Genomic DNA, 377,139 nt, shown 5'->3' on the forward strand with positions numbered 1-377,139 from the left:
CACCGCGCTTCGTCGCGCTGGCGGCCAGCCACGCGGCGACCGACGGCAGCGCCCTCGCCGTTCTGCGCGAGGAGTGGCTGGCGCTGCTGGCCGGCGAATCCCTGCCTCCCGTCACCGCGTTCACCCCACTGGACCTCGCGGCCGAGGAGGCCGCACCGGCCGGGAGACGGAAGTCCGCGGCGTCCCTGCGGTACTGGGAGCGGGTCCTGCGCACCGGACCCCAGGCGATGTTCGCCGAACCGCGCGCGACGGGCTCCGAAAGTGCGCAGCGCCGGCTGACGCTCCGTTCGCTGAGGGGCGGTCGGGCGCTGGCCCGGACCGCGGAGCGGACCGGCGCACTGCCGTCCACCGTGCTGCTGTCGGCGTGGTGCGTGCTCGTCGCCCACCGGGCGGGCCAGAGCTCGTGCGTGGCCGCCGTGCCGACGTCGAACCGGTTCACCACCCGTCTCGCCCGGTCGGTCGCCCCCGTCTCCCAGGACGCCCTGCTCTTCCTCGACGTCCAGGTGCCTTCGTTCGACGCGCTGCTCCGCAAGGCGTGGGGCGCGGGCCTGAACGCCTACCGGCACAGCCAGTTCGATGCCGTGGCCCTGTGGGAGATGATCGGGTCCGTCGCGTCCGAGCGCGGCAGCCACTTCGCACGCGATGTCGTGTTCAACGACATCAGCTCTCTGCCCACGACGTTCGCGCCCGTCGTGGCACGGGAGACCGAGGCTCCGGACCTGGAACTGGACCGGGGCCCGGAGCAGGTACTGCCGACCCGCCTCCTCAGCTTCGTCCACACCACCGCGCCCCTGCTCCACCTCAGTCTGTGGACGGACGCGCAGCTCTTCCCCGGCGCGGCGGCCGAGGGGTTCCTGACCGGTCTCGTCAGGCTCCTGGAGGCGTCCGCCGAAGCGGACGTACCGATTGACGCCCTCACCGAGGTGACGGGCGTGCGGCCTCCCGCCCGTACCGCCGACTGGCAGCAGGTGGACGGCTGCTGGGTCTCACCGGCGGATGTGGCGAACGGCCTGGCGGCGGCGCTGGGCGGCCTGCCTGTGCACGTGACCACGGGGTCCGTGGCCGGCCAGGACCCGGACTCCCGGACCCTCACCGCGTTCATCGCGTCCGGCGACGTCTCGCTGACACCCGGCCGGGCCCACAAGGCGCTGATGGAGACCCTCTCCGGCAACCCCGGGCGGCTGGCCCCGCACCGGTACGTGATCGTCCAGGACCCGCCGGCCCGGACCGACCTCACCTCGGCGTGGCTCAGCCGGAACATTCTCATGGAAGGGACCGGCCGCGACCGGACGATGTGACATGACCAGAGACGACTCCACCGAACAGCCACGATCCGACGTCCTCCCCAGCCCGTGGAGCTCCCACCGCTTCCGGCTGTTCTTCACCGCCCGCAGCACCTCGCTGCTGGCCGACGGCATGCTGATGGTCTCCCTCACCACCGCCGTGCTCGGAGCGGGTTACGGCGCCGGCGGCGTGGGCTACGCGCTCGCCGCGTGGATGACACCGATCGCCCTGCTGGTCCTGTTCGGCGGCGTGCTCGCCGACAGGTTCACCCCGCAGGTGATGATGGTCGGCGCCGACGCCGTACGCATGGTGGCCATGCTCGCCCTGGCCGCGCTGCTGGTCACCACCGACATACGGCTCTGGCAGATCATGGCGCTGATGGCCCTGAGCGGCGCGGCGACCGCCATGTTCCAGCCGGGGCTGGCGAGCATGATCCCTCAGGTCGCCGAGGACATCCAGCGCGCCAACGCGCTGCTGCGGATCTCGGAGGCGATCAGCACACTGATCGGCCCCGGTCTCGCCGGACTGCTCGTCGCCTACTGGGACGTGGCGGGCTCCTACCTCGCCATCGCGGCCGCGTACGCCCTCAGCGCGCTGGGCCTCATCCCCCTGCGCAAGCTCAGCACGGTCCGGGACGAGGGGAACGATCCGATCTGGCAGCGCCTGGCCACCGGATGGCAGGAGTTCCGTTCCCGTTCCTGGCTGTGGGGGGTCATCGCCGTGTGGGCGGTCTACGGCCTGTTCGTCTTCGGCCCGTCCCTGCCCCTGGGCGCTGCGCTGCTGACCGAGCAGCACGGAGCAGGCGGCTTCGGCTGGATCGCGTCCGCCGACGGCGCCGGCACCATCGTCGGCGGTCTGCTCGGCATGCGGGTCCGGCCGCGGCGGCCGTTGGTCGCGGGGGCCTGCGCGATGTTCTTCTTCTCGCTCAACCCGCTGGCTCCCGCGCTGGGCTGGTCCTTCCCGGTAGCGGCGGTCACCGGGATGATCGCGGGCTGCGGTTTCGCCTTCTGGGGGGTGATGTGGGCGACCAGTGTGCAGTCCCACATCCCGCTGGCCGTCCTCAGCCGGGTGTCCGCGTACGACGTCGCCGGATCGATCATGGTCATTCCGCTGGGCCGGGCCCTGTCCGGCCCGGCGGCGGAGCTGGCCGGCGCCGACCACGTCCTGCTCTTCTCGTCGGGCATGGGCCTCGTCTGCATCGCCGTGATGCTCTCCATCCCGGCGATACGGGGCCTGGGCCGCGCGCCGGTGGCCCCGGCCGAATCCCCCGTGCCCGACCTGCGGACCGTGGAAGCGCTCACCGCACCCGCGCCGGTGGCGCCCGGCACGGACGCCGCTCCCTCCGCGCAGGGCGACGGCGCGACGCCGTCCGCGCCGGGCCGGGACGGGGTGCCGGTCTCCTGAGGACGCCGTGATGGCCCGCCGTTCGTCCGCGGGTCCCCGCGCCCGACGCCGGCGAGTTGCGTCCCTCACGCGTGCGGGTCATCATCGACGCCGGCACCGGGCTCGGCACTCCCGCAGGGGCTTGACCTCCGCTCCCTGCGGGTCCGCACCCTCGGGCAGCAGTTCAGTCACCGATCGGCCGAACGGAATGGGCAGCATGAGCTCTCAGGGCGACGGGCACGACGCGCGACTCGCGGCGCCCGAGGTCAGCGTCGAGGCCGACGGGCGGCTGACGGTGCCCGCCGATCACGTCACCGCGCTCCTGCGGTCCATCGCCCGCACCTGGCAGGCGAGCACCGGCGACGGCACCCCCGTACTGGTCATGGAGGAGGACGCGGACATCCGCCTCGAACCCGTCACCGTCCGCGCTCTCGCCCATGCCCTGGACAACATCGCGAACCAGCTCGACGTCCAGTACATCCACATCGCCACCCGCACGTCACACACCGAATGAGAGAAGCCGCCGGGGCCGGTCGGGCAGCCGCGGGCTGACCCCGGCCGTGCCGTCCCGGGGTCTGCTCCACCGGGCGTCATCAGCCGTTCGGACCCGCCCCGGCTGCGCGGCGATCGGCTTGCGTCGAGGTTGGGCGTATGGCGGCGCAGCGAGCGGACGGTGGTCTCGGCAGTCGTTCGCCGGCCGGCTTCCGCGGCATCAGGGACACGGTGAGCGGGCGCTCGGCGCTCCTGGTCATCGGGGTGCTGGTGTTGCAGACCGCCTTTGTCCTGTCGTGCGTCGGCGCCTTCCGCGATCCCACCGCGCACCGCGTTCCACTGGCTGTCACGGCCCCCACGACGGAGAGCGCCGACAACGCGTTCTACCGGCTCGCACTGCTCCACGGTGAGCCGGTGGATCCGCGCCGGGTGGCCGACGAGGCCGCCGCCCGGAGACAGATCCGGGACCGTGAGGTGGACGGCGCTCTCCTTCTTTCCCCACGCGGCGGCGACGCCGATCTGCTGCTGGTCGCCGGTGGGGCGGGTCCGTCGCTCGCCGAGGAACTGGCCGGGCGTGTCGCCACTGCCGAGGAGCGCTACGGGCGCACGGTGCGTGTCCAGGACGTGGTTCCGTTCGCACCGGGCGACGCACGCTCCGTCTCCTCCTTCTCGCTCGTCGTGGGCTGGTGCGGGGGAGGCATGCTGTGCGCGTGGGCCCTGGCGTTCGGAGGCGGTGGCCGTCAGGGCGGAGCACGCCGCACGCCCGTCGCGATGGGCGTGCTGGTGCTGTACTCGGTCGTTGCGGGACTGCTCGGCGCGCTGGTCGCCGGGCCTCTTCTGCACGCGGTGCCGGGACGTTTCTGGGCGCTGTGGGGGATCGGGGCCTTGCTGGTTCTGGCGGTCGGAGCGCTCACCTTCGCTCTGCACGAGCTGATCGGAGTTCCGGCTGTCGCTGCCGCGCTGGCTCTCCTGGTCGTGGTCGTCCTCGGCGTGCCGAGCGCGGGCGGGGTGTACGCCACCGAGCTGCTGCCCGCGTTCTGGCGCACGATCGGCCCGGCGCTGCCGCCGGGTGCGGGCCTGGACGCCGCACGCTCGGTCGCCTACTTCGGTGGCAACGGCGCCGCCGGAGCGCTGTGGACGCTGGCCGCCTGGGCTGCCGGTGGCGTGGCCGCGGCACTGCTGTGCCGCATTCCGGCGCTGAGGGCCGGCGCTCCGTCAGGGCGGGTCCGCCGCACTCCCTGACGTCGGATCACCGGCACGGTGCCAAGCGTGAGTGAGCGCTCACCCGTGCTTGCGCTCCCGGCGCAAACATGAGTGAGCGTTCACCCACACTTGCGCTCCCGGTGAGTAAGCGCTCACCATGCTTCGTCCGTCCACTGGTCGAGGAGCGCTTCGCCGTCGAGGCTGCCTGCGGGTGACCTGGTACCGAGGGACTGCTCGACCCAGATGACCTTGCCACGTGCCGTGTAGCGGGTGCCCCAGCGGTGTGCGAGCCGGGCGATGATGAACAGGCCGCGCCCGCCCTCGTCGGTGGCGGCGGCCCGGCGTACGTGCGGGGCGGTGCTGCCGGCGTCGGCGACTTCGCAGATGAGGGTGTCGTCGTCGTACAGCAGACGGAGCCGGATCGGCGGCGATCCGTAGCGGATCGCGTTGGTGACCAGTTCGCTGACGATGAGTTCCGCCGAGTACGCGGCGTCCTGCAGGCCCCACTCGTTCACCACACGCGCGGCCTGCGCGCGGATCCCGGAGACAGCGGTCGGGTCGTCGGGCACGTCCCAGTCGGCGACGCGGCCGGGGTCCAGGAGGTGGGTGCGGGCGATGAGCAGGGCCACGTCGTCGGTGGGCCGGTCGGGCAGCAGCGCGTCGAGAACGGATTGGCAGGTGGCCTCCGGGGCGAGGCCGCCCGTGCGCTCCAGCGTGGTGCGCAGGAGCTCCATTCCGGCGTCGATGTCGCGGTCGCGCCGCTCGACCAGTCCATCGGTGAACAGGACCAGCGTGCTCCCTTCGGGCAGTACGAGCTCGGCGGTCTCCACCGGCAGCCCTTCGTTGACTCCGAGCGGCGGGGACCCGGGGATCTCCGGATAGGTGACGGTGCCGTCGGGGAGCACCAGGGCCGGGCCCGGGTGGCCGGCCCTGGCCACGGTGCAGTGCCCGGTGACCGGGTCGTAGGTGGCGTAGAGGCAGGTGGCTCCGGAGACCTCGACGTCGCGGTCCCCTTCCGTGTCGAGGCGGCCGACGAGATCGTCGAGGTGGGCGAGGAGTTCGTCGGGTGAGAGGTCGAGGGCGGAGAAGTTGTGCACAGCGGTGCGCAACCGGCCCATGGTGGCCGCGGCGTGCAGGCCGTGGCCGACGACATCGCCGACCACCAGGGCGACCCTGGCTCCGGAGAGCGGGATCACGTCGTACCAGTCGCCGCCCACGCCCGGCTGGGCCGGGAGGTAGCGATGGGCCACCTCCAGGGCGGAGTGCGTGGGCAGGACGCGAGGCAGCAGACTGCGCTGAAGGGTGACCGCCATGGCGTGCTCGCGGGTGAAACGGCGCGCGTTGTCGATGGCCACGCCCGCTCGGGCCGCGAGCTCCTCTGCGACGGACAGGTCCCCGGGCTCGAAGGGGCTCTTGTCCTTGCGCCAGAAGTTGACGCATCCCAGCACCGCACCGCGTGCCTGGAGGGGTGCGGAGACCAGGGAGTGAATGCCGTGGTCCAGGACCTCTCGGGCCCGTGGCGGGTCGTGGGCCAGCCATCCCTCGGAGGCCGAGAGGTCGGCCGCGAGAACGGCCCGGCCGCCGGTCGCAGCGAGCGCCGCGGGACTGCCGGGAGGGAAGTGCAGCGTCTCCCCCACCGGGCAGAGAGGGTGATCGCTGTGGATACCGGCCATCGCTGTGCGGCGCATACCCGCGGCGGATGCTCCGGGCTCCTCACCGTGCAGTACGGGGTCCAGCAGTTCCACGGTGGCGAAGTCCGCGAACCGGGGCACCACCACGGCCGCCAGCTCCTCGGCCGTGCGCACCACGTCGAGCGTCGTGCCGATCTGCGTCCCGGCGTCGAAGAGCAGTTGCAGCCGTGACCTGGCCACTTCGGCCCGGCCCGCCAGCTCACGCAGCTCGGTGGTGTCGCGCAGGGTGACCACGCTGCCCCGCGGGACTCCTCCGCCCTCGACGGTACGGAGGTTGACGGCGAGCAGCCGGTCTCCCGCGGAGTGGACCTCGTCGCTGGCCGGTCTGCCCGAGGCCAGCAGTTCGGTGGTGTCCGGGGTCAGTCCGAGGCCGGTCACCTCACGCTGCTCGGCGTCGCGCGGCAGGTCGAGCAGGCGTCTCGCCTCGTCGTTGGCCAGTGTGAGCACGCCTCGGTCGTCGATGATGAGCACACCTTCCCGTACCGAGTGCAGGACCGCGTCGTGGTGCTCGTACATGCGCGTCATCTCGGCGGGCCCCAGTCCACGGGTCTGGCGGCGCAGCCGCTTGCTCACGAACGCGGACCCGGCCGCGGCCAGCAGGAGTACCGCACCCGCGACGCCGAGAAGGGCCGGCATCTGGTGGGAGACCATCTCGTTCACGCTCGTGACGTAGATCCCCACCGAGATCAGTCCGACGACCCGGCCCTTGTCGTCGAAGACGGCGACCGTGGTGTCGACGGCTCGCCCCAGGGCGCTGTCGAACGTCTCCTGGAAGGGCTTGCCCGTGAGCGCGGGGCCGAAGTTTCCGGTGACATGGCCGCCGATACGGCTCGGGTCGGGGTGGGACCAGCGGATGCCGTTCGGGGCGAACGCGACGACGTAGCCGACGCCGGCGTTCTTGCGCATCTTCTCCGAACTGGGCTGCAGCACCCGGGTGGGGTTGGCCGACCGCATCGCAGCGGCGGTGCCGGGTGCGTCCCGGAAGGCCACTGCCACGGCCAGCGACTTGTCCCGCGCCTCGCTCGTGGCGCGGTGCTGCGCCTGGAGCACGAGCACCAGCAAAGTGGCGGCGACGAGCACGAACGCGACCACCAGCTGCAGCAGGAACACCTGTCCCGCGACAGTCCGCGGAACCAGGCCGGGGAACCGGCGGGGAGGCCGGACTCGCGATCGCTGCGGGGACTCGTGCTCGTCGGCCATCCGCCCAGCATCACCGAGAACGCGCCCACGGAGCGGCTGACCGCGCCGGTGCGTGGCCTCCGCCTCACACGACGGAGCCACACAGCACGCGGGCGTGTCCACGACGGGACCGAGGCCGGTCCGGGCGGGAAGCTGAAGGGCGAGCGGGGCGCCGGTGTCCCCGTCAGCCGCCGCCCAGGGCGCAGTGCCCGCCCCCGCCCAACAGCTGCTCCACCTCCAGGTGGGCGGCATCAACGATCACGCGGACGCACTGCGCCGCGGCCTCCGGGCGTCCCTCGGCGACGGCCTCGGCAACCTCCAGGTGGCGCCGTACCGCGTCCGCGTCCACATGGTCGGGCATCAGGGGCAGGTCGCGGCGGGCGACGAGCAACTCCTCCGTGACCTCGGAGAGCTGGGCGAACATACCGTTGCCGGAGGCGTTCAGGAGCGCCCGGTGAAAGGCCAGGTCGGCCGCGATGAAGCCCTGGATGTCGTCCCGCGCGACACCCGCCATCGCCTGGGCGAGCGCGACGAGCGACGTCCGGGCGTCGGCGGAAGCGCCCATCGCGGCGAGTGCCGCGGCGGACGGTTCCACGGCGGCGCGCAGCTCGGCCAGTTCGCGCAGCTGGGCGCTTCGGGAGGGGGAGGCCAGCCGCCAGCGGATGACCTGCGGGTCGTACAGGTTCCACTCGTTCATCGGCCGCACGGTGATTCCCACGCGGGGCCGGCTGGTGACCACCCGCTTCGACTCCAGGACGCGGACCGCCTCACGGGCGACGGTCCGGGAGACCCCGTACCTGTCCTGTACGTCCTCGAGCCGCAGCACCTCACCGGCGCGGATCTCCTCAGCGGCGAGGGACTCCCCGATCCGGCTCAGCACCTGCCCATGCAGTCCGTGTAGTTCCATGCCACTCCTCGTCGCTTCCGCGTAGAGCCGATGACGGTCAATTCTGCCGTCCGGTGAGGTCACCCGGCCCCGGCCAGCCGGCGCAAGAGGGTGCTGACCCGTTCCGCCGCGCTGCGAGCCCCTCCCTCGGACAGGGCCGAGCCCATTCCGCAGGCCACCGCACCCGCCGCTATCCACTCCGGCGCGTTCGCGGTCGTCACGCCCCCGGTGGGCAGCAGCGGCGCCTGGGGAAGCGCGGCGCGTACGTCGCGCAGCCAGGCCGGTGAGAACGCCGAGGCGGGAAACAGCTTCAGCGCGTCGGCGCCCTCCTCCAGGGCCCGCACCATCTCGGTCGGTGTGGCGACGCCGGGAAACACCGGAACCCCGTAGCGGTGGCCCGTGCGGATCACTTCCGGATGAAGGCTCGGCGACACGAGGAAGCGGGCGCCCGCTTCGACGGCCGCCCGTGCCGCCGCGCCGTCGATGACGGTGCCCGCGCCGAGCAGCGCCTCGGGGTGCGTCTCGGTGAGACGGGCCAGAGCGGTGAGGCCACGCGGAGTCGTGAGGGCGATCTCCACCGCGCGCAGGCCTGCCTCCAGCAGGGTCTCCGCCGCCGCGACGGCCTCGTCGGGCCCCGCCGTACGGACGATGCCGAACACCCGCTGCGCGGTGACGGCCTGGACCGTCTCCCATCGGTACATCACTCCTGTACTCCTTCTCATGGTGTGCCGTGCCGGCAGCCGGCGTCAGCGGATGACTGTTTCGGCGCCGGTACCCGTGAAGGCGGCCAGGGCGCGGTCGAGACCGGTCCGGTCGGGCAGTCCGTCCGTATCGGTGGGACATTGCACGACCAGCGCGGCGGCGGCGGCCGCCTGTCGCAGGCACTGAGCGGGGTCGGCGGCGTGCAGCAGGCCGGAGAGGAAGCCCGCGGCGAAGGCGTCCCCGGCGCCCACCGGATCGGCCACCGGCACCGCGAAGGCGGGCTGCCGGCAGCTGCGGGCCCCGCGGGTGAGACAAGTGGCCGACTTGTCACGGTGCTTGACGACGACGGTGCCGGGCCGCCCGTGCTCCAGCAGGGCGGACGGGTTCGTGACGCCGAGCAGTTCCCACTCGTCCTCGCCCGCCAGCACGACGTCCGCCTGAGCCAGCAGGGGCCCGACGACCTCGCGCCAACGGCTCGGTGAGCCGAGTTTGTGGCGGATGTTCGGATCGAACGAGAGCCGTGCCCCGGCGGCTCGCGCCAGTTCGACGAGGCGCAGCGTCGCGCGGTGCGCCGACTCCGACAGCATCGGGGTGATCCCGGTGAGGTGCACGAGCCGCGCGCCTTCGAACTGGCCGGGCACAAGTTCGTGCGGTGACAGCCGGGACGCCGCCGAACCCGTACGCAGGTACTGCACATCGATCGCACGAGCCGGGTGGCTGTCACGTATGAGCACTCCGGTAGGGGCCTGAGGGTCGGTCACCGCGTGCGTGGTATCGATGCCTTGGGCGCGGAGTTGCGCCAGCACGGCGCGTCCCGCCGGATCGTCGCCGACCCGGCCGAGCCAGCGGACGGAGTGTCCCAGCCTTGCGAGGCCGGCCGCCACATTGCTCTCCGCGCCCGCGACGGAGCGCCGGAAGGAGAGCGCGTGTTCGAGGGGCACGCCCGGTTCGGCCAGCACGAGCAGCATCGCCTCGCCGCAGACGACGACCTCGGCGCTCATGGGGCAAGCTCCGGCACCAGCGGGGCGAACTCCGCGCAGAAGCGGTCGATCATCCTCAGCTCCTCTTCGTCCAGCAGGTATCCCGGCGCCCGGCAGTGCGCGGAGGCGAACCAGCCGCGGCGCACGGAGATCTCCTTCTCCGCGGCGATGATCAGCTCCACGCTCTGCATCCAGTACGAGAGGTACGGGAGCATCCGGGTGTGCAGTGCGACGGCCTCCGCCTCGTTCCCGCGTTCCCAGCTGTCCCAGAGCGCGACGTACAGCTCGGTGAAGGAGCAGCCCGGCTGTACGCCCACCGCCCCCCGGCGCAGCGCGTCGGGCAGTTGCAGCCCGGCGTAGCCGACCAGTGAGGGCAGTGGACGGGCGCCGGCGGCCAGGGCCGCGATCAGCCTTCCCGGCGGGGCGGACTCGACCTTGACCCAGCGCAGGTTGGGATGCTCGGACGCGAGGCGGTGCAGTGCGGGTGCGTCCAGTGCCGTCCCGGTCAGTGCCGGGGCGTACTGGACCACGACGGGCAGTGGGTCGACCGCCGTGAGTACCGCGCGGAGATGTGCCGAGACGGCGCCGGCGGACGGTGCGAGAAAGTGCGGGGGAAGCAGGTTAAGGGCGTCGGCGCCGAGTTCGGCGGCCCGGAGTGCCTGGCTGACCGCGGCCCGTGTGGCGTGGTCCGGCACGGAGACGATGGCCGCGATGTCCCTGCGCTGCCGGGTCCGTTCGAGAAGGAGGCGGGTGAGCAGTTCCCGTTCCGCGGGTTCGAGCTTGTGGAACTCACCTGCGAAGCCGGGGAACATCACCGAGCCGACGCCGGTGGCGAGTACCCGGTCGACCACGGTGATGAATCCGTCGGGGTCGAGTGCCCCGTCGCGGTGGAAAGGCACCTCCAGCACGGGAGAGACACCGCGGACGAGCGTGTCGATGTCGGTGTCCCTGTCCATGTGTGCAGCCATGCCGGCTCCTCAGAAGGCCTGTCGGGGCGGGGTCGAGTCGGTCGCGCCGACGAGGAAGTCGAGGTCGGCTCCGGTGTCCGCCTGCGTGACGTGTTCGGTGTAGAGACGGGTCCAGCCGCGGGTGACGGGCGGCTTCTCCGGTTGCCACGCGGCGCGCCGCCGTTCCAGCTCGGCGTCGTCGATCAGTACGTCGAGCCGTCTTCCGGGTACGTCGAGCCTGACGGGGTCGCCGGTGCGGACGAACGCCAGTGGTCCGCCGACCGCGGCCTCGGGTGCCACGTGCAGGACGCAGGTGCCGAAGGCCGTGCCGGACATCCGGGCGTCGGACACGCGCACCATGTCGCGTACCCCCGCGTCGAGGAGCTTCTTCGGCAACGGGAGATTGCCCACCTCCGGCATGCCCGGGTAGCCGCGGGGCCCGGTGTTCCGCACGATGAGCACCGTCTCGGGGGACACGTCGAGGTCGGGTGTCTCGACGACGGCGAGGTAGTCCTCGAGTCTGTCGAAGACGAGTGCGGGGCCCGTGTGGTCGAGCAAATGCGGTGCGGCGGCGGACTGTTTGATGACCGCGCCGTCCGGGGCGAGGTTGCCGTGGACGACGGCCGTTCCCCGCCCGGCCGGCTGCACCGGGTTGCCGAGCGGCCGGATCACCTCGCGGTCGTGGACCTCCGCGCCCAGGCAGTTGTCCACCAGCGAACGGCCGGTGACCGTCATGGTGTCCGCGTGCATGCTGTCGCGCAGGTCGTTGATGAGGGCCGGCAGCCCGCCGGCGTAGGCGAACTCCTCCATGAGGAAGCGTCCCGAGGGCATGAGGTCGATGAGCAGGGGCAGTTCGGCTCCGAGCCGGTCGAAGTCGTCCAGTTCCAGCTGAACGCCCAGCCGGCCGGCGAGGGCGAGCAGGTGGACCACCGCGTTGGTGGATCCCCCGATGGCCGCGTTGACCCGGATCGCGTTCTCGAAGGCGTGCCGCGTCATGATGCGTCGCGGGGTGAGTTCGCTGCCCGCGATCTCCACGGCGCGTGCGCCGGTCTCTTCTGCGAGCGTGCCACGCCGGGCGTCCACGGCCGGCAGCCCGGAGCCGCCCGGCAGCATCATGCCCAGGGCCTCCGTCAGGCAGGCCATGGTGGAGGCCGTGCCCATGGTCATGCAGTGGCCCGCGGAACGGTTCAGTGAGGACTCGAACTCGGTGAACTCCTCCTGCGAGACCGTTCCGGCCCGCAGTTCCTCCGTCATCCGCCAGATGTCGGTTCCCGAGCCCACGTCCCGGCCCCGGAACCGGCCGTTGAGCATCGGTCCGCCGGTGAGGACGACGGCGGGTACGCCCGCGCTGGCGGCGCCCATCAGAGCGGCCGGCGTGGTTTTGTCGCAGCCGGTGAGCAGCACGACGGCATCGATCGGATTGGCCCGTATCTGCTCCTCGATCTCCATGGCCGCGAGGTTGCGGTAGAGCATCGACGTCGGCCGCAGGAACGGTTCGCCGAGTGACATGGCCGGGAACTCCAGTGGGAAGCCGCCCGCTTGCAGCACCCCGCGCTTCACTGCGTCCGCGAGGATCCGCAAATGACCGTTGCACGGAGTCAGTTCGGAGAAGGTGTTGCAGATACCGATGACGGGTCGGCCGTCGAAGTTGTGGCCTCCGCGCCCCATGGCCCGCAGGTGGTGGCGGGCGATGAATCCGTTCTTGCCGCCGTCGCCGAACCACGCGTGGCTGCGCAACGGCCCTCGCGGGGCGGCGGGAACCGCGGGAACCGCGGCGGACGGTGCTTCTGGCTCTGCCATGTATGTCCCTTCGGCGCGCTTCTGCCGCGATGGGCGGGCCGTTCGCGATCGTGCTGTGACCACGCGGGGGCTTGCCTCGACGGCGGATTTAATGATGCTATCAAATGACGAATTTAGGAAGATCGACGAACAGGCCTCCGAGGAGCGGCCGTTGAGCAAGGCGCGGAACGCCGGACAGCGGGGCCGGTGTCCGGCCGGCCGACGTCACCCCCACGCGACGGGAACCCCGCGCGGTCACACGCACGATCCGGCACTGAAACATCACAGGCTCGTCTCGCCCCCGCACGCGGCCTTGACTCAGCCCCGAGACAAGCGTGTTATTCACAGAACACGTTCGACTCTGTTGTTTTGTGGGCCTTTTTGGGGTGCTGTTCCATCGACGGCTCGTCGGCACCTCAGGCGGCCCCCAACGCCACACCGTCACCACACGACCCCTCCAGCGCGATGCGCGGCGGTCGCCTCAGCTCAAAGGAGCGTTCCATGTCCCGTTCATCCCGTCGGCACGTCGCCGTCGCCACCGGCCTGCTGCTCACATTCGCCCTGAGCACCGCGTGTTCATCGGGCAAGGAGGACTCCGGGGAGGACTCCGTCGGCAAGGTCGACGGCAAGATCTCCATCACGTACCTGCAGAAGCAGGGCGACCAGGAGTACTTCGTGGGCGAGGCGGCCGGCGCCAAGGCGAAGGCCAAGGAGCTCGGGATCAGCCTCAAGGTGGTCAACCTGGGCAACGACGCCAACAAGACGGTCAGCGAAGTCCAGTCCGCCGTCGCCCAGAAGGCCAAGGGCGTCATCATCGTCGTCCCGGACCCGGCCGTGGGACCTCAGGTCGCGCAGACCGCGAAGGACGGCAAGGTAGCCCTGCTGACCTCCGACGACCAGATCTGCACCACCGGTCCCGACCCCGCCAAGTGCGGCAAGGACGACCTCGTGTCCCGTATCGGCTTCAGCGGCGCCCAGATGGGCACCGAAGTCGGCAAGCGCGCCGCGGAGGAGTACAAGAAGGCCGGCTGGCAGGCCGCCGACACGCGGGTCGTCTCGGCGTGGAAGCAGGACGTCACCGTCTGCGGCGACCGCGTCAAGGCCGCCAAGAAGGCCTTCGACGCCGCGGTTCCCGGTGTGAAGACCATCAACGTGCCCACCGACAACACGCCGACCGGTGCCCAGGACAAGATCGCCGCGACGATCACCGCGAACTCCAAGGTCAAGAACTGGGTCGTCTGGGGCTGCAACGACGAGAACACCATGGGCGGGGTCACCGCGCTCCAGAACGCCGGGATCGGTCCCGACCACGTCATCGGCGTCGGCCTGGGCGCCTACCTCGCCTGCAAGGAATGGCAGACCGACAAGAAGACCGGCATGAAGGCCGCTCTCTTCATCAACGGCAAGGACGTCGGCGCCCTGGCCGTCCAGACCATGTACGACAAGCTCAAGAACGGCAAGGACTTCCCCAAGGAGGCCTTCGCCCCCACCAAGATGATCGACCACTCCAACTGGAAGTCCTCCGGACTCACCTGCAGCTGACCCGGCCCGCCCCGCTTCGGCCCGTGGCCGCACCAGTGTTCGCCGCCACGGGCCGAAGCGGCTGCGCTCCACGCCGGCCCAGCACCCTGACCACCCTGCGCGCCATGCCTTCGAGGTGAATCGACAGATGACAAGTGCCCCCCACTCGACAGCCGGCCCAGACCCTTCCGACGGACCACCCGACGCCGTACCTCCTTCCGGGTCCATCGGGATAGCGGACGTCACCAAGCGGTTCGGTGCCGTGCAGGCGCTCAGCGGGATCACGCTCGACTTCCCACCGGGTCAGGTCACCGCGCTGATGGGCGAGAACGGTGCGGGCAAGTCGACCCTGCTCAAGATCCTCACCGGGGACCACCAGCCCACCGAGGGCCACGTCGTCGAGGGTGACGAGAGCATCACCCTCGACTCCCCCGCCAGGGCGCGCGCGGCGGGGATCCGGATCATCCCGCAGGAACCGGAGATCATCCCGCACATCTCCGTCGCCGAGAACGTCTACGCGGGCGCGCTGCCCCGCAAGGCAGGCAGGCGGTTCGACCGGGCAGAGCTCCGCCGCCGGATCAACGCCGACCTGGCCCGGCTCGGCTTCGCCGGCGTCCTGGACCCCGATCTCCTCGGCTCACAACTCACCCCGGCACAACGCCAGCTCGTCGAGATCATGCGCGCCCTCACCGGCAGCACGACGGCCCGTCTGATCGCATTCGACGAACCCACCTCCTCCCTGGCCGAGCACGAGGTGGACGCCCTGTTCGCCCTGATCCGGCGGCTGCGGGACCAGGGCATCGCGATCGTCTACGTCTCGCACCGCATGCAGGAGATCTTCCAGCTCGCCGACCGCATCGCCGTACTGCGCGACGGCAGCCTGGTCGGCGTCCAGCCGGCGGACACGACGAACGAAGCGGAGCTGGTCCGCCTCATGGTGGGCCGCGACCTCTCCACCATGTTCGTACGTCAGCGGGTCGCCACCGACCGGCTCGTACTCGACGTCAAGAACCTCACCACCGACGACGTGCACGACATCTCGCTCCAGGTCCACGCCGGTGAGGTCGTCGGACTGGCCGGCCTCATCGGCGCGGGACGCTCCGAACTCGCCCTGGCCCTCGCGGGCGACCAGCCCGTCCACAGCGGCAGCGCCACCCTCGATGGCACCCCCCTGCCGAGCGGCCGGCCCGGCGCGGTGATCCGGGCCGGGCTCGGACTCGCGCCGGAGGAACGCAAGGCGCAGGCCCTCTTCCTGCAGCAGTCCGTCCGGGCCAACATCTCCCTCGTCGTCCTCAACAGGCTGCGACGCTCCCGCTTCGTGCGACGGACCGCCGAGCGGGAACTCGCCCAGCACTACACCGACCGGCTCCGGGTGCGCACACCGTCCATCGACCACGAGGTGCGCAAACTGTCCGGCGGAAACCAGCAGAAGGTCGTGCTGGCCCGGTGGCTGGCCCGCAAGCCGAAGGTCCTGATCCTGGACGAGCCGACACGCGGCATCGATGTCGGCGCGAAGGCCGAGATCTACCAGATCATCGCCGACCTCGCCGCCGAGGGCGTCGCTCTGCTGGTCATCTCCTCCGAACTCACCGAACTCCTCGGTCTCGCGGACCGGGTCGTCGTCATGCAGCAAGGCCGAATCACCGGCGAGCTCAACCACGACGAGGCCACCGAAGAGTCCATCCTCGCCCTCGCGATGGCCGACGACATCATCAGCACCCGCACCCCCGGAGCCACTACATGACCACCACCAGCGCCCCTTCCCCAGCAGTCAAGGAGCCGTCGGAAGGACCGGCCTCCTCCCGGCCGAAGCTGCTCTCCCGCATCAGCGGGCAAAACATCAGCCTCGTCGGCGCGCTGATCCTCGTGCTCGTACTGTTCGGGATCCTCAACGACAACTACCTGAGCCTGTCCAACATGCAGGTCATCGCCGAGGCCGCCACCATCACCGGCCTCCTCGCGATCGTGCAGACCGTCGTGATCATCTGCGGCGGGCTCGACATCTCCGTCGGCTCGCAGACCGGTGTGGCATCCGTCGTCAGTGCCATGGTCTTCACCAGCACCAACACCAACGCCTTCCTCGGCATGGCAGCCGCGATCGGCGTCGGCCTGCTCATCGGCATACTCAACGGCCTGGTCATCGTCTACGGCCGGGTCAACCCCACCATCGCCACCCTGGCGGGTCTCGCCGCCTACAAGGGCCTCGCCCAGCTCCTGTCGGACGGCCGGGCCCAGGGCTATGTCCTCAACAACGACTTCTTCATCTTCCTCGGCCGCGGGAAGATCGCCGGACTGCCCGTCATGGTCTGGATCCTCATCGTCGTCGCCGTGCTCGTCCATCTTCTGCTGCGGTACACCGACATCGGCCGCAACATCTACGCGATCGGCGGCAACGACACCGCCGCCCGGCTGGCCGGCATCAACATCAACAAGTACCTGATCTGCGTCTACGCCCTCATCGGGATCGTCGCCGCCATCGCCGGCATCCTGCTGACCGCCCGCACCGGATCCGGCCAGCCCACCTCCGGCAGTGAGGGCCTCGAACTCAAGGCCATCACCGCCGCCGCACTCGGCGGCGCAGCCCTCAAGGGCGGCAAGGGCGGCATCGGGGGCACTCTGCTCGCCGTCGCCCTTCTGGGAGCCCTTGAGAACGGCCTCACCGTCCAGGGCATCAACTCCTTCTGGCAGAACGTCGCCCAGGGCGCCCTGCTGGTGGTCGCCGTCGTCATCCAGCAGCGCCGCAGCGGCGAGAGGGCCGTCGGGCTACCGCACTGATCCGCCCCCGCGCGGAGAACACTCCCGCGCCGGGGCACGGACGAGGGCGCTGCGACCGTGACGGTCGCAGCGCCCTCGCAGGACTGCGCGAGGAAGCGCGGAGCGGGACTCCGCCGATCACCCAGAAGTAGTCGTCGCCACCGGAACAGGGGTCACTTCCCCCTGGGCGGGGCGGGAGTGCCGTGTCCTCCCGGGAATCCTCGGCGGTGTGCCCCCAGGTATTGCCACCCGCTTCGAACACCCCTATATCTACTTAGCAGCCTAGTTGCCAAGAAGGGTCTGACGTGACGTTCCCTCACCGCCGCAAGCCTTCAGATTCCCCGGACGCCCCCGATCCGACCGGCACGTTCTCCCGTCGCAGCGCGTTGAAGGGCCTGGCAGCAGCCGGAATCCTCGCCGTCGCCGGCGATGTCTTCCTCACCGCACCCGCCAGTGCCGCCGCGGCGCCCCCGGCGATTCCGCCCCTGCCCGAGACGGTGTCCGGAGTACGCAATCCGCTCGTCCCCCTCACCTCCGGCTGGCGCTGGACGTCCAGTCCCCCCGCCTCGTTCTGGACCGCCGGTACCGACACGTCCTCGTGGCACCCCCTCGATGTGCCGGGCGAGCCCGCCCTCCAGAGCGAGACCGTGCCCTCCGGCACCGAATGCGCGTACGCGGTGAGAGTCACCGTCCCCGCGGACTTCGCCGGCAAGCGCGTCCTGCTCCGCTTCGACGGCGTGTACAACTACGCCCGGCTGTGGGTCAACGGCACTGCCGTGCGCACCCACGACGGCGGCTTCACCACGTGGTACGCCGACGTCACCTCGCTGGTCGTCCCCGGCCGCGAGGCTGTCGTCGCGCTCGGCGTGACAGACCGGCCGACGAGCATCGCGGGCCAGTCCGACTACGCCCACCACATCATCGGCGGCATCCTGCGCGAGGTGACGCTCGTGGCGCTGCCCGCCTCGTATCTCACGAGGCTGCACGCCGACACGGCCTTCGACAGTGCCTACAAGGACGCCACGCTCACCGTGACCGCGGCGGCCGCGTTCCGGACCGGCCAGAGCGGAACGGCCGAGCTCACGCTCACCGACCCGAGCGGCCGGCCGGTGGCGATCACGCCGTCGACGATCACCCTGACCGGCACGGATCCACAGCGACAAGCCGTGATCCCGGTCAAGGCGCCACTCAAGTGGGACGCCGAACACCCCAGCCTCTACACCTTGAAGGCGAAGTTCACCGCTGGGGGCGTGTCGCAGACCGTGACGCGGGCCGTCGGCTTCCGCCAGGTCGAGGTCGAGGGCAACCGCCTGGTCGTCAACGGCAAGCCGGTGCACCTGCTGGGGGTCTGCCACCACAGCATCACGGAGGAGCAGGGCCGTTCGACGAACCCGGCCATGGAGGAGCAGGCCGCACGTCTCTACAAGGAGGCGAACTGCAACTTCATCCGGACCTCGCACTATCCCCCGACACCGGCGCTGCTGGACGCGGCCGACCGCCTCGGTCTCTATGTGGAGGTCGAGGCGCCGGTCTGCTTCCAGCAGGCGACCGTCGACGATCCCGCCTACACCGAGCAGTACCTGACGCAGTTCGCCGAGATGATCGAGCGCGACCGCAGCCACGCGTGCGTGATCGAGTGGTCCGTCGGCAACGAGAGCGGAATGGGGCGCAACTTCGCCTCGGAGAACACCTACGCCCACGAGACCGACCCGTCGCGTCCGACGCTCTTCGAGGACATGGGACAGAAGAACGGCGGCGACCAGACCGACATCTACAGCGGCCACTACCCCAGTCTCCAGAACGCCAACGGCAACCCCGGACAGCCCATCCAGTACGGCGAGTTCGCCCATGTGCCGTGCTACAACACGCAGACGCTGAAGACCGACCCGGGAGTACGCGACTTCTGGGGCCACAGCATCGCCAAGCTGGCCGCCAGGTTCCGCGACACGGACGGCGTCGTGGGCGGCGCCATCTGGGCGGCCATCGACGAGGTGTTCCATCTGCCCAACGGGCCAGTCGGGTACGGCGAATGGGGAATCATCGACCTGTGGCGGCGCCGCAAGCCCGAGTTCTGGCTGACCCAGAAGGCCTTCTCCCCCGTGCAGATCGCCGACGGGGTGCTCACCGGCCTGACCGCCGGAAAGGCCATCGCGGTGCCCGTCAAGAACTGGCACGACCACAGCAACCTCGGGGAACTGAACGTCAGCTGGCAGATCGGCAGCAGATCGGGCACCCTCCAGGGCATCGACATCGCTCCCAGGCAGAGCGGCACCCTGACCGTCCCGGCCGGCACCTGGTCACCGGGCGACACGCTCCGGCTCACCTTCCGGCGCGGCACGGCACTCGTGGACGAGTACCGCCTGTGGCTCAACACCCGTACGACGCCGTCCTTCCCGTCGGACAGCGGCGCGGCGCCCACCGTCGCCGAGACCGCGGACGCGATCACGGTCACGGGTGTCGACACACCGTTCACCGTCGTGTTCGACAAGCACACGGCACGTCTCACCGAGGCGTCCGCAGACGGCCACAAGGTCCTCTCCGGCGGCCCCGACCTGGTGGTCTCCCGCTCGGTCCCGGGCCTGTGGAAGGGGACGTCGGCGACCGCGGCCACGTCCGACGGCCAGGCGGTCATCACCCTCAAGGGGCGCTTCGGCACCATCGACACCACCATCAAGGTGTCCGTGAGCCCCCGCGGCCTGCTGACGACGGCCTACACGATCGCCAATCCGCCCTCCGGCCAGGTCAGCGACATCGGCGTCCGGTACGTCCTCGCCGACCGCACGGACACCCTGAGCTGGCAGCGGGACGCCCAGTGGACGGCGTACCCCGACGACCACATCGGACGGGCCTGCGGCACCGCGACCAGGAACCGGGCCTCCGGCACCGACGGATACCGCACGCGGCCCGACTGGACATGGGCGAAGGACACCCGCAGCTACTTCCTGTTCGGCAAGGACGGCGCCGCACACTGGACCAACGACTTCCGCAGCGCCAAGGCCCGGATCAGGGTCGCCAAGGCCACAACGGGCGTGGCAGGGACCGGGGTTCAGGTCGAGTCCGACGGCACCGACTCGGTACGGCTGGCGCCCATGGAGCCGGCCCTGATCGACGACGCGTCCCCGGCGGTCGTCTACACGGGCGCCTGGACCCACGCGGACGCGAGCGCGGACTACACCGCCGGCGATCTGTTCGGCACGGAGTCCTTCACCGAAGCGGCCGGGGCGACGGCGGAGCTGAGGTTCACGGGCACGGGGGTAGGGCTGTACTCCGCGAAGGCGGACAACCTCGGCATCGTGAAGATCTCCGTGGACGGAGAACCCGCGGCGACGGTCGACCTCTACGGACCGGGCAAGACACCGGCCCAACTCGTTTTCCGGAGCGCACAGCTGACGTATGGTCAGCACACGGTCACGGTGGAGTGCACCGGCACCAGGAACGCCTCGTCCAAGGGCGCCCATGCGCTCGTCGACGCCTTCCAGGTGGTGAACGCGGTCATCGACGACGCCTCGGAACAGGTCACCTACAGCGGGTCGTGGACCCATGCGGACGCGTCCGCCTCATGGACGAGCGGTGACCTCGGGCGCACCGAGTCGTTCAGCGACGGTCCGGGTGACAGCGCGACGGCCACGTTCTGGGGTACGGGCATCCGCGTCATCTCCCCGAAGGGCCCCGGTGAGGGCATCGCGGAGGTCTCCGTCGACGGCGGCGCAGCCACCCAGGTGGACCTCTACGCCTCCGGCAAGGAGTTCCAGCAGCGGGTCTTCGAACGCACGGGGCTGGCCGAGGGGGAACACACCGTCACCCTCCGCGTGACGGGCCGCAGGAACACGGCGGCCACCGGGGCCCATGTGGTGCTCGACGCGTTCGAGGCGCTCACGAGCGACGCCTTCCCGAGCCGGGCCCCCGGAGTCGGGCTGATCGTCAGCGCCCGCCTCAACTACCCGGACCTGGCCTGGGGCAACTACGTCGATCCGGCGATCACCCTGCCCGCCGGCTGGAGCGGCACCGCACGGCTCCGGCTGCTGCCCTGACAGCCGTCCGGGCGGCGTCATAGTCCGAGGTCGTGACCGGTCTCCGCGAGGTGGGCGGTCATGGCCTCGGCCGCACGGTCGCCGTCGCCGTCGGCGATGACATCGACGATGCGCTGGTGTGCCTCGATGGTGGATTCGTGCGTGGCGCCGCGGCGCTCCCTCCCCCGGTAGCTCGCGCGCCGGGAATCGAGCAGGATCCCGTTCATCGCCGTGAGGACGAAGGAGAAGAGGCCCGACGCCGCCAGGTCGGCCACGGCCTGGTGGAACGCCAGGTCCCCCGCGATGAACGCCTCCCGGTCACCGGCCGCGTCGCGCATGGCGTCCAGCGCGCGGACCGCCTCCGCCACCGAGTCCTCCCCGGCGCCGACGCGCACCGCGGCCCGCCGCGCCAGCTCGGCCTCGATCACCCGGCGGGTGTCGAGCAGGTCCACCAGGTCCATCGAGTTCTGACTGAGCCGGAAGTCGATGATCTGCTCCAGGACCGCGGGCGTGGGAATCGCGACCCTCGCACGCTTGCCCTGGCTGGACACCAGGACACCTCGGGCGACGAGCGTACGGATCGCCTCGCGCACGGCCAGCCGGTTGACACCGTGCCGCTCGGCGAGTTCGCCCTCGGCGGGGATCTCGTCGCCCGCCCGCAGGCCACGCAACTTGATCTCGCCGATGATCTCCTGCACCACGTGGTGGCTCAGCGTCGGCCGCTCGATCGTCATGCGTTCACTCTCTCACCCGAACGGGGAGCCGGCGCTCGCCTGCTCCGGATGCGGGACCTGCACCTTATACCTAACAGCTTGGCTGCTAGGTTCGGGGCCGTGCCTCGTCCGGGCCGTGATGCCCAACAGGCCTGCCCCGGCGGGAGGATCGTCCCGCCGCACGGAGTTCCGGCCTACTGCTTCGACAACTGTCCGCGCCCGGCGCGGAACGGAGGACCGACATGATTGATCTGACCGACGAGGTAGTACTGGTCACCGGCGCGGCCCGCGGCATCGGCGCAGCCGTCGCAACGGCGGCGGCCGCCGCAGGCGCGCGGGTCGGCCTGCTGGACATCGATGCCGACGGCGTACGGGAGACGGCCGAGCGTATCGGTCCGGCGGCCGGCTGGGCGGAGTGCGACATCACCTGCGAGGACCGGGTCCAGGAGGCCGTGGTGGCCCTGCGGGAGAAGCTGGGCCCCGCGACGGGCCTGGTCAACAACGCCGGACGGAACTCGTACGCCGATGTCGTCTCCATGACCACCCGGCAGTGGGACGAGGTGTTCGGGGTCGACCTCAAGGGAGCCTGGCTCATGGCACGGGCCGTCCTGCCCGGTATGACGGCCCGGGGGCGGGGCGCGATCGTGAACATCGCCTCCATGCACGCCACGATGACCTGCCCGGGGATGTTCCCCTACGCGTCGGCCAAGGCGGGGCTGGTGGGTCTGACGCGGAGCATGGCTCTGGAGGTCGGGCCGCAGGGTGTCCGGGTCAACGCGGTCAGCCCCGGTTACATCGAGACCGACCTGCTGGCCGAGTACTTCGCCCAGGAGCGGCCGGACGTCCGCCGGGAGGCCGTGGCCAAACACATCCTCGGCCGTCTCGGCACCCCCGCACAGGTCGCGTCCGTGGTCACGTTCCTCCTGTCCGACGCCGCGGGCTTCGTCACCGGTGCGGACTGGGCCGTAGACGGAGGCGTGTCGGCCAGGTTCGCCTGACCGACACGCCCGCTCCCTCGTTGGTCAGGGAGTTGCTCGTACAGGGGCGGCGGCCGGTCCCGCGGCTCGGCTGCCGTTTCCGGCGCCGGCGGTGGTCACGGGCGTGCCGCAGTCGTGCTTGCCGACGTCGAGCGTGACCGGTGCGCCCCGGGTGTCGCCGAACCGGCTGCTCGTGACGGGGGTGATGGTGACGGCCCCGGCCGCCCTGGCAGTCACCTTGCCGTTCCGGTCCACGGTGGCGACGTGGCGGTCGCCGCTGACGTAGGTGACCGAGGGCACGAGCGGCAGGATGTGGTCGGTGCCGTCCTTGGTCACCTCGTCGGTGCTGACCTGGGCGGCGTCGGTGGAGCTGAGGTCGGCACGCAGGTTCAGCCCGTTGTCGAAGGAGTTGTCCTCGATCAGGACCCCGGAGGAGCCGCTGTAGGAGAACAGTGGGGTGGAGTAGGGCGCGGCGGACGGGACGGCGCGCACCCGCGTAGTAGTGCCGGGCGCCGGGCAGACGTCGTCGGCGCGGGCGGTGACCGCCGTGTTGCGGTCGAGACGGAGGACGTCATTGCGCTCGAAGGTGATTCCGCCGGTGCTCTTCGCGTCGAGGAGCCGGACGTCGCCCACTCTGAACTCGTTGTCCTCGATCCGGATGTTGCGGTGCACCGGGTTCGCCGCGTCGACGACCTGGTTGGTGGGTTCGACGAATATCACCGGGCTCACGGGCCGCAGGAAGGTGTTGTTCCTGATCAGGACATCGCGGACCGGTCCGGACTCGTACCACTGGTAGGCGTCCGAGGAGATGAAGATGCCGGCCATCTGGGTGCCGTCGAACACGTTGTCCTGGATGACGACGGGTCGCCTGGTGGTGACCAGTACGCCGCGGGTGGGGATGTTGCGGAAGGTGTTGCCGCTGATGTCGACGGTCGGTGTGTACGTGGTGTTCTCCACCACGAAGTCTCCTGCCGTCACCGAGGCCGGTATGGCCTGGTCGAAGGTGACCGTCATAGTGGTCAGGGACGTGCCGTGGTCCTGCCCCGAAGGACCTTCCACAGAGACGGCCCTGGCCTGGACGCCCGGAACGGCCGCCATGGTCCGCTTGTCCACGATCTCGACCTCGTCGCCGGGATGGAACTGCGGGAAGCCGGCGGTCTGGGGATGTTCGTAGGCGAGCGTGAGCGTGTTGGGCGACGGCCGCCCCGTGACCTCGACGTAGGTGCCATGGATGTTGATCGCGTCGTCGTGCGCCCCGTCGAACAGGTTGTCGGTGACTCGCACGGTGCCCTTGACGCCGGACATCTGGACGAAGTCGGCGAAGCCGACCGTGCTGCGTCCGGAGGCGGGGTCGGTGCGGAACTCGTTGCCGTCGACGGTGATGTTCTCGCTCATCTGGCCGAGGAACCCGAACCCGTGCAGGTAGCGGGCCTTCAGGCCCTGGACGGTGATGTCCTTCGACTCCCAGAAGAACGCGGACGCGGTGTCCCGGGTGTCCTCGCGCATCTGGTAGACGAGGCCGCGGTCGGCCGGAGCCGTTCCGTTCGTGTACTCGATGCGGAGCTTGTTGCCGCCCGCGTCCGCCATTGAGGCCACGTCGTCGAACAGCGGATTGGCGCCGCGCCAGGTGCGCTTCGCCGCCGGGTCGTGGACCTGTGTGTAGCCCATGCCGTTGACGCCCGACCAGTACGGCTGACCGGTGGCCGGGCTCTTCTCGCCGAGCCAGGTCACCTGCTTGCCGGCGACCGAGAACGGGTTGCCCGGCGGGATGCTCAGTACCCGGTACCCGTGCCCGTCGGACACCCCGGTCTCGCTGACGGTCGCGTCGACGACCTTGGGGGCGGTGACGTCGAAGCCGAAGTTCCGGACGGCGACGTTCTGCGAGCGGATGGTCGCGAACGCGGTCATCAGCCCGTGGAACTGCAGATGCGAACCGCCGCCGTCGATGGTGACGTCGTGCATGTCCTCGACGAGGATGCCGATCCGCTTGTCCCGGTATCTCTGGTCGGCACCCACGGTGTTGGACAGGTACAGCTCCCGGACCTCCGCCTGTTCGGGGTAGATCTGGTAGGTGCCGTGCGGGAACAGCACCCGCACCGGCCCCTTGACCGTCTTGGCCCGGCGCAGGGCCTCCGCAACGGCCGCGGCGCTGTCCTGCTTGCCCGTCGGGTCGGCGCCGAACGTGGTCACGTCGACCACCGTCTCGGCGGCCGCTGCCGCCGTCGCGGCCGGCACGGGCGCTACGAGCGAGGCGAGCACGGCGCCGACGAGCGACGCCGCCCACAGTCCGACGCGACCGCCCTTCCTGAGCGGGGCCGACCCGATGCCGACCGGTGTCGGCGGACGGTCGGTGTTCCGCCGCGTGCGTGAGGGGTGCACTGGTTCCTCCTGAGGTCCGTCCGCGGCGGTCACCGACCGCCCCTCCTGTGGTTCGCCTACCGCCCTGCGGTGGTTCGGCCACCGCCTCGCCTGTGATTCACCTGCCGACGCGCCGCCACTGCTGGCCCGTGCCGCCGTCGGCCGTCTGCTGCTCGACCGTCGCGCCGTCGGCGGCGGAGCCGCCGGTGACCCCGAGGACCTTGCCGCTGCGGGCACAGGTGAGGGTCACGTAGCCGTCGCCGGCGTCGGCGATCTTCCACTGCTGGCTGGTGCTGTGTTCGGGCGTCCACTGGGTGACCTTGGCGCCGGTGTCCGAGGAGCCGCCCCAGACCGCCCAGACCAAGGGGGTGCTGCCGTGCGTGGTGTAGATCTCGTACCGCCCCTCGCCGACGGGGACGAACCTGAACTGCTGGTTCACGGCCGGGCTCGGGGTGTACTGGATCAGTCCGGTGCCGTTGGCGGTGGAGGCGCCGGGAACGTCGACCGCCTTGCCGGTCTTGCGGTTGACCAGCTGGAAGACAGTGTGCTGAGCGGGCGGGGCGAGCGTCGCGGAGCCGGCGGCGGGGATGGTGACGTGGCTGGTCCAGTCCCCGAAGACGACGTCGGTGGACGCGCCCGCCGCCCCGTGCAGCGTCGCTTCTGTGACCTGTCCGTCCTTCCACCGCAGGTCGAGCGTGAGGCCGCCGCGGACCCCGATCCCGGTGACGGCGCCGGCGGCCGCCCACGCACGCGGCAGCGCCGGCAGCAGCTCCACCTGGCCGGGACGGGACTCCACCAGCATCTGGATCATCGCCGTGGGGGTGCCGTAGTTGGCGTCGATCTGGAAGACGGAGCTGCTGCCGAAGCTGTACATGTCGAACATGTTGATCGCGCTGCCGTTGCTGAAGTTCACCGACGGCCTCATGACGTCCAGGACGAGTTCGTACGCCTTGTCCGCGTGCTTCAGCTTCGCCCAGCAGCTGGCCCGCCAGGCGCTGGCCCAGCCGAAGCTGGCCATGCCTCGTGCCTCCAGCAGCTTGGTGGCGCCCGCGATCAGCTCCGCCGGTGCGTGTTCGAGGTCGATGCGGTCGCCGGGGAAGAGCCCGATGAGCGGGGACAGGTGGCGGTGCGTGGTCTCGCCGAGGTTGTCGTCGCTCATCCACTCCTCCAGCCAGCCGCTGGTGGCGCTGACCTCGGGCAGGTACAGCCGGTCCTGGAGCCCGGAGACGGTCGCGGCGTAGGCGGCGTCCTTCGCCAGTGCCGCCGCGGCGGCCCGGTAGTTCTGGAACAGCTGCCAGACCAGTTCCTGCGCGTAGGTGATGCCGCGTGCGTCCTGCGGCCCGTGCTCCGGTGACCAGTCGTGGTCGTCGACCAGGACCTGCTTCGTTCCACCGGTCGCGGGGTCGGGCACGGTCGTGGTGATCAGCCGTGACTCCCAGAACTCACAGGCGCCCTTGAGCAGGGGGTAGATCTTCGCCAGGTGGGCCGCGTCGCGGGTGTACTCGTAGTGCTCGTACAGGGAGTTGCACATCCAGGCGTTGCCGGCCGGGTGCCACCACCAGCCGTTGCCGCCCCAGATGTTCGTGGATATCGCCAGGGACCAGCCGGCCACCTTGCCGGAGGTGTTGCGGAACCGGTTGCGGGAGTCCTGGAACAGGTCCTTCGTCGTGGCCTGCCAGCCGGGCAGCTGAGCGACGCAGTGGTCGGTGAACGCGTCGAAGCACTCGGACAGGCCCGCGCGGTCGGGCAGCCAGTAGTTCATCTGGACGTTGATGTCGGTGTGGTAGTCGCTCATCCAGGACGGAGCGTTGCTGTCGAGCCACAGCCCCTGGAGGTTGGTGGGAAGGCTGCCGCGCGAGCCGCAGATCGTCAGGTAGCGGCCGTACTGAAGGTATGAGGCCTCCAGTTCCGGGTCGGGTGCGGAACCGGCCGTAGCGCGGGCCGTCAGGCGGGCGGGTGTGTCCATCGCCCGCTGCGCGGCGGACGACGTGCCCACGTTCACCGTCATGCGCTGCTGGAGCCGCTGGAAGTCGGACACGTGCGTGGCCAGCAGTGCCGGTCCGCCGGCCGTCGTCGCCCGCGAGGCCTTGGTACGGGCCACGTCCAGGGGCACGAGGGAGGTGTCCTTGTACGCGACGGACGCGTCCGCCTTGTAGTTGGTGCCGCCGGAGAGGACCAGCAGCACTTCGGTGCAGTTGCTGAACGTCACCTCCGTGCCGGAAGCGGAGACGGTGCCGCCCTTCCCGCTCGCCTTCACCACCGTGGCGTACTTCAGGGCGTTCGGCAGCGCGGCCGAGAACGACGCCTCGGCGGCGCCCGCGTTCACCGACACGGTCTCGCCGCGCGTCCCGGAAAGGGCCAGTGACCCGGTGTAGGTGCCGCCGCCGCTCTGCGACAGCCGCACCACGATCACATCGTCGGGATGGCTGGAGAACACCTCGCGGCGGTAGGTCACACCGCCCGTCCGGTACGAAGCGGTCACCAGGCCGTTGCTCATGTCCAGCGTGCGGCGGTAGCCGCTGACCGCCCCGATGGTGTGGGCCGGGATCTTCAGAACGGTCTTGGCCAGCATCCCGAACGTACCGAAGTCGCCCGCGCCGTAAGGGAACTGTCCGTCCGCCTGGAGCGCCGCGTTGGCGTGGCCCGTCCACAGAGTCGCGTCCGTCAGGATCATCGCGTCGTGGGAGGGATCGCCGGTGACGAGCGCCCCCAGCCGGCCGTTCCCGATCGGCAGTCCTTCCTCGACACTGTGGTCCTCGGCGCCGGGCTTGGTGTACCAGAGGGTCACCGCCTCGCTGTCGGGCACCAGCGAGAGGGCTTGAGGCCGTGTCACCGCGGCGGCGGCCGTGCTGAATTCCGGCAGTGCTGACAGCGCGACGAGCGCCGTCATCGAGGCTGCCGCGCGCAGTACGCCGCGACGCGACATACCGATCTCGTCCTGGGCGGGGGGCTGAGCAGGCGAACGACGGGACATGGACTGCGGCTCCTTCAGGGGCAGCGGTGCTCGAATCGTGGGGGTCCGACGGCCGCGGGGCGGCGCCTGGGCAGAAGTGCAGTGGCTCGGGCACGTCCTGTCAATGATTTCGACAAGCTTTCCTATATGATTTTTACCGATCGGTTCGAGTGGGGCAGTCACCGACCGAACCTCGACAGCGATGCCGGACAGGTGCGTCACGCGATGGCCAAGCATCAGAAAACGCCCTTCACCTGCGGTTTTCCTTGCCAATGGCGCACCATTGGCCCTCAGGACGGCGACGTCACACTCCATCAGGCCGACGAATCGCGTCGCAGACCTTGACGGGGCGCCCCCTCTCATCAACCATCACCACATCAATTTCCTATTTGATTCTTGAGGGGGTGGTGGAGATGCGTATCCCAGCCAGAGGTGTTGTTCCGGGCGTTCTCACCGTCGCGGTTCTCCTGGCTTCCTCCGCGTGCACCGTGCGGACCTCGGGAGAGCCCACGGGCGACCGGACGCAGGCGGCGGGCAAGGCCGGCGGCGGCGCCCGTCTCGCCGACGGGTCCGGCACCAAGGTGGCACTCGTTCCCGGCGGGGCCCACCCGTACTTCCAGCCGTGGAAGAAGGCCGGGGCCGCTGCCGAGAAGGAGTACGGCCTCGGAGACGTGGCGTTCGACGAGACCGCCGAATGGGACCAGCAGAAGCAGAACAACCTGCTGTCCACCCTGGCAGCACGCGGATACAACGCCTTCGGCGTGTTCGGTGTCTCGCCGACCGACATCAACACCACGTTCGCGGACCTGAAGTCGCAGGGGATGGCGGTGGCCTCGCTGGGATCGTGCCCGGCCGGCGGCGCGAACGAGGCCGAGTTCTGTCTGTCGACCGACGTCGAACTCGCCGCGTACAAGGCCGCGCAGGCCGCCATAGCGGCCATGGGCGGGCACGGCACCCTGGTGCATCTCACCGGCAACAACGTGGACGCCAACACACAGCTCCGGATGAAGGGTGTCTCGAAGGCGGTGTCCGAGTCCGGGGGCAAGGTCAAGCTCCTCCAGACCATCACCGACATCGACAAGGACCTCCAGACCGCGCAGAAGGCGGTCTCGGACCTCCTCGCGGCCAAGGGCGGCAGGATCCAGGGCATCGTCGCCACCGCCTACAACCCGGCGGTGGCCGCCGCCGACGCGGTCAGCAGCGCGGGCTCGAAGGCCAAGGTCGTCGCCATCGACGACGACGCCAAGATCCTCGGCTCGATCCGCAAGGGCTCGGTCACCGCCACCGTCGTGCAGAACCCGGTGGCCCAGGCCGACATCGGGGCGTGGGCGCTGGCACTGCTCCAGACCAAGCAGTGCACCGTCCGCAAGCCCGGCCGGATCGTGGACTCCGGCTCCTTCGTCGTCACCGAGTCCAACGTCGACGACTACGACAGCGCCAGGAAGACCAAGACCGAGCAGCTCAAGAAGCAGTTCGCGGACGAAGTCCTCAGCTGCGGCTGACGCCGCCACCGGCACTACAGAAATCGGACGTCGCACGATGAGCATCATCACCACCGCCACGGCACTGCTGGCCGACATCGCCGTGGAGACGGACCGCACCGACGCGGTGCAGGCCTTCGTCAAGCAGGAGACGGTCCTCGTCGAGATCACCTCCGCGGACGGTCTCCAGGCGACCGGCTACGCCTACACGATCGGGACCGGCGGATCCTCCGTCCTGGCCCTGCTCCAGGACCACCTCCTTCCACTGCTCGTCGGGCAGGACGGGCGGAACGTCGAGGGGCTGTGGCAACGGCTGTTCGCCGCGACCCGGTCGACCACCACCGGGGCCATCACCTCCCTGGCACTCGCCGCCGTGGACACCGCTCTGTGGGACCTGCGCTGCAAACGCGCCGGGGAACCCCTGTGGCGGCTCGCCGGCGGTCATCGCCGCGAAGTCCCCGTGTACGACACCGAGGGCGGCTGGCTCCACCTGAGCCCGGACGACCTGGTCAGATCGGCCAAGCAGGCTCAGGAGGCCGGATGGGCGGGCGTCAAGATCAAGGTGGGCAAGCCCCACGCCGCCGAGGACGCCGAGCGGCTGCGCGCCGTACGCGAGTCCGTGGGCCCGTCGTTGCACATCATGACCGACGCCAATCAGTCCCAGACGATCTCCTCCGCTCTCCAGCTGGCATCCGCTCTCGAGCCGTACGCCCCGTACTGGCTGGAGGAGCCCATGCCGGCCGACGACATCAGCGGCCACGCGCAGTTGGCGCGCGCGACCAGGATCCCGATAGCCGTCGGCGAGTCCATGTACTCGGTCACGCAGTTCCGCAACTACCTGGAGACACGCGCGGCCTCCATCGTGCAGGTGGATGCCGCCCGCATCGGCGGCATCACCCCGTGGCTGAAGGTCGCGCACCTGGCGGAGGCCCACAACGTCATGGTCTGTCCGCACTTCCTGATGGAGCTGCACGTCAGTCTGGTCGCGGCCGTGCCCAACGGGAAGTTCGTCGAGTACATCCCGCAGCTGCGTGCCGTGACCCGCACCGAACTGACCGTCCGTGACGGGATGGCCGTGGCCCCGGACGTGCCGGGCATCGGCATCGACTGGGACATGGACGCCATCGACAACCGGAGGGTGTCGTGACACCGCCCGCGGCCCCGTCCGGCCTCGATCCGGGCACCGGGACGACGTCCGCCACCGCCGCGCCCGCACCGCACAAGCTGCCCTTCTGGGTGAACCAACGACTGGGCCTGCTCGTGCTCGTCGTCGCCCTGTGCGCACTGTTCGGAGTGCTGCGCCCCGCCTTCCTCGACGAACGGCTCGTGCTCTTCCCGCTCCTGCGGGACATCGCGACCCTGACCGTGGTGGCGCTGGCGCAGATGGTGGCCCTGTCCGTCGGGCACATGAATCTCGCCGTGGGCCGCATGGCCGCTTTCGGTGCCCTGTTCGCCGGGTTCGGGTACGACCGGCTCGGCCTGCCACTGCCGCTCGGGCTGCTGCTGTGCCTGTTCGCCGGCGCGGCCATCGGCGCACTCACCGGCTGGATCATCGCGCGCACCGGTGTCAGCTCCTTCGTGGTGACGCTGGCCATGGACTTCGCGCTGCTGGGACTGGTCTCGTTGCTGTACTCGGCCCTCACGGAGAACGCGGCGTTCACCACCAGGCCGTCGGGGCTGGCCGAGCTCCGTTCCTACTCGCTCGCCGACATCTGCGCCGGCCCGGTGTGCGGCTCCCCCGCTGTGCCGCAGATGATCCAGTTCACCGTGCTGGCCCTGGCCGGTCTCGGATTCCTCTACGGATGCACCCGCCTGGGCCGGGAGCTGCTGCTCACCGGTGCCAACCCGGCGGCGGCGGAGCTGTCCGGCATTCCGACGGGCCGCCGCATCGTCCTCGCGCACGCGCTGTCGGGGCTGCTGGCCGCGCTCGCCGGGTTCATGGCCGCCGTCGGGACCGGAACCTTCCGGGCGTCCATCGGTGACGACTTCATGCTGCCGTCGTTCCTCGGCGCGGTGCTCGGCGGGACGCTCCTGACCGGGGGCGTCGTGTCGGTGATCGGCGCGCTGCTGGGGACGTCGCTGGTCGGCGTCATCCGCAAGGGCCTCGACCTGCTCGGAGTCGGCCTCGAAAGCCTCAACATCTACCTCGGCTGCGTGCTGCTGCTGGCCCTGTCGGCCGATCGCGTGCGCACCGTCGTGTCCTATCGGAAGGTGGTGCGCTCCACATGATCACGACCGGTGACCGGGGAGCCAGGACCGGCGCGGCCCTGCGACGCTTCTCCCGCTCGACCACGACCACCCTGCTGGGCGTCGCGCTGGCCGGATACGCGGCCCTGGGAGTGGCCTCGTCGGGCTCCTTCTTCGACGGCCCGTCCGTGCGCACGTTCCTCCAGTACCTGGCCACGCCGATCCTCATCGGCCTCGCCCAGATGGTCGCGCTGTCCGTCGGACAGCTCAATCTGGCGGTCGGTGCCCTGGGCGGGTTCAGCGCCTGTCTGACGGGCGTGCTGATGGCCGACAGCGGTGTCCCGATGCCCGTCGCCGTGCTGGCGGGAGTGGTCACGGCCACCGCCGTCGGTCTGCTGACCGGCCTGTTCATCGTGGCGACGCGGATCAACGGCTTCATCGTCACGCTCGGCACGATGACGATCCTGCTGGGGGCGCAGTACCGTCTCGCCGGCACCCGCACCGTCGACGGCTACTCCGAGACGCTCAAGGACCTCGGCAGGGCAGCCCCGTTGAACATTCCGCTGGTCTTCCTCGTCGCGCTCGCCTCTGCCTTCCTGCTCGCGGCCTTCATGTACCGCACCACCGCGGGACGCCGCCTGCTGGCAGCCGGCGGGAACCCGCTCGCGGCCAGGCTGTCGGGCATCTCCACCGACCGGCAGATCGTACTCGCCCACACGGTGTCCGGACTGCTGGTCGGTGTGGCCGCGCTGACCGCCACGGCCTCGCTGCCGGGCGTCAACCGCAGCGTCGGCGGCGACTGGCTGCTGCCGAGCTTCGCCGCACCGATCATCGGCGGTGTCGCGCTCAACGGCGGCACCGTCGCGGTACTCGGAACGGTGCTGGCAGCCTTCGTGATGCGGCTGATCGACGCCGCACGCGCGCAGTTCTCGCTCGACCCGAGCTGGGTGAACTTCCTCATCGGTCTGGTCGTGCTGGGCACGGTGGTCGGTGGGCGCGTCCACCAGAGCCATCTGGAGAAGAAGGGCAGGGCGCAGGGGCGTATCCCACCGGCCCCTGCGGACACCGGGCGCGAGACGGATACCGCCCTGACGAACGCGGGAGGCACGCGATGAACGACGTTCTTCTCGACTGCCAGGACATAGTCAAGGTCTTCCCCGGAGTACGGGCTCTGGACGGGGTCGGGCTTCGTCTGGAGGCGGGCTCCGTGCACGCCCTGCTGGGCGAGAACGGGGCGGGCAAGTCCACCCTGATCAAGGTCCTGACAGGTGTGCACGCCCCCGACGGCGGCCGGCTCAACTGGCGGGGCGAGGAGGTCCAGCTGCGCTCCCCGCTGGAAGCCACGCGCACCGGCATCGGCGTCGTCCACCAGGAGCGCAACCTCATCCCCGGGTTCTCCGTCGCGGAGAACATCACTCTGCAGGCCCCTCCTTCGCGCCGCGGGCTCGTCGACCGTGACGGCATGACAGCGCCCGCGCAGCGGTGTCTGGCGGAGCTGGGCCTGGACATCGATCCACACCGCCCGGTCATCGAACTCTCGGTGGCACAGCAGCAGTTGGTGGAGATCGCGAAGGCGCTCCACACCGAAAGCAAGGTGCTGCTGCTCGACGAGCCGACCGCCTCGCTCTCCCCCCAGGAGGCGGACCGGCTGTTCGAGGTGGTGCGGCGGCTCACCGCCAAGGAGACCTGTGTCGTCTTCGTCAGTCACAAGCTCGAAGAGGTCTTCGCCGTCTGCGACACCGTCACGGTGCTCCGCGACGGCCGGTCCGTGCTGGAGTCCGCACCGCTCGCGGACCACACGCACGACGACGTGGTCAGCCTGATGGTGGGCCGCGCCCACTCGGCCACCGAGATGGAGCCCCGCGCTGTCGACACGTCCGCGCCCCCGGTGCTCTCCCTCGACCGGCTCTCCACCGCGGACGGGCACGAGGACATCTCCCTGGATGTCCGTCCCGGCGAGATCGTCGGTCTGTACGGCCTGGTGGGAGCGGGCCGCAGTGAACTCGTCAAGGCGGTACTGGGTCTGGACCGCTGCACCGGTGGGGAGATCCGGGTGCACGGCGAACCCGTCCGGATCAGCTCGCCCCGGCAGGCACTGCACCGGTTCGGTATCGGGTACCTGACCGAGAACCGGAAGGAGGAGGGTGTCTTCCTCGACCAGCCCATCCATCGGAACATCACGGTGACGGTGTGGCGGAAGCTGGCCGGGGCCCTTGGGTTCGTCTCCGCGCGCGAGGAGCGGGATGTCGCGCAGGATCTCGTCGACCGTCTGGGCATCCGCGTCTCCGGGCTCGGGCAGAACGCCGGCGAGCTCTCCGGAGGCAACCAGCAGAAGGTGAGCCTGGCGAAGTGGCTCGCGGCCGAGACCCGCCTGCTCGTCGTCGACGAACCGACCGTCGGCGTCGATGTCCGCACCAAGCACGCGTTCCACGAACTCCTGTGGGAGCTGGCGCGCGACGGTCTGCCCATCCTGCTGATCAGCAGCGACCTGGCGGAGATGATCACACTGGCGGACCGGGTCGTCGTCATGGCCGATCACCGTGTCCGCGGAGAGGTACTCAACGACCGCGACTACGAGCGCATGAGCGGCCGGATCATCCGTATGATCCACGATCGCGCGGTCTCCGCGGTGGCCGCCGGGGCCGATGCCCGATGAAGCGCGTGGCCCAGGTGATCCGGGTCCGCCCGGAGAAGCTCGACGAGTACCGCGAGCTGCACCGCCAGGTGCCGCAGCCGGTGCTGGACCGGCTGCGTGCCTGTCACATCACGAACTACTCGATCCATCTCCTCGGCGACCGGCTCTTCGGATACTTCGAGTACCACGGCCGCGATCTGGCCGCCGATCTCGCGCTCATGGCCGCGGACGAGTCCACACAGGCGTGGTGGCGGCTCACGGATCCGTGCCAGGAGCCGGTGGCGGAAGCGGCTCCCGGTGAACGGTGGGCGCCGATGGAGCAGGTGTTCCTCATGGAGTGAGCGGTCGGGGTCTGGGTGCCTTCACGACGGGAGTCCCCGGCCCGGCTCGATCGCGTCCGGCAGCCCCCACCTCGGAGTTCGGCCCGGCCCCCGTCGCCGCTTGGCTAAACTGCGTATGTCCCGAAGAGTCCCGAGCAACAGGAGAACGGATGCCACCGCAGGACCGTTCCGCGGGTTCTGGCGGAAAGACGCCGAGCGCTCCGCCCGCCAGGCAGGTGCTCTCCGACAGTGTCTACGAGGACATCAAGGCCATGGTCATGGACCATGAGATCGCGCCGGGCGCCCGCGTCGGGATCGATGCCCTCTCACGGACACTGGGCGTGTCGCCGACACCCGTGCGCGAGGCGCTGGCCCGGCTCGAATCCGACGGCCTGGTGGTGAAGCGGTCGCTCTCGGGGTACCGCGCGACCGAGTTGCTGACGCGGCAGGGGCTGGAGGAACTCTTCGAGATGCGAATGCTGCTGGAGCCCAGGGCGACGGCGCTGGCCGCGGCCAACGCCACTGAGGAGCAGCTCGACGCGATCGAGCGGATCACGGATGAGATGAGGACGCTCCCCGGACCCACGGGCCGGTACGCGGACTACCGCGACTTCGCCGCCCTGGACCAGCGTTTCCACGAGGCGATCGCCGCCGCGTCGCACCGGCCGTTGCTCACCGACGCGGTCGAGAGGCTCCACTCACATCTGCATATCTTCCGGCTCACCAGCGCCGAGGCCGCCGAGGATCCGACGCTGGCCGAACACGATCGTGTCGTGCGCGCGATCCTCCGCAGGAAGGCGGATCGTGCCGCCGAGGCCATGACGGAGCATCTGGCCCTCAGCCTCCGGCGCCAGATGGGCCACGAACGCAAGTCCTGACCTGTGTCTGCGCTGTCTCGCGCCGCGCCGCACGGTGAACCTCTGAACGCGACCGAACGCTGCGGGGCCGGGCAGGAGTTCACTCACCCCGTGACCCGCGCGGCGCTGACGGCCTCGGCCTGAGCGGGTGCGGATGGCGGCCGTGCGACGAGGAGGAGGTCCTCGTACGTGTGATGACGGCGGGTGCTGGTGCGGTGGTGCAGCAACCCGGCCGCGCGAACGTGCTCGCCCGCGTCGACGAGGGCGCGGGCGAGTGTGTCCTGGATGATCTCGCGCTCCACCCGCACACCACCGATCCGTTCGGCGTCGTCGCCCAGCCGGCTGAGCAGGTCCACCGCCGCACGGGGACGGCCCGCGGTGATCTCCGCCAGGGCCAGGGCGACAGGAGCCAGGACATCGCGGTAGTCGGGGCGTTCGTCGGCGGCAGCCCGGCGGGCCAGGATGCGCAGGTCGTCGGTGGCGGCCTCCACTGCCAGCGCCAGGGCGAGGTTGAAGGTGTGGAAGATCTCCGCCATCCCGCCCGGTGCGGCGAGCAGCTCCCGGACGTGGTCCGGATCGCTTCGGTCGGCCGGTGACTGTCCGACCAGAAGCAGGCGCCAGTTCGTCGCGGCCCGCATTCCGACATCCGTACGCGCCAGTGCCGTGTCCGCCCGCCGACGCGCGTCCGGGAAATCTCCGCAGGCGATGGCCTGGAGCGCGGCGTGCCAGTTCAGGTGCCGTGACTGCACCGCTTCGGGATCCGCCCGCAGCCACGCGTCCAGGAACTCCGCGGAGGCGCCGCCGCCACCCCGCTCGTGCTCCGCGTGGGCGAGGGCGTGCGCGGCCACACCCGAGCGGGGATGCAGGACCAGCGCCTGTTCCGCCAGCTCGTGCGCCTCCTTCACCCGGCCCTGCTCCGCCCTGGCCGACGCCAGCCAGCTCAGCCACGGCCAGCTCTCGGGTCCGGCCAGCGCCGCCTGCCGCTCCGTCAGGGCGTCGCCGTGCGCGCGGTGGGCGGCGTCCCCGCAGGACGAGAACGCGCCCAGCATCAGCCCGGCCAGCTCATCGGCCGGCCAGCGGGCGAAGTGCTCCACCAGGTGATCGGCCGTCATGAGGTACTGCCGGTGCGTATGAAGGAACACCCCGTACACCAGGCTCGCCTCCCGCTCACCGGCGGACCGCGCGTCCCGGTGCGCGATCGCCAGCTGCGCCTTCAGCTCGGCATCACTCCAACGGTCGGCGGTCGCCAGCGCGAGAAGCGCCCGCGCCACACCGCAGTCCGGTTCCGAGCCGACCCATTGGCACAGCAGAGGCAGCGCCTGCCCGCTCAAGGAGAGAAGCGCAGCCACCGCCCGCTCCCCCCCACGGGCGCGACCGTTGCCGCCCCGCTCGCCGCCGACCGGCCGCGCACCGGCCCGCTCTCCGGCCCGTTCACACGCTTGACATGAATACCGCGGTGCAGACGATGCCGCTGTTGCCGCAGTGGTTGCGCGGCAGACTCAGCGGCAGACCGGCCTGGTTACCGCTCCCCAGCCCGCTCCCGCTCACCGTGGCTCCCGCAGTGCGCGCACTGCCCTGGCTGACGCAGGTGTTGCCGAACGCCGCGTTCCCGATCCCGATGACGTTCGCGTGAGCGGCACCTGCCGGAAGCAGTGCCACGCCGGCCACCGCGCCCAGCACCGCGGCAGTCCGCGCACCCGTACGCCCGGCGCCGCCGCCCGCGCCCCATGTCTCCACGCCCATCGTGCTCCTCCTTCATCCATCCGGCACCGCGTCCCGGTACCCGTACGAACAGCGCCCGGCCGGACAGAACCGGGTCACAGCTCCACCAACGAGAGAACCCCGCTCACGACACGAAGATCCCCCGCCGGACTCCGCTGCGGCGGGCCGACGGGGGATCTCACGGGAGCCTCTACTGCTGATGGCCGGGGACGGCGGTCGCCGAGGACGTCCCGGTCACGCCTTGCGTGCGACGGCGCACCACATGGGAAGGGTGTCGTCGGGGGCGTCGGACGGGCCCGGACGCCAGCGGGTCAGCGTGACCACTCCCGGTTCCAGGATCTCCAGACCATCGCAGAATCGTTTCACCTCTGCGTGGGTCCGGGGAGTGGCCGAGGCGTGGCTGGCGGCGCGCTCGTTGTAGATCCGCATGGACTCGGCCACCTCGGGAGCCGTGACGTCGGCGGCCGGATGCGACAGCGCAAGGTAGCTGCCCGGCGCGAGGCGGTCCAGCAGCCGGCGGGTGATGTCCCAGGGGTCCTCGGCGTCCTTGATGTACTGGAGGACGGCGATGAGCATGAGGCCGACCGGCCGGCTCAGATCCAGGTTGTGGGAGGCCGCGTCGAGGATCGCGTCCACGTCCCGCACATCGGCCTGCACATAGTCGGTCTGCCCCTCGGGGCCGCTGACCAGGAGCGCCCGCGCGTGGGAGAGCACGATCGGGTCGTTGTCGACGTAGACAACACGTGATTCGGGGGCGGCCTGCTGCGCCACCTCGTGGGTGTTCGCCGCGGCGGGAATCCCCGTACCGATGTCGAGGAACTGACGGACCCCGGCCCCCGCGAGGTGACGTACGGCGCGGCCGAGGAAGGCGCGGTTGGCACGGACCGACGGCACGATCGTCGGGTTGGCCCGAGCGGCGAGCTCCGCCGCCTCCTGATCCACCGGATAGTGGTCCTTCCCGCCCAGCCAGACGTTGTACACGCGGGCTGGATGCGCGTTCGCGGGATGCGGTGCGGACAACGTGTTCTCGTTCATCGTTTTGTCTCCTCGCGCGGCTGCCACAGCCAGCTCGAACTCAAGTCCGGACACGGTACCTCCGTGATCCGCCACCCATCGCCCATCAGCCCATACGGCCTGGCACGCAGCGGGTTTCGCACCGGCGCGGACGGCTGCCCTCCGGCGATCAAGTGCCGTGCCACGGTGCGACGTTGGGCGAGTGGCATGTCGGTCGGGCGCACGGCGAAAGTCAAGTCAACGCGGCGCGTATCCCCGCAGGAAGGCCCGTACGCCCGACTCGACGATCGCGCGTTCCGCCTCCTCCGGGAGCGGCAACGCACCGTCGAAACTCGCCTCGTTGATCTCGCCCACCGTGAGCAGCAGCAAATGGCGGGCCGCCCGCGCCGGATCGTCCGTGGCGAGCAGGCCGTCGGCGGCCAGCTCCGCGAACCGTCCGGCCAGCGCGTCGGACGCCCGTTGCGGCCCGCTCCGCCGCCAGGCCGTGAGGAACTCCCGCGGGACATGGGCACCTTCGGCCCGCAGTTGCCGGATGACCGCGAAGTGGTCGGTGAATCGGCGCGACGCACCGATCCAGGCCTCCATGAACTCGACGAGGTCCTGCTCCAGGCCGGCCGCGGTCACTCTGTGCAACCGCCGGTCGATCGCATCGAGTTGTGCTTCGACGACCGGTTCCGAACCCTCGGCCACCACGGCCCCGAAGAGCTGGACCTTGCCGCCGGGGAAGTGGTTGTAGATGGTGCGGGTGGAGACCACGGCCTGCGCGGCGATCGCGTCGATGCTCGTGCGCGTGTAGCCGTCACGCCCGAAGACCTTGCGCGCGCCCCGCACGATGGCCGACCGTTTCTCCGCCATGCCCTGCCTCATGGGTGGCTTCCCTCTCTGCCGCTGCTGCCCTGGTCAAGGTATGCGCCGAGGATAAAGTACAACGGTCATTGCATTGACTACCATGCTGGTTGTACCGTACTTGCGATCGCGAAGCGCGCGAGCATCGAGGCGAGGGCCCGGCGGACGTCCGTCACCGCTGCGAGCGACCTCGACTCTGTTCTGCAAAGAGGCTGTGCACGCGCATCAGCCCGAGGAAGGAACAACGTGCCCACCAAGACCAAGACGCTGCTGATTCCCACCGCGGACGGCCAGGCCGACGCCTTCGCCGCCTTCCCCGACCGTGACGGGCGGCACCCTGGAGTGCTGCTGTACCCGGACGCCTTCGGCGTACGGCCCGTGGTGGAGGAGATGGCCCGTGAGCTGGCCGGGCACGGGTACTACGTGCTCGTCCCCAACATCTTCTACCGCCACGGCCCGGCACCGGTGATCGAACTCCCCGAGCACATCGGCGCGGAGACCCGGCCCGCGGTCTTCGCCCAGGTGATGCCCATGGTCAAGGCGCACACGAGCGAACGTGCCCTGCTCGACGCCGACGCCTACCTCAGGTTCCTCACCGCCCAGCCCGAGGTCGGCGCCGGACCGGTCGCCGCGGTCGGCTACTGCATGGGCGGCGCTCTGGCGATGCGCACCGCAGCGGCACACCCCGGCCAGGTGGCCGCCGTCGCCGGGTTCCACCCCAGCCCCCTGGTCACCGACGCGCCCGACAGCCCGCACCGCGACTTCCCCGAGGTCACCGCACAGGTGCACCTCGGCCTCGCCGAAGGCGACATGTCCCCCGAGACCCTCAGCGAGCTCAACCAGGCCCTGGACGCCGCAGGTGTCAGCCACACCTGTGAGATCTACCCCGATACCGTCCACGGCTTCACCATGTCCGACACCGCAGCCTTCAACCCCTCCGCACTCCAGCGCCACTGGGAGCGCCTGCTCCCTCTCCTCGACCGCACCCTGACCAACAGCTGAGGCCCCGGGCCCGGAACGCGGCTCCGCAGGCCTGACGAACGCACCCCGCCGACCGCGCAGTCGCCTTCCAGGGCTGGACTACCAGCGGACGGTCCGGCCCTGGTAGTCCAGCCAGGTCGTGCAAGTCGCTCCGCCCGGTTCCCCGCACGGTCGCGGTCACCCGCCAGCCTCGGGCCAGGCGCTTCATCCGCCCCGCATCCGCCGTCAACGGCCCTCAACGAGCTCGGAATCAGGTACTCCGGACATCAGGAGCTCCGTAAGTTCATCGCCGCGCGACCCGCGGCCGGCCATGCGCGGCCGGCCATGCGGTGGCGTCGACCGTCAGGAACTGTTCGCCGGCCACGTTCGCCGGAGTGACCCCGGAGAATGCCATGACCTCACGGTGCAGGTGGGACTGGTCGAAGTAGCCGCCGTCCGCGGCGACTCGGGCCGCGCCTTCACCTGAGACCAGTTGGTGGGCGGCGTGGTCGAAGCGGACCAGGTTCACCGCACGCTTGGGCGGCATGCCGGTCTGCGCGTGGAACCGGGACCACAGGCGCTTGCGGCTCCATCCCAGTTCGGCCGCCAGGTGACCGACCCGGACGCGGCCGCGGCTGAGGGCGATCCGGTTCCAGGCCCAGGCCACCTCCGGATCCACCGGAAACCGCGCGTCACGTCGGCGGGCGAGCAACGCCGCCGTCAGCGCGAAGCGTTCCTCCCAGGAGGAGTTCTCGCTCAGTTGCTCGCGCATCCGTGACGCCTCCCGGCCCCACAGGCCGTCGAGGGCCACCGACGTACTGTCCAGGTCGGCCGGGCAGACGTCCAGAACCGCGCGGGCGATCACCGGGGAGAGGCGTACCTGCACGCACTCGATGTTCTCGCCCCACGCCCGAGCCGCACCCCCGAACCCGAATCCGGGCCCGGCGACAAGGCTTCCTCGATGCCGCCGCCCAGCGCCGTCATCCACGGCGGCCGGGCTCGTACCGAAATCCAGGAGCAGCATCACGGCCGGATGCGGGACCACCCGCAGACCGCCGGCGGGCGCGCGAGGTATCCGGAACCCTGCCATGTCGCCACCTGGCAACCGGCCGGGCCGCTGTTGCTGCCGCGCGACGTCCCACGCGGCGGGATCGCCGTATTCACCCACAGTGGACCGCATCATCAAATGGTACGAGGGCGGGTGGCTTTGTTCACGAGTAGCGGTTCTGGCTCAGCTTCTGAGCTCTGGCTCACTTCGCGTGGTCGCGTACCCAGGATGACTGTCGATCTTCGCCTCATGGTGGTTCTGGCGTTCGCGGGCGGTCAGCGCGCGCATGGCTGGTTGGCCGCGCACGAAGCCGGCTCCCCTCATCAGATTCCTTGAAATCGGTCATCTAGGCTGGCGCGGTGACTGATGAGCAGGAGCGGGTGCAGCCGTCGGGAGTGTGGGCCACTGCGGTGGGGGTGGCCAGGGTGCGGGCGCGGGAGACAGAGCGGGAGAACGCGCTGTTCCGCGACCCACTGGCACAAGCCTTCGCCACCGCCGGCGGCCTGTGGCCCTCCTCGCCGCCGCTGGCCGATGACGAGGCCGCGCGACGACGCCGGCTGGCCGTGTCGTTCTCCATCGTCATCAGGACGAAGTTCCTCGACGACCTGTTGCAACAGGCCTCCGCGTCCGGGGTCCGGCAGGTCGTTCTGCTCGGCGCAGGCATGGACAGCCGGGCCTTCCGGATGGACTGGCCCGAGGGCACCCGGCTGTTCGAGGTCGACACCGTCGCGCCACTGGACTTCAAGGCTTCGGTGCTGCGCCAGGAGCGGGCCGTCGCGCACTGCGAGCGGATCACCGTCGCGGTGGATCTGCGTGAGGACTGGCCGGGCGCGCTGGCTGCCGCAGGACACGACCCGACCGTGCCGACCGCGTGGATCGCCGAAGGACTACTGATCTATCTGCCCGAGGATGCGGTGGAGCTACTGCTGGCCCGGATCAGCGCGCAGTCGGCGGCAGGCAGTCGGATGGGACTGACCTTGGGTTCGCGTGGCGTGATCGACCGCTTCGGCGCGGACGCCGCGCCGGGATCGGCGGCGTCCCTGTGGGTCTCGGAGATGCCCGACGACCCGGTGGGCTGGCTGGCCGGGCACGGCTGGGAGGCCGACAGCCACACCCTGCGTGAACGCGCCGCCGCCTACGGCCGCCCGATCAGCACCCCGCCGCAGCGCGATGAACGGCCCGGCGGACTGATTTCGGCGGTCCGCCGGTAGAGCACCTCCCGGCCTCTGGACGGTCGGTTCCCAGCCGTGTCAGTGCGGCTGCCGCAGCCACGAGTCGAGAGCCACGTAGTCGCTGTCCCTCAGACCATGGCGGGGATCGACACGGTGGAGCAGGGCGTGTCCTTGGTGGTGGGCAGCGACCCATGACCGATCGGTGTCGGTGATCTCGTCGTCGACCCAGGCGAACGGGGGCGACGCAATCGTTCGCGTCAGTCATCCATGTCGTCGCCCAGACCACCTCGCACGGGAGTGCCGCCAGCCGGGGTACGTGCTCGGGATTGATCCTGGCCAGAAGCGGATTCGCGTCGACGCCGAGCGGTGAACAACCACGGTCCCCAAGATCCGCACCTGCTGCTCGTGGCAGCAGACAAACGCTGCTGCCACGGAAGTGCGGCCGGGAACATTTGTCCAAGCCCTCGACGCACACCAACGACGACAGTGGGCCCATGACTCTCCCTGACGGACAACCTGATGTGAACGCCCGGCCCGAGGCCACCGAGGGTCCGATCCTGCCCTTGCCCGGTGGCGACATCCACGTGTGCCAGGACGGCCCTCGCGATGCTCCCGCGCTCCTGCTGATCCACGGTTCCGCCTCCTCGACCCGCTCCTGGGACCAGCTGGTTCCGCTGCTGACCGGGTCACACCGCGTCATCCGGGTTGATCTGCCCGGACACGGCCGCTCGGCCGAACCGTCCGACCGCGGCTACGAGATCCCCGAGCAGGGGCGCACCGTCGGCGCGGCGCTGGACCGGCTCGGCGTCGAGCGCGCCCTCCTCGTCGGCCATTCCAGTGGCGGCTATACCGCCACCGCTCTCATCGAGCAGCGGCCCGACCTGGTGGCCGCCCTTTCGCTCATCAACACGGGCCCCAGTCTCAACGCCTTCATCGCGCCGGAGTCCGCCGCGTTCACACCGGCGCAGTGGCCACCGGCCGACGAGCAGATCCGCCGGTTCGCCGGCACGGCCTTCCACGCCGGCTATCGGATTCCCCAAGAGGTCGTGGACGATCTGCGCGGGATGACCTTCCACGCGGTCGCCGCGTCCATGCAGGCGTCCCGCGCCTATCTGGACGAACAGGCGCTCCCGGACCGGCTGGCGGTCCTCGGCAAACCGCTGCAAGTGATCTTCGGCGACGAGGACCGCAGGTGGCGGCCGTCGTCCGCCGCCGACTACCGGGCCGTTCCGGGCGCGCGAGTCGAGTTGCTGGCCGGTGCCGGCCACACACCGATCATGGAGGACCCGTCGCGCACCGCCGCACTTCTCCTGGCCTTCACCGCGCTCCATGCCGTGCGGGCCGACTGAATCGCAAGGGCCGGATCCTTCGGCCCGCTGATGAGAAATCCCGCCTGCAAGCCGGTCTGAACAGTGAGTTGCGCATTCCAGCCCTGCCCCGGACAGCGGCCCAGCACCTGGAGATCAAGCGCCTACGCACTGAGGCGGCAGCCGACGTCGAGATGATCACCTGACACCCACGACGGCCGGCCCCGGGACGATCGGCGCCTGCCGTTGACCTCCGGCCGGGGGCGTGGCCACGTCGCCGGCCCCGGCCGGTCGAGGTAACGGTCACTCCGCCGATCCGGAGCTTTTGCGCTGGTTGGCATTGAAGCGCGCTTTCTTCTGACGATTTCCACATGTGTTCATGTCGCACCATTTGCGGGTGCGACTCCGACTGGTGTCGAAGAAGGCGGCCCGGCAGGTTGGTGATGCGCACAGGGCCAGTTTTCCGTCCCGTTCACCCGCGATGATGCTGATCGCGTCGGCGGCGATCACACCGAGGGCATCCTCCACGCAGGAATCCGGGCCAAGGAGCCATCGCCGCTTCCCGTCGGGCGTCAGGGTGGCCGCGGCCCGGCCCTGAGCACTGAAGCCATTGATGACGTGAACAGCAGCCACGGGGAGAGCGTCCTGGATCGCGGCCGCTGTCGCGGCCGCGTGAATCGACTCCCTCAGCTCCCGAGCCAGGTCGAGCTGGGCAGCGGTACAGGACTCCACGGCGAGACCGCTCACCGTCAGCCAGTCGACGAGTCGGTGCGGCACGGGAATGCGCTCCACGGGCTCGCCATGACGCTCCGACAGAGTCCCCGTGAAGCTGGTCGCCAGCACGCTGCCGAGGCGGAAATCAGGGAACCCATCACGCATGGAACCACCTTAGCCGGTTGCACGTCGCCAGGAAGGCAGGTAGAACCGTCTTAGCCGGTTCCACGATGGCCAGGAGGTCTCATGCCCCGACCGACCAGCGACGTGCAAGTATTCGAAGCCCACGCAACTGACGCCGACCTCGACGATCTGCGCGCGCGACTGACCGCGGCACGCCTCCCGGAGGCCGAGACGGTCCATCGCGCCGCGCCCGGCCCTCGCCGATGGGAACAGGGTGTTCCTCTCGCCGACCTCGTCGAGGTCGTGAACTACTGGCGCACCGGGTACAACTGGCGGGCGTTCGAAGCGCGCCTCAACCGGATCGGCCAGTTCCGCACGACCATCGATGGTCTGGGAATCCACTTCCTGCACCGCCGGTCCGCGCGCGCGGAGGCCACTCCTCTGATCTTGACGCACGGCTGGCCAGGCAGCATCGCTGAGTTCATCGATGTAGTGGACGAGCTGGCAGATCCGAAAGATGCAGGCGCGCCGGCGTTCCACGTGGTGGCCCCGTCGCTGCCAGGCTTTGGTTACAGCGACAAGCCGGCCGCCACTGGGTGGGGAACCGAAAAGATCGCGGCCGCATGGGTGGAACTGATGGCGCGGCTCGGCTACGACAAGTTCGTGGCCCAGGGCGGCGACTGGGGAGGTGTGATCACCACGGTCCTCGGCGGCAGGTTCCCGGAGCACGTTCTCGGCATCCACACGACGACCGCGCAGTCACCGCCCGGGTTGACGACGGACGGGCTGACGGCAGCCGAGCGCAAATGGACCGAGGAAACCCACGATTTCTGGCGCCACCACGCGGCGTACGCGAAGCAGCAGGCGACCCGACCGCAGACCATCGGGTACTCGCTCGTCGACTCACCGGTTGGGCTTCTCGCCTGGATCCTTGACAAGTTCGCCGAGTGGACAGATACCGAGGACAGCCCGTTCGAGGCGATTTCCATGGACACCGTTCTTGACAACGTCACCCTGTACTGGCTGACCAGAACCGGCGCTTCGGCAGCCCGCATCTACTACGAGAGCCACAACTCGCTCGACCCCGAACTTCGCGTCGACGTCCCGTCAGCAATCAGCACGTATCCCCGCGACATCGAGAAGTGTCCGCGCCCCTGGGCACAGGAGCGGTTCCGGCAGATCGTCCGATGGAGGTCGCCCGAAACCGGCGGACACTTCCCGTCGCTGGAGGTTCCCGAGTACTTCGTCAAGGATGTTCAAGAGGGTCTCGCGGCGGTGCTGGCCGCCCATCGGTGAACGCGGCCGGGTACCGGCACTCGATCACCGCCTGGTCCGGCTCAAGGCGCTGTCCCGCGCCTTGAGCCGGGCCAGGTGCCCGTACAGAGACGTCGCGGTCACTGCGACGAAGAGTGCGAACAGCGTGACCGGCAGCAGCCCGAGGGGGCGGAGCGGGTAGTCCGGGTGCCGCGTGATCTGCGGCCAGTTGACGTAGTAGTTGGCGGCCACGTCCACGGACATGACCGCGACGGCCACCAGCACGCCCGCCGGTCGGAGCCGCGCCAGCAGAACTGCCGCGAGCGGGTCGAGCAGCACCAGAGCGACGAAGTAGACGCGGATGGGCGCCGGGGCGTGGGAGGCGTAGCTGTTGTGGCCGCCGCCCGCCAGGTCCACGAGGTGGATGGCGGTGCCCCAGAGGAAGCAGATGACGTACGCCGTCACGACGAACCGCGTCCCCCGCGACAGGCGACGCGACCGCCGGTCGCCGTCCCGGACCGGTGGATCCGTCGACTTCCTCTGCGCCATGCTGCCCCCGGTTTGACTGGTCGGCACTCCCGCGAGTGGCTCGCCCGGCGGCGGGACCGGCCGGGCGGACGGAGCGAACGTCACGACGACGGCGGACACGGCAGGATCGGGCTCAAGGTGTTCGCAGGCCGTGCCGCCTGTCAGGACCCCTACGTCACCGCACTCTAGGAGACCTCACCCTCATGCTCGACAGAATCGACCTGCTGGTCATCGGCGAATGCGTCGCCGACATCGTCCGGTTGCCGGGGGCGACCGACCAGGTCCACCCAGGAGGCAGCCCGGCCAACGTCGCGTACGGCCTGGCCAGGCTGGGGCACGGCGTGACCCTCCTCACCCAGCTCGGCCCGGACGCCGACGGGCGGCGGATCCGCGGCCATCTGGCGGGTGCCGGGGTCGAGGTGCGCACGGACGGCGCCACGACTCCGACCCCGTCCGCCGCCGTCGCCCTGGACGGCAACGGGCAGGCCGCGTACACCTTCGAGATCGCCTGGACGCTCGGTGCGGTGTCCTTGGAGCAGCCGCCCCGGCACGTCCACACCGGGTCGATCGCCGCCGTGATGGAACCGGGTGCGGCCTCGGTCGTCGCCGCCGTCGACTCGCTGCGGACGGCCGCGACCGTCAGTTACGACCCCAATGTTCGGCCGGAACTGATGGGGGATCACGCGGACGCTGTCCGCAAGGTCGAGCGCTATGTCGCGCTCAGCGATGTCGTCAAGGCCAGTGACGAGGACCTGGAATGGCTCTACCCGGGGCAGGAGCCGGGACGGGTCGCCGAGCGGTGGCTCGCCTCCGGACCGGCCGTCGTCCTGGTGACGCGGGGCGGCGAGGGAGCCCTGGCGGTCCTGCCCGACGGCCGGGTCCCTGTCGCGGCGCCACCCGTCGAGGTCGCTGACACGGTGGGGGCGGGGGACGCCTTCATGTCGGGCACCCTGCACGCGCTCGCCGCGCACGGGCTGCTCGGCGCGGACAGCCGGGAACGCCTCCGCTCGATGGACCGGGCCACCGTCACCGACGTCCTGCGCCACGCGGCGGCCTCGGCGGCCGTGACCGTCGCCAGAGCCGGCGCCAACCCGCCCGACGAGGCGGAGCTCGCAGGGGCGCTCGGCCGGACCGGCGGTTGACACCGGGCCTCGGCACGGTTGAGGGGCGTGTGTGTCCGCCCGTGTGTCGCGCCGGTGCCGCCGCGGGGTCTATCCCCAGCACCCTTTGGGGTCCCGGCGGGCAGCGGCGATGAGCGGCCGGGTGGGTTTGGGGCGGGGCTGGAGGCGGTTGCGTGCGGAAGGCCGTCCGGGGGCGGGCGCGCTGGCTGCGGTGAGGGTACGGATGTGGTCGGTGAAGCCGGGGGCGGGCAGGGGCAGCTCGAAGTCGCCGATGTGGCCGACGGCCGCGGGAACGTAGTCGAGCACGGCACCGACCATGGCGGGCACCGGGGCCGGATCCGTCTTGAGCGCACCGAGAATGCGCAGCGCCGTGGGCAGCAGGCTCGCGTCGGTGGTCGTCACGGCGTTGAGCGCGTCGCTGACTATGCCTGGCACGTCGTCAGCGGTGACGTCGGGTACGGCGTCGGTGAAGTCGTCGGTGGAGGGCGGAGCGCTCTGGATCTGCTCGGTCTGTTCGTACCACCAGCGGGCTTCACCGTGCTCGCCGAGCGCGAGGTGGTGGAGGTAGAGGCAGTAGGAGGCCGCGGGGTCGCCGGCGCCGGCCGCGTACTGCCACCAGAAGCGGGCGTTCTCCTCGGATTCGGCGAGCTGGAGGATGCAGCCGAGGACCCGTGCTCCCGGGGGTTCGGGGAGTTGCGGGGTGAGGAAGGTGTCCAGGGTGCTGAGGGCGGTGTTGCGGGTGACGACGGTTTCGCAGAGGGTCTGCAGGTTCTGGGCCGCTTCGTGCTCCGTCGGTTCCTCCGGAACGGGGGCGGACGGCGGCGGTGGGGCGGAGGACGGGCCGGTGGTGTGGAGCCGGGCGAGGAGGCGGGTCTCGGCGGCGTTGATGTCGTCCTGGGTGTAGGGGGTGGTGACGAGGCGTGCGCGGGAGAGGAACTCCGTGATGTGGCGTGTCATCGCCGTCCTTCCATGGCGCGGTCGGGTCCCAGGATGTCCCGCAGCCGGCGTGTCGCGTGGCGGACCGTGGAGCGGACGGTGGCGCTGGTGATGCCGAGGACGTCGGCGACCGCGGGTGCGTTCAGTCCGTGGAGGTAGGTCATCACCATGACGTCGAGCTGACGTTCGGTGAGCTGACGCATGGCCCTCATGAGGGCGAGGGACTCGGTGATCTGCCCGTACGGGTCCACGGCGTCGCGCAGGGCGAAGGTGTTGAAGGCCTCGTCGTCGAGCAGCGGGGGCCGGCGCCTGCGCGCGCGGCTGTGGTCGTTGACCTTGTTCCGCATGACGGTCCAGGCGTAGCCGGCGGGGTTCTCGACGAGCAGGACTCTGTCCCAGGTCCGCAGCAGCTGCTCGAAGGCGCTGTCGATCGCTTCCTCGGCGTCGTGGCGGTTGTGGAGGAACGTCTCGGCGTAGTGGATGTAGCGCGGGCGGTTCATCTGGTGGAAGGCGGTGAAGGAGAGGTCGGGGAGCTGCTGGGTCATCGGATCGGTGGCCTGACGGGTGCGGCTTCGGTACTCGGTCACCGGCCTTCCTTCCCTTCGTGGGGACGGCGGCTCATCTCGCTCACCCCGGCCCGGACTCCCGCGGCCGCCAGGTGGCGCAGCAGGGTGTGGGCGTCCTTGCCGAAGACGCGGATCGTGACCGCCAGGATCATCAGGTCACCTACGAGGTGGGTCGTCACAGGCGAGAGCCTCTGTTCGTGCGAAGAGCCGGGCGCCTCTTCGAGCCCGGGAAGTGCGCGGGTTGTGCGCCCTTCACTCTCAACAACACCTGGGAACGAACAAGTGTGCAGGGGCAATTCAGGGAAAGTTACGGAGCGGCAGGCCTGGTGACGTACAGATGTTCCCTCCTGCTCATCCCGCACCTTTAGCCACCCCACGCCACGCGCACGCCAGCACCGTCACCAGCGCACACGCTCCACGAGCAGCACTTTGCATAAATTTGCGCGAACCCAGCAAACATTGACGGTGACTCACATCACACCCCCTCGATTGTCCCGTCGCGGCGGAGCTGTACATCGCGGTGTCCACGGCCACAACTCCGGTACGTGAAACGTTGGATGTCCGGTGGGGCACAACCATCTCCGCGGGATCGCCGTCATACGCAATGGATGTGAACAGGCGACCGAAAGAAGATTTCATGCTCTGGATACGACGCCCTGACACCCACAATGCGCGACGGACCGGCAGACGGCACGGCGCCCGTGCGGCAGCGCCGCTGGCCGCAGCACTCCTGGTCTCGGGCGGTCTGACCGTTGTATCGCTCACCCCCGGGGTGGCCCACGCGGCCGGGGGCCGCGCGGCGCCGGCGGACGATTTCAACGGCGACGGCTACGCGGATCTCGTCACGGCAGCCCCTGGCGCGACTGTCTCCGGCAAGGCGCAGGCGGGCTATGTGGCGGTGACGTACGGCTCGGCGAACGGCATTGATCCCGCGCGCAAGACGCTCGTGAACCGCTCGACGAGCGGAGTGCCCGGATCGGCCACCGCGAAGCAGCGGTTCGGGGACACCTTCAGCAAGGGGGACCTCGACGGCGACGGCTACAGCGACCTCGTGATCGGCTCGGCCAAGGGGTCTGCGGGCAGCGTCGTCGTATGGGGTTCCGCCTCGGGACTCACCGGAGGCACCGCCATCGCCGGCTACGGGCTGACCCCGCAGGTGGGCGACTTCAACGGTGACGGAAAGGCCGATCTGGCGCTGTTCGGTGACGCCGAGACCGAAGGCGATGACTCCGTACCTCAGTCGGCGAACCTGTGGAAGGGCCCCGTCTCACGCGCGGGCAAGCCGACCGCCAAGCTCAATTTCCTGGACAAGTCGGAGTGGTGGGGCGACAACGGATCCGGTGCGGGCTGCGCGGCCGACGACTCGTGTGTGAACGGCCCCCACTCGCTCAGCGGGCCCAACACCGCCACGTCGGTCGGTGACGTCAACGGCGACCACCGCGACGACATCGCCATCTGGGCCTACGAGGGCGACGGAGTCTGGGCCACTCACGTCCTGTTCGGCGGCTCCGGCGGATTCACGGAGAGCGGCACGCTCGGGGACATCGGCTCCGAGGGCGACGACAGGGCCACCGACATCGGTGACGTGGACGGCGACGGCTACGGCGACGTGGTGATCGGAAGCGGCGGCGAGACCAGCAAGGTCACCGTCCTGTACGGCTCGGCCTCCGGCCCCTCGTACGACCGGGTGCAGAGGTTCGACCAGTCCCTGCCCGGGTTCTACGGCGCCGAGGAGGAGGGCGACCACGTCGGCTCGTGCGTCTCGGTCGCCGACGTGACCGGGGACGGCCGCGCAGAGATCGCCCTCGGTATCGACGGTGAGGACTTCGGCAGTCTGACCGACGCCGGTTCGTTCGCGCTGCTTCACGGCACCGCTTCCGGTGTCACCGGTGCGGGCAGCCAGGTGATGCACCAGAACACCGAAGGCGTGCCCGGTGTCGCGGAGACGAACGACGAGTTCGGGGCCGCTTGCGCGCTCCTCGACATCAACGGCGACGGCCATCGCGACCTCGCGGTCTCCTCGACTGCGGAGAACGCCTCGGCCGGAGCGGTGTGGACCCTCAACGGCACCACCGACGGCCTGACCACGAAGCTCGCGACGGCCTTCGGTCCGGGCGATGTCGGGGGCCCGGTGACCAAGGCGCTGTTCGGCAGCTTCCTGCGCTGACCGTACCGCGTTTGCTTCCGGCGATCGGCCGGACGGGCCTTACCGCCCGGCCGATCGCCGGAAACCGGAAGCCGGCGGGGCTCCTGGAGCCGGTTACGGGGGAGAACACCCCTGCCGGAGCGGAGCGCCCGCCCGCCGAGTGCTCCGCGGCGCACAGTGGTGCCGGCTGCGGATCGTGGATGATGGACTCGTGCCATGAAGACACTGCCACCCCGCGTCCTCAAGGCGCTGGAAGAATTCCACGCCGCCCGCCCGTGGGACCACAACGCCCATTACCACCGCTGGATCATGCGGCAACTCCCGAGGCGCATCGGCACAGCTCTCGACGTCGGATCGGGCAGCGGGGGCCTGGCCCGGTTGGTAGGTACACGCGCCACATCCGTACAGGGTCTGGACGCCGATCCCACGATCGTCGTCCGGGCACGGGAACTCACGGCGCCGGCCTCGACCGTCACCTTCACCGTCGGAGACGCGCTGACCGGCATACCGCCCGGTTCCTACGACGTGATCACGTGTGTCGCCGCGATCCACCATCTGCCGTTCTCCGAAGCTCTCGCCCTGTTTCGCCGGCACCTGGCACCGGGCGGGACTCTGGTCGTCGTAGGCCTCGCCCGAGCACAGTCACCCGGCGATCGTCTGATCGGCACAGCCGCCGTTCCGCTGAATGTCGTGATGGCCTGGGTCAAGAACCGGGGGCGCAGGGCGGCACGGCCGGAATCGATGACCGCTCCCACGCGACCGGCGACGATGAGCTTCGCCGACATCGTTCGTGATGCCCGGAACGTGCTGCCCGGTGCGCGGCTCCGCCGACGAGTCTTCTGGCGATACACCTTGGTCTGGCACCGGAACTGACGCGTGCCCCGACCGACGCGGGAGCAGAGTGGTGGTCCGCGCTGCGGACCCCATGCACGGGATCGGAAGTGCGCGGGTCACCGGCGGGCGAGCAGGACAGGGTCCGTCATCCGCGGGGCGCGGGCTCCTCGGGGCGCGCGGCGCCGCCGCTGTCCCCCGTCACGCGCGTGCCCGGATGCCACAGCGAGCAGAGGAAGGCCAGTACGAGGGCGCCTGCCATGGAGTAGAAGACCCACTGGTTCGCCTCGGCGAAGTCCATGCGGATCGCCTGCATCGACTCCCGCATGAGCTCGGCGGCCCTGCCGTCGCCCGTGGGCTGCCGCGCGTCCGCGTTCCCGGTGACGGCTTCGGCGATGTGGTGGGCGGTAGCGTGCGCGGGTCCGCGCGGCATGCCCTCCGCCACCAGCGTCTCGCTGACACGGTTCACCGTGACGTGCGTCAGCACCGTGCCGAACACCGCCAGGCCGATGCTGGCGGCGAAGTTGCGGACCGTCTGCGTGATGCCGGTGACCTCGCCGTACGAGGCGCCGATCGACCGGTTGACGGCGTCGGTCGAGGCGGGCGCGAGGAGGAAGCCGATGCCTGCGCCGGCGATCGCCGCGTACGGCCACTGGTCGTGCATCGCGAGCGTCGTCAGCCTGGCGGCCCACAGGGCGAAGCCGACCGCCCCCAGAGCGGCACCGGTCATCAATGCCGGGCGGGCGCCGCGCTTGTCCAGGATGCGGCCACCCCACTGGGAGGCGAGGGCGAACCCCACGAAGAAGTACAGGAGGTAGAGCGCCGCCTGGTTGGGCGAGGCGCTCAGGGAGACCTGGGCGTACACCGAGGCGAAGAAGAGCACGGGCACGAACGCCGTCATGGCGAAGAAGAGCACGAGCATGTCGACGGCGAAGGCCCGGTCCCGGAAGACCTGGAGCTTGACGAGCGGGTGCCGCCGACGCAGTTCGAAGCGGCAGAAGAGGGCCAGGATCGCGAGGCCGACCACGATGCACGCCCATGTCGCCACCGCGTCCCAGCCCCAGGACGCGGACTGCTGGAGTCCCAGTACGGTCAGCCCCATGCCGACCGCCATCAGCACGGTGCCCGGCACGTCCAGCGGTTCCCGGTTCGAGCTCTCGGGGATGCGCGCGAGCAGGGCCAGGACGATCGCGATCACGGCGACGGGGACGTTGATCCAGAAGATGGCACGCCACGTCCATTCGGTGAGCCATCCGCCCAGCAGCGGGCCGATGGCCGTGAGCGCACCCGAGACGCCGAAGAACAGCGCCAGCGCCCGCCCGCGCCGTTCCACCGGGAACACCGAGATGACCACGGCGAGCGCCGCCGGGAACATCAGGGCCGCTCCGAAGCCCTGGATCGCCCGGAAGCCGATCAGCCAGGCCTGGGCGAAGTCACCGGTCGGCACGGCTCCGCAGAGCGCCGACGCGATGACGAAGACGAGGGTGCCGCAGAGCATGACGCGGCGATGGCCGTAGATGTCGGACAGGCGGCCGCCGAGCGCGAAGAAGGCGGCGAGGGTGAGCAGGTAGGAGTTGATGACCCACTGCATCTGCGAGGACGTGAGTCCCAGCTCGCGGATGATGTCCGGTGCGGCGATCGCCACGATGGTCTGGTCGATGAACGTCATCGACACCGCGAACATCATCGCGGCCAGTGCCAGCGTCTGGTTCGGCGGACCGCTCGCCCCGGCCGTCGCGGGCCCGTCCGTTCCGTGTGCCTGCGAAGCCGCGTTGTTCATGGGCCAATGCTCGCCGCCGCCACCCCGCCGCGCACGCCGGGCGGAAGCCGGACCCTTGTCAGTATCCAGAATCCTGGTTACTGTTTGATTCGTGAACGATTTCGACGACCGCTTCCTCACGCGCAACGGCCTCGCCGCGCGGCAGCTCGCCGTCCTGCTCCTGCACCACGAGCCGGACACCCGCCTGCCCCGCGTGCGCGACTTCGCGGAGGAGCTGGGCTGCGGAAACGGTACCGTCCAGGCCGCCCTCCACCTGCTGGAGGAGGCCGGAGCGATCTCCACGACCGCACGCGGCCATCTCGGCACGTTCCTCGTCCACTCGGACCGCACCATCCTGTGGCGGCTGTCCGGACTGGGGACGCTGCTCGCGGCGATGCCGCTCCCCTACTCACGACGGTACGAAGGTCTGGCGACCGGGCTGCGCAGCGCGTTCGAGGAGGCCGGCGCACCGTTCGCGATCACGTTCATGCGAGGCGCCGGAGCCCGGACCGCCGCACTGCTGGAGGGCAAGGTCGACCTGGTCGTCCTGTCGCGGTTCGCCGCCGACCAGCTGATCGCCGAGCACCCGGTGGAGCTGGTGGCCGACCTCGGTCCCGCCACGTACGTCGGCGCCCACGGCATGCTGGTGCGCCACGGCGTCGACCTGGACGCGCCCGGACTGCGGGTGGCGGTCGACCACGCTTCGGAGGATCTGCGGATGCTCGTGGAGCGGGTCTTCGCCGGCCGGGAGGACGTCGAGTGGCGCGAGGCGTCGTACATGCAGTTGAGCGACCTGTTCGCAAGGAACGAGGTGGATGCGACGGTCTGGAACCTTGACGAGGCGCAGGACCGGCTCGGGGTCGGCGTCGACGTGCTTCCGCTCGGGGACGAGGTCAACCGGGAGCTGGCGCTGCGCAACTCGACCGCCGCGGTGATCGGCCGGTCGGACGGGGCCAAGGCGCTCGCCGCGGTCCGCGACTCGCTCGACCTGTCGCTGGTGACCCGGCTGCAGAGCGAGGTGCTGCGCGGTGAGCGCGTCCCCTCGTACTGACCAGCGGGTTCAGTGACCGGGGTCTCATAACTCCGGGGCGTCACTCGCCCTGAAAATACAAAATCCTGGTTACTGTTGATTTTAGGAGGATCAATCATGGACGACCAGCTCGCACTGCGGATCCAGCTCTTTCGCGAAGGCGGCCAGGTCAGGCCCGAGGTGGCCGACTTCGTCACCACCGAGCTGACCTCTCTGGAGGCGGAGGGCCGCACGGTCACCGAAGCGACGGCGGGAATGCTGACCAGCCATCTGATGATGGCGCTCGGCCGGATCCTGGACGGCGAGGCGATCGAGCAGTTCCTCACCGACGACCAGATCGCCGCCGAGCTGGCCGGGCATCCCGACGCGGTGGCCCGTGCCCGTGCCGTATCGGCTCGCGCCGAACGGGAGCTCGGAGCCCCGCTCCCCGAGTCCGAGGTCAACTTCCTCGGCATGCACTTGGCGGTACTGGCCCAGCAGTCCCCCTCCGCGCCCACGTCCTGACCGGTCACGGCAGGCACCCCGGCCCCCTTCGCCCCCGTACCGACGCAGAGAACGCCCCCCGTACCGAGACACAGAGAGAAGTACAGCCATGACGAAGATCCTCACCGGTGGAGTCGGCAAGGTCGAGGTCACCGAGGCCATCGGCAAGCTCGGCATCGACTCGCTCGACGTCGTCGCCTCCAGCGACATGGACGCCGCGATGAAGCTCCGGGTCGGCCAGGCCGACTACTACCTGGGCACCTGTCACACGGGCGCCGGCGCCTCGCTGGGCGTACTCGTCGGCCTCATGGGCAGCGCCGCCTGCCACACCTTCGGTCGGAGTGTTCCGACGGAGGAGAAGGTCGCCGAACTGCTCGCCGACGGCAAGAAGGTCTTCGGCTTCTCGATGGACCAGATCGACGTCATCGCCCCCCTCATGGCGCGCGCCATCGCCGCCCGCGGCTGAACCCAGCCTGTTCTGATCATCCCGGGCACCAAGGAGTGACTCGTGAGCACCACACTCGCCGCCGGCGCCAGCCTCGACTTCACGCTGGCCCAGCAACTGACCGTGATAGCCCTGTGTGCGCTGACCGCCTACATCTCGCACATGGCCCTGGCCGTCTTCAATGACGGGGTACGCCCCTTCATGCTGGACTTCATCCAGGGACGCACCACCCGCAGCGCGACAACGGCTGTCTCGTTCGGTCTCTCCGCCGGATTCATCTTCGGACTCGGTGCGCCGATGGCCCTGTCCACGGGCGTGCTGAACCCGTGGCTGCTCTTCCTGCCCACGGACATCCTCGGGATGCTGGCACCCAGGAGGTGGCTCGCCCCCATCCTCGGCGGTGCCTGGGGCGCGGTCGTCGTGTTCGGTCTGAACGGCGCGAACAACGTCGCGCACGATCTGCCGGTCGACTTCCTGACGGCGATGCAGCAGATGTCGACGCCGATCCTGTTCCTCTTCTCGCTGTTCCCCGTGCTCGCCATCACCAAGCAGTTCGGCCGCAAGTGGGGCGGTGTCGCGGGCGTCCTCGAACTGGCCCTCGTCGTCATGACCATGAAGCTGTGGCCGAACATGTTCGCCGGAGCACTGGCCATGGCCGTCGGTGTGCTGATGCTCATCGGGCTGGCGGTCGCCAAGGACGTCCGGCAGCGCCGGGCCGACCGGGCCGCGGGCGTCGAGGAGGTCGTCCTGGAGGACGACCCGATGGCGTCGCTGTTCAGCGCCAGCGCGGCCCGTCTGCGCAAGTACCTGCCGCTGTTCATGGTGCTCGGGGCCGGGGTCTGTGTGCTCGCCCAGATGCACATATTCGGCGGCGGTGAGGCAACCAGCTTCCTGATCGCGAAGGGGCAGTACTCCGAGGCCGCCCAGGTCGACTTCTACCGGGTGTTCGGCTTCATCCCGCTGATCGCGACGACCGCGCTCGCCTCCGGCGCGTACGGCATCGCCGGTTTCACGCTGGTGTACCCGATCGGCTACCTCATGCCGAACCCGTTCCTGGCGGCTGTCGTCGGTGCGGTCGTGTTCGCCGCCGAGGTGCTGGCCCTCTCCTGGATCGGCAAGGTCCTCGGCAAGCTGCCCAGCGTCCGGGACTCCTCGGAGCACCTGCGCAGCGCCATCGGCGACACCCTCCAGCTGGCGATCCTCTTCGGTTCGCTGATGGCCGCCAACGCCATGGGCGGCGGACTCGGCATCCTCGTCGTCGGCGGGCTCTACCTGCTGAACGAGGCGATGGGCCGGCCCATCGTGAAGATGGCCGCCGCACCCGCGGCCGTGATCGTCGGCGGCATTCTGCTCAACGTCCTGTACTGGCTCGATCTGTTCACCCCGGTCAAGGGCTGACACCCCCGGTCCGGGGACCTGCCCGCCCCGATACCGGGGCCGGCACCGCCCCGGACCGGACGGGCCCGTACGCGAAGAAGGAACCTCCACGATGAACCACCACGAGCCGCACACCCTGCGCACCGTCACCGGCGACGTTCCGGCCTCTTCGGTACGCGGCCCCGCCCTCGCCCACGAGCACCTCGTCCTCGACCTCGACCAACGGGGCGACGGCGCGGCCGTGCTCGACCCGCGACGCCACGCGGCGGCCGTGACCGCCGAGCTGAGCGCGCTGCGGGAGGAGTTCGGGCTCTCCCTCGTCGTCGAGCTGACCTGCCGGGGCATGGGACGCGACGTCCACGCCCTGGCGGCGATCGCCCGGGACGCACAGGTCGCGGTGGTCGCCGCGACCGGCTGGTACTACGAGCCCTTCCACACCCCGGAGATCGACGCCTCCGACGTGGAACAGCTCACCGCGGTCCTTCTCCGCGAGATCGAGGAGGGCATCGGCACGACCGGCATCCGGCCCGGCGTCCTCGGTGAGATCGGCAGCCACGGGGATGTCCCCACGGCTCCCGAGGCCAAGGTGCTGCGGGCCGGTGCGCGGGCCGCGCGGGCCACCGGCCTCTCCCTCGCCACCCACGCGCAACTGGGCCGGGGCGGGCTCGCCCAGCTGGACCTGCTCACCGGTGAGGGACTGCCCGCCCACCGCGTCAGCATCGGCCACCAGGATCTGCTGGACGACCCGGGCGTCCACCGGGAGCTCGCGGCACGCGGGGCCTACGTCGCCTTCGACACCGTGGGCAAGTCGTCCTACCAGAGCGACCGGACCCGGCTGCGGCTGCTGCTCGCCCTGGTGGAGGCCGGGCACGCCGACCGGGCCCTGCTCAGCTGCGACATCTCCCGCCACGGCTACCTGCTGGGCGAAGGCGGCCAGGGCTACGGACACCTGTTCCGGAGCTTCCTTCCCGAGCTCCGGGCGGCGGGCGCCGACGACGACCTGATCGACCTGCTGACCCGCCGCAATCCGCTGCGCTTCCTGACCGGCGCGAGCGTGGAGGAGAACTGACATGAGCCCCGTACTTCCCGCCACGTTCCCGCTGGCGACCGTCGGTCTGGACGAAGCGGTCGCCACGCAGTTCCGGCTGCTGGAGGCCACCGCGGCCCACTTCGAGGGACAACAGCTCTTCTCTTCCGACGCAGGAGTCGTTCCCGGTCTCGGCCGGCCCCGCACCACCGCCCGCGTCGAGGCCGTGCTCGCGGACTTCTTCGGTGCCCAGGACGCCGCCTTCGTCCAGGGCGCGGGCACCGGAGCGATCCGGGCCGCCCTCAACGCCGCTGTCCGGGCGGGCGATCCGCTGCTCATCCACCGGGCCCCGGTCTACCGCACCACGGAGGTCACGCTGCGCGGTATCGGCGTGGAGACGGCCGAGGTCGACTTCAACGACGCCCCGGCTCTCCGCGAGGCCCTGGCGTCCGGGCGGTTCCGGTGGGCCTACATCCAGCACACCCGCCAGCGCCTCGCGGACTCCTACGATCCGGCCGACGTCATCGCCGCCTGCCGGGCTGCCGGGGTCCGCACGATCGTCGACGACAACTACGCCGTGATGCGCACGCCCGCCGCCGGTGTGGAACTGGGGGCCGACGCCTCCTGCTTCTCCCTCTTCAAGCTCCACGGGCCGGAGGGCGTCGGTATCGTCGTCGGCGCCAGCGATCTGGTCGAGCACATCCGCCGCGACAACTACTCCGGCGGCGGTCAGGTCCAGGGCCACCAGGCCCTGGACGCCCTGCGCGCCCTCACCCACGTTCCCGTCATGTGGTCCGTGCAGTCCCGGGTGGGCGCGGAGGTCGCGGAACGGCTCACGGCCGGCGAGGTGGACGGGGTGGCGGAGGTCCGCATCGCCAACGCCCAGGACCGCTGTCTGCTCGTCCGGCTCGACCGGCCCGTCGCCGCGGCGCTGCCCGCCGTCGCCGCCCGCTTCGGAGCCGCCCCCTACCCCGTCGGCTCCAACTCCCGCTACGAGATCGCCCCGCTCTTCTACCGGATGTCCAGCTCCGCGCTGGACGACTCCCCCGAGCTGGCCGACTGGATCGTACGCATCAACCCGATGCGGGCGGGCGCGGATCTCGTCATCGACATCCTGCGCCGCTCGCTCGCCGCCCTGGACGACCCGAAGGACGACTGACCGTGTTTCTCGACACCGTGCTCACCCGCAACCCCGGGCTCGTCGACGCCGCGGCAGCACTGCACCGCAACGGCGAGATCCCGCCCGACACCTATGTCGTGGACCTGGACGCCGTCGAGGCCAATGCCAAGCTGCTGGCGGCCGAGGCCGAACGCCTCGGCCTCAGCCTCTGGTTCGTCGTCAAGCAGCTCGGCCGCAACCCCGAACTGATCAGGGCCATCGCCCGGCACATCCCCCGCTCCGCCGCCATCGACCCGGCGGAGGCCCGCACCCTGCACGCCGCCGGGGCACAGCCCGGAAACCTCGGGCACCTCGTCCAGATTCCCCGGCGCGCGCTGCCGGAGATGCTGGCCTGGCGGCCGGAGACCGTCACGGTCTTCGATCTGGCCAACGCCCGCGCCGTTTCCGACGCGGCGCGCGAACTGGGCTTCGTCCAGGACGTCCTGATCCGGCTCGAAGGCGCCGACGGCGCCGTCTACCCCGGCCAGGAGGGCGGCGTGCCGCTCGGCCGTCTGGACGCCTTCGCCAAGGAGGCCGAAGCGCTGGACGGCATCCGGATCGCGGGCGTCACCGCCTTCCCCTGCGTCCTGTGCGACCCCGGGACGGGCGTACCGGCCGCGACCCCCAACTTCGGCCTGGCGCTCAGGGCCCGCGAACTCCTGGCCGCACGCGGACACCACGACCTCAAGCTCAGTGCGCCGAGCGCCACCTCGATGGCCTCCCTCCCGCTGCTCGCCGAACTGGGAGCCACCCACGGCGAGCCGGGCCACGCCCTCACCGGCACCACCCCCCTGCACGCCCTCGATCCGGCCCAGCCGGAGATGCCCGCGTACGTGTACGTCAGCGAGGTCGCGCACACCCTCGACGACGGCCGCCCGGCGATATTCGGCGGCGGCTTCTACACCCGTTCGCACATCCGCAGCGCCCTCCTGCCGCGCACCGGCACCCGGCTGGGCGTCCAGAAGGCACCCGCCGAGAACATCGACTACTACCGGCTGCTCGACGCCCCCGCCCGCGCGGCGGACGCCCGCATCGGGGACACCGCCCTGCTGGCCTTCCGTACCCAGATCTTCGTCACCCGCTCGACCGTCGCCGTCGTGTCCGGGCTCGCCTCCGGCAACCCCCGGCTGAACGGCCTGTACGACGCCCATGGCCGAGCCCTGTAAGGAGCACCTCATGGCCAAGACCGTCATCGTCGTCATCGACGGATTCGGCGTCGGCGCCATGCCCGACGCGGGCACGCTGCGCCCCGGCGACCTCAGCGCCGACACCTGCGGACACGTACTCGACCACTGCCGCGCCGCGTTCGGCCGCCCGTTGCGCCTGCCGGTGCTGGGTGCGCTGGGGCTCGGGCTGGTCCACCCGCACCCTGACCTGGCGCGGCGCACCCATCTGCCCGTGGCCGCGGGCAGGGCCGCGCTCGGCTATCCGGGCGCGGACACCTTCGCGGGCCACCAGACCATGATGGGCGCCGACTTCAGCCGGGTGACGGTGGCCCGGCTCGCCGACCACCTCGACGAGGTGTCCGGCGCGCTCACGGCGGCCGGTCACCGGGTCGAGCGGCTGGACGGGCAGCCGCTGCTCGTCGTCGACGGAACGGTCCTGGTCCACGACAACCTGGAGGCCGATCCCGGGATCAACTGGAACGCCTCCGGCCGCCTCGACGACCTCCCGTTCGAGGGGCCCGGCGGAATCCTCGCCATCGCCCGTACCGTGCGGGCCGTCGCCCCGGTCGCACGGGTCATCGCGGTCGGCGGCCACGCGGACGGCCCGCTCGGCACCTTCGTCCGCCCCGGCGACGGGGGAACGGTGGGCCTGGACACCCCCGCCACCGGCTTCTACCGCAACGGCGGCCTCCAGGTGCAGCACCTGGGCGCCCCGCTCGACCACACCCGCCAGCTTCCCGAGCTGGCGGCACGGGCCGGGATCCCGGTGGCCCTGGTGGGCAAGGCCGCCGACATCCTGGTGTGCGAGGCGGCGGCACGTCATCCGGCCGTCGCCACCGCCGACGTCCTGTCGCACACGCTGGACGCGGTGCGCGCCGAGGGCGACGCCCTCGTGGTCGCGAACGTCCAGGAGACGGACCTGGCAGGGCACCAGCAGGACACGGAACGGTACGGGCACCTGCTGGAGCAGGTGGATGCCGGGCTTGCCGGACTCGTGGCGCTGCTCGCGGACCCCGGTGACCGGTTGATCGTCACCGGGGACCACGGCAACGACCCGACGATCGGCCACGCGCACCACACCCGCGAGTACGTCCCGGTGCTGATCCACCGGCCCGATGCGGACGGCGTGGAACTCCTCCCGGACGCGCACAGCCTGGCGGACGTCGGCGCGACCGCCGCCCTGTCGCTGGCGCTGGACCCGGAAGGCCTCGCGGGCGGCACCCCGCTCCACACGGGTCGCCGCGCGGCCTGAGCGCGACGCACAGGACAGACGACGTGACGCGGGCCGGAAGGCCCCTGACCGGGCGCGGCGCCGGCAACCGGGCCTCCGGCCTCGCCGCCGGCGCTGCGACAAGCCGGCGTCGCTCGTTCACCGGCTAAACGGCTGTCCACATGGTGACGGACTGCCGCCGGGGCGGCGGTCGCCGGTCAGGGCACCCGCCGCGCGACCGTCGGGCGAGCCCGTGGCCACCTCGATGCCCGCTAATTCCGTTGAGTCCGCACCTGTGATCGTGTTGGCTGGCGGCGCCGAACTGTCGATACCGCCGGTGTCCGCTCGGCTGTGGCAGGGAGTGAGACGTGCAGGACTTCGTCGTCGACCCCGGTGCCCGTAATCGGGCCGCCTGGGACAGGTTTGTCCAGGAGGGCAACGAGTGGACGAGGCCGGTGAGTGCCGAGGATGTCGAGCGCGCCCGCGCGGGCGACTGGTCGATCGTTCTCATCGGGCGTGAGCCGGTCGACCGCTCCTGGCTGCCGGCGGACCTGACCGGCAAGGACGTGTTGTGCCTGGCCTCCGGCGGTGGCCAGCAGGGTCCGATCCTCGCCGCCGCGGGGGCGAGGGTCACCGTGTTCGACAACTCGCCCCGCCAGCTCGGCCAGGACCGGATGGTGGCGGCACGCGACGGACTCGATCTGCGCACCGTCCTGGGCGACATGCGCGACCTCAGCGCCTTCGGCGACACGGCATTCGATGTGGTGTTCCACCCGGTCTCGAACCTGTTCGTACCCGACTTGGCACCGGTGTGGCGTGAGTGCTTCCGCGTCCTGCGACCGGGCGGAACCCTGCTCGCGGGCTGCCTCAACCCTGATGTGTACTTGTTCGACCACGAGGCCCTCGACGAGCGCGGCGAGCTGATCGTCGTGCACAAGCTGCCCTACAGCGATGTCACGCACTATTCCGCCGAGGAACGCGCCACGAAGTTCGGCGCGGATGCCGCTCTTGAATACAGTCACACCCTCACCGACCAGATCGGCGGGCAACTCGCCGCGGGGTTCGTCCTCACCGGCTTCGCGGAAGCACCGGACCGATCCAGCGCATCCGCCCCCTACATGTCGAACTACTTCGCGACGCTGGCGGTCAAGCCGGGCTGACCCCGCCGCGCCCCCGGCCGAGACGGCCGCGTCCCCGGATGACCAAGTGGAGCGCTGCGCCGGCCCGGCCCCACTCACTTCACTGAGCCCGGATCGTCTCGAACTCGTACTTACTACGGTGAATTAATCGGGCCGTACGGGTGACCTGGCCCTCCTGAGCCTTCTCCCGGGCTGAAGAACGGCTATGCCTGTTGCTCGTGATCAAGAACCTGCTGTGCGCCGGGGCGACGGTCGTTCTCGCCGCCCTGCCTCTCACCCCGACCGGCCCCGCCCACGCCCTGGAGGGCCCCGCGGGGCCGCGCCCGAACCCGTGCGCCACCGTCATCGCGCCCCTCGGCTACGCCTGTGTCCCGGCGCCCAAGCAGTGCTTCACGGTGCCGTGTTACCAGTACGACCTCGTGCCGCTCCTGCCCGGCCCCTGGCTCCCGGACCCGTCTGTCAGGCTTCTGCGACGGTGAGTTCGAGAAGCTGCTGTGCGGTGCCGACCGGGTCGACGATCTGGTGCAGGTGCGCTCCGGGCAGGTGCGCGGTCCGCCAGCCGCGTTCACGGGCGTCGGTGGCCACGTCTTCGTACGGGGGGCTGAACAGAAGGTACGCACAGGGGTGGTCGTCCCAGCCGTCGGGGACCGGGATGCGCTGCTCGTAGTAGGCGAGCGGAAGCCTGGGCTGCTCGGCGACGAACTTCCGGCGCATCGCAGGACCGGAGAACATGGGCGCGATGTCGGCCTCGTCCCACCAGTCGGTCCAGCGCGGCAGGGTGCCGTTCACCGCCATCGGGCGGAGGAACTCCAGCAGTTCGGGCGGAGCGACGGGAGTCGGTCCGGTGCGGGCCGGCAGCGCGGCGTCGACGAAGACCGAGCCGGTCACCGGATGGCCGAGCCCGGAGCGGATGGCCGGGAGCAGCAGACCCGCGTTGCTGTGCGCCGCCAGGACGAGGGGGTGGCCCGTCGGGATGTCCCGGAGTTCGGCCCGGACGGCTTCGGCGGCCCGTGGCCAGAACGGTGCTTCACCGGCGCCCACGTGCAGCAGGGACGGTACGCGTACCTGGTACCCCCTGGCGGTCAGGTGTTCGGCGACCGGGTTCCAGGTGGAGGGGCCCACGGACGGACTGTGCACGAGTACGAGGATCGGCTGCATGTGAGCATCCTGGCGCCGCCCCGCCGTCGGCCGCGACCGGCTCGGCCGACGGCGGACAACGGGCGGACCGACTCCGCGCGTACGTACGGGAGTCCCTCAGGCCGCGAGCGGCATCGCGACCGTCACCATGGCGAGCAGCCCGATGTACGCCCAGGCATGGGCACGGTCGGGGATCCGCGGCGGGCGCCTGCGCAGCACCGCGATCACCGGCAGTGCCCCGATCAGCAGGGCCGAGGCGGCGCGGAGGTCGACGAGGCCGACCAGGCGCATGTGCGCGTCCGCGGCGGCGGGGACCGCGGCACCGCACAGGGACACCGCGGTCGCCGGGAGCGCGATGGCGAGGGTGAGGGGGTTGGCCAGGGCGGTCGCCACCCGCATCGGGTGCCCCGCCCGCCGCATCGCGGGGACGGTCATGACGCTGCCTCCGACGCCGAGGAAGGCCGCGACCGCGCCGACCGGCGCGCCGAGGGCGGCGGGCAGCGGACGTGGAGCGTCGGGGGCCGCCTCGTCACGCGGCCCCGGGCGCAGGAATCCGGGGCGCAGGAGCAGGTCGGCGATGGTGAGAGCGACGTACGCGACGAAGGCCCACCGGGCCGGACCGGCCGGGACGAGCCGGGTGGCGGCCGCTCCGGCCGCGGCGCCGGCCGCCAGCAGGAGGAGCAGCGGGCCGCTGCCGCGGAGCGCGAGGAGCACCCGCCGCGGGGTGACGGCTGTCGCGAACCCCGCGTTCACCACCATCACCAGGGCCGAGGTGGCGGTCGCCACCCGCATCGCGTCCGCGCCGAGTGCGGCGTCCGCCCACACCACGACCGGCACGGCGACGAACCCGCCACCGAAGCCGAACAACACCGTCGTCATGCCGGTGAGGATCCCGATCCCTGTCAGTGCCACAACGTCCATGGGTCCCACTCCATCAGCGCGGACGGGGTTCTCGCATGCGATGGTCGGCACCGTTCCTTCGCGTTCCGGCCAGTAGGGTGGGCGGGTGAAGAACGTCCCCCTCGCCGACGTCGACCACGTCGGACGGGCCGTCCTGCCGATCGGCACCGACTACCCGCCCGGCCACGTGCTGGACTGGCACGAACACCGGCGCGCGCAGTTCCTCTACGGCGCCACCGGAGTCATGGTCGTCGACACCGCCGAGGGCACCTGGACCGTCCCGCCCGAACGCGCCGTGCTGATCCCGGCCGCCACCCGGCACCGCGTCCACATGCCGGGAGTGAGCACCGCGAGTCTGTACATCGAGCCGGACGCCGTCCCTTGGTGGCCCGTGACCTGCATGGTCGTGGATGTTTCGCCGTTGCTGCGCGAGCTGCTCCTGGTCGCTGTCGGGTTCGAGGCCGACTACGGCCTGTCCGGGCGGGAGGGGGCCGTCGCCGCGCTCCTCCTGTACGAGATCGCCGAGCGCGCCCCGCTCCCGTTCCACGTCGGGCTTCCCGCCTCCGCCGACCTCGCGAGGCTCTGCCGTGAGTACCTGGCCGCGCCGGACGCCGGTGTCACCAATGCCGCGTGGGCCGCGCGGACGGCCATGAGCGAACGGGCCTTCACCCGTCGCTTCCGCTCCGAGACCGGTGACAGCCCCGCCGTCTGGCGGGCCCGTGCCCGTCTGCTCGCGGCCGTTCCGCTGTTGCGGAACGCATCGGTGAGCGAGGTCGGCGGACGTCTCGGCTACGCCTCCCCCGCCGCGTTCACCGCGGCCTTCACCCGGACCTTCGGCCTGCCCCCGTCCCGTTTCACGGCGGGCCGTCAGGGCGTCGGCCGCAGTCGTGACTCCTGAGCGGTCCGGGGTACTTCAGCGCCCGCGCGCTCCGTCCGCTCGCCACGACGTGTCGGCGCGGTGGGTTCGGGCAGTGTCCGGAACAGCAGCCAGCTCAGAGCGGGCATCAGGATCAGCGGGGTCAGGGCGGTGCGCAGGGACGTCGCGTCGGCGACGCTGCCGATGAGAGGGCCGGCCAGGCCGCCGATGCTGACGGTCAGCCCGAGGGTGATCCCGCTGGCTGTGCCGACGCGGGAGGGCAGGTAGTCCTGGCCCAGTGTGACCTGGAGCGAGAAGGGGACGTACAGGCCGGCGGAGGTCAGCACCACGAACACGTAGACCGCCGGGCCGGGCACGAACACGACCCCCGCCACGGCGGCGACCGAGACGAGGTACGCCCAGCGGGCGACGGCGACCCGGTCCCAGCGGCCGGCCAGGCTGCCGCCCAGTACGGAGCCCACCGCACCGCCGAGATAGAGCACGAACAGCGCCGCGGTGCCGGCCGCCGTACTGCCGCCGAGACGCTGCTTGACGTACAGCGAGATGAACGTGCTCAGACCGATGAACGCGATGGACCGGCAGACCACGGCCAGCGACAGCTTCACGAACGAGAACCTGTCGTCGGCGCCCGCCACGCACGCGCTGCCGGAACCGCCGCGTACCGTCTTCTCCAGTGCACGCAGGACGGGCAGGCACAGCACACTGCCGACGAGGGCCGGCACCACGAACAGCGGCGCCAGCCGCAGACCGCCGGCGGCGACGACCGCGGTGACCATGAGTGGCGCGGCGGCGAATCCGAGGTTTCCGCCGAGGGAGAACCAGCCCATCGCGGTATGGCTGCCCTCGCTGACGAGCCGCGCCACCCGGGCGGACTCGGGGTGGTAGGCGGCGACGCCGACACCGGACACCGCCACGAACGTCAGCGTCAAGGCGTAGGAACCGCTCACGCAGCTCAGGGCGATACCCAGTCCGCCGAGGACCGTGCTCACCGGCAGGAGCCAGGGCATCGCCCAGCGGTCGGTGAGCACGCCGAACACCGGTTGGGCCACCGAGGAGAGCAAGGACGCGGCGAGCACGACACCCGAGACCGCGGCATAGCTGTAGGCGCGCTCGGCGACGAAGAACGGGACGAGCGACGCGACGGCACCTTGGTAGATGTCCACGCAGGCGTGGCCGACCGACAGCATGAGGATGGTCTTGTTCCTTGGCACATCGCCATGTTCATCGCCGAACGGCTTGACGCGCTTCCGATATGCTGCCAATCAATGACGGAAATCCGCCACGAGCCCGTGGCGCCGACCCGCACCCAGTGGCTGGCGCCCGGAGCCGCCATAGACGCCCACCGCCATGACGACCACCAGATCGTCTACGCGGGCCGCGGAGTGCTGGCGGTGACGACCGGCTCGGGCACATGGATCGCTCCGGGCACACGCGCCATCTGGGTACCGGCCGGCACCGTGCACGCCCACCAGGCCCATGGGGAACTCGAACTGCATCTGGTCGGGCTGCCCGCGCGTGACAATCCGCTCGGTCTGGACCAGCCGACCGTGCTGACGGTCGGCCCCCTCCTGCGTGAACTGATCCTCGCCCACACCCGCACCCCGTACGACGACAGCCCCGAACGCGGCAGGCTGCGGGCCGTGCTGCTCGACCAGTTGCGGGCCTCACCGCAGGCGCCGCTGTACCTGCCCACCCCGGCCAACCCCCGGCTGAGGGCGGTGTGCGACATCCTGCGCACGAACCCGGCCGACAACCGCACCCTCGCTGCACTGGGCAGGGAGGTCGGCGCCGGCGACCGCACCCTCTCCCGCCTCTTCAGGGCCGATCTCGGCATGACGTTCCCGCAGTGGCGCACCCAACTGCGCCTGTACCACGCCCTGGTCCTGCTCGCCGAGAACGTCCAGGTGACCGCGGTGGCCCATCAGTGCGGCTGGTCGTCCGCCAGCGCGTTCATCGATGTCTTCCGCCGCTCCTTCGGGCACACTCCGGGAACGCATCAGCCCCGCTGACCGCCGCACCGGTGGATGCGAGTCCGTGCCCGGGGCGCACCGGCGATCGAGGCGTATCCCCTCGACAACGGCGACACCAGGGTCGACCTGACGCCTGGATCCGGAGGAACTTCGAGCGCGCCGGGTTCGCCCACGCCGCCGACACCACCTCGGTGCTCGCCGGCCATCCCCGGATCGTGATGCGGCTCGACCTGCGCTGACACATCAGGGCCGGGCACGGCGCTCCGGCGCCCGACGCGGTCGCCCGCGCCCGGCGGTCCTGGCTCCGCACGGTTCACGGCCGGCCCAGGAAGGGGTAGTCGGTGTATCCCTGCGCCCCGTGCACGTGCATCAGGAACTCCGGGCGGACTTCGTTGAGCGGCGCGCCCGTGCGCAGTCTCTCGACGAGATCGGGGTTGGCGAGGAATCCCCGGCCCAGCGCGATCAGGTCGGCGCCCTCGGCGAGCAGGCGCTCGCCGCGCCGCTTGCCGCCGTCGGCCGCGACCTCCTCGCGGGAGAGCACCGGGTTGGCCACCAGCGTGCCGGGCCAGGCCTTGCGGATCTCCGCGAAGAGCGTGCTGTCCGGGTCGGCGTAGATCAGGTGCAGATAGACCGGGCCGATGCGCGTGAGCGCGGGCAGGAGCGCCCGGTAGATGTCCTCGGTGTCGCCCTCCTCGACGCTGTTGACGCCCAGTCCGGGCGAGATCCGTACGCCGACGCGGTCCGGGCCGATGGCTTCGGCGACGGCCCGGACCACCTCGGTGGTTAACCGGATCCGCCCCTCCACCGGTCCGCCCCACCCGTCGGTCCGGCGGTTGGTGTTCTTCGCCAGGAACTGGTGGAGGAGATGCCCATTGGCGGAATGCACCTCCACACCGGCGAAGCCGGCCCGGACGGCGTTACGGGCGGCGGTGGCGAAGTCGGCGATGGTGGACCTGATGTCCCGGACGGTCATCTCACGGGGCACGACGGCGTTCTGCAGTCCGCTGGGGGTGTGCAGCGCCTCGGGGAACCGTACGGCGGACGGGGCGAGCGGGATATGGCCGCTGGTCTCGGGATGGCCGACCCGGCCGCCGTGCTGCAGCTGGAGGAACATCCGGCCGCCGGAAGCCGAGTGCACCGCCTCGGTGACCCGACGCCAGCCGGAGACCTGCGCGGGGGTGTGGATGCCGGGGATGTGGGGGTAGGTCCGGCCGACGGCGTTGGGCGTCGTGGCCTCGGCGATGATCAGACCGGCCCCGGCGCGCTGCGCGTAGTGGGTTGCCATCAGCTCGCCCGGGACTCCGTCGGCCCCTGCGCGGTTACGGGTGAGCGGCGCCATCACCAGTCGGCTGGACAACTCGAGGGTGCCGAGGCGGGTGGGTTCGAAGAGCCGGGAATCAGCGGGTGCCTGCTGTGTGTTCGTCATGCCGGTAACGTAAAACCTGACATTGATGTGAAGTTCAAGTCGTGGGGTGGGACATGCGCATCGGGGAGCTGGCGTCGCGTACGGGTGTCAGCGAGCGTTCGCTGCGGTACTACGAGGAACAGGGCCTGCTGGCGGCGGATCGGACGCCCGGCGGCCACCGGGATTTTCCCGGCACCGCAGTCGATCGCGTGATCCGCATCCAGGAGCTCTACGCGGCCGGGCTGCACAGCTCGGGCATCGCGCGGATCCTGCCCTGTATGCGGGACGAGGACGGCGGGCCTTCAGCGCGCGCCACCCCGGAGCTGGTCGCCGAACTCACCGCCGAGCGGGACCGGATCGACCGGACCGTCGATGACCTGCTCCGCTCCCGTGAGGTTCTGGAGCAGGTCATCGACACAGCGGCGGGCGGGACCACTCCCGGCCCTCCGGACTGAAGCCGGCCCGGCCCGGCCCACGGCATGTTCGCGCTTCCTCCGCCTGCGCCTTCTCCCTGGACCGCCGTCAGGACGGGCGTTTCGCGGTCCCTGCCGAGCGCGCGCCGGGGGCGGCGCGTCAGACCACGGCGAGCCGGTCCACCAGCATCTCCACTCTCGACTCGGTGTCCTCCGGCGGCAGCCGTCCCGCCCGGGTGAGGGTCGCCAGGCCGTGCAGGGACGCCCAGAACACCTCGGTGAACAGCCCCGGGTGGACACCGTCCCCGGCCACCTCGCCCAGGCTCTCCAGCAGCGCGGCGAAGGCGTCCTTGAGAGGCTCCGGGGTGTCCTCGTCCGCGAACGCCAGGCCGCCGTCCAGCTGGAACATGGCGTCGTAGACCGCCGGGTGGCGTGCGGCGAAGTCGAGGTAGGCGCGGGCGAGGGTGGCGACCCGGGCGCGAGGTCCGTCCGCGACGGAGGTCGCGGCCCGCAGCCCGGCGGCCATCTCGGCAGCGCCTTCGAGGGCGACGGCACCGATGATCTCGCGCTTGCCGCGGAAGTGGCTGTAGAGGACGGGCTGGCTGTATTCGATGCGCTCGGCGAGCCGACGGGTCGTGACCGCGTCCCAGCCCTGCTGCTCGGCGAGTTCGCGGGCTGTCGCCACGATGAGGCGCTCACGCTCCGCCCGTTCGCGCTCCTTGCGTTCCTGTACCGACATGATTCGATCCTAGCACCGCTAGACAATCAAGCGGCAGTAGCGCTAGCGTTGCATCGTCAGCTAGCAACACTAGATATCGAGAGGGTCACCGTGTTCAACGCACTTGAGGTGTTCACCACCGTGGTCGTCGGCGTGATGGTGGGGGTGGAGTTCTCCGTCGCCTTCGTCCTCAACCCGATCTTCAACGCACTCCCCGACGACAGTGACCAACTCGCCCGCGCCCACGGGGGCCGGATGCTCGGCGCCGTGATGCCGGTCTGGTACATCACCTCGCTCGTCCTCGTCGCGGTCTGGGCCGTCGCCGGATGGCACCACCACGGCACCGGCCTCGTCGTCACCGCAGGCGCGCTGCTGCTCCTCAGCGTGATCATGTCGGTCCTGCTGCTCGTCCCGATCAACAACCGGAGCAAGACGTGGACCCCTGACAACCGGCCCGCCGACTGGAAGCAGCAGACGAACCGCTGGGACCGCTTCCACTACGTCCGCGTCGCCGTCATCATCGCCGCCTTCGCCCTGCTGGTCGCCGCCCTCGCCTGAGCCCGCGGGCCCAACGCCCTTACGTCGACGGCGTCTTGTCGAGGCCTACCGGGTGGCGGACCGCAGGAGGCGTCGCCCCCGGGCGTTCGGCAGCCCGGCCAACGGCCGGCACGTGCGGTGGGGCCGGCCATGGGGGGATCAGTTGTCCCTGGATGAGTTGTGCCTTCATCCCCGAGGCCGGCGGACCGATCGTGGGTGGAGGCGGGCTTCCCGTTCGTGTGCACCGCACGACGGCCCTCCGCGCAGCAAGGAGTCCAGGATGAGCCTGAACACGATCGCACTGATCACCGGCGGGAACCGGGGACTGGGCCGGGCCGCCGCAATCGCGCTCGCCGAGGCGGGTACCGATGTCATCGTGACCTACCGGTCGAACAAGGACGAGGCCGCCGCGGTGGTGGACGCGGTCACCGCTCTGGGGCGCAAGGCGGTCGCGCTGGAACTGGACACCACCGCGTTCGACACGTTCCCCGCCTTCGCGGCCGAGGTCCGGGACGCGCTGGGCACCACGTGGGGGCGCGACAACTTCGACTTCCTCGTGAACAACGCCGGCGTGGCCGCGTTCACCCCGCCCGGCCGGACCACCGTCGAGGCATTCGACCTGCTGGTGAACGTGCACTTCAAGGGCGTGCTCTTCCTTACCCAGACGCTGCTGCCGCTGCTGGCCGACGGTGGCCGCATCGTGAACCTGTCCACCGGTCTGACGCGCTTCGCCGGGGAGGGCTGGTCGGTGTACGCGTCGGTCAAGAGCGCGATCGAGACTTGGAGCAAGTACCTGGCCAAGGAACTGGGAGGGCGCGGCATCAGTGTGAACGCCGTGGCCCCCGGTCCGATCGCCACCGACTTCGGCGGTGGCGCGATCCGCGACGACGAGCAGATCCGCGAGCACTTCGCCGGCCAGGCCGCCCTGGGCCGGGTCGGCAATCCCGAGGACATCGGCGCCGTGATCGCCGCGCTCCTGGCCCCGGGCACGGGCTGGATCACCGGCCAGCGCATCGAGGCGTCCGGCGGCCTCCTGCTCTGACGAGGTCCACGAGAACAGAGGTCCACGAGAACACCGGCGGGGAGCGAGGCCGACGCGAAGGGGATCCGGACCCGCCGGAGGGGCTCACCCGGTGTCCGTTTCCCGACCGTCCGGCCCTCACGCGGCGGGAGCGCGGCCTCCCCCACCGGCTCGCCCGGCTCCCGCCACCGCCGTGCCGAGGAGAGAATCAGCATCATGGACCGAACACAGCTGGCCGATTTCCTGCGCACCCGCCGCGAGGCCCTGCAACCCGAGGACGTCGGTCTGCCTCGCGGTCCCCGCCGCCGCACCCGGGGCCTGCGCCGCGAGGAGGTCGCCGCCCTGTGCGGCATGTCCACCGACTACTACGCCCGCGTCGAGCAGCAGCGCGGCCCGATTCCCTCGGAGCCGATGCTCGCCGCCCTCGCACGGGGCCTGCACCTGTCCCTGGACGAACGCGACCACCTGTTCCGCATGGCCGGCCACAACACCCCCGGCCGCCGCCCCGGTACCGACCACGTCTCCCCCGGCATGATGCGCATTCTGGACCGGCTGGCCGACACTCCCGCGCAGGTCATCAGCACCATCGCCGAGACCTTGGTGCAGACCCGCCTCGCCGTGGCCCTTCTCGGGGACGAGACCGTCTACACCGGTCTTGACCGCAGTCTCGTCTACCGCTGGTTCACCCACCCCCATGCCCGCCGGATCTACCCCGAGGCCGACCACCCGGCCCACAGCCGGATCTTCACCTCCGAACTGCGCACCGCCTACTCACGCCACGGCGCCGACTCCCGAGTCGCCGAGGTAGTGGACGCGCTGCGCGAGGAGAGCGAGGAGTTCACCGCCCTGTGGAGCGCCCACGAGATCGGCGTGCGCCGCGAGGGGGACCGCAAACGCATCCAGCACCCCGACCTCGGTGTCCTGGAACTCCAGTGCCAGATCCTCTACGACGCCGACCAGGCACAGGCCCTCCTCGTCTACACCGCCACCCCCGGCAGCGAGAGCCACGACAAGCTCCAGCTCCTCTCCGTCGTCGGAGAGCGGTCGTCCCAGCGGTGACCGGGCAGGGCGGCCGGACGGGAGACGCCGCCCGGCCGGACCGGTGACCGGGCAGAAGAAAGCAGGGCCCGGAACCATATGGTTCCGGGCCCTGCTTCGAAAGTAGCGGGGACAGGATTTGAACCTGCGACCTCTGGGTTATGAGCCCAGCGAGCTACCGAGCTGCTCCACCCCGCGTCGTTGTGATCCCCACGGTACGCCATTTCGGCGGGCTCCCCGACCACCTCCCGCCCGCGCACGCCTCCCTCAGCCCGGGGCCGTCCTGGACACCCGCGATACCGGGCCGGCGGATTTCTCCCTGGCTGCGTACTCGCGCTCCGGGTACTCGTAGCAGTCGGTCACCGTTCGAGATGCAGGTGCGCGGGAGCGCTGATTCGCTGGTGGCGTCGGCTCCCCCCGAGATCCAGGAGTGATCATGAGCGTTGCGGATGAATCCGGAGGCCGCGCCGAGCGTATTCGCGCCAAGGCGCAGGAGATGCAGGAGGCCGCCGAGCGGGCCTCCGATCCACAGGAGCGGGAGCGCCTCAAGGACAAGGCGCGCCGCCTCCAGGAGCGGAGTGATCAGGTGAGCACCAAGGGTGACCGGGGCGTGAACCCCCTCTGAGCGCCCTCGTGAGACCCGGCCGGCGGCCGTGCGAGGAGTGCGGTTGACACGGAGGAGGCAGCCGGCCGGGTCGGCGGCCCGGCCGCCGTGCGACGGCCGGGCCCGAATGCCGCGGGAACCCGGGCCGCGCCGCTACTGCGTGAACCTCGGGAGCCACTTCACCTGGTAGTCGGGGTGCCCCGCGTGCTCCGCGGCCATCTGCCGGACCACGAAGCCCAGCCCGAAGGCACGCCCCGAGGCGAAGTCCCGGTCGGGTCGGTCGGTGTCCAGCTCGGCCACCTCGGCGTACTCGTCCAGGAGGACGCGGCTCGTCTCGATGCGCTGGAGGGTCCGCGCGGGATCCTGCCGGGCGATGTGGTGGTTGTAGCCGTGCGTCCTCAGACTGAACGCGATCGCGCCGGTCCGGTCGTGGATTTCGCCCGGCGCCTCGGCCGGACACCGCCACCCCTCGCCGCCGGCCGCTCGTGCGAGCTCCTCTTCCTCGTCGAGACGCGCCCGGACGAACGCGACCAGGTAGGAATTGTCTGCCATCAGGTTCTGAATCCTTCCCACTCGGCCCCGCACCTCAAGGGGCCGTGGTGGAGAATATCCCGCCGCGCCGTCCACTCCGCAGCAGTTCACCGCCCGCCCGTGTGTCCGCCGTTGCGTGCGGGGCCGCTGGGCCGGTTTTCCCGGCCCTCCCGAGGAAGAGCGCCGGGACGACAGCCGGAGGCCCCACCGGTTTTCGAGGGAACCGGTGGGGCCTCCGGGGCGCGCTCAGCGGTACGCGACGCCCCGGCGCCCGTACCGAGCGGTGCGCTGCCGTTCCGTGCTGATCAGTGGTCGGTCTCCGCCGGTTCCAGGACGAGGACCGGGATCTGCCGGTCGGTCTTCTTCTGGTAGTCGGCGTAGTCGGGAAACGCCTCGACGGCACGCTCCCACCAGAGCGCCTTCTCGTCCCCGGTCACCTCCCGGACCTTCATGTCCTGGCGCACCGGCCCGTCCTGCAGTTCGGCCCGGGGATCGGCCTTCAGGTTGTGGTACCAGACCGGGTGCTTCGGGGCGCCGCCCTGTGAGGCGACCACCGCGTACGCACCGTTGTGCTCGACGCGCATGAGCGGTGTCTTGCGGATCTTTCCGCTCTTGGCTCCACGGGTGGTCAGAATGATGACGGGCATGTCCCGCATCGTCGTCCCTTCCGTACCGCCTGAACTCTCGTACTGCTCGACCTGGTCCCGGACCCACTGGGCGGGGCTCGGCTCGTACTCACCCTGGAGAGGCATGACTTCTGTCCCATCGTCGACGTTCCGGCCGTGACACTTCATCGGCCGCGGTTCCTCATCATGGCTTCAACAACATCGGCCGCCCAGAAATCCCGCAACGGCCGACGTGTCGTGCCGGGCCGGCCGGGGGTCAGCGTCCGAAGCCGTTGCGGCCGCGGGCGGCCGCCGCCAGACCGCCGCCCACGAACACCGCCAGCCCGGCGGCGCTTCCGATCACCGCGAGCACCAGTGTCCTGGTTCGCGTCGGAGCGAGCGCCCTGTGCGAGGAGTTCGCCTCCATGGTCTGCGCATGGGCACGCCCGGCCTCAAAGCCATCCGGAGCGGGGAGTCGGGAGGCTGCGACGACTGCGGCCGAGGCCGTGGGCCGGTCGGAGGAGGCGGCGGCGGCGGCGATGGGGGACGTGCCCTCGGCCGCGGCCGGCACCACTCCCCCGCACACCGCTGCGGTGAGTACGGCCGCGAGGACGTATCCGCGACGCCGACGGCTCGGCGAGCCGTCTCCGACGCCGAGGAGGTTCGATATGAGCATGCTGATCCCGATTCTGCAGACACACTGACGGACTCAGCGTTGCCGTGCCCGGCCGAATCGGCGCGGCCCGGACAGCAGGCGGGTGACGGAGCCGACCATCCGGGTGTCGCTGGGCCGGTGCACCGTATCGGCGCCGCCCGCCCCGCCGCGTCACGCACCAGGGTCCGGCGGGGCCGGATCGCGGTGCCACGGCAGGGACCCCCGCCCGGTGCAGGGCAGGGGTCCCACTCCTACGGGGAAGCGCGTGCGAGGTCAGCTGACGTTGACGTCGATGCACGCGTAGAAGGCGTTGGACGTGTCGGCGATGTTCCAGACCGCGAGGACCTTCTGCTGGCCCTTGAGGTTGCCGAAGTTCACCTGGTGGGTGACGGTCGCACCGGGCTGGGCGCCGTTGTCGTTGAACTCGGCGATCTTCTGACCGCTCGCGAAGTACTGCCAGGTACTGGTGGCGTGACGTGCCGTCAGCACCCACTGGAACGAGGTGCTGGCGCTCACCGGAGTGACCTTCCAGCCCTTGGAGTCGTCGTCGAGCTCGGCGAACCCGCTGTTGCCGCCACTGCAGCTGGTCAGCCCCTTGGGGCCTTCCACGCTCTGGGGCTCGTACGTGATGGAACCGCAGCTGACCGTCCCGGCGGCACACTGCGCCTGCCTGCTCGGGGGTGACGAGATGTAGCCGTGGGCGCTGGCCGAACCTGCCGGAAGGGTCAGAGCGAGTACCGGGGCGAGCACGGCACCGAGGGCCAGGGCGGTCTTCCTTTTCGTGTGCATGCTTCTCCTTCACATGAGGCATCGCTGCACGCGGGCGGACTGTGGGGAGCCCGGTAGCGGCAGTCCAGCCTCTCGAGTGTGGGGCCAAGAGGCGCGAAGGGAACGGCAGGATCCATGACCGGATCCACCCCGGGAATATGGGTGTCCGGCGCCGTCCCTGCACTTGGACTAGACCATACCTACCGAGGCGGAGCCGTCAAGGGTGGCGCGCTGAAAGGAAGTTGGGTAGAGAAGCCGAGGGATGCGAGGAGAGGAGCCCGGGGAAGCGTTGAGCAGGCTCGGCGCCCTTGCCTACCGGCCGGCGTCACCGTAGTGGACCGTGACCTCCTTGAAGCCGAGCGAGCCGAGCAGCCCCTGGAGCATGGCGGTGGTGTTCTTCTCGGCGCGCTGTGTCAGGCCGCTCTCCTTGGCCGCCTCGCCGATGTGCTGTGCCGCGAGCTTGTTCACCGCCTGCTCGCTGCCGGGGTTGTCGGAGAAGAAGTCCCCGATCCGGTCGAGGAGGCCGCGCTGCTTGGACACCGCGTAGGAGCGGTCGGGGTCGAGCGCCGGTTTCCCGAGTACGGCGTGCGGCAGCCGGAGCTCCGCCGTCGTCCGGTCCTCGTTGACCACGACTCCGCTGTCCCCGACCCCGCCCAGGTCGACGGAGGCGCCGACCGTGCCCGCGCCGACGTACAGGGTGCGGGAGCCGCGGATGGCGTCCGGGAGGAATTTCGTGTCCTTCTCCAGATCGACGACGACCTGGAAATTACCCGCCGCCGCCTCGTACCTGCTCATGTCACGGATCGACTTGAGCACGGCGGGACCCGAGCGGTCGTGGGTCTTCTCGCCGAAGAGGTCGCCCAGCCCCGGCAGCAGGCTGAGCCGCGTACCGAGGAGCAGCAGGACGACGGCGGCCGCGCAGATCGCGGCCGCCCTCCCCCAGCGTCGGGTGCGGCGGGGGCGGTTGGGGTGGCCACCGCCCGCCGGTTCGTCGGGCTTGCCCGATGCGTCTGTGGTTAAGTCGGTGGAGGTCATGCTCCCCGTGTGACCCGACCGACCGGATTCACGCCGCCGTCCACCGCGGTTCCGCCCGATTCCGTACGTTGATACAGACGGCCCGACCGCGCCGGGCGGGTTCCGGACCGGCGCTCACGCCCCGGTGACGCCGTCGAGCCGCTCGCGCACCAGATCGGCGTGGCCGATGTGGCGGGCGTATTCGCTGATCATGTGGATGTGCACCATCCGCAGGGAGTAGACCTCGCCGTCATGGGTGAAGGTCTCGTCGAACGAGACACCGGCGACGGTCTCGTCCGCCAGTCGGCACTCCTCCACCAGCCGGGCGTAGTCCTCGGCTGCGCGGGCCGGGTCCAGCACCTCGAAGTCCGCGTCCTTGCCGTTCTTCAGGTCGTACATCGGCTCCATCGTCTGCCCGGCGAAGCGCTGCCTGAACCAGGTGCGTTCGACCTTGGCCATGTGGCGTACGAGTCCCAGGAGCGACAGGTTCGACGGCTCCACGGTCCGCTCGGCGAGCTGCTCGCCGGTCAGACCGGCGCACTTCTGCAGGAGGGTGCCGCGGAACCATGCGAGATATCCGGTGAGCATCTCGCGCTCACCCGCGACGTACGATCCGCCGGTGCGTGTTGCCTCAGGTGCTGTCCATGTCATCGCGCGATCATGCCGGTTGACGGGTGCACCACGCGACCCGTTTGTTGCCGCATCCACATGTCCGAGTCGTCGGACGACGACCTGGTGACGGATGCCGTGAGGGCATTGACGAGCCCGAGGACCAGGAAGAGCACCAGCAGCGCCTTGCCCCCGCTGGTCATGACCAGGGGCCGGGTGGCGGAGCGCCCTTGCCGCTCCGGCACGGAGAGCGCGTCCTCACCGAAGAAACCCTTGGGGTAGGCGGGGCTGAGCATCGATACGTAGGCGGACACCCGCATCTCGTAGCGCAGCGTGGCGGCCGTGGCGTCGAAGAGGGGGCGGGGCATCCGGCCGAGGATCAGCGTGATCAGCCACCACAGGACCGCCAGGACGCACCAGCCGGATACGGCGAGACTCTGCACGACGGCGGCGGGAATCACCAGGACGAGCCGGAAGAACACAGCCAGCCGGTTCAGCCTGGACGGGCGGACGTCGATCTGGAGCGGGTAGTCGGGTGGCGGGTTGAGCGCGAAGGGCGGATAGCGGTCGATGAGCAGCATGCCGCTCGCCGCGACCCTCGTGCGGTAGCCGAGCACTCCGGCGAGGAACCGGAAGACGGGCTCGGGCAGCCGGCCCAGGACGAGGGCGGCGAACCAGCCGAACACGACGGTGAAGAAGGACGCGATCTCCAGGAAGAACAGCACGACGAAATGCGGAATCAGCAGGAGCAGCCGGAAGAAGACGGTGAGCCGGCGCTGCCGTACGGGCTCGACGAGGTCCAGCACGGGCAGGAATTCCTCCGCGTCCCCCGCCCTTCGCCCCGGGCTCCACTGGGCGTCGGCCATGGTGCTCCCCTTCGGCAGGTGAGTCGGTACGCCCTCTGCGCACGAGGCGTCCTCTCACGCTCGGGCCGGGGGAGGCGGCCCGCAAACGGCCGCGGGCCGATCGGGTGCCCGCCGGTCCGGGCCAGGTGGGCTCTCCCCGCAGGGGATGAGCGCACAGCGGTCCGGGAGGTGCCGGCCGAAGCGATGACGCGGCCGGCGCCTCCCTGGAGGGGCGGACCCGGTCAGCGGCTGCGGAACCGGTCCAGCAGCGCACGGCCGGGACCGTTGCGGCTCCCGTCGCCGCGCGGGGTCCCGCCGCTCACGGCCGAGGACTTGGCCTTCGCCGCGGCCTCGGGCTCCGCCGCGGTCCTGGCCTTCGCGCCGGCCTTCGGCTTGGGCTTCTGCTTCGGCTCCGTATCGGCGGTGGCCCTGGACCTCGGCCTGGGCGTCGTAGCGGCCTTGGACTCGGGCTTCGGTGTGGGCGGGGACTTCGCGGCTGCCCCGGCCTTCGTCGCCGGCTTCGTCCGTGCCGTGGCCTTCGCCCATGTTTCCTGCCACGGACGCCGGCGTGACGCCGTGCCGGACGCGGCGGGTTTCGGAGCACGGGTCCGCTCGGGAGCCGGTTCCGGCTCCGCCTCCGTTCCGTCCGCGAGCACGTGGTAGCGGTGGCTCAGCCGACGGCCCAGCACCAGATAGCCGAGGAGCGCACCGGCGGTGTTGAGGATGACGTCATCGACGTCGAAGGCGCGTCCCGCGACGAGCGCTCCCTGCACCAGTTCGACGATCGCGATGACCAGCACGGTCAGCAGGACCATGCGGATCATCCGCAGGCGGCGCGGCACGAGGATGGGCAGGAGTACGCCGAACGGCATCCCCAGCACCAGGTTTCCGCCCGCCTGCTTGCAGGCGGCGAGGAAGGTGTAGTCCTCGGCGTACTGCCGGAGCGAACGGCCGGGCCGCAGGTTCGACTTCACCAGTTCCTCCGAGGCGGGCGACGGTGTGAGCGTCACCTTCGCCAGCACAACCGAGAAACCGACCATGGCCAGGAAGGCCAGCACCAGAAAGGTCACCTGCAGGAGAACGCTTCCCCATGTCCTGCGCCGCGTTTCATTCTGCGTCCCACTCTCAGCCTCTGCTCTCATGGGCGACGGGTTCCCCCGTCCGGTCGGAGCACACCTTCCCGGGGTGCCGGAGCCGAGCACGGGCGTCGGGACAGCCGGCGGGCGCGCCTCTCACCGTTCGCAGAAACCGGTGAGCATCCTGATCGCCTCGCCGAGACCTCGCGGGCGGTGGGTGCCGGGCAGTGGGGCGCCGGCCCAGCCCGGACCGGCGATCAGTACGGCCGGGCCGGTCCGTGCGCCCCGTACTCCCCATTCGGCGGATGCCACGTGGTGCGCCAGCGGGCGCGCCGCCGTGTTCCGCGACTGGGACCACAGCACCACGGCCGACGGGCCGATCCGGCGCACGGCCTCACCCAGTGCCTCGCCGGGCACGGACGCGCCGAACATCCTGACGCCCAGGCCCCGTTCGGCGAGACCCGCGGCGAGCGCCTCCAGGGGGAGCGTGTGCGTCTCGCCCGGTGTGCAGGCCAGCAGCGCGAGCCCGGCGCCGTCGGTGGCGGCAGGCTTTGCCGCCACTCGCCGCAGGGCACTGGAGACATGCCAGGACAGCAGGTGCTCGACCTCGACGTAGCGCTCGCCCGATGTCTGCCACTTGCGTCCGACCGCGTGCAGCGTCGGCATGATCACCTGGTCCCAGGCCGCCAGCAGACCGTACCGGTCGATCGCGGCGGTCAGCCGGTCGTCGATGGTCCACGCGTCCAGCCGGAGTGCCGCGCTCGTCAGTCCTCGGCGTTCCTGGCGTGCGACGTCCGCGGTGAGCCCGTCCGGCTCCGTGCCGGAGCGGGAGGGGAGGACGTGGGGTGCGACAGCCGGGGCCCGAGTTCCGGGAGTCCCGTTCAGTGCCGTGCGGGCGGCCTCCGCCGGGGGCACGCCGGAACTCGTCAGCTCACACATGTGTTCCAGTACGGCAATGTCCTCGGGCGTCCAGCGCCGGTGTCTGCCACCGTGCCTGTGAGCGGGGCCGATGCCGTAGCGGCGGTCCCAGGTCCGGAGTGTCGTCGGCGCGACGCCGAGCTGACGTGCCACTGTGCCGGTGGTCAGGCCGTGGTCGGTGGTGCCCACCCGAGCCCGTTCCGTGGAGGACGGCATGCGCTGATCATACGACGCAGAACCGACGCAGGTTGTCCCGGTGGGCCCCCCGTTGGAACGCTGCCGGTCAGGGGCGTCCGTCGGAGGGGCCCCGGAGAACACACCGGACGACTCCGGCCGGACGCAAGGGGGACGCAGTTCCTGGGCCGGGCCGCCCGGAGGAAGGACAGCCATGACCGCGCTCGCACCGGAGAACACGCTGCCCGGCGGGCCGGACCCGCGACCGTGCGTCGCGCAGGACCTCGCCGACGAGGAGCTGGCCGCCGGTCTGCTGCGCGGCAGCGAGGACTGTTTCGCCGCCGCCTACCGGAGGTGGGGCACGCTCGTGCACTCCCTGGCGGCCCGGTCCCTGGGCGACAGCCGGGAGGCCGAGGACGTCACCCAGCAGGTCTTCATGGCCGCCTGGAACGGCCGGCTCGGCTACCGTCCCGAGCGCGGCCCGCTGCCCGGCTGGCTGGTCGGCATCACCCGGCGCAAGATCGCCGACGCGCTTTCCGCCCGCACCCGCCGCGGCGAACTGGCCGCCGCGACGGCGGCGCGGCTGCAGCTCACCGAGACCGGAACGGCCGGACGTCCGGAGTCGGCGCTGGACCGGGTCCTGGTCGGTACGGAGCTGGGGAAGCTGCCCCAGGTACAGCGCCGCATCCTGCACATGGCCTACTACGACGGTCTCCCCCAGACCCGCATCGCGGAGCTGACGGGGCTCCCGCTCGGCACGGTCAAGAGCCACGTGCGCCGTGCCCTGCACCGGATCCGGCGTTCGATGTCGGGCGGCGACGCGGAACGGTAGCCGAAACGGCGCAGTGCCCCCTCCGCCCGGAGAGCGAGACGCGCGACGGCGAGGCACGGTGAACCGAGCAGTACCCCAGCCGATGCGGAGGTCCCATGAGGAGCAACAGCACGGAGAAGCCCCTGCACTGCCTGGTGACCGGGGCCACCGGATACATCGGGGGCCGGCTGGTGCCGGAACTCCTGGAGGCCGGGCACCGGGTCCGCTGCATGGCGCGTAGCCCGGAGAAACTGCGGGACTACCCGTGGGCCGGGGACGTGGAGGTCGTCCGGGGAGACGTCACCGACGCGGCCTCGGTGGCGTCGGCCATGGCGGACATCGACGTGGCCTACTACCTGGTGCACGCGCTGACGACCGGTGCGGACTTCGAGGACACCGACCGGACGTCGGCCACGGTCTTCGCCGAGTCGGCCCGCGCTCGGGGAATCGGCCGGATCGTCTACCTCGGCGGCCTCACACCACCCGGCGTACCCGAGCGGGAACTCTCGCCGCATCTGCGCTCGCGGGCCGAGGTCGGCAGGATTCTGCTGGATTCCGGGGTCCCGACCACCGCCCTGCGGGCCGCGGTCATCATCGGGTCCGGGTCGGCGTCCTTCGAGATGCTGCGCTATCTCACGGAACGGCTGCCGGTCATGGTGACACCGAGCTGGGTGTCGACCCGGATCCAGCCGATCGCGGTCCGGGACGTGCTGCGCTATCTGGTCGGCAGCGCCGGGATGCCGGGGGAGGTGAGCCGTGCCTTCGACATCGGGGGGCCGGACATCATCACCTACCGCGAGATGATGCAGCGGTACGCGGAGATCGCGGACCTCCCGCACCGGCTGATCGTGCCCGTCCCGATGCTGACACCACGGCTGTCCAGCCACTGGATCGGGCTGGTCACGCCAGTTCCCCGGTCGATCGCACGGCCGCTCGCCGAGTCGCTGCGCTACGAGGTGGTGTGCCAGGAGCACGACATCGCGCGGTACGTGCCCGACGGGCCGGGGCAGCCCTTCACGTTCGAGCGGGCCCTGCGCCTCGCCCTCCAGCGGGTGCGCGAGGCCCGGGTCACCACCCGGTGGTCCTCCGCGTCGGTGCCCGGGGTGCCGAGCGACCCGCTGCCCACCGACCCCGACTGGGCCGGCGGCAGTCTGTACACGGACGTGCGGGAACTCGACGTCGACGCGTCGCCGGAGGCCCTCTGGAAGGTCATCGAGGGGATCGGCGGCGATCACGGCTGGTACTCGTTCCCGCTGGCCTGGGCCGTGCGCGGCTGGCTCGACCGGCTGGTGGGCGGGGTGGGTCTGCGCCGCGGGCGGCGGGACACCGACCGGCTCAGGGTGGGTGACTCCCTGGACTTCTGGCGGGTCGAGGAGATCGAGCCCGGTCGCCTGCTGAGGCTGCGCGCGGAGATGCGGCTGCCCGGTCTGGCGTGGCTGGAGATGTACGCGGAACGGGACGAGCGGGGTGGGGCGCACTACCGGCAGCGGGCCCTGTTCCATCCGCGTGGGCTGCTCGGCCACGCGTACTGGTGGAGCGTGTCGCCGTTCCACGCGATCGTGTTCGGCGGGATGGCCCGCAACATCGCACGGGTTGCGGCGGGGGTGCCGTCCTCGCCCCCGGCGAAGGAACGCGGCGCGCTGTCCCGGTGACCGCTGCATCCGCAAGGAGCCTCCCGACGGAACAGGGGCACGTCCACGCCCCCGACCAGGAGTTGCGCCATGACCGTAGCGGTCGTCCTCTTCACCGCCGATCTCCGTCTGCACGACCATCCGCCGTTGCGGGCCGCGCTCGCGTCCTCGGACGAGATCGTGCCCCTGTTCGTCCGCGACACGGGGATCGAGGCGGCGGGGTTCGGCGCCCCCAACCGCCGCGCCTTCCTCGCCGACTGTCTGCGGGATCTCGACGCGGGGCTGCGTGAGCGGGGCGGCCGGCTGGTGATCCGCTCGGGTGACGTGGTCGCCGAGGTGTGCCGGGTCGTCGCCGAGACCGGTGCGGGCGACGTCCATCTGGCCGCGGGGGTGAGCGCGTACGCCCGCCGCCGCGAGGAGCGGTTGCGCGCGGCGCTGGAGTCCGGCGGGGGACGGCTGCACGTCCACGACGGCGTGGTCACCGCGGTCGCGCCCGGTGCCGTGACCCCCGCCGGCTCGGACCACTTCGCTGTGTTCACCCCGTACTTCAGGCGCTGGTCCGGGGAGCGGGTGCGTGATCCCTTCCGTGCGCCGCGTGCGGTGCGGGTGCCGGACGGTCCGGGATCGGAGGACGTGCCGGTCCGGGCCGCCGTGCGCGACGTCTCCGCGGGGCTCGCCGAGGGCGGTGAGGTGGAGGCCCGCAAGCGGTTCACGGCCTGGCGGCGCCACGGGCTCGCGGCGTACGAGGCCCGCCACGACGACCTGCCGGGAGACGCCACGTCCCGGCTCTCGCCGCATCTGCACTTCGGCACCCTGTCCCCCGTGGAACTGATCCACCGGGCCCGCGCGGCAGGTGGTGACGGCGCCGACGCGTTCGTCCGGCAGCTGTGCTGGCGCGAGTTCCATCACCAGGTCCTCGCGGCCAGGCCCGGGGCGGCCCGGCTGGACTACCGCACCCGGCACGATCACTGGCGGTCCGAGGCCGGGGCCGCCGAGGAGATCGAGGCGTGGCGGCAGGGGCGCACCGGATACCCGGTGGTCGACGCCGCCATGCGCCAGCTGCGCCACGAGGGCTGGATGCACAACCGCGGACGGCTGCTCACGGCGGGCTTCCTCACCAAGACGCTGTACGTGGACTGGCGTGTCGGCGCCCGGCACTTCCTGGATCTGCTGGTGGACGGCGACGTCGCCAACAATCAGCTCAACTGGCAGTGGATGGCCGGGACGGGGACGGACAGCCGCCCCAACCGGGTGCTCAACCCCGTGCGCCAGGCCAAGCGCTACGACCCGGACGGCGACTACGTCCGACGGTGGGTCCCGGAGCTGGCGGCACTGGCCGGGCCCGCCGTGCACGAGCCGTGGAAGCTGCGCGGTGCCGAGCGCGCCCGGTTGGGGTATCCGGCCCCGGTGGTGGAACTGGCCGACGGGCTGGCCCGGTTCAGGCAGGCGCGCGGCCTGGAGTGAGTCCCGCGGACGCGGCAGCCCTTGGCCGTACGGCGGGCGCGGCACGCCGCACCGGGGACAACACACCCCGCCGGGCCGGACGCCAGCGAAGATGCCGCCATGCCGACTTCCACCGCATCCACCGACCCGTCCGGCCGTGACACCGTGGACGAGCCGCGCGGCCATGCGGCCCTGCTGCTCCTGTCGGCGGCGTCCGGGGCGGCGGACGCGTTCGTGTTCATCTGCGTCGGCCAGGTCTTCGCCGGGGTGATGACGGGGAACCTGGTCCTGCTGGGAGCCTCGGCCGCCGGGGCGGGTGAGCAGGGAGTGGCACTGCGCGTGGTCACGGCGCTCGTCTCGTACGGCTTCGGGGTGGCCTGGGGCGCGGTGACGGGCGAGCGGGTCTGGCGGCGGCTGCCGGTCATGCTGGCGGTCGAGGTGCTGCTGCTCGCCGCGGGTGCGGTGCTGTGGGGGCTGGGTCTGATCACGTCGGACGCGGGCCGGCTGGGCCTGCTGGCTCTCATGGGGCTCGCGATGGGAATCCAGGGCCGTATCCGTGCCACGCCGACGAACTACTTCACCGGAACGCTGACCTCACTCGTCGGCCGGCTGGCCGTGGGCTCGTGGCGGCGGGGTGACGGCTGGGTGGTCGGCCGGCTGGCCGCCGTGGTGGCGGGCGCCGCGGTGACCGCGCTGTCCTTGCGGGGCCGGCCCGACACGGGGGCCGTGGCGGCGGCCGTGCTCGCGGCCGCGGCGCTGCTGGTGGAGGTCGTACCACGGCGTCGGTGAGCCTTCGCGCGTGAGCCGGAACGGGCACGCGTCCGGGCAGAAGGAAGCCCCGGCCGGATCGGGGGAATCCAGCCGGGGCGGTTCTTGGTGTGGACGCCGCAGAGGGCGCCATCACATATAGGTGAACGATAAACCATTGCCGCGTGTTCCCCGGAATCCGCGCCCCGGACTGTGATTCAGGGCACGGACGGAGGGCGCCCCTCCTACCGCGAAACCGTGCACCGCGGGACGGGTCAGCGCTCCTCGCGGAAGAGGACGTGCTGCCCGGCAGCGGGGTCGTACTTGCGCAGGACCAGCCGGTCGGGGCTGTTGCGACGGCTCTTGCGCGTCACGTAGCTCTGCCCCGTCCCCGCGGTCGAACGGAGCGTGACGACGGGACGGGCTTCACTTCGGGCCATGGGTACCTCCGCACTCGTGAACCGAACCCGCACCTTGATGGGAACGGGATTCGTTTTCGTTCTGCTCGTGCAACGCCGGCCCGGCCGGCCGCATTCCCGCCAGGTCCGGGCCGGGGCTCCGGAGCGGTCCGGCACTCGTCCGGCACTCTTCGGCCGCGCCGTCACGCGAGGCCGTCACGCTCGTTGACCGCAGTGCCCCGCCCAGCGAACGACCACCCCAGGAACGTGACCCAGCTGAACCCCCGGCCCGCGCCCGCCCCGGCGCGCTCCGTTCACGCCGCGCCGCGCCGGCGCGAGCAGGCACGCCGAAGGCGTCCGCTCGCCGGATCGGCCGCGCCAACACCCGCCAAAAGCAAGGCTGTTCGAAAGAGCGCGGCGACACTCAGCCGCTGGCATATGCCAGGTGCAAGAACGCATCGAGTGTTGCCAAACCGCTTACGGGCCCCAGTCGGCTGTGCAACAGTCGTATTCGGTCCACCCTCAGACCTGGTTGTACCGCGCCTGTATCGGAGTACGTCATGCCGTCCCATCTGTCCGCGGACCGCCCCGCCCCCCAGCCGCCCGAGCGCCATGCGGTCGACGCGTTGATCAACCGGACGCGCCGGCTGCGCGGCGATGTGGACGCGGTGCGGCGCGACTCCGTTCTGGTCGACGAGGACGATCCGCAGATGCGCTGGCAGCGCGCGCTCTGCGATCTGGCGGTCCATCACCTGGACGATCTCGGCTCACATCTGGGACAGCTCAAGGAGGGCCTGCCGCCGGAGGCCGCTGAACAGCTCGCGGCCGAACTGTCGCTGGGAACGGCTCAGGGGACCGTCGGTGAGGAGCGGGCGGAATCACTGGTCGGCCGGGCGGGCAGCGCCGAGTGGAATCTGCTGACGGACGCGGTCAGCTGGTCCGACGAGTTGCTCCAGATCTTCGGCCGGACCGCGGAGGCCGGGCCGCTCTCCCTGGACGACCTCCCTTCCGTGCTGTTCCCCGAGGACCAGCCCGTACTCACCGCTCTGGTGACGGACTGCCTGGTCGACGGAAAGCCGATAGACGGCGAGTTCCGGATCCAGCGCGCCGACGGCGGGACACGGACACTGCACATGACGGGCGAGCCCGTGCTCGACGCGGACGGCTGCACCGCTTCCATGTGGGCGGTCCTGCGCGATATCAGCGAGCTGCGGCGCAACCAGCAGGTGGTGCGCCGCACCCATGACTCACTCCGTCGCCAGCAGCACATCGACCGGACGGAACGCCGCATCGCGGTCGAGCTCCGGGAGGCCGTGCTCCCGCCGTGGCGAGGTTCACTGCGCCTCCCGGACCAGGGGCCCGGAGCGCTGGACATCGCGGCCCACTACCTGCCCTCCGAGTCCAGCGACCTGATCGGCGGCGGCTGGTACGACGCGTTGGAGCTGCCGGACCGCAGGATGCTGCTCACGGTCGGCGATCTGACCGGTCGCGGTATCCAGGCCACCTCGGCCATGGCGATGATCCTCGGTGCGCTGCGCGGCATGGCGGTGGCCGGCATCGACCCGGGGGCCCTGATGGGGCATCTGAACCAGTTGCTGGAGACATCGATCCAGCCCGCCCTGGGCAGCGCGGTCTGCTGCCGGTTCGACCCCGTGACCCGCACCCTGGAATGGGCGCAGGCCGGACACCCCGCTCCGCTGCTCTTCCGCGACGGAACCGGGCGCCCGCTCCCGCAACCCGACGGCGTCCTGCTCGGAGCGGCCTCCGGGGTCGCCTACGAGCAGGACGAGGCGCACCTGCTGCCCGGTGATGTGCTGGTGCTGCACACCGACGGACTGGCCCGGACCAAGGACGGGCCGGGCGGCCTCCGTCCGGGCACCGAGGCACTGCTCGGACTTGCGCCGCGCTTCGCCGAGGCCCGTACGGCGCAGGACTGTGTACGGACCGTCGCCGAGGAGTTCGGCGGCACCCCGCGACTGGACGACGCATGTGTGCTGATCGCCCGCATCGGGGCGTAGGGCACACGGAACGCACCCGGCTGCCCGTGGTGCGGTGTCCGGGAGATGTGAGGAACGGCGCCTCTTCCCTGTGGCGCCCTGGGGTCAGACCTCGGAGCTCCTCGTCCGCTGCTTGATGAGGGAGCTGTGCGGCAGTGAGCGCTCGATTTCCTGGCGCAGGTCCTCGATCTTCGCGTAGCCCGCGAACTGGCCCGTCAGCCGGTACATCTCGCGCAGCCGGTCCCAGGTGCGGTGCGAGGAGGTCTCCCCCATCGTCACCAGGGCGAGCCGCGCGTAGCGGTCGGCCTGCTCGGGGTCGTCGGCGATGAAACACGCCGAGGCGAGCGAGATGTAGTCGAAGATCTTGGACCGCTGGCGTCCGCTGACCCGCAGTTCGAGTGCCCGCTTCGCGTGGCGCTGGGCCATGACGGCCGCCGCGGGTTCGTGCTCGGCCAGGGTACGGAACGCCAGCGCCTGCATCCCGTGCAGATCCGCCTCGTCGAACATCTGCATCCAACTGGGTGGTGAGACATCGCTCTTGTCCGAGATGAACAGTTCCTCTGCCCTGCCCAGGCTGCGCCGCATGGCCTGGCCCTGTCCCATGGAGGCCTGTGCCCAGGCCTCGATGGTGTGCAGCATCGCCTGGGTGCGCGGCAGGACCATGTCGCCCGAGCCGGACTTGGCGAGCTTCATGAGGTCGAGCGCGTCGTCGGGGCGGCCCAGGTGGACCATCTGACGGGCCGCCCTGGACAGGGCCTCCCCCGCGCGCGGCCGGTCGCCGCCCTCGCGGGCCGCGTGCGCCGCGATGACGAAGTACTTCTGGGCCGTCGGTTCGAGGCCGATGTCGTGGGACATCCACCCCGCGAGCACGGCGAGGTTGGCAGCAACGCCCCAGAGGCGGCGCTGCAGATGGTCGGGGTGGCGGTAGGAGAGCATGCCTCCCACCTCGTTGAGCTGGCCCACCACGGCCTTGCGCTGGAGGCCGCCGCCCCGGGAGGCGTCCCAGGCGCGGAACACCTCCACGGACCGCTCCAGCGCCTCGATCTCCTCCGAACCGATGGGCGCGGCCTCGTACCGGTCGAAACCGGCCGGGTCCGCGTGCACGGGGTCGTCGATGCGTGGGGCGTCGGCCGCCAGTACGGGGTCGGTGTGCAGCCAGTCGTGCATGGGGCCGGCGATGGTGGAGCCGGCGGTGAGCGCGGCGCCCGCGCTCACCAAGCCGCGTCGGTTGAGCATGAGGTCCATTCCCGTGAATTCGGTGAGGACCGCTGCCGTCCGCTCGGGCGCCCAGGGGAGTTGGTCGGGATTGTTCTCCGTTCCTGTCTCTCGCCGTTTCCCCACACGCCCGCGTCGGCCGAACCCGAGGTCCTCGATGGTCACGACACGACCGAGCCGCTCGGTGAACAGGGCTGCCAGCACTTCGGGCACGGGATCACGGGGGGACTCCCCCATGTCGATCCAGCGCCTCACCCGCGAGGTGTCGGTGGCGAGTTGGGGGTGGCCCATGGCCGCCGCCTGCCTGTTCACCATTCTCGCGAGTTCGCCCTTGGACCAGCCGGCAAGGCCGAACAGGTCCGACAGACGGGTGTTGGGTTCTCCGGTCACGTCAAGCCCCCAGGTTCTCGGCTGTGTTGACAGTAACCCCCTGTCAGATGCCCTGCGACTATTCGCCAGGGTTCGCCAGGGTCCGCCACATGGTCTGCCACCCGCGATCCGGTGTCAGGTAGGAAAGCGCCACCCCGCCCGGCAGCCCTAGGTACTCCCCAGGGTGCCGAACGGCCGCCGGCCGGGGCGGCGCACGCAACTTGTCGGCGCACGAAGGGATCTGTCTCGCCCATGTACACAGCATCGTCCTCCGTGTCTGCCCCACCCCGGCCGCTCCGTCCCCTCGGGGCGGGCGGCGGGCCGTATCTCGACCCCCGCGCCGCTGGAACCGCGCCCGGCATGGGTCGGGCCCGGCGCATGGCGGGGCCGGGCAGTCAATCGCTCAGCGGGAGACTGGACCTGTCCGGTCCCCAGGGCGCGCAGCTGAGGATGGCCATCGCCTCGGTGCACCGGATCTGTCCGGAGTTCAACCCGGTGCAGGTGCTGCGGCGCAGTGGCCGTTCGGTACTGCTCGTGGGTTCCACCGGACGGACGACCGCGGTCGCCAAGTGCTTACTTGACCACTCACCGGCGTGGTCGGAGCGGTTCCGTCATGAAATAGCGGCATACCGGGCGTTCGTCCGGCACCGCCCGCCGGTGCGGGTCCCCCGGCTCATCGCGGCGGACCCGGAGAACTGCACCCTGGTCATCGAACGGATGCCCGGCCGGGTGGCAGCGCTGACCAGGCATCCGTCGGAGGCGCCGCCACGCGCCGATCTGCGGGCGGTGCTCGGCGCGGTCAGCCGGGTCAACGCCTGGCGGCCGCCGTCCGGTCTCTTCGACGCCCCGCTGGACTACGCGGCGCGCATCTCGCGCTACCACGAGCTGGGACTGTTCACCGACCGCGATCTGGGTGACCTGCAGAAGCTCCTCCACGGCGTGGCCCACGCGGGCGGCCGCCAGGGGGCGGGGCAGTTCTGTCACGGTGACGCGCTGCTCTCCAACATCCTGCTGTCGCCCACCGGTCCGGTGCTGGTCGACTGGGAACATGCCGGCTGGTACCTGCCGGGATACGACCTGGCGACGCTGTGGGCGGTACTGGGTGACGCGCCGGTGGCCCGGCGTCAGATCAGCCAGCTCGCCCAGGTCGCGGGTCCGGCGGCGCGGGACGCGTTCCTGGTCAATCTGATGCTCGTGCTGACCCGGGAGATCCGTACCTACGAGACGGCCGTGCAGCGGGCCATGCGCGACACCTCGGGCCCCAGGGCCGGTCAGGACCGGCCGGGCGCGCTGTCGTCGGGCGAGGAGCAGCGTCTGCTGCTGCGCCGGCTGCACGACGACTGTGCGATGGCCAGGCGGGCCGTACGAGCCGCGGTCGGCACTCGCTGACCTTCCTCCCCAAGGGGATGCGCGCTGCGGGTCCGGTGCCGACACACCGGGCCCGCAGCGCGCTTCGGTGTGCCCGCCGCCGGACGGGCACACCTTCAGTGCGCGCGGACGATGTCCACGTCGGCGGCCTTCACGAAGGCGATGCGGTGGCCGATCTGGACGGTCACGTACTTCTCCTTGCCCGGGAAGAACGAGTGGTCCAGCGGGTACGAGGCATCGATCGTCGGAGCGTAGAAGAAGCCGGTGGGGGCCACACCGCCACCGGGGTAGGACTGCCCCGCCTTGATCGTGTACTGGAGCGGCGTGCCCACGCGCTGGTCCGCGAAGCCGGCGGGGTACTCGGACTTCTCCGGGTACGCCACGCCGTACACCGGCACCTCGGCCCTGCCCGCCTTCGGCTTCACGACGTAGCCCGTGGTGGGGGTGGTGGTGCGGTTGCGGGCCGGGGTCTCGAACCAGGCCTTCTGGCCGGACCACCAGATCGCCGTCCAGCCGGGCGCGTGGCCTGCGACGACGGCCTGCTGGGTGGCGCTGATCTTGCTGCCCCAGTCGGCGGCGCAGTTGGTGCCGGGCGAACCGTCCGGGTGCAGTCCGGGGTCGGAGAAGAGCGGTGCGTCGGCGGACGGCTCCGTGTGGAGCGGGACGGCGCTGGAGCCCTGCACGGGCAGGTCGACGCCCTTCTCGCAGTCGCGGAACGCCTGCTTGTTGTCCTTGAACCTCGGGCTGACGGTGATGAGTTCGCTGTTCTTGCGGGCGGTCGGCACGGTGGGCCTGCCGAGGAGCGCCATGAAGCGGTTCCAGTCCCAGTAGGTGCCCGGGTCCCAGTGCATGCTGGCGGCGCCGGAGGCGCTGGTGGGCGGTACCCCGTCGTGGCCGATGATGTGCTGGCGGTCGAGCGGGATGTCGTACTTCGCGGCGAGGTAGCGCACCAGTGCGGCCGTCGAGCGGTACATCTCGGGGGTGTACCACTTGGCGCCGTCGACGGCGACGCCCTCCTGCTCGATGCCGATGGAGTTGGAGTTGAGGTACCAGTTCCCGGCCTGCCAGGCGACGTCCTTGTTCTTCACCATCTGGGTGACGTGGCCGTCACCGGAGCGCACCACGTAGTGGGCCGAGGTCTGCTTCAACGGGTTCTGGAAGATGTTCAGGGTGGTGGCGTAGTCCTCCTCGGTGTCATGGAGGACGATGAATTTGATCTTGTTGGTGTGCGGGCGGTCCGAAGTGTCGTAGTTGCCGTACGTCGCCTTGTCGGCCGGGTCGCCGGTCTGCTGGTAGGCCGCCGGGACCCAGTCGCACTCCAGGCCGCGCGGACACTCCGGCCGCACCCCGTCCGCACCGGCCTGCGCCGCGGGACTGAGCAGCGCGAGACTCAGCGCGCCGACGGTGGTGAACGCGACCGCGAGTCCGGTCCTCTGCTTGGACGTCATGACAACCCTTCTTGGAGCTGTGCGTTTTCCGAGCTGTTCGTATCGAGAGGTGTTCGTGTTCCGATCTCTCTGTTCCGCTGTGCGCGCACACTCTGTGACCTGAGGCGAGAGCACGTCAAGAGCACGGCGGGGGCCGCGGGTCGAGCCAGTGGACCAGACCAGTGGCAGGGCCGCTGACCTGCGAAGGGCAAATGAGCAACGTCTTTTTGGCAGTGCCGCGTTACCTGAGTTTTACGGAGCGGCCGGCTTGCCGGCGAAAGGCGGATCATCCCTCGAACGAGCGCACTTCTTGTGTGACTAATCGCCGTTGTGTGTGCCCCGAACGGCCGAAGGGTAGTGCTCGCGCGGACACGACCGAACCGCGTGACGCTCACGCGAAGGCTCTCGGAAAGGCCGGACGCACATGGCTCAGCCCTTCACCCTGCCGGACTTCTATGTTCCGTATCCGGCGCGGCTCAATCCTCATGTCGAGGAGGCCCGACAGCACACCAAAGCGTGGGCACGGGCCATAGGGATGCTGGAGGGATCGGGCATCTGGGAGGAGAAGGACCTCGAATCCCACGACTACGCGCTCCTGTGCGCGTACACCCACCCCGACTGCTCGGCCGAGGCGTTGTCGCTGGTGACCGACTGGTACGTCTGGGTCTTCTTCTTCGACGACCACTTCCTGGAGCTGTTCAAGCGCACCCCGGACCGGGAGGGCGGAAAACGGTATCTGGACCGGCTGCCCGCCTTCATGCCGATGGAGCGCGGTACCCCGACGCCCGAGCCGACGAACCCGGTGGAGGCGGGGCTGGCCGACCTGTGGGCGCGGACCGTGCCGGGCATGTCCGACGCCTGGCGGGTGCGGTTCGCCGAGTCGACGAAGAACCTGCTCAACGAATCGCTGTGGGAGCTCTCGAACATCAACGAGGGCCGCATCGCGAACCCCGTCGAATACATCGAGATGCGCCGCAAAGTGGGCGGGGCCCCGTGGTCGGCGGGGCTGGTCGAGTACGCGGCCGGCGCCGAGGTGCCCGACGCGGTGGCCGGCGAACGGGCGCTGCGCGTGCTGCGGGACGCCTTCTCCGACGGTGTCCATCTGCGCAACGACCTCTTCTCGTACCAGCGTGAGGTCGAGGACGAGGGCGAGAACAGCAACGGCGTGCTGGTCCTTGAGCACTTCCTGGGCTGTTCGACGCAGGAGGCCGCCGAGGCGGTGAACGATCTCCTGACGTCGCGGCTTCAGCAGTTCGAGAACACCGCGCTGACCGAACTCGGCCCGCTCTGCGCCGAGAAGGGTCTGGATCCGGCGCAGACCGCGACGGTCCTCGCCTACATCAAGGGCCTTCAGGACTGGCAGTCCGGCGGCCACGAATGGCACATGCGCTCCAGCCGCTACATGAACGGCGGAGGAGCCGGACGGGCCGCACCGGGCTTCGGGATGGCGGCCGCGTCGATCCGGTTCACTCCCCGTTCGGAGTCGGCCAGGCTGCGGAGCCTCACCTATCTGCCCTACCAGCACGTCGGCCCGTCCCTGCTGCCCGACTTCGACCTGCCGTTCGGCACGACGCTCAGTCCGCATCTGGACGGGGCCCGGCTGCGGCTCGTCGACTGGTCGTCCCGCATGGGCATCCTGGAGGCGCAGCCGGGGGTGCCGGGCTCGCACATCTGGGACGAGGCACGGCTGCTGGCGATCGACCTTCCGCTGTGCGCGGCCGGGATCCACCCTGACGCCACCCCGGACGAGCTCGATCTGTCCTCGCAGTGGCTGGCCTGGGGTACCTACGGCGACGACTGGTTCCCGGTGGTGCACGGGCGGGCCCGTGACCTCGCGGGGGCCAAGACGGCCAACGCGCGTCTGTCGCAGTTCATGCCGCTGGACGGCACGGCGGCGCCCGAGCCGGTCAACGCGCTGGAGCGCGGACTGGCCGATCTCTGGGAGCGCACGGCGGCGCCCCTGGACGACAGCGGCCGGCGTGCCTTCCGTACGTGTATCGAGGACATGACGGCGAGCTGGGTGTGGGAGCTGGCGAACCAGGCGCAGAACCGGATCCCCGATCCGGTGGACTACGTCGAGATGCGGCGCATGACCTTCGGTTCGGATCTGACGATGAGCCTGTGCCGGCTCGCGCACGGCAGGAAGGTTCCTGCGGAGATCTACCACAGCGGTCCGCTGCGCTCCCTGGAGAACGCCGCGGCGGACTACGCCGCGCTGCTCAACGACCTGTTCTCGTACCAGAAGGAGATCGAGTACGAGGGTGAGGTGCACAACGGCGTTCTGGTGGTGCAGAACTTCTTCGGGGTCGACTATCCGACCGGGATGCGGCTCGTCCACGACCTGATGAAGTCGCGACTGCGGCAGTTCCTGCATGTCGCCGAGCACGAACTCCCGGTGCTGTACGACGACTTCGACCTGGACGACGAGCAGCGGGAGATCCTCGCCGGCTATGTGCAGGAGCTGAAGCACTGGATCGCGGGCATCCTGATCTGGCACCGGGGCTGCCGGCGCTACCGCGAGGAGGATCTGCGGCAGGGCACGGCGGCCCCGTGGCACCTGAGTGGTCCCACGGGGCCCGGCACCTCCGCGGCTCGGGTGACCTCGCTCTTCGCTCAGCTCTCCGGGGTCAGTGTGTAGCTCTGTCCGGCACTCGCCCTGAAGGTCTTCTCGCCGCTCGTGAACAGGGTGCCTCTGACGGTCACCTCACGGGTGCGGCTCGCCGTGATCACCACACGGCGGGCCGTCCCCGCGGCCCATTCGATGTCGACGGTGAAACCGCCCCGGGCGCGCAGGCCGCGCACCGATCCGTCCGGCCAGCCGGCCGGGAGGGCGGGGAGGATGTCGACGGTGTCGTGCTGGCTCTGCAGCAGCATCTCCGCGACGCCCGATGCGGCACCGAAGTTCCCGTCGATCTGGAACGGCGGGTGGGTGTCCCAGAGGTTGGGCAGGGTGGAGTTCTTGAGCTGCTCGGAGAGCATCTTGTGGGCGTGGTCGCCGTCGCGCAGCCGCGCCCAGAAGTTGATCTTCCAGGCCTTGGACCAGCCGGTTCCGCCGTCGCCGCGGGCGCCGAGGGAGACCTTGGCCGCTTCGGCCCAGCCGCTCCCGGCCTCGATCTGCCGGCCGGGGTGGAGACCGAAGAGGTGGGAGACGTGGCGGTGGTCGTCGGCCGGGTCGTCCCGGTCGGCCTTCCACTCCTGGAGCTGGCCCCAGGAGCCGGTCCGCAGGCCGGGGTCGAGCTGGTCCAGGGCGGTCTCCAGCCTGCCGCGGAAGTCTGCCGCGTCACCGAGGGTACGGGCGGCCTCCAGGGTGCTGGTGAGAAGGTCGTGGACGATCTGCTGGGACATCGCGGCGCCGGCGGTGAAGTCCCCGTGCTCGGGCGAGTAGCTCGGGGTGACGACCAGGAGCCCGTCGCGCGGGTCGGTGCGCAGGTTGGCCAGCCAGAATTCGGCGGCCTCCTTCATCGCCGGGTAGGCGGTGGAGCGCAGGTAGTCGGTGGAGCCGTTGAACCGGTAGTGCTCGTACATCTGCTGGGTGAGCCAGGCTGCGGCCTCGGGGAACCAGAACGCGGTGGAGTAGTCGTGGACACCGGTGAATCCGTACGGGTTGGTCTCGTTGTGCACGACCCAGCCGGCGGTCCCGAACATCTCCTGCGCCGTTCTGCGGCCCGGCTCGCGCATGGCCTCGATGTAACGGTCGTAGGGAGCGGTGGTCTCGGCGAGGTTGGTGACCTCGGCGAGCCAGTAGTTCATCTGGAGGTTGATGTTGCTGTGGTAATCGGCGGACCAGGGCGGGGTGGTGGAGTTGTTCCAGACGCCCTGGAGGTTGGCGGGCAGCGAGCCCTCGCGCGAGGAGGCGATCAGCAGATAGCGCCCGTACTGGAAGAAGAGCGCCTCCAGGGCCCGGTCGGCGGGGCTGTTCCCTCCGGTGTATCCGCTGAGCAGCTGGTCGGTGGGCTGGTCGGGCAGTTGCTGACCGATGTCGAGCGCGACCCGGTCGAAGAGGGTGCGGTGGTCGGTCACATGGGTGTCGCGGACACGTTCGTACGAGGCCGCTGCGGCGGCGTCGACCGTGGCGGTGACCGTGTCGTGCGGATCGTCGCCCCGGTAGCCGGGATAGGTGTCCGCGTAGTCGGTGCCCGCGGCGAGGAAGAACCAGGCGCTGTCGGCGCCGGTGACGGTGAGGCTGCCGTCGGCGCCGGCGGTGACCGTGCCGCCCTCGGCGCGGACCCGGATCTGGGCCTCGAAGCGGAGCCCGTTGTCCTGGAGCGCTCCGCGTACGGTGAGCCGGTCGCCGGTGGCGGAGGCGGTGAAGTCGCTGCGCGGTGACGTGTAGCGCAGGGTGAGGGTCACCTGCCCCGGCCGGTCCGCCGTGAACCGTCCGCCGATGACCCCGCCCGGGTGCGAGACGAAGTACTCCCTGCTGTGGGCGGTCCCTCCCCCGGTGTAGCCGACGGTCGCGAGTGCGGTGCGCAGGTCCAGGGTGCGGCGGTAGGAGGCGTCGGGGGTGGCCGGAGCGCCCGGCACGTCGATCAGCAGGTCCCCGAAGACCTGGTAGGCGCCGTAGCCCCGGCGTCCCTGGCCCAGTTCGGCGGTCACGGTGTCGGGGCCGAGGGCGCCCTCGGTGTCGAGGCGCCGGCGGACGTCGGCGAGAGCGTCGGGCCTGGGGGAGGTCCAGTTCCCGAAGTCGTACCCCTCGGCCGAGCCGGGTCCGCCGGACCACAGGGTTTTCTCGTTGAAGGTGAGACGTTCGGTGGCGAGCGTGCCGTGGACGCTCGCACCGAGCGCCCCGCCCCCGATGGGCAGGGATTCGCTCTCCCAGTCGGCGGCGGGTGCGAGGTAGTGGAGGACCGGGTTCGGTAGCTCCTCCTTGGCTCTCACCTTGGCGGATTCATCGGAGGTGCCGACCGCCGCTGCCGTACCGGCGAGAGCGGGAACTCCGAGTGCCAGAGCCCCTGTTGCGCCGATCACTGTCTTCACTGTGGTGCGTCGCGTCATCCCGGATGTCATGCCCGACGACGCTAGAGGTCCGACGACTGTCAGGACAAGACGCATGACAAAACAGCCTCTTGGACGGAGGCCGTGTGTACCTGGACGGAAGTGCCGTCAAAGGACCGGACGGCGCGGGCCGCGCGACGGGCCCGCGAGTGCGGACTCAGCCCTGCTGGAAGAGTTCCGCGGGCAGCGGCTTCAGGAGGGTGTACAGATCGTCGGTGATCGGGCGGTCCCAGCTGGCGATGGTGACGAGCACGCCGTCGCTGCGGTCGAACTGGACACAGGCGATCCGGCTCTCGGAGAGCTTGACGCGGCGGACGATCAGCAGGTTGTCGCCCTGCATCACGGGCATGTCCTCGGTCCCGGTGACCTCGACCGGCTCGTCGTTCTCCAGCGCGAGCAGCAGCTGGGCCACCTCGAAGGGAACCTGGCCCTCCTCCGTCTCGCGGGCGGGCGAACCCTCCGGGAGGTTGCCGATGATCATCGCGGGGCCGCGGCCGCCGAACAGGTCGTAACGGAGGAAGACGCCCTGACAGCTCCCGTCGGGGGCGGGCAGCAGACCGGCGCCGAGGTTTCCGGGCCAGTCCCCCGGGTCCATGGCCAGGACGTCGAAGTCGGGGCCCGCGGGTGTGGCGGCGCTACGGCGGCGGAGGAAGGACATGCGGACATGTTACGTGGCCGGGCTCACGTCGCGGAGCCGGGCCCGGACGGCACCGGAGGCACACGCCCGCCCGGATGCCCCGCCGCCCCGGGCCGGGTACGCGGATGCTCCCGGGACGCCGGTCCAGTGCGTCCTGTCACCCCGCGTCCGACTCCGAGGCCAGCGCCCCCAGCACGGCGACGGCCTCGGCGGCCCGGCCGTGCGGGACGAAGAGGTGGTCGTGGTGGAATCCGGCCACCACGTTGCAGCTGATCCCCGCGTCGGTGAGGGCGAGGGCCACCGCCGCGGTCAGCCCCACGGCGTCCAGCGAGGAGTGCACACGGAGGGTGATCCACCCCGCCGGATAGGAGTGGTCCAGCCCGGCCGCCACGGCCTGTGCCTCCAGGAGCACCAGCGTGAGCCCCTCGGCCTCACTGACCGTGACTACGGGGGCGACTCCGGCGGGCACCACACCGTCGGTCACGGTCGCGAAGACGTAGCGGCCACGGTGCAGCTCCGGGCGCAGGTCCCTCAGCAGGGTTCGAAGATCACTCTCGACGGTCACACCCACCACGCTACCCATGGCGTGCGGTGTCGCTCGTGATGGCGGGCGACACGGGCGCGGTTGCCGCAGGAGGGCGTGCACCACTCCTGGCGCGGGCGCGGGTGCTCCTTGACGGGGAGTTCCGCTCGCCGGGGCGCCCGGCACGGGCGAAGAGCGCTCGTGCGGCGGAGCGCGGGGACCGTCGGGCGGCGAGGTCCGCGCCGTCGGGCGTCCAGCCGGCGGGGGGCCGGGAGCCGGCCGGGCAGGGCCCGGTCATCGCCGGCGTTCCTTCCCGGACGGGCCGCGGGACGCGGTGGTGCGGTCCGTCCGGGAAGGGGTGCGGTCAGCGTGTGGGCGGTTCGGCCCCGACCAGCCACATCGAGAAGAACTGCGCCCCGCCGCCGTAGGCATGGCCGAGCGCCCGCCGCGCGCCGTCCACCTGGTGCTCCCCCGCCTGTCCCCGCACCTGGAGGGCGGCCTCCGCGAAGCGGATCATTCCGGAGGCGCCGATGGGATTGGTGGAGAGCACCCCGCCCGAGGGGTTCACCGGCAGGTCGCCGTCGAGTTCGGTGGCGCCGGCCTCGGTCAGCTTCCAGCCCTCGCCCTCGTCCGCGAAGCCGAGGTTCTCCAGCCACATCGGCTCGTACCAGGAGAACGGGACGTACATCTCGACCGCGTCGATCTCCCGGCGCGGGTCGCTGATCCCGGCCTGCCGGTAGACGTCGGCCGCGCAGTCCTTGCCGGCCTGCGGCGAGACGAAGTCCTTGCCCGCGAAGAGGGTCGGTTCGCTGCGCATCGCGCCCCCGTGCACCCAGGCGGGCGGGTGCGGTGAACGGTCCGCGCCGGAGCGGTCGGTGAGGATCATCGCGCAGGCCCCGTCGGAGGACGGGCAGGTCTCCGAGTAGCGGATGGGGTCCCAGAGCATCGGTGCGGACTGGACCTTCTCCAGGGTGATGTCCGGGTCGTGGATGTGCGCGTACGGGTTCTTCAGCGCGTTGCGCCGGTCCTTGTAGGCGACGAGGGAGCCGACGGTGTCGGGCGCCCCGGTGCGCCGCATGTAGGCGCGCACGTGCGGGGCGAAGAATCCGCCCGCACCGGCCAGCAGGGGCTGCTGGAACGGGATGGGCAGCGAGAGCCCCCACATCGCGTTGGACTCCGACTGCTTCTCGAAGGCGAGGGTGAGGACGGTGCGGTGCACGCGTGCGGCCACGAGGTTCGCGGCGACGAGTGCCGTCGAGCCGCCGACCGATCCCGCGGTGTGGACCCGCAGCATCGGTTTGCCGACGGCGCCGAGGGCATCGGCGAGGTAGAGCTCCGGCATCATCACGCCCTCGAAGAAGTCGGGGGCCTTTCCGATGACCACGGCGTCGATGTCCGCCCAGGTCAGGCCCGCGTCCCGGAGGGCGGCCACGGCGGCCTCGCGGACGAGTCCGGCGAGCGAGACGTCGTGGCGGGCGGCGACGTGCTTGGTCTGGCCGATGCCGACGACGGCCACGGGCTCCTTAGGCATGGGTGCTCTCCCCTTCGAGGACGGCGACCAGGTTCTGCTGGAGGCAGGGGCCGGACGTGGCGTGGGCGAGCGCCCGGTCGGACTCACCGCGGTGGATGCGGGCGGCGGCCTCGCCGAGGCGGATCAGCCCGGCGGCCATGAGCGGATTCGCGGCGAGCGCGCCGCCGGACGGGTTGACGCTGACCTCGTCGCCGAGGCCGAGCGCCTTGCGCAGCACCACTTCCTGGGAGCTGAACGGGGCGTGCAGCTCCGCGGTGTCGACGGGCCGTTCGAAGACCCCGGCCCGTTCGGCGGCGAGCCGGGTCGACGGTGACTCGGTCAGCTCGCGCACCCCGAGACCGTGGGCCTCGATGCGGTGGTCGATGCCGCGGATCCAGGCGGGCCGCTCGCACAGCGCCCGCGCGGTGTCCCCGGCGGCGAGGATGACGGCGGCGGCGCCGTCTCCGATGGGCGGGCAGTCGCCGGTGCGCAGCGGCTGCACGAGGTAGTCCCCGGCCGGCACGGAACCGCTGAGCTGGGCGTGCGGGTTGTCCGACGCGGCCTCGCGGCTTCGGGTGGCGACGGCCGCGAGCGCGGCCTCGTCGGTGTCGCCCGCGTCGATGAGCGCCTGGGCCTGGAGCGCGGCGAGCGCGACGGAGTCGGGCCACAGCGGGGCGGTGTAGTACGGGTCGAGCTGCCGGGTGAGTACGTCGCGCACCTGGCCGGGCGAGGACTTCCCGTACGCGTAGACGAGTGCGGTGTCGGCCTCGCCGGTCTGGATCTTCACCCAGGCCTCGTACAGGGCCCAGGCCCCGTCCATCTCCACGTGGGACTCGGAGATCGGCGGGTGCGCGCCCACGCCGTCGAGCGCCATCGTGAAGGAGAAGGCGCGGCCCGCGAGGTAGTCGCTGGAGCCCGAGCAGGTGAAGCCGATGTCGCTGGTCCTGAGGCCGGTCGCGTCGAGGACCTGGTGCAGGACGGGCATCAGCATCTCGACTTCGGAGAGTTCGTCGGTGCGCCGCAGGTGGTCGGTCTGGGCGAAGGCGACGATCGCTACGTCCCGCATCTAGACCAGCTCCTTGTACGCGTCGTAGTCGGCGTCCGGTTCGCCGGTCGGCCGGTAGTGGTCGGGATGGCGGCTGCCCTCGGTCCAGACGGGCTCGACACGCAGGCCCATCCGCACCTGGTCGTACGGGATGCCGCCGATCCGTGCGTGCAGGGCGAGGTCGGCGCCGTCCAGGGCGATGTGCGCGTAGACGTAGGGAACCTCGATGTCGAGGTTCTTCGCCTTGATGTTGACGACGCAGTAGGTGGTGACCGTGCCGCGCGGTCCGACCTCGACCCGTTCGTCGGTGGCGACGCCGCAGGTGGGGCAGGCGCCGCGGGGCGGGACGTACACCTTGCGGCAGGAGGGGCAGCGCTCGCCGACGACGCGCCGGCTCTCCAGCGCTTCGAGGTAGGCGCTCTGGGCGCGGCCCGGGGAGTAGGTGTAGTCGAGGCGGGCGGGGGTGACGATGCCGGTGACCGGTTCGGTGAACTCGCCGTCGTGCGGCGCGGGTTCGCCGGGTTCACCGGCTTCGCCCGCGTACGGTTCGAAGCAGGCGATGTCCGTGATGGCGCCGGTGCGGGTCGCGGCCCAGCGGACGCGGACGCGCATTCCGGTGCGGACGGCATCGGGTCCGGGCGCGTCCAGGACGTGCAGGAGGGCGGTGTCGGCTCCGTCGAGCCGTACGAGCACCCAGGCGAAGGGGGTGTCCAGGGGCTGGTCGCGGCGGGGCCGCGGGTTCCAGGCCCAGGTGGTGACCGTGCCGGTGGCGGCGACCTCCACCAGGTCGTGGATCTCCTCCGCGGTGACGGGGTCGTACTCGACGGGCGGGACCAGGACCTTGCCGTCGCCGGTCCGTACGCCGAGCACGGTGCGTTCGCGCAGTCCGGTGAGGAAGGCGCTCTGGACCGGGCCGAGAGAGCGGGTGAAGGGGAATTCGACCACCAGCGGTGCGCTGAGGACTTCGGGCACGGTTGCCTCCTTGATTCAGGCTCGCCGGTAGACGGGCGGGCGCTTCTCGGCGAAGGCGCGGGCGCCCTCCTTGGCGTCGGCGGTGGCGAAGACGGGCCAGCCGCGTTTCAGTTCGGCGGCGAGGCCCTCGGTCTCCGTCATCTCCGCGGTCTCGTACACCGATGCCTTGACCTCTTCGACGGCGAGCGGGCCGCAGGCGTTGATCTGTTCGGCCACGGCGAGGGCCGCTTCCAGTGCGGTGCCGTCGGGGACGACCCGGCCGATCAGTCCGATCCGGGCCGCTTCCGCGGCGTCGTACGGACGGCCGGTGAGGAGCATTTCGAGTGCGTGGGTCCGGGCGATCTGGCGGGGCAGCCGTACGGTCGAGCCGCCGATGGGGAAGAGGCCGCGCCTGACCTCGAAGAGGCCGAAGGTGGCGTTCTCGCCGGCGATGCGGATGTCGGTGCCCTGGAGTATCTCGGTGCCGCCCGCCACGCAGTGCCCCTCGACGGCGGCGATGACCGGTTTGCGGGGGCGGTGGTGGCGCAGCATGGCCTTCCAGTGCAGGTCGGGGTCTGCCGTCATCCGGTCCCGGTACTGCTCGCCGTCCATGCCGTCCCCGGCGAGGGCCTTGAGGTCCATGCCGGCGCAGAAGCAGCCGCCCGCGCCGGTGAGGACGACGGAGCGGATCTCCTCGTCCGCGTCGGCGGCCAGCCAGCCGTCGTACAGGCCGACCAGCATCGGCAGCGAGAGCGCGTTCTTGCTCTCCGGCCTGTTCAAGGTGAGCACCAGTGTGGCGCCTTCGCGCCGCACGGTGAGGTGTTCCGTACCACCCATGGTCCGTCTCCCGTCTCAAGGCTGGGGAGTGTCCGCGAAGCAGCGTCGGCCGCCCGGACAACGCGAGACGGACGGGACTCCTCGAACACGACCTAGAACAGGTTGCAGTAGTTGGGGAGGCAGTTCAATAGTTTTCTGACAGGTAGTCAGTTTTCTTCACGGGCCCCCTTCCCACTTGTGGCGGTCGGCGCTCTAATGACGCCGAGCCACTCAGCAACCGGGGTCAGGAGGAACGGTGGAGTACAACCTTGCCGACCTGTTCGAATCGGTCGTCGACGCTGTCCCGGAACGCGAGGCGCTCGTCTACCTCGATCATCCCGGGACGGGCGCCGAGCGCAGGCTCACCTACGCGGAACTCGACGCCGCCGCGAACCGCGTCGCGCATCACCTGATCGAGGCCGGGATCGGCCCCGGCGAGCACCTGGGACTGCACCTGTACAACGGTGTCGAGTACCTCCAGACGGTCCTGGCCTGCCTGAAGGCGCGCATCGTGCCGGTCAACGTCAACTACCGGTACGTGGAGGAAGAGCTGGTCTACCTCTACCGGGACGCGGACCTGGCGGCGCTCGTCTTCGACGCCGAGTTCGACGAGCGCGTCGCGGCCGCCGCGCCGCAGGCGCCGAAGCTCCGCCATCTCGTCCGGGTGGGCGCGCCCGCGGAGGGGGTGCCGGGCCCGGAAGCCGTCGCGTTCGCGGCGGCCGAGGCCGCCGGGGATCCGGGGCGCGGCTTCGCACCCCGCTCGCCCGACGACCAGTTCATCATCTACACGGGCGGCACCACGGGCATGCCCAAGGGTGTGATGTGGCGCCAGGAGGACCTCTTCTTCTCCGGCCTCGGCGGCGGCGCGCCGACCGGCGAGCCGGTGAAGACCCCGCAGGAGCTGGCCGAGCGGGTGGCCGCGGGCGGGGACGGCATCACCTTCTTCCCCACTCCCCCGCTGATGCACGGCACCTCGACGCTCACGGCGTTCATCGGATTCAACTTCGGGCAGCGCGTCGTGGTGCACCGCAAGTTCGTGCCGCACGAGGTGCTCCGCACCATCGAGAAGGAGAAGGTCACCAGCGTGTCGCTGGTCGGCGACGCGATGCTGCGCCCGCTGATCGACGCACTGAAGGGGCCGCTGAAGGGCACCGACTGCTCGTCGATGTTCTCCGTCTCCAGCTCGGGCGCGGTGATGTCGGACTCGGTCCGGGCGGAGTTCCAGGCGCTGGTGCCCACGGTGATGCTGCTGAACAACTTCGGCTCCTCCGAGTCGGGTTTCAACGGCACCGCGACGGCCGACTCCGGGCCGGAGAACGGCTTCCGGCTGCGGATGAACTCACGTACGGCGGTGGTCGACCCGGCGACGTACGAGCCGGTGGAGCCGGGCGTGCCGGGGCGGATCGCGCAGCGCGGCCATGTGCCGCTCGGCTACTACAACGACCCGCGCAAGACCGCGGAGACGTTCTTCCGCAAGGGCGAGGAGCGGTGGGTGCTGCTCGGCGACATGGCGACGGTCGACGCCGACGGCATCGTCACGGTGCTCGGCCGGGGTTCGCAGTGCATCAACACCGGGGGCGAGAAGGTGTACCCGGAGGAGGTCGAGCAGGCGCTCAAGGCCCATCCGGACGTGTACGACGCACTGGTCGCCGGGGCGCCCGACTCGCGCTGGGGCAGCCAGGTCGCCGCCGTGGTGCAGCTGCGCGAGGGCGCAGAAGCCCCCTCGCTCGACGACGTCCAGGCGCACTGCCGGTCGCGGCTGGCCGGCTACAAGATCCCGCGGCACCTGGTGTTCGCCCCGGAGATCCGGCGCTCCCCCAGCGGCAAGGCCGACTACCGGTGGGCCCGCTCGGTCGTCGCGCCCACGCGTCCGGCCGACGTCTGACGGAGTGCGGGGCCCGGCACCGAATCACCCGAGTGCGCGGCCCCGCGTCCATGGCGGACGCGGGGCACGGGCGGCGGCGTAAGCCATTCGGGCATGCCCCGTACCCAACCGCTCACCCTGCGTGGCATCGGGGGGTGATCGCCCATAGCTTCGGCTCATGAGGAAACGACACTTGACATGTCTCGTGAGCATCGCAGCCGTCTCGGCCGCCGGACTGGGCACGGCCGTGCCGTCCGCGTCGGCCGCTGCCGCCGGCGGCCATGTGGTGTATCCGGGCCAGTCGATCCAGGCAGCGGTGGACGCCGCACACCCCGGTGACACCATCGTCGTCCGGCCCGGCACCTACCGCGAGAGCGTGCTGATCAGCACGCCCGGCCTGACCCTGCGCGGTTCCGGGGACCGTACGGTCATCGTGCCGGGCGCGAGCCGCGCACAGCCGGACAACGCCTGCGCGAAGGCCGGAAACGGCGTCTGCGTCCTGGGGACGGCCCAGCACACCGTGGATAACGTGTCCGTCCGGTCCATGACCGTCACGGGGTTCGCCTCGAACGGTGTGTGGGCCTCCTGGACCGACGGGCTGGAGGTCCGGGGGGTGACCGCCGGGTCGAACGGCACCTGGGGCATCGCCCAGCAGCGCTCCACCCGGTCCGACATCCGCGACAACACCGCCCGCTCCAACGGCGACGCGGGCATCTTCGTCGCCAACAGTGTCGACGAGGAGGGCGGCGCCACCGACACCCTGGGCACCCGGGTCCGGGGCAACACACTGACCGACAACCGGATCGGGTTCACCGCGCGGCGCGTGCGGAACCTGACCGTCAGCGACAACACCTTCACCGCCAACTGCAGCGGCGTGTTCGTCGTGGGCGACGAGGGGACGCCGAAGGCCGGCGCCATGACCATCCGGTCCAACCGGATCACCGGGAACAACAAGTTCTGCGCCGCCACCGACCGGCTGCCCGCGATCCAGGGCTCCGGAATCGTCCTCACCGGCACCGAGACCACCCAGGTGCGGTCCAACGTGATCCGCGACAACGTGGGTGCGACGCCGCTCTCGGGCGGCGTCGTGCTGTTCAAGAGCTTCGTCGGAGCGAAGAACACCGACAACACCATCAGCGGCAACGTGGTCACGGGCAACCAGCCGGCCGACCTGGCCGACGAGGACACCGGCACGGGCAACGACTTCACCGGCAACGTCTGCACGACGTCCGCGCCTGCCGGAATGTGCTGACCGTTGCACCCCCGTACGAGGAGAAGCGAGACGGCATGACCACCGTGAGTACCACCCCCACCCCCGCCGGCACTCCCGTCCGGCCCGTTGCCGGCCCGCAGCCCGCGATGCGGCTGCGCGAGATCGTGTTCGGCGCCGCCTGCGCCGCGGCCGTGCGCGCCGCGGCCCGGCTCGGTGTCGCCGACGCGCTGGGCGAGACGCCCGCCACCGCCGCCGAGCTGGCCGCGGTGGTGAAGGCCGAACCCGAGCCGCTGCGGCGGCTGCTGCGCGCCCTGTCCTGCTACGGCGTCTTCACCGAGACCGCGGACGGCGCGTTCGCCCACACCGAGATGTCGCGGCTGCTGCGCGAGGACGACCCGAACAGCCTCCGGTACATCTCTCTGTGGTGCACCGAGCCCTGGACCTGGGACGTCTGGCCCCGGCTGGACGACGCGGTGCGCTCCGGCGGCAACGTCTTCGAGGACGTCCACGGCAAGGAGTTCTTCGACTACCTCCACCAGGACGCGCACGAGTCGGCCCAGGTGTTCAACCGGGCCATGACGACGTCCAGCGTGCAGTCCGCGCTGGACGTCGCCGCTCTCCTCGACCTCACCGGGGTGTCCGTGGTCGCCGACATCGGCGGCGGTCAGGGGCACGTACTGGCGAGCCTGCTGGAGAAGCACCCGTCGGTGAGCGGCACCCTGATGGATCTGCCGGGGGTGGTGGCGCGGGCCGACGAACGGCTTCGGGACGGCGGCTCGCTCGCCGGCCGGGCGGCCATCGTGTCCGGGGACTGCCGTGAGGGCATCCCGGTGGCGGCCGATCTCTACATCATCAAGAACATCCTGGAGTGGGACGACGACAGCACCCGCCGGGCGTTGCGGAGCGTCGTCGCCGCGGCGCGTCCGGGGGCCCGGCTCGTCGTCATCGAGAACCTCGTCGACGACACCCCCTCGATGCGGTTCACCACCGCCATGGACCTGCTGCTGCTCCTGAACGTCGGCGGTGCCAAGCACACCCGGCAGAGCCTGGTCGACCGGCTGTCGGAGGCCGGGCTGCTGATCGGAGAGATCCGGCCGGTCAACCCCTACCTCCACGCGTTCGAGTGCGTGGTCCCGGACTGACCTTTCCGTTCCGGGCGGCACGCGAATCGCCCCGGGCCCGGCCTCACGGCCGGACCCGGGGCGATCGTCGTCGTCACGCGGAGGTGTCGCGCTCCCAGCGGTAGAACTCCTGGGCCATCGCGTCCTTCGGCCCCCGCCAGGTCTGCGGGTCGTACGGGCTGATGAAGGCGGTGAGCCGGTCGCTGAGCCCCCTGAACTCCGGGTGCTCGGTCACCTTGGCGATCTCCGGACCCGGCGGGCGCTCGGACTCGATCATGTGCAGGTAGACGTCGCCGAACTGGAACAGCTTGCGCCGGGTGACGCCGACCAGGTGCGGCAGCTCGCTGCTGTCGGAGGCGGCGAACAGTTCGGCGATGTCCGGCGCCGACTCCGGCGCCATCCGGGCGACGATCAGGGCGTGGTGCATCGGGGGATGCCTTTCTGGTACCCGGCCCGGGACCCGGCCGGAGGCCGGGTGGCCGGACCGTCGGCGGAGGGGGCGTCAGCCGGCCGTGACGGACGTCGAACGGCGCTCACGGTCGCGCTGCTCGATCTTGTCCCGGATGAGCTCCATCTGGACGCGCGAGTTGCGGTTGATGTTGTCGGTCATCCAGGCGTCGTCGACCGGGGCGTCCGGGCGCATCGCGAAGTCCTGCGTCCAGTGCATGCGGGTGCCGCCGGGGACCTCGGAGTACTCCCAGTGGATGTCCATGTGCTGGAACGGGCCCGGCTCGACGCGACGGGCCCGCACGGTGCGGCCGGGCCGGTCCGTGGTGCGCTCCGAGACCCAGCTCCACACCTTGTCGTTGTCGTCGGGATGCATGGTCAGGCGGAAGGTGGTCCGCTCGCCGTCGCGCTCGATGATCTCGACCGCGGCGTACTCGCTGAACAGGTCGGGCCAGTTCGCGAGGTCGTTGGTCATGTCCCAGACGAGGTCCAGGGGGGCGGCGATGACGATCTCGTTCTCGGTGTGTCCGGACACGTCAGGCTCCTGTCACGAGGCTGTTGTTGACGAGGTCGAGGAACTCGCGGGGCGTCCTGCACCGGTCGGCCTCGGCCGGCAGCGGCTGTCCGTGCCGGTTCTCCAGTACGCCGACGATGCCGAGGAGGCCCAGCGAGTCGAGGCCGAACTCGTCGAAGGCGGTGCCCGGGCGGTTCTCCATGTCCCGGGGGTCGACGGTCAGTCCGGCGCCCTTCTTCATCAGGACGGCGAGTTCGTCGTAGGTCAGTCGATCGGTCATGAGGGACTTCTCCTTCTCACGAGGGGTGTCGGTGGGGCGCTCACGCGCCGCGGCCGGCGGGGTGCCGCAGCACCATCGCCGCGTTCGAGCCCATGAGTCCGCGGCTGAGCACGAGCGCCGTCCGCAGTTCGGCGGTGCGGGCCCGTCCGGTGACGACATCGAGGTCGTGGCACACCTCGAAGACGTTGGGCGTGGGCGGGATCAGACCGTTCTCCATGGCGAGCACGGCAGCCGCCGCGTCCAGTACGGGCGCACCGCAGTACGCCCGTCCGATGCCCGTCTTGGGCGCGGTCACCGGTACCCGCCTGCCGTGCGGGCCGAGCGCGTCGGCCAGCGCCAGCGCCTCGGCCCGGTCCGCGGCGGGCACGCCGAGGGCGTCCGCGAAGACCACGTCGATCTCCTCGGGCGCGCAGCCGGCCTCCCGCAGCGCACCCTCGATGGCGTGGGCGAGCCCCTCGCGGGACTCCTCCCAGCGCATCGCGGTGGTGAAGGTGGCGGCGTGACCGGCGATCTCGGCCCTGACCCGGGCGCCGCGCTCCCGGGCCGCGTTCTCCTCCTCGACCACGAACATCGCGCCGCCCTCCGCGGGCACGAATCCGCAGGCGTCCGAGGTGAACGGGCGGTAGGCGCGCGTCGGGTCCTCGCCGGTGCTCAGGTCCCGGTAGCCGAGCTGGCAGACGACGGAGTAGGGCGCGAGCGGGGCCTCCGCCGCGCCGACCACCACCGCCTGGGTGCCGCGCCGGACGGACCGGGCGGCGTGGGCAATCGCGTCCAGCCCGCCGGCCTCGTCGCTGGCCACCACCGCGCACGGCCCCTTGAAGCCGCCGCGGATGGAGATCTGGCCGGTGCTCGCGGCGTAGAACCAGGCGATCGACTGGTAGGGGCCGACGTACTTGGAACCCTGGCCCCACAGCCGTTGCAGCTCGCGCTGGCCGAACTCGCCGCCGCCGGAGCCCGCGGCGGTCACCACGCCCACGCTGAACGGCGCGTCCTCGTAGTCCGCACGGCCCAGCCGGGCGTCGTCCAGGGCCATGTCGGCCGCGGCCATCGCGAAGTGCGTGAACCGGTCGGTCTGGACGAGGTAGCGCTCCTCGATCAGGCTGACCGGGTCGAAGCCCCTGACCTCTCCCGCGATGTGCAGCGGCAGCTGCTCGCACCCTTCGCGGGTGACGCGGTCGAGCACGCTCATGCCCTCTTGCGTCCGCTTCCAGAAGGTCCCGGCGTTCGTGCCGTTGGGGGCGACGACGCCGATGCCGGTGACGACGGTGCGCCGGTCCTCTCGGGTGCTCATGGTGTCCTCCCACCGGTTCTGGTCAGGGCCACCGCGGACTGGAAGCCACCGAAGCCGCTGCCGACGGACAGGACGCTGCGCAGCTTCAGCGGGCGGGCGGTGCGCGGGACGTAGTCGAGGTCGCACTCGGGGTCCGGGGACTCGTAGTTCGCCGTCGGCGGAACCGTCTGGTGGACCAGCGCGAGTACGCAGGCCGCGATCTCTATCGCCCCGATCGCCCCGAGGGAGTGGCCGACCATCGACTTGATGGAGCTCATCGGTACGTCGTGGGCGTGCGCACCGAGGGCCCGCTTCACCGCGGCGGTCTCGTGCCGGTCGTTCTGCTTGGTGCCCGAGCCGTGCGCGTTGACGTAGTCGATGTCCGAGGCGGCGATCCCGGCGTGGCCGAGCGCCCGGTTGATGGCCTCGGCCATCTCCAGGCCCTCCGGGGTCAGCCCGGTCATGTGGTAGGCGTTGCCGAAGGTCGCGTAGCCCGCGATCTCGCAGTACACCGTCGCCCCGCGGGCGCGGGCGTGCTCCAGCTCCTCCAGGACCAGCACAGCGCCGCCCTCACCCATCACGAAGCCGTCGCGGCGGGAGTCGAAGGGCCGGGAGGCGTGTTCCGGGTCCTCGTTGTTGGCCGAGGTCGCCTTGATCGCGTCGAAGCACGCCACCGTGATCGGGGTGATCGGGGAGTCCGACGCCCCGGCGATGCAGACGTCGACGCGGCCTTCCTCGATGGAGTGGAAGGCGTAGCCGATCGCGTCGAGGCCCGAGGTGCAGCCCGTCGAGACGGTCTGCACCGGACCGTGCGCCCCGACCTGCTCGGCGACGGCGGAGGCCAGTGAACTGGGTGAGAAGGCCCGCTCCAGATGCGGCCCGGCCGGGCGGTGGTCGACGTCCCAGCGTGCGCCGCTGCCGCTGACGGCGACGTAATCGTGCTCCAGCCGGGTGGTTCCGCCGACCGCGGTGCCGAGCGAGACGCCCATCCGCCAGGGGTCGGTGCGCTCCTGGTCGAGGCCCGCGTCGGCGAGTGCCTCGCGGGCGGCGACCATCGCGAACTGGACGTACCGGTCCGCGCGGGCCACCTCCTCCTCGTCCAGTCCGTACGCGGCCGGGTCGAAGTCGCACTCGGCCGCGATCCGGGACCGGAAGCCCGCCGGGTCGAAGAGCGTGATGCCGCGTGTCGCCGTGCGGCCGTTGGCGAGAAGGTCCCAGAAGGCCGGTGTGCCGATCCCGCCCGGCGCGACGACCCCGACACCGGTGACCGCCACGCGCCGGGTCATGAGGCTGCCTCGGTTCGTTCTGGCGGCGCGCCCCGCTCGGCGCACTCGGTGTGCTCGGTGTCGACGTGGCCGAGCTCCGGGCGGGGGGCGAGCGGCCCCAGGTGGAAGACCATGCGCGCCTCGATGTCGCCGACGTTGCGGAAACGGTGCCGGACGTTCGGGGGGATGAGCAGCCCCTGGTCGGGCCGCATCGCGTGCGGTTCACCGTCCAGGTCGACCTCCAGGAGCCCGTTCACGACGTACACGAACTCCTCCGAGTACGGGTGGTAGTGCTCGCCGATGCGGTCTCCGGGCTGAACAATGGCCAGTCCCATGAAGCCGCTGGTGGCTCCCACCGCCGTCGGGGTGAGCAGAGCGCGCAGGTCACCTCCGCGCCTGCGGTTGGGCTGGGTTTCGCTGAGGTCCACGATGCGTGGCCGGTGCATGGTCATGACTGTTTTCCTCCTGGCGCGTTGCGCGTGGTGTCGACGGGTCGGGCGAGAACCCCCCAGGGTGCCGATCCGCGGTTCAGGACTCCGCGGCCCGGCGGTCGGTGATCAGGTGCATCTCGGCGCGGGCGAGGAAGCGCGCGGCGTCCTGGTCGCTGGTCGGCACGGCGTTCGCCTCCCCGTCGAGGAGGCGGGCGAGCCTGGCGGCCTTGCCGGGGCCGTGGATGCCGAGCGAGCGGTCGGGCTGTGCGTCGAGCGGTCCGTCCACCTCCAGGAGGCGGACGACGATGTCGTCGCGCTGGAAGATCGTGCTGCTGTCGATGGGGCTGCCGGCGTCGTCGGCCTCCTCCTCGTCGTGCTCCGCCAGCAGCCGGGCCAGGGCCATGCCGCAGCCCTCCTTGGCCTGGTAGAACAACGCGTGGCGCTTGAGGTCCCGGTCGGCGTGGCGGCCCGTCGTCACGTGGTGGACGGTGGGCAGCGCCGCCCGGGTGAAGAACATCCGGGCGGAGTCGGGGTCGGACAGGTCGCGGTCCTGCTCCAGGTACGGGTTGATCGCCTCCTCGACGGCCCGGACCTCCGGCTGCCGGGAGACATGGCGCAGGGCCGCGAGGAGGTCGCCCTCGACCTCGACCGCGCGCACCACCCGGTTGCCGTGCATGAACAGCGAGGTGCGGCGCAGCCGGGTGTGCTCGTCGACCCGTGCCTTCGGGGAGTCGTACTCGGCGAGGAGCTTCGCGACGATCTCCTCGGTACCCGGCCGGACCGTGAAGGTCAGCGCGTGGCGCACCACTCCGTCGCCGAGGCGGGGCGCGGCCTGGAGGCCGCCCTTGAGGGGCTCGAAGCTCTCCTCGAAGGCGGCGCCGGTCTCCCGCAGGACGCTGAAGCGCAGCGACCGGGTGTCGCGCACGCAGCTGTGCAGGGGCTGGACGGTGGCGACGTGGTCCTCGCTGTTGACCCAGGCGAGGAAGGGCGGCGCGCTCTCCCACTCGCTGGTGATGAGCCACTGGGACGGGTTCTCGATGGACTGGCACAGCTGGTCGCTGATGTGGCCGGGGATGGAGGCCACCTGGTTGCGCATGTGCTCGTAGGCCTCCAGGAACTGCTTCTGGGCGCCGTCGTGCAGGTCAAGCAGCAGGATGACCCGCAGCCTTGATCCGTCGAAGGCGGACTGGGAGGTCCGTTCCGAGAGGGTGGTGGTCATCTTGCGAACTCCTTCGAGACGGTGGGGCGGCCCGGCCTTCCGGTTCTGGGTAACCGGTGGCTGTCGAGTGGGATCGGAGCGGGGAGTCTCCCGGCGGATGCGCACGGTCCGCCCCGGACCGCGGGCGTCGTCTCCGTCACCGATCGTGAAACGCTGGTCCGCCCGACGCGAGATTTATGAACCGTTCAGGTGAGCGGGCGTCCGAACCGCTCGGACCAGGGCATGGACATTGCATCTGTACGGCGTCCGAGCTGGAGCAACTGATGAATGAGAACGTCGACCTCCACGTACCGGTCCTCATCGTGGGCGGCTCCCTGGTGGGCCTGTCCGCGTCCCTTTTCCTCGGCCGGCTCGGCGTCGAGCATCTGCTGGTCGAGAAGCACGCCGCCACCTCGACACACCCACGCGGTCGCGGCAACAACGTGCGCACGATGGAGGTCTTCCGCCGGGCGGGGGTGGAGGAGCGGATCCGGGCGGCCGCGTCGGTGCTGGCGGAGAATCACGGCATTCTGCAGGCCGGATCGCTGACCGGTGACGACCAGGAGTGGCTGTTCAAGGAGATCGACCCGGGGGGCGCGCTGGCCCGCTTCAGCCCGACGGGCTGGTGCCTGTGCAGCCAGAACGACCTGGAGCCGGTGCTGCTGGACCGGGCCCGGGAGCAGGGCGGCGACCTGCGGTTCTCCACCGAGCTGCTCTCGTTCGACCCGGACGGCTCCGGAGTCGGGGCGGTCCTGAAGAACCGGGAGACCGGGGAGCACACCACGGTGCGGGCGGACTACCTCATCGCCGCCGACGGCCCGCGCAGCCCGGTCCGCGAGCAGCTGCGCATCGGCCGTTCGGGGGCCGGCGACCTGTTCCACAACGTGAGTATCACCTTCCGTTCCCGCCGGCTCGCCGAGGTGCTCGGTGACCGGCGCTTCATCGTGTGCTACCTGACCGGTCCGGAGGCGGACGGCGCCCTGCTGCCGGTGGACAACGTGGAGCAGTGGGTGTTCCACGCCCCGTGGCAGCCCGACCGGGGCGAGACGCTGGAGGACTTCACGGACGAGCGGTGCGCCGAGCACATCCGCAAGGCGGTCGGGGACCCGGACATCGACGTGGAGATCACCGGCAAGGCGCCGTGGCACGCGGCGGAGCGGGTGGCGGACCGCTACTCACGGGGCCGGGTGTTCCTCGCCGGTGACTCGGCGCACGAGATGTCGCCCACCGGGGCGTTCGGCTCCAACACCGGTATCCAGGACGCGCACAACCTGGCGTGGAAACTCGCCGCCGTGCTGCGCGGCGAGGCGGGGCCGGGTCTGCTGGACACGTACGGGGCGGAGCGGCTGCCGGTGGCGCGGGCGACGAGCGAGCGGGCCTCTGCGCGTTCCGGCGAGCACAGCCACCCCGGGTACGCGCCGCCGCCGACCGTGGGCGGCGGCAAGCGCGGCGGAATGCTGAACGTGGCGCTGGGCTACCGCTATGTGGACGGTGCGGTGCTGGGCGTCGCCCCGGATCAGCCGGTGGTGCCGCAGGGGATGCAGCTGACGGGTGAACCGGGCAGCCGCGCACCGCACTTGTGGGTCCGGCGGGCGGGAGAGCGGATCTCCACCCTGGATCTCTACGAGCGGTCGTTCGTGCTGCTCGCCGATGGCGCGGACGTGGCGTGGCGGCGGGCGGCGGCGCGGGTCGGTGACCAACTGGGCGTGCGTCTGGACGCGTTCGGCATCGGCACCGGTCCCGGCGGCGATCTGGAGCCGGAGGCCGGTGCCGACTGGGCCGGGGCGCACGGAACGAGCACCGACGGCGCCGTGCTGGTCCGCCCCGACGGGTTCGTCGCCTGGCGCTCGGAGTCGGGCGTCGAGGACGCGGAGGCGACGCTGCTCGACGTCATGGTGTCGCTGCTGCGCCGGGGCTGACGCGGCGGGCCGCCCTGTGCCGCGCCGTCAGGCCAGGCCGAACGACCGGAGGGCCGCGAGGTACTCCTGTGGCCGTTCGGTGTGCACGAGATGGCCGGCGTCGATGGTGACGAGCGTGCAGCCGGGGATCCACCGGGCCATCCGGGCGAGGTCCTCCTGGTCGATCTGGCTGCTCGGACCGCCGCCGATGACCAGGGTGGGCGCGGTGATCCCGCCGAGGCGTTCACGGCTCGCCGGATCGGGGTCGTTGAGCTGGGCGTTGATGGCCGGCACCACGGGCCAGTCGAAGCCGAGCTCCCCTTCGGGGCGTTCGGCGGGGCCGCGGGGCGGGTCGAGGGGGAAGGGCGGCGGGGCCTCCTCCAGGACGAGCCGGCCGATGAGTCCGGGCTGCCGCGCGGCGAGCAGACAGGCCGCGGCGCCGCCCATGGAGTGCCCGACGACCGTGGCGCCGGAGAGGTTGCGGGCCTCCAGGAACGCGTGCAGATCGTCGCGGAACAGCTCGAAGGAGTAGCGGCCCGGCCAGTCGCTGAGTCCGTGGCCGCGGAAGTCGAAGGCGTACACGCGGTGCTGGGCTGCCAGCTCCGCGGCGATCGATGTCCAGGTGCGGCTGTCGCCGCAGCGTCCGTGCACCAGGACGACCGGCGGCGCGGACGGGTCTCCCCACACCCGGTAGGCGAGCCGTATCCCGCCGGCCTGCACGCTGTGCACGTCCGGGTCCAGGAAGGCGGTGACGGTACGGGCGAAGGCCCCCGGGTCGTCGAGCCACGGGAAGTGTCCGGCGCCGCGCTGTACGGCGAACTCGGCGTTCGGGAAGAGCGCGGCCAGTTCGGCGGCGCGGTCGGGGGTGGTCACACCGTCGTACTCTCCGGCGAGGACGAGCACCGGGGCGGGCAGTTCGCGCAGGGCGGCGACCGTCGTGACCGGATCGAACGCGCCCTGCCCGTAATAGCCCTGGGCGGCAGGTGCGTTGATCTGCGCCGAGGACGACGCGGCGTGGTCCCGCGCGGCGTCGTCCCAGCGTCCGTAGAGGAACGGCCGTGCGGCGGCCCGGAGTTCGTCCGTGAGGTGTCCCGCCCAGATCTCCTCCAGGGCCGGGAGCGCTTCCTCGTACCACGGCTCCGTGCGGCGCAGCCCGGCGGCCTCCCGGGCCTCGCGTTCGGCGAACCCGAATCCTGCGGCGCGTGTTCCGGGTGCGATGAGGAGCAGGCTGCGCAGCGCCCGTGGGTACCGCGCGGCGTAGAGCGCGGCGAGGTCACCCGCGGCCGAGTGGGCGAGGAGATCGATGTGTTCCAGTCCCAGGTGCTCGCGCAGTGCCTCGACATCGTCGACCAGCCGGTCGCAGCGGTAGGTGGCGGGGTCGTCCGGTACGGCGGAGTCCCCGGTGCCCCGCAGGTCGAGCAGCACCAGTTGCCGCCGGCCGTCGAGCCCGCCCAGGCGTCCGAGATAGGCACTGGCCCGCATGGCCCCGCCCGGCAGGCAGATCAGGGGGGTGCCCTGCCCCTCCAGGTGGTACGCGAGCTCGGTTCCGTCGTACGTGTGGAAAGTCGGCATGGAACCATCCAAACAGCGCCGACCGGGTGACGCGGCCCTGTTCGGTACGAGCGTATCCGCGGTACGGGCACGGTATCCGGCCGGCGCGGCGGGCAGGCTGGTTCGGACGCGGTCGCGCGACATGCGTCGCGTCCCACCTCTTGCCAGCGGGCGGAAGATCCTGAATTACTGCTCCCGGGAGGAACGACCGAATGATCGGTCGCCTGCACGGCGCACGGAAGAGGGAGATCCGCATGACGGCTCTGCTGGACGCGGCGGAACGGATGGACCGCGAGGAGCTGCGGGCGCTTCAGCTCGAACGGCTGCGGGCGACACTGCACCACGTCTACGCCCACGTCGGCCACTACAGAGCCGCGTTCGACCGGGCGGGGCTGCACCCTGACGACTGCCGCTCGCTCGCCGATCTCGCCCGGTTCCCGTTCACCACCAAGGCCGATCTGCGGGACAACTATCCGTTCGGGATGTTCGCGGTGCCCGAGGGCCAGGTGCGCAGGATCCACGCCTCCAGCGGCACGACGGGCCGCCCGACCGTCGTCGGCTACACGCAGGGCGATCTGGACACCTGGGCGGACGTGGTCGCCCGCTCGATCCGGGCAGCGGGCGGCCGCCCGGGGCAGAAGGTCCATGTCGCCTACGGGTACGGGCTGTTCACCGGCGGGCTCGGCGCGCACTACGGGGCGGAGCGGCTCGGCTGCACGGTCATTCCCGCGTCCGGCGGCATGACGGCCCGGCAGGTCCAGCTGATCCAGGACTTCCGGCCCGACATCATCATGGTGACGCCGTCGTACATGCTGACGCTCCTGGACGAGTTCGAGCGGCAGGGCGTCGATCCGCGGACGACGTCGCTGAGGACGGGGATCTTCGGCGCCGAGCCGTGGACGCAGGAGATGCGGCGCGAGATCGAGGAGCGGTTCGCGATCGACGCGGTCGACATCTACGGGCTGTCCGAGGTGATGGGACCGGGGGTCGCCCAGGAGTGCGTGGAGACGAAGGACGGGCTGCACGTCTGGGAGGACCACTTCTATCCGGAGGTCGTCGACCCGTTCACCGGCGAGGTGCTGCCCGAGGGCGCGGAGGGCGAGCTGGTGTTCACCTCGCTCACCAAGGAGGCCATGCCGGTGATCCGCTACCGGACCCGGGATCTGACCCGGCTGCTGCCGGGGACGGCACGGGTCTTCCGGCGCATGGAGAAGGTCACCGGGCGGAGCGACGACCTGGTGATCCTGCGCGGGGTGAACCTCTTCCCGACCCAGATCGAGGAGATCGTGCTCCGTACGCCGGCGGTGTCACCGCACTTCCAGCTGCGGCTGACCCGCGAGGGCCGCCTCGACGTGCTGACGGTGCGGGCGGAGGCGCGAGCGGGGGCGACACCGGAGCAGCGCGCGGCCGCCGCCGCGTCGGTCGCCGCGGCCGTCAAGGACAGGATCGGGGTCTCGGTCGGGGTGGAGATCCTCGACCCGGAGACGCTGGAGAGGTCGGTCGGCAAGTTCAGGCGGATCGTGGACGAGCGTGACCGGCCCGATAGTTGACCGGGGGCCCCGGAAGTTCCGGTGCAACGTGCCATGGGCCCAACGTGGTTGCTGTGGCAGTATGCGTCGATGTGGCGACGGCCCACAGGGGGAACGTCCGGCCCGCGTCACCTCGTCCCGCCTGTTCGCGCACCCTGCGTACTCCTCGCACGCTGCGCGCCGAAGCACTCTGGAGCGCTCCATGACGCCAGGTCCGGCCAACTCCTCGATCGTCGACACCAGCAGGCCGCACCCGGCGCGCGTCTACGACTACCTTCTGGGCGGCAAGGACAACTACCCCGTCGACCAGGAACTCGGCGAGCGGATGCCGCCCGTGGCGAAGGCCGGTGTCGCGCAGAACCGGGCGTTCATGCACCGGGCGGCCGCCTGGGCCGCGCGCAGCGGCATCGACCAGTTCCTCGACATCGGGACGGGGATTCCCACGCAGCCGAACCTCCATCAGATAGTCCAGGAGATCAACCCGGCGGCCAGGGTCGTCTACACGGACAACGACCCGATCGTCCTGCGTCACGCCGAGGCGCTGCTCATCAGCACCCCGGAGGGCGCCACCGACTACCTCGACGCCGATGTGCGCGAGCCGGCGAAGATCCTCGGCCACGCGCGGACCCTGCTCGACTTCGACCGGCCCGTCGCGCTGTCCCTCATCGCCCTGATGCACTTCGTTCCCGACGAGGACGACCCCTACGGCATCACCCGTACCCTCCTCGACGCGCTGCCCTCCGGCAGTTGCCTGGTGCTTTCGCACTTCACCGACGACTTCCTCTCCGTCGAGCAGGACAAAACCGAGGAGTACCGGTCGAGCGGGATCAGCCTGCGGCCCCGGACGCGCTCCGAGGTCGCGCGGTTCTTCGACGGACTCGACCTCGTCGATCCGGGACTGGTCACGGCTCCCCGGTGGCACAAGGACACTCCGCTCCCGCAGGACAGCGGGGTCACCGACAGCTTCCACGTCGGAGTCGCCCGCGTCCCGCGGTAGGCGTCTCAGGCGAAGCGGTCGCGCAGTTCCCGCTTGAGGATCTTGCCGCTGGCGTTGCGCGGGAGTCCGTCCACGAAAAGGATCCTCTTGGGGGCCTTGAAGTGGGCGAGCCTCTCGCGGGCGTGGCCGATCAGTTCGGCCTCCGTCGCCTCCCCGCGCAGCACGACGACGGCGGTGACGGCCTCGATCCAGCGTTCGTCGGGCAGCCCGACGACGGCTGCCTCTGCGACCGCGGGGTGGGTGTAGAGGGCGTCCTCTACCTGGCGGGAGGCGACGAGGACGCCGCCGGAGTTGATGACGTCCTTCACCCGGTCGACGACGGTGAAGTAGCCCTCCGGATCGCGTACGGCGAGGTCGCCGGAGTGGAACCAGCCGTCGCGGAACGCCTCCGCGCTCTCCTGCGGCTTGTCCCAGTAGCCCTCGCACAGCTGGGGTGAGCGGTACACCACTTCGCCGGCCGTGCCGTCGGGAACGTCCTTGCCGTTCTCGTCGACCACCCTGGCCTCCACGAAGAGGACGGGCCGGCCGCAGGAGTCCATCCGGCCCTCGTGCTCGTCGGGTCCCAGGACGGTGGCGAGCGGGCCGATCTCGCTCTGCCCGAAGCAGTTGTAGAAGGCGAGTCCGGGCAGCCGGTCACGGAGTCGCTCCAGCACGGGTACGGGCATGATCGACGCGCCGTAGTACGCCTTGCGCAGCCCGCCGAGGTCGCGACGCGCGAAGTCCGGGTGGTTGGCGAGACCGATCCAGACGGTCGGCGGGGCGAAGAGGCTGTCGGCCTGTCCGGACTCGACGAGGTCGAGGATCCGGTCCGCGTCCGGGGAGTCCAGGACCGTGTTCTCGGCGCCGACCGCGAGGTAGGGCAGCAGGAACACGTGCATCTGCGCGGAGTGGTAGAGCGGCAGGGCGTGGACGGGCCGGTCGACGGCGCGCAGGTCGAGGGCGGTGACGGCGCTGACGTACTCGTGGACGAGGGCGCCGTGCGTCATCATCGCGCCCTTGGGGAGCGCGGTGGTCCCCGAGGTGTACAGCAGCTGGGCCAGGTCGCCCGCGGCCGGTTCGTGGCCGGCCGTGAAGGCGCGCGGTGTGGCCAGTTCGTCCAGGAGGGAGTCCGGGGCGTCGCGCAGCGCCCGGACGGGGTAGCCGTCGGGGACCCGGCCGGCGAGGTCCGGGTCGGTGAGGACCAGGGAGCTGCCGGACTGGCTCAGGATGTACGCCAGGTCCTCGCCCGTGAGGTTCTGGTTGACGGGGACGTGGACGAGTCCGGCGCGGGCGCAGGCGAGGAAGCCGATCAGGTACGCGTCGGAGTTGTGGGCGTAGGAGGCCACCCGGTCCCCCGGCCGCAGCCCGTGTCCGTCCATGAGGACGGCGGCCGCGGTACCGACCGCCTCGTCGAGTCCGCGATAGGACCAGGTCCGGTCGGCGTACCGCAGGGCGGTCCGCTCGGGGGTGCGCCGTGCGCTGCGGGTCACGACGCCGTCCACTGTGCTGCTTCGTACACCTGTCATGGCGTGATCCTGTGCGGGCGGGGCCCGGTGGTCAAGGGCCGGGATACCGGGCGGGATGTCGCGGGAGGTGCGGGCAGGCCCGCCCGGAGCGTCAGGGGCTGATCGCGAGGAAGACGAACGCGGCGAAGATCGAGAGGTGGACGCCGCCCTGGAGAAGGGTGGCGCGTCCCGGTACGACGGTCAGCGCGCCCACCACCACCGTCAGTGCGAGCAGCACCATATGGGTGGCGCTCAGTCCGAGGTGGAGGGGGCCGGACAGCCAGATCGAGGCGAGTGCGATGGCCGGGATGGTCAGGCCGATGCTGGCCATCGCGGAGCCGAGTGCGAGGTTGAGGCTGGTCTGGACGCGCTCGCGGCGCGCGGCCCGGACGGCGGCCAGGGTCTCCGGGAGCAGGACCAGCAGGGCGATGATCACGCCGACGACGGCCTGGGGCATTCCGGCGGCCTCCACCCCTGACTCGATGGCCGGGGACACCGCCTTCGCGTCGCCGACGACCGCGACCAGCGCCACCAGGAGCATGGTGAGGCTGAGTGCGGTGGCTCCCCTGCCGGGCAGTGGCGCGCGGTGGTCGTCCTGCTTGGGCCTGCCGTCCTGGGTGAGCGGGAGGAAGTACTCACGGTGTCTGACGGTCTGTACGGCGACGAAGAGGCCGTACAGGAGGAGGGAGGCGACCGCGGCGAAGGCGAGCTGGGCGGTGGAGAACTCGGGCCCCTTCTTGCCGGTGGTGAACGTGGGCAGCACCAGGCTGAGGGTGGCCAGGGTCGCGACGGTCGCCAGAGCCGCCCCGGAGCCCTCGGCGTTGAAGACAACCACCCGGGTGCGGACCGCCCCCACCAGCAGGGACAGTCCGACGATGCCGTTGCAGGTGATCATCACCGCGGCGAAGACGGTGTCGCGGGCGAGCGCGGACGTCTTGGGTCCGCCGTCCACCATCAGGGTCACGATGAGCGCCACCTCGATCACGGTCACGGCGACGGCCAGGACGAGCGATCCGAACGGTTCACCGACCCGGTGGGCGATCACCTCGGCGTGGTGCACGGCGGCCAGGACGGCGCCCGCGAGGCAGAGCGCGATCACGGCGACGGCGAACGGCGACGGCTCGCGCCCCCAGCTGAGGATCAGCGCGACGGCTGCCACGAGCGGCACGACCACGGTCCACCGGGTCGCCAGTGACCGGATCGTCATGCTCGTGTTCATGGGCCATACGCTGCCAGAGGTGGCCGGGGCCCGCGCGGTGGGCGGGCCCCGGCAAAGACGTCAGGCGCGTCCCTCCCAGTAGGGCTCGCGCAGACGCCGTTTGTACAGCTTGCCGTTGGGGTCGCGGGGCATCGTCGTGATGAAGCCGAGGGTCTTGGGGCGTTTGTACCCGGCGAGCTGCCCTTCGCAGTGGCCGAGGATCTCGGCGGCGAGCGCGTCACCCGCCTCGTGCCCCTCCGCGGCCTCGACGACCGCTCTGACCTCCTCGCCCCAGTCGGCGTGCGGAATGCCGAAGACGGCGGCGTCGGCGACCGCGGGGTGGGTGAGCAGCGCGCTCTCGATCTCGGCGGGGTAGATGTTGACCCCGCCCGAGATGATCATGTCGATCTTGCGGTCGCGGAGGAAGAGGTAGCCGTCCTCGTCGAGGATGCCGAGGTCGCCCACGGTGAAGAAGTCCCCGATGCGGTTCTTCCTGGTCTTGCCCTCGTCCTTGTGGTAGCTGAAGCCACCGGTGCTCATCTTCATGTAGACGGTGCCGAGCTCGCCGGGTGCGAGGCGGTTGCCCTCGTCGTCGAAGACCGCGAGTTCGCTGATCGGCCAGGCCCGGCCGACGGTGCCCGGTTTCCGCAGCCAGTCCTCGGCGGTGGCGAAGGCGCCGCCCCCCTCGCTGGCCGCGTAGTACTCCTCGACGCACTGGCCCCACCAGTCGATCATCGCCCGTTTGACGTGGTCGGGGCAGGGGGCCGCCCCGTGGATGGCATGGCGCATCGCCGTGACGTCGTACCTCTGCTTCACCTCATCGGGGAGGGCGAGGAGGCGGTGGAACTGGGTGGGGACCATGTGCGTGTGGGTGCAGCGGTGGGTGTCCATCGCCCGCAGCATCTCCTCGGGCGACCACTTGTCCATCAGGACCAGTGGGTGGCCGATGTGCAGGGCGGCTCCCGCGAACTGGAGGACCGCTGTGTGGTAGAGCGGTGAGCAGACCAGATGGACGTTGCCGTCGAACGGTTTGATGCCGAAGATGCCGAGGAAGCCGCCGAGGTAGGTCTCCTCGGGAAGCTTTCCGGGCAGCGGGCGCCGGATGCCGCGCGGCCGGCCGGTGGTCCCGGACGTGTAGTTCATGACCCAGCCGAGGGTGCGTCCCTCCGGGGGCGATACCGGCCGGTTCTCCAGCAGTTCGGTGTACGGGCGGAAGCCTTCGACCGTGCCGACGGCGTAGCGGTGGCTCGCCGGCAGTTTCGCCTCGTCGGCGGCGGCGGTCGCGGCGTCCGTGAAGCGTTCGTGGGCGATGAGCACCTTGGCGCCCGAGTCGGAGACGATCCAGGCGATCTCGGGGCCGACGAGGTGGTGGTTGACCGGGACGAGGTAGAAGCCGGCCTGCGAGGCGGCGAGGTAGGCGGTGAGGAACTCGACGCCGTTGGGCAGGACGACGGCGAAGGCGTCGCCCTCCTCCAGGCCGGCCGCGCGCAGTCCGTGGACCATCCGGTTGGCATCGGCGTGCAGCCGTCCGGCCGTCCACTCCTCGCCGTCGGGTGCGATCAGGACCGTACGGTCGGGGTCGGCGGTGGCCTGGGCCCAGAAGCCGTTGGGCGGCTGGTTCATGCGGTGCTCCGTCCGGCGATGCGGTTGATCCGGTCCACGGCACGTTCGAAGCCGCGGGTCAGGTCGTCGAAGACGGCCTGCACGCTGCGTTCGGTGTTCATCCGGCCGACGATCTGGCCGACGGGGGTGCCGAGCAGGGCGCCCGTCTCGTACTTCTGGATACGGGAGACGGCCTCGGCGACCAGGAGGCCCTGGAGCGGCATGGGCAGCGGGCCGGGGCCCGACGGGTCGTCCCAGGCGTCGGTCCACTCGGTACGCAGCTGACGCGCGGGTTTACCGGTGAGGGCGCGGGAGCGGACGGTGTCGCCGGAGCCCGCGGCGAGGAGTTTGGCGGTCAGGGCCCGGGAGTGCATGTCGGCCTCCTCTGTGGTGAGCCAGAGGGAGCCGAGCCAGACGCCCTGGGCGCCGAGGGCGAGCCCGGCGGCGACCTGTTCACCGCTGCCGATGCCGCCCGCGGCGAGGACGGGGAGCGGGCCCACCGCGTCGACGACGTCCGGGACCAGCACCATGGAGGCGATCTCCCCGGTGTGGCCGCCGGCTTCGTAGCCCTGGGCGACGACGACGTCGATGCCCGCGTCCGCGTGGTGCCGGGCGTGCCGGGCGCTGCCGGCGAGGGCGGCGACCAGTACGTCCTGGTCGTGGGCGCGGGCGATGACGTCGGCGGGCGGTGAGCCCAGCGCGTTGGCGAGCAGCTTGATGGGGTAGCCGAACGCGACGTCGAGCTGGTTGCGGGCGACCTCCTCCATCCAGCCGGTGATGCGCCAGCCGGAGGCCTCGCCCTCGGCGAGTTCGGGGACGCCGTGCTTGGTGAGGGTGTCCTGGACGAACTGCCGGTGTCCGGCCGGGATCATCGCCTCGACATCGGCCTCGCTCACGCCCTCCACCTTCTTCGCGGGCATGACGACGTCGAGGCCGTAGGGCTTGCCGTCGGTGTGTTCCTGCATCCAGTCGAGGTCGCGTGCGAGGTCGTCGGGGGCGGTGTAGCGGACCGCACCGAGCACGCCGAATCCGCCGGCCCGGGTGATGGCCGCGGCCACCGCGGGGAACGGCGTGAAGCCGAAGATGGCGTGCTCGATCCCCAGTTTCTTGCTCAGCTCCGTCTCCATGGGCGGCAGGATGCCGCAGTCGGACAGCCGAAGGAAGAGATTTTCTGATGCAGTGTCAGATTCTTTGTGGCTCCAGGGGCCTCCGGGGCGGCGGAGGGTGACAGTACCCTCTGGTTCGGCAAGAAGTTTCAGGACCGGAAGAGATTTCGAAAGTTACTTTCACGCAGTGGGAAGGGGTTCCGGATGACCGAGGACACGGCGGGTGCGGGCATCAGCCGACGGAGGCTGGGCGGTGGGATGCTGGCCCTGGGCGGTGCACTCGCCCTGGCGCCGATTCCGTTCGCGGAGCGGGCGTCTGCCACGGAGTCGGGGGCGGGGTCGTCGGACATGCGCACAGGAACCGCGGCGGGTTCACCGTCCGGGCAGAACCGGCCGACGCTGCGGCGCGGGTCCGCCGCCCGCGCCGGGCTGCTTCAGGAGCCGCTCGACCAGTTGGTCACGGAGGCCGAGAGATATCTCGCCGACTCCCCCGGGCATCCCTGGTACGCGGGTGCGGTGCTGCTCGCCGGGCGGGGCGGGACGGTCGCGCTCCAGCGGCCGATCGGCAAGGCGCTGCGCTACGCGGCGTACGACGAGAAGACCGACACCGGTGTGGAGTTCCCGCCGGAGCAGCAGATTCCCATGGCGGAGGACACGGTCTTCGACCTGGCGTCGGTGTCGAAGCTGTTCACCTCGATCCTGGCCGTGCAGCAGATCGAGCGCGGCAGGCTGGAGCTGGAGGCGACCGTCGCCTCTTACCTCCCCGACTTCGCCGGGGGCGGCAAGCAGGACATCACGATCCGTCAGCTGCTCACGCACACCTCGGGCTTCCGCGCCTGGATTCCGCTCTACTCGGCGCCCACCCGGGAGGGGAAGCTCGCGCTGATCTGGAACGAGGTGCCGGCGAGCCCGCCCGGCACGGTGTACCTCTACTCCGACCTCAACCTGATCTCGCTCCAGCTGGTGCTGGAGAAGATCACCGGCCGCACCGAGGACGTACTGCTCCGCGAGCAGATCACCGCTCCGCTCGGGATGCACCGCACCCGCTACAACCCGCCGGCTTCCTGGAAGCCGAAGATCGCCGCGACCGAGGACGCGCGACCGCCGTGGTCCGGGCTGGACCGCGGGCTGGTCTGGGGCGAGGTGCACGACGAGAACGCGTACAGCCTCGGCGGCGTCGCCGGTCACGCCGGAGTGTTCTCGTGCGCCTGGGACCTGGCGATCCTCGCCCGCACGCTCCTCAACGGCGGGGTGTACGGGCGCGCGAGAATCCTCTCCGCCCACTCGGTGGACCTGCTGTTCACCGACTTCAACACGGCGTTCCCCGGTGACGCGCACGGCCTCGGCTTCGAGCTCTACCAGCACTGGTACATGGGGGCGATGGCCACCCCGCGCACGGCGGGCCACACCGGATTCACCGGCACCAGCCTGGTCCTGGACCCGACGACCGACTCGTTCCTGATCGTGCTGGGCAACTCGGTCCACCCGGTGCGCAACTGGCGCTCCGGCAGTGCGCCGCGCGTCGCCACCGCCAACCAGATGGCGCGCGCCGTCGCGGTCCCGCCCGCCCGAGGCCGTACGGCATGGTTCTCCGGTCTCGCCAGTGCGTCATCGGCCACACTGGCACTGCCGCCGCTGACTCTCGCGTCCTCGCGCGCCCGGCTGAGCTGCGCCCTGTGGTGGGACACCGAACCGGACTCCGACTTCCTCCTCCTGGAGGGTTCGGCGGACGCCGGGGCGAGCTGGCAGCCGGTGCCCTTCACCACCGTCCCGACGTCGCAGGACCAGCGGCCACGGCCCGAACCCCATCCGGCCGGCTCCGTCTCCGGCTGGTCGGGCCGCGTCTGGCACCGGCTGGACGCGGACCTGTCGGCGTGGCACGGCACCGAGGTGCGGCTGCGCTGGCGGTACGCCACGGACCAGCTGTACGTCGGCCGCGGGGTCTACGTCGACGCGATCCGGGTCGAGGACGGCGGCCGCACGGCCTTCGACGAGGGCCGGCCGGGCGACGCCCGGCGCATCGAGGCGAACGGCTGGTCCCCCTCGGCGAACTGACGTGAACCGACGCGGCCCGGCGCCCGTCCGGGTCGCGGACGGTTCACGGACCGATCGCCGACCGATCAGCATCGGGCCGGATCAGGCGGCGGAGCGCTCGCCGGGCAGGCGTCGGCGCAGTCCGGCCTGCCCGACGGCAGGCGGGCCGTAGGCCATGTCGAGCATCCCGACATCGGTGCTGGGAGGCACGAGGGCGTCGATCCGGCCGGAGACCTCGTCGCTCAGCACGGCCCCCGCGCCCGCGAGGAGGTCGTCGAAGTGCTCCATGGTGCGCGGGCCGATGATCGCCGAGGTGACGCCGGGACGGGCGATGGCGAACGCCATCGCCCGGTGGGTCAGCGACATCCCGGCGTCCCGGGCCACGGGGACGAGCTGTTCGACCGTGTCGAGCCGGCGCTCGTCGGTCAGGTGCCGGTGGCCGCGGCCCGCCCGGAGGCTGTCGGTGGCCCGGCCCTTGCGGAAGCGGCCGGTGAGCAGACCCGGCCGGCCCCAGGGAAACTGACCGGAAGATTTTGTACGCCGAAATATTTCGCCACAGAATTACCTGAATTTCTGGCCGCACATCACGCACAGCGATAGCCACGCGAGAAAAACGCAGGTGGTCCGCGATACGCATGGACACGTTCTGCTATCGCAAGGAGCAATCACCGCTTTGACCAGACAGGCTTTCGGAGTACTTTCGTAACTCTCGGATGCGAATGTACGCATCCGTCCCCTCGATCACGCATCCACACCACCCGGCGCCACACATATGACCAGGTCAGCGCGCCTCATCGGGGCATACGAGCAGTTCACCCATTCGAAATATTTCGGAAATGTGGCGTTGACGCGTCTTTCCGGCGCGCGCATACTCTCCCTCGCTCCCCGCACCACCCGACCAACCGGAAGAAGGTGTTGGAACGTGATCGTCCATTTCCCACCCGGTGGAGAACCCGCACGCCGGTCGCTGCGCTCCCGGGCGCGAAGAGCATTCACCCTCGCCACGGCGGGAGTTCTCACCGCCGCCGGAGTCCTGTCACTGGCGGGCACCGCCGACGCCGCGACCACGCTCGGCGCCTCGGCCGCCGCCAAGGGCCGGTACTTCGGCACCGCCGTCGCCGCGGGACACCTGGGCGAGTCCGCGTACGCCTCGACCCTGGACACCGAGTTCACCATGGTGACACCGGAGAACGAGATGAAGTGGGACGCCGTCGAGGGCACCCGCGACTCGTTCGGCTTCGGCTCCGCGGACCAGATCGTCAGCCACGCACAGGGCAAGGGCATGAAGGTCCGCGGCCACACCCTGGTCTGGTACTCCCAGCTGCCCGGCTGGGTCGGCGGGCTCGGCGCCGACGATCTGCGCGCGGCGATGAACAACCACATCACCAAGGTGATGGACCACTACAAGGGCAGGATCTACGCCTGGGACGTCGTCAACGAGGCCTACCAGGACGGCGGCAGCGGAGCCCGGCGCAGCTCACCCTTCCAGGACAAGCTCGGCAGCGGCTACATCGAGGAGGCCTTCCGCACCGCCCGCGCCGCCGACCCGGCCGCGAAGCTCTGTTACAACGACTACAACACCGACGGGCAGAACGCGAAGAGCAACGCGGTCTACGCCATGGTGAAGGACTTCAAGCAGCGCGGTGTGCCCATCGACTGCGTCGGCTTCCAGTCGCACTTCAACAGCAACTCCCCCGTCCCCGGGGACTACCAGGCCAATCTGCAGCGTTTCGCCGACCTCGGCGTCGACGTCCAGATCACGGAGCTGGACGTCGAGGGCTCGGGTTCGGCGCAGGCCGCCGACTACACCAAGGTCGTGAACGCGTGCCTGGCCGTCTCGCGCTGCGCGGGAATGACCGTGTGGGGCGTCACGGACAAGTACTCGTGGCGGAGCGCCGGCACCCCCCTGCTGTTCGACGGCGACTACGCGAAGAAGCCGGCGTACACCGCGGCACTGACGGCATTGGGCGGTTCCGGCGGTGGGGGCGGCGGCGGCACGGGTGGCGCCACCTGCACGGCCACGTACGCCAGGACGGACACCTGGGGCGACCGGTTCAACGGGCAGGTGACGGTGCGGGCGGGGAGTTCCGCGATCAGCGGCTGGACGGTTCCGGTGACGGTGACGTCCCCGCAGAAGGTCTCCGCCACCTGGAACGGCACCCCGTCCTGGGACAGCAGTGGCAACGTGATGACCATGAGGCCCAACGGCAACGGGAATCTGGCCGCCGGAGCCTCGGTGTCCTTCGGGTTCACCGTCATGACGAACGGCAACACCTCGGCGCCCGCCATCGGCGCCTGCACCGCCTCCTGATCCACGTTTCCGGGGGCGGCCACTCGGTGGCCGCCCCCGGAAGCGTGCCCGGTCGCCGCCGCGAGGGCGCCCCCTCACGCCTGCCGTACCCCGGTCACCCGCGTACCCCTGTCGGGGCGGCCGGCTCACTGATGCGCGCACGGCTCGCCGGGACCGTCGCCCCGGCGGGTCCGGGTGCGGTGGAGTCCCGTACGACGAGCCTCGGCCTGATCAGGAGCGAACGCCCCGCGACCGGTGCCGAGTCGATACGGGCGCGCAACTGCTGGAACGTCTCGGCGGCCATCTCCGGCAGCGGCTGGCGGACCGTGGTGAGCGGCGGCTCGAAGAGATCGGCGAGCAGGATGTCGTCGAACCCGACCACGGAGACGTCCTGTCCGGCGCTGCGCCCGGCATCCTTCGCGCCCCGGCAGATCCCGATCGCGCACATGTCGTTGATGGCGACGAACGCGGTGGGCGGACGGGGACGGCCGAGGAGTTCGCGGGCGGCGTTGCGCCCCAGCTCGGCGGCGTCCTTGTCGCCGAACTCGGCGGTGTCGGCGCCGGGCCAGACCATCGCGTCGGCCGGGTCGAGGCCGGCCGACTCCAGGGCGGCCCGGAAGCCGCGCAGCCGCTCGCGGCGGTTGACACTGTTGACCGAGCCCGAGACGAACGCCAGCCTGCGGTGTCCCAGCTCAAGCAGGTGACGGGTGGCGAGTTCGGCGCCCATCGCGTTGTCGACGCTGATGGAGGACAGTGAGGGCGGGTCGCCCGCCTGCGCGGTGCGGTCGAAGGCGACCATCTTCAGACCGCGGCCCAGCAGCGGGGCGACGTGGTCGAGCGAGGGCAGCGAGGAGCAGAGCACCACTCCGCTCACCCCGTCGGCCAGTAGTTCCTCGCTGTACTTGAGCTCGCGGGCCGGGTCGCGCTCACTGTTGCAGAGCAGCACGTGGTAGCCGTCGGCGAGCGCGATGGCCTCCAGCTCCCGGGCGAGCGACCCCCAGAAGGGGTTGGCCACGGACGGCACGATCAGGCCGATGACCTTGATCCGGCCGGTGCGCAGCATCCGCGCGGCACGGTTGGGCCGGTAGCTGAGCTGCTCGATCACCCGCTCCACGCGGGCCAGGGTGGCCGCCTGCATACGGTCCGTACGCCCGTTGAGGACGTTCGACACGGTGCTCGCGGATACTCCCGCGGCCTCCGCGACCTGATGGATCGTTACCCCGCTCATGCCACCTCCGGTTCGGAACGCGTTCAGCCAGACTAGTGTACCGATTTACTGAACTCGCTTCACCGGTATACCCGTTAACTTCCCTGAAAATTGTTGTGCATCAGCTGTTGACGTGCGTCTCAGAGCGTTCCTAGTCTCAGTGCATCGATTTACCAGCGCTTCCCAGCCATGGCCGGGTTGCCATCGCTGGATCGATCCACTGCCTCCACCTCAAAAGGGGTGCCCATGGAACTCAAACGACGGTCGCTGCTCGCCGCCATCGGCGCCGGTACCGCTGCGGCCGCACTCTCCGGCTGCGGCACCGGGTCCTCGGCTGCCGGCGGCTCCGCCGACGGTCCCGCCGAGGGCGAGATCACGCTGCTCACCCCGATCTACGAAAAGGCCGACGGCAAGACGCTGTTGGAGAAGACGATCCTCGGCGGCTTCCGGAAGAAGTATCCGGACGTCAAGGTGAACGTGGACTACACCACGTACGCGCAGCTCAACGAGAAGATCACCACAGGTCTCGCGGGTGGTCTGCTGCCCGACGTACTGATGATCGGGGTCGGCTGGATCCCGCCGTTCGCTGCCAAGAAGGCGATCGCCCCGCTCCCGGAGAAGTTCGCCACCGCGCACGACTACGAGAAGCGGGTCCTGGAGCCGTCTCGCTACGACGGCAGGCTGTACGCGCTGCCGGTGGTCCTCGACACCCGCATCGTCGTCTATCGCAAGGACCACTTCGCCGAGGCGGGGATCAAGAAGACCCCCGCCAACTGGGCCGAGCTGCGGGCCGTGGCGAAACAGCTGACGCGAGCCGGGCGGATCGGGTTCGACCCGTTCTCCATCGAACTGCGCCAGTGCTGGGAGACCTTCCTCTTCGCCAACGGCGGTCAGCTCTTCAGCGCGGACGGCAAGAAGGTGCTCTTCAACGACAACCGCGGTGTCGAGGCGCTCCAGTTCTTCAAGGACCTGATCGAGGACGGCTCCGCCTCCTACGCGAAGAAGACGGAGCTCGGTGCCCCGTCCAACGTCCAGACGGGCAAGGCGTCGATGATGATGACGAGCAGCGCCATGTGGGTGCAGGTCGGCCAGCAGAACCCGGAGCTGCTGAAGGACGACAAGCTCGGCGCCTTCGTCCTGGCCAACCGCCGTCCGGCGATGCTCCAGGGCGGCACGCTGGTCACCCAGTCGGCGAGTTCGAAGCACCCCGCGGCGGCCCGTGCGCTGGTCGAGTACCTCGCGACCCCCGAATCGATCCTGGGCGCCGCCAAGCAGCGCGGTTCCGTGCCGGGACTCAAGGACCTCAGCGACACCGGCTACGTGAAGGAGAACAAGTTCGTCGACCTCTCCCTGCGCAGCATGGGCGACGCCTTCTCGGAGGGCGGCACCGCCGCGTGGATGGAGATCCGCGAGAAGATCAAGCCGACGCTGGAGCCCGCGATCGTGGGCAATCAGTCCGCGAAGGATGCCATCGCGGAACTCGGCCGGCTGGCCGAGGCCGCCATCGGCCGGATGTGAGGCGTCGCTGTGACAGCAACATCCGTAGTGAAGGCACGGCCCGCGCGGCCGCCTTCCCCGACTGAGCCGTACGCGTCCGGTAAACGGCGCACCGGCAGGACCCCGACAGGCCCGGGGCGCCGCAGGCGACGGGCCGGCATGCTGATGGTGGCGCCCGCCCTGCTGCACGCCTCCCTCTGGATCGGGCTGCCGGTCGTCGCCGCGGTGGCGCTGGCCTTCACGAAGTACGACGTGCTGACGGCGCCGCAGTTCGTGGGGCTCGACAACTTCCGGGACATGCTGGACGACGCGGTGTTCCGCAAGTCCATCGTGAACACCGTCATCTACACCTTCTTCACCGTGCCGTTCGGCATGATGCTGGGGCTGCTGGTGGCGCTGGCGCTGCACACGGGCCTGAAGGCACGGGGCATCTTCCGCACCGCGATCTTCCTGCCGCAGGTCACCGCGACCGTGGCCATCGCCCTGGTCTGGCTGTGGATCTACAACCCGGGCAACGGGCTGTTCAACACCCTGCTGTCGCTTCTCGGCATCCAGGGACCGGCCTGGCTCGCCTCGACCTCATGGGCGATGCCCTCGGTGATCCTGGTCGGGATCTGGCAGGGCATCGGCATGAAGATGCTCATCTACTTGGCCGCGTTGCAGTCCCTGCCGAAGGAACTGTACGAAGCGGCCTCGGTGGACGGCGCCTCGAAGGTGCGGCAGTTCTTCTCGATCACGCTGCCGCTGCTGAAACCGGCGACGTTCTTCGTGCTGATCACCTCGATGATCAACGCGTTCCAGTCGTTCGACCAGATCTACATCCTCACCGACGGCGGACCGGCCAACAGCACCACGATGATGACGTATGAGATCTACAAATCCGCCTTCCGGGAGTTCCGCGTCGGCTACGCCTGCGCCCAGTCCCTGGTGCTGTTCGTCCTGCTGATGGGCTTCACCCTGGTCAACCGGCGGATCATGGGAGGCACCCGTGGCCACAGCTGAGCTGCACAAGCCCGGGGCCGTGCGTCCGCCCCGGCCCGTCGCGAAGGGGGGGCGCCGCTCGTCCGGCCGGATCGCGCTCTTCCTGGCGCTCTGCGTCGTCTCGCTGCTGATGGTGGTGCCGTTCGTCTGGATGGTGCTGACCTCGCTCAAGACGCCCGTGGAGATCGCGTCGCAGGACGGCGGACTCCTGCCGGAGCACTGGGAGTTCGGCAACTACGTCGACGCGCTGAAGGCCGCGCCCTTCGCGACGTACGCCCGGAACAGTCTCGTCATCGCGGTCAGCCACACCGCCATCAACGTCCTGGTGGCGTCGATGGCGGGGTACGCACTGGCCCGGATCAGGTTCCGGGGCAGCGAGGTCATCTTCTACCTCTTCATCGCTGCGCTGATGATCCCGACGTACACCAAGGTGCTGCCGGAGTTCCTGATCGTCCGCTTCATGCCGCTGGCCGGCGGGAACGACCTCTTCGGCCAGGGCGGCAGCGGCTGGCTGGACTCCTGGTGGGCGCTCATCGTGCCCGGCGCGGTCACCCCGTTCGCGGTCTTCCTCTTCCGGCAGTTCTACCTGGATCTGCCGGTGGAGCTGGAGGAAGCGGCCCGCCTCGACGGGCTCGGGGAGTTCCGGATCTACTCCAGGATCATGTCGCCGCAGGTCAAGCCGGCGTTCATCACGGTGGCGCTGCTGACCTTCGAGTCCTCGTGGAACAACTTCCTCTGGCCACTGCTGGTGACCCATTCGGACAACCTCCGGGTGATCCAGGTCGGGCTCTCCGTCTTCAAGACCGAGAACGGCACCCAGTGGCACTTCCTGATGGCGGGCACCACGCTCGCCACCCTGCCCATGGTCGTCCTCTTCCTCATCGGCCAGCGCTATTTCGTGCAGGGCTTCGCAACCGCCGGTCTCAAGTGACCGGTCCCGGTCCGATGCGACCGGTTATCGAAAGGTTTACCCCCCATGTCTGCTGATCTCCAAGGTTCCCGCGCGCTGGTGACCGGAGCGGGCCACGGCATCGGCCGCGCCATCGCCGTCGCCCTCGCCGAGGCCGGCGCCGATGTCGCCGTCCACTACCACTCCTCCGCCGAAGAGGCCGCGAAGACGGTCTCCGAGATCGAGGCGCTGGGCCGGCGGGCCAAGGCGTTCCAGGCCGATGTGACGGTGACGGCCGAGGTGGACCGCTTTGTCGAGGAGGCGACCGGATTCCTCGGCGGCCTGGACGTCCTGGTCTGCAACGCGGGCCATCTGATCGGCCGGGAGAAGATCGCCGAGATGTCGGACGACCACTTCGACCGGGTCATCTCGACCAATCTGACCTCGACGTTCCGCACCGTGCGGGCCGCCCTGCCGCACCTGGTCAAGTCGTCGGCCGGGCGCATCATCACCATGTCCTCGCTGGCCGCGCACAACGGCGGCGGCCCCGGCTCGGTCGCCTACGCGGCCGCCAAGGCGGGCATCCGGGGATTCACCAAGGGCCTCGCCAAGGAGCTGGGCGGCACCGGCATCACGGTGAACACCGTGGCCCCCGGCTTCATCAAGGGCACCGCCTTCCACGGCACGTTCACCGCGCCCGAGGCGCAGCAGGCGATGGAGGCGGGCATCCCGGTGGGCCGGGCAGGCACTCCGCGGGACGTCGCCTCCGCCGTCGTCCACCTGGCGTCGCCCGCGTCCGGCTTCCTGACCGCCACCACGGTGGACATCGACGGTGGCGTGTGGCCGCGTTGAGGCGGATCGCCCGGGAGCGGGGCGGCTGGTGGCACGCGTACGTGTGCCCGGCGCACGGTGTGGAGCTGGATCACGGCGATGTGCTGGGCGGGGTGTTCCCCGAGGGCGGAGCGCGCTGTGCGTACGGCTGCCGGGTGGACAACGAGGCGGTGCGCGGCGCCTGGCTGGTGCTGTCGCACCAGGCGTGGGCGCGGCGTCTGCGGGTGCTCGCCCATCGCGGCGAACGCGCCGAGGCCGTGGCGCGGCTCGTCGAGTACGCGGGTCTGTACGAGGAACTCGCCACCGCGCAGCACGGCGAGGCGCAGGTCTGGATGCTGCGCGGCCGGCTCTTCCACCAGGCGCTGACCGACGCGATCTGGGCGGTGAACATCGGCCACGCCGTGATCACGCTCGCCGAGCAGGGCACGGATGACCTGGCCGGCGTACTGCCGCTCCTGGACGCGCTGGAGCGGGCGGCTCAGGACGCCCGGGACGTGCTGACCGGGAAGGGGCAGCTCGCCTCGAACTACACCGCGTGGCTCAACGCCGCGGGGGTGGCCGCCGGCCGCGGCGCCGCCGCGGCGCGCGGCCGGGAGTGGGACGGCGGCAAGGAGTGGCTGGAGGGCGAGCACGGTCTGTACGCGCACCTGCGGGTCGCGGTCGCCGAGGACGGCTGGGAGTGGGAGGGCAGCACCTACTACCACGGGTTCGTGCTGCGGGCGGCGCTGCTGGCGCTGCGGGGCACCGATCCGGCGGCCGTTCCGGCCGATGTGGTGGGTGTGCTGGCCGGGATGACGGATGTGCTGGCGACGATCGCGACGCCGGGCGGCATTCTGCCCGCGCTGCACGACGGTCCGTATCTGCGCGGTCCGCTGGCTCTGGAATGGCTCGAACTGGTTTCACTGGCAGAGCAGTTGGTGCCGTCCGCCGCACTGGAAGCGGTGGCCGGACGGGCCCGTGCGGAGCTCGGTGACGCGGACGACGGTCTCGACCGGGAGCTGGGCGGCTGGTTCGCCGGCCCGGCACTGCCGGCCCGCCCCGTGTCCGGTGCCCTGACGGTGTTCGGGGCCGCGGGCTACGCGGTGCTGCGTGTCGCGGGCATCCACGCGGTGCTGGACTTCGGTCCGCACGGCGGCTCGCACGGCCATCGTGACAAGTTGTCCCTCTATCTCTACGGCGACACCACCCCGTGGCAGCCCGATCCGGGACAGGTTCCCTACGCGCACGCCGAGTTCCGTGATCTGTACGCGTCGACCGATGCGCATCCGGCGTTCCGGGTGGACGGCGCCGAGCAGACCGAGTGCACGGGAACGCTGCTGGACTCGGACGACCGCTCGGTGACCGCCGGGGTGACCACCGCGTACGAGGGCGTGCGCGCGGTCCGGCGGATCGTCGCGGGCGACGGCTTCCTGGTGGACCTGCTGACGGTGACCGCCGGCACGGACCGGCGCATCACCTCGCAGCTGCGGCCGGGTACCGCGCTGGACGTCCAGGTCCAGGCCACCGGTCCGGTGCGCACCACCTGGTACGGCGACCAGACGCTGCACGGCTGGCACACGCACCGCGCCGGGGTCCCGGTGCGCCCGGTGAGCACTCCGGGCCCCGGCCCCGCCGACGATCCCCAACGGGTGCGGACCCGGGTCGACTTCAGCGCCGTCACCGACCGGGTCGTCTTCGCCTCGGTGTACCAGGCCGGCTCGGCCGGGCCCGCCGTCACGGACGTACGGCTGGAGGACGACGGGCTGACGGTCCGGCTGGCCGACGGCAGCACCGCACGGTTCCGATCGGAGGACTGACCCTTGTTGCTCTCGGCGACCACGCCGCCCGGACCGCGCCCCGCGCAGGAGGTGCGGCTGTACGAGGAGGCCACCCGTCACCGCGGGCTGACCCCGCCCCGTACGCACCCCCTGGCCAGCATCACCTGGCTGGGGCCCGCGGCCTCCAACCCGGCGCTGGCCTACCGGGTCGGCGGCGATCCGGCCCATCTGGCGGAGAGCCGGCGCTGGATCGAGGCCGCGGTGCGGCTGCCCCACTGGGGCAAGGCCCATATGCCGGACCACGACCTGGACGCCGGCTGGCTGCTGCACCATCTGGCCCTGGCCTACAAGTGGATCGGCGACGACCTGCCGGACGGGGTACGGGCGCTGCTGCGGTACAAGCTGCTGCTCCAGGGGCGGCGGATGCATGAGTTCGCGGTGGCGAGCGAGGGCCGCTGGTGGTCCTCGTCGTACTGGCAGAACCACAACTGGATCTGCTACGCGGGCCTGGCGACGGCCGGGTACGTGCTGGGCAAGGAGGAGTGGACCGAGTGCGCCAAGGACAATCTCGCAACCGTCCTCGACCTGATGCCGGAGGACGGCTCGCACGCGGAGGGCGTCGTGTACTGGCGCTATGGCGTGCCCTTCCTCGCCATCCACCTGGACCTCCTCAAGGAGGCGGAGGGCATCGACTGGTGGGACCGGGGCGGATTCATGTCCCACACGTTCCGCTACCGGCTGCACCAGACGGCGCCCGGTTTCGCGTTCAACGTCGACCACGGCGACTGCCACGACCGGCGCAGCGGCCACAGCGCGGGTCTGTACTACCGCCTCGGCGCGCAGTACGGCATCCCGGAGGCCCAGTGGATGGGTGATCTGGCATCGGGCGAGCTGCTGTGGAAGGAGGCGGCCGAGAGCGGGGTGCGGCCGGGAATCCTGCCGGAGGCCTACCTCGAATATCTCTGGTACGACCCGTCGGTGCCCGCGGCCCGGCCGACCGAGACCCGGGCGTTCTTCCCGGACCTCGGGCTGCTGGCCGCGCGTACCGGATGGGGCGACGACGCCACCCTGGTCTCGTTCAAGGCCAGCCCCGGCGGTGGCCACCGGGCCTGGGAGACGGCCGCGAAGCACCGGGCCGAGCAGGGCTGGGAGACCCTCAACCAGGGCCACCACCACCCCGATTCGGGCTCCTTCGTGCTGGTCTCGCAGGGGGCGTTCCTCGCGGTGGACGAGGGCTACAGCAACCGCAAGCGCGCCGCCCATCACAATCTGCTGCTGGTGAACGGGCAGGGGTACGCGGACGAGGACCGGTACCACGTGTACCGCGACATCCCGTTCGAGCGGCAGGCCCGCCAGCGCGATGTGCTGGTGTCCCCCGACTGCGGGTGGGCGCACGCCACGGCGGAGATCGCCGCGATGTACGACCCCGCGCTCGGGGTGCGGCGGCTGGACCGGACGCTGGTGTTCACCCCGTCGGGGCGGCTGGTGCTGCTGGACCTCGCCGAGGCGGAAGCCGCCCGTGAGTGGACGTTCCTTCTCCAGACCGACCGGCCGACCGAGGCCCTGCCCGACGGCAGCCGGCTGATCCGGTCCGGGGCGGCGTCCGCGCGGGTGCGGCAGTTCGCGCCCGCCGACGGCCGTTTCGTCTGCGAGGTCACCGAGGTGGTGGCCAACCCGACGTCCAGCACACCGGAGCTGAGCCTCACCCGCACCCTGCACACGCTGCGTTCGACGACCGCCCGCTCCACGGAGGGGCTGTTCCTCACCGCGATCGTTCCGGGCACGGAGACGGACGCCGTGCGGGTCCCGTGCGCGCGGGGACAGGGAGTGACCTTCGGCACGGAGACCGTGCTGCTCTCCCCCGTCGCCCGCCGGATCCGTACCGAAGGCCTCAGCGCGGACGCCGCGGCCGTACTGCTCACCTCGGGCGGCGACCCGTACGTGGTGGCGGCGACCCGGCTCGAACGGGACGGCACCGTGCTCCTCGACGTGCCGGAACCGTACACAGGAAAGGTCGGCTGACCATGCGGGCAACCCTCTCGTCCAACTGGCCGACGCTGCTGCGGCGGCTGGAGTTCGTGGCCTACCCGGCGGCCGCCGGGGCCGCGTTCGTCGTGCTGTCGCTGGGTGTGGTGACCTGGCTGCCCGCGCTCGCCGCGATGGCGCACGGGCTCCAGCGATGGCGGGCCGAGGGCGACAGCGGTTGCTTCGCCAACACATTCGCGTCCTTCCCCCGGTACTGGCGCTCCCTGTGGCGGCACGGGCTCGCCTCCACGGCGGCCGCGGCCGTCCTGACCGCCAACATCGTCTATCTGCTCGGCCGCTCGGAGCCGTGGGCGTTCGTGCTGCTCGCCGCCCAGGCGGGTATCGCGGCCGCCCTGGTCATCCACCACGTGGCGCTCGCGGCCGAGGCCGGCCGGGCGCCCGGCGGCACCGTCCGGAGCTGGACCCGCGGCGCGCTGGCGCTCGGCTTCGGCTCGGCCCCCCGGGGCACCGCCCTGCTCGGCGCGGTGGTCTCCGCCGTACTGCTCTCTCTCGTCGTACCGCTGGGGCCACTGCTTCTCGGCCCGAGCATTCCCGTACTGCTCGCTCTGTCCTTCGCTGATCCCAGGAGGCACACCCCATGAGCCACGCACTGCGCACCACCCTCGTCGCCGCGCTCGCCGTCGGCGCCCCGCTCGTCTTCCCCCCGCCTTCGGTGTCCGCCGCCACCGCCACCGCGTACTACGTGTCGCCGTCCGGCAGCGACACCAACTCCGGTACGTCGGCGGGGTCCCCGTTCGCCACCATCCAGAAGGCGGTCGATCTGGCGCCGACGGGCGCGGTGGTGAACCTGGCCGCCGGTACGTACAAGCAGGATGTGGTGACCAAGCGCGCCGGAGTCACCGTCACGGGCCCGTCGAACGCCGTGGTGAAGGGCGCCGGTGACACCCGGATCATTCAGGTGCGGCACGACTCGACCACGCTGAGCGGCTTCACGGTGGACGGGCTGCACGGGTCGTCCACCGAGGTGTCCGGGTACCGCCTCAAGCTCATATATGTCATGAGCACGACTCCCGGCAACGGGGTGGGCGATCTGCACCTCACCGATATGACCCTCAAGAACGCCGCTGACGAGTGTCTGCGGGTGCGCTACCTGGTGACCGGCGCCGACATCTCCGGCAACACCATCACCAACTGCGGCGTCGCGGACTTCAAGTTCGGCGGCGGCGGCAAGAACGGCGAGGGCATCTACCTCGGCACGGCCCCGGAGCAGCAGGGCGCGAACGGCGCCCCGGACGCGGCCCCCGACATCAGCCGGAACAACCGCATCCACCACAACACGATCGCCACCCAGGGCAACGAGTGCGTCGACGTGAAGGAGAACTCGACCAACAACTACGTCGAGTACAACGACTGCAGCGGCCAGCAGGACGCGAGCTCGGGCGGGCTCGACGCCCGGGGCAGCGGCAACATCTTCCGCTACAACACCATTCACGACAACGTCGGCGCCGGCATCCGGCTCGGCGGTGACACCGCCACCGACGGCACCGCCACCAGCGTCTACGGCAACACCATCACGGGCAACGCGGGCGGCGGCATCAAGTTCATGCGCACCCCGCAGGGCCCCGTCTGCACCAACACGATGAGCGGGAACACCGGCGGCGACGCGGTGGGCACCTACGGCAGCGAGTACGCCCCGACCGGCGCGTGCCCGCAGTGAGCGGGCGGGGGCCCGCGAGACGCGGGGTACTGACGGCGGCGGCCGGACTGGCCGCCGTCGCGGTGGCGGCGCCCGGTGCCCAGGCCGCCGACGGACCGGCCGGCGGTGCGCGCCGCTCGCGCTGGGCGACCTCCTGGGCGACCGCGCAGACCGCGCCGACCGACACCGACCCGGTGGCGAGCGCCGGGCTGACCGACGCGACGTTCACCGCGCACGTCCGGCTGTCGGCCGGCGGGCAGCTCCGGCTGCGCTACGGGCACGCCTTCGGTACGGCGCCCGTGCTGATCGGCCCGGTGACCGCGGGCGGCAGGCCCGTGACGTTCGGCGGGCAGCGGCGGGCGTGGCTCGCCGCGGGCGCCTCGCTGACCAGTGACGTGGTCGCCGGCCTGCGGGCCGCCGAGGCGTCCCTGCTGACGGTGCGGACCGAACTGCCCGGCCCCACCGGGCCGCTGTCCTTCCACCGCAACACCCACGCCTCGCACGACGTCGACGGGGAGCGCACCACTTCGGTGTACCTGCTGACGGGCGTCGAGGTGACGGGCGCGCACGGGCCGGTGATCGCGGTGCTCGGCGACTCCATCGCGGAGGGCGTCGGCACGCCCGACGACTCCGGTCTGCGCTGGCCCGACCAGCTGGCCGGGCGGCTGCCCGGGTCGGCGGTCGCCGATCTCGGGATCAGCGGCAACCGGGTGCTGCTGGACGACGCCCGGTTCGGCCCCGGCGGACAGGCCCGCTTCGACCGCGACGTGCTGTCGCTCCCCGGGCTGCGGACCGTCCTGGTCCACCTCGGCGTCAACGACCTCCAGCAGCCGCCGAGCCAGACCGACCCCGCGCTCGTCCTGGCCGGCTACCGGCAGCTGGTGCTGCGCGCCCGTGACGCCGGACTGCGGGCGGTCGGCGCGACCATCGCCCCGTTCGGGGGCTGGACCCGCTGGACGCCCGAGCTGGAGAAGGTGCGGCTGCGGATCAACGCGACGGTGCGGACCGGCCGGGTCTTCGACGCCGTGGCCGACTTCGACGCGGCCCTGCGCGACCCGGACCACCCGGAGCGGCTGCGGCCCGCATACGACAGCGGCGACGGGCTCCACCCCAACCCTTCCGGCCACGCGGCGCTCGCCGCGGCCGTCGACCGCCGACACCTTCTGTGAGGGCAGCGCCATGAACCCAGGCACCACCCGGAGCACCAACGGCACCACCCGCCGCACCGTCCTCGCCGGTGCGGCGGCGCTCGGCGCGGCCGCCGCCCTGCCGCTCGTCCTCCCGGCCGGCACCGCGCAGGCCGCCGCCAGGGACACCGTCGTCGACGACGCCGCGTCCCTGCGCACCCGGTGGCACACCCTGCTCACCGGGGGCCCCGGTCTCGACCTCACGGACCCGCAGATCGCCGCGGCCGTGGCCAGGGCCGGCAAGGCGGCGACGACCTCCGCCAAGGGCATGGACCCGTCGCGTACCGACGGGCTGTTCCCGGACCTGACCAGCACCACGCTCTCCAACCACGTCACGACGTCGTTCAAGCGGCTCGCCACGGTCGCCACCGCGTGGGCCGTACCCGGCACCCCGCAGTACGGCGAGACCGCGCTGCGCGATCTGCTGCTGGCAGGCATCGACTGGATGCTGGCCAACCGCTACGGCCCCGACCACACCCGGTTCGACAACGACTGGGACTGGGAGATCGGCTCCGCGCTCGCACTCAACGACGCGACGGTGCTGCTCCACGACGCGCTCGGCACGGAGCGGCTCGCCCGGATCACCGCGGCCGTCCGGCACTACACGCCCGACCCGAACCTGTGGCGGGCCGACCGGCAGATCGCAACCGGTGCCAACCGGGTGTGGATCTCCACCGTCGTCGCCGTTAACGCCGTGCTCCGCGACAACGGGGACGATCTGGCCCGCGTCCGTGACGCTCTTTCCGACGTCGAGGGTTCGGGCGCCAACAGCGTCCTCGCCTACAACGACGCGAGCGCGGCGGCCGAGGGCACCGGCGAGGGCTTCTACTCCGACGGCTCGTTCCTCCAGCACTACAAGCACCCGTACAACGGCGGCTACGGCAAGGAGCTGCTCAACAACCTCTCGCGGCTGCTGAACCTCCTCGCCGGTACGGCGTGGACGGTCACCGATCCGGACCTGGACAACGTCCGGGGCTGGGTCGACGAGGGGTTCGATCCGCTGCTGGCACGCGGTGACGTGATGGCGTCGGTGTGCGGGCGCGAGATCGCCCGCCCGAGCAAGCAGGGCCACGTCTCGGCGCAGACGGTCATCGAGGCGGTGGTCCGGCTGATCCCGGGCTTCCCCGGCGAGACCGCCGACCGGTTCACCGCCCTGGTCAAGCAGTGGATCGCCGAGGACACCTACCGGGACTTCCTCGCCGTCACCGACCTCGCCTCGCTCGTCGCCGCCCGGCAGGTCATCGCCTCGCCGGTACCGGCGCGCGGTCCGCTGGTCGCGCACAAGCAGCACCCCAGGATGGACAAGGCGGCCCACCACCGCCCCTCGTTCGCGCTGGGCATCTCCGCGTACTCGTCCCGGATCTACAACTACGAGTCGATCCAGAACGAGAACCTGCACGCCTGGCACCTCTCCGACGGCATGGTGCTCCTCTACACCGACGACCTCGGCCACTACAGCGAGGACTACTGGCCGACCGTCGACCCGGCGCGGCTGCCCGGCACCACGGTCATCGCCGGCCGGCCCGACGACGCCGCGGGGCAGCGCACCACCAGCACCGCCGACTGGGCGGGCGGCGCCGCGCTGCCGGGGACGACGCTCGGCGCGTACGGCATGGAGCTCCGGGCGTTCGGCAGTTCGCTGCACGGCCTGAAGAGCTGGTTCTGCCTGGACGACGTCATCGCCTGCGTCGGTTCGGGCATCACCGCCGACGCCGGTACGGCGGAGACGGTCGTGGAGAACCGGAAGCTGCGGGACCCACGGGCGGCGCTGACCGTCAACGGCCAGGCCGCCCCGGCGGACACCGGCTGGTCGGCGCGGCTGGACGAGGTGCGGTGGCTGCATGTCGCCGGAACCGGTGGCTACGTCTTCCCGGAGCCCGTCACCCTGAACGGCCTGCGCGAGGACCGGACCGCGACCTGGCGGGAGATCAACCTCAAGTACGGCACGGACACCTCCGTCACCCGCCCCTATCTGACGCTGTGGCAGGACCACGGGACCGCGCCGGGCGGGGCGGGCTACTTCTGGCTGCAGGCCCCGGCGGCATCCGCCGAGCGCACAAGGCAGTGGTCGTCCGCGCCCCCGGTGAAACTGGTCACGGACTCCACCGCCGTGCACGCGGTACGCCGCTGCGCGGACGGACTGCTCGCCGCGAACTTCTGGACCGCGGGAACCGCGCAGGAGCTCACCGCGGACGGTCCGGCGTCGGTCCTGGTGAGGCCCGAGGGGAAGACGGTGACCGTGTCGCTGTCGGACCCGACCCAGCTGCGGTCCTCCGTCGTCCTGGACCTGGCGCTGCGGGGGCTGGCCGTCGTCTCCGCCGACCCCGGTGTGAGCGCCGCGCCGGCCGGCAGCGGCATCCGGATCACCGCCGACACCGCCGGACGCCACGGCGCAACCCTCAACCTCACCCTGAAGAGGAGCTAGACCCTTGCTGTTCGACATGCCACTGGACCGGCTGCGCGACTACCGGCCGGAGCCGGAGGAGCCGGCCGACTTCGACGCCTTCTGGGAGAAGACCCTCACCGAGACGTCCCGCCACGGCCTGGACGCCGAGTTCGTCCCGTACGACGCCGGATTCGCCACCGTCGACGTCTTCGACGTGACGTTCCGCGGCTGGGGCGGACAGCCGGTGAAGGCGTGGCTGATGCTGCCCCGGGTCCGCTCGGGCCCGCTGCCCGCCGTCGTGCAGTACATCGGATACAACGGCGGCCGGGGCATCCCGTACTCCTGGCTCACCTGGAGCGCCCTGGGCTACGCGCACCTGATCATGGACAACCGCGGTCAGGGCGGCGGCGGCAAGAACACCGCCGACACGGTGGACATCGGCCCCGACGGAAACGGCTCCTCCTCCCCCGGCTTCCTGACCCGGGGCATCGAGGACCCGTACCGGCACTACTACCGCCGGCTGATCACGGACGCGGTGCGGGCCGTCGACGCCGTGAAGGCGCACGACGCGGTGGACGCCTCACGGGTGGCGGTGCTCGGCGGCAGCCAGGGCGGCGGCCTCGCGCTCGCCGTGGCGGGGCTGCGCGACGACGTCGTGGCGACCGTCGCCGATGTGCCGTTCCTCTGCCACTACCGGCGTGCCTCGCAGATCACGGACGCGGGGCCGTACGCGGAGATCGCCCGCTGGCTGTCCGGGCACCGGTTCCGGATCGACGAGGCGATGGAGACCCTGTCCTACTTCGACGGGGTGAACTTCGCGGCGCGGGCCACCGCTCCGGCCTGGTTCTCGGTGGGGCTGATGGACAAGATCTGCCCCTCGTCCACGGTGTTCGCCGCCTACCACCGCTACGCGGGTCCGGCGCGGATCGAGGTGTTCACGTACAACGGCCACGAGGGCGGCGCGGAGTACGACCTGCCGCGCAAGATCGGGGCCCTGCGCGGCGCGTTCGGGCAGTAGCGCCACCGGTCACCGGCCCAGCGCCGCCATCGCGGCGTTGTGGCCGGGGACCCCGCTGACACCGCCGCCGCGCACCGCGCCGGCCCCGCACAGCAGGATGTTGGGGTGCGCGGTCTCCACACCCCAGCGGCCGGTCGTCGCGGTGGCGTACGGGAAGGCGAGGTCCCGGTGGAAGATGTGGCCGCCGGGCAGCCGCAGGTCGTGCTCCAGGTCGAGCGGGGTCTTCGCCTCGATGCAGGGTTCGCCGTTCCCGTCGAGGGCCAGGCAGTCCGCGATCGGCTCCTCCAGATGGGCGTCGAGCTCGGCGAGCGTGGCCTTGAGCAGGGCCGCGCGCGTTACCGCGTTGTCCGCGGCGAAGAGCCGGGCCGGGGCGTGCAGGCCGAACAGCGTGAGGGTCTGGTAGCCGCGCGCGGCGAGATCCGCGCCGAGGATCGAGGGGTCCGTCAGCGAGTGGCAGTAGATCTCGGACGGCGGGGCGGCGGGCAGCCGGCCCGCCGCCGCGTCGCGGTAGGCGTCGGCCAGTTGCCCGTAGCCCTCGGCGATGTGGAAGGTACCGGCGAACGCCTCGCGCGGGTCCACGGAGCGGTCGCGCAGCCGGGGCAGCCGGGTGAGCAGCATGTTCACCTTCAGCTGGGCGCCCTCCGCGGGTGCCGGCGGTTCGTCCCCGAGGAGCGCGGCGAGTGCCTGGGGCGAGGCGTTGACCAGGACGCGGCGCGCGCCGACGGTCCGCTCGGCGCCGTCCGCCCGTACCGTCACCTCGGCCTGTGTCCCGTCGGTGTCGACACGGATCGCCTCGTGCCCGGTGCGGATGTGCGCACCGGCCGCACGCGCGGCCCCGGCGAGGGCGTCGGTGAGCGCGCCCATCCCGCCGACCGGCACGTCCCAGTCACCGGTGCCGCCGCCGATGACGTGGTAGAGAAAACAGCGGTTCTGGAGCAGCGAGGGATCGTGCGCGTCGGCGAACGTGCCGATCAGCGCGTCGGTGAGCACGACGCCGCGTACGAGGTCGTCGTCGAAGTTCTCCTCGACGGCGACGCCGATGGGCTCCTCGAAGAGCATCCGCCAGGCGTCCGCGTCACCGATCCGCTCACGCAGCGCCTCACGGGTGGGCAGGGGCTCCGTGAGGGTGGGGAAGACCCGCTCGGCGACCTGCCCGGTCCGGCGGTAGAAGCGCTGCCAGGCCTCGTACTCCCGGTCCGAGCCGGTGAGCGCGGCGAAGGAGGCGCGGGTGCCGTCGCCGCCGACGAGCAGCCCGGTGGCACGCCCGTCGCGCAGCGCCGGGGTGTACGAGGAGACGGTCCGCTTCCGTACGGCGAAGTCCAGGCCGAGCTCCCGGACGATTTTCTGCGGCAGCAGCGACACCAGGTACGAGTAGCGCGAGAGCCGGGCGTCGACGCCCGCGAAGGGCCGGGTCGAGACGGCCGCTCCCCCGGTGGCGCCCAGGCGTTCCAGGACCAGTACGGACTGCCCGGCTCGGGCGAGGTAGGCGGCGGCGACGAGTCCGTTGTGGCCGCCGCCCACGATCACTGCGTCATAGCTGTCGGGTGCGGGCATGGCTCTTGGTAACACGGACGGCGGCGTCTGGCCAGAGCCGGTGCCGAGGGGCGCCGGTCAGGACGACGGGATGCCCCGTTGCTGTCGCAGCGCCGCGACCTGCCGGTACAGCTCGACCGCTTCCTTCGCGCGACCGAGCTGTTCGAGGCAGTGCGCCTCGTCGTTGCGGCTGGCGAGGGTGTCGGGGTGATCGGCACCGAGCAGCCTGGTCCGTACCTCTGCGACCTTGCGGTAGACGGTGAGCGCCTCGGCCCAGCGGCCGAGCCAGCCGAGGCCCACGGCGATCTCGCGGCGGCTGACGAGGGTGTCGGCGTGGTCGGCGCCCAGGACGCGTTCGCGGGTCGCGCACACCTCGCGCGCCTCGGTCAGCGCCTCCTCCCAGCGGGCCAGCCGGCCCAGGTTGACGCCCAGTCCGTGGCGGGCGCGGAGGGTCTCGGGGTCGGCGGGGCCGCTGACCCGGGTCCGGTCGTCGACGAGCAGCCGGTACAGCTCCAGCGCCTCGGTGCTGCGGCCCAGCCGGCCGAGGCTGATGCCGACCTCGTAGCGGGCCGCGAGGGTGTCGGGGTGGTCGGCGCCCAGCACGTGCGACCGGACCTGGACGATCTCCCGGTAGGTCTGCAGGGCCTCCGTCCACCGGCCGAGCCGGCCGAGGGTGTAGCCGACCTCGTAGCGGGTGACCAGGGTGTCGGGATGGGCGGCGCCGAGCAGCCGGGCGCGGGCCGCCGCCACGTCGCGGGCCATGCGGTACGAGTCCTCCAGGCGCCCGAGCCGGCTGAGGTTGAACGCCAGGTTGTGGCGGCAGCGCAGGGTGTCGGGGTGATCGGGTCCCATCGAGCGTTCCCGGGAGGCGAGGACTGCGGCGTAGACCTGGTGGGCCTCGAAGTGCCGGCCGAGCCGGCCCAGTACGTACGCCACTTCCTGGCGGGCGGCGAGGGTCTCCGCGTGGTCGGGGCCCAGGGTCCTCCCGCGGCCCTCCGCGACCCGGCCGAACTCCCGCAGCGCGTCCGCCGCGCGCCCGGTGCGGCTGAGGGTGAACCCCACCTCGTAGCGGCTGGAGAGCGTGTCGGGGTGGTCGGGACCCAGCGCGTGCTCGCGTTCTGCGGCGACCGCCCGGTGCACCTCGCCCGCCTCGTCCCAGTGGCCGAGGCGGCTCAGGTTGAGGCCGGCGCTGTGGCGGCTGGCGAGTATCGCGAGGAGTTCCGGCGAGGGCGTGGGCCGCCCGGACCCGGCGGGCGGTGCGGATCCGGCGGTCCGCGGGTCGGTGCCGGTGGTCCACTGGCCGGTCAGGCCCGCCGAGTGGTCGGGCGGCGGGAGTCCCGGCGTCGCGGCGCCCGTCGCCTTGATTCCGCTCGTCATCCCGTGGGTCCAGTCGGGCAGCCGCGGTCCGGGGCCTGCGGGTCCGCCGGGGCGCTCGACCGGGACGGGCGGCGCGAGCAGCACCCGGCCGGTCGGCTCCAGGTGCGGCTGCGCTCCGGTGCGGCCGACGGCGATGCGGCGGCGCAGGTCACCCGCGTCTGCGGGCCGCTGCTCCGGGGTCTTGGCGAGCAGTTCCAGGACGACGCGGTCGAAGAATCCGGGGAGTTCGGCCCGGTGCGAACGGAGGGGCTCCGGCTGGGTGTCACGGTGTCCGACGAGGACGCCCCAGGCATCGTCGAGGTCGAACGGCGGCGCCCCGGTGGCGATCTCGTACAGCACGCAGCCCAGCGAGTAGAGGTCGCTGCGGTGGTCGATCTGGCCGCCGCTGATCTGCTCGGGCGACATGTAGTGGGGGGTGCCCATGGCGATGCCTACGCCGGTGAGGCGTGAGGTGACGCTGATGTCGTGGCCGAGCCTGGCGATGCCGAAGTCGCAGATCTTCACCGTCCCGTCGGCCAGCCTCATGATGTTGGCCGGCTTGAGGTCGCGGTGGACGATGCCCTGCTGGTGGGTGTATCCGAGGGCGTCGGCGACCTGTTCCGCGATGTCGACGACGTCGTCGACGGGCAGCGGATGCTGCTCGTTGTCCTCCAGGAGCTGGCTGAGATTGCGGCCGTCCAGCAACTCCATCACCAGGTAGAGCACGCCCTCGTGTTCGCCGAAGTCGTGGACGACGGTGACGCCGCGGTGCTGGAGCGCGGCCGCGACCCGGGCCTCCCGGCGGAAGCGTTCACGCAGGATGCGGGTGAAGTCCGGGTCGTGCTGAGGACCCATCGGCTTCAGGCACTTGACGGCGACCTGACGGCCGAGTGATTCGTCGCGGGCACGCCACACCTCGCCCATGCCGCCGCGCCCGATCAGATCGAGCAGTCGGTACCGGCTCTGGATCAGCCTGGTTTCCGCCATCCCTGCTGTCGCCCCCGTTGTTCCGCCTACTGTTGCTGCGCCCTCCCCGGCCCTTCCAGTATGGCTGCCTGCCTCTTCAGTTTGTACGGGGTGGGGCGGCTGCCTGGCCCCAGACGCGCCGTCGCCTTCAGGATATGACCCGGCGGGAGCTGCCAGCGCAGCCGCGACGGGACAGCCCGCAGGAGGGTTCCGGCGGTGCGCAGACGGCGGTCGACGGTGGCCGCCGGTGGTGCGGGTCTGCCGTACAGCTCGTGGGCGTACGGGGGCAGCGACTGGTAGGCGAGCGTCGCGACGCGCCGCCACAGCAGGGCGCGGGCAGGCACCAGCAGGGGGTGGACCGGTGGCTTCCGCAGGAAGTCGTCGACGTCCCGCGCATCTGGTGAGGAGGCCAGCTGGGGCCGCACCCGCTCGAAGTAGGCGGCCAGCTGTGCGGTGGTGGCGGGTACATCGGCCGGGTCGAGGCCGACGAGCCGGGCGCCGCGGCGGTGTTCGTCGATGTACCGGTCGGCCTGCGCGTCGGTGAGGGGGAAGCCGGAGCGGCGTTCGACCTGGAGGTAGGAGTCGGCCTCGGCGCAGTGGACCCACAGCAGCAGCGCGGGGTCATCGACGCCGTACGTCTCACCGGTGCGCGGGTCGGTGACCTTGAGGAGCCGGTGGATCCTGCGGACGCGGGCGCCCGCCTTCTCGGCGGCCTCTGTGGTTCCGTAGGTGATGGTTCCGACGAAGCCCGCTGTGCGCATCAGCCGGCCCCAGGCGTCCTTGCGGAAATCGGAGTTCTGCATGACGCCGCGCACGGCGCGCGGGTGCAGCGCCTGGAGGTACAGGGCGCGCACGCCCGCCACCCACATCATCGGGTCGCCGTGTATCTGCCAGGTGACCGATCGGGGCCCGAAGAGCCCGGGGTCGGCTTCCGTCATCTCGTCCTGCCTCCCGCTCGCCCGTTGGCCGCCGGGTTCCACCGGACGCCCGCCCCCGCTCGGCTCACGGTCCCCGCCAGACGTTGGCGAACGCCGCGTTCTCGATGGACCTCCGCTGGCGTACGGCTTCCAGCTCCATCACCGCGTCGTGGACGATGGCCACGACGGTCGTCACCGCCTCGTCGTCGAAGCCGGGCTCGTCGTCGGGGTGTTCGCCGTCGATGCCCACGACGGAGGCGAGGGCGGTCAGGACGGGTTCCTTCCGCTCCCAGCGGTCGGCTGCCCGGCGGCGCGCGGGCGTATCAGCCGGTTCCACGCGCTCGGAGCCGAAGGACAGGCGTCCGCCGCGCTTCGGCGTCAGCTCACCGGCCTCCTCCAGGGCCCTCTGGTACGCGGCCGAGAGGTCTCGGCCCCGGCGCCACAGCCAGTCCTCGATCCGCTCGTAGGGCGCCTGTCGGACGAGCGCCGCGGCGGCCTCTCCCATGAGCTGGTCGTCCGGCGCCGGTGGCACACCGGGCACGATGCGGTCGCCGTCCACACCTACCGCCTCCGCCCCGATGAGATCGATCAGCTCGGCTCCCGCGAGCGCGAGCGAGAGGTCCCCCTGTCCCACGGAGTTCTTCGACCCGGGGTCCGTGGCGATCGTGAACAGGTCCTTCGCCGTGGTCATGAACGGCTCCTCTCGGAGACATGGACGGTGGTGCGCCCCACCGGGCCGGCCCGCGTCCGGGACCGGCCCGGCAGCGGGGCGGCTGTCACGATCAGTATCGCTCCCGCCCCCGCGATCCGGAGCTCTTCCGCAGCTCTTCCGCGTGACAGCCCAGTACGGGCCCTAGAACCAGTGCAGGCAGTGCGGGGCGCGTTCTGTGCGGAAGAGCGTGTCCGCGAGGGCCGCGGCGCCCGGACGGCAGGCCCGGACGTGTCCCGCGCGCACGAGAGTGCTCGGGGCGACGCCTCCCAGGTAGAGCGAGCTCAGATCGCGGACGTCCAGCGACAGGTCGGGCTGCCGGTCCGTGGCGACGCAGCCGGCCTCGCCGCCGCGGACGGTCAGCAGGTAGCGGCCGTGCTCGCCGAGGAACGGGTCGTCCACGTCGAGGACCAGCTCACCGTCCGTGAACCAGCCGCGTGCGGTCAGGGCGCGCGGGACATCGAGGAGGCGCACCCACAGCCAGTCGGCGTGTCCGCCGATCTCGCCGGCGCGGATGTCGGCGAGGTGCCAGCGCAGCGGGTGCTCGGGCGGGACGTGCCGGAACACGACCTGTGAGACCAGGTCGTGTCCGAGTGCGAACCGGGCCAGGGCCATGAAGACCGCGTCGTCGGTGGCGATGGTCTCGTCGACCGTCAGGGTGCCGGGCTCGCCGATCGAGTAGCTGGCGTACCCGTCCGCCGCTCCGTCGGCGTCCCGGTGGACGGCGACGTAGCGCGGTGCGGAGGAGACCGGCGACTGCCCTGCCCCCAGGGCCCACCAGCGGTGCGGCCGGGACAGCGCGCCGGGCTGGGCGCGGCGGTACCGGTCGTAGACCTCTTCGAGGATCTCGCCGCACTCGGCACGCCGCAGGACCTCGACCGTTCCGGCGTCCGCTCCGGTCGCCGGTGCGCCGGTCGTCGCACGAGCCCGGGGAACCGCGAGGGCGGCTCGGTGGCGCGGCACCGTCAGCCGGGTGGTGAAGGTGGCCGGTCCGTAGCCGAACCTGCCGTAGATCGAGGACTCGGAAGCCAGCAGCACCGAGAGGAACTCGCCCCGGGACCGCACCTCGGAGAGCTGCCGTCGCATCATCTCGCTGAGCACACCGCGCCGCCGGTGCGAGGGCAGGACGCCGACCGCGCTCACCCCGGCGACCGGTGCGAGGACCTGGCCGGGCAGGGTGAGTTCGAAGGAGTACGCGGCGGCGGTGCCCACGGGCCGGCCGTCGGCTGTCAGGGCGAGCAGGCCGCGGTCCATTTCGAGCGCGGACCACCAGCGTCCGCCACCCGCGACCGGGGGTTCCGGAAAGTGCCCGAACGCGGTGTGGACCGTGTCGACGAAGACGTCCAGGTCCTCATCGGTCGTGGGTCGGATCTCCATCGCTGTCGCTTCCCTCTCGCAGTACCGGCACGGTGAGTGAGTCATGGTGTTCGTTCACAAGGATGGCGCCGCGTCCCGCCCTTGCGGGCGGCCGATGGTCACCGCGCCGCGGAAGCCCTCCGGCGAGATGACCGACATCGTGTCGAGCGACGCGTCGGAGACCGGCAGGAGGTGGGCGTCGACCCAGGTGTCCCCCGTTGCCGCGTTGGTCCAGGGATCCTCGATCACGATGGCGCCGGGTACAGCTCCGTGGCAGAGCACCCAGTGCGGCACGTCGAATCCCTGCATCCCCGCGAGCGAGAGCAGGAGCAGCACGTGCTCGTGCCGGCCGATCGCGTCCCGGATCTCGGTCAGGGAGAGGCGGCTCGGGTCAATGGGGACACCGGTGCGCTCCGCTTCCGTCCGGGAGGCCCGCTGGAGCAGGGCACGCCACTCCTGGTCGCTCGAAGGGAGGTGGCCGAGCAACACCGGCCGGTCGTTGTCCAGATGGATCGTGACCGGGGACGAGGGCCAGGCCCGGCGCACGGCGACGCCCAGCCCGACGGGCTCGCACGCGAGGAAGTTGGTGGCGTCGCGCCACAGCGTCAGCTCCCGCTGCCGGTCGAGGGCCTGCCACGCCAGCGTGCCCGCGTGCGCCTGCGCGACCAGTGCGGTGACGGCGCCGCAGGTGAAGTGCGTGGTCTGCCCGTAGTACGCGGGCGCGCTCGTGACGCCGTCGCGCAGCCAGCGGAGGTAACCGTCAGCCGGCCCGGAAGCGCCCTCCGGCTGCGTGAGCGGACGGCTCAAGGCGGCGAAGCCGGTGGCAGCGACGTCGTCGGGGCGCGCCGTCCATCCTTCCCACTTGACCTGCGCGAGCTCTCGGCTGTCCGCGTGGGCGACGACGGCCCTGACGGCCGCGCGCACGTCGCCGACGGCATCGACGATTTTCAGATAGGCCGTGTTCGGACGTGCTGTCACGAGCGCCGCGGCGGCCCAGCCCGCGCCTTCATATGCGGGAACGGCCACGAGGTGAGGGGCGTGGGCGGAGCGGTCGACCGCACGCCAGCGCTCCGACACCTCAAGGTCGACGAGGCCCGCCAGCTGAGCCGGCGGGGTGTCGGGCTCATAGGGGACGACGATGCTTTTCGCGGGCCGCGCGGGCGCAGCGAGCGGCGCGGGCGTTTCCTGACGGGGCGGCATTCCGGTGCTCCTGGCGGGTCGGAGAGGACGAGGGGAAGGGGAGCGGGGCCGGAGTCCGAACCTGTTGGCGTGGACCCCGTCCCCTCCCGGGGTCATGCGCGGGACTTCCGGAGCACCCACACGAAGTACGGTGCGCCGACCAGCGCGATCATCAGGCCCGCCGGCACCTGGGCGGGGGCGACGAGCGTGCGGCCGAGCGCGTCCGCCACGCACACCAGCAGTCCGCCGAGCACCATCGAGACCGGGATCGCGCGGGCGTGCCGGGCGCCCACCAGGGAACGGGCGAGGTGCGGGGCGACGAGCCCCACGAAACCGACGACGCCGACGGCGATCACGCTGAGGGCCGCGAGCACCGCTGCGATCGACAGGGCGGCGAAGCGGGTGCGTTCCACCCGGACACCGACGATGCGCGGGGTGTCCTCGTCGACGGCGAGCAGGTCGAGCCGGCCGCGCATGAACAGCAGTGCGGGCAGGGCGAGAGCCAGGGCCACCGCGACCGGGGCGACGTCGGGGAACGTGCGGCCGTAGGTCGTGCCGGAGAGCCAGGTGAAGATCCGGGGCGTGTTGTACGGGTCGGCGCGCAGCAGGAGGAAGGTGGTGACGGCGCTGAGGCCGTACCCCATGCCGATGCCGATCAGTACGAACCGGTCGGGCAGGAAGCCGCCGCGCCGGGCCAGCAGGGCGATCACCGCGAACGTGGCCAGCCCCGCCGTGACCGCTACCGCGATGAGTACCGGCCGGCCACCGGGCAGGCCGGAGGTGGCGACGCTCGCCGCACCGAGGCCGGCCCCGGCCGTGATGCCGAGCACCCCGGGCTCCGCCAGCGGGTTGCGCACCGAGCTCTGTACGGCGCATCCGGCCAGTCCGAGCGCCGCGCCGGCGAGGATCGCGGCGGTCACGCGTGGGACCCGGTCGTCGAGTGCCTGGCCTATCAGGTCCGGGGCGGCGCCCTGGAGCCACAGCACGATGTCCCCGGTCCGCAGCCAGAGGCTTCCCGCCAGGATCGCCGTGAGGGCGGCTCCGGCCAGCAGCACCACCGCGCCGGACGTGACAAGAAGGAAGGCGCGGCGTGAGCGTACGGCGACCCGCGCACGCGGTGGCTGCCGGACGCCGCCCGTGTCGCGCAGCCGCAGCGCGAGGACCACGATCACGACGGAGCCGAGCAGCGCGGTCGGTACGCCGGTGGGGATGGAGGCGGCCCCGTCCGCCCCTTGCACCGCGCGCAGGGACGCGTCCGCGAGCAGGACGAGCAACGCGCCGAGCAGTCCGGCCGCGGGGATCAGGAGCAGGTGCCGGCGCAGCGCGGTGACCCGCCCCGCGATCAGGCGGGCCACGACGGGCGCGCCGAGGCCGACGAAGCCGATCGGGCCGGCGAGGGTCACCGCCGTGCTGGTCAGCAGCACCGCGCAGAGCACGGCGGCCACGCGGGTGGTCCGGATCGGCACGCCGAGGGTGGACGCGGCATCGTCGCCGAGGTTCATCACGTCCAGCCGCCGGGAGAGCGCCAGAGCGACGCACAGCAGCACGACGACGAGGGGGACGGCGCGTACCGACGCGTCGATGTTCAGCTGCGCCAGCGAGCCGCTCCCCCAGGCGAAGAGGCCGGTCGTGTTCTGGTTGAACAGGATGAGGAGCATGCCGGTCGCCGCGTCCAGGGCCATCGCCGTCGCCGATCCGGCGAGGATGAGGCGGGTGCCCGCGGTGCCCGCGGCACGGCCCGCGAGGAGCAGCACGAGTGCCGCCGCGACGAGGCCGCCGGCGAAGGCGACGGCGCCCGACGCCCACAGCGGGACGGCGAGGCCGAAGGCGGCGACGAGCGTGAGGGTGAAGTAGGCCCCGGCCGTGACCGCGAGGGTGTCCGGCGAGGCGAGCGTGTTGTGGGTGACGGACTGGAGCAGCACGCCGGCGCAGCCGAGGGCGAAGCCCACCGCGATGCCCGCGAACAGGCGCGGCAGGCGCGAGCCGGTGAGGATCTCGCCGACGGGCGCCCCGCGGGCGTTCTCGCGTTCCCCGGCGAGATGGCGCACCAGATCGCCGACGCCGACGCCCGACGTCCCCTGCGTCAGGTGCCACATGCCGACCAGGACGGTGGCGACGAGGAGGAGCGCCAGGACGGCCGCCCCGGCGGCGGGGCCGCTGCCGCGCCCCGCGCCCGGCAGCGGCCCCGCCTCAGGTGCCGCGGTACGTACCGTGCTCACTTCTTGTCGAGTACGTCGACGTACGCGTCGATCGCCTGTGCGCAGGAGCGCGGACCGCCGGCTCCCCAGACCCGCGCCGGGAACGCGTGGGCACGGCCTTCCTTCACGGCCGGGAGCTTCTTCCAGATCGGGTTCTTGTCCAGCGCCGCGACGTACCCGCCGGCGCCGTCGTCGTTCGCGTAGAAGAGGTTGGCGTCGCCCACCGCGGTGAGTCCCTCGACGTCTGTCTGGGCGAGGCCGTAGGCGGCGTCCACGCCTCCGTCACCGTGCTTCTTGTTGACGTCGTTGGTCCACGCCGGGGTCATGCCGAGTTCCTTGCCTATCTCGGTGAACAGGGCGCCGTTCGCGTAGGGGCGTACGGTCAGGTTGCCGCCCTCGAGCCAGCCGTCGAAGAAGACGAAGTCCTTCGTCGGCAGGCCTGCGTCGGTGACCTGCTGCTTCGCCGTCGCGAGGTGCTGGTCGAACTCCTTGAGCACCTGGTCCGCCCGGTCCGTGCGTCCCGTCGCCTCGCCGATCATGCTGAACACCTTCCGCATGTTCCCGATCGGGTCCTTCGGGTCCGCCCCGCGCGTGGCCATCACGGGGACGCCCCTCTTCTCCAGCTTCTTGATCATCTCGTCCTTGGCGTCGAAGGCCTCCACGACGATGAGATCGGGCTTGGCCGCGTAGAGGGTGTCGAGGTCGGGCTCCTCACGGGTGCCGATGTCCGTCACTCCGCTCGGCAGCTTCTCCGCGCTGGTCCAGGTGCGGTATCCCTTGGCGTCGGAGACGGCGGTGGGGGTGACGCACAGCGTCAGCGCGTCTTCGACCTGCTGCCATTCGAGGACCGCGATCCGCTGGGCGGGCTTGTCGAGCTTCACCTGTCGGCCGACGCCGTCCTTGAAGGAGACGGCCCCCGTCGAGGGGGTGTCCTGGGCGCAGTCCTTCGACGCGGGCGACGCCGCGGCGCTGCTGCCGGCCGTTGCCTTGTCGACGTCGGTCGTTCCGCAGGCCGATGCGGCGAGCAGAGCGAGCCCGGTCGAGGCTGACGCCGCCAGGCGACGGGCACGGTTCATGAAGGTTCCTCTTTCACCAGTGATGTGTGAGCGACGCGGGGACGGTGCGTCGGCGTTTCCGGGTCGGCCCATCACCGACGGAACGGCCCGTGGGGCGCCCCGGGAGATGTGCCGCCGTGTTCAGGAGAGGTGGCGCCCAAGTGGATCGATGCGGAGCCGCCCCGTTCGGGGGTCGACGCCCACCTCGACGCGAATGTCGTAGACCTCGCCGATGTTCTCGGCGGTGAGGACGTCGGCGGGTGCGCCGGCCGCGTACACCCGGCCCGAGCGCATGAGGACGAGTGTGTCCGCGACGCGGGAGGCCTGGTCGAGGTCGTGCAGCACGATCCCGACCGCGATGCCGTGTTCCTCGACGAGATCCCGGACCAGGTCGAGCGTCTCGAACTGGTAACGCAGGTCGAGGTGGTTGGTCGGCTCGTCCAGCAGTACGACGCCGGTGTCCTGGGCCAGGCAGGCCGCGAGCCAGACACGCTGCATCTCCCCGCCGGAGAGTTCTCCGACCTGCCGCCCGGCCATGTCGCGTACTCCGGTGACCCCCAGGGCGTGGTCGACGGCGGTCCGGTCCTCTGTGGTCGGTCCGGCGAAGCCACGCCGGTAGGGATGGCGCCCGAACGCGACGACCTCCGCGACCGTCAGCCCCTGGGGGGCGGGCCTCGACTGGGAGAACAGCGTGACCTCCCGGGCGAACCGACGGGAGCTGAGCAGGGCCGCGTCACGTTCGGGCTCCCCATCGGGGGTGCCGAGCGTCACCCGGCCGCCGTCCAGCCGGTGCAGTCGGGAGAGCGCGCGCAGCAGCGTGGACTTCCCACTGCCGTTCGGCCCCACCAGGGCGGTCGCACGGCCCGGTTCCAGGGCGACAGAGACACCGTGGACGACGGGCTTGCCGCTGTAGTGCAGCACCAGGTCGTGACCGATGAGCGCGGCCACCGGGGCGGCGGCAGGGGCGGCCGTGGGTTCTCCGGCAGACCGGAAAGGGCGTGTGAACATGAAGATGTCCGGACGATCGGAGGGACGGGGGCCGCGGTAACCTCCGTCCGGTTCGACCGGCCAGGGTGCGCGCTCGCCCACGCACGGACAGCGCCGTGCGCGGCGAGCAACAACTAAGGGTTACCTAACTCCGTGAAGGTAGCATTCCGCTTGCCGCGTGGACAATCAGGAGTTCTGGTCACGCGATACGGAATTCCGGACATCGTCCGACGGGCCGGCCGCCGCGTCGAAGAACGCGCCCGGCGTGATTCCCGTGACCCGCCGGAAGGCGACGATGAAGGAACTGGGCTGCGCGTAGCCGAGCACCTCGGAGACCGTGGTCACCTCGAAGCCTTCGGCGAGGAGCATCAGGGCCCGGTGCACACGCAGCATCCGGCGCCACTGCGCGAAGGAAAGTCCCGTCGTCTGACGGAAGGCGCGGGTGATCGTGCGGTCGCTGGTCCCCAGCCGCTCTGCCCAGTCCTCCAGCGAGCGTGCGTCGGAGGGGTCGTCCAGCAAGGCTTCGGCGATGGCGTCGATCCGCGGATCGCCCGGCAACTGCAACGCGAACTGACGCTCCGAGGGCCGGATCACGTCGAAGACGACCGATTCCGCCCGCGCCCTGGCCTCCGCGTCGAGGTCGGCACAGGACAGATGGGTCAGCAGCGACTCCAGCAACGGCGTCATCGCGATCGCCATGGGGTCCGCGAAAGCGAACGGTGTGCGATCGGGGGCGAAGAAGGCGTCGAAGAACTCCGCACCCGCCGTCGCCCGGCCCCCGTGGACCATTCCCGCGGGCATCCAGAGCCCGTGCCCCTCGACCACGGTCAGAACGCGGTCCCCCACGCGGGACGTCAGCGTTCCCCCGCGCACCCAGACGAGTTCGTGCAGGGGATGCGAGTGCGGCGACCACTCCGTGGGGCCCGGAACGATCCGGGACCCGGCCAGGATGGCACCCGCCGCCTGCTCCGGGAGCGGCTCGGCCGGCCGCACCACAGTGCCCGCCTCGCGCCGCCACATCCCGGGGGTCACCGCACCACGGGACACTCGAACCATGACGAGGAGTCTATCGCTGCGGGCCCCCACGGGATCCGGGGCCATGGCCCACGTGGCGGGACACACACCCCGGGTGTCCGCCGAAGCGGAACGGTCTCCGGGGCCGGCCGGCTCCGGTCCGTGACCACTGAAGACGCGCGGCCGGACCCGCTCAGCGCCGTACGCGCGGCATTCCGAGGCCGATCCACGAGATGATCTCCCGCTGGATCTCGTTGTTCCCGCCGCCGAACGTGAAGATGACGGCGGACCGGTATCCGCGTTCGAGTTCACCGTGCAGGACCGCGCCGGCCGAGCCCTCCTTGAGCGGTCCGGCCGAGCCGACGACCTCCATCAGCCAGGCGTAGGCGTCGCGGCGCGCCTCGGAGCCGTACACCTTGACGGCGGAGGCGTCCTGCGGGGTGAGGGTGTTGTGCTGGACGGCCGACACCATCTGCCAGTTGAGGAGTTTCATGGCGTCGAGCCGGGTGTGGGTGCGGGCGAGGCGGGCGCGGACCCAGCCGAGGTCGATGACGCGGTGGCCGTCGGCGAGCGTGGTGCCGGCGGCCCAGCGGCGGACGTTGTGCAGGGCGCGAATGGCCATGGTGCCGTGGGCGGCGAGGGTGACGCGTTCGTGGTTGAGCTGGTTGGTGATGAGCCGCCAGCCCTTGTTCTCCTCGCCGACCCGCCGGGAGACGGGCACGCGGATGTCCTCGTAGTAGCTGGCGGTGGTGTCGTGCGAGGCGAGGGTGTTGATCAGGGTGCAGGAGTAGCCGGGGTCGGAGGTCGGGACCAGGAGCATGGTGATGCCCTTGTGCGGCGGGGCGTCCGGGTCGGTGCGGGCGGCGAGCCAGACCCAGTCGGCGGTGTCGCCGTTGGTCGTCCAGATCTTCTGGCCGTTGACGACGTAGGTGTCGCCGTCGCGCACCGCCCGGGTCTTCAGGGCGGCGAGGTCGGTGCCCGCGTCGGGCTCGCTGTAGCCGATCGCGAAGTCGATCTCCCCGGCGAGGACCTTGGGCAGGAAGTAGGCCTTCTGTTCGTCGGTGCCGAACTGCATGATCGTCGGGCCGACGGTGTTGAGGGCCATCAGCGGCAGCGGTACGCCGGCCTGCGCGGCCTCGTCGAAGAAGATGAACTGCTCCATCGGCGACAGGCCGCGTCCGCCGTACTCCGTGGGCCAGCCGACGCCGAGCCAGCCGTCGCCGCCCAGACGCCGGACGGTCTCCCGGTAGAAGCGCTTCTGTGCCGCGGGGTCGGCGTAGCGCGCGTAGGCGTTGTCGGGGACCAGGGCGGCGAAGTAGGTGCGCAGTTCGGCGCGCAACTGCTGCTGCTCAGGCGTGTATTCGAGGTGCACGGCCCCTCCAGGAGTCTCGCGGTCGCGTCGCCCGTGTGCGGCGGCGCACACAGTAGAACGTGTTGCAAGAATCCGGAAGGGGCACGGAGCTCCGGTGGCCGGGGTCAGCGTTTGACGGCGCGCAGCACCACGAACTTGGGGTCGCCCGCCACCGTGGTGCAGTTGCCGAACGTCCGGCGCAGCTGGGTGTGGTAGCTGAGATGCCGGTTGCCGACGACCCACAGCTCACCGCCCTGGCGCAGTGCGGCACGCGCGGCGTGGAACATGTTCCGGGCGGTCGCGTCGGTGGTGGCCTGGTGCGAGTGGAACGGCGGATTATTGAGGACCAGGTCGACGCTCGCCGGCGCAGTGCCGGCCATGCCGTCGCCGACCACGAAGCGGGCCTGGGCACCGGCGTCGGCATTGGCGCGGAAGGTCGCCTCCGCCGAGGCGACCGCCTGGTACGACTCGTCGATGAAGGTGACCTCGGCCTCGGGGTTGGCGAGCGCGGCCGACAGCCCGAGGACCCCGTTCCCGCAGCCGAGGTCGACGACCCGCTCGGGGCCACTGCGCACCGGCAGGTGCTTCAGGAAGAAGCGGGTGCCGATGTCGAGCCGCTCCGCGCAGAAGATCCCGGCGTGGTTGGTGACGGTCCGCCCCGCGACGGCCCCGACGTCGTCGGGGAGCTCGTAGCGGTGGGGCCAGGGGCTGGGCGTGCGGACCGGGGCCTGGTCCGGTGTGCAGTGGATGAGCCGGGCCTTCTTGACCGCGAGCGAGGTGCGGGTCGGACCGAGGATCCGCTCGAACAGCTTGAGGGTGGAGGTGTGGATCTCCTTCACCATCCCGGTGCCGATGACGACGGTGCCGGGGTGGACGGCGGGCGCGAGCCGGTACAGCTGGTCCTCAAGGAGCGCGAGGCTCTTGGGCACCCGTACGAGCAGGACGTCGACCCGCTCCGGCGGGGTGTCGCGCACGGAGAGCAGGCGCACGGCGTCCGCGTCGGCGCCGTTGCGTTCCAGATTCGCCGCCGTCGCCCGCTGCGCGAGGTAGGAGTCGGTGATCTGTACAGGGCGGTGGCCGGCCAGCACCGTGCTCAGCGCACCCCAGCGGTCGCCGACCACGACGACACTGCCGGACAGGTCGACCGGTTTCGCTCCGTCGACCCCCTCCAGGTGCCGCAGCAGGTATTCGTCGGCCGCGTCCCAGGCACGGAACGGGTCGCGGGGGTCCTCGGGGAATCGGGCGAGGTCGTAACCGGCCCCTGACGTCGTCAAACGGTTCATTGTGCGTTCAGGCTAACCGAGCAGCGGGAGACACCCGAACACTTCCGGCCGCGGTGACGGCGAGGAGCGGCCGCGCTCCCCCTCGCGCGGCGCCCGACGGCCGCTACGGCAGCTGCTTGTCGATGGCCGCCCGGCCCTCCCTGGCCAGCCTGCGCCGCGCCCACTCAAGGGTCTGCGGCGTCAGGTCCCGCCCGGAGGCGAGCACCAGGTCCTCGGGCGACGGATCGTCGCTCGCGCCGGTGTGCAAGAGGCTGTCGGGGGTCACTCCCCACGATGCGGATACGGTTTCGTCGCTCATGCCGCCTCCTCGTCCTTGCGCCAATTCTCGCCCCGCGACGACGAGCGCGCATCCGATGCCCGGCAGCGGCGTCCGCCCGGCCCCGGACCGGCCCTTACTTGACCTGCACATGATAGGTACGCAGCGTTCACACACCGGTCACGGTGCGTGTGGAAGGCTCCCGCTGACCACTTGTCACACGACCACCGCGGAACCGCCCCCCACCCTGTGCCGGCGCCGCGGTGCCCGTATTTCCGGAGAGGACACCCCACATGTCCCGTCGTCACCTTCCCTGCCGGCGCCCGTTGCTGGCCACTCTCGCCGCCTTCGCGGTGCTCACCGGCACCGCGGCCGCCGCACCGGCCGACACACCGCGGGCCCCGGCGGCCGCCGCCACCCCGCTCGGTGCGCTGGACGACACGTACTACCAGGACGCACTCGGCAAGACCGGCACCGCGCTCAAGGGCGCTCTGCACACGATCATCAGTGACCAGTCCACCCTCACCTACAGCCAGGTCTGGGACGCGCTCAAGGACACGGACGAGGACCCGGCGAACTCCTCGAACGTGATCCTTCTCTACTCCGGCCTCTCCGAGCCCAAGAGCGACAACGGCGGCGGCAGCGGCCAGTGGAACCGGGAGCACGTCTGGGCCAAGTCCCACGGCGACTTCGGTACGGCCACCGGACCGGGCACCGACATCCACCACCTTCGCCCGGAGGACGTGTCGGTGAACTCCGTCCGCGGCAACAAGGACTTCGACGACGGCGGCAGCGAGGTCAGCGGGGCGCCCGGCAACTACACCGACAGCGACTCCTTCGAACCGCGTGACGCCGTCAAGGGCGACGTCGCCCGCATGATCCTGTACATGGCGGTGCGGTACGAGGGCGACGACTCCTTCGCCGATCTCGAACCCAACGACAAGGTGTCCAACGGCTCCGCCCCCAACATCGGCCGGCTCTCCGTGCTGAAGACGTGGAGCCAGGAGGACCCGCCGGACACCTTCGAGAAGCGGCGCAACGACGTCATATTCGACCAGTACCAACACAACCGGAATCCGTTCGTCGACCACCCCGAATGGGTCGACGCCATCTGGTAGACGGGCCGGGCACGGGCCGGTGCGACCTTCCGGCCCGTGCGGCGCGCCTCAGCCGCTCCGCCCCGTCGCGCACCAGTCCACGGCGTCGTCGCGGGAGGCGAAGTTCCGGGGAGCGCCGGCGGCGGCGTCCCGCTCCGCGAGGCGGCCCGCCGGGTCGGCCACGGCGGCGCGCCGGCCGCCGCTGGTGAGCCGGGCCAGCCCTCGGTTCAGCATCGCCCGCGCCGCCCTGTCGATGTCCGTCACCCGGTCCAGGTCCAGCACCACGGCGACCGTCTCCCGCACGCCCGCCTCGTCCAGGGCGTACAGCACCCGCTCGGCCGCGGTGAAGTCCAGGGCGCCCTGGGCCGCCACCACCGCCACCCGCTCACGGCGGGCGCGTTCCCGCTCCCCGGTCGGCGCTGAGGGCAGATCGTCGGCCGTGGTGACCAGGGTGACGGTGGAACCCGCCAGGGCCGGGTTGTGCATGAGGTGCAGCCCGAACCGTTCCGACAGGGCGCCCAGCGCGAGGTGCCCCCGCACGGAGCTCCCCGCCGGGTCGAGGAGCGGACTGTACGTCGCCAGCCCGAATCGGGCGGGTCCGGCGGCGATCAGTCCGCCGGACACCCCGCTCTTGGCCGGCAGCCCCACCCGGAGCAGCCAGTCGCCCGAGGCGTCGTACATCCCGCAGGTCGCCATCACGGCGAGGACGTGGGCGGCGACGGGTTCCGGCACCACCGCGTCCCCGGTGACCGGGTTGACCCCTCCGTTGGCCAGGGTCGCCGCCATCGCGGCGAGGTCCAGCGCCGTGACCCGTACCGAGCACTGGCGGAAGTACGTCTCCACGGCCGTCACCGGGTCCACGGGCAGCGGCCCCGCGCTGCGGATCAGGTACGCCAGGGCGCGGTTGCGGTCGCCGGTGACCGCCTCGGAGGCGTACACCTGCTCGTCGACGTCCAGCCGCCGGCCGGCGAAGCGGCTCAGGAAGTCGAGGATCCGGTCGAACCTCGGGGCGTCCCGGGTGTCGGGGACCAGGGCGGTGGTGACGATGGCGCCGGCGTTGACCATGGCGTTGGCGGGACGCCCGGTGCCCGGCTCCAGACTGATGGCGTTGAACGCCTCGCCACTGGGCTCGGCGCCGACCCAGCGGCCCACCTCGTCGAGCCCGAGGACGGACAGGGAAAGGGCGTAGACGAACGGTTTCGACACCGACTGGACGGTGAACGGCACCTCGGCGTCACCGGTGCTGTAGCGGTGGCCGTCCATGCTGACCAGGGCCAGCCCGAACGCGTCGGGGTCGGCCAGGGCCAGTTGCGGGATGTAGTCCGCGAGCCGCCCGTCGCGCCGGCCGGCGAACCGGGTGTGCAGTTCGCGCAGGGCGTCCGTGACCGCGTCGGCGGCGTTCAACGACCGGCCGTCAGCCGCGCTCGGCCTGGGCGATCCGCGGGAACGTCTTGACGCCCGCGGCCTTGCGGCTGTTGGCGTGCTGGCTGACCGTGCGGCCGGGCGGGGCGTCGGCGAAGCCGAGGACCACGGAGTCAAGGACCTTCTCCGAGGAGTCGACGAACTCCACCTTGACCGCGTAGAAGGCCGCCTTGCCGGTGGGGTTGGTCACCCGCACCAGGGCGCTGCGGAACTGCTCGGAGGGCTCGACCGCGAGGCCGCTGACGGAGACGTCCTCGACCGCGTTGCCCTTCCCCTTCACGTCCTTGAGCGTGGCGACGGCCTTCTGCCGGTTGCGCTCCGCCTCCGCGGAGACCGAGGCCGCGAACTCCTGCTGGGTGCGCCCGCTCTCCGAGGCCTTCGGGGACGCGTCCGGTTCCGCGGACACCGTACGGGTACTGCTGGCCGTGCCCTGCGAGGAGGTGTCGGAGCTGTCGCAGGCGGCGGTACCGGCGACGGTCACCGCGGCCAGGACAGCGAGGGTCAGGCTGCGGGACGCACGGCCGCCGATGGCGCGCCGCACGGGGCTGGTCTGGTTCACGGACGCTCCGTCTGCTCGGAAGTACGAAGGGATCGGGAGTACGAAGGAAAGGGAGGGGAACAGCGCCGGAGTCCCCGTTTCCGCACGGTGGGCGCGGGCATCGCGCATGCCTCCTGGAGCCGGGAGCACCAACTCGCCCATATTAGGTTCAAAAGGTATGAATTGACTCGTCGAATCACCCGCTTCGCGCGGCAGTACGCCAAGTCCCCGGGAGGGAACATATGGACACGGATGCCCTGACCGCCGGCCTCTTGCAGGAGCTCCGGGCGGCCAAGCCCTATCCCGCCCTGTCCCTGACCATGCCGACCCACCGTCGCGCACCCGACAACGCGCAGGACGCCGTCCGGCTGCGCAATCTCGTCGCCGCGGCGGGCAACCGGCTCGATGCCGACCCCCGGGTCGACCGCGAGACCCGGGCCGCCGTCAAGCAGCAGCTCGACCGGGCGGTCGACGAGATCGATCCGCGCCGGGCCCTCGACTCCCTGGTCGTCCTCGCGACGGCGGACGCGCACCAGATCTGGCAGCTCCCCCGCACCGCGCCCGAACGAGTGGTGCTCAGCGACAGCTACCTCACCCGCAACCTGGTCGCCGCGAAGGCCCAGGCCCGGCCGTTCTGGGCGCTCACCGTCTCCGCCGACCACGCGTCGCTGTTCAGCGGCACCGCGGACACCGCGCACGAGGAGCACATCGGCGGCTTCCCGCTGACGGCGCCGCACGAGGCGCCCAACCCGCAGCGCGAGGAGCGGATCGGCGACACCCCGAGCACCTTCACCGACGAGGAGACCCGTCAGTTCCTGCGCACGGTGGACGAGAAGCTGCGCGCGGTCCTGGCCACGGATCCGCGGCCGCTGTACCTGGTCGGCCTCGCCCCCGCACTGGCACTGCTGGACGAGGTCGGCGAGAGCGCGGACCTCGCCGTCGGGCGGGTCACCAAGGGCGCGCCCGCCGACACGACGCCCAGCGATCTGCTCACCGAGCTGCGGCCCGCGCTGGAGGCCCGCCAGAAGCGGTTCGCCGCCGAGATCGAGGGCAAGCTGGACGAGGCGCGCGGCCGTCACGCCTTCGCCGGGGGTCTCGACGAGGTGTGGGCCGCCGTGCGGGAGGCGCGCGCCGGTCTGGTGGCGGTGGAGGAGCATTACCAGCAGACGGTCCGGGTCACCCAGGAGCACCTGGAGCCGGTGAGCGGGGACGCCGCGGACCCGGCGGACGAGACGGTCCGCGAGGACATCGTCGACGAGCTGGTCGAGGCGGCGCTGGACAGCGGCGCCGACGTGGTGTTCGTCGCGGACGACTCGCTCAAGGAGCACGGGCGGATCGCCGCGGCGCTGCGCTACTGACGGCCCGCACCCGGAGTCCGGGGCGGACGGAGCCCCGTGAGAGGAGAGCACACCATGCCACGCGGATCGAGTCCCAAGCGGGAACGGCAGTACGAGCACATCAAGGAGTCCGCCCAGGAGCGCGGGGTCGGTGAGGACCGGGCCGAGGAGATCGCGGCCCGCACCGTCAACAAGGAGCGCGCCCGCTCCGGCGAGTCGAGGACCGCGAGCCGTACGTCGACCGAGGACATCTCGTCCTCCCGGCGCGGCGGCCTGCGGTCGCACAGCGGCGCGCAGGGCCCCACCCGCGACCAGCTCTACGAAGAGGCGAAGCACAAGAACGTCAAGGGGCGTTCGTCGATGACGAAGGCCCAGCTGGCCCGAGCGGTCGGCCGCTGACCCAGGCACGGGGCAGGGCCCGGACGGCCGTCCGGGCCCTGCCCCGTGCGGTGCGGCCTCAGCCCTCCCAGGTCCAGTCGGCGACCTCGGGCAGGTCCGTGCCGTGCTCGCGGATCCAGGCGTGGTGGCGGGTGCGGGTGTCGGACATCGCCTGACGTACCGCCACGGCACGGACGCCGAGGCCCGGAACCCGGTCGATGACGTCCATGACCAGCCGGTAGCGGTCGAGGTCGTTGCGGACCACCATGTCGAAGGGCGTGGTGGTCGTGCCCTCCTCCTTGTAGCCCCGCACGTGCAGCTGGGCGTGACCGGTGCGGCGGTAGGCCAGCCGGTGGATCAGCCAGGGATAGCCGTGGTACGCGAAGATAACCGGCTTGTCGCGGGTGAAGAGGGCGTCGTACTCGGAGTCCGGCATCCCGTGCGGATGCTCGCCGTGCGGCATCAGCCGGGCCATGTCGACGACGTTCACCACCCGCACCGCCAGCTCGGGCAGGTGGCGCCGGAGCAGACCGGCCGCGGCCAGGATCTCCAGGGTGGGTACGTCCCCGGCGCAGGCGAGCACCACATCGGGTTCGCGGCTGCCGTCCTCGGTGCCCGCCCACTCCCACACCCCGGCGCCCCGCGCGCAGTGCGCACGGGCCTGGTCGAGGGTGAGCCAGTCGAAGCTCGGCTGCTTGCCGGCCACGATCACGTTGACGTAGTCGCGGCTGCGCAGCGCGTGGTCGGCCACGGACAGCAGGGTGTTCGTGTCCGGCGGCAGGTAGACGCGGACGACCTCGGGGCTCTTGTTGAGGATGTGGTCGACGAAGCCCGGGTCCTGGTGCGAGAAGCCGTTGTGGTCCTGGCGCCAGACGTGCGAGGTCAGGAGGTAGTTGAGCGAGGCGATGGGACGGCGCCAGGGCAGCCGGCGCGAGGTCCGCAGCCACTTGATGTGCTGGTTGACCATCGAGTCGACGATGTGCGCGAACGCCTCGTAGCAGGAGAAGAGTCCGTGCCTGCCGGTGAGCAGATAGCCCTCCAGCCAGCCCTGGCACAGGTGCTCGGAGAGGACCTCCATGACGCGGCCGTCGCGGGCGAGGTGCTCGTCGGTGGGCAGTGTCCCGGCCTGCCACGCCTTTCCGGTGGCCCCGTAGAGCGCGTCGAGCCGGTTCGAGGCCGTCTCGTCGGGGCCGACGACCCGGAAGTCCCTGCGGTCCGCGGTGGCCGCCATGACGGCCTCCAGCAGTCCGCCCAGGACCCGGGTCGGTTCGTGCAGGACGGTGCCCGGCCGGTCCACCCGGACCCCGTGCCCGTCGAGCGGCGGAACGGGCAGATCGCGCAGGAGGAGCCCGCCGTTGGCGTACGGCGAGGAACCGAGCCGATCCGTACCCCCGGGGACACAGGCCAGGACCTGGGCCGAGGGCCGCCCTTGGGCGTCGAAGAGCTCCTCGGGCCGGTAGGAGCGCAGCCACTCCTCCAGCTGACGCAGGTGGGCCGGGTTGTCGCGGACCCCGGGCAGCGGCACCTGGTGAGCGCGCCAGGTGCCCTCCACGGGCACCCCGTCGACCTCGGCGGGGCCGGTCCACCCCTTCGGGGTGCGCAGCACGATCATGGGCCAGCGCGGGCGTGCGGTGTCGCGTCCGCTGCGGGCGGCCGTCTGGAGCTCCCCGATGCGGTCGACGGCCCGGTCCATGGCGGCGGCCATCGCCCGGTGCACGGCGAGGGGGTCGTCGCCCTCCACGTACAGGGGTTCGTGTCCGTAGCCGCGCAGCAGGGCGTCGAGCTCGTCCTCGGGGAGGCGCGCGAGCACCGTCGGGTTGGCGATCTTGTAGCCGTTGAGGTGGAGGACCGGCAGGACGGCTCCGTCGTGGACCGGGTCGAGGAACTTGTTGGCGTGCCAGGAGCCGGCGAGCGGTCCGGTCTCCGCCTCCCCGTCGCCGATGACGCAGGTGACGAGCAGATCCGGGTGGTCGAGGGCGGCGCCGTAGGCGTGGGCGAGGGAGTAGCCGAGTTCGCCGCCCTCGTGGATGGAGCCGGGGGTCTCGGGCGCGACGTGGCTGGGTACGCCGCCGGGGAAGGAGAACTGCTTGAACAGCGCACCCATGCCCGCCGCGTCCCTGCTGATGTCGGGGTACGTCTCCGAGTAGCTGCCCTCGAGCCAGGAGTTGGCGAGCACCGCCGGACCGCCGTGTCCGGGGCCCCAGACGCACAGCGCGGAGATACCGCGTGCGGCGATGACGCGGTTGAGGTGCGTGTAGACGAGGTTGAGGCCCGGGGAGGTGCCCCAGTGGCCGAGCAGCCTGGGCTTGATGTGCTCGGGGGCGAGCGGCTGGGTCAGCAGCGGGTTGGCCATCAGGTAGATCTGGCCGACGGCCAGGTAGTTGGCCGCCCGCCAGTGTGCGTCGAGCGCGGAGATCTCTTCGTCGGACGGACCTGCCGTCGGCATGGTCGGTGGGGCGTCGCTCATGGTCACCTCTCAGCGGGCGGAACAGTGCCGGTGGCGCGGGACGCGGTCACTGCGGTTCGGTCCCGTACCAGACGGTCGTGGCGTTGCAGAACTCGCGGATGCCGTGTCCGGCGAGCTCACGCCCGTATCCGGAGCGCTTCACCCCGCCGAACGGCAGCGCGGGGTGCGAGGCCGTCATCCCGTTGAAGAAGACCCCGCCCGCCTCCAGGTCGCGGACGCAGCGCCGGCTCTCCTCGGCGTCGCGGGTCCATACGTTGGAGCTGAGCCCGAAGGGGGTGTCGTTGGCGAGTTCCACCGCCTCGTCGAGGCTGTTCACCCGGTAGAGCGAGGCGACGGGGCCGAAGGTCTCCTCGTGGTGGATCCGCATCGCGGGCGTGATGCCGGTGAGGACGGTCGGGGCGTAGAACCAGCCGTGCTCCAGACCACCGCCCAGCCCCTCGGGCCGGCCGCCGCCGCAGAGCGCGCCCGCGCCCTGCCGTACGGCGTCGTCGACGAGTTCCTCCAGGTCGGTGCGGCCCTGCTCGCTGGCGAGCGGGCCGACATCGGTGGACTCCTCCAGCGGGTCGCCCACGGTCAGGTCGCGCATCCCCACCGTGAAGCGCTCGGCGAACTCCTCGTAGACCTCGGTGTGCACGATGAACCGCTTGGCCGCGATGCAGGACTGTCCGTTGTTCTGGACCCGGGCGGTGACGGCGACGCGGGCGGCCCTGGCGACGTCGGCCGAGGGCAGGACGAGATACGGGTCGCTGCCGCCCAGTTCCAGGACGGTCCGCTTCACCTCGTCGCCCGCGACGGCCGCGACCGCGCGGCCGGCCGGTTCGCTGCCGGTCAGGGTGGCCGCGGCCACCCTGCGGTCACGCAGGATCGCCTCGATCGCTCCGGAGCCCACCAGCAGGGTCTGGAAGCAGCCTTCCGGGAATCCGGCCCTGCGGAACAGATCACCCAGGTAGAGCGCGGTCTGCGGCACGTTCGACGCGTGTTTCAGCAGCCCTGTGTTGCCCGCCATCAGGGCGGGGGCGGCGAACCGTACGACCTGCCAGAGCGGGAAGTTCCACGGCATCACGGCGAGCACGGTGCCCAGCGGGCGGTAGTGGACGTAGGCGCGGGAGGCGCCGGAGTCCTCGACGTCGACGGGCGCGGGGTGCTCGTCGGCGAGGAGTCCCTCGGCGTGGGAGGCGTACCAGCGCATGGCCTTCGCGCATTTCGCGGCCTCCGCGCGGGCCGCCCCGACCGGCTTGCCCATCTCCAGGGTCATGGTGCGGGCGATGTCCTGCTGGTCCTCGTCGAGGAGGTCCGCGGCCCGGTTCATCAGACGGGACCGTTCGCCGAAACCGGTGGTGCGGTACGCCCGGAAGGCGGTGTCCGCCACGGCGAGCCGCCGCTCGATCTCGTCCGCTCCCAGGGCGTCGAACGTCCTGAGCGTCTCGCCGTTCGCGGGGTTGACCGTCGCGATGGGCATGACTGTGGCCTCCTTGCCTCGGTACTCCGACCGTGCCGCGCCGCGCGCGGTGGCGCAACGCGGGCCCCGGCACACACATACCCGGCCGGCGCGGACCATGCGTGCGGGACGCGGGCGATCCACACCGGCCGGGAGAGGGCTGCGGGGCGGCAGCCGGACGGGCTGTACCGGCGCCGCTCCGTACCGTGCGTCTCAGACGAGGGCCGGGGCCTGGGCGGGGGCGTCGGCCTGGGCGGGTTCGGCCATGGGGAAGTCCGCGACCAGGGCGGGCGTACGGCGGAACTCGCGGACTCCGGGCAGCGGCGGGAGCGGCACCAGCGCGATGTGCTGCGGCTCCTGCGCGTACCGGGTGAACCAGACGACCTTGCCCTCGGCGGTCCGGCAGGTGCCCCAGCTGTCGCTGAGGGCCATCACCCTGCTGAGGCCGCCGCCCTCGTGGAGCAGCCGCGGCATCTCGGCACCGTTGTCGGAGACGGAGACCGTGAGGTGCCGTCCTGACCAGCGGAGTTCGAGGACACAGGTGTTGTCGTCACCGACGTGCCGCTGGACGTTGGTCAGCAGCTCCTCCACAGCACGGCACACGGGCCGGATGTGAAGTTCGAGACTCCAGTGGCGCAGATGCGCGGCGATGATCCGCCGCAGCTGGGACACACGCTCTGCCGAAACCTGGAGTTCGACCAGATAGTGCCGGTCGAGTGGAACGGTCATCGTCGAGGCTCCTCACATCGAGGCCCACATGCTTCGCCCCGTTGAACGAACGACCCCCGAATGCAAAGAGTGAGCAGATGTCACTTCTGGGTCACTCCATAGAGTGACCCGGTAGAGCCGGTTGCGCAACACATCCGGCCCCGCACCCCCGGTGACCGGCGCGTTTGCCGCCGGCGGGGAAACCTGGCAGCGCCTCTCAGGGCAGGTGCGGCAGCAGCCGGTCCGGCGTGAGCGGCAGGGTGCGCAGCCGGGCACCGGTGGCGTGCCGGACGGCGTTGCCGATCGCCGCCGCCGCGCCGACGATGCCGATCTCACCGATGCCCTTGCTGCCCATCGGGTTGAGGTGGGGGTCCTCCTCGTCGATCCAGTGCGCCTCGATGCCGACCGCGTCCGCGCAGGACGGCACGTGGTAGGAGGCGAGGTCGCTTTCGGTGAAGTCCCCGAAGACGGGGTCCATGGTGCTGCCCTCGGTCAGTGCCATGCCGAGCCCCATGGTCATGCCGCCGACGAACTGGGAGCGCGCGGTACGGGAGTTGAGGATGCGTCCGGCGGCGAAGACTCCCAGCATCCGGCGCACCCGGACCTCGCCGGTGCGGCTGTCGACGGCGACCTCGGCGAATTGCGCACCGAAGGCGTGCCGGGCGTACGGGGACTCGGCGGCGGTCTCGCTCCCGGTGTCGGCGGTGGCCGTCACACCGCCGTCGGGCAGCGGTCCGGTGCGCTCGCCGAGCTGTCGCACGAGTTCGGTCGCCGCCTTGTGCACCGACCAGCCCCAGGAGGCCGTGCCGGAGGAGCCGCCGGCCAGCGGGGCGTCCGGGAGTTCGCTGTTGCCGATGTCGACCGTCACGTTCTCCACCGGGGTCGCCAGCACGCTCGCGGCGATCTGGGCGAGGACGGTGCGGGCGCCGGTACCGATGTCGGTGGCGTTGACGGCGATGCGGTAGGAGCCGTCGGCGGCGGCGTGGGCCGAGGCGTGGGAAGCGCTGATGTAGACGGGGTACGTGGCGGAGGCGACGCCCGTACCGAGCAGCAGCGCCCCTTCCCGGCGGATCGCGGGGCGGGGGTCGCGGTCGTGCCAGCCGAAGCGGGCGGCGCCCTCGCGCAGGCAGGCGGCCAGGCCGCGGCTGCTGAAGGGCTTCCCTGAGTCGGGTTCGTCGGACGGGTCGTTGCGCAGGCGCAGTTCGACGGGGTCGATGCCGAGCTCCGAGGCGAGTTCGTCGAGGGCCGATTCGAGCGCGTACATGCCGGGGGCCTCGCCCGGGGCGCGCATCCACGACGGGCTCGGGACGTCGAGGGCGGTGACCCGGTGGACGGTTCGGCTGTGCGCGGAGCCGTACATCACCCGGGCCGGTACGGCGGCCTGCTCCACGAACTCCTTGACGGTGGAGGTGTGGGTGACGACCTCGTGGGCGACCGAGGTGAGGGTTCCGTCGGCCTCCGCGCCGAGCCGGACACGCTGGACGGTGGGCGCGCGGTGACCGACGACGGCGGCCATGTGGCGCCGGGGCATGGCGAGTTCGACGGGGTGGCCGGTGTGGAGCGCGGCCATGGCGGCGAGCACGGCCTGCGGGCGCGGAGTGCCCTTGCTGCCGAAGCCGCCGCCCACGTGCTCCGAGACGACGGTGACCTGGTCCGGCCGCAGCCCGAACACGGTGGCGAGACTGTCGCGCACCGTGGTGGCGCCCTGGCCGGAGTCGTACAGAGTGAGATGTCCGTCCGGCGACCAGTGGGCGGTCGAGGCGTGCGGCTCCATGGGGTGGTTGTGCAGGGCGCCGAGCGTGTACGTGGCGTCGATCCGTACGGGCGCGGCGGCGAACGCCCGGTCGAAGTCGCCGCGTTCGCGTACGGCCGGATAGCCGCCGTTGGCGGTCTGCGGGGTGCGGAGACCGGGGTGGTCCTCGGTCAGGAGGACGTCGTGCGGGGCGGTCTCGTAGGTGATGTGCAGCGCCGCGGCACCCGCCCGCGCGCCTTCGAGGGTGTCGGCCACGACGAGGGCGATCTGCCAGCCGCGGTGCGGCACCCGGTCGTCCTGGAGGACGGCGAGGATCGGGTCGTCCGGTTCCTCGGTCCGCGGCGCGTTCTCGTGGGTGAGGACGGCGCGGACGCCGGGGAGTGCCCGTGCGTCGTCGGTGCGGATCGCGGTGACCCGGCCGCGCGCGACGGTGGCGGGCACGGGCCAGGCGTACAGGCAGCCGGGCAGGTTCCGTTCGGCGGAGTACCGCGCGGCGCCGGTCACCTTGTCCCGCCCCTCGCGGCGGACGACGGGAGCGCCCAGGGGCTGGGGGGTGTGGCTCATGGTGGGAGTCCTCGGCTCTTCAGGGGCGGGCGGCGAGTCCGGCCAGGGCGTCGACGGCCAGTCGGCGGGCCAGGGTGACCTTGAACGCGTTGTCGCGCAGGGGGCGGGCCGCGGCGAGTTCGGCGTCGACCGCCGTCTCGTACGTCTCGTCGGTGGCGGGTGCGCCGCGGAGGATCTCCTCGGCGGCGCGGGCCCGCCAGGGGCGGTGGGCGAGACCGCCGAACGCGAGGGCCGCGTGCTCGATCCGGCCGTCGCGGACGTGCAGGACTGCGGCGACGGAGGCCAGCGCGAAGGCGAACGAGGCGCGGTCGCGGGCTTTGCGGTAGCGGGAGGCCGTGCCGTCGGGGAGCTGCGGCAGGAGTACGTCGGTGATGAGTTCGTCCGGCCGGAGCACGGTGTCGGTGTCCGGGCTGTCTCCGGGAAGCCGGTGGAAGTCGGTGAGGGGCACGGCGCGTTCGCCGTCGGGGCCGTGCAGCAGGACCGTGGCGTCGAGGGCGGCCAGGGCGACCGCCATGTCCGAGGGGTGGGTGGCGACGCATTCCGCGGAGTGGCCGAGGACGGCGAGATCGCGGTGGGCGCCCTCGCGGGCCGGGCAGCCGCTGCCGGGCCGGCGTTTGTTGCAGGGTTTGGACGTGTCCTGGAAGTACGGGCAACGGGTGCGCTGGAGGAGGTTGCCGCCCGTGGTCGCGGTGTTGCGCAGTTGCCCGGAGGCACCGGCCAGCAGTGCCTGGGAGAGGGCGGGATAACGGGTGCGTACCGCGTGATGGGCGGCCAGGTCGCTGTTGCGTACCGCCGCGCCGATGCGCAGTCCGCCGTCGGCGGTGTCCGTCACCCGGTCCAGCGGGAGCCGGCTGACGTCGATGAGCAGGCCGGGGCTCTCCACCCCCAGCTTCATCAGGTCGACGAGGTTGGTGCCGCCACCGAGGAACCGGGCTCCTGGGTTGGCCGCGCTCTCCCGGACCGCTTCGGCGACGGATCCGGCGCGCAGATAGCCGAAGGGTTTCACGACGCCACGTCCCCGATCGCCTCGACGATGCGGGGGTACGCGCCGCAGCGGCACAGGTTGCCGCTCATCCGCTCGCGGATCTCGGCGGCGTCCAGGGGTACCGGGGCGGTGACGGGCGCGGTGTGCCCCGTGGCGTGGGAGGGGAAGCCGTCGGCGGCCTCGCCCAGCACTCCGACGGCCGAGCAGATCTGGCCGGGTGTGCAGTAGCCGCACTGGAGCGCGTCACGGTCCACGAAGGCCTCCTGGAGGGGATGCAGCCGGTCGCCGTCGGCCAGGCCCTCGACCGTGGTGATGCGGGCGCCGTCGTACGCGACGGCCAGGAGCAGGCAGCTGTTCGCCCGCCGTCCGTCCACCAGGACGGTGCAGGCACCGCACTGGCCGTGGTCGCAGCCCTTCTTCGCACCGGTGAGGGCCAGGTGCAGGCGCAGCGCGTCCAGGACCGTGGTGCGGTGGTCAAGCGTCAGTGTGCGCTCGGTTCCGTTGACGTTCAGGGTCAGGGTCGAACGGTCGGCGGTCGCCCGTGGGTCTCCCCCGCCGTCCTCCCGCTGGGTGGTGGGGTCCACGTGCCGATGCCTTTCGCTCTGGGTCGCTTCACTCCGGGTCGCCGCACTTCACCCCGGGTCACTTTGTCTGCTTTCTACCAGATATGCATCGGGGTTCCGTGCCCCGCCCAGCGCGGGCGCGGCGCGTCGGGCAGCCGGCCTACTTGCTCGCCAGCCGCAGCCGCACTTCCTCCTCCTGGTCCCCGGAGACGGTGCCCACGACCCGTACCGCGAAGGCTCCCGCCAGGCTGTGCCTGAGCCGTTCGACCGCCCAGTAGCCGCCCTGGGCATCGACCGTGACGGGCGCGGCGAGCTCCACGGACCCCGACACCACCCGCTCCTCTGCCACATCGACGGTCGCGACCCAGGCGGTGGGCTGCTTGCCCGTGACGTCCTGCGGCACATCGACCGAGGCCCGGTCGGTGGCGAATGCGGCCCGCAGCACGTCGAAGACCGTGCCCGCGTCGTCCTTCGCGCACCCGCTGAGAACGACCGACACCTCCCCGCCCTGCTTGTTCTCCTGCGCCTGCGCTTCCCTTGTGCTGTTCACCGCGGTTCCTTCCTGAGGGTTACCTCCAGGCTCTCCCCGCGGCCGGGTGTCTGCGACATGAGCGGCCCCGCAGCCGCGCGAATGCGGGCCGCGGGCGGTCCCGTGCCGATCGAAACGCTTTTTACTCGCGTATCCACTTAAAACATGAATTCGACCTTGTTACCGAGTGACGGCCCGGTCCCGGGGTATCCCGCATGCATGGACGTATCGCATGGAGCCCTGAATTCCCTGGCCCTCACCCTCGCGGACGGGCGGAACGCGGCCGGGGTGGTTCTGGGCGTTGTCGGAGTGATCCTGGTGGCTCTGCTGATCGGTGCCGTGTGGCTGGGCAAGCGACGGCGCGCCCAGGACCCGCCCCCGCCACGGCCGGAGGAACAGCCGGTGGCGCCGGACCACCGCGCCCACATCGAGGAGCGCGATGTCCACGCCGACGACAGCTTCCCGGCCGACGGGCGCGGGCTCTACCCCTACGAGCTCGGTGAGCACGGGGACGAGACGGGCCGCCCCGAGAACGACGAGAAGCGCGACTGAGCGGAGCGGGGACGGGACCCGGCCGGGTTCCGGGCTGCCCGAGACCGTGTGCGCGGCGGGAGCCGCCGCCGCGTGTTGCGGGAGCGGCCGCCCCCGGTGAGGCTGGTGAGGGCCCGTCGGCCACCGGCGCACATCCGCCGCACACCCCATGAAGGCAGTAGGACGATGACCGCAAGCACCTCTGGTTCGGCATCCGCGACCGCGCCCCTGACCGGGCCCGCGGCGCCCTGCTGGGTCAATCTCATGACCCGGGACCTGGAGTCGGCGCAGGAGTTCTACGGCCCGGTGATGGGCTGGACCTTCCGGCCGGGCAAGCTCGGCCAGGAGTTCTCGGTCGCCCGCCGGGGCGATGTACCCGTCGCCGGTATCGGTGCGGTGGCGACCACGTTCAGGGTCGCGGTGGCGTGGACGCCCTACTTCGCCGTCGAGAACGCCGATGCGACCGCCTCCCGGATCCGTGAGCGCAGCGGCACGGTGGCGGTGGGGCCGCTGGCCCTGGGCAAGGGGCGCGGCGCGCTGGCCGCCGACCGCGAGGGCGCGGGGTTCGGCATCTGGGAGCGGACCGAGCCCGCGACCTCGCCGCCCGCGCCCGACGGCCATTCGCACGCCTGGCTGCGGCTGCGCACCAGGAACGCCTTCGACTCCGCGATCTTCTACGGCGAGGTGCTGGACTGGGCGAGCGGGCAGCCCGGTTCCGGCGAGGTGTCGTACGCGAAGGACGAGGTGATCGTCACCTACGGCGGGCGTCAGCTGGCCCGGATCAGCTCGGGCGCGGTCGAGGCGGCCCCCGATCCGCTGCTCCGGCCGCACTGGCAGGTCAACTTCCCCGTCCCCGACGTGGCCGCCGCCGTCGCCGCGGCGCGCGAGCACGGCGGTTCGCTCGTCGAGGAGGTGTCGCGGCCCGACACCCGGGAGGCGACGCTGCTCGACCCGGACGGCGGACTCTTCACCCTCACGGCCGTCCACAACCCCGCCACGACGGGCCCGGCCTGACGACCGGGGTGCCCCGCGCCGCGGTCCCGGACGCGATCACCGCCTCCGGGCGTGACCGGAAGGCCTCGACGATCCGGGAGGGGTGCGCCTAGGATCGTCGGTACGGTATCGCGCGCCGGTCACCGTCCGGGTGAGGCGTGGAGGTGCCCGTGAGATGCCCGTTGGAGGCATTCCACAGTGTCAGTCGAGTTGAATCACACCATCATTCACGCCCGGGACAACCGGGAGTCCGCAGAGTTCCTGGCCGGCGTCCTGGGGCTGGAGACGGGCGAGGAGTGGGGCCCGTTCATTCCGGTCACCACCGCCAACGGGGTCACCCTGGATTTCGCGACCGTTCCCGCCGGGTCCATCACCCCCCAGCACTACGCCTTCCTCATCTCGGAGGCGGAGTTCGATACGGCCTACGCCCGTATCCAGGAGCTCGGAGCCGCGTACTACGCCGATCCGCACCGTAAGCACCCGGGCGAGATCAACCACAACGACGGCGGCCGGGGCGTCTACTTCATCGACCCCGCCGGTCATGCGATGGAGATCATCACGCGCCCGTACGGGGGCTACGAGTCCTGACGTCGGGCGCCGCCGCTCCAGGGGCCCGGCCGGATCCGCCGCACGCGGGCCCGGCCGGGCCCTTCCCTGTCCTCAGCCGACCGGGAGCACCGGGAGCAGCAGTTCGGGCCGGTCCCACATCACCGCGGGCGGAGCGGCGCGCTCGGTCCCGGTCCGCGCGGCTCCCACGCTCCGGTAGAAGCCCTCGGCCGGCGGGTGCGAGACGATGCGCACGCCCGTGAGCCCGGCGTCCCGCGCCTCGTCCAGCAGGTGTCCGACGAGCAGCCGCCCGATGCCGGAGCCCTGCGCGTCGTCGGCGACGAACATCAGGTCGAGTTCGGGCGGATCCAGGACGAGGGAGTAGAAGCCGAGCAGCCGTCCGGTCGTCTCCTCCACGGCCGCGAAGACCCGGTGCGTCTCGATGTAGTCGGGTCCCACCCGGTATCCGGCGACCATCGGGGCGTACGGGCCCTGATAGGCCCGCGAGGCCCGGACCAGCCGGGTCAGCCGCTTCGCGTCCCGTGCGGCGGCCCGCCTGATCCGTACACCGTCGCCGGGCGCCGGGCGCCCCGGGCGCGTAACGCTCGATCTCATGCGTTGAGTATTACGTACCCGGGGAGGGCTCGGGACGCCGGGCGGTCCGCCGGTTACCGGCTCAGGAGGAGTCGCGCGCCGCGCGCCACTCCTCGGTCAGGGCGTCGACGTCGAACGGTTTGAGGTTGAGGAGCGGTCCCGGTGGCGGCCGCCTGACGGCCTCGGCGATCTTCTCGTTCACCTCGGTCAGCATCCGCCGTACCTCGGCCTCCGTCCGGACCTCGGGCAGGGCCGCGACCACGTCCTCCGCCTCCTTGCGCAGGGCCAGGGTCGGCGGAAGCACCGAAACCCCCTCGCGCTGCATCTTCGCCTTGATCCACCACGTCTCGTCGTACGGGCGGTCGAGGCCGTCGAGCGGCTTGCCGAACCCCGGCAGCTGGGAGAAATCACCACGCTGTTCGGATTCGCGGATCTGTTTGTCGACCCAGGACTCGAAGCTGATGCCCGCGGGTTTGCGTTCGGTCACCGTGACGCCCCTCTCGGAGAACTCGTGATTCGCCCCCTTCACGATACCGAGGCGCGGCGGGCGGATCCGGGCCGGGAGGCGCCGTTGACACAGGTGCGCGCCTCTCGTCCGGCGGACAAGTCGCCTCGCTCGGGCATGAATCCGTGCTGCGGGGTACACGAGCGGCACGCCCGGACGGGACCTCGTCCGGACACGGACCGAAAGGGATGGTGAGTGTGCGACACAGCAAAGGGCAGACCGAGAACCGACAGGAGTGGTGCGGATGACCACCGTCGTCATCGTTGTCGCGGTCGTCCTGGTGGTGGCCGCGGGACTCTTCCTCGCCTTCGGCCGGCAGCCGGGCGAGCGCGGCCTGCAACGCCGCTTCGGACCCGAGTACGACCGGACGGTCGCCCGTCACGACGGCGACGTCAAGGCCGCCCGGCACGAGTTGAGCGAGCGGTTGAAGCGTCACCGCTCCCTCGATGAGCGCCCGCTGTCGCCCGAGGACCGTGCACGGTACACCGAGCGCTGGACCGAGACCCAGGCCAGGTTCGTCGATGAGCCGCAGCAGGCGGTCACCGAGGCCGACGCACTCCTCGCCGAGCTGGCCCGCGAGAGGGGGTTCCCCGACGGCAGCGACTTCGAGGAGCAGACCGCCGCCCTCTCCGTCCACCATGCCGAGCACATCAACGGCTACCGCCGGGTGCACTCCGTGAAGCGGGGCGACAGCGGCACGGAGGAAATGCGCGAGGCCATGATCGAGGCCCGCGGCCTCTTCGACGTCCTGGTCTCCACCGGTACGCAGAGCCCGGTCCACCGGGACCGGCACCACGCGGAAGGAAGTGGCACGTCATGACGTACGACACCGAACGCACATCCTCGTTCCCCACCGATTCACCGGAAGCCGCCGAGCGGACGCCGGTATCCCCCGACCGGACGGCCGAGCAGACTCCGGTCATTCCTGAACAGGCCGTCGAGCAGCCTCCGGCGACCCCTGAGCGGGCCGCCCCGTCCGCCGCCTCACCCGCCGCCCCGGCGAACCGGCCGCTCTTCCCGGAGAGCGATCAGGAGCAGCTGGCCCTGCGGCTCCAGCACGCGGTGACCGAATTCGTCGAGAGCCCCCTGCGAGCGGTCGGGGAAGCCGCAAGCGCCTTCGACACGGCCGTCGACGGCCTCGCGAGCGCCCTCGAGGAGCGCCGGCGCGAAATGAGCGCACAGCAGCAGGGCGAGGAATCCGAGACCCGGACCGAGGAACTGCGGATCACCCTGCAGCAGTACCGCGATCTCACCGAACGGCTGCTGAACATCTGAGGCGTGTGGTCACGGACCGACGCCGGCAGCGTGTTCCACGACGCGCCGGCCCGCACGGCGCCACGCCGCTCCCCGGTCAGTGCGCGTGCCCGTCGGGGGCCGGGGACTGCTCCCGGCCCGCGTCCGGCCCGGCCGGCTTCCCCGCCTCGACCGTGAACGCGGCGGTGTGCACCTTGCCGCCGTGCCGGAAGTCCAGGAACAGCCGGTAGGTGCCGCCGCTGGGTGCCGTCGCCGCGAAGGAGACCGCCGGGCCCGGACCGCCGTCGGCGGGGTGCACATGCAGGTAGGCGAGGTCGCCGGAGCGCAGGGCGACGAGATGCCCGTACGCGCCGAGATAGGGCTGGAGGTCGGTGACGGGCCTGCCGTTCCTGCTGATGGTGAGCTTGAGATCGCTTTCCCGGCCGGCCTTCAGCCCGCCGCCGAGGTCCACCCGGTAGCCGTCGGTCACGGCGGTGGCGCGGGCGGCGGGCAGGGCCTTCGGCCGGTAGTCGCCGGAGACCGCGAGGTCGGCGCCGAGGACGAGGTTGCGGGCGCCTTCGGCCGCCGGGGTGAAATCGGCGAACGCCCGGTAGTCACCGGCGGCCGGAAGATCGACCGGGACGGACCAGGTGCCGTCTGCCGCGCGGACGGGGTGCAGATGCCGGTACGTGCCGAGGTCGCGCGAGGCCAGGATGAGGTGCAGTTCCTTGCCGTGTTCGCGCTGGTAGGCGGTGACCTTGCGACCGGTGGCGTCCTCGACGACGGCGAACCGTATCCCCGTGCGGGCCCCGGCATCGACCACAGGCGTCCGGAGCTCCAGCGTGTAGCCCCCGTCGGAGGCCTCCAGCCCGCCCGCCGGGCCTGCCGCCGCCCCGGCGGCGCCCTCCTGCTCCGTACCGTGCTCGCCGTGTTCCGGCGCGGGTCGCGCTTCGGCGGCGACCAGCGGGTCGACACCGTCGCCGACTCCGTAGGCGACACCGAAGGTCGCGGCGAGCGCGGCGGCGTAGGCGGTGATCTTCAATCCGTTGTTCATGGCGCTCTCCTCCGGGAAACGGCCGCTTGAGTGGCCCCAACATACCCCCTAGGGGTATCAAGTCAACCCGGAGGCGGACGGGGAGCGGAGCGCGGTCACCAGAAGAAGGAGGGCGTGGGGACGGAAGGCGGCGGGACCACGCCTAGGCGGGGGCCACGAGTTCGCTGCGCAGCCGCCGCAGGACCGCTTCGGGGATGCGCAGCCCGTCCCGCACATAGCCGTCGAGCCCTCCCCACCGCTCATCCATGGCATCCAGCGCCGTGTCGAGGTAGCGGGGGCGGACCTCGATGATCGCGGACGCGATCTCCGGGTCGCCGCCGGCGTCGAGGAAGTTCTGCACGTACGGCCGGAAGGCGACCCGCGCCACCGGGTTCACCGCGAGGTACTCGATCCGCACCACATCCCGCGAGGCGCCCAGCAGAAGCAGCAGCAGGGCCGCCGCCCAGCCCGTGCGGTCCTTGCCCGCGGTGCAGTGGAAGAGCACCGGGCACGCGGCCCCGTCGGCGACCGTGTCGACGAACGCCCGGTACGCGGCTCCGGCGCGCGGCGAGAGCACCATCTGCCGGTACGTCTCCGCGAACATCTCCTCGGCCCTTCCGTCACCGAGGAGCCGCTCCGCCTCGACCGTGTCGGAGAGCAGGGCCCGGAGCCGGGCGGGCGCCACGCCCGGGTTGTCCCCGAGCACGTCGGCGACGAAGAGCCGGGCCCCGGGCGGCAGGCGGTCGGGGGCCGACGCGCGCTCGTCCGCGGTCCGCAGGTCGACGACCGTGCGGACACCGAGCGCCGCCAGCGTGGCGTCGTCCGCCGCATCGAGCCCGCTGAGCTGGCCGGAGCGCATCACCCGGCCCGGCCGGACCTGACGGCCGCACTCCAGGGCGATGCCGCCCAGGTCACGCAGATTGAGAACGGAGACTGCCGGGACGGCCCTGACGGTTTGCACGATGAACTTCCTCTTTTCCCGACACGTATCCGAATTGATTTCGGCTTGGCCGGATCAAAAGTCGCATGAGGTCGGGAAATCGACAAAGGAAAACGCCGGGGGTGATCGGTCGGGCACGCCGGTAGACGGCGTCCATCACCCCGCCCGCCTGCGGCTCCATGAGGTCGCACGGGAAAGGGCGGGAGCGGAATCGTGGCAGGGTCCGCATGGATGTCCTGTCCGGCGCCCCGGCCGGTCGAATACACACTCCGGGACCGGCCGTGGGTCAATACGCCGCACACACCCGTGACCGGCGGGCGGGGAATATGCGCACCGGTGCCGCCGGGGCGGCCACGCTCATTCCGCCAGAAGTCTGTTCTTCTGCGCCGCGAACTCGGCGTCCGTGAGGATTCCCTGTTTCTTCAGCGCACCCAGTCGCTCCAGCTGACCGATCAGATCATCCGGAGACGGCTCGGGGGCCCGCTGCTGCGGCTCGGCGGCCTGCCCCGCGTCCCGCTCGCCGGACTTCGCCTGTTGACGCTGCTGGACCCGGCCGCTGACCGCGGAGGCGGTGCCCGCGACGACGGCCGTGCGCGCCGCCACGCCGAGCAGGCCGGGCCCGCGGCGGTTCATTCCGGCTCCTCGAAAAATCGGCATGTCGTACGCCCTTCCGGTGCGGGTGCGGTCTCAGCGGGTGGAACCGGCTGCGGACAGGGCCGCCTCCGCGACCTCGGCGGGGATCCGCTCATGTGCGACGAGTTGTCCGCCCGACGCACGCACCGCCTCGGTGAGCGGTACCGCCCAGAGGTCCTCCCACACGATCAGCGCCGCGGAACTCCCCGGCGGCACACTCTCGCCCAGCTGCCGGATGTCGTCGTCGTTCAGCATCCCGGTGACCTCACCCTCGACCGGCTCGAACGAGACGAGGTCGTCGGGGTCGAGATCGTCCAGTTCGACGGTCTCGATCGTGCCGTCGTCGGCCCGGTGCACAAAGGTCAGGTCGATGATGCGCACCGCCTTCGACGCGACCGCGTCGGCCAGCGCCGGGGCGATCGCGCCGGTGAACCGGCTGCCGGGGAAGGCCACGACGAGGTACTCCACAGGTCCCACTGCCACGGGATGTCCTCTCCGGAGGGATGGATTGCCAGTAGCTTAACTTCGGTCATTTACTGCCGCACTGTGGCAAATCACCCGGCGGCGCCTGCGGTCGGAACGCCGGGTGAATCACCCTCCCGGGGGTTACTCGACAGTACGTAAAGGATCAAGCGCGTTCGGAGAGGGCAAGGTCACAGCCGGCGCCTCTGCTGCCCATCTGAGACCTGCCCTAGCATCTGGGCATGACGGTCCTGCCTGCTGACGGGCTTTCGTTGGCCGCCGAATTCCCTGACCCCGCCCATGAGCAGTGGCAGAGCCTCGTCGAGGGTGTGCTGCGCAAGTCGGGCAAGGACGTTTCGGGTTCGGCCGCCGAGGAAGCGCTGTCCACCACGGTGGAGGACGGGCTCATCACCCGCCCCCTCTACACCTCGCGCGACGACGCGCCCGATACCGGCCTCCCGGGCTTCGCCCCCTTCACCCGCGGCAGCAAGCCCGAGGGGAGCACGGCGGGCGGCTGGGGCGTTCGGCAGCGCCACGGCATGCCGGATCCCGCCCGGCTCAACGAGGCCGTGCTCGCGGATCTGGAGAACGGTGTCACCTCGTTGTGGCTGACCGTGGGGGACGCCGGCGGCGGCGTGCCGGTCTCCGGTCTGGCACGGGCGCTGGACGGCGTCCATCTCGACCTGGCGCCGGTCGTCCTCGACGCGGGGGACGAACTCGACGCCGCGGCCACGGAGTTGCTCCGTCTGTACGCGGAGCGCGGCCTCTCGCCGCAGTCGGCGCGCGGCAGCCTCGGCGCCGACCCGCTGGGGCAGGCGGCCCGCAGCGGCGCCGCACCGGACCTGACGGCCGCGGTCCACTGGGCGCGGCGCTGCGCCCATGAGTATCCCGGGCTGCGGGCGCTGACCGTGGACGCGATGCCGTACCACGAGGCCGGCGGCTCGGCCGCCCAGGAGCTGGGCAGTTCGCTGGCCACCGGGGTCGCCTACCTGCGGGCGCTGACCGGGGCGGGACTCGGTGTCGAGGAGGCCTGCGCGCAGCTGGAGTTCCGGTACGCGGCCACCGCCGACCAGTTCCTGACGATCGCCAAACTGCGGGCGGCGCGCCGGCTGTGGGCCCGGGTCGCCGAGGTCTGCGGCGCCGCGGAGGCGGGGGCGCAGCGTCAGCACGCCGTGACGTCGCCGGTGATGATGACGCGGCGCGATCCGTGGGTGAACATGCTCCGGACCACGCTGGCCTGTCTGGGCGCGGGCGTCGGCGGGGCCGATGCGGTGACCGTGCTGCCGTTCGATCACGCGCTGGGCCTGCCGGACGCGTTCGCGCGGCGCATCGCCCGCAACACGTCGACGATCCTGGTGGAGGAGTCGCATCTGGCCCGGGTCATCGACCCGGCGGGCGGCTCCTGGTACGTGGAGCGGCTCACCGACGAACTCGCGGACGCCGCCTGGTCGTTCTTCCAGGAGATCGAGCGGGCGGGCGGCCAGGCGGCCGCACTGGACTCCGGGATGCTCGCGGAGCGGCTGGCGGTCACCTGGGCGGCGCGCAAGAAGAACCTGGCGCGGCGCAGGGAGCCGATCACCGGTGTCAGCGAGTTCCCGCAGCTCGCCGAGCGTGCGGTGGAGCGCGAGGCGGTGCCGTCGGCCGTGGCGCCGGGCGGTCTGCCGGTGGTCCGCCGCGACGAGGCGTTCGAGGCGCTGCGGGCCCGCTCGGACGCCCATCTGGCGGCGACCGGCCGTCGGCCGCGGGTGTTCCTGGCCGCGCTCGGCCCCGCCGCCGCGCACACCGCTCGGGCCTCGTTCGCCGCGAACCTCTTCCAGGCGGGCGGCATCGAGCCGGTCCACGAACCGGTGGAGGTGGACGCCTCGTCGGCGGGCGCGGCGTTCGCGGCCGCCGGGACGGACGTGGCGTGCCTGTGCTCCAGTGACGCGCTCTACGCGGAGCAGGCCGGCGAGGTGGCCGGGGCGCTCGTGTCGGCGGGTGCGCGGCGGGTGTTCCTGGCGGGGCGGCCGGGTGATTACGCCGGTGTCGACGCGTACGTCTTCGCCGGCTGCGACGTGGTGGCCGTACTCTCCTCCGTTCTCGACCGTATGGGTGTGGCGTAATGCGGATCCCCGACTTCTCCGGCATCGAGCTCGGTCCTGGCGGCGGCGCCGAGGTGACCGAGGACCAGTGGCGTGCGGCGGTGAAGGAGTCCTCCGGGAGCTCCGCCGGCGACCTGCTGTGGGAGACCCCGGAAGGCATCGCGGTCAAGCCGCTGTACAGCGGCCAGGACCTGGAGGGTCTCGACTTCCTCGGTACGTACCCGGGCATCGCGCCGTATCTGCGCGGCCCCTACCCGACGATGTACGTCAACCAGCCCTGGACGATCCGGCAGTACGCGGGCTTCTCCACCGCCGAGGAGTCCAACGCCTTCTACCGCCGCAACCTCGCGGCCGGTCAGAAGGGGCTCTCCGTCGCCTTCGACCTGCCGACCCACCGGGGCTACGACAGCGACCATCCGCGGGTGACCGGCGACGTCGGCATGGCGGGGGTGGCGATCGACTCGATCTACGACATGCGCCAGCTGTTCGAGGGCATCCCGCTGGACAGGATGTCGGTGTCCATGACGATGAACGGCGCGGTGCTCCCCGTACTCGCGCTCTACATCGTGGCCGCCGAGGAGCAGGGCGTGCCGCCCGAGAAGCTGGCCGGGACCATTCAGAACGACATTCTGAAGGAGTTCATGGTCCGCAACACCTACATCTATCCGCCGAAGCCCTCGATGCGGATCATCTCCGACATCTTCGCGTTCACCTCGCGGAGGATGCCGCGGTACAACTCGATCTCCATCTCCGGCTATCACATCCAGGAGGCCGGGGCCACGGCCGATCTGGAGCTGGCGTACACCCTGGCCGACGGGGTCGAGTACCTGCGGGCCGGGCGGGACACCGGGCTGGACGTGGACGCGTTCGCGCCCCGTCTTTCGTTCTTCTGGGCGATCGGCATGAACTTCTTCATGGAGATCGCGAAGTTGCGGGCGGCCAGGCTGCTGTGGGCCAAGCTGGTCCGGGAGTTCGAGCCGAAGAATCCCAAGTCCCTTTCGCTGCGCACCCATTCGCAGACCTCGGGCTGGTCGCTGACCGCGCAGGACGTCTTCAACAACGTCACCAGGACCTGCGTGGAGGCGATGGCCGCCACCCAGGGGCACACCCAGTCGCTGCACACGAACGCGCTCGACGAGGCACTCGCCCTGCCGACCGACTTCTCCGCGCGCATCGCCCGCAACACCCAGCTGCTGCTCCAGCAGGAGTCCGGCACCGGCCGGGTCATCGACCCGTGGGGCGGCAGCGCGTACGTGGAGAAGCTGACGTACGACCTGGCGCGGCGGGCCTGGCAGCACATCGAGGAGGTCGAGGCGGCGGGCGGCATGGCCAAGGCCATCGACGCCGGCATCCCCAAGCTGCGCATCGAGGAGGCCGCGGCCCGCACCCAGGCACGTATCGACTCCGGGCGCCAGCCGGTCATCGGCGTCAACAAGTACCGGGTCGAGACGGACGAGAAGATCGACGTGCTCAAGGTCGACAACTCCTCGGTGCGCACCCAGCAGATCGAGAAGCTGCGGCGGCTGCGCGAGGAGCGCGACGAGCGGGCCTGCCAGGACGCCCTGCGCGCGCTGACGGACGCGGCGGGCCGGGAGCCGGGCCCCGGGCTCGAGGGCAATCTGCTGGCACTGGCCGTGGACGCGGCGCGGGCGATGGCCACCGTGGGCGAGATCTCGGACGCGCTGGAGAAGGTGTACGGCCGGCACTCGGGCCAGATCCGTACGATCTCCGGTGTGTACCGCAACGAGGCAGGGGAGTCGCCGTCCGTGGACCGCACCCGCGCACTGGTCGACGCGTTCGAGGAGGCGGAGGGGCGGCGCCCGCGCATCCTGGTCGCCAAGATGGGCCAGGACGGGCACGACCGCGGGCAGAAGGTGATCGCGACCGCCTTCGCCGACCTGGGCTTCGACGTGGACGTCGGCCCGCTGTTCCAGACGCCGGGCGAGGTAGCCCGGCAGGCGGTCGAGGCGGACGTGCACATCGTGGGCGTCTCGTCGCTGGCCGCCGGCCATCTCACCCTGGTACCGGCGCTCCGCGAGGAGCTGGCGGCCGAGGGCCGGGAGGACATCATGATCGTGGTGGGCGGGGTGATTCCGCCGCAGGACATCGAGGCGCTGCACGAGGCGGGCGCGGCGGCCGTCTTCCCGCCCGGGACGGTGATCCCGGACGCGGCCCACGACCTGGTGACGCGGCTCGGTGCCTCACTCGGCCACGAGCTGTGAGCCGCTGAACCCATGGCCGCGAGGATCGATCTCAACAGCTATGCGAAGGGGGTACTCGACGGGCGGCGGGCGCACATCGCGCGCGCCATCACGCTCGTCGAGTCCACCCGGCCCGACCACCGGGCCCTGGCCCAGCAACTGCTGCGCGAGCTCCTGCCGCACTCCGGCAGCGCCCGCCGCATCGGCATCAGCGGTGTGCCCGGGGTCGGCAAATCGACGTTCATCGACGCCCTCGGCACGATGCTCACCGGGCTCGGGCACCGGGTCGCGGTGCTGGCCGTCGATCCGTCCTCCAGCCGTACCGGCGGCTCCATCCTGGGCGACAAGACCCGGATGGAGCGGCTCGCGGTGGACCCGGCGGCGTTCGTGCGCCCCTCCCCCACCGCCGGCACGCTGGGCGGCGTGGCGAAGGCGACCCGGGAGTCCATCGTGGTGATGGAGGCGGCGGGGTACGACGTGGTGCTGGTGGAGACGGTCGGGGTCGGCCAGTCGGAGACGGCGGTCGCCAACATGGTCGACACGTTTCTGCTGCTGACGCTGGCCCGCACCGGCGACCAGTTGCAGGGCATCAAGAAGGGCGTGCTGGAGCTCGCCGACGCCATCGCGGTCAACAAGGCCGACGGGCCGCACGAACGCGACGCCCGCTCCGCCGCACGCGAACTGGCGGGCGCGCTCCGGCTGATGCACGCGGCGGACGCGGCCTGGACGCCACCGGTGCTGACGTGCAGTGCCCGCGAGGGGAGCGGCCTCGACACCCTGTGGGAGCGGCTGGAACAGCACCGGACACTCCTCGAATCGACCGGCCGGCTGGCGGCCAAACGACGCGAGCAGCAGGTCGACTGGACCTGGACGATGGTGCGCGAGGAACTGCTGGAGAGCCTGCGCAGCCATCCCGGGGTGCGTGCGCTCGCACCGGAACTCGAACTGCGGGTACGGGAGGGCACCCTGCCGGCCACGCTGGCGGCCGAGCAGATCCTGGCGGCGTTCCGGGGCCCGGGGCCGGCGGTCTGACCGCCCGCTCCCCCGTGTCGACGGGGTGATCCACACCACGGCTGCCGTCCGTGCCCAGCAGCCGTGGTACATTTCCCTTGGTACTCGTGTACGCCCGGAGATGAGGGCGCCGGTACCGGTTCGTTTTTCATCACGCTGATGCGCCCGTTCACTGCGACCGGCGATCCAGCTTCACCGCATTACTTTCCTCAGTCCGGTACGGGCTCTCCCACCGGGCTTTCCTGCCCGTCGTCCGGGGCGTGATATCTCCGCCCCTGTTTCTGCCGGGCCCCTTCATTCGCATGTCCGCGAAAGGACCACCCCGCATGACCACCACACTCGAACACCCCGTCACCACCAAGCCCGCCGCCTCCACGGCCGCGGCAGGTGTCCTCGACATCACCCACCAGGGGCACGGCACTCTGCGCCCCGCCGACGGACACGCCACCCCCCGCGACGTCCAGGTCCCCGCCACGCTCATCCGCCGGCACGGCCTGCGCAAGGGCGATTCCGTCGAGGGGACCTGCGACCGGCCCCGCGCCCTGAGCACCGTCGAGCGCGTCAACGGCCTTCCCCCGCAAGCCCTTCGGGGCCGCCCGCACTTCCGTGACCTCACCCCGCTCCACCCCAGGCAGCGGCTGCGCCTGGAGACACCCTCGGGCAGTCCCTCGACGCGCGTCGTCGATCTCGTCGCCCCGATCGGCAAGGGACAGCGCGGGCTCATCGTGGCCCCGCCCCGGACCGGCAAGACGGTCCTGCTCCAGCAGATCGCGGCCTCGGTCGCCGAGAACCACCCCGAGTGCCACCTGATGGTGGTGCTGCTCGACGAACGTCCCGAGGAGGTCACCGACATGCTGCGCTCGGTGCGGGGCGAGGTGTACGCCTCGACCTTCGACCGCCCCGCCAAGGAGCACATCGCGCTGGCGGAGCTCGCACTCGAACGCGCCAAGCGGCTGGTCGAGCAGGGTCAGGACGTCGTCATCCTGCTGGACTCCCTCACCCGGCTGTGCCGGGCCCACAACAACGCGGCCGCGGCCGGCGGCCGCACCCTCAGCGGCGGCGTCGACGCCGCGGCCCTGCTCGGACCCAAGCGCCTCTTCGGGGCCGCGCGGCTCACCGAGGAGGGCGGCTCCCTCACCATTCTGGCCACGGCTCTCGTGGACACCGGCTCCCGGGCCGACGAGTACTTCTTCGAGGAGCTGAAGGGCACCGGCAACATGGAGCTGCGGCTCGACCGCACCCTGGCCGAGAAGCGGATCCACCCGGCCGTGAACATCGCGGCCTCCGGCACCCGCCGCGACGAACTCCTCGTACCCGCCGACGAACTGACGGCCGTACGCGGCCTGCGGCGCGCCCTGCACTCCAGGGACGCGCAGACCTCACTCGAAACGCTGCTGGACCGGATCCGGCACACCCCGGACAACGCCGCCTTCCTCAAGCTGATCCGCAACACCGTCCCCGCCGCCTGAACACCGGTCGGGCGCGGTGCGAGCCGGCACAGGGGGCGGGGCGTCACATCCGGGTGTGCAGCGAGGCGGAGTGCTCGCGGACCTGCTCAGGCGTGAGATAGCTGTCGGTGTGCTCGAAGTCGCGCAGGGTGGCGGGCTTGCGGGACTGGAATCCGGTGCGGACGAAGTCGTCGCCCGCGGCCGCGTTGATCAGCCAGTTGGTCATGACCCTCGCCTTGGCGACGTTGGTCCGCAGCGCCGACCAGTGGTAGCCGCGGGCCACGGCCTGGGCGCCGATGCCGCGCATCTCGATGCCGAGCGGCTTGGAGACGGCGTCCTTGCCACCGAGGTCCACGACGAGCCCGAGGTCCGTGTGGACGTACGGCCGCAGGGGCTGGTTGCGGAGGGTGGCCAGGAGGTTGTCGGCGATCTTTCGGCCCTGGCGCATGGCGTGCTGCGCGGTGGGCGGGCAGACGGCGCCGTCGCCCTTGGCCAGGTCGGGTACGGCCGCCGCGTCACCGAGGGCGAACATGCCGTCGTGGCCCGGCAGGCTCAGCTCGGGGGTGACCGCCAGCCGGCCGCGTACCGTCTCCGCGTCGAAGGTGGCGACCAGCGGGCTGGCGGTGACGCCCGCGGTCCAGATCAGGGTCCGGCAGGGCAGCACCCGGCCGTCCGTGAAGGTCACCCTGTCGGGTCCCGCCTCGGCGACCGAGACGCCCAGGGACACCTCGATCCCGCGGTCACGCAGCACCTTCAGCGCGCTCTCCCCGAGCTTGTCGCCCAGTTCGGGCATGAGCTTCGGGGCGATGTCGATCAGGTGCCACTTGATCAGCTTCGGGTCGAGCCGGGGGTAGTGCCGTAGCGCGTTGGTGGTGAGCCGCTGCAGACAGGCCGCGGTCTCTGTGCCCGCGTACCCGCCGCCGACCACCACGAACTGGAGCCGCGAGGCCCGCTCCTCCTCGTCGTGGCTGGCGTCCGCGAGGTCGAGCTGCGCGATGACGTGATCGCGTACGAAGGCGGCCTCCGCCAGGGTCTTCATGCCCCGGGCGTTGTCGAGCAGCCCGGGGATGTCGAAGGTGCGGGTGACGCTGCCCGGACTGAGCACGATGTAGTCGTACGGCTCGTTGACGATCTCGTCGGTGATCTTGCGGACGACGCAGATCTTCGCCATCGGGTCCACTCCGATGGCCCCGCCGGGAATGATCCTGGTGCGGTGCCGGCTGCTGCGGCGCAGTGACACCGCGACCGACTGCGGGGTGAGGACACCGGAGGCCACTTGGGGCAGCAGGGGCAGGTAGAGCTGGTACGAGAACGGCGCAACGAGCGCGATGTCCGCTTCACCCGGACGGAGCCGGCGTTCCAGACGGCGTACGCACTCGACCCCGGCAAATCCGGCTCCGACAACGAGAATCCTGGGTCGTGCCACAGTGTTCGTCCCTTCTCGGGGTCTGCACGGTCATCCGTTCGCCTGCCCCGTCGCACGCGCCCGTCACCTCTCATCTTCACGAGACAGGTGCGACTTCGCCTGCTGGGGCGCCGGAAAGGACCACCGGTGATCACCTGACCAGGTACGTCACCACGGCGCAGGTGCCGCCGGCCGTGCCCAGGCAGACCACGGCGGCGGCGGCGACGCAGCGTGCCCTGAGCGTGCGGTACCTCCGGCTGTACTCGCCGCGCAGTTCGGTGACGCGGACGGAGATGCGGACCAGCATCACCCGCGAGGCCTCGGCACGGTCGGCCGCGTAGACCCGTTCCACGTCCTCGCGCTGGGCGGTGGTGAGCCAGGGCAGCTCGTCGGTGAAGCGACGGGCGAGCCGTCGCGCCTCCTCGATCTCGGCGTTCCACAGCAGATAGCCCTCCATCCGGGCCAGCCCGCGGGCGCTGTCCTTGTCGGGGTCGGGGCCCATCCGGTCCTCCTCCGCGCCGGCCGCCGCGCTCACGCCCGCCGGTCCCCCGGGGCCGTCACCGATCGGCCGCCGTGGTTGGCGGCCTCGTCGAGCTCACGCACGGACGGGTGGTGGAGGTCGAACGCAGGGGACTCGGAACGGATGCGCGGCAGCGTGACGAAGTTGTGCCGCGGCGGCGGGCAGGAGGTCGCCCACTCCAGCGAGCGTCCGTAACCCCACGGGTCGTCGACCCCGACGTTCTCGCCGTACTTGGCCGTCTTCCACACGTTGTACAGGAACGGCAGCATCGACAGGCCGAGCAGGAACGAGGAGATCGACGAGATCGTGTTCAGCGCGGTGAAGCCGTCCGCCGCGAGGTAGTCCGCGTAGCGGCGCGGCATGCCCTCCGCGCCCAGCCAGTGCTGCACCAGGAACGTGCCGTGGAAGCCCACGAACAGGGTCCAGAAGGTGATCTTGCCGAGCCGCTCGTCCAGCATCTTGCCGGTGAACTTCGGCCACCAGAAGTGGAACCCGGCGAACATCGCGAAGACCACGGTGCCGAAGACCACGTAGTGGAAGTGCGCCACGACGAAGTACGAGTCCGAGACGTGGAAGTCCATCGGGGGCGACGCGAGGATCACACCGGTCAGACCGCCGAAGAGGAACGTGACGAGAAAGCCGACGGACCAGAGCATCGGTGTCTCGAAGGACAGCGAGCCCTTCCACATCGTGCCGATCCAGTTGAAGAACTTCACCCCGGTGGGTACCGCGATGAGGAACGTCATGAACGAGAAGAACGGCAGCAGCACAGCGCCGGTGACGTACATGTGGTGCGCCCACACGGTCACGGACAGACCCGCGATGGCGATCGTCGCGCCGACCAGACCGATGTAGCCGAAGATCGGCTTCCGGCTGAAGACCGGAATGATCTCGGTGACGATCCCGAAGAACGGGAGCGCGATGATGTAGACCTCCGGATGGCCGAAGAACCAGAAGAGGTGCTGCCAGAGCAGCGCACCGCCGTTGGCCGGGTCGAACACGTGCGCGCCGAACTTGCGGTCCGCCTCCAGCGCCAGGAGCGCCCCGGCGAGGACCGGGAAGGCCAGCAGGACCAGGACGGCGGTCAGCAGGACGTTCCACACGAAGATCGGCATGCGGAACATCGTCATGCCGGGTGCGCGCATGCAGACGATCGTGGTGATGAAGTTGACCGACCCGAGGATCGTGCCGAATCCCGAGAAGGCCAGTCCCATGATCCACATATCGGCGCCGATGCCCGGCGAGCGGACCGCGTCCGTCAGCGGGGAGTAGGCGAACCAGCCGAAGTCGGCCGCTCCGTCCGGGGTGAGGAAGGCGCCCACCGCGATGAGCGAGCCGAAGAGGTAGAGCCAGTACGCGAACATGTTCAGCCGGGGGAACGCCACGTCGGGCGCGCCGATCTGCAGCGGCATGATCCAGTTGGTGAACCCGGCGAACAGCGGCGTCGCGAACATCAGCAGCATGATCGTGCCGTGCATCGTGAAGGCCTGGTTGAACTGCTCGTTCGACATGATCTGCGTGCCCGGACGGGCCAGCTCTGCGCGCATGAAGAGCGCGAGCAGACCGCCGATGAGGAAGAACGCGAACGAGGTGACCAGGTACATCGTGCCGATCGTCTTGTGGTCGGTGGTGGTCAGCCACTTGATGACGACGTTTCCCGGCTCTCTGCTGTGTACCGGAAGCTCGTTGGCGTACGCCTCGTCGTCCTCCGCCGTCCCTGCCGTGCCCGTCGTCGTCACTGGGACGCTCCTTCGGTTGTCTTCCGCGGGTGGACTGCACCCGGCGTGGCGCCGCCTCCACCGGGGTCGGCCGAACGGCCCTCCCCGCACGTCGCGCGAGTTTCCGGTTGCAGCAAACCAGCCGGGTGGCCGCCCGGGGTGGCCCTGCGACCGCCGTGGCGCGACATTCACCCGTCAGGGCGTCCCCGGACGAGCGCCTCCGTGGCCCCGTCCGCTCCTGGAAACAGCTCCGCCCCGGCTCGACGGTGTGTCGGCCGGGGCGGAGTGCTCAGAAGCGGTGCGGGCGGGGGAAGCGGCAGGGCCTCCCCCGTCCACCGGATCGGATCAGGCGAGGCTCGCGATCGCCTGGTTGAACGTCGCCGACGGGCGCATGACGGCGGACGCCTTGGCCGGGTCGGGCTGGTAGTAGCCGCCGATGTCCACTGGCTTGCCCTGGACCGCGATCAGCTCGTCGACGATGGTCTGCTCCTGCTCGGCCAGCGTCTTGGCGAGCGGCGCGAAGGCCTCGGCGAGGGTGGCGTCGGCGGTCTGCCGCGCCAGCTCCTGGGCCCAGTAGAGCGCCAGGTAGAAGTGGCTGCCGCGGTTGTCGATGCCGCCGAGCCTGCGGCTGGGCGACTTGTCCTCGTTGAGGAACGTGGCGGTCGCGCGGTCCAGGGTGTCCGCGAGGACCTGGGCGCCGGCGTTGTCCGTGGTCTGCGCGAGGTGCTCGAAGCTGACGGCGAGGGCGAGGAACTCACCCAGGCTGTCCCAGCGCAGGTAGTTCTCCTTGACGAGCTGCTGCACGTGCTTCGGCGCGGAGCCGCCGGCGCCCGTCTCGAACAGACCGCCGCCGTTCATCAGCGGGACGACGGAGAGCATCTTCGCGCTGGTGCCCAGCTCAAGGATGGGGAACAGGTCGGTCAGGTAGTCACGCAGCACGTTGCCGGTGACCGAGATGGTGTCCTCGCCGCGGCGGATGCGCTCCAGGGAGAACGCGGTGGCCTTCACCGGGGACATGATCTCGATCCGGAGACCGTCGGTGTCGTGCTCGGCCAGGTAGGTCTTGACCTTCTCGATGAGCTTGGCGTCGTGCGCCCGGTCCTCGTCGAGCCAGAACACGGCCGGGACGCCGGTCGCGCGGGCACGGGTGACCGCGAGCTTGACCCAGTCCTGGATGGGCAGGTCCTTGGCCTGGCACATGCGGAAGATGTCACCGGCGCCGACGACCTGCTCCAGGACGGCGTTGCCGTTGCCGTCGACGACCCGCACCGTGCCGGTGGCGGGGACCTCGAAGGTCTTGTCGTGGCTGCCGTACTCCTCGGCCTTCTGCGCCATCAGACCGACGTTGGACACCGAGCCCATCGTGGCCGGGTCATAGGCGCCGTTGGCGCGGCAGTCGTCGATGACGACCTGGTAGACGCCGGAGTAGCTGCTGTCGGGCAGCACCGCGAGGGTGTCGGCCTCCTCACCGTCCGGGCCCCACATGTGACCGGAGGTGCGGATCATGGCCGGCATCGAGGCGTCCACGATGACGTCGCTGGGGACGTGCAGGTTGGTGATGCCCTTGTCGGAGTCGACCATCGCCAGGGCGGGGCCCTCGGCGAGCTCGGCCTCGAACGAGGCCTTGATCTCGGCACCGATGTGAGGCACCGAGTCCAGGCCCTTGAGGATCCCGCCGAGGCCGTCGTTCGGGGACAGGCCGGCGGCGATGAGTGCCTCGCCGTACTTGGCGAACGTGTTCGGGAAGAAGGCGCGGACCACGTGGCCGAAGATGATCGGGTCGGAGACCTTCATCATGGTGGCCTTGAGGTGCACGGAGAACAGCACGTCCTCGGCTTTGGCACGCGCGACCTGCTCGGTGAAGAACTCGCGCAGCGCGGCGACGCGCATGACGGCGGCGTCCACGACCTCGCCCGCGAGCACCGGTACGGACTCACGGAGCACGGTGGTGGTGCCGTCGTCGCCCACCAGCTCGATGCGCAGCGAGCCCGCGTTTTCGATCACCACGGACTTCTCGGTGGAGCGGAAGTCGTCGGCGCCCATGGTCGCGACGTTCGTCTTCGAGTCGGCCGTCCAGGCGCCCATGCGGTGCGGGTGCGCCTTGGCGTAGTTCTTGACCGACGCGGGAGCGCGGCGGTCGGAGTTGCCCTCGCGCAGGACGGGGTTGACCGCACTGCCCTTGATCTTGTCGTAACGCGCGCGGGCGTCCTTGTCCTCGTCGGACTTCGGGTCGTCCGGGTAGTCCGGCAGCGCGTAGCCCTGCGCCTGGAGCTCGGCGATCGCGGCCTTCAGCTGCGGGATCGAGGCCGAGACGTTCGGCAGCTTGATGATGTTGGCCCCGGGAGTCGTGGCCAGCTCGCCGAGCTCGGCGAGCGCGTCCTCGATGCGCTGGTTCTCCTGGAGGCGGTCGGGGAAACTGGCGATGATCCGGCCCGCCAGGGAGATGTCACGGCTCTCCACGGTGACCCCGGCCTTCGAGGCGTAGGCCTCGATCACCGGCAGGAACGAATACGTCGCCAGCGCCGGGGCCTCGTCGGTGTGTGTATAGATGATGGTCGAGTCAGTCACCCTGTGCTCCGCTCCACGTCTGCAACATTGCTTGACATCAAGATATCTCGTGACCGGCGCTGTCTCGACAGGGCCCTGCCCCGCACGGACCGGAACCCGGCGTACCGCCCCGCGACCCGCTGGGCGGGTGCGCCGGCCACCGCGCTTTGCCATTGATTTGCCGTACGGCCGCGGTCCTGGCAGCGTGCGGCGCTATGAGCACGGAATTCGAACACGACGAGCCGCTGGCGCAGGCGGTACGGCTGCGCGAGCAGAAGGACCCGCAGGCGCACCAGCGGCTGCTGGCCCTGGCGGCGAGGTATCCGCAGGACGCGGCGATCGCCTATCAGACCGCCTGGTCGCACGATTCCCTCGGCCTGGAGGCACAGGCCGTGCCGTTCTACGAGCGCGCGCTGGAGGGTCCGGGGCTCAGGGCCGAGGACCGCCACGGGGCTTTCCTCGGCCTCGGCAGCACGCTGCGGGTGCTGGGCCGTTACGAGGCGGCGCGCGGGGTGCTCCGCCGCGGCCTGGAGGAGTTCGCGCACGATGCCTCGTTGCTGACCTTCCTGGCGATGACGCTGTACAACCTCGGCGACTCCCGCGAAGCCGTACGGACGCTCCTCGAGGTCACGGCGGCCACCAGTGCGGACGACCGGGTCCAGGCGTACCGCCCCGCGATCGAGTACTACGCCGACCGCCTGGACGAGACGGAGTAGAGCCCTTCAGGGCCGTCCCTCGGCCGGGACCTCCTCGCCGGCCGGCACCGGTCCCGGCGGGGTGCCGTCACCGAAGGGCCGGCCGCCCAGCTGCTCCCGGTGGTGCGGGGTCAGCCAGCCCGACAGGTCGGGGCCCACGGGCACGATGCCGGTGGGGTTGATGCCCGTGTGGACGCGGTAGTAGTGCTGCTTGATGTGGTGGAAGTCGACCGTGTCACCGAAGCCGGGAGTCTGGTACAGGTCCCTGCTGTAACCCCACAGGACCGGGTCCTCGGCCAGCTTCGAGCGGTTGCACTTGAAGTGTCCGTGGTAGACGGCGTCGAAGCGCACCAGTGTGGTGAAGAGCCGGATGTCGGCCTCGGTGATCGTGTCGCCGACGAGGTAGCGCCGGCTCGCGAGGCGCTCCGACACCAGGTCCAGGCGGCGGAACAGATCCCTGTACGCAGCCTCGTACTCGTCCTGCCCGGTCGCGAACCCGGCCCGGTACACGCCGTTGTTGACGTCGCGGTAAATGCCCTCCATGACCTCGTCGATCTCCTCGCGCAGCGGCTCGGGGTAGAGGTCGGGCGCCCCGGGCCGGTGCAGCGCGGTCCATTCGGTGGCGAGGTCCAGGGTGATGCGCTGGTAGTCGTTGGTGACGAGCTTGCCGCTGGGGATGTCGACGACGGCGGGGACGCTGACCCCGCCGGGGTATCCGCGTTCCCGCGCGTCGTACGCCTCGCCGAGGTACTTGATGCCGAGGACCGGGTCCCGGCCGCCCTCGTCCAGCGTGAAGCGCCAGCTGCGGTCGTCCTGCAGCGGATCGGTGACGGCGAGCGAGAGCGCGCTCTCCAGGCCGAGCAGCCGGCGGGAGACCAGGGCGCGGCTCGCCCAGGGACAGGCGCGGCTGACGACCAGGCGGTAGCGGCCGGCCTCGACGGGCCAGCCGTCGCGGCCGTCGGCGGTGATCCGGTCGGCGAAATGGCTCCTGGACCGTTTGAAGGGCTTGTGGCCGTACTCCGTGTTGCCGTCCGGTTCGGTGCGGGCGGGGTCGTTCATGGCGTTTCTCCCTACGAAGGGGCCTCAAGGCGGGCGGACTGCTGTGTACGGCTTCTGCCCCGGCGTTCCCCGCCCACGTCGGCCAGCGCCACGATCAGTCCGGCCACCACGAAGGCGACGGCGACGACCAGCCCTCGGTCGTAGGCGCTGGACCAGCCGGCGGAGCCCACCTGGGCGAAGAAGACCGAGCCGACCGCGGCGATCCCGATCGCGGAACCGACGCGCTGCCCGGTCTGGAGCGTGCCGCCGGCGCTCCCCGCGGTGGCCACCGGCACCTGGGACAAGGTCAGGGTCTGGTTGGGCGCGATGACCAGGCCGCTGCCCAGTCCGGCCAGCAGCAGCGGGGCCGCCATCGCCCAGCCGGCGCCCCTGCCGGGCACCAGGTGGACGGCGAGCGCGGTGGCCCCGAGTCCGACTGCCACGGTCGCCATGCCGATGACGACGAGGGGGCGCCCGTACCGGCCGACCAGCCTGCCGCCGGGTCCGGCCGCGGCGGCGGACCCGAGGGCGAAGGGCGTGATCGCGAGACCTGCCATCAGGGCGGTGTAGTGCAGTCCGCTCTGCAGGTAGAGCGTAGTGATGAAGAAGATCGAGGTGAATCCGGCGAAGTACAGCAGGATCAGCAGGCAGCCCAGCCAGTAGGAGCGGACGCGGAACAGCGAGAGGTTCACCACCGGCTGGGTGCCGCGGCGGCCGCACCGGGACTCCCAGCCGACGAAGGCGGTGAGCAGCGCCGCGGCCGCCGGCAGGAGCAGCCATTTCCCGTCGCCCCGCCACTGCTGCGCCTGGACGAAGGGCAGTAGCAGCGTCAGCACCCCCGCGCCCAGCAGCAGGACCCCGAGGGGGTCGAGGTCCCGCAGCCGCACCGGGCCCGCGGACGGGGTGTCCGGCAGCAGTCTGCGGGCCAGCAGAAGGCAGACGGCTCCGAGCGGCAGGTTGACGTAGAACACCCAGCGCCAGCCCTCCTCAGCGCCGGCCGCCTGGATCAGCAGTCCGCCCAGCAGCGGGCCCACAGCGGTGGAGATGCCGACCACCGTGCCGAACATGCCGAAGGCCCGGCCCCGTTCGCGCCCCGAGAACATCTGCTGGATGAGGGCGGAGATCTGGGGTGACAACAGCCCGCCGGCCAGGCCCTGGATTAGTCGGGCGATGACCAGCCAGAGGCTGGACTGGGCGGCTCCGCAGGCCGCCGACGACAGCGTGAAGAGCACCAGCCCGGCCATGAAGACCTCGCGGCGCCCGCGCGCGTCGCCGAGCCGTCCGGCGGGGATCAGGAACAGCCCGAAGGCCAGGGCATAACCGGACAGCACCCACTGCAGATCGGACTCCGGAGTGTGCAGGCCCTCCCGGATGGACGGCAGCGCGACGTTGACGATCGACACGTCCAGCAGCGTCATGAAGCCTGCGACCAAGCACACCGCGAGTGCCCGCCACCGCCGGGGGTCGGGCGCGTCCGGCCCGGCGGCGGACTCCGCACCCCGCCCCCCGGAACCCCGGTTCGCCGCACTCTCTGCCATGGCTCGCACACTAGGTCGCACGCCCCGATTCCTCATCCCGGCAGGGCCACCCGGCCGTGCGCCGCGCGCTACATTGGCGCGGTCGCCGGTATGCGGACGGTGTACGGCAGGATGCGGGCGGGGCGGCCGGCCACAGTGACGGTCCCGGCGGTGGCGGCCACCGCGGACAGCGGCGAGGGCGGCCGTTGAATGTTGACATACGCCAAGAAATGCACAGAAAAAGCTTGCACATGCGAGCCATACAACTCTAAGGTGCGGCATATGCAGTCCTACACCATTGGGCAGGCCGCCCGTCTGCTGGGCGTCAGCCCGGACACCGCGCGCCGCTGGGCGGACGCCGGACGCGTGGCGACCCACCGCGAGGACGGCGGGCGCCGCCTCATCGACGGCCGCGACCTGGCCGCGTTCTCCGTCGAGGTCGCCCAGGGGGGCGCCGGCGAGGACGACACGTCGTACACCTCGGCCCGTAACGCCTTTCCCGGCATCGTCACGGCCGTCAAGCTCGGGGACGTGGCGGCGCAGGTGGAGATCCAGGCCGGTCCCCACCGGCTCGTGTCGCTGCTGACCCGGGAGGCGGTCGAGGAGCTCGGCCTCGAGGCGGGCATGCAGGCCACCGCCCGGGTGAAGTCGACCAGCGTGCACATCGACCGCACCTGACCCGGATCCGGGGAACGGCACGGAGACACGAGGTCCCCGTTTCCGGACGGGTCCTGAACACGCGGGCCCTCCGGACGACGCGGCCACCGAGCCGTCGGGCGGCAGCGAGGACGCGGCCGGAACGGAGTCGGACCCGGCGAACCGCGGGCTCGCCGTGAACGGCTCGTTGTGGCACATCAACGGCATCGTCGTCGAGCACGCCGGTGACAACGGGATCTTCGTCGGCGGCAGCGACAACATCATCGAGCGCACCGTGACGCGCTTCAACCGTGACACGGGGCTTCAGCTCTCGCGGATCCCGTCCAGCACCCCCCGCGACGAGTGGCCGTCCAACAACCTCGTCCTGAGCGCGGAGACGCACGACAACGCCGACTCCGACGGCGAGGACGCGGACGGCTTCGCCGCGAAGCTCACCGTCGGCCCCGGAAACGTCTTCCGCTACGCCGTCTCCCACAACAACATGGACGACGGCTGGGACCTCTGCACCAAGACCGACACGGGTCCCATCGGCCCGGTGCCCATCGAGGACTCGCTCTCCTACGAGAACGGCACTCTCACCGACGGCAGCCGGAACTCCGACGGTCACCGCACCGGCTACAAGCTCGGCGGCGACGACATCGCCGTGGACCACGTCATCCCGGCGATGACAGCCCGTCAGTACACTGGCCACGAGTCACACGGTTCCGCCGGCCCCGACCCCAGAAGGCCGTCCGCCGCCGGGCTCGACGACTCACCAAGCGGCCCCTGAGCTGCGCAAACCTGATCAGGGCGCCACCTGATGGCTCTACTGGGAGGTCACCGTTGAAAATGCTGATCAACGTCCCCGAAACCGTGGTCGCGGATGCTCTGCGCGGGATGGCCGCCGCCCATCCGGATCTGACCGTGGATGTCGAGAACCGTGTCGTCGTACGGCGCGACGCGCCCGTGGCCGGAAAGACCGCCCTGGTCTCCGGCGGCGGGTCCGGCCACGAGCCGCTGCACGCCGGGTTCGTCGGGCCCGGAATGCTGTCGGCCGCGTGCGCCGGTGAGGTGTTCACGTCCCCGGTCCCGGATCAGATGGTGCGGGCCGCCGTCGCCGTCGACAGCGGTGCGGGCGTGCTCTTCGTCGTCAAGAACTACACCGGTGACGTGCTCAACTTCGAGATGGCCGCCGAGCTGGCCGACGAGGAGGGGGTACGGGTCGCCCAGGTACTCGTCAACGACGATGTCGCGGTCACCGACAGCCTCTTCACGGCGGGGAGGCGGGGCACGGGGGCGACGCTCTTCGTCGAGAAGATCGCCGGGGCGGCGGCCGAGGAGGGCGCTCCGCTGGACCGGGTGGCGGCCATCGCGCGCCAGGTGAACGAGTCGTCGCGGAGCTTCGGCGTGGCGCTGAGCTCGGTGACCACACCCGCCAAGGGCTCCCCCACCTTCGACCTCCCCGTGGGCGAACTCGAACTCGGGGTGGGGATCCACGGCGAGCCGGGGCGCGAGCGGCGTCCGATGATGACGTCGCGGGAGATCGCCGACTTCACGGTGGACGCCGTACTGGAGGATCTGCGCCCGCACGGGCCGGTGATCGCGCTGGTCAACGGGATGGGCGCGACCCCACTGCTGGAGCTGTACGGGTTCAATGCCGAGGTGCAGCGGGTGCTGTCCGAGCGGGGCGTCGTCGTGGCTCGTACGCTCGTGGGGAACTACGTGACGTCGCTCGACATGGCGGGCTGCTCGGTGACGCTCTGCCAGGTGGACGAGGAGCTGGTACGGCTCTGGGACGCGCCGGTGGAGACGCCTGCCCTGCGCTGGGGCCGTTGACCCTCCGTGTCCCGCATTGCCGTGCACGCCGTCACACTCGATGGACCCAAGGAGATCAAGTGCTCGACGCCGACTTCTTCCGCCGCTGGATGACCACGACCGCCGCCGCCGTGGACCGCGAGGCGGCGCACCTGACCGAACTCGACTCGGCGATCGGGGACGCCGATCACGGCAGCAATCTGCAGCGCGGCTTCACCGCGGTGGTGGCCGCCCTGGAGAAGGAATCCCCGCAGACACCGGGGGCCGTACTGATGCTCGCCGGGAGACAGCTGATCTCGACCGTCGGCGGGGCGTCCGGTCCGCTGTACGGGACATTGCTCCGGCGCACGGGCAAGGCGCTGGGTGACGCGCCCACCGTGACCCTGGAGGAACTGGCGCAGGCGCTCGGCACGGGCGTGGCGGCCGTGGCCCAGCTGGGCGGGGCCCAGGCCGGGGACAAGACGATGCTGGACGCCCTGCTGCCGGCGGCCGAGGCGCTGGGGACATCGTTCGAGGCGGCGCGGGATGCTGCGCGGGCGGGCTCGGTGGCGACCGTCCCGTTGCAGGCGCGCAAGGGCCGGGCCAGCTATCTGGGTGAACGGAGCATCGGACATCAGGATCCGGGGGCCGCGTCCTCCGCGTTGCTGATCGCCGCGCTCGCAGCGACCGACGGCGCGGCCGGGGGTGACGCGTGAACGCGGGCAAGCAGGTCGGGATCGTGCTGGTCTCGCACAGCGGTCCGGTGGCAGAGGCGGTTGCCGCGCTGGCCAGGGGTCTCGCGGCCGGTGGCGCGACAGCGCCGGTGGCCGCCGCCGGCGGTACGCCGGCGGGTGGCCTCGGGACGAGCGCGGAGCTCATCGCGGAGGCCGCCCGCTCGGTGGACGGCGGTGCGGGTGTCGCCGTACTGGTCGACCTGGGCAGTGCGGTGCTCACCGTCAAGGCGATGCTGGCCGAGGGCGACGAACTCCCGGACGGGACACAGCTGGTGGATGCCCCGTTCGTGGAGGGTGCGGTGGCCGCGGTGGTCACCGCGTCGGCGGGCGGCGATCTCTCGGCTGTGGCGGCGGCCGCGTCGGAGGCGTACGGCTACCGCAAGGTGTAGGGCGGGCGGCCGTGTCTGCGGCCGCGGCTCCCGCACCGTTCGCCCACACTTGACGCATGTCACCGAACGAGCGGCGCAGCGCCGGGCTCCTCCTGTTCCGTACCACCGGGGAATCCGGTCTCGAAGTCCTCATCGGGCATATGGGCGGGCCGTTCTGGGCGGGCCGGGAGAGCGCGGCGTGGTCGGTTCCGAAGGGTGAGTACGGCCCTGAGGAGGAAGCGGCGGCCGCGGCCCGGCGGGAGTTCGAGGAGGAGTTCGGCCACCCGGTCCCGGACGGTGCGTGGGTGGCGCTGGGCGAGTCCCGTCAGTCCGGCGGCAAGGTGGTGACGGTGTGGGCGGTGGAGGCCGGTCTCGACGCGGCGGCGGCCGTTCCGGGGACGTTCACGATGGAGTGGCCGCGAGGGTCCGGCGTGCAGCAGGAGTTCCCGGAGATCGACCGGTTCGCCTGGTGCACGCCGGAGGTTGCCGCCGAGCGCCTCGTCAAGGGCCAGCGGGTCTTCGTGGAGCGGCTGCGCGACGTGGTGACGGGCGGGCGGGGGCCGTCCGCGCACGACGGGGCCTGAGGTTGTGCGGTCAGGGAGCGCCGAGCGGTGCGCCCTCGTGGAGTTCGAGCCGGTCGCCGGTGAAGCGGCCGCGGAAGCTGCGGTCGTGCGAGACGACCACGACGGCTCCGGCGTACGCGGCCAGTGCCGCCTCCACTTCCTCCACCAGGCCGAGGGCGATGTGGTTCGTCGGCTCGTCGAGCACCAGCAGATCGGCCGGCCGGGTGACCAGCCGGGCCAGCGCCAGCCTCCGCTGCTGCCCGACGGAGAGGTCGGAGACCGGAACGCTCAGGTCCTCGGGGCGGAACAGTCCGAGCGCGAGAAGCGTGTCGGTGTACTCGTCTGCGTGGCCGGGCCGTCCGGCCGCGAAGGTCGCCAGGAGCGTGCGGCGGGTGGGCCTGGCGGGGAGTTCCTGCGGGAGGTATCCGATCCGGGCCCGTCGGCGCACGGTGCCGGTCTCTGGGGCGAGGTCTCCGGCCAGAACCCGCAGAAGGGTCGACTTGCCGGCACCGTTCGGCCCGGTGACCAGCAGGCGCTGTCCGGCCGCCACGCGCAGTGCGGACATGCGCAGCCGGTCGCCGACCGCGACGGAGTCGAGCTCCACCAGTGGGCCCGGCGGCCGTTCTCCGTCGGCGGAGAGTGCCAGGGCCGCGGTGAACCGCAGGGGCCGCGGCGGGGCGGGAACAGGCGCCCTGTGCAGGGCCTCCAGTCGGCTCCGGGCGGCTCTGACCTGACCGGACAACTTGGCCTCGTGCGAACGGCGGTGCTTGCCGAAGCCCTCCCCGGGGTCCTTCCCGGCCCCGGCGAGACGTCGGCCCGCTGCGCCCACCAGCTCTTCGGTTCGGGCCAGTTCGTCCAGCCATTCCTGGTGGTCCTGCGCCCAGCGGCGCCGGGCTGCCGCCTTCGCCGCGCGGTAGCCGTCCCAGCCGTCCCCATACGTGGCGACGCTGCGCAGATCGCGGTCCACCTCGACGATGACGGTGGTGGTCCGCTCCAGGAACGCCCGGTCGTGGGTGATCACGACGACGGTGCCGCGGTGGGCACGCAGATGGTCCTCCAGCCAGGTGACGGCCCTGAGGTCGAGGTGGTTGGTCGGCTCGTCGAGCAGCAGCAGTTCGGGACCGGATGCCAGCACACAGGCGAGCGCGAGCCTGGACCGCTCTCCGCCGGAGAGTGTGCCGAGCGGGCGTTCCCCGGCGAGGTGCCCGAGTCCGAGGCCGTGCAGCGCGGCATCGACCCGGGCATCGGCCAGGTAGCCGCCGCGCTCCTCGTACTCCGTCAGCAGATCTCCGTACGCGGCGAGTCGGGCGTCGTCCGCGCCGCCGGGCGCGGCGAGTGCGGTTTCGGCGGTACGGATCCGCTGCTCCAGTGCGCGGAGTCCGGCCAGGGCGGTGTCGACGGCGTCCTGAACCGTGTGGGCGGGGGCCGACGCGAGGGTCTGGGAGAGGTAGCCGGTGCCGCCGGGGAAGCGGACGGTGATCTCACCGCTGTCCGGCGTCTCGGCACCGGACAGCAGCCGCAGGAGGGTGGACTTGCCGGAGCCGTTCTCACCGATCACTCCGACGCGGTCACCCGGACGGACGGTGAGCGACACCTGATCGAGGACGGTGCGGACTCCGTACGCCTTGGAGACGTCCTTCATGGCCAGCTGGGCGCGGTCGTGCTTGGGGGACATGGGTCGCTCTTCCCTCGGGTGACATGCCTCGTCGGCCCATGACGGGTGCGGCGGGCGGGGCGCTGAACGGGCGGGAGGGGACGCCACACGGGGTGACCCGGTCGGTCACCCGGCCGGGCCGGGTGGCGCACCCGGCGTCGCTGGTGTCGCTCTGTGGTGTCCCTGCCGGAATCAGCGGAAGAAGTAGTACGAACCCATGGGGCCAGTCTAAGCACGGGGGCCCGTGGGCTGTCAGGCCGTTTTCCCCGGTCGGGCGGAAGCCGGACGGGTGCGCGGAGGCCGGGCGGGGCTACGGGCTCTCGCCCTGGGCGACCTCGATGCTGCTGTGCAGGTCGTGCGTCGCGTCGAGAGCGGCCGCTCCAGAGACGGCCAGGCAGGCGATCAGGGTCGCGGCGGCGGCGAGGCCGAGGCGCGGGCGCCCGGCGGTCCGGCCCAGCAGGGCGGCGACCCGGCGCGGGACGGGTCCGGCCACCGCGCCGAGGGCCGGGACGGGGCGGGGCGCGGAGTCTCCTCCGGCCGTCCGGGCGGCCAGCGCGGCGCGTCCGATCGCACGGGCGGCGACCGTGCGGTCTCCGACGGCGTGCGCGGCTGCCTCGTCCGCGCAGCGCTCCAGCGCGTATCCCATGGGCGCGCGCAGGGCCCGCAGCGCCGGGTGACAGCGGGCGGACAGCTCGGCCACGGCGAGGTACAGGTGGTGGCGCCCGGTGAGGTGCGCGCGCTCGTGAGCCAGGAGCGCGTCCCGCTCGGCGGGTTCCAGGGCGTGCAGCATGCCGGTGGTGACGACGATCCGGCCGGGACTGCCGGGCCGTCCGGGCAGCGCGTAGGCGTCGGGGCGGGTGTCACGCAGCACGGAGAGCTCGCTCCCGTCGCCCCGCCCCGGGCCTGCGGCCCGGTGGAGCTGGAGCCAGTGACTGCGCGCCGCACCGGTCACGGCCGCGCCGCAGCCCAGGAGCAGCGCCAGCGCGACGGCCGCGAGCGGTGCGGCGGCGGCCGGTTCGGCGGCGACGAGCGGGCGCACGAATTCGCCGGCGGCGGCGACGGCGGACAGCCGGCCGGCCCCGGGCACCACCAGCAGTGCCAGTGCGCACACGGTGCACAGTGCCAGGCCGGCGCCCGTCGCGGCGAGCAGCCGTACGGCCCGCACGGGCGACAGGGCATCGGCGAGCCGACGGGCCGCGGGAACCACCAGGAAGGGCACCAGCAGCGGAATCCATACGGCGTAGATCATCGTGCGTCCCCGTCCAGCAGATCGCGCAGGAGCCGCTCGTCCTCGTCGCTGAGCTGCGACACGAACCGTGCCAGCACTGTGCCGCGGTCCTCGTCCTTGCGCAGTTCGCTGTGCATCCGGCGGGCGGTCAGTCCGGCCGCGTCCTCGGTGGGGGTGTACGCGAATCCGCGTCCCGACCTGGTGCGGGCGACCGTGCCCTTCTCGTGGAGGCGCGACAGGATGGTGGTGACGGTGGTCCGCGCGAGTTCCGCGCCGATCGCGCCCTGCACCTGACCGGCGGTGAGCGGGGTACCGGCCGCCCAGAGGGCCGCCAGGATCGTGGACTCCAGCTCACCGGAGGGGCGGCGCTCCACCGGAACGTGACCGGCCTCGGCGGATCGCGGGGCGGGCTCCTGCCCGGCCGGGAGTGTCTGCCCGGTGTCCGGTCCTTCGTACGGCCGGGGGGCGAATTCTCCGCCGGATATCCCGTTCACCTGTGGCATGGGAACTCTCCTTCCCCTTCGGGCGTCTACAGTGGTGTCGACCGTCTACATCACTGTAGTCAGTCCGGGTGTTCCACAGGGGCACCCGCTCACCATTATGGGAGACCCTCCACCGTGTCCGTACTCTCACTGGCGTCCATGCCGCAAGCGGTGAACCTGCTGGACGCCGGTTCGCTGCTCGGAACGTTCGGCGCGCTCGGCGTCGCCGCCGTGCTCTTCGCCGAGACGGGGCTGCTCGTCGGCTTCTTCCTCCCCGGCGATTCACTGCTGTTCATGGCGGGCCTGCTCAGCGTCTCAGGCACCCACGGTCCGGTCGAGCTGTCGCTGCCACACGTGCTCATCGCCGCGGTGACCGGAGCGCTGCTCGGTGCGCAGACGGGCTACTGGCTCGGCCGCCGGGGCGGCCAGGCGCTGCTCGCCCGCAGCCGCTCCAAGCGACTGCAAGAGGGGGCCGGCCGCGCGGCGGAGCTGCTCGCCAGATACGGCTACGCCCGCGCGATCGTGCTGGCCCGCTTCGTTCCCGTCGTACGCACGGTACTCAACCCGCTGGCCGGGGTACTCGACGTCCCGGCCAGGGTGTTCGTTCTGTGGCAGGTCGTCGGTGGCGTGATCTGGACGGCCGGGCTGGTCCTCGCCGGATACGCGCTGGGGTCCTCGGTGCCGAACGTCGACCGCTATCTGCTGCCGATCGTCGCCGTCGTGGTCGTGGTCTCCCTGATCCCTCTCGCCGCCGAACTGCTCCGCTCCCGCAGCCGGCGCACTCCCGAAGGAGACAACAACTGATGCGGCTCGCCTCCGCGGCCACCTCGATCGACGGTGGGCTGTACACCTGGGTCACCGAACTGGCCCAGCGCTCCCCCGCCGTCCTGGATTCCGCCGTCCGCGTGTGGTCGAACTACGGACTCGCCCTGTTCGCGGTGCTCATGCTCGCGTCCTGGTGGCGCTCCCGTTCCGCGGATCCCGCGCGTACCGCCATGGCGCTCTGCGCCCCGCTCGTCGTGGTCGCCACGTATCTCGTCAACGACGTGGTGAAGTCGGCCTTTCACGAACAACGGCCCTGCCGGACGCTGCACGTCGTGACGGTGGAGGCGTGCCCGGCGCTCGGCGACTGGTCCTTCCCCAGCAATCACGCCGCCATCGCGGCGGCCGCGGCCATGGTGATCTGGCTGACGGACCGGCGGCTCGGAGCGGCCGCGGTGCCGGCCGCGCTGCTGATGGCGGCGTCCCGGGTGTGGATCGGGGCGCACTATCCGCACGATGTGCTCGTCGGGCTGCTGATCGGCGCGCTCGTCGCCTGGCCCTTGGCTGTAGCGGCGCGGCGCTGTGCCCCGGCGGTGGTCCGGCTGCGCGACAGCCGGCTGCGTCCGCTGGTGGCAGTGCGGTGAGCGGGTGGGGGTGCGGGGAACGTACCGTGATGATTCCCGTGCCCGCAGAGATCCGTGTGCCCCGGCCGGATGACCGACGCCCATGTGCCCGGCCGTCTCGGCGGCGTTAGCACGTACCGCGTCCCGCCGCGGTCGGCCGTACCTGCGAAGGCGGCGGACCGGACTGCGTCCGCTCCCGGTGTCAGTGGCTGCGCATACGGTCTGCGCATGACTGATCAGTGGTGGGCGGGCGTACGTCAGCGGGTCGAGGCGGCGGGTGCGGGGCCCGGGGGCGGCGAGGTGTTCGGGGCACTGGGGCACGGGTGGGTCGTGGAGGAGCCGCTCACCCGGGGCGAGCTTGCCGAACTGGAGGCTCAGACAGGCGTGCGGCTGCCGGAGGAGTACCGGGCCTTCCTGCTCCACGTCGGAGCGGGTGGCGCCGGCCCCGCGTACGGCCTGTTCCCGGTCCGGCGTGCGCGAGGCCGCTGGGGTTGGGAGGGCGACGGCGCAGAGCTGGCCGACCTGTCGAGGCTTGCCGAGCCGTTCCCCGACCGGGGCCCGGACCCGAAGCTGCTCGACGACCTCCTTGCCCAGCGCCCCGAGGAGGAGGACTTCGACGCCATCGAGGACTTCGACGATGCCATCGAGGTGTGGGACGAGCGGTGGGAGTCCGTCATGTTCGCCCCGGACCGCACCACCGGCGCCATCCCGATCTCCCATCTGGGCTGCGCCCAGAGGGAATGGTTGATCATCAGCGGCAACCACCGCGGCACGGTCTGGTCCGACCGCCGGGCGGACGAGGTCGACCTCGCACCGCTTCTCGACGACGACGCCGTGCCAGTGAGGTTCGCCCGCTGGTACACCGACTGGCTGGAGAAGGCCGAGCGCACAGCCAGGTCGGCACCGCAGGGCGGCCCGCCGCCCCGCGCTGAAGCGGGCCGCACGTTCCCAGGGGTCATCAGGAACCAGGTCGGCGCAATGGCCGCAGAGCCCGCCGGGTCGTAGGCGCGGGGATGCGGTGAGGGAGACCGCAGCGGTCTGGCCTCGCCACGGAGGATGCTGCTGGGGATCAGCTGTCGAGGCGGCGCTTGCTCAGCCAGGCGACGATCTCGGGGTCGTGGTGGTCGAAGAACAGCGTCGTGCCGGTGTCGAGTGCGGCGATCCGGGCCATCTGGTCGTCGGTGAGTTCGAAGTCGAAGACGTCGAGGTTCTGCGCCATTCGGTCGGGGCTGACCGTCTTGGGGATGGTGACGATGGCGCGCTGGATCAACCAGCGGAGTACGACCTGGGCCACGGATTTTCCGTGGGCCTTGCCGATCTCGGTGAGGACGGGGTGTGTGAAGAGATCGTTCCTGCCTTCGGCGAAGCCGCCCCACGCCTGATGCTGGACGCCGTGCTCGCGCATCAGGTCGTGGTCGGCGGTGCGCTGGAAGAAGGGGTGGGTCTCGATCTGGTTGACCTGCGGGATGATCTCGTTGTTGAAGATCAGGTCCAGCAGGCGGTCGGGGTAGAAGTTGGCGACGCCGATGGCCTTGGCCAGGCCCTCGCGGTTGGCTGCCTCCATGGCGCGCCACTGGCCGTAGACGTCGCCGTAGGGCTGGTGCATCAGATACAGGTCGACGTGGTCCAGGCCGAGCTTGGTCAGGGACGTCTCCAGGGCACGTCGGGTGTTGTCCTGGGCGGGAGCGTCCTGGACGAACAGCTTGGTGGTGACGAACAGGTCCTCGCGCGGAATGCCGCTGATCTTGATGGCACGGCCGACGGCTTCCTCGTTACCGTAGGCGGCGGCGGTATCGAGCAGCCGGTAGCCGGCCGCGAGGGCATCGGAGACGGCCCGCTCGGTCTTGTCCGCCGGAATCTGGTAGACGCCGAAGCCGAGGATCGGCATCTCGACGCCGTTGTTCAAGGTGACGCTCTGCATGGGAACTCCTAGTTGTTCGTTCGGGCCTGTCGAAGCGGCCGGACAGGGGTCAGTTCCGAGCCGTCCCAGTCCGCCATCGTCGTGTCCCTTCTCCGTAGCCGAAGCCGAAGCCGAGGCCGTAGCCGTAGCCGTAGCCGTAGCCGCGAGCAAGCGCTCCGCCCGGCCACGACGTCCTCCACCACGTCCACCGTGACTCGTCCGCCTGGGGTACGCCATCGGGGATCACCGGCCCGGTAAGGGGCCCGCCGGCGTCCTCGGACATGAGGCGACACGATCGACCCTGCACCCTGCCGCTCGCTCCAGGCAGGCCGAGCTGTGCCAGGGGGTGCCCAGCGAGGGTATGGCAGGGCCCCCTCCCGGCCACGTACGACCGGCGGCAGAGGGACACCGGCGCCATGGCATACGAGCAGCACGGCAACGGTGAGGCTCCAGCCACAGGATTCACCGGACAGGGCCTGGCCCCGCTGCGCGGGCGCCCGGTGTGGCTCGGCCAGGTCAACGGCCCCGGCGCCGCCGCCGACATCACCACCTGGGTCACCTAGGGCGGCCCCGGCCTGGCCGAGCCGCCGGGCGTCCTTGACCTGTACGTCTTTCGACCCGCACGCCGTGTACGTGCCGAACTCCACGAGGAGCAGTACCTGCGGGCGGCCTTCCGAATCGTGCAGGCGGCCGGTCAGTGCATCGGTTGGCACGGCAGGTCATTCAGTTCTTGCGGATACTGCGGGCCTTGGCCACGATGTTCTCAGGGAGCTTCGGCCCCGCACACGCGTAGTCGATCAGCAGGTTTCGGTACGTGGTGTTCTCGAGCTGAGGCGCCAGGCCGATCAGGGCCAGCAGGTCGTCGGGGGAACCGGAAAGACGTGTGCGGTAGGCGGCGCCCGCTGCGCGCAGGGAGAGTTCGTGGGGTGCGTGTTCCAGGCCCTGTTCCACGAGGCTCGCGGCTGCGGCGAAGTCGCCCTGCTCCGCACGCACGTCCGCCAGATCCAGGTAGAGGGACCAGTTGGCGTGGTCCCGGGTCAGAGCGGACGCGAAGGCCGCCGCGGCCTGGTCCAGGTCGCCCATCACACGCCAGGTGGCCGCTCGCGCGACTGCGGTCCACATGACCTGGTCGACGGCGTCGGCGCGATCGCACAGGGCAAAGCACAGCTCGTAGCGGCCGCAGGACCGGGGCAGCCGAGCCATGGCGGCCAGCGACTCCGGGACGGGGCTGCGTTCGGACACCGCCTCGATCGCGTGGAACCAGGGCGCGAACCGCTTGCGCATCTCGTCGGTGTCCAGGTCGTGGCCGTAGTCCAGTGTCCGCAGACACGCCTCGGCCAGCGCCTCGGCACTCACCGCGCCGAGAAAGCGCGCGTCGCCGAACCAGGGTGCGGCGCCCCATGCCACGTCGGGCCGCGCGCCCGTGACCGAACCGAGGGACATCACCGCGTCGTCCATGTCCCCGTCGAGGAACCGGAAGTAGGCCTGTGCCAGCACAGAGCTCAAGGAGCCGTTTCCTTCGAGGCTCTCCTTCAGTTCCGAGCGCCGGTCCCGCCACAACTCGGCGAGGGCGGCATAGGGCTCCGGGGCTGCCGGTGCCGAGGCTACCGCCCCCACCAGCAACTCCATGGCGCCGACCGGGCTTCCGCCGCAGTGCGCCATCACTCCCGCGAGTCCGACTCCCGCCGCCACTGACTGATTCGACATCTGCAGAGAATATCCATGGCCAAAGGTTCGGTGAGCCTTGCCGCTCGGACGGCGGTACCGCTACGAGTGATCAGCTCAGGTCGAGACTTCGCGGCCGGGCAGGCGGATGACGGCGAGGCCGCTGTCGAGGTCCACGGTGGAACGGTGCGGCGGGGCGCCGTCCTCCTCGTCGTCGCGCAGCAGCAGGGCGCTCTGTCGCTCCTTGAGCTCGCTCTGCTTTCCGGGCGAGAAGGTCGCGTGCAACTGCTCGAAACCGGTCGCCGACACCTGGCCCTGGCGGGCGCTGTTGCGCCACGGCAGCAGACCGGCCCGGCCCGCACGGAGCATCAGCTGATCGAGGAGGGCGACGACGGTCAGGCCGATCACCAGTCCGGGCAGCGTCATCATCGCGGCGAATTCCATGCGGGCAGTATCCACCGCGTGGGGCGCGGAGCGCATCGGTCGCGGGTATGACGATGCGGGCCGGCGCAGAGTGCGACGGCCCGCAGGGTCGTGAGGAAGGGGTTCGGGCGGTCAGCCGTTGGGGAGGATGACGGCCCGGCCGCTGATCTTGCCGTCGTGCAGCCGTTCGTACGCCAGCGGGGCCTCGTCCAGCGAGTACGTCTCGACGTGCACCTCGACCGAACCTGCGCGGGCGAGATCGAGCACCTCGGCCAGCTCGGAGCGCGATCCCCAGTACGGGGCGGTCACCGTCGTGTTGAACGGCAGGGAGCCGAAGCCCACCGGCAGCGCCCCGCCGCCGATGCCCACGATCGTGACGTCGGAGTCGATGGCGGCCGCGGCCCCCGCCGTGGCCACGGTGGGCGGTGCCCCGACGAAGTCGAGGACGACCTGCGCACCGATGCCGCCGGTCAGTTCACGGATGCGCGCGGCGGCGTGCTCGTCGGACAGGACGGTCTCGTGCGCTCCGACGGTGCGGGCGAGGGCGAGCTTGTCCTCCGTGACGTCCAGGGCGATGACCCGGACGGCCGTCATGGCGCGCAGCAGCTGGATGGCCACGTGGCCGAGTCCGCCGGTGCCGATGACGACGGCGGTCGCGCCGGGCACCAGCTTCGGCAGGGAGCGCTTGATCGCGTGGTACGGCGTGAGGCCGGCGTCGGTGAGCGGCACGGCCTGGACCGGGTCGAGGTCGCCCAGCGGCACCAGGTGACGCGGGTCGTCGACGATCATGTACTCAGCCATGGCACCGGGCGAACCCAGACCGGGCGGGTTGATGCCGAGCTCCTGGGCGCGCAGGCAGTAGTTCTCCTTGCCCTCGGCGCACTTGACGCATGTACCGCAGCCCCAGGGGCCGTAGACCGCTACGGACTCGCCCACCGTGAGACCGCCGACCCCGTCGCCGAGTGCGGCCACGGTGCCCACGCCCTCGTGGCCGAGGGTGAGCGGGAGATCGTAGGGGAACTGGTCCGCGGGCCAGCTCATCACCGCGATGTCGGAGTGGCAGACACCTGCGGCGGTGACCTTCAGCAGCACCTGTCCGGGGCCGGGTTCCGGGTCGGGCACGGTGACGACCTCGGGCGCGGCGCCGACGGTGCGGTACTGGACGGCTTTCATGGGGTCCTCCTTGACCTCTGGTGTTCTCTTTCTCGCCCCCGAAGCCCCCGTACGCCACTCAGGAGGCGGAGTAGCCGCCGTCCACGAGGTGGTAGCTGCCGTGGATGAACGAGGCGCGGTCGGAGAGCAGGAAGGCGGCGAGTTCCGCTACCTCCTCGGCGGTGCCGAGGCGTCCGGCCGGGTGAAGCGAGATGAGGTGGTCGCGTGCGGGGCCGTCCGTGTTGCGCAGCAGCGGGGTGTCGATGAAGCCCGGCCCCACGGCGTTGACGCGGACGTTCTGTGCCGCGTACTCGAGTGCCGCCGTCTTGGTGAGGCCGACGACGCCGTGCTTGGCGGCGACGTAGGCGGGCGATCCGGCGAACCCGTTGGTGCCGAGGATCGACGACATGTTCACGACGGCGCCACCGCCTGCGGCGACGATCGCGGGAAGCTCGTAGCGCATCGAGTAGAAGACGCCGCTGAGGTTGGTGGCGACGACCCGGTTCCAGTCCTCGACGGCGTACTCGCCGGTCGGGCTGCTCGGGCCGCCGATGCCCGCGTTGTTCACCGCGAGGTGCAGGGCTCCGAAGGTGTCGACGGCGAAGCGCACGCCCGCTTCGACGGAGGCGGGATCGGTGACGTCCATGGCGACCGCCGCGGCCTTGGCCCCGGTGTTCTCCAGCGCGGCGACCGCCTTGCGGGCGCTCTCCTCGTCGTAGTCGGCCACGACCACGGAGGCGCCGGCGGCGGCCAGCCGGTGGGCGAGGGCCAGTCCGATGCCGGAGGCCCCTCCGGTGACGAGGGCCGTGCGTCCGGCGAATTCCTGGTCGGTGGTGGTGGGGGTGGTGCTCATGATGTTCCGTTTCCTTCCGTGGTGCTGTGTGACGCCGGTTCGGCGGGGAGCCGTGCGAACAGCTCTCCCGAAAGGGCGTCGAATGCCTGCTCGACGAGCCGGGGCAGCTCCTCGGGGCAGCCTCCGCGCACCCAGGCGGCCTGGGCGGCGAGGAGCGCTCCCGCTCCGGCGGCGACCGTGACGGCGGGACGGATGTCCTGCCGCGGGTCGGTCCCGAGCCGGTGCGCGACGATGGCGACCGAGTCCTCCTGGGCGTCCACCCGGATGTGGTGGAACGCGGCGTAGAGGGTCGGTTCCCGTTCGGCGAGGACCAGGAGCTCGAAGATCCTCGGACGGCGGTGCCAGGCCTCCGCCTCCGGGTCCGCCAGCCAGTCCAGGACGGCCCTGCTGTACGCGGTCAGCGGTGGTTCGTCGGCGGGACGGGCCCGCAGGGCGTCGTTGATCCGGTCGCCGTCACCCCGGACCGAGTCCAGGACGGCGGCTTCCTTGCTGGTGAAGTACCGGCTGAAGGTGCGGCGGTCGACGTCCGCGTGCTCCGCGATCTCCTCGACCGTCACGTCCCTCAGACCCCGGTCGAGCACCAGCTCGAACGCGGCCTGGGCCAGTGTGTCCCGGGTCCGGCGGGCCTTGCGGCTCCGCCTCTCCGGGGTCTTCCGTTCCCGGTTCATAAGTGCACCGTACACCCAATAATGTCCCACTGCGACATGTGCCGCATCGGGACATCAAAGCTTGCGGACATCAAAGTTTGCGGACATCAAGGCATCCGGGCATCGAGGCATCCGGGCATCGGGAAATCCCGGCATCGGCAAGGAATGCGGGATGTGCCGTGCGGGATGCGGGGCGATGCGGCCTCGGACACGGCCTCGGAGGCGGGCCTACCGCCCGCTGAACACCTCTGCGGCCCGCCGCGCGTCGGCGCCGGCCGTCGCGGGGCGCCGACGGCTGCCGGAGGACGAGCCGCGCAGCGTGAGCACCGCGATGTCGTCGCGTCGCACGCCGCCCGAGAAGGCCTCCAGGTCCGCGTGGAGTGTGTCCAGCAGCTCACGGGGTGCGAGCCGGGTCCAGCCGCTCAGTCGGGCGTCGAGCGGATAGAAGGCTCCCGAGGCGTCACGGGCCTCGGTCACTCCGTCGGTGAACATCAGGAGCGTCGCACCTGGCGGGAAGTCCAGCCATTCCGCGACCCGTGCCTCGCTGGTGAGCTCCGCCATGCCCAGCGGCACCGACGTACGGCGCAGCGGAACGGAGGCCGCCACCCCCTCGTGCAGCAGCCGGGGCGGCAGGTGACCGCAGTTGACCGCCTGCACCCGGCCCTCCCCGTCGAAGCCGAGCACCAGTGCGGTGACGAAGCGCTCGATCTCGCCGGTCTGGGCGGAGAACGCGTTGTGCCGGGCGACCGCGTCCTCGACCGCGTCCACCACCCCGGTCAGGGCGGGCTCACGGATGGCCGCCTCCCGGAAGGCGCCGAGCGCGGCGAAGCCGACCCCTATGGCGGCAAGGCCCTTGCCCTGTACGTCACCGATGATGACGCGGGTGCCGTACGGGGACTGGACGACTTCGTAGATGTCGCCGCCGACCAAGTGGTCCTCCTCGATCGGCGCGTAGATGCCGTCCACGAGGACCTGGTCGGTCAGCACGGGCAGCGGGCGCAGGATCTGCCGCTGGAGGGCGACGGCGGCCGACCGCAGCCTGGCGATCTCGGTGGCGTGCCGGATGCGCAGCGAACAGGCGCCGACACCCACCGCGCAGGCCAGCACGGTGAAGCAGACACCGCTCACGATGTCCCAGAAGGTGCCGCCGGACACCAGCCGGGAGATGACGACGATGGGCATGATCCAGACCGCCGCGGCGACGGTCTGCCGGACGGTGCAGAAGACCGAGACGAGCGCGGGCACCACGACCAGAAGCGGTATGAGCCGCAGGTCCTCACCGGTGAGGACATCGAGCCCCACCACCAACAGGGACAGCAGGGCGAGGCTGCCGAGCAGGGCCGGGGTGCCGATCCGGGAGCGGGCGGCCGCCCGCTCCGCATCGGTGACCGACTCCGCGCTGCGCGTCGTCGACGGACGCTGTACCCCGATCGTCACGGCCATCTCCTCCCGCAGTCACCGGGCGTGTCCCGGCACTCTCTTCCAGTGCACCCGGACCGGGACGCCGGCACACGGGGCTTTGGGCCTCTGGCGGCACGCCGAAGGTCCCCGGCCGGGGTGGAACGGTGCGTTCCGGGACGGAAGTCCCGGACGGACGTCCTGCGTCCCGCCGGGCGCCCGCGGCTCTCAGCCGCGGGCCGCGGCGCCGGCCGGCTCCCCCGGCGCCGGGTGTGCCGGAGCGCCGCCAGGTACGAGCGCCGCCAGGAAGGACGTCCGGCGGCGGAGCGTGAATCCGAGGGATTCGTAGAGCCTTACCGCGTGGACGTTGGACGCCGCGGCATGCAGGAACGGCGTTTCACCGCGTTCCCTGATCTCGTGGGAGACGGCGAGGAGCAGCCGGGTGGCGAGCCCCTGTCCCCGTACGGACTCGTCCGTGCAGACGCCGCTTATCTCGCTCCAGCCGGGCGGGTGCAGCCGTTCCCCGGCCATCGCGACCAGCACCCCTTCGCGCCGGATCCCGAGATAGGTGCCGAGCTCGACCGTCCGGGGCAGGAACGGTCCGGGACGGGTGCGTGCGACCAGGTCGAGCATCTCGGGCACGTCGGCGGATCCGAGCCGGACGGTCTCCGGGTCCGGGGCGGCCGCGACACCCGTGTCGACGAGTTGGACGCCCTCGGCGTGGAAGGTCACCTCCCAGTCGGCCGGCGGCGGCTCGCGGAACGCGGTGAGGGTGACGGATCCCCCGGGACCGGCGAGCGCCGCGGCATCGGCCCAGTCCGCGGCGCTCGGCCGGTCCGGGACGGCGGCCCAGGGGGTGACATCGGCCGGATAGCGCAGGATACGGCCGCGCCGTTCGGCGAAATGGGCGTGCGGGCCGGTCAGCGAGGTGCCGACGGGGTCGTCCAGCGGATGCGTGACGGCGGAGGAGGAACGCTGCGCGCTCATGCGCCGACCTCGATCACGATCTTCCCGCGGGCATGGCCGCTCTCGACGGCGCGCAGCGCCTCGCCCGCCTCGGTCAGCGGGTAGGTCCGGGTGACATGCGTCCGCAGGGCCCCGGTGACGACGAGGTCCGCCACCGCGTCGAGCACCGCCGCCGTGCGGGCGCGGGCGACGGCAGCACCGCCGAGCTCGACCGCCAGGGGCTTGCCCGCGGCGCTGATGAGCGCGGCGGGATCGGCGAGCAGCGGGGCCACTTCCCGCAGGGTGTCGCCGCCGACCAGGTCGAAGATCGCGTCGATGCCGTCGGGGGCCGCCGCCCGTACCCGGCCGGCAAGTCCGGCGCCGGATTCGACGTGCACCGCGCCGAGCGATTCGACGAAGTCCTTCTTGGCCGCGCTCGCCGCGCCGATGACCCGGACGCCGGCGTGGTGCGCGAGCTGGAGCACCGCGTTCCCGACGCCGCCACCGGCCCCGGTGACCAGCAGCGTCGAGCCGGGGGCGGGGGCGAGCTGGCGGACGCCGTCGTACGCGGTGGCCGCCGCGACCGGCAGTGCCGCCGCGTCGGTGAACGACAGTCCGGCCGGTTTGTGCGCCGTCACGGCGACGGGCAGCAGGGTGTACTCGGCGTATCCGCCGGTCACCGGGTTGCCGAAGACCTCGTCGCCGACCGCGAATCCCTCGACGTCCGGGCCGATCGCCCGGACGACTCCGGCGGCCTCGCTGCCGAGGACGGTGGGGAACGGCTGCGGTTCGCTGCCGGGCCTGGTGTACCCCGCGCGCAGCTTCCAGTCGACCGGGTTGACCCCTGCCGCCCGTACGGCGACGAGCAGTTGCCCGGGGCCCGGCGCCGGGGTGTCCTGCTCGACGAGGGCCTCCACCTCCGGACCGCCGTTGCGGGTGAACACGTACGCCTTCGGCATGAGCTCCCACTCTCCTGTCCCTGCGGCACCCGGCCGCCCGGGTCCCTACAGCAGCAGGAAGGCCCTTCCGCGTGCGGGTATTCCCGCGGGGCGCCGGATTCACGAGGCCGCAACGAAAGCGGTCCGGTGCCGGGCGGCCGCCGCGCGACACCGCGCCTGCGCCCGGCCGGCAGCGGGTGGGGCGCGTACGCCGGGTTGGCCCCGGGCCGGTCCGGCGGATCGTCACCCGGTGAGGGGTTCCTACCGGTCGCGGGGCAGCCACCCCTCTTCGACCTTTCTCTCCGGGATATCCGGATAGATCCCGATGAGATGTCCACACCGTGGGCTTTCGCCCGACGTCCGTTGACGCCCCCAAGCCATTCGGCTACTGTCCACGCCCAGTTGGGCAGTTCCAATGGACAGATGCGAGATGGGTGGTTCCCGATGACATCGGAGCCCGGTGGCAACCTCAGCCGACGCCGACTGCTGCGCCTCGCCGGTGCGGGTGCGGGCGTCCTGGCCGCGTCCGGTGTGCTCGCAGCCTGCGCACCCCCGCCCGCGAACGGAACGAGCACCGGGCCGGCGGCCGGTGCGCTGGGCGCCGACGTGCCGATCGGCAGCCTTGTTCTCGCCCTGCCCTCCTCCATCTCCAGCCTCGACGTGGGCCGGGAGTCGGGGGTGCTGAACTACCTGGTCGCGGTGCTGGCCCAGGAGTCCCTGCTCTCGGTCGACCCGTCCGGGAAGCTGACACCCGGCCTCGCCACGTCCTGGCGGCAGCCCGACGCCAGGACGTACGTCTTCACACTGCGCCGCGGTGTCACCTTCAGCGACGGCACCCCGTTCACCGCGGACGACGTGGTGGCCTCCGTCGAGGCCATCCGGGACCCGGCGAACGGTTCCGCCCTCGGATACGCCTACGCGGGTGTCACCTCGGTGAAGTCCACCGGCGACCACGAGGTGACGATCCGCCTCAAGGCGCCCGACGCGATGTTCGCCTGGACGACGACCGCGGGCGGACTCCTCGTCAGCAGCCGCGCCTTCCTCACCCGCAATGCCGGACGGGTCGGCACCCCGAAGACCCTGCTGCTCGGCACCGGCCCGTACCGGATCACCGAGTTCGCCGCCGACGACCACGTACTGCTGGAGCGCAACGACGCCTGGTGGGGCGAGAAGCCCGCCGTGCGGAAGCTGAAGCTGTCCTTCGTGCCGGACGCCGGGACCCGGCTGGTCGCGATGAAGTCGGGCGCGGTGGACGGCGCTCTCAACCTCGCGTCGGACGAGGCCCACGGCTGGGAGTCGAGCGCACGTGTCACCTACACCGGCGACCGCTCCGTGGTGTCCCTGGCGTTCGACACCGCCACGGCCCCGTTCGACGACATCCGGGTGCGCCGCGCCATCGCTCACGCCACCGACCGCGAGGGCATGGTGAAGGGCATCCTCCAGGGCCGGGCCGAGGTCGCCGACGCGCTGCCCTCGCGCGACATGTGGGGCGATCTGATGTCCGCGGACAAGGTCCGTTCCGGCTACGACGCGATCCCCGCCGTGCCGTACGACCTGGACGCCGCACGTGCCGAACTGGAACGATCCGGGGTGGCGAAGGGCTTCACCGCCGAACTCCACTACCCCAGCAGCGGTCCGCAGCTCGGCAAGGCGGCACTCGCACTCGCCGCCTCGCTCAAGAAGCTCGGCATCACGCTGAACGTCAAGGAGATCACCCTGGAGCAGTGGGTGGCGGAGCTCGGCTCCGGCAAGCAGCCGCTCCAGTTCCTGTGGTACTTCCCCGTCACCGGCGACCCCGCCGAGCTGGCCGACCCGTATCTCAACGGCGCGGCCACGGCGACGGACATCGCGCACTACGACAACAGGACCGTCAACACCGCGCTCAACACCGCGAAGGCGTCCGCCGACAAGGACGTCCGCGCCCGGGAACTGATGAGCGCGGTACAGACGGCCGGCGCCGATCTGCCCTACCTGCCGCTCTGGTGGGCCAAGACCGCGACCGCGCTGTCCAAGGAGTTCGTGCTGCCCGATCCGGGGCCGTTCACCTTCATCGGACCGTGGGCGACCCTGATCCGCAAAGCCGCCTGACCCGCCGCCTCCTCCCCCGGCTCCCGTACCAGAACGGATCACCATGCCCAGTCCCGCCGCGTCCAGCACGCCGCAGCGGCACGCCGCGATCATCGTGCGGCGGGTCCGCGAGGCCATGCTGCGACTGGTCCACCCGGTCGAGGCCCGGATCAGCCCGGACGGCCGGGCCGTCGCCGTGGCGGCGGCCGGACCCGAGCGGGCCGAGCTGGTCCTCGCCCCGGTTCCCGCAGAATTGCTGCCCGACGCGGATGTCCGGCCGCCCGTGCTCCTCGCCCCCTCGGAGCCGGCTGTTCCGACGGACCGTCACAGCCCGCGCTGGCTGCCGGACTCCCGGACACTGCTGCACATCGCCGAAAGCGCGGGGCCGGCCGGGACCGAGGTGCGGCTGGTGGCCCTGGACACGGAGTCCGGAGCCGTACGCACCGTGGCGGACGTGCCCGGCGCGGTCGAGGAACTGCTGGTGTCCGACGACGGGAGCCGGGCGCTGCTGCTCTGCGCCCGGGACGGCGCCGAGCGCGACGGGATGAACCTCGGTCTGCCGGTCCGGCTCGGAGCCGTGCCGTCGCCGGAGCGCTTCGCCCCCGGCACCGGCCGCCGTTCGCTGCATCTCGTCGACCTCGCGGACGGCTCGATGAGGGAGACCGGGCCGGACGGGCTGACCGTGTGGAACGTCGCGTGGCGCGGCGGGGACACCGCCGTCGCCACCGTCTGCGAGGACACGCTGCCCTCCGGGTACTACGGCGCGAGGTTCGCCGCCCTGGATCTCGGCGCGCGTACGGCCAGGACGGTGTACGTGCCGCAGGGGCAGCTGGGCGCGCCCGCGCTCCGCGCCGACGGCCGGTCCGCGGCGGTCTGCGAAGGCATCTCCATCGTGTCCGGACGCCCGGTCGTGATCGACCTGGAGTCCGGGCGCACCGCGTCGGTGCCGGGCGTCGAGGACGCGACGTGGCTGGAGTTCGACGACAGCGAGCAATCCGCGCCCCACGCGCTGTGGTTCGCGGGCTGGGACGGGACGGGCTCCCGCGCCGGGCGTACCGGACACCGCGCCGGCCCGCTCTGGTCTGCGGCCGTGACGCTCGGCGGGGCGGGCTTCCAGCCGGGTCTGTCGCTCAGCGGCGGCCAGCGGCTGGCCGCGACCGTGCTCGACGCGCCGGGCCGTCCGCCCGAGGCCGTGGTCGCCCGCACCGAGGGTCCCGACGCCTGGAACTGGGCGCCCGTCACCGCGCTCAACGACCCTGCCGACCCGGACCTCGCCGGTGTCCGTACCGGACGGGCCGACTGGTCCGCCCCCGACGGCCGCACCGTGCAGGGGCTGGTGCTCTCCAGCGGGGAGAGCGCCGGGCCCCGGCCGCTCGCCGTTCTCGTGCACGGCGGACCCGCCTGGCTCTGGTCCGCGTCGTACGCGCCGGGCGATGTGCTGGGGCTGGCCCCCGCGCTGGCCGCCGCCGGCTATCTGGTGCTGCTGCCCAACCCGCGCGGCAGCAGCGGCCGGGGGCTCGAACACGCCCGTGCCGTGATCGGCGATGTCGGCGGCGCCGACCTGGACGACGTGCTGTCCGGCGTACGCCACCTCGTGGACACCGGGCTCGCCGATCCGGACCGGACCGCCGTCCTGGGACACAGCTACGGTGGTTTCCTGGCGGCCCAGGCCGCGGCGCGCACCGACGTCTTCAGGGCGGCGGTGGTCGTCTCCGCGCCCACCGACTGGCTGAGCTTCACGCACACCAGCAACATCGGCGGCGGCTACGACCGGACCTACGGGATCGGCGGCCCGGACGCACCCGGCGAACTGATCCGGCGCTCCCCCGTCTTCGCCCTCGGCGGCAGCGGAACCCCGACGCTCATCGTGCACGGTTCCGCGGACCGGGTCACTCCGGTCGGCCAGGGCCACGAGCTGTACCGCTCGCTGCTGCGGGCGGCACGCGCCCCTGTCGAGATGTACGTCTACCCGGACGAAGGACACGAGTTCACCGACGGCGGGCATCTCCTCGATGCCGCAGCCCGGGTCGAGGAGTGGCTCGCCGTCCACCTGGCCCCGCGGCCCCCGGCCGCCCACCGAACCGCCGTGCCGGGGGACGCTTCCCCCGAGCCGATCCCCGGCACGGCTTCCATGGCGGGGCCGGAGGGCGACACCCCCCTGACGCCCTCCGGCCCCGCCGCCCAACCGGCCTCCGCCGCCCCGGCCGGAGCCGAGCGATGACGGCCACAGCCCGTTCGCGGCTGCGGACCGCTCTCCCCGCCCGGCTCGTCGTACGGCGCCTCGGCGGCACGCTCGGGCTGCTCGTCGTGCTGTCCGTCGCCGTGTTCGCCCTGTTGCAGGCCGCCCCGGGTGATCCGGCCCAGACACTGCTCGGGCCGCGCAGCGCCACCCCGGAAGCACTGGCCGCCGTCCGGTCCCGCTACCACCTCGACAGCCCGATGGCCGTGCAGTACTGGTACTGGCTCAGCGACGCCGTCCATCTCGACCTCGGTACGTCGATCCGTACCGGTGAGAACGTCGCAGCCGCCCTGGGCGACCGGCTCGTGCTCACCGGGCAACTGGTCGGCCTCGGTTTCGCCGTGGCACTCCTCCTCGGCCTGCCGCTGGGGGTCCTGGCGGGGCTGCGCAGCCGACGGGCCGTGGACCGGGCCGTGCAGAGCATGGGCGTGGTGGCACTGTCCACCCCCGCGTTCGCGGGCGGTCTGCTGCTCATCTACGTGTTCGCGCTGATGCTCGGCTGGTTCCCGGCATACGGACCGGGCGAGGGTTCGGGCACCGACCGGCTGACGCACCTGGTACTGCCGGCCCTGGCCCTCGGACTCGCCGTCACCGCCGTCCTGCTCAAGCTGACCCGGGCCGCGGTGATCCGCGAACTGGACCGGGAGCACGTCACGTTCGCCCGTGCCCGGGGTGTCCGGGAGCGGGACATCCTCCTGCGGTACGTGCTGCGCGGCACCTTCGTCCCGGTACTCACCGGGATCGGTCTGGTCCTCGCCTACCTCCTCGCCGGAACGGTCATGGTGGAGCAGGTGTTCGCGCTGCCCGGCCTCGGCTCCCTGCTCGTCGACTCGGTCACCTTCCGGGACGTGCCCGTCGTCCAGGCAGAGGCGCTGCTCATCGCGGCCCTGGTCTGCCTGGCCAACCTGGTGACCGATCTCGCCCAGCCGCTGCTGGACCCGCGGCTGCGGACCGCGCCGGCGGCGAAGGCGGCCCGGGAAGCGCCGGCAACCGCCGCAGCCCGCCCGGCCGGTGTCCGTAAGGAGGAGGACCGATGAAGACCCGCACCGCCCGCCGCGGGTTCTCCGCGCTCACCGTCTGCTGCTCCGTGCTGCTGGTGCTGTTCACGCTGGCCGCCACCGTGGGCCGGCTGCTCCTGCCGGACTGGGACGCCCAGGATCTGGCGACCGGCGCGGCCATGCCGGGCGGTGGTCATCTGCTCGGTACGGATGAACTCGGCCGGGACATCACCGGGATGGTGGTCGCCGGAGCGCGGAGCACCCTGGCCGGTGCCGCGCTGGTGGCCCTCGGGTCCATGGTCATCGGCAATGTGCTCGGGCTCCTGGCGGGGTACCGGGGCGGCTGGATCGACTCCGTCGTGCGGCGCTGGGCCGATCTGCTGCTGGCGCTGCCGGCCCTGCTCGTGACGATCGTCGTCGCCGGCATCGGCGGTGGCGGGTACGCGCTGGCCGTCGGCGTCCTGGTCGTACTGACCTCACCGGCCGACATCCGGCTGGTGCGCTCGGCCGTGCTGGAACAGCGCCACCGCGCCTATGTCGAGGCGGCGGAGACCCTCGGGCTCTCCCGCTTCACGGTGATGACCCGGCACATCTGGCCCAACGTGCTGCCCGTCGTCGTGGCCAACACCCTGCTGAACTTCGCCGGGGCGATCGTCGCGCTGAGCTCGCTCTCCTTCCTCGGGCTCGGCGTACCGCCGGGCGCCCCGGACTGGGGCCGGATGCTCGCGGAGAACCGCACCCTGCTGTACGACAACCCCTCCGCGGCGCTGGCACCGGCGGTGCTCATCATCGCCGCGGCCGTGGCCCTCAACCTCCTCGGCGACCGGCTGTTCGAGGCGTTCTCCGACCGTGGGAGGTCCTGATGGCAGCGCGCCCGGCAACGGACAGCCGTACCGCACCGCCCGCACCGGCCACCGGCCCGCTGCTCGCCGTCGACGGTCTGAAGGTGACCGCGACGGCGGGGGCGGGCGGGCCGGTCCCGATCCTGGACGGCGTCTCGCTCGAGGTGGGGCCGGGCGAGTGCGTCGGCATCGTCGGCGAGTCCGGCAGCGGGAAGTCCCTCGCCATGCGGGCCGTGGCGGGTCTGCTGCCGTCGGGGACCGCGGTGGCGGGCGGGTCCGTGCGGATCGACGGCCAGGAGGTTCTCACGCTGTCGCCGCGCGAGCGGCACGCGTTGCGGGGCCGGCGGGTCACCCTGCTCATGCAGGACCCGTTCACCATGCTGCACCCGCAGCTGACCTGCGGGCGCCAGATCGCGGACGGGCTGCGCGACCTCGACGGCGGCAACCGCAGGCGTCCGGGCAGGGCGGCCCGCCGTGCGGCGGTGAAGCAGCGGCTCGCCGAGGTCGGGCTCGGTCCCGATGTCGCCGACCGCTACCCGCACGAACTGTCGGGCGGCATGCGGCAGCGCGTGGCGGCCGCCGCGGCCCTCGCGGGCGACCCCGAGCTGCTGATCGCGGACGAACCGACCACCGCGCTCGACGCGGCCAGCCAGGGTGCCGTCCTCGATCTGCTCCGCGGGCTCCAGCGGCGGCGGCGCATGGGGCTGGTCCTGATCACCCACGATCTGCGGGTCGCGTTCTCCGCCTGCGACCGGGTGTACGTGCTGTACGCGGGCAGTGTGCTGGAGCACGGCCGCCCGGACGAGCTGGAGTCCGACCCCCGGCACCCGTACACGGCGGGGCTGCTGGCCTCAGAGCCGTCCGTGCGGGAACGGTACGCGGAACTCCCGGCCATCCCCGGCTCCGTGCCCGCACCTGGATCCCGGGGCGTCGGCTGCCCGTTCGCCGGCCGGTGCGCGCACGCGGCCGAGGTGTGCCGCGGCGGGCCGGTCGTGCTCGCGCCGCCGTCCGGCGCGGGGCCCGAGACCGGGCGCATGTCCGCCTGTGTGCGGATCGACGGGATCGGCCCCTCCCTCGCCGAGCCGGCACTCCGGCGGAGCGCCTCACCGGAGCCGCGGTCGGAGCCGGGGTCGGAGCCGGGGTCGGGCCGGGCCTCCGCCGGGCCCCCCGAGGGGGACGCCGCTCTGGTGGCCACCTCCGTCGACCGCACGTTCCGCTCGTCCGCCGGGGACCGTGCCGCCCTGCGCGAGGTGAGCCTGACCGTGCCGCGGAACACCGTGACGGCCCTGGTCGGCGAGTCCGGCTCGGGCAAGACGACGCTGGCCAGGGTCGCGGTCGGTCTCGAGACGTTCGACGGCGGCACGGTCTCCGTGGGCGGTACGGCCCTGCCGGCCGGACGCCGCCCCGGCACCGCGGACCGGCGGCGCCTGGCGGAACAGGTGCAGATCGTCTTCCAGGACCCGTACTCCTCGCTCAACCCGCTGCGTACCGTGGGCGCGACCCTGCGCGAGGCGCTGGCCGCCGCGGCGGGACGGGAACGGGGTGACTCGGCCACCGGGGTGGCCGAGCTGCTCGGACAGGTCGGGCTGCCCGCGTCGTACGCCTCGCGCCGTCCCGCCGCGCTCTCCGGCGGTGAGCGTCAACGGGTGGCCCTGGCACGGGCGCTGGCCGCCCGGCCCCGGCTGCTGATCTGCGACGAGTCGGTGGCGGCGCTGGATGTGTCGGTCCAGGCCCAGCTGCTCAACCTCCTCGCCTCGCTCCAGCGCGCCGAGGGCTTCGCGGTGCTGTTCATCACCCATGACCTGGCGGTGGTGCGGCAGATCGCGGACCGGGTGGCCGTCATGCACGAGGGCCGGATCGTCGAGCAGGGCACCCCGGCCGACGTACTGGACGCCCCGCAACACCCCTGGACCCAGCGCATGATCGACGCGCTGCCGCGCCGGACGGAGACCACGGGCGGAAACTGACGGTCCGACGGCCGCACCGGTAGAGTGTGCCGCTGACCTGCGCAGAGCCCCCCAGAGCGAGGAGGAACCGTGTCCGAGCCGCCCGCCACCGCCGGCCGGCCCGCGCCGGAGACCCCTCGGCCCGGCTCCGTCGGCGTACGGACGTCATTGGCCGGTAATCTCAACCGCCGACGGCTGAAGCACGGTTGGAGCCTGCGCGAACTGTCGGCCGCGACCGGCGTCAGCAAGGGGCTGCTGTCCCAGATAGAGCGGGCCGAGGCCAACCCGACGGTCGATGTGCTGGTCCGGATCGCCGACGCGCTGGGCACGGACTGTACGGATCTGCTGCGCCGGCCGCTGCTCCGGCCGGAGATCGTCCGCGCCGCCGAGCTGGTCGAACCGGAGGACGAGACCTCGGTCACCCTGCTGTACTCCGGCCACGAACAGGGCCGCATGGAGATCTACCGGACCCGCCTGCACCCGCACGCGCAGAGTCAGCTCAGCTCGCACGGCGCCGACTCGGTGGAGTACGTCCTGGTGTTGTCCGGCCAGGTGACGCTGGTGGTGAACGATGTTCCCCACCTCCTGGACGCGGGCGACACCGCCCGGTTCTCGGGGCTCAGCAGCCACTACTACACCACCGAGGAATCCCCCGCGGTCACCCACACGATCGTCGGCTACCCGCGCGACTGACACCGTCCCGCGCACGGGCCGCCGGCCGGGGCACCGTCGATTTCAACTCAACTACCGCTGGATATGCGCCGGTCGGCGTCCAAGGCGCCCGTGCCTGTGGCACTCTGGTGACGACCGCCCCACCGGGCTCCCCCGTACCGGTGGGGCGGTTCTGCTGCCGGCCGCGCGACCTGCACAGATACGACGAGCGAGCACGTCGGTTCTCGGCCAATGACGCGTTGTGACCTGATCCACTCTCACTTACCCGCATGAGCAAGCTCTCTGCGGGCATACGCCTACACCTCATGGCCTACGACCAGGGGAGCGTGACGAGATGACGGCGCACACTGCGCAGACCGCCGGTACGGAGCGAGCGGAGAGTGCACGGTCGACAGCGGCAGGAACGCCTGCCGCGACCACCGCGGAACACGCGGCGGTCATGGTGGACACCACAGGCATGACCGGCGTGACCGGCAGCACGAGCGCCGCGGACACCGCCGGGGCGACGGACGAACTGCCGTGGATCGAGGATGCCGGAAAGATCGCGCCCAAGGACGCGCGGGCACTGTCGAAGCTGTTCTTCGACCGCCTCCAGGTACTGGAGGAGGGCACCGCCGACCACCAGTACGCGCGCAACACGCTCATCGAGATGAACCTTTCGCTGGTCCGGTTCGCCGCGGGCCGGTTCCGCAACCGCGGCAGCGGCGACATGGAGGACATCGTCCAGGTCGGCACGATCGGGCTGATCAAGGCGATCGACCGGTTCGACCTGTCCCGCGAGGTCGAGTTCACCTCCTTCGCGGTCCCGTACATCGTCGGTGAGATCAAGCGGTTCTTCCGCGACACCACCTGGGCGGTCCATGTGCCGCGCCGGCTCCAGGAGCTGCGCGTCGACATCGCCAAGGCGAAGGAGTCCCTGGCCACGGAGCTCGACCGCGACCCCACGGTCCAGGAGCTGGCCGAACACCTCGGGATCACCGAGGGCGAGGTGACCGAGGGAATCGTCGCGGCCAACGGATACACGGCAGGGTCCCTGGACATGCCGACCGACGCGACGGACACCGGCCGGAACGGCACTCCGGGACGCACCTTCGCCGACGCGCTCGGCGAGGCCGATCCCGCCATGGAGACGGTGGAGAACCTGCAGACACTGGCACCGCTGCTCGGCGATCTGGACGAACGCGAGCACCGCATCCTGGAGATGCGTTTCGGCCAGGAGCTGACCCAGTCGCAGATCGGCGTGGAGCTCGGCATCTCACAGATGCATGTGTCCCGTCTGATCAGCCGGATCCTCGGAAAGCTCCGCAACGGGATGCTCGTCGACGAATGAGCTGACTGACACATCAGTCAGCACCTCAATTCGCATCCCAGCAGCGCATTAATCGGACCTGACGTTGAGATCCTCTCAACATGTGGGTACGGTGGCTGACCATGCAGCACAACGAGGTGGCCGAGCGGGTCCGGCAGGTGATCCGGGATGCCGGAGTGAGTCAGCGCGAGTTCGCGCGGCGGATGGTCATCGATCCGTCGAAGCTCTCCCGCTCACTCGGCGGCACCCGTCGGTTCACCACCGCCGAGCTGGCGCGGGTCGCCGACATCGCGGAGGTCGACGCCGGCTGGCTGCTGGGGGCGCACGCGGAGCACGGCGCGGCGCCCTCGCAGTCGGCCGCGGCCCCGCCGCCGGCCGCCCGCCCCCGGCGCGCCCGCGACGCCGCTGCCGCACGGCCCTCGGCGGACAGCGGCAGACCGCTCCAGATCGTCCGGCAGACCGTCCGGCTGATCGCGGAGCACGGTTTCCACTCCGTGCGGGTCTCGGACATCGCCGAGGCCTGCGGGACCAGTACCGCCGCCATCCACTACCACTTCCCCGGCCGGGACGAACTGCTGGAGGCGGCGGCCCGCTGGTGCATGGACGAGGACACCGCGAGACGGGCCGCGGGGACCGCCGACATGGACCACGCCGGCGACGAACTCCGTCTGCTGATAGAGCTCCAGACCCCGTACACCCCTCAGCAACGGCGCCAGTGGAGCGTCTGGCTCGACCTCTGGGCCGAGGCGGCGCGCTCCACCGCGGTCGGTGAACTCCACGTCGAGTACTACCGGCAGTGGCGGGCGACGGTCGCCGATGTGATCGGGCGTGGCGTCGCCCAGGAGGTCTTCCGGCCGGTCGATCCGGAGGCGGCCGCGCTGAGTCTCACCGCCCTCATCGACGGGCTGGCCTCGCAGGTGCTCGCGACGACGCCCGGGGAACCGGGCACCAGCGCCGAGGACATGCACGGTGCGCTGCTCCGCTACGTGGACGCGACCCTGACCGCCGACTGACCTCGGCCTTCCTCGCCGCACCCGCTCCCGTCTGTCCTCTTCCCCTTCGATTCATTCACATCGTTCAACTCGTCAGATCGCACTCGATCCCATTCGATTCAGGAGCCGCTTCCGCATGCCCGTGAACCAGGACGTCATCATCACGTGTGCCCTCACCGGGGCCGGTGACACGGTCCGCAAGAGCCCCCACGTGCCCGTCACCCCCGAGCAGATCGCCCGCTCCGCCGTCGAGGCGGCCGGGGCCGGGGCCGCTGTCGTGCACATCCACGTCCGTGAGCCGGAGACCGGCGCACCGTCCCGCGACCCCCGCCTGTACCGGGAGGTCGTCGAGCGGATCAAGGAGACCGGGACCGATGTCGTCATCAACCTGACCGCCGGAATGGGCGGTGACCTGGTGATCGACCCCGACGCCCCGCTGCGGCAGCTGCCGGGCACCGACCTGGTCGGCGGGCTCGAACGCCTCCCCCACGTCGAGGACCTGCTGCCGGACATCTGCACGCTCGACTGCGGCTCCCTGAACTTCGGCGACGGCAGCAATCTGTACGTCTCCACCCCCGACATGCTCCGGGCCGGTGCCCGCCGCATCCAGGAGCTGGGCGTACGGCCGGAGCTGGAGATCTTCGACACCGGGCAGCTGTGGTTCGCCAAGCAGCTCCTCGCCGAGGGGCTGCTCGACGCCCCGACCGTCTTCCAGCTCTGCATGGGTGTCCCGTGGGGGGCGCCCGCCGACCCGGGCGTGCTCCAGTCGATGGTGAACATGCTGCCCGAGGGCGCCCAGTGGGCGAGCTTCGCGCTGGGCCGGATGCAGATGCCGTGGGTGGCGCAGTCGATCCTCCTCGGTGGCCATGTCCGGGTCGGTCTTGAGGACAACCTCTATCTCGGCAAGGGCGTCAAGGCCACCAACGCCCAGTTGGTGGAGCGTGCCGTGCAGATCACCGAGTCGCTGGGCTCCCGGGTCGCCACCCCGGACGAGGCCCGGCAGCGGCTCGGACTGGCGCCCCGCGGCTGACCGGCCCGCGCCTCGCACTTCCCGCTCCCCACCCGTTCTGGAGAAAAGCACGATGAACGCCGCACAGCCCGCACAGCCCACGCCGTCCGTACAGCCCGCACCGGTCGCCCCCGCTCCGTGCGCCCCCGAGGACGTACGCCGGGTGGCGTGCGTGGGCGCCGGAGTGATCGGTGGTGGCTGGGTCGCGCACTTCCTGGCCCGTGGTTACGACGTCACCGCCTGGGACCCGGCCCCCGACGCCGAGCAGAAGCTGCGCCGGCTGGTGGCCGCCGCTTGGCCGGCGCTGGAGCAGCTCGGCCTCGCCGAGGGGGCTTCGCCGGACCGGCTCACGGTCACGGCCACGCTCGAAGAGGCGGTGTCCGACGCCCAGTTCGTCCAGGAGAGCGCTCCGGAGAAGCTGGAGCTCAAGCGCGACCTGCTGGCCCGCCTCGACGCCGCCGCACCCGAGGGGGTCGTGATCGCGTCCTCGACGTCCGGCTACCCGATGAGCGACATGCAGACCCGGGCCGCGGGCGCCGGACGGCTGGTCGTGGGGCACCCGTTCAACCCGCCGTACCTGATCCCGCTGGTCGAGGTGGTGGGCGGCGAGCTGACCGCACCGTCCGCGGTCGGCTGGGCGTCCCGTTTCTACGAGGTCGCCGGCAAGTCCGTCATCACGATGGAACGCGAGGTCCCCGGCTTCATCGCGAACCGCCTCCAGGAGGCGCTGTGGCGGGAGGCGCTGCACATGATCGCCAACGGTGAGGCGACCGTGGCGGAGATCGACGCGTCCATCACCGAGGGACCCGGGCTGCGCTGGGCGTGCATGGGGCCGATGCTCACCTTCGCGCTCGCGGGCGGCGAAGGCGGCATGGCCCACATGCTGGACCACTTCGGCCCCTCCCTGAAGGCTCCGTGGACGCGCCTCGAAGCCCCCGAACTGGACCGGGAGCTGTACGACGCGGTGGTGCGCGGCTGCGACGAGGCGGCGGGCGGCCGCAGCATCGCCGATCTCGTCGCCGAGCGCGACCGCGGCGTCATCGATGTCCTGCGCGCCACCGGCCGGCTCGCCGAGCGGCGCACCGAGGGAGCGGCCGAATGAGCGCGCTGCCGCTGCACCGGGAGACCGTCCGCCCGGAGTGGATCGACTACAACGGCCATATGAGCGAGGCGTTCTACGTACTCGTCTTCGGTTTCGCGACCGACCGGATGATGATCGAGACCGGTCTGCACTCCGAGTACCGCGAGCGCACGGGCTGTTCGCTGTACACGGTCGAGTCCCATATCCGGTATCTGCGCGACGTCTCGGAGGGCGACCGGCTGGCGGTCCGTACCCGGGTGCTGGGCGCCGACGCGAAGAAGACCCGGTTCGCCCATGAGCTGTACGTGCTCGGGCCGGACGCGCAGGAGGACGCAGAACCGGGCCCGGACGCCGAGCCCGTGGCCACCACCGAACTGCTCGCCCTCCATGTGGATCAGCAGGCCGGCCGCACCGCGCCCTTCCCCGACCAGGTGCGCGAATGCCTGGTCGCCCTCACGGAGGCGGCCCCCTCCTGGGCGGGCCGCTCGATCGTCGAGGTGCCGGCGGCCCGCTGAACGACGGGCGCGAGCCGCTGGTGTTGCGGCCGGATGAAATCGTGCCTCGCCCCCTGCCCGGACCACCGCTTCCCCCGGTGGTCCGGGCAGTCGGCTGTTCCCCGCCCGCCCGCGCACGTCCGCGCAGGTCCGGCGCTGTACGGGGACGGCGCGCCGCCGGCCCGCGCCCCCTGCCGCGTACGCCTCGAACAGTCCCTGCGGACGGCTCGGCCGCGGCGCCGGGCTGTTGACGCGCGCCGGGCCCGCTGACACGCTCGCCGCATGCCCGCGACCGTGACACTCGTCTCGCGGCGCCACGTCGATCTGGGGCGCCTCGCGTCCTCGGCGTGTAGCAGCCGCGCCGCGCTCCGTTGAGCGACTGACCCGCACGGACGCCTCCGCGGCGTTGATCCCGCCTCAGGCACCGCCCTGGCTTCGGCGTGCCCGCGTCCCGCCCGCACCGGTGCCTGACCACGCCCGCACCGAGAACCACAGAGGAACACCATGAGCCAGCCCGTAGACTCCGTCACCGCAGGGCACACCCCCGAGGGCCAGGACCGTCAGGAACCCGGTGCCGCCTGGTCGTTCGAGACCAAGCAGATCCACTCCGGGGCCGTCCCCGACCCGACGACCGGCGCCCGTGCCGTGCCGATCTACCAGACGACGTCGTTCGTCTTCCGGGACACCCAGCACGCCGCGGACCTCTTCTCGCTCGCCGAGCCCGGCAACATCTACACCCGGATCCACAACCCCACCCAGGACGTCCTGGAACAGCGGATCGCCGCGCTGGAAGGCGGAGTCGCCGCGGTGGCCCTCGCCTCCGGACAGGCCGCGGAGACCCTCGCCCTGCTCACGCTGGCCGGTGCCGGGGACCACATCGTCTCGTCCACCTCGCTGTACGGAGGCACGTACAACCTGCTGCGCCACACGCTCCCCCGGTTCGGCATCGAGGTGTCGTTCGTCGACGACCCCGACGACATCGCGGCGTGGTCGGCGGCGATCCGGCCGAACACCAAGGCGCTGTTCGCGGAGACACTGGGCAATCCGCGCGGTGACGTCCTCGACATCCGGGCGGTCGCCGACGCCGCGCACGCGGCCGGGGTGCCGCTGGTCGTCGACAACACCGTGCCCACCCCGTTCCTGCTGCGTCCGATCGAGCACGGCGCGGACGTCGTCATCCACTCGGCGACCAAGTTCCTCGGCGGGCACGGCACCACCATCGGCGGCGTGGTCGTGGACGGCGGTACGTTCGACTTCGGGGCGCACGCCGAGCGGTTCCCGGACTTCAGCTCCCCCGACCCGAGCTACCACGGTCTGCGCTACTGGCCGGACCTCGGCCCCAGCGCCTTCGCGGTCAAGCTCCGGGTACAGCTGCTGCGCGATCTCGGCCCGGCGCTCTCCCCGCACTCCGCCTTCCTGCTGCTCCAGGGCGTGGAGACGCTGAGTCTCCGGCTGGAGCGGCACACCGCGAACGCCCTGGCGCTGGCCGAATGGCTGGAGCGCCGCGACGAGGTGTCGGCCGTCCACTACGCCGGGCTCGAATCGAGCAAGTGGTACGAGGCGGGGCGCCGCTATCTGCCGCGTGGCGCCGGTGCCGTACTGGCCTTCGAACTGCGGGACGGGGTGGAGGCGGGCAAGCGGTTCGTGGACGCGGTCGAACTGTTCAGCCACCTCGCCAACATCGGTGACGTACGGAGTCTGATCATCCATCCCGCGTCGACCACGCACAGCCAGCTGACCGAGGAGCAGCTGGCCGCCACCGGGGCGACCGCCGGACTGGTCCGCCTCTCCGTCGGGCTGGAGAACGTGGACGACCTCAAGGCCGATCTGGAGGCGGGATTCCGGGCCGCGAAGGCGGCGTCCTGAACCCGACGGCCCCCTCCACCGCACTCCCCCTCCCGCCGGCCACCGGAGGCCGGCGGGAGGGGGATCCGCCGGGCCGCCGCTCCTGGGTGCGCCTGGACCGGCCGCTGCCGCTGGAGTCGGGCGACGAACTGCCCGGTGTGCAACTGGCGTACGAGACCTGGGGACGCCGGGCGGCCGACGGTACCAACGCGGTCCTGGTGCTGCACGCCCTGACCGGGGACAGCCATGTGGCCGGGCCCGCGGAGCCCGGCCATCCCTCGGCCGGGTGGTGGGACGCGCTGGTCGGCCCCGGCAAGGCGCTGGACACCGAGCGCTGGTTCGTCGTCGCCCCGAATGTGCTCGGCGGCTGCCAGGGCAGCACCGGTCCGTCGTCCGGGCGCCCGGACGGGGCGCGCTGGGGCGGCGGCTTCCCCCATCTGACGGTCCGTGACCAGGTGACGGCGGAGGCGGCGCTGGCCGACGCGCTGGGCATCGGCCGGTGGGCGGCGGTGATCGGCGGATCGATGGGCGGCATGCGGGCGCTGGAATGGGCCGTCGGCCGGCCGGAGCGCACCGGATCGCTGCTGGTGCTCGCGGCGCCCGCCGCGGCCTCCGCGGAGCAGATCGCCTGGGGCTCCGTACAGATCTCCGCGATCCGTTCCGACCCCGCGTGGCGCGGCGGCCACTACCACGACGCGGCGCCGGGAGAGGGCCCGCACCGGGGCCTCGGACTGGCCCGCAGGATCGCCCATGTCACCTACCGCAGCGAGCCGGAGCTCGGCTCCCGGTTCGGCGGCGAGGCGCAGCCGGGCGAACATCCCCGCCGCGGCGGGCGGTACCGGGTGGAGTCTTATCTCGATCATCACGCGGCCAAACTGGTGCACCGCTTCGACGCGGGGAGCTACGTCACGCTGACCGAGGCGATGAACGGGCACGACATCGGGCGCGGCCGGGGCGGCGCCGCGCGGGCGCTGCGCCGGGCGCGGATGCCCGCGCTGATCGCGGGCATCGACTCCGACCGGCTCTATCCGCCCGCCCAGCAGGCGGAGCTGGCCGCGCTGCTGCCCGGCGCCGACCGGGTCCGAATCGTAAAGTCGCCGCACGGCCACGACGGATTCCTGATCGAGACGGTCCAGGTGGGCGCTCTCGTAAGGGAGTTGCTGCCGGACCGGCCGGATCCGGGCCGCTGATCCCCTCACCGCTGTTTCCGTCCACTCGCCCCGGGAGTTGTTCATGAGATCCGTTCCGCCGTCCGAGGACGCGTACGACGGGATGCGGCTGCGTCAGTGGTCGCGAGGCGCCGCCCGCTCCGCAGGTATCGAACGCCGTGATCTGCTGCGGCTGGTGGCGGCCGCCTCGGCAGCCGCCGGGCTGCCCGCCGGTCTCGCGGCCCCCGCGCAGGCGGCGCCCGGGGCGGCCGCCCCCGGCATCGTGAAGCCGCTGCCGCCCGAGGTGTTCACAGTGCGCGGCACCAACGCCGAGACCAACTTCGCGGCGCTGCGCCCGACCGGGCTGCTCACTCCCGCCGACCGCTTCTTCGTGCGCAACCACACCACGACCCCGCGAATCGACGCGTCCGGCTGGCGGCTGAAGGTGTGGGGCGACGGCCTCCGGGGCCCGGCGGTGGAGTTCACGTACGACGAGCTGCGGGCGCTGCCCACGGCCACCGTCACCTCGTTCGTCGAGTGTGCGGGCAACGCCCGCAGCTACTACACGACGCAGCAGAACGAGCAGGTCAGCGGCACGGCCTGGACCCTCGGCGCGATCGGTACCGCCCGCTGGCGCGGGGTGCGGCTCGCCGATGTACTGCGCCGCGCGGGCATCACCCGGAACGCGGTGGACGTGCTGCCGCGCGGGCTGGACGACGAGGTGGTCAGCGACGGGATCAGCCTGGGCCGGGTCCGCAGGCCGCTGCCGGTCGCGAAGGCGCTGGACGACGTCATCCTCGCCCTTGAGATGAACGGCGAACCGCTGCCGCCCGACCACGGCCATCCGGTACGTCTGATCGTGCCGTCCTGGGTCGGGGTCGCGAACATCAAGTGGGTCGGGGACATCGAGGTGAGCGCGTCGCCGCTACTGTCCCCGTGGAACACCGGCCTGTACCGGCTGTTCGGGCCCGGCTATCCGGCGGAGGGCAGTGCGCCGCTGACCCGGCAGACGCTGAAGAGCGCCTTCGAGGTGACGCCCGGGGCCTCGTTCCGCGCCCGCCGGCGCCATGTGCTGACGGGCAGGTCCTGGTCGGGCGGGGCACCGGTGCGCACGGTCGAGGTCAGCACCGACGGAGGTGCGCGGTGGCGTCGCGCCCGGCTGCGCGACGAGCCGCGGAGCGGAAGCTGGGTGCGCTGGTCGGCCGACTGGGTGCCCGGGGACCGCGGACCGGCCGTCCTGCTGGCGCGGGCGACGGACCGGTCGGGCCGCACCCAGCCGGAGACGGCCGTCCCCAACACACAGGGCTATCTCTTCGACGCCGTGGTCCGGCACGAGGTGCGGGTCGTCTGACGCGGCGGTGGGGGCCGCCCGGCCCCCACCGGGCTGCGCGGGACTCAGCCGCCGTCCTGTTCCGGGGCCCGGCCTGCGTAGTAGGTGGCGATCATGTCCTCGCCGCCGTGCCCGGCCGCTTCCGCGCGCTCGAAGCGGGCGGCCGAGGCCGCGGTCAGATCCAGCCGTACGCCGGTCCGCTCGGCGGCGTCGAGGATGAGGCGGGTGTCCTTGAGCGCCGTGCTCAGGGCGAAGCTCGGGGTGAGGTCGCCGGACAGGACCGCGGCGGACTTACCGTGCAGATAGCCGGAGTCGAGCGGGCCGCCCTTCACGGCGTCGAGGAACAGCTGCGGGTCCACGCCCAGCCCCTCGGCGAGGTTGAGGGACTCCGCCACGCCGCCCACCATGTTGATCACCCAGGTGTTGACCACGAGCTTCAGCCTGGAGGCGGCCCCCGGTTCCTCCGCGACCCAGACCGTGCGCTGTCCGATCGCGTCGAGCACGGGTGCGGCCACCCCGCGGGCGGCGGACGGTCCGGAGACGAAGACGGTCAGCGCGCCCTGTTCCGCCGGCTGCCTCGTTCCGGAGACCGGGGCGTCGAGGTAGACGAGGCCCAGGTCCGCGGCGCGTTGGGCCAGCTCGACCGAGGCGTCCGGTCCGACGGTGGAGCTCTGCAGCAGGACCTGGCCGCGGTGCACCCCGTCGGACGCGGCGGTGAGCGCGGCGGCGACGGAGGTCTGGTCGTTGAGCATGGTGAGGAGGACGTCGGCGCCGCGTACGGCCTGCGCGGCGGTGTCGGTGACGGTGGCGCCGGCCGCGGCGAGGGGCTCCGCCCTGGCCCGCGTACGGTTCCAGGCGCGGACCTCCAGCCCGGCCCTGAGCAGGCTCCGGGCCATTCCCGACCCCATGATTCCGGTGCCGAGGACGGCGACGACCGGCCGCTGCGGGGTGGCGTCGGCTGTTGCTGCGCTCATGAGGGCGATTCCCTTCGTCGGCCGCGCCGGGGTCGGCTCGCGGCGTTTCGGATGCTCAGGATTGCGGGAGCGCGCCTTCGAGTACCGCAGCGTGCACGGCTCTGGCGAGTCGCGCGCCCCAGCGCGAGCGGGGCCCGGCGAACGGTTCGCCCGGTCCGGCGCCCGGTGCGGGGGCGGCGATGCAGACGGAGTCGGTGGGGGTGCCGGAGCAGTCGAGTCCGGCGTCGAGGAGGGCCTGGACCTTGGCCTCTGTGGCGGTGGCGACGGCGTTGACGAGTGCGGCGTCCGAGAGCGGCACGGGGAGGACGACGACGATGTTGACCGTGCCGGGGCGCGGCGGTGCTGCGGTGTCCTCGGCGGGGGCCGCCGCCCAGCCGCGTACGCCGAGGCCGCAGGTGGCGGTCGCCGTCACGCCCTCGTCCGCGGCGACCGTGCAGGCGGCGACATCGGCGGCCGTCATCAGTCCGGCGCCGGGCCCGGTCAGGTGCTCGGCCTCGGCGATCTCGGCGAGGTGGCGGTCGGGGTCCAGCCGCGGATAGCCGCCGGGCACCTGGGCGTTGAGGATCCAGTCGCGCGGGCCGATACCGCCGCCGAGCACGGCGCTGCTGCACACCCGCCACCCGGGCCCCAGCCGCCACACCAGATGGTGCAGGGCCACGCCGTCCTCGTGCCGGGTCAGCAGTTCACCGCGCTGTTCGGGCAGCCGGATGCGTACGGAACGGATGGGACACCCCTCGGTGGCGCGGCGGGCCGGTGATCGGTCCCTGGTCCCGTGGATCATATGCGTCGGGGGCGGGGCGCCCTCGATCGGTGCCCCGCCCCCGGTGTCCGTTCAGGCCTCGGCGCGGCCCATCGCGATCAGCCGGTCCAGCACGGCGGCGTCGGCCTTGACCCCGTCGTGGGCGTAGGCGTCGGTGACCCAGGTGCGCAGGCCGCGTACGGCGTCGGCGGTGGCCAGGGCGTGCTCCCGGTCGACGAACATGTCGTCGTGGTAGACGGCGGCGACGACGGGGACCTCGTTGGCGGCGAGCCGGTCCAGGTCGTAGAGGGCCGGCCAGTCGGTGCGGGCGGCGAGCGCCTCGGCGGCGACGCGCAGCGGGACGAGCGCGGGGTCCTCCTCGAACTGCCAGGGGTAGACCATCTCGCCGGTGAACCGGAGCGGGCCCCCGGCGGTGGCGTCGAAGGCGGGGAACTCCTGGCGGACGCGGTGCGCGGACCAGTCGGTGGGGCGGCCGTCCTGGGCGTAGATCGGCTCGTGGAGTGCGGCGTACAGGGGGCGTTCGGCGAAGGACACGGCGGCGTCGACACCCCGCAGGAAGGTGTCGGTCAGCTCCGGCCCCTCGGCGCCGTCGGTGAAGGCCGTCTCCAGGAGGTAGTGGAGCGCGTCGAACTTGGCCGCGGTGCCGAAGTTGATGCCGAGGGTCTGGAAGCGGCGCACGGTGAGGCGTTCACCGGTCGGCATCCGGACGTCGTGGGTGTCCAGGTGTGCGGCAACGGCGTCGGCGAGGGCCTGATCGCCCGGGTAGCGGGCGAAGTAGCGCTCGTTGTGGGCGAGGGTGCGGGCGTAGGCGGCGCGGTACACGTCGTCGGCGTGGCCGGTGAGGGTCGGCAGTCCGCCGGTGATGTAGGCCCGGGTGAGCCCTTCGGGGGCGAGGCCGAGATAGGTGAGCGTGGTGAAGCCGCCGAAGCTCTGGCCGAGCACGCTCCACGGCTGTTCGCCCTGGAGCCGGCGGCGCAGGAGTTCGGCGTCGCGGACGATCGAGTCGGCGCGGAAGTGCGCGAGGTATCCGGCGGCGGCCTCGGAGTCGGTACCGAAGCGGGCCAGGGTGCGCCGGTCGGCGGGGGTCGAGCGGCCGGTGCCGCGCTGGTCGAGGAGGACGACGCGGTACTCGGTCAGCGCGCGGCGCAGCCAGGCGCCGGCGGCGTTGGGGCGTTCGGCGCGGCCGCCGGGGCCGCCCTGGAGCCACAGGAGACGGGGCAGGTCCTCGCTCTCGCGGCCCTCGGCGACGACTTCGCGGGCGAAGAGCGTGATGGCGGGGCCCTCTGGGGTGCGGTGGTCGAGCGGCACATCGAGGGTGTGGTCGGTGCAGACCAGGCCGCCGTGGCGGTAGGTGACGGGTGCTGGGGTGGGCATGGCGCTCCTCTCACGTCGCGTATCTCGCGTCGCGGAACGGTTTCACGGGTGACGGGCGGGCCCGCACCCGGGGGTGCGGGCCCGCCCGGGAGGTCAGTAGCCTGCGACGCCCAGGTCGCGGCAGATGGCGACGAGGCCGGGGTGCACGTAGCGCCCGTTCTCCTCGATGGCGACGCCGTCGAGGTAGATGGACGGGCCGAGGACGCTGCCGTCGGTGTGGGCGGCGGAGACCCACGGTTCGCCGCCGATCCAGGCGCCCTTGGTGCCGATGCCGAGTTCGACGCAGCCGAAGACGCGCTCGTCCTCGACGATGCGGCCGGTCGGGGCGAGGACGCCGGGGTTGAAGCCGAGCGACCAGTGCGCGACGCGGAACATGTTGGGGTCGTCGAAGGACTCCATCCAGCGGCGGAAGGTGTCCGCGTCGGCGTCGCCCTCGATCTTGGTGACGACGCCCTTCTCGACGGTGCAGCGGACCGGGGAGCGCAGCAGGCCGATCTCGTCCGGCGGCCACAGGGCGCCGTCGAAGACGAGCACGCCTTCCTGGGTCTCTTCGAGGGGGTTCCAGGAGATCTGGCCGGACAGCATGACCGTCTCGCCGGGCTTCTCCGCGGGCTTGCCGCGCAGGTTGATCGGCCGGTCGCCGTTGCGGCCCACCAGGTCGGTGCCGTTGGCGGAGGTGATCCGGACCTCGTCGGCGGCCTCCAGGAGGGCGACGAGGGCCTTGCCGAGGCGTATGACGCCCTGGAAGTCGGGGCGGCCGACGGTGGCGACCAGCATCTGGACGTCCATCGCGGTGAGGTTGGTGTAGCGGCAGCCGTTCGCCATGGCGGTGCGGAACGCGTCGGAGTGCATCAGGTACGAGACGGCGAACTCGATCCACACATCGGCGTCGGCGATGGCTCCGGCGACGGGCCGGGGCGGTTCCATGGAGGCGCCGGGCAGCGTCTCGTACCAGACGACGACGGGGTGCGCGCCGGCGGCGGCGACGGCCTGCGCGGTGGCCTCGATGACCCGGCGGTCGCTGCTCGTGTCGCCGGTGAGGACGACGTGCTCGCCGCGCTTGACGAGCATGACCTCCTCGACGAGCTTGCGGGCGGCCAGGGCGAGTTCGAAGCTGAGGTACTCGGGACGCGGTTCGAGCCTGCTGTACATGTCCATGGGGATCTCCTTGCCGTGCGGGTGGTGCTGAGTGGTGCGGTGGTGCGGGAAGTGGTTCAGGGGTGGCGGGGCCGTCAGGTCTTGAGGATCTGGGCCGAGTCGCCGAGCGAGCTGCCCGCGATCAGCCCGGCGCCCACCAGGTTGAGTTCCTCGTCGGCGGCCGGGCCGCGCAGCTTGCGGTAGCCGACCCGGACGACGAGGGCGCCGAGGACCAGCCAGCAGGCCTGCGGGGTGAGGATGAGGAGGCCGGTGGCGAGCATGACGCCCATCTGCCGCCGGGTGCCGCCGATCAGCTGGATGGCGGCGCCGGGGATGGCCCACAGGAGCATGGTGCGCACCGCGTCCGGGTCGCTGAGCCCGCTCTTGATGGTGTCGGCGTAGACCTTGGCGACGGGCGGGATGAGCCCCTGCCCGAAGTACGAGCGCCAGGCGAGGGCGACGACGGCGAGGGCGACCGCGAAACCGATGAGGGCGGCCAGGAACTGCTGGCGGCGGCCCTCGCGCTCGAAGGGGTCCCAGGGGCGGTGCTCGCGCCGCAGCAGCCAGCCGGCCTTGAGGTCGTACCCCATGTCGGCGAAGGCCGGGCCGGTGGCGGAGACGTATCCCACCAGCAGCGCGAGCGGCACCGACGGGATGCCTATGGCGAGGCCGAGGATGAGGAAGATCAGGGTGACGGCGAAGGACGGGAACCAGCCGGACTGCATGGCGGCGAGGCCGACGATCAGTTCGTGCACCAGTGCGGCGAAGGCGGCGAACAGCACCCAGCCGACGAGGCCGAGCGGGCTCATGTCGCCGATCAGCCCGCCGAGCACGGCGAGGACCACCGCGCCCCCGGTGAAGAGTGCATAGCCGCGGATCAGGGAGAGCCGCAGTGCGCGTTCGTCGACGGTGTACGCGGTGCTCGGGTCCGCCACCTCGACGGGCGCGGCGCTCGGGGCCTCCTCGACGGCCGCGGTTCGTTTGCGCTCGCGACGACCGAGCAGCAGGTGCACGGCCTGGCCGAGTGCCACGACGCCGGCGCCGACCATGACGCCGTGCGGGATGTATCCGGCGCCCAGATCGGTGTGGAAGAGGTCCGGGCCGTACTGGCGCAGCATCAGTCCGATGCCGAACATCATCAGCGCCCAGACGTTGCCCAGGAAGGCGACCCCGGCGGCGGAGAGCGGCAGGCTGAAGAGCGTTCCGGCGAGGCCGACCGCGGTGCCGCCCGCCAGGATCAGGGCCCGGCGCCCTCCCCGGTCGCCGGCCTTGATGGTCTCGGCGGCCGCGGTGCCGGGCGGCCAGGCCGCGTCGGCGGGCAGCAGCCGGGAACCGAAGGCGCGGTAGAGGACCCAGGCGTCCACGACGAGCCCGATGAACGCGCCCGCGAGCATCGGCCAGACCAGGTCCGTGCGCCCGAAGACGTACGGCACGGCCACGGATGTCAGCAGGGCGTTCGCGGAGGCGAAGGTGGCGGCGGAGATCGCGCTCTGGGCGAGGTTCTGCCGGTGCACGGACCGCATCCGGCGCAGGAAGCCCAGGGGGATGCGGCCGATGAGCATGGCGACGAGTGCGCCGACGACCGAGGTGTTGGCGGAGATGCCCAGCTTGGAGACCAGGTCGATGCCGATGACGGCTCCCACGGCGGAGAGCACCACCAGGATCACCAGCAGCACGGGTTCCATGACCCTGGGGTGCGACCGGGGCTCGTCGGGGGCGGACGGCGGCGGGGCAGGGTGCGGCGCGGAGACGTGGTGCGCCATGGGGCACCCCCTTCGGTTTGCAGGGCTGGGAGGCATGTCCGGGTCTCCGCGGCAGGGCGGAGCCGGGGCGCGCGGCATGACGGGAGGCCGCGGGCGGGGCAGGACCGGCTGGTTCAGCCGCCGAGGGCGGCGGTGATCTCCGCCGCTCCGGCGCGTACCAGCGTCACGAGGGTGCCGGCGGCCCGGTCCACGCGGTGGGACGGGCCGATGACGGTGAGGGAGGCGGGGACGCCGTCGCCCTGGAAGACGGGGGCGGAGACCGCGGTGACGGCCTCGTCGTACTCGCCGTGGCTGATGCAGTACCCGTCGGCGCGGACCTGCGCGTAGCAGGTGAGCAGGGCGTCCAGCTCCGTGATGGTGCGGTCGTTGAAGCGCGTCAGTCCGGTGGCGCCGAACATCTGCCGGATCTCGCGTTCGGGGTGGTACGCGAAGATGGTGTGCCCGGACGCCCCGGCGTGACCGGGCATGACGGCGCCGATGATCGCCGTGTAGCGGACGGGTCCGGTGCCGTCGACGGCGGCTTCGCAGCGGTAGCTGCCGCCGTGCGGGACGTTGAGGACGATGCTCTCGCCGGTCTCGCGGAGGAGCCGGGCGAGTATCGGCCGGGAGATCGAGGACAGCACTCCGCTGTGCTCGCTGACCCTGGCCAGCCGGGAAAGGGCCGGGCCGGGGCGGTAGCGGCGGCTGTTGTCGTCGCAGAGCAGGAAGCCGCGCGCGCTCAGGGTGGTGAGCAGGCGCTGGACGACCGCCTTGTCCCAGCCGTGGTGGCGGGCCAGTTCGCTGACGCCCCACTCGGGCCGCTGTTCGGTGAACGTGAGCAGAACGAGCAGGGCCCGGTCGACGGTCTGCAGCACGCCGGGGGCCTGCTGTCCGTCGCGGGCCGCGGTGGTTGTGTCCGTGCCGCGCTCAGCCATGGGCCGGGCCTCCTTCGTCCGCTTCGTCCATCTGTCGGTGCGCAAATCGCAACGGCGTTGCGATTTCTGGCGAAAGGATGCTGCCACGCCCAACGGGTGTCAAGGGTTTGCCGGAAATTCGCCTCGCGGCGGGAACGGCCTGCTCAGGGGCGGTGACGGAGGACCGCGCACCGGTGGCCCACCGTGCGGGCCGCAGCCGCCCGCCCGTCACTCGATTGGCCTAACTCGGCTTTACGGCCCACAGCGGCATCGCACGGGGCCTGCGCCCACGCGCCGGGGGTACGGCACCCCGACCCCACCGGCCGGGAAGTTGCAGCGTCCATCCGGGTGAGGCGCGATGGAATCCGGACGCGCCTTCCCTGCTGGACCCACCCACAGGACGCGCCCGGGGTAGGAGGAATCGGTCATGGGAGCCGCTGACGGTTTCACGGATTCCGGAGAGCTCGACGGCCTGACGGTGTACGACACCGCGGGCGAGAAGATCGGCAACGTGGGGCGGGTGTATGTCGACGACAACACCGGCCGACCGGACTGGATCACGGTGAAGACCGGCCTGTTCGGTATGAAGGAGAGTTTCGTGCCTCTCGCCGGAGCCCGTCGCGTGGGCTCCGACCTGCACATCTCCCATCCGAAGGACCGCGTCAAGGAAGCCCCCCGGGTGGACGCGGACGCTCATCTCTCCGTCTCCGAGGAGGAAGAGCTCTACCGGCACTACGGACTGACCAGGAACACCGGCGGCAAGCTCGGCGACCGTGCCGCCGGCACCGGTGCCCCGACGACGTCCGGGACCGGAACCATGGGCGCGGCCGGAGCGGGCGCGGCCGCCGGGGCAGGAGCCGGGGCCATGGGCGCCGGCACGGGCAAGCACCGGGACGCCGACACCTCCGGTACGGCCCGGCCGCTGGCCGGAGCGGGCGCAGAACGGTCCGCCGCCGGCCTGAACGGCAAGGAGGAACTCATCCGCTCCGAGGAGCAGTTGCGCATCGGCACCGAGGAGTACGAGAGCGGCAGGGCCCGGCTGCACAAGTACGTCGTGACCGAGAACGTCACCCGGACCGTGCCCGTGTCGCACGAAGAGGTGCGCGTGGTGCGCGAACCGCTCAAGCCCGGCGACAAGGCCGCCCGCTCGGACATCAACGAACAGGACGTGGAGGTCACCCTGCACGCCGAGCGCGCCACGATGCGGAAGGAGACCGTGCCGGTCGAGCGGGTGCGGATGGAGACCAAGAAGGTGACCGAGCAGAAGGAAGTCTCCGCGGAACTGCGCAAGGAGCAGATCGACTACGCGGACGGCATGACCAAGGACGGCAAGGACATCGGCGGCAAGGACATGGGCGGCGAGTTCGGTCAGGGACGGCGCCGCTGACCCCCGCGCACCGCGCCGGACCGGCCGTACCGGACAGGAGCGAGGGGCGGACCCGCACCACGGGGTCCGCCCTCTCGTGTGCCGCGGGCCCCCCGGTCAGGGCCGCCCCGGGCAGAAGCGCACCGAGGGCCGCCCCTCGGGGCCGTCGGGTGTCACGACGGCCCTGACCCGGTAGACCTCCGCGATGAGCTCCTGGGTGATCACCTCGTCCGGGGCTCCACCGGCGACCACCCGGCCCGCGTTCATCACCACGATCCGGTCGCAGAACATCGCGGCCAGATTGAGGTCGTGCAGGGCGATGACGGCCGTCAGCGGAAGCGCGGTGACCAGGGACAGCAGTTCCAGCTGGTGCTGGACGTCCAGGTGGTTCGTCGGCTCGTCCAGCAGCAGTTCGCGCGGCTGCTGGGCCAGCGCGCGGGCGATCTGGACGCGCTGGCGCTCACCGCCCGAGAGGGTGTGCCAGGACTGGTCCCGGCGGCCGGTGAGACCGGTCCGCTCCAGCGCCTCGCCCACCGCGGCCTCGTCCGCGGCCGTCGCCGCCGACCATGCGCGGCGGTGCGGGATACGGCCGAGGCGTACGACGTCCACGACACTCAGCTCGACCTGGGTGAGGGAGTGCTGATCGACCACCGCGACCCGCTGGGCCACCGTGCGGCGGCCGATCCTGGCCAGCGGATCGTCGTCGAGGGTGACCGTGCCGGCGTCCGGGGCGAGGACCCCGGCCAGTATCCGCAGCAGGGTCGACTTCCCCGAGCCGTTCGGGCCGATCAGCCCGACGGTCGCGCCGGGCGGCAGTGCCAGTGAGACCCCGTCCAGGATGAGGCGGCCGCCCGCCTCCCGGCTGACCCGCTCGGCCCGCAGCCCGCCGCGGGTGGGCGGGGTCATGCCGACCGCCGGGTGCGGTAGAGGACGAGGACGAAGGCGGGCACGCCGATCAGGGCGGTGACGACGCCCACCGGAACCTCCTGCGGATCGAGGACGGTGCGCGCGAGGGTGTCGACCCAGACCAGGAACACGGCCCCGGCCAGCGCGGTGACCGGGAGCAGTCTGCGATGCCCGGAACCGGTGAGCGCGCGGGCCGCGTGCGGGAGAACCAGGCCGACGAAGCCGATGGCGCCGGCCGAGCTGACGAGTGCGGCGGTCAGCAGCGCGGTCGTGCAGAGCAGGACGATCCGGGTGCGCCCGACATGGACGCCGAGGGTGGCGGCCGCGTCCTGGCCGAACGCGAAGGCGTCGAGCGTACGGGCATGGCCGAGGCAGATCAGCAGCGTGACGGCCAGCACGGCGGAGCAGGTCCACACATCGGTCCAGCCGACGCCGCCGAGCGAGCCCAGCAGCCAGAACAGCACGCCGCGGGTCTGTTCGGCGTCGGCGGCGGTCATCACGACGAAGGAGGTGAGCGCGGAGAACAGCTGCATGGCCGCGACCCCGGACAGGACCACCCGGTCGGTGCTGCCACCGAGGGTGTGGCTGAGCAGCAGGACCAGCGCGAAGGAGCACAGCGCCCCGATGAACGCGCCGGCCGACAGGGACACCGCTCCCCCGCCGACCCCGAGCACGACGACCACGACCGCGCCGGTCGACGCCCCGGAGGAGACACCGAGGACGAACGGGTCGGCGAGCGGGTTGCGCAGCAGCGACTGCATGACCGTGCCGCAGACCGCGAGCCCGGCGCCGCAGACGGCGGCGAGCAGGGTCCTGGGCATCCGCAGGTTCCAGATGATGCCGTCGCGGATCGGGCTGAGCGGCGACTCCCCGAGCCCGAGGTGGGCGGCGACCGTGTCCCGGACGTCGCCGACGGAGATCCTGGCCGGGCCGATGGTGACGGCCACCGCGACGGACAGGACGAGCAGCAGGAACCCACCGGCCCACAGGAGTCCACCGCGGATGCCGCGGATGCCCCCGATGCCTCTGATGCCGGGACGTCCGCGCTCACCGGCCGCGGGGAGTACGCGCTCCCCCGTCTCCGCGGCCTGTTCGGTGTCCGTCACCCCGTGAGCCCGAAGGTGCGCAGCCCGGCGGCGACGCGCTCCACGCCCTCGACCGTACGGATCGACGGGTTCATGGCCTGGCCGCTGAGCAGCACGTAGCGCTTGTGCCGTACGGCGTCCATGTTCTTGGTGGCGGGGCTGGACTCCAGGAACGCGATCTTCCGCGAGGCGCTCTCGGCGGTCTCCGACTTCCGGGTCAGATCGCCGATGACCAGCACGTCCGGGTTGCGGTCGGCGACCGTCTCCCAGTTGATCTGCGGCCATTCCTCATGGGTGTCGTCGAAGACGTTCTTCGCGCCGAGCTCGCGGGTGATGACGCCGGGCGCCCCGCAACAGCCCGCCAGGTACGGGGACTCGGCGTTGGCGAACCAGTACATCAGGGTGGCGCCGGAGGCGTCGATGCCGTCGGTGGCCTTCCGTACCCGGGCACGCAGCTCAGCCACGAGCTTCTCGCCCCGTTCAGGAACGCCGAACACCTTCGCCAGGTCGCGCACTTCGCCGTAGACGCTGTCCATGGTCAGCGCTCCGGTCCGGACTCCGTCGCCGTCCTTGCTGTTGTCCTTGGCGGTGCAGTCGGCGGGCGAGACGTAGGTGGGGACGCCCAGCTTCTCGAACTGCTCCCGGGGAGCGACGCCGCCCTTGGCGAGCGTCGACTCGAAGGAGGCGCTGACGAAGTCGGGCTCCTGGTCCAGGACCTTCTCCGACGAGGGGCGGTTCTCGGAGATCCTCGGGACACCGGCGTTGGCCTTCTCCAGACCCTTCATCACCGGGTCGGTCCAGGTGGCGGTGGCGGCCAGCCGGTCGGCGAGGCCGAGCGAGAGGAGGATCTCGGTGGACCCCTGGTCGACCGGGACGGCCCGGCGCGGGGCGGCGTCCACAGTGACGGTGCGCCCGCAGTTCTTCAGGGTCACCGGATAGCCCTCGCCACCGTTGGGCTTGGCTGCGGAGCTGTCACCGCCACCGCCACCGCCGCAGGCGGTCAGCAGGACGATTCCGGCCGTGAGCAGGGCGGCGGAGCGGGCGTGGCCGGCTATGGGCGGCACGGAGTACCTCGGCGTCTCTGGGCCCATGCGCGGGGCCCGGTGTACGGAGTTCCGCGACCCGGTGCCGGACCGCGGGTGCCAGCAGGTCTTCGGACTCGGGTTCGTACGGTCGGGACGCCTTCCCGGGAACCCATGGGTCTCCCAGTGGCCGTTGGCCCCGCCCGTCCCCCTCACCGCTGCGCGTCAGTTCCGGATTCGCACCGGATTCCCTGACCCCTACGTGGAGTTCGACTGGCCCCGGCACGCTACCACGGGCTTCCGCGCAGCTCAGCGGCGGTGCGGCCGGTGGAACGGGCGGGGTTCCCGGCCCCCTCCACCGGCCCGGTCGCTAGGGCCGCAGGAGCGCGACCACGGCGTTGTGTCCACCGAATCCGAAGGAGTGGCTGACGGCACGCCGGACCGGCAGCACCAGCGGCTGCTTGGTGACGCAGTCGATGTCGAACCCGGGCGCGGGCGCGTCCAGGTTGGCGACCGGCGGGATGATTCCGCGCTGGAGGGTGAGGATCGTCAGTCCCGCCTCGATCGCTCCGGCCGCGCCCATGCAGTGGCCCAGTACGCCCTTGGGCGCGGTGACCGGCGGCCGGTGCGGGAAGACCCGGCCGATGAGCGCGGCTTCGGCCGCGTCGTTGCGCCGTGTGGCCGTGCCGTGGGCGTTGATGTGCTCGACGTCCGCGGCCTGCCAGCCCGCGTCGCGCAGCGCGGCCTCGACGGCGGCCTGGGCGACCCGCCCGTCGGGGTGCGGGCTGGTGGGGTGGTGGGCGTCCGTGGTGGCGCCGGTGCCCGCGAGCAGTGCGCGCGGCTCGGCGCCCCGGGCCTCGGCGTCGGCCGCGCGCTCCAGCACCATGACGGCGGCGCCCTCCCCCATGACGAGCCCGGCCCGGTCGGCCGCGAAGGGCCGGCTGAGCCGGGACAGGTCCCCGTCCGCGTGGGCGGCCGCGCCGGATCTGGCGAATCCGGTCATGGCGATCGGGAAGAGGGTCGATTCGGTGGCTCCCGCGATCGCCAGATCGCACTGCCCGGTGACGAGCAGGTCCCGGGCCACGGACAGTGCGGTGATCCCGGACGAACAGGCGGTGCAGGGCGCCAGGCTCGGGCCCGTGGCGCCCATCTCGATCGCGATCTCGGCGGCCGGCATGTTCGGGATGGTGAGCAGGATCCCGGAGGGCGAGGTCGCCTCGGGTCCGCGCCGCTCCAGCACCAGCGCCTGATCGGTGAGACCGGCGGAACCGCCGCTGCTGGTGCCGACGACGACCGCGACCCGGCTGCCGTCCCAGCCGCCCGGGTCGAGCCCCGAGTCGGCTACCGCCTCCCGCGCGGCGAGTACGGCGAATTTGGTGTACCTGCCCATGCGGAAGGCCGTACGGCGACCGACCGCGGCGTCCAGGTCGATGCCGTCGACCGTGCAGGCGAAGTCGATCGCGCACCCTGCGAGTGCGGGGACGGTGCGGGCCGGGCTGACCCCGGCGCACACGCCGTCCCAGGTGGACTCGGTGTCGTTGCCGGCCGGGGTGATCATTCCCAGGCCGGTGACGGCGATGGCCGGCGTCTTCATCGGGCGGCGCTCGCCGGGGCCTCGCCGCCGGCCGCCACCCGGAGGAACTCCGTGAGCCCGGCGAGGCTGGTGTCCCTGTGCAGGGTGTCCGGGTCCAGCTCGACGCCGAGGGCCTCCCTCATGACGACGGCGAACTCGGCGACTGCCAGGGAGTCCATGTCCAGGCTGTCCATCGTGGATTCGGGGAGAATCTCGGCCACAGGCACCCTGAAGGTACGGCTGAGTACCTCGGTGATCGTGGGGTGAATCGCGCTCATGGTCTTCCTCTCCATCATGCCCGTCCGGCGGGGGTGTAAGGGGCGGCGCCTCTCACCGCCCCGACGCCGGAGTAACTGAGCAGAGTCCGTCCAGTTACGCCTTGCGGCGAACCGATTCGCCTCAGTGGCCGCGTGCCCCGGGGCACCACCGCGACAACACGGCCGCGGTGCCCCAGAAGGCCAGGAGCACGACGCCGACTCCGAGCCCCTGTGCCGCCTCGGCCGCACGGAGCAGCGGCCGGGCCCTCACCACTCGGCCCCGGCGGGCGCCAGTCGTCCGCCCGTGTGCCAGGACGCGTCCGGGTCGTCGTACGCCTCGGCGTAGCGGGCCCCCGTGATGGGCCAGTCGGCGAGCAGCTCCTCCGGCAGCCCGAAGGAGGCGGCGAGTTCCGGCAGGTGGGCAGCGACGGCGGTGACGAGTTGCTCGATGGTCTCCGTCAGTCCGTCGACCTGGCCGGCCGTGAGGTGGCCTGCGACGAGCAGGTCCCCGCTGTTGCGTTCGATCCAGCGCAGCGCGAACAGCCGGGCCAGATCGCTCAGCCGCTCGCGGGCGGGCCCCTCGGGCAGGTCCTCGACGGCCTGCGCGTAGGCGTCGGCCGCCTGCCGGTACGCGTGCGCCTCGACGCCACGCAGTGCGGGCCCTGATCCCGCGTTCCACCGCTTCAGCGGTCCACCGTGCGGGGCCCGTGCCATGCGTGCGCGGGAGCGGGCGAACTGGATCCGCTCCACCTGGGCCAGGAGCCGGCCGAGGTACCGCAGATCGTCCAGGCCGCCGGCCGGCGAGCCGTCCGGGAAACCCCCCTCGTCCAGTGCCGCGGGCATCGCGGAGATGACCATCTCGGACGCCGCCTTGGCGTGGATGGCCAGGTTGTCGCCCTCCGCGGTGATGGCACCCTCCACCCCGGTGACGAGTTCGGTGATCCCGTTGCTCTCCAGCAGGCCCTGGGCGCCGCAGCGTTCGCGGCATTCGACGATCACGGACCTGGCCTGCCAGGTGATCCATCCCTTGGCGATGTCGACCAGCTGCCCTGCTGCCTCGCGCTCCGGCGCCGGGCCGTGCACCGCCGCCTCCCAGCGGTCCAGGGCACGCCGGTGCAGCAGGCTCATCGCGAAGACGGTGGCCATGGCCCCGGCGAGCGGGCCGTGGTGGCTGCGGTGGGCGATCACCGCCAGCGGCGGCAACGCGCGGCCCCCGGAGATGTACCGGTGGCCGGAGTAGCGGACCGCGATGGCGAGGGTGGCCCGGGCGGAGCCCACCGCGCTCGCGCTCATGCAGATGCGGCCCGTGGTCACGCGGGCGATGGAGGCGAGGAACCGGCGTCTGCGGCCGGCGGTGCCGCTGCGGAACACCCCGTCGTCACCGACCTGCCCCTGTGCGCCGCCGAGCAGCGCCTCACGTCCCACGAATACCTGGTCGAAGGAGGTCAGGCAGTGGTCCACGGGGCTGCCCATCCGTGCCGGAAGCCTGCGGATCCGTACCCCGGGCAGGGTCTGGAACGCGTCGGTGAGCGGCACCAGCAGCAGGAAGACTCCGTGGTCGACTCCGCCGACGAACAGCCGGGCGGCGACGAGCCCCGACTTGGGGCCGCCGGCCTGGCTGGTGTTGGGCATGAACTTCTGCGCGCCCAGGTGCGGTGTGTGCAGCACGAATCCGTCCCGGGCAGGGTCGTAGGTGGCCGTCGTCTCGACCGCGGCGGCGTCGTTGCCGTGCGCCACCTCCGTGCAGAGGAAGGTCCCGATGCGTCGCATCGCGAGGAAGTCCGACAGATCGCGGGACCGGTCGGTGTCGTGGTCCAGCAGGCTGCCGAGGAAGAGGTTGTAGTGGATTCCCGCGACGGTGGCGAGGGTCGGGTCCACCGGGGCGAGCCATTCGTGCAGTGCGGCCAGGCCGCGGGGGTCGGCGGCCAGCCTGGCGCCGCTGTCAAGGGCGTTGTTGAGTGTGCGCAGGCGTGCGTAGGCGAGTGCGAGCTGTTCGTCGGAGGTGGGGCCGGGCGGGGGGAACGCCGGCCTGCGGAACGGCTCGGTGGCGATGATCCGCTGCCAGAAGCCGTGTTCCCGGCGGGCGTGCGCGCCGAGGAGCACCGTGGTGAGCCGGTCCGCGACGTGTTCCGTGACGGGTTCGGTCACAGCGGTGCAGTCGATCGTTGTGGTCATACGACAGGAACGATCAGGAAACAGTCAGGACACCCGGATTTCCGGTATTGACCGACCTTTTCTTCCTGTTCAGTAAGGTGTCGGGGCCCGTTGGAAGGCGAGGGCGACATTGTGGCCGCCGAATCCGAAGGAGTGGCTGAGGGCCCGCTCGACGCGCTGTCTGCGGGGTTCCTTGGTCACACAGTCGAGGCCGGACTCCGCCGGCGGCGCGTCGAGGTTGGCGATCGGCGGGACGAGGCCGTGCTCCAGGGTCAGCACGGTGGCCACCGCCTCGATCGCGCCGCCCGCCGCGAGGGTGTGCCCGATGACGCCCTTCGGTGCGGTCACCGAGGGCCGGTGCGGGAAGAGCCGGGCGATCAGCGCGCTCTCCATGGCGTCGTTCAGCGGGGTGGAGGTGCCGTGTGCGTTGATGTGGTCCACGTCGCGGGCGGCCCAGCCCGCCCGGTCCAGTGCCGCCTCGACCGCCCGCTGGGCGCCCCGGCCGCCCGGGTCGGGCGCGGTGGGGTGGTGGGCGTCCGTGGCAGCGCCCGTACCGGCCAGCACCGCCCGTGCCCGCCCGCCACGGGCCCGGACGTCCCCGGCCCGTTCCAGTACGAGCACGGCGGCGCCCTCGCCGAGGACGAACCCGTCGCGGTCCACGGCGAACGGCCTCGACGCGGCCGCCGGATCACCGGTGCGCACCGAGAGCGCCCCCATTCCCGCGAACGCGGTCACGACCAGCGGAGTCACCACGGACTCCGCGCCGCCCGCCACCACCACATCGCACTGACCGCTCGTCAGCAGGTCGCGGGCGAGACCGATCGCGGTGGCGCCCGACGCGCAGGCGGTGGCCGGGGACAGGCTCGGTCCGTGGGCCCGCAGGTCGATGGCGACCTCCCCCGCGGCCGCGTTCGGCATCATCATCGGCACGAGGAGCGGGGAGACCGCGAGCGGCCCGTCCGCGTCCAGCCTGCGGACGTTGTCGACGAGTACGGAGACACCGCCCACGCCGACGCCCAGTACGACGCCCACCCGGCCGCCGTCCCAGCGGTCCGGGCACAGCCCGGCGTCCGCCACGGCACGGCGGGCGGCGACAAGGGCCATCTTCACGAACCGCGCCATCCGGAACACGGCGCGTCCGCCGACCGCCTCGTCCAGGTCCGGTCCGTCGGCCCGGCAGGCGAAGTCGACCGGCAGACCGGCCAGTTCCTCGCAGTGCCGGGCCACTCCGGTCCCGGCGCACAGCCCCGCCCAGAAGGTCTGCTCATCGGCGCCCACCGGGGTCACGAGCCCCAGGCCCGTCACCACCGTCGCCGCCCCGTCCCGCACCATGCCGCGGCCCTCCCCCTCATCGTTCACACCCGCCCCCGGTCGAACGGCCGGGCCCCGGTCGAGGTTGCGCCCAATGGGCCGAACGGGTCACTTCCGCGCGGGGCACGTGCGGTCCGGACAGGCGGAGTCCCCGGCCCGGTGGGAAGGGGCCGGGGACTCGGACGCCGTACGGGTCAGGAGGCGTCCGCGCCTCCGTCCTCGCCGTACCTCCGCTCGAATTTGGCGACCTGGCCCTCGGTGTCGACCACCCGGGCCTTCCCGGTGAAGAAGGGGTGGCTCTCGGCGGAGATCTCCACGTCGATGACGGGGTAGGTGTTGCCGTCGTCCCAGTCGATGGTCTGCTCGCTCGACGCGGTGGACCGGGTCAGAAAGGCGTAGCCCGCCGAACGGTCACGGAAGACGACGGGACGGTAGGAAGGGTGCTTGTCCTGCTGCATGGCCTGCTCCTGGGGACGTGCGGGTACCGGCACGGACACTCCCGGCCAGCCTCGCGAACCGCGGCGTCCCGCGCGATCGCACACGTCCGTACGGGGGCATCGGCGCACGTCTGCCGCGGTGGCGCCGTCCGTCCGCTCCCCGGTCCGTCCTGATCCGAGCGAGGGCCCCTACGCCTCCAGCGCGTCGGCCACCAGCGCCAGGAAGCGGGCGTGGGCCCGCGCGCTGCACACCGGCTCCGGGTTCCAGGGCACCACCCGGGCGGTGCGTTCGATCGCCGCCCACGCCTCGTTCGTCCGGAGCTCGTCGAGGGGGGTGGCGTTGACCCGGATGTCGGCGAGCACGACGGCGGGGCGCAGCGCCCCGGCCTCCGCCCAGCCGACCGTGGACCAGTTCGCACCCGGGCCCTCGGCCGGTTCCACCAGGTCGATGCCGAGCTCTGCCAGCACCCGCAGTTCGGGCCACATGCGGGGGCGGGCCAGGTGCGCCTGCTCCTGTCCGGCCGGGGACAGGGCGAGAACCCTGGTCCGGTCCCGTCCCGCGGCGAACGTGCGCAGCCGGTCCCGGGCCGCGTCCAGGTCCCGCGCGGCCGCCGGGGGCTCCTCCGCGCCCAGCGAGCGGGCCAGCAGGGCGAAGCGGTCGCCGGTCTCCGCGAGGGTGCGTGCCTGGCCCACGTCGATGACGACGACGGGGACGTGCTCCTCCAGGTGCTTGGCCGTCTCCGGGGCGAGGCCGTAGACCTGGCCGCCGCCGTAGCTGACGGCCACCACGAGGTCGGGCTCGCCGCTCAGCAGCGTCTCCACGTCCAGCGTGGCGCCCGCGCCGGCGTACGCGACCTCGGTCAGGGGCAGCGATCCGGTCTTCGCGGTGTCGGGCACGGCCGGGTCGTCATGGCCGGAGCCGAATATCCCGATCGGCCGTATCCCGTGGTCCCACAAGGTCGCTCCGGCCTGGACGTAGGCGAGCACCCGCGTCGGGCGCCGCTCGGCGGACGACACCTGTCCACGGTCGTCGGAGAACTGCCATACGGTCTGTTCGCTCACGTCACACGCCTCTCGCCACCGGCCGCTTCGCCCCGTTTCGGGGTCGTACACCTGTACCTGCCCAGCGATCCGGCGTGGCACCCCCGGCACGGCGTCGCTCTACAGGTCCGCCTCCGTGCCGCGCACCAGATAGCTGACGGGCCCGGGGTCCGGTACCGGGAGTTCGGCGAAGCCGAGCCGGTCGTAGAAGGCCCTGGCCGGCGTGTTGGCGGTGAGCATGGACAGATGCACCCCCTCGACGTTCCTGGCGCGCAGGGCTGCCAGGAACGTACGCATCAGCTCTCTCCCGTACCCCCGGCGCTGCCACTCGGGGAGCAGGTCGATGTGCAAGTGGGCCGGGTGGCCGGCCAGTTCGGGCAGGACCATCCGCTCCGGGTGGTGCAGGAGCGCGACCATCTCGTCGGAGGGCCCGCGCGGCGCGCCCTCCGGTCGCGGGTAGCGGTCCTCGACCCGGGGCAGCCAGCGCTCGCGGAACTCCGTCACGAACCGCGGGGTGTCCGCCGTCCCGAGGATGTATCCGACCGCGCGGCCCGTGCCGTCGTCGATGACAAAGGCCAGGTCGGGTTCGAGGTACGCGTACGGTGCGGCGAATATCGACGGCATCAGCTCCAGGTCCGGGTACAGGTGCCGGGAGTCACCGCCGTTGTCCGCCGTCCGGACGCAGATGTCGGCAAGCGCCGCACGGTCGTCCGGGTGGTAGGCACGGGGGCCGGTTCGCGGGGTCATCCCCTCATCCTGCCGCCCTGGGAGCGCTCCCAAAAGACTCGGAGGAAGAAATCGTCGAACACGGCCGTGTTCCGTGTCGATCCGGGTGGCACCCGTTCGTATAGAGGGTGGGAGGCCGGTAGGTCACCGGCGTCGTACCCGAGGAGGCACCCCATGAAGCACTACCTGCTCAGCGTCGTCACACCGGCTGACGGTGTGCCGCCCGAGCCCGCGGAGATGGAACGGATCATGCGCAACGTCGAGGAGTTCCACCGCGAGCTCCAACAGGCCGGGGCCCGGGTCTTCGACGGCGGTCTGAGTGCGCCGGGCACGGCCACCGTCGTACGGGCGGAGGACGGCGGCACGGTGCTCACCGACGGGCCGTACATCGAGGGGAAGGAGTACCTCGGCGGGCTCAGCATCATCAAGGCCCCCGATCCGGACGCCGCGCTCGACTGGGGCCGCAAGGCCGCGCTGGCGATCGGGCTCCCCATCGAGGTCCGCCCGTTCGAGGGTGAAGCGGAGGCCTGATGACGGGCCCGCCCGTCCGGCCCGCCCCGAGCGGCGGACCGGACGAACCGGCCCTGCCCGTCCGGGAGATCGAGCGTCTCTTCCGCGCCGAGTACGGCCGGTGCGTCGCCGTGCTCGTCGGCGCGTGCCGAGCGGGACTTCCTGCGGCGCCGCCACCGGGCACTGCCCGACGGCTGACCGGGGGCTGTCAGCCGTTGACCGCCGTCAGCAGCACCACGGCGTCCTCCAGCGCGAGCAGCCCGTGCCGCTCCTGCGGGATGGGGTGCAGCCGTCCGGGTGCCAGTTCCACATCGCCGGAGGCGGCTGTGAGCCGGACCGTGCCGCGCAGCACCTGGAGGGAGGCGGCGGGCGGGGCGTTGTGCTCGTCGAGCGCGGAGCCCGAGGTCAGCGCGATGACGGTCTGCCGCAGCGGGTCCTCGTGCAGCAGGAGGTGGGCGCTGCGGCCGTGCGGGGAAGTGCGGGCTGCGGCCAGGTGCTCGTCGGCGAGGGCATTCAGATCATTCGGGGCGTCCATATGCCCTACTGTGCCGCAGCCCTCGTTCCCCCGCGATCCTGCCCATGGGCCCCGCCGGGCCCATGGGCAGGTGCGTCCGGTGTCCGGAGGTCAGGCCCGCAGCCACACCGCGGTGTCCTGCGGGAGCCTGCCCGCTCCGTCGAGCGGGCCGCTGGCCAGCAGCACCGCGGTGTGGCGGGGCAGCTCGGCCGCCTCTGCGGCCAGGTTGACAAGGCAGACGAGTCCGTCGGTCCGGGCGAAGGAGAGCACACCGGGCGCCGCGTCCAGCCAGGTCAGCCGGCGGATTCCGGGCTCCCCAGCCGTCCCGAACCCCGGTTCGCCGCGGCGCAGCCGAAGCGCCTCGCGGTACAGGGTGAGCATCGATTCCGGATCGTCGCTCTGCACGTCGGCGGCGTACGAGGACCAGTCGGCCGGCTGCGGGAGCCAGGGTTCGGCGGTGGCGCCGAATCCGGCGTACGGTCCCTGCGCCGACCAGGGCAGTGGTACCCGGCAGCCGTCGCGTCCGGGGTCGGTGCCGCCCTTGCGGAAGTGCATCGGGTCCTGGATGCGGTCCAGCGGGATGTCCACCTCGGGGAGGCCGAGCTCTTCGCCCTGGTAGAGGTAGGCCGCGCCCGGCAGGGCCAGCGAGAGCAGGGCGGCGGCGCGGGCGCGGCGGGTGCCGAGGACCAGGTCCGTCGGCGTGCCGAAGGTCTTCGCGTCGAAGCCGAAGCCGGTCTCGGTGCGGCCGTAACGGGTGACGGTGCGGGTCACGTCGTGGTTGCACAGGACCCAGGTGGCGGGGGCGCCGACCGAGGCGTGCTCGGCGAGCGTGTCCTGGATGGCGGTCCGCAGCAGCCCGGCGTCCCAGGGGCAGGCCAGGAAGTTGAAGTTGAAAGCGGTGTGCAGTTCGTCGGGGCGCAGGTAGCGGGCGAACCGTTCGGTGTCGGGGAGCCAGACCTCGCCGACGAAGACGCCGCCGTACTCGTCGGCGATGGCGCGCCACGAGCGGTAGATGGCGTGCAGTTCGTCGCGGTCGATGAAGGGGTGCGGGTCGCTGCCCTCGACGAAGTCGGGCAGTGCGGGGTCCTTGGCGAGCAGGGCCGCGGAGTCGATCCGTACGCCCGAGACGCCGCGTTCGAACCAGAACCGCAGCACTTCCTCGTGTTCCTGGCGGACCGCCGGGTGCGCCCAGTTGAGGTCGGGCTGCTGGGTGGCGAAGAGGTGGAGGTACCACTCGCCGTCGTCCAGCCGGGTCCAGGGCGTGCCGCCGAATTCGGAGACCCAGTCGTTGGGCGGAATCGCACCGTCCGGGCCCCGCCCCTTGCGGAAGTGGAAGAGGTCGCGCTCCGGGCTGCCGGAACCGGCTTCCAGGGCTGCCCGGAACCAGGCGTGCTGGTCGGAGACGTGGTTGGGCACGATGTCGATGATGGTGCGGATGCCGAGCTCGCGGGCCTCGGCGATCAGTTTCTCCGCCTCGGCCAGGGTGCCGAACGCCGGGTCGATGGTGCGGTAGTCGGCCACGTCGTAGCCGCCGTCGGCGAGCGGCGAGAGGTACCAGGGGGTGAACCAGAGTGCGTCCACGCCGAGTTCGACGAGGTAGGGCAGCCTGGCCCGTACCCCCGCGAGGTCGCCGGTGCCGTCACCGTCGCCATCGGCGAAGCTGCGTACATAGATCTGGTAGATGGCGGCGTCGCGCCACCAGTTCGCGGTGGCCTCGGACGGACGGTTGGCTGCCACGTGACGTTCCTTTCGGGCAGGTGGTACTCCGCCGCCGGCCCGCGTGCGGGGCAGGACGGTCGAGCCGGCGGCGGAGTGCTGAGGGGAGGGCGGCTGTGCGGGTGGTGTGGCGAAGGGGTCAGCCCTTGAGGCCGCCCGCGGTCAGACCGCCCATGATGTTGCGCTGGAAGATCAGGAAGATGAGCAGCGTCGGGATGGACGCGATGGTGAGCGCGGCGATGAGCACGTTCTCGGGAACTCCGTTGGCCAGCGAGTAGATCCCCACGTTCAGGGTCTGCTTGCTCGGGTCGGGGAGGGTGAGCATGGGCCAGAGGAAGTCCTTCCACACCCCGACGACGGCGAAGATGGAGACGACGCCGAGGATCGGCCGGGAGATCGGCAGGACCACCGAGCGCAGGGTGCGCACGGGCGATGCCCCGTCGATGGCGGCGGCGTCAAGGAGTTCTCTCGGGATGGAGTCGAAGAACCGCTTCAGCAGGAAGATGTTGAAGGCGTTGGTGACGGACGGGAGCCAGATCACCCACGGCGAGTTCAGCAGGTTGCGCTGGAAGATCGGCACGTCCAGGACGGTCAGGTACTGGGGTACGACCAGGACGGTGGCCGGGATCATCAGGGTGGCCAGCATCATGCCGAGGATGACCTTGCCGAACACCGGCCGCAGCTTGGACAGCGAGTAGGCGGCGGCGACGTCGAAGATCAGCTGGAAGGCGAGCGCGCCGAAGGCGTAGTACAGGGTGTTGAAGAGCAGCTTGGACAGGTCCATCACGGACCAGGCCCGGCTGTAGTTCTCCGTGTGGATCGAGCTGGGGAACGCCGTGGGCGGGCTCTGCACCACTTCCTGCGTGGTCTTGAGGCCGCCGGTGACCATCCAGTACAGCGGTCCGAGGAAGACCATCGTGAACAGGAGGATCACCGCGGCGAAGATGATCCAGTAGACGGCCTTGCCGCGGCCCCTGCCGAGCTGGGCCGGCGAGATCAGGGTGCGCTGGCGCGCGATGTCGGCGGGGCGCCGGTCCTTGCGCCGCGTGGCCTTGCGTCCGTCGCTCCCGCGCCGGGAGACAAGCGTGTTCGATGCCATGGTCGTGCTCCCGTCCTAGTCTTCGCTGCTGCGGCTCAGTCGTACGTACACCGCGGAGACTCCCGCGAGGACGACGAGCAGGACGAGGCCGAGTGCCGCCGCGCTGCCGTAGTTGTTGAAGTTGAAGGCGTATTGGTAGATGAGGTAGACGACGGTGGTGGTGGAGCCCTCGGGGCCGGCGCCGTTGGTGAGCAGGAACGGCTCGGTGAAGACCTGCATCGTCGCGATGATCTGCATCAGCAGGAGCAGCGAGAGGATGAGCCGGGTCTGCGGGATGGTGACGTGCCAGACCTTGCGCAGCAGTCCGGCGCCGTCCAGTTCCGCCGCCTCGTACAGCTCACCTGGAATCCCCTGGAGTGCGGCCAGGTAGATCAGCGTCGCGCCGCCCATGTTCATCCAGGTCGCCGCGATGACGACCGAGAGCATGGCGGTGTCGGTGTCCTGGAGCCATTGCTGTGCGGGCAGATGGAAGATTTCCAGGATGCGGTTGAAGAGTCCGTAGCCGGGGTCGTAGAAGTACTTGAAGAGCAGTACGGAGGCGACCGGCGGCAGCATCACCGGCAGATAGACCAGCAGTCTCAGATATCCCTGTCCGTGCCGGAACTCGTTGAGCACGACGGCGACGACGAACGGGACGGCGAAGCCGAACACCAGCGCGAGCACCGTGAACAGCAGGGTGTTGCGCCAGGCCTGCCAGAACGCCGGGTCGTTGACGACGTAGGACAGGTTGGACCAGCCGGCCCAGGTGGTCTTGCCGTTCTCGGTCTTCTGGAAGGCCAGGATGAATTCCCGGACCATCGGATACCAGGAGAAGAACGAGAAGCAGAGCACCGCTCCGATCAGGAAGCCATGCGCTGAGATGTTGCGGCGCAGAACACGCAGGAACTCGTCGCGGGCGGAGTTCGGGCGGGTGGGTCCTGCGGGTCCGCGGTGTGGCCTGGTCGCCTTGCCGCTGGACAGGGTAGGGGCCGACATGGTGTCTCCTCGGTGCCGGTGAACTGAAGCGCAGTCGGACGGGTCCGGATGCGGGGCCGGGTCCGCGTGACCCGGCCCCGCGCGTCCGTTACTGGTTCGCCAGAACCTGGTTGACCTGCTGCTCGGCGGTGGAGAGCAGCTTGTCGATGTCGGCGCCCTTGTTGGTCAGGACACCGGACATGGCGTTGTCGAGGATCTTGTAGATCTCCTGCGCCTTCGGCGGCTCGGCCTTGCCCTGGACGGGGTTGTCCATGAAGGCCTTGAAGTTCTCGATGGGCATCGACGCGTTGGTGGTGCGTGACGCGTCGTCCTTGGCCTTGCTGTCACCCAGGAAGAAGTTCGGCTGCGGCAGTCCGACGGGCAGCTTGTCGGCCTTGGTGCGGGCCCAGTCGAACTGCCCCTTGCCCGGGGAGAGGTTCTTGAAGTTCAGCCAGGCGACAGCGGCCTTGATCTGGTCGGGCGAGCTGCCCTTCTTGATCATGTAGTTGTTGCCGCCGAAAAGGGTGCCCTTGGCGCCGGGGATCGGGCCCAGGCCGAAGGTCTCGTACTTGGCGCCGAGCTGCTGCACCATGTACGCGATGTCGTCGGGGGCGGCGAGGAACATGCCGAGCTTGTCGGTGGAGATCTGCTTCTGCAGATCGCCCCACTTCAGCAGCTGGGTCTTGCCCATGCTGTCGTCCTCCCAGCGCATGTCGTGCAGCTGCTGGAGGACCTGCTTGCCGGAGGCGTCGTTGAAGGCCGCCTTCTTGCCGGAGGCGTCCACGACGTCCCCGCCGAGGCCGTACTGGGTGGCCGCGAAGTGCCAGCCGCCGTTGTTGCCGGCGCTGTACTCGCCGAAGCCGGCGATGCCCTTGCCCAGAGCCGCGATCTTCTTCGCCGCGGTGCGGACCTCGTCCCAAGTGGCGGGCGGGGTGTTCGGGTCGAGGCCGGCCTGCGTGAACAGCTTCCGGTTGATCATCAGGCCCATGGTGTAGTTGCTGGTCGGCAGTGCGTAGAGCTTGCCGTCCTTGCGGGCCACATCGATGACCTGGGGCTGGATCTCCTTGAGCGCGGGCACCGACTTGTCGTTGACGTAGGCGGAGATGTCCGTGGCCCCGTCGTTGTCCAGCACCTGCTGAAGGTCGGTGAAGTACGCGTAGAAGACGTCCGGCTGCGACTTCCCCTTCAGCATGGCCGTGAAGCGGGGAGGCTCCAGGCACTGCCCGGGGGTGGACTTTCCGTTGATCGTGACGTTCGGGTAGGTCTTGTTGAACGTCTTGATGTCCTCGTTCCACTCACGCAGCTCCGCGGCCTTGGCCGCCGGCGGCATGCAGTCGATCGAGATCGTCACCTTCGCCTTCGGGTCGAGCGGGGCCGACGGGTCGGACGAACCCTTGGATCCACTGTCCTTGTCACCGTCGTCGCTGCTGCTGCTCGTGCCGCAGGAGGCGAGAGCGGTCAGGGCGAGTGCGGTGACGAGGGCGGCCGCTGAGGCACGGCTTGTACGGCGTGTGCGGCTGAACCCAGCACTTCTCATCGATGGTCCCCTTCGGGCATGAGCATGGAAGGCCCTCGGCCGGCTCTCTGCCGGGGCGAGGCACACTCAACCAGCGCCGACATGTGAACGCAATATCTCGCGCAGTTTTCGTAAAAGTTTGACAGTGCGTTGCATGCCCTGTGTGATGCACGACAGAGGCGTGCCACTCGGCTCCAGAGAGCCGAGACAGCACGCCAGGGGTGGTTCCGCATGGTTCGTGACCGGTCGCCGGTTCCGTTCCTGCAAACTTCGCACGTGCGGACGCAAGGAATTTGCGCACCACGGAACGCCGTCCGGCTGACCGGACGGCGTCCCTGTGCGCAAGGGCCGCTACGGGTTGATGTTGATCTTCATGGTGGAGGTCGTGTTCTTCACGTCCTGCGCGTTGCCGCTGAGCTTGAGACCGTTGAAGGTCACCTCACCGACGGCGGGCCCCTGGCCGGCCTCCGGCATCTCGTTGGCCCACAGCCCGAAGCCCGACTTGGCCTCCAGGGCGTCCCCGCTCTTGCGGGCGCCGGAGATCGAGATGTCGGTCAGCACGGTGTCCTTGATCGGGAACTGTGGCTGCCCTCCCACGTAGTTGGTCTGGAACATGATGCCGCTGTACGTCGGGTCGACGATGTCGACGTTGTTGATCCTGATGCCCTGGAACACCTTGGAGGCGGAGAACAGCCAGATCCCGGGGAAGGTCTGCGTCCCCCAGAAGTGGCCGCCCGAGCGGATGACCGACACGTTCTCGATCGTCGTCGGCTCGGTCCCGAATCCGTTCATCGGGTAGCCGAAGTCCAGCGAGCTCACCGTGATGCCCGAGTAGACCAGGGTGTCCGCGATCAGGATGTTGCGGAAGGTGTTGTCGAAGCCGCCGTAGACGGCGACACCCGCCGCGCGCCAGGTGAGGATCGAGGTGAGGTTCTCGTACACGTTGTTCTTCATGTCCGAGCCACCGGAGTCGATCGCCGAGAACAGGGCGAAGCTGTCGTCGCCCGTGGCCCGGGACTCGTTGTTGACGACGTGGTTGTCCGTCGAGCCGTTGGTCATGTTGATGCCGTCGGCGAACGTGTCACGGATGCGGGAGTTCTTGATGGTGATGCTGTCGGTGTTCGCGCCCCAGTAGAGGCACACCGTGTGCTCGTTCCAGACATTGTCGATGGTGATGTCCGAGACGTTGGAGAAGTCGAACACCTTGCCGGGGCCGTCGATGCGCGAGGTGTAGTTCCCGAAGTACGCGAAGTTCGCGAACGACGAGCCCTTGGCGCTTGCCTCGGCACGGAAACCGTTGTCGGTGTTCTCCTGGCCCGAGGGTGCGAAGAACCTGGTGTACCAGGGACCGGCGCCGACGACCTTCACGGCCTTTCCGTAGACCTGGAACTTGCTCGCGGTCTGGTAGTCACCGGCCGGCAGGTAGACGCCGACCAGCTTGCCCGTGGTGTCCATCCGCACCTTGTCCAGGGCGTTCTGGACGTCCTGGTGGGTGAATCCGGCGGGCACGGCGTAGGCGGCCGGGTCCGGGTTGGCGATCTGGGTGGCCTGCTCCAGGCTGACGAAGTCGATCGCGTAGGTGGAGGTGTTCGCGGCGTCCTTCTGCAGCCGGATCTTGCTGCCCGCCGGGACGGTCTTGCCCAGCATCACGTTCGCCTCGTCGTAGATGTGCCGCGGCGAACCCGCGCCCGGGGAGTTCCCGGGACCGGTCTCGGCGCCGTACAGCCAGGCGTACTTCGAGGTGAGGTCGATCGCCTTGAGGAAGACGCCGTCCACGTAGAGGTTCAGCTTGGATTCGATGCCTCCGCCGCCCGCGGAGTCGGGGATGGAGAACCGGGTCACCAGGGTGTTGGTGCTCGCCCTGGTGGTGAACTCCACGTAGTTGCCGGTGCTGTTGAGGGTCACGGCCTTGCGGCCGGAAGCCTCGCCCGCGACGTCGCCGACGGTCCGGTTCGGACCGACGACCTGGGCGCCGCCGCCGGTGACGCCGTCCTCGGCCTCGTACATGTCGTACGGCATGTCGGCGCCGCGGCCGACGAAGAGCGAGCTGGTGGAGGTGTTGTTCTCGCGCTTCACCGGGAGTTCGTTGGCGTCGTCCGCGATCACCGTCCTCACGGAGTACGAACCGTTGGCCGCCGTCCAGCTGCCCAGGCTCACCGGGGCGCTGGTGGCGCCCGCGGCGATGGCCCCGGTGTAGGTGCCGGTGAGGGTCTTCACCGTGGCGCCCTTGGAGTCCAGCAGGGTCAGCGTGATGGCGTGGCCGCCCGCCGCGGACGCCACCGTGCCCTGGTTCTTGATGGCTACGGAGAAGGTGACGTTCTGCCCGTTGGACGGGGCGGACGGGGAGGTGCTGACCCCGGTCGCCACCAGGTCCGAGCTGGCGACCGGCTTGACGACCAGGGCGGTCGCGCTGGTGTAGGTGTTGTCGGTCTCGTTCTGCTCGATGACCTCGTTCGCCGGGTCGGCGACGGCACTGAGTTCGTAGCTGCCCGCGTCGCGCGGTCCGATCTCCGCACTGACCTGGGCGGAGGCCCCGGCGGCCAGCGCGCCCACGGACGCCGTGGCGACCTTGGAACCGCCGAGCCGGAATTCGAGCTTGCTCGCCGGCGCCGCGACCGGACCGCTGTTGCGCACCGTCGCGGTCAGGGTGATCGGGTCCGACTCGACGGGCGCGGCGGGAGCCGCGGTCACCGAGCTGACCTGGAGGTTCGGGTTGGGTGCCGGAGCGCCCAGGACCTGGAACTCCGCGACCTGACCGGCACCGGAGCCGGTGTTGGAGTTGAACTTGAGCTGGACGTCGGCGACCCGGCCGCTGACCGGAATGGTCACCGCGTTGCCGCCGGCCGGGCTGAACGCGTAGTCCTTGGCCGCGACCAGACTGGTGAAGGCCGAGGCGCTCTGTTCACGGCCGAGCACCTGGATGTTCTGGGTCCTGGCCCCCCAGCTGCTGTCCGGGTTGAGCTTGACGACGACGCTCTCGGTCTCCGCGTTGGCGCCGAGCTTGACCGTCAGCGTGTTCGGGTAGCTGCCCCCGGCGCCCTCCCAGTAGGTGGTCAGGCTGTTGTCGTTGGCGTTCTCCGCGACGAACGTGTGGACCACGGACGAGGCGGTGATGGGCTTGCCGATCGCGAGGTTGGACGCCGCGCTCGTGCTGCCGTTGCGGGTGACGGTGTTGCTGTCGCCCGACACGTTGCCCGCCGCGTCCTTGGCGCGGACGGTGTAGGAGACCGTGGTGGCGGCGGACTGGGTGTCGGTGTAGGTGGTGACATCGCCCGCGACGCTCTTGCGCAGCACGTTGTTGGCGTAGATGTCGTACCCGGTGACGCCCTTGTTGTCGGTGGAGGCCTGCCAGACCAGCTTGATCTGCCCGGCGGTCGGCTCGGTGAAGCTCAGGTTGCCCGGTGCGGTCGGCGCCTGGGTGTCGCCCGAATCCCCGGTACGGGTCACGGTGTTGCTGTTCGCCGAGGTGTTGCCCGCCGCGTCCTTGGCCCGGACGTAGTACGACACGGTGGCACTGGCCGGACGGGTGTCGGTGAACGTGGTGACGTTGCCGGCCACGCTGGTGAGCAGCGTGTTGTTGGCGTAGATGTCGTAGCCGGTGACGGCGGTGTCGTCCGTCGACGCCTTCCAGGTCAGCTTGATCTGCCCGGTGGCCGGTTCGGTGTACGCCAGTTGCGTCGGCGCGGTCGGCGCCTGGGTGTCACCGGACACGGGGCCGTAGATCTCCAGCTCGGAGACCTGGGCGCCCGGCTGGACGGAGTTGGCGGAGACGAGGACGCGTACGTAGCGCGTGGTCGTGGCGTCGAAGGTGATCGTCGCCGACTCACCGGCCGTCGGGCTGAAGGTGTACGCCTTGGACTGCGTCAGGTCGGTGAAGTCCGTGCCGTTGGCGCTGCCCTGGATCTTCAGCGTCTGGCTGCGGGTCTCCCAGCCGTCCGGCAGGCGCAGCACCACCCGGTCCACCCGTACCGAGGACCCGAGATCCGCCTGGAGCCACTGCGGCAGGTCGCCGTTGCGGCTCTCCCAGTAGCTGGCCGCGTTGCCGTCGTTGGCCTGGGCGGCGGTGTACGTCTGGGTGTAGCTGCTGGCCGTCAGCGTACGGCCGGCGGCCAGGTTCACCGACGACTCGGCCGCCGCGCGGACCTCCAGCTCGGCGAGCTGGCCGTTCTTCGCGACGGTGTTCTCGGTGATGTTCGCCCGTACGAACCGGGCCTGGGTGGCCGGGAAACCGATGGTCACCTTGTTGGAGCCGCCCGGCGCGAACGTGTAGGCGGCCGAGGTCTTCAGCGTCGAGAAGCTGGTGCCGTCGGCGCTGCCCTGGAGTGACAGGGTCTGCCGGCGGCTCTTCCAGTCGGCGGGAAGCTTCAGGGTGACCTGGTCGATGCGGGTGACCTTGCCCAGGTCGCTCTGCACCCACTGGGGCAGGGCGCTGCTCGCCCCCTCCCAGTACGTCGACTGGTCACCGTCGGAGATGTTCCCCGCGGCCTTCCCGCTGCCGGCGCTGCTCGCGGCCGTCTTCTGGTCGGCGGCGATGTTCGGGCCGCCGGCCGCCGAGGCGTTGAGTGCCGGCCAGCCGATCATCAGCAGGCTGGTGGTGACAGTGGCGGAAAGGACCCGCCATCTCCAGCGTTGCGGTCTCATAGGTCCCCGATCTTCGGCCTCGGCGCAGGGCGCGTCCAAGGCGCGGCTCTTTCTGCGTACCTGCTGGGGCATGGTTTCCTGCACCCACAGGATGGACTTTTGCGTATTGCGGTCAGAGAGTTGCAGAGAATTAACGGGGAGTCCACTGTCGCGGCAGAACCTGAAACGTAAACGGACTCCCCCACACCGCCTCAACTGCCCCGACAAATAAGGCAATAGATGGCTCATCGCCGCGTTCGCAAACGGCCTGCAATTTACGCAAAAGATTTGCGCAAAAGTGAAAGGCGCTGAAAGGTGCCAGCTCGGACGGGGAGGCGGGTCGAGGAATACAGTTCAATCTGTACAGGTAAGACTGTACAACTCAGGCTGTGCATTCTACTGTGGAGCGCATGAACGAGAGCCCGCGCACGTCCCCCTCAGCGGTCCAGGCCTCACGAGAGGTCCGTACGGTCATCGGCCGCCTGCGCCGCCGCATCCTGAACGCCGCCGAAGCCGAGGACATCACCTTCGGACAGGAGTCCGTGCTGACGCGGCTGTCCGGTACGCCCGGCGTCACGGCCAGTCAGCTCGCCTCTGCCGAGGGCGTGCGCCACCAGTCGATGACGGCCACGGTCGCCTCGCTGACCGCCCTGGGGCTCGTGGAACGGCGGCCGGACCCCGATGACGGGCGCCGTCTGCTGATCGCGCTGACCGCGGAGGGGCGCCAACGCGTCGCGGAGGGGCGGCAGGCCCGGCAGGAATGGCTCGCCGGTGAGTTCCAGGAGAGGTGCACGGAGGAGGAACGGCGGGCCGTGATCGCCGCCATGGCCGTACTGGAGCGCCTCACTCATGAATGACCGGACAACGGCGGGGCGGGACGGGACGGCGGTGGCGGGCTTCGACCGGCGGCTGCTGCCGCCGATGATGCTGGGCTCGGTCCTGAACCCGATCAACTCGACGATCATCGCCGTCACGCTCATACCCATCGGCGACGCGCTGGGCGCGCCGCCCTCCCGGACCGCGTGGCTGGTCTCGGCCCTCTACCTGGCCACCGCGCTCGGGCAGCCCGTCATGGGCCGGCTCATCGACATCTTCGGGCCGCGCAGACTCTTCCTCGTCAGCACGAGCCTGGTCGGGGTCGCCGGTGTCGTCGGCACCCTGGCGCCGAACCTGGGCGTGCTGATCGCCTCTCGCGTCCTGCTCGGGTTCGGCACCTGCGCCGGGTATCCCGCCGCGATGGCGCTGGTGCGCAGCGAAGCCAAGCGCACCGGGCAGGACAGTCCCGGCGGGGTGCTGACCGCCCTGGCCGTCGCCAACCAGACCATCGCGGTACTCGGCCCGCTGCTGGGCGGCCTGCTGATCGGGCTGGGCGGCTGGCGCAGCACCTTCGCCCTGAATGTGCCGCTCGCCGCCGTGGCCGTGCTGCTGGGGCTGCTCCGGCTCCCCAAGGAGGCCGGCACCGGGGAGTCCCCGCGGCGTGGGCGCCTCGCCGCCCAGCTCGACCTGCCCGGGATGGCGCTGTTCGCCGCGATGCTCATCTCCCTGCTGCTGTTCCTGATGAACCTTCACCTGCGCGACTGGTACCTGCCGGCGATCACCGCCGCGGCGAGCGCCGCGTTCGCGGTGCGGGAGCTACGGGCCCCCACCCCGTTCATCAACCTGCGGGTACTGGGCGGCAACACGCCGCTGCTGGCCACCTACGGGCGCGCACTGGTCGCCTACATCGTCGCCTACGCCTTCCTCTACGGGTTCACCCAGTGGACGGAGGAGGGCTTCGGGCTCTCGCCCTTCCACGCCGGGCTGGTGCAGATCCCCATGTTCCTGGTGGCCATCGGCGTCTCGGTCGTCACGGGGCGGCGCAAGGGCGTGCGCGGCAAACTGATCGTCGGCGGGCTCGGCCAGATCGCCGCCTGTGCGGTGATGCTGACGCTCACCGGGGACAGCCCGGTGTGGACGCTGGTCCTCGTCGCCCTGATATTCGGCATCCCGCAGGGGCTGAACAGCCTGGCCCTGCAGAACTCGGTCTACTTCCAGTCCGATCCCGAGCGCACCGCCTCCTCGGCCGGACTGCTGCGCACCTTCGCCTACGTCGGCTCGATGGTCGCCTCCTCCACCGCGGCCGCCTCCTTCGGGCAGCGCGCGGACACCGGCGGCATGCACCATCTCGCCTGGATCATGCTCGGCGCGGGTGTGCTCTACCTGCTGCTGACCGTCTTCGACCGCACGCTCGGCCGCGCGGCGGAGCAGGGCACCACGGCCACTGCGCCACAAGCGCCTTAGCCCACCCGGGACTTCGCCCCGCGCGCCGCGCACGCCCTCGACACGGCGCGCAGCGCGGGTGCCCCGTCATCCATGGGGCGCGAGGTCGCCACCGTCGCCGAACGGGCCCGCGCCCTCAGTGCCGCTTCACAGGCGTTCGCCGCCCCGCCTCACCCCGACGCGGTCCAGCGGTAGCGGACGTCGGGCTCCCCCTCTTCGTTGCGGCTGCCGTCGTTGAACCCGACCGCGGTGAAGCCGTGCCGCTCGTAGAAGGCGCGGGCACCGGCATTGCGCTGGAAGGCATAGAGGGCGAGCCCCCCGGGGCTGTGCTCCCTGGCCTTCGCCAGCAGCAGGGTCCCGATGCCCCGGCGTTGCGCACCGGGGCTGAGATAGAGGTGTTCGAGTTCCTCGCCGTCGACCGAGACGAAGCCGACGATCTCCGCCCCGCCTCCCTCCTCGTGGAGTTCGGCCACCCAGACGTCCGTGCCGGGCAGCACGGCGTGGGTCATCCAGCCGAGCGTGGCCTCGTCGCTGTGCACTCCGGGCAGGTACGGCATGGCGGCGGCCCGGGAGGCGAGGAAGAGCCGGGTGAGGGAGCCCGCGTCGTCGGCGCGGGCGTCCCGCAGCCGTACGGTGCCGAGCTGCGGGCGGTTGTCCGGGGCCATCCGGTGTCTCCTGTTCGAAGGGTCGGTGGCCGAAAAGCACGCCGTACCTCATGCGCCACGGTGACCTGGCCATCTGTGATCGAACATACGTCTCCACGGGTCCGGATCTCCATAGAATACGAGTGCCCGCTCCGCCGTTGACGACCGCTCACGGCGCCCGCCCCGGCCGAGGGAAGACGTAACGGTGTACCAGCCCGACGAGTTCGCACTCACCGAGACCGGATACCGGGGCCCGCCGCCCTCCTGGGCCCCCGGCAGCCCCGCGCTGTGGGTCGTGGACGCGCAGCGGGAGGGCGAGCGGGCGCAGCGGCTCGCGCCGGGGATCCTCGACGCGGAGGAGCTCGGGCGGGCCGGGAGCCTGGTCGTCGAGGCCGACCGCCTCTGCTTCGTCGCCTCGCACGTGGCGCTGCGGACGCTGCTGGGGGCCCGGCTGGGCATCGCCCCCGGCGCCGTGCGGCTGACGCGGGAACCGTGTCCGTCCTGCGGCGGGCCGCACGGCCGTCCCGCGACCGGTGGCGGTGTGCACTTCTCCCTCTCGCACACCCGGGGCGTCGCGCTGCTCGCGTTCGCGGACGAGCCGGTGGGGGTGGATGTGGAGCGCACCCCCAAGGCCCGGACCGTGTCGGAGATCGGGGACCAGCTGCATCCGGCGGAGCGCCGGGAACTGGCGGAGCTGCCCGAGGAACAGCGGCCGGCCGCCTTCCTCCGGGCGTGGACCCGCAAGGAGGCGTACCTGAAGGGCAAGGGGATCGGCCTGGCCGGCGGCCTCGCGCACGACCACATGGGCACCGGCCCCCGTCCGGAGCCCGGCCCGCCGGGCTGGACCGTCACCGATGTCGCGGTTCCCGCCGGATACGCGGCGGCGGTCGCCGTCCGCACGGCGGGGCGGGCGCCCGCCCACGGGGGCGACCGGCGAAAATGACCCGGCGGGCAGATCGCACCGACCGACCGATACGGAGGAGTGGCAGATGCCGCACACACGAGCCGGACAGCAGGCGCGTCCCGAGGACCTGACCGATGTGGCACGGCTGGTGACGGCGTACTACACGCTGCACCCGGATCCGGCCGAGGCCGGCCAGCGCGTGGCGTTCGGCACCTCGGGGCACCGGGGGTCGTCGACGGCCACCGCGTTCAACGAGGACCACATCGCCGCGACGAGCCAGGCCATCAGCGAGTACCGGGCTCTGCAGGGCACGGACGGGCCGCTGTTCCTCGGGGCCGACACCCACGCGCTGTCGGAGCCCGCGCAGGTCACCGCCCTCGAAGTGTTCGCGGCGAACGACGTGGCCGTGCTCATCGACTCGGCCGACGGCTACACCCCGACGCCCGCGGTCTCGCACGCCGTCCTCACGTACAACCGCGGCCGTACGTCGCACCTCGCCGACGGTGTGGTGGTCACCCCGTCCCACAACCCGCCCGGTGACGGCGGGTTCAAGTACAACCCGCCGAACGGCGGTCCGGCCGGGTCCGGGGCGACCGGCTGGATCCAGGACCGGGCCAACGAGATCATCGCGGGCGGTCTCAAGGACGTGCGCCGGATGACCCGCGCCCGCGCGCTGGCGGCGCCGTCGACCGGGACGTACGACTTCCTGGGCAGCTACGTGGCGGACCTTCCGTCCGTGCTCGACCTCGACGCGGTGCGCGCGGCCGGCGTACGCATCGGGGCCGACCCGCTGGGCGGGGCGTCGGTCGCGTACTGGGGCCGCATCGCCGAACAGCACCGGCTCGACCTGACCGTGGTCAATCCGCTCACCGACCCCACCTGGCGGTTCATGACGCTGGACTGGGACGGCAAGATCCGCATGGACTGCTCGTCGCCGTACGCGATGGCCTCGCTGATCGGGCAGCGCGACCGCTACGACATCGCCACCGGCAACGACGCCGACGCGGACCGGCACGGCATCGTCACCCCCGACGCGGGCCTGATGAACCCGAACCACTACCTCGCCGTCGCCATCGACTACCTGTACACGCACCGGGACCAGTGGCCCACCGGGGCGGGTGTCGGCAAGACCCTGGTGTCATCCGGAATGATCGACCGGGTCGCCGCCGATATCGGCCGGGAACTGGTCGAGGTGCCGGTCGGGTTCAAGTGGTTCGTGGACGGTCTGGCCGACGGGTCGCTCGGGTTCGGCGGCGAGGAGTCGGCCGGGGCCTCCTTCCTGCGCCGGGACGGCTCGGTGTGGACGACGGACAAGGACGGCATCCTTCTCGCGCTGCTCGCCTCCGAGATCCTCGCGGTGACGGGCGATTCGCCGTCCGAGCGCTACGCCGCGCTGACCTCGCGGTTCGGTGAGCCGGCGTACGCCAGGATCGACGCCCCGGCGGACCGTGAGCAGAAGGCGGTGCTGGCGCGGCTCTCCCCCGAGCAGGTCAGCGCCGACACCCTCGCCGGTGAGCCGGTCACGGCCGTGCTCACCTCCGCGCCGGGCAACGGGGAGGCGATCGGCGGCATCAAGGTGACGACGGAGAACGCCTGGTTCGCCGCCCGCCCCTCGGGCACCGAGGACGTCTACAAGATCTATGCGGAGTCCTTCCTCGGTGCCGAGCACCTGGGCCGCGTCCAGGAGGAGGCCAAGGCCGTCGTCTCGGCGGCCCTGGACGCCTGACGCGGTACGAACGGAAGGCCGCGTTCCCGGCTTCGGTCCGCCTGGGACGCGGCCTTCCGCCCGGTCAGGGAGTGGACACCTTCGGCCGGCAGACCCGCCGTCACCGCGCCGAGCGGCGTGCGGGCCCGGGTGGTGCGGCGTCTGCGGGAGGATCGGGGGTCCTCAGGGGCCACGGTGGATGCCTTCCGGGGGTGGGGGCGGGTTCCGTGACGTCAGTGACCGCCGGGCCCGGAAAGGTCGCCGTCCGTCCGGAGCCGGATCGCGGCGGTGCGCGGGACGGCGGCTTCCCCCGTTCGGCCCCGCGCGGTGGCGGGCCGGACGGCAGGTGCGCAGGCTGTCCCAAGAGCTGCCGGTTCGCCGGGGTGGCGGAGCCTGATGGGGGTGCGAGGTGTCGGACGCCGGTGGAGCGGTCCCCGGTACGGCCGCGGGCGATGCCATGGCGGTGGCTCTCCTGGACGCCCTGTTCAACCAGTCCGCGGTCGGACTGCACGTCCTGGACACGGAGTTGCGGGTGGAGCGCGTCAACGCCCTGTCCGACGCGGTCGGCGCCGAGCAGCTCGTGGGCCTGCACTTCACCGAGGCGTACCGGCTCGATGATCCGGACGAGGCGGAACGGCTGCTGCACCAGGTGCTGGAGAGCGGAACGACCGTGCTCGACCGGGTCATCCGGGGGCGGCTGGCCCAGGCGCCCGGCCCCAGCCACAGCCTTGAGGTCACCCTCCACCGGCTGGACGATCCCGAGGGGCGGCCCCTCGGGGTGCTGGCGGCGGTCATCGACGTCAACGAACGGGAGAAGGCACGCGCGCGGGAGGACTGCCTGACGGCCGTGCGCAGGGAGGTCGGCCACTCCCTCGACGTGGCGGCGGCCTGCGAGGGCCTGGTCGCGGCGCTGGTGCCGCGGTTCGCCGGTTTCGCCGTGGTCGAGGTGGTGGACGAGGTCCTGCGTGGTCTGTCCCCTCCGCTCGGTCCGCTGGGACCCGATGTGCCGCTGCGCCGCGCGGCTCAGCGGGGGCCCGGCGGCGACAACATGGCCGGGGACACGCGGCGGCTGCCCGGCCGTACGCCGTTCGCGCTCGCCGTCACGGATCTGCGCCCCCGGCTGTCCGCGCTCGGCCCGGACACCGCGTGGCTGGCCTCGGATCCGGACAGCGCGCGGTTGGTGGAGGTGTCCGGGGCCCACTCCCTGATCGTGGTCCCGCTGAAACTTCACGGCGCCGTGCTCGGACTGGTGAGTCTCTACCGGTTCGATGGCGTCGAACCGTACGACGAGAACGACCTCGCCCTCGCCCTGACCGCGACCGCCCATGCCGCGCTGAGCATCGAGAACGCGCGGCGCTTCGAGCACGACCACGTGATCGCGTCGACCGTCCAGCGCCGGCTGCTCCCCCGGCACGAGGATGCCCGGATCGCCATCGAGACCGCGCATGTGCTGCTCCCGGGGCGCAACAGCGGCTGCTGGTTCGACACCGTCGGGCTGTCCGGTGCGCGTACCGCGCTGAGCATCGGCAACGTCGCGGGACACGGGCTCCAGACGGCCATCACCATGGGGCAGCTGCGCACGGTCATCCACGCACTGGCCGGCCTCGACCTGGAGCCCGACGAGGTGCTGGCCCGGCTCAACACGACGGCCGACCGGCTGGCGGAGGAGCGCAGGTCGCTGCCGCCCGGCGACTCGCTGCACAGTCAGGCCCTGACGGCGACCTGCATGTACGCGGTCTACGACCCGTTCACCCGGACCTGCACCGTGGCGCGGGCGGGCCATCCGGCGCCGGTCGTCGTCGCGCCCGACGGCAGCCCGGTCTTCCTCGACGTACCGGAGGGTCCGCCGCTCTTCTCCGAGGACAGCGCCCCCTTCGCCACAGCGACGGTCGAGCTCGACGAAGGCAGTGTGCTGGCCTTCCTCACCGGTTCGCTGCTGCCTGACTCCCGGTCCGTGGCCAGGGTGCAGGACGCGCTCGCCTATCCGGACCGCCCGCTGCGGCAGCTGTGCGACGCCATCGTCTACAGCCTGCCGGCCGGTGCCCATCCCGACGGTGCCGCGCTGCTCCTCGCCAGGACCGGTGTGGTTCCGCCCGAACGCTTCGCGACCTGGGAGCTGGCCCACGACCGGACCACACCGGCCATCGCCCGCACGCTCGTCCGGGACCGGCTCGAAGGGTGGAACCTCGACGAGGAGACGATCGAGGCGACCGAGCTCATCGTGAGCGAGCTGATCACCAACGCGGTCCGCTACGGGACCCCGCCGCTGCACCTGCGCCTCCTGCTGGACCGCACCCTCACCTGCGAGGTCCACGACACCAGCCCGGTGGCGCCCCACCTGCGCCACGCGCGCACCGTGGACGAGGGCGGCCGCGGCCTGTTCATCGTGTCGCGGCTCGCCACGCACTGGGGCACCCGGTACGGCAGCGACGGCAAGGCCCTGTGGACCGAACAGGAGATCCCGGCCCCCGACGGCGAAGCCTGACGGGCCGGAATCCGCCAAGTGCACCGGCCCGGAGGGTTGTTGACGCGGGTGCGGCGCAGTGCGGCCGGGTACGGGGGCGCGGGGCGCGGATGTGTCCCCCGCCCGTCATGGCGCGGCCGGTGCGACCGCCTCCGCGGGGCGCCTCCCGGACCAGCCGAGCAGGACCACCGAGCACACGGCGGCGAACGCGCACCAGGTCGAGATGAACTCCAGCCGCCACAGTGCGGCGCAGACCGCGGCCCCGATCGCGGCCAGCCCCCCGAGACACCGCAGCCACCGGTCTCCGGACAGCAGCAGCGATCCGACGGTGGCCAGGAGGTAGCCCGCGACGAGCAGCCCCGGATGCGGCAGGTCGAGCGCATAGCCGAGGGTGTGCCCCCTGATGTGCGCGGTCACGGGCCGGACGGCCAGGGCGTACCCGAGAGCGGCTGACGTCGCGGCGCCGGACGCCAGCGGCACCAGAAGCCGGCGCCGGGCGCTCGGCGGCGCCGCGCACAGGACGCCCACCGGCACCCACAGCGCCAGCAGCGGCAGGGCGATGACGGCCCAGGCCACGGTCGCCGGGCCGGAGCCGCCGTCCGCGCGCCAGACCGCGGACTCGATGATCTGATGGGCGCCCAGCAGCAGTGGAAGCGCCGCGAGCGGCAGGTCCCGGACCCGGCGCGTCCTGATGACACAGGCGGCGCCGATCGCCGCGACGGCGGTGCCTGCGGCCAGATCGGCCGTCGCGCTCCAGCACATGACGCCCCCGGGGGTTCTCGTTCGCGTGGACCGGTCTCCTCCCGGGTCACGCTACGGCCCCCGCGGCGGGCACGGGCCCTGACGCGGCTGCCGTGCGACGGGCTCAGGCCGTCGCGTCCGACCAGGCGTACGGCGGCGGCAGCGGCCCGCCGGCGGGCCCCGCCCCGGCCTCGCCGAGCTCCCGGTCGGCCACGCTCATCAGCTGGGCCGCCACGTCGCGCATCGCACGGCTCGCCGCGAGTTCGTCACCGATGGTGGGAACGTCCGGGTCCTGTGGGCTGCAGCGGGCGACCCCGTGGCCGGTGAGTCTCGCCGTGCCGGTGTCGAGCACCGCCTCCGCCTTCGTCGCGCCGTCCTGCTCGGACAGATCGACGTGGACCGTCCACTCCAACGTCCGGTTCATCGCGCACCTCCCGGCCCGCGCCGGCCGCCATGCGACGCCGCCACACGGGCTCACCCCCAGCATCCACCCGCGCGGGGCGCCCCGCTCGTTCCCGGCCGCCCGGGACGGCTCGGACTGCGCGGATCACCGCACCGAAATAGGATGGGACGAGCCGCGTCCGGAGCAGCCGGCGCGTGGCGTGCCCGATCGGAAGCACTGACCTCCCGGATCGTCCCGCCACCGACCCTGTGGTGCGGCTCACCACCACACGCACTGCGGAGCGGCCCATGAACCGGCGTCGTCCTCCCCGCTCGGCCAGTGCCGAGGAACTGCTGACCACGCTCCAGCACCTCACCTCCCGGGCACGCCGCGAGGTGGAGCTGCATCAGGCCCGGGTGGAGCTGGCCGAGGCCCTGCAGCGGGAGATGCTCCCCTCGTCCCTGCCCTCCCTGCCGGGTCTGCAGACCGCCGCCCGCTACACGCCCGCGCGCAGCGGTCTGGACATCGGGGGCGACTGGTACGACGGATTCCGGCTCCCGGACGGTTCACTCGCGTTCGCCATCGGGGACGTGCAGGGCCACGACGTCGAGGCGGCGGCCTTCATGGGCCAGATCCGGATCGCGATGCGCGCCCTGGCCGTCACCGCGTCCGATCCGGGCGAGGTGGTGCGGCGGACCAATGACCTGCTGCTGTCCGTGGACTCCGGTCTGCTCGCCACCTGCACCTTCGTCCGGATCGACCCGCTCACCCGAGTGCTCCAGAGTGCCCGCGCGGGCCATGTCGCCGCGGTGTGGGCCACGGCGGACGGGCGGTCGGGCACCACGCAGGACGAGGGCGGTCTGCCGCTCGGGATCCAGGCCGACGAGGAGTACCCGGTCACCACCCGGCGCCTCACGACCGCCGGAGCCTTCGTGCTGCTCACCGACGGAGTGATCGAGGGGCCGTCCTACTCGATCGACGAGGGGCTGGACTCGGTGGTCCGCCTGGTGCGCTCCCGGGTCCGCGACGACGCGGACGAACTGGCCGACGCGATCCTGGGAGCGGCCGAGCGCACCGGGCACGAGGACGACGCCGCGGTGCTCGTCCTGCGCCACGACGCGTTTCCCGCCGCCCCTGGATGACAGAGCGATCCCCGGGCCGGGGCGTGTCACGCAGCCGCCTCCCGCCGGGGCCGGTGTCTGATGTGAACCGTGATCCACAGCGAGGAGTACCGGCGCAGGGCGGTGGCACTCCTGCGCGTCCTGGCAGTCGCCGCCGCCTACTTCGCGGCCGGGGGCCTGGGACTTCTGCGGCAGGTGACCGTGCACGGCGCGGTGGTCACACCGCTCTGGCCGCCGACCGGGATCGCCCTGGGGTGCCTGCTGATCCTGGGACTGCGCATCTGGCCCGGGATCGCCATCGGCTCGCTGCTCGTCATCGCCACGCTCAGCGGCCAGGTGACGCCGTCGACGGCCGCCCTCGTGGCGGGCAACACGCTCGCGCCCGTCTGTGCCTGCCTGATACTGCGCATGGTCGGCTTCCGTACGGAGCTGGACCGGCTGCGCGACGGAGTCATGCTGGTCTTCCTGGGTGCGCTGGCCGGGATGGCCGTCAGCGCGACCGTGGGCAGCGCCATGCTGGCGGTCGACGGCAAACTGCCCGCGAGCGGCTTCTGGACGGTCTGGGTGGCGTGGTGGGCCGGGGACGCCATGGGAGTACTCGTGGTCACTCCGCTGGTGCTCGTCGTGCTGCGCAAGCTGCGGATGCCCCGGGTGAGCGACCGGTGGATCGAGGCGAGTGCGCTGCTGATCGTCGCGGTGGCGGGTTCGCTGCTGGCCACCCGGGGCCCGCTGTCGATGCTCTATCTGGTGTTCCCGATCCTCATCTGGGCGGCGCTGCGGTTCCAGCTGGCGGGCAGCGCGCCGTGCGCCCTGCTGGTGTCGGTCCTGGCGGTGGTCGCGGGGACGGAGCAGGTGGGTCCGTTCTCCGGCCACGGCATGGTCGAGGTGATGATCAACCTCACGGTCCTCAACGGGGCCGTGGCGCTGACCTCGCTGCTGCTGGCCGCCGTCGTCGCGGAACAGCAGAACGTCCGCCGCCGGATCGAGCGCGCCTGCGAGGAGCTGGCCGATGTGGTGGACCACCTCGCGCCGGGCAGGTCGGCGGCCGCCTGGCCGTCCCGGGCGAGGGACGAGCGCGAGAGCCGCTGACGCCGGCCCGGGGTCACCCCGGGAAGTGCCGGTCCAGGAAGCCGTTGCGGAAGGTGCCGGCCGGGTCGTACCGGGCCATCAGCTTCTCGAAGTCCGCGTACCCCGGATACAGCGTGCGCAGGACGTCGGGGGCGGTGGAGAACACCTTGCCCCAGTGCGGCCGCGCGCCGAACGGCGCCAGCGCCTCCTCGATCTCCCGGAGGACCGGCGCCACCGCCGCGGTGTCGGGTATCCAGGTGAAGTGGAAGGCCACCGAGTCCCTGCCGGAGGCCGGGCTCAGCCACAGCCCGTCCCCGGCGACGGTACGGATCTCGGAGATCTGCAGCAGCGGGGTGATCCGCTCCCGGATCCTGCCCACCGCCTCGTAGGCAGCCGCGGCGTCCTCCCGTGCCACGAAGTACTCCGACTGCAGCTCGTCCCCGTTGCTGGGGGTGAACTCCAGCCGGAAGTGCGGCAGCCTCCGGTGCCAGGCTCCGGCCGCGCCCTGCTGCCGGGTGCAGTTGCCGGCCGGCACACCGGCGATCGGATGGCGCGGACCGTCGGCGAGCCGTGCGCCCAGCCACACGCCGGGCGCCTGCCGGACGCCCTCGCTCCCCACCCGCTGCTTGAGCCAGACCTGGCCGACCGGCCCGGGGCGCCAGTCGGTGAAGACGCTGACGCTGTACGCGGCCGACATCACCTCGTCGAAATCGCCGGTCAGCCGGGACTCGGGGAGATCCTCGTAGACCCACTGCTGGACGTCGAAGGCGGGGACCACGTCGAGCGTCAGCCGGGTCACCACACCCAGCGCGCCCATGGAGACCACCGCTCCGGGGAAGTCCGCGTCGCCGCGCCGCAGCGAGAGGGTCCCGCCGTCCGCCGTGACCATGTCCAGTGCCCGGACGGCTCCCGCGAGCGACCGGTTCCGGACACCCGAACCGTGGGTTCCGGTCGCGCAGGCGCCGGCCACCGAGATGTGCGGGAGCGAACCCAGGTTGTGCAGGGCGAACCCGCTCTCGTTCAGCTCGCCGGCGAACTCTCCGAAGCGCAGCCCCGCGCTCACCGTCACCGCACCCGCCGCCGGGTCGATCTCGACCACGCGCGGCAGGCCGGCCACCGAGACGAGGTCCCCCGCGGTGTCGGCGACGGCGTTGAAGGAGTGCCGGGTGCCCAGGGCGCGCACCGCGGTGGAGGCGGCCACCGTCTCCCGCAGCTCGGCCTCCGAGCGGGGTACGCACAGTCGCCTGGCCCCGAACGTGACATTGCCGGCCCAGTTCTTCTCCGCGGGAGTCACCGTGCGTCCTCTTTCACTCGTGGCCGGGGGCGGTCTCCCGGCAACGCATTCTCCCAGACAGCCTCGCGGAGCCGTCCGGCGCACAGGTGGCACAGACCAACCACCCGACCACGTAGGGTAGTTGGCAGAGCCGAGGTACATATCCGCACACCGCCCGATTCCACTGCCGCCCAAATACCAACACCCGCACACAGAACCTGTGATCCAGTACGGAACGGGACGAGTTCCGGCTCACACCGCATGTCTGAACTTCACTGGAACTCCAGCGAAATGGCACGTGTGTGGATATCGTGCACCGGGCGAGGGCGCATCCGTCAGTCCCACAGGATCGGCGGATGCGCCCCGTTTATGGAGATGCAACTGTGACTGGGGGGTTCATGGGGCATGTCGAGCTACCCGAATCCGATAGATCAGGACCCGTGGGACTGGCGGGAGCGCCTCGCCCACGGACCGCTTCGCACCGGCCGCGCAGCCAGGAGTTCGACCGGCTGCCACCGGGCCCGACCGTACAGCGCCACCGCTCCACCCGGCCCGGACCGAGGAACGGACCCGGCCGGTACCTGCCGGTCGTCATCTGCTTCGACCTGGTCGGGCTGGGGCTTCCCGGCTGGTTCGTCCTGCGCACCGACGGCGAGCCCGGGGCCCTGGCCTGCGCGGCCGCGGCCGCCCTGGTGTGGTCCGCCGTGCGGGCGGCGCGCGGCCGGTACTCGCTCCGGGCCACGGGCCGCCCGGCCGGGGCGCTGACCGCGTCCGGGGACTGGTTACTGCTCATCGGCGTACTGGCGGTGCTGTGGACCGTGGCCGACGGGTCCGTCGATCCGGCGGCGGCGGTCGTGGCCCTGATCCCGGGCCTGCTGGCGACCACGGCCGTGTCCGGAGTCCGTCAGCTGCCGAGATGGGGGAAGCGGCGGACGGTCCGCCGGGTGCTGGTGGTCGGTGAGGCCGCGGGGGTGGACCGGGCGGTGCGGCTGCTCGGTTCCCGCTCGGACCACGGGTACCTCGTGGTGGCCGCCGTGCCCGTGGGAACGGCGGCGCTGAGCTGCGACACCCCGGTCCCGGGGCGGCTCGCGCCCGCACCCGCCGACGACGACGCCTCGACGGTGCTGGGCTCGGCCTTCGCGCACGAGGCCGACCTGGCGCTGGTGGTGCCTGGCCCGGAGCTCACCGAGGAGCGGTTACGGCGGCTGTCCTGGGGGCTTCACGACGGCGGGCTCGAACTGTCCGTGCTGTCGCACCTCTCGGAGATCGCGCCGGGCCGGGTGCGTCCGACGTCGGCGGCCGGGCTGACCCTGCTGCACATCGTGCCGCCGCTGCGGCGGGGACCGCAGCCCGCGCTCAAGGCCGCGGTGGACCGGACGGGCGCGGCCCTGGGCCTGCTCGCGCTGGCCCCCCTGCTGCTGCTGGTCGCGGCGACGGTCCGGCTCACTTCCTGCGGACCCGTCTTCCACCGGCAGATCCGCCACGGGCAGCACAGCCGGCCGTTCACCATGTGGAAGTTCCGCACGATGATCGCGGACGCCGAACAGCACCGGGCACGGCTCGCCCCGTCCAACGAGATCGACGGGCCGATGTTCAAGATGCGCAGCGACCCCCGGGTCACCCGCGTCGGCCGGCTGCTGCGGCGCTCGTCCCTGGACGAGCTGCCCCAGCTCTTCAATGTCCTCCGGGGTGACATGTCCCTGGTCGGACCGCGTCCGCCACTGCCGGACGAGGTGTCCCGTTACGACGACCGCGAGCTGAGACGGCTCGCGGTCAAACCGGGGCTGACCGGCCTGTGGCAGGTCAGCGGGCGCTCCGACCTGTCCTGGCAGGAGACCGTGTCGCTCGACCTCTGGTACGTGGACAACTGGTCGGTGGCCACGGACATGGGACTCATGGCCCGAACACTGCGCGCCGTCACCGACGGCCGCGGGGCGTACTGAGAGCGGCGGGAGCGGATGCGAGGAGCGGGAGGGGGCCGGGTGGACGGCGGCGCGACGGCGTCCGTCCACCCGGCCGGGGAGGCCGCCCCCGGCCGCCGGTCAGACCTGGGCGCCGTGCCGCTGGAGCCACCACGCGTAGGTGCCGGCGATTCCCTCACGCAGTCCGATCCTCGGCGCGAAGCCGAGAGAGGCCAGCCGGGACACGTCCAGCAGCTTGCGCGGGGTGCCGTCCGGCTTGGTGGTGTCCCATTCGACGATTCCCTGATAGAACGTCACATCAGCTACGGTGGAAGCCAGTTCACGGATCGTCAGGTCATTTCCGGAGCCGACGTTGACGGGTGCGTCGCCGTCGTAGCGCTCCAGCAGCAGTACGCAGGCGGCGGCCAGATCGTCGACGTGCAGGAACTCCCGCCGGGGGCTTCCGGAGCCCCAGAGCGTGACGGCCGGCGCCCCGCTCCGCTGCGCCTCGTGGAAGCGGCGGATCAGCGCGGGCAGGACGTGCGAGGTCTCCAGGTCGAAGTTGTCACCCGGTCCGTAGAGATTGGTGGGCATGGCGCTGATGTACGCGGCGCCGTACTGCCGGCGGTAGGACTGGGTCTGCACGATCCCGGCGATCTTCGCGAGCGCGTAGGCCTCGTTGGTCGGCTCCAGCGGGCCGGTCAGCAGGGCGCTCTCGGGGATGGGCTGCGGGGCCCGCTTGGGGTAGATGCAGGACGAGCCGAGAAAGAGCAGCCGTTCGACGCCCGCCGCGTGCGCCCCGGCGATCACGCTCAGCTGGATCCGCAGGTTCTCCTCCAGGAACTGCACCGGGTACGTGCTGTTGGCCATGATCCCGCCGACCTTGGCGGCGGCCAGCACCACGGCGTCCGGCCGTGTGTCCCGCAGAAAGGCCGCGGTCCGCTCGGCGTCGCAGAGGTCCAGACGGTCGCGGCCGCGAGTGATCGTCTCATGGCCTTCGGCGGTGAGACGGCGCACCACCGCCGAGCCCACCAGACCGCGGTGGCCGGCGACGAACACACGGGCGCCGGGTCGTAGCAGAGAGGGGACGGATTCCTGGGGAGGGCCGGGGAGATCAGTCGTCATGGCTCGGATTGTGCCAGCAGCTCCATGACGCGGTGACGTTTTACCGCAGATCGCTCAAACTCTGAAATTTCGGCGACCAACAGCCTCTCGGGCGACCACAGAAGGGGGAGACGTGGCGAAGACCGCGCTCATCACCGGCGTGACCGGACAGGACGGTTCGTACCTGTCCGAGCTGCTCCTGCAGAAGGGGTACACGGTCCATGGACTCATCCGCCGTTCGTCGAGCTTCAACACCGAGCGGATCGACCACATCTACCAGGGCCCGGAGGAGGAGGACCGCTCCTTCGTCCTGCATCACGCCGATCTCGCCGACGGTGTCGCCCTGGTGAACCTGCTGCGCGACATCCGGCCCGACGAGGTCTACAACCTCGGCGCGCAGTCGCACGTCCGGGTCTCCTTCGACGCCCCGCTCTACACGGGCGACATCACCGGGCTCGGCACGATCCGCCTCCTGGAGGCCGTGCGCGCCAGCGGTATCGACACCCGTCTCTACCAGGCGTCCTCCTCGGAGATGTTCGGCGCCAGCCCGCCGCCGCAGAACGAGCACACCCCGTTCCATCCGCGCAGCCCGTACAGCGTCGCGAAGGTCTACTCGTACTGGTCCACGGTCAACTACCGTGAGGCGTATGGGATGTTCGCGGTCAACGGAATCCTGTTCAACCACGAGTCCCCGCGCCGCGGCGAGACGTTCGTGACCCGGAAGATCACGCGCGGGGTGGCCCGGATCAAGGCGGGGCTCCAGACACATCTGCATCTGGGGAACCTGGACGCGGTACGTGACTGGGGTTACGCCCCCGAGTACGTCGACGCGATGTGGCGGATGCTCCAGTGCGACACCCCGGACGACTACGTGGTGGCCACCGGTGAGGGGGTCAGCGTCCGGCAGTTCCTGGAGTACGCCTTCGAGCACGCCGGTCTGGACTGGCGCGAGCACGTCCGCCACGACGCGAAGTACGAGCGCCCCAGCGAGGTCGACGCGCTGATCGGGGACGCGTCCAAGGCGGCGGAACTCCTCGGCTGGAAACCGGCCGTGAAGTCGCGGGAGCTGGCCCGGATCATGGTCGACGCGGATGTCAGGCAGCTGGCCGACCAGCTCACCGGGGCCGCGGTGCGGGTGGACCGGTGAGCCGCCCAGGGGGCCGCGGACGGGCGCGCGGCGGGGTGCTGGGCGCCGTCCTCGCGCTCACGGCCGGGGCGCTCACCGCCTCCGCGGCCACCGCTCCCCCGGCCGCCGCACTGACCCCGCCCGTCGGCTTCACCGCCGACGACCTCGCCACCTACCAGACGAACGGCATCGTCTGGTCGCTCGCCGAGGCGAACGGCGTCGTCTACGCGGGCGGCACGTTCACCGACGTGCGCCCGGCCGGCTCCCCGGCGGGCAGCGGCACCACCCCGGCGGTCAACTTCGCCGCGTTCGACGCCGCCACCGGCGCACCCGTCGGCTGCTCGCTCTCCTTCACCCGGAGCAGCGGCACGGCGACCGTGCGGGCGCTCGCCGTCTCGCCCGACAAGTCCACGCTGTACGTGGGCGGTTACTTCAACAGGGTCAACGGGACGGGCGCCAACGGGCTGGTGGCCGTCAACACCGCCGACTGCACGCTGCGTCCGGGCTTCGCGCCGAACTTCGGGGCGACCGTGCGGGCGCTGGACGTGGCGGGGGACGGGACCGTCTACGCCGGAGGCGACTTCCAGAGCCTCAACAGCCAGACCCGCCGCTTCTTCGGCGCGGTCACGGCCGCCGGTGCGGTGACCGCGTGGAACCCGGACGCCGACGATCCGGGCAGGACCCTGAAGGTCACCCCGGACGGGCGGAACGTGCTGATCGGCGGCGACTTCTTCACGGTGGGCGGCGCGAGCTCGCACGCCCTCGCGGTGACCAGCGCCGCTTCCGGCGCGCTGACCCGCGCCTACACCGGCAACTTCATCCCGTCGTCCGCCGTGATCAAGGACATCATCACCGACCCCGCGTCGAACGGCTGGTACGCGGGCGGCGAGGGGGCCGGCGGTGCCTCCTTCGACGGCCGCCTGGCCATGGGGCTCGACACCTTCGACCAGCGCTGGCGGGACACCTGCCAGGGCGCCACACAGGCCCTGCGGGTCTACCGGGGGGTGCTCTACGCGGGCAGCCATGTCCACGACTGCTCGACCATGGGCGGGTTCCCCGACCAGGTCCGCAAGCACCTCACCGCCCAGTCGGTCGACGATCCCGCCATGCTGGGCTGGCTCCCGGACACCAATGACGGCATCGGTGAACCGGTGGGGCCGCGCGCCCTGACCGTCTCGTCGCGGGGCGGCCGCGACTTCCTCTGGGTGGGCGGCGAGTTCACCACGGTGAACGGGGTGGCGCAACAGGCGCTGACCCGGTTCGCCACCGCGCCGGACACCGGGGCGCCCTCCGTACCCGTGGTGAGCCTCTCGGCGCCGCGGGCCGGTGAGGTGCGGGTCAGCTGGCGTGCGAGCCTGGACCTGGACGACAGCCTTCTGACCTACCGGGTGTACCGCGACGGCGGCTCGACGCCCGTCCGTACGACGACCGGTTCCTCACTCTTCTTCAGCAGGCCCCAGCTCACCTTCACCGACACCGATGTCGTGGCGGGCCGGAGCTACTCGTACCGGGTCACGGCGAGCGACGGCACCAACACCAGCGCGCTGTCCGCCAACGCCTCGGTCACCGCGGCCGCTTCGTCGAGTCCGTACGCGCGGCGGGTGCTCGCCGACGGGGCGGATCTGTACTGGCGCTACGACGAGGCGGGCGGCGCGTTCGCCGCCGACGCCTCGGACAACGACGACGGCGGCGTGTACGTGAACGCCCCCGGGTACCGTGCGACGCCGGCGGCCGTGGCCGGTTCCGCGGCGCTCGCCCTCAACGGCACCGACGAGTACGTCCACAGCGACCGGCTGCACCACTACACGTCACCGACCCCGTACTCCATCGAGACCTGGTTCCGTACGGGAACGAACCGGGGCGGCCGGATCGTCGGCTTCGGCAACAACATCGGCAGCACACAGGGCCACACCAGCGGGATCTCCGACAAGCTCCTCTACCTCACCGACAACGGGCGCCTCGCCTTCGGCGTCCAGGTCGGCAGCACCAGCAGCCGCCCGACCATCACCTCGGCCGCCTCGTACAACGACAACGTGTGGCACCACGCGGTGGCCACCCAGGGACCGTCCGGTATGCGGCTGTACGTGGACGGCGTGTCCGCCGGCTCCAACACCACGGCCGGCAACCGCTCGTACAACGGGTACTGGCGGGTCGGCGGGGACGCCATGACCAACGGCTGGCCAAACCGCCCCACCAGCACCTATTTCGCGGGGCAGGTCGACGAGACGGCGATCTATCCGTCGGCGCTGACCGCGGCGCAGGTGTCCGCGCACCACGATCTGGCGGACACCCCGCAGGGCCCCGGGGACACCACGGTCACGCTGACGCCGACGGAGGACGCGTACGTCAACGGCGTCGCCGCGAACACCACGTACAACGACAGCCAGCTCGCCTCGCGGGGCACCACGGCGTATCTGAGCTACCTCAGGTACGCGCTGCCCGCCGCCCCGGCCGGGCTGGAGCTCAAGAGCGCCCGTTTCGCCTTCCGTACCTCGTCGGACCCCACGGCGGGGTCGGCCGACAGCCACACCCTCGTGCCGGTCACCGGCGCGTGGACCGAGTCGTCGGTCACCTACAACTCCCGGCCGTCGCTTTCCCCGACGGTGCTGGGGACCATCTCCGGCGCGACCGACGTCTCCACCGACTACTCGGTGGAGCTGGACGCGCCGGCGCTGGGCGGAGCCCTCGGCTCCGCCTACTCACTCGCCCTCACCAGCGGCGGAGCGGACTCGCTCCGCATCTGGTCGGGCGAGGTCGCAACCGCGGCCCACCGGCCGCAGCTCGTTCTCACCTTCGGAGCTGAATGATGAACGAAAGTACGGGGCGCAGATCCCGTGGGCGCGGCCGGGTACGGGCCGCGGCCGCCGCGCTCTGCCTGCTCGCCGGGGCCCTGAGCGCCGCCGCTGCCGGGGGCTCCCCGGCCACGGCGCTCACCGCGCCGGTCTCGCTCACCGCCGACGACCTCTCCACCTGGCAGACCAACGGCATTGTCTGGTCGATGGCCGCGTCGGACGACGGGGTCGTCTACGCGGGCGGCACGTTCTCCACCGTTCGGCCACCGGGCGCATCCGCCGGGACGTCCGAACAGCCGGCGGTGAACTTCGCCGCCCTCGACGCCTCGACCGGTGCGCCGACCGGCTGCAGTCTGTCGTTCACGCTCTCCTCGGGAACCGCGACCGTGCGGTCACTCGCCCTCTCCCCCGACGGCAAAACCCTCTACGCGGGGGGCCAGTTCGGATCGGTGAGCGGTGTCGGCGTGAGCAATATCGCGGCCATCGACACGGCGACCTGCACCCCGCGCACGGACTTCAAGGTCGCCGTCTCCGCCACCGTCCGGGCCATCGCGGTCACCGACGACACGGTCTATCTCGGCGGTGACTTCAACAGTGTCGCGGGGCAGACCCGGAACAAGTTCGCCGCGCTCACCACGGGTGCGGAGCTGAAGCCCTGGACCGCCAACACGGACGAGGTCGGCCGGGCCGTCGAGGTCACTCCCGACGGGCGGCACGTGGTGATCGGCGGCGACTTCTTCACCGTCAACGGCACCGCGTCACACGCGCTCGCGGTGGTGAACGCGACGACGGGCGCCCTGGACAAGAGCTACCCGGGCTTCATCCCGAACACCTCGACGGTGCAGGACCTCACCTCGGACGCCACCAAGTTCTACACCGCCAACGAGGGCACCGGGGGCGGTGTCTTCGACGGCCGGATCGCACTGGACCTGGGCACCTTCCAGCAGGTGTGGCGGGACACCTGCCTCGGTGCCACGCAGGCCATCCTGGTGCACAAGGGGGTGCTCTACAGCGGCAGTCACGCCCATGACTGCGCCTCCATGGGTGAGTTCCCGGACCAGCCGCGCAAGCATCTGCTGGCGCAGTCCGTGGACGACCCCAAGCTGCTGCCGTGGTTCCCGGACACCAATGACGGGATCGGGGAGCCGGTCGGTCCGCGCGTGATGGCGCAGACCGACAAGGGCGGGCATCACTACCTCTGGGTGGGCGGCGAGTTCACCACCGTCAACAGCAAACCGCAGCAGGCCCTGACCCGCTTCGCCGACGGCCCGGACACCGGGGCGCCCTGGGTACCCAACGTCAGCGTCTCCACGGTCGCCCCGAACAAGGTGGACGTGAACTGGCAGACGAGCTTCGACACGGACGACGGTGAGCTCACCTACCGGATCTACAAGGACGGCGCGAGCACACCCGTGTACACGACGACGGGCTACTCGGTGTTCTGGGACCGCCCGCAACTGCGGTGGACCGACACGAACGTGGCACCGGGCGAGACGCACACGTACCGGATCACCGCGAGCGACGGAACCAACACCAGCGCCAAGTCTCCTGCCGTGAGTGCGACCGTGGCGGCGAAGGCCGAGAGCTACCCGGTCAGGGTGCTGTCCGACGGAGCGAGCCTGTACTGGCGCTACGACGAGGGCACCTCCACGTTCGCCGCCGACACGAGCGCGGGTCTGGACAACGGCTTCCTGCGCAACACACCCTCCTACCGGCAGACCCCGGCGGCCGTGTCCGGGCCCTCGACCGCCATCGGGTTCAACGGGACCAATCAGTACGCCTACAGCAACCGGAGCCACACCCAGACCACGAGATTCTCCGTGGAGACGTGGATCAAGACGACGACGACCCGGGGCGGGAAGATCATCGGCTTCGGCACCAACACCATGGAAACCAGCGGCAAGTACGACAAGCATGTGTACATGCTCAACAACGGGCGCCTCACCTTCGGCACCCACAACGGCGGCGGCCGGACCGTCAGCACGTCCGCGGCCTACAACGACGGCGCCTGGCACCATGTCGTCGCCACCCAGGGTTCCGGCGGCATGGCCCTGTACGTGGACGGACAGCTCCGCGCCTCGAACCCGCTGTACACCACGAACGAGAGCTACACCGGCTACTGGCGGGTGGGCGGGGACAACCTGGCGACCTGGCCGAACCGTCCGACGAGCGACTTCTTCGCCGGACAGATCGACGAGACCGCCGTGTACCCGACCGCGCTGACCGCTGCCCAGGTCAGTGCCCACTACGCCCTGAGGACGGGTGGATGAGATCTCCGTTCCTGGCCGGCGCCGTCGTCGTCATCACGACGGCGGCGCTGGCCGCCTGCGGCTCGTCGTCCGACAACGGCGCCGGGAAGGCGTCGGCCACCGGTCCCGCCACCTCGGCGGGACCGGTGGCCGGCGCGCCCGCGGATCCGGACGGCTCCGCTTCCGAAGGCCCGCAGGCCTCGCACTCCAGTGAGCCACCGAAAACCCCTACCGACCAACTCACCCCGGCCACAGGCACGTTCACCAAGAAACAGAAGAAGTACCTGGTCGACCGGGTTCCCAAGGGCATGGACCCGGCGGCGGTCCTCCAGACCGGTCAGGCGACCTGTGACCGGCTGACGTACCTGGTCAAGGTCGACCGGGACACCGCCGTCGGCGCCGTGGCCACGGGCGAGATCGCCGACGCGGAGCCCGCCGTCACCCATCTGTGCACCCAGCACAAGGGGCTCGTGGAGCAGGCCTCGCGGGCGTACCCCGACGGCACGTACGAGGGCGCGCGGCTCCGGCCGGGCCGCTACCGCGATGTCGCGCCCACGAAGAACTGCGGCTGGGAGATCACCGGGGCGAACGGCAAGAGGCTGGCCTCGGGATCCACGGACGACGGGAAGCGGACCCGCATCACGATCCCGGAGGCGGCCCGCGCCTTCACCTCCACAGGCTGCTACGCCTGGCTGCCCGAAGGAGACAACGGATGAACAAGCTGCCGATAGCCGTGGCGATCCCCACGAAGAACGAGGGGCTCAACATCGCGGAGGCGGTGAAGTCGGTCCTCGGCCACTTCGAGGCGGTCGTGGTGGTCGACTCGCACAGTACGGACGACACGGCGAAGATCGCCGCGGAGTGCGGGGCCGAGGTCGTCATGTACACCTGGGACGGCGGGCATCCCCGGAAGAAGCAGTGGTGCCTGGACCACGTCCGCACGGACCTGGACTGGATCCTGCTGCTCGACGGGGACGAGCGGCTGAGCCCCGGCCTGCTGGCCGAGCTGCGGCAGGTCTTCGCGGAGCCGGACGCGCCGAGGCCCGCCGCGTACGACATTCCGCTGGGGTACTGGTTCTCCGGGAAGCGGCTGCGGCACGGTTACACCATCCGCAAGCGGTCGCTGACCGACCGCACTCGCAGCCGGTACCCGGAGGTGGGGGATCTCGACGCGCCCGGCATCGGTGAGGTCGAGGGCCATTACCAGCCGGTCGCGGAGAGTGCCGGTTCCCTGCGCCATCCGATCGAGCACCAGGATCTCGACCCGGTGACCGCCTGGTTCGAGCGGCACAACCGCTACTCGGACTGGGAGGCGTGGCTGGAGCACCATCCCGAGGTCAAGGAGCAGGTGCGCCGGGTCAAGTCCCGCCAGGGGCAGCTGTTCCACAAGGCGCCGTTCAAGCCGCTGGTGTCCTTCGCGTACATGTACGTGTACCGGCGGGGCTTCCTGGACGGGCGGGCGGGGCTCGACTTCGCCCTGGCGATGAGCTTCTACCGGTGGCAGATCGCCCTGAAGTCGCGTGCGGTGCCCGCTCCTTGAGTCACCGGCGCTTCCGGCGGACCACGTTCTCGTAGGTCCGCCGGAGCGTCCGGGTCACGACGTCGATGGTGAAGTGCTCACCGACCAGCTCCCAGGCGGCCTGCCCCGCCTCGGCGTTGGCCCTGGGCTCCAGCAGTTCCAGGACCGCCCGCGCGACCTTCCCCGCGTTGGCCGCGTCCTCGCCGACCCGGCTGTCGATCACCCGGCCCGCACCGGCCCGCGCCACGTCGGGCCCGAGGCCGCAGGTGCGGGTGATGACCACGGGGGTGCCGACGGACATCGCTTCGAGGACCGAGACGCCGAGGGGTTCCTCGATGGAGGGCAGGACGTACACATCGGCCTGCCGCCCGGCCGCCAGCACCTCTTCGTGGCCGAGGGGCCCGACGTGGTCGAGCGAGTCCAGTACGCCCAGCTCACGGGCCAGCCGGAGCGTGCCGGCCAGCGCCCCGGTATCGGGGCCCGCCAGCACGAACCTGGCGTCCGGGTGCTCGGCCAGGACCGCGGGCATCGCGGCGACGAAGTCCTCGGGGCGCTTGCGCTCCTGTATCCGGGCGAGGAAGAGCACCGTCGGCGGCCGCGCGGGGTCCCGGCCGGGCTTGCGCTCCTGCGGCCGTACACCGTTGACCAGGCGCACCGTCCGGGTGAGCGGTACCGGGGCCGCGACGGCGTTCACATCGATCCGCTCGGTCTCGGTGAGGTGCAGCACCGCGTCCGCGCCGCGCAGGACCCTGCGTACGCCCAGCAGATCGGTCAGCTGCGCCACCCGCTTCTCGGTCGGGTCCACCATGCCGTGCGTCTGGACGACCAGCGGGGTGCCGGAGGCCAGCGCCAGCAGTCCGGCGGGCAGCGTCACCAGATCGCGCATCAGGTGTACGTGGACGATGTCGGCGCCGCGCATCATCCGGCGGGCGGCCAGCAGCAGCGGCCCGGAGGTGATGCCGCTGACCTCGAACCTCGGCAGCAGGTGGCGGGCCTGGTAGAGGTGGGCGGGCACCCCTTCCACCCGGGACGGCAGCGGGCCGTCGAAGCCGTCGCCCAGGGCCATGATCCGGGCGTCGTCCCCCTCGGCGCGCTGGACCTTGGAGAGGTTCAGGGCCACCCGGGTCGGACCGCCGAAGGCGTGGTCGGGAGTGTGCAGTGTGACGACGTGCAGGATCTTCACCAGGGTTCCCCTCGACCTCGGCAGCTGGTCTCAGACTAGTCATCAGATCTCCCCAAGTGGGTTGATTCGTTAGAGTGTTCACAGGCTCACGGAACGGGGAACAGATGACGTCCGTGCACGGGGTGACGCGGTCCGCTCCCGGCCGGGAGAACGGGCCGCGGCGTCCGGTCGAGCCGCCCGCCAAGCCCATGTCCTGGGCGATGCTGTCGCGGGCGATGGCCGTGCCGCTCATCCTCGGCCTGGTCTGCTTCCTGCCGGCGCTGATCGCCGCGCAGCCCGGCAGCGGGGTCAGGGACACCGCGTACTGGCTGCAGCTGGTGCTGACGTGCTATTCGGGCGCGCGGCTGGCGACCATGGTCCTGTCCACCCGGCGGCGGCTGCTGCAGGGCGTCTTCTGGATGTTCGTGTACATCGCGATGGGGGTGGCCCCGTTCGCCCAGGCCGTCATCGGGCAGACCCCGACGCCGATGGTCGGGCCGCGCTCCGACCTGGTGACGGCGATCGCGCTCGTCCTGGTGGGATGCGCCGCGTTCGACCTGGGGGCGCTGCTGGCGTCCCGGCGTCCGCTGCGCAGGCGTACCACGGCGCGCGGGAGCGGTGGTCCGGCCACCGCGCACCCGGTCCGGCTGCGGCTGCTGGTGCTGGTGGCGTTCGCGGCGAGCGGCTACTACGTGCTGAAGCTCGGCGGGCCCGCGGTCTTCTTCTCCAGCAGGCAGGAGATCAGCGCCTCGGTCGCGGAGAGCGGGGTGGTGTCCGGCGGGTCGAATGTGGGGTCGGCGTTCCTCAAGGGGTTCGGTACGGTTCCGGCCCTGCTCGCGCTGCTCTTCTACACCCGGCGGCTGGTCACCTCGCGCGGGGCCCGGCGCTCGCCGTCCACCGTGCTGGTCTGGTTCGCGCTGCTGGCCGTGAACCTCGTCGTGAACAACCCGGTCTCCAATGCCCGTTACTGGTTCCTGACGGTGCTGGTCTCGCTGCTGTTCACCGCGTTCCCGGCCAGTGCGGCGATGTACCGCTCGGTGCTGGCCATGGGCGTGATCGGGGCCCTGGTGCTGTTCCCGTACGCCGACCGGTTCCGCTACGACGACAACGGTTACCGGCCGGTGCAGTCGTCCTCGGTCTTCGAGCCGCTGGCCACCAAGGACTACGACCAGACGGTCATGTTCGCCAACACCATCTCCTGGGTCGAGACCCGGGGCCACACCTACGGCCGTCAACTGGCGGGATCCGCCTTCTTCTTCGTGCCACGGGCGGCGTGGAGCGGGAAGCCGGAGGACACCGGGGTGCGGGTCGGGCAGTGGATGGGGATGAACATGACCAACCTCTCGGCGCCGCTGTGGACCGAGCTGTGGGTCGACTTCGGCGCCCCCGGCATGATCGGCGGCTTCGCCGTGATCGGGTACGCGGCCGCGCGCACCGACCGCCGGTACGCGCGGGCGGTCTCCCGGGACGGTCCGGGGTCCGGCAGCGTCCTGGCCATCGTGGCTCCGCTGATCGCCGGGTACACCTTCATCCTGCTGCGCGGCCCGCTGTTGCAGGCGGCCGGGAAGCTGGCCATCGCGGCGCTGTGTCTGGCGCTGGTGACGAGTTTCAGGGACCGGAACGGACAGCGGTCGCACTGACCGGGGCCTGTCCCGCGGCGCCGCGACGGGTCAGCCGCGCCACCCGGGTCCAGGTGGCGATCGCCTTGCAGACGGAGCCCAGGCAGAGGCCCCAGGCGGCGCCCGGTACCCCGCCGAGCACGTATCCCCCGGTCAGGAAGGCCACCGCGGCGAGCGAGAAGACCACCTGGATGGAGAGCGTGGTGCGCGGGTCGAGCAGTCTCAGCGCCAGCAGCCCGCAGGTGCCGACGGCCATCGCCGCGTACTGGCTGCCGGTCGCGGGGAGCAGCGCCGCCGCCGTGGGCCAGGTGTCGCCGAGCAGGTGGCGGCCCACAGAGCCGGGCAGCAGGGCGAGGACGGTGGCCCAGCCCGCGGCGACCGCCGCCAGTACGGCGGCCAGGGCCGCGGTGGCCCGCACCCTGAGCCGGTCGGTCGCGAGCCGTCCGAGCAGCGGCGGGCCGAAGCCGGTGGCGGAGGTGAACAGGACGTTCAGCGGGCCGAAGAGAGTGGTGGCGCCGCGCAGCGCGCCGACCACGAGGGGGTTGCCGACGATGCCCAGGCCGAGGACGGAGAGCTGGCTGGTGGCGTTGCCCACCCCGAACTCGACGACGAACCGCCGGCCCAGGTGTCCGCGTCGCAGCAGCGGCTTCAGCCGGGCGGGCGCACCGGCCGTCCGGCGGTGCAGCACGGTGACGGACAGCAGGAGCGCGGGCAGTGCGGAGAGGCCCCAGACGGTGACGAGCCGGGCGGCCGAGGTGCCGTGCGGCTGCACGGTCAGGGCGCCGAGCACGCAGACCAGCCGGAGTGTGTCCGCGGCCAGGGCCAGGTGCTGTGCCTGGAGCGTGGCGAAGGCGTAGCGGGCCGTGTCCTGTCCGAGGACGACGGGCAGCACGAGTCCCAGCATCATCAGGGCCCGTGCCGTGTCCCCCGGAAGCGCCGCGCAGACCGCTGCGAGCAGGCCGCCGAGGACGGCGGAGACGCACAGGGTGAAGCCGACCGCGGAGCGGCAGGCGCCGCGGGTCTCCTCGCTCGCGCCCCGGCGCAGCACGAGCGGCTGTCCGGTGTAGGCGCCGAAGACGCCGAGCAGCACGGTGAAGACCAGATAGACGCCGGAGAACCGGGCGAAGTCGGCGACGGTGGAGAGCCGGGCCGCCACCACGAGGACCAGGATGTTGGTGAGCGCCGCCATCCCCTGGTCCGCGACCGAGCAGGCGATCGCGGTGCGTGCCCTCATCTGCGTCCCGCGGCGCTGCTGTGGTCGCTGCCGCCGTTGTGGCCGTTGCCGGGCCGGGTGCCGCCCTCCAGGGTGCGCAGGCCCAGCGTCTCTGTGGGGTCGCCCGCGCGGCCGCCGTCGGTCCGGGCGGGTCCGTCCGGGTGTCCGCGGCCGTCTTGTCCGTCGCGCCCCGGTCCGGGGGTCTGCCCGCTGCGGGCGCGGCGTTTGGCCGCCTTCCGGCGCGCCTTGCGCTCCAGCCGCCCCCGGCCGGGGTGCAGCAGGGTCCCGAGCACGGACCCGCCCGCGGCGCCGATGATCTCGCGGATCCGCTCCAGGTCGCTGCGGTGCACCTCGCGCGGGTCGCAGACCACCACGACGCCCTCGACGCGGTCGATGAGCGCGACGGCGTCGGCGTACGAGAGGACGGGCGGGGTCAGCACGATGACGACGGCTCCGGGCCGGCCGCCCTCTGCGACGATCCGGCCGACGGGCGCGGAGGTCAGGGCGCGGGGCACGTTGTCCGTCCGGCGGCCCGCGATCAGGGTGAAGGCCCCCGATCCGGGCACGTCCACGTTGGTGCGGCTGTCGGACGGCCAGCCCCGCGCGTCGCGCTCCGCGGCCCAGCGGGGCCGGCCGCCCTGGACCGCGGGGCCGAGGTCCCTGGCCAGTGACGGGGTGCGCAGATCGGCTTCGACCAGCAGGACGTCACGTCCCATCTCGGCGAAGGCGGCTGCCAGGTTGACCGCGGCGGCGGCGGCCATGTCGTTGTCCCCGCGCGGGGCCGTGACCAGGAACCGCCGTCGCTCGGCGAACGAGGGGTCGTACGCGAGGCGGAAGGCCACCGCCCGGTACTCCTCGGCCAGCCGGCTGCCGCCGCGTCCGATGGCGAGCAGTTGGCCTGCGGAGGCGCGTTCCCTGGGCAGGGTGCCGAGCAGCGGGGCCCCGAGTGAGCGGACGAGTTCCCTGGTGGAGCGGACGGCCGGGTCGAAGACGAGCCGTACCCAGGAGAGCAGCAGGCCGAGCGCGAGCCCGACGACGCCGCCGAGTCCGAGGAGCAGGGGCAGTCCCGCGCCGGTGGGCCGCTCCGGGGCGACCGGCTTCTTGTTCAGGTAGCCGGGTGTGGTGTCGAGGGCGCGCAGCTCGGAGACCTTCTGGCTGAGTCCGGAGATGGCGACGATCAGGTTGGCGCGGGCGCTGGTGACGTCGCTGCCGGCGGTGCCGGTCTCCTGCTCGGCCAGCCGGTCGCGCTGTTCGGTGAGCGGCTTCAGCTGGGCGCGGTAGCCGTCGACCATGTTGTCGATGCTGTTCTCGGTGCGCTCCCGGCGGATCTCCAGGTAGGCCTCGGCGAGTGCCTGGGCCCGCGCTCTGGCCTGTTCGGGGTCGCGGGCGGTGTAGGAGAACCGGAGCACCAGGGTGTTGGGCGGGTTGGTGACCTGGAGGCCGGTCAGCAGCTTTCCGACCTCCACGTCGTCGCCGTGCTTGACCAGCGAGCCGACGGCCACGGTGCCCACGGCGTCGCTGACCGCGGTCTGGCGTTCGGAGCCGATGTTGATGCCCTTGTCGGCCGACGCGCCGGCGGCGAACGGGTCGGAGGTGGCGGAGCGCACCGACACCTCACCGACGGAGGTGTAGGTGTCCTCGCCGCTCAGGGCGAGCCAGCCGCCGCCGAGCAGTCCGACGGCCACACCGCACGCGAGCAGCGCGCGGTAGCGCAGGAGCTGGCGGAACTGGTCCCTCAGCAGCGCGGGTTCGTCCTGGTCCTCCAGGGCGCGGATCTGCTGGGTCATCGGTGTGGTCTCCCTTGGGCGTCCTGAAGGACCTCGGTGAGCAGTGCGTCGAAGCGGGCGAGACCGGCTTCCCGGCCGAGGTGACGTGCCACGTAACGGGGTCCGTTGGCGCCGAGCTCGTCGGCGGCGGCGGGCTGCTCGACGAGCTTGCGGACGGCCGCGAGCACCGCGGCCGGGTCCTCGGGGGCGACGAGGAGCCCGGCGCCGGAGCGCTGCACCTCCTGGGCGGTGCCCCCCTCGTCGGCCACGGAGGCGACGACGGGGCGGCCCGAGACGAAGTACGAGGTCAGCTTGGAGGGCACGCTCATGTCGAGGACGGACGCGCGCTGGGTCACGGCGAGGACGTCGGCGGCGGCCAGGACATCGGTGAACTCGTCCGCCCCCGCCGCCGGCAGGAAGTCGAGGTTGGGCAGCCCTGCCGCGCGGGCCAGCAGCGCTTCGCGCTGGTTGCCGTCGCCCATCAGCACGATACGTATCCCGGGGGCGATCCGGGCCGCGTCGACGAGGACCTCAAGGCCTTGTTTGAGTCCCATGTTGCCGGAGTGCAGCACCACCGGGGTTCCCTCGCGCCAGCCCAGGCGCGCCCTGGTCGCGGCCCGGTCGCCCGAAGGGGCCGGTACGTGGCTCCAGTTGGGGACCAGCCGGATGCGTCCGGGGTCGACTCCGTAGGCGGTGACCCGGGGAACGAAGCTCTCGTGGATGACGCCGACGAGCGAGGCGGCGCGCAGCGCGTACCGCTCGGCCCGGGACGCCACCGCCGCCGCCCTGCCGCCGCCGCGGATGCCGCTCTGCGCGGCGGCGGCACCCATCAGGTCTTGTACGACGGGTATGTACGGGACTCGGTGGCGGCGGGCCAGCCGGGCGCCCAGGACGCCGCCCGCGAGGCTCGGCATCTGGGAGATCACCGCGTCCGGCCGCACCGCGGGCGGTGCGACCAGCCCGTGTGCGAGAACCGACGCCTCGAACGCGGCTCTCTTCAGAGCGCTCTGACGGGGCGGCACGTAGTGTCTTCGCCGGTGGACGGTCACCCCCGAGCGCTCCTCCTCGGCCCGCCACACTCCCCGGTACTCCGGCTCGGTCCGCCAGGACGGATAGTGCGGCATACCGGTCAGCACATGGGTCTCGGCGCCGGACCCGGCCCAGTGCTCCGCGAGTTGCGCGGCGTACGGTCCGATCCCGGTCAGCTCCGGTGCGTAGTTCGTCGAGACCACCAGCAGGCGGCGGTGCTCGAACAGTTCGTGCTGATCCGTGTCCGGCATCGGACGGTCGCCTTCCCCCCGGAGCCACCGGTGTTCCCCCCAAGGAACGGCCCCAAAAGTGAGCTTATCCGTTCACGAGATGAGCAAGTGGTCTTCACAGTAAGGTCGTTGCACGATCAACACCGATGCCGATATCCCACCGGACCGGATGCGATGTCCGGAAACCTGCCGGTGGGACACGGACATCACGTTCACCGTGGGGGGAGAGAACGGATGGTGCACAGGGTCGGCTACGCGCCGGGTGTCTACGACCTGTTCCACGTGGGTCACCTCAACATCCTGCGGCATGCCCGCAGCCAGTGCGACTACCTGGTCGCGGGGGTCGTCTCGGACGAGATGGCCGCGCTCGCGAAGGGCCACAGACCGGTCATTCCGCTGCCGGAGCGACTGGAGATCGTACGGAGCATCCGGTACGTGGACGCCGCGTTCGTCGAGACCGTCCCCGACAAGGTGGAGACCTGGCAGCAGGTCAGGTTCGACGTCATCTTCAAGGGGGACGACTGGCGGGACACGGAGAAGGGAAAACGGCTCGAACGCGACTTCGCCGAGGTCGGGGTGGAAGTCGTCTACTTCCCGTACACCGTGCACACGTCCAGCACCCAGCTGCGCCGGGCGCTGGACTCGATGGTCAGCCTGCCCGGAGCGCTTTCAGCTCCCTGAACCACTTGACGAGGAACGCCACCAGGAACAGCGCGTGCACGGCGGCGAGCACGGCATAGCCGATACGGAACGCCGTCTCGTCGCCGAGCAGCAGGAACACCAGGCAGAACACCCCGTAGTCGGCCGGCAGCAGCGCCACGGCCCGCAGCGTCGAGACCGGCCGCACGGGCCCGGCGTCACCGCCCGGCCCTGGACGGGCGGCGGACTTGCCGAGCTGTTCACGCAGCAGCCCCGCGCAGAAGGTCAGCACGGCCACGAACAGGAAGCCGAGCGGCAGGAGCAGCCAGCCGTCGCCCGGCAGGGCGAAGTAGCGGTGGAACGAGATCAGTACGACGGTGTGGACGAGGATCATCTTGGCGCAGTCGACGACGTGGTCGAGCCATTCGCCGTCGGGGCCTCCCCGGCCGGTGAGCCGGGCGAGCTGACCGTCGGCCGAGTCGAGGGCGAAACCCACGGCCAGCCCCAGGTAGACCAGGACGGCCAGCGCCCACGTGGGCCTGCCCAGGGCCACGGAGGCGAGGGCGGCGAAGGTGAACACCGCGCTCACCGAAGTGACTTGATTGGGTGTCATGCGCAGCCGGAACGCGGCGGCCGCGAAGATCCGGCCGGCCGGCCGGTTCACGTACCGCGAGTAGAGCGACACGCCCTTGGCCGACTTCTGCGCCCCGCGCAGTTCGCGCAGCACCGTACCCGTGCTTTCCATACGCCCCCCAGCGTGTAGCCGTTCCCCACACCTCCGGCGGCCCATCGACCTCTCCGCCGGAGCCGCATCATGGCATGCCGAGCCCGTCGCGGGGGCCGGATCGCCCCGGCCCGGCCGACGGGGCGGCAGGGGATTGCACGGCGACGCGTGGGTCAGGCGGAGGCGGTGCGGCACTCCGGATGGCCCCAGCCCTGGTCGTTCTTGGCGATCGTGTCCTTGGCCGCGTAGGGCTTCCCGCAGTGGCAACGCCCGGCGAACCTGGCGCGGATGGTGGCACCGGAGCGGGCCGTTCCGCCCGCGCTCTTCGCCGCACCGCCCGCGCTCTTCACCGCAGCGGCTGTTCGCCGCCCTTCGGAGGCGCGGGCGGCCACCGGCACGGGCAGGTCCGCGGAACCCTGCGAGGTACCTGCCGCGCGCTGCGCCACGGCCACCTCACTGGCCGCCTGGTCGGCGAGCGCGTTCAGCGGGTCGCCGTCCACCTGGTGGGCGGGCACGTAGACGAAGTCCACGGCCCGGCCGCTCAGCAGGGCGTCGATGCGGGCCACCAGGTCGCGGTTGGCGACGGGTTTGCCGGCCGAGGTCTTCCAGCCGTTGCGCTTCCAGCCCCGCAGCCACTTGGTGACGGCGTTCATCGCGTACTGCGAGTCCATCCGGACCTCAAGCGCCACACCGGGGTCGACGGACTCCAGCAGCTCCTGCAGCGCGGTGAGCTCGGCGACGTTGTTCGTGGCGGTGCCCAGCGGTCCCGCCTCCCACCGAAACGGCCTGCCCGCGGCGTCGGCCACCACATACGCCCAGGCCGCAGGCCCCGGATTACCCTTCGATGCCCCGTCACACGCGGCGATCATGCGCTCGTTCATACCCCTGATCATGCCAGCGTCGAGAGACCACGAGTCCCGCCGGTGGCAGGAGCCGGCGCCCGCACCGGCGCGGCAGCCCGTTCCCGTCACCCGCCCCACCTGGTGCCTTCACGGTACGTAGCGGTTCGGAGTGCGACGGTCCCGGAGCGCTGGTTCTCTGAGAAAGCCCGCTCTTCCCTACCGTTCAAGGAGCGACGATGAGCGTTGCAGGAGAAACCGGCCGAGCCGATCAGATGCGCGAGAAGGCCAGGCACATGACCGAGGCCGCGGAGCGCACCAACGACCCGGAGCAGCGCCGACGGCTCCAGGAGAAGGCCCGGAAGCTGCAGGAGCAGAGCGAGCAGCAGGCCGGCCGGGGCGGCGGCGACCTCCCCCTGTAGCCACGCGTCTCACGGGCGACCGATGACCGCCGCTCTTCCATGAGTGGGTGGCGGCCATCGGTCGCCCAGTGCGTTCCGCCCGCCGCGGTCAGGAGAATCCGCCCGGCCTGACGAAGGTCCGGCCGGTCAGTCATCCACCCCCTCAAGTGGCCCCGCCCGCACGGCATTCCCGGGCCGGGGCCCACGCACCCGGTTCCGGCCGACTCCGAGCGGCCCTCTCCGCCGGCCCCTCTCCCCCGGCCCCCGGACCTGCCCGGGAAGAGTTCGATCTTCACTCCCTACGATGGTTCCTCCGCAGGGGCATCGGGTCCTCGCGCAGACGTCAGGGGCATTCATGAGTCGTCATCCGGTCACCGTGGTCACCGGCGGCAGCCGCGGAATCGGCGCGGCGGTCTGTGTACGTCTGGCGGGCGACGGCCACGACATCGCGCTGGGCTACCGCTCCGACACGGCGGCGGCCGAGGCCGTCGCCGCCGACGTGCGCGGGACGGGCCGCCGCTGTGTCGTGGTTCAGCTGGACACGACCGACGAGGCAGGAGTCGACCGGCTCTTCGAGTCCGCGGCCGCCGAGCTCGGTCCGGTCACCGGGCTGGTCAACAACGCGGGCGTCGGCGGCCCGACGGGCCCGCTCGCGGACGCCGACGCGGCCGGGCTCCGACGCGCCCTGGACGTCAACGTCGTCGGGTACCTGCTCTGCGCGCGGCGGGCCGTGCGCGACATGAGCCGGACCGGTGGCGGGGCCATCGTGAACATGTCCTCGGCCGCCGCCACGCTCGGCGGCCCCGGTGAGTACGTCCACTACGCCGCCGCCAAGGCCGCCGTGGACACGATGACCATCGGCCTGTCGAAGGAGGTCGCGGCGGACGGCATCCGGGTCAACGCGGTGTCGCCCGGCGTCATCCGGACCGGATTCCACGAGGACCCCGAACGCCCCGACAAGCTCGCCGCCGGCATCCCGCTGGGCCGGCCGGGGCAGCCGGAGGAGATCGCCGGAGCCGTCGCCTGGCTGCTCTCGGACGACGCCTCGTACGCCACCGGGGCGATTCTGCGCGTGGCGGGCGGCCGCTGACACCCGGCATCTCACGGTCACCTGTTCCGGTGGACGACCGAAGCGACGGGACCACCGCCACTGGGCCCGGGAGCCCCGCCGGACGAGCGCCTGCTCGACTTCCCCGATGCCGTCGTGGACGTCGTGGCCCGTAACAAGGGACTCCTGGCCACAGGCTGCTCGCCGCCCCGAGCAGCGTCCCGATTCTGCGCCTGCTGGAGCAGAGCGACGGCCCCGCCCACCACCTCGGCGAGCCCGACCGACCGGGGACCGAACACCTCTCCAGCACCAGGACCGTGCCCCCGGCCGCCCGGGTCACACCGGCGCCGCGCCCCGCACCAGCAGCAGGGCCACATCGGCCGCCGCCACGGCCACGGCGGCGGCGAGCGCGGCCTTGCGCCAGTACCGGCCGAGCACGAGCCCGGCCAGTGCCGTCGGCGCCGCCACCGCCAGGGTCAGCACCCCCCACCAGCCCGGCGGCCCCGCCGGGCCGAGCGCCAGCACCGCGGAGGCCGCCACCAGCGGCACCGGCAGCAGCAGGCCGGTGCCGGTGACCCCCAGCCGGTGGGGCAGTCCGTACACCCCGCCGCGCAGGTCGTCCTCGATGTCGGGGAGCACATCGCCCAGATGGGCCGCCAGGCCCAGCAGCGCTCCGGCCGTCACGGCCCACCAGGCGGGGCCCGGACTTCCGGGCAGGGTCAGGGCGGCCATCGCGGGCAGGGCGGCGAACCCGATCACGTACGGGAGCCAGGACAGCGCTGTCGCCTTCAGTCTGAGGTTGTATGCCCAGGCAGCCGTCACCGCCGCCAGGTGCACCGTACCGGCGAGCAGCCCGCAGGCCAGGGAGAGCGGAACGCACAGCAGGGCGGCGGCGAACGCCGCCGCCCACACCGTCCGACGGCTGACCGACCCGTCGGCCACCGGTTTGCCGTGACGGCCGGCCGCGGCGTCCCGCCGGGCGTCGAAGGCGTCATTGCACCAGCCCACCGAGAGCTGACCGGTCAGCACGGCGGCGACCAGGAGGGCGCAGCGGATCCCGTCGAGGCCGACGCCGACGCCCAGCGCCCCGGCCAGCGCGCTCACCGCGACCACCGGGCCCGGATGGCAGGAGCGGGCCAGTGCGGCGGCGCGGCGCGGCGGCCACGCGGTCGTGGTGCAGACGCGCGGCGGGTCGGGGGTGCCCATCACGTGATCGTAGGTACCGCGTGCCGGACGGGCATGACAGCCGCACGGGTTGTTTGCGGTGTTTTGTCCCCCATGTGGGGCAGGGATGGGCCATGACGCCTCCGAATCAGGACCCGGGATGACCCGGATCGCCGCCGTTCACGGCACCCCGGCTCCGTACCGCCACACACAGCGCGAGGTCACCGACATGGTCGCCCGCACCTGTCTGCCGCCGGGGGCCGACCGACGGGTGCTGGACCGGCTGCACGAGAACGCCCGGGTACGCACCCGGAACATGGTGCTGCCCCTGGAGCGCTACGCGGAGCTGGACGGGTTCGGCGACGCCAACGACGTGTTCATCGCCTCGGCCGTGGACATGGGCGCGGAGGCGCTGCGCGGGGCGCTGCGGACGGCGGGGCTGCGCCCCGCCGATGTGGACCTCCTGATGTTCACGTCCGTCACCGGCGTGGCCGCCCCCTCGGTCGACGCCCGGCTGGTGGGTCGGCTCGGTCTGCGCCCCGATGTGAAGCGGCTGCCGGTCTTCGGGCTCGGCTGCGTGGCCGGGGCCGCCGGGGTGGCCCGGCTGCACGACTACCTGCTCGGCCGTCCCGACGACGTGGCGGTGCTGCTCTCTGTGGAGCTCTGCTCCCTCACGTTCCAGCGCCACGACGCGTCGACCGCCAATCTGGTGGCGACCGCGCTGTTCGGTGACGGGGCGGCCGCCGTGGTGGCACTCGGCGAGGGCCGGGCCACGGGGGCTGGGCCCGAGGTGGTGGCGACCCGCAGCCGTATGTATCCGGACACCGAGCACGTGATGGGCTGGGACATTCGCGGTTCCGGCTTCAAGGTGCTGCTCGATCCGGCGGTACCCGATGTCGTGCGCCGGTATCTCGCCGACGACGTGCGCGACTTCCTGGCGGAGCACGGGCTCAAGCCGAAGGACGTGGCGCACTGGGTGTGCCACCCGGGCGGCCCCAAGGTCCTGGAGACCGTCTCCGACGTCCTCTCGCTCCCCGACGGCGCTCTCGACGTCACCTGGCGCTCACTGGCCGAGGTGGGGAACCTGTCCTCCGCCTCCGTACTCCACGTGCTGCGGGACACGTGGGAACAGCGGCGGCCCGAACCGGGCTCGCCGGGGCTGCTGATGGCCATGGGACCCGGATTCTGCTGCGAACTGGTGCTGCTGCGCTGGTAGGTCGGAGGACACATGATCTGGTACACGGCACTGGTGCTGGCCGTGGCGGGCGAACGGCTCGCCGAACTCGTCGTCGCGCTCCGCAACACCCGCTGGGCGCTCGCCAGGGGCGGCGTCGAGACCGGCCGCGCCCACTACCCGGCGATGGTCGCCCTGCACACGGCGCTGCTGCTGGGCTGCCTCGTGGAGGCCCGGCTCGCGGACCGGCCGTTCATGCCGCTGTTCGGCTGGGCGATGGTGGCCGTGGTCGCGGCCGCGCAAGGCCTGCGCTGGTGGTGCATCCGCACGCTCGGGCATCGGTGGAACACCCGCGTCATCGTCGTGCCGGGGCTGCCTCTGGTGACCGGCGGACCGTACCGCCTGCTCCATCACCCGAACTACGTCGCCGTCGCCGCCGAGGGGCTCGCGCTGCCGCTCGTCCACGGCGCGTGGGTGACCGCGGTGCTCTTCACCGTTCTCAACGCGGCGCTGATGACCGTACGTGTCCGGTGCGAGGAGGCGGCCCTCACGGCCGCCTCGGCGGCGGACGTTCCGGCGTGATCGACCTCCTGGTGGCGGGCGGCGGTCCGGCCGGTCTGGCGGCGGCGATCCGGGCGGCCCGGCTGGGCCTGGAGACGGTCGTCGTCGAACCCCGCGCCTCGCCCGTCGACAAGGCCTGCGGCGAGGGCATCATGCCCAGCGGGGTCGCCGAGCTGCGTGCCCTGGGCGTCGAGGTGTCCGGACACCGGCTGCGCGGCATCCGGTACGTCGAGGGCGCGCGCAGCGCCCAAGCGGCGTTCCGGGGGCGGACGGGGCTCGGCGTGCGGCGCACCGAGCTGCACACCGCTCTGCACGGCCGGGCGCTGGGGCTCGGCGTCCGGATCGTGCCGGGCAAGCTCGCGGACGTGACACAGGGCGACGACCGGGTCAGCGCGGGCGGACTGACGGCCCGTTGGATGATCGCGGCCGACGGGCTGCACTCGCCGCTCCGGCGCGAACTGGGACTGGACGGTCCGGGCACGGCGGTGCGCCGGTACGGGCAGCGCCGCCACTACCGGATCGCCCCGTGGACGGAGTTCGTGGAGGTCCACTGGTCCCGTCGCGGCGAGGCGTACGTGACGCCGCTCGGGGACGGCCTGGTGGGTGTGGCCGTGCTCAGCCGGGAACGCCGCTCCTACGAGGAGCATCTGACGGCGTTCCCCCGGCTGGCCGCCTCACTCGCCGGCCGGGAAGCGGGTCCCGTGCGCGGTGCCGGTCCGCTGCGCCGGCGGGCGCTGGACCGGCGGGCCGGCCGCGTCCTGCTCGTCGGTGACGCAGCGGGGTACGTGGACGCGCTGACCGGTGAGGGGGTGGCCCTGGCCCTGGCGACGGCCGCCGCGGCGGTGGACGCACTGGCCGCGGGCCGCCCGCAGGACTACCCGGCCCGGTGGCGGAGGCTGACGAGACGTCATCGATTGCTCACCGAGGGCTTGTTGGCGGTGGCCCGGCATCCGTCGACCGCCCGTCTGATCGTCCCCGCCGCCTACCGCGCACCGGCCGTCTTCGGTGCGGCCGTGCACGCGTTGCAGTAGTCCACGACCGTCGCGAATACTGTAGCGGCGGGGCCGGGGACGTTGGCCCGAGAAGGAGTGGATTCCCGATGGATTCAGGTCAACAGCCCACTGCCGCGACGGTGTTCGACGCCATCGGCGCCGAGTACGAGCAGGCCTTTGCCGGATCGGCCGCGCACCGCGCCTCGTTGGATCAGCTGCTGGAGCGGCTCGCCCCGCACAGCCGGGTACTGGATGTCGGCAGCGGCACCGGGCGGCCGACCGCGCAGACCCTGACCGACGCCGGTCATGAGGTGCTCGGTGTCGATGTCTCTCCGGTCATGGTGGACATCGCGTCCCGGCAGGTGCCCCGGGCCGCGTTCCGTTGTGCGGACATCCGGGAACTGCCCCTGGAGGAGGGGAGTTTCGACGCCGCCTGTGTGTACTTCTCGCTCCTTCAGATGTCGCGCGCCGACCAGTCGGAGGTGCTGCGTCTGCTCGCACGATCGCTGCGGACCGGCGGCCATCTGGCCGTCGCGACAGTGCCGTTGGACCTGGAGGGCGTGAGCGGTGAGTTCATGGGACGGCCGGTGCGGGTGACCAGCTTCGGGCCCGCGGAATTCACCGCACTGGTGGCCGGGGCCGGATTCTCGGTCCTGTCGGAACGGAGCAGCGTGTTCACACCGGCCCATCCGGAGGCGGCGCCCGAACCGCACCTGTTCCTGCTCGCCCGGCGGACCAGAGGAAGCAGGCGGCGCGACCGGGACGCGCCGCCCCCGTGAGCCGGTTGAGAACTTCTTCGCCGCATGTGTCACGTTCACCCGTCGAGGCGTGTCAGTGCGGTGCCGGAGCGAAACCGCACCGGCATCCGCCTGATGAGGAGTCCTCACGATGTCCCTCGCTCACGTCGTCGTCACTCTCGTGGCCGCCGCCATGGCCGGCTACTCGGCCGGCGCCCTTCTCCTGCGCGCCCAGTGGGTGGTCCAGGCCCTCACCGACTACCGCGTCCCCCGCACCTGGTGGACCTGGCTCGGCGCGGCCAAGGCCGCCGGGGCCGCGGGTCTGCTGGCCGGTCTGTTCGTGCCGGTCATCGGCGTCGCGGCCGGGGCCGGCCTGGTGCTGTACTTCGCCGGCGCGGTCGTCACGGTGATCCGGGCACACCGGCACTCGCACATCCCGTTCCCCCTGGTGTACGCGGCACCGGTGGTCGGGGCCCTGGTGCTGGGGTTCGCGGCCTGAACGGCGGTCCGTCACCGGCCCGGCCCGTCCGGTGCCCTTTCGCGCGGGTTCCGGCGGCTGTCGCTCAGCCGCCGGAACCGCTGTCCGGGCAAGCCGCCCCTGTCTGCGTACGCGCACAGCGCCGGGAGCCTTCCCGCCGTCTCGTCGTCGGACGGCAGGCACGGGACGACTGCGACGCCGGGGGTGTCCACGGGCGCCGGCTTCACGGAGTCGACCGTCAGCCGGCCCAGTCCGGGGCCTCCGGAAGCGACACCTGACCGGCCGGCGCGCACAGGTGCCGGGTCCTGGCCGGAGAGAGCCGCAGCACCCGCGCGAGGCTGAGCAGCACCTGACGGCTCACGCGGATGTCCCTGACCTGTACGAGCCAGGTGTGCCAGGTGACGCTGACGCCCGAAGCTCACCGTCACCCATCGAACCCCCCGATCCGCCACGCTCCGTGCGCCCCGGACCTACCGCCCGTGGCGGCCTCCTCCGGCGGGGCGGCCGTCCGCTACCGGCGGGCGGTGACTCCGGTGAGGATGAGGTCGATGCCGGCGAGGAACTCCACCCGGTCGTCGTGCTCGCGCAGTTGTCCGGCGACGGTTCGGGTGAACGCGTACTCATCGGGGTCGAGCTCGGCCCAGGTGGCCGCCACGGCGTCGAGGAACGCGGTCCGGTCCGTCCCCGGTTGGAGCGTCTGCGTATTGGCCGCGTTCTGGCCGGCCACTCCGAGGATGTAGCTCATCAGCGCGGACACCGCGGTGAACTGGGCGGGCGGGGGCACCTTGAGCGCCTGGACCTCGCGTCCGATGCGTTCGAGGACCCGCAGCATCGGCGGCTGCCACGAGGTACGGGCAAGCTGCGCGCCGGCCCATGGATGGGCGTCGATCGCGTCGAACACGCCGAGCGCGAGGGCCCGGATCGTGTCTTGCGGCGTGGCGTCCGCGTCGTCGTCGGCGACGGATTCGGCCACGACGGCGTCGGTGGCGGCGGCCAGCAGTTCCGTCTTGCCGGTCACATGCCAGTAGATCGCCCCGGGGCCGGTCGCGAGGTGCTCGGCCAGCGCGCGGAACGTGAGCCCGCTCTCGCCCACCGTGTCGAGGAGCTCGACGGCGGCGCTGACGATCCGCTGCGCGGAGAGCGGTTCCTGCCGTCGTTCCGGACGACGCGTCCTGGTTGCCATGCCTCCATCCTAGACGCCCTGGAACAACGTTCCAGCTTGACAATGACTGGAACGGCGTTCCACCCTGGATCTGCTGGAACATTGTTCCAGGCGTGACCGCCGGGTATCCCCCAGCGGTCCGCGATCAGGAAAGGAGCCACCCATGACCACTCCCGTCACGATCATCGGCGCGGGACTCGGAGGGCTGACGCTGGCCCGCGTCCTCCATGTCCACGGCATCCCGGCGAAGGTCTACGAAGCGGAGACGTCGCCGACCGCCCGCACCCAGGGCGGCATGCTCGACATCCACGACCACAACGGGCAGCCCGCTCTCAAGGCCGCCGGATTGTTCGACCGGTTCCTCGGCCTCGTCCACGAGGGCGGTGAGGCGATACGGGTGCTCGACATGCGGGGATCCGTGCTGTTCGACCGGTCCGACGACGGCGGAGGCAAGCGGCCAGAGGTACTCCGCGGCCGGCTGCGGCAGATCCTGCTGGACTCGCTGCCCGCCGGGACGATCGAATGGGGACGCAAGGTCGCCGCGGCCCGCCCCCTCGGCGCCGGCCGGCACGAGCTCACCTTCGCCGACGGCTCCACCGTGACGACCGGCCTCCTGGTCGGCGCGGACGGTGCGTGGTCACGCGTCCGTCCCCTGCTGTCCGCGGCGAAGCCCGAGTATGTCGGCACGGTGTTCGTCGAGACGTATCTGTTCGACAGTGACGAGCGCCACCCCGCGAGCGCGAAGGCGGTCGGTGGAGGGTCCATGTTCGCGCTCGCGCCAGGGAAGGGGATCGTCGCCCACCGGGAACCGGACGGCGTCCTGCACACCTACGTCCAGCTCAACAAGGCCAGGGAGTGGAGCGACGGCATCGACTTCACCGACGCCGGCAAGGCCACGGCCCGCGTCGCCGAGGAGTTCGACGGCTGGGCGCCGGAGCTGACGGCGCTCATCACCGACGGCGAGACCGCGCCGGTCCTGCGGATCCTCCACGCGTTGCCGGCCGGACACCGGTGGGACCGTGTCCCGGGTGTCACCCTGCTCGGCGACGCCGCCCATCTGACGCTGCCCTCCGGCGAAGGCGCCAACCTCGCGATGTTCGACGGCGCGGAGCTCGGCAAGGCCATCGCCGCACATCCCGACGACGTCGAGGCCGCGCTCACCGCCTACGAGGACTCCCTGTTCCCCCGCAGCGCCGAAGCCGCCGCCGAGGCGGCGGAACTGCTCCCGCTCTACCTCAACGACGAAGCGCCGCAGAGCCTCGTAGACATGTTCACCGGCGCGGATCCGGGTGACGACGGACCGCGTCGATGAGCGGGCGGGACGGGTGAACCGCAGCGCCCAGGCGCTGCCACGCCCATCCCTGCCGGAGGTGTGCCGTCGCGGTGCTCCCGCCCCGCAGCCGGGCCCGGTTCATCAGCTCCCGGGCCTTCGGCACGCTGGGCGCGGTCATCGGTGCCGCGCGGGTCTGCGGCCGGATTGCCGACGGCATGCCGCTCTCCGCCGACCCCTTCGGGGCGTCCTGGCGCCCGGCCTTCTGAGTCGACGGCTGGACCAGCTGGGGGCAGGGGTCTGCTGAGCGGCGGCTCGCGTAGGGTGCCCCGGTTGTCCGGTCGAAGAGCCAGAGAGTCGGGGAGTCGGGATATGGGCGTGGCGCCGAAGAGAGTGACACGGGATCAGCTGGCAGGGGCGGCACGGGCCGCGCTGGGCGGCGGACGCCGGCTGGACGGGGTCGAACGCCTCGCGGGCGGCACCAGGAAGGGTGTGTACCGCCTGACGATGGACGACGCGACGACGGCGATCGCCTATCTGTGGGAGGACTCCGAGAACTACTGGCCCCCGGCGGCGGGGGACGGCGACCTCACCGATCCGTTCTCGCCCGGTGTCGGGCTCGACCTGTTCGAGGCCGCGCACGCACGGCTGGACGACCTCGGACTCCGGGTCCCGGCCGTCCGCCTGGCCGACCGGGACCGCACTCACTGTCCGGCCGATCTCGCGATCGTGGAGGACTTCCCCGGCGAGAGCCTGATGGACCTCTTCGGCCGTGACCCGCGCGCCGCGGAGCCCGCGATGACGCGCCTGGCCGAGGCCCTGGAGGCCATGCGGCGCTACCGTGCGCCGACTTACGGCAAGGTGGCCCTGATCGACGGAGGAGGGACGCCGCGGGGAACGTCGTGCGAGGCGCGGGCACTCGACTTCGCGCTGGCGTGCCTCGCCGAGGCGGCCGCACGCGATCGGCGGGTCGCGGGCGCTCGCGACCTGCTGGAGGAACGGCTGCGCGTGCTCGCCGGGGCTGTGCGCCCCCGCGCCGAGTACTCGGTCGTCCACGGCGAACTGGGCCTGGACCACGTGCTGGTGGACAGCGACGGCAACCCTGTTCTGATCGACATCGAGGACCTGATGTACTTCGATGTCGAGTGGGAGCACGTCTTCCTGCGCATCCGCCTCCACGGCGACTACCGGCGGCTGGCGGTGGACGGACTGGACGAGGACCGGCTCGCGCTCTACATGCTCGCCCAGCGGCTGTCGCTGACAGCGGGTCCGCTGCGGCTGCTCGACGGGGATTACCCCGACCGCGAGTTCATGCGAGGGGTCGCCGAACACAACCTCAACGAGGCACTGGCCCTGGTCCGGGCCGGGTAGCGCGCTCCGCGCCGTTCACCGGCGAGGACGTCGTACGTGGCGGATGGCCCCGCACCGGAGGCCGCCGGTGCCGCCTGGTGGCGCGGCCGGTCACCGCTCCGGCCCGCTCCCCCGCCGGCCGGAGCCGTCACCCCCGGGCCTTGCTCCAGGCCTCGCTGTTGAGGAAGTAGGTGTCGTACAGCTCCTGGACCTCCAGCAGGCTCTCCGGCGGCACCTTGCCGTAGGCGATGCGCTCCAGGTGGCGGAAGTACTCGAAGCGTTCGACGCCCGGGGTGATGACGATGAGGATGTCGGCGCCCTCGCCGGGAGCGGCGGCGAAGGCGTGCGCGAGGCCGGGCGGGACGATGACGAGGTCGCCGCGTTCGGCGGTCACGAGCTGCTCGCCCGAGAGCAGTTGGGCCGTGCCGTCGAGTACGTAGAACAGCTCGGCCGATCGCGAGTGGTGGTGCGGCTCGGCGCCGTCCGCGCCGTTGGTCAGGCTGACGCGCTGGGTGGACAGCGCGCCGCCGGTCGCACTGCTGTCGGCCAGCAGCCTGATGGTGGTGGGCGCCCGGCCGATCACTTCGGCGTCGGCGGAGCGGACGAGAACGGACTCGTCGAAGTCCGGCACGATCAGCGACATCTGTGACTCCCTGTCTGTCTGACTCCCTGTCTGTCTGGCTGTCTGGCTGCCTGGCTGCCTGGATTGCGGTCGATCTCGTTGCGGGAACGGGCCCCGAACGGGCCTCCGGTGTCAGACGGCGAAAAGGAGAGCGGCGTTGATGAGCATGACCACGGCCGTGGCGAAGTGGATACCGAAGGCGACCGCCCTGGTGCCCCCGTTGCGCAGAACGACAAGGGTGTCGCCGAGCGGGAGGACGCTGACGATCAGCATGAACAACCCGGCGGCGTGAGCACCCGAGAAGGCCAGCAGAGCGAGGCCGAGTATGCCGTAGGTGAGGTCGCGCAGGCCCTTGATGGTCAGGTAGGCCGCGTCCCCGCCCTCCTTGGCCGGGACACCGTACCCGGCGGCGGAGACGCGCGGCACCACGAGGAACCGCACTCCGATGAAGATGACCATGGCGTTGAGCAGGATGGCCAGCCCGTAGGCGAGTGGAGTGAGCATGATCCATCTCCTTTTTCGAGCACTGCTAGGAATGAGTTCGACGCTAGCATGTCGGTGAACTAATTCCTAGCGGCGCTAGAATCTGGAGCGTTCTGAGCCGCGGACCGCCTCTCGTCCGCACTGATGACGTACTCGTCGTCACCCGGCGCGTCGCCCTCGAAGGTGCGGGTACACAGACCAAGGAACAGCGTGTTGAGCTCCGGGAAGGTCACGCCTTCGGCGAGGGAGCCGTAGTCGCCGGTACCGAAGGCGGGCGGAAGGGATCGGGCGGCGGCAAGGCGATGCACCTCGAAACCCGCCGGCAGACAGACGTCGTCAACGCGGTCGACGCCGCCCAACCCTCATTCCGCTTGGGGCGTTACGCGGACGGGGTGTCGAAGTAGTGCCCCTTGTCGAGGTCCTCAAGGAGCCCCGGGTGGGTCGGCTCCCACCCGAGCAGCTCACGGGTCAGCGCGCTCGACGCCGGGCCGTCCAATCCCAGGAAGCCGCCCAGCCAGCCGAAGTGCTCGTCCGCTCCGTCCGCGGGGACCGAGACCACCGGGACGTCGAGATGGCGTCCGATCACTTCGGCGACCGCCCGGATCGGGACGCCCTCGTCGGCGATCGCGTGCAGCGCGGATCCCGCGGGGGCCTGCTCCAGCGCCAGGCGGAAGAGGCGCGCGGCATCGAACCGGGCGACGGCGGGCCAGCGGTTGGAACCGTCACCGATGCAGCCCGAGACGCCCTTGTCGCGGGCGACGCCGACCAGGGACGCCATGAAGCCGTTGTCCCCGTCGCCGTGCACCGTCGGGGGAAGCCGCACCGCGGACGAGCGGACACCGCGGGAAGCGAGGGAGAGCGTCAACTGCGCATTGGCCAACCGGGCCTGCGCACCCTCGAACGGCACCGCGCCATCGGAACCCCGCCCGTCCCGCTCGGTCCCGACCCGCCCCGGTGCGAGCCCCATCGTGCCGGAGGCGATGACGAAGGGCCGGTCGGAACCCGCAAGCGCCTCGCCGAATGTCTCGATGGCCGCACGGTCCGCGTCGGCAGCACCCTGGAAGTTGCCCGAGAAGGCGATGTCGTGCTTGAACGCCAGGTGGATCACGCCGTCGGAGGCCTCAGCCGCACTCCGCAGGGCGTCGAGATCGTCGAGAGCGCCACGCCGCACCTCGGCCCCGGCCGCGTCGAGCGCGGCGGCCGAGGCGTCCGAGCGAGCGAGTCCGACGACCTGATGACCCGCGCCGATGAGCTCGGGAACGACGGCGGAACCGATCCAGCCCGACGCTCCGGTGATGAATACGCGCATGGGAAACCTCCCGGTTGGTCCGACCGCCCGTACCGCGGCGAGCGCGACGGACAGTCGATGTCAGCGACTGTCATCAACCTACACCTGATGCCAGTCACTGTCATCACATAGAATCGCCGCCATGAGTCGATGGGAGCCGGACGCGCGCGGCAGGCTGGAACGGGCCGCGATGGATCTCTACAGCGAGCGCGGGTTCGAGCGGACGACCGTGACCGAGATCGCCAGGCGTGCGGGGCTCACGGAGCGGACGTTCTTCAGGCACTTCGCCGACAAGCGCGAGGTCCTGTTCGCGGGGTCGTCCACCCTTCAGGACCTCTTCGTGGACACGCTCGCGGGCGTGCCCGAGTCCGCGGCGCCGATCGACGCGGTGGCCGCGGCGCTCGATGCCGCCGCGGCCGTCTTCCAGGACCGTCACGAGTACGCCCGGCAGCGCCAAACGATCATCGCCGCCAACGCCGAGCTGCAGGAACGCGAGCTGATCAAGCTCGCGAGGCTGTCCACGGCGATCGCGGAGACACTGCGTCTGCGCGGCGTCCCGGACCCGGCAGCGAGCCTGGCCGCCGAGGCGGGGATCGCCGTCTTCAAGGTGACGTTCGAGCGGTGGATCGCCGGAACCGGCCGGCCGGACATGCCGCAGCTCATCCGGGAGTCGCTCGACGCGCTCAAGGCCGTGACAGCGGGCAGGTAACCCTCGTCCCGGGCGCCGTACCCGCCTGTTCCCCACCGACTCCCCGGGCGGGTGCCGGGATGCCGGAACGCGCGTCAGCGCATACCTTCCACTTGGCTCATGTCCGCGGTCCGGGAGGTGCTGATGCGGAAGTCAGGCCGCACTCGGCGCCGGACGCTCCTCGGCTCCGCCCTGGAGGCGGTCAGCGCGTCGGCCCGTGCCGCACCGGCCGCTCCGCTCGTCGCCGCGCTCCTGTTCGCGGCGCTGCCGTCCCCCTCGTACGCCGTGACACCGTCGACCGGTCCGAACCAGCTGTACCGGTAGGGCTACTCGCTGGGCTTCCACCCGTTCACCGCACCGCACGACATCCGCGAGCAGCTCACCGGAAACTTCTGGCTGTTCCCGGTGAGCGGCGACTGCCCGGCCGTGATCCGTCCGGCGGACGAATGCGACCTGCTGGGCGGAAACCCGGTCCGGGTGGAGTCGATCGAGGACGACAGCCTTCAGATCGCGACGCTTCCCGGCCATGACCTGGGCGACGGCCTGCACATCCGTTTCACGTTCGCGAGCCGTCTCGGCCTCCACTGCCTGGTGGTCAGCGCCTGGCAGGACACCCCGACCCGGTGCACGGAGAGGACGCTGTGCAGTGCGGCGAGCCGTGCGGGTGCCTGGGCTCTGTGGCGCGTCCTCTCCGAGACCCTGACGGTGTCCGCCTACGCCGCCTGACCGGGCCGGGCAGGGTTCAGCGTTCGCGCGCGAGGGCGAGGTGATGCGTGCCGTGGGTGAGACCGGTGACCGTCACACGCCGGGGGTCGCCGTGCACCCCGGGGCCCTGCGCCCGGCCGTCCTTCCACAGGGTCCGCCGTCCGGAGCGCACCGTGACGCGCCGGCCGTCCGTGGGCAGGGCCACCGAGCCGCGCGTACCCCGCGGGACCCGCACGGTCAGGGAGAAGGCCGCACCGTCCCGGTTCCACTCCACGCCGAGCGGCCCGTGCGGTGTGGGGAGCCTGCCCTGCGCCCAGCGGACCTCACCGGGGTTCGGCCGCACCTCCCAGGTGGCGTAGCCGGGCGACGTGGGCTTCGCGCCGAGCAGCTGGTGGGTGAGTACGGGCAGCACACCCGTCGACCATCCGTGCGCCATGCTCGTGTAGCCCTGTTCGTACAGCGAGCCGTTGGGGCCTATGCCCTCCCACTGGGTGATGCCGGGGTCATGGGTGTCCATCCAGCCGTAGGTCCGTCTGATCTGGTCGATCGCCGAGTCCGGCCGGCCGGTCTCGAAGCGCGCCACCAGTTCCGGGTAGGACGTGAAGGCGTACACCCGCTGGGAGGCTCCGCCGAACAGTGTGTCGTTGTCCATGAAGGCGTTGCCGTACCTGAGCTTCGTCGTCGCGTCGAGGTGGGCCAGTGCGGAGGCCGCCCGCTCCGCGTCGGCGACACCCGCGGTGATGGCGATGGCGTTGCCGTCCTGGGCGTGCCTGACGGGGCCGGTCGCGGAGTCCAGGTAGGCGCCTGCCGCCGGGTCCCACAGGTGGTCGTTGATCGCCCCGGCCACCTTGTCCGCCCGCTCCGACCAGCGCCGGGCGTCCGCGTCGTGGCCCAGGAGCCCCGCGATACGGGCCGCGTCGCGCAGCGCCTGCACGTAGTTGGCGTTGTAGTAGGTGACGCGGCCGGTGCGGCCGAGGAACGCGTAGTCGCCGTAGCCGGACGTGCCGTTCAGCCCCTTGCTGAGCAGCCCCGCCCCGTCCGTCACGCTCGGGTACCAGGTGTCGAGCACCTTCACCAACTGCGGGTAGTAGCGAGCGGCGTAGTCCTGGTCGCCGGTGTACAGCACGTAGTCCCAGCTGCACGTCACCCACCAGAGCGGGTAGTCGAACAGCGGGAGGGTGTAGTCGTTGATGGACGCCGGCGGGATCCACCCGTCGTCGCGCTGGTGGTCGGCGAGGTCGGCCAGCACGTTGCGGGCGGCCTCGGCCGCGTCGTCATGGGTGAGGTAGAGGGTCCGCCCCGCCACCGCCACGTCCCCCACGTACGGGTCCCGGTCCCGCTTGGGGCCGTCGTGCAGCACCAGCTTTCCGTCCAGTGACGGGCTGAAGGCGTTGCGCGGGTCCACGTCGTCGCGGCGGAAGGTGTCGACGACGAGTTCGTTGGTGTACGAGGCGCCGTACCAGTAGCGGTTCAGTTCCTCGTCGGAGCAGAGGAACCAGCCCCGGTAGGAATCCGGCGTGCCGAGGTAGGCGGTGAAGTCCAACGACACGGCGTCGATGGCGACTTCGCCCCACGGCTGGGCGGCCGGCGCGTCGGACGGCAGCGCGTCCAGCGTGATCTTCAGATAGCGGAAGCCGTGCAGCCCGTCGGCGTACAGCTTGTCGTCGCCCGAGCCGAAGCCCTTGGTGTCCTTCCATCTGGCACCGCCGGCCGGCACGGCGTACTGGTCGGTGCCCCGGCCCGCGCCGCCCGCCTGGTCGCTGCGGGTGAAGTCGGAGCGTTCCGTGAGGTATTGGAGCGTCTCGGAGAACGCCAGGCGCACCCCGGGGCTGTTGTCGGAGGCCCGGGTGAAGTCCACTTCCGGGTAGCCCACGACGACCTTGCCGAAGTCGATGGTCACGCTGGGAGGGGTGACCGGGGCCACCGCGTCCGGCCAGACCTCGTTGACACGGGTGAACACCCCCTGCCCGGCGTCCTGATCGGCCGTTACGGCGATGCGTACCCGGTCCGTCGCGACCGGTGGGTCGAAGCGCACGGCGCGCTGTACGTCGGTGTTTCCGGTGACCGTGCCGGCGGTCCGCCAGGCGGCGTCGGCCCAGACCTCGACGGTGAAGTCGGCGGGTACGCCGTCGGCGTTGGACACCAGCGTCACACCGGGCAGCCGCTGCTCCCCGGGCAGGGTGATGGTCAGTGTGTCGGGGAAGGCGCGCTCGGTGTCGTCGTTCCAGAAGGTGTCGGGGTCGCCGTCGATGGCGTTGTCCGCGGCATAGGTGCGCGGTCGGCCGTCGCTCCCGTTGTTGCCCGCGTGCGTGGACGACGCCTCTGCCGTGGTCCCCCGCGGCCAGCGCGGCGCGGCGGGTGGCTGGGCGCGCCGCAGCACGGTGACCCCGCCGCCGGGTGCGAGCAGTGCCTCGGGCGCGCTCACGTCCCCCGCTGTCCGGACGATCCCCACCGGCCGTACGGTCCGGTGCGACGGCCCCTGGACGTAGCGGTGCCACGAGTCCCCGGGCTCCGGCGCGGCCCCGGCGGCGGCCGCCGTACCGCCCGCGACGAGCGGCAGTCCGACCGCGAGCGACGCCGCGCCGCCGACGCCCGCTTCGAGTACGGTGCGCCGCTTCGGCCCCGGCTTCCTCTTGCCCACACTCGTCACGTTCCGACGTCCTTCCGTAGACGCGTCTCACTGACGGACGCACACATGAATCGTTTCAATGCCAAACGTCACGGCGACGCTATACGAGGCGGGCGACCCCGTACAGGGGTGTGCGGAAGCTGCTGTGTCAGGCGTGGAAGCCGTTGCACACGACGGAGGTGTACTTCGTGGGCCCGCCCTCGACGTGGTAGATCACCACGGTCCAGTCGCCCCGGTCGTCCCCCACCGGGATCGCGTCGAGGGTCTTCTTGCCGAAGTGGGCCCGGAAGTCGTCGGGGTACTTGAGCTTGACGGCTCCGCCTGAGGACCAGCGGGAGTAGATGTCGACGGGCTTGCTGGTGAAACCGATGCCCTTGGACTCGGACCGGAGCGGCCGTCCGGTGGCACGGTCGGTCTCGTGCGGGGGCCGCACGCCCACGGAGACGTAGTAGGGGGCGGGTCGCTTGCCCTCCCCCGCGTGCTCGAACCGCATCGACACCCCGGCGGTGCCGGAGCCCGTGGCGTGCGACACGGAGGAGATCAGCCCCGATGGCGGAAACGTCTCGGGAAGGTTGTCCGGATCGCAGCCGCCGCTGCCCAGAGCGGCCTGCTCCGGATCGTCCGACAGAGTCCAGCGGTCCTGCGAGACCCGGTCGTTCACGATGTGGTCCGGCGGGCGTTCCGCCGTGTCCGCGGTCGCCGAACGGCTCGCGGCCGGACGGCCGGACGTGGTGGCCCCGGGCCCGGCCCCAGGTGCGGCGTCGGTGCCCTTGCCCTCCGTCTCCGGGAGCAGCCAGACCGTCGCGGGCACCGCGAGCGCCACCGCGCACACGGCGAGCCAGCCCCGTCCCCGCCGTGGGCGCCGCTGCTGGTCCTGGCGGGCGTACGGGGTGGTGCCGGCCGGCTGCGCGGCGGCGGCCGTCGCGGGGCTCTCCACCGGCCGGTCGGCCGGCTCGGGCTCCGTCCGCCTGGTCGGGGCGGTGGTCCCCGGGGCCGGCACCGTTTCCGCCTCCGCGTGCGCACCGGACGGCATGAGGGGCAGGTTCAAGTCCCCTGGTACGAGGCCTGGTTCGGCGGCGCGGACGAGCGCGTGGTAGTGGGCGTCCGAGGCCAGCGGCGAGTCCACCCCGCACAGCGCGATCACGGCGGCCGGCTTCGGCCGCTCCGCCGGATCCTTGTCGACGCACATCCGGATGAGCGCGGCCAGGTCCGTCCGCACTCCCGCCAGGTCGATCTCCTCGTACACGGCCCGGTAACTGACCGATGCCGCGTCCCCCGTGCCGTACGGCGGCCGGCCCGTCGCCGTGTACGCGAGCGTCGCGCCCAGCGCGAAGACGTCCGCCGCCGGGCCCGCCTCGTTGCGGAGCAGGACCTCGGGGGCCGCGTAGCCCGGCGTCCCGGACACCATCCCGTCCCGGGTGAGGACCGACTGTTCGAGCCCGCGCGCGATCCCGAAGTCGATCAGCTGCGGTCCCTGGGGCGAGAGGATGACGTTGTGCGGTTTCAGGTCCCGGTGCGTGACTCCGTGCACATGGACCGCGGCCAGTCCCTCGGCGAGCGCGGCCAGCAGCCGCAGCGCGCTGTCCGGCGGGAAGGGGCCGTTCGCGCCGACGGCGCCGCGCAGCGTGGGCCCTGCGACGTACTCGGTGGCCAGCCAGTAGGGAGACGTGTCGAGCGACGCCTCGATCAGCTGGGCGGTGTACGCGCTGCGCACGGCCTCGACGGTCGCGGCCTCGCGCCGGAACCGGGCCAGCGCGTCGGGATGATCACTGATCTCGTCGCGGATGACCTTGACGGCCACCAGCCGTCCACCGGGAGACCGGCCGAGGTACACCTGCCCCATCCCGCCCGCGCCGAGACGGGCGAGCAGCTGGTAGGCGCCTATGCGCGCGGGGTCCTGGGGCCTCAGTGCGTCCACGGCCCGACTGTGCCACATCCCTGCACGCCGGACCACAACTCCCGCCCGAACAACGGGGGTCCACGCGCTGAGCGGCAACCTCCGTTGCTCCGGACGGGATTCCGGACGGGGCGGACGCCGTGCGCGGCCCCGCCCGGTCCGTCACGTTCAGTGCGGGTCGGTGGCCTCGAACCAGGTGGGTCCGTCCGTCAGGGACTGCTTGATGCGCAGGAGGGCGAACTCCTCCAGCGGCGGCAGCGCGTCGACGCCGAACCAGCCCACCTCCAGCGACTCGTCGTCGTTGACCCGGGCCTCGCCGCCGGTGGCCCGGCAGCGGAACGTGACGTCCAGGTACTGGCACCGGTCGCCGTTCTCGTACTGTATGGGCGGCAGTGCCTGGGTCAGCACCACGCGCTCCGCCACGCAGCGCACCGCCGTCTCCTCGTACACCTCGCGCTCCGCTGTCGCCGCCGGCTGCTCGCCCGGTTCGGAAATGCCCCCGATGACGGACCATTTGCCGGTGTCCGCACGCCGTCCGAGCAGCACTCTGCCCTCGTCGTCGAAGACGATGGCGGTGACGCCGGGCAGCAGGAGCAACTGTTGACCCGCCGTGGCGCGGATCTCGCGGATGAAGTCAGGAATTGCCATGGGTCCGACCCTACGTGGCGTGCCGAGCCGCTCAGCGGGTGCGTCGCGCCCGCACCGCCCGCGTGGCCACCCAGCCGAGGCCGACGGCCGCGAGCAGGGACAGCACCGCTTCGGGCAGCGGTCCCATCCGGGTCGCGGGGGTCAGCGAGGACCGCAACGGCACCTCGTCCACCAGCGCGTCCGGGGTGAACATCTTCGTCTTCTGGACGACGGTGCCGTCCGGCCGGATGACGGCGCTGACGCCGCTGGTGACCGGGACGACGACGGACCGGCTGTGCTCCACCGCGCGCACCCGGGACATGGCCAGCTGCTGGTAGGTCATCTCGCTGCGGCCGAAGGTGGCGTTGTTGCTGGGGACGGCGATCATCTGGGCGCCGTGCTCGACCGTGTCGCGCACGGCGTCGTCGAACGCGGCCTCGTAGCAGGTGACGAGCCCGACGTAGGTGCCGGAGAGGTCGAAGACGCCGACCTTCCTGCCCGGTCCGAAGTCGCGCTGCACCCGGTCCACGTCCGAGCTGAACAGGCGCACGAAGGAACGCATCGGCATGTACTCGCCGAACGGCTGGATATGGCGCTTGTCGTACGTGGCCACCGGGCCCTTGTCCGGGTCCCACTGGATGAGGGTGTTGCGCAGGTCGCCGGTGTCGGGCTCGATCACCGCGCCGACGACGGTCGGCACCCCGATCGCCTTGACCGCGTCGTCGATCACGATCTTCGCGTCGGCGTTGCGGTAGGGGTCGAGGTCGGAGGAGTTCTCCGGCCACAGGACGAAGTCGGGCTGCGGCACCTTGCCCGCCTTCACGTCCCGGGCGAGCTGCTCCGTACGGTTCGCGTGGTTGTCCAGGACGGCCCGGCGCTGGGAGTTGAAGTCGAGGCCGAGCCGCGGCACGTTGCCCTGGATCGCGGCGACGGTCGCGGTGCCGTCCTCCGCGGAGTCGTCCACCAGTGGCAGCGACGCGAGGGCCGCGGCGACCGGTACCAGCACGGCCGCCGCGGTCACCGCGGCGGCCAGCCGGGGCAGTTCGCCCGTGGAGCGGCGGACACGGAACCGGCGGACCGCCTCGAAGAGCCCGAAGCCGCACAGCACCACGGCGAAGGAGAGCAGCGGTGTGCCGCCGAGCGCCGCGAGCGGCAGGAACACGCTGTCCGCCTGGCCGAAGGCGATCCGGCCCCAGGGGAAGCCGCCGAACGGCACCCTGGCCCGTACCGCCTCGTCCAGGGCCCAGACCGCGGCCGCCCAGAACGGCCAGCCGGCGAGCCGGGACACGGCGGAGACGCCGATGCAGCCCACCGCGATGAACAGTGCCTCTGCGGCGGCCAGCGCCAGCCACGGCACCGGGCCGACCTCTTCTCCGGTCCAGTGCAGCAACGGCAGCATGAAGCCGAGGCCGGCGAGCAGACCGAGCCCGAACGCGGCACGGAGCCGGCGTTCGAACAGCACCCAGCCGAGCAGCGCGAACCCGGGCAGAACCAGCCACCACAGGGGCCGGGGCGGGAAGCTCGCGTACAGCATCAGCCCGGAGAGCAGGGCTGCGCAGGGGCGGGCGAGCCGAGGCAGCAGGCGCCTGGCTCGTGGGAGGGAGGCGGGCTGCTGCGGGTCGCCGACCGGGGCGATGGTGGTGCTCACCCGGCGGAGTCTACGGTCATCGGCTGTGCACCCGGCAGCGCTGTCCCGGTGGCGGAATCCGTACCGCCGAATCGTATCTTCGCATCGTCTGCGCATATGCCCGCCGGGGCCGTCAATCTGTGCGCCAGTCCCCCGCCGACCGGCCCGATCCGGCCGTCGCGCACGGGACCGTCACAGGCCGGGGGACGGACGTGGTGACTTCATCCGCAGCACGAGGGCCGGGCGGCGACACGTCCGACGCTGCCGGAGCGGTGATTCTCACCGCCTGCGCGATCTGGTCCCTGGTCAGCGCGGCCGGCCGGGAGACCCGGCCGGAGGGGGTGCTGCCGGCTCTCCTCGCCGTGGCGGCGGGCTTTGCCTGCGGGCGCGTCCGCGGAACGCTGCTGCCGGTCGCCACCACGACGGTCGCCGCACTGGCCGCTCTCGTCATGGCACTCGTCCGGCGCGACGGGATGCCAGGAGCCACGGCCACGGCGGACACCGCGCCCGGTGGCACGGGGGGCGGCCGCCGGGCTGCTGGTACTCGCGGCCGGAGCCGCCTGCTGTGCGGCGGCCGCGGCCCGCCGGGAGTCCCTGCGGTTCACTCTGCGGCTGCCGGCCCTGGGGGCGGCCTGCGCCACCCTGGGTCTCGGCTCGGTGGCGGGTCGCGCGGCGGCGCTGGGGGTGCTGCTCTGCTCGCTGACCGCGGCCAGGGCGCGCCGCCGGCTGCCCGGTCTCGCCCTGGCCGCCGGCCTGGTGGTCGGCATCTCCTGGGCGGTGGCCGAGGACGTACTGCCCGACGGGCTCACGATCTCCCGGCAAGGCCGGCTCACCCGCGACCGAGTACGGCTGTGGCCGGACGCCGCGCACCTGGACGGGCAGCACCCGGTACGCGGCATCGGCCCCGGCCGCTTCGCCGAGCTGAGCCCCACCGGGACGGAGTCGCTCCGCTCCGAAGGCAAGCCGCACTCGGCGCCGCTGCAGCAGGCGGCCGAGCAGGGGCTGGTGGGGGTACTGCTGCTGGGGCCGCGTTCGGCTGGCTGCTGTACGTGCTGTGGCGCTCGCCGTGCGGCACCCCGGTGGTTGCTGACCGCCGGTGCCGCGCTCACCGCACTGGCCGCGCCGGCCTGTGCCGGCAACGCGGTCGGCTTCACGCCGGTGACGGCCGGGGCCGGGCTGCTCGCCGGGCCGGCGTCCGCCAGGCGGCCGATCGGGGACGGCGGGCCGGCTCCGCCACCGGGACGGAGCGGCTGCCGCGGGGCGGGGACGGTCCCTGAGGCCCAGACCGGGGCCTCGGCGCGGTGGGTCAGGCTCCGGCCGGGGCGCCCGTGGCCGGCAGGTGCAGCCGCTCACGGATGAACCGGACGCCCGCCTCCGCGTCGTCCACCGTCACCGTGAACGTCCTGCCGTCGCCGAGCCGGAGCACCAGGCCCTCGCCGCGTCGCACGACCACGGCGGTGCCCTGCTCGGGACGCCAGCGGTAGCCCCAGCCGCCCCACTGGCGCGGGGTGACGCGGGGGGCGAACTCCGCGCCCACCACATGGGTGAGCAGGATCCGGCGGCGCGGCAGACCTATGTGGCCGCACCGCACCTCAAGGGCGTCACCGTCGACCCGGACGGCCACGTTCACGAAGGCGAGCGTGCCGAAGAGCATCAGCAGTCCGGCCGCCATGCAGCCGATCACCGACATCAGCAGCGGTGCGATGCCGGAGGTCCAGGTGGAGCTGACGGCGAGCTGGATGCCGAGCGCCAGACAGGCGGCGCCCGCCGCGGCGAGCACCCACTGGGTGTGGTTGGTGGCCCGGCCGATCCAGACCGCCGAGTGGGAGTCGGCACCGGTGTGCCTCGGTTCTCGGGGATGGTCCCTCATGCCAAGCAGCGTACTGAAGAAACCGCGCGGCGGAACGGGTCCGACAGCTCCGGCCGGGTCGCCGGACGGTCAGCGGGCGGGGCTGACCGCCGTGAGCCGATGCCCCTCCGGGTAGGTGAGAGCGGCCTCGGGCAGCTCCGACACCCGGCCGCCGAGGAGCACGACGAGTCCGGTGCCCGGTTCGGCCGACGGAGCGGGTTCGGCCCCGATCCGGCGCAGCGCCTGGGCCGCGACGGCTCCGGCGGAGCCGTGGAGGACCACGGGGGGCCGGCCGGGCTGCCGCACGGCGTCGCGGATGCGCTCGGCGACCAGCTCGTAGTGGGTGCAGCCCAGCACGACGGCCTGGACATCGGGCGGGGTGAGCGCGGCGGCCGCGGCCAGGGCCCGGCCGATCCCCTCCTCGTCGGCCCACTGCACGGCGTCGGCGAGGCCGGGGCAGGGGACCTCGGTGACGGCCGCGGAGCCGGCGAAGTCCCTGATGAGCCCTCGCTGGTACGGACTGCCCGTGGTCGCCGGGGTGGCCCAGATCGCGACCCGGCCGCCGCCGGCCGCGGCCGGCTTGATCGCGGGGACCGTGCCGATGACCGGCAGGGCCGGTTCGAGCTCCGCCCGCAGGGCCGCCAGCGCGTGCACGGAAGCGGTGTTGCAGGCGACGATCAGCGCGTCGGGACGGTGGGCGGCGGCGGCGCGCGCCACCGCGAGCGCACGTGCCGTCAGGTCCTCGGGCGTGCGGGGGCCCCAGGGCATGCTGTCGGGGTCCGAGGAGAGCACCAGATCGGCGTCCGGCCTCAGCCGGCGTACCGCGGCGGCGGCGGCGAGCAGGCCGATTCCGGAGTCCATGAGCGCGATCTTCACCCGGTCACCATAGTCGACAGCCCTTGCGGTCCCGGCTCAGTGGGGCAGACTTCGGCCAATGAGCGCCATTGTCTGGATCGCCGTGGGTTCCCTCGCCGCGTGGGTGTGGCTGCTGCTGGGGCAGGGCTATTTCTGGCGGACGGACCAGCGGCTGCCGGAACGCGAGGCCCCCGCGCGCTGGCCGTCCGTCGCGATCGTCGTCCCCGCACGTGACGAGGCCGACATGCTTCCGGTGAGCCTGCCGTCCCTGCTGACGCAGGACTATCCGGGATCGGCCGAGATCTTCCTGGTCGACGACAGCAGCGAGGACGGCACCGGGGACGTCGCCCGCGCCCTGGCCGTACGGCACGGAGGACTGCCGGTCACCGTGGTGTCGCCCGGGGAGCCCCGGCCCGGCTGGACGGGCAAGCTCTGGGCCGTCCAGCACGGCATGGCGCTGGCACGGGCCCGCGACCCGGAGTACCTGCTGCTCACGGATGCCGACATCGCGCACGAGCCGGACAGTCTGCGGGAGCTGGTGGCGGCCGCCGAATCGGGCGGGTTCGATCTGGTCTCGCAGATGGCGCGGCTGCGGGTGGAGAGCACCTGGGAACGGCTCGTCGTACCGGCCTTCGTGTACTTCTTCTCGCAGCTCTACCCGTTCCGGTGGGTGAACCGGGCGGGGGCGCGGACGGCCGCGGCCGCGGGCGGCTGCGTACTGCTGCGGACCGAGGCCGCGGTACGGGCGCGGGTGCCGGAGTCGATCCGGCAGGCGGTGATCGACGACGTGTCGCTCGCCCGTGCGGTGCAGGGCAGTGGCGGCCGGATCTGGCTGGGGCTCGCCGACCGGGTGGACAGTGTGCGCCCCTATCCGTGCCTCACCGATCTGTGGCGGATGATCTCCCGGAGCGCGTACGCCCAGCTGCGGCACAACCCGCTGGTGCTGCTCGGCACGGTGCTGGGGCTCGCACTCGTCTACCTCGCGCCGCCGGTGACGCTCGTGGCGGGACTGCTGGCTCCCGATTCCGTGGCGGCCTGGACGGGGGGCGTCGCCTGGGTCGTGATGGCCGGGACGTACATGCCGATGCTCGGCTACTACCGGCAGTCCCTGTGGCTGGCGCCGCTGCTGCCGTTCACCGCACTGCTGTACCTGCTGATGACGGTCGATTCGGCGGTGCAGCACTACCGGGGCCGCGGTGCGGCCTGGAAGGGGCGTACGTACGCCCGTCCCGAGGCCGCACCGGACCAGTGAGAGGCAGGGCTCACTTGCGGCCGGGGGTCCAGTTCATACCCCAGCCGTAGGCCTGGTCGATGGTGCGCTGCGGGCTCACTCCGCGCTGCGGCACGAGGTAGTGGGCCTCTCGCTGCACGGTGAAGTCGCCCCCGTTGTTGCTGATGAGGGCGAGTGCGCAGACCGTGGACGGGACGGTGCACTCGTCGAGCGAGAAATCGATCGCTGCGCCGTGCTGGGGCTGAAGGGTCACCGTGGCGTGCAGATCGGCGAAACTCCGGGCCCCTTCGTAGATGGTGACGAAGATCAGGATCCGCCGGATCCTGGCCTTCTGGTCGAGGTTGATGGTGAGGTTCTCGCCGGAGGCGACGGCGCCGGTCCGGTCGTCGCCGTCGAGGTGGATGTAGGGCGGCTGCTGAAGGGCGCCGAAGGCGTTGCCCAGCGCCTGGACCACTCCCTTGCGGCCGTCGGTCAGCTCGTACAGGGCGCAGAGATCGAGGTCGAGATCCGCGTGGTTCGCGACGGCCCGGCCGAGCTTGCTGCCCCACCCCTTGAACTGCTTGCGCACTTCCCAGTTGAGGTTGACGCGCATGGACCCCGAAGTGCCGCCCTGCTTCGCGAGCGAGACCGACGGCGCTTCCTTGGTGAGCGTCACCTTGGTGAGCCGGACGGGCTGGGTGACGGGCGGTGCGGGGGGCGCGGGAGGCGTCATCGGGGCGGCGGCGGCCGGCTGAGGATACTGCGGCGGCTGCGGCGGCGGGGGCATCGAGGCGACCCGGGTCGCCGGGTTGGGCTGTTGGGGTTGCGGGGGCGTTTGGGGCTGAGGAGCCCTTTGCGCTTGCTGTGGTTGCAGCGACTGCTGCGACTGCTGCGGTTCGTCGACGGAGATCCCGAAGTCCGTGGCGAGGCCTTCGAGTCCGGTCCCGTATCCCTGGCCCACGGCCCGGAATTTCCAGGATCCCTGGCGCCGGTAGAGCTCACCGAGGATGAACGCGGTCTCGACCGTGGCGTCGGTGCTGTCGAACCGGGCCAGTTCGGAGCCGTTCGCCGTGTCCGTGATCCGTACGTACAGTCCTGCCACCCCGCCGAACGTGCCGCCGTCCGCCGAGGCGGCCACCACGATGCGGTCGATGAGGGGCTCCACCCGTGTCAGGTCGACGGTCAGGCTGTCGGTGGCCGCGCCGCCGTTGACTCGCTTGCCCTCGTGGCGCACCGCGCCGGATGCGTGGGCCGGCTGGTTGTAGAAGACGAAGTCCGCGTCGCTGCGTACCTTTCCGGAACCGAGGAGAAGGAGCGCCGAGGCGTCCACGTCCGGTGTCCCGGGGGCGCTGCGCCACCCCAGTTCGACGCGCACGGCCTGTGCCGCCACTGGGACATTGGTTCCTTTTAGCATGGTCATGCTCGCCCCCATCACGAGTCCGGCTGCCGAGACCTTTCCCGGTCAACCTAATGCTCTCTCGCCGCGGAACCCACAGCGGCACCAGGAGGCGTCCGGGCATTCGCCGGTAACCCCCGTGGACTCGCTCCCCGCACGATCAGGACGCGGAGGTGGAGGCGCTCGGCGGGTGACGGGGTGCGGCGCCGTTCCCACCACCGTGGGCGAGCCGGTGGCGGTCGCGGCGCCGTTGCCGCTACTCGGCGTAGGTCTCGTACTCGGCGATCTTCGGAGTGCCGGCCGAGCCGGTGATCTCGAACGTGATCTTGCGCAGTGAGGTCCGGGGGAAGGTGATGACTCCCGCACCGCTGCCGGAGGTCAGCACGGTGCCGGTGTCGCCGTTGACGACCCTCCAGGATCCGACAGCACCCTCGGCACCCGGCGCCTCCCGGATGCTGATCGCGGAGACGGCGGTGGCGGAGGTCCACTTGACCGAGACGGATCCGGTCGAGCCGGCCGGTGACCAGTAGGTGCTCATGTCACCGTCGCGCACGTTGCCGAAGCTCGTCCCGGCGGCCTTGCCGGAGCCGTCGGCACCGGCGCCGATGCTGAGGTTGGTGCCACTGGGCCGGGTCGGGTCCGGCGTGGGGTCGGTCGGGTCCGGGGTCGGCGTCTGCGGCGAGCAGTTGCCGTCCGAGACCTTCAGCCCCTTGTTGGCGCCTGCCGTCTGCGTCACGATGTCCGGCACGCAGCCGGCGTCGTCGAGGCTGTAGGCGTAGGGGATGCTGACCGTGGTGTTGGACTGCGGGTCGGGGCCGGCGGGGTTGTTCTCGCTGCCGGGGGCGGACCACGTCACGTTGTCGTATGTGTTGCCGCTGACCTGCCAGTATCCGGCCGCGTCGGTGTAGAAGGTGCCGAGGACGTCCTTGGAGTCCTTGAAGTAGTTGTTGTCCACCTTCGCGCGGGCCCCGGCCCGGGAGTTGATACCGGACTTGTTGAGCTTCACGTAGTAGTTGTTGTAGATGTGGGAGATGCCGCCGCGCAGCAACGGGGTGCGGGAGTCGACGTTCTCGTAGAGGTTGTGGTGGAACGTCACGAAGCCGTTGGAGAGTTCGGTCTCGCTGGACCCGATCAGACCGCCGCGGCCGGAGTTGCGCAGGGTGCTGTACGACAGGGTCACGTACTGGGTGTTGGCCTTCATGTCGAAGAGGCCGTCGAACCCTTCCGACTCCCCGCCCGAGGCCTCCAGGCTGGAATGATCGACCCAGACGTTGCGGACGTTGCTCTCCATGCCGATGGCGTCGCCGCCGTTGGATGTGGGTGAGCCGGATTTCTTGACGTTCCGGACGGTCACGTTCTGGATGATGATGTTGCTGGACTCACGTATGTGGATACCCAGTTGGTCGAACACGGCCCCGTTGCCGACACCGACGATCGTGACGTTGCTGATCTGCTTCAGCTCGATCACCCCGGCGGCGGTGTTGCAGCTGTCACCCGACACCTTGGTGGTGTTCGCGTGGTTGATGGTCCCCTCGACCTCGATGGTGATCGGGGTGCTGCTGTCGGCCCGGCCGCACAGGGCGGCATGGATCGCCGTTCCCGTGGTGGCCCGGACCGTCGTCCCGCCCGCGCCGCCGGTCGTCCCGCCGTTCTGGGTGGCGTAGCCGGTGGCTCCGGCGGCCGCCGCCGACGCCTCAGGCATCGTCAGAACCGCGCCTGTCGCCGCCGCCAGGGCCAGCGTGGTCACCGCCGCGGAGAGGCGCAGTGCAACTGGTCGTCTCATTTTCGTCTCCCGATTCGTCTTCGAACTGCGGGTGAAACGAGGATCTTGAAAACGGAAAGCGCTTTCTGGGTGCAGACCCTAGAGCCGCTTCAGTTGGGCTGACAAGACTCCTGCACGTCTGTGAAATTGTTTGACCGAACGCCAACACACCTCACTCTCAACGGTGTTGACGATGCGGATCGAGCCGGTCGAGGACGGCACGCCGGGCCGAGTGCCCGAAATCCGGCGGGCCGGCATCGCCAGGCGAGAGCAAACGCTTTCATCCACTGCACCAAACGCCGCGTGACGGCACGGCGGCTGTCAGGTCCTTCACCACACCCTTGCCCTCAGTGCCGGAGGGCGGTCGCTCATGGCGTCCGGCGCACCACACCCTGGGCGTCGAAGGCCGCTCCGCTCCCCGGCCCGAGTTCCAGCCACAGCTCGGTGAACCGGTCGAGCAGTCCGGCCGCCGCCGCCACATCGTCCGTCAGCGGCCGGTCGGCCGGATCCGCGTCGAGCACCGCAGCCGCCAGCCCGAAGGCCCGGCCGACGGGCAGCCCCGGGTCGAGCCGCATGTCTCGCTGACGCAACGCCCTTACCGCCGCCACGAGTTCGCAGCCCACGACGAGCCGGTACGCCTCGCACGCCCGCAGCGTCTGACGGGACGCGAGCGAGGCGAAGCTCGCCTGCTCCTCGACACCGCGCGAGAGCACCGCATGGCCGAGGGACGCGGGCGCGGAGAAGGCCCGCAGATCGCCGAGCGCAGCCCCGGCCGCGTACTCGAGGATCATCACGCCCGACGACGCCGGCGCACCGTCCGCGAGGAAGGGCCGCAGCCGGGTGAAGCCGGGTTCGTTCAGCGTGGACAGACGCGACGTCGACAGGCGCGCCACCTGCGTCACCGCCAGCCTGAAGTGATCGAGGGCCAGGGCGAGCTGAGCGGCGTAGAAGCCCCCGTGGTGGTAGGCCGCCATGTCCTGCGCGGAGATCAGCGGGTTCTCGGCCGCCGCGTTGATCTCGACCGTGAGAACGTCTTCGAGGGCGTCCGCCGCGTCGTGCGCGGGCCCGTGGATCTGGGGCACGCAGCGGAAGCCGTACGGGTCCTGGATCCGGCCGAGCGGCGGCGTGGGGCGGTCGGGGGCGCCGAGCAGCAGCCGCATCCGCTCCGCGACCGCGTACGAACCGGCGTGCCGCCGCGCCTCGTGCACGGGCAGCGCGTACGCCTCGTACGAACCGTCCGTCGCCATCAGGGACAGCGCCGCCACCACCTGTGTGGCCGCGATGAGGCCGCGCAGCTCGTGCAGGGCGAGCGCGGACTGACCGAGGGTCAGGGCGTTGCTGCTGATCAGGGCCAGGGCGTCGTTGTTGTCCAGGGGCTGCGGATCGGGGGCCGCCCCGGGCCCCTGCCAGGGGTGTTCACCGGCCAGCGCGAGGCCCATCTGTGCGAGCGCGGCGATGTCGCCGGTGCCGACCGAGCCGAATTCGTTGACCTTGGGGTGGGCACCCGTCTCCAGGGCCTCGCAGAGTGCCGTGACGACGGTCGGGCGCAGACCGGCGCCTCCCGCGAGCAGCTGGTTGGCGCGGACCGCCAGCATGGCCCGGACCTGCCGTGCGGGCAGTTCCGCGCCGATCGCCCCGGCGTGGCTGCGCAGCAGCCGCAGACCGTGGTCGGCGGCCTCCTCCGTCGGCACGGACTCGTTCCGGTTGGCGCCCACACCGGTGGAGCGCCCGTAGACACGGCCCCACGAGGCGATTTCCCGAGCGGCGTGCCACGAGGTCTCCACGCGCTTCATCCCGTCCGCGCCCGGGACGGGTTTTGCGGTGGATTCGGCCATGCGTACGACATCTGCAACCATCAGTCCGCGGCCGTTCAGGACGACAACCGAGTCGCTGTCGCCCGTCACCCTGTCCGCGATATGAGACGACATCACTCGTCATTCCTCCTCAACCGGAAGCGCGGTCTTGCCCTACGACCACTCGTCACCAGGGATTCACACCCGAGAGACGACGGACTATTGACAATCTATTCAGACACCGAGAACTCTGCATGATGATATGCAGCCGGGCAAGGGACTCCACATGATCCAATTCGACACGGTCAACAAGCGCTTCCCGAACGGCACGACCGCGGTGCACGACCTCTCCCTTGAGATGCCGGAAGGGGGTGTGACCGTCCTTGTCGGATCTTCCGGTTGCGGCAAGACGACGACGCTCCGCATGATCAACCGGATGGTGGATCCGACCTCAGGGACCATCAGGGTCAACGGCAGGGACGTCCTGGAGCAGGACGCCGCCGAGCTGCGCCGCTCCATCGGCTACGTGATCCAGCAGTCCGGGCTCTTCCCCCACCGCACGGTCCTCGACAACATCGCGACCGTGCCGCTGCTGCTCGGCTGGGGCCGCAGGAAGGCGCGGGCGCGGGCCGCGGAACTCCTGGAGACGGTCGGCCTCTCCCCCGACGCCGGGAAGCGCTACCCGCACCAGCTCTCCGGCGGCCAGCAGCAGCGGGTCGGCGTGGCCCGCGCGCTCGCCGCGGACCCGCCGGTGCTCCTGATGGACGAGCCGTTCGGTGCCGTCGACCCCGTGGTGCGCACCCAGCTGCAGGACGAGCTCCTGCGCCTCCAGAGGGAGTTGAACAAGACCATCGTCTTCGTCACGCACGACATAGACGAGGCCGTCCGGCTCGGCGACCGCATAGCCGTCTTCCGCACCGGTGGCCACCTCGTCCAGTGCGCGGGCCCCGCCGAACTGCTGGCCCGGCCCGCGGACGCGTTCGTCGCGGACTTCCTCGGCGCGGAGCGCGGCCTGAAGCTGCTGTCCCTGACCGCGCTGGCGGAGGTCACCCAGGGGCCCGCTCCCAAGGGAACCCGCTGGCAGCTGACCCTCGACGCCGCCCGCAAGCCGCTGGCCTGGCACGACACCGAGACCGAGGCGGAGGCCCCGGTCCGGCCGCTGCGCGACACGGACTCGCTCCTCTCGGCGCTCAACGAGTCGATCGCCGCGCCGAGCGGACTGGTCGCCCGCGTCGACGCGGAGGGCGTCCTCACGGGTGTGACGTCCCGCGAGGACATCCACGACCACGCGGGACGCGTCCACAGCGACGCGAGCACGGTGGCCGCATGACCGTCGACTGGTCGTGGATATCCGACCACACCGGCGATCTCACCACCCTGGCCCTCTCCCATCTCCAGGCCGCCCTCACCGCCGTACTCCTCGGCCTGATCGTCTCGCTCCCCCTGGCTGTCCTCGCGCACCGCGTACGCCGGCTGCGCGGACTCCTCCTCGGGCTGTCGAACATCCTGTTCACCATCCCGTCCATCGCCGTCTTCGTACTCCTCCTGCCGGTCAGCGGGCTCACCCGCACCACCACCGTCATCGGCCTGACGATCTACACGCTCGTCGTGCTCCTGCGGAACACCGTCGAGGGCCTGGACTCCGTCCCCGCCAGGACCAAGGAGGCCGCGAAGGCCATGGGCTCCCGGCCGCTGCGCACCCTGCTCACCGTCGAACTCCCCCTCGCCCTCCCCGTGATCATGGCGGGCGTGCGGATCGCGACGGTGATGGCCATCTCCCTCGTCTCCGTGGCCACGTACATCGGCGACGGCGGACTCGGTCAGCTCTTCACGGACGGGTTCCAGCGCAACTTCCCCACCCCCGTCATCGTCGGCGTCGTCCTGACCCTGCTCCTCGCGCTCGTCGCGGACGCGGCTCTCGTCGCCCTCCAGTACGTCCTGACTCCCTGGACCCGTCGACAGAAGCAGGGGGCCTGAGCATGTACGAACTCTTCAAGGATCTCGGCGCCTGGCTGGTCAGCAGTGAGCAGTGGACCGGGCCCGACGGCATCGGGCACCGCCTCGCCGAGCACCTCCAGTACTCGCTGCTCGCCACGCTGATCGCCGCCGCCCTCGCCCTGCCGGTCGGCCTGCTCATCGGGCACACCGGACGCGGCGCCTTCCTCGCCATCAATCTCTCCAGCTTCGGGCGCGCGCTGCCCACGGTCGGGCTCGTCGTGCTGGTCTTCCTGGCCAGCGGGCTCTCGATGTGGCCCGTCTACATCGCCCTCGTGGCGCTCGCCGTCCCCTCCATCGTCACCAACACCTACGCCGGGATGACCGCCGTCGACCCCGAGGTGCGGGATGCCGCGCGCGGCCAGGGGATGCGCTGGCACCAGGTCCTCCTCCAGGTCGAACTGCCCCTCGCGCTCCCCCTGATCATGACCGGGCTCAGGCTCGCCCTCATCCAGGTCGTCGCGACGGCCACCATCGCCGCGTACGTCTCCTTCGGCGGCCTCGGCCGGTACGTCTTCGACGGGCTCGCCCAGCGCGACCTCGTACAGGTGCTCGGCGGCGCCGTGCTCGTGGCGCTCGTCGCGGTCGTCCTCGACCTCGCGCTCTCGGCACTCCAGCGCACCCTTTTCCGTCACCGCCCCGCCAAGTCGGCCCAGGAGCACACACGATGAACCGCAGAAACCTCCTCGGCGGCCTCCTCGCCGCCGCTTCCGTCCCCGCGCTCGCCTCCTGCAGCAGCGGCGTCACCTCGCTCGACGGGCAGGGGTCCGGCGGCGGAGGCGGCGGCTCCAGCAAGGACGGCGTCACCATCGGCACCGCCAACTTCACCGAGAACCAGGTCCTCGGGTACCTCTACGCCGCCGCGCTCGAAGCGGCCGGCGTGAAGACCAAGGTCCGCCCCAACCTCGGCACCCGCGAGATCCTCATCCCCGCTCTGAAGGGCGGCGACATCGACCTCCTGCCCGAGTACCAGGGCGCCCTGCTGCACTACCTCGACGCCAAGGCGAAGGCCACGGAGGAGGGCGAGATGCAGAACGCCCTCGCCATGGCCCTGCCGAACGGCCTGCAGATCCTGCCCTACGGCAGGGCCGAGGACTCCGACGCGTTCGTCGTCACCCGGGAGACCGCCGCCGAGTACGGTCTCAAGTCCCTCGCCGACCTCGCGCGGCACAACGGGAAGCTCGTCATCGGGGCGGCGCCCGAGGTCAAGAAGCGCACGGTGGGCGCGGTGGGCCTCAAGGACGTGTACGGCGTGGAGTTCAGGGAGTTCAAGTCCCTCGACTCCTCGGGGCCGCTGGTCAAGGGCGCGCTCAGGAAGGGTGACGTGGACGTCGCGAACCTCTTCACCACCGACACCGACATCGCCGCCGAGCACTGGGTCGTCCTCACCGATCCCAAGAACCTGGTCCCCGGCCAGCACATCGTCCCGCTCATCGCCGACCGCAAGGCCGACTCCACGGTCCGCAAGGCGCTCGCCCGGCTCGGCAGCGCGCTGACGACCGAGCAGCTCACCGAGCTCAACCGCCTGGTGGACAAGGACAAGAAGGACCCGCAGGACGTCGCGGGCGACTGGGCGGCACGGCACGGGATCAAGTAGCCGCCACCGCCGGACCGCGGAGCAGGGCACACCAAAGAGAGGCCGGTAACCGAGTCATGGCAGCTGAAGACCTGGTGGAGCGCCGCTCCATCGACGTCGTCCCGGACGACGAACGGCACGGGACCGCGTTCAGTCAGTTCACCCTCTGGCTCGGCGCGAACCTGCAGATCACCGCGGTCGTCACCGGCGCGCTCGCCGTCGTCTTCGGCGGCGACGTGGTGTGGTCGGTGATCGGCCTCCTGCTGGGCAATGTGCTCGGCGGCGCCGTCATGGCCCTGCACTCGGCGCAGGGACCGAAGCTCGGCCTGCCCCAGATGATCCAGTCCCGGGCCCAGTTCGGGGTACGCGGCGCGGCCGTCCCCCTCCTCCTGGTCGTCCTCATGTACGTGGGCTTCTTCGCCAGCGGCAGCGTCCTCGCCGGACAGGCCACCGCCGAGCTCACGCACACGAACGACACCACCGGCATCATCGTCTTCGCCGTGGTCACCGCAGTGGTGGCGGCGGTCGGCTACCGCGTGATCCACGTCCTGGGGCGGGTGGCGAGCGTGGTCTGCGCGCTGGCGTTCATCTACCTCGGCATCCGCCTGTTGGGCCGCGTGGACCTGTCGGAGCTGCTCGGCGACGCGCACTTCGAGCTGCCGGTGTTCCTGCTCGCGGTGTCGCTCTCGGCGTCCTGGCAGCTCGCCTTCGGGCCGTACGTCGCGGACTACTCGCGCTATCTGCCCCGTACGACGTCGGGCCGGGCCACCTTCTGGTGGACCCTGTCGGGGTCGGCGACCGGCTCTCAGTGGTCGATGACGTTCGGGGTGCTGGTGGCGGCGAGCGCCGGGGAGTCGTTCCTCGACAACCAGGTCGGATACGTGGTCGGCCTGGGTGGCGCCGGCCTGATCGCGTCGTTCCTGTACTTCGTGATCGCCTTCGGCAAGCTGACCATCAATGTGCTCAACACCTATGGCGGCTTCATGTCGATGGTGACCGGCATCAGCGGATTCCGGGGCCAGAAGACGCTGTCGCCGCGCGGCAGGGCCGCGTACATCGCGGTGATCATGGTGGCGGGGACGGCGGTGGCGCTCCTGGGCAAGGACAGCTTCCTGACGTCCTTCAAGGACTTCCTGCTGTTCCTGCTGACGTTCTTCACGCCGTGGTCCGCGATCAACCTGGTCGACTACTACCTGATCTCGCGGGAGCGGTACGACATCCCGGCGCTCTCCGACCCCGGGGGCCGCTACGGCGCCTGGCGCCGGGACGCACTCACCGTCTACGGGGTGGGCATCCTCGCCCAGCTCCCGTTCCTCGCGACGCACTTCTACACGGGCCCGTTGGTGGATCCGCTGGGCGGCGCGGACATCTCCTGGATGGTGGGCCTGGTGGTCCCTGCCGCCCTGTACTGGCTCCTGGCCCGCCGCGACACGTCACACGTTCCGGAGGAGACGCGGTACGCCCCGGTGCCTCCGAAGTAGCTCCCGCCGCTACCTTCTTCGTGGCGCCGGGGCGGGCCGCCGACTGGCCCGCCTCACCTCGTCCCGGTCGGCATCGACCCCGTTCAGAAACACCACCTTCTGCGGCTCATCGGCGTCGCTCACGCTGAAGGCGGCCACTCCCGGCACGGCCACCCCGACGGCCTCGGCAACCCCTTCCTCGTCGGCCACATCCTCAGCGGCGGCCGCCACCTCGACGCCCCCCGGAACGACCACGCAACTGGCCGAGACCGGGAGCGGCGGTGTCTCGGCGACCGCCGTGGCTGCGGCGGCCCTCGTCACGGCCGGAGCCGGCGCGCTGGGCTTCACCACCCTGCGCCGCCGCCGCACCCGGGCCTGAGCCGGCCGGCACGCCGTTCCGCCCCGGCAGCAGGGGCATCGTCGTCGAGCACGAGCCGGGGGTTCCCCGCTCTCGCCGAACTCCCGGACCCGAGGGGCCAACTCGCTATGCCGCGCGTCCTCCACGAATCTCCCTGACCGTCGGAGTGCGCATCGCAGTGAAAGCCACATGCCCCACGGTCTCCCGTTTGGATCACGCGGGGCTCTCGGGGGTCTCCGAAAGCCTTTCCCGGCAACGCGCGTCACGCCCGGCGGACTGCGTCCGCCGCGATCCCCGCCGTATGCGCCGCACGCATCTCGCTTTGGGCCCGCGCTATTCGCGTCCTGCCGAGTGCCTCGGTGTTGTGCCAGCTCGCCGCCCCTGACGCCGTGATACGGAGGCCGCCGAAGAAGGTGCGTCAGCGTGCGCGCCACTCGCCCAAGATCCGCCGGACAGACCCCTGGTAGCGCCTCCGTCACTACTCGTTAGCCACCGGTTCCTCCAACAGAAAAACCCCCTCTGTTAACAAAGCCTTTATCAATGTCTTGGCAGGTCAGCAGGGCAGAATCAGCGTAAAACGGATAACCCCAAGATTGGGGCTCCCCAATCGGCACATCGTGGGCTTAACTTAGGTGGCATGACCTCCCCTCGCTCCACCTACGGCGGCGGCTACTACGCCGCACCGTCGTTCCCCGACACTCCGATCTACGACTCCCTGGTCGCGGAGCGGGGTACCCCTCAGATCGCGCCGATCCGAGTTCCTGCCGCCTACGACACCGGCAACAGCTATCTGCCGGCGCTCCCGGCGGCCCTGCCTGCCCTTCCGGCCGCGCCCTCCCAGCCCGCCCCGTCGTACGGCTACCCGCAGCCGGCGGCGCAGCAGGGCTACGCGCCGATGCAGCCTGCGCATCTGCAGCACGCCCCGGCGCCGTACATCCCGCAGCAGCCGGCCGGGGGCCGTGGCGGCTACCAGCCGCCCCCGCAACAGCAGCAGCCGCGACCCGCGCCGGGTACCGGCTACGAGTCGATGCGTCCGGCGTCGCCGCGGCCGGCTCCCGCGCAGTCCCCGTACGAGGACCCGTACAACCGCCCGTACCAGGGCCGGGGGTACTGAGCGAGCACTGAGCGTGGGGGACTGAGGGAGTACTGCCGCCGGGCGGTGGACTGTCCGCGGCGGCTGGCAGAATGGGCGCATGCGCCCTGCCGTACCGAGTGCCGTCCACATCCGTCAGTCCGGAGTGCCGGCGGCACAAGCGACCGGCGAGACCGAAGTCGAGCCATGGGGACTCGACGGCGGCCCTCGCCGGATACCCGCCGATGCCGTCGGCGGGACGGTCACGGGACGTCAGCAGCCGCTCCCGGCACCGCCGGTGTTTGCCGTGTCCTTGCCGGGCGGCCCCGCGTCAACGGGAACTCCGGGGGCCGACGGCCGCGTTGGGCGGGGTGAGGTTTTTCCCTCCTCGTCGCTCCGGCGCGCGGACCGCACCGTATCGGGCTGAGGCGGATACGGAAGGGAGTGCAGGACTGTGCGGGCACTTTCGGGAGTCTGGCGTTGGCGGCACAACCCTCTGCGGCGTGCCACGGACCGGCGCGAGGCGTGGGTGGCACTGGCCGCGTTCGTGCTGTTCGTGCTGGCGGCGCCGGCGGCCGGCTGGTTCTTCGGATCGCGCACCGATGACGTGCTGCAGGAATCCGTGCGGGCCCAGCAGGCCAGGAGCCATCTCACCACCGCCGTCGTGGTGCGCCGGACGGCAGGTTCACGGCACTTCGTCGCCGACCCCGAGGTATCCGCCGACCGGGCGGCCCTGACCACGGTGCTGGCCCGCTGGCAGGCGCCGGACGGCACGGTCCGCAGCGCCACGGTGTCGACCACCTCGCACCACACCGCCCCCGGGGACCGGGTGCGGATCTGGACCGACCGGGAAGGCCATCCCGCGCTGCGCCCCATGGACGCGCCGACGGCCCACACCCATGCCGCGCTGGCCGGATTCGGTGCCGCGATGCTGGCCGCCCTGCTGATCGAGGCCGGACGGCGTCTGATCGTATGGCGGATGGTGCGGCAGCGGTACGCGCGGCTCGACCGGGCGTGGGCCAGGGCCGGTCCGGACTGGGGCAGGACGGGCACCGGCAGCTGAGAGCCGTCCCGGCCGGTCCGTTCCCTGGTCCGGCCTGATCCGAGCGAAACCCCCCAGGGTGCTGATCGGGTCAACTCCCGCCCTCCGCGCGCGCTACGGTGGACCGGCCCGCCCGTCACTTCGGCAGGCGGACCCCGGATGGTCACTGCCGCGAGGCCGGTGACCCGGGCATCACACACGCAACACACGCACGAGGCGGGGGCACGACAGCGCCATGGCACAGGGCACGGTCCAGGTGACGCACACCGGCACATCGCGGTGGCGGCGCCGCACTGGCGAATACGCCTCCCTCACCGCGGCTCTGGAAGCGGCGGCGGACGGTGATGTACTCACCGTCGCGCCGGGCACCTACCGGGAGAATCTGGTCATCGCCCGCGCGGTGACGCTGCGCGGGCCGGAGGGCTCGCTCGGATCCGTCCGGATCGCCCCCGTCGACGGCGTACCGCTGACCCTGCGCGCCTCCGCCGTCGTCCAGGACCTGCATGTGGAGGGCCAGGACTCGGCGGCCCCCGCCCTGCTGGTCGAGGAAGGTGCTCCGGAACTCGCGGACCTGCGGATCGTGACCCGCTCGGCCGCCGGTATCGAGGTGCGCGGTGCGGCCAGACCGACCGTGCGGCGCTGCACCGTCGACAATCCGGCCGGCGTCGGCATCGCCGTACTCGACGGCGCGGGCGGTGTGTTCGAGGAGTGCGAGATCGTCTCCGCCGGGCAGTCCGGTGTCTCGGTGCGCGACGGCGCACACCCCCGGCTGGAGCGCTGCCGTGTCCACCACTCCTCGGGAGCCGGGCTGTCCGTCACGGGTGAGGGCAGCGGCCTGGAAGCGGTCGGCTGCGAGATCTACGAGATCAAGGGCAGCGGAATACAGGTGGCCGCCCGCGCCTCCGCCCACCTCACCGACTGCACGGTGCACCGCACGTCGGCGGACGGCGTCACCCTCGACACCGACGCGGTGCTCACCCTGGCCGACTGCGACATCCACGACATCCCGGAGAACGCGGTGGACCTGCGTTCGCGCTCGGTCCTCACCCTGACCCGCTCCACCGTGCGCCGGTTCGGCCGCAACGGGCTCTCGGTCTGGGACCCGGGCACCCGGGTCGACGCCAACCAGTGCGAGATCCACGACAGTACGGGCGACTACCCGGCGGTCTGGGTCAGCGACGGGGCGACCGTGATACTGGACTCCTGCCGCGTCCACGACGTGCCGGACGCCATCTTCGTGCTCGACCGGGGCTCGCGCGCCGACGTCGTGGACAGCGATCTGTCCCAGGTCCGCAATACGGCGGTGTCGGTCAGCGACGGGGCGACGGCGCAGCTCGACGACTGCCGGATCCGGGAGGCGTCCACCGGTGCCTGGTTCCGCGACCACGGGAGCGGCGGCACCCTGAACAACTGCACCATCGACGCCGCCCAGACGGGCGTGATCGTCACCAAGGGCGCCGATCCGACGATCGAGCGCTGCACGGTCACCTCGCCCGCCGAGGCGGGTTTCTACGTGTCGGCCGAGGGCCGCGGCACCTTCCACGGCTGCCGGGTCACCGGGAGCGAGGGCTACGGCTTCCACGTGATGGACGGCTGCCGCACGACGCTCACCCGTTGCCGGACCGAGCGGTGCGCCCGCGGCGGCTACGAGTTCGCGGAAGGCGGTTCGCACGCCGACGGTTCCGGCACCGGTCCGGTCGTCGAGGACTGCACCAGCGACGAGAGCGCGCTGCGCACCGCCACTCCCCCGCCGCCCACGGTCCTGACGGCGACCCAGTCGACTCCGGGGCTGCTCGGCGGGGTCCCGGCGCCACGTGCGGTCGAGCCCGCCGCCGCGGAACCGCCGGCCGAGCCCGCGCGTACCTCCGGGGCGGTCCTGGGCGAACTGGACACCCTGGTCGGCCTCGACAGCGTGAAGCGTGAGGTGCGCGCGCTCACCGACATGATCGAGGTGGGACGGCGGCGCCAGGAGGCCGGGCTCAAGGCCGCCTCGGTCCGCCGCCACCTCGTCTTCACCGGCTCCCCCGGCACCGGCAAGACCACCGTGGCCCGGCTGTACGGCGAGATCCTGGCCTCCCTCGGTGTACTGGAGCGGGGCCATCTGGTCGAGGTGTCCCGGGTCGATCTGGTCGGCGAGCACATCGGCTCGACCGCCATCCGTACCCAGGAGGCCTTCGACCGGGCGCGCGGCGGTGTGCTGTTCGTCGACGAGGCGTACGCCCTGTCCCCCGAGGACTCCGGCCGGGACTTCGGCCGCGAGGCGATCGACACGCTCGTGAAGCTGATGGAGGACCACCGGGACGCGGTGGTCGTCATCGTCGCCGGGTACACCCACGAGATGGAGCGGTTCCTCACCGTCAACCCCGGTGTGGCGTCCCGTTTCTCCCGGACCATCACCTTCAGTGACTACGAGCCGCAGGAGCTGCTGCGGATCGTCGAGCAGCAGACCGAGGAGCAGGAGTACAGCCTCGCGTCCGGGACCGACGAGGCGCTGCTGAAGTACTTCACCGAGCTCCCCAAGGGGCCCGCGTTCGGCAACGGCCGCACCGCCCGTCAGACCTTCGAGTCGATGGTGGAGCGGCACGCGGGCAGGGTCGCCCAGCTCGCCGAGACGAGCACGGACGACCTCACCCTGCTGTATCCGGAGGACCTCCCGGAACTTCCCTGAGCGGCGGGCGGGCCTCGTCGCCCTCGGCCTGGTGGGGCAGGAGCGGGGCCAGCCGTTCCAGGAGCACGGCCCGCTCCTGGGCGAAGGCCGGGTCCGCCTGGTATTCGGAGTGGCCCAGCACCGGCTCGGGCAGGGGGTGTTCGGGGGTGCGTCCGTAGACCAGCGGGTCCTTCAGCGGGCCGCGGTCCACCTCGGGCCCGGACCCCTCGCCGAGCCTGACCTCGCCGCCGATCGGGTCGGTGGCCCGCCACAGATTGCGCCAGCAGTGCACCGAGCGGTGCAGCCCGTGCAGTTGGGCGGGGCCGAAGTAGGCCGGGAACCAGCGCCCGTAGAGCCGCTCGATCGGTGAGCCGTAGGTCAGCAGGGCGACCCTGCGACGGGTCGCCGCGGGCAGTTGCCAGACCGCGGACGCGGCGAGGACGCTGCCCTGGGAGTGGCCGGAGATGACGAGCCTGCCGCGGGTCCGCGCGGTCCAGCCGGACATGCGTGAGGCCAGGTCGGGGACGGCTCGCTCGGCGTAGCAGGGCGGCGCGAAGGGGTGTGCGGCGCGCGGCCAGAAGGTACCGACGTCCCAGAGGATGCCGATGGTGCGCCGGGCGGAGGCGTCCCGGTAGGCGCGCCGGCCGCAGGCGACGAAGACGAGGAAACCGAAGCCGATCATCCAGGAGCCGGTCGACTGCGCCGCCTCGGCCACCGATTCGACGAAGGGGCTGCTGCCGTCCATCGCGAGCCCGGGAACCTGTCCGCTCGCCCAGGCACCGCCGACCGCCGCGGTGCCGAGCAGCAGGGCGGCGGTCGAGACCAGGCCGACCATGCCGGGCGCGGAGTCGGTGAGCGCGGCCGTGGCGCGGGTCCGGGCGATCTGCTTGGTGCGGGCGGGGTCGGGCCGTGCCTCCTCGTACTCCGCGTCGACCACGGGCTCCAGGCGGCGGGCGGTGAGGTAGGTCCGTACGCCGAGCGCGATGCCGGGAACCAGGAGCAGCACCAGCAGCACGGGGATGACGGACGCCTGCCAGCTGAGCAGCACCGGCGGTCCGTCTATGACGGCGCTGCGGCCCATTCCGGGGCTGCCGGGGCCGTCGAGCCAGTCGGCGACGCGCTGGGCCACCCCGCCGGTCATCACGCCGCCGAGCGCGCAGGCGAGCATCGCGACCGCGGGGCCGCCGAGTCCGTGCATCACGGTGCGCGGTTCGGGGCTGCGCCGGTACAGGCTCCACGCCACCGCGGCGAGGGCGATGACGAGGGCGCCCTGGGCGAGGGTGACGACGCGGAACGTGATGTCACCGGGGAGCGTGCCCGCCGAGGCCCAGCCGGGGCGGGACCAGGCGGCGTGCGCAGAGGCGACGGCGAGCAGGGTCAGTGCGGCCCCGGGCAGGTAGGTGATGACGGCGCGGTCGAGCCGGTTGTCGAGGCGCCGTTCGCTGCGGCCGCGCCGGCAGACGACCCAGAGCACCACGAGCATGCCCAGGACGAGGAGCGCCTCGATCAGCCGGCCGTACACGGCGGGGACCGGTCCCTCCGCGGCACGGTCGTGCCGGGCCGTGGCGCCCGCGACGGAGGCGGTGACGGTCAGGAACCCGGCGGCGGTGTGGGCGGCGCGCAGCCGGGCGACCAGCCGGCGCCCGAACCAGAATCCGGGGCGTCCGAGTGCGGGCCGGATGGGCTCGGCGGGTGCGCCGCCGGTCCCGTGGGCGGTGCTCGGCTCGCCGTCGTCGGGGGCCGTTCCGGTCAGCGGGCGCTGGGACTCGTAGGCGCTCCAGGTGCGGTTGGACAGGTACCAGAGCAGTCCCACCAGTGCGGTCGGCACGAGTGCGGCGAGCGCGAGCCGCCGGCCCGGCTGGGACCACCAGCCGCCCTGCGCGGCGGAGAGGAATCCCAGCCACGACCGCTGGTCGGAACAGTCCGGCACCCCGGCGCACTGCCAGGCCGTCAGGTCGAGCGCGACCTCGCAGGCCGCGGCCGTCAGCAGGACGGTGAGGCTCAGCGCGACGAGCCGGACGAGCGCCCCGTAGAGCCGGATGGTGCGGGGGCGGGCGGTGGCGGCCGGGCGCATCCAGTGGGCGAGGTTGATCACCATGAACGGGAGCAGCAGGAGCCAGAGCGCCCGGGATCCGTTGCCGGAGGTGAGGTTGGACCAGCAGTAGGCCTCGGGGATGGGCCGGTCCCGGTACCGCTCGGGGTGCTGCTCCGCGTCGACGTCTTCGGAGCGCCGGTAAATGGCGGCGGTGGCGTCACCGGTGACCCGGACCGTGCGCGGGTCGACGAGCATCTCCTGGGGGGTGGCTCCGCCGACGCCGTGGACCAGCAGTTCCAGCGCTGGTCCGGTGCTCTGCGGGGCCTGGGTGGGAGGTGGCACTGGGGTGACTCGCTCTCGAAGGGGACGGCGGCTGATGTCCGGTCATCAGAATCGCGGCTGAACGGCGGTGTCCGTGCCGCTCTCACCGAATCTCCCCAGTGCGGCGGCCCGCGACACCGCGTGGCAGGATGAGCCCGTCCGAACGGACTCCTGCACGGCCAGAGGGAAGGACCGGACCCGGCGTTGAGCGAGAATCAGAATCTGCTCGCGGAGCAGCGGCGCGCGCTGATCCTCGACGAGGTACGCAGGCGCGGCGGGGTCAGGGTCAATGAGCTGACCCGCAGGCTGAGCGTCTCCGACATGACCGTCCGAAGGGACCTGGACGCGCTGGCGCGGCAGGGTGTCATCGAGAAGGTGCACGGCGGCGCCGTTCCGGTGGTCGAGGCGAGTACGCACGAGCCCGGTTTCGAGGCCAAGTCGACGCTGGAGCTGACCGCGAAGGAGGACATCGCGCGGGCGGCCGCCGCGATGGCCGTGCCCGGCAGCGCGATCGCGCTCTCCGGCGGCACCACGACCTACGCGCTCGCCCAGCACCTGCTGGACGTACCGGACCTGACGGTGGTGACCAACTCGGTGCGGGTGGCCGACGTGTTCCATGCGGCGCAGCGTCCGGGGTCTCCGGGTGCCCGGCCGGGCGCCGCGACCGTGGTGCTCACCGGTGGGGTGCGGACGCCGTCCGACTCGCTGGTCGGCCCGGTCGCGGACCAGGCGATCGTCTCGCTCCACTTCGATGTGCTCTTCCTCGGTGTGCACGGCATCTCGGTCGAGGCCGGTCTGTCCACGCCGAATCTGGCGGAGGCCGAGACCAACCGCCGGTTCGTCCAGTCGGCGCGGCGCGTGGTGGTGGTCGCCGACCATACCAAGTGGGGCACGGTGGGACTGAGTTCGTTCGCCACGCTGGAGCAGGTGAGCACGTTCGTCACGGACGCGGGTCTGTCCGAGAAGTCCCGCGAGGAGATCGAGGAGCACCTGCCCGGTCTGGTGGTCGTGGGCCGGGACGCGGGCGGCGGGCCCGAGCAGGGCTGAGCGCGGGTTCCGTCCGGCGTTCGGTGGGCCCCGGATTCCGCTCAGCTCGCGGCGGGGCGGCCACGGCCTAGGATCGTGCTGTGGCCGTCTTCCGGATCGAGCGCTTCACCCCTCTGCCCGCAGCCGAGTCCTGGCGCCGGGTGACGGACTGGGAACGGCACGCCGCGCACGTCCCGCTGACGACGATCACGGTGCCCGCCGGACTGCCGACCCGGGCCGGGACGGTCTTCGTGGCACGCACGGGAATCGGCCCGCTGGCGTTCGACGATCCGATGGAAGTGGTCCGGTGGTCACCGCCGTCCGGCAGCCGGGCGGGAATGTGCCGCCTGGAGAAGCGCGGCCGGGTGGTGCTGGGCCGGGCATCGATCGATGTGTATCCCACCCATGCCGGTTCCCATGTGGTGTGGGTGGAGGAGCTGAGCGTCCGGCTGCTGCCGAGGTGGGGCGATCCGCTGATCTCCGGAGCGGGGCGGCGGGTCTTCGGCCGGGTGCTCGACTCCATGCTCGACCGGCCGGCGCAGGGGTACCGGTGAGCGGTGACCGGACATGCGTGGGGAGCTCCTTCCGCACGCACGTGAAAGGCCGCCGGCAGGTGCCGTGAGCAGGTGATGTGACCGTCACACCATCGAGTCGTTTGTTGGTGTGACGGTTTCCGCCTACGGCTCAGAAGGCACCGAATTCATGCCGATCCACCAACCGCAGCAGCGGTCCTCCGGCAGCAGTGAGCGCCCCGGCGTTCCGCAGGCCGAGGCCGCGCTCGTGGAGCACTATCCGCGTCTCGTCCGGCTCGCCTATCTGGTGCTGCCGCCCGCCCTCGGCCGGCACCGCAGGGTACTGGCCGCCCACGCCTCGGTACAGCGCGCACTGCCCCGGGTACGCAGGGCGCCCGAGGCGCCGACGCCCACCCGCGTTCCGGCCCAGACCCGCGGTGGAGCGCGCCCGCCCGAGCCGGATGACGACGTGACCTCCGCGTACGCCTGGATGCGGCTGCGGGTGCTGCGCATCGCGCTGACCCACGAGCGGCGGCCGCGCTGTTGGCCTGGGCGGCTTCCGGCGCCTGCCTCGCTGCGCCCCGCGCTCCCGGCCGTCTGGGGCCTGCGGCTCTTCCCCCGTGCCGGCGGAGTGGCCGAACTCGCTCTGGACCAGGAGCTGTCGGGTGTTCCCGCCGCCGTTCGGGCGGCGTTCGCGCTGCGGCTGCTGGAGGACCTCGACGAGCCGGAGGCACAGGCGCTGCTCGCACGGGCGGATGCCCGGGACCCGGCGAGCGCGGTCCGGGCGGCCAGGCGGCTCGGGGCCGGCGACCGTGCGGGCGCCGAGGCGCTGCTGCGCTCCGGGGAGTTCGATCCGTGCGTGCTGCAGACGCGCCCGAGCGACCTGCTGCGGCGGCGGCACCGGATGCGGGTGGTGGCGGGCGTCGCCGCGCTGTGCGTGGTGGCGGGCGGCGTGGTCGCACTGGCCGAGGAGGGCTCGGCGGTCCGCCTGCCCGACAGCCGGGACGTACGCGGCGCGCTCGCCCCGGCCCTCGATCCGGCGGCGCTGCTGCGTACCGCCGCGCAGGAGTGGGCGGACACCTCGCGCGTCGACTTCACCGCGTGGCCGGCCCGCGGTGACCGCACCGACGACCGGGCGCTGCTCGGCCGGGCGCTGCGGTCCTGGGGCCGCACCCCGCGGGACACCTCGGTCTCGGCCACGCCGGGGACCCTCCCGGCGCCCCCGGCCCAGCCGCCGCGGCTGCTGTACGCGGGTGAGGTGGACGGCGCCGCCGTGGTGCTGCTCCACGACGGCGGGGTACGGGTGGTGCGCTACGCGGAGCCGCTGTCCGGATCCGGTGCTCCCGCGCTGGACTTCGCCCGGACCGACGGTGCGGATGTGACGACGGGCGCGGCCGTGGTCGTCAGCCGCAGCGGGAACCGCGCCCGCTTCCTCCTGGCCCCCTGGATCTCGCAGACCACGACGCGCGATCTGCTGAGGCCGAACACTCCGGCGCGTGCGCTGAAGGTGGGGGCGGACGGCGTCACGGCCGCCGTTGACCGCCCGTCCCCCGGCGGCAGCTGCGACGCCTGGCCGGCGCTGCAACTGCGGTCCTCCGAGCGCATCGTGGAGAAGCACGCCTTCCTCGTCACCGACCTGGGCGATCTCAACCCGGTTCATCTCACCTTCACCCCGAAACCTGGCGGCGGCGCACCCGCGCGGCAGCCGAGGGAGGCGACGGGCGGGCCCGCGCTGCTGAGCTGGGCGCGCACGGCGTGCTCGCTGGGGGCGCTGCGCGGCACCGGTGTCCGTGCGGTCAACAACTGGGACTTCGCCGAACAGCGCCTCCCTGAGGGCGGCGCCCCGGCTCAGTGGGTCTGCACCCGGGCGGACACCTGGCAGGGGCCCGGACGCGTTCTGGTGCAGTTCCTGGGCCCCGCCCCGTCGCCCACCGCGCCGGGGACCGTGGTGGGCGACGCCCGCGACACGGCGCTGTGCAGCCGGTTCGGCCAGCACGTCCTGGGGGGCACGCACTGGAGGGCGCCCTCCGGGCAGTGGTACGTACTGGCCGCGGGGAGCCGTGCGGTGAGCCGGATCGAGGCCACCGGGGCGGTCCGGGGCACGGCGGCCGGAACGACGCTCGCGGTGCGGGCGTCGCGGAACGCGTCGGTGGAGCTGACGGCCCGGCTGCGGGAGGGCGGCTCGCTCACCGCGGTGCGCTGACGCGACAGGCGTACCACCGTGCGGTCCGAGGCCGTCCGCACCGACGACATCTGACGGTCCGACAGATATGGTGAGCGGCGGCCCGTCCGCCGCCGACCGCACGGGAGGTGCGTTTCATGGCACGCCGACTCCGCTCCGTGGGCCTCGACTTCGTCGAGGCCGCCCCGCTGAGACTGGTCTTCGCGGCAGAGGTGGCCGCGCCGCCCGATGTCGTGTACCGCGCACTGGCCGATGATGTCGAGGGCTGGCCCGGCTGGTTCACCCAGGTGACGGCGGCGCGGCCGGTCGACGCGGGGGCGGGCCGCGAGGTGCGGCTCCGGGGCGGGATCGCGTTCCGGGAGACGGTCGTCGCCGCGGAGCCCGGCCTGCGGTACGCCTACCGGGTCGACGACTCCAACGCCCCCGGCCTCCAGGCCCTGGTGGAGGAGTGGCTGCTGACCCCGGCCGGCACCGGCACCCGGGTGCAGTGGACCTTCGCCGCCGACGGGTCGGCGCTGTTCCGGTTCACGATGCGGCGGGGGCGGTCGGCGGTGGGCCGGTCGTTCCGGGACGCGGTGGGCAACCTCGGGCGGCGGCTCGCGGCGGCCGCGGCCTGAGGTGCGCCGCGGGCCGCTGCCGGCGGATCAGGCCGTACTTCCCTGCTGGCCGGGCCAGTTGCCGGTGGCCAGGAAGGTGTCGATGGTCCGGGTGTACGGCACGATGTCCAGGCCCTGTGCGGCCAGCCAGGAGTCGGAGTAGTACTTGTCGAGGTAGCGGTCACCCGGGTCGCAGATCAGGGTGACGATGCTGCCCGTACGGCCCTGTGCGACCATCTCGGCGACCAGCTTGAACGCGCTCCACAGCCCCGTCCCGGTGGAACCGCCCGCCTTGCGGCCGATGGACCGCTCCAGGGCGCGCACGGCCGCGACCGTGGCCGCGTCCGGGACCTTCATCATCCGGTCGATGGCCCCCGGGACGAAGCTCGGTTCCATCCGCGGTCTGCCGATGCCCTCGATGCGGGATCCGCGGTCGCTGGTGGCGAGGGGGTCGTGGTGGGTCCAGCCGTCGAAGAAACAGGAGTTCTCCGGGTCGGGCACACAGATCCGGGTGTCGTGCTGCATGTAGTGCACGTACCGCGCGATGGTCGCCGAGGTGCCACCGGTACCCGCGGTCGCGACGATCCAGGCCGGCTCGGGGTACCGCTCCAGCCTCAGTTGCTGGTAGATCGACTCAGCGATGTTGTTGTTGCCGCGCCAGTCCGTGGCGCGCTCGGCATAGGTGAACTGGTCCATGTAGTGGCCGCCGGACTCCGCCGCGAGCGTGGCGGACTCCTCGTACAGCCTGCGTGAGTCGTCGACGAAGTGGCAGCGGCCGCCGTGGAATTCGATGAGCCGGCACTTCTCGGGGCTGGTGGTCCGGGGCATCACGGCGATGAACGGCACCCCGATCAGCTTGGCGAAGTACGCCTCCGAGACGGCGGTCGAGCCGCTCGACGCCTCGATCACCGGCTTTCCCGGACGGATCCAGCCGTTGCAGAGCCCGTAGAGGAAGAGCGAGCGCGCCAGCCGGTGCTTGAGACTTCCGGTGGGGTGCGTCGACTCGTCCTTGAGGTAGAGATCGATCCCCCAGCTCTCGGGCAGCGGGAAGCGCAGCAGATGGGTGTCGGCGGAGCGGTTGGCATCGGCCTGGACCTTGCGTACGGCTTCCTTGAGCCAGGCCCGGTACGCCAGGTCGGTGCGGTCGATGTCAACGGTCGCCACCGCTTCGCCGTCGTGCCCGTGCTCACTCGTGTCCATCAGCGCGCTTCTCCTCCTGTGACCGGTTTCGGCGCGCCCCACGATATGCCCCCTACCTGCACAAACAATGGCTTTGATACTCCATAGCCCTGCCTTGGTGCTACGGGCGGGGCACCTGTCCGAACCGTGCGCGGCGCAAATACGTCATTGCGCCCCGACCCGCTCTGGTGCACCCGGCCCGGGTTGTGCACACTTTCTCTCGGGGGCGTCACGAAGGGGGCGAAGGGGCCATGTCCGAAAAGGATTTCAGCGAGACGGGCGTACGGATCGACCGGTGGGCGCGGTCGCTCTCACGGGCCGGGCAGGTGACCGTCAAGGACGGCCGGCTGGCGCTGCTGACCAGCTACGGCCGGGAGATCGACAGCGCACCTGTGGGGACCGTGAGCACGGGCAGAGCGTGGTTCGCGGGCGGGGACGCGACGGTGGCACGGGTCAACGGAACGCGTTACCGGCTGACGATGCCGCGGCGCCCGGGGAAGCCCGACGAGGCCGGCCCCGCGCGCCGGTTCCTCGACGCGTTGCGCGGCGCGGGCGGCGGGCGAGGCTGACGGGGCGGCTCCGCGAGGACACCGCGAGTTGCGGAGCCGTAGGCCCTGAGCGACATTGGAGACACGTCACTCATGGTTTACCGGCGGTGACACTGTGATTCAGGCCGCCGGCCCGGAATCAGCAGTCAGCCAATCTGCTGGATCCGTTTCTCCGTCTTCTTCCGGACCTATTTCGGGGAGTCGCAGCCGTGATCAGCGAGCCAAGCAGGCACTGCACGGTGGAGCTCCAGGCCCTGCCGTCGCGGATCGGTCAGGTCCGCAGAATCATTTCGGCGCAGTTGCGCTACTGGCATCTCGATCCCTTGATCGACCATGCGGCGCTGGGCGTCACCGAACTGCTGACCAATGTCCACCGGCATGCACAGCCGGACAAATCATGCACCGTCGAGATCGAGTTGCTCCTCGAACGGCTGACGGTGTCCGTCCATGACCACGACCCACGGCTGCCGACCGTGCGCGACGCCGACGACTCCAGTACATCGGGGCGCGGACTCGCACTGATTGCCGCGGTCAGCGAGAGCTGGGGCGTCCGCCCCCGGGGCGGAGCCGGAAAGATCGTCTGGTTCACTCTTCCGGCCCCTTCCCTGTTCGCCGTCCAGCCACCGCATTCGGTGTACGGGGCGACGACCGACGGACCGTTCGACCTGAGCGGCATTATGTCGCCGGAGGGTGTGCAGCCCTCGGTGGCACGGTCCGTGTCGGTCGGCTGACACGGCAGGAGCGGGGCGCCACTTGAGGCGTCCCGCTCCTGCCGTGTCCGGGCCGGACGGTCCAGGTGCGGCTGGTCGGCGGTGACGGCCCGGAGCCCATCGAGCCGCGCCGCCCTCCGGGCCGGCCGCCGGCCGGCCGGGTCATGCCACCGCGTCCTTGCCGCGGGTGCCGAACTGCTCGTCGAGGACGGAGAGGCGGCGCCAGTACTCCTCCTCGTCGATCTCCCCGGCGGCGAAGCGGCGCCCGAGCATCGCGATCGGTGAGCGTTCGGCGGGGCCGCCCTGGATCGGCCGGTCCTGCCAGGGGCCGCGTCGGCCGCGCCAGACCGTGCGACGCAGCACCGTGACGACGGTGACGACGACGGCCGCCCAGATGAGCGGGAAAAGGAGGATCCACGGTCCGGGTCCGCCGTGGAGGGCCAGGGTGTTCATCTCGGTCAGCTCCTCGGTTCAGGGTTCTCGTTCACGTTCTTCTGTCGCTTCCGAGCCTGTCTCCGGGGAGGGGTCCGCGTCGTCGTACGGCCGGCGGCAGTGCGCGTACCCCCTCGGGAGCAGAGGGCGGTACGGCGGCTGCTCCCGTCCGCCGCTCATCACTCCTGGTCGCTGTACCTACCAGTATGTACAGTGGGTTCATGAGCACTCCGGAGCGTCTGATCGAAGCCACCCAGGAGCTCCTGTGGGAGCGGGGCTACGTCGGTACGAGCCCCAAGGCCATCCAGCAGCACGCGGGCGCCGGCCAGGGCAGCATGTACCACCACTTCAGCGGCAAGCCCGATCTGGCACTCACCGCCATCCGGCGCACAGCGGCCGAGATGCGCGAGGCGGCCGGCCCCGCCTTCGACTCCCCCGGCTCGGCGTACGAGCGGATCTCGCGCTACCTGCTGCGTGAACGCGACGTGCTGCGGGGCTGCCCGGTGGGGCGGCTGACGATGGACCCGGAGGTCATCGCGAGCGACGGACTGCGGGCGCCCGTCGACGAGACGATCGCGTGGCTCCGCGGCAGACTGGCCGCGATCGTCCAGGAGGGCCTGGAGAGCGGTGAGTTCACCCACCCCCTGGTGCCGGACGACATCGCGGCGACGATCGTCGCGACGGTGCAGGGCGGCTACGTACTGGCCCGCGCCTCGGGTTCGGCGGAGGCCTTCGACGCATCCGTCCGCGGGCTGCTCGCACCGCTCGGGCCCCGTAGGGACGCCACCACCTGACCCCTGGCACACCGAGACGAGCCGGGCGAGCGGCACCGGCACACCCGCGCCGGGGTCTCCGGCCGACCGACGGCCCGAGGAGCGGACCATGCACGCCATGCAGTACGAGATCACCCTTCCCGCCGACTACGACATGGGCGTCATCCGTGACCGGGTGGCGGCCAAGGGCCCCCTCCTGGACGACTTCCCCGGACTCGGCATCAAGGCCTACCTGATCCGGGAGCGCGGCGAGAACTCGCCGGTCAACCAGTACGCGCCGTTCTATCTGTGGGCGACACCCGAGGGTATGAACTCCTTCCTCTGGGGCCCCGGATTCCAGGGCATCGTGCGGGACTTCGGGCGGCCCGAGGTACAGCACTGGGCCGGGCTCTCTTACGAGGAGGGGCCCTCGTCGGCCGCGCTCCCGCGCACGGCCACCCGCCGCCGCGCACCCGTTCCGGCATCGGCCGCTCCGGCGGACGCGGTGGGAGCCGCCCTGGAGGAGACCAGCCGGCTCGCGAAGGCTCCGGGCGCGGTCGCCACGGCGCTCGCCGTCGACCCCCGCGGCTGGGAGCTGGTCCACTTCACGCTCTGGGACCGTCTCGCGCCGGAGGAGCCCGGCGAGCGCTTCGAGGTGCTCCACCTCAGCCGGCCGGGGCGCGGAGACCTCGGGGAGGGGCGCCAGTGGTAGCGGCGTCCGCACCGTTCCCGGGGACGTCCCCGCCGGTGCGTGCACGGGCGCGCCGACCGCCGTCCATCTGGAGCTGGGCACCGCCGGCGACGTACTGGATCCGCGGTGCGGGGAGCTGGACGTGGCGCCGCAGCGGGTGATCCCCGGGCATCTCGGCCGCTCGCCGGACGGCACCCTCCACCCCTCCCTCAGGCGAGCGCGCCCAGCGGGTCGTCCAGCACCGGCTGCCAGGCCAGCTCCGCCGCGCCGACCAGGCTGTTGTGGTCGAGGGTGCAGGGCAGGATCGGCACACTGCCGCTGCGTCCCCACAGGCTGCGGTCGGCGACCACGGCCCGCAGCCGTTCCGGGTCGGCGTCGAGCAGCGCGCGGTGCAGTCCGCCGAGGATGATCCGGTCCGGGTTGAGGATGTTGACGAGCCCGGCGAGACCGAGGCCCAGCCGGTCGATCAGCTCCTCCGCGGCGACGCGCACCGCCATGTCGTCGTACTCGTTGCGCAGCAGGTCCCCGGACTGCTTGAGGAGCGACTCCTCCGGGCCGGGCGCGCGCCCGGCCGCCGTGAGGAAGGCGAGCGGGTCGGTCTCGACGTCGAGGCAGCCGCGGCCGCCGCAGTGGCAGGGCCGGCCCTCCGGGTTCACCGTGAGATGGCCGACCTCCAGGGCCAGCCCCGAACTCCCGCTGTGCAGACGGCCGTCCAGGACGAGCGCCCCGCCGACACCACGGTGTCCGGTGGCCACGCAGAGCAGGTGCTGCGCGCCGCGCCCGGCCCCGTGGCGGTGCTCGGCGAGTGCGGCGAGGTTGACGTCGTTGCCGGTGAACGCCGGTCCCGCGATGCCCGCTTCGCGGACGCATGTGGCGAAGATCTCGCGGACCGGGGCGCCCGCGGGCCAGGCGATGTGGAGCGGGTTGAGGGCGGTGCCCTCCGGCTCGGCGACCGCGGACGGCACGGCGAGCCCCGCCCCGACGCACCGCAGCCCGCTGTCCCGCAGCAACCGGGCACAGTCGTCCACGACTTCGCCGATGACCTGCGCCGGGTCCGCCGTGATGGTGACGCATCCCGGGGCGGTCGCCACGAGCCGGCCGCCGAGTCCGACCAGCGCGGCCCGGAAGCCGTCCGCGTGGACCTGGGCCGCGAGGGCCACCGGCCCGGACTCCCGCACCGCCAGCCGGTGCGAGGGGCGCCCCTGCGAGCCCGCGGCCGAACCGGGGCTGGAGTCCACCCTGATCAGGCCGAGCGCCTCCAGCTCCGCGGCGACCGCGCCTGCCGTGGCACGGGTGACACCGAGCTCGGAGGTGAGGACCGCACGGGTGGGCGCTCGTCCGGTATGGACCAGTTCCAGCGCGGGCCCGAGCGCGCTGCGGCCCCTCTCCAACTTCGTCCGGGTGGTGGTCACCTTGCCGTTCATGGGGGCGAGTCTCCCATGATCCGGAGGTGTTGCGGACGCCGTGGTGGCCGGGTTCCCCCCTTGCGCGGACCCGGCCGTCGGCCGTCTTGCGCCCGTTGTCGGCGGGCCTCTATGCTGACTTTGTGCCGCAACTAAACAAACTGCGGACGGCCCTGCCGGGGGGACCGGGCGGCAACCCCGCCCCACCCTCGTCCTCCCGTCTCCGTACCGCGCTGACCGTGTTCTTCGCCCTCGACGGGTTCCTCTTCGCCGGCTGGGTGGTCCGTATCCCGGCCATCAAGCAGCAGACCGGCGCCTCGGCCGCCACCCTCGGCCTCGCACTCCTCGGCGTATCCGCCGGCGCCGTGATCACCATGATGCTCACCGGCAGGCTCTGCCACCGCTTCGGCAGCCACACGGTGACCGTGGTGTGCGGAGTGCTGCTCCCGCTCAGCATCGCGCTGCCCGCGCAGACCCATTCGGCACTCTCGCTCGGCCTGGTGCTGTTGGTGTTCGGTGCCGCGTACGGCGGGACGAACGTGGCGATGAACAGCGCCGCGGTGGATCTGGTCACCGCCCTGCGGCGCCCCGTGATGCCCAGTTTCCATGCCGCCTTCAGCCTCGGCGGCATGGTCGGTGCCGGGCTCGGCGGGCTGGTGGCCGGTGGCCTCTCGCCCGCGACACATCTCCTCCTCCTGACCGGATTCGGACTGCTGGTGACGGCCGTCGCGGGCCCGGTGCTGCTGCGGCACACGGTCGCGAAGCCCGCGGCGGAGGCGGCCGCGAGCACGGAACGCCCCAAGCGCCTGGACGGACGGGCGCGCCGCGTGGTGCTGCTCTTCGGCATGATCGCGCTCTGCACGGCGTACGGCGAGGGCGCCCTGGCCGACTGGGGCGCGCTCCACCTGGAACAGGATCTGCACGCCCACCCCGGAATCGCGGCAGCGGGCTACTCGCTGTTCGCCATGGCCATGACGGCGGGCAGGCTCAGCGGCACGGCGCTCCTCGAACGGCTCGGCCAGACCCGGACCCTGGTCGCGGGCGGCGGCACCGCCGCGGCGGGCATGCTGCTCGGTTCGCTCGCCCCGACCACCTGGCTCGCGCTCCTCGGGTTCGCCGTCACCGGGCTCGGCCTGGCCAATATCTTCCCCGTAGCGGTCAGCAGGGCCGGCGAGCTGGCGGGTCCAGGCGGAGTGGCCGCGGCCTCCACGCTCGGATACGGCGGAATGCTCCTCGGACCGCCCGCGATCGGCTTCCTGACCGACTGGTTCTCGCTGCCGGCGGCGCTCACCACGGTGGCCCTGCTGGCGGCAGCGGCGGCGGCGCTGGGGTACGGCGCCCGCAACGTGGCACACACAGGAGCGAGTGAGTAGGAGTACTCAGGCAGAAACGGTTCCCCGGACGCACGATGGAGAAGTCAGCCACCAACGGGGAGCAACGATGAACGAGCCGGTCATGACCAAGCAGCACCTTCGCTCAATCGCACATCTGGCCTTCGGCAACGCCGCCTCACTGATCTATCTGGGAGTGGTGGCGGCCACTGCCGTGTTCGTCACCGTGGACACCCTGTTCGTCGCCCATGAGGACGCCTCGTTCGCCGGGGTCTGGCTCTTCTTCCTGGCGGCGCCCACCGTGTTCGTCTTCCTCCTCGGCAGCTCGATGTGGGGTACGGAGGCGGCCGGGCCCGACTGGTACATGTACCTGGCCCTGGCGGTGTCCGTGCTGGTGCAGTCATTCGTCCTCGGCTGGTTCGTACGCCTGTTGCGCGGCGGTGCCGGGCGGACGCGTTCCGCTCACCCCCAGGGCGTCTGACCACTGGCACAATCCCTGTCATGGAAATCGCGGAGCACATCAACACCCTTGCTTCCGAAGGTCAGTTGCTGGCGGAAGCCGCGCAGGAGGCCGGAACCGGGGCTCCCGTGCCGACGTGCCCGGGTTGGCGGGTGCGGGACCTGCTCCGGCACACCGCGATGGTCCACACCTGGGCGGCCGCCTTCGTGGCCGAGGGACACACCACGTACGTCCCCGACGCAGGGGAGCCCGCCCTGGACGGGCCCGAGCTGCTCGGCCGGTTCCGTGAGGGACACAGCCGGCTGGTGGACGTCCTGGACAGCGCGCCGCCGGACGTGGCGTGCTGGACCTTCTTCGCCGCGCCGTCGCCGCTCGCCTTCTGGGCGCGGCGGCAGGCGCACGAGACCACGATCCACCGGGTGGACGCGGAGTCCGCACGCGGCGGTGCGCTGTCCCCCGTGGCGGCCCCGCACGCCGTGGACGGCGTCGACGAACTGCTCCGCGGGTTCCACACCCGCCAGAAGAGCCGACTGCGTACCGAGGTGCCCCGCACGCTGCGGGTGCGGGCCACGGACACCGGCACGGTCTGGACCGTACAGCTCTCGGCCGAGCCGCCGCGGGCCGTGCGCGGGGCCGGGGCACCGAAGGACCGCGGCGTGGACTGCGAGTTGAGCGGCACCGCCCAGGAGCTCTGTCTCTCGCTCTGGAACCGGCTGCCCCTCACCGCCCTCACCGTGACCGGCGACCCGGCTCTCGCCCGGCTGTGGCGCGAGAACTCCGCGGTCACCTGGTCCTGAGCCGACGCCCCCTTCAGCGGACGGGGGCGTCGGTTCGCGTTCGGGGGCGGGACATCCCTGCGGCCCACCCGTACCCGTACGGGTGGGGTTGTCCGCTGTCACCGCTCCTGTGACACTGCGGGCATGGGACACCGAAGCCAGGCCGACCGGGACGCCATGACCGTCGAGATCGGCTTCGCCGTGCTGACCGGAGCCCTGATGGCCGCCGGGGCGTTCATCGTGGTCTGCGTCCCCACCGTGTTCCTCGCACCGCACGGCGGCCCGCGCTCCGCGCTGTTGATGATCGCGGCCGGCGTGGCCGGGCTCGTCCTCGTGGGGCGTGTCGTCGACGTGCTGTGGCGGTTCGGCCGCCGGGACGCCGCTGTCGAGATCGGGCCAGGTGGTCCGCCGACGCCGGTTCAGCCCAGCCAGCCGGGGCGTACGAGTCCCGACTCGTAGGCGAGCACGACCAGTTGGGCCCGGTCGCGGGCACCGAGCTTCACCATGGTGCGGCTCACATGGGTCTTGGCCGTGAGCGGGCTGACGACGAGCCGGCGGGCGATCTCCTCATTGGAGAGGCCTATGCCGACCAGGGCCATCACCTCCCGTTCCCGTTCCGTCAGTTCGCTCAGGCCCGTCGCGGCCGCGGGCTCCTTGGAGCGGGCCGCGAACTCGGCGATCAGGCGGCGGGTGACGCCCGGGGACAGCAGCGCGTCACCTGCGACCACCGCCCGGACGGCCCGCAGCAGCTCTTCCGGCTCGGTGTCCTTCACCAGAAAGCCGGAGGCTCCGGAACGGATCGCCTCGAAGACGTACTCGTCGAGTTCGAAGGTGGTGAGCATGACCACCTTCACCCCGTTCAGCGCGGGGTCCTCGGTGATCGCGCGGGTCGCGGCGAGGCCGTCGAGACGCGGCATCCGGATGTCCATCAGCACGGTGTCCGGCCGCAGTTCGCGCACCAGGCGGACGGCCTCCTCGCCGTCGGCGGCCTCGCCGGCGACCTCGATGTCCGGCTGGGCGTCCAGGAGCGCCCGGAATCCCGCCCGGACCAGCAGCTGGTCATCGGCGAGCAGTACGCGAATCACGGTGTCTCCTTCTGGTGCGGTGCCCCGCCGGTCCCGCCGGCCGGCAGGGGGAGTTCGGCGCGTACCCGGAAACCGCCGTCGGGGCGGGTCCCCGCCTCGATCGTGCCACCCAGCGCCGCGGCCCGCTCCCGCATGCCCGCCAGCCCGTTGCCGCTGCCCCCGGCGTCCGTGCCGGTGGCCGGTCCCCGGTCGTCGATACGGAGCCGGACGCGGCCCGGCTCGTAACCGATCCGGACCTCCGCGGTACGCGAGCCGGAGTGCCGCACCACATTGGTCAGCGCCTCCTGCACGATCCGGAACGCGGCCAGGTCCGCGCCGGGCGGCACGGCGCCGCGTGCTCCGTCCGCCGTGACGGTGACGGTCAGGCCGGCGCTCGCGGCCTGCTCCACCAGTTCGGGCAGCCGGTCGAGTCCGGGCGCCGGCGTCCTGGGCGCGTCCCCGGGGGTGCGCAGCGTGTCGAGGACCTGTCTGACCTCGCCGAGCGCCTCCTTGCTGGCGGCCTTGATGGTGGTGAGCGCCGTGCGGGCCTGTTCGGGGTCGGAGTCGAGCAGGGCGAGGCCGACCCCCGCCTGGACGTTGATGACGGAGATGCTGTGCGCGAGGACGTCGTGGAGCTCCCGGGCCATCCGCAGGCGCTCCTCGTCGGCCCGCCGTTTCTCCGCGGTCGCCCGCTCCATCCGCTGGGCGGCCCACTGTTCACGGCGTACGCGGACGAACTCCGCGGCGGCGACGATGGCCACCACCCAGGCGGCGACCCCGACTTCCTGCCCCCAGGGCGGGGCCGAGTCGCCGGAGGGAGGCAGCCAGGGGTAGAGCCAGTGGGCGACCAGGAGATGCCCCAGCCACACCATGCCGACCGCCGACCACGCGGCCCCGCGGTGTCCGGCGACGACGGCACTGAAGCAGCCCACGGCGACGGCCAGGAAGACCGGTCCGTACGGGTATCCGGCACCGAGATAGACCATCGCCGCGGCCGAACTCACGAAGACGGCCACGACGGGGTGGCGGTGGCGCAGCAGGAGCACGGCCACGGAGACGAGGAGCAGCAGCCGGGCGAAGAGGTCCAGCGGGGCCTTCTCGCCGAGCTGGCCGTGGGCCGCGATGCTCGATCCGGCCATGACGACGACGCCGAGCAGCAGGGTCGACAGCCAGGGCAGACGGCCGGCGGACCGCGCGCGCACTCCGGTCAGCCAGCGCGGCGGCTCACCGCGGCTCCAGGGCGGGCCGGGGCCGCGGTAGCCCGTCGTCGCGCCGTCCGGTTCCCCGTGCGCCCAGGGCCGTCGCCGCGGTGGTCCGCCCTGTTCACCAGGGGGACCGCCGCCTGGCTGTGAGCGCTGCTCTTCCATGCCGGCCACGCTAGACCGCGGACCACCGCGCGGGCGTCCGCCGGGCGTGGTGATCCCCCGTACTCCCTGTGGAGTACGGCGAACGGGGAGGAGCGGGGGCGCGGAGGTCCGGCGAGGGAGGCGGCCGGGGATCAGGTGCGCCCGCGGCGCGGCGCGGCGCGTCCTCAGCGCCGTGCCCGGGCCGCCGTGCCGGTGCCGCCGCGGCGTGCGGTGCCCAGCAGGCCGACCGTACGGGCCAGCTCTTCCGCGGCATGGCGGAAGAAGACATCCCTGGCCTCCACGACCCGGTTGAACTGGCCGAAGACCTCGAAGGACACCAGTCCGAACAGCTGCGCCCAGGCGGCGACAATCGATACGGCGACCTCGGGGGGCAGGCCGATGGCCAGGTCGGCGGCGAGCCTCTCGGCCTCGGGACGCAGCTCCGCGGCGAGCGGCGGCACCGCGAGCCCGGCCTCGCGGTGGGCGTCCTCGACGACGGCGATGAGGACGCGGCCGACGCGTGACGCGGGGCCGACGGTCGCCTGCGGCGCGGTGTAGCCGGGCACCGGCGAACCGTAGATCAGGGCGTACTCATGGGGGTGCGCAAGTGCCCAGCCGCGTACGGCGCAGGCGACCGCGACCCAGCGTGCCAGGTGGGCCGCGGGCTCCGACGGGCCCGGGGCTCCGGTCCGTCCCGCGCTCTCGGCGACCTCGCCCACGGAGTCGTACGCATCGACGATGAGGGCCGTGAGCAGTTCGTCGCGGCTGGGGAAGTAGCGGTAGAGCGCGGAGGAGACCATGCCGAGCTCGCGCGCCACCGCGCGCAGCGAGAGTTTCGCGGCTCCCTCGGCAGCGAGCTGCCTGCGCGCCTCGTCCTTGATGGCGGCGGTGACCTCGATACGGGCCCGTTCCCTGGCTCCTCGGATAGCGCTCATGAATCTCAGTCTGCCACGCGAGCAGAGCGGCGACCAATAACGAGAGCGGTGCTCTTGCTTTTGAGCATCACTCTCGCGCACACTGATCTCAAGCGAGAGCACCGCTCTCCCAAGCAGTGGGGATCATCATGTCGCAGGCCTACTACCTTCAGGGAAGCCCGCTCACCGTCCGCCTGAACAGCTTCGTCGGCCGCCTCGCCCGGCACGGTGTCAGCCTGCTCGGCACGCAGGAGATGTCGGTCCGCGGACGCAAGAGCGGCCAGATGCAGCGCATCCCCGTCAACCCGCACACCTACGAGGGCGCGCAGTACCTGGTCTCGGCCCGCGGCCACTCTCAGTGGGTGCGCAACATGCGGGCCGCCGGCGGCGGAGAACTGCGCAAGGGCCGCAGCAACCGCGCCTTCACCGCCGTGGAGATCGCGGACGACGAGCACAAGGTGGTCGTCGTCCGCGCCTACCTGAAGCGCTGGGGCTGGGAGGTCAACCAGTACTTCAAGGGCATCACAGCGAAGTCCACGGACGCCGAACTCCTCGCGGCCTGCCCCGACCACCCCGTCTTCCGGATCACCGTCGAGAGCTGAGCGGCCGGCCCCGCCGGACCCCTCCCCCGCACCGCCTCGGCCGGACCCCGGGACTGCCGGATCCGGCCGGACGCCCGCCGATCCGGCGGGCAGCGGCGGTGGTTACTTGCGGTCCATCGTCGACAGGGCCCGCTGCGCCAGCGGATGCGAACGGACCAGCTCGGCCAGCGAGGTCGTTCCCCGGGTGATCCCCGCGAACGCGTTCCACGCGGGACGGAATCCCGTCAGCACCGCGTGCAGCAGACCCGGGCGGCGCTCGAAGAGCTTCAGCATGCGCCGTCCCACGCTCATCTCGACACCAAGCCCGGCCTTGATGGCGAAGGCGTAGTTGAGAGCCTGGCGACGGGCGTCCACGGCGTCGTGCGACTCCGCGACCCGGACCGCCCACTCCCCCGCGAGCCGCCCCGAACGCAGCGCGAACGAGATGCCCTCACGGGTCCACGGCTCCAGCAGACCGGCCGCGTCACCGCACACCAGGACCCGGCCGCGCGACAGCGGCGAGTCGTCGCTGCGGCAGCGCGTCAGATGGCCGGAGGAGATCTTCGGCTCGAAGCCGGCCAGACCGAGCCGTGCGACGAAGTCCTCCAAGTACCTCTTGGTGCCGCCGCCGTCGCCGCGCGCCGAGATCACCCCGACCGTCAGCGTGTCGCCCTTGGGGAAGACCCAGCCGTAACTCCCCGGCATGGGACCCCAGTCGATCAGCACCCGGCCGGCCCAGTCCTCCGCGACCGTCTGCGGAACGGGGATCTCCGCCTCCAGGCCCAGGTCCACCTGGTCGAGCTTCACCCCGACGTGGGCGCCTATCCGCCCGGCACTGCCGTCCGCGCCGACCACCGCACGGGCCAGGACGGTCTCGCCGCCGGACAGCACGACCGCGACCGTGCGCCGGTCCGGCACCGCGGCGCCGTGCTGCTCCACCCGGGACACCGTCGCGCCGGTGCGCAGTTCGGCTCCGGCCTTCTGCGCCTCCTCGACCAGGCCCGCGTCGAACTCGGGGCGGTTGATCAGCCCGAAGAGCATGCGCTTGGAGCGGCGGGTCCGCGCGAGCCTGCCGTTCAGCGAGAACGTGACCGCGTGGATCCGGTCCCGCAAGGGCAGTTCGAATCCGGGCGGCAGCGAATCACGCGAATACCCGATGATGCCACCGCCGCATGTTTTGTAGCGGGGCAGTTCCGCCTTCTCCAGCAGCAGCACCCGACGGCCGGCGACCGCCGCCGCGTATGCCGCGGAGGCTCCCGCCGGTCCGGCGCCGACTACGACGACATCCCACACGGACGACTCTTCGTGCTCATGTCCGGCGTCTGCGTTCTCGCTGCTCACGATGTGCTTCTGCTCCCGATCCGACCAGTGGCCCAAGCTGCTCACGGCATCCTACGGCGCGTTCCGCCCGCCCCCTGCTGTGGGAGGATCGGCCGTGCCTCCGTCGTAACCACAACGCCGCATTCGCGGCGTTCAAGTACACGGATTCGTACACATAACGTCGCACCTGCTAGGAGCGTGCCCATGACCGGCCATCCGATTTCCGAGACCATCGCCTCACTGATGCCCCGCGCCAAGGCGGAGCTCGCCGAGCTGGTGGCCTTCCAGTCGGTGGCGGATCCCGCGGTGTACCCGAGGAGCGAGTGCGACGCCGCCGCCGAGTGGGTCGCCGGGGCGCTGCGCGCCGAGGACTTCCAGGACGTCGCCCTGCTCGACACCCCGGACGGCAGCCGGTCCGTCTACGGCTTCCTGCCCGGTCCCGCCGGGGCACCCACCGTGCTGCTGTACGCGCACTACGACGTGCAGCCGCCGCTCGACGAGTCCGCCTGGCTGTCCCCGCCCTTCGAGCTGACGGAACGTGACGGCCGCTGGTACGGCCGGGGCTCGGCCGACTGCAAGGGCGGCCTCGTCATGCACCTCCTCGCGCTGCGCGCCCTCAAGGCGAACGGCGGGGTGCCGGTCTCCGTGAAGGTGATCGCCGAGGGCTCGGAGGAGCAGGGCACCGGAGGCCTGGAGCAGTACGCGCAGGCGCACCCGGAGCTGCTCGCCGCCGACACCGTCGTGATCGGCGACACCGGCAACTTCCGGGTCGGTCTGCCCACGGTCACCTCGACCCTGCGCGGGATGACGATGCTGCGGGTCCGGCTCGACACCCTCGAAGGGAACCTGCACTCCGGGCAGTTCGGCGGCGCGGCGCCCGACGCGCTGGCCGCGATGATCCAGTTGCTCGCGTCGCTGCGCGCCGAGGACGGCACGACGACCGTCGACGGACTCACCACCGACGCGAAGTGGGACGGCCTCCAGTACCCCGAGGCCGAGTTCCGCAAGGACGCGAAGGTCCTCGACGGGGTCGGGCTCATCGGCACGAGTACGGTCGCGGACCGGATCTGGGCGCGGCCGGCCGTCACGGTGATCGGCATCGACTGCCCGCCGGTCGTCGGCGCGACGCCCTCGGTGCAGGCCGCCGCGCGGGCACAGATAAGCCTTCGGGTGCCGCCGGGCGTCGACGCCGACGACGCGACGAAGCTGCTCACCGCGCATCTGCGGTCGCACGCCCCGTGGGGCGCCCGGGTATCGGTCGAGCAGGTCGGCCAGGGGCAGCCGTTCCGCGCCGACGTGTCCAGCCCGGCGTACACGGCGATGGCGGACGCCATGCGGGCCGCGTACCCCGGACAGGAGATGCAGTCCTCCGGCATGGGCGGCTCGATCCCCCTCTGCAACGCGCTCGCGACGCTGTACCCGGAGGCGGAGATCCTGCTGATCGGGCTGAGTGAGCCCGAGGCGCAGATCCACGCGGTGAACGAGAGCGTGTCGCCCGAGGAGCTGGAGCGGATGTCGGTGGCCGAGGCGCTGTTCCTGCAGAACTACGCCGCCTCCAAGAAGGTCTGAGCGGACCGCACGCGGCCCGGCGGGCCGGCCCCGGCCCGCCGCCGCTACGCGTTGAGCGAAGCACGCGCAGAGCGTAGATCCACGTGGCGGACGTGCGCCGCTGCGTACGTTCGGCGCATGGATCTCGTCGAAGTACTTCCCCAGCTCCACATGTTCCGTTTCCGGATCGGTCAGGCGTACCTCTGGCGCGACGGGGCGGAGCTGACCCTGATCGACGCGGGCGACATCAACGCCGCGCCCGCCATCGAGAACGCGGTGCGCGGCCTCGGCCTGGACCCCGCCCGCATCTCCCGCATCGTCATCACCCACGGCCATCGCGACCACTACGGCGCCGCCCAGGAACTCGCCGACCGCCACGGCGCCGAGATCCTGGCACACCGACTCGACGCCCCGGTGATCCGGGGCGAGGAGGAGGTCGGCGACCCGGTGCTGCTCGACTGGGAGGTTCCGTTGTACGAGCACGGGCTGACCGTTCCGGTGGCCCCTGCGACCCGGGTCGACCGCGAGCTCTCCGACGGCTCGACGATCGACTTCGGCGGCGGTGCCCGGGTGATCCACTCGCCCGGCCACACCCCGGGTTCCATCGGGATCCATCTCCCCGCGCACGGGGTGCTGTTCACCGGGGACTGCGTGGCCCGTGCGGGACAGGTCATGCTGGGCGTCTTCAACATCGACCGCGAGCAGGCCGTGGCCTCGTTCCAGCGGCTGGCGGCGCTGGAACCGGCCACGGTCTGCTTCGGACACGGTGATCCCGTCACCGTCGGCACCGCCGCGGTACTGCGTGCCTCAGCCGACCGGGACTCCGGCCTCCAGATTGAACACGGCTGACTGTTCGCGGGCCCGCAGCGCCCAGCGCAGCCGTTCGTACCGGGTGGGCGGCAGCATGGTGGCCGCCTCCGCCTCGGTGACGAACCGCCAGCCGCGCAGTTCGGAGCCGGGCAGCGTCAGCCGCCCGGCATCCCGCCCCGGCAGCAGACCCCCGTCGAAGAGCAGCCGCAGTCCGCCGTATCCGGGCGGCTCGGGCGCCTCCCAGTCGATGACGAGCAGTTTCGGCACCCGGGCGAGCTGTATCCCTATCTCCTCTGCGACCTCCCTGATCCCGGCCTGCGCCGGTGCCTCGCCGGACTCCACGATGCCGCCGGGGAACTCCCAGCCCGGCTTGTAGGTGGGGTCGACGAGCAGGAACCGGCCATCCTCGTCGAAGAGCAGCACCCCGGCCGCGACGGTCTCCGCGGTCGGATCGGGTGTCTGCACGATCTCGCAGGCCGGCGCCGCCCCCGTGTGCAGGGCCTCGGATATCAGTTCGGCGGTCTCCCGCGGGGTGAGCGCGCTGTTGTCTATGGTGTGGGCGTCCCCGGTGATCCAGTCGAGCGCCGAGCGGTAGGGCCCGATGTGCTCGTACGCCCACTGCCTGACCTGTTCGCTGCGTTCGGGATCGTCCTCGGCTTCGACTCGGTCGGCGATCCGCTTTCGCAGGATCGTTTCCTCAGGTGAGAGCAGCACATGGCGCACCGGAATGCGCCGGGCGGCGAGCCCTCCGAAGATCTCGTCGCGATACTCCTGTCGCAGCAGCGTCATCGGCACCACCAGTACCCCACCGAGCTCGGCGAGCAGGGCCGCCGCGGTCTCCACCACCATGCGCCGCCAGATCGGCAGGTCCTGGAAGTCGGTCACCTCGGCGAGCTTCTTCTGGGGCAGCAGGTACCGCAGCCCCGCGCCGGTCAGTTCCGGGTCGTAGAAGGTGCTGTTCGGGATCAGATCGATCAGTTCGCGCGCGGCGCTGGTCTTCCCCGCGCTGAACGCACCGTTGATCCAGACGACAATCACTAGTACTCCAGGATGGGAAGGCCGCTGAACAGCGGCGGAGTGGATTTCGCGGGATCGTCCGGGAGACGGATGGGAAAAGGCGGTGTCCACAGCCCGGCTCCCACCACTTCCGTCTCCCACACCTCCTGGGGATACCCAACGATCCGCTCCTCCATTGCGATCGTCACCTCGCTGTAGGTGCTCTCCACACCGGGCAGCTCATACCGACCGGTGACCGCATAGACAGCGGCGATGGTGACCTCGGCGGTCTCGCGGTCGGCGCGGCGGCGCTCCATCTGGACCGACTGGCAGGCGCCGGGGAAGAGCAGGTTGGAGACCCGTCGTCGGTCGCTGGGCCGGCAGGGGATCCGGTCGTGGGAGGACCGGCAGTGAGCCTCCGCCAACTTGAAGTCGCAGGTCAAAGGACTGGTGTGACCGGTCCTCCGGGTACTCGTGCTGGTCGCGGGCGGGGGCCCACGGCGAAGATCATCCGTCAGCGGTTGACTTCGAGGTTCGTCAAGACGAGCAGGGCGCGCAGGAGCTGGGTGGCGCGGGCGGGGTCGGTGCGGAGCTTGGTGAGGATCCTCCAGTTCTTGAGGTGGGCGAAGCCGTGCTCGACCGGCGCGCGTCCGACGGCGAGGACGCGGTTGGCCTCCTTCTCGCCTGGGGTGAGTTTGTGGGTGCGGCTGGCGGCGTAGCCGGTGACGATCACGGGGTCGAGGATGTCGTTGTCCAGGCCGCGGAAGCCGAGGTCGGCCGGTCCAGGCGCGGGGCCTGGGCGGCGAGCAGCCCGATCAGCTCGTCCCGCCAGCGGCAGACGTGGACTCGGACACGCCGTTTCACCGGCCATGTCGGCCAGGCGCTGGCCGTGACGCAGCACGGCCAGGACGATCACCGCGATCCTCCCGGGCGGCAGGATCCACAACCGGGACCGAATCGTCTTCAGATGACGCCGTAACAGATCGGCGAGGTGGTTGACGGTGCACGTGGACGCTCCAGCGGCCCCGTAAGGTACCTGGATCGTCCCCTGAGCTCCCTGACATCCCTTGTCTGCCCACGTCCGAATGCCGGCTTGGGTGAGCGCTTCGATGATGCCGTGAGTGCGGGCGGCCTTGATGTCGTGGACGGCACCTGGCAAGGCAGGTGAGGCCCGGAGCAGGCGTCCGAACGCGTCGGCGATGACCTGGACGTTCATGCCGTGGCGCTTGTGCTTGCCAACGTAGTAGGGGCGGTCGGCGGCAATGCGGTCGATGTGCAGCAGGGTGCCGTCCAGGATCACGAATGCCTTGTTGGCGGCGACGGTCATGGCCTGCTGGAGAGTGGGGGCAAGGTCGGGCCAGGGCCTCAACCGCCTCGGTGATGTACCGGTAGACGGTGGCCAGCCCGATCCCGAAGCCGGCGGCGAGCTGGGCGTACGTGTACCCGCAGCGCAGATGGGCCAGCGCGAGCAGAGCCTGTTGGTCCGCGGTCAGACGGCGCCAGCGCGTGCCGCGCTCACGACGCCGGGCTCTCAGCAGGTCGGACAGGTAGCGCAGGGGCGAGTTGGACAGATCGATACCCGATGGGTAGACAAGCACGTGAAGCTCCGGGCGGACAGGTTGATCTTGGTCGACAACCCATCTACCAGGAGGTTCACCTTTTCCACGGATGACGGTTCCCTCGATGATGGGCAGAGGTCCGTCGTGGTCGAGCCATGCGGCCCGGCGGGTCAGACGTGGATGTAGCCGGTCCCACGCCTGCGCGGTCGCCTTGCCGTAAAGCCGGGTGTCCGTGGTCGTCAGGACCTGCTCGACGTTCCAGGTGCCGGGGTCGCCGTAGACGAACTGGCCGCCGTGCTTGGGCGGTCGGCCGCCCTTGGGGTCGTAGACCCGCGGCGGTGTCGGCCAGCGCATCACGCAATCCGAACGGAGCCAGCCGAGGATCTCGACAGGTAGCCCTGCCAGCAGATACGCGATGCGCGAGGCGTCGTATCCGGCGTCCATCACGACCAGGACGTCCGGGTCACCCTCCTGCCGCTGGCCCGCGGCGACAAGACGCTCGACGACCTCTCGGATCTGGACCGTGGTGACGCCGTCGCCGGGCTCCAGGCGGACAGCGTCCAGCACCGCACTCCACGAGGTGCGGCCCCGTTTCCAGCGCGGGCCACCACCGAGTACGGACAGCCGGGCACCATCTGATGTTTGCCCTCACCTCGGCCGAATCTGTGGCAAAAGGCCCGGTCGGCACAGGTGTTGGCGTCCGGCCGTTGCCGCGGCGAGACATCCACGGCCAGCACCAGACGACCGTTCGCCGCCCTCGGCAGCGGCATCCCCGCCAGCGCCCGACGCAGCCGGGCGACGTCGATCCGCCCCTGATTGAGCGCTCCGTACAGGGCCCCGTGACCGCGGCGGTGTTCAGGGGCAAGCGCGAGGTCGACCAGCATCCGCACCGGGCCGTCCGTGCACGACAGCGCATCGTCACAACTCGAACAACGCGTCGCCCCGTGCCGTCAGACACGCGTATGACTCCGACCGGAAGTGTGGCACTTCCGCGAACGCCTCCCGCAGGACGCCCTGATCCACCAAACCCACAGCCACGGCCTGCGCGCTGTTCCGCTGCCTTGTGACGAAGCAAAGGATCAGACGAAGGCCGCCTTCAGGTCCGCTGAACTGCGACAACGCCGATCAACTTCGATCCGCGTTCGACGCCGCACCATAGACGACAAGCTGAACTCACAAGCGCACACGGGGAGGCCCGGCAGCGGAACGCATCACGGCCGGTCACCAACGAGCGGGTGCGACCGGAACCTGCCGCACAGGTTCCGGTCGCACCCGCTGGCTTACGTACGGACTTCCGGCTTCCAGCGGCACCGGCCACGCTCCGGGTCAGCCCAGTGCCTCGTCGTAGAGCTCTTCCTCGTTGGGGGTGTCCCCCTCGGGGACCGCGTGGTCCTTGCGCTCCCGCACGAACAGCGAGCAGGCGAAGCCCGCACCTAGCGCGATCGCGATGATCACGAAGACCATTGACACGCTCGTGTGGTCGGCCAGTGACCCCAGAGCCGGGGTGAAGAACCCGCCGAGCGTGGTGGACATACCCAGTGTTACGCCGCTGGCCGTACCAATGTGGCGCGGCAGGTAGGAGTGGGAGAGCGTCACGTGCAAGGCGAAGGGCAGGAACAGGGCGAATCCCAGTACCGCTGCCGCGATGGTGACGATGATGACGCTCGGAGCGGTGAGGACCGACAGGGAGGCGAGAGCCGCGAGAAGGTAGCCGCTCCGCATGACGATCTTCCTGCCGAACCGGTCGGCGAGCACTCCTCCGGTCAGGGTCCCCGCCGCACCCGCCGCGGGGAAGACCGTGAGTGCGATCGAGGCCGTGGCCGCCGTGGCGTCGAAGCGCTGGATGGAGTACAGCGCGATGAACGACTGGGTGCCGATGTAGGCGATGGACCAGAAGGCCACCAGAACCAGCAGCCAGGAGAACTGCCCCCAGACGTCCCGGGCCAGCGGTGCTGCCTCAGCCGCGCGCTCCGCGTGGGTCTCGGCGGGCGCCGCGTCGGCGGACGACCTGCGGGAAGCATGGACCAGCAGGTAGACGGCAGCGACCACGACGGTCGGGATCAGCAGCAGCGGGGTGGCGTTCAGCCCGAACACGCCGACGGTGATGCCCACGGCGACGGGTGCCAGTGCGACACCGACATTGCCTCCCACCGAGAAGACGCTCATGGAACGGTTGGTGCCGCCGCCCGCCTCCTTGGCTGCGACGGTGGCCGGCGGGTGGTAGGCAGCCACCCCGATACCCGAGAGGGCCACGATCAGCCAGGTCAGCCAGTAGGTGCGCGAGGTCAAACCCGCCACACCCACGCCGCCGGCGGCGACCAGGAGCCCGATCAGGACCAGAGGCCTCAGCGAGAGCCGGTCGCACAGGATGCCGAACAACGGCTGCGCGATGCTCGACAGCGATGTCGCCGCCAGTGTGATGCCGGCTGCGGCGGCGTAGTCGTAGTGGCGCTCGGAGATCAGGTAGGGCAGGAGGGCCGCGACGGCGCCGGTCTGGAAGTCGTTCATCGCGTGCGTGCTGACCAGGGACCAGAACTTGCCCCGGGAGCGGCGTGGCGCGGCGGCGGCGAGGGTCACCATGCCGGCTTCCCCACGACACCGCGAACAGCAGAAGACCCCGCAGGCCGGGGCCTGCGAACGGGGGTGGGCAGCATGAAGCCACTCCTTCAGGTAGGGGGATTACTGGGCGGACAGAGCTCACCCAGGCGGCTCCGACACGAAGCGTGCGGGCAGCCACCATCGCACCGAACCAACTCATCAGACAAGTAGAGGTCTGAGCGAGGTGAGCCTCGGACCACACCTTTTGTGTGCAGGTATGCTGGAAGACAGACATCAGACAAGTGAAGGGGTTGGAATGGCGTCGACTGTTCAGCGGCATCCGCTCGCATCCCAGACCGCCGAAATCCTGCTGCAGCGGATCAGGGCCGGAGAGTGGCAGCTGGGCGGCAAGCTCCCCAGCGAGTCCGTCCTCGCCGTGCAGCTCGGGGTGGGCCGCTCCACCCTGCGCGAAGCGATCCGGGAACTCGCCGGCAAGGGCGTGGTCGACTCACGTCAGGGCGCCGGCATGTTCGTCACCGCGCTCGATGTCACCGAGGACTGGGAGAGCGTGCTGCGGCGCGTGTCCATCGTCGCCGTGATCGAGAGCAGGATCGCCATCGAGACCGAGGCCGCTGCCCTGGCCGCGCAGCGGCGCACGGCCGCCGACATCAACGCCCTGGCCCAGGCCCTCGCCGAGCGGGTCACCGACGAACAGACCGTTGAGGAGCATGTCGACGCGGACATGCGGCTGCACCGCGCCGTGGTGGCCGCCGCCCACAACGACGTCCTCATCGAACTGTTCGACGGCTTCGTGCCCCGCATCCGCCAGGCCATGGTCGAGATGTTCAAGATCCAGCCCGAAGCGTCCCGGACGGGCGACCAGGACGCCCACGAGGACCTCGTCCGCTTCATCACCGACGGACATCCCCGCGAGGCAGCCCAGAGCAGCCGGGCCCACCTGTCCACCCTGAAGGCGGCGCTCGGATGACCCCTACGCCCCTGCCCGGACAGGCCGTGGTCGACCTGACGGGCGTCGCACTGCGCCGCGAGGGCCGCACAATTGTGGAGGCCATCGACCTCACCGTGCGGGCCGGCGAGCACTGGGGCCTGTTGTGCCCCAACGGCGCTCGGCATGAAAGCTGGCAGCCCCATCTACCTGGACATGGAGCCGTACGACGTCAACGACAAAGCGTGCAACTACGCCGTCCTGACGTACGTACGCTCCTTCACCAAGACGCTGCGCAACGCGACCTACCGTGGCGGCTTCTACGGCTTCGGCAGCTCCAGCGCCAAGGCCATCGCCACCGCCACGGACAAGACGGACCTGCCAGGCAACCTCTGGTACGCGTTGTGGGACAAGAAGAACACGACCACCACGGACTGGCCGTGGAACCCCGCCCAGTTCCCCGCCGGGAAGAACAGCGGGAACAGCCGCAACGGGGCCCGTGGAAAAACCGTGCTGACCGACGTCGGCCAGGTCGAGATAGCCGTGCCCCGGGACCGCGAGGGTTCCTTCGATCCGAAGATCGTCAAGAAGCGTCAGAAGCGCCTGTCGGGCGTTGACGAGATGGTCATCTCGCTCGCCGCGAAGGGGTTGACGACCGGTGAGGTCCAGGCCCACCTGTCGTAGGTCTATGGCGCCGAGGTGTCCCGTCAGACGATCTCCACGATCACCGGCAAGGTCCTCGAGGGCATGGCCGAATGGCAGAACCGGCCCCTGGACGCGGTCTATCCGGTGGTCTTCATCGACGCGATCCATGTGAAGATCCGCGACGGCGACGTGGCGAACCGGCCCATCTACGTGGCCCTGGCGGTCACGGCCGAGGGTCGGCGGGACATCCTGGGGCTGTGGGCCGGTGACGGCGGCGAGGGTGCCAAGCACTGGATGCACATCCTCACCGAGATCAAGAACCGCGGCGTGAACGACGTCCTCATGCTGGTCTGTGACGGACTCAAGGGCCTGCCCGACGCCGTCGAGGCCGTCTGGCCCCGTACCGTCGTGCAGACCTGCGTGGTCCACCTGCTGCGGAACTCCTTCCGTTATGCCGCCCGCCACGACTGGGACAAGATCGCGAAGGTCCTCAAGCCCGTCTACACCGCGGCGACCGAGGAAGCCGCACTCGAGGAGTTCGCGGAATTCGCCGACGCGTGGGACAAGAAGTATCCGGCGATCGTCCGGCTCTGGGAGAACGCCTGGGAGGAGTTCACTCCGTTCCTGCGCTTCGACACCGAGATCCGCCGCATCGTCTGCACGACGAACGCGATCGAGTCCGTGAACGCGCGGATCCGACGGACGGTGAAAGCCCGCGGCCGCTTCCCGAACGAACAGGCCGCCTTGAAGTGCGTCTACATGGCGATCATGTCGCTGCACCCGACCGGCAAAGGCCAGGCCCGCTGGTCCATGCGCTGGAAGACAGCGAAGAATTTGGAAGTTTCCCGTTCGCATGCTCCGGTCGCGGAATCAGGCCATGGCCTGATTCCCGGCCTTTCCGTGTATCACATCACGCCCCTATGGTGTCGACACCTTGCCGGTAGCTCGCCGGCACGCTGACGGCACCCGATTTGCGGGAGAAGGCGGCACACCATGGGACGTGGACAAAGAGTACGGGAATTCTTCAGAGGGAGATCAGGAAAGAGATTATCCACCCTGGGAGCTGTCGCCAGTGTTTCCCTGGCATCCGTAGTGGCAATGCCTGGCACATCCGAAGCCGCTGCTGCCACGGCTTATAACGGCACCTGCGGCAGCGGATACAAGGTCATCGACCAGGCGCGCGTTTCGAGCGGCGCGACAATCTATCTGACCTACTCCAGCGCGACGGGCAACAACTGCGTCGTCACCATTCTGGACACCTTCGGCACGAAACGCTGGCTGGACACCTACGTGGGGCGGTCCAGCGATCTGCAGATTGACGAGGACCGGGGCTACTACAGCCAGTACGCGGGTCCGGTCTTCGTGTACGCAAAAGGGACCTGCGTCATCTGGGGCGGAACGGTGGAGGAGGACGACGTGCACCGGGGGCCCGACCACTGCGGATAGACACGTCGATACACCGGGGACACGGGGGCCACAGGGCCACCCGCGGGCGACCACCACCCGGATTCACTGATGCGCCCGGAAAGGGCGCCGAAAGGCAGGGCCGCACATGAGACTGAAGCACATCATCAAAACAGCGGACGGGCTGAGGGCCAAGAGACGTATCGCCGCAGTGGGAACAGCGGGGGTACTGGCATGCGGAGCCGTGATAGCCGTCCCGGGCACGGCGCAGGCCGCTGCTTCCTATAACGGCGCGTGCGGCGCCGGGTACGGCGTCATCGATCAGATGGACCTCGGTGCCGACGGCAGGGTATTCCTCACCTATTCGAGCGCGACGGGAAAAAACTGCGTCGTCACCATGCGCAACGTCGTCGGTCCCAAGGAACCCATGCAGGCCATGATCAGCATCTCTGGTGTGCCCAATTCGTCGGTCATGGACTACGGCAGCTACACCTCGTATGCGGGGCCCGTCTATCTCTACGCACGAGGCTCCTGCGTCGACTGGAGCGGATTCTTCAGGTTGGAGCGGGTCAGCTACAACGACCACTGCGGATGACGGCCCCGATATTCGTCCGGTCTGGGCGAGGTTGGTTTATGCAAGACCGATCTTCGCAAGACCGATCTTTGCAAGGCCGGTCTGTGCGAGGCCGGTCTGTGCGAGGCCGGTCTGTGCGAGGCCGGTCTGTGCGAGGCTGACGTGCATGACGACAGAACGATTCGATGTGCGGCGTCAGACCGCCGCGGCCCCGGCCAAGATCTTCGCTCTGCTGAGCGACCCCTCGGGGCACGTGGCGATCGACAGTTCTGGGATGCTGCAGTCCGCCGAGGGCGATCGCGTGCGCGCGGTCGGCGAGGAGTTCGTGTGCACATGGACCGGGAGTCTCTCAACGACTACCCGTTCAGCAAGTACGACGTCACCGTGATCATCGCGCGGTTCGAGCAGGACGCTCTCATCGAGTGGACCATCTCCGGCCAGGTACAGCCTCCGATGCGGCACCTCTACGGCTACCGGCTGGAGCCCGCCTCGGGCGGCACACTGGTGACGTCGTACTACGACTGGAGCGAGATCCATGAGCGCCACCGGGAGGCGGGGATCTTTCCGGTCATCCCCGAGGCCGGACTGCGCGCGACGCTCGGCATCCTGGCGCGGACGGTGGAGTAGGCCGGCACTGCCCGGCCCGTCCTCCGCCCGGTCCCCTCGCACGGCTCTTCCTCGCACAGCCCCGCGACGGGCGCCGCTCAGCCCTCCGGCAGCGGGTCGTCCACATCCACGATCCGGTAGGCGCGCCGGTCACTGGCCAGGGAACATCGGCGGTGGGCTGCGGAACCACCTGATCGCGAACATCCTCGGCGGACGGATCTCCCCGAACCTCGTTCCCTGTTGGCAGGCCGGGATGAACACCGGTGCGAGCAGCATGGGGCAGTACGAGGAGCAGGCGCTGGACGAGGTGCGGCTGGCCTCATTCAGCGAGGACGACGCGATCCTCTACCAGGTGACTCCCACCTACCTGAGTGCCGACAGCACGATTCCGGTGGGCGTTACGGTGAGCGCCGAAATCCAGCGCGAGGACGGCTCAGTCGAGCAGTTGTTCCCCGACGTCTATATCGCCAACACCCAGACCGGCGGGCAGCACAACCTCGGGAACTGAGCCCACCCTCTCGCGTCCTTGGGAGCCAGCATGAGTTTCACCACCCCTCCGCGGCCTCTGGACGTATCCGCGGCTGGCCCCGCTGGCACGCACAGCGACCCGGCTGCACCCGCGGCCCGGGTCGCCGTGCGTGCACCACAGCTCCATCAGCGGACCGCTCCTCTGAACCGCAGACGAGCCGTGGCCGCACTGCGAAGAAGCCCACGAGAGAGGCGCGACACGCCGAGTCCTCTCCCCAGGCGACATCCGCCTCCTCCGCCGCATCCACGCGGCAATTGCGAGCCGGCGGCACCTCGGCCGCCCGGCGTCCCGTCCCTCTCTCGAGGAACTAGTAGGGCTCGGTCAAGCTAAGTAGGGCTAGGTTTTGGGGCGAACAGAAGCAGGTGGGCCCCCTGACCTGGCCTCGCGTAGACACGACCGTTGATCCAGACGGTCACGGTTCCCCCTCATTCCCTAGCCCCCCGTGGCTTGCCCGCATCACCCTGCCGCGAAAACCCGTTTGAGGCGATGCCGTTGCACGAACGCAACCGCGGGCGGCCCTCACGGGCGTCCTGAGGGGCAGGGAGCGGTGTCCACGGAACCGTAACGGAGACGGCCGGACGTCGTTGGAGCCGACAGCAGAAGGAACGACAGGGGGTGAACCGTGCTTCGCACCGTGCTTGAGCAGTTCCCCGCAGGAGGCCCGCGGGGCAGTTGGCCGGCGGAGGAGTTCGCGGCGGCCCGCCGCGGCGAGGGTGTCGCGGCGGAGGTCGTGATGGATCTGGAACAGGACGCGTTCCTGGTGGTCGTACCGCAGCAGTGCGCGGACCGGGGCCGCTGAGCGCTTGGCGGGGCGCCTGGGGTGAGGGCCGGGTGGCCCGGTCCTCACCCCAGGCGCCCTCAGCCGCCTCCGCCCGGCACACGGCACATCGAGCACCGCGGGCCGGTGCGGCAGGGCTTCCGGGAACGCGCGGCACAGGCCCTGTCGCTCAGGGGGTGTCGCCCCGCCAGTCCCACTTGTACGGCTCATTCGCCCTCGGTCCGTACTCGGCCCTGCCGCCGGCCCCATAGGAGCCGATCTCGGTGATCAGGGCGGAGCCGTCCGCGAGGGCGACCTCCGTCCAGCCGGTCACGTCCAGCAGCAGCCCGTCGAGCGGGCCGCCCACCAGCTCCCGGTAGACACGCCCCGGCCGGGGCCCGGGGTCGGGGTCGTCGTGATCGGCGCCGTACACCCGTCGCCGCATGATCTCGTCCATAGCAGCAGGATCGCACCGACCACTGACAACTTCCTCGTGGACGCGGCGGCCGTCCACCCCATCAGGGGCGTTCACGGCACGCCCGCCGAATCGGGGAACCTCTCGCCCGCCCGATGGAACCGGCTTCTCCCTCACCACCTCCCCGGATTCGGCATACCGCAGCGCGCCGGCGGAGTCGGCGGCGGAACAGACCGCGTACCCGAAGTCAGGACGCCGGACCGGAGCAGAAGCGGCGCTGGGCACCGGGTCCCGGCCGCCCTCGAACCCGGCCGAGGTCATGGCGATGGCCGCGCGGGTTTCACCGCACTGATCTCACCGGGACATCCGATGTCCTGCGGCACGGCCAGGCACATCTGATCTGTCGCGCGAGCGCGCCATGGCTCCCTCCCTCGGAGGGCAACTCAACACATCCGAACGCTCGTTCTTGGATATCACTCCCAACCGGGGTCCACGTCAAGGCTTTTGGCGAGATACCGAACAACCGGCACCCACCCTCTTCCAACAGACTCCAACACGCTCTAACGTAACCGCACGTCTTGGCGTGCACATGCCGTCACATGATTCGGCACGAGTCCGGAGGAACGTAACGATGCGTCATCTTCCAATCCGCACACCCCGCTCAGGTCCCCACAGAGTCATCGGAGCGCTGACCGCAGGACTCCTGTGCGCGGCGGGGATCGCCTTCCCCGCCGCAGCGGACTCCCCTGGCCCCGCCCCCACCGCGGCCCCGGTGTCCGCCACCGGCGCGCGGGCCGGCGGCGATCTCGCTCTCACTCCCCCCATGGGGTTCAACAACTGGAACTCGACCCATTGCCGGGCCGAGTTCAACGAGTCGATGGTCAAGGGCATCGCGGATCTCTTCGTCGAGAAGGGGCTCAAGGACGCCGGCTATCAGTTCGTCAATCTGGACGACTGCTGGGCCAAACCGCAGCGCAATGCGGAAGGCAAGCTGGAGGCCGATCCGGCGCGGTTCCCGAACGGGATCAAGGCCGTCGCGGACTACGTCCACTCGAAGGGTCTCAAGCTCGGCATCTACACCAGCGCCGGCACCAAGACCTGCGACAGCGTCGGACTGCCCGGGGCACTCGGCCATGAGTACAGCGATGCGCAGCAGTTCGCCGACTGGGGCGTCGACTACCTCAAGTACGACAACTGCAACAACCAGGGCGTCGACGCGAAAGAGCGCTATACGACGATGCGGGATGCGCTTGCCGCCACCGGCCGGCCCATCGTCTACAGCATCTGCGAATGGGGGGAGAACAAGCCCTGGGAATGGGCCGCTGAACTCGGAAATCTCTGGCGCACCACGGGCGACATCAACGACAGCTGGAGCAGCATGCTGTCGATCATGAAGCAGAATCTGCCGCTCTCCGCAGCCGCCGGACCGGGGCACTGGAACGACCCCGACATGCTGGAGGTCGGGAACGGCGGGATGACGGACACGGAGTACCGGACCCACTTCTCCATGTGGTCGGTGATGGCCGCCCCGCTCCTCATCGGCTCCGACCTGCGCAAGGCGACACCCGAGACGTTCGACATCCTCTCCAACCGCGAGGTCATCGCGGTCGACCAGGACCCGCTGGGCAAGCAGGGAACCGTGCTCTCCTCCGACGAGGGGCGCTGGGTCGTGTCCAAGGAGCTGAAGGACGGCAGCCGGGCGGTGGCGCTGTTCAACGAGACCGGGAGCGCGCAGCGGATCTCGACGACGGCCGCCGCGACGGGGTTGCCGCGGGCAGCCGCGTACACGATGCGTGACGTGTGGGAACACACGGACTACAACACCGCGGGCGACATCTCGGCGACTGTTCCGGCGCACGGAACCGTGCTGCTGCGTGTCGCCGCCGACAACGGGTGGGCCTCGTACCCTCCGGCCACCGCACTCGGTCTGAACGGGAGCCCGTTGGTCGAGGCCGGACGCACCGCACCGCTGACGACGACGGTCACCGATCTGGGCCGTACGCCTGCCCTGAAGGTCTCCGCGGCCCTCACCGGACCGTCGGGCTGGCAGGTCAGGGCCGGCTCGGCGACGACTGCCGCCGCGCTGCCCACCGGACGGGCGCTGACCACGCGCTGGCAGGTGACGGCCCCGGCCGGCACGGCGACCGGCACGTACGACCTGACGCTCACCGCTCAGTACCGCTCGCCCGCCGGGAAACGCGTGCGGTCCTCGGTGCCCTTCCAGGCCCATGTGGTGGTGGCGCCACCGGCCGGTGGCGGCTACCTGAGCGATCTGGCACAGCTCTCCGCGTCCAACGGCTACGGGCCGGTCGAGAAGGACACCAGCAACGGTGAGAGCGCGGCGGGCGACGGGAATCCGCTCACCATCGGCGGCGAGGTCTACGCGAAGGGGCTCGGCGTGCACGCGGACAGCACCGTCGAGTACTACGCGGGCGGCGCGTGCGACACCGTGACGGCCCGGGTCGGTGTGGACGACGAGAAGGGTGCCAAGGGAAGTGTGGCCTTCGAGATCTGGGCGGACGGCACCAGGGCGGCCTCGACCGGGGTGCTGACCAACGCGATGCCGGCGCAGCCCGTCTCGGCGGATGTGAGCGGCGCCCAGGTCGTCCGCCTGGTCGTCACCGACGGAGGGGACGGCGACGACTCCGACCACGCGGACTGGGGGGATCTCCGCATAATCTGCTGACCGGGAACCCCCGCCCCTCACACGGACGGCGCGGTTCTCGCCATCCGGGGGACAGCCCTGACGACCTGGTCCGCTCCCTGTCGCGCGCCAGGTCGTCAGACCGGGACCACTCCGTCCGCGCCCGCCCGGACCGCGAGTGCCGCTGCCGCCGCACCCACCAGCCCCGCGTCGTTGCCCATGACCGCGGGCGCCACCGTCAGCTGCTGGACGAACGAGAGCGTGGCGTAGCGGCGCAGTGCGCTGCGCAGCGGGGCGAACAGGACGTCGCCGGCACCGGCCACTCCCCCGCCGATCACCGCGATGTCGATCTCGACGAGCGTGGCCGTCGCGGCGATGCCCGCGGCCAGCGCCTGCGCGGCCCGCTCGAAGGAGGCCGCGGCGACCGCGTCCCCCGCCCTCGCGGCGGCGGCGACCGCCGCGGCCGAGGCGTCACCGTCCGGGCCGGGCCGCCAGCCGCCCTCCAGTGCCCTGCGGGCGATGTTGGGCCCGCTGGCGATGCGCTCGACGCAGCCGCGCGAACCGCACGGGCAGGGGTCGCCGTCCAGGTCGACACTGATGTGCCCGATGTGGCCCGCGTTGCCGCTCGGGCCGGGCCGGAGCGTGCCGCCGAGGACGAGCCCGCCGCCGACGCCGGTCGACACGACCATGCACAGCGCGTTGTCGTAGCCACGTGCGGCGCCCAGCCAGTGCTCGGCCGCGGTCATCGCGACCCCGTCGCCGACCAGCTCGACCGGGAGCCCGCCGGTCGCCTCGCTCACCCGCTCCACCAGCGGGAAGTCCCGCCAGCCGGGAACGTTGACCGGGCTGACCGTCCCGGCGGAGGCGTCCACCGGGCCCGCGCTGCCGATCCCGACGACCGATGCCCGCCCCCACAGCGGCGAGGCGGTCAGCTCGGCCAGCACATCGCCGACGGCCCCCATCACCCTCTCCCCGCCCTCCCGGGCGGGCGTCGGCCGCTGCGCGCGTACGAGGAGCCTGCCACTGCCGTCCACCAACGCGCCGGCGATCTTGGTGCCGCCGATGTCCAGCGCGGCTACGAGGTCGGTATGCATCGGTGTGGGCTCCGGATGGTGAGGGGGTGGGACCTGCGGCTTCATTGAATAGTCTGCATAGTCTCCATTCAGCTGACAACGTTGTCCAGGGCCTATGCTCGACGCCACAGCCTCCGGCCCCCTCCGCGGTACTCTCCGCGGCCCCGCCGGACAGCCCCGCACCCGACGACAGGACAGCGCACCGTGGCCGAGACCATCCGTCACCCCGAGCCCCGTTACGGCAACCGGCCGACCATGAAGGACGTGGCCGCGCGTGCCGGGGTGGGGCTCAAGACGGTCTCCCGCGTGGTCAACAGCGAGCCGGGTGTCACGCCCGACACCGAGCGCCGCGTCCAGGAGGCCATCGACGCGCTGGGCTTCCGCCGCAACGACAGTGCGCGCGTGCTGCGCAAGGGCCGTACCGCCTCCATCGGACTCGTCCTGGAGGATCTCGCCGACCCCTTCTACGGGCCACTGAGCCGCGCCGTGGAGGAGGTCGCCCGCGCGCACGGCGCCCTGCTCATCAACGGTTCGAGCGCCGAGGACCCGGAGCGCGAGCAGGAGCTCGTGCTCGCGCTGTGCGCGCGCCGGGTCGACGGGCTCATCGTGATTCCGGCCGGTGACGACCACCGTTATCTGGAGCAGGAGATAAGGGCCGGCATCGCGACCGTCTTCGTGGACCGGCCGGCGGGCCGGATCGATGCCGACATGGTGCTCTCGGACAGCTTCGGCGGTGCCCGCCAGGGCGTCGCCCATCTGATCGCGCACGGCCACCGCCGGATCGGGTTCATCGGTGACCAGCCCCGCATCCATACCGCCACCGAACGGCTGCGCGGGTATCACACCGCCATGACGGACGCCGGGATAACCGTGCAGGACTCCTGGGTCTCCCTCGGCTCCACGGAGCCCGACCGGGTCCGCCTGGCGGCCGAGACGATGCTCTCCGGCCCGGAACCGGTCACCGCCCTCTTCTCGGGCAACAACCGGGTGACGGTGACCGTCGTACGTGTCCTGGCCGACCGTGAACGGCCGGTCGCCCTGGTCGGTTTCGACGACATCGAACTCGCGGATCTGCTCGGCATCACCGTCGTCTCCCAGGACGCCGCGACCGTCGGCCGCACCGCGGCCGAACACCTCTTCCGCCGCCTCGACGGCGCCGACCACGCCCCGGTGCGGGTGGAGCTTCCCACCAGGCTCATCGCGCGCGGTTCGGGCGAACTGCGTCCGTCCTGAGCGCATTTGAGTGTCTTCACACCGTCTGGCCTTCTAGGAGACACGGTGCCCGGTTCACTAGGATGTCGGTCGCACCGCGCCCGCGCTCCTATTCCTGGGGGAAGGTCAGACGCAAGGTGAACGAACGCACGCTTGAGGCATTGGGCCTCGATGAAGCGCCACGTGAACACCCGCTCATCTACCCGGGAGCCTGGCCCGTGGAATCGGGCCTGCTGCATCGGAACCAGTATCTGAGGTTACGGCCCAAGCGGAATCGACGGCTTGCCCAGTGGCTGGTGGAGAGCTCAGGCGACGAGTTCAGCGGCAACCCCGAACCAGGTCGTGCCGTACCGCTCGACTTCGCGCTGATGAGCGCCAACGAACCGCTGATCGGTGAGCGATTCCCGGTGCTCTCGATCGGCTCGAACGCCTGCCCGGCGCAGCTCCGGCACAAGATGGACGGGCTGGGCATCTCCTCGACCGTTCCCATGGTCAAGGTCCGCTCAACGGGAATTGAGGTCGGGGTATCCGCCTACGTGAGCCCGCTCGGCTACGTCTCGGCATCTCCCTTCCACACCCCGGGCAGAACCCGCGACCTGTTCGTCACCTGGCTGGACGCGGCCCAGCTGGAAGTCGTCGACAGCAGCGAGGGCGTCTTCACACCCGGTGGCGAGTACGACCGGGTGTTCCTGCCCGCCTCCGGCTTCCCCATGGAGATGCCCTCCGGTGAGTGGCTGGGCGGCGCGTACGCGTATGTACACCGCTACGGCGTGATCCACGACGGAGCTGGCGCCCCCAGGCCGCACCCCGGCGAACGGCAGTTGCTCACCGATCTGCTCTCGGAGTCGCGGCGCCTGCGGGAGTGGTTCGGCGACACCCCCGAGGAGTTCAGCTCGCGGGCCCGCGGCGACGAACAGCTCTGCGAGAAGGGCACCCGGCTGTTCCGGGACGAGGAGCGCATCACACTGTCGGGACTGGAGGGGCTCGTCCCCGAGGCACCGTCAAACATTCCGTACGACGACATCCACCCCGCCAACGAGCTGCCCGCGGGCTCCTTCCACGCCGCCCGCACCCCCGATACCTACGACCAGCGCGGTTCCGGCGTCGTCAGGATCTCGGCCGGGCTCGCCGCCACGCTGCGCCACCCGAGCCATGTGATCGTTCAGAACGTTCAGGTCCCGACCGCCCGGCACGAGCGCCTGGGTGCACTGGCCAATGTGGTGGTCGCGGCCGACATCAGCCGGGAAGACCGGCACACCGTGCAGGTCGACCGCTCGCTGCGCATCTGTGTGGGGGTCGAGCCGGGCGAAGCGGTCACGGTGCGCCCGGCCACACTGCCCAAGCCCAAACACCGCTGGCAGGACGTGCTGTTCGGCAAGCAGAGCTACGTGACCTGCCGGATCCAGGACGGTGATCGCGCCAGCGCGGAGCACGAGGTCTGCCTGCTGGACGCCCTCACGCTTCAGCTCATCGGTGTGTCCAGCGGCGACGCCGTGGTGCTGGAGGGCTTCCCCGACGAGAACGGGATCGTGCCGGTCCTCGAACTGAAGGCCATCCAGACGAGCGACGAAGTACAGAACCGTCGCGCCGAACTGCACGGCGGCGACATGACCAGCCGCTATCCGAGCTCACTCGATGCGCTGGGCACCTATCCGGATCTGCCCTGGGCCTTCCTGGACCGCCGGCTGTGGTCCGGGCTCGGCGTCGAGGGGCAGTGGCTGGCGACCGTGCGCATCCGGTGCAGCCGCACCTACCAGCTCAAGAAGGAACTCCGCGAGATGGTGTTCCTGCTCGGGCTCGCGTTCATCGGCGTGGTCACCGTACTGAACAGCATCCTCTGGCGGATCACCAGCCTGGCGATCCTCGTGGTGCTCGTCGGTGTGCTGGTGAGCATGCGGCTGCGCAGCAGACTCACCCAGCGCGCGCGGCGCACCGGGGGCCCCATACAGCGCCAGTGATCCGACCGTCCCGGGCGCGGCCCGCGCCGCGCCCGGGTGCGGTACCCGCTACGGCGCCGTGACCGTCAGCCCGCCGCGCCGCGGTGAGGCGAAGGCGTCCAGGTCAGCGCGGGTCAGCCCGGTCAGCCGGGCGACTTCCGCGGTGTCCAGCGCGCCGCAGTCGATGCCGCGCAGCAGATAGCCGCTGAGCGCCTTGGCGGTGGCGGGCTCGTCCATCACGTCGCCGGCCGCCTTCGCCACGTAGGCGGCGAGCCGGGCCGCGGCCTGTTCGAGGCCCTCGCGGTAGAAGGTGTAGACGGCCGCGTAACGGGTGGGCAGGTGGCCCGGGTGCATGTCCCAGCCCTGGTAATAGGCGCGGGCCAGGGCGCGCCGCGTGAGGCCGTAGTGCAGCCGCCAGGCTTCGTGGACCTGCGGGGTCGGGCCGACGGGGAGGACGTTGGTCGAGCCGTCGCAGACACGTACGCCGGTGCCCGCGGCGGCCACCTGCATGACGGCCTTGGCGTGGTCGGCGGCCGGGTGGTCGCTCGCCTGGTACGCGGCGCTGACGCCGACACAGGCGCTGTAGTCGAACGTGCCGTAGTGCAGACCGGTCGCGCGGCCCTGCGCGGCGTCGATCATCCGGGCGACGGCGGCGGTGCCGTCGGCGGCCAGGATGGACTGGCTGGTCTCGATCTGGATCTCGAAGCCGAGCCGGCCCGAGGGCAGACCGTGCGCCGTCTCGAAGGCTTCGAGGAGCTGGACGAAGGCGGTGACCTGTTCGGGGTACGTCACCTTCGGCAGGGTGAGCACCAGCCCGTCGGGGAGCCCGCCCGCCCGCATCAGGCCGGTGAGGAAGACGTCCGTGGTACGAATCCCCCGGTCCCGGACGGCCGCTTCCATGCACTTCATCCGGATGCCCATGTACGGGGCGGCCGTGCCGTTCCCGTACGCGTCGGAGACCAGCCGGGCCGCTCGGGCGGCGGCCTCGTCCTCCTCCGCGTCGGAGCGGGGGCCGTAGCCGTCCTCGAAGTCGATCCGCAGGTCCTCGACGGGTTCCCGCTCCAGCTTGGCGCGCACCCGGTCGTGGACGGCCTCGGCGAGTTCGTCCGGGATGCCGAGAACAGCCGCGAGGGAGGCCGCGTCGGGGGCGTGCTCGTCGAGCGCCTTCAGCGCCCGGTCACCCCAGGAGCGGATGGTGCCGGCGGTGAAGGTGTCCCCCGGTACGTAGACCGTGTGTACGGGCTGGCGGGTCCCGGGGTCGCCGGGGTAGCGGCAGGCGAGTTCGGCGTCCACCCCCGTGAGGGAGGCGCTGATCCCGTCGCTGACCGCTCCGGCGAGGCTCGTCGCCACCTTCTCCTGCTGACCCATTTCCGCACCCTCCACGCTCCCGTTGTTTCCGCTTCCCGGAATCAACAATCCGTATAGTGAAGTTATAAGGCTGCCGTACCTGCGTCAATGGTGATCGGAAACGGTGCGGGGCCGCACGGTGTGTTCACCGTGCGGCCCCGCAGGCCGTGCTGTGTACCGGTGGGGGTCAGCCC

336 protein-coding genes, 1 tRNA gene, 9 pseudogenes and 1 riboswitch (1 of these 347 cut by a window edge) are annotated in these 377,139 nt (G+C 71.5%); of the genes and pseudogenes, 172 read left to right on the plus strand and 174 right to left on the minus strand.

The genetic code is table 11. The features are described from left to right. The 4 genes from ACIO3R_RS19915 to ACIO3R_RS19930 all read left to right on the plus strand — a co-directional run. Positions 1–1,298: the 3' portion of a condensation domain-containing protein gene (locus ACIO3R_RS19915; RefSeq protein ID WP_402107253.1), read on the plus strand. It extends 451 nt beyond the left edge of the window; 1,298 of the gene's 1,749 nt are visible here — the last part of the coding sequence; its start codon lies off the left edge, out of view; it ends in the stop codon at positions 1,296–1,298. 1 nt (position 1,299) lies between these two features. Beyond that, positions 1,300–2,688, plus strand: a complete 1,389-nt coding sequence (locus ACIO3R_RS19920; protein ID WP_402107256.1) for an MFS transporter — start codon at positions 1,300–1,302, stop codon at positions 2,686–2,688. 196 nt (positions 2,689–2,884) lie between these two features. Then, positions 2,885–3,181 carry a hypothetical protein gene (locus ACIO3R_RS19925; RefSeq protein WP_385353477.1) on the plus strand — a complete coding sequence of 99 codons (297 nt, stop codon included), beginning with the start codon at positions 2,885–2,887 and terminating at the stop codon, positions 3,179–3,181. Positions 3,182–3,318: 137 nt separating this feature from the next. After that, on the plus strand, positions 3,319–4,401 hold the full coding sequence (locus tag ACIO3R_RS19930; protein WP_402107259.1) for a DUF3533 domain-containing protein: 1,083 nt from the start codon (positions 3,319–3,321) through the stop codon (positions 4,399–4,401). Positions 4,402–4,514: 113 nt separating this feature from the next. On the opposite strand, the gene ACIO3R_RS19935 is transcribed toward ACIO3R_RS19930, so the two are convergent. The 6 genes from ACIO3R_RS19935 to ACIO3R_RS19960 all read right to left on the minus strand — a co-directional run bounded on the left by ACIO3R_RS19935 (position 4,515) and on the right by ACIO3R_RS19960 (position 12,547). Continuing rightward, a complete protein-coding gene (locus ACIO3R_RS19935) occupies positions 4,515–7,253 on the minus strand; it encodes a SpoIIE family protein phosphatase (protein ID WP_385027702.1) in 2,739 nt (912 codons plus the stop codon). 163 nt (positions 7,254–7,416) lie between these two features. Continuing rightward, a complete protein-coding gene (locus ACIO3R_RS19940) occupies positions 7,417–8,139 on the minus strand; it encodes a FadR/GntR family transcriptional regulator (protein ID WP_385353483.1) in 723 nt (240 codons plus the stop codon). Positions 8,140–8,198: 59 nt separating this feature from the next. Then, positions 8,199–8,819, minus strand: coding sequence for a bifunctional 4-hydroxy-2-oxoglutarate aldolase/2-dehydro-3-deoxy-phosphogluconate aldolase (locus ACIO3R_RS19945; RefSeq protein ID WP_402107264.1), 621 nt, complete (start codon positions 8,817–8,819; stop codon positions 8,199–8,201). A 45-nt stretch (positions 8,820–8,864) separates the two neighbouring features. After that, entirely contained in the window at positions 8,865–9,821 is a 957-nt protein-coding gene (locus tag ACIO3R_RS19950) for a sugar kinase (RefSeq protein WP_385027711.1), read from the minus strand. After that, positions 9,818–10,768, minus strand: coding sequence for a dihydrodipicolinate synthase family protein (locus ACIO3R_RS19955; protein ID WP_402107267.1), 951 nt, complete (start codon positions 10,766–10,768; stop codon positions 9,818–9,820). Before ACIO3R_RS19955 ends, ACIO3R_RS19950 begins: the two co-directional genes overlap by 4 nt. Before the next feature lie 9 nt (positions 10,769–10,777). Next, positions 10,778–12,547 carry an IlvD/Edd family dehydratase gene (locus ACIO3R_RS19960; RefSeq protein WP_402107270.1) on the minus strand — a complete coding sequence of 590 codons (1,770 nt, stop codon included), beginning with the start codon at positions 12,545–12,547 and terminating at the stop codon, positions 10,778–10,780. Positions 12,548–13,027: 480 nt separating this feature from the next. Between ACIO3R_RS19960 and ACIO3R_RS19965 the strand changes: the two genes are divergently transcribed. The 4 genes from ACIO3R_RS19965 to ACIO3R_RS19980 all read left to right on the plus strand — a co-directional run bounded on the left by ACIO3R_RS19965 (position 13,028) and on the right by ACIO3R_RS19980 (position 20,832). Continuing rightward, a complete protein-coding gene (locus ACIO3R_RS19965) occupies positions 13,028–14,068 on the plus strand; it encodes a substrate-binding domain-containing protein (RefSeq protein WP_385353493.1) in 1,041 nt (346 codons plus the stop codon). A 127-nt stretch (positions 14,069–14,195) separates the two neighbouring features. Beyond that, complete coding sequence (locus ACIO3R_RS19970) at positions 14,196–15,791, plus strand: sugar ABC transporter ATP-binding protein (protein ID WP_385353495.1); 1,596 nt, start codon at positions 14,196–14,198, stop codon at positions 15,789–15,791. Further along, a complete protein-coding gene (locus tag ACIO3R_RS19975) occupies positions 15,788–16,822 on the plus strand; it encodes an ABC transporter permease (protein WP_363031216.1) in 1,035 nt (344 codons plus the stop codon). The genes ACIO3R_RS19970 and ACIO3R_RS19975 overlap by 4 nt, the downstream gene beginning before the upstream one ends. A 284-nt stretch (positions 16,823–17,106) precedes the next feature. After that, positions 17,107–20,832, plus strand: coding sequence for a glycoside hydrolase family 2 TIM barrel-domain containing protein (locus ACIO3R_RS19980; protein ID WP_402107275.1), 3,726 nt, complete (start codon positions 17,107–17,109; stop codon positions 20,830–20,832). 17 nt (positions 20,833–20,849) lie between these two features. Here the strand turns inward: ACIO3R_RS19980 and ACIO3R_RS19985 are convergent, their stop codons facing one another. Next, positions 20,850–21,545, minus strand: a complete 696-nt coding sequence (locus tag ACIO3R_RS19985; RefSeq protein WP_363031295.1) for an FCD domain-containing protein — start codon at positions 21,543–21,545, stop codon at positions 20,850–20,852. 221 nt (positions 21,546–21,766) lie between these two features. Between ACIO3R_RS19985 and ACIO3R_RS19990 the strand changes: the two genes are divergently transcribed. Next, on the plus strand, positions 21,767–22,522 hold the full coding sequence (locus ACIO3R_RS19990) for an SDR family NAD(P)-dependent oxidoreductase (RefSeq protein ID WP_402107278.1): 756 nt from the start codon (positions 21,767–21,769) through the stop codon (positions 22,520–22,522). 24 nt (positions 22,523–22,546) lie between these two features. Here the strand turns inward: ACIO3R_RS19990 and ACIO3R_RS19995 are convergent, their stop codons facing one another. Together ACIO3R_RS19995 and ACIO3R_RS20000 are read right to left on the minus strand one after the other, a co-directional pair. Further along, the gene (locus ACIO3R_RS19995; RefSeq protein ID WP_402107281.1) at positions 22,547–24,880 is read right to left on the minus strand and encodes a glycosyl hydrolase family 28-related protein; all 2,334 of its coding nucleotides are present in this window, start codon (positions 24,878–24,880) and stop codon (positions 22,547–22,549) included. Positions 24,881–24,977: 97 nt separating this feature from the next. Continuing rightward, positions 24,978–27,833, minus strand: a complete 2,856-nt coding sequence (locus tag ACIO3R_RS20000; protein ID WP_402107283.1) for a glycosyl hydrolase family 95 catalytic domain-containing protein — start codon at positions 27,831–27,833, stop codon at positions 24,978–24,980. A 392-nt stretch (positions 27,834–28,225) separates the two neighbouring features. Here ACIO3R_RS20000 and ACIO3R_RS20005 point away from each other — a divergent pair, with 392 nt between their 5' ends. The 7 genes from ACIO3R_RS20005 (at position 28,226) to ACIO3R_RS20035 (ending at position 35,313) form a co-directional block, all read left to right on the plus strand. After that, complete coding sequence (locus ACIO3R_RS20005; RefSeq protein WP_402107286.1) at positions 28,226–29,314, plus strand: substrate-binding domain-containing protein; 1,089 nt, start codon at positions 28,226–28,228, stop codon at positions 29,312–29,314. 37 nt (positions 29,315–29,351) lie between these two features. Beyond that, complete coding sequence (locus tag ACIO3R_RS20010; protein ID WP_385033961.1) at positions 29,352–30,440, plus strand: mandelate racemase/muconate lactonizing enzyme family protein; 1,089 nt, start codon at positions 29,352–29,354, stop codon at positions 30,438–30,440. A 77-nt stretch (positions 30,441–30,517) separates the two neighbouring features. Next, the gene (locus ACIO3R_RS20015) at positions 30,518–31,522 is read left to right on the plus strand and encodes an ABC transporter permease (RefSeq protein ID WP_385034023.1); all 1,005 of its coding nucleotides are present in this window, start codon (positions 30,518–30,520) and stop codon (positions 31,520–31,522) included. Then, positions 31,519–32,595 (plus strand): ABC transporter permease, encoded by a 1,077-nt coding sequence (locus ACIO3R_RS20020; protein ID WP_402107289.1) that lies wholly within the window; start codon positions 31,519–31,521, stop codon positions 32,593–32,595. The genes ACIO3R_RS20015 and ACIO3R_RS20020 overlap by 4 nt, the downstream gene beginning before the upstream one ends. Next, complete coding sequence (locus ACIO3R_RS20025) at positions 32,592–34,136, plus strand: sugar ABC transporter ATP-binding protein (protein WP_402107292.1); 1,545 nt, start codon at positions 32,592–32,594, stop codon at positions 34,134–34,136. The genes ACIO3R_RS20020 and ACIO3R_RS20025 overlap by 4 nt, the downstream gene beginning before the upstream one ends. Continuing rightward, positions 34,133–34,456 (plus strand): L-rhamnose mutarotase, encoded by a 324-nt coding sequence (locus ACIO3R_RS20030; RefSeq protein ID WP_385033969.1) that lies wholly within the window; start codon positions 34,133–34,135, stop codon positions 34,454–34,456. Before ACIO3R_RS20025 ends, ACIO3R_RS20030 begins: the two co-directional genes overlap by 4 nt. Positions 34,457–34,605: 149 nt before the next feature. Beyond that, entirely contained in the window at positions 34,606–35,313 is a 708-nt protein-coding gene (locus ACIO3R_RS20035; RefSeq protein ID WP_385033972.1) for a GntR family transcriptional regulator, read from the plus strand. 83 nt (positions 35,314–35,396) lie between these two features. Here the strand turns inward: ACIO3R_RS20035 and ACIO3R_RS20040 are convergent, their stop codons facing one another. The 4 genes from ACIO3R_RS20040 to ACIO3R_RS20055 all read right to left on the minus strand — a co-directional run bounded on the left by ACIO3R_RS20040 (position 35,397) and on the right by ACIO3R_RS20055 (position 38,895). Further along, positions 35,397–36,641, minus strand: coding sequence for a hypothetical protein (locus tag ACIO3R_RS20040; protein WP_402107296.1), 1,245 nt, complete (start codon positions 36,639–36,641; stop codon positions 35,397–35,399). Positions 36,642–36,723: 82 nt separating this feature from the next. After that, a complete protein-coding gene (locus tag ACIO3R_RS20045; protein WP_385033978.1) occupies positions 36,724–37,035 on the minus strand; it encodes a chaplin family protein in 312 nt (103 codons plus the stop codon). A 213-nt stretch (positions 37,036–37,248) separates the two neighbouring features. Further along, a complete protein-coding gene (locus ACIO3R_RS20050) occupies positions 37,249–38,049 on the minus strand; it encodes an SAM-dependent methyltransferase (protein WP_402107298.1) in 801 nt (266 codons plus the stop codon). 216 nt (positions 38,050–38,265) lie between these two features. Further along, the gene (locus ACIO3R_RS20055) at positions 38,266–38,895 is read right to left on the minus strand and encodes a TetR/AcrR family transcriptional regulator (protein WP_402107300.1); all 630 of its coding nucleotides are present in this window, start codon (positions 38,893–38,895) and stop codon (positions 38,266–38,268) included. 225 nt (positions 38,896–39,120) lie between these two features. Here ACIO3R_RS20055 and ACIO3R_RS20060 point away from each other — a divergent pair, with 225 nt between their 5' ends. After that, positions 39,121–39,876 carry a dienelactone hydrolase family protein gene (locus tag ACIO3R_RS20060; RefSeq protein WP_402107302.1) on the plus strand — a complete coding sequence of 252 codons (756 nt, stop codon included), beginning with the start codon at positions 39,121–39,123 and terminating at the stop codon, positions 39,874–39,876. Positions 39,877–40,138: 262 nt separating this feature from the next. On the opposite strand, the gene ACIO3R_RS20065 is transcribed toward ACIO3R_RS20060, so the two are convergent. Further along, on the minus strand, positions 40,139–40,924 hold the full coding sequence (locus tag ACIO3R_RS20065; protein WP_402107305.1) for a helix-turn-helix domain-containing protein: 786 nt from the start codon (positions 40,922–40,924) through the stop codon (positions 40,139–40,141). Positions 40,925–41,241: 317 nt separating this feature from the next. Between ACIO3R_RS20065 and ACIO3R_RS20070 the strand changes: the two genes are divergently transcribed. After that, complete coding sequence (locus tag ACIO3R_RS20070) at positions 41,242–42,093, plus strand: class I SAM-dependent methyltransferase (RefSeq protein ID WP_402107308.1); 852 nt, start codon at positions 41,242–41,244, stop codon at positions 42,091–42,093. A 39-nt stretch (positions 42,094–42,132) separates the two neighbouring features. On the opposite strand, the pseudogene ACIO3R_RS20075 reads toward ACIO3R_RS20070, so the two are convergent. Then, positions 42,133–42,550 (minus strand): annotated as a pseudogene (locus tag ACIO3R_RS20075) (hypothetical protein). Between ACIO3R_RS20075 and ACIO3R_RS20080 the strand changes: the two are divergent. Further along, on the plus strand, positions 42,549–43,403 hold the full coding sequence (locus ACIO3R_RS20080; RefSeq protein ID WP_402107311.1) for an alpha/beta fold hydrolase: 855 nt from the start codon (positions 42,549–42,551) through the stop codon (positions 43,401–43,403). The pseudogene ACIO3R_RS20075 and the gene ACIO3R_RS20080 sit on opposite strands and share 2 nt — an antisense overlap. Positions 43,404–43,664: 261 nt before the next feature. On the opposite strand, the gene ACIO3R_RS20085 is transcribed toward ACIO3R_RS20080, so the two are convergent. After that, positions 43,665–44,240, minus strand: a complete 576-nt coding sequence (locus ACIO3R_RS20085) for a CGNR zinc finger domain-containing protein (RefSeq protein ID WP_402107313.1) — start codon at positions 44,238–44,240, stop codon at positions 43,665–43,667. 81 nt (positions 44,241–44,321) lie between these two features. Between ACIO3R_RS20085 and ACIO3R_RS20090 the strand changes: the two genes are divergently transcribed. Next, positions 44,322–45,494 carry an epoxide hydrolase family protein gene (locus tag ACIO3R_RS20090; RefSeq protein ID WP_402107317.1) on the plus strand — a complete coding sequence of 391 codons (1,173 nt, stop codon included), beginning with the start codon at positions 44,322–44,324 and terminating at the stop codon, positions 45,492–45,494. A 24-nt stretch (positions 45,495–45,518) separates the two neighbouring features. On the opposite strand, the gene ACIO3R_RS20095 is transcribed toward ACIO3R_RS20090, so the two are convergent. Beyond that, positions 45,519–46,001 (minus strand): hypothetical protein, encoded by a 483-nt coding sequence (locus ACIO3R_RS20095; RefSeq protein WP_402107321.1) that lies wholly within the window; start codon positions 45,999–46,001, stop codon positions 45,519–45,521. Positions 46,002–46,183: 182 nt separating this feature from the next. Between ACIO3R_RS20095 and ACIO3R_RS20100 the strand changes: the two genes are divergently transcribed. Next, on the plus strand, positions 46,184–47,122 hold the full coding sequence (locus ACIO3R_RS20100; RefSeq protein ID WP_402107324.1) for a carbohydrate kinase: 939 nt from the start codon (positions 46,184–46,186) through the stop codon (positions 47,120–47,122). Between the two features lie 69 nt (positions 47,123–47,191). On the opposite strand, the gene ACIO3R_RS20105 is transcribed toward ACIO3R_RS20100, so the two are convergent. From ACIO3R_RS20105 to ACIO3R_RS20115, 3 genes are read right to left on the minus strand one after another with little or no spacing between them, the layout of a single operon-like run. Continuing rightward, positions 47,192–48,058 carry a hypothetical protein gene (locus tag ACIO3R_RS20105; protein ID WP_385034011.1) on the minus strand — a complete coding sequence of 289 codons (867 nt, stop codon included), beginning with the start codon at positions 48,056–48,058 and terminating at the stop codon, positions 47,192–47,194. Beyond that, positions 48,055–48,624: a sigma-70 family RNA polymerase sigma factor gene (locus ACIO3R_RS20110; RefSeq protein ID WP_385034014.1), complete on the minus strand. Its 570-nt coding sequence runs from the start codon at positions 48,622–48,624 to the stop codon at positions 48,055–48,057. Before ACIO3R_RS20110 ends, ACIO3R_RS20105 begins: the two co-directional genes overlap by 4 nt. Continuing rightward, entirely contained in the window at positions 48,621–48,782 is a 162-nt protein-coding gene (locus ACIO3R_RS20115) for a hypothetical protein (protein ID WP_363031318.1), read from the minus strand. Before ACIO3R_RS20115 ends, ACIO3R_RS20110 begins: the two co-directional genes overlap by 4 nt. A gap of 458 nt (positions 48,783–49,240) precedes the next feature. On the opposite strand from ACIO3R_RS20115, the gene ACIO3R_RS20120 reads away from it, so the two are divergent. Both ACIO3R_RS20120 and ACIO3R_RS20125 read left to right on the plus strand, forming a co-directional pair. Then, entirely contained in the window at positions 49,241–50,770 is a 1,530-nt protein-coding gene (locus ACIO3R_RS20120; protein WP_385034017.1) for an FG-GAP-like repeat-containing protein, read from the plus strand. Positions 50,771–50,965: 195 nt separating this feature from the next. After that, positions 50,966–51,622, plus strand: a complete 657-nt coding sequence (locus tag ACIO3R_RS20125) for a class I SAM-dependent methyltransferase (protein WP_402107330.1) — start codon at positions 50,966–50,968, stop codon at positions 51,620–51,622. A 106-nt stretch (positions 51,623–51,728) separates the two neighbouring features. On the opposite strand, the gene ACIO3R_RS20130 is transcribed toward ACIO3R_RS20125, so the two are convergent. Then, positions 51,729–53,360 carry an MFS transporter gene (locus ACIO3R_RS20130; protein ID WP_385036996.1) on the minus strand — a complete coding sequence of 544 codons (1,632 nt, stop codon included), beginning with the start codon at positions 53,358–53,360 and terminating at the stop codon, positions 51,729–51,731. A gap of 91 nt (positions 53,361–53,451) precedes the next feature. On the opposite strand from ACIO3R_RS20130, the gene yhfZ reads away from it, so the two are divergent. The 10 genes from yhfZ to ACIO3R_RS20180 all read left to right on the plus strand — a co-directional run bounded on the left by yhfZ (position 53,452) and on the right by ACIO3R_RS20180 (position 62,854). Continuing rightward, positions 53,452–54,390, plus strand: a complete 939-nt coding sequence (gene yhfZ, locus ACIO3R_RS20135) for a GntR family transcriptional regulator YhfZ (protein WP_363021996.1) — start codon at positions 53,452–53,454, stop codon at positions 54,388–54,390. Positions 54,391–54,486: 96 nt separating this feature from the next. Next, a complete protein-coding gene (locus ACIO3R_RS20140) occupies positions 54,487–54,873 on the plus strand; it encodes a transcriptional antiterminator (protein WP_385037002.1) in 387 nt (128 codons plus the stop codon). An 88-nt stretch (positions 54,874–54,961) separates the two neighbouring features. Then, on the plus strand, positions 54,962–55,318 hold the full coding sequence (locus ACIO3R_RS20145; protein ID WP_207317689.1) for a DUF2620 domain-containing protein: 357 nt from the start codon (positions 54,962–54,964) through the stop codon (positions 55,316–55,318). 42 nt (positions 55,319–55,360) lie between these two features. Beyond that, positions 55,361–56,695, plus strand: a complete 1,335-nt coding sequence (locus ACIO3R_RS20150; RefSeq protein WP_402107336.1) for a YhfT family protein — start codon at positions 55,361–55,363, stop codon at positions 56,693–56,695. 91 nt (positions 56,696–56,786) lie between these two features. Further along, positions 56,787–57,743, plus strand: coding sequence for a phosphotriesterase (locus tag ACIO3R_RS20155; RefSeq protein ID WP_385037008.1), 957 nt, complete (start codon positions 56,787–56,789; stop codon positions 57,741–57,743). Position 57,744: 1 nt separating this feature from the next. After that, positions 57,745–58,860, plus strand: a complete 1,116-nt coding sequence (locus ACIO3R_RS20160; RefSeq protein ID WP_385037011.1) for an aminotransferase class V-fold PLP-dependent enzyme — start codon at positions 57,745–57,747, stop codon at positions 58,858–58,860. 2 nt (positions 58,861–58,862) lie between these two features. Further along, entirely contained in the window at positions 58,863–60,026 is a 1,164-nt protein-coding gene (locus ACIO3R_RS20165; RefSeq protein ID WP_402107340.1) for a YhfX family PLP-dependent enzyme, read from the plus strand. Positions 60,027–60,036: 10 nt separating this feature from the next. Further along, entirely contained in the window at positions 60,037–61,278 is a 1,242-nt protein-coding gene (locus tag ACIO3R_RS20170; RefSeq protein ID WP_402107342.1) for a phosphopentomutase, read from the plus strand. A 326-nt stretch (positions 61,279–61,604) separates the two neighbouring features. Then, positions 61,605–62,396 (plus strand): class I SAM-dependent methyltransferase, encoded by a 792-nt coding sequence (locus ACIO3R_RS20175; RefSeq protein WP_402107345.1) that lies wholly within the window; start codon positions 61,605–61,607, stop codon positions 62,394–62,396. A gap of 197 nt (positions 62,397–62,593) precedes the next feature. Continuing rightward, positions 62,594–62,854 carry a hypothetical protein gene (locus tag ACIO3R_RS20180; protein WP_385037023.1) on the plus strand — a complete coding sequence of 87 codons (261 nt, stop codon included), beginning with the start codon at positions 62,594–62,596 and terminating at the stop codon, positions 62,852–62,854. Here the strand turns inward: ACIO3R_RS20180 and ACIO3R_RS20185 are convergent. Both ACIO3R_RS20185 and ACIO3R_RS20190 read right to left on the minus strand, forming a co-directional pair. Further along, a complete protein-coding gene (locus tag ACIO3R_RS20185) occupies positions 62,835–63,533 on the minus strand; it encodes an alpha/beta hydrolase (RefSeq protein WP_385037026.1) in 699 nt (232 codons plus the stop codon). The two genes, ACIO3R_RS20180 and ACIO3R_RS20185, sit on opposite strands and share 20 nt — an antisense overlap. A 96-nt stretch (positions 63,534–63,629) precedes the next feature. Further along, complete coding sequence (locus ACIO3R_RS20190; RefSeq protein WP_402107349.1) at positions 63,630–64,433, minus strand: sulfite exporter TauE/SafE family protein; 804 nt, start codon at positions 64,431–64,433, stop codon at positions 63,630–63,632. An 85-nt stretch (positions 64,434–64,518) separates the two neighbouring features. Between ACIO3R_RS20190 and ACIO3R_RS20195 the strand changes: the two genes are divergently transcribed. Continuing rightward, the gene (locus tag ACIO3R_RS20195; protein WP_385345948.1) at positions 64,519–65,310 is read left to right on the plus strand and encodes an AraC family transcriptional regulator; all 792 of its coding nucleotides are present in this window, start codon (positions 64,519–64,521) and stop codon (positions 65,308–65,310) included. On the opposite strand, the gene ACIO3R_RS20200 is transcribed toward ACIO3R_RS20195, so the two are convergent. Beyond that, entirely contained in the window at positions 65,280–66,500 is a 1,221-nt protein-coding gene (locus tag ACIO3R_RS20200) for an MFS transporter (RefSeq protein WP_385037035.1), read from the minus strand. The two genes, ACIO3R_RS20195 and ACIO3R_RS20200, sit on opposite strands and share 31 nt — an antisense overlap. A 54-nt stretch (positions 66,501–66,554) precedes the next feature. Between ACIO3R_RS20200 and ACIO3R_RS20205 the strand changes: the two genes are divergently transcribed. Together ACIO3R_RS20205 and ACIO3R_RS20210 are read left to right on the plus strand one after the other, a co-directional pair. Then, positions 66,555–67,298, plus strand: a complete 744-nt coding sequence (locus tag ACIO3R_RS20205) for an AraC family transcriptional regulator (protein ID WP_402107353.1) — start codon at positions 66,555–66,557, stop codon at positions 67,296–67,298. Positions 67,299–67,322: 24 nt separating this feature from the next. Beyond that, positions 67,323–67,498: pseudogene (locus tag ACIO3R_RS20210) on the plus strand (GNAT family N-acetyltransferase); the annotation flags it as partial. Positions 67,499–67,572: 74 nt separating this feature from the next. On the opposite strand, the gene ACIO3R_RS20215 reads toward ACIO3R_RS20210, so the two are convergent. After that, positions 67,573–68,685, minus strand: coding sequence for an alkene reductase (locus ACIO3R_RS20215; RefSeq protein WP_402107355.1), 1,113 nt, complete (start codon positions 68,683–68,685; stop codon positions 67,573–67,575). A 53-nt stretch (positions 68,686–68,738) separates the two neighbouring features. Here ACIO3R_RS20215 and ACIO3R_RS20220 point away from each other — a divergent pair, with 53 nt between their 5' ends. Further along, entirely contained in the window at positions 68,739–69,119 is a 381-nt protein-coding gene (locus tag ACIO3R_RS20220; protein ID WP_385037044.1) for a MerR family transcriptional regulator, read from the plus strand. Positions 69,120–69,237: 118 nt separating this feature from the next. On the opposite strand, the gene ACIO3R_RS20225 is transcribed toward ACIO3R_RS20220, so the two are convergent. Continuing rightward, a complete protein-coding gene (locus ACIO3R_RS20225) occupies positions 69,238–69,816 on the minus strand; it encodes a TetR/AcrR family transcriptional regulator (protein ID WP_402107358.1) in 579 nt (192 codons plus the stop codon). A 90-nt stretch (positions 69,817–69,906) separates the two neighbouring features. Here ACIO3R_RS20225 and ACIO3R_RS20230 point away from each other — a divergent pair, with 90 nt between their 5' ends. The 3 genes from ACIO3R_RS20230 (at position 69,907) to ACIO3R_RS20240 (ending at position 72,412) form a co-directional block, all read left to right on the plus strand. After that, positions 69,907–70,353 (plus strand): anthrone oxygenase family protein, encoded by a 447-nt coding sequence (locus ACIO3R_RS20230; protein ID WP_385037050.1) that lies wholly within the window; start codon positions 69,907–69,909, stop codon positions 70,351–70,353. A 259-nt stretch (positions 70,354–70,612) separates the two neighbouring features. Continuing rightward, the gene (locus ACIO3R_RS20235) at positions 70,613–71,374 is read left to right on the plus strand and encodes an SDR family NAD(P)-dependent oxidoreductase (RefSeq protein ID WP_385037053.1); all 762 of its coding nucleotides are present in this window, start codon (positions 70,613–70,615) and stop codon (positions 71,372–71,374) included. Between the two features lie 195 nt (positions 71,375–71,569). After that, positions 71,570–72,412: a helix-turn-helix transcriptional regulator gene (locus ACIO3R_RS20240; protein WP_402107362.1), complete on the plus strand. Its 843-nt coding sequence runs from the start codon at positions 71,570–71,572 to the stop codon at positions 72,410–72,412. Between the two features lie 103 nt (positions 72,413–72,515). On the opposite strand, the gene ACIO3R_RS20245 is transcribed toward ACIO3R_RS20240, so the two are convergent. After that, positions 72,516–72,589, minus strand: a tRNA-Met gene (locus tag ACIO3R_RS20245). 238 nt (positions 72,590–72,827) lie between these two features. On the opposite strand from ACIO3R_RS20245, the gene ACIO3R_RS20250 reads away from it, so the two are divergent. Further along, on the plus strand, positions 72,828–73,016 hold the full coding sequence (locus ACIO3R_RS20250) for a DUF6381 family protein (protein WP_385038336.1): 189 nt from the start codon (positions 72,828–72,830) through the stop codon (positions 73,014–73,016). 132 nt (positions 73,017–73,148) lie between these two features. Here the strand turns inward: ACIO3R_RS20250 and ACIO3R_RS20255 are convergent, their stop codons facing one another. From ACIO3R_RS20255 to ACIO3R_RS20295, 9 genes are all read right to left on the minus strand, one after another. Beyond that, on the minus strand, positions 73,149–73,547 hold the full coding sequence (locus ACIO3R_RS20255) for a DUF6221 family protein (RefSeq protein ID WP_385038333.1): 399 nt from the start codon (positions 73,545–73,547) through the stop codon (positions 73,149–73,151). Positions 73,548–73,831: 284 nt separating this feature from the next. Continuing rightward, positions 73,832–74,278, minus strand: a complete 447-nt coding sequence (locus tag ACIO3R_RS20260) for a nitroreductase family deazaflavin-dependent oxidoreductase (RefSeq protein WP_363021956.1) — start codon at positions 74,276–74,278, stop codon at positions 73,832–73,834. Between the two features lie 130 nt (positions 74,279–74,408). Beyond that, complete coding sequence (locus ACIO3R_RS20265; RefSeq protein WP_402107366.1) at positions 74,409–74,807, minus strand: hypothetical protein; 399 nt, start codon at positions 74,805–74,807, stop codon at positions 74,409–74,411. A gap of 252 nt (positions 74,808–75,059) precedes the next feature. Continuing rightward, a complete protein-coding gene (locus tag ACIO3R_RS20270) occupies positions 75,060–75,575 on the minus strand; it encodes a lytic polysaccharide monooxygenase auxiliary activity family 9 protein (protein WP_363021953.1) in 516 nt (171 codons plus the stop codon). 291 nt (positions 75,576–75,866) lie between these two features. Further along, entirely contained in the window at positions 75,867–76,589 is a 723-nt protein-coding gene (locus ACIO3R_RS20275) for a DUF4230 domain-containing protein (protein ID WP_402107371.1), read from the minus strand. A 114-nt stretch (positions 76,590–76,703) separates the two neighbouring features. Beyond that, positions 76,704–77,219 carry a DinB family protein gene (locus tag ACIO3R_RS20280; protein ID WP_385038325.1) on the minus strand — a complete coding sequence of 172 codons (516 nt, stop codon included), beginning with the start codon at positions 77,217–77,219 and terminating at the stop codon, positions 76,704–76,706. Next, positions 77,216–78,043: a DUF4389 domain-containing protein gene (locus tag ACIO3R_RS20285; protein ID WP_402107374.1), complete on the minus strand. Its 828-nt coding sequence runs from the start codon at positions 78,041–78,043 to the stop codon at positions 77,216–77,218. The genes ACIO3R_RS20280 and ACIO3R_RS20285 overlap by 4 nt, the downstream gene beginning before the upstream one ends. Positions 78,044–78,264: 221 nt before the next feature. Beyond that, entirely contained in the window at positions 78,265–79,164 is a 900-nt protein-coding gene (locus ACIO3R_RS20290) for a VanZ family protein (RefSeq protein ID WP_402107376.1), read from the minus strand. Between the two features lie 90 nt (positions 79,165–79,254). Continuing rightward, positions 79,255–80,232, minus strand: coding sequence for a MerR family transcriptional regulator (locus ACIO3R_RS20295; protein WP_402107379.1), 978 nt, complete (start codon positions 80,230–80,232; stop codon positions 79,255–79,257). 172 nt (positions 80,233–80,404) lie between these two features. On the opposite strand from ACIO3R_RS20295, the gene ACIO3R_RS20300 reads away from it, so the two are divergent. The 4 genes from ACIO3R_RS20300 to ACIO3R_RS20315 all read left to right on the plus strand — a co-directional run bounded on the left by ACIO3R_RS20300 (position 80,405) and on the right by ACIO3R_RS20315 (position 84,864). Beyond that, entirely contained in the window at positions 80,405–81,022 is a 618-nt protein-coding gene (locus ACIO3R_RS20300; protein ID WP_385038315.1) for a sigma-70 family RNA polymerase sigma factor, read from the plus strand. Positions 81,023–81,117: 95 nt separating this feature from the next. After that, on the plus strand, positions 81,118–82,653 hold the full coding sequence (locus ACIO3R_RS20305) for an SDR family oxidoreductase (RefSeq protein ID WP_402107381.1): 1,536 nt from the start codon (positions 81,118–81,120) through the stop codon (positions 82,651–82,653). 69 nt (positions 82,654–82,722) lie between these two features. Next, on the plus strand, positions 82,723–84,096 hold the full coding sequence (locus tag ACIO3R_RS20310) for a cryptochrome/photolyase family protein (RefSeq protein WP_385038309.1): 1,374 nt from the start codon (positions 82,723–82,725) through the stop codon (positions 84,094–84,096). A 99-nt stretch (positions 84,097–84,195) separates the two neighbouring features. After that, a complete protein-coding gene (locus ACIO3R_RS20315; protein ID WP_402107384.1) occupies positions 84,196–84,864 on the plus strand; it encodes a YoaK family protein in 669 nt (222 codons plus the stop codon). 233 nt (positions 84,865–85,097) lie between these two features. Here ACIO3R_RS20315 and rpmG read toward each other — a convergent pair whose 3' ends face one another. Beyond that, entirely contained in the window at positions 85,098–85,262 is a 165-nt protein-coding gene (rpmG, locus tag ACIO3R_RS20320; protein WP_362959235.1) for a 50S ribosomal protein L33, read from the minus strand. Positions 85,263–85,780: 518 nt separating this feature from the next. Between rpmG and ACIO3R_RS20325 the strand changes: the two genes are divergently transcribed. After that, positions 85,781–87,238, plus strand: a complete 1,458-nt coding sequence (locus tag ACIO3R_RS20325; protein ID WP_402107387.1) for a PP2C family protein-serine/threonine phosphatase — start codon at positions 85,781–85,783, stop codon at positions 87,236–87,238. Between the two features lie 84 nt (positions 87,239–87,322). Here the strand turns inward: ACIO3R_RS20325 and ACIO3R_RS20330 are convergent, their stop codons facing one another. Further along, positions 87,323–88,822 carry a hypothetical protein gene (locus ACIO3R_RS20330; RefSeq protein WP_402107390.1) on the minus strand — a complete coding sequence of 500 codons (1,500 nt, stop codon included), beginning with the start codon at positions 88,820–88,822 and terminating at the stop codon, positions 87,323–87,325. Positions 88,823–89,053: 231 nt separating this feature from the next. Between ACIO3R_RS20330 and ACIO3R_RS20335 the strand changes: the two genes are divergently transcribed. Then, positions 89,054–90,190: an aminoglycoside phosphotransferase family protein gene (locus ACIO3R_RS20335; RefSeq protein ID WP_385038295.1), complete on the plus strand. Its 1,137-nt coding sequence runs from the start codon at positions 89,054–89,056 to the stop codon at positions 90,188–90,190. Positions 90,191–90,285: 95 nt separating this feature from the next. On the opposite strand, the gene ACIO3R_RS20340 is transcribed toward ACIO3R_RS20335, so the two are convergent. Beyond that, positions 90,286–91,617, minus strand: a complete 1,332-nt coding sequence (locus ACIO3R_RS20340) for an N-acetylmuramoyl-L-alanine amidase (protein ID WP_385029729.1) — start codon at positions 91,615–91,617, stop codon at positions 90,286–90,288. Between the two features lie 403 nt (positions 91,618–92,020). Here ACIO3R_RS20340 and ACIO3R_RS20345 point away from each other — a divergent pair, with 403 nt between their 5' ends. Further along, positions 92,021–94,234, plus strand: a complete 2,214-nt coding sequence (locus tag ACIO3R_RS20345; protein WP_402107394.1) for a germacradienol/geosmin synthase — start codon at positions 92,021–92,023, stop codon at positions 94,232–94,234. On the opposite strand, the gene ACIO3R_RS20350 is transcribed toward ACIO3R_RS20345, so the two are convergent. From ACIO3R_RS20350 to ACIO3R_RS20385, 8 genes are all read right to left on the minus strand, one after another. Continuing rightward, a complete protein-coding gene (locus tag ACIO3R_RS20350) occupies positions 94,210–96,603 on the minus strand; it encodes a glycosyl hydrolase family 95 catalytic domain-containing protein (protein WP_402107397.1) in 2,394 nt (797 codons plus the stop codon). The genes ACIO3R_RS20345 and ACIO3R_RS20350 overlap by 25 nt on opposite strands. A gap of 145 nt (positions 96,604–96,748) precedes the next feature. Continuing rightward, positions 96,749–97,249, minus strand: coding sequence for a hypothetical protein (locus ACIO3R_RS20355; protein WP_073738907.1), 501 nt, complete (start codon positions 97,247–97,249; stop codon positions 96,749–96,751). A 136-nt stretch (positions 97,250–97,385) separates the two neighbouring features. Further along, positions 97,386–97,793, minus strand: coding sequence for an ACT domain-containing protein (locus ACIO3R_RS20360; RefSeq protein ID WP_385029719.1), 408 nt, complete (start codon positions 97,791–97,793; stop codon positions 97,386–97,388). Next, the gene (locus ACIO3R_RS20365) at positions 97,790–98,149 is read right to left on the minus strand and encodes a CGNR zinc finger domain-containing protein (RefSeq protein ID WP_402107400.1); all 360 of its coding nucleotides are present in this window, start codon (positions 98,147–98,149) and stop codon (positions 97,790–97,792) included. Before ACIO3R_RS20365 ends, ACIO3R_RS20360 begins: the two co-directional genes overlap by 4 nt. Further along, entirely contained in the window at positions 98,116–99,282 is a 1,167-nt protein-coding gene (locus ACIO3R_RS20370; protein WP_385029713.1) for a thiolase domain-containing protein, read from the minus strand. The genes ACIO3R_RS20365 and ACIO3R_RS20370 overlap by 34 nt, the downstream gene beginning before the upstream one ends. Next, entirely contained in the window at positions 99,275–100,327 is a 1,053-nt protein-coding gene (locus ACIO3R_RS20375; protein ID WP_402107402.1) for a thiolase domain-containing protein, read from the minus strand. The genes ACIO3R_RS20370 and ACIO3R_RS20375 overlap by 8 nt, the downstream gene beginning before the upstream one ends. After that, the gene (locus tag ACIO3R_RS20380) at positions 100,328–101,278 is read right to left on the minus strand and encodes a Zn-ribbon domain-containing OB-fold protein (RefSeq protein WP_385029707.1); all 951 of its coding nucleotides are present in this window, start codon (positions 101,276–101,278) and stop codon (positions 100,328–100,330) included. It abuts the gene before it with no gap. Between the two features lie 15 nt (positions 101,279–101,293). Next, positions 101,294–102,094, minus strand: a complete 801-nt coding sequence (locus tag ACIO3R_RS20385) for a crotonase/enoyl-CoA hydratase family protein (RefSeq protein WP_402107405.1) — start codon at positions 102,092–102,094, stop codon at positions 101,294–101,296. 235 nt (positions 102,095–102,329) lie between these two features. Between ACIO3R_RS20385 and ACIO3R_RS20390 the strand changes: the two genes are divergently transcribed. From ACIO3R_RS20390 to ACIO3R_RS20400, 3 genes are all read left to right on the plus strand, one after another. Further along, entirely contained in the window at positions 102,330–103,958 is a 1,629-nt protein-coding gene (locus ACIO3R_RS20390; RefSeq protein ID WP_402107407.1) for an acyl-CoA synthetase, read from the plus strand. Between the two features lie 157 nt (positions 103,959–104,115). Continuing rightward, entirely contained in the window at positions 104,116–105,189 is a 1,074-nt protein-coding gene (locus ACIO3R_RS20395) for a nitrous oxide reductase family maturation protein NosD (protein ID WP_402107410.1), read from the plus strand. Between the two features lie 35 nt (positions 105,190–105,224). Further along, on the plus strand, positions 105,225–106,292 hold the full coding sequence (locus ACIO3R_RS20400) for a methyltransferase (RefSeq protein WP_385029698.1): 1,068 nt from the start codon (positions 105,225–105,227) through the stop codon (positions 106,290–106,292). Between the two features lie 73 nt (positions 106,293–106,365). Here the strand turns inward: ACIO3R_RS20400 and ACIO3R_RS20405 are convergent, their stop codons facing one another. The 7 genes from ACIO3R_RS20405 to ACIO3R_RS20435 all read right to left on the minus strand — a co-directional run bounded on the left by ACIO3R_RS20405 (position 106,366) and on the right by ACIO3R_RS20435 (position 111,697). Next, on the minus strand, positions 106,366–106,698 hold the full coding sequence (locus tag ACIO3R_RS20405) for a TcmI family type II polyketide cyclase (protein ID WP_362959280.1): 333 nt from the start codon (positions 106,696–106,698) through the stop codon (positions 106,366–106,368). Positions 106,699–106,773: 75 nt separating this feature from the next. Further along, the gene (locus ACIO3R_RS20410) at positions 106,774–107,253 is read right to left on the minus strand and encodes an SRPBCC family protein (protein WP_385029695.1); all 480 of its coding nucleotides are present in this window, start codon (positions 107,251–107,253) and stop codon (positions 106,774–106,776) included. A 1-nt stretch (position 107,254) separates the two neighbouring features. Beyond that, complete coding sequence (locus ACIO3R_RS20415) at positions 107,255–107,512, minus strand: acyl carrier protein (RefSeq protein ID WP_385029692.1); 258 nt, start codon at positions 107,510–107,512, stop codon at positions 107,255–107,257. Between the two features lie 40 nt (positions 107,513–107,552). Next, positions 107,553–108,803 carry a beta-ketoacyl synthase N-terminal-like domain-containing protein gene (locus ACIO3R_RS20420; protein WP_385029689.1) on the minus strand — a complete coding sequence of 417 codons (1,251 nt, stop codon included), beginning with the start codon at positions 108,801–108,803 and terminating at the stop codon, positions 107,553–107,555. Then, complete coding sequence (locus ACIO3R_RS20425) at positions 108,800–110,068, minus strand: beta-ketoacyl-[acyl-carrier-protein] synthase family protein (protein ID WP_385029687.1); 1,269 nt, start codon at positions 110,066–110,068, stop codon at positions 108,800–108,802. Before ACIO3R_RS20425 ends, ACIO3R_RS20420 begins: the two co-directional genes overlap by 4 nt. Then, positions 110,065–110,499, minus strand: a complete 435-nt coding sequence (locus ACIO3R_RS20430) for a cupin domain-containing protein (protein ID WP_363021907.1) — start codon at positions 110,497–110,499, stop codon at positions 110,065–110,067. The genes ACIO3R_RS20425 and ACIO3R_RS20430 overlap by 4 nt, the downstream gene beginning before the upstream one ends. 76 nt (positions 110,500–110,575) lie before the next feature. Next, positions 110,576–111,697, minus strand: a complete 1,122-nt coding sequence (locus ACIO3R_RS20435; RefSeq protein WP_385029684.1) for a SchA/CurD-like domain-containing protein — start codon at positions 111,695–111,697, stop codon at positions 110,576–110,578. Positions 111,698–111,960: 263 nt separating this feature from the next. On the opposite strand from ACIO3R_RS20435, the gene ACIO3R_RS20440 reads away from it, so the two are divergent. Continuing rightward, a complete protein-coding gene (locus ACIO3R_RS20440; protein WP_385029681.1) occupies positions 111,961–113,595 on the plus strand; it encodes an FAD-dependent oxidoreductase in 1,635 nt (544 codons plus the stop codon). A gap of 27 nt (positions 113,596–113,622) precedes the next feature. Here ACIO3R_RS20440 and ACIO3R_RS20445 read toward each other — a convergent pair whose 3' ends face one another. Next, positions 113,623–115,146, minus strand: coding sequence for an alpha/beta fold hydrolase (locus tag ACIO3R_RS20445; RefSeq protein WP_402107417.1), 1,524 nt, complete (start codon positions 115,144–115,146; stop codon positions 113,623–113,625). Positions 115,147–115,379: 233 nt separating this feature from the next. Between ACIO3R_RS20445 and paaK the strand changes: the two genes are divergently transcribed. Both paaK and ACIO3R_RS20455 read left to right on the plus strand, forming a co-directional pair. After that, on the plus strand, positions 115,380–116,675 hold the full coding sequence (gene paaK, locus ACIO3R_RS20450; protein WP_402107420.1) for a phenylacetate--CoA ligase PaaK: 1,296 nt from the start codon (positions 115,380–115,382) through the stop codon (positions 116,673–116,675). A gap of 181 nt (positions 116,676–116,856) precedes the next feature. After that, the gene (locus tag ACIO3R_RS20455) at positions 116,857–117,651 is read left to right on the plus strand and encodes an SAM-dependent methyltransferase (protein WP_385029672.1); all 795 of its coding nucleotides are present in this window, start codon (positions 116,857–116,859) and stop codon (positions 117,649–117,651) included. Positions 117,652–117,656: 5 nt separating this feature from the next. On the opposite strand, the gene ACIO3R_RS20460 is transcribed toward ACIO3R_RS20455, so the two are convergent. The 4 genes from ACIO3R_RS20460 to ACIO3R_RS20475 form a co-directional block, all read right to left on the minus strand. Continuing rightward, positions 117,657–119,156, minus strand: coding sequence for an acyl-CoA synthetase (locus ACIO3R_RS20460; RefSeq protein ID WP_402107423.1), 1,500 nt, complete (start codon positions 119,154–119,156; stop codon positions 117,657–117,659). 91 nt (positions 119,157–119,247) lie between these two features. Continuing rightward, complete coding sequence (locus tag ACIO3R_RS20465) at positions 119,248–120,354, minus strand: ionic transporter y4hA (RefSeq protein WP_363021898.1); 1,107 nt, start codon at positions 120,352–120,354, stop codon at positions 119,248–119,250. A 60-nt stretch (positions 120,355–120,414) separates the two neighbouring features. Then, complete coding sequence (locus ACIO3R_RS20470; RefSeq protein ID WP_402107429.1) at positions 120,415–121,956, minus strand: acyl-CoA synthetase; 1,542 nt, start codon at positions 121,954–121,956, stop codon at positions 120,415–120,417. After that, on the minus strand, positions 121,953–123,062 hold the full coding sequence (locus ACIO3R_RS20475; protein ID WP_362959322.1) for a nitronate monooxygenase family protein: 1,110 nt from the start codon (positions 123,060–123,062) through the stop codon (positions 121,953–121,955). The genes ACIO3R_RS20470 and ACIO3R_RS20475 overlap by 4 nt, the downstream gene beginning before the upstream one ends. A 183-nt stretch (positions 123,063–123,245) precedes the next feature. On the opposite strand from ACIO3R_RS20475, the gene ACIO3R_RS20480 reads away from it, so the two are divergent. Next, a complete protein-coding gene (locus ACIO3R_RS20480) occupies positions 123,246–125,096 on the plus strand; it encodes a serine hydrolase (RefSeq protein WP_402107432.1) in 1,851 nt (616 codons plus the stop codon). A gap of 81 nt (positions 125,097–125,177) precedes the next feature. Here ACIO3R_RS20480 and ACIO3R_RS20485 read toward each other — a convergent pair. Then, positions 125,178–125,576: pseudogene (locus ACIO3R_RS20485) on the minus strand (aldo/keto reductase); the annotation flags it as partial. A 466-nt stretch (positions 125,577–126,042) separates the two neighbouring features. On the opposite strand from ACIO3R_RS20485, the gene ACIO3R_RS20490 reads away from it, so the two are divergent. Beyond that, the gene (locus tag ACIO3R_RS20490; protein WP_402107814.1) at positions 126,043–127,386 is read left to right on the plus strand and encodes an endo-1,4-beta-xylanase; all 1,344 of its coding nucleotides are present in this window, start codon (positions 126,043–126,045) and stop codon (positions 127,384–127,386) included. Between the two features lie 94 nt (positions 127,387–127,480). Here the strand turns inward: ACIO3R_RS20490 and ACIO3R_RS20495 are convergent, their stop codons facing one another. Next, complete coding sequence (locus ACIO3R_RS20495; RefSeq protein WP_402107435.1) at positions 127,481–128,593, minus strand: LacI family DNA-binding transcriptional regulator; 1,113 nt, start codon at positions 128,591–128,593, stop codon at positions 127,481–127,483. 225 nt (positions 128,594–128,818) lie between these two features. Between ACIO3R_RS20495 and ACIO3R_RS20500 the strand changes: the two genes are divergently transcribed. The 11 genes from ACIO3R_RS20500 to ACIO3R_RS20550 all read left to right on the plus strand — a co-directional run bounded on the left by ACIO3R_RS20500 (position 128,819) and on the right by ACIO3R_RS20550 (position 142,800). Beyond that, complete coding sequence (locus tag ACIO3R_RS20500) at positions 128,819–130,090, plus strand: ABC transporter substrate-binding protein (RefSeq protein WP_402107437.1); 1,272 nt, start codon at positions 128,819–128,821, stop codon at positions 130,088–130,090. 138 nt (positions 130,091–130,228) lie between these two features. Beyond that, complete coding sequence (locus ACIO3R_RS20505; protein ID WP_402107439.1) at positions 130,229–131,071, plus strand: carbohydrate ABC transporter permease; 843 nt, start codon at positions 130,229–130,231, stop codon at positions 131,069–131,071. After that, positions 131,058–131,981, plus strand: a complete 924-nt coding sequence (locus ACIO3R_RS20510; RefSeq protein WP_385029642.1) for a carbohydrate ABC transporter permease — start codon at positions 131,058–131,060, stop codon at positions 131,979–131,981. The genes ACIO3R_RS20505 and ACIO3R_RS20510 overlap by 14 nt, the downstream gene beginning before the upstream one ends. A 45-nt stretch (positions 131,982–132,026) precedes the next feature. Continuing rightward, positions 132,027–132,791 carry an SDR family NAD(P)-dependent oxidoreductase gene (locus ACIO3R_RS20515; protein WP_385029639.1) on the plus strand — a complete coding sequence of 255 codons (765 nt, stop codon included), beginning with the start codon at positions 132,027–132,029 and terminating at the stop codon, positions 132,789–132,791. Beyond that, positions 132,779–134,566, plus strand: a complete 1,788-nt coding sequence (locus ACIO3R_RS20520) for a heparinase II/III family protein (RefSeq protein ID WP_402107444.1) — start codon at positions 132,779–132,781, stop codon at positions 134,564–134,566. The genes ACIO3R_RS20515 and ACIO3R_RS20520 overlap by 13 nt, the downstream gene beginning before the upstream one ends. A gap of 3 nt (positions 134,567–134,569) precedes the next feature. Further along, positions 134,570–136,549: a hypothetical protein gene (locus ACIO3R_RS20525; RefSeq protein WP_402107447.1), complete on the plus strand. Its 1,980-nt coding sequence runs from the start codon at positions 134,570–134,572 to the stop codon at positions 136,547–136,549. Positions 136,550–136,551: 2 nt separating this feature from the next. Beyond that, positions 136,552–137,154 (plus strand): hypothetical protein, encoded by a 603-nt coding sequence (locus tag ACIO3R_RS20530; protein ID WP_385029630.1) that lies wholly within the window; start codon positions 136,552–136,554, stop codon positions 137,152–137,154. After that, a complete protein-coding gene (locus ACIO3R_RS20535; protein ID WP_402107449.1) occupies positions 137,151–138,230 on the plus strand; it encodes a DUF1565 domain-containing protein in 1,080 nt (359 codons plus the stop codon). The genes ACIO3R_RS20530 and ACIO3R_RS20535 overlap by 4 nt, the downstream gene beginning before the upstream one ends. Further along, positions 138,218–139,378: an SGNH/GDSL hydrolase family protein gene (locus ACIO3R_RS20540; RefSeq protein WP_402107452.1), complete on the plus strand. Its 1,161-nt coding sequence runs from the start codon at positions 138,218–138,220 to the stop codon at positions 139,376–139,378. Before ACIO3R_RS20535 ends, ACIO3R_RS20540 begins: the two co-directional genes overlap by 13 nt. Before the next feature lie 10 nt (positions 139,379–139,388). Beyond that, a complete protein-coding gene (locus ACIO3R_RS20545; protein WP_402107455.1) occupies positions 139,389–141,821 on the plus strand; it encodes a polysaccharide lyase 8 family protein in 2,433 nt (810 codons plus the stop codon). Between the two features lie 4 nt (positions 141,822–141,825). Next, positions 141,826–142,800 carry an acetylxylan esterase gene (locus ACIO3R_RS20550; protein ID WP_385346034.1) on the plus strand — a complete coding sequence of 325 codons (975 nt, stop codon included), beginning with the start codon at positions 141,826–141,828 and terminating at the stop codon, positions 142,798–142,800. A gap of 9 nt (positions 142,801–142,809) precedes the next feature. Here ACIO3R_RS20550 and ACIO3R_RS20555 read toward each other — a convergent pair whose 3' ends face one another. From ACIO3R_RS20555 to ACIO3R_RS20615, 13 genes are all read right to left on the minus strand, one after another. Further along, a complete protein-coding gene (locus ACIO3R_RS20555; RefSeq protein ID WP_402107458.1) occupies positions 142,810–144,354 on the minus strand; it encodes a phytoene desaturase family protein in 1,545 nt (514 codons plus the stop codon). 57 nt (positions 144,355–144,411) lie between these two features. Continuing rightward, the gene (locus ACIO3R_RS20560) at positions 144,412–146,676 is read right to left on the minus strand and encodes a tetratricopeptide repeat protein (protein ID WP_402107462.1); all 2,265 of its coding nucleotides are present in this window, start codon (positions 146,674–146,676) and stop codon (positions 144,412–144,414) included. A 26-nt stretch (positions 146,677–146,702) separates the two neighbouring features. Continuing rightward, the gene (locus tag ACIO3R_RS20565) at positions 146,703–147,593 is read right to left on the minus strand and encodes an oxygenase MpaB family protein (protein ID WP_385029608.1); all 891 of its coding nucleotides are present in this window, start codon (positions 147,591–147,593) and stop codon (positions 146,703–146,705) included. A gap of 64 nt (positions 147,594–147,657) precedes the next feature. Next, the gene (locus ACIO3R_RS20570) at positions 147,658–148,263 is read right to left on the minus strand and encodes a GPP34 family phosphoprotein (RefSeq protein ID WP_385029605.1); all 606 of its coding nucleotides are present in this window, start codon (positions 148,261–148,263) and stop codon (positions 147,658–147,660) included. A 162-nt stretch (positions 148,264–148,425) separates the two neighbouring features. After that, a complete protein-coding gene (locus ACIO3R_RS20575; protein WP_402107466.1) occupies positions 148,426–149,658 on the minus strand; it encodes a GNAT family N-acetyltransferase in 1,233 nt (410 codons plus the stop codon). Between the two features lie 54 nt (positions 149,659–149,712). After that, the gene (locus ACIO3R_RS20580; RefSeq protein ID WP_402107469.1) at positions 149,713–150,837 is read right to left on the minus strand and encodes a peptidase C39 family protein; all 1,125 of its coding nucleotides are present in this window, start codon (positions 150,835–150,837) and stop codon (positions 149,713–149,715) included. A gap of 92 nt (positions 150,838–150,929) precedes the next feature. Beyond that, the gene (locus tag ACIO3R_RS20585; protein ID WP_402107471.1) at positions 150,930–153,035 is read right to left on the minus strand and encodes an iron ABC transporter permease; all 2,106 of its coding nucleotides are present in this window, start codon (positions 153,033–153,035) and stop codon (positions 150,930–150,932) included. Then, positions 153,032–154,090 carry an iron-siderophore ABC transporter substrate-binding protein gene (locus tag ACIO3R_RS20590; protein ID WP_385040507.1) on the minus strand — a complete coding sequence of 353 codons (1,059 nt, stop codon included), beginning with the start codon at positions 154,088–154,090 and terminating at the stop codon, positions 153,032–153,034. The genes ACIO3R_RS20585 and ACIO3R_RS20590 overlap by 4 nt, the downstream gene beginning before the upstream one ends. A 120-nt stretch (positions 154,091–154,210) precedes the next feature. Continuing rightward, on the minus strand, positions 154,211–155,077 hold the full coding sequence (locus ACIO3R_RS20595; protein WP_402107473.1) for an ABC transporter ATP-binding protein: 867 nt from the start codon (positions 155,075–155,077) through the stop codon (positions 154,211–154,213). Positions 155,078–155,242: 165 nt separating this feature from the next. After that, positions 155,243–156,112, minus strand: coding sequence for a helix-turn-helix domain-containing protein (locus ACIO3R_RS20600; RefSeq protein WP_402107475.1), 870 nt, complete (start codon positions 156,110–156,112; stop codon positions 155,243–155,245). Positions 156,113–156,263: 151 nt separating this feature from the next. Next, on the minus strand, positions 156,264–157,442 hold the full coding sequence (locus ACIO3R_RS20605) for an acyl-CoA dehydrogenase family protein (RefSeq protein ID WP_402107478.1): 1,179 nt from the start codon (positions 157,440–157,442) through the stop codon (positions 156,264–156,266). Between the two features lie 104 nt (positions 157,443–157,546). Further along, positions 157,547–158,704, minus strand: a complete 1,158-nt coding sequence (locus tag ACIO3R_RS20610) for a methyltransferase (protein ID WP_402107481.1) — start codon at positions 158,702–158,704, stop codon at positions 157,547–157,549. A gap of 103 nt (positions 158,705–158,807) precedes the next feature. Beyond that, complete coding sequence (locus ACIO3R_RS20615; RefSeq protein ID WP_385040494.1) at positions 158,808–159,002, minus strand: hypothetical protein; 195 nt, start codon at positions 159,000–159,002, stop codon at positions 158,808–158,810. Positions 159,003–159,253: 251 nt separating this feature from the next. Here ACIO3R_RS20615 and ACIO3R_RS20620 point away from each other — a divergent pair, with 251 nt between their 5' ends. Then, a complete protein-coding gene (locus ACIO3R_RS20620; protein ID WP_385040491.1) occupies positions 159,254–160,078 on the plus strand; it encodes an endonuclease I family protein in 825 nt (274 codons plus the stop codon). 48 nt (positions 160,079–160,126) lie between these two features. Here ACIO3R_RS20620 and glsA read toward each other — a convergent pair whose 3' ends face one another. Both glsA and ACIO3R_RS20630 read right to left on the minus strand, forming a co-directional pair. Next, complete coding sequence (gene glsA / locus ACIO3R_RS20625; RefSeq protein ID WP_402107484.1) at positions 160,127–161,461, minus strand: glutaminase A; 1,335 nt, start codon at positions 161,459–161,461, stop codon at positions 160,127–160,129. 10 nt (positions 161,462–161,471) lie between these two features. Continuing rightward, complete coding sequence (locus ACIO3R_RS20630) at positions 161,472–162,038, minus strand: hypothetical protein (RefSeq protein ID WP_402107486.1); 567 nt, start codon at positions 162,036–162,038, stop codon at positions 161,472–161,474. A gap of 221 nt (positions 162,039–162,259) precedes the next feature. On the opposite strand from ACIO3R_RS20630, the gene ACIO3R_RS20635 reads away from it, so the two are divergent. Continuing rightward, positions 162,260–163,375 (plus strand): chemotaxis protein, encoded by a 1,116-nt coding sequence (locus ACIO3R_RS20635; protein WP_385040483.1) that lies wholly within the window; start codon positions 162,260–162,262, stop codon positions 163,373–163,375. A 54-nt stretch (positions 163,376–163,429) separates the two neighbouring features. Then, positions 163,430–163,753, plus strand: a complete 324-nt coding sequence (locus ACIO3R_RS20640) for a plasmid stabilization protein (RefSeq protein ID WP_207314601.1) — start codon at positions 163,430–163,432, stop codon at positions 163,751–163,753. 58 nt (positions 163,754–163,811) lie between these two features. Here the strand turns inward: ACIO3R_RS20640 and ACIO3R_RS20645 are convergent, their stop codons facing one another. From ACIO3R_RS20645 to ACIO3R_RS20675, 7 genes are all read right to left on the minus strand, one after another. Continuing rightward, positions 163,812–166,199: a phosphoketolase gene (locus tag ACIO3R_RS20645; protein WP_385030605.1), complete on the minus strand. Its 2,388-nt coding sequence runs from the start codon at positions 166,197–166,199 to the stop codon at positions 163,812–163,814. Between the two features lie 46 nt (positions 166,200–166,245). Further along, complete coding sequence (locus tag ACIO3R_RS20650) at positions 166,246–167,658, minus strand: NADP-dependent succinic semialdehyde dehydrogenase (RefSeq protein ID WP_402107491.1); 1,413 nt, start codon at positions 167,656–167,658, stop codon at positions 166,246–166,248. Between the two features lie 192 nt (positions 167,659–167,850). Then, positions 167,851–168,366, minus strand: coding sequence for an ATP-binding protein (locus ACIO3R_RS20655; protein WP_385030611.1), 516 nt, complete (start codon positions 168,364–168,366; stop codon positions 167,851–167,853). A gap of 196 nt (positions 168,367–168,562) precedes the next feature. Then, positions 168,563–170,662 (minus strand): xanthine dehydrogenase family protein molybdopterin-binding subunit, encoded by a 2,100-nt coding sequence (locus tag ACIO3R_RS20660; protein WP_402107494.1) that lies wholly within the window; start codon positions 170,660–170,662, stop codon positions 168,563–168,565. 19 nt (positions 170,663–170,681) lie between these two features. Further along, positions 170,682–171,668 carry an FAD binding domain-containing protein gene (locus tag ACIO3R_RS20665; protein WP_402107497.1) on the minus strand — a complete coding sequence of 329 codons (987 nt, stop codon included), beginning with the start codon at positions 171,666–171,668 and terminating at the stop codon, positions 170,682–170,684. Continuing rightward, positions 171,665–172,231 (minus strand): 2Fe-2S iron-sulfur cluster-binding protein, encoded by a 567-nt coding sequence (locus tag ACIO3R_RS20670; protein WP_402107500.1) that lies wholly within the window; start codon positions 172,229–172,231, stop codon positions 171,665–171,667. Before ACIO3R_RS20670 ends, ACIO3R_RS20665 begins: the two co-directional genes overlap by 4 nt. A 139-nt stretch (positions 172,232–172,370) precedes the next feature. Continuing rightward, complete coding sequence (locus tag ACIO3R_RS20675; protein ID WP_385030622.1) at positions 172,371–172,760, minus strand: hypothetical protein; 390 nt, start codon at positions 172,758–172,760, stop codon at positions 172,371–172,373. A gap of 198 nt (positions 172,761–172,958) precedes the next feature. Here ACIO3R_RS20675 and ACIO3R_RS20680 point away from each other — a divergent pair, with 198 nt between their 5' ends. The 3 genes from ACIO3R_RS20680 (at position 172,959) to ACIO3R_RS20690 (ending at position 174,851) form a co-directional block, all read left to right on the plus strand. Beyond that, positions 172,959–173,291 (plus strand): DUF6479 family protein, encoded by a 333-nt coding sequence (locus ACIO3R_RS20680; protein WP_385030625.1) that lies wholly within the window; start codon positions 172,959–172,961, stop codon positions 173,289–173,291. Between the two features lie 165 nt (positions 173,292–173,456). Further along, a complete protein-coding gene (locus ACIO3R_RS20685) occupies positions 173,457–174,284 on the plus strand; it encodes a VOC family protein (protein ID WP_402107504.1) in 828 nt (275 codons plus the stop codon). 177 nt (positions 174,285–174,461) lie between these two features. Further along, positions 174,462–174,851, plus strand: a complete 390-nt coding sequence (locus tag ACIO3R_RS20690) for a VOC family protein (RefSeq protein WP_402107506.1) — start codon at positions 174,462–174,464, stop codon at positions 174,849–174,851. Positions 174,852–174,923: 72 nt separating this feature from the next. Here ACIO3R_RS20690 and ACIO3R_RS20695 read toward each other — a convergent pair whose 3' ends face one another. Next, complete coding sequence (locus tag ACIO3R_RS20695; RefSeq protein WP_402107509.1) at positions 174,924–175,424, minus strand: GNAT family N-acetyltransferase; 501 nt, start codon at positions 175,422–175,424, stop codon at positions 174,924–174,926. 61 nt (positions 175,425–175,485) lie between these two features. Beyond that, positions 175,486–175,890, minus strand: a complete 405-nt coding sequence (locus ACIO3R_RS20700) for a DUF1992 domain-containing protein (RefSeq protein ID WP_385030637.1) — start codon at positions 175,888–175,890, stop codon at positions 175,486–175,488. A gap of 262 nt (positions 175,891–176,152) precedes the next feature. On the opposite strand from ACIO3R_RS20700, the gene ACIO3R_RS20705 reads away from it, so the two are divergent. Beyond that, positions 176,153–176,728 (plus strand): hypothetical protein, encoded by a 576-nt coding sequence (locus tag ACIO3R_RS20705; protein ID WP_385030640.1) that lies wholly within the window; start codon positions 176,153–176,155, stop codon positions 176,726–176,728. Continuing rightward, positions 176,725–177,183 carry a hypothetical protein gene (locus ACIO3R_RS20710; RefSeq protein WP_402107513.1) on the plus strand — a complete coding sequence of 153 codons (459 nt, stop codon included), beginning with the start codon at positions 176,725–176,727 and terminating at the stop codon, positions 177,181–177,183. The genes ACIO3R_RS20705 and ACIO3R_RS20710 overlap by 4 nt, the downstream gene beginning before the upstream one ends. A gap of 76 nt (positions 177,184–177,259) precedes the next feature. Here the strand turns inward: ACIO3R_RS20710 and ACIO3R_RS20715 are convergent, their stop codons facing one another. From ACIO3R_RS20715 to ACIO3R_RS20730, 4 genes are all read right to left on the minus strand, one after another. Continuing rightward, positions 177,260–178,195, minus strand: coding sequence for a hypothetical protein (locus tag ACIO3R_RS20715; RefSeq protein WP_402107515.1), 936 nt, complete (start codon positions 178,193–178,195; stop codon positions 177,260–177,262). Positions 178,196–178,337: 142 nt separating this feature from the next. Beyond that, a complete protein-coding gene (locus ACIO3R_RS20720) occupies positions 178,338–179,135 on the minus strand; it encodes a tyrosine-protein phosphatase (protein WP_385030648.1) in 798 nt (265 codons plus the stop codon). A 336-nt stretch (positions 179,136–179,471) separates the two neighbouring features. Beyond that, entirely contained in the window at positions 179,472–179,747 is a 276-nt protein-coding gene (locus ACIO3R_RS20725; protein ID WP_385030651.1) for an SHOCT domain-containing protein, read from the minus strand. A 54-nt stretch (positions 179,748–179,801) separates the two neighbouring features. Beyond that, the gene (locus ACIO3R_RS20730) at positions 179,802–180,230 is read right to left on the minus strand and encodes a DUF6325 family protein (RefSeq protein WP_402107518.1); all 429 of its coding nucleotides are present in this window, start codon (positions 180,228–180,230) and stop codon (positions 179,802–179,804) included. Positions 180,231–180,451: 221 nt separating this feature from the next. On the opposite strand from ACIO3R_RS20730, the gene mutA reads away from it, so the two are divergent. The 4 genes from mutA to rho all read left to right on the plus strand — a co-directional run bounded on the left by mutA (position 180,452) and on the right by rho (position 186,971). Next, positions 180,452–182,311, plus strand: a complete 1,860-nt coding sequence (mutA, locus tag ACIO3R_RS20735) for a methylmalonyl-CoA mutase small subunit (protein ID WP_402107521.1) — start codon at positions 180,452–180,454, stop codon at positions 182,309–182,311. Beyond that, a complete protein-coding gene (gene scpA / locus ACIO3R_RS20740) occupies positions 182,311–184,512 on the plus strand; it encodes a methylmalonyl-CoA mutase (RefSeq protein ID WP_385030660.1) in 2,202 nt (733 codons plus the stop codon). The genes mutA and scpA overlap by 1 nt, the downstream gene beginning before the upstream one ends. Positions 184,513–184,524: 12 nt before the next feature. Further along, the gene (meaB, locus tag ACIO3R_RS20745; RefSeq protein ID WP_385030663.1) at positions 184,525–185,523 is read left to right on the plus strand and encodes a methylmalonyl Co-A mutase-associated GTPase MeaB; all 999 of its coding nucleotides are present in this window, start codon (positions 184,525–184,527) and stop codon (positions 185,521–185,523) included. A gap of 281 nt (positions 185,524–185,804) precedes the next feature. Continuing rightward, complete coding sequence (gene rho, locus ACIO3R_RS20750; protein WP_402107526.1) at positions 185,805–186,971, plus strand: transcription termination factor Rho; 1,167 nt, start codon at positions 185,805–185,807, stop codon at positions 186,969–186,971. A gap of 43 nt (positions 186,972–187,014) precedes the next feature. Here the strand turns inward: rho and ACIO3R_RS20755 are convergent, their stop codons facing one another. The 4 genes from ACIO3R_RS20755 to ACIO3R_RS20770 form a co-directional block, all read right to left on the minus strand. Continuing rightward, positions 187,015–188,376 carry an NAD(P)/FAD-dependent oxidoreductase gene (locus tag ACIO3R_RS20755; RefSeq protein ID WP_402107529.1) on the minus strand — a complete coding sequence of 454 codons (1,362 nt, stop codon included), beginning with the start codon at positions 188,374–188,376 and terminating at the stop codon, positions 187,015–187,017. A 130-nt stretch (positions 188,377–188,506) separates the two neighbouring features. Continuing rightward, positions 188,507–188,857, minus strand: a complete 351-nt coding sequence (locus tag ACIO3R_RS20760; protein ID WP_385030741.1) for a hypothetical protein — start codon at positions 188,855–188,857, stop codon at positions 188,507–188,509. Between the two features lie 29 nt (positions 188,858–188,886). Continuing rightward, complete coding sequence (gene ctaD, locus ACIO3R_RS20765) at positions 188,887–190,614, minus strand: cytochrome c oxidase subunit I (RefSeq protein ID WP_385030672.1); 1,728 nt, start codon at positions 190,612–190,614, stop codon at positions 188,887–188,889. A gap of 324 nt (positions 190,615–190,938) precedes the next feature. Beyond that, positions 190,939–193,161, minus strand: coding sequence for an NADP-dependent isocitrate dehydrogenase (locus ACIO3R_RS20770; RefSeq protein ID WP_385030675.1), 2,223 nt, complete (start codon positions 193,159–193,161; stop codon positions 190,939–190,941). Positions 193,162–193,355: 194 nt separating this feature from the next. Here ACIO3R_RS20770 and ACIO3R_RS20775 point away from each other — a divergent pair, with 194 nt between their 5' ends. Beyond that, positions 193,356–193,856: a tetratricopeptide repeat protein gene (locus ACIO3R_RS20775; protein WP_402107533.1), complete on the plus strand. Its 501-nt coding sequence runs from the start codon at positions 193,356–193,358 to the stop codon at positions 193,854–193,856. Positions 193,857–193,862: 6 nt separating this feature from the next. Here ACIO3R_RS20775 and ACIO3R_RS20780 read toward each other — a convergent pair whose 3' ends face one another. Next, positions 193,863–194,894, minus strand: coding sequence for a glutathione S-transferase family protein (locus ACIO3R_RS20780; RefSeq protein WP_385030681.1), 1,032 nt, complete (start codon positions 194,892–194,894; stop codon positions 193,863–193,865). 11 nt (positions 194,895–194,905) lie between these two features. After that, positions 194,906–196,411 (minus strand): MFS transporter, encoded by a 1,506-nt coding sequence (locus ACIO3R_RS20785; RefSeq protein WP_385030684.1) that lies wholly within the window; start codon positions 196,409–196,411, stop codon positions 194,906–194,908. 261 nt (positions 196,412–196,672) lie between these two features. Here ACIO3R_RS20785 and ACIO3R_RS20790 point away from each other — a divergent pair, with 261 nt between their 5' ends. From ACIO3R_RS20790 to ACIO3R_RS20815, 6 genes and pseudogenes are all read left to right on the plus strand, one after another. Then, a complete protein-coding gene (locus ACIO3R_RS20790; protein WP_402107536.1) occupies positions 196,673–197,068 on the plus strand; it encodes a molybdopterin-binding protein in 396 nt (131 codons plus the stop codon). A 127-nt stretch (positions 197,069–197,195) separates the two neighbouring features. Then, positions 197,196–197,705, plus strand: a pseudogene (locus tag ACIO3R_RS20795) (silent information regulator protein Sir2); the annotation flags it as partial. Between the two features lie 170 nt (positions 197,706–197,875). Beyond that, positions 197,876–198,862 (plus strand): dihydroxyacetone kinase subunit DhaK, encoded by a 987-nt coding sequence (dhaK, locus tag ACIO3R_RS20800; protein WP_385346099.1) that lies wholly within the window; start codon positions 197,876–197,878, stop codon positions 198,860–198,862. Positions 198,863–198,921: 59 nt separating this feature from the next. Next, complete coding sequence (gene dhaL, locus ACIO3R_RS20805) at positions 198,922–199,536, plus strand: dihydroxyacetone kinase subunit DhaL (RefSeq protein WP_385030693.1); 615 nt, start codon at positions 198,922–198,924, stop codon at positions 199,534–199,536. Further along, positions 199,533–199,943 (plus strand): PTS fructose transporter subunit IIA, encoded by a 411-nt coding sequence (locus ACIO3R_RS20810; protein ID WP_363021789.1) that lies wholly within the window; start codon positions 199,533–199,535, stop codon positions 199,941–199,943. Before dhaL ends, ACIO3R_RS20810 begins: the two co-directional genes overlap by 4 nt. Positions 199,944–199,999: 56 nt before the next feature. Next, positions 200,000–200,506, plus strand: a complete 507-nt coding sequence (locus ACIO3R_RS20815) for an NUDIX domain-containing protein (protein WP_385030696.1) — start codon at positions 200,000–200,002, stop codon at positions 200,504–200,506. A gap of 10 nt (positions 200,507–200,516) precedes the next feature. On the opposite strand, the gene abc-f is transcribed toward ACIO3R_RS20815, so the two are convergent. The 3 genes from abc-f to ACIO3R_RS20830 all read right to left on the minus strand — a co-directional run bounded on the left by abc-f (position 200,517) and on the right by ACIO3R_RS20830 (position 203,741). Beyond that, complete coding sequence (abc-f, locus tag ACIO3R_RS20820; RefSeq protein WP_402107542.1) at positions 200,517–202,160, minus strand: ribosomal protection-like ABC-F family protein; 1,644 nt, start codon at positions 202,158–202,160, stop codon at positions 200,517–200,519. Between the two features lie 289 nt (positions 202,161–202,449). After that, the gene (locus ACIO3R_RS20825; RefSeq protein WP_402107545.1) at positions 202,450–203,388 is read right to left on the minus strand and encodes a M56 family metallopeptidase; all 939 of its coding nucleotides are present in this window, start codon (positions 203,386–203,388) and stop codon (positions 202,450–202,452) included. Beyond that, positions 203,385–203,741 carry a BlaI/MecI/CopY family transcriptional regulator gene (locus ACIO3R_RS20830; RefSeq protein WP_385030743.1) on the minus strand — a complete coding sequence of 119 codons (357 nt, stop codon included), beginning with the start codon at positions 203,739–203,741 and terminating at the stop codon, positions 203,385–203,387. Before ACIO3R_RS20830 ends, ACIO3R_RS20825 begins: the two co-directional genes overlap by 4 nt. 267 nt (positions 203,742–204,008) lie before the next feature. Here ACIO3R_RS20830 and ACIO3R_RS20835 point away from each other — a divergent pair, with 267 nt between their 5' ends. From ACIO3R_RS20835 to ACIO3R_RS20845, 3 genes are all read left to right on the plus strand, one after another. Next, positions 204,009–204,653 carry a DedA family protein gene (locus tag ACIO3R_RS20835; protein ID WP_402107548.1) on the plus strand — a complete coding sequence of 215 codons (645 nt, stop codon included), beginning with the start codon at positions 204,009–204,011 and terminating at the stop codon, positions 204,651–204,653. Further along, complete coding sequence (locus ACIO3R_RS20840; RefSeq protein ID WP_402107550.1) at positions 204,653–205,255, plus strand: phosphatase PAP2 family protein; 603 nt, start codon at positions 204,653–204,655, stop codon at positions 205,253–205,255. The genes ACIO3R_RS20835 and ACIO3R_RS20840 overlap by 1 nt, the downstream gene beginning before the upstream one ends. Positions 205,256–205,462: 207 nt before the next feature. After that, positions 205,463–206,239, plus strand: a complete 777-nt coding sequence (locus tag ACIO3R_RS20845; RefSeq protein ID WP_402107553.1) for an SMI1/KNR4 family protein — start codon at positions 205,463–205,465, stop codon at positions 206,237–206,239. Between the two features lie 64 nt (positions 206,240–206,303). Here ACIO3R_RS20845 and ACIO3R_RS20850 read toward each other — a convergent pair whose 3' ends face one another. Next, positions 206,304–207,155, minus strand: coding sequence for an aldo/keto reductase (locus ACIO3R_RS20850; protein WP_402107556.1), 852 nt, complete (start codon positions 207,153–207,155; stop codon positions 206,304–206,306). A gap of 395 nt (positions 207,156–207,550) precedes the next feature. Between ACIO3R_RS20850 and ACIO3R_RS20855 the strand changes: the two genes are divergently transcribed. Continuing rightward, positions 207,551–207,697, plus strand: a complete 147-nt coding sequence (locus tag ACIO3R_RS20855; RefSeq protein ID WP_385030717.1) for a hypothetical protein — start codon at positions 207,551–207,553, stop codon at positions 207,695–207,697. Positions 207,698–207,857: 160 nt separating this feature from the next. Here ACIO3R_RS20855 and ACIO3R_RS20860 read toward each other — a convergent pair whose 3' ends face one another. The 8 genes from ACIO3R_RS20860 to ACIO3R_RS20895 form a co-directional block, all read right to left on the minus strand. Then, on the minus strand, positions 207,858–208,841 hold the full coding sequence (locus tag ACIO3R_RS20860) for a tetratricopeptide repeat protein (RefSeq protein WP_402107561.1): 984 nt from the start codon (positions 208,839–208,841) through the stop codon (positions 207,858–207,860). Positions 208,842–208,916: 75 nt separating this feature from the next. After that, positions 208,917–209,243 carry a DUF6191 domain-containing protein gene (locus tag ACIO3R_RS20865; RefSeq protein ID WP_402107563.1) on the minus strand — a complete coding sequence of 109 codons (327 nt, stop codon included), beginning with the start codon at positions 209,241–209,243 and terminating at the stop codon, positions 208,917–208,919. Between the two features lie 111 nt (positions 209,244–209,354). Then, positions 209,355–210,395 carry an NAD(P)-dependent alcohol dehydrogenase gene (locus tag ACIO3R_RS20870; protein ID WP_402107566.1) on the minus strand — a complete coding sequence of 347 codons (1,041 nt, stop codon included), beginning with the start codon at positions 210,393–210,395 and terminating at the stop codon, positions 209,355–209,357. Between the two features lie 58 nt (positions 210,396–210,453). After that, positions 210,454–211,227 (minus strand): SDR family NAD(P)-dependent oxidoreductase, encoded by a 774-nt coding sequence (locus ACIO3R_RS20875; RefSeq protein ID WP_402107568.1) that lies wholly within the window; start codon positions 211,225–211,227, stop codon positions 210,454–210,456. Next, positions 211,224–211,895 (minus strand): TetR family transcriptional regulator, encoded by a 672-nt coding sequence (locus tag ACIO3R_RS20880; protein WP_402107571.1) that lies wholly within the window; start codon positions 211,893–211,895, stop codon positions 211,224–211,226. Before ACIO3R_RS20880 ends, ACIO3R_RS20875 begins: the two co-directional genes overlap by 4 nt. Positions 211,896–212,102: 207 nt before the next feature. Beyond that, entirely contained in the window at positions 212,103–213,311 is a 1,209-nt protein-coding gene (locus ACIO3R_RS20885; RefSeq protein ID WP_385030729.1) for a PP2C family protein-serine/threonine phosphatase, read from the minus strand. Positions 213,312–213,500: 189 nt separating this feature from the next. Next, positions 213,501–214,259, minus strand: coding sequence for a GNAT family N-acetyltransferase (locus tag ACIO3R_RS20890; protein WP_402107574.1), 759 nt, complete (start codon positions 214,257–214,259; stop codon positions 213,501–213,503). After that, on the minus strand, positions 214,256–215,176 hold the full coding sequence (locus ACIO3R_RS20895) for an NADP-dependent oxidoreductase (protein ID WP_402107577.1): 921 nt from the start codon (positions 215,174–215,176) through the stop codon (positions 214,256–214,258). The genes ACIO3R_RS20890 and ACIO3R_RS20895 overlap by 4 nt, the downstream gene beginning before the upstream one ends. Positions 215,177–215,599: 423 nt before the next feature. Between ACIO3R_RS20895 and ACIO3R_RS20900 the strand changes: the two genes are divergently transcribed. The 15 genes from ACIO3R_RS20900 (at position 215,600) to ACIO3R_RS20970 (ending at position 233,148) form a co-directional block, all read left to right on the plus strand. Further along, complete coding sequence (locus ACIO3R_RS20900) at positions 215,600–217,243, plus strand: ABC transporter substrate-binding protein (protein ID WP_402107579.1); 1,644 nt, start codon at positions 215,600–215,602, stop codon at positions 217,241–217,243. 43 nt (positions 217,244–217,286) lie between these two features. After that, on the plus strand, positions 217,287–219,443 hold the full coding sequence (locus ACIO3R_RS20905; RefSeq protein ID WP_402107581.1) for an alpha/beta hydrolase family protein: 2,157 nt from the start codon (positions 217,287–217,289) through the stop codon (positions 219,441–219,443). Then, entirely contained in the window at positions 219,440–220,498 is a 1,059-nt protein-coding gene (locus ACIO3R_RS20910) for an ABC transporter permease (protein WP_402107584.1), read from the plus strand. Before ACIO3R_RS20905 ends, ACIO3R_RS20910 begins: the two co-directional genes overlap by 4 nt. Then, positions 220,495–221,322, plus strand: coding sequence for an ABC transporter permease (locus tag ACIO3R_RS20915; protein ID WP_385041990.1), 828 nt, complete (start codon positions 220,495–220,497; stop codon positions 221,320–221,322). Before ACIO3R_RS20910 ends, ACIO3R_RS20915 begins: the two co-directional genes overlap by 4 nt. Next, positions 221,322–223,268 (plus strand): ABC transporter ATP-binding protein, encoded by a 1,947-nt coding sequence (locus tag ACIO3R_RS20920; protein WP_402107586.1) that lies wholly within the window; start codon positions 221,322–221,324, stop codon positions 223,266–223,268. Before ACIO3R_RS20915 ends, ACIO3R_RS20920 begins: the two co-directional genes overlap by 1 nt. A gap of 69 nt (positions 223,269–223,337) precedes the next feature. Then, complete coding sequence (locus tag ACIO3R_RS20925; protein ID WP_385037225.1) at positions 223,338–223,940, plus strand: helix-turn-helix domain-containing protein; 603 nt, start codon at positions 223,338–223,340, stop codon at positions 223,938–223,940. A 436-nt stretch (positions 223,941–224,376) separates the two neighbouring features. Then, positions 224,377–225,249 carry an RNA polymerase sigma factor SigF gene (locus ACIO3R_RS20930; RefSeq protein ID WP_402107819.1) on the plus strand — a complete coding sequence of 291 codons (873 nt, stop codon included), beginning with the start codon at positions 224,377–224,379 and terminating at the stop codon, positions 225,247–225,249. A gap of 101 nt (positions 225,250–225,350) precedes the next feature. Continuing rightward, entirely contained in the window at positions 225,351–226,241 is an 891-nt protein-coding gene (locus ACIO3R_RS20935; protein ID WP_402107591.1) for a TetR family transcriptional regulator C-terminal domain-containing protein, read from the plus strand. Positions 226,242–226,356: 115 nt separating this feature from the next. Further along, a complete protein-coding gene (locus ACIO3R_RS20940) occupies positions 226,357–227,250 on the plus strand; it encodes a 3-keto-5-aminohexanoate cleavage protein (RefSeq protein ID WP_385037230.1) in 894 nt (297 codons plus the stop codon). 52 nt (positions 227,251–227,302) lie between these two features. Beyond that, positions 227,303–228,331 (plus strand): 3-hydroxyacyl-CoA dehydrogenase NAD-binding domain-containing protein, encoded by a 1,029-nt coding sequence (locus ACIO3R_RS20945; RefSeq protein ID WP_385037233.1) that lies wholly within the window; start codon positions 227,303–227,305, stop codon positions 228,329–228,331. Further along, on the plus strand, positions 228,328–228,825 hold the full coding sequence (locus ACIO3R_RS20950; RefSeq protein ID WP_385037236.1) for a thioesterase family protein: 498 nt from the start codon (positions 228,328–228,330) through the stop codon (positions 228,823–228,825). The genes ACIO3R_RS20945 and ACIO3R_RS20950 overlap by 4 nt, the downstream gene beginning before the upstream one ends. Positions 228,826–229,086: 261 nt before the next feature. Then, positions 229,087–229,179, plus strand: coding sequence for a putative leader peptide (locus ACIO3R_RS20955; protein WP_385037239.1), 93 nt, complete (start codon positions 229,087–229,089; stop codon positions 229,177–229,179). A 129-nt stretch (positions 229,180–229,308) separates the two neighbouring features. Next, positions 229,309–230,670, plus strand: coding sequence for a bifunctional o-acetylhomoserine/o-acetylserine sulfhydrylase (locus tag ACIO3R_RS20960; protein WP_385037242.1), 1,362 nt, complete (start codon positions 229,309–229,311; stop codon positions 230,668–230,670). Further along, positions 230,667–231,839: a homoserine O-acetyltransferase gene (locus tag ACIO3R_RS20965; protein WP_402107821.1), complete on the plus strand. Its 1,173-nt coding sequence runs from the start codon at positions 230,667–230,669 to the stop codon at positions 231,837–231,839. Before ACIO3R_RS20960 ends, ACIO3R_RS20965 begins: the two co-directional genes overlap by 4 nt. A gap of 43 nt (positions 231,840–231,882) precedes the next feature. After that, positions 231,883–233,148 carry a sulfite oxidase gene (locus ACIO3R_RS20970; protein WP_402107596.1) on the plus strand — a complete coding sequence of 422 codons (1,266 nt, stop codon included), beginning with the start codon at positions 231,883–231,885 and terminating at the stop codon, positions 233,146–233,148. Positions 233,149–233,192: 44 nt separating this feature from the next. Here ACIO3R_RS20970 and ACIO3R_RS20975 read toward each other — a convergent pair whose 3' ends face one another. The 6 genes from ACIO3R_RS20975 to ACIO3R_RS21000 form a co-directional block, all read right to left on the minus strand. Beyond that, a complete protein-coding gene (locus tag ACIO3R_RS20975; RefSeq protein ID WP_402107599.1) occupies positions 233,193–234,101 on the minus strand; it encodes an NAD(P)-dependent oxidoreductase in 909 nt (302 codons plus the stop codon). Positions 234,102–234,156: 55 nt separating this feature from the next. Further along, a complete protein-coding gene (locus tag ACIO3R_RS20980) occupies positions 234,157–234,882 on the minus strand; it encodes an adenosylcobinamide amidohydrolase (RefSeq protein WP_402107601.1) in 726 nt (241 codons plus the stop codon). Positions 234,883–234,933: 51 nt separating this feature from the next. Continuing rightward, positions 234,934–236,235, minus strand: coding sequence for an alpha/beta fold hydrolase (locus ACIO3R_RS20985; RefSeq protein WP_402107604.1), 1,302 nt, complete (start codon positions 236,233–236,235; stop codon positions 234,934–234,936). Between the two features lie 93 nt (positions 236,236–236,328). Beyond that, on the minus strand, positions 236,329–237,393 hold the full coding sequence (locus ACIO3R_RS20990; protein WP_402107607.1) for a hypothetical protein: 1,065 nt from the start codon (positions 237,391–237,393) through the stop codon (positions 236,329–236,331). A 74-nt stretch (positions 237,394–237,467) separates the two neighbouring features. Further along, positions 237,468–239,135, minus strand: a complete 1,668-nt coding sequence (locus tag ACIO3R_RS20995) for an OPT/YSL family transporter (RefSeq protein ID WP_385346150.1) — start codon at positions 239,133–239,135, stop codon at positions 237,468–237,470. Positions 239,136–239,248: 113 nt separating this feature from the next. Next, the gene (locus ACIO3R_RS21000) at positions 239,249–240,049 is read right to left on the minus strand and encodes an IclR family transcriptional regulator (protein WP_385032089.1); all 801 of its coding nucleotides are present in this window, start codon (positions 240,047–240,049) and stop codon (positions 239,249–239,251) included. A 406-nt stretch (positions 240,050–240,455) separates the two neighbouring features. On the opposite strand from ACIO3R_RS21000, the gene ACIO3R_RS21005 reads away from it, so the two are divergent. Next, positions 240,456–241,415, plus strand: a complete 960-nt coding sequence (locus ACIO3R_RS21005) for a PRC and DUF2382 domain-containing protein (protein ID WP_385346152.1) — start codon at positions 240,456–240,458, stop codon at positions 241,413–241,415. Between the two features lie 96 nt (positions 241,416–241,511). On the opposite strand, the gene ACIO3R_RS21010 is transcribed toward ACIO3R_RS21005, so the two are convergent. The 10 genes from ACIO3R_RS21010 to ACIO3R_RS21055 all read right to left on the minus strand — a co-directional run bounded on the left by ACIO3R_RS21010 (position 241,512) and on the right by ACIO3R_RS21055 (position 251,927). Beyond that, a complete protein-coding gene (locus tag ACIO3R_RS21010; RefSeq protein ID WP_402107612.1) occupies positions 241,512–242,300 on the minus strand; it encodes an ABC transporter ATP-binding protein in 789 nt (262 codons plus the stop codon). Next, entirely contained in the window at positions 242,297–243,406 is a 1,110-nt protein-coding gene (locus tag ACIO3R_RS21015) for a FecCD family ABC transporter permease (protein WP_402107614.1), read from the minus strand. The genes ACIO3R_RS21010 and ACIO3R_RS21015 overlap by 4 nt, the downstream gene beginning before the upstream one ends. After that, entirely contained in the window at positions 243,403–244,476 is a 1,074-nt protein-coding gene (locus ACIO3R_RS21020; RefSeq protein ID WP_402107617.1) for an ABC transporter substrate-binding protein, read from the minus strand. Before ACIO3R_RS21020 ends, ACIO3R_RS21015 begins: the two co-directional genes overlap by 4 nt. A gap of 35 nt (positions 244,477–244,511) precedes the next feature. Beyond that, a riboswitch (cobalamin riboswitch) is annotated at positions 244,512–244,700 on the minus strand. 77 nt (positions 244,701–244,777) lie between these two features. Beyond that, a complete protein-coding gene (locus ACIO3R_RS21025; RefSeq protein WP_385032074.1) occupies positions 244,778–246,001 on the minus strand; it encodes a beta-ketoacyl-[acyl-carrier-protein] synthase family protein in 1,224 nt (407 codons plus the stop codon). Next, positions 245,998–246,258 carry an acyl carrier protein gene (locus ACIO3R_RS21030; RefSeq protein WP_402107620.1) on the minus strand — a complete coding sequence of 87 codons (261 nt, stop codon included), beginning with the start codon at positions 246,256–246,258 and terminating at the stop codon, positions 245,998–246,000. Before ACIO3R_RS21030 ends, ACIO3R_RS21025 begins: the two co-directional genes overlap by 4 nt. Before the next feature lie 246 nt (positions 246,259–246,504). Then, the gene (locus ACIO3R_RS21035) at positions 246,505–248,412 is read right to left on the minus strand and encodes an acyl-CoA dehydrogenase (protein WP_402107623.1); all 1,908 of its coding nucleotides are present in this window, start codon (positions 248,410–248,412) and stop codon (positions 246,505–246,507) included. Positions 248,413–248,481: 69 nt separating this feature from the next. After that, positions 248,482–249,723 carry a beta-ketoacyl-[acyl-carrier-protein] synthase family protein gene (locus ACIO3R_RS21040; RefSeq protein ID WP_402107824.1) on the minus strand — a complete coding sequence of 414 codons (1,242 nt, stop codon included), beginning with the start codon at positions 249,721–249,723 and terminating at the stop codon, positions 248,482–248,484. 173 nt (positions 249,724–249,896) lie between these two features. Then, positions 249,897–250,160: a type B 50S ribosomal protein L31 gene (locus ACIO3R_RS21045; RefSeq protein WP_363021730.1), complete on the minus strand. Its 264-nt coding sequence runs from the start codon at positions 250,158–250,160 to the stop codon at positions 249,897–249,899. Positions 250,161–250,328: 168 nt separating this feature from the next. Further along, positions 250,329–251,201, minus strand: a complete 873-nt coding sequence (locus tag ACIO3R_RS21050) for an ABC transporter substrate-binding protein (protein WP_402107627.1) — start codon at positions 251,199–251,201, stop codon at positions 250,329–250,331. A 99-nt stretch (positions 251,202–251,300) separates the two neighbouring features. Further along, positions 251,301–251,927 carry a GNAT family N-acetyltransferase gene (locus ACIO3R_RS21055; RefSeq protein WP_402107630.1) on the minus strand — a complete coding sequence of 209 codons (627 nt, stop codon included), beginning with the start codon at positions 251,925–251,927 and terminating at the stop codon, positions 251,301–251,303. A 153-nt stretch (positions 251,928–252,080) separates the two neighbouring features. Between ACIO3R_RS21055 and ACIO3R_RS21060 the strand changes: the two genes are divergently transcribed. Further along, positions 252,081–252,437, plus strand: a complete 357-nt coding sequence (locus tag ACIO3R_RS21060; protein WP_385032059.1) for a YciI family protein — start codon at positions 252,081–252,083, stop codon at positions 252,435–252,437. A gap of 187 nt (positions 252,438–252,624) precedes the next feature. Here the strand turns inward: ACIO3R_RS21060 and ACIO3R_RS21065 are convergent, their stop codons facing one another. The 6 genes from ACIO3R_RS21065 to ACIO3R_RS21090 all read right to left on the minus strand — a co-directional run bounded on the left by ACIO3R_RS21065 (position 252,625) and on the right by ACIO3R_RS21090 (position 262,856). Further along, complete coding sequence (locus tag ACIO3R_RS21065) at positions 252,625–252,951, minus strand: cupin (protein ID WP_385032056.1); 327 nt, start codon at positions 252,949–252,951, stop codon at positions 252,625–252,627. Between the two features lie 90 nt (positions 252,952–253,041). Then, positions 253,042–254,667 carry a glycoside hydrolase family 13 protein gene (locus ACIO3R_RS21070; protein WP_402107632.1) on the minus strand — a complete coding sequence of 542 codons (1,626 nt, stop codon included), beginning with the start codon at positions 254,665–254,667 and terminating at the stop codon, positions 253,042–253,044. A gap of 118 nt (positions 254,668–254,785) precedes the next feature. Further along, positions 254,786–255,745: a carbohydrate ABC transporter permease gene (locus ACIO3R_RS21075; protein ID WP_385032050.1), complete on the minus strand. Its 960-nt coding sequence runs from the start codon at positions 255,743–255,745 to the stop codon at positions 254,786–254,788. 15 nt (positions 255,746–255,760) lie between these two features. Then, positions 255,761–256,720, minus strand: a complete 960-nt coding sequence (locus tag ACIO3R_RS21080) for a sugar ABC transporter permease (protein WP_362958986.1) — start codon at positions 256,718–256,720, stop codon at positions 255,761–255,763. Positions 256,721–256,808: 88 nt separating this feature from the next. Then, entirely contained in the window at positions 256,809–258,236 is a 1,428-nt protein-coding gene (locus ACIO3R_RS21085; RefSeq protein ID WP_402107636.1) for an extracellular solute-binding protein, read from the minus strand. Positions 258,237–258,566: 330 nt separating this feature from the next. Then, complete coding sequence (locus ACIO3R_RS21090; RefSeq protein ID WP_402107638.1) at positions 258,567–262,856, minus strand: discoidin domain-containing protein; 4,290 nt, start codon at positions 262,854–262,856, stop codon at positions 258,567–258,569. 389 nt (positions 262,857–263,245) lie between these two features. On the opposite strand from ACIO3R_RS21090, the gene ACIO3R_RS21095 reads away from it, so the two are divergent. Both ACIO3R_RS21095 and ACIO3R_RS21100 read left to right on the plus strand, forming a co-directional pair. Next, positions 263,246–263,692: a MarR family winged helix-turn-helix transcriptional regulator gene (locus ACIO3R_RS21095; protein ID WP_402107641.1), complete on the plus strand. Its 447-nt coding sequence runs from the start codon at positions 263,246–263,248 to the stop codon at positions 263,690–263,692. Then, complete coding sequence (locus ACIO3R_RS21100) at positions 263,685–265,115, plus strand: MFS transporter (RefSeq protein ID WP_402107644.1); 1,431 nt, start codon at positions 263,685–263,687, stop codon at positions 265,113–265,115. Before ACIO3R_RS21095 ends, ACIO3R_RS21100 begins: the two co-directional genes overlap by 8 nt. 149 nt (positions 265,116–265,264) lie before the next feature. On the opposite strand, the gene ACIO3R_RS21105 is transcribed toward ACIO3R_RS21100, so the two are convergent. After that, on the minus strand, positions 265,265–265,759 hold the full coding sequence (locus ACIO3R_RS21105; protein ID WP_385032035.1) for a GNAT family N-acetyltransferase: 495 nt from the start codon (positions 265,757–265,759) through the stop codon (positions 265,265–265,267). Between the two features lie 184 nt (positions 265,760–265,943). On the opposite strand from ACIO3R_RS21105, the gene ACIO3R_RS21110 reads away from it, so the two are divergent. The 3 genes from ACIO3R_RS21110 (at position 265,944) to ACIO3R_RS21120 (ending at position 270,832) form a co-directional block, all read left to right on the plus strand. Then, positions 265,944–266,681, plus strand: a complete 738-nt coding sequence (locus ACIO3R_RS21110; RefSeq protein WP_402107647.1) for a 4'-phosphopantetheinyl transferase family protein — start codon at positions 265,944–265,946, stop codon at positions 266,679–266,681. A gap of 46 nt (positions 266,682–266,727) precedes the next feature. Next, positions 266,728–268,368 carry a phosphoglucomutase (alpha-D-glucose-1,6-bisphosphate-dependent) gene (pgm, locus tag ACIO3R_RS21115; RefSeq protein WP_385032098.1) on the plus strand — a complete coding sequence of 547 codons (1,641 nt, stop codon included), beginning with the start codon at positions 266,728–266,730 and terminating at the stop codon, positions 268,366–268,368. A gap of 388 nt (positions 268,369–268,756) precedes the next feature. Next, entirely contained in the window at positions 268,757–270,832 is a 2,076-nt protein-coding gene (locus ACIO3R_RS21120) for a SpoIIE family protein phosphatase (RefSeq protein ID WP_402107649.1), read from the plus strand. Positions 270,833–270,937: 105 nt separating this feature from the next. Here ACIO3R_RS21120 and ACIO3R_RS21125 read toward each other — a convergent pair whose 3' ends face one another. Together ACIO3R_RS21125 and ACIO3R_RS21130 are read right to left on the minus strand one after the other, a co-directional pair. Beyond that, positions 270,938–271,573 (minus strand): DUF6629 family protein, encoded by a 636-nt coding sequence (locus ACIO3R_RS21125; protein WP_402107652.1) that lies wholly within the window; start codon positions 271,571–271,573, stop codon positions 270,938–270,940. Positions 271,574–271,676: 103 nt separating this feature from the next. Continuing rightward, on the minus strand, positions 271,677–271,976 hold the full coding sequence (locus tag ACIO3R_RS21130) for a DUF1876 domain-containing protein (protein WP_385032029.1): 300 nt from the start codon (positions 271,974–271,976) through the stop codon (positions 271,677–271,679). Positions 271,977–272,242: 266 nt separating this feature from the next. On the opposite strand from ACIO3R_RS21130, the gene ACIO3R_RS21135 reads away from it, so the two are divergent. Both ACIO3R_RS21135 and ACIO3R_RS21140 read left to right on the plus strand, forming a co-directional pair. Then, positions 272,243–273,076 (plus strand): PP2C family protein-serine/threonine phosphatase, encoded by an 834-nt coding sequence (locus tag ACIO3R_RS21135; protein WP_385032026.1) that lies wholly within the window; start codon positions 272,243–272,245, stop codon positions 273,074–273,076. Between the two features lie 69 nt (positions 273,077–273,145). Then, positions 273,146–274,144, plus strand: coding sequence for an MASE1 domain-containing protein (locus ACIO3R_RS21140; protein WP_385032023.1), 999 nt, complete (start codon positions 273,146–273,148; stop codon positions 274,142–274,144). Positions 274,145–274,157: 13 nt separating this feature from the next. Here ACIO3R_RS21140 and ACIO3R_RS21145 read toward each other — a convergent pair whose 3' ends face one another. Beyond that, positions 274,158–275,417, minus strand: coding sequence for an FAD-binding protein (locus ACIO3R_RS21145; RefSeq protein ID WP_402107657.1), 1,260 nt, complete (start codon positions 275,415–275,417; stop codon positions 274,158–274,160). A 419-nt stretch (positions 275,418–275,836) separates the two neighbouring features. Here ACIO3R_RS21145 and ACIO3R_RS21150 point away from each other — a divergent pair, with 419 nt between their 5' ends. Beyond that, positions 275,837–277,339, plus strand: a complete 1,503-nt coding sequence (locus tag ACIO3R_RS21150; RefSeq protein WP_385032016.1) for an exopolysaccharide biosynthesis polyprenyl glycosylphosphotransferase — start codon at positions 275,837–275,839, stop codon at positions 277,337–277,339. A gap of 99 nt (positions 277,340–277,438) precedes the next feature. Here the strand turns inward: ACIO3R_RS21150 and ACIO3R_RS21155 are convergent, their stop codons facing one another. Then, positions 277,439–278,422 (minus strand): GDP-L-fucose synthase family protein, encoded by a 984-nt coding sequence (locus ACIO3R_RS21155; RefSeq protein ID WP_402107659.1) that lies wholly within the window; start codon positions 278,420–278,422, stop codon positions 277,439–277,441. A 112-nt stretch (positions 278,423–278,534) separates the two neighbouring features. Between ACIO3R_RS21155 and gmd the strand changes: the two genes are divergently transcribed. The 5 genes from gmd to ACIO3R_RS21180 are packed head-to-tail and all read left to right on the plus strand — an operon-like array spanning position 278,535 to position 286,108. Next, positions 278,535–279,548 (plus strand): GDP-mannose 4,6-dehydratase, encoded by a 1,014-nt coding sequence (gmd, locus tag ACIO3R_RS21160; RefSeq protein ID WP_385346194.1) that lies wholly within the window; start codon positions 278,535–278,537, stop codon positions 279,546–279,548. Further along, complete coding sequence (locus ACIO3R_RS21165; RefSeq protein ID WP_402107663.1) at positions 279,545–282,334, plus strand: LamG-like jellyroll fold domain-containing protein; 2,790 nt, start codon at positions 279,545–279,547, stop codon at positions 282,332–282,334. The genes gmd and ACIO3R_RS21165 overlap by 4 nt, the downstream gene beginning before the upstream one ends. Continuing rightward, positions 282,334–284,589 carry a LamG-like jellyroll fold domain-containing protein gene (locus ACIO3R_RS21170; RefSeq protein WP_402107827.1) on the plus strand — a complete coding sequence of 752 codons (2,256 nt, stop codon included), beginning with the start codon at positions 282,334–282,336 and terminating at the stop codon, positions 284,587–284,589. The genes ACIO3R_RS21165 and ACIO3R_RS21170 overlap by 1 nt, the downstream gene beginning before the upstream one ends. Continuing rightward, positions 284,586–285,284, plus strand: coding sequence for a hypothetical protein (locus ACIO3R_RS21175; protein ID WP_402107666.1), 699 nt, complete (start codon positions 284,586–284,588; stop codon positions 285,282–285,284). Before ACIO3R_RS21170 ends, ACIO3R_RS21175 begins: the two co-directional genes overlap by 4 nt. Beyond that, positions 285,281–286,108: a glycosyltransferase family 2 protein gene (locus ACIO3R_RS21180; RefSeq protein ID WP_385035413.1), complete on the plus strand. Its 828-nt coding sequence runs from the start codon at positions 285,281–285,283 to the stop codon at positions 286,106–286,108. Before ACIO3R_RS21175 ends, ACIO3R_RS21180 begins: the two co-directional genes overlap by 4 nt. 1 nt (position 286,109) lies before the next feature. On the opposite strand, the gene ACIO3R_RS21185 is transcribed toward ACIO3R_RS21180, so the two are convergent. Next, positions 286,110–287,270, minus strand: coding sequence for a glycosyltransferase (locus ACIO3R_RS21185; RefSeq protein WP_385035411.1), 1,161 nt, complete (start codon positions 287,268–287,270; stop codon positions 286,110–286,112). A gap of 104 nt (positions 287,271–287,374) precedes the next feature. Here ACIO3R_RS21185 and ACIO3R_RS21190 point away from each other — a divergent pair, with 104 nt between their 5' ends. Further along, entirely contained in the window at positions 287,375–288,889 is a 1,515-nt protein-coding gene (locus tag ACIO3R_RS21190) for a hypothetical protein (RefSeq protein ID WP_402107670.1), read from the plus strand. Here ACIO3R_RS21190 and ACIO3R_RS21195 read toward each other — a convergent pair. Genes ACIO3R_RS21195 through ACIO3R_RS21205 form a run of 3 tightly spaced genes read right to left on the minus strand, consistent with a single transcriptional unit; the run spans position 288,858 to position 293,127 of the window. Then, positions 288,858–290,102 (minus strand): hypothetical protein, encoded by a 1,245-nt coding sequence (locus tag ACIO3R_RS21195; protein WP_402107673.1) that lies wholly within the window; start codon positions 290,100–290,102, stop codon positions 288,858–288,860. The genes ACIO3R_RS21190 and ACIO3R_RS21195 overlap by 32 nt on opposite strands. Then, positions 290,099–291,868: a lipopolysaccharide biosynthesis protein gene (locus tag ACIO3R_RS21200; RefSeq protein ID WP_385035405.1), complete on the minus strand. Its 1,770-nt coding sequence runs from the start codon at positions 291,866–291,868 to the stop codon at positions 290,099–290,101. Before ACIO3R_RS21200 ends, ACIO3R_RS21195 begins: the two co-directional genes overlap by 4 nt. Continuing rightward, positions 291,865–293,127, minus strand: coding sequence for a glycosyltransferase (locus tag ACIO3R_RS21205; protein ID WP_385035403.1), 1,263 nt, complete (start codon positions 293,125–293,127; stop codon positions 291,865–291,867). The genes ACIO3R_RS21200 and ACIO3R_RS21205 overlap by 4 nt, the downstream gene beginning before the upstream one ends. Positions 293,128–293,340: 213 nt before the next feature. On the opposite strand from ACIO3R_RS21205, the gene ACIO3R_RS21210 reads away from it, so the two are divergent. Then, positions 293,341–293,787, plus strand: a complete 447-nt coding sequence (locus ACIO3R_RS21210; protein WP_402107677.1) for an adenylyltransferase/cytidyltransferase family protein — start codon at positions 293,341–293,343, stop codon at positions 293,785–293,787. Here the strand turns inward: ACIO3R_RS21210 and ACIO3R_RS21215 are convergent. After that, on the minus strand, positions 293,756–294,490 hold the full coding sequence (locus ACIO3R_RS21215) for a CDP-alcohol phosphatidyltransferase family protein (RefSeq protein WP_402107682.1): 735 nt from the start codon (positions 294,488–294,490) through the stop codon (positions 293,756–293,758). The two genes, ACIO3R_RS21210 and ACIO3R_RS21215, sit on opposite strands and share 32 nt — an antisense overlap. 152 nt (positions 294,491–294,642) lie before the next feature. Further along, entirely contained in the window at positions 294,643–295,350 is a 708-nt protein-coding gene (locus ACIO3R_RS21220; RefSeq protein ID WP_385035399.1) for a ribonuclease H, read from the minus strand. A 197-nt stretch (positions 295,351–295,547) separates the two neighbouring features. On the opposite strand from ACIO3R_RS21220, the gene ACIO3R_RS21225 reads away from it, so the two are divergent. Then, entirely contained in the window at positions 295,548–295,730 is a 183-nt protein-coding gene (locus tag ACIO3R_RS21225) for a DUF6381 family protein (protein ID WP_385035397.1), read from the plus strand. A gap of 334 nt (positions 295,731–296,064) precedes the next feature. Continuing rightward, a complete protein-coding gene (locus ACIO3R_RS21230) occupies positions 296,065–296,799 on the plus strand; it encodes an SDR family NAD(P)-dependent oxidoreductase (protein ID WP_402107685.1) in 735 nt (244 codons plus the stop codon). Between the two features lie 294 nt (positions 296,800–297,093). On the opposite strand, the gene ACIO3R_RS21235 is transcribed toward ACIO3R_RS21230, so the two are convergent. Further along, positions 297,094–297,963 (minus strand): UbiA family prenyltransferase, encoded by an 870-nt coding sequence (locus tag ACIO3R_RS21235; protein ID WP_402107688.1) that lies wholly within the window; start codon positions 297,961–297,963, stop codon positions 297,094–297,096. Between the two features lie 118 nt (positions 297,964–298,081). Between ACIO3R_RS21235 and ACIO3R_RS21240 the strand changes: the two genes are divergently transcribed. From ACIO3R_RS21240 to ACIO3R_RS21260, 5 genes are all read left to right on the plus strand, one after another. Then, entirely contained in the window at positions 298,082–299,137 is a 1,056-nt protein-coding gene (locus ACIO3R_RS21240; protein WP_402107691.1) for a type III polyketide synthase, read from the plus strand. A 12-nt stretch (positions 299,138–299,149) separates the two neighbouring features. Beyond that, positions 299,150–299,677 carry an isoprenylcysteine carboxyl methyltransferase family protein gene (locus tag ACIO3R_RS21245; RefSeq protein ID WP_402107692.1) on the plus strand — a complete coding sequence of 176 codons (528 nt, stop codon included), beginning with the start codon at positions 299,150–299,152 and terminating at the stop codon, positions 299,675–299,677. Then, entirely contained in the window at positions 299,674–300,687 is a 1,014-nt protein-coding gene (locus tag ACIO3R_RS21250; RefSeq protein ID WP_385035389.1) for an NAD(P)/FAD-dependent oxidoreductase, read from the plus strand. The genes ACIO3R_RS21245 and ACIO3R_RS21250 overlap by 4 nt, the downstream gene beginning before the upstream one ends. 68 nt (positions 300,688–300,755) lie before the next feature. Further along, the gene (locus ACIO3R_RS21255) at positions 300,756–301,427 is read left to right on the plus strand and encodes a class I SAM-dependent methyltransferase (protein ID WP_402107695.1); all 672 of its coding nucleotides are present in this window, start codon (positions 300,756–300,758) and stop codon (positions 301,425–301,427) included. Between the two features lie 109 nt (positions 301,428–301,536). Further along, entirely contained in the window at positions 301,537–301,884 is a 348-nt protein-coding gene (locus ACIO3R_RS21260; protein WP_402107697.1) for a DoxX family protein, read from the plus strand. 217 nt (positions 301,885–302,101) lie between these two features. Here ACIO3R_RS21260 and ACIO3R_RS21265 read toward each other — a convergent pair whose 3' ends face one another. Beyond that, positions 302,102–302,224: a hypothetical protein gene (locus tag ACIO3R_RS21265; protein WP_402107699.1), complete on the minus strand. Its 123-nt coding sequence runs from the start codon at positions 302,222–302,224 to the stop codon at positions 302,102–302,104. A gap of 150 nt (positions 302,225–302,374) precedes the next feature. After that, positions 302,375–303,046: a TetR/AcrR family transcriptional regulator gene (locus ACIO3R_RS21270; RefSeq protein ID WP_402107701.1), complete on the minus strand. Its 672-nt coding sequence runs from the start codon at positions 303,044–303,046 to the stop codon at positions 302,375–302,377. Positions 303,047–303,188: 142 nt separating this feature from the next. Between ACIO3R_RS21270 and ACIO3R_RS21275 the strand changes: the two genes are divergently transcribed. The 3 genes from ACIO3R_RS21275 to ACIO3R_RS21285 all read left to right on the plus strand — a co-directional run bounded on the left by ACIO3R_RS21275 (position 303,189) and on the right by ACIO3R_RS21285 (position 305,666). Next, complete coding sequence (locus ACIO3R_RS21275; protein WP_402107703.1) at positions 303,189–304,337, plus strand: FAD-dependent oxidoreductase; 1,149 nt, start codon at positions 303,189–303,191, stop codon at positions 304,335–304,337. A gap of 71 nt (positions 304,338–304,408) precedes the next feature. Then, positions 304,409–304,564, plus strand: coding sequence for a hypothetical protein (locus tag ACIO3R_RS21280; RefSeq protein ID WP_385035377.1), 156 nt, complete (start codon positions 304,409–304,411; stop codon positions 304,562–304,564). A 103-nt stretch (positions 304,565–304,667) separates the two neighbouring features. Beyond that, positions 304,668–305,666, plus strand: coding sequence for a phosphotransferase family protein (locus ACIO3R_RS21285; RefSeq protein WP_402107705.1), 999 nt, complete (start codon positions 304,668–304,670; stop codon positions 305,664–305,666). A gap of 127 nt (positions 305,667–305,793) precedes the next feature. Here ACIO3R_RS21285 and ACIO3R_RS21290 read toward each other — a convergent pair whose 3' ends face one another. The 4 genes from ACIO3R_RS21290 to ACIO3R_RS21305 all read right to left on the minus strand — a co-directional run bounded on the left by ACIO3R_RS21290 (position 305,794) and on the right by ACIO3R_RS21305 (position 308,059). Next, a complete protein-coding gene (locus ACIO3R_RS21290; RefSeq protein ID WP_402107708.1) occupies positions 305,794–306,288 on the minus strand; it encodes a cupin domain-containing protein in 495 nt (164 codons plus the stop codon). Positions 306,289–306,399: 111 nt separating this feature from the next. Further along, positions 306,400–306,771, minus strand: a complete 372-nt coding sequence (locus ACIO3R_RS21295) for a DUF4267 domain-containing protein (RefSeq protein ID WP_385035371.1) — start codon at positions 306,769–306,771, stop codon at positions 306,400–306,402. Positions 306,772–306,830: 59 nt separating this feature from the next. Continuing rightward, a complete protein-coding gene (locus ACIO3R_RS21300; RefSeq protein WP_402107711.1) occupies positions 306,831–307,109 on the minus strand; it encodes a hypothetical protein in 279 nt (92 codons plus the stop codon). 20 nt (positions 307,110–307,129) lie between these two features. Beyond that, entirely contained in the window at positions 307,130–308,059 is a 930-nt protein-coding gene (locus ACIO3R_RS21305) for an SDR family oxidoreductase (RefSeq protein ID WP_402107713.1), read from the minus strand. Between the two features lie 121 nt (positions 308,060–308,180). On the opposite strand from ACIO3R_RS21305, the gene ACIO3R_RS21310 reads away from it, so the two are divergent. The 3 genes from ACIO3R_RS21310 to ACIO3R_RS21320 all read left to right on the plus strand — a co-directional run bounded on the left by ACIO3R_RS21310 (position 308,181) and on the right by ACIO3R_RS21320 (position 309,452). Then, positions 308,181–308,747 (plus strand): TetR family transcriptional regulator, encoded by a 567-nt coding sequence (locus ACIO3R_RS21310; RefSeq protein WP_385035365.1) that lies wholly within the window; start codon positions 308,181–308,183, stop codon positions 308,745–308,747. Between the two features lie 99 nt (positions 308,748–308,846). After that, the gene (locus tag ACIO3R_RS21315) at positions 308,847–309,050 is read left to right on the plus strand and encodes a hypothetical protein (RefSeq protein ID WP_402107716.1); all 204 of its coding nucleotides are present in this window, start codon (positions 308,847–308,849) and stop codon (positions 309,048–309,050) included. Positions 309,051–309,131: 81 nt separating this feature from the next. Then, positions 309,132–309,452, plus strand: a complete 321-nt coding sequence (locus ACIO3R_RS21320; protein WP_402107719.1) for a hypothetical protein — start codon at positions 309,132–309,134, stop codon at positions 309,450–309,452. Between the two features lie 16 nt (positions 309,453–309,468). On the opposite strand, the gene ACIO3R_RS21325 is transcribed toward ACIO3R_RS21320, so the two are convergent. From ACIO3R_RS21325 to lnt, 4 genes are all read right to left on the minus strand, one after another. After that, on the minus strand, positions 309,469–312,081 hold the full coding sequence (locus ACIO3R_RS21325) for an alpha-L-rhamnosidase C-terminal domain-containing protein (RefSeq protein ID WP_402107721.1): 2,613 nt from the start codon (positions 312,079–312,081) through the stop codon (positions 309,469–309,471). Between the two features lie 127 nt (positions 312,082–312,208). Then, the gene (locus ACIO3R_RS21330; RefSeq protein WP_402107724.1) at positions 312,209–313,978 is read right to left on the minus strand and encodes a serine/threonine-protein kinase; all 1,770 of its coding nucleotides are present in this window, start codon (positions 313,976–313,978) and stop codon (positions 312,209–312,211) included. 147 nt (positions 313,979–314,125) lie between these two features. Further along, positions 314,126–314,605: an NUDIX domain-containing protein gene (locus ACIO3R_RS21335; RefSeq protein ID WP_385035357.1), complete on the minus strand. Its 480-nt coding sequence runs from the start codon at positions 314,603–314,605 to the stop codon at positions 314,126–314,128. A gap of 31 nt (positions 314,606–314,636) precedes the next feature. Beyond that, entirely contained in the window at positions 314,637–316,232 is a 1,596-nt protein-coding gene (gene lnt / locus ACIO3R_RS21340; RefSeq protein WP_385035355.1) for an apolipoprotein N-acyltransferase, read from the minus strand. Positions 316,233–316,426: 194 nt separating this feature from the next. Here lnt and ACIO3R_RS21345 point away from each other — a divergent pair. After that, a pseudogene (locus tag ACIO3R_RS21345) lies at positions 316,427–317,570 on the plus strand (O-antigen ligase family protein). On the opposite strand, the gene ACIO3R_RS21350 reads toward ACIO3R_RS21345, so the two are convergent. After that, on the minus strand, positions 317,518–318,081 hold the full coding sequence (locus ACIO3R_RS21350) for a hypothetical protein (protein WP_385036678.1): 564 nt from the start codon (positions 318,079–318,081) through the stop codon (positions 317,518–317,520). The pseudogene ACIO3R_RS21345 and the gene ACIO3R_RS21350 overlap by 53 nt on opposite strands. 69 nt (positions 318,082–318,150) lie before the next feature. Beyond that, entirely contained in the window at positions 318,151–318,936 is a 786-nt protein-coding gene (locus ACIO3R_RS21355) for a glutamate racemase (RefSeq protein ID WP_385036676.1), read from the minus strand. Positions 318,937–318,994: 58 nt separating this feature from the next. Between ACIO3R_RS21355 and ACIO3R_RS21360 the strand changes: the two genes are divergently transcribed. Next, positions 318,995–320,167: a glycosyltransferase gene (locus ACIO3R_RS21360; protein ID WP_402107729.1), complete on the plus strand. Its 1,173-nt coding sequence runs from the start codon at positions 318,995–318,997 to the stop codon at positions 320,165–320,167. A 10-nt stretch (positions 320,168–320,177) separates the two neighbouring features. On the opposite strand, the gene ACIO3R_RS21365 is transcribed toward ACIO3R_RS21360, so the two are convergent. The 3 genes from ACIO3R_RS21365 to ACIO3R_RS21375 form a co-directional block, all read right to left on the minus strand. After that, a complete protein-coding gene (locus ACIO3R_RS21365) occupies positions 320,178–321,557 on the minus strand; it encodes a TerD family protein (RefSeq protein ID WP_385036672.1) in 1,380 nt (459 codons plus the stop codon). 220 nt (positions 321,558–321,777) lie between these two features. Beyond that, a complete protein-coding gene (locus ACIO3R_RS21370) occupies positions 321,778–323,304 on the minus strand; it encodes a polysaccharide lyase family 1 protein (RefSeq protein ID WP_402107734.1) in 1,527 nt (508 codons plus the stop codon). A gap of 347 nt (positions 323,305–323,651) precedes the next feature. After that, entirely contained in the window at positions 323,652–325,211 is a 1,560-nt protein-coding gene (locus ACIO3R_RS21375) for an aromatic amino acid ammonia-lyase (protein ID WP_402107736.1), read from the minus strand. Positions 325,212–325,338: 127 nt separating this feature from the next. On the opposite strand from ACIO3R_RS21375, the gene ACIO3R_RS21380 reads away from it, so the two are divergent. Genes ACIO3R_RS21380 through ACIO3R_RS21400 form a run of 5 tightly spaced genes read left to right on the plus strand, consistent with a single transcriptional unit; the run spans position 325,339 to position 330,128 of the window. Then, on the plus strand, positions 325,339–326,406 hold the full coding sequence (locus ACIO3R_RS21380; RefSeq protein WP_385036666.1) for an ABC transporter ATP-binding protein: 1,068 nt from the start codon (positions 325,339–325,341) through the stop codon (positions 326,404–326,406). Beyond that, entirely contained in the window at positions 326,403–327,053 is a 651-nt protein-coding gene (locus tag ACIO3R_RS21385; protein ID WP_385036664.1) for an ABC transporter permease, read from the plus strand. The genes ACIO3R_RS21380 and ACIO3R_RS21385 overlap by 4 nt, the downstream gene beginning before the upstream one ends. 2 nt (positions 327,054–327,055) lie before the next feature. Continuing rightward, positions 327,056–327,742 (plus strand): ABC transporter permease, encoded by a 687-nt coding sequence (locus ACIO3R_RS21390; RefSeq protein ID WP_385036661.1) that lies wholly within the window; start codon positions 327,056–327,058, stop codon positions 327,740–327,742. Continuing rightward, on the plus strand, positions 327,739–328,668 hold the full coding sequence (locus ACIO3R_RS21395; RefSeq protein WP_402107740.1) for an ABC transporter substrate-binding protein: 930 nt from the start codon (positions 327,739–327,741) through the stop codon (positions 328,666–328,668). Before ACIO3R_RS21390 ends, ACIO3R_RS21395 begins: the two co-directional genes overlap by 4 nt. 56 nt (positions 328,669–328,724) lie before the next feature. Further along, positions 328,725–330,128 carry a purine-cytosine permease family protein gene (locus ACIO3R_RS21400; RefSeq protein ID WP_385036658.1) on the plus strand — a complete coding sequence of 468 codons (1,404 nt, stop codon included), beginning with the start codon at positions 328,725–328,727 and terminating at the stop codon, positions 330,126–330,128. A gap of 9 nt (positions 330,129–330,137) precedes the next feature. On the opposite strand, the gene ACIO3R_RS21405 is transcribed toward ACIO3R_RS21400, so the two are convergent. Further along, positions 330,138–330,428 (minus strand): hypothetical protein, encoded by a 291-nt coding sequence (locus tag ACIO3R_RS21405; protein ID WP_402107743.1) that lies wholly within the window; start codon positions 330,426–330,428, stop codon positions 330,138–330,140. A gap of 674 nt (positions 330,429–331,102) precedes the next feature. Between ACIO3R_RS21405 and ACIO3R_RS21410 the strand changes: the two genes are divergently transcribed. The 3 genes from ACIO3R_RS21410 to ACIO3R_RS21420 all read left to right on the plus strand — a co-directional run bounded on the left by ACIO3R_RS21410 (position 331,103) and on the right by ACIO3R_RS21420 (position 335,247). Continuing rightward, complete coding sequence (locus ACIO3R_RS21410) at positions 331,103–331,579, plus strand: DUF6643 family protein (protein WP_385036656.1); 477 nt, start codon at positions 331,103–331,105, stop codon at positions 331,577–331,579. A 412-nt stretch (positions 331,580–331,991) separates the two neighbouring features. After that, positions 331,992–332,600 carry a hypothetical protein gene (locus ACIO3R_RS21415; protein WP_402107746.1) on the plus strand — a complete coding sequence of 203 codons (609 nt, stop codon included), beginning with the start codon at positions 331,992–331,994 and terminating at the stop codon, positions 332,598–332,600. Between the two features lie 214 nt (positions 332,601–332,814). Next, entirely contained in the window at positions 332,815–335,247 is a 2,433-nt protein-coding gene (locus ACIO3R_RS21420; RefSeq protein WP_402107748.1) for a right-handed parallel beta-helix repeat-containing protein, read from the plus strand. On the opposite strand, the gene ACIO3R_RS21425 is transcribed toward ACIO3R_RS21420, so the two are convergent. Continuing rightward, complete coding sequence (locus tag ACIO3R_RS21425; RefSeq protein WP_402107752.1) at positions 335,207–337,603, minus strand: hypothetical protein; 2,397 nt, start codon at positions 337,601–337,603, stop codon at positions 335,207–335,209. The two genes, ACIO3R_RS21420 and ACIO3R_RS21425, sit on opposite strands and share 41 nt — an antisense overlap. Before the next feature lie 183 nt (positions 337,604–337,786). On the opposite strand from ACIO3R_RS21425, the gene ACIO3R_RS21430 reads away from it, so the two are divergent. From ACIO3R_RS21430 to ACIO3R_RS21445, 4 genes are all read left to right on the plus strand, one after another. Beyond that, positions 337,787–338,629 (plus strand): DeoR/GlpR family DNA-binding transcription regulator, encoded by an 843-nt coding sequence (locus ACIO3R_RS21430; RefSeq protein WP_385036648.1) that lies wholly within the window; start codon positions 337,787–337,789, stop codon positions 338,627–338,629. 80 nt (positions 338,630–338,709) lie between these two features. After that, positions 338,710–339,162, plus strand: a complete 453-nt coding sequence (locus ACIO3R_RS21435) for an SRPBCC family protein (RefSeq protein WP_363021617.1) — start codon at positions 338,710–338,712, stop codon at positions 339,160–339,162. 148 nt (positions 339,163–339,310) lie between these two features. Next, a complete protein-coding gene (locus tag ACIO3R_RS21440) occupies positions 339,311–341,323 on the plus strand; it encodes a hypothetical protein (protein ID WP_402107756.1) in 2,013 nt (670 codons plus the stop codon). A gap of 116 nt (positions 341,324–341,439) precedes the next feature. Next, on the plus strand, positions 341,440–341,919 hold the full coding sequence (locus ACIO3R_RS21445) for an SRPBCC family protein (protein ID WP_385035940.1): 480 nt from the start codon (positions 341,440–341,442) through the stop codon (positions 341,917–341,919). A gap of 27 nt (positions 341,920–341,946) precedes the next feature. On the opposite strand, the gene ACIO3R_RS21450 is transcribed toward ACIO3R_RS21445, so the two are convergent. Beyond that, a complete protein-coding gene (locus tag ACIO3R_RS21450) occupies positions 341,947–343,098 on the minus strand; it encodes a PLP-dependent cysteine synthase family protein (protein WP_385035939.1) in 1,152 nt (383 codons plus the stop codon). Positions 343,099–343,328: 230 nt separating this feature from the next. On the opposite strand from ACIO3R_RS21450, the gene ACIO3R_RS21455 reads away from it, so the two are divergent. Together ACIO3R_RS21455 and ACIO3R_RS21460 are read left to right on the plus strand one after the other, a co-directional pair. Further along, entirely contained in the window at positions 343,329–343,646 is a 318-nt protein-coding gene (locus ACIO3R_RS21455) for a hypothetical protein (RefSeq protein ID WP_385035938.1), read from the plus strand. Positions 343,647–343,834: 188 nt separating this feature from the next. Beyond that, positions 343,835–344,356: an ATP-binding protein gene (locus ACIO3R_RS21460; protein ID WP_402107761.1), complete on the plus strand. Its 522-nt coding sequence runs from the start codon at positions 343,835–343,837 to the stop codon at positions 344,354–344,356. A 141-nt stretch (positions 344,357–344,497) separates the two neighbouring features. Here ACIO3R_RS21460 and ACIO3R_RS21465 read toward each other — a convergent pair whose 3' ends face one another. Next, positions 344,498–344,788: an SHOCT domain-containing protein gene (locus tag ACIO3R_RS21465; RefSeq protein ID WP_385035935.1), complete on the minus strand. Its 291-nt coding sequence runs from the start codon at positions 344,786–344,788 to the stop codon at positions 344,498–344,500. Positions 344,789–344,973: 185 nt separating this feature from the next. On the opposite strand from ACIO3R_RS21465, the gene ACIO3R_RS21470 reads away from it, so the two are divergent. Together ACIO3R_RS21470 and ACIO3R_RS21475 are read left to right on the plus strand one after the other, a co-directional pair. Further along, on the plus strand, positions 344,974–345,561 hold the full coding sequence (locus tag ACIO3R_RS21470) for a TetR/AcrR family transcriptional regulator (protein ID WP_402107764.1): 588 nt from the start codon (positions 344,974–344,976) through the stop codon (positions 345,559–345,561). 88 nt (positions 345,562–345,649) lie between these two features. Further along, complete coding sequence (locus tag ACIO3R_RS21475) at positions 345,650–346,231, plus strand: DUF4865 family protein (RefSeq protein ID WP_402107766.1); 582 nt, start codon at positions 345,650–345,652, stop codon at positions 346,229–346,231. A gap of 188 nt (positions 346,232–346,419) precedes the next feature. Here ACIO3R_RS21475 and ACIO3R_RS21480 read toward each other — a convergent pair whose 3' ends face one another. Then, complete coding sequence (locus ACIO3R_RS21480) at positions 346,420–347,634, minus strand: ROK family protein (protein ID WP_402107768.1); 1,215 nt, start codon at positions 347,632–347,634, stop codon at positions 346,420–346,422. Positions 347,635–347,756: 122 nt separating this feature from the next. On the opposite strand from ACIO3R_RS21480, the gene ACIO3R_RS21485 reads away from it, so the two are divergent. The 4 genes from ACIO3R_RS21485 (at position 347,757) to ACIO3R_RS21500 (ending at position 350,639) form a co-directional block, all read left to right on the plus strand. After that, a complete protein-coding gene (locus ACIO3R_RS21485; protein ID WP_402107770.1) occupies positions 347,757–348,986 on the plus strand; it encodes an MFS transporter in 1,230 nt (409 codons plus the stop codon). A 67-nt stretch (positions 348,987–349,053) separates the two neighbouring features. After that, positions 349,054–349,425, plus strand: coding sequence for an SCO4225 family membrane protein (locus ACIO3R_RS21490; protein WP_385035930.1), 372 nt, complete (start codon positions 349,054–349,056; stop codon positions 349,423–349,425). Positions 349,426–349,445: 20 nt separating this feature from the next. Further along, on the plus strand, positions 349,446–350,201 hold the full coding sequence (locus ACIO3R_RS21495; protein WP_402107773.1) for a maleylpyruvate isomerase family mycothiol-dependent enzyme: 756 nt from the start codon (positions 349,446–349,448) through the stop codon (positions 350,199–350,201). Between the two features lie 123 nt (positions 350,202–350,324). Beyond that, complete coding sequence (locus tag ACIO3R_RS21500) at positions 350,325–350,639, plus strand: DUF6332 family protein (RefSeq protein WP_402107776.1); 315 nt, start codon at positions 350,325–350,327, stop codon at positions 350,637–350,639. On the opposite strand, the gene ACIO3R_RS21505 is transcribed toward ACIO3R_RS21500, so the two are convergent. From ACIO3R_RS21505 to ACIO3R_RS21515, 3 genes are all read right to left on the minus strand, one after another. Next, entirely contained in the window at positions 350,600–351,265 is a 666-nt protein-coding gene (locus tag ACIO3R_RS21505) for a response regulator (protein ID WP_385346277.1), read from the minus strand. The two genes, ACIO3R_RS21500 and ACIO3R_RS21505, sit on opposite strands and share 40 nt — an antisense overlap. Then, positions 351,262–352,620 (minus strand): sensor histidine kinase, encoded by a 1,359-nt coding sequence (locus ACIO3R_RS21510; protein ID WP_402107779.1) that lies wholly within the window; start codon positions 352,618–352,620, stop codon positions 351,262–351,264. Before ACIO3R_RS21510 ends, ACIO3R_RS21505 begins: the two co-directional genes overlap by 4 nt. 155 nt (positions 352,621–352,775) lie before the next feature. Then, positions 352,776–353,525: a TetR/AcrR family transcriptional regulator gene (locus tag ACIO3R_RS21515; RefSeq protein WP_385035924.1), complete on the minus strand. Its 750-nt coding sequence runs from the start codon at positions 353,523–353,525 to the stop codon at positions 352,776–352,778. Between the two features lie 128 nt (positions 353,526–353,653). Between ACIO3R_RS21515 and ACIO3R_RS21520 the strand changes: the two genes are divergently transcribed. After that, positions 353,654–354,106, plus strand: a complete 453-nt coding sequence (locus ACIO3R_RS21520) for a nitroreductase/quinone reductase family protein (protein ID WP_402107783.1) — start codon at positions 353,654–353,656, stop codon at positions 354,104–354,106. A 102-nt stretch (positions 354,107–354,208) separates the two neighbouring features. Here the strand turns inward: ACIO3R_RS21520 and ACIO3R_RS21525 are convergent, their stop codons facing one another. Continuing rightward, the gene (locus tag ACIO3R_RS21525) at positions 354,209–355,426 is read right to left on the minus strand and encodes a geranylgeranyl reductase family protein (RefSeq protein WP_363021599.1); all 1,218 of its coding nucleotides are present in this window, start codon (positions 355,424–355,426) and stop codon (positions 354,209–354,211) included. Positions 355,427–355,609: 183 nt separating this feature from the next. Between ACIO3R_RS21525 and ACIO3R_RS21530 the strand changes: the two genes are divergently transcribed. Then, entirely contained in the window at positions 355,610–356,974 is a 1,365-nt protein-coding gene (locus ACIO3R_RS21530; RefSeq protein WP_402107785.1) for a dipeptidase, read from the plus strand. Positions 356,975–357,091: 117 nt separating this feature from the next. Then, entirely contained in the window at positions 357,092–357,802 is a 711-nt protein-coding gene (locus tag ACIO3R_RS21535; RefSeq protein WP_402107788.1) for an MBL fold metallo-hydrolase, read from the plus strand. Here ACIO3R_RS21535 and ACIO3R_RS21540 read toward each other — a convergent pair. From ACIO3R_RS21540 to ACIO3R_RS21565, 6 genes and pseudogenes are all read right to left on the minus strand, one after another. Next, positions 357,761–358,798, minus strand: a complete 1,038-nt coding sequence (locus ACIO3R_RS21540; RefSeq protein ID WP_385035942.1) for an NUDIX domain-containing protein — start codon at positions 358,796–358,798, stop codon at positions 357,761–357,763. The two genes, ACIO3R_RS21535 and ACIO3R_RS21540, sit on opposite strands and share 42 nt — an antisense overlap. A 2-nt stretch (positions 358,799–358,800) precedes the next feature. Beyond that, a complete protein-coding gene (locus tag ACIO3R_RS21545) occupies positions 358,801–359,202 on the minus strand; it encodes a hypothetical protein (RefSeq protein WP_402107791.1) in 402 nt (133 codons plus the stop codon). A gap of 71 nt (positions 359,203–359,273) precedes the next feature. Further along, positions 359,274–359,630: a transposase family protein gene (locus ACIO3R_RS21550; protein WP_402107829.1), complete on the minus strand. Its 357-nt coding sequence runs from the start codon at positions 359,628–359,630 to the stop codon at positions 359,274–359,276. A 142-nt stretch (positions 359,631–359,772) separates the two neighbouring features. Then, positions 359,773–360,357: pseudogene (locus tag ACIO3R_RS21555) on the minus strand (transposase family protein); the annotation flags it as partial. A gap of 404 nt (positions 360,358–360,761) precedes the next feature. After that, positions 360,762–361,202, minus strand: coding sequence for a transposase (locus tag ACIO3R_RS21560; RefSeq protein WP_402107794.1), 441 nt, complete (start codon positions 361,200–361,202; stop codon positions 360,762–360,764). A 442-nt stretch (positions 361,203–361,644) separates the two neighbouring features. Continuing rightward, entirely contained in the window at positions 361,645–362,898 is a 1,254-nt protein-coding gene (locus ACIO3R_RS21565) for an MFS transporter (RefSeq protein WP_402107796.1), read from the minus strand. Between the two features lie 274 nt (positions 362,899–363,172). Between ACIO3R_RS21565 and ACIO3R_RS21570 the strand changes: the two genes are divergently transcribed. From ACIO3R_RS21570 to ACIO3R_RS21610, 9 genes and pseudogenes are all read left to right on the plus strand, one after another. Beyond that, complete coding sequence (locus ACIO3R_RS21570) at positions 363,173–363,844, plus strand: FadR/GntR family transcriptional regulator (protein WP_385035916.1); 672 nt, start codon at positions 363,173–363,175, stop codon at positions 363,842–363,844. Between the two features lie 132 nt (positions 363,845–363,976). Beyond that, positions 363,977–364,253: pseudogene (locus ACIO3R_RS21575) on the plus strand (glycoside hydrolase domain-containing protein); the annotation flags it as partial. 11 nt (positions 364,254–364,264) lie between these two features. Beyond that, positions 364,265–365,281: pseudogene (locus ACIO3R_RS21580) on the plus strand (IS256 family transposase); the annotation flags it as partial. Positions 365,282–365,545: 264 nt separating this feature from the next. Then, entirely contained in the window at positions 365,546–365,893 is a 348-nt protein-coding gene (locus ACIO3R_RS21585) for a spore-associated protein A (RefSeq protein WP_362956614.1), read from the plus strand. 106 nt (positions 365,894–365,999) lie between these two features. After that, positions 366,000–366,446: a spore-associated protein A gene (locus ACIO3R_RS21590; protein ID WP_385035914.1), complete on the plus strand. Its 447-nt coding sequence runs from the start codon at positions 366,000–366,002 to the stop codon at positions 366,444–366,446. A 312-nt stretch (positions 366,447–366,758) separates the two neighbouring features. Continuing rightward, a complete protein-coding gene (locus ACIO3R_RS21595; RefSeq protein WP_385035912.1) occupies positions 366,759–367,052 on the plus strand; it encodes a hypothetical protein in 294 nt (97 codons plus the stop codon). Next, positions 366,961–367,539 carry a DNA/RNA non-specific endonuclease gene (locus ACIO3R_RS21600; protein WP_402107799.1) on the plus strand — a complete coding sequence of 193 codons (579 nt, stop codon included), beginning with the start codon at positions 366,961–366,963 and terminating at the stop codon, positions 367,537–367,539. The genes ACIO3R_RS21595 and ACIO3R_RS21600 overlap by 92 nt, the downstream gene beginning before the upstream one ends. A gap of 30 nt (positions 367,540–367,569) precedes the next feature. Then, positions 367,570–367,867: pseudogene (locus ACIO3R_RS21605) on the plus strand (hypothetical protein); the annotation flags it as partial. 315 nt (positions 367,868–368,182) lie between these two features. Continuing rightward, complete coding sequence (locus ACIO3R_RS21610; protein ID WP_385035910.1) at positions 368,183–368,359, plus strand: hypothetical protein; 177 nt, start codon at positions 368,183–368,185, stop codon at positions 368,357–368,359. Positions 368,360–368,507: 148 nt separating this feature from the next. On the opposite strand, the gene ACIO3R_RS21615 is transcribed toward ACIO3R_RS21610, so the two are convergent. Further along, the gene (locus tag ACIO3R_RS21615; RefSeq protein WP_362964480.1) at positions 368,508–368,774 is read right to left on the minus strand and encodes a hypothetical protein; all 267 of its coding nucleotides are present in this window, start codon (positions 368,772–368,774) and stop codon (positions 368,508–368,510) included. Between the two features lie 589 nt (positions 368,775–369,363). Between ACIO3R_RS21615 and ACIO3R_RS21620 the strand changes: the two genes are divergently transcribed. Next, entirely contained in the window at positions 369,364–371,418 is a 2,055-nt protein-coding gene (locus tag ACIO3R_RS21620) for an NPCBM/NEW2 domain-containing protein (RefSeq protein ID WP_402107802.1), read from the plus strand. Positions 371,419–371,513: 95 nt separating this feature from the next. Here the strand turns inward: ACIO3R_RS21620 and ACIO3R_RS21625 are convergent, their stop codons facing one another. Next, positions 371,514–372,470 carry an ROK family protein gene (locus ACIO3R_RS21625; RefSeq protein WP_385040891.1) on the minus strand — a complete coding sequence of 319 codons (957 nt, stop codon included), beginning with the start codon at positions 372,468–372,470 and terminating at the stop codon, positions 371,514–371,516. Positions 372,471–372,653: 183 nt separating this feature from the next. Here ACIO3R_RS21625 and ACIO3R_RS21630 point away from each other — a divergent pair, with 183 nt between their 5' ends. Both ACIO3R_RS21630 and ACIO3R_RS21635 read left to right on the plus strand, forming a co-directional pair. After that, positions 372,654–373,682, plus strand: a complete 1,029-nt coding sequence (locus ACIO3R_RS21630; RefSeq protein WP_385040894.1) for a LacI family DNA-binding transcriptional regulator — start codon at positions 372,654–372,656, stop codon at positions 373,680–373,682. A gap of 275 nt (positions 373,683–373,957) precedes the next feature. Beyond that, positions 373,958–375,619, plus strand: coding sequence for a hypothetical protein (locus tag ACIO3R_RS21635; RefSeq protein WP_402107806.1), 1,662 nt, complete (start codon positions 373,958–373,960; stop codon positions 375,617–375,619). A gap of 48 nt (positions 375,620–375,667) precedes the next feature. Here the strand turns inward: ACIO3R_RS21635 and ACIO3R_RS21640 are convergent, their stop codons facing one another. Next, complete coding sequence (locus ACIO3R_RS21640) at positions 375,668–376,966, minus strand: DUF6986 family protein (RefSeq protein WP_402107809.1); 1,299 nt, start codon at positions 376,964–376,966, stop codon at positions 375,668–375,670. Between the last annotated feature and the right edge of the window lie 173 nt (positions 376,967–377,139).

The sequence above is a fragment of the Streptomyces sp. NPDC087428 genome, from assembly GCF_044744085.1.
GTDB lineage: Bacteria > Actinomycetota > Actinomycetes > Streptomycetales > Streptomycetaceae > Streptomyces.

Excerpts from the sequence above, each read along its gene's own strand:
- ACIO3R_RS19920 (WP_402107256.1), top strand. The coding sequence starts at position 1,300 with ATGACCAGAGACGACTCCACCGAACAGCCACGATCCGACGTCCTCCCC.
- ACIO3R_RS19925 (WP_385353477.1), top strand. The coding sequence starts at position 2,885 with ATGAGCTCTCAGGGCGACGGGCACGACGCGCGACTCGCGGCGCCCGAG.
- ACIO3R_RS19930 (WP_402107259.1), top strand. The coding sequence starts at position 3,319 with ATGGCGGCGCAGCGAGCGGACGGTGGTCTCGGCAGTCGTTCGCCGGCC.
- ACIO3R_RS19935 (WP_385027702.1), bottom strand. The coding sequence starts at position 7,253 with ATGGCCGACGAGCACGAGTCCCCGCAGCGATCGCGAGTCCGGCCTCCC.
- ACIO3R_RS19940 (WP_385353483.1), bottom strand. The coding sequence starts at position 8,139 with ATGGAACTACACGGACTGCATGGGCAGGTGCTGAGCCGGATCGGGGAG.
- ACIO3R_RS19945 (WP_402107264.1), bottom strand. The coding sequence starts at position 8,819 with ATGTACCGATGGGAGACGGTCCAGGCCGTCACCGCGCAGCGGGTGTTC.
- ACIO3R_RS19950 (WP_385027711.1), bottom strand. The coding sequence starts at position 9,821 with ATGAGCGCCGAGGTCGTCGTCTGCGGCGAGGCGATGCTGCTCGTGCTG.
- ACIO3R_RS19955 (WP_402107267.1), bottom strand. The coding sequence starts at position 10,768 with ATGGCTGCACACATGGACAGGGACACCGACATCGACACGCTCGTCCGC.
- ACIO3R_RS19960 (WP_402107270.1), bottom strand. The coding sequence starts at position 12,547 with ATGGCAGAGCCAGAAGCACCGTCCGCCGCGGTTCCCGCGGTTCCCGCC.
- ACIO3R_RS19965 (WP_385353493.1), top strand. The coding sequence starts at position 13,028 with ATGTCCCGTTCATCCCGTCGGCACGTCGCCGTCGCCACCGGCCTGCTG.
- ACIO3R_RS19970 (WP_385353495.1), top strand. The coding sequence starts at position 14,196 with ATGACAAGTGCCCCCCACTCGACAGCCGGCCCAGACCCTTCCGACGGA.
- ACIO3R_RS19975 (WP_363031216.1), top strand. The coding sequence starts at position 15,788 with ATGACCACCACCAGCGCCCCTTCCCCAGCAGTCAAGGAGCCGTCGGAA.
- ACIO3R_RS19985 (WP_363031295.1), bottom strand. The coding sequence starts at position 21,545 with ATGACGATCGAGCGGCCGACGCTGAGCCACCACGTGGTGCAGGAGATC.
- ACIO3R_RS19990 (WP_402107278.1), top strand. The coding sequence starts at position 21,767 with ATGATTGATCTGACCGACGAGGTAGTACTGGTCACCGGCGCGGCCCGC.
- ACIO3R_RS20000 (WP_402107283.1), bottom strand. The coding sequence starts at position 27,833 with ATGTCCCGTCGTTCGCCTGCTCAGCCCCCCGCCCAGGACGAGATCGGT.
- ACIO3R_RS20005 (WP_402107286.1), top strand. The coding sequence starts at position 28,226 with ATGCGTATCCCAGCCAGAGGTGTTGTTCCGGGCGTTCTCACCGTCGCG.
- ACIO3R_RS20010 (WP_385033961.1), top strand. The coding sequence starts at position 29,352 with ATGAGCATCATCACCACCGCCACGGCACTGCTGGCCGACATCGCCGTG.
- ACIO3R_RS20020 (WP_402107289.1), top strand. The coding sequence starts at position 31,519 with ATGATCACGACCGGTGACCGGGGAGCCAGGACCGGCGCGGCCCTGCGA.
- ACIO3R_RS20025 (WP_402107292.1), top strand. The coding sequence starts at position 32,592 with ATGAACGACGTTCTTCTCGACTGCCAGGACATAGTCAAGGTCTTCCCC.
- ACIO3R_RS20030 (WP_385033969.1), top strand. The coding sequence starts at position 34,133 with ATGAAGCGCGTGGCCCAGGTGATCCGGGTCCGCCCGGAGAAGCTCGAC.
- ACIO3R_RS20035 (WP_385033972.1), top strand. The coding sequence starts at position 34,606 with ATGCCACCGCAGGACCGTTCCGCGGGTTCTGGCGGAAAGACGCCGAGC.
- ACIO3R_RS20045 (WP_385033978.1), bottom strand. The coding sequence starts at position 37,035 with ATGGGCGTGGAGACATGGGGCGCGGGCGGCGGCGCCGGGCGTACGGGT.
- ACIO3R_RS20050 (WP_402107298.1), bottom strand. The coding sequence starts at position 38,049 with ATGAACGAGAACACGTTGTCCGCACCGCATCCCGCGAACGCGCATCCA.
- ACIO3R_RS20055 (WP_402107300.1), bottom strand. The coding sequence starts at position 38,895 with ATGAGGCAGGGCATGGCGGAGAAACGGTCGGCCATCGTGCGGGGCGCG.
- ACIO3R_RS20065 (WP_402107305.1), bottom strand. The coding sequence starts at position 40,924 with ATGGCAGGGTTCCGGATACCTCGCGCGCCCGCCGGCGGTCTGCGGGTG.
- ACIO3R_RS20080 (WP_402107311.1), top strand. The coding sequence starts at position 42,549 with ATGACTCTCCCTGACGGACAACCTGATGTGAACGCCCGGCCCGAGGCC.
- ACIO3R_RS20085 (WP_402107313.1), bottom strand. The coding sequence starts at position 44,240 with ATGCGTGATGGGTTCCCTGATTTCCGCCTCGGCAGCGTGCTGGCGACC.
- ACIO3R_RS20090 (WP_402107317.1), top strand. The coding sequence starts at position 44,322 with ATGCCCCGACCGACCAGCGACGTGCAAGTATTCGAAGCCCACGCAACT.
- ACIO3R_RS20095 (WP_402107321.1), bottom strand. The coding sequence starts at position 46,001 with ATGGCGCAGAGGAAGTCGACGGATCCACCGGTCCGGGACGGCGACCGG.
- ACIO3R_RS20100 (WP_402107324.1), top strand. The coding sequence starts at position 46,184 with ATGCTCGACAGAATCGACCTGCTGGTCATCGGCGAATGCGTCGCCGAC.
- ACIO3R_RS20105 (WP_385034011.1), bottom strand. The coding sequence starts at position 48,058 with ATGACACGCCACATCACGGAGTTCCTCTCCCGCGCACGCCTCGTCACC.
- ACIO3R_RS20120 (WP_385034017.1), top strand. The coding sequence starts at position 49,241 with ATGCTCTGGATACGACGCCCTGACACCCACAATGCGCGACGGACCGGC.
- ACIO3R_RS20125 (WP_402107330.1), top strand. The coding sequence starts at position 50,966 with ATGAAGACACTGCCACCCCGCGTCCTCAAGGCGCTGGAAGAATTCCAC.
- ACIO3R_RS20130 (WP_385036996.1), bottom strand. The coding sequence starts at position 53,360 with ATGAACAACGCGGCTTCGCAGGCACACGGAACGGACGGGCCCGCGACG.
- ACIO3R_RS20140 (WP_385037002.1), top strand. The coding sequence starts at position 54,487 with ATGGACGACCAGCTCGCACTGCGGATCCAGCTCTTTCGCGAAGGCGGC.
- ACIO3R_RS20145 (WP_207317689.1), top strand. The coding sequence starts at position 54,962 with ATGACGAAGATCCTCACCGGTGGAGTCGGCAAGGTCGAGGTCACCGAG.
- ACIO3R_RS20155 (WP_385037008.1), top strand. The coding sequence starts at position 56,787 with ATGAACCACCACGAGCCGCACACCCTGCGCACCGTCACCGGCGACGTT.
- ACIO3R_RS20160 (WP_385037011.1), top strand. The coding sequence starts at position 57,745 with ATGAGCCCCGTACTTCCCGCCACGTTCCCGCTGGCGACCGTCGGTCTG.
- ACIO3R_RS20170 (WP_402107342.1), top strand. The coding sequence starts at position 60,037 with ATGGCCAAGACCGTCATCGTCGTCATCGACGGATTCGGCGTCGGCGCC.
- ACIO3R_RS20185 (WP_385037026.1), bottom strand. The coding sequence starts at position 63,533 with ATGCAGCCGATCCTCGTACTCGTGCACAGTCCGTCCGTGGGCCCCTCC.
- ACIO3R_RS20190 (WP_402107349.1), bottom strand. The coding sequence starts at position 64,433 with ATGGACGTTGTGGCACTGACAGGGATCGGGATCCTCACCGGCATGACG.
- ACIO3R_RS20205 (WP_402107353.1), top strand. The coding sequence starts at position 66,555 with ATGACGGAAATCCGCCACGAGCCCGTGGCGCCGACCCGCACCCAGTGG.
- ACIO3R_RS20215 (WP_402107355.1), bottom strand. The coding sequence starts at position 68,685 with ATGACGAACACACAGCAGGCACCCGCTGATTCCCGGCTCTTCGAACCC.
- ACIO3R_RS20220 (WP_385037044.1), top strand. The coding sequence starts at position 68,739 with ATGCGCATCGGGGAGCTGGCGTCGCGTACGGGTGTCAGCGAGCGTTCG.
- ACIO3R_RS20225 (WP_402107358.1), bottom strand. The coding sequence starts at position 69,816 with ATGTCGGTACAGGAACGCAAGGAGCGCGAACGGGCGGAGCGTGAGCGC.
- ACIO3R_RS20235 (WP_385037053.1), top strand. The coding sequence starts at position 70,613 with ATGAGCCTGAACACGATCGCACTGATCACCGGCGGGAACCGGGGACTG.
- ACIO3R_RS20240 (WP_402107362.1), top strand. The coding sequence starts at position 71,570 with ATGGACCGAACACAGCTGGCCGATTTCCTGCGCACCCGCCGCGAGGCC.
- ACIO3R_RS20250 (WP_385038336.1), top strand. The coding sequence starts at position 72,828 with ATGAGCGTTGCGGATGAATCCGGAGGCCGCGCCGAGCGTATTCGCGCC.
- ACIO3R_RS20255 (WP_385038333.1), bottom strand. The coding sequence starts at position 73,547 with ATGGCAGACAATTCCTACCTGGTCGCGTTCGTCCGGGCGCGTCTCGAC.
- ACIO3R_RS20260 (WP_363021956.1), bottom strand. The coding sequence starts at position 74,278 with ATGCCTCTCCAGGGTGAGTACGAGCCGAGCCCCGCCCAGTGGGTCCGG.
- ACIO3R_RS20265 (WP_402107366.1), bottom strand. The coding sequence starts at position 74,807 with ATGCTCATATCGAACCTCCTCGGCGTCGGAGACGGCTCGCCGAGCCGT.
- ACIO3R_RS20270 (WP_363021953.1), bottom strand. The coding sequence starts at position 75,575 with ATGCACACGAAAAGGAAGACCGCCCTGGCCCTCGGTGCCGTGCTCGCC.
- ACIO3R_RS20275 (WP_402107371.1), bottom strand. The coding sequence starts at position 76,589 with ATGACCTCCACCGACTTAACCACAGACGCATCGGGCAAGCCCGACGAA.
- ACIO3R_RS20280 (WP_385038325.1), bottom strand. The coding sequence starts at position 77,219 with ATGACATGGACAGCACCTGAGGCAACACGCACCGGCGGATCGTACGTC.
- ACIO3R_RS20285 (WP_402107374.1), bottom strand. The coding sequence starts at position 78,043 with ATGGCCGACGCCCAGTGGAGCCCGGGGCGAAGGGCGGGGGACGCGGAG.
- ACIO3R_RS20290 (WP_402107376.1), bottom strand. The coding sequence starts at position 79,164 with ATGAGAGCAGAGGCTGAGAGTGGGACGCAGAATGAAACGCGGCGCAGG.
- ACIO3R_RS20295 (WP_402107379.1), bottom strand. The coding sequence starts at position 80,232 with ATGCCGTCCTCCACGGAACGGGCTCGGGTGGGCACCACCGACCACGGC.
- ACIO3R_RS20300 (WP_385038315.1), top strand. The coding sequence starts at position 80,405 with ATGACCGCGCTCGCACCGGAGAACACGCTGCCCGGCGGGCCGGACCCG.
- ACIO3R_RS20305 (WP_402107381.1), top strand. The coding sequence starts at position 81,118 with ATGAGGAGCAACAGCACGGAGAAGCCCCTGCACTGCCTGGTGACCGGG.
- ACIO3R_RS20310 (WP_385038309.1), top strand. The coding sequence starts at position 82,723 with ATGACCGTAGCGGTCGTCCTCTTCACCGCCGATCTCCGTCTGCACGAC.
- ACIO3R_RS20315 (WP_402107384.1), top strand. The coding sequence starts at position 84,196 with ATGCCGACTTCCACCGCATCCACCGACCCGTCCGGCCGTGACACCGTG.
- rpmG (WP_362959235.1), bottom strand. The coding sequence starts at position 85,262 with ATGGCCCGAAGTGAAGCCCGTCCCGTCGTCACGCTCCGTTCGACCGCG.
- ACIO3R_RS20325 (WP_402107387.1), top strand. The coding sequence starts at position 85,781 with ATGCCGTCCCATCTGTCCGCGGACCGCCCCGCCCCCCAGCCGCCCGAG.
- ACIO3R_RS20335 (WP_385038295.1), top strand. The coding sequence starts at position 89,054 with ATGTACACAGCATCGTCCTCCGTGTCTGCCCCACCCCGGCCGCTCCGT.
- ACIO3R_RS20340 (WP_385029729.1), bottom strand. The coding sequence starts at position 91,617 with ATGACGTCCAAGCAGAGGACCGGACTCGCGGTCGCGTTCACCACCGTC.
- ACIO3R_RS20345 (WP_402107394.1), top strand. The coding sequence starts at position 92,021 with ATGGCTCAGCCCTTCACCCTGCCGGACTTCTATGTTCCGTATCCGGCG.
- ACIO3R_RS20350 (WP_402107397.1), bottom strand. The coding sequence starts at position 96,603 with ATGACATCCGGGATGACGCGACGCACCACAGTGAAGACAGTGATCGGC.
- ACIO3R_RS20355 (WP_073738907.1), bottom strand. The coding sequence starts at position 97,249 with ATGTCCTTCCTCCGCCGCCGTAGCGCCGCCACACCCGCGGGCCCCGAC.
- ACIO3R_RS20370 (WP_385029713.1), bottom strand. The coding sequence starts at position 99,282 with ATGCCTAAGGAGCCCGTGGCCGTCGTCGGCATCGGCCAGACCAAGCAC.
- ACIO3R_RS20375 (WP_402107402.1), bottom strand. The coding sequence starts at position 100,327 with ATGCGGGACGTAGCGATCGTCGCCTTCGCCCAGACCGACCACCTGCGG.
- ACIO3R_RS20385 (WP_402107405.1), bottom strand. The coding sequence starts at position 102,094 with ATGGGTGGTACGGAACACCTCACCGTGCGGCGCGAAGGCGCCACACTG.
- ACIO3R_RS20395 (WP_402107410.1), top strand. The coding sequence starts at position 104,116 with ATGAGGAAACGACACTTGACATGTCTCGTGAGCATCGCAGCCGTCTCG.
- ACIO3R_RS20400 (WP_385029698.1), top strand. The coding sequence starts at position 105,225 with ATGACCACCGTGAGTACCACCCCCACCCCCGCCGGCACTCCCGTCCGG.
- ACIO3R_RS20405 (WP_362959280.1), bottom strand. The coding sequence starts at position 106,698 with ATGCACCACGCCCTGATCGTCGCCCGGATGGCGCCGGAGTCGGCGCCG.
- ACIO3R_RS20415 (WP_385029692.1), bottom strand. The coding sequence starts at position 107,512 with ATGACCGATCGACTGACCTACGACGAACTCGCCGTCCTGATGAAGAAG.
- ACIO3R_RS20420 (WP_385029689.1), bottom strand. The coding sequence starts at position 108,803 with ATGAGCACCCGAGAGGACCGGCGCACCGTCGTCACCGGCATCGGCGTC.
- ACIO3R_RS20425 (WP_385029687.1), bottom strand. The coding sequence starts at position 110,068 with ATGACCCGGCGCGTGGCGGTCACCGGTGTCGGGGTCGTCGCGCCGGGC.
- ACIO3R_RS20430 (WP_363021907.1), bottom strand. The coding sequence starts at position 110,499 with ATGACCATGCACCGGCCACGCATCGTGGACCTCAGCGAAACCCAGCCC.
- ACIO3R_RS20435 (WP_385029684.1), bottom strand. The coding sequence starts at position 111,697 with ATGACCACCACCCTCTCGGAACGGACCTCCCAGTCCGCCTTCGACGGA.
- ACIO3R_RS20440 (WP_385029681.1), top strand. The coding sequence starts at position 111,961 with ATGAATGAGAACGTCGACCTCCACGTACCGGTCCTCATCGTGGGCGGC.
- ACIO3R_RS20445 (WP_402107417.1), bottom strand. The coding sequence starts at position 115,146 with ATGCCGACTTTCCACACGTACGACGGAACCGAGCTCGCGTACCACCTG.
- paaK (WP_402107420.1), top strand. The coding sequence starts at position 115,380 with ATGACGGCTCTGCTGGACGCGGCGGAACGGATGGACCGCGAGGAGCTG.
- ACIO3R_RS20455 (WP_385029672.1), top strand. The coding sequence starts at position 116,857 with ATGACGCCAGGTCCGGCCAACTCCTCGATCGTCGACACCAGCAGGCCG.
- ACIO3R_RS20460 (WP_402107423.1), bottom strand. The coding sequence starts at position 119,156 with ATGACAGGTGTACGAAGCAGCACAGTGGACGGCGTCGTGACCCGCAGC.
- ACIO3R_RS20465 (WP_363021898.1), bottom strand. The coding sequence starts at position 120,354 with ATGAACACGAGCATGACGATCCGGTCACTGGCGACCCGGTGGACCGTG.
- ACIO3R_RS20470 (WP_402107429.1), bottom strand. The coding sequence starts at position 121,956 with ATGAACCAGCCGCCCAACGGCTTCTGGGCCCAGGCCACCGCCGACCCC.
- ACIO3R_RS20475 (WP_362959322.1), bottom strand. The coding sequence starts at position 123,062 with ATGGAGACGGAGCTGAGCAAGAAACTGGGGATCGAGCACGCCATCTTC.
- ACIO3R_RS20480 (WP_402107432.1), top strand. The coding sequence starts at position 123,246 with ATGACCGAGGACACGGCGGGTGCGGGCATCAGCCGACGGAGGCTGGGC.
- ACIO3R_RS20495 (WP_402107435.1), bottom strand. The coding sequence starts at position 128,593 with ATGAGCGGGGTAACGATCCATCAGGTCGCGGAGGCCGCGGGAGTATCC.
- ACIO3R_RS20500 (WP_402107437.1), top strand. The coding sequence starts at position 128,819 with ATGGAACTCAAACGACGGTCGCTGCTCGCCGCCATCGGCGCCGGTACC.
- ACIO3R_RS20505 (WP_402107439.1), top strand. The coding sequence starts at position 130,229 with ATGCTGATGGTGGCGCCCGCCCTGCTGCACGCCTCCCTCTGGATCGGG.
- ACIO3R_RS20515 (WP_385029639.1), top strand. The coding sequence starts at position 132,027 with ATGTCTGCTGATCTCCAAGGTTCCCGCGCGCTGGTGACCGGAGCGGGC.
- ACIO3R_RS20530 (WP_385029630.1), top strand. The coding sequence starts at position 136,552 with ATGCGGGCAACCCTCTCGTCCAACTGGCCGACGCTGCTGCGGCGGCTG.
- ACIO3R_RS20535 (WP_402107449.1), top strand. The coding sequence starts at position 137,151 with ATGAGCCACGCACTGCGCACCACCCTCGTCGCCGCGCTCGCCGTCGGC.
- ACIO3R_RS20545 (WP_402107455.1), top strand. The coding sequence starts at position 139,389 with ATGAACCCAGGCACCACCCGGAGCACCAACGGCACCACCCGCCGCACC.
- ACIO3R_RS20555 (WP_402107458.1), bottom strand. The coding sequence starts at position 144,354 with ATGCCCGCACCCGACAGCTATGACGCAGTGATCGTGGGCGGCGGCCAC.
- ACIO3R_RS20560 (WP_402107462.1), bottom strand. The coding sequence starts at position 146,676 with ATGGCGGAAACCAGGCTGATCCAGAGCCGGTACCGACTGCTCGATCTG.
- ACIO3R_RS20565 (WP_385029608.1), bottom strand. The coding sequence starts at position 147,593 with ATGACGGAAGCCGACCCCGGGCTCTTCGGGCCCCGATCGGTCACCTGG.
- ACIO3R_RS20570 (WP_385029605.1), bottom strand. The coding sequence starts at position 148,263 with ATGACCACGGCGAAGGACCTGTTCACGATCGCCACGGACCCCGGGTCG.
- ACIO3R_RS20575 (WP_402107466.1), bottom strand. The coding sequence starts at position 149,658 with ATGGAGATCCGACCCACGACCGATGAGGACCTGGACGTCTTCGTCGAC.
- ACIO3R_RS20580 (WP_402107469.1), bottom strand. The coding sequence starts at position 150,837 with ATGCCGCCCCGTCAGGAAACGCCCGCGCCGCTCGCTGCGCCCGCGCGG.
- ACIO3R_RS20590 (WP_385040507.1), bottom strand. The coding sequence starts at position 154,090 with ATGAACCGTGCCCGTCGCCTGGCGGCGTCAGCCTCGACCGGGCTCGCT.
- ACIO3R_RS20595 (WP_402107473.1), bottom strand. The coding sequence starts at position 155,077 with ATGTTCACACGCCCTTTCCGGTCTGCCGGAGAACCCACGGCCGCCCCT.
- ACIO3R_RS20600 (WP_402107475.1), bottom strand. The coding sequence starts at position 156,112 with ATGGTTCGAGTGTCCCGTGGTGCGGTGACCCCCGGGATGTGGCGGCGC.
- ACIO3R_RS20610 (WP_402107481.1), bottom strand. The coding sequence starts at position 158,704 with ATGAACCGTTTGACGACGTCAGGGGCCGGTTACGACCTCGCCCGATTC.
- ACIO3R_RS20615 (WP_385040494.1), bottom strand. The coding sequence starts at position 159,002 with ATGAGCGACGAAACCGTATCCGCATCGTGGGGAGTGACCCCCGACAGC.
- ACIO3R_RS20620 (WP_385040491.1), top strand. The coding sequence starts at position 159,254 with ATGTCCCGTCGTCACCTTCCCTGCCGGCGCCCGTTGCTGGCCACTCTC.
- ACIO3R_RS20635 (WP_385040483.1), top strand. The coding sequence starts at position 162,260 with ATGGACACGGATGCCCTGACCGCCGGCCTCTTGCAGGAGCTCCGGGCG.
- ACIO3R_RS20640 (WP_207314601.1), top strand. The coding sequence starts at position 163,430 with ATGCCACGCGGATCGAGTCCCAAGCGGGAACGGCAGTACGAGCACATC.
- ACIO3R_RS20645 (WP_385030605.1), bottom strand. The coding sequence starts at position 166,199 with ATGAGCGACGCCCCACCGACCATGCCGACGGCAGGTCCGTCCGACGAA.
- ACIO3R_RS20650 (WP_402107491.1), bottom strand. The coding sequence starts at position 167,658 with ATGCCCATCGCGACGGTCAACCCCGCGAACGGCGAGACGCTCAGGACG.
- ACIO3R_RS20655 (WP_385030611.1), bottom strand. The coding sequence starts at position 168,366 with ATGACCGTTCCACTCGACCGGCACTATCTGGTCGAACTCCAGGTTTCG.
- ACIO3R_RS20660 (WP_402107494.1), bottom strand. The coding sequence starts at position 170,662 with ATGAGCCACACCCCCCAGCCCCTGGGCGCTCCCGTCGTCCGCCGCGAG.
- ACIO3R_RS20680 (WP_385030625.1), top strand. The coding sequence starts at position 172,959 with ATGGACGTATCGCATGGAGCCCTGAATTCCCTGGCCCTCACCCTCGCG.
- ACIO3R_RS20685 (WP_402107504.1), top strand. The coding sequence starts at position 173,457 with ATGACCGCAAGCACCTCTGGTTCGGCATCCGCGACCGCGCCCCTGACC.
- ACIO3R_RS20695 (WP_402107509.1), bottom strand. The coding sequence starts at position 175,424 with ATGAGATCGAGCGTTACGCGCCCGGGGCGCCCGGCGCCCGGCGACGGT.
- ACIO3R_RS20705 (WP_385030640.1), top strand. The coding sequence starts at position 176,153 with ATGACCACCGTCGTCATCGTTGTCGCGGTCGTCCTGGTGGTGGCCGCG.
- ACIO3R_RS20710 (WP_402107513.1), top strand. The coding sequence starts at position 176,725 with ATGACGTACGACACCGAACGCACATCCTCGTTCCCCACCGATTCACCG.
- ACIO3R_RS20715 (WP_402107515.1), bottom strand. The coding sequence starts at position 178,195 with ATGAACAACGGATTGAAGATCACCGCCTACGCCGCCGCGCTCGCCGCG.
- ACIO3R_RS20725 (WP_385030651.1), bottom strand. The coding sequence starts at position 179,747 with ATGAACCGCCGCGGGCCCGGCCTGCTCGGCGTGGCGGCGCGCACGGCC.
- mutA (WP_402107521.1), top strand. The coding sequence starts at position 180,452 with ATGACGGTCCTGCCTGCTGACGGGCTTTCGTTGGCCGCCGAATTCCCT.
- scpA (WP_385030660.1), top strand. The coding sequence starts at position 182,311 with ATGCGGATCCCCGACTTCTCCGGCATCGAGCTCGGTCCTGGCGGCGGC.
- meaB (WP_385030663.1), top strand. The coding sequence starts at position 184,525 with ATGGCCGCGAGGATCGATCTCAACAGCTATGCGAAGGGGGTACTCGAC.
- rho (WP_402107526.1), top strand. The coding sequence starts at position 185,805 with ATGTCCGCGAAAGGACCACCCCGCATGACCACCACACTCGAACACCCC.
- ACIO3R_RS20760 (WP_385030741.1), bottom strand. The coding sequence starts at position 188,857 with ATGGGCCCCGACCCCGACAAGGACAGCGCCCGCGGGCTGGCCCGGATG.
- ACIO3R_RS20775 (WP_402107533.1), top strand. The coding sequence starts at position 193,356 with ATGAGCACGGAATTCGAACACGACGAGCCGCTGGCGCAGGCGGTACGG.
- ACIO3R_RS20780 (WP_385030681.1), bottom strand. The coding sequence starts at position 194,894 with ATGAACGACCCCGCCCGCACCGAACCGGACGGCAACACGGAGTACGGC.
- ACIO3R_RS20785 (WP_385030684.1), bottom strand. The coding sequence starts at position 196,411 with ATGGCAGAGAGTGCGGCGAACCGGGGTTCCGGGGGGCGGGGTGCGGAG.
- ACIO3R_RS20790 (WP_402107536.1), top strand. The coding sequence starts at position 196,673 with ATGCAGTCCTACACCATTGGGCAGGCCGCCCGTCTGCTGGGCGTCAGC.
- dhaK (WP_385346099.1), top strand. The coding sequence starts at position 197,876 with ATGCTGATCAACGTCCCCGAAACCGTGGTCGCGGATGCTCTGCGCGGG.
- ACIO3R_RS20815 (WP_385030696.1), top strand. The coding sequence starts at position 200,000 with ATGTCACCGAACGAGCGGCGCAGCGCCGGGCTCCTCCTGTTCCGTACC.
- abc-f (WP_402107542.1), bottom strand. The coding sequence starts at position 202,160 with ATGTCCCCCAAGCACGACCGCGCCCAGCTGGCCATGAAGGACGTCTCC.
- ACIO3R_RS20825 (WP_402107545.1), bottom strand. The coding sequence starts at position 203,388 with ATGATCTACGCCGTATGGATTCCGCTGCTGGTGCCCTTCCTGGTGGTT.
- ACIO3R_RS20835 (WP_402107548.1), top strand. The coding sequence starts at position 204,009 with ATGCCGCAAGCGGTGAACCTGCTGGACGCCGGTTCGCTGCTCGGAACG.
- ACIO3R_RS20840 (WP_402107550.1), top strand. The coding sequence starts at position 204,653 with ATGCGGCTCGCCTCCGCGGCCACCTCGATCGACGGTGGGCTGTACACC.
- ACIO3R_RS20845 (WP_402107553.1), top strand. The coding sequence starts at position 205,463 with ATGACTGATCAGTGGTGGGCGGGCGTACGTCAGCGGGTCGAGGCGGCG.
- ACIO3R_RS20850 (WP_402107556.1), bottom strand. The coding sequence starts at position 207,155 with ATGCAGAGCGTCACCTTGAACAACGGCGTCGAGATGCCGATCCTCGGC.
- ACIO3R_RS20855 (WP_385030717.1), top strand. The coding sequence starts at position 207,551 with ATGGCATACGAGCAGCACGGCAACGGTGAGGCTCCAGCCACAGGATTC.
- ACIO3R_RS20860 (WP_402107561.1), bottom strand. The coding sequence starts at position 208,841 with ATGTCGAATCAGTCAGTGGCGGCGGGAGTCGGACTCGCGGGAGTGATG.
- ACIO3R_RS20865 (WP_402107563.1), bottom strand. The coding sequence starts at position 209,243 with ATGGAATTCGCCGCGATGATGACGCTGCCCGGACTGGTGATCGGCCTG.
- ACIO3R_RS20870 (WP_402107566.1), bottom strand. The coding sequence starts at position 210,395 with ATGAAAGCCGTCCAGTACCGCACCGTCGGCGCCGCGCCCGAGGTCGTC.
- ACIO3R_RS20875 (WP_402107568.1), bottom strand. The coding sequence starts at position 211,227 with ATGAGCACCACCCCCACCACCACCGACCAGGAATTCGCCGGACGCACG.
- ACIO3R_RS20880 (WP_402107571.1), bottom strand. The coding sequence starts at position 211,895 with ATGAACCGGGAACGGAAGACCCCGGAGAGGCGGAGCCGCAAGGCCCGC.
- ACIO3R_RS20890 (WP_402107574.1), bottom strand. The coding sequence starts at position 214,259 with ATGAGCGCGCAGCGTTCCTCCTCCGCCGTCACGCATCCGCTGGACGAC.
- ACIO3R_RS20895 (WP_402107577.1), bottom strand. The coding sequence starts at position 215,176 with ATGCCGAAGGCGTACGTGTTCACCCGCAACGGCGGTCCGGAGGTGGAG.
- ACIO3R_RS20900 (WP_402107579.1), top strand. The coding sequence starts at position 215,600 with ATGACATCGGAGCCCGGTGGCAACCTCAGCCGACGCCGACTGCTGCGC.
- ACIO3R_RS20905 (WP_402107581.1), top strand. The coding sequence starts at position 217,287 with ATGCCCAGTCCCGCCGCGTCCAGCACGCCGCAGCGGCACGCCGCGATC.
- ACIO3R_RS20910 (WP_402107584.1), top strand. The coding sequence starts at position 219,440 with ATGACGGCCACAGCCCGTTCGCGGCTGCGGACCGCTCTCCCCGCCCGG.
- ACIO3R_RS20915 (WP_385041990.1), top strand. The coding sequence starts at position 220,495 with ATGAAGACCCGCACCGCCCGCCGCGGGTTCTCCGCGCTCACCGTCTGC.
- ACIO3R_RS20920 (WP_402107586.1), top strand. The coding sequence starts at position 221,322 with ATGGCAGCGCGCCCGGCAACGGACAGCCGTACCGCACCGCCCGCACCG.
- ACIO3R_RS20930 (WP_402107819.1), top strand. The coding sequence starts at position 224,377 with ATGACCGGCGTGACCGGCAGCACGAGCGCCGCGGACACCGCCGGGGCG.
- ACIO3R_RS20935 (WP_402107591.1), top strand. The coding sequence starts at position 225,351 with ATGCAGCACAACGAGGTGGCCGAGCGGGTCCGGCAGGTGATCCGGGAT.
- ACIO3R_RS20940 (WP_385037230.1), top strand. The coding sequence starts at position 226,357 with ATGCCCGTGAACCAGGACGTCATCATCACGTGTGCCCTCACCGGGGCC.
- ACIO3R_RS20945 (WP_385037233.1), top strand. The coding sequence starts at position 227,303 with ATGAACGCCGCACAGCCCGCACAGCCCACGCCGTCCGTACAGCCCGCA.
- ACIO3R_RS20950 (WP_385037236.1), top strand. The coding sequence starts at position 228,328 with ATGAGCGCGCTGCCGCTGCACCGGGAGACCGTCCGCCCGGAGTGGATC.
- ACIO3R_RS20955 (WP_385037239.1), top strand. The coding sequence starts at position 229,087 with ATGCCCGCGACCGTGACACTCGTCTCGCGGCGCCACGTCGATCTGGGG.
- ACIO3R_RS20960 (WP_385037242.1), top strand. The coding sequence starts at position 229,309 with ATGAGCCAGCCCGTAGACTCCGTCACCGCAGGGCACACCCCCGAGGGC.
- ACIO3R_RS20970 (WP_402107596.1), top strand. The coding sequence starts at position 231,883 with ATGAGATCCGTTCCGCCGTCCGAGGACGCGTACGACGGGATGCGGCTG.
- ACIO3R_RS20975 (WP_402107599.1), bottom strand. The coding sequence starts at position 234,101 with ATGAGCGCAGCAACAGCCGACGCCACCCCGCAGCGGCCGGTCGTCGCC.
- ACIO3R_RS20980 (WP_402107601.1), bottom strand. The coding sequence starts at position 234,882 with ATGATCCACGGGACCAGGGACCGATCACCGGCCCGCCGCGCCACCGAG.
- ACIO3R_RS20985 (WP_402107604.1), bottom strand. The coding sequence starts at position 236,235 with ATGCCCACCCCAGCACCCGTCACCTACCGCCACGGCGGCCTGGTCTGC.
- ACIO3R_RS20990 (WP_402107607.1), bottom strand. The coding sequence starts at position 237,393 with ATGGACATGTACAGCAGGCTCGAACCGCGTCCCGAGTACCTCAGCTTC.
- ACIO3R_RS20995 (WP_385346150.1), bottom strand. The coding sequence starts at position 239,135 with ATGGCGCACCACGTCTCCGCGCCGCACCCTGCCCCGCCGCCGTCCGCC.
- ACIO3R_RS21000 (WP_385032089.1), bottom strand. The coding sequence starts at position 240,049 with ATGGCTGAGCGCGGCACGGACACAACCACCGCGGCCCGCGACGGACAG.
- ACIO3R_RS21005 (WP_385346152.1), top strand. The coding sequence starts at position 240,456 with ATGGGAGCCGCTGACGGTTTCACGGATTCCGGAGAGCTCGACGGCCTG.
- ACIO3R_RS21010 (WP_402107612.1), bottom strand. The coding sequence starts at position 242,300 with ATGACCCCGCCCACCCGCGGCGGGCTGCGGGCCGAGCGGGTCAGCCGG.
- ACIO3R_RS21020 (WP_402107617.1), bottom strand. The coding sequence starts at position 244,476 with ATGGGCCCAGAGACGCCGAGGTACTCCGTGCCGCCCATAGCCGGCCAC.
- ACIO3R_RS21025 (WP_385032074.1), bottom strand. The coding sequence starts at position 246,001 with ATGAAGACGCCGGCCATCGCCGTCACCGGCCTGGGAATGATCACCCCG.
- ACIO3R_RS21030 (WP_402107620.1), bottom strand. The coding sequence starts at position 246,258 with ATGAGCGCGATTCACCCCACGATCACCGAGGTACTCAGCCGTACCTTC.
- ACIO3R_RS21035 (WP_402107623.1), bottom strand. The coding sequence starts at position 248,412 with ATGACCACAACGATCGACTGCACCGCTGTGACCGAACCCGTCACGGAA.
- ACIO3R_RS21040 (WP_402107824.1), bottom strand. The coding sequence starts at position 249,723 with ATGGTGCGGGACGGGGCGGCGACGGTGGTGACGGGCCTGGGGCTCGTG.
- ACIO3R_RS21045 (WP_363021730.1), bottom strand. The coding sequence starts at position 250,160 with ATGCAGCAGGACAAGCACCCTTCCTACCGTCCCGTCGTCTTCCGTGAC.
- ACIO3R_RS21055 (WP_402107630.1), bottom strand. The coding sequence starts at position 251,927 with ATGACCCCGCGAACCGGCCCCCGTGCCTACCACCCGGACGACCGTGCG.
- ACIO3R_RS21060 (WP_385032059.1), top strand. The coding sequence starts at position 252,081 with ATGAAGCACTACCTGCTCAGCGTCGTCACACCGGCTGACGGTGTGCCG.
- ACIO3R_RS21065 (WP_385032056.1), bottom strand. The coding sequence starts at position 252,951 with ATGGACGCCCCGAATGATCTGAATGCCCTCGCCGACGAGCACCTGGCC.
- ACIO3R_RS21075 (WP_385032050.1), bottom strand. The coding sequence starts at position 255,745 with ATGGCATCGAACACGCTTGTCTCCCGGCGCGGGAGCGACGGACGCAAG.
- ACIO3R_RS21080 (WP_362958986.1), bottom strand. The coding sequence starts at position 256,720 with ATGTCGGCCCCTACCCTGTCCAGCGGCAAGGCGACCAGGCCACACCGC.
- ACIO3R_RS21085 (WP_402107636.1), bottom strand. The coding sequence starts at position 258,236 with ATGAGAAGTGCTGGGTTCAGCCGCACACGCCGTACAAGCCGTGCCTCA.
- ACIO3R_RS21090 (WP_402107638.1), bottom strand. The coding sequence starts at position 262,856 with ATGAGACCGCAACGCTGGAGATGGCGGGTCCTTTCCGCCACTGTCACC.
- ACIO3R_RS21095 (WP_402107641.1), top strand. The coding sequence starts at position 263,246 with ATGAACGAGAGCCCGCGCACGTCCCCCTCAGCGGTCCAGGCCTCACGA.
- ACIO3R_RS21100 (WP_402107644.1), top strand. The coding sequence starts at position 263,685 with ATGAATGACCGGACAACGGCGGGGCGGGACGGGACGGCGGTGGCGGGC.
- ACIO3R_RS21105 (WP_385032035.1), bottom strand. The coding sequence starts at position 265,759 with ATGGCCCCGGACAACCGCCCGCAGCTCGGCACCGTACGGCTGCGGGAC.
- pgm (WP_385032098.1), top strand. The coding sequence starts at position 266,728 with ATGCCGCACACACGAGCCGGACAGCAGGCGCGTCCCGAGGACCTGACC.
- ACIO3R_RS21125 (WP_402107652.1), bottom strand. The coding sequence starts at position 271,573 with ATGTGCTGGAGCGCGACGGCCGATCTGGCCGCAGGCACCGCCGTCGCG.
- ACIO3R_RS21130 (WP_385032029.1), bottom strand. The coding sequence starts at position 271,976 with ATGAACCGGACGTTGGAGTGGACGGTCCACGTCGATCTGTCCGAGCAG.
- ACIO3R_RS21135 (WP_385032026.1), top strand. The coding sequence starts at position 272,243 with ATGAACCGGCGTCGTCCTCCCCGCTCGGCCAGTGCCGAGGAACTGCTG.
- ACIO3R_RS21155 (WP_402107659.1), bottom strand. The coding sequence starts at position 278,422 with ATGACGACTGATCTCCCCGGCCCTCCCCAGGAATCCGTCCCCTCTCTG.
- ACIO3R_RS21170 (WP_402107827.1), top strand. The coding sequence starts at position 282,334 with ATGAACGAAAGTACGGGGCGCAGATCCCGTGGGCGCGGCCGGGTACGG.
- ACIO3R_RS21175 (WP_402107666.1), top strand. The coding sequence starts at position 284,586 with ATGAGATCTCCGTTCCTGGCCGGCGCCGTCGTCGTCATCACGACGGCG.
- ACIO3R_RS21180 (WP_385035413.1), top strand. The coding sequence starts at position 285,281 with ATGAACAAGCTGCCGATAGCCGTGGCGATCCCCACGAAGAACGAGGGG.
- ACIO3R_RS21190 (WP_402107670.1), top strand. The coding sequence starts at position 287,375 with ATGACGTCCGTGCACGGGGTGACGCGGTCCGCTCCCGGCCGGGAGAAC.
- ACIO3R_RS21195 (WP_402107673.1), bottom strand. The coding sequence starts at position 290,102 with ATGAGGGCACGCACCGCGATCGCCTGCTCGGTCGCGGACCAGGGGATG.
- ACIO3R_RS21200 (WP_385035405.1), bottom strand. The coding sequence starts at position 291,868 with ATGACCCAGCAGATCCGCGCCCTGGAGGACCAGGACGAACCCGCGCTG.
- ACIO3R_RS21205 (WP_385035403.1), bottom strand. The coding sequence starts at position 293,127 with ATGCCGGACACGGATCAGCACGAACTGTTCGAGCACCGCCGCCTGCTG.
- ACIO3R_RS21210 (WP_402107677.1), top strand. The coding sequence starts at position 293,341 with ATGGTGCACAGGGTCGGCTACGCGCCGGGTGTCTACGACCTGTTCCAC.
- ACIO3R_RS21215 (WP_402107682.1), bottom strand. The coding sequence starts at position 294,490 with ATGGAAAGCACGGGTACGGTGCTGCGCGAACTGCGCGGGGCGCAGAAG.
- ACIO3R_RS21220 (WP_385035399.1), bottom strand. The coding sequence starts at position 295,350 with ATGAACGAGCGCATGATCGCCGCGTGTGACGGGGCATCGAAGGGTAAT.
- ACIO3R_RS21225 (WP_385035397.1), top strand. The coding sequence starts at position 295,548 with ATGAGCGTTGCAGGAGAAACCGGCCGAGCCGATCAGATGCGCGAGAAG.
- ACIO3R_RS21230 (WP_402107685.1), top strand. The coding sequence starts at position 296,065 with ATGAGTCGTCATCCGGTCACCGTGGTCACCGGCGGCAGCCGCGGAATC.
- ACIO3R_RS21235 (WP_402107688.1), bottom strand. The coding sequence starts at position 297,963 with ATGGGCACCCCCGACCCGCCGCGCGTCTGCACCACGACCGCGTGGCCG.
- ACIO3R_RS21240 (WP_402107691.1), top strand. The coding sequence starts at position 298,082 with ATGACCCGGATCGCCGCCGTTCACGGCACCCCGGCTCCGTACCGCCAC.
- ACIO3R_RS21245 (WP_402107692.1), top strand. The coding sequence starts at position 299,150 with ATGATCTGGTACACGGCACTGGTGCTGGCCGTGGCGGGCGAACGGCTC.
- ACIO3R_RS21255 (WP_402107695.1), top strand. The coding sequence starts at position 300,756 with ATGGATTCAGGTCAACAGCCCACTGCCGCGACGGTGTTCGACGCCATC.
- ACIO3R_RS21260 (WP_402107697.1), top strand. The coding sequence starts at position 301,537 with ATGTCCCTCGCTCACGTCGTCGTCACTCTCGTGGCCGCCGCCATGGCC.
- ACIO3R_RS21270 (WP_402107701.1), bottom strand. The coding sequence starts at position 303,046 with ATGGCAACCAGGACGCGTCGTCCGGAACGACGGCAGGAACCGCTCTCC.
- ACIO3R_RS21275 (WP_402107703.1), top strand. The coding sequence starts at position 303,189 with ATGACCACTCCCGTCACGATCATCGGCGCGGGACTCGGAGGGCTGACG.
- ACIO3R_RS21285 (WP_402107705.1), top strand. The coding sequence starts at position 304,668 with ATGGGCGTGGCGCCGAAGAGAGTGACACGGGATCAGCTGGCAGGGGCG.
- ACIO3R_RS21290 (WP_402107708.1), bottom strand. The coding sequence starts at position 306,288 with ATGTCGCTGATCGTGCCGGACTTCGACGAGTCCGTTCTCGTCCGCTCC.
- ACIO3R_RS21295 (WP_385035371.1), bottom strand. The coding sequence starts at position 306,771 with ATGCTCACTCCACTCGCCTACGGGCTGGCCATCCTGCTCAACGCCATG.
- ACIO3R_RS21305 (WP_402107713.1), bottom strand. The coding sequence starts at position 308,059 with ATGCGCGTATTCATCACCGGAGCGTCGGGCTGGATCGGTTCCGCCGTC.
- ACIO3R_RS21310 (WP_385035365.1), top strand. The coding sequence starts at position 308,181 with ATGAGTCGATGGGAGCCGGACGCGCGCGGCAGGCTGGAACGGGCCGCG.
- ACIO3R_RS21315 (WP_402107716.1), top strand. The coding sequence starts at position 308,847 with ATGTCCGCGGTCCGGGAGGTGCTGATGCGGAAGTCAGGCCGCACTCGG.
- ACIO3R_RS21335 (WP_385035357.1), bottom strand. The coding sequence starts at position 314,605 with ATGGCAATTCCTGACTTCATCCGCGAGATCCGCGCCACGGCGGGTCAA.
- ACIO3R_RS21350 (WP_385036678.1), bottom strand. The coding sequence starts at position 318,081 with ATGAGGGACCATCCCCGAGAACCGAGGCACACCGGTGCCGACTCCCAC.
- ACIO3R_RS21360 (WP_402107729.1), top strand. The coding sequence starts at position 318,995 with ATGAGCGCCATTGTCTGGATCGCCGTGGGTTCCCTCGCCGCGTGGGTG.
- ACIO3R_RS21365 (WP_385036672.1), bottom strand. The coding sequence starts at position 321,557 with ATGGGGGCGAGCATGACCATGCTAAAAGGAACCAATGTCCCAGTGGCG.
- ACIO3R_RS21370 (WP_402107734.1), bottom strand. The coding sequence starts at position 323,304 with ATGAGACGACCAGTTGCACTGCGCCTCTCCGCGGCGGTGACCACGCTG.
- ACIO3R_RS21375 (WP_402107736.1), bottom strand. The coding sequence starts at position 325,211 with ATGTCGTCTCATATCGCGGACAGGGTGACGGGCGACAGCGACTCGGTT.
- ACIO3R_RS21380 (WP_385036666.1), top strand. The coding sequence starts at position 325,339 with ATGCAGCCGGGCAAGGGACTCCACATGATCCAATTCGACACGGTCAAC.
- ACIO3R_RS21385 (WP_385036664.1), top strand. The coding sequence starts at position 326,403 with ATGACCGTCGACTGGTCGTGGATATCCGACCACACCGGCGATCTCACC.
- ACIO3R_RS21390 (WP_385036661.1), top strand. The coding sequence starts at position 327,056 with ATGTACGAACTCTTCAAGGATCTCGGCGCCTGGCTGGTCAGCAGTGAG.
- ACIO3R_RS21395 (WP_402107740.1), top strand. The coding sequence starts at position 327,739 with ATGAACCGCAGAAACCTCCTCGGCGGCCTCCTCGCCGCCGCTTCCGTC.
- ACIO3R_RS21400 (WP_385036658.1), top strand. The coding sequence starts at position 328,725 with ATGGCAGCTGAAGACCTGGTGGAGCGCCGCTCCATCGACGTCGTCCCG.
- ACIO3R_RS21410 (WP_385036656.1), top strand. The coding sequence starts at position 331,103 with ATGACCTCCCCTCGCTCCACCTACGGCGGCGGCTACTACGCCGCACCG.
- ACIO3R_RS21420 (WP_402107748.1), top strand. The coding sequence starts at position 332,815 with ATGGCACAGGGCACGGTCCAGGTGACGCACACCGGCACATCGCGGTGG.
- ACIO3R_RS21440 (WP_402107756.1), top strand. The coding sequence starts at position 339,311 with ATGCCGATCCACCAACCGCAGCAGCGGTCCTCCGGCAGCAGTGAGCGC.
- ACIO3R_RS21445 (WP_385035940.1), top strand. The coding sequence starts at position 341,440 with ATGGCACGCCGACTCCGCTCCGTGGGCCTCGACTTCGTCGAGGCCGCC.
- ACIO3R_RS21450 (WP_385035939.1), bottom strand. The coding sequence starts at position 343,098 with ATGGACACGAGTGAGCACGGGCACGACGGCGAAGCGGTGGCGACCGTT.
- ACIO3R_RS21455 (WP_385035938.1), top strand. The coding sequence starts at position 343,329 with ATGTCCGAAAAGGATTTCAGCGAGACGGGCGTACGGATCGACCGGTGG.
- ACIO3R_RS21465 (WP_385035935.1), bottom strand. The coding sequence starts at position 344,788 with ATGAACACCCTGGCCCTCCACGGCGGACCCGGACCGTGGATCCTCCTT.
- ACIO3R_RS21470 (WP_402107764.1), top strand. The coding sequence starts at position 344,974 with ATGTACAGTGGGTTCATGAGCACTCCGGAGCGTCTGATCGAAGCCACC.
- ACIO3R_RS21475 (WP_402107766.1), top strand. The coding sequence starts at position 345,650 with ATGCACGCCATGCAGTACGAGATCACCCTTCCCGCCGACTACGACATG.
- ACIO3R_RS21480 (WP_402107768.1), bottom strand. The coding sequence starts at position 347,634 with ATGAACGGCAAGGTGACCACCACCCGGACGAAGTTGGAGAGGGGCCGC.
- ACIO3R_RS21490 (WP_385035930.1), top strand. The coding sequence starts at position 349,054 with ATGAACGAGCCGGTCATGACCAAGCAGCACCTTCGCTCAATCGCACAT.
- ACIO3R_RS21495 (WP_402107773.1), top strand. The coding sequence starts at position 349,446 with ATGGAAATCGCGGAGCACATCAACACCCTTGCTTCCGAAGGTCAGTTG.
- ACIO3R_RS21500 (WP_402107776.1), top strand. The coding sequence starts at position 350,325 with ATGGGACACCGAAGCCAGGCCGACCGGGACGCCATGACCGTCGAGATC.
- ACIO3R_RS21515 (WP_385035924.1), bottom strand. The coding sequence starts at position 353,525 with ATGAGCGCTATCCGAGGAGCCAGGGAACGGGCCCGTATCGAGGTCACC.
- ACIO3R_RS21520 (WP_402107783.1), top strand. The coding sequence starts at position 353,654 with ATGTCGCAGGCCTACTACCTTCAGGGAAGCCCGCTCACCGTCCGCCTG.
- ACIO3R_RS21530 (WP_402107785.1), top strand. The coding sequence starts at position 355,610 with ATGACCGGCCATCCGATTTCCGAGACCATCGCCTCACTGATGCCCCGC.
- ACIO3R_RS21535 (WP_402107788.1), top strand. The coding sequence starts at position 357,092 with ATGGATCTCGTCGAAGTACTTCCCCAGCTCCACATGTTCCGTTTCCGG.
- ACIO3R_RS21550 (WP_402107829.1), bottom strand. The coding sequence starts at position 359,630 with ATGGCCGGTGAAACGGCGTGTCCGAGTCCACGTCTGCCGCTGGCGGGA.
- ACIO3R_RS21560 (WP_402107794.1), bottom strand. The coding sequence starts at position 361,202 with ATGCTGGTCGACCTCGCGCTTGCCCCTGAACACCGCCGCGGTCACGGG.
- ACIO3R_RS21565 (WP_402107796.1), bottom strand. The coding sequence starts at position 362,898 with ATGGTGACCCTCGCCGCCGCCGCGCCACGCCGCTCCCGGGGCAAGTTC.
- ACIO3R_RS21570 (WP_385035916.1), top strand. The coding sequence starts at position 363,173 with ATGGCGTCGACTGTTCAGCGGCATCCGCTCGCATCCCAGACCGCCGAA.
- ACIO3R_RS21585 (WP_362956614.1), top strand. The coding sequence starts at position 365,546 with ATGCCTGGCACATCCGAAGCCGCTGCTGCCACGGCTTATAACGGCACC.
- ACIO3R_RS21590 (WP_385035914.1), top strand. The coding sequence starts at position 366,000 with ATGAGACTGAAGCACATCATCAAAACAGCGGACGGGCTGAGGGCCAAG.
- ACIO3R_RS21595 (WP_385035912.1), top strand. The coding sequence starts at position 366,759 with ATGGACCGGGAGTCTCTCAACGACTACCCGTTCAGCAAGTACGACGTC.
- ACIO3R_RS21600 (WP_402107799.1), top strand. The coding sequence starts at position 366,961 with ATGAGCGCCACCGGGAGGCGGGGATCTTTCCGGTCATCCCCGAGGCCG.
- ACIO3R_RS21615 (WP_362964480.1), bottom strand. The coding sequence starts at position 368,774 with ATGGACGAGATCATGCGGCGACGGGTGTACGGCGCCGATCACGACGAC.
- ACIO3R_RS21620 (WP_402107802.1), top strand. The coding sequence starts at position 369,364 with ATGCGTCATCTTCCAATCCGCACACCCCGCTCAGGTCCCCACAGAGTC.
- ACIO3R_RS21625 (WP_385040891.1), bottom strand. The coding sequence starts at position 372,470 with ATGCATACCGACCTCGTAGCCGCGCTGGACATCGGCGGCACCAAGATC.
- ACIO3R_RS21640 (WP_402107809.1), bottom strand. The coding sequence starts at position 376,966 with ATGGGTCAGCAGGAGAAGGTGGCGACGAGCCTCGCCGGAGCGGTCAGC.